Source organism: Burkholderia sp. WSM2230 (genome assembly GCF_000472445.1).
Lineage (GTDB): Bacteria > Pseudomonadota > Gammaproteobacteria > Burkholderiales > Burkholderiaceae > Paraburkholderia.
Genome location: NZ_AXAJ01000006.1, coordinates 1 through 339857, shown reverse-complemented (window position 1 = coordinate 339857; position 339857 = coordinate 1). Strand labels below are relative to the sequence as shown.

The following is a 339857-nucleotide window of genomic DNA, read 5'->3' as shown; positions in this document are numbered from 1 at the left end:
CTGATGTCGCTGCCGAAGCTGGTGTTCCCCGGCGGCGCGCTGGTCGGCGACGACGCGGGTTTCCTGAACGCATCGCGCATCAAGGGCTCGCATGCGGCGATCAAGACCGGCATGCTCGCCGCCGAAGCCGCTTTCGACGCCGTGCAGGCGGGCCGCACGAGCGATGAACTCACGGCCTATCCGGACAGCTTCAAGACTTCCTGGCTGCATACCGAGCTATACAAGGCCCGCAATTTCAAGCAGTGGATGAGCAAGGGCCTGTACCTNGGCACGCTGATGGTCGGCATCGAACAGAAGCTGCTGGGCGGCAACGTGCCGTGGACGCTGCATCACCAGCATTGGGATCACGAGATGCTGAAGCCTGCCTCTCAGTGCAAGCCGATCGTGTATCCAAAGCCGGATGGCAAGCTCACGTTCGACCGGTTGTCTTCGGTGTTCATCTCGAACACGAATCACGAAGAGAACCAGCCCGCGCATCTGACGCTGAAAGATCCGACGGTGCCGGTGAACGTGAACTGGCAGACCTATGCCGGTCCGGAGTCGCGTTACTGCCCGGCGGCGGTGTACGAGTTCGTGAAGAACGACGACGGCAGCGAGCGCCTCGTGATCAACGCGCAGAACTGCGTGCACTGCAAGACCTGCGACATCAAGGACCCGACCCAGAACATCGTGTGGGTCACGCCTGAAGGTGGTGGCGGGCCGAATTATCCGAACATGTGAAGCAGTGATCAGCACGTCTTTGTAAAGAATAACGGAACGGCAACGGCAGGCAACGTCTGCGATAAACGATGCAGCCGCCTAAGCGGCGCAGCATCCAACCGATGGCGCGGCTTGTTGGCTATGGCCATGCGGCCATCAATCCGCAGTACATGGGGATCGGTCCTGTGCCGGCGACTCGACTCGCGCTCCAGCGTGCCGGTCTTTCCGTCGCGGATTTCGATCTGATCGAGGCCAACGAAGCGTCTGCGGCTCAGGCGTGTGCGGTCACGCAGGAGCTCGGACTGGACCCGGCCAAGGTGGATCCCAATGGCTCAGTATCTCGCTAGGCCATCAGACTGGATCGACCATGCTTTGATCACCGTCAAGGCGCTTCACGAATTGCAAGGTGTCGGCTGACGGTATGCGCTTGTGACGATGTGCATAGGCGGCGGGCAGGACAATGCCGCCATCTTCGAGAAACTTCACTAAACACAGAATGTTGCGCCTCATGCGCAGGGGAAAGTCATCAATGACAATTCAAACAGTGGGTGTGGTCGGTGCAGGAACGATGGGCAATGGTATTGCCCAGGTCGCTGCAGTTGCGGGCTTCAACGTTGTGTTGATCGACGTTGCCGATTCGGCTCTTGAGAAAGGGCTGTCGACGTTGACGGGGAGTCTCGAGCGTCTTGTCGACAAAGGAAAGCTGGATGCCGTAGCCCGTGACGCGGCGCTTGCGCGCATCGAGACATCGACGGATTACCGCCGTCTTGAAGCGGTCGACATTGTGATCGAAGCCGCGACAGAAAACGTCGATCTGAAGGTTCGCGTTTTGAAGCAGATCGAGGCTGTCGCGCGTCCGAATGCGATCATCGCGTCGAATACATCGTCGATTTCCATTACGGCGCTTGCCGCAGCACTCGCAGACCCGTCCCGTTTCATCGGCATGCACTTTTTCAATCCGGTGCCGCTGCTGCCGCTCGTCGAAATAATACGGGGCCTGCAAACGAGCGCGGCCACTGCGGAAGCGGTGCGGGAACTCACTGTTCGACTTGACAAGTCGCCGATCGGCGTCGCGAATTCCCCCGGTTTCGTCGTCAACCGCATTCTCGTGCCAATGATCAACGAGGCGTTCTTCGTTCTCGCGGAAGGTGTCGCGTCGGCCGACGAAATCGACGCGGGGATGAAGCTCGGCGCAAACCACCCGATCGGACCGTTGGCGCTGGCGGACCTCGTCGGCCTGGACGTGTGCCTGGCAGTGATGGACGTGTTCCTGAAGGAATTCGGTGATCCGAAGTACCGCGCGTGCCCGTTGTTGCGCGAGCTGGTGTCGGCCGGGCGGGTGGGGCGCAAGACAGGGCGCGGAGTGTACGACTATAGCAAATAAGCAGCCGCGGACAAGTGGAACGGCACGCCCGCTCGTGCGGCCGAGCCCCTCCGAAGATCGACACGGCCGAGCGTCGCGCGTCGACACGCCCCGTCGTAGGGACACAGCGATGGTCATGGTGCGTCTATCCACATGAGACCCCGCGATTTGTAGGCTTGGTACGTTCATTGGCTCTCGCTACTGGTGAACGAGTCTTGTCGACCGGTAGGAGACAACGATCTTTCTACAAAGCGGCCATTAACCTTGGACGCCGTCGGCGCAACCGGATCAACCGTGCGAGCGCGCGCCGATCAGGTCGTCACCGGCACGCCGAATGGTACGTTGCACGTGCCGCCCGGCTACGTGGCAAATGACCTCCTAAGAAATCAATTGACGTCGATTCCTCTCAATTCTGCTGGTAGAGTTATTGTCGAGATTAAGACAGGTGCAGGTGACTTGACTCCGAACCAGGCAACGGTCGCCTCGCAACATTGCGGTAGAAAGCGTTCTTGCAATGCGAATTGAGGGTAGGGGGAGGGAGACGACGCGCCTCCGAACGCCGCTGGCATTTGTCGCACCAGGATTTTCTTTTTCTGGCAGATGGTCGATGCCGGTTGAATGGGCCAACATTCATTTCGATTCGTCGTGGCTGGCCCGATCAGGTCTGGAAACGGCCAGGCAACCCGGCACTCCAGCACTCCAGCACTCCAACGTGACCTGAATGACGATCTGCTCATCCAGATTATCCGGGCGATGCATGAAGATGCCGTCGCCGGCAGGCCGCTGGGCCCGATGTATGCCGAAGCAATGGGAGCCGCGGCTCTGCGCCGAATGGCGTACCTGCAATCGCGCTTGCGGCCGAGAGAGTACACACACGCGCCTGCGATGCAAAAGGCCGCCGAATACATCCAGGACAATTTCCGGGACGAATTGGCGCTGGTGAGCGTTGCCAATGCAGTGGACTTTCCTGGCGATCTCTATTCGTTCATCCGAAGCTTCAAGAAGGCTCACGGTGACACCGCATCAGTACATCATCGAGAGCCGCTTGCAGGCAGCACGCAACCTGATCGCCAGCGGGCAATGCGACGTCACGAAAGCTGCGCTTGTCTGTGGCTTTGCGACAGTCAGCCATTTCTCGGCCACGTTTCGCAAGCGATGGGGCATTTCGCCGTCGGAACTCAAGCCGTCCCTCATCCCCGCTATGCAAGAGGGAGGGAGAGTATCCACAGACCGCTGATCGTCAGGGCAATCGTCAGTACAAGCAGCGGCAACTCGTTGACGGCCGTGGTTCCGGCGCGATTGCGGCGTCTCATCGAGATCGCATGGGTGATATGCACGCTCAGAACGTGCCCAACGAGAATCAGGATGACCTGGGCGTGCCAGATGTAAGCCGCATTGATCAGCGATTGCGCAACTGAGTCCTGGTTGGGTGAGATGGAAAACAGTTTCCAGCCGAGCCCCAGCGGATCGGCCGCGAGCGCGACGATCTTCCGACCCTGATCCAGGAAGAGCGTGAAGTAGTGGCAGACGTTATAGAACAGCGCGATGGGCAATAGCGCGAAGTAGAATTGCCGTGCGACGTCTTTGCCATTGAATGACGATCGGGAAGCGATCGCTTGGAGCGCGCAGAAACCTCGGAACAGGCCGTAGTACCCCACGCCTATCGCGGCAAATGTCAGCCATTGCCACGTCAGGATTATCTCGCCAGACATTGCATAGTTCTTTGCGAGTGACGGGAATAGATGGACGAGGTGCGGGTACACGCCACGCCAAAAAAACGCGTTCCAGGTCGCGGTGTCGCGCAAACCGTCGTAAGCAGTGGAGGCGAGCATGAACGAAAGGAAGGCGACGACGCTGATGTGCGAAGGCTTTTCCTGTGCGATGTCGGCGACGGGATTGCTTAGCCGGATCGTGACCTTGTTGCCTGACGAGGCAGACCACTTGAGCGGCGAAAGTTTGGCGCACAGCCCGCACAGCATGCCGAATGTGTCGAACTGGCGCAGCCACCGCTCCCGTCCAACACAGTACGCACCAGCGAGCGCATAGGCAACGTATCCACTCAGGAACAGGCCGACATCTCCTGGCCTGCCAGCCCCAAACAACTCCAGGGCAATGAGCACGATATAGACGAGCAAGGCGGGGTACCACGCGAGGCGTTGAGGGTAGGGATACCGTCCAGTTTCAAGAGTAGGGAAGTAACGCGCGGCGACTCGCAACAGTAGGGCGAACGGATTGGTGAATGCATAGATGTCACCGAACATCGCGCTGATATAGACCGATCCCAGATAGAACCAGATCCAGAAGCCCGGCATGCTGAGGTTGAGGAACGGGTTTTGGGTTCCAGCGAGGCCCGAGACGATCAGCAGAACAACAAAGATCGTACTCGCGCGCTGTCCGGCACGCAGCAGTGCAGCGGGTATGCGCAGGCCTTCGTGGCGCCGGTTCGCTCGGGACCCCGTGTCAGGCAGCCTCTTGCCGGATGTAAAGGCCAGGACCATGAAGGAGATGATCAACGTGCCTGTGGCGGCGTACGCATACAGCCAGAGCGGGACCGGAAGGTAGTACGGAGCGCCCCAGGCATGCGCTTCTGCGAACGCCGGTATGCACGCCACGATCGGCGCTGACCAGACGGCCAGTCGATGCGCTCTCCGCGATGCGTAGGTTGTGAGGCCGCCTTCCGTGTACGCAGCGCCACATGCAGTGTTATCTGTCATGTCAATGCCTCCCCGCTCAATCGTCCGCAGAAGAGACCAGGCCAGCGATCTTCCAGTCATCAGACGCGGTTCGCTTCTCGGCAATCACGCCGATGGTGTCATAGGGCGCGTCGAGCAGCTTGATGAGCGCGACGGCGCGTTTGCTGCCGGTGCTCGAACCGGGCAATGGGAAAACGATGAACGGCAGAATCGGCGATGGCTTATCACCCTCCACGATGAGGGGGAGCACAGCGGCGTTCAGAGACTTGTAGACCTCGAATGCAGTGCGATTGCGCAGCGGCGAGGATGAAAGCCGGGGCTGCTGTGGCGGGTTCTCAAGGGCGAGATAGGTTCCGTGGTCTCGCAGTCTCCAGCCGGTGAGCTGGTCAACCAGCGCCTGGTCGGGCCTGGATGCGTGCTCAACTGAAAGCGCAGGGAGCCAGCGCTTGTCCACCGGCGATGTGGTGACCCAGTCCGTAAAGAAGCGCGTGTAGAAATCAACAACATCGGTTTCCACGCCGGACTGCGTTGTCGGAGGCGTGGGCGTTGGAATGTCGCGCCGGCCCTTCCAGCGGATGGCTTTCCATGCAGGCCCGTCCGGCAGGCTCGTGCCATCGAGAAATGACGTGTCGGCAATGCCGTTTGCGACGAACCAGTCAGACTTGGCGCGCTTTGTTCGTGCGCCGATAAAGTCGGGAAGCCCTTGCCGTACCTGTTCCCAGCCGGCTGCTTGCCTCGGCGATCCGTTGATCTTTGGGTAGCGCAGCATCTGCGTGTAGGTGGACTTTGCCATGTCTTCCACATCGGCAGGCCAGCGCCAGGTGAGATCGGCGGCATGGCTCTGCGGTGTGCCGCGATCGAGCGGCGCGGCCATTGCCAACCGCGCGTCGCAGTCGATCCCGTAGCGGCTCCAGTCCGGAACGGAGGGTGTGCCCTGGTGAGCCCAGGAATCCTGCAGCGAATGCAGCGAGCGTCCGAACTCGCCGAGCATGAACGCAGCCTTGCCGCCATCAGCGCGGTGCAGTGCCGTGTCGACCAACGACAGGGCTGGCGTTCCGCCCGGCACGACGGGCCGGCTTCGAGCGCCACCCGGAACCTTATGCTCGCTCGGATAGTGGCGCATTTGAGCATCCGTGGCATCCGGTGCAAAGCGCGATAGACACGCAAACTGCAGCGGGGATGTCATGTATTCGATCGATCCCGCATCCAGGCGCTGATTGGCGACGGCAATGGCCTCGGCTTCACCGGGTGCGAATCCGGCCTTCTTCGCCAGCCACAGGGTGAGTCCGAAGTGCACATCGGATTCAAACGCGGCACACGTCAGCGGTGTGGCGAGCGTGGTCAGGAGTACCAGTATCGGGAGGGTAAATCTTTGCTGCATGTTGGTGCTCGTGTTGACCTTGTTGGCCCCCGGGCCGGAGCACGAGGGGGCTTGATTCCTAAATTCAATTGCCGATCCCGATCGCTTTCGTGCTTTCAGGGAACGGCCAGGAGCCGTTCTCGAATGACAGGACGAGGAGACCGTTGTCCTGACACGCGGTGGTCAGCAAATGCCGATCGAAGTCGAAGTCGAGACGGGAAGCGCACCAGTCCGGGCCGCCCGCGTGATATTGGCCAAACATGAGATGCCCAGAGCCAGCGCCGGGGGATTTCGCTGAGGCAGGGTTGTAGTACGCAATTTCCTTGGGCTTGGACGGGTCACGAATGTCAAAGACGCGTACACCGGAATTGAAGTAACTGCACGCGAGCGCGGTTGCGTTCTCCCGGTTGTCCACGCTGCAGTAGTGGGAGCCATAGGTGAACGCGGCGAGGCCGAGGATGTCGGGAATGACCTTGTGGCAGTTCTGTACCGCGTGCGTTTCCAATCGAAGCTCCGAGACCAGTTGTGGTGCCGCCTCATTGGATATGTCGTAGATATGCCCGAGCGGGAAGGGCGTCATGCCGGCATTGCAGGCGGCTGTTACGCCTGCGGCGGTGGGGTCCTGGATTCCCCCAGATCCGCCCTCATCGACTTCGATCAGATAGGGTTTGCCCCGCACGGAGAACGAGATCGTATGTTGCGCCACGCTGCCGTCCCGAACGGGGACCGTCGCGATGCGGTGCATCTGAGCATTGGGGCGCCGACTCTGCACTTCACCGGTGTCAACAACAAAGAACCCGTTGTCTCCGCTCGCATTCGGGTCGTTCAGTGGCGGAGGTGCCGTGCCGCCGATTGCGCCAATGTTGCCGGACGAGACGAAGTAGGCGCGGGTCCCGTCCTGGCTTACGGACAACCCATGAGGAAGGCTTTTGAGTCCAAGGTCCGACATGGTGATCGAGGAGACCAGCTTCGGTCGCGTTGGCACCGTCAGATCGACCGCATAGTACGACTTGCTATTTACACTGCCGATGTAGTACGTGAAGCCATCCGGGGAAAATCCGCCTTCATGGCCCAGCGGCTTGTTGGCCGGGATGATGCCTCCGTCAGTCCCTGTGCCAATCGGAACGCTCGCCAGCAACTGGGGCTGGGTGCAGTCCGACGCAACGTCGTACAGATCGATTTCCGGGCCACCGCCAGCGCCGAGCCCGTTATCTGCAGCGAGTATCCCTCGCGAAGTATTCACACGCAGCGACTCCCACGGGTCGATCATTGCGGTGGACGTCAATGAACTGATCCGGGTGGGCCGTGCTGGGTCGGTGATATCGATGACCGGCACCCCCGGGTTCACGCGCGGCGGTGCGGCTGGATTCGTGAATGCTGGCGATGCCCCCATCGTTGCGTGATAGAAGCAGGTCTGCCCCTTCCTGTCCGTGTAGGTAGCGGCGGACCACGAAGCACCTTCCCCTTGTACCTGACTCACGAGCTTCAGATTGCAACTGAAGCCGCCAAAGCCCGATTGGCGAAGCGCGGCTGGCACTTGACCTTGTAGCGCAGTCTCTGGTGTGTCGCCGGCAGCGCAGCCTGGTGCCCGGGGAACGACGTAGTCCGCGATGGACACGCTGGGTGCAGGTGTGGGCGCGGCGGCCACGGTGTCGTCAGACCCTCCGCCGCAGCCGGCAAGTGTGAGTGCGCTGAGCGATATCGCGATCGCCCACGCTTGATTACGTCGCATGAATGTCTCCCAGGAGTCCTTGCTCCAATTAGTTGTCACTGCAAAAGCGTGCGTTGCTTGTCTAGTGCCGCACGCGCTGTCCTCGCTATCGCGGATAGATCTCGAGCGTTGCGACACCGTTCTCTTTCGACTGGACGCTGATATGTGCTGGCACACCTTCACGAATCGCGAAGACAGGCCGCTCCCAAGGTGCCTTGTCTCGATTTACATGGACGGTGAAATGCTGCAGCTCGGGGAGCATTGACGAAGCCGACGAGAGATGCAGCACGGCACAGTAGGTGAGCAGCAGTGCCGTTATGGTGGCAATCAGCGCGACATATCGGCGCTGTTGCCGTGGCTCCTTCTGTGGGTTTGTGCTTCGTTCCATAATCGATCGCGCCGCTTCGTGTGGCTCTGTCATTCAACCTGCCAGTCGGCTCGAAGGATGGTAGTGCGCGGTACGGAACAAAGATATTTGGTTATTGCGGACTATCGAGGAATTGCATACTGATTAACCCCAAGTCGATGCGCGATCACATACGAAGGCAGAAGCGAGTCGGCTGTTTTAGGGGAAACCGTAGTGATTGGCCCATCGCTAAAGCCGGTCCAGTATGAGTTCAGTCAGTTTCGCTATCCGGAATCGCCGGACCCAACGCAGCTTCGTGGACATGGGGTTGGCCTGTCTTAGGACACCGTTGTGTCGAGGCCGAGTGGGCGCTGTTCGACGCGTAGTAAGTCCGGTCGCAACCGGGTCAAGGCACGGCCGGCGCTTCGGCATATCACGCGGCTTCTGCATGGCGGGCGAGACACGCTTCGCCGCGATGCTCGATCTGAAGGACTACCCTGAAGACACCGAGCCGGGGATGCTTAACGGCCTGCTGTATGGCGACTTCGAGTACATCGGGACCCAGAGCTTCACGCGCCTGGAGGCCGGGCTGTCGCAGAAGCAGCTCGGGATCGAGGCGGGCTTGGATCCGTTCGTCGCAAGTACCCGCATTAACCGGTATGAACCTGGTGTTCACAAGGTGGATTACACGTTCGCGATTCGTCTCGCGACAGTGCTCCGAGTCCCCGTGGCGTTCCTCTATGCGGAAGACGCCGAGCTTGCGAGCTTGATTTTGGCTTTAGGCAGGCTTTCGAAGCGGAAAAGAGCGGATCTACTGTTGCATGCACGAAGCCTTGAGGCAGGATCGTAACCGCGCTACTTATTCGAGCGCCGGCGTAGACCGTGGCTTTAATGATTGGGGGCTGTGCCGGAAGGGTACATCTTGGCTACGGTCCCGGGCGGCGGTGCGGGTGCCTCATTTCGAACAAAGCCACCTGCAATTCGCTTTGGATGCGTTTAACCGCCAGTACGTCGCGTTCCGCGATGGACATCCGGGGAGTAGCCAGCAACGCACGTAGAAGCAGATCGGAGTCAACACCATACCGCGGCAAGTGCCGTCAGTCTCTTAATGGTTTTGGCTGGCGAGCTACTTCCCGCCCCCATTGACCGAGTCCTTGAAAGCCTTGCCAGCCGCGAACTTCACCGTCTTCGCGGCAGGAATCTCGATAGGTTCACCTGTGGCCGGATTACGGCCAGTTCGCGCCGCACGTACGCCCTGACTGAACGAACCGAAGCCAACGAGTTGTACGGTATCGCCTTGGGCGACCGCTTTCGAAATGGCTCCGATCACTGCATCTATCGCTTCCCCTGCGGTTGCCTTACTCGAGCCAGTAGCCGATGCTACCGCATCAATCAGTTCCTGCTATTCATGCGTTTGGCCAACGAACTCTCGCCGCGGTTCGAGACATGCAGTTCCTGAACCGGCCGACGATCCGGCGTGGACGCTTATGTCGCTCGCTTCGCGAAAACATCCTTGAACACGGGCATCGCCGAAAAAACGTTCGGCCAGCCCGCGTAAAAAGCGAGTTGCGTCAGCACTTCGGACGCTTCGTCCTTCGTCAGGCCGTTGTCCATCGCGCGGCCAAGGTGATAGGGAATCTGCGCGACCTGACCGTTGGCAACCAGGGCGCTCACCGTGACCAGGCTTCTGTCGCGGGGCGCAAGTCCCGGACGCAGCCATAGATCGCGGAAGAGTACGTCAGTCGTGTATTGAACAACGCCGGGAGCGACCGAGCCGAAGTTCTCCTGGACCGCCTGCTCACGTTGTCGCTCTGCGGCTTCGTTGAGCGGCAGCAGGTCGACATCGGCCTCAGGGACCTGATCGATACCAATGCCACGTTCATCGAAAATGCGCCTGGCGACGACAGCAGTTGCGGTCGCATTTGCCCAGCCGGAATAGAAGGCGAGATGCGTGATCATTTCCGAAATCTCGGCAGGCTTCACACCGCTATCGAGTGCCAACCGCAAATACAACGGCATCTCGATGGTCTGGTTGCGGGCGACGAGCACCGACAGGGTCACGATGCTCCGGTCCCGCGGCGACAGTTGCGGCCTCTTCCAGAGGCCATCGAGCACGGCCTGGTTCGTATAACGCGCGAAAGCCGGAGAAACGGAAGTAATGTCATGTTGTGACAGCGGATTTTGCATGTTTCCGGTCCTTACCATTGAAGTACAGGCAGCGAAGCAATGCGCCACCGCTGTCGCCGCAACGACACGCGCCAAGAGCCACATTCCGGGTTTGCGGTGCATGAAAGAGCATGCTCGCGGCCTCGTGAATCGCACTATGCCTGCTCGCCGCTGCCGAAGTACTGCTCGTCCGTGACCTTCTCTAGCCATTCGACGTTCTTGCCGTTGAGCGCTTCCTGAATGGCGATATGCGTCATCGCGGTCGTCGAGGTGGCACCATGCCAGTGCTTGTGGCCAGGCGGGCACCAGATCACATCACCAGCGCGTATTTCGACGCGCGGCTCGCCTTCGCACTGGGTCCAGCCGCAGCCGGCCGTAACGATCAAGGTTTGGCCGAGCGGGTGGGTATGCCAGTTAGTCCGCGCGCCGGGCTCAAATGTCACGCTCGCACATGAAACGCGTGCCGGCGGAGGCGGAGCGTTCAGCGGGTCGAGCCGCACGGTGCCTGTAAACCATTCTTCAGGGCCTTTCTTCGAGGGCTGGGAGCCCGCACGTTTAAGTTCCATAACTATTCCTCGTCGGTGTCGTCCGGGCGATATGCCAATGCCGGTAATCTAACTCCTGGCAATTCATGCGACTAGATGGCAATATCGGCATGCCCTTATGCTGTGGAGCATTAATTGAAAGAGGATTTCAACGATCTGGTCGGCTTCATGAACGTCGCGCGTGAGCGCAACTTCACGCGGGCGGCGGCGCAACTCGGAGTCTCGCAGTCGGCGTTGAGCCGGACGGTGGCCGGCCTTGAAAAGCGGATGGGCCTTCAGTTGCTGACGCGCACTACCCGCAGTGTTTCCTTGACGGAGGCAGGTGAACGGCTACTGGCGGCGATTGCACCCCGTTTCCAGGAAATCGAAGCGGAGGTCGATTCTTTGCGCGCGATGACAAGTCGCCCGGGCGGAACCGTCCGGATTACGACCACCGACTACGCGGCAAACTCGTACGTTTGGCCGCGTCTGCAACCGTTGCTGCGCCAGTATCCAGACCTCAAGATCGAATTGATCAATGACTACGGGTTGGCCGACATCGTCGCGGATCGGTACGACATCGGCGTGCGGCTAGGCGACCAAGTCGCCAAAGACATGATCGCCGTGCGAATCGCGCCTGACATGACGATGGCAATCGTTGGCTCTCCTCGCTACCTGCAATCTGCGGCACCGGCGAAGACGCCGCAGGATCTGACGCTGCACAATTGCATCAATTTGAGGCTGCCAACCCGAGATTCGCTGCTCCCGTGGGAGTTGCGGAAGGGGCGGCGAGAACTGCAGGTGCGGGTTGAAGGGCAGCTCATCTTCAACAATGCCTACCAGATGGTGGACGCGGCGCTTGGCGGGTTCGGGCTTGCGTACGTGCCCAAAGACCTGGTTGAAGTGCATGTCCGAGCGGGGCGTTTGCGTTGGGTGCTGGAAGACTGGTTTCCCACGTTCGTCGGACATCACGTCTACTACCCTAGTCGACGCAAATCATCGCGGGCGGTCGAGCTCGTAGTGGATGCGTTGAAGAGCGCTTACAAGGGGCGGGCGCAGTGACCGGCAAAGCGGCGGCCTCAGCGCAGATTTTCACGACGCCCGGCCATACGCGCGATCATGAAGGCATGGGAAACTGTCGGCGTCGTCGCCGAAGCGCAGCAAATAAGCATCTTGGGGTTGAATTACCTGGTCCCCAGTATCAAACGCAGCCCGCACCTGATGCGGGTCTTTTAGCACAAGGCTGGGTCCCGCATCCGTTGCTTTGCTGCCGCGGAAGTTTCGGCGGTTATGGGCTTTCCCAGCGAAGTGCGCAGTGAATGCTGCATCGGTCCGGCTACCGAGTTGCTGTCCCAGGTCGGCCATGAAGGGACATTCGACTCTTCGACCAGAATCGTTGACATTCGAACCAGCGGCGTTGCTCAGGCTCCGCCGGGCGAGTTAGGCCGCATACGATTTTGATGGCAGCCGATTGATGTGTTCGAACTCTGTCTGTCAGTAATGGAAATTGATCTCAACTTCGGTCGTATCGCGGCGTACCCAAAGAACGGATGATGGGTAGCGGAGCTTGGAGTCCTGGCAAATAAGCGCAGGACCTTGCGATGGGACGGTGGACGCCCCAGTTTTACAAACCAGATCCCGAATCCCCTTTAAGTCTCGGTCTTGGAGTGTTTGCGTCGTCAAGCGTATCAAAACGGGCCCATTGACAGGTTGCAATGGACGCCCTTGGTCGTCTGTACCGGTAACTGTCAGCGCCTCAAATTTCCAGCCGCAGCGGCCTGGTAAAACATCATCAAACGGCACACGTGTAGTGAATGAGTTTCCGTTCCGATCAATCTTGATAGGACTTTTGACATAGAACTGACTGCGCACACCTTCCAGCCAATTGATGCTTACACTGCAATCTGGATTACGCGCTTGCCACAAAACCGAGAGATGTATTTTAATGAGCGGGTCGGTCGTGCCGTGCAAAGTGAAATAGCTCGAAGCCTGAGAGTTGGGCTGCGGAAAATCTATGTTCCCTTGCAAAACTTCAATTCCGACTTCGATTCGACGCGTCTGGGCATGGAAAGGCCCCCCCGAATCAGGTATACGCAAAAAAAGTCGACGCCAGCGGACGTAACGGGACTGCAGAAAACAAAAAACCCCGTAAGACCTTGATCTTACGGGGTTTCTCGGACTTCTTCGGCTTACGCCGGAACTACTGATGGTGCCCAGGAGAGGACTCGAACCTCCACGGTGTTGCCACCGCTAGGACCTGAACCTAGTGCGTCTACCAATTCCGCCACCTGGGCACGTCTTGAAGCTAGACCGCTATTTTAGCGAGATGATGCAGCGTGTCAATCCCCACCGCAACAACCGCCTTGAAACAGAAACTTACTGCACAACCACCGCGCTGCATAAAAACTGAAGCCGCCCATACAATCTGGCGGCTTCAGTCTTGAATCTGGTGCCCAAGAGAGGACTCGAACCTCCACAGTGTTGCCACCGCTAGGACCTGAACCTAGTGCGTCTACCAATTTCGCCACCTGGGCAGGTGATGAACAGCAAAGACCGCCATTATAGCGACCGAATGGAGGCTGTCAAGCGTTTCTCAAAAGTTTCTCAAAACTTGCTTGAACAGGCCGCCAGCCAGGCTGCGCGGGCTTCCCGGCGACGGTTGACGGTCCGCGTAGCGCGCAAGACGGGTGTTAGAATGCCTCGCAGTAGTTCGTTGGCACGGTGCACAAGCCCGTCGGACTCAGCCTTGAACGAGCCGGACCCAAGCAGGTCTTTTCAGTGCAGCAGCAAGTGCCCTTCAGGCGCCATGCAAACGCTTCTTAAGCCGAGCCAGATCGCCGACCGACGTCCATGCAACGAGAAAAAATCATCGACAAGCCCTTGAGCAAATTTCCGTATCCGATTCCGAGCCGCGAGGAAATCCTCGGCGTCCTGCGTACGAGCGAAACGCCGCTCGCCGCCAACGAGATCGCCGAAGCCCTGTCGATCAAGCGCCAGGAGCGCGAAGGATTTTTCAAGCGCCTGGGCGCGATGGAGCGCGACGGCCAGATCCGGCTCGACCAGCGCAACCTCTATCAGCTGACTCATCCGTCGAATTTCGTCGCCGGCCGCGTTCAGGGTCATCGCGACGGTTACGGTTTCCTGATTCGCGACGACGGTCAGGACGATCTGTTCCTGCCCACCGCCGAAATGCAGAAAGTCATGCACAACGACCGCGTGCTCGCGCGCATCGTCGGCTATGACCGGCGCGGGCGGCCGGAAGGGCACATCGTCGAGGTCACGGACCGCGCCAACAAGCGCGTAATTGGGCGGCTGCTGAGCGAGAACGGCGCGCTCATCGTCGCGCCCGAAGACAAGCGCATCGGCCACGACATTCTGATCACGCAGAACACCAAGAAGGCCAAGGTCGGCCAGGTGGTGGTGGTCGAGCTGACCGATTTTCCCAGCCGTCATTCGCAACCGCTTGGCCGGGTGGTGGAAGTGCTGGGCGATATCGACGACCCCGGCATGGAAATCGAAATCGCGGTGCGCAAGTACGGCGTGCCGCACGAATTCAGTCAGAGCGCGCTCGACGAGGCCGCCCGGCTGCCCGACGAGGTCCGTCCCGCTGACGTGCGTCACCGCATCGACCTGCGCGACGTGCCGCTCGTCACGATCGACGGCGAAGACGCGCGCGATTTCGACGACGCCGTGTACTGCGAGCCGGTCAAGGTGGGCCGCGGCGAGGGCTTCCGTCTGATCGTCGCGATCGCGGACGTCTCGCATTATGTGCATCCAAAAAGCGGGCTCGACACCGACGCGATCGAGCGCAGCACTTCCGTCTATTTCCCGCGCCGCGTGATTCCGATGCTGCCGGAGAAGCTCTCGAACGGTTTGTGCTCGCTGAACCCGAACGTCGACCGTTGCGTGCTCGTGTGCGACATGATCGTCACGGCGCGTGGCGAAGTGAAGGCGTATCAGTTCTATCCCGGCGTGATGCATTCCGCCGCGCGTCTCACGTACACCGAAGTCGCCGCGGTGCTGAAAAACACCAAGGGTCCGGAAGCCGCGCGCCGTGCTGCGCTACTGCCGCAACTGCAGAACCTGTACGGCGTTTACAAGGCACTGTTCGCCGCGCGTCAGAAACGCGGCGCGATCGACTTCGACACCACGGAGACGTACATCGTCTGCAACGCGCAGGGTAAGATCGAACAGATCGTGCCGCGCACGCGCAACGACGCACACAAGCTGATTGAAGAATGCATGCTGGCCGCGAACGTGTGCGCCGCCGACTTCCTCAAGCGCAACAAGCATCCGGGCCTGTTCCGCGTGCATGCCGGTCCGACCGCTGAAAAGCTCGAAAATCTGCGCACGTTCCTGCGCGGCATGGGCCTCACGCTCGGCGGCAACGAGAAGCCGCACGCGAGCGACTACGCCGCGCTGATGGCGCAGATCCGCGACCGGCCCGACGCGCAGATGCTGCAAACCATGCTGCTGCGCTCGATGCAGCAGGCAGTCTATAGCCCGGACAACATTGGGCATTTCGGTCTTGCCTATGAGGCGTACGCGCACTTCACGAGCCCGATTCGCCGTTATCCCGATCTGCTCACGCACCGCGCGATCTACGCGATCCTGCAGGGCCGCAAGTATCAGCCGGAGCCACCGCAAGGCATCCAGTTGAATACGGCGCTGTCGCCGCGCGCCCGCGCGATGCAGCAGGCCGACGAGGAAAAAAGCGGCCGCGCGCGTGCGAACAACGTCGCGATCTGGGAAGAGCTCGGGCTGCATTGCTCAGCCAATGAGCGCCGCGCCGACGAAGCCTCGCGCGACGTGGAAGCATGGCTCAAGTGCTACTTCATGCGCGACAAGCTCGGCGAAGAATATGGCGGCATGGTGAACGGCGTCACGTCGTTTGGTATTTTCGTGCAGCTTGATTCGCTCTTTATCGAAGGCCTCGTGCACGTTACCGAACTCGGCTCCGACTACTTCCAGTATGACGAGGTCAAGAACGAGCTGCGCGGCGAGCGCACCGGCATCCGCTACCGTTTGTCGGACCGCGTGCGTGTGCAGGTGAGCCGCGTCGATCTGGACGCGCGCAAGATCGACTTCCGCCTCGTGCGCGATACGCCGATCAAACCGCATCCGGCTCGCGGCGTGGCGGCGAGCGACAAGTCATCCGCGGAAAACGGCGGCGCGCGCGTGCGCGCGTTGCCACCGGCTGAAGGCGGCAGCGCCGCGCCCGGCGCACGCCGCAAGAAGGCGGCGCCCGCGCAAAGCGCGGCCGTCAAGGAAGCACGCGCCACGCGCGGCGCCGCGAAGAAACACGGCGGCGCGGCGACCAAGGCCGCTTCGAAGCAGACCGCTCGCAAGAAGCACTGACCGCGCTTCGACGCCTGAACCGCGCGCAAGCGGCCACGCAGCGACGTGCCGGTTGCGCGCGGTGTTCGTTTGGGTCGCGCCGGGTGCCGTCTGACAGCGGCCTCACGCCGCCCAGGCTCGTACGTCGAATCGGGCGCGGACACGCACAGTATTCATCACAGCAGCGCGGCATTCTCGCCGCGCTCAATCAAAGGTTGTATCAGTCATGGCACGTCACAAGGTTCTATACGGTTTTCATGCAGTCACCGCGCGCATTCGGCACGATGCGTCGACCGTCGAAGATGTCTATTACGACGCAACGCGCAAGGACCGCCGCATGACGGAGTTTCTGCACACGGCGAAAGAAGCAGGCGTGCGTCTGATCGCCGCCGACGAAACGCGTCTGTGGGGGCTCGCACGCACCGAGCGTCACCAGGGCGTGGTGGCTCGCGCGGGCGACTTGCCGCTTGCCCAGAATCTCGCGGAACTGCTCGATGGGATCAGCGGCTCGCCGCTGATCCTCGTGCTCGACGGCGTGACCGATCCGCACAATCTGGGCGCGTGCCTGCGTGTCGCGGATGCCGCGGGCGCTCACGCGGTGATCGCGCCGCGCGATCGCGCGGTCGGCCTGAACGCGACCGCCGCGAAGGTCGCAAGCGGCGCGGCCGACACCGTGCCGTACATCACCGTGACAAACTTGGCGCGTGCGCTGCGCGAACTGAAGGACGCGGGCGTGTGGATCGTCGGCACGGCCGGCGAGGCCACCAGGAGCCTCTACGAGACCGAGCTCGACGGCCCCGTGGCCATCGTGATGGGCGCCGAAGGCGAGGGCATGCGCCGCCTCACGCGCGATACCTGCGACGTCGTCATGCAGATTCCGATGGCGGGCACGGTGGAAAGCCTGAACGTTTCCGTGGCGTCCGGCGTGTGTCTGTTCGAAGCGGTGCGGCAGCGGTCGGTGAAGAAGTAAGTCCGGGCGGTTTCCCGGGGGTTTGCGCTTCTTACTCCGGTAAACTAGCGTTTTTTACTGCTCGCCAGCATTCCCATGACTCAAGACGAACTCAAGCAACTGGTCGGCCAGGCCGCCGCCGACTATGTCCACGCCAACGTGCCCGAAGGCTCGGTGATCGGCGTCGGCACAGGCTCCACCGCGAACTGTTTCATCGACGCGCTGGCCGCCAGCAAGGCGCGCTATCGCGGCGCGGTGTCGAGTTCGCTCGCCACCACCGCGCGCCTTCAATCGCACGGCTTCAAGGTGCTCGACCTGAACGAGATCGATTCGCTGCCCGTGTATGTGGACGGCGCGGACGAGATCGACCACAGCGGCGCGATGATCAAAGGCGGCGGCGGTGCGCTCACGCGCGAGAAAATCGTCGCGTCCGTGTCGGACGTGTTCGTCTGTATCGCGGATGCCAGCAAGCTCGTGGACACGCTCGGCAACTTCCCGCTGCCGATCGAAGTCGTGCCGATGGCGCGTACCGCAATCGGCCGCCGCGTGACTGCGCTCGGTGGTGTGCCGGTGGTGCGCGTCACGAAAGAAGGCACGCCGTTCATTACGGATAACGGCAACGAAATCATCGACGTCAAAGGTCTGCGCATTAGCGATCCGCGCACGCTCGAAACACATATCAACGCGTGGCCGGGCGTCGTGACCGTGGGACTCTTCGCAGGCCGCGGCGCGAACCTGTGCCTCCTCGGCACGGACACCGGCGTGCAGACCATCGAGTTCCGCAAGGACTGAGCAATCACGCGCGAGCCTGCATCACGCGGGCTCGTGTGCTCTTTTCTGTTCGCATCCCGTTCGCCTTCTGCCAGCGCGGCGAATCGTATTTCAGAGGCTCGTGCGCGTATCGGGCTCGCCATCGCGCGGCTGCATTGTCGTGCTGAGCGCATCCATCATCCGTTGCAAATACTGGTCAACCGAGAAGTCCGCTTGCGCGTCATGCAGCGCCTGTTGCGCAAGGCGCTGCGCGAGCGCGGGGTCGTTGCGCAATACACCGATTGCGTCGGCGAGCGCGGCAGCGTCGCCGGGCTCGACGAGCCAGCCGTTGCGCGCATGGCGCACGATCTCCGTTACGCCGCCCGCAGCCGCGGCGATCACCGGCCGGCCTGCCGCCATCCCCTCGACGATCACGCGCCCAAAAGGCTCTGGTTCCGTCGACGTGTGCAGAATCACATTCATCGCTTTCATCCACGCGGGTATCTCGTCCTGAAAGCCCGCAAAATGCACGCGTTCTGCAATGCCGAGCGCGCTTGCCTGGTCGCGCAGGCGCTGCGCATAGGCATCCTCGCCGAATAGCGGCGCGCCCACCAGGACGAGGTGCGCGTCGGGCAGACGCGTCAACGCATCGAGTGCAACGTGCTGACCTTTCCATGGCGCGAGGCGGCCGAAGAGACCGGCGAGCCACGCGTGCTCGGGCAAGCCGAGACTCTGCCTGAGCGCGCCCATGTCGGTGCCGTCCACGCTATTGAACGCGCTCGCGTCGATGCCGTTATAGACGACCGGCACCGCATCCGCCGCAAGACCCGTCAGCGCCGCCAGCGATCTCGCCGACGCGCGTGAATTGACGATCACCTGATCGACTGCGAGGCGCACCGCCCATTTGATGACGTTCAGCTGCACACGTCCGAAGTGCTCGCGCGTGAGAATGTCGTGCTGATACCAGACCACGGGCTTGCGATGCAGCAGCTTGCCAAGCGCGCCCAGCACGAGCGCCTTTTGCGTATTGACGAACAGTACGTCAAACGCTCGCGCACGCGCCGCGATTGCGCGAACCTGTCTGACGATGCCGGGCAGCACGCGCAAGCAGTTCATAGCCGAAGCTTGCCGCGCGATGCCCGACACGCTTGCGTCATTGACTACCTGCACGCGCGCGCCCAGTGCCTCGAGACGCAGGCGAAACGGACCATCGGCCAGCAACACGACTTCCATGTGCGATGGGTAACGTTCCGCCAATTGCAGCAGCGCGAATTCGGCTCCCCCGAGCTGGCCGCTTTGATCGACGAACAGCACGCGCGGCAATGCGGCCGCATGCGTGGCAGCGGATGCGCCTATGTTTGCGCCAAGCGGCGCGGCCGGTGGATCGATACACACCGATGGTACGAGCGGCAAGGAGTGAGCGAGTGGCGAGGCGTCGAGCGAGGGGCGCATAGGAAGGCGAATTAATTGGTTCTTTGCATTCGCAAGAGGCGAATGCGCAATGATTCAATTATTCGCGCCCTGTCGCGCGTCGAATGTGGGCACGCGCACGCACAGCAAACGATGCGCCACATACACTCGTTGCTAAGCCCAGGAGGCGTTTACCAAGGACAGGGAGATCATGAAAGTTGCGATCGTGCACGACTGGCTGGTCGCACCTGGCGGCGCAGAGAAGGTACTCGAGCAGCTGATCACATGCTTTCCCGACGCAGATCTTTTCAGCCTCGTCGATTTTCTCGAAGACCGCCGGCCATTGCACGGCAAGCCCGTCACTACCTCCTTCATTCAACACATGCCCCTCGCGCGGCGCCGCTATCGTGCCTACCTGCCGTTGATGCCGCTCGCCGTCGAACAGTTCGATCTGGCCGGCTACGATCTGATCATCACCAGTTCGTATGCGGTTGCCAAGGGCGTGCTGGTCGGTCCGGATCAAACTCATGTGAGCTATGTGCATTCGCCGATGCGCTACGCGTGGGACCTGCAGCATCAATATCTGCGCGAAGCGGGATTGACGCGCGGGCCACGGTCCTGGCTCGTGCGCGTGCTGCTGCATTATCTGCGCGGCTGGGATTCGCATTCGGCGAACAGCGTCGACCGCCTGATCGCCAACTCGCAATTTGTCGCGCGGCGCATGATGAAGACATACCGGCGCGAAGCCGCCGTGATTCCACCACCGGTCGACGTGCACGAGTTCGAACTCTGCACGCACAAGGACGACTTCTATCTGACCGCGTCGCGAATGGTGCCGTATAAGCGCATCGATCTGATTGTGGAGACCTTTAGCGCGACGCCGCACCGCAAGCTCATCGTGATCGGCGACGGACCGGAGATGGCCGCGATCCGCGCGAAGGCCGGGCCGAACGTGACGATACTCGGCTATCAGCCAGCTGGCGTTCTCAAGGACTATCTGCAGCGCGCACGAGCTTTCGTCTTCGCCGCGGAAGAAGACTTCGGCATCGTCGCGCTCGAAGCGCAGGCCTGCGGTACGCCGGTAATAGCGTTCGGCAAGGGCGGGGCGCTCGAAACGGTGGTGCCGGTCGGCGAAGCGCATCCCACCGGAGTTTATTTCGGACGACAAACTGTCGTGTCGATGCTCGATGCGATCGACCGGTTCGAGCGCCAGCATGAGCAGATCACGCCGGCCGCGTGCCGTGCAAACGCCGAGCGGTTTTCGACGACCGTATTTCGCCGTGCGTTCATGGCCGAGGTCACGCGCACGGTCGCCGCAGTCGGTGCGCGCGGCGAGTCGGCCGCGACCGCGCGGATCGACACCGATCTCGCGACCGAACCAGTCAGATGGCCGACCGAGCCGGCATCGCAGAGCAGTTGGGGACGATGAGCCGAAGCTTGTGGCTGCTTCGCGGCTCGGCGGTCCAATCGTGTTTCAGCAGGGCAGCACCATCAACAAGCCGTTCGGGCAATGCCACCCGATCGGCCGCCGGGGGGAGGCGCCAGCGTGGATCATGCGCCGCCTCGATATACGGTATTCGACGCAGGCGGCAAACCGTAACCAGGACAGTAACGATAAACGGTCGCGGATCGTCGCGGCGATTCATTAAAACAGGCAGTCGTTGATCCGTTCGTCATGCAATGGCGCACAGGAAACATGACCTTTGGACGAGGAAGAATCTACACTCATGAACGCCGATCGCTTTCCGGGATCGATTCCCGACATCGCTCAAAGCTGGGCCGCGCTACAGGCCCGGTTGCCCATTACGCCAATCCGCAACGAGCAGGACTACCAGACGATGCTTGAGGTCGCCAGCGCCCTTGCCAATCATCTGGACGGCAAAGAGGACGATCCGCTTGCTGATCTTCACGCGATCGTGTCTGACCTGATTCGCAGCTGGAAAGCGCAGAATGTGACGCTTCCGAAGGCCGAGCCGCGCGAAGTCCTGCGGCATCTGCTCGAAACGCACGGACTCAAGCAAAAGGACCTGATGGGCATTGCATCACCGACAGTGGTGAGCGATATCCTCGCGGGACGCCGTTCGATCAGCAAGAAGGTCGCAAAGGCGCTGGCCCAGCGTTTCCAGACCGACGTCAGCGCGTTTCTGTAAAACCGCACGCTCTTTTCTCGCGGCGCCGGCGGCTTTCTTGCCGCCGGCGCCGCATTCGTTGCATCTTCAACGCTATTTGAATCGCCGGGATTCCCGCGCCAATGAAAAAGGGGCTGCGCCCGCCTGCTGCGCAACCCCACGATCGACTACCGCTTGCAACCGACGTTAGCCTCGCTTGGGCGTGTCGTCTGGTTTGGCAGTCGTGTACGCGTACGCATAAGCGTAGTCGTACGTACCATTTTTGTTGTGGCTCTTCAGAGGCACCGCGTTCATGACGCCGCCCACCACGCGTGCACGGGCGCGGCGCAGCTTCTTCAGCGCTTCGGCAAGATGGCCTTCGGTGTGTGCGCCCGCTCGCATCACCAGCACGGTCGAGCCCGCGAGATTTGCGACGACCGCGGCGTCCGCGACCGCGAGCAGCGGCGGCGTATCGACAATGATCAGATCGAACTGCTGCTCGAAGCGCGCGAGGATTTCACTGAAGCGCGACGACGTGAGGATCTCCGAGGGGTTCGGTGGATATGTGCCCGCCGCGATGAAGTGCAGGCCCGCCACGCCCGTCGCGCGAGCCGCCGTTTCCAGATCGACCTGGCCCGTCAGCAGTTCCGTGAGGCCGCCTTCAGGTGAGCGGCCGAGATATTGCGCGAGCCGCCCGCGCCGCAAATCCGCGTCGATCAGCAGCACCCGCTTGCCGGACTCGGCAATCAGCGCCGCGAGGTTCGCGCTCAGAAAGCTCTTGCCGTCCGATGGAGCAGGACTCGTCATCGCGACGATGCGGTTCGGCGCATCGATCAGGCCGAATTGCAACGTGGCGCGCAAGCCGCGCAGACCCTCTACCGTCGTATCGTACGGATGGGTCTTTACGAGCAGCGGACGCACCGGCGCCTTGTCCGAGGCAATCACGGTCTGCGTGCCGACCGGTTCGCTTTCTGCATGCTTCGCGCTTGCGCCGGCTTGCGCACGGGAAGGCAGCAGCCGCGCGATGCCGGCCGACGGCGCAGCCGCGTCTTCCACCTGGGTCGGCCGCGAGCGGGGCGCGCGCAGCGCAGCGCTGCGCGTGGCGCTCAACTGGCGGTCGCTGCGCGCCTGCTCCGGACTGAAGGTGATCGCACCGAAAATCGGCAACTGGAAGCGTCGTTCGACGAACTCGGGATCGGCCACGCCGGTAAAGAATCTGCGTCTGCAGAACGCGAACAGAATGCCTGCAATCACGCCGAGCAGCGTGCCCGCCGAAATGATCAGCGCTGACTTCGGCCGCACCGGCCTTGAAGGCAGCAGCGCTTCGTCGATGATGTGCACGTTGCCGATCGTGCCGGCCCGCGAAATAGACAGTTCCTGAATCTTGTTCAGCAACGCGACGTAGATTTCCTCGGCGACTTTCGCGTCGCGTTGCAAGGCGAGCGCGTTGCGCTCCGAACTGGGCAGCGTCGTGAAGTGATCTTCGAAACGGGCCTTCTCGCGCGCCATTGCGCCGAGTTGCGAATCGACTTGCTGCACTTCAGGGCTTTCCTCGGTGAAACGCCGCAGCAGTTGCGCACGCTGAATGCGCAGCGCCGCGATCTGCTTTTCATAATCGAGGCCGCCCGCGAGGTACACGCCCGCTTCCTGAGTCGGCTGGAACGAGCCGACTTTCGATTGATACTCGGACAACGCGGTTTCCGTCTTCTTCACTTCGGAGCGCAAGCGGGGTACCTCGCTATTGAGGAAGTCCAGCATGTGGCTCGCTTCTTCCTGCGCGCGTTCGGTGCGCTGCTTCAGGTACGACGTGGCCACCGCGTTGGTGATCGCGGTGATCGCGTGCGCGTCTGTGCCCGAATACGACAACTGCACGACGCCGGTATCCCGGCCTTTTTCGGCGACCTGCAACGAGGTGGAGAGCGCCGACACGGCATCCAGTTGATTGAAACGCGTGATATGGAATTCCGTGCCGGGACGCGCCACCAGTTTCTTCACGATCAATGTCACGTCATGGCCTTTCGCTTCTGCGCCGGCCATACCGGTGAGCAGGGTGGCGCCGAGCGCGTCGCTCAGTACGTAGCGGCCGTTATCGAGCGCGCGCAGCGTCAGTTGCGCGCCTTCCAGCGGCTTCGGCACGCTGATCGAGCCGACCTCGAACTGCTCGCCGCCCCACGCGTATTCGTTCAGGCCGAACGGTGCGCCAAACGGATGACCCGGGCGCGCGAACATTGCCGAGATCTTGCCGAGCACCGGCACCGTGTTCGCCGACGCGCTGAAATTCAGCTTGAATTGCTCGACGACGGGCTCCACCACCGCGCGGCTCTTGATGATTTCGATCTCGGCCTCGGTGCGCATGGGACCGATGCTCGGCATCAACGAGACTAGTTTCTGGCCTTGCGCGCTGTTGCCGTTGCTCTGCGCGTCGACCTGCAGCAGCGCGTCGGCGGAATAGACCGGGGTGGCGATTTTCGTGTACACCACTGCCGCGAGAATCACGCTGCCGGCAATAGCGATCACCCACCAGATCTGCTCCGTCACCATGCGCAGGAGGTCGCGCATGACCGCATCCTCGTCGCCGTCCGGTGCGGGACCATGGTCCAGCATGTCATACGTACTCATGTCGATACTCCGTTGCGGGCGATTTATCTGGACAACTGGACGGTGTAGAAGATCGATTGCAGAGTCGGCGTGATCTGTTCGAGTGCGCGATTAAAGCGCGCCGCATTCGACACTTGCACATACACGACGTCCTTCGGTTGCAGATCGAACTTGGTCATCAGCATCAACGCATCCACCTGGGTCATGTCGAGTTGATAAACGTCGGGCGTGAGCGTCTTGTCGGCGCCACGCACCACGTACACGTAGCGCGGATCGCCGGTCTTCACGTCGAGGCTGCCCGCGCCGGTGAGCGCGTCGGCTAGCGTGAGACGGCCGCGGTTCATTGGCAGCGAGGTCGGCTTGTTCACTTCGCCCAGCACGAAGACGCGGCTGTTCGAGCGGTCCGGCACGTCGATGATGTCACCGTCCTTCAGCAACACGTTCTGTTGCGGATCGCCGGTTTCGAGCAGCGCGGCCACGTCGACGGTGTAGCGTTTGCCGTCGCGCGTCACGCCGACGTTCTGCAGGTCCGCATCGGGCAAAGCGCCGCCCGCGCGATTGATCGCGTCGAGCACGGTAAGCGGCGCATCGGTGATCGCTTCGGAAGCGGGCGTGCGCAGATTGCCCGTGACCTGCACTGATTGACTGTTGAAGCCCGACACGCGCACGTCGAGCTGCGGGTCCCGAATAGTGCGCGCGAGGCCCTTCGTCAGCGCCGCCTGTACTTCCTGCGCGGTCATGCCTTGCACCTTGATGCGGCCTACGCGCGGAAAGAAGATCGTGCCGTTGTTCGCGACGCGCACCGTCAGGCCGCCTTCGCCACTGCCCGTCATGGTCGGTGCGATCGGCGTCGCGCCCTGCGTCTGTGTGGGGCCAGGAGAAGGCGCCACGCCGCTTGCGGCTGGCAGCGGCGGCGTGCTGCCCGCGATGCCCATGCTGCCTGTCAACTCTGGATGATCCCAGACGATGATGCTCAACTGGTCGCCGATCCCGAGCCGGTATTCGTAGTGCCCGCGCGTTTGCGGCGTGAGGCACGTCAGTGGACAGACGGCGGGCACGGCGGCCGCGCGTTGCTGGCGAAAGTAGCCGACGTCGATCGTGTGCACCGGAAACTTCTCGGCTGTCTGTTCAGGTGGCGCCGCGGGCTCGAGCCGTTTCGTGTCGAGGTAAGGTCCGGGCGCGAGCGTGCAGGCGCATAGAGATGCAGCCGCGAGCCCCGCGGCAATTGTTTTGATAGTCATTTTGTGGTCCCTTCGCGTGTAGCCGGCGCGTCGTTGGTTAGCGCGCCGCTTCCTGCCATGCCCCGCGCATTGCGCGTAAACCCACTCGCCATTTGCGAAAAGCAAGCGCCAGTCCGCCGCGCTCGAATGCCAGTGACAATGCGCGTACGAACCCCGGGTCCGCGCGATCGCCGATCAGCGTCGAGTAAACGACGAACGCCCATCGGCCAGGCGGGCTCAGGTGTTCGCACATGATGAGTCGGAGATTGAACGACGCGTTATAAAACGCCGTGTCGTTGAATGTGAAGCGCTGATCTTCGTCGCCGCGCTGTGCGGGAAAGTGCTCGACGAGCAGCGCCGGGTCGTAGACGAGCGTCCAGCCGCGCCTGCGCACGTCGAGGCTGAAGCCCATCTCGCAGTGAACCTGCGCGCCGCTGCCGCGCAGGCGCGCGTCAAAACGCAGCGAGCCGATCGCTTCGCGACGGAACGCCATGTTGACGCCCTTGAGCACGTCGACCTCGCGCGCCTGACCATGGCCGATGTGATGATTGCCGATCGTGCGGCCATACCATCGCACGATGCCCACGCACGGCTTCTGCCCCTGCAGAATGCCGTTGCGTTCATGCACGATGTCGCGCCCGCCGAGACCGCCGAGGCACGGATCGCTCTGGAATGCGCGGGCGATCCGCGCGATCCAGTCTGGATGCGGCGCGGCGTCGTCGTCGGTGAAGCAGAGCACGTCGCCGCATGCGCTTTCTATGCCGAGGTTGTACGCAGCCACCACACCTGGCTTATGTACCAGCACGACCGCGCGCCGCGGATCGGGGCGCGTGGCCTCGCGCGTGCGCAGCCAGTCGAGGGTCGCGTGATCGTCGTGACGCGCGACCACGATCACCTCGTCGGGCCGGCGCTCCTGCGCGTCGAGCGCCGCGAGGCACCGCGCGAGATCGGCGGTGCGACGATACGTCGGCACGATCACGGAGACTTTCACGAGCGGTGTCCGTAGCGGCATGATCAGAATGCGTTGCGGCCGACAAAGCCCTTGAAGATCGTGATGAATACGATTTTCATGTCGAACCAGAACGACCAGTTGTGAATGTAGAAAAGATCGAACTTCACGCGCGCTTCCATCTTCTCGACTTTGGCGGTCGCGCCGCGATAGCCGTTCACCTGGGCCCAGCCGGTAATGCCGGGTTTGATCCGATAGCGGTGCATGTAGCCGTACACCTGATCCTTGTAGAGGTCGTCATGCTCGAGCGCATGCGGACGCGGACCGACTACGGACATCTGTCCGAGCAGCACGTTCAGAAACTGCGGCAGTTCGTCGAGGCTCGTGCGGCGCATGAAGGCGCCGAGCTTCGTCACGCGCGAGTCGTTGCGCGAGGCCTGCGTGAGTTGGCCGTGTGCTTCGTGATGCACGGTCATCGAACGGAACTTGTAAATGGAGAAGGGCTCGCCGTCCGCGCCCTTGCGGGTCTGCCGAAAGAACACAGGCCCCGGCGACGTGAGCTTGATGCCCACAGCGAGCACGACGAACACCGGCGCAAGCGCAATCAGTGCGGCCGCGGCGAAAAGCCGGTCGAAGATCAGCTTCGGCCACATCTGCGGCGGCGATAACGACGGCGCGCTGAGGCTCAGCGTGGGCAAACCGACCACTTCGACGAGCGAGTGGTCAAAAAGCGAGAGGCTGCGTACGTCAGGAATAAAACGCAGGTTCACAAAGTCATGCCTGAACATGCGCTGGAAGCGATAGATCGTATGTTCTTCCGAAAGCGGCAGCGCGAGCCAGACTTCGTTCACATGCTCATCGCGCACTTTCGCGGCGAATGCATTTGCGTCGGTGAGCACCGGCAGGCGATTTATCTGCGCCCCGTACGCGGCAACCCGTTCGAGACTGCTGTTCACGCTCATATCGAGTACGCACACTGGCTTGAAGCCGGCTTGCGGCGCATGTTCCAGATGCGCGAGCAGCGTTCGCGCAAAACCGGGTGCGCCGACAATCGCGACGGTGCGGAAATTCATGCCGCGCCGGCGCACGCTGCGCAATGCCACGTGCACCGCACACTTCGTCACCACGATCAGCGCGCCTGAGATCAGCGTCGAATACGCGAACCACAGGCGCGATACCGCATCCATGCGATGCAACGTGAACGCGAGCAGCAACGCGGCCGCGACCACGGCGAGCCATGCCGCGGCGACTCGCGCGAGCATCGCGCCCAAGGCCTTGCCGCGCCACGTTTCGTATACGCCGAAGCCAGGAAACATCAGCAGCACCAGCACGCAATTGAACGCAATCAGCAGGCGTTCCGTGTCCGGCAACGCGGCGAGCGTCGAAAAACGCATCCAGTGAGCGAGCAGGCCTCCCGCAATCACGAAGAGTGCGTCGAGGAATCGCGCAGTATTCCTGAACATTATTGACTCTGCGAGGTGGTCGAATCGTGCTGTGTTTTATTCGACGGTCTCGGCCTGGCGCAGACGTGGCAGAAGGCGGTCAAACTCGCGTTTCACGAGGCCGTAGCACTCGCAGGCGCGCGCTTCGAGGCCCTTGCGGTCGAGCACTTTGATGTGTCCGCGGCTGTGGTGAATCAGGCCTTCGTCGTGCAGCTTGCCGGCTGCCTCGGTGATGCCCTCGCGGCGCACCCCGAGCATGTCGGCGATCAGCTGCTGCGTCACCGTGAGGTCGTTCGACGCGACACGGTCCACCTCGATGAGAAGCCACCGGCACAGTTGCTTGTTCAGCGAGTGATGGCGATTGCACGCGGCGGTCTGCGCGACTTGCGTGAGAAGCGCGTGCATGTAGAGCAGCATCAGACGGCGCAGGAAATCGGAGCGGGCGAATTGCTGCTTCAGGGCCTGCGCGCTCATCCGGTAGGCGAAGCCGGCACATTGCACCTGCACGCGGTTCGGCATGGTTTCGCCGCCCGTGAGCACCGGCACGCCGGTCATGCCTTCGCGGCCGACGGCGGCGATCTCGACCGAGCTGCCGTCTTCCATTGTCGACAGCATCGAAATGATCGCGGTGGTCGGGAAGTACACATGGTGGATGCGTTGGCCCGAATCGCAGAGCAACTGCTCCGTGCGCAGATGAACCAGTTCGAGATGGGGAGCTAGCGCTTGCCATTCGTGAGACGGCAATGCGCCGAGCAAATGGTTACCGTGCAGATCTGATTGAAGTGTCAACATGATCGGTCCTCGCGTGAAGCCGCGCGTCGCGCGTCTTCCTGTTTTTGATCCGATTCGTGCACCCTTCGATTAAGTCGCTGCATTGCAAACAGCAGAGGGTGAACAAGAATCGGCCCCGTATTGGCCTGATGCGCCGCCGCCGTTGTGGTTGCTCCCCACGGCGCCGCGATGTTGCATGCTCCTATTAGCGAGGACTATGCCAACCAGGGGCAAAGGCCTGACTGGTGCGACGCAGCGACGACGGCTCGGGCAATTGAGCCCCCTGTAGAGGCCTTTTTGTTTCAATTCTGTACATCGGCCATTCCCTCCGTCCGGACAGGGGGCGGGCTTTTTATACGAGCCAAGTGCTTGATGCTATTGACTTCGCAACGACTGCAACGGTTTTGCGCGGACGACGCCAGGGTCGTCCCGCTCTGCAAAGGCGCGTTTTCACGCGGTGTCCGGGATGTGCCGGAATTGATTCAGATGTGTTCACCCCGCTGCGTGGGTTGCCGTACGTTTGGTCATTGACGGTTTTCAGGAGTCGCAAAAGAAACGACAGTGGTGGGCCTGTCCCGACAGATGCATTCGCGCAGCGCGCGGTTTTGCGCGCGTTGCGAAGGCGCGGCCGGCCGAAAACAGGCTTATCCGTAGAACGTGGCGGACGCCGCATTGAGGGCGCGGACTTCGCCGGCGGGTGCGGCATATGTTGCATCGGCTTTAAAGGCCGCTTTCGATGCGTGTGCAACGTTCACGCTTTGTGATGTGAAGGGAACGAGCGGCACGATAGAGGGGCGGTCCGGCGCGAGGTGGAACCAGTCGTGCGCGGCGCGATAGTGCGGGTCAATGATATGAACGAAGCGCGCAAAACGTTTCGCTTCGACCACCAGTTGCCAGCCGCCGCCGGCGCGTTCTACAGCGACCGTCAGACCGGGATCGCCGGGCGCGCCGATGCGCCGGTCCGGCAGATGAAACGCTTCGGAAACGATCCGCCCGCTCGCCGCGTCGCGCAGCGTCGCGATCGTCACGTCGTGCGCGCGCGGGCCGAAACGGTAGGCGTAGGTCAGATCGAAGAACCGGTCGAGGCACGCGGCGGCGGAAATGCGCTGAGCAGAACGCGGTGCGAGCCGCACTGTGCGGCTCGCCGACGCGACCGTCACGCAGCCGTCGCGCAGACAGACGAGCTCCAGTTTCGCCTGCAAGGTGTCGGCACGTTCATTGATCAGGTGGATATCAAGGCCGTTGAGGCCTTCGTCGGTGAAGAGTGCCTGAATGGGTTGGAGCGTGTGTGCGAGGCCGTGCAGCGCGCTTTTAGGCCTTCCTGTGGCGTCTATTAGCCCCCAGCCCGCCCCGGCCTGCAAATCCTGAAGCTGCCAGACCAGTCCGCCGCCGCAAGCCGATCCGGCTCTGCGCCATTCGGCGAACACTTCGGCCATCAGCTCCGCGACGAGCGCGCGCGACAGCTCCAGATAGCGCTCGGGGTCTTCATAGCGCAAGCGCGCGGGCTCGACACCATAGAGCGTCTGAAGATAGTGGTCGCGTACGTCGTCGAAGTCCCAGCCTGCGCCGGGATCGCGCGGCACGGCCGCTTTCCAGCGCGGATCGTGCGGATGGATCGTCCCCAACGCTTCGCGCAAGGTCAAGTCGTCGGGCACGTTCGCGAAGGCAACGCACTCGGCGGCAAAGCGCACATGGGAGCGGCGCACGTCGTCGAGCGGACGTTGATAGGCGCCTACACCATAGTAGTGAGTGATGCCCTCATTAGTTGAAAACGGCCACACACCGACAGACGGCGAGTTGCGAACATAGGGCACGTCCGGCCGTTCACGCGCGACGATGGCGGGCAAATACTCGTCGAACACTGGTTGCGCGCGCATCGAAGGTGACAGCCCGAACATTGCGGCCTGCTGCTCGGCCTCGCTGCCGCCGCACAGCACCGCCAGCGAGACGTGGCGGCGCGTGCGGGCGAGAAACTGCGTGGCTTCGGCCTCGATCGACGCTTTAAAGGCCGCGTCGCTCGGATAGTCGAAATTCGCCAGAGCGAAGTCCTGCCAGATGAGCAGGCCATATTCATCGGCTAACGCATAAAACCTGTCCGACTCGTACACCATGGTGCCGCCCACGCGCAGCATGTTCATGCCAGCATCGCGGGCGAGTTCGAATGCGTGCCGCAGTTGCGCTTCGCTGCCCGCGAGCGTGACGAGATCGGCGCTTGTCCAGCACGCGCCGCGGCAGAACACCGGCACGCCGTTGATACGCAGCGCGAAGTCCATGCCGTCGGCGCCGCGTTCCACTTCGATCTGACGAAAACCGATCGAGCCGAGTGGCCATGTGCATGCGCCGCTGTCATCGAGGTGCAACGTAAGCGGATATAGAGTCGGTGTCCCATGCGTATGGGGCCACCAGCGTTGCACGCGCGGCACGCGGACACTGCCGGTCAGTGTATATGCATTGACCCATTGCAGACGTGAAACATGGCCGCTACAGCAGAGTGAGGCGCCACTGGCCGCGACATCGTGTGGATAAACGAAATGTAGCGTTAGCGAAACAATACCGTCGTCGCCCTGCAGTTTGCTCGTGAGGTCCACGCTGTCGATCGCAAAACGCGCATCGCTTAGTAGTTCGATGGGCCGCCACGGCCCAACGGCGTGCACCGCAGGACACCAGCCCGGCATATGTCCGAGCAGGGTCGTACGCACGTTGCGCAGCGTGGGCGGCGTGACGAGTCGCGGCCGCCAGCGCGCGCGTGAGCGTTTTACCGCCAACGCTGGCGTCAGGGAGCGAAAACAGATGACGAGCGACGCGCTGCCGTCCAGTTCGATATCGAGACTGTGCGCGACGAACATAGAGTCGGAGTCGAGGCGCCGGATGCCGTCCATCCAGACCTCGGCGATGGTCGCAAGCCCATGCAGGCGCAAGCGGCGCTTGCCGGTGCCGCGCAAGGTCAGGCGATACCAGTGATCGTCGAAGGCGAGCGGCGTGGGATGCAGGACGTCGAACAGACCCGCGGCGCGACGCGCGCTCGCGACGGTACCCGGCACTTGCGCGGCGAGCCAGCCGCCAGCGGGCAAGTCAGTCGGCGACGCGCATGCGCCGGCCGGCGTGCTCAGGCATTCCCATCCGGTGTCGAGGCGTTGCGGCCAGATGTCTTCGAATGCAAGGGCGAGCGCCTGCGTCATAACACGAGCGCGGCAAGCGGCGGGAGTGTCTCTTCATAAGCGCTTTCGAGCGCGTCGAAACAGTCGTCGCAGAGGTCGCGGCGCCCGCGTGCGATGGCGCGCACGAGCCGGAACTGCATCACCATCGACTCCGATGCGATACGTTGTGCGGCGGCGGGAATCGTCGCGGGAATCGCGAAGCCTTGTTCGCAGAGCCACAGCAGGTACTTCGAGAGGAATTCGAAGTTTGCGCCGAGCTGCCGCATCAGATTGAACGAGTAGGGATGGAAGAACGTCTCGCCGCGCTCGAGCAATATGTCGAGATGCCCGGGAAACGCGGCACGCCATTGCGCGATCGGGTTGGTCAAAGGCCGGCGGCCCAGATGCGCGCACAACAATTCCGCCGATGCTTCGGCGAGCGCCATGCCCTCTAGTGCGGGCCGCGCCTGCTTGGCGAACTCCACATAGGGGAACAGCAGGTCCGGCTGCTGGGCGAATTGCGGCAGCTTGCGAAACACGCCGTCGTAGTCCTCACCCTCGAGCGTGTGATAGCCGGTGTTGTGAAAATAGCCGAGACGGCGTGTGTCCGGATCGATAAAGTCGATGCCTACGGTGGTCTTCGGATGCTCGCGGCGATACGAGGTGGCGCGCGTATTCGGTAGATAAAAACCATCCACTTCGACGAGCACGGTGTGGCCGCGCAACGTTTGCGCGAGCACGCGTGCTTCCAGCGAATCGTAGATCGCGAGTTCCTGGACCTGCGTGCCGTAGAGCCGCTCCAGGTCCTCCAGCGGAAACTTGAAGAACGTGAACTGATCGCCTTCGAAGTCCTGCGTGACAGTAAAGCCGAATGCGGCGCGCGGATCGAGGCCGAAGCCGTGCAGCAATTCGATCCACAAATCCACATAGCAATTGGTTTCCTGCCAGACGCGCTCGCCCTGATGGAGCGCATGCGATTCATGCCGACGTGGCTGCGCCTGTGTCGTACGAAGTGTCGCAATCTGCGATGAACCGGTGCCGCTCGCAGTTGGCAACGCATCGCGCCGCGGAAACTGCAACGTGTCCGAGGTGCTCGACGTGTTTAGCGTGCCTAACGTACGCTTTCGCAGCGGTGTCAGCGACGGATTCATGCGCCGTCTCCCGCTGCCTCTGCGCGTGCGTGCATCTGCGCGATGCCCTGTGCGACGCGCGTTTGCGTTGCGCCCCACAGCAAGGCGCGCACTTCGTCGGGCCACGCGTTCACGTCAAGGCCGTGGTGGCGGAACAGGGCAAGCGTGATGCGCTCCATGCCGAAGCCCACGCAGCCGGTGTGAGCCACGCTGCCGTCCTCGCAGGCAATCTTCCAGATGCCGCCAAAGTGATCCATGTGATAGTTGAACGACAGGCATGCAGTCTTGCTGCCGGCATTCGCGACCGGAATCAGCAGCTCGAACTTGAGCGCCTGCGCTCGCTGACTATCTGCGATGATCTTGCCGCCGCGACCAAAGAACGGATCGTTGGCGAGGTCCACTTCGACAGGCAATTGCAGCAGGGAAACGAGCAGCGAGCCACGTTCGATCCACATCTGGCGGAACGCCATCACCTGTTGCGGGTTGCCGAGCCGCACATATTCGCGCTGGCGGAACATCTGCATGCGCGCGGGGTCGAGCGATGGTTCGTGGCGAAAGCAGTACGACAGTACGTCGATGGTGCATCCGTTGGCAGGCAACGGACCGCGCCGCGCCATCACCGGATAGATCGGATAGCACGCCGCGGGTGTGAGTACGACGCGAGTCGGTTTCTGCTGCGCCATCCATGCGTCGTTGCGCTCGTCGTCGCTCTCGCTCATCGCATCGTCGAGCGCCCGCAAGAGGCGCTGGTGCCCCAGTTCGTTCCCGCAAAACGAGTGAATGGTGCCGGCGAGATCGGGAAAGCTCTTCAGATATTCGCTATCTTCGAAGTCCGTCCGGCGCATGGCTGGCGGGAAGCGCAATACTTCGGGGTCCTGATCTGCGCCGAGATGCGTGATGGCCACGTTCAACCGCTCCACGACGTCCTCGAAGATCTGGCTGCGTCCATAGAGGCCGTTTTCGCCGGTGTCGATCAGAAGGCCGGCTGCAAGCAACTCGTCGCGGAAGTTCGGCGCAAGCGGCTGATCGGTAGGGCCGGCGTCGAGCGCGGCGGTGTGGGTCATCATATTCATCAGGCTTTCCCCGGCGCGGCCGGACGCTGCGCGAGCAACAGGCTCGCGGTGTTCTGCGCGATGCGGTCGTTGTTGATCATGAGCGGCGCGGAATACAGGTCGCGCAAATGGCGGCCGACGCTGTACGGTGTGCCGTTCTTGTAGCCGGCCATGCCGCAAATCATCAGCACTTCATGAACGACTTCGAGAGCGGTGGAGGAGATGCTGGTCTTGAGCGTGTTCATGTCGGATGCAAAGCCAAGCATGGCCGCGAGCGGCGCATCGGCCTGCGATTCATTCAGGCGCGCGGCGTGCGCGGCGCGTGCAGCTTCGAGCGCAACCTGGAGCCGAGCCTGCATCATCTGCAGTAAACCGACGGCTTGCGCGAGGCGCATGCCGGCTGGCGGAACGGAGCCCGGCTTCGAGCGCGCCTGGGCACGAAAAAACGCCTTTGCACGATTCACCGCGTCGGCGGCCACGCCTGTCCATACGGAAGCCCACAGCGTGTGCGAGACGGGCAGCATGGTCTGGTCGGCGATGTCGGCGAAGGGCGTGGGCAGGATCTGTTCGGCAAGACCTGTGGCCACGAGTCTGAAGCCCTCGCTGCAAGTGCCGCGCATACCCATCGAATCCCATGCGCCGCGTTGTTCGAGCAGCGTTGCTTCGCGTAACGCGACGATCAGCACCTGGTCCGCGGCAGCCGACTCCGCCGTGCGGCGCGCGGTGACCAGAATGGCGTCCGCATGCGCACCATACGAGATGGTCGGCGCGAGTTTTTCGATGCGAAAGCGCTCGCCGTCGAGTTCGACCGCGCAGGCGCTCGTACGCATGTTGCCGCCAATCGTTTCTTCAGACGTTGCCGACGCGAAGAGCCATTGATGCTCCGATAGTTGCGCGAGCAACTGCCGATGCCATGGCGAGGCACTGCCATGCTCGTCGATACAGGCAACCTGGATCTGATGCATCGCATAGATCATCGCCGTGGACGCGCAACCCTGCGCAAGCGTTTCGCAAATCGCGCCGACCTCCGCGAGAGACAGCCCAGCGCCGCCGCATGAGGTCGGCACCATCGCAGAGAGCAGGCGCTCGTGCTTGAGCGCTTCGAATGCCTCGGTGGGGAAGCGCGCTTCGGTGTCGACGGCGTCGGCGAATTGCGCGGCAATAGCGGCACAGCGTTGCGCCGCCGCGCGCCAGCCTGGTTCGGGCTCGATCGCCGTCAACGCCGCGAGCGCCGTGGATGCCGCCGCTGTGGCCGGATCGAGTAGCGGGGCGCTCATGCTGCTTTGGCCTGTTGCAGTTCGGTGACCGCGGCCGCCATCGAATCGATGCTCGAGAAGAGCCGGCGCGTGAGCATGCGATCTGGAATCTCGACGTCGAATTCATCTTCGATGGCGAGCATCAGATGCACGGTCGCGAGCGACGAAAGGCCGGCGGCGTACAGGTCCGCGTCGTCCGCGAGGCTTTCGGGCGCGACATCGAGGCGAGCCGATTCAGAAAGAATGCGTCGCAAGGCGGTCTTCATGGTGATTGTCCCTCTGTTGTGCAGCGGTCTCGTGAAATTCACCCGTAGAGGCGAATGCATGGGCTCGATAGGCGCTCGCGACGCGACGCGTTGTCAGTGCCTCGTATTTAAGAATTGGCAAAGCCCAGCGTCAGTGCGATGGCGCACGGAAACAGCCGTATCGCGGCCTTAACGTGTAGCCATCAAAACGGGCCTGCCTGTCGATCGGGCTCACGAGGGCCGCGAGACGCGTCGGCCGCGTCGAACATCAGAGAATCCGCTGGGGAATGTGATGAACTGGAAAACGCTGGAATTCGAGCAGCTCTGTGCGCGTGAGCTGTACCTGATCTTGCGTGCGCGCAGTGCGGTGTTCGTTGTCGAGCAGTCGCATGTGTGCCTGGATGCGGACGGTCGCGACGAAATCTCGCTGCACGTCTTTGCCGTGGAGGACATGGCGCGGCCCATGCCGATTCTTGCTTACGCTCGCGTGCAGCCCGGCGATGCCGAAGATCCCGACATCGTGATCGATAAGGTGCTGACGAGTCCGTTGCGGCGTGGCGACGGCACTGCGGAAATGCTCGTGGAGCGCGTACTGCAGGCCATTGGCGAGCGTTGGCCGGGACACGCCGCACGCGTGAGCGCGCCGGTCGGTTTGCGCGAGTTCTATGAGCAGTTCGGCTTTCGGAAGACGGAAGGTCCTTATCTCGAACATGGCGTGCCGTTCATCGGCCTCACCCGGCAGGTGCGCGGCTCGCAACCGATCGCAGCTTTGCGGCGTCGCGAGCGCGACAGCGCGCTCGTCAATACGTTCGAGATGCTGTAATGGAGCCGGTGCTGATTACGCCGTCGAGCGCGAGACTTGCGCTGCGCACGCCGGCTGACGGCGGGCGCGGCGCAGCACGCACGAGCGACGCGCGAACGGTCACGGCCAGACGCCGCCATAGGTCGACGCGTTTTCGACATCCGCTGCGTTTGCCGTTGCTGCTGTTCGGCGCGACGCTCGGCCTTATCGTGCTGCATCAGGGCAGAGTGGTCGAGCTGTTGTTTCCGGCCGGCGCTTTCGCCGTTGCGCTTGTGCTGTATCGGCGCTCGCCTGCGCATTACCTCGGCTTCGTGTGCTGGCTGTTCTTTCTGACGCCGGAAGTGAGGCGTCTTGCCGACTTCGTGAGCGGTGAGTTCAATCCGCAAAGCCCGATCATGATCGCGCCGCTCGCTGCCGTTGCGCTAATGGGATTCACGCTCGTCAAGCAGGTTGCAGCATTTGGCCAGCGCCGCGCCGCGCCGCTTTTGCTGATCGTGATCGCGCTGCTGTATGCATATGTGGTGGGCTTTCTGCAAGCCGGTCCGGCCGCCGCGACCTTCACGCTGATCAACTGGCTTTATCCGGTGATGGTCGCCTTCTATATGACGGTGACCTGGCGCCACTATCCGGACTATCACCGCGTGTTGCTGAAGACGTTCGTTTATGGCGGACTCCTGATGAGTTTCTACGGTCTGCTGGAATTCGTCTCGCCGATGCCATGGGATGCCTTCTGGCTGATCTCGTCGAAGATGGCGTCCGAAGGACAGCCTGTGCCTTTCGGCATGCGCGTCAGCAGCACGATGAATTCATGCGGCCCCTTCGCGGTCACGCTCATGACCATCCTGCAGATGTCGCTCGCGGCGCGCGGCAAGGCACGCATCGTACTCGGCTGCGTCGGCATTCCGGCACTGTTGCTGACGAGCGTGCGCAGCACGTGGGGCGGCTTCGCGATTGCACTGATGTATTCATTCACGATGCTCGACGGCAAGAGCCGGATGCGTCTTGTGGCCGGCGTGCTCGGCCTCGCCTTGATGGCCGCGCCGCTAATGATGATCGACCAGGTGGCCGAGCCGGTGATGCGGCGCTTCAGCACGATCCAGGACATCGGCGAGGACAACAGCTACCAGGCCCGCGCGGAGTTCTACAAGACGTTCCTCGCTTCGGCGCTGACCGATATCGCGGGCCAGGGCCTCGGCTCGACTGGTCTTGGCACCAAGCTTTCCGACGACAAGGCCGCGGCCGCGAGGGTCGACTTCGACAGCGGTCTGATGGAAGTGCCCTTTGTGATGGGCTGGCCCGGCACTGTGCTGTACACCACAGGTGTGCTGATGCTGTTGTGGCGCGCGTACCGCGCGAGCCGGATGCACCCGACGGACCTGCTGGCCAATTCCGGCGTCGGCGTGGCCGTCGCTATCTTTTCGATGATGGTCTTCGTCAACACGCTCACGTCGGTCTCCGGGATGTTCTTCTTTCTCGGCGTGACGTTGCCCGTTATTTCGCTGCGTTATGCGCGAAGACGTCGTGCCCAAAGCGGTGCGGCGTTCTCGCCGGCCTGACGCATTACAGACGAAGGACACCAGGATGCGGATTCTCATCGTCACCCATGTCGTGCGCAAGAACGACGGGCAAGGACGCGTGAACTACGAAGTCGTGCTGGCGGCGCTGGCGGCAGGCCATTCGGTCACGCTGCTCGCCGCCGAAGCGGCGCCGGAGCTCGTCGAGCATCCGCGTGTGCGTTTCGTGCGCGTGGCGCGAAGCCGTCTGCCAACGCGTCTCGTTCAGTACCAGATGTTCGCATTGCGCTGTGGCGCGTGGATTCGCGCGCATCGCAACGGGTTCGACGTGGTGCATGTGAACGGCTTCATTGCGTGGGCCGGCTCCGACGTCAACGCGGTGCACTTCGTGCATGACGGCTGGTATCGCTGCGGCTTCTATCCATTCCGCTTGCTGCGAAGCTTCTATCACGCGTATCAGGTCCTCTATACGCGGCTCAACATAGCCTGCGAAAAATGGTCGTTCCGTCACACGAGGGTGATCGTGCCGGTTTCGCAGAAAGTGGCGGGAGAAGTGCGTGCGCTGGGTATCGGCGGGGCGCGCGTGCAGGTGATTCATAACGGCGTGGATGTCGACGAGTTCCGGCCTGGCGCGTCCGAGCGCGCGCGTTTCGGCTTGCCGCAGGCGCCGTTCATGCTGCTTTTTGCGGGCGATCTGCGCATGTCGCGCAAAAATCTCGACACGGTCCTGCACGCGCTCGTGCATACGTCCACCAACGTTCACCTCGCGGTGGCGGGCATTCTGCATAACAGTCCTTATCCGGCGCTCGTCGAGTCGCTCGGCCTTTCGGGGCGTGTGCATTTCACGGACATGGTGATGGACATGCCCGCGTTGATGCGCTCGGTCGATGCTTTCGTGTTTCCTTCGCGCTACGAACCAATGGGGCTTGTGCTGCTGGAGGCGCTCTCCGCCGGCCTGCCGGTGATAACTGTGCGCACGGCCGGCGGCGCCGAAGTGATTGCGCGCGACAGCGGCGTCGTGCTTGACGATCCCGACGACGCGGCCGCGCTCGCTGCCGCGATCATGCGCGTGGCCGACGATCCAGACTATGCGCGAAGCCTCGGAGAACGCGCGCGCGAGGTGGCACGAGGCCTCAGTTGGCAGGCCATGGCCGAGCGCTATCTGACGGTCTATGAACAGGTGCATGCAGCGCGTGTGGCACAGACGCTGCCGCCCGGATGCGCGACCGAGCCGGTAAAACTATGAGCGCGACTCCAATCGATTCGCTGCAAATCGGCATGCACTGGTTCAACGAGCGGCCAGGTGGCCTTGACCGCATGTTCAAGGCTCTCGTCGATACGCTGCCTGCGCAGGGCGTCAACGTGCGCGGCATGGTGGCGGGCAGCGCGAGCGTGCTGAACGCATCCGGTGGCCGCGTGCAATCGTTTGCGGGCGCGGAGGCGCAGCTTGGCACACGGCTTCTCGGCTCGCGCAGGCATTCGCGTGTGCTGCGGGCCGCGCGTATGCCCGACGTGGTCGCGACGCACTTCGCACTGTATGCGGCGCCCACCGCAGGCGTGTTTCGCGGCGTGCCGAAGGTCGTGCATTTTCACGGGCCGTGGGCGGCGGAATCGTATCCGGGAGGCGGGGGCGGACTGTCGCGCGCGTTGCGCGTCGCTCTCGAACGCTTCGTTTATCGCGGCGCGACGCGTCATATCGTGCTCTCGCGTGCGTTCGCCCGCTTGCTTCAGGAAACCTATGGCGTGGGCGAGGACAGCATCCGCATCGTGCCCGGCTGTGTCGACGTCGCACACTTCGACACTCGCGTGACGAAAGTCGAGGCGCGCCGGCAACTCGGTCTTGCGGAAGACCGGCCGCTGATATTCTGCATCCGCCGCCTCGTCTCGCGCATGGGACTCGAGGATCTGATCGACGCCATGGCGATCGTCACGCCGCTCGTGCCGGACGTGCTGCTGACCATCGCCGGCAAGGGCCCGCTCGCCGCGCAATTGCAGGCGCGTATCGTCGCGCGCGGCCTCGAAGGCAACGTGCGGCTCGCCGGCTTCGTGCCGGATGACACCGTGCCGCTGTGGTACCGCGCGGCCGATCTTTCGGTGGTCCCGACAGTGTCGCTCGAAGGCTTCGGCCTCACTACCATCGAATCGCTTGCCGCTGGAACCCCGGTTCTGGTGACGCCGGTCGGCGGCCTGCCTGAAGCCGTGGCGCCGCTGTCGAGTGAGCTGGTGCTGCGGTCGGGCGGCTTTCGGGCGATCGGCGAGGGCATGGCCGACGCGTTGCTCGGCCGGCGCAGGTTGCCGGATGCAACTGCATGCCGGAACTATGCGCGCAAGAACTTCGACCAGCCAGTGGTGGCCGCACAGGTCGCGCGCATTTACCGCGAAGCAATCGACGCATTCTGACGCGCCCGTGATCATGCGACGCGTCACACGCAAAACATTCGAGCGACTGGTGTGCGCCTGTGCTCTCGCGTTGCCGTTGGTCGTGCTGCTCGCGGCAGGCGAGTCGGAGTACAGCACATACGGTCATCGGGCAGGCAGCGGTGCGGTGCCGGCCAGCCAGCCGGCGAGTCGTGCGGCATCTGCACGACTGGCGCAGGAAGCCGCAAGCAATCCTGCCGCCGAGGCACGGGCAGCCAGTGCATTTGCTTCGCTATCCTATCGAACGTCGTGGATCGGCAATACGTGGGGTTACGGCGACGGACGCTGGATGCAGATCGACGTGCAGGCGATCGCCGTCACGCCGCAAGGCGACGTGTTCACCAATGCGCCATGGGACGAGAGTGGCGGCGAGCTCGGCCAGTATCGCAACGGCGAGCTGCTGCGTCACGGCGGCGAGACGCATGGCTGGGGCATGATGGGCGGCGACGCGATCGCCGTCAACGATGAATATGTGTATGTCGCGCAGACCATGGTGAGCCTCGGCAACGAGACCGCGAAGCACAGACCGTCGCCGCGCGAGGGCGAGGTGTGGACAGGCGTGTCGCGCCGCAGCCGCGCCGACATTCGCGACGGCGTGCCCTTTGCCGGGCAGGTGAAATTCCCCGCCGGGAGCCGGCTCGCCTTCCTGCTGATTTCCCGCTATTCCGCGCAAGGCGATTACGCGATTCGCGGCCTGGGGGCGGACGACACGCGGCTCTTCGTGTCGAACGCGCTCGAGAATCGCGTGCAGATTATCGACGCGCAGACCATGCAAGCCGTCGGCACATTCGCCGTGCGCGAGCCCGGACGTCTTGCACTCGCGCCCGACGGTTCGCTGTGGATCATTGAGAACAGCCGCACAGACGCCGCGCAGCGCGTGGTGCACCATGCGCGCAATGGCGCAGTGATCGGCGAGCTGCAGTTGCCGCGAGGCGTCGTGCCGGTGGACCTCGCTGTCGATGCACGAGGGCGTCTGTTCGTCGCGGACAACGGCGCGCGCCAGCAGGTCCTGATTTTTTCCGCGGATACAGGCGCGTCCGCCGGCAATCCGCAGCAGGCAACGGCAATGAAATGGACGGCGAGCTTAGGCCAGGAAGGCGGCATTTATTCGGGCCGCGCGGGCGCGCAGGGGCCGCAGCGCTTTAACGGCTTGACGGGAGTGGGCGTGGACCGCGCGGGCAATGTGTATGTGTCGATGAACGGCGCGGGTCCGCGGCGCTTCGGCACAGGCGCCAGCACCTACGACGGCGCGCTGCTCGAAAGCTACACGCCCGATGGGCGGCAGCGCTTCAGCTTGCAGGGGCTGCTGTTCGTCGACGGTGCGCAGTTCGTCGACGGCAATCCGCCTTCCGTGTATAGCGGCAGCAAGCGCTTTATGCTGGATCTTTCGCGAGCGCCCGGCGACGAGTGGTCGTATGCCGGCTATACCGCCGACCGGTTCCGCTATCCGTACGATCCATACTTTCATCTATCTCTCGGCGGCCAGCGTGGCATGCCGATGGTGCGCAACATCGACGGACACCGGCTGCTGTACACCACGGACATGTACTCGTCCTATTTGCGCATCTACCGTTTCGCCGACGATCGCGAGACGGCGATTCCGTCTGGCCTGTTTTCGCAAGCGCATATCGACGGCACGTGGCCGCGCAATCAGCCCGCGCGCGGCGAATGGATCTGGCGCGACGTGACAGGCGCGGGCGACTTTTCGTCCGCCTCGTTCGATCACAACGACACGGGCACGGATGCGCCCGTGCTGCGCGGCTGGTGGGTAGATAGCCGCGGCGACATCTGGCAGGGCACCGAAGCGGCGGGCATCCGCTCTTTTCCGTTGCAAGGCTTCGACCGCGTCGGCAACCCTGTCTACCGTTACGCCGCAATGCGGCAGTGCCCGGCTCCCGCGCCGTTCTATCGCATCGCACGGCTCAACTACTTTCCCGACGACGACACGCTGTTCGTGTCCGGCTCGACGCGCGCCCGTCCATTTAATCAGGACAACTGGAATGGTGCTGGATCGCAGCTCGCCCGTTACGACCACTGGAAAACCGGCCAGCCGGTGCTGCGCTACGTGATCGATCTGCCGGACAAGGGGGCGCCCGAGTGGCTGTCGATCAATGGCTTTGCGGTGGCAGGCGAGTACATCTTCGCGGCGGAGACCCGCAGCGCTGCCGTGCGGGTCTACGACCGCGCGAGCGGGCGCGCCGTCGGCCGCCTGACACCAGGCAGGGAGGTCGGCGCGACGAGCGGCTGGGCCGACGTGCCGATGCCGGTCACCGCGCAGCGTCTCGCGTCGGGCGAATACCTCGTGTTCGTCGAGGAAGACGCGCGCGGCAAAGCGCTGATGTATCGCTTCACACCGCCGACGGCCGCGCTCGCGGCTGCCCGTCGCAACTCCATCGACGTTGCAGGTCAACCATGAAAATCGTTCATCTTGCCAACCATGCGCTGAATGTCGGCAACGGCATCGTCAATGTGATGGTCGATCTGGCCTGCGTGCAGGCGCGCGCCGGCCACGAGGTGACGGTTGCTTCTGGCGGCGGGGGTTTCGAGGAACTGCTCGCGCGGCACGGCGTGCGCCACGTGATGTTGGCGCAATCGCCGCGTCCCTCACTCGTGCCGGCGATGCTCGCGGGTTTCAACCGGCTGGTTGCGCGAATCGATCCGGACGTCGTTCACGCACACATGATGACCGGTGCATTGATCGCGCGTTTCGGCGTGCTGCGGCGGCGTTTCGTGCTCGTCACCACAGTGCACAACGAGTTCCAGAAAAGCGCGACGATGATGCGCGTCGGTGACCGCGTGGTCGCGGTGAGCGAGGCGGTCTGCGAAGCGATGGAGCGGCGCGGCATACCGAAGGCGCGCCTGTGCGTCGTGCGCAACGGCGCGCTCGGCACTCCGCGCTTCGCACACGCGAGCGCGCCGGAGCCGGCCGCGCTTGCCCGTCCGAGCATCGTGACGCTCGCCGGCATGTACGAACGCAAGGGCATACGCGATCTGTTGCATGCGTTCGCCGCATTGCGCGAGCGTGTGCCTGACGCGGTGCTCTACCTCGTCGGCGAAGGTCCGGATCGCACGGCAATGGAGCAGCTTGCGGCGCAGTTGGGCATAGCGCGGCAGGCGCGCTTCGCGGGTTTTGTTGCCGATCCGCGCGCGTATCTCCAGCAAGCCGATGTGTTCGTGCTCGCCTCGCATAACGAACCGGCCGGTCTCGTTCTGTGCGAAGCGCGCGAGCAGGGCTGCGCGATCGTGGCGACCCGCGTGGGCGGCATTCCGGAGATGCTCGACGGCGGCGCGGCCGGCGTGCTGGTGCCGCCGCATGATCCGGCAAGTCTCGCGCGTGCGCTCGAACAGCTTCTGACCGATGGCGATGCGCGCGCGAGGCTGGCCAAGCGGGCGTTGGAAGATCTGCAGAAATTCAGCGTGCAGCGTGTGAGCGACGGCTACATTGCCGTCTACGAGCGTGCGCTGGCGAGTTGCCAGCCGCGCCGGTTCGCCAGCATCGCCACGCGCGATGCCGGTGCAGCGCATGTTGGGATTACCGACACGGCGGGCCATTCGGCACCGCATTCGGCGCCGTTTTGACAGGTGTTCGCGACGGGCGGCCGACAAAGGCAAATGTTTCGGTATCCGATACAGTAAACCGTGAACTGTCCTGAGAACCTTAACCTGTCGACAGCGTCACGCGAGCCCACAACCTGTACACGAAGCCCCGCAATTCGCTGGAGCCGTGCAGCGAGAGCCCGAGATTCGTGCACGTGAGCACCAGCGCGGCAGCAATCTGCGAAGTGAGCTCGTTGACCGATTCTGCAAGCGCGAGCGCAACCAGCAGAAAGCCGAGGTGTACCAGCATATTGCGCACGATGGAGCCGACATGCAGCCGCGCGAAGTAAAGCAGCATGCCGTAATCGAACAACGCCTTGAGCACGACAACGACCGCCGCGCCCATGATGCCGAACCAGTGAATGCCGCACCACAGCGCGCCGGCGAATACAGGCAACTGCACCCAGCTCACCACGGCAATGGACGCGGGGCTGGCCTGCGCCTGGATGAGAATGCCGAGAATGCCCGCCTGGCCACCCAGCCACACGGCGAGTATCAGCACGCACGCGACCGGTGCCGCGGCCGCCACCGTCGGCCCGAGCCACAGCAGCAGGAAGGGCTTCAACGCGAACATCGCGACAATCAGGCACGGCGTGAACGCGCCGTTAAGAAAGGCGAGCGCGCTGCGCGCAATCGCGTCGGCATCCGCGCGCGATACGGCAGACAAGCGCGGAAACAGCGTGCGCACCATCGCAACGGGCAGCAGGTTCAGGCGCGTGATGAGGTTCTGCGGCGTCGCATAGTAAGTCACGAAGCGCGCGCCGAGGAGCGCGCCGACGAGTACGCGATCGAGCGTCGACGCAATCATGCCGGCGCCGGAAAAGAGCAGCAGCCAGCGGCCGTAACGGAACAGTTCGACCATCACACGCCATTGCGGCATGCGCACGCGGCGAATGCCGATCGCGCGAAACGCGGCCGCGCCGAGCATCAGGCCGGCAAGAAGCCGCGCGAGCACGGCGGCGGGAATGACCACTGCAAGCGAGGGCGAAAAGCAGAAGATCGCGGCGAGAGGCAGCAACTGGAAAAGTGCCGTGCCGAGCGTCTGATTGATATTGAAGCTGGCAAAGCGTTCCACTCCGTTGATCGCGCCCGCGAACACCCACGACACGTTCGCGATAGGCACGGCGACCGCGATCCACGGCAAGCTTGCCATCACCTCGCGCTGGAACTCAGGCTCGATCTTCACACCGTGCGTGATGTACACGATGGTGCCTGCATAAATGATGAGCCCGCCGACTATGCCGGTGCCGAGGTTCATGAACCACGCGCTCCAGAAAATGCGCTCGAGCGAGTCGTCGTCGGCGGCGCGTGCTCGCGAGATCTGATTTTCTGTGGCGAGACTCGTGCCGAGATCGAGCACGCTGAAGTAGCCGATCAGCGTCCAGACCAGATTGATGACGCCGTAGCGCTCGACGCCCATCAGATGAATATAGGCCGGCACCGTGACGAGGGAAATGAAGGTCGGTGCAATCGCTCCCGCGAAGTTGATGACGATGTTCCTGACGATACTTCTTTCCATGGTGCGCTGTCCGGCGGGAATGTCGTGCAATGGTGTGGTCCGTGCAGGCGCTGCCCCTGCGCGGCCGCACCCCAGAGTGCGCCCGCCACGCTGGCGTGCACTCGTCGCAGGCATCGATAGTGCACGTATGTGCCGGTTGCCTGTGTGGGTGGCCGTACAGATAGGCGTTATCCGCCGCGGTTAAATGAGCATGGATCGCACAGGGCCGGGCAATGAGCATCGCGAGGACAGCGTGACCGAATCGAACGAATTGAACGCGCAGCTCATCTCGATCTGCATTCCGACCTGCAATCGGCCTCGCCTGATCGAAGAGGCCATTCGAAGCTGCGAGGCGCTGACTTACGGCGAGTTCGAAATCGTGATCGGCGACGACTCGAGCGACGACCGCACGGAGCAGGCCGTCAAACGCTGGCGCGTGGGCGCAAAGCATCCTGTGCGCTACGAGCGCAATTTGCCGCGGCTCGGCCAGGCGAGCAACGTCAACCGACTGTTCGCGCGCGCACGCGGCGCGCGGCTCATGCTGCTGCACGACGACGATCTGCTCGAGCCGCATGCACTGGCCACGCTCGCTGCGTGCTGGCAGGCGCATCCGGATCTGACCGCCGCATTCGGCAAGCAACGCGTGATCGCCGACGACGGCACGCCGCGTCCCGACGCCACCGTGCGGCTCAATCGCGACTACCGCCGCGTGCCTGGGCGCGCGGGAAGGCTAGCCGTGCCCGCGCTCGCGGGCATCGATCAGATGTTCCCGAACAACGGCTACCTCGTCGATACGCTGGCCGCGCGGCGCGTCGGCTACCGGCTCGCGGCGGAAGTGGGCGAGGCCTGCGATTTCGATTTCGGCTTGCGGCTGTGCGTGGCGGCGGCCGGGGTGTGTTTCGTCGACGAGTTCGTTTCGGTTTCGCGCGAGACCGCCTTGTCGATCTCGACTCATGCTTTGCCGGCGATGCACGCCTTCGCGCAACTGTGGGAAAGCGATGTTCCGGCTGCCGCGCGGGCCGCGCGCGACGATGCGCTGCGCCGCGTCGCGCCGCGCGCCGCTTCCGCCTATGCGCGGGCCGGCGAGGCGCGGGCCGCGTGGCGTGTGCTGCTGTCGAAGCATTACGCGTTGCGCGACCGGCTGCGTGCACGCTTTCTTTATCACCTGCTGCTTGCCACGCGCTCGACGCTTGCGCCGCGCACGCCGCCCGGCGGTTGAGCCGGGCGTCGCTTACCATCAGTTCGCGCCGCGCGTGGCTCTTGCATGAGCCCGGGCCAATGTGGCGGGGCGTACAGAGGCGAGGGGCGGGCTTTGCTCTAATGCCCGAAAGGAGACCTGTGAGGAGCGTAGCGTGAGGCCCGTAGTCTTCGATGGCCAGTTCGGCTGGTTGCATCCGGCAGCCGGGCCGCACGGCGTGGTGCTGTGCTACCCGTTCGGCTACGACGCGCTCTGCACCTATCGTGGCATGCGGCGGCTGGCCGAGCGCCTCGCCGCGCGCGGCATCGCGGTGCTGCGCTTCGACTATCCGGGCACGGGCGACTCCGCGGGTTACGCGAGCGAGCCGGGCCGCTGGCGCGCGTGGATCGACAGCATCAGGCAGGCCGTGGCGCTGCTGCGGCACTCGCGAGGCGTCGAACGCGTGAGCTTGTGCGGTTTGCGGCTCGGCGCCACGCTCGCCGCACTCGCCGCTCAGGAACTGGGCGAGGTCGACGGGCTGGTTTTGCTGTCGCCGGTGCTCTCCGGCAAGAACTATCAGCGCGAGTTGCGCGCCGGGTATCGTCAATGGCTTTCGATGCCTGCAGCGATGGATTGCACACCCGAGCCCGACACCGACGAGTTCGTCGAGGCGTACGGCTTTCGCCTCTATCGCGACACGCTCGACAGTTTGCGCGCCGTCGATCTGCGCCGCGATGCGCCGGCGCCCGCGAGGCGCGTTTTGATACTCGATTCGCTCGACCCCACGCGCGCGGATGCGCTTGCTGCGCATTATCGCGAGCAGGGCATCGCGGTCGAGCGACAGGGCTTCGACGAGTACAGCAAGTTCATGATGGAATCGCTCGACAGCGAGGTTCCGCATGCGGCGTTCGGGTTGGTCGAGAACTGGCTGGCAGCGCAATCAAACGATGTTGCTGCACCTGCGCTGCACGCGGGCACAGCCGTCATCGACGCTGACGATCCACCCTCGCACACGGTCGAGGCGGGCGTGACCGAAACGCCGGTGTGCATCGACGGCGGGAGGATGTTCGGCATCTACTGCGCGCCTAACGCACCTGGCGCACAGAGCGCGGCGGCGAGCGGTGCGCTCGCGCCCGCGGTGCTGATGGTCAACACGGGTGCCGTATCCAGAATCGGCAACGCGCGACTCAGCGTGCGCTTCGCGCGGCGTCTCGCGCGGCAAGGCATCGCCTCGCTGCGCGTCGATCTCGGCGGACTGGGCGACAGCCAGCCTTCGCTCGACGCCGTCACGCTCGATGCGCTCTATGCGCAGGACGGCGCCCACGACGCGGCCTGCGCCGCGCGCTGGCTCGCGGCGCGCGGCCATGCCGGCGTCGTGCTGCTCGGCATCTGCGCGGGCGCTTACGTCGGTCTCTATGCGGCATCGCGCGAACCCGCGGTGACCGGTGCGGTCCTCGTCAATCTGCAGAAATTCACGTGGCGCAACATCTGCGACGAACACGGCAAGCCGACCGTGCGGGTTGCGGCGATCGGCTCGACGCGCAGCTATCTGCGCTCGATGTGCGAGCCGCACAAGTGGCTGCGTGTGGTCAAAGGGCAGACGGGCGGCTGGCCGGTCGTGCGCGAACTGGCTGTCCGTTTTGCGTCGCGTATGCGCGCGACGCTTGCCGACCGCGTCGAGCGCATGAGCGGCCTGGAACTCGGCGCGAGCGAGGAGCGGCGTCCATTCGCGGCGCTGGATGCGCGCGGTGTCGAAACGCGGCTGCTGTACGGCGTATTCGACGACGGTGTCGAGGAGCTCGAGAAGTATTTCGGAGTCCGTGGCACTCGCTTACGGCGTCTGCGCCGCGTGCGCGTGTCGTTTTGCGAGCACACCGATCATGCGATTCTGTCCGCCAGCGCGCAGGAAAACGTGATGTCGTATTTCGAGAGCTTCTATCGAAGTCAGTTCGGCGAGAAGCCCGGCGCCGCGGCAGGCGACGCGGGCGGCTTGGCAGCGGAAGATCGTGGCGGCCGCCGTGTGCGCGCTGCGCAGTGGCTTGCGAGGCACGCGCGCGCGTTTCGTTTATCCGGGGAAGCCTGATGGCATCGTGGCGCGGCGTGTCACGCATGGCGCGACGCTGCGCACTGTTCCTCTCTGCTTGCCAGCGCGCCGCTGGGCGAGCCGATCTTCATCCATGCGCGGCGCGCTTTCTTTGCGCCGGAGGCGTGCCGTGAATAGTCAATCCGAGCTGGACCGCATCAATCGCGTGGCGTGGAATTCTCGCGACGCGGCGCGCGTTTTCACGGCCGACAAAACGTTTTCCGACGCAGGCGAAGAGGCCGCTTTTGAGTGGCTCGCACCGCGCTGTTCGCAAGCGCCGCTGCTCGACATCGGCATTGGCACCGGCCGCACGATTCCGCTCATGCTCGCCATCTCGAACGACTACACCGGCGTCGACTACACCCCGAAGCTGCTGCAGATGGCGAGATCGCGCTACCCGGGCCGCGATTTGCGGCACATGGATGCGCGCGATATGTCCGAACTTCCGTCCGATCACTACGGGCTCGCCGCGTTCAGCTGGAACGGCATCGACTGCGTGGACTACGACGATCGCGTGAAGATCCTCGAGGAAATGTATCGCGTGGTGCGGCCAGGCGGCTATGTGTTCTTCTCGTCGCATAATCGCGGCGGCCCCGGCTATCGCGAGAATATCTGGCAACTGCTGCCGCAGTTCACGTTCAATCCGCTCAAGCTCGGCTGGCGCACGCTGCGTTCAATGCGCCGCTTCCAACTCGGCTCGCTCAATTACGTGCGCAACGTCAAGCTCAATCGCGACTACGGTGGCTACTCGGTCAAGACTGCGGCGGCTCACAACTTCGGCATTGTGATCGTCTACACAACGCTTGGCGAACAGCGCCGGCAACTGGCGCAGGTCGGCTTGCAATGCGATGCGGTGTTCGATAGTTGCGCGGGCAACCGTATTGGCGACGACGTCGACGTGAGCGACGCGTGGTGGTTCCACTTCATCGCGCACAAGCCGCTTGCCGCGTATCGCCTCGACGAGGAGAGCGGCCATGCACGCTCAGGCACTGCGGATTGACGGGCCCAATGCAGCCGCATTCGACGAGCGGCGCTTTCGCCATGCGTTAGGCCGCTTCGCGACCGGCGTAGTTGTGATCTCGACGGGCAGCGGCGAGCGCCTGCATGCGATGACGCCGAACGCTTCATGCCGGACTCACTCATGCGTCGCGCCGTGTTCGGGTGCGGGCCCGGCTCTTGCGGCAAGTCACGATTGACCGGCGTCGTGTTCGGTTCAGACAATTTGACCTGCTACGTGCGTCTTCGCACGATGCAAAGTCCGCGCGGCAGGCATGCTTGACACGCAAACTTACGGTCCGCGGGGACGTATCGCGTTACACGGAAGAAACAATTCTTCAGAGGGATAACCCTGTCAGGAAGTGTCCCAACTGGCGTAACGGTTGTGAAGCTAGCAACGTATCGTGGATGAACACCACGCGACGATAAAACACACAAAAGGGCGGTTTATCAACAGGCTACGCGGGGGCGAACACCGCTTCGGGGAGAGGGTCATGGAACAGGCAAACAAGGATCGATCGCTGGTGAGCAAGGTGATGGATGGCCTCGTCACAGGGATCGTCGAGGAGAAATACGGCGCGATACTGCCGCCGCAAGACGTGCTGTCGAAAGAGTTCGACGTGAGCCGCACCGTCATGCGCGAGGCGCTCTCGATGCTGCTCGCGCGCGACATGCTCGACGTGCGCCCGAAGATCGGCACCCGCATCCGTCCAATGAGCGACTGGCGCATGATCGACGAGGACGTCGTGAACTGGCGTTTTCGCGCGAAGCCCGATCCGCTGTTTCTGCGCGACGTCATCGAGTTTCGCATTCTGATCGAACCGCGTGCGTCGGCGCAGGCCGCTTCCCGGGGTAGCGCGGCCGACATCGCGGCGGTGCGCGATGCGTTCGAGGCGTTCCGCGTGATCCATCCGGACGAGGCGGGTTATCAGGAAGCCGACGAGCTGTTTCATACGCGCATCGTCGTGGCGAGCGGCAACCAGTTCTTCAAGCAGATGGCGGCGATCATTCGCGGCGCGCTGTCGACGGGCAATCCGATCGTTACCGCTCGAGAGGGCATGTGGGAATCGGCGGTGAACTCGCATCGGCGCGTGGTCGAGGCGATCGAGCGGCGCGACCCGAAAGAAGCCGAACTCGCGTCGATGGCGATGATCGACTCCACGACCGAGGAGATCGCCGGCACCTTCGCCGCCGCGCCGCCGATTCCGCCCGCGCGCGGCTGACGAGCGGCCCGCACGCTGGAGAGCGCGGCGCGGCGCGGGGCAGGGGCTCGGCGCTGCTGTGTGTTCGCATAGTGGCGTGGGATTTTTGCGGTTGTGATTCGGCGGGGCACGCAATAGGTGGCGCGTCTGGCGCAAATGGAGCAAACGGCGCAGATGCCCTCCATGCGGCACATGCGCCACATGCGCGACAATGGCGGTTCCCGTTAACCGCATGGACGCCGTGTGATCGTGACAACCGCCAAGCCGACTGCCGGCACAACTGCCACCCCAACCCCTAACCCGACCGCCGGCGCAACCGCCGACGAGAGCAACACCACGCTCGCCGCGAAACCGGGCAACACAGCCGCCGCCCAGCAAACTGCTGACGACCCTATCCGTTGGGGCATCGTCGGCGCCGGTCGCATTGCGCGGCGGTTCGCGCAGGGCCTCGCACATGTGCCCGACGCGCGTCTCACCGCGCTGTGGTCGCGGCGGCCCGAGTCCACCCAGGCTTTCGCCGACGAGTTCGGCGTCCAGCGCGCTCCGAGTTTCGACGCGCTGCTGGCAAGCGGCATCGACGCACTCTACGTCGCCACCATGCAGGACAGCCATGCCGATTATGCGGTCGCCGCGCTGCAAGCCGGCCTGCACGTGCTGTGCGAAAAGCCGGCGACTATCAACAGGCGGCAACTCGAGCGCGTGCTCGACGCCGCGCGCGGCGCGCAACGGCTCTTCATGGAGGCGATGAAGCCGCCGTTTTATCCGTTGTACAGAAAGTTGCGCACGCATCTGAATGACGATCCGATCGGCGAAATGGGCCTCGTGCGGGCCGGCTGCTCGGTTCCCGGCGTGCCCGACGATCACCCGTCGCTGTCGTTCGAGCACGCGGGCGGCGCGTTGCTCGATATCGGCATCTACGAAATGTTTCTTGCGGTGGACTGGCTCGGCGCGCCGCTCGACGTGCAAACGCTGGGGCGGCTCGGACCGACTGGCGTCGATACGTTTGCGAGTCTCAACAGCCGGCACGAGCGCGGCATCGCGCAGCTCTTTTGCGGCCTGGACCTGCACGGAAAGGGCGACGCGCTGCTGATGGCGAAGGGCGGCCACGTAACGATTCACGAGCCGTGGTGGAACCCGTCGCGCGCGACGATCCGCTATGCGGACGGCCGCGTGGTCGAGCTCGATGAGCCCTTCGAAGGAGGTGGCCTCAACTACGAGACCGCGCATTTCTGCGAGCTGATCCGCGCGGGCCAGCTCGAAAGCCCGCTGATGCCGCACAGCAGGTCGCTGCAGATGATCGCGATGGCCGATGCCGCGCGCGCGGCGCTAGGGCTCAAATTCGCGGGCGAGTGAGCGGGCCTGCCTTTCGTGACGAGCGATCCACTACGCGGGCTGCGGAATGCAGGGCAGGCACTGCATCCGCTGCCGGGCCGACTCTGCCGCTCGCGCGTGCTCAGTGCCGTGAGGGCAACGCGAGGCGCCGTTCGTACCAGCGTTGCAGCATCTCGAGTATCTGGCACAGCACCCAATAGACGGCGGCGGCTGCGAGGTAAAGCGGCAAGGGCTGATACGTCGACGCGATGATTTCCTGCGCACTGCGCAGCAGTTCCGTCACGGTAATGACCGACACGAGCGACGTGTCCTTGATGAGGCTGATGAGACTGTTCGACAGACTCGGCACAGCGATGCGCAGCGCCTGCGGCGCGATCACGTATCGCAGCGTCTGCCGCCGTGAGAGCCCGAGGCTGTAGGCGGCGAGCCATTGTCCCTGGTGTATGCCGAGAATCGCGCCGCGCATGCTCTCCGACAGATACGCAGCCACGTTCGCCGACAACGCGATCACGCCGGCCGGCGTCGGTTCGAGCGAAATGCCGAAGCTCGGCAAGCCGTAGTAGATCACGAAGATCTGCACGAGCAGCGGCGTGCCGCGCATCACGCTCACGTAGATACGCGCGAGCCGGTTCAGTGTGCGGCTGTGGCTCACACCCATCAGCGCGAGCACGCCGCCCGCGATCAGGCCGAAGAACATCGACAGAACGGCGAACTTGACCGTCAGGACGGCGCCCTGCGCGAGCACAGGAAGCGATTCGACGAGCAGGGAAGTGGTGGACATGAGCGGTGCTCGGGTTGGCGCGCAAGGCGCACAGTGTCAGTGAGAGCGCGTGCTGCAGAAGTACAAAGGGCGGCATTCGAGGCATGCCGCCCTTCGTTTCACCGCGAGCCGCTTATTTGATCGGCTTGCTCACGTCGATACCGAACCACTTGTCGGAAATCTTCGCGAACGTGCCGTCGGCTTCGAGCTGCGTCATCGCGTCATCGATTGCTTTGGCGAATTTCGGGTTGTTCTTCCTGAACGGAATGCCTGACGGGTTGCCCGCGCCGACGTTCGCGCCGGTGCGCAGCGGCAACTGCGAGTTCTTGAGGAGGTAGGCGAGCATCAGGCGGTCGTTGAGCGCCGCGTCGAGACGGCCGGCCGCGAGATCGCGCAGGTATTCGGGCGCGCCTGGATACGTCTTCACGTCGATGCCCGGCACGGACTTCGCCATGTCCATGTAGTTGGTGCCGAGGCCGACGCCGAGCTTCTTGCCCTTCAGATCGTCGAGCGACTTGAACTGGCGCGTGTCGTCCTTACGCTGGATCAACTGCGCGGCGGAATACGTGTAGGCCGGCGAGAAGTCGAGCGCCTGCTTGCGCGCGTCCGTAATGCCGACCTGGTTCACGATCACGTCGAACTTGCCGGCTTGCAGGCCCGCAATGATGCCGCTCCATTCGGTCGTGACGAATTCCGGCTTCACGCCGAGCTTCGCGGCGACAGCCTTGGCGATGTCGACGTCATAGCCGACCAGCTCGCCCGACGGCGCTTTCGAATTGAACGGAGGGAAGGTGCCTTCCAGGCCGACGCGCAGCGTGCCGCGCTGCTTGACCTGATCCAGCAGGTCTTCGGCGTGAGCCGCGACCGCGGTGAACGAAGCGCCGATCAAAGCGGCGGCGAAAAGCTTTTTCAACAAGCGAAGTTGCATCGTGGTCCTTTTTTGTTCGTGTGTGTTACAGCGGACGAAAGCTTAACAAAGCAGACCGCCCGAAGCTAAATATCGATTGCTCATGTCTGTATGACGAGGCGCGCATGCGGCCAGCGCATGAGCAGCGCATGAGCGCCGCATACACGCGAGGCGGCTAGCGCAACGCCTGAACGCATTCGCCGATGAGCGCCGGTCCGCGATAGATGAAGCCGGTATAAAGCTGCACGAGCGAGGCGCCCGCGGCGAGCTTGGCGCGCGCGTCGTCGCCGGAAAAAATCCCACCCACGCCGATGATCGGCACCGTCTCGCCGACTTCGGCGCGCAGCTTGCGGATCACTTTGTTCGACGCGTCGAACACCGGCTTGCCCGACAGGCCGCCGGCTTCGTCGCCGTATTGCATGCCCGCGACGGCGGTCCGCGACAGCGTGGTATTGGTGGCGATCACGCCTTCGAAGCGGTGGCGCAACAGCGTGTCGGCGATCGACTTGATCTGCTCGTCGTCGAGGTCGGGGGCGATTTTCAGCGCGAGCGGCACGAGCTTGCCGTGCAAGTCGGCCAGACGCTGCTGCTTGTCCTTGAGCGCCGCGAGCAGTGCGTCGAGTTCGTCCGCGCCTTGCAGCTGGCGCAGGTTCTTCGTATTCGGCGACGAGATGTTGACCGTCACATAGCTCGCGAACGGATAGACGCGCTCGAGGCAGTAGAGATAGTCGTCGGCGGCGCGTTCGATCGGTGTATCGGCGTTCTTGCCGATGTTCAGGCCAAGAATGCCGCGATAACGCGCGGCCTGCACGTTCTTCACGAACTGGTCGACGCCCGCGTTGTTAAAGCCCATGCGGTTGATCACGGCCTGCGCTTGCGGCAGCCGGAACATGCGCGGGCGCGGGTTGCCCGGCTGCGCGCGCGGCGTGACCGTGCCCACTTCGATAAAGCCGAAGCCGAGCGCGGCGAGGCCGTCAATCGCGGCGCCGTCCTTGTCGAGCCCCGCTGCGAGTCCCACCGGGTTGCGGAACGTCAGCCCCATGACCGTGCGCGGCGCGTCCGGCATGCGCGCGGCGAGGGTGCCCGCAAGGCCGGTGCGGCCAGCGGCGCCGAGCGCGCGCAAGGTCAGGTGATGAGCGTCTTCCGCGTCCATGCGAAAGAGTTGGGCGCGTATGAGCGGATACAGGGAGCTGAACACGGGACGAAGCCGGGCGGCCGAAAAATGGGAACCCGCTATTTTACCGGCTTTGTGCTTTCAATGAGATGGGGCGCAAGAAGGATGTGGTATGCGCTCAAGGCCGCAGCGGCCCGCCGCGCTTGCCCTGCAAGCCGGCGCCATGCTGCGCGAGGTCGACGCCGGCAGGATCGAGCACCCGCCACACGCCGTCGATCAAACCCTCGAGCGGCCGGAAATTGGCCTTGTAGGCCATCTTCGGACTCTCGCGAATCCAGTAGCCGAGGTACACATACGGCAGCTTGAGGCTCCTTGCCTGCTCGATCTGCCAGTAGATGTTGTATGTGCCGAAGCTCGTGTGCGGCAGCCCCGGTTCGAAGAAGGTGTACACCGACGAGAGCCCGTCGCCGAGAATGTCGATCATGCTGATCATGCGCAGCACGCCGGGCGCGTCGGGCCGATCCGGTAGCGGCTCGCGGAACTCGACAAGCCGCGAGTTGATCCGGCTTTGCAGCAGGAACTGCTCGTACTGGTCGCGGCTGTCGCGGTCCATGCCGCCGCCCGCATGCCGCGCCGACTGATAGCGCATGTAGAGCGCGTAGTGTTCTTCGTCGTAGTGAAGCGGCGCAACGGTGGCGATCAGCTCGCCGTGTTTTTTCCACACGCGACGCTGCGTGCGGTTCGGCTCGAAGCGGTCCACCGGCACGCGCACCGGCACACATGCGCGGCAACCGTCGCAATACGGCCGATAGGTGAACACGCCCGAGCGCCGGAAGCCGGCCTTCACGAGATCCGAATAGACGTCCGAGTTGATCAGGTGACTGGGTGTGGCGACCTGCGAGCGCGCAATGCGCCCGTCGAGATAACTGCAGGGGTAGGGCGCCGTTGCATAAAATTGCAGCGCCGAAAGCGGAGAAAGAGGCAGCTCGTTGGGATGAGTCACGTTGGCAGCTCTCGAAGCGTCTCTGGTAATGCAAACCCGGTGCGCGTTGCAGCTAGCTCGTCGATCCGCGCGTTGCGTTGAACGGATCCGGATTCGGCCTGATTCTTCCTACGCCGCTCGCGCGAGCACATCGAGCAACACGGTCTTGTCGAAGCGCCAGGGAATGCGCGGTGCGTCGACCGACGCGCGAACATGCGCGATGAACGCCTTGCGCGCTATCTCGCGACCGCCGAGCGACGCCAGATGCGACGTGTTCTGCTGGCAGTCTATCATTTCTATTTCGTGACGGCGCAAGTGCCCAACAAGCGCGGCCAGCGCCATTTTCGAGGCATCCGTCGCGTTCGCGAACATGGATTCGCCAAAGAACATCTTGCCGAACGAGACGCCATACAAGCCGCCCACGCGCTCGCCTTCGAACCATGTTTCGATGCTGTGCGCATCGCCCATGCGATGCAAGGAGGTGTAGGCGTCGACCACGTCGGCGGTGATCCAGGTGCCGCGTTGGCCGCGCCGCGGCGCTTGTGCGCAGGCGCGCATCACGGCGGGGAAATCCTCGTCGACGCGGATCTCCCACGCGTCGTCGCGCAACACGCGCTTGAGCGTTTTACGCAGCGACGGCGAGACCTTGAACTCCGCGGGACGCAGGATCATGCGCGGATCGGGGCTCCACCACAGCACGGGCTGGCCGTCCGAATACCAGGGAAAAATGCCGTGCCGATAGGCGTCGATAAGCCGTGACGGCAGCAGGTCGCCGCTCGCGGCGAGCAGGCCGGGCGCGCCGCTGGCCGCGCCGAGCGCGCGCTCGACGGGCGGAAACGGATCGTCGGGTCCGAGCCAGGGAACCATGCAGGGTCGCTCAGCCTTCGCGCAGCGAGCGGAAGATGTCGCCGGTATGCAGACCGAAACTGCCGGCCGCGCGGTCGGCAAAAAAGAAGCGCAGCGTTTGCCCGACGGTGGGAAACGCGATCTCGTCCCACGGAATGTCGCGTTCCTCGAAGAGCTTCACTTCAAGGCTTTCCTCGCCCGCGGCAATTTCCAGATCGAGCAGGCGCGCCATGTAGAAGAGATGCACCTGGTGCACGTGCGGCACGTTCAACAGCGAGAAGAGGCTCTGCACCTCGACGCGCGCGCCGGCTTCCTCGAGCGTTTCGCGCGACGCGGCCTCGGCAGTCGTCTCGCCCATTTCCATGAAGCCCGCGGGCAGCGTCCAGTAGCCGTAGCGCGGTTCGATCGCGCGACGGCACAGCAGCACCTTGTCGTCCCAGACCGGAACGGTGCCGACGACGTTGCGCGGATTCTGATAGTGCACCGTGCCGCAACTGCCGCATACGAAGCGCTCGCGGTTATCGCCCGGCGGAATGCTCAGGCTGACGCCGTGGCCGCAGACAGAACAGAATTTCATAGGAAGGGGACGGGAAAGAGTGCTAGGAGTTTATCACTGGGGGGCGTCGTTTTTGCGGCGGGTACGAACGGCCGGGCGCGGGGCGAAGTTCGCGGCGGGAAAGCGGTGGGAGCAGGCAGTAGGTGCGTTCTGGCGTGCCGCGAATTGGCGCGGGTGGAGGCGGGGGTAAGAATCGGGCGACCGGCGAAGGGGCTGACGGAGGCGCTAGGGCAGACGGGCGCCGAGTGCGCAGCGCGTCGGCGCAAACAACCTCGACGCTCAAACAAAAAAGGCCTGCCGGTTTGGCAAGCCTTGAACGCTGTTTCGACGTTGTGACCAGTTGGCCTATAAAGCGGTTGCCCGATAAGGCGCTTACTGGTTGCGGGGGTAGGATTTGAACCTACGACCTTCGGGTTATGAGCCCGACGAGCTGCCAGACTGCTCCACCCCGCGTCCGTCGAAGAAAAGATTATAGAACAAGCAGGGCGCCGATGCAATAGTCATTTAAGAAACTGCCTAGGCGCCCGCTCGTTGATGCGTTGACGCCGCGAGGCGCCCTTTTCGCGGAAGGTCGCGCGATGCGGGGCCGACGTCGCATTGCGCAAGGCCCGCGCAAGACGCTGCGCTAAAATCGGAATCTCCCGGCGCGCCGTCATGTCTGGTCATGCGCTTTGCGTTTTTTCACGGCGGACCGCGTGGCGAACCGCAGCAAAAATGTCAGCTGAGATGCACGACGTCGCGCCCGCACTTTCACTCGCCTTCGGAACTTCATGGATATCGCTCACGATCTGCAGGTCATTGCCGCTCAGGAACACGCGCTCGTGTTCCCTCAATTCGATGCCGATCGCGCCTGGCAAATCGGCGCCTATCTGCACGAGGTTGCGAAGGCGCGCGGCATCGCGGCCGCCATCGACGTGCGCACGTTCGGCCAACCGCTCTTCTTCAGTCTGCTCGACGGCGCGACGCCGGACAATGTCGATTGGGCGCGCCGCAAGGGCAACACGGTCGCGCATTTCCGGCGCAGCTCGTACGCAATCGGCCTGAAGATGCAGCAGGCCGGCAGCACGCTCGCCGACAAGCACGGTCTGCCGGCCACCGAATATGCGTCGCACGGCGGCGCGTTCCCATTGACGGTCGCCGGCGCGGGCGTGATCGGTTCCATCACGGTGTCGGGCCTGCCGCAGCGCGCGGATCATGAGTTCGTGGTGGAAGCGCTCTGCGCGCATCTGGGTCAGGACTACAGCAAGCTCGCGCTTGTAAAGGCCTGAGCTCATGCGGGTGCCGCCTTATGCATTGCTTGGCATTGCGATTGTGGCCGAAGTCATCGCGACTTCGGCGATGCGGGCGTCGGACGGTTTCTCGCGGCTCGTGCCTTCGGCGCTGGTGGTGCTCGGCTACGCCGTCGCCTTTTACTGCCTGTCACTGACGCTGCGGACTCTTCCGGTCGGCATCGTCTACGCCGTGTGGTCGGGCGCCGGCATCGTGCTGATCACGCTCGTTGCGCTGCTGCTGTACGGGCAGGTGCCGGACGTACCGGCCGTCGTCGGCCTCGGGCTGATCATTGCGGGTGTCACCGTGCTGAACGTGTTCTCGAAGATGCAGGCGCATTAAACGCGGACGAGGTCGGCTCGATGCGGGCGTTCAGCGGCGGGCGTAGGCTCCGGCTCAGGCCCCGGGGCTTAAGTCTCGCGGTTGGGCGCTTAAGTTTAAGAGCTCAGGCATAGTCCCCCGCCGCGCGCCGCTCGCCCGCGCTGGCCGATCTCGCGGCGCTGGCACTGGCGCTCACTTGCAACGCACGATCATCGAGCGGTTCTTCACGTTGGCCGACACCACGTTCGTTACGCTGCCGCCGGCGGTGCCGCCTTCGTCGTTGTCTTTCGACACGATGTCATAGCCCGTCGCGCCGCAGGCTTTGCCCGCCTGCACATAGCAGGAGGCCCAGCTCGAATCGGCGCCGGCCCCGCTGCAATTCACCGCGAAGCCGGTCTGGCCGTTGGGCAGATTGATCAACGACGTGGTGTTCGACGACGCGCAGCCGGCGACGCCCGCGCCCAGCAGGAGCGCGGCCGGCAACGCGGCCAGCAGGGACGTGCGGCGCAGCAGAGCCCGCGCGAAGCCACGTTGACGATGGCTGGTGCGCAGCAATTGCGTCATGAAATGCATCGTGTTTGTTTCCTTTGATGATCCGCTCTTGCGACGCGCGCAAGCTCAGGGTGTTTCGATAGTGATACCTGCCGCGCTGACCATCCGGCGGCTTTCCGTGCCGCTTTCGGTGGCCGCGTCTTCCCAGATGCTGATGGCTTTGGCGATGTCGATGCCGTGACTTTCGGCGTACGCAAACCATTGGTTGGCCGCATCGGGCTCGGGCAGTTCGTGGTCGTGCAGAAAATATTTTCCCATATTGCGCTCGCTGAACTCGAAAGGGCGCCACCGCGTGAGCACGGAGTGTGCCGGACGAGCCTGTTCGACCGGCGCTAAGCGGGGAAGTGCGGAAGAGGTGCGGGACAAGCGGGGCACAAGTGCCGGACAAGCGCGCGGCATGCGCACGACGAGCGCACGACGAGCGCACGACGAGCGCACGACGACCGCACCACGAGCGCACGATAGGCGCACTCGCGCAGAACTAATTGCCTTGTCGCGCGCCCTAACCAGATCACTGCATCGAGGAGAACGAACATGGCTGAGCGGGTCAGCGGCCCCTATCGCGGCTATTACATCAGCGCCGCCGCGCGCCTCGTGCCGGCAGCGGACGAAAGCGCGCGTGGCCATTACGTCGGTTCGGTGAGCCTGGCCGAGCTCGGCCCCGACGATCCGCACCGGATGGAAACCTTGCTCGACCTTGGCGGAGAGCAGCGCTTTCCCAACGAAGAGGAGGCGCTCGCGTTCGTCGAGCAGGCCGCGCGCGATTACGTCGACCGTCTGCTCGGAGGCCGCTCATGACGGCGCGCGACGCTCGAGCTCGCAGCGAAGCGCGGCATCAGACGCGGGCGCAGACGCGAGGGCAGCCACACAGTCAGGCGCAAGGGAAGGCGCACACCGAAGAACACGCCGAAGCCAGCGGCGCAGCGCCGGATCAGGCCCAGGGTCTGGCCCACACGAAAGCCCACACCACCTGCCAGCGCGCCGCGGCGGGGTGGACCGCGGTCCGGCCCCGCGAGTACCATATTCGGGTCGTCCGGGGCCGGCCGGTTCTGGCGGGCTCCGGTTCTATGCCGGATATTTCTGATGAGGCGACCATGGAAATCAGGTTTCCCGCGGGCGCGCCAGCCTACCGCGACTCCAATCTGACTGTTGTCTTTTCGGCGCTGGTGGACGGCGAGCCCGTTCCTTGCGCGATCTCCGTCGAGGCGCTCGAAGACCATTTCGGCGCGCGCTCGGAAAACGAAGAAGCCTGGATGCGCGCGTTCGACGCCGGACGTCCGCGCATCGAGGCCGTCGCGCGCGAACACCTGCAGATCAGCAACGGCACGCCCGTGTTGCTGAAAAGCGGTCACTTTCCGCCAGGAAACGCCGCAGGCTGAGCAGAACGAAGCGCGTGCGGCGTAGAGCAAGGGCCACACAGCAGTTGGCCGCCCCAGCGTTCGGCCGCGTCAGCTTCGGCCGCCCCAGCGTTCGGCCACGTCGGCGTCGGCCACGTCAGCTTCGGCCACGTCACCTTCGGCCACGTCACCTTCGGCCACGTCACCTTCGGCCACGTCACCTCCGGCCGCGTCACCTTCGGCCGAGCACCAAGCCGTCCGCGCAACGTTCCTGGCCGGCGGCTTCATCAGCGCAAACGCGCCCAGGTCGCAGCCACGTGATAACGTTGGGTTTCCCATGACTCTGCGCCGCCGCGCGTCGTCTTCCATGTCTCTTTCCGTCTCGCCCGCAGCCAGCGACGAAGTCGCGACTTACGTAGCCAACCGCATCGGTTTCATCGAGCTGGAAAGGCCGCAGGCGCTCAACGCGCTGTCAATCGAGATGATTCGCGCGATGCACGCCGCGCTCGACCACTGGTCCGAAGATCCCGAGGTGCTCGCGGTCGTGGTGCGCAGCCAGCATCCGCGAGCCTTCTGCGCGGGCGGCGACATCCGCTTCCTGTATGAGTCGGCGCGGCGCGGCGACCAGCAGGCGCGCGACGCGTTTTTCATCGAGGAATACCGTCTCAATCACGCAATCTTCACTTATCCGAAGCCCTACATCGCGTTGATGAACGGCGTGGTGATGGGCGGCGGCATGGGCATTTCGCAGGGCGCGCATCGCACCGGCGGGCTGCGGGTCGTCACGCAGTCCACGAAAATGGCGATGCCGGAAACGCGCATCGGGCTCTTTCCGGATGTCGGCGCAAGCTGGTTTCTCGCGCGCACGCCGGGCGCGATCGGCCGTTATCTGGCTGTGACGGGCGAAACGATCGGCGCGGCCGACGCGCTGTACGCCGGTCTCGCCGACCTCTACATGGAAGACGCAGCACTGCCCGCGCTGATCGATACATTGCGCTGCGAACTGTTCGAGCGCGGCGCGGACGTGGTTGCGTGCGTCGAGCGGGAATGCCGTGCGTATCAGGTTGCGCCGCGGCCGGACGAATCGCCGCTCGCTCGCGCGCGAGCGTTGATCGACCGGCACTTCGCGCTGCCGGACGTGCCGCGCATTCTCGCTTCGCTCGCGCAGAAGTGCGATCGCGACACCGCCGACTGGGCCGAGCAGATCATCGCCGTGTTGCGCGAGCGCTCGCCGCTTTCAATGGCGGTGTCGCTCGAGGTGGTGACACGTGCCGAAGGTTCGATGGCGGACGTGTTGCGCGGTGATCTCGATCTCACGCGTTCGAGCTTCCTGCACGGCGATGCAGTGGAAGGCATTCGCGCACGCATCGTCGACAAGGACAATGCGCCGCGCTGGCGCTTTGCGCGCATTGAAGACGTGAGCGCCGCCGAGGTGGCGAAGATGTTCGAAAGCCCGTGGCCGGCCAGCGAACATCCGCTACGCGACCTGCGCAGCTAGCCGCTCGCCCGCGCACCGCGCGCGGGCTCAATCCGCTTCTTCGTTTGCCATGAAGGCGCGCATGAAGACGAGCGCGCCCCAGCCCCACATGGCGTTCGCCGCAAAGCCCATGGCGAGGCGCGGCAGCATGTTGCCGCTCGGCCAGATGCCGCGAATCGGATCCACCACGAACACGCTGGCCGCCGTCAATACGATGCCGCCGAATACGAAAGCCGGCAGCCACGGCGCGCGGCGCTCGGGCGCGACGCGCAACAGCCACGCCATCAGCACGGCCCAGAACGCGCTCCAGATTGCATTGGCAATGAACTCGGGCAAACCGAGCGGCATGAACGGCGCAGTGGAAAAACCGCTCTGCTCGACGACGCCCGCTGCATGCAGCAGCGCAAGCGTGGAGTCATGAAAGAACAGCGATGCCAGAAAACCGGCGACGAACGGCAGGATGAGTTTTTGCATGCATTGCACCGCCAGGGTACAGGCGCGTGACTTGCATTGCCTGCACCGGATTATTGGAAACGTGCGCCATTATATCCAGCGCTAGCGGCTTTTCCGCGTACCTGCAGCGTCGCGTTCGTATGTTGTAGCGTCGGGCTAATCACGCAATTGGAAAACCTAAGCTCAAAAAAATCGTTCAAAAGCCGCGCCCCGGTCCATAGACTGTTTCTTCATGCAAACGGTGCCTTGCGCCGTTGCCCTTAGCGTCGATACCGCAACTTTCCGTCCTGTCGCGATGCACCGCCGGTTCATCTCCGATAACCGGCCGGATGCGCGCGGCCGGCGTGTGCGTGTGGCTGCATTTCCAAATCGCCTGCATTGCGCTTGCATGCGCGGCAGGCGCTGTCTTGACCCAATCCAGTTTTGCATACGCGGGGAGCAGCAAATGAATGTGTTCTGGTTCATCCCGACTCATGGCGATAGCCGTTATCTCGGTACGTCGCAAGGCGCGCGCGCTGCCGACTACGATTATTTCCAGCAGATCGCCGTGGCCGCCGATACGCTCGGCTACGAAGGCGTGCTGCTGCCGACCGGCCGTTCATGCGAGGACGCGTGGGTCGTCGCATCGAGCCTGATCGCCGCAACCAGGCGCCTGAAGTTTCTGGTCGCGATCCGGCCGGGCATTTCGTCGCCGGGTCTTGCGGCGCGCATGGCCGCGACGTTCGACCGTCTGTCGAACGGGCGTCTTCTGATCAACGTCGTGACGGGAGGCGATGCAGCCGAGCTCGAAGGCGACGGCGTATTCGTCGACCACGACACACGCTACGAAATCACCGACGACTTCCTGCACATCTGGCGCAAGCTGCTCACAGCTGCGCATACCAACGAAGCAATCGACTTCGACGGCAAGCATCTGAAGTCGAAGGGCGGCAAGGCTCTGTATCCGCCCGTGCAGAAGCCGCATCCGCCGCTGTGGTTCGGCGGTTCGTCGCCGGCCGCGCACGAGATGGCAGGCGAGCACATCGACACGTATCTCACATGGGGCGAGCCGCCCGCGGCGGTCGCAAGGAAAATCGCCGACATTCGCGCACGCGCCGCCGCGCATGGCCGCACCATCCGCTTTGGCATTCGCCTGCACGTGATCGTGCGTGAGACGGAAGAAGAAGCGTGGGCCGCCGCCGACAAGCTGATCAGCAAGCTCGACGACGAGACCATCGCCCGCGCGCAGGCGTCGTTCTCGAAGATGGACTCCGAGGGCCAGCGCCGCATGGCCGCGCTGCACGGCGGCAGGCGCGGAAGCCGCGCCGAACTGGAGGTCTACCCGAACCTGTGGGCCGGCGTGGGCCTCGTGCGCGGCGGCGCGGGAACCGCGCTCGTCGGCAATCCTGAGCAAGTGGCGGCGCGCATGAAAGAGTACGCCGACCTCGGGATCGAGACGTTCATTCTGTCCGGCTATCCGCATCTGGAAGAGTCGTATCGGTTTGCGGAACTCGTGTTCCCGTTGCTGCCGAACCGCCAGCGCAAGACTTCTGGCGGGCCGCTGTCCGGACCGTTCGGCGAGATCGTCGGCAACAACTATCTACCGAAGGCGGCGAGCGCGAGCTGAGCGCCGTCCGGCTGCTTGCGGCAGCTTCGACAGTCAATGAGGAAAGTGATCATGGCTCAATCCACCGTGAGTGCGCAGCGTGATGACGGCGTGCGTGGCGGCGCGGCGCTCGGCTTTGTGCGGGCCTCGGCTTTCGGGTCGTTGCGCCAGATCGGCGCGTCGCTTGCGCCCTGGGTCGCACCACTTCTGATCCTGCTCGCGTGGGAAGCCGCCGCGCGCAGCGGCGTGCTGTCCACGCGCGTTCTGCCTGAACCGCTCGCCGTCGTGAAGGCGGCGTGGTCGCTGATCCAGTCGGGCGAAATGTGGGCGGACGTGAAGGTCAGCACGTGGCGCGCCGTGTCCGGTTTTGCAATAGGCGGTGGCATCGGTCTCGTGCTCGGGCTCGCGACTGGCCTCTTCAAGCCGGTCGAGATCGCGCTCGATTCCACCGTGCAGATGATCCGCAATATTCCGGCGCTCGCGATGATCCCGCTGGTGATCTTGTGGTTCGGCATCGAGGAGCAGGCCAAGGTGTTTCTCGTCGCGCTCGGCGTGTTTTTCCCGGTCTACGTGAACACTTTTCACGGTATCCGTTCGGTCGATTCCAACCTGATCGAGATGGCGCGCAGCTATGGCGTGAAGGGTTTCGCGCTATACCGCCATGTGATTCTGCCGGGCGCGTTGCCGTCCATTCTCGTCGGAGTGCGCTTTGCATTCGGGCTGATGTGGGTGACGCTGATCGTCGCAGAGACCATTTCGGCGCAATCGGGCATTGGCTATATGACGATGAACGCGCGCGAATTCCTGCAAACCGATGTCGTGGTGGTCGGCATTCTGCTGTACGCCGCGCTCGGCAAGATCGCCGACTTGCTGGCAAAGAGCCTCGAGCGCGTGTCGCTGCGCTGGCACCCGGCTTATCAACGTGGAGGTAAGGCATGAGCGCAACGACACTCTCGGCGTCGTTCGGCGGCATTGCGGGCAGCGATCTCGAAGCGGAACTGGCGCAGGCGCGCGTCGTGGATCGCGACGCGGATGTGGCGGCCGATCTGGAAGAGCGCGATGGCCGGCATCCGCGTACTCATGCAGAGCGGCCGGGGTTGGAGGGAGCGGGCGCGGTGGTGCGCAATGGGGCGGATGGCGGTCGTGGCGCTCAAGGCGCACCCGGCGCACCCGGCACACACGGCACACACGGCACACACGGCACACACGGCACACACGGCACTAGTGGCACGCCCGGCACTAGCGGCACTAGCGGCACACCCGGCACTAGCGGCGGCAATAACGCCAACGGTCCTCACGGCGCTTTCAGGACAGCCGACTACTCGGTCGAACTGCGTAGCGTCGGCAAGCAGTATGGCGAGCGCAAGGTGCTGACGGACTTCGATCTGTCCATCGAGCGCGGCAGTTTCGTCGCGATCGTCGGCCGCAGCGGCTGCGGTAAGTCGACGTTGCTGCGGCTCGTCGCCGGCCTCGAGAAGACCACCGCGGGCGTGCTCGAAAAACGTGCCGAAGACGGCCGGCCGCTCGATACGCGAATCATGTTCCAGGACGCGCGCCTGCTGCCGTGGAAGACCGTGCTCCAAAACGTGATGCTCGGCCTGCCGCGCAGCGCGCGCGACGACGCCCGCGCCGTGCTCGCCGAAGTCGGCCTGCTGGAGCGCGCGAACGACTGGCCCACCCAGCTTTCCGGCGGTCAGCGTCAGCGCGTGGCACTGGCGCGTGCGCTCGTGCATCGTCCGCAATTGCTGTTGCTCGACGAGCCGCTCGGCGCGCTCGACGCGTTGACGCGCATCGAAATGCACACGCTGATCGAGCGCCTGTGGCGCGAGCACAAGTTCACCGCATTGCTCGTCACGCACGACGTGCACGAAGCCGTTGCGTTAGGCGATCGCATTCTGTTGATCGAAGAAGGGCGCATCGCGCTCGATCAGGCGGTGCCGCTCGCGCGTCCGCGAGCGCGTGCGTCCGCGGGCTTCGCCGCGCTCGAAGAGCATGTGTTGCAGCGCGTGCTGAAGAATGCGCCGAACGGCGACGCATTGTCGGACGAGCCTCACGGCGCGCGCGACGCACGCCCGCGCGATGCGGCGAGCGCCGGCCGTTTCACGCGGCCGACAGATGTTCGTTGGGCTGTCTGACATTCCTTGACTGACTGAATTCAATCGCTTCTCTGGAGCCACCCGCAATGAGCATTTCCGCTATCAACGTACGCAATCAGTTCAAAGGCAAGGTCAAGGAAATCATCCGCGGACCGGTCGTGTCCGAAGTCGATGTCGACACACCGTTCGGCATCGTGACCTCGGTGATCACCACGCGCTCCATCGACGAACTCGAGCTGCAGGTCGGCTCGGAAGTCGTCGCGCTGGTCAAGTCGACAGAGGTCTCGATCGCGCGCCTGTAAGCGCCGCGCTATTTTGCGTTCGCGCCGCTCGCGGGCGGCTCGTGCATCATTTTGTCGTTAGTCGGTTTGCGCGGACGTTTGATCGGCATGTTGTCCGGATTGCTCGATCCGGTCGCACCGGAGGCCGATTCCGGCGGCTTTACCATCGACGACGCAGCGTCGCCCGGCTGGTTTGCCTGCGCGGCCTGAGTCGTGTGCGTTGTCTGCTTCGGCGGGGCCGCGTCCGTCTTCGCCCACGCGGCCGTTTCACCCGCGCCCAGCGCGAGCAGCGCGGCGGCTGCGGTGAGCGCGGCCAGAGTGCTTCGCTTCATCTCGTTCTCCTTTTGCGTGCCCCGCGTTTGCACGGGTTGCATGAGGTTTCCTGGTAGACCCGCGTCGTCCGCGAAAATTCACGCGCAAGCCATTCGCTCATGACGATCCGCCGACGCTACACCATCCGCCGTGGAAACTTGCTAGGATGAATTAGTCGTGTCGACGGAGACCGCCATGTCCAAGCCACTGAGTCCCGAAGCGATAGAAGCCTTGCGGCGCCTGAACGAAGTAGGCGTCGGACAGCCGGTGCCGAAGTTCCCGCAGTCCGTGACCGCGCAACTGCTGGCGTGCGGTCTCGTCGCCGAAGCGAATGACGACGAGGTCGAAATCACCTGCAACGGCAGGCAATATCTTTCCGGCGATTGCGACTGAACGCGCTGACAGGCGTCTCACGCGATGTCGCGGTACGAGCCGCCAGAGGTTGCGCTTGCCGGGGCAGGCCGTAGCGCGCCGCGTCAAAGCTGACGCGGGCGTGTTCGCGCGCGACAAATCGCAGTCCCTAGTCCGGCAGAAGCAAGGAGGTGAAGATGGAGCCGAAGGGCCTCGACATGGGCGATTACCAGGAGCGCTACCTGGACTACGACATCGAGGTCGCGGTCGAGCAGGTGCTTACCGGCGTCAAGGCACATTTCCGGGTGCTGCGTGAAAACGCGGTGGTGGTCGACTGGCGGCTGGTGCATATCGACAGTCTTTGGCCTACCGAGCATGCTGCCGCCGAAGCCGGCTTTCGCGCCGCGCGCGAGGTAATCGACGCGGGTCTCGCGGCTTGAGGGCGCCGGTGCGCGTCGGCTGCTCCGGCCCGCCGCGGCTGAAGAGACAGGTAAACGAAACTGGGCGCCGGCACCGGAATCCGGTGCGGCGCCCAATTCGCATGCTGCCGCAGGGGCAGCATGGTAGACGGCGAGTGCTTAGTGGCCGAAGAACACCGATTGCGGACCCGAAACCGGTTCGCGGGTGCCCGATTGCGACGACGCGTTGTTGACGCCGCCGTAAGCGTTTGCCTCGGCGTTAGCACGTTCTGCCGCGACGGTTTGCGCGTTCTGGCCTTGTTGCGAAGCCGGTGCGCCGACGGACGGGCGATAGAACGGTGCGGGGCCGTAGCCGCTCGCAAAAGCCGGTGCAGCGATCGAAGCGGAAACAGCAACGAGCAGGGCGGCGATGAATTTGGTCTTCATGATGTACCTCCAATGATTTCGATTTTCAGGGTGGCGTTGCAGGGCCGGTGGGGTGTGTCTGCAACGTCGATGGAAGGCAGTGTATACCCCTACTATCGAAAATTTGTGCCGATAATCTGAAATTACTATTCTCGCTGCTGAAATAATGCTGTCGAGCCTTACGTAGCGCGGCAGAGCGGTGGTTCGACCCCTGTTTATCGGGGGCAAAACTATCTTCATAGACCTGATCCAGGAAGGGTGATCGGCGCGTAGACGAGGCTCCGGTCCGGCGGTATCCCGGGTTGCGGTAAAATCGCGGTTTCGAGTCAAGCCGTTTGGCCGCCCCATGTCTTTGCCTCTGCCCGCCAGTCCACGCCGCGTCAGCGTCGCCCCGATGATGGACTGGACCGATCGCCATTGCCGCTCGCTTCATCGCATGATTTCGCGCCATACGTGGCTTTACACCGAAATGGTGACGACCGGCGCGCTGCTGCACGGCGACGTGCCCCGCCATCTCGCGTTCACGCCGGACGAGGCGCCCGTCGCGTTGCAACTCGGCGGCAGCGAGCCCGAAGACCTTGCGCGCTCGGCCAAGCTCGGCGAGCAGTGGGGTTACGACGAGATCAATCTGAACTGCGGCTGTCCGTCGGAGCGCGTGCAGCGCGGCGCGTTCGGCGCGTGTCTGATGAACGAGCCGCAACTGGTTGCAGACTGTGTGAAGGCGATGCGCGACGTGGTCTCGGTGCCGGTGACGGTCAAGCACCGGATCGGCGTGGATGCCGTCGAGGAGTACGGCTTCGTGCGCGACTTTGTCGGCACCATTGCGGAGGCGGGCTGCGAGATCTTCATCGTGCATGCGCGCAATGCGATTCTCAAAGGCCTGAGCCCGAAAGAGAATCGCGAGATTCCGCCGCTCAAGTACGACTACGCGTATCGATTGAAGCGCGACTTTCCGCAACTGGAGATCGTCATCAACGGCGGAATCAAGACGCTAGACGAAGTCGAGACGCATCTGCAACACGTGGATGGCGTGATGCTCGGCCGCGAGGCCTATCACAACCCGTATCTGCTCGCCGATGTCGACGCGCGCTTCTATGGTTCGACCGAGGCGCCGCTCACGCGCGAGCAGGTGGAAGCGAAGCTGATCGAGTATTGCGCGGTAGAGATGGCGCGCGGCACGTATCTCGGCGCGATCACGCGTCACGCGCTCGGCCTTTACCGCGGCGAAGCCGGCGCGCGCGGCTGGCGGCGTGTGCTGTCCGACAGCAAACGTCTCGCTGCGCGCGACCTCTCGATCTTCGACGAGGCGAGACAACATCTGCGTGAGCCGGTCGAAATTTTTGAATAAAGGACTAGGCAAACGCCGTTCGTGTTCGTATAATCTCGTTTCTTCGTTGGCGAGCCATGTTTTAAAGCGATTATCCAAGCGATAGGCAAGCGATAATCAAGCAATAAGCAAGCAATAAAGCGGCGAGTCAAAGCAGATATCAGTGGTGGCTGTAGCTCAGTTGGTAGAGTCCAGGATTGTGATTCCTGTTGTCGTGGGTTCGAGCCCCATCAGCCACCCCAAAGAATTCAGCGGTAAAGAGTTGCAGAAAGATTGACAAACGGCGTTGTGAGAAATCACAACGCCGTTTTTGTTTTGCGCCTTGTTTTCGCGGAGCAGTCGGACATCAATGGCTGCGACCTCCGCCATGCCAGCCGCCGCCGCTCCACGAACTGCCGCCTCGCGATCCACCATATCCGCCGCCGTGCCAGCCCCCGCCGTGGCCGCCATGCCAGTCGCCGCCGCGCCAGTGGCCACCGCCACCGTGGTAGCAGCAGGACCCACCCCAGCCACCCCAGATGCCTACCGTGCCGTACACCGGCGCATACGGTGCGCCGTACGCGTAGCCATAGTCGGGGTAATAAGGTTGCGCGTAGCCGTAGTCATAGGCGGGCGCCACAGCGCATCCGCCGACGGCTGCTGCCACCGCCAGCAATGCCACCGATCCAAAGAGCCTGTTCACGATCTCGTCTCCCTGTCCTGACCCGTCCTGACATAAAGAATCAGAAAGGCCGCGCGCGAAGGAGTTCAGCCGCATTTGTGTCCGTGCGTTACGGTCCGCCACAATACGCCGGCGGACGGCACGCGCTCACGCCGCGTTCCATGCCGGAGCCTGCGCACAATGCTGGCGTGGCGAGCTGTGTCGGCCGGTTCGCGACGCGGTAACAGTTGGTTAATCTTCGGCCTCGTCAACGTGCCGCGCCGGCGATGGTCATCCAGTCGAAGGAACGCCTCAGCGTTGCCGCAAAGGCTCGATCAGCGACGACAACCCGTTGTGATCGATCTCGTGCATCAACGCAAGCAGCCGTCCAATCTCGCCCGGTGGAAAGCCCTGGCTCGCGAACCAGTTCAGGTAATGGCCGGGCAGGTCGGCAATCAGGCGGCCTTTGTATTTGCCATACGGCATCGTGCGCGTGACCAGCAACTCGAGGTGTTCGCGATTCATGGAGGTTCGACCGAAAGGGTTGAGCGCGGCGCCCGCGGACGCCTGCCAGGACGGCATTCTAGCCTCGCTGCAGGCATCGCGCCGGCGTGGTAACGTCCCCGGTTTATGTTCATACAAACGATAGGACAGCTTTCATGGAATACCGCAGACTCGGCGATTCGGACGTACAGGTCAGCCTGATCGGGCTCGGCACTATGACGTGGGGCGAGCAGAACAGCGAGCAGGAGGCGCACGCGCAGATCGACTACGCGCTCGACCACGGCATCAACCTCATCGACACCGCGGAAATGTATCCGGTGCCGCCGCGTGCAGAGACGCAGGGTTCGACCGAACGCTTTATCGGCACATGGCTCGCGCAGCATCGCAGCGCCCGCGACAAGATCGTGCTTGCCACCAAGATCGCTGGGCCCGCGCGTCAGCCGCACAACCCGCGCCATATCCGCGGCGAAACCAACCAGTTCGATCGCAAGAATCTGACAGAGGCGCTCAACGATAGCCTCAAGCGTCTGCAAACGGACTACGTCGATCTGTATCAGTTGCACTGGCCGGACCGCAGCACGATGACGTTCGGCCGCCCGGCGTATCCGTGGGTCGACGACGAATACACGGTGCCCATCGACGAAACGCTCTCCGTGCTCGGCGATTTCGTCAAGGCGGGCAAGGTGCGGCACGTGGGCGTCTCGAACGAAACGCCGTGGGGCGTCGCGCAGTTTCTGCGCGCATCGGAGAAACTCGGCTTGCCGCGCATCGTCAGTATTCAGAACCCGTACAGTCTGCTCAATCGTACTTACGAAGCAGGGCTCTCCGAATACGCGCATCGCGACAATATCGGCTTGCTCGCGTATTCGCCGCTCGCGTTCGGCTGGTTGACGGGCAAGTATGAAGGCGGGGCGCGTCCGGCCGGCGCGCGCATTTCGCTGTTCGAGCGCTTTCAGCGCTACAGCAAGCCGCAAGCGATTCAGGCCACTTCGCGTTACGTCGAACTGGCGAAGCGCGTTGGGCTCTCGCCCGCGCAGTTGGCGCTCGCCTTCGTCAACAGCCGGCCGTTCGTGACCAGCAATCTCATCGGCGCCACCTCGCTCGATCAGTTGATGGAGAACATTGCGAGCGTCGATGTAAAGCTCTCGCAGGACGTGCTCGATGAAATCGACGCGCTGCATCAGTTGCAGCCGAACCCTGCGCCGTAAGCGGCCGGGACGTACCGGGAAGCCGGCAGGAAACGGGCAGGAAGCGGGCGCGAAACGGGCAAGAGAAAAGGGCAAGAGACGGGCAGGAGAAAAGGGCAAGAGACGGGCAGGAAGCCGGCAGGAATCTGGCAGGAAGCGGGCAAGGAGCCGCCAGCAAGCGGCCACCAGGCACCCAGCAAGCACCAGCAAGCGGCCCCTACTTGCAACGAAAGGCAAATGTGCCTGCCTGTCGGCAAATCACGACCTAAACTGTGGTGAGCAGGGCGGGCTTCGCCACTCGTGCCGTTCCCGCCGTCCACGCCGCGCGCGTCATGGCGTTGACCGGCGCGCCTGAATGGTACGATGCAGCCCAAAAACGGCAGCGGCGGCGGCTTGTCCGCCGCGCTGTACAACACAGCGATAGGACCCAGGACATCGAATGGCGCAACAGAAAACAAACCCAAAACTCGAGCAGGCGCTGACGCGCGGGGACCTTGCAATCCGTCAGGCGAATTCGGCGCGGGCTACCGCGTTGCTGCGCGCGTTGGCCAAAATGATCGTGGATGCCTCGGCAACCATCGGCGTGGAAGCCTTCACGCTGATCCCGGACGGCGACAAGATTTACGATCCCGCTGACGGCCTCTGGCCGCAAGAGCTGCAGATATCGCTCGACGGTCCCGTCGAAGACGCCGACCCCGACGAGATCCGCACCGTGCGCTTGATCGCCGACGACCCCGGCACCATGTTCCGCGTCGAATGGCAGCGTGCCGACGGCAAAATTGGGCGTCACGAAGGCGGCCCGTTTGCGACCGTCGCGTTCATCTCAGACGTCGACATTCCGTGGACCGACGACGAGGACTGAGCCAGCAGCGGTCGCACAGTTTCGCGCGCGGGCGCTGGCCGCCTCGGCCCAGCGCCCGCGAAGATGTCAGCTACTTCATCATCCTGCGCCGGAACAGCACGGCCGAAACAATAAACCCGCCTACTGCATAAGCCGCCAGTATCGCGGCATGTCCTGCGGCGTTTTCCAGCGGCCGCGCCAGCATCGCCGGCCGGATCAGATCGACGGCGTGTGCCAAAGGCAGTGCTTCGGCGGCGCCGCGCGCGGCGGCGGGCAACTGCGAGATCGGGAAAAACACGCCGGAGAGCAGCAACATCGGCGTCAGCACCAGCGTCTGATAAAACATGAAAAAGTCGTACGACGGCGCGAGCGCGGTCACGACCATCGCGACACTGGCAAACGCAAGTCCCGTCAGCACGATGACGGGCAGCGCCAGCAGCATCGACGGAAAACTGGCGTAGCCGAGCGCGCCCGCCACCAGCATGATTGCGGCGCCCGAAAGCACCGACTTGCTGGCCGCCCAGATCACTTCGCCGAGCACGATATCACCGAGCGTCAACGGTGTGTGCATGATGGCTTCCCACGTGCGCTGCACGTGCATGCGCGAGAAGCCGGAATACATGGACTCGAAGCTCGCCGACATCATCACGCTCGAAGCCACCGTGCCGGCGGCGAGGAACGCGATATACGACACGCCGTCGACGCGCCCGACCATCAGTCCCAAGCCGAAACCCAGGCCGAACAGATAGATCATCGGATCGGCGAGATTGCCGAACATCGAGGCAAGCGCAAGCTTCTTCCACACCAGATAGTTGCGGCGCCACACCGCGATCCAGTTGACGGCGTTCGCGGGCAGGGCGGCGAGCGGCGCCTGCCTGGGCGGCGTGGCTTCGTTGCTTCGGTAGGTGCGTGCGTCCATGCGAGTCTCGCGGGTGTTTGGAGTGGTGTTTCGGGCGGTATGTCGTGCAGTGTCTTGTGCAACGTCGCGCGCAGTGTCTTATGCCGTGTCTCGTGCAGTGCTTCGTGCAACGTCTCGTGCAGTATCTTTTGAGACGTCCCGTGCGGCATCTCGTCCACCGTCGGGTACGGTGCCGCATGTAGCGTCGGGTGCACTGCCTCGTGCACTGCCTGCCAGTCGCAGTCGTTGGCGCAGCGCGGAGCGCTCTCAGTCCTGCATCTCGCGCCCCGTCAACCGCAGGAACACATCCTCCAGGTTCGCGGGGCGGTGCAGATAACGCAGATCCGTGCGTTGCTTTAGCCGCGCATGCACCGGCCCGGCGTCGTTCACATAACAGAAAAGCGTTTCGCCGCTGATCTCCGTGCGCTGCGCTAGCGGCGCGAGTTCGTCGCGCAACGCGAGCGGATCAGGGCCGAAAACCTCGATCACGTCGCAGCCGATTTCCGATTCGATCAGCGCGCGCGGCGCGCCTTCCGCAATCTTGCGTCCTTCCTCGATCACGCACAGCCGGTCGCATAGCCGCTCGGCTTCCTCCATGAAATGCGTGGTCAGCAGGATCGTCTTGCCGCGCCCCAGCAGCGAACGCAGCCGCTCCCAGATCAGATGCCGCGCCTGCGGGTCAAGACCGGTAGTCGGCTCGTCCATGATCAGCACGTCGGGATCGTTGACGAGCGCCCGCGCGAGCGTGAGGCGCCGCTTCATGCCGCCCGACAGTTCGCTCACGCGCGCGTCCGCTTTGCTTTCGAGGCGCGCGAATTCCAGCAGCGACGGCACCATCGCCCGGCATTGCGCGCCGCTCAACCCGAAATACCGTCCGAACACCAGCAGGTTCTCGCGGACGGTGAAGTCCGGATCGAGGTTGTCGAACTGCGGCACCACTCCGACGCGTGCCCGCGCGAGGCGCGCCCGTCCAGGAATCGGCTCGCCGCACAGATGGATCGCACCGGCGTCCGGCGCGGCGATGCCCAGCAGCATGCGCAACGTGGTGGTCTTGCCCGCCCCGTTTGGTCCGAGAAGGCCGAAACATTCGCCGGTGTCGACATGAAACGACAGTCCGTCGACAACCTTCTTGTCGCCGTAGCTTTTTTCGACTCGGTGAAATTCGATCGCGGCGTCAGGCATGGGTGAAATCGAGGCTCCGGGAAAAGGCGCAAATGACCGGGAAGGCTGCTCATTCTAGGCCATCGGCCGGGAACTGTTGGCGCGCCCACCACGCTGGCAAAGCCGCTTCTTGCACCGCCGCAAGAGCGCCGCCGACGCTGCCGCCATGGCGCGCGCCCCGTATGCACAAGGCAGGGGCAAACGGGAATCGCACTTAGCGTTTTCCATCCCTTGCAAGCTGAATTGCGGCGCACCATGATTGACTAGACCGCGCTTGTGCGGAAAGGGGAAAACGATGGCGAGCTACCAGAAAATCCTGCTGTGCTACGACGGCTCGCGTGAAGGCCGCAAAGCGCTACGTTGCGGCGCCGATCTTGCGTTGGATCTCAAAGCGGAAACGCATCTGCTCTCGGTAGTGGACATGCGCTCGAGCATCGCGCAAAGCGCGGGCCTGCTGACCGACGTCGCTTGCGGCAGCTTCGAAAAGACCGCGCGGGACATTCTGCAAGAAGGCGTGGACTGGCTGACGGAGCGCGGCGTGAAGGCGCAAGGGCACTTTGCGTTCGGCCATCCGATCGACGAGATCGCCAATCTGGCCAACGAACTACGTGTGGATCTGGTGGTGGTCGGGCACCGCTGCCGCACCGGCTTGTCCCGCTGGTGGATGGGCGCGGGCAACACACCGCTGCTTGACCGCGTGTCGTGCAGCATTCTGGTCGCGTGTTCTTCCGCGCAGGAGCAGCAGCAAGAGGCAGCCTGAGCGAGCCGCCCAGCCTGGCGAACTCACCACGCCCGGGCCGCGCTCGTCACTCGTTCAGATTGACTGCGGCCAGCTTCCACGTGAAGAGGCCTTCGCGTAGGAAGATCGCAGAGTAACGCGCGTCGCCCGCGCCGTGCTGGTACGTGACGGCGAACTCGTTGAGGCCGCGATAGCCGGCCGTGGTTTGCGGCGGCTGTGGTGGCGCGGCGCTGCGGCCCGTGTTGCCGGAGGCACCGGGGTTTGCGCTGTTGCCGGCGCTTTGATCCGCATGATTTGGCGTACCGGGCGATGCGGAGGCAGGCCCGTTTTCCGCAGCCGGATTGTTCGCGGCCTGCGGCGCGGGCGGCCGCTCGCCGGGTTCGCCGCGCGGCGGCATGCCGTTGAGCAAAGCGGCCACGCCATCTGGCGTCGCATAGGCGTCGACTAGCGGGCCAATCAATGCCACGCCGATCATCGCGCCAATCGCCGCCAGAGGATTGCCGTTTCCGTGCGAGTCGAGGCGCCGCGTCAGCAGACTCGTGACCTGCTGCTTCAGGCTTTCGCGCAACGCGGGGAAATCGACGTACTGATTGACGGTTTGCGCGTCTCGCGCGTCGGCGGCGCGTTTTAGGTTATTGAGTGCGATATAGGGCGACGCATACTCGAAGCCCAAGCCTGCAATCACCGCGATAACGAGGAGCGTGACGATAAGCGGACGGACGCCGCGCGTCTTGCGTGTTGAAACTGCCATCGGCCGGAATTCTCCATGAGGTCTGGTCTAAGGTTGACCGGCGTGGCGCTGAAACGATCCCCTTCGTTGCAGGGAGCGACGCAATGAGCGTCGCAATGCACATGGCAACAGCTTGAATGCGCGACGTTTCCCGCGACGCTCGTTCACACCTGCCAACTCTCAAGCCTCGAACACCGCGCCCTGAACGTTGGTTTCGTCGGCGATGCAACGGTCGATCATTCTGCACACCGCGTCCATGGTGCCGACCATGATGAGCCGCGACGGTCCATGATAGACCCGCACCGGCGCGCGACGCGCCGGCTCTGCCATATTGAGCCCCGAATTCAGCGACACGCGCGCAAATGCTGGCAGGGACGAGGGCAGTGAGGCCGGCAGTGAGGACGGCAGCGAGAACGACAACGCAGCATGCACATCGGAGCCGCTCGCCGGCGAATCGAACAGCGACGCAGTGGTGGCCGCGGATGCTTCGATCAGTGAGCAAGGCACCAGCTTGCGCAGATGGCGCAGACGGCCGAACTGGCGAAACGGCAACAGACGGGCAAGGCGTTCCATAAGGCTCTCCGGGCGATTCAATGTGAGTGCTGCGTTAGTCGGTGGCAGGCGAGGGCGGGTGTACGGTATTGCCGCAAAACGACCAGCCCGGCGGCGCGCGTGCTATCAGAACTCGCCGGGGCGAATCAGCCCCACAGCGATGCCTTCCAGCGCGAAATCCGCACTGCCTGTCTCGACGAAGATGTTTTCGTAATCGGGATTCTCGGCAATCAGCTCGATACCGTTGGGCCGGCGCTTCAGACGCTTGACCGTGACGTCGTCGCCGAGTCGGGCAATGATGATCTGGCCGTCTTTCGCCTCGCTTCGCTTTTGCACCGCGAGCAGGTCGCCGTCGAAAATGCCCGCGTCGCGCATGGAAAGCCCCCGCACCTTCAGCAGGTAGTCGGGCTTGCTCGAGAACAGCGCGGGATCGCACGCGTAGTGCTGGGCGATATGTTCCTGAGCGAGGATCGGACTGCCCGCCGCGACCCGGCCGACGAGCGGCAGCGACAACTGCATGAGGGCTGGATGCGGCAACGTGAACTGATGCTGCCCGCCCTCCTGGCCGAATTCCTGAGGCACCAGCCGGATGCCGCGCGACGCACCCGCCGCGAGCTCGATCACGCCCTTGCGGGCCAATGCCCGCAGATGCTCTTCGGCCGAGTTGGCGGAGCTGAAGCCGAGTTCGGCCGCAATTTCCGCGCGGGTTGGCGGAAAGCCGGTGCGTTCGATGGCCCGGCGGATCAGATCGAAGACCTGCTGCTGTCGTGCGGTGAGTTTGGTCATGGCGCCACTGTATGGATGAACAGGTGGCTGTATTTTTATACAGTATCCGGCGCAATTCAAGCTTTACTTTAAGTTTGCGTCGACGCACCGCGCTACAGCATCGGCAAGCGGCGCTTTGGCATCCCTTTTCGCGCCGCAACGCCTTATCTGGCTGTCATTACCACTTTTGCGTATTAAAAAATGAGCAAACATTATTTTTAATGATGAAACCCCTTCGATAGACTGGCCTCCCAGTCGCGCTCATGTGCACGTGACCCGACGCAGAACAACATCATTCGCTGTTTCAGCGGACCAACACGCGGAGAACTGGCATGAACCATCGGAACACGGGGCGGACTCGCAAGACCCGGACACTCATTGCAGCGCTTGCCCTTGGCGCGGCAGCCGCGCTCGGCGCAATCTCCCAGGCGCAGGCGGCCGACACGACGCTGCTAAACGTTTCTTACGACCCGACGCGCGAGCTTTATCAGGATGTGAACCAGGCGTTCGGCAAGGAATGGAAGGCGAAGACCGGCGAGAGCGTCACCTTCAAGCAGTCGCATGGCGGCTCCGGCGCGCAGGCCCGCTCGGTGCTCGACGGCCTGCAGGCCGACGTAGTGACGCTCGCGCTTGCCTATGACATCGACGCCCTCGCAAACAAGGGCTTGATCGACCGGAACTGGCAGAAGCGCCTGCCGGACAACGCGTCGCCGTACACGTCGACCATCGTGTTTCTGGTGCGCAAGGGCAACCCCAAGCACATCAAGGATTGGGACGATCTGACGAAGCCGGGCGTGTCGATCGTCACGCCGAACCCGAAGACCTCGGGCGGCGCGCGCTGGAATTACCTCGCCGCGTGGGCATATGCCGCGCACCTGCCGGGCGGCAACGATCAGAAGGCGAAGGAGTTCGTCGCGAAGCTCTACAAGAACGCCGGCGTACTCGATTCAGGCGCGCGCGGCGCGACCACCAGCTTCGTGCAACGCGGCATCGGCGACGTGCTGATCGCGTGGGAAAACGAGGCGTTCCTGTCGGTCAAGGAGTTCGGCACGGACAAGTTCGAGATCGTGGTGCCGTCGGTGAGCATTCTGGCCGAGCCGCCGGTCGCGGTGGTGGACAAGGTGGTGGACAGGCACGGCACGCGCAAGCTTGCCGAGGCCTATCTGAACTTTCTTTATAGCGAGCAGGGTCAGGAAATTGCCGCGAAGAACTTCTACCGTCCGCGCTCGAATAAGGTGCCGGCCGAGCTGACCGCGAAGTTTCCGAAGCTGAAGCTGTACACCGTCGACGATACGTTCGGCGGCTGGACCAACGCGCAGAAGACACATTTTGCCGACGGCGGCGTGTTCGATTCGATCTACCAGCCGCAGTAACACTGCCGCTACCCGTGCCGCAGCCGGCGCGGGCAGGGCAACGCGACGCGCGGTTGCGCGTCGTTCCGGAGCGCGCCGCTGGCGCGCTTTTGGCCGATCGGGACCCGGCGGCCTGCAACACGAGCATCAACCGAAAGAGTAACGAGCATGACCACGTTGACCTTCCGAAAACCGAGCGCATTGCCGGGTTTTGGCCTGACTCTGGGCATCACAGTGGCGTATCTGAGCCTCGTGGTGCTGATCCCGCTCGCGGCGACGTTTCTGAAGACGGCGACCCTCGACTGGAGTCAGTTCGTACGCGCGGTCAGCTCGCCGCGCGTGCTCGCGTCCTACCGGCTGACTTTCTTTTCGGCGCTCGGCGGCGCGCTGATCAACGCGGTGTTCGGTTTTCTTGTCGCGTGGGTGCTCGTGCGCTACAGGTTTCCATTCAAGCGCATCGTCGATGCCGTGGTCGATCTGCCGTTCGCGCTGCCTACGTCGGTGGCCGGCATCTCGCTCGCGGCGGTCTATGCGGGCAACGGCTGGATCGGCCAGTTCCTCGAACCGCTCGGGCTGAAGGTGGCCTTCACGCCGGTGGGCGTGCTGGTGGCGCTGACCTTCATTGGTTTGCCGTTCGTCGTGCGCACCGTGCAACCGGTGCTCGAGGAGTTCGAGCGCGAGCAGGAGGAGGCAGCGGCCTGCCTCGGCGCGTCGCGCTGGCTGACCTTTCGCCGCGTGGTGCTGCCCGCGGTATTGCCGGCGCTGCTTACCGGTTTCGCGCTTGCCTTCGCGCGCGCATTGGGCGAATACGGCTCGGTCATCTTCATCGCCGGCAATGTGCCGATGAAGTCGGAGATCACGTCGCTCCTCATCATCACGAAGCTCGAGCAGTACGACTACGCAGGCGCGACGGCGCTGGCGGTGGTGATGCTCGTCGTCTCGTTCCTGATGCTGCTTTTCATCAACACGTTGCAGTGGTATCTGCAGCGCCGCACGAGCCGCGGCAACGCGGGTCCGGCGCCGGCCGCAGCGAGCGTGCCGAGTGTCGCGAGCCTTGGCGGAGGTGCGCAATGAGCCGCGATTCTGTGAATAGCATCGGGAACGCGGACACCGTAGAGGCACGCGCCGCGGTTCCTCGCGCACCGCTGAATGTCGCGCGCCGGCCCGATCCAGTCACGGAGCCGGCCGTCGTGCGCTGGATCCTGACCGGCATCGCCTTGCTGTTTCTTGCGCTCTTTCTGGTCGTGCCGCTCGTCGCCGTGTTTTATCAGGCGCTCAGCAAGGGGCTCGGTTTCTATCTGGAGTCGCTCGCGGACCCGGATGCGCTCGCTGCCATCAAGCTCACGGCAATCACCGCGGCGATTGCGGTGCCGCTCAACCTGGTGTTCGGTCTTGCGGCTTCGTGGTGTATCGCCAAGTTCGAGTTTCGCGGCAAGGCGCTTTTGACCACACTGATCGATCTGCCGTTTTCCGTTTCGCCGGTGATCTCGGGGCTCATCTACGTGTTGATGTTCGGCGCGCAAGGGTGGTTCGGCCCATGGCTACAGGCGCATAACGTGCAGATCATTTTCGCGGTGCCCGGTATCGTGCTCGCGACGATTTTCGTCACGTTCCCGTTCGTCGCGCGCGAGCTGATTCCGCTCATGCAGGCACAAGGCAACGACGAGGAAGAAGCCGCGCATGTGCTGGGCGCGTCCGGCTGGCAGATTTTCCGCCGCGTCACGCTGCCGAATGTGAAATGGGGCCTGCTGTACGGCGTGATTCTGTGCAACGCGCGGGCGATGGGCGAGTTCGGCGCCGTATCGGTGGTGTCGGGCCACATTCGCGGACAGACCGACACGATGCCGCTGCACGTCGAAATTCTCTATAACGAATACAACTTCTCAGCGGCGTTTGCCGTGGCGTCGGTGCTGGCCCTGCTTGCGCTCGTCACGCTCGCGCTGAAGCTGCTCGCCGAGCGCCACATGTCCGCGGAATTGTCGGGCGCGCGCGACCTGCCCGCGCATGCTGGCCCGGCCGCGTTGCCGGCCACGGCGCTGCCGCATGGAACGTCAGTCTCGCAGCAACACCCGCTCAAGCAAGGAGAGCTGTAATGGGTATCACCGTACGTAACCTGCACAAGCGCTTCGGCGATTTCGTCGCGCTCGATAACGTCTCGCTCGACTTTCCGCCGGGCGAACTGGTTGCGCTGCTCGGGCCCTCCGGGTGTGGCAAGACCACCTTGCTGCGCGTGATCGCGGGTCTCGAATACGCGGACGGCGGGCAAGTCGTGCTGCAAGGCCAGGACGTCGCGACGGTCGGCGCGCGCGAGCGCGAAGTGGGCTTCGTGTTCCAGCATTACGCGTTGTTCCGTCATATGACGGTGTTCGAGAACGTGGCGTTTGGTCTTCGCGTGAAACCGCGCAGGGAGCGTCCGTCGGAAGCGGTGATCCGCGAGAAAGTGCATGAGCTGCTCAAGCTCGTGCAACTGGACTGGCTCGCGCAACGCTATCCGTCCGAGTTGTCGGGCGGCCAGCGCCAGCGTATCGCACTCGCCCGCGCGCTCGCCGTCGAACCAAAAGTGCTGCTGCTCGACGAGCCGTTCGGCGCGCTCGACGCCAAGGTGCGCAAGGAACTGCGCAGCTGGCTGCGGCGCCTGCACGACGATCTGCATATCTCGACGATCTTCGTCACGCACGATCAGGAAGAGGCGCTCGAGGTGGCGGATCGCATCGTCGTGCTCAATCGCGGACACGTGGAGCAGGTCGGCAGTCCGCAGGACGTGTACGACCATCCGCAGACTTCGTTCGTGTACGAGTTTCTCGGCGCGGCGAACCGTCTGCACGGCAAGGTCGACGCGAGCGGTTTCGTGGTGGACGGCGCGGCCTTGCCGGTGGCAGTCAGCACCGACTTCAGCGGTCCGGCTTTCGCCTATGTGCGTCCGCACGACCTGCAGTTGTATCCGCAGTCGGCGGGACATCGCGAGGGCATCGTCGTCGACGTGCGGCGCGTCGTGACGCTCGGCGGCTCGGTGCGGGTCGAGCTCGCGGGCCGCGAGGGCAACCTGCTCGAAGCGGAACTCGATCGCGAAGCATGGCGCGATCTGCAGCTCGCGGTCGGCGACGGCGTGACCGCCGTGCCGCGCGCGCTGCGCGTGTTTCCGGCGCAGTGAACGCGCACGGTCTGACGCAAGCCGATTCGATCCAACGCGACTCACTCCAATAATTCAACTTTCGCTGAACCGGACACTTCAAGATGAATTTCCAGCAATTGCGCTTCGTGCGCGAGGCCGTGCGTCAGAACATGAACCTGACCGAAGTGGCGAACGTGCTGTACACGTCGCAATCGGGCGTGTCGAAACAGATCAAGGACCTCGAGGACGAACTCGGCGTCGATATTTTCATTCGACGCGGCAAGCGGCTCACGGGTCTCACCGAACCGGGCAAGGCGGTGCATCAACTGATCGAGCGGATGCTGCTGGATGCCGAGAATCTGCGCCGCGTCGCGCGCCAGTTCGCGGATCAGGACAGCGGGCACCTGGTGGTCGCGACGACGCACACCCAGGCCCGCTACGCGCTGCCGAAAGTGATCCGCCAGTTCACCGAGGTATTCCCCAAGGTGCATCTCGCGCTGCGCCAGGGCAGCCCGCAGCAGATCGCGCAGATGATCATCAACGGCGAGGCGGATATCGGCATCTCGACCGAAGCGCTGGACCGTTTTCCGGACATCGTCACATTTCCGTGCTATTCGTGGCATCACGTGGTGGTCGTGCCGAAGGATCACCCGCTCGTCGGGCGCCCTAATCTGACGCTCGACGAAATTGCCGAATTCCCGATCGTCACGTATGACCAGGATTTCACGGGGCGCTCGCATATCGACCAGGCGTTCGCGAAAGCGGGCGCATTGCCCGACGTGGTGCTGACCGCAATCGACGCCGACGTGATCAAAACCTACGTCGAGCTGGGCATGGGCATCGGCGTGGTTGCGGCGATGGCCTACGATCCGAAGCGCGACAGCGAACTCGTGGCGCTCGACACGCAGCATCTGTTCGAAGCGAGCACGACGCGCGTCGGCTTGCGCAAGGGCGCGTTCCTGCGCGCATACGCGTACCGTCTGATCGAGATGTTCGCGCCGCAACTGACAGAAGCCGAAATCGCCGCGCAATTGCGCGAAGCGGTGTGAGGGCGTTGACGGCCTGAACGAACGGCCAAAGGGTTTGTGGGGAGTTCGGAGGCGCGCGAGGGCGGCGTGCGATCGCTTACAATCGCCGCCATGAACACACAGACCTCCTCTTCATCCGTAAGCGCGGCACCGTTGCCGCGCATCGCCGTGCTCGCCACCGGCGGCACGATTGCCGGCGCGGCTGCCGACGCCACCAACACCGCGGGCTATCAGGCGGGCGTGGTCGGCGTCGAGCAATTGCTCTCGGTCGTGCCGGCCTTGTCTACGGTCGCGCGCATCGCGCCCGAACAGATTGCGAGCGTCGACAGCAAGGACATGTCCATGGCGCTGTGGACCGCGCTTGCTCAGCGCATCAACACGCTGCTTGCCGCCGACGACATCGACGGCGTGGTAATCACACACGGCACCGACACGCTCGAGGAAACCGCCTATCTGCTGCATCTCACAGTGAAGTCGGACAAGCCCGTCGTGCTGACGGCCGCGATGCGCCCGGCGTCGGCCTTGTCGGCGGACGGCCCGCTCAATCTGCTGAACGCGGTCATCGTTGCGGCGCATGCGGCGGCGCGCGGGCAGGGCGTGCTGGTCGCGTTCAACAACAAGATTCATAGTGCGCGCGACGTGGTCAAGACGAGCACGTATGCCGTCGATGCGTTCCACTCGCCAGAAATCGGCGCGCTCGGCTGGGTGCAGGACGGGCGCGTGGATTTCCAGCGCAGCGTGGTGCGCCCTCACACGCGTGCTACCGAGTTCGTGATCGGCGCGAACTGGCCGCATGTGGAAATCGTGTCGAGCTATGCAGGCGTGTCGCGCATTGCCGTCGATGCGCTCGTGACAGCCGGCGTGCGCGGCATCGTCGTGGCGGGCACCGGCAATGGTTCGATTCACGCATCGCTCGCGCAGGCGCTTGCCGATGCCGCGTCGCAAGGCGTCGCCGTAGTGCGCTCGTCGCGCGTGGGCTCGGGGCATGTGATGCGCAATGGCGCAGCCGCCGACGACGCGCTGGGTTTCGTCAGCGCCGGCTCGCTCAATCCCTACAAGGCCCGCGTGCTGCTGATGCTCGCGTTGGCCGCGGGCGGCACAGGTCCGGTCGCGCTGCAAAGGGCGTTCGACACGTATTGACGCTGCGTTACCTGAAGCGATGGGTTGAACAAAAACGCGGCGCTCGAGTGGTTGACTCGAGCGCCGCGTTTTTTATGTGCTGTTGTGCGCGCGTCCACACGAGGGCGGGCGCGTGCAATCGCTCATTGCACCGGCGGAATCACCAGCACCTGGCCCGGATAGATCTTGTCCGGGCTCTTGAGCATCGGCGTGTTGGCCTGGAAGATCGCGTCGTTCTTCGCGCCGCTGCCATAGTACTTTTCGGCGATCTTCCACAGATTGTCGCCCGCGACAACCGTATGGAACTGGGTGGGTGCCGCGGCGGGCGCGGTAACGCTCAGTTGGTCGTCGACCTTGTCGACGTTCTGCACGTTGCCGGCTGCGACCAGAATCTTGTCCTTGGTCGGCTGGTCCGCTGCCTCGCCGGATACCGTTACCGTGTGGCTCGTGCCGTCGTACGTGACCTGCAGGTTGGTTGCGTCGAGACCCTGGCTGCGGATATAAGTGGCGATCGCGTCGCCCGCTGTCCGGTTCAGCGCCGCAAGGTCGGGTGCGGCCGCGGAGGCTTCGGCCTTGGCTGGCGTGGACGCCGCGCTGAACAGTTTTTCGCCGGCTTCCTTGATGAAGCTGAGAATACCCATGGATCACACTCCTCGTGTTGGTACGCCAGCATGCTGTGCGTACGGGTTAAGCAGTCGTTGCCGCGCGCGTACGCATGCAACGGAGTCACGAGTGTAGGAGAAAAGCGGGCGGGGAAGTGTCAAGAAAGGTGAGGAAGAGCACGCGAAGTTGCAAGCAAATGCAAGCGCGCGTGCAAATCGGCGGCACATGATGGCGCTCGCTGCAAGCGAGCACGTGACGCACAACCCGATGATGAATCCGACAGCCGGACACCCGACGACGACGTCTGACCGACCAAGGCTTCCCCGGCGCCGCCGGGTGCCGCTGCGGACCCCACTTTGCCGCTCTCAGCCCAGAGCGGCTCGATTTGCCCGTTCCGCCGCGATGCCGCGCGACGAACCGGGCGCCCCACTTGCGATTGCCGTGACGTGAATCAAACGACGCTGGCGGCAACCGGTGTTACTGACTGCGCAATTTGCGTTTCTCTTTGCTCGCGGCCGCTTGTGCGGTGACGCGTCGTGCGAACCCTTGCATGATTCCCGCGCGAATCCGCAAGCCGCGAAGAAACGCCGCGCCATCAAGCTGCTTTCGCTTCGCTGCCCGGCGCCTGCGCGACTTCGTAATTGGCCATGATTTCGAGCGCTCGGACCATCGCCGAGTGATCCCACGCCTTGCCGCCGTTCGCCGCGCATACGCTGAACAATTGCTGTGCGCTTGCGGTATGCGGCAGCGCGATGCCGAGCTTGCGCGCGCCGTCGAGCGCGAGGTTCAGATCCTTTTGATGCAGCTCGATACGGAAGCCCGGATTAAAGGTGCGCTTCGTCATCCGCTCGCCATGCACTTCGAGAATGCGCGATGACGCAAAGCCGCCCATCAGTGCCTTGCGCACACGTTCCGGATCGGCGCCCGAACGCGACGCGAACAGCAGCGCCTCGGCCACGGCCTCGATATTCAGCGCGACGATGATCTGGTTCGCGACCTTGCAGGTTTGACCCGCGCCGTTTTCGCCGATGAGCGAAATGTTCTTGCCCATCAGTTCGAAGAGCGGCTTCGCCTGCACGAACGCTTTTTCCGGGCCGCCCACCATGATCGTGAGCGTTGCCTCGCGCGCGCCGACTTCGCCGCCGGAGACGGGCGCGTCGAGGTAGTCGACGCCGAGCGCATTGATCTTCTTCGCGAACGCCTGAGTGTCGAGCGGCGAGATCGAGCTCATGTCGATCACGAGCTTGCCTGCGGTGAGGCCGGCGGCGACGCCGTCGTCGGCGAATAGAACGTTGGCCACGTCAGGCGTGTCCGGCACCATGATGATGACGATATCGGCGGCTTGCGCGACGGCGGTGGAATTGGCCACCACGTTCGTGCTCTTGCCCAGGTCTTCGGGCACCGGGTACGCGCCGTTCACAAACAGCGTATGACCGCCCTTGAGGAGGTTGCGCGCCATATGCGCACCCATGATGCCGAGCCCGATGAAACCGATCTTTGCCATGTGTATGAATCTCCAGTGTTGTTTGCTGTCCCGCGAGGGACTTTGTTCGCGGGCGCTTTGCGCCCAATTCGAGCGATGCCATGTGCAGCGCCTCGCTCATGCAACCTCGCTCAGACTGCCGCGTGCACAGCGCCGCGCGTTTGCCCCGCCACGCTCTGCACCCAGACGAGGCCGGCCGTGGTAGTGGTGCGCGGCTTGTACTCGCAGCCGACCCAGCCCTCGTAGCCGATCGAGTCGAGCAGTTCGAACAGGAACGGGTAGTTGATTTCGCCGGTGCCCGGTTCGTTGCGCCCGGGGTTGTCGGCGAGCTGGATATGCGCGATCTGCGGCAGATTCTTTTTGATCGTCGCGGCGAGTTCGCCTTCCATCCGTTGCATGTGATAGATGTCGTACTGCAGAAACAGATTGTCCGAACCCACCGCGCGGATCACGTCGAGACCTTCGCTCGAGCGGTTCAGCGCGAAGCCCGGAATGTCGTAGGAGTTGCAGGGTTCGACGAGCAGCCTGATGCCGGCCTTCTTCAATTCGCCGGCCGCAAAACGCAGGTTATCGACGATGGTCGCGCGTGCCTTGTCGGCATCCACGCCCGCGGTCGGAATGCCGACGAGGCAGTTCAACTGCGGCACTTGCAGCGCGCTCGCATATTCGATTGCACGGCCCACGCCTTCCTGAAACTCGGCCACGCGATCCGGCAGGCACGCAATGCCGCGCTCGCCGGCTTCCCAGTTGCCCGCGGGCAGGTTGTGCAATACGAGCTTGAGCCGGTTCTGCTGAAGACGCTCGCTCAGCTCGGAGATCTTGTACGGATACGGAAACAGGAATTCGACGGCGTGAAAGCCCGCGTCCGCAGCCGCCGCAAAGCGGTCGAGGAACGGGACTTCGTTAAAGAGCATCGTGAGATTCGCTGCAAATTTCGGCATGTTGAAGTTCTCTTTGGTCGGTCAGTGGATGAGGGCGCGATGAGTACACAACGCGGACGCGATGCAGCCGCGCACCGCGCTCACCTCGGCGCAACTCGTGGTGTCAATCGGCGATGCTGATTGCGGTTGGCGCGTCCTCGCGTGTCACGGCGAGCTCTTCGAACTCGTTGATCGCGTCGATCTCCGTGCCCATCGAAATATTGGTCACGCGCTCCAGAATCACTTCGACGATCACGGGGACGTTGAACTCCGAAAGCATCGACTGCGCTTTTTGCAGCGCCGGCTTGAGTTCCTCCGGCTTGAACACGCGGATCGCCTTGCAGCCCAGACCTTCGGCCACCGCGACGTGATCCACGCCATAGCCGTTGGTTTCCGGCGAGTTGATGTTCTCGAAACCGAGCTGCACGCAGAAGTCCATGTCGAACGCGCGCTGCGCCTGGCGGATCAGGCCGAGGTACGAGTTGTTCACGACCACATGCACATAGGGCAGCTTGAATTGCGCACCGGCCGCGAGTTCCTCGATCATGAACTGGAAGTCGTAGTCGCCCGAGAGCGCGACGATGGGCCGTTGCGGATCGGCCGCGCGCACGCCGAGCGCAGCCGGAATCGTCCAGCCGAGCGGGCCCGCCTGACCGCAGTTGATCCAGTTGCGCGCCTTGTAGACGTGCAGGAATTGCGCGCCCGCGATCTGCGAGAGACCGATCGTGCTCACGTAGCAGGTGTCGCGGCCGAACACCTGGTTCATCTCTTCGTAGACGCGCTGCGGCTTCATCGGCACATTGTCGAAATGCGTCTTGCGATGCATGGTCCGCTTGCGCTGCTGACAATCGGCGACCCATGCGCCGCGGTCCTTCAGCTTGCCCGCGGCTTTCCATTCGCTCGCCACTTCGACGAACAGTTCCAACGCGGCCTTCGCGTCCGACACAATGCCGAGGTCAGGGCCGAACACACGGCCAATCTGCGTCGGCTCGATATCCACGTGCACGAATTTACGGCCCTTCGTATAGACCTCGATGCTGCCCGTATGACGGTTCGCCCAACGGTTGCCGATGCCGAGCACGAAGTCGGAGGCGAGCATCGTCGCGTTGCCGTAGCGGTGCGAGGTTTGCAGGCCGACCATGCCGGCCATCAGCGGATGGTCGTCGGCAATCGCGCCCCACGACATGAGCGTCGGAATCACCGGCACGCCGACGGTTTCGGCGAACTTCACGAGCAGGTCCTCGGCGGCCGCGTTCAGCACGCCGCCACCCGAGACGATCAGCGGCTTGTCCGACTCGTTGAGCAACGTGAGGGCGGCTTCAATCTGCTTGCGCGTCGCCTTCGGCTTATAGACCGGCAGCGGTTCATAGGTGTCGATGTCGAATTCGATTTCGGCGACCTGCACGTCGATTGGCAAGTCGATCAGCACCGGGCCGGGGCGGCCCGAGCGCATCAGGTGAAACGCCTGCTGGAATACGCGCGGCACGAGCGCCGGTTCGCGCACCGTCACGGCCCACTTGGTGACGGGCTTCGCGATGGACTCGATGTCGACGGCCTGGAAATCTTCCTTGTACAGACGCGCGCGCGGCGCTTGTCCCGTGATAGCCAGAATAGGAATCGAGTCGGCCTGGGCGGAGTACAAACCGGTGATCATGTCCGTGCCGGCGGGGCCGGACGTGCCGATACATACGCCGATATTGCCCGGCTGCGCGCGGGTATAGCCTTCGGCCATGTGCGACGCGCCTTCGACGTGACGCGCGAGCACGTGGCTGATGTTGCCCGCGCGGCGCATGGCCGAGTAGAACGGATTGATCGCGGCGCCCGGCACGCCGAACGCGGTGTCGATACCTTCTTTTTCGAGCACTAGCACGGCGGCGTCGACGGCTCTCATCTTGGCCATGAATGTCTCCTCTATGTCCTGAAAATTGGCGAATAAGGCTGTTGAACGCACTTTAGGCCCGACCTAAAGGTTTGATAAGATCAGTCCACGTCGCTTATTTCGAAACAAAAAGTATGCAATGCCGGAGCCGAGCGATAGCGCGGGCAAAGACATCGAGGAGACAGGCATGGACCGCTTCAAGCAGATCGAAACCTTCGTGCGTGTCGCGGACGCCGGCAGCCTTGCGGCTGCCGCGTTGGAGGAGGGCGTGTCGCCGGTGATTCTCGGGCGGCGCATCGACGCGCTCGAAAAGCGCCTCGGCGTGAAGCTCATGTACCGCTCGACGCGGCGGCTCGTCGTCAGCGAGGACGGTGCCGCGTTTCTCGAGCGCTGCCGGGGTCTCCTGACCGAATGGGATCAGGCGGAAAATGAGCTGAGCGCGGGGCGCCGTGCGGTGAACGGGCACCTGATCGTGTCGGCGCCGGCTGCGTTCGGACGCAAGCATGTCGCGCCGCTCGCGCCCGGTTTTCTGGCGGACAAGCCGGAGCTGCAGGTGTCGTTCAACCTGACCGACCGCGTGGTGGACCTGGTGCGCGAGGGCTACGACCTGTCGATTCGCATCGGCGGCGCGGTCGATCCCAACTTTGTCGCGGTGAAACTGGCCTCGAACCGGCGCGTGGTCTGCGGCACGCCAGAGTATTTCCGCCAGCATGGCAAGCCGAAAACACTCGAAGACCTGCCGCGGCATAACTGTCTCGCGTTCAATCTGCAAGGCGGGCAGAACCGCGGCTGGTACTTCCGCCGCAACGGCAAGCTCGTCACTGTGCGCGTGGGCGGCACGCTCGACTGCAACGACGGCGAACTGCTGCACCGCTGGGTGTCCGAAGGGCTCGGCCTCGGCTGGCGCTCCACGTGGGAAATCCAGCAGCAGCTCGCGCGCGGCGAACTGGAAACGGTACTCGACGAGTTCGCGCTGCCCGACTACGACATTCTCGCGGTCTACCCGCAGCAGCGTTACGTGCCGGCCAAGGTGCGTTATTTCATCGATTATCTGAAGCAGATTTACGCGAGCGAAGACTACTGGAACCAGCCGGCGTATTAGCGCGTTCAGCGCGTTGGCCGGTGAAGGCTGTTTTTTCAACCGGCAACGAGCGGCGGGAATAAACTCGGCGCATGGCCGGTTATGCGATGTGAAGCTTGACGACGAACCACGCTGCATAGCCGCACATGCCCTGGAGGGCCGAGGTGGTCCAGATCGATTCAGACGCCGGTTCAGACGCCGATGCGCACGTCGCCGCAGGCGCCGCTACGCACGCCACTGCGGCGAGTGTCGACTCCGATGCCGTGCGAAGCCGCCGCTTCCAGCAGCTCGCGTTGCCGCATCTCGACGCGGCGTACAACCTGGCGCGCTGGCTATGCGGCAATCGCAACGATGCCGACGACGTCGTGCAGGAAGCCTTCATGCGCGCGTTCCGCTTTTTCGACACGTTTCGCGGCGATTCCGCGCGGCCGTGGCTGCTCGCGATCGTGCGGCGCACGTGGTACACGGAGTGGCGGCGGCGGGCGTCGGCGCATGAGACGCTGGAGTTCGACGACACCATGGACGACGCCACCTTCGACGGCTGGAGCGCGGGAGGCGCCGACCCGCAGGCGCTGCTGATCCGCGACGAGGACACGAAGCGCGTGCACGAGGCGCTTGCACTGTTGCCGGTCGAGTATCGCGAAGTGCTGATTCTGCGCGAGCTGGAAGAAATGGGTTATCGCGAGATCGCTCAGGTGGCCGATGTGCCGATCGGCACTGTGATGTCGCGGCTCGCGCGCGGGCGGCGCAAGCTCGCTGCTTTATTGACCGAACCGGGCGATGGTTGCGCGGGGACCACGCGGGAATTCGGTCCACGTGGCCTGTCTCCAGAAACGCCGGCTGGACCGGATGGCGCGTGTGCTTCCGCGCCTGGGGCCATGTCGACGTCCATGTCCGACTCTCGGGCGGGCTCCGGCTCCGCATCCCATTCCTCGGGCGACGACGGGGGATCGTCGAAGGATTTTCGCTCCAATACGCCGACCGCCTCGGTGACGCCGCTTCGCGCGGTGGCCAATGCGCGTTCGCCCGGCAACCGCGGCGGCGCAAGCGCCGGCTACGCTCAGGAGACGCCAGATGAACTGTAACGAAGTGCGGCCGCTCCTCGATGCGAACGCCGACCGCGAATTGCCGGCGCCGGACGCACGGCGAGTCCAGCAGCATATCGAGAGCTGCGAGGCCTGCCGGCGCGAAAGCGAATACCTCCGGGCGATGAGCGTCGCGCTGCGTGCGGCGCCGTATCATCGCGCGCCCGAGTCGTTGCGCTCGCGCATTCTGGCGGGCTTGCCGGAGGTGGAAAGCGTGGCGCGGGAGTTTGAAGGGCGGGGCGCGGGCGCTGGGGCTGGGGCGACCGCGGTGGGGCCGGGGCACGGTCAGAGCCAAGGACAGAGCCAAGGACAGGGCCAAGGACAGGGCCAAGGACAGAGCCAAGGACAGGGCCACGTGGGCGACGGACAGGGACCCCGGGCCGCGCAGCGGCCGTCGGCCGGCGGGCGGCCTCGCGGGCTGCATGGCTGGTTGGACAGGTGGTTCGGCGGACGCCCCACGCGAGGTCCACAGACATGGGGCGGCGAAAGCCGGCCCGCAGCGCCCGGCGGCGCGGCCGCGCCGCTCGCCTCCGGCTGGCTTCTGCCCGTCGCCTTCGCGCTGGGCGCGGTGGCCGTGGCGGTGACGCTGAACCTGCGCCGTCCCGCGGAATTCCCGCCGTTCGCCGACGAACTCATAGCGAGCCACGTGCGCGCGCAGGTGTCGGGACGCGACATCGACGTGATTTCGACGGACCGGCATACGGTCAAGCCGTGGTTCAATGGGCGGCTCGACTATTCGCCGCCGGTCGAGGATCTGGCGGCGAACGGCTTCTCGCTGGAAGGCGGGCGGCTCGATTACCTCGCCCATCGACGGGTCGCGGTGCTGGTCTACCGCTACCGCAAGCACGTGATCGACGTCTATGTGTTTCCGCAAACGGCGAGCGCAGGAAGCGCCGCGCCGGCCGCACTGGCCCGCGAAGGCTACTCGCTGGCTCACTGGGACGCCGAGGGCATGACCTGGTGGGCGATCACGGACGCCGCGCCCGACACGCTTAGCGGGCTGGAAGCCGCGCTGAAAGCGCGTTTCGCGGGCGGCAGCGGTCGCACGGAGAACGGCTGAGGGACTGAGGGACTGAGCGACTGAGCGACTGAGGGACTGAGGGACTGAGGGACTGAGGGACTGAGGGACTGAGGGACTGAGGGACTGAGGGACTGAGGGACTGAGGGACTGAGCGACTGGCCGGCCGCGGCCCGCGGCTGCCGCCGCTGCCGCCGTTACCGCCGCTTCTACACCCCCGGCCCGCGGCTGCTGCCGGTTCTGCACCCCGGCCGCACGCTAAATGATTGAAAACACACCTGAATCGCTTGCCGGTGTCAGGCAATGCCTTGCAACCCGGCCCCAATCCGGCTACAATCTTCGGCTTCTCACTTGCCGCACCGGTTCGACGCCCGGGTGGCTTAAATCCACAAGGAGTGTGTATGCGTCATTATGAAATCGTCTTTATCGTGCATCCCGATCAGAGCGAGCAGGTGCCCGCAATGATCGAGCGTTACAAGAGCACGATCACGTCGCACGGTGGCCAGATCCACCGCATCGAAGACTGGGGCCGCCGCCAACTGGCCTACATGATCGAGAAACTCGCGAAGGCTCACTACGTCTGCATGAACATCGAATGCGACCAGACCACGCTCGACGAGCTGGAACACGCGTTCAAGTTCAACGACGCCGTTCTGCGTCACCTCATCGTCAAGATGAAGAAGGCCGAAACCGGCCCCTCGCCGATGATGAAGGAAGTGCAGCGCGAAGAAGCCAAGAAGTCGGCTGCTACGCAACCGTCCGAAGCGCAGGCTTAAGACACACTATTTAAGCTACCAGACCAAAGCGCGCCGCTTTTCGCCAAAGGGTAAAGAAAGGCTACATGAACCGGCTGCAGCTAACGGCCAGCGTCGTCGAACGCGAACCGGTGCGGTATACCCCCGCCGGCGTTCCGATTGCAGGCTGCACGTTGCAGCACCGCACGGAAGTCGTCGAGGCCGGCATTGCCCGGCAAGTCGAACTGACCATGCAGGCGGTAGCCGCAGGCGAGGCGAGCGGTAAGCTGGAAAGCTGTCCGATGGGCGTCGAAACGCTCTTCACAGGCTTCCTGGCAAAAAAGCACCGCAACGCAAGAACTCTGGTATTTCACATCACAGCATTGCAGGACATTGGAAAGGACTGAACATGCCCCGCCCGACTGGTAAGAAATTCGACAAGCGTCGTCAGCAACAAAATCCGCTCTTCAAGCGCAAGAAGTTCTGCCGTTTCACGGCCGCTGGCGTCGAGTACATCGACTACAAGGACATCGAAACGCTGAAGGACTTCATCGGCGAAAACGGCAAGATCACGCCGGCGCGTCTCACGGGTACGAAGTCGCACTATCAACGCCAGCTGGACACGGCAATCAAGCGCGCGCGTTTCCTCGCGCTCGTGCCGTACACCGACCAGCACAAGGCCTAACCCGACGACGCGATAAGGAGCATCCGAATGCAAATCATTCTTCTGGAAAAAGTCGTCAATCTGGGCAACCTGGGCGATATCGTGAAGGTCAAGGACGGTTACGCGCGTAACTTCCTGATCCCGAACAAGCAGGCTCGCCGTGCAACGAAAGAAGCGCTGGCTGAATTCGAAGTCCGCCGCGCTGAACTCGAAAAGATCGCCGCTGAAAAGCTTGCTGCCGCTCAGGCTCAAGGCGAAAAGCTGGCAGGCTCGACGGTTCAGATCGGCCAGAAGGCCGGCGTCGACGGCCGTCTGTTCGGCTCGGTGACGAACGCTGACATCGCTGAAGCGCTGGGCAAGCAAGGCTTCGCAGTGGAAAAGGCGCAAGTGCGCCTGCCGGAAGGCCCGCTGAAGATGGTGGGCGACCACCCGGTTCAGGTTTCGCTGCACACGGACGTCGTTGTCGACGTGACGGTGTCGGTGCTGGGCGAGCACGTCTAAGCCGACGCATCGAAGCTGAGCGCATCAGATAGTATTGGCCAGGTTGTTGCTGGCTAGAGGCAGGGGCCGGGCAACCGGCCCCTGCTTTTTTGTGCGCGCCGATTCCGACGCGATACTGAATTTGCCGCTGGCCCCAAGCGCCTCATTTCCACGATAATTGCTCTCCATGAACGCACCGTCCAAAGATCCCCAACTCGAGTCGCTGAAAGTCCCGCCGCATTCGATCGAAGCCGAGCAATCGGTGCTGGGCGGCTTGCTGCTGGATAACGCCGCATGGGACCGGATCGCCGATTTCCTGTCGCAGAGCGATTTCTACCGCTACGATCACCGCATCATCTTCGAGCACATTGGCAAGCTCATCGCGGCTACGCGTCCGGCTGACGTCATCACCGTGTACGAGGCGCTCGGCACGTCGGGTAAGGCGGAAGAGGTCGGCGGTCTCGCGTATCTGAACGCGCTCGCGCAAAACACGCCGAGCGCGGCGAATATCCGGCGCTACGCCGAAATCGTGCGCGACCGCGCGGTGCTGCGCCGGCTGGTTTCCGTGGCGGATGAAATCTCTGCAGATGCCTTCAACCCGCAAGGCAAGGAAGTCCGGCAACTGCTTGACGAAGCGGAGTCGAAAGTTTTTTCAATTGCAGAAGACGGCGCGCGCGGCACTCAGGGCTTCCTCGAAATCGGACCGCTGCTTACCGAAGTGGTGGAGCGGATCGATACGCTTTACCACACGGCCAATCCGAGCGACGTAACGGGCACGCCAACAGGCTTCGTCGATCTTGACCGCATGACCTCGGGCATGCACGGCGGTGAGCTGATCATTGTCGCGGGGCGTCCGTCGATGGGTAAGACGGCGTTCTCAATGAATATCGGTGAATACGTCGCGGTCGAGTACGGCTTGCCGGTTGCGGTGTTTTCCATGGAAATGCCTGGCTCCCAGCTCACCATGCGTATGCTCGGCTCGGTCGGGCGCCTGGATCAGCATCGCATGCGAACCGGCCGCCTCACCGACGAAGATTGGCCCAAGCTCACGCACGCGGTGCAGAAAATGAGCGAGGCGCAGATTTTCATCGACGAAACCGGCGGCCTCAATCCGATGGAACTGCGCTCGCGCGCGCGGCGGCTCTCCCGCCAGTGCGGCAAGCTCGGGCTCATCATTATCGACTATTTGCAGCTGATGAGCGGCTCGTCGTCGGGCGAAAACCGGGCGACCGAAATCTCGGAAATATCGCGTTCGCTGAAGGGTCTTGCAAAAGAACTGGACGTACCGGTGATTGCTTTGTCGCAGCTCAATCGCGGTCTCGAGCAACGTCCGAACAAGCGGCCGATCATGTCGGACTTGCGGGAATCGGGCGCTATCGAGCAGGACGCCGACGTCATTCTCTTCATCTACCGCGACGAGGTGTATAACCCTGACAGCCCGGATAAAGGCACCGCCGAAATCATTATCGGCAAGCAGCGGAACGGCCCGATCGGCCCGGTTCGGCTCACGTTTCACGGCCAATACACGAAGTTCGACAACTTTGCTGGCGCGCAGAACTTCTACGGCGAATAAGCACGCCGCGCGCCCCCGGCGAATGAGGAAAAGCCGCGGCAACGCAATGGCGCTGTTGTAACGGCGCTTTGCAAAGTGCTACATCGATCCCGCAACGGTACAATATGGCAGTTTTATGTCAGCCATTATGTGACCAATTTTCGGGATCCCAATGTTCGGTCGATTCATCCCCACCGAGGGCAAGTTTTTTGATATTTTCAACGCGCACGCACAGTGCATTGTCTCCGCGAGCCGCGAACTCGAGCTGCTAATCGACAATCTGCAAGACGCAGAGGTCCACAAGCAAAACGTGCAAAAAGCCGAAAAGGCCGCGGACAAGCTCACGCACGAAACCATCGACCTGCTGCACAAGACCTTCATCACGCCGCTCGACCGCGACGAGATCCACAAACTGATCACCACGATGGACGACATCCTCGACCTGATGGAGGACGTCGCCACGGCCATTTCCCTGTACGACGTGCAGTCCGTCACTTCCGAGGCGAGCCAGCTCGCGCACATCTGCACGGCGACCTCCGAGCGCGTGCAGTTTGCCGTCAGCCTGCTGTCGGACATGAAGCAGGCGAGCCAGATCCTGAAGGCATGCGAGGAAATCGACCGGCTCGAGTCCGAAGCGGATCGTGTGCTGCGCGCGGCGATGTCGAAGCTCTTTCGCGAAGAGGACAACGTCAAGACCCTGATCAAGCTCAAGGCGATTTACGAATTGCTCGAAACGATCACGGACAAGTGTGAAGACGTAGCGAACATCATCGAAGGCATCGTGCTGGAAAACGCATAATGCAATCGATACAACTCGCTATCTGGGTAGTCGCTGCCCTGGTCGCCGTCGCGCTGATTTTTGACTTCATGAATGGCTTTCACGACGCGGCCAATTCGATCGCCACCGTGGTCTCCACCGGCGTGCTGAAGCCGCAGCAGGCGGTGGCGTTCGCGGCGGCGTTCAACGTCATCGCATATTTCGTGTTTCACCTGAAGGTGGCCGCGACGGTCGGAAAGGGCACGATTGACCCGGACATTGTCGATCACTACGTGATTTTCGGCGCGCTGGTCGGCGCCATCGGCTGGAACGTCATTACGTGGCATTACGGCATTCCGTCGAGTTCGTCGCACGCGCTGATCGGGGGGCTCGTAGGCTCGGCGCTCGCCAAGTCCGGCTGGGGCTCGCTGAATTTCGACGGCCTCATGAAGACCGTCACGTTCATTTTGGTCTCGCCGCTGCTCGGTTTCGTGCTCGGGTCGTTTTTCATGCTGGCGGTCTCGTGGATCTATTTCCGCACGCCGCCGAGCAAGGTCGACCGGCGCTTCCGGCGCCTGCAACTCGTGTCCGCCGGTTTGTACAGCCTTGGCCACGGTGGCAACGATGCGCAAAAGACCATCGGCATCATCTGGATGCTGCTGATCGCCACGGGCTATGCGTCCTCGATCGCAGAAGCGCCGCCGCTGTGGGTGATCGGTGGCTGCTATCTGTCGATGGGTGTGGGAACCCTGTTCGGCGGCTGGCGAATCGTCCGGACCATGGGCCAGAAAATTACCAAGCTGAAGCCGGTCGGCGGTTTTTGCGCGGAGTCGGGCGGGGCGATCACGCTTTTCACTGCCTCGTGGCTCGGCATTCCGGTGTCGACCACGCATACGATCACCGGCGCGATTGTCGGCGTCGGCGCCACGCAGAAGCTGAGCGCGGTTCGCTGGGGTGTGGCGGGCAACATCGTGTGGGCCTGGATTTTGACGATTCCGGCCTCTGCTGCACTTGCCGCTGCCGCCTGGTGGCTGGGCCACCATTTCCTGTAGGTTTCTGCAGGGTTCTTGCGCGGTTAAGTAAATCAGCGCCTGCTGGGCGGACGAAAAAACTGTCCGCGCCAGTAGGCGCAACGCCGCGCCGCAAGGCCAGACAAGGCCAAAATCACACGCCCCCTAGATCAGCGGTGTGCTTCCACCATCCATCGGGACAATCGCGCCCGTCACATAACTCGCGCGGCGGCTCGCCAGAAACAGCGCGACATCCGCAATTTCCTCCGGTTTCGCGTACCGCCCGAGCGGCACCTTCGCCTGCCCACGCGCCAGCGCCTCGGCGGTTTCCACGCCTTGCTGCGCGGCCTCCAGCTTGACCGCTTCCTCGACGCGCTCCGTCAGCGTCGCCCCGGGATTGATCGCGTTGATCCGGATGCCGAAGCGCGCGTAGTAGTGAGCGAGGCCGACCGTGGCCAGCATCAGCGCGGCATTCGCGGCGCCACCGGCAATATGGATATCGCTCGCCACCTTGCCGCCCATACCAATAATGTTCACGACCGTGCCCGGCTCGCCGCCATCGCCGCGCCTCGCGCGCTCCGCCATGCGGCGCAGCACTTCCTGCTGCGGATAGATGTAGGGGAAATACTTGGCTTCCATCGTCGCGCGGAATGCTTCTGCGTCGAGCGTTTCGGGGTCGTAGCGGCGCGCGGCGCCGGCGCTGTTGACCAGCACGTCGATCGGGCCGACCGCCGTGCTGACTTCCTCGACGATGTCGGCGGCGCTGTGCGGCTCATGCAGGTCGGCGCGCGTGCGATGCACATGCAAGCCTTCTTCCTGCAACTGTTCGTACGCACGCGCCAGATTGGCCGGGTCGCGCGAAACGATTGCGACTTTCGCGCCTTCCAGCGCGAAAGCCCGCGCGCATGCAAAGCCGATGCCCTTGCTGCCGCCTGTAATCAACACCACTTTTTCTTTCAGCCCGAGATCCATTGTCGTCACCCGCTTCAGAAGAATACCGATGACGATAGCAGATCGGCGGCGCCCGCGTGCTGAACCAGCCGCGACGTCGGGCGAGGTTCGCGGGGCACGTCAATGGGACGAATCCGATTGATGACCGACCGTTGCGTCAAGGCGTCAGCGCGCATTCGGTCCGCCATCTCATTTGTGACAATGTGTGCGTTTTTCGCTGTCAGATTTATCAGTACCACCAACTAATTTTTAGCCGTGTCGTCGACGGATGTGTCTGTGCCGAAAGAACCCATTCTGAAGGAGTCGCAAATTGAGTCTGGATTGCTCATCGGCGTCAATCATCGTTGCAGGTGACGTGATGCTGGATCGCTACTGGTTTGGAGACAGCACGCGCATTTCGCCCGAGGCGCCGGTGCCTGTGGTCCGCATCCAGCGCACTGGGGACGTTGCGGGCGGCGCGGCCAACGTGGCCATCAACGCGGTGAACCTGGGCGCGCAGGTCACGCTGCTGTCTGTGGTCGGCGACGATCAGGACGGGCGGGCATTGCAGGCTTTGCTGGAGTCGCGCAACGTTCGCTGCACGTTTTTGCGCGACCCGGAGCTGCAAACCACAGTCAAGCTGCGCGTGATTTCGCGCAACCAGCAGATCGTGCGCGCCGATTTCGAGCAGCGTCCGAACCACGAGTTGCTGTTTCCGCTCGTCGCCCAATTCCGCGAGAAGTTGAAAGCTTGTAAGACTGTGGTGTTCTCGGATTACGGCAAGGGCGGGCTCGCGCATCTACGCCTGATGACGTCCGACGCAACGTCCGCAGGGGCGACCATTCTCGTCGATCCGAAAGGACCGGACTACTCGATCTACCGTGGGGCAAGCGTCATGACGCCGAATCGCGACGAATTTGCGCAGGCAGCGGGCAAGTGGACCAGCGAGGCAGACTTCGAGCGGCGCGCGTTCGGGCTGTGCGACGAATTCGAACTGGCGGCCCTGCTCGTCACGCGCTCGGAGGAAGGCATGAGCCTCTTTGTCGAGAATCGCCACATCCGCATTGCCGCGCAGGCGCGTGAGGTGTACGACGTGTCCGGGGCTGGCGACACAGTCATCGCCACCATGGCCGCCGCGTTGGCAGCGGGCCACGATGTCGAAAGCGCGGCGCGGCTCGCTAACGTGGCGGCCGGTATCGTGGTCGGGAAAGTCGGCACCGCGCCCATCACGCTCGACGAACTCACTCAGCGCGTCTGAGCAGCGCTGTGGCGTCAGCGAACCGCGCCTACCGTGGTCAGAAGTTGCCGTTGGCGAAGCGGGCGATCGGGTCGTCGTTGGTTTGCGACGGGGCAGGTACGCTCCGCGAGGCCGTCGAGGCTCGCATGATCTGCACGGCGCCGTCGGCGGTCCGTGGCTGTTCCGCTTGCTGATCGAGCGGGGCCTGTTGGGTATGCTGGCTTTGTTGCGCGAGGCGCGCCTGGCGGGCGGCGACGGAAGCGGGCGGTGGCGGCTCGAACGCATCGGCGGCTGCGTCAATGGGGTCCGGTGCGCCAGCGCTTGCTGTTCTGGGTGCGGAGCGCGCTGCCGCAGTGGTCTGCAGCGGCGCGGCAGCGCTGCCGTCATACGCACTCGCCTGAGCCGGAGGAGTCGGCGTCGGCGAGATTGCGCCCGCTGCGCGCGCCTGTAGCTGCGCCGCGCTCATTCCCGGCGGCGGCGGTTCGAACGGATCGGCTTGCGGCGCCCGGGTTGCGGGCAGGGTGGCCAAGGCGGAATCAGTAGTCGCCGTCGATGGCGCGCGCGGTTCGGCCGCCACTGCGGCCCGAGCGCTGTTTTGCGAAGGCGACGGACTTGCGGCATAGCTTGCAGCCGACCTGGCCGCAGTGGCTGGCGCACCGACCGCGCCGGCCTGGGCACTTCCATACGCGCTGGCGCCAGCTGCCTGGCCGCCGCCATACGCACTCGCCGCCGCCAGTCCCGCTGCACGCTCCGGCTGGGGCGCCGCCGCCTGATAGTTCGGCGCGTCGAACGGCGTGGGCTTCGCGGCCGGTGCCGCCACGCGGCGGATGCCGTCGAAGCGCTTCGCCCAATACGGGTTGGTCAGATAGTCGAGCCGCACCGTGCCGCCCGTCGACGGCGCGTTGACAAAGCGCAACTTGCCCACGTAGATGCCCACGTGCGAATGCGGCCGCCCGGTAGTGTTGAAGAAGATCAGATCGCCGGGCGCGATTTCGTCCGGCTCAACCGATTCGCCGCGTCCGCTCATATCGGCGGTCGTGCGCGGCAGGTTCACCGACGCCGCGCGCGCCACCACATAGCGAACAAGGCCGCTGCAATCGAAGCCGCTGTCCGGCGTGTTGCCGCCCCAGCGGTAGGGCACGCCGACGAGGCTCATCGCCTGAATGGAAATTTCCTCACGGCCGATGCTGTGGTCCACAAAATTGGGAAAGCCCGGCGGCGGTGCCCGATACGCGCCGTTCGCCGCGATGACGGAGCTTCCCGAGCCGCGCGAAGTCTTTTGCGGCGCGCCGGCACACGCGGCGAGCAGCAGCACGGTCAGCAACGAGAAGGCGAGTCGGCGCATGAAGGGCAGAGGGCGGTAAACGCTCGTTTAATGGCGGACGATGTCCGGATGGTAGCCGGTGAAACGCGAAAGCGGCAAGAACTCTTGACAAATTACTTGAAGTTCATGCGCTAAGTGTTGCTCGCCAAAGACGCAGCAGACATGAAAAAGCCGCGCCCCGAAAGCTCGGAGCGCGGCTCGCCGTCCAGCCGGCCATTGCAGCCAACCAGCTGATTCCTAAAGGATCTCCGACGCGTAGTCCGCGAGGCGCGAACGCTCGCCGCGCGCAAGCGTCACGTGCCCGCTGTGCGCCCATCCCTTGAAGCGGTCGACCACGTACGTCAGGCCGGAACTGCCTTCTGTCAGATAAGGCGTATCGATCTGCGCGATATTGCCGAGGCAGATGATCTTCGTACCCGGGCCCGCGCGCGTGACGAGCGTCTTCATCTGCTTGGGCGTGAGGTTTTGCGCCTCGTCGATGATCAGATACTTGTCCACGAACGTACGGCCGCGCATGAAGTTCATGCTCTTGATCTTCAGGCGCGAGCGGATCAGTTCCTGGGTCGCGGCGCGGCCCCATTCGCCGGCGGCGTCGTCGGTCTTCTGCAGCACTTCGAGGTTGTCGTCGAATGCACCCATCCACGGCTGCATTTTTTCCTCTTCAGTACCGGGCAGAAAGCCGATGTCCTCGCCGACGGGCACCGTCGCGCGCGTCACGATGATCTCGTTGTAGCGCTTGTCGTCCAGCACCTGCGCGAGACCGGCTGCGAGCGCCACCAGCGTTTTGCCGGTGCCGGCCTGGCCGAGCAGCGTGACGAAGTCGATCTCGGGGTTCATCAACAGATTCAGCGCGAAGTTCTGCTCGCGGTTGCGCGCGGTGATGCCCCACACATTGTTCTTGTGGTGGCCGTAGTCACGCAGCGTTTGCAGCAGCGCCGTCTTGCCGTTCAACTCGCGCACCAGCGCGTGAAACGCCGGCTCGCCGTTCTGCGGCTCGAGATACACGAATTCGTTGACGAGCATCGACGGACACAGCGGCCCGGTCACGCGGTAATACGTGGTGCCGGTCTTGGTGTCCTGCCAGCTCTCCATGCCCTTCGCGTGCCGCGTCCAGAAGTCCTGCGGCAGTGCGCGGATGCCCGAATACAGCAGGTCGCTGTCTTCGAGCACCTGGTCATTGAAGTAGTCTTCGGCGGGCAAGCCGAGCGCATGCGCCTTGATGCGCATGTTGATGTCTTTCGACACCAGCACGACCTGACGATCCGAACGGTCGCGCTGCAACGCGCGCACTACGCCGAGAATCTGATTGTCGGCTTTGCCTTCCGGCAGGCCTTCGACCGGCTCGATCGCCGTCAGCTTTGTCTGGAAGTACAGGCGCCCGGACGCCTCGCGGCTGCCTAGACGCGCGAGCGAGATGCCGTCGGAGATGTTGCCCGCGTTCGCAACCAGCGCGTCGAGCGTGCGGCTCACTTGCCGTGCATTACGCGCGACTTCCGACATGCCCTTCTTGTGGTTGTCGAGTTCTTCCAACGTCATCATCGGCAGATAGACGTCGTGTTCCTCGAAACGGAACAGGCAGCTCGGGTCGTGCATCAGCACGTTCGTGTCGAGCACGAAGAGCTTCTGGATCTCGACTGGCTGCGCGGCCGTGCCGCGTTTTTTGCTAGTGCCGCGCGCGGTGGGTGCAGCGGCGGCCGTGCTGGCCACAGGCTCTTTGGCGCCTGGCTTGCGCGCGACGACCGGCTGCGGCTCGGCTGCGGGAACCGGCTGCAGCAGCGCGGCGGTCTGCCTGGTCTTGCGCCCGGAGCCCGACGCGGCGCGCGCCTGAGCGGCCTCGCCCGCGGCAGCGGACGCCGTGGCGGAAGCGGACGACGCCGGCACCGGTCGCAGGGTAGTCGCGGCATTGGCAGCATGCGCCATGGGCGTGGCGACGTTCGCGCGCCCGTAGTCGGCCGGTTCCGCGGATTCTCCCTCGGCCTGTTTCTTCGCGGTGGAGCGCGCCGGCGTGGCGGCCTTGGCCTTGTATTCGTCAGGTGGCAGGAGATTGCCGAGCTTGCTCGGGGGGGTAGGCAAAGGCATGGTTTCCCTCGAAATAATCGGGTCACATATCGTGCGCCGCCTGTCGCATTCTGCCGGTGCCGATGTTGCGCACGCAGTTTGCGCCCGGAGGCGCGCATTCGGTCTGGAGATGCCGGTTCGCCTGGTCTTCGATCGGCTCCTTAACGGAAAGCGCGCGGCCGAGTGAACGAACGGCTGCGCGCAATTAAAAAAGCCGCCGCCCCGTCGTACGGGGCAAGCGGCTCGCTTACGGTGTTCGCGTTGCGCCTCACGACCTCAACGGATCGGATGCCTCGACCGACACGACCGTCAAGTCTTGCGCAGCGGCGAAAAATTTGGGATGGACAGGCACTCATTGCAACCCAATATAACGCGCCTCACAGCGCTTGTACAGCCTGCAGAATTTCGTCGACATGGCCGGGCACTTTCACGCCGCGCCACTCGTGGCGAAGCACGCCGTCCGCGTCGATGACGAAGGTGGAGCGTTCAATTCCCCGTACTTCCTTGCCATACATTTTCTTCATTTTGATGACGCCAAAGAGCGCGCACAGTTTTTCTTCGGGATCCGAGATCAGCGGGAAGGGCAGTTCGAGCTTTGCCTTGAAGTTGTCATGCGAGCGCAGGCTGTCGCGCGAGACGCCGAGGATTTCCGTGCCGGCCTTCTTGAACTTCGGATACAGATCGCGGAACTGCAGACCTTCGGTCGTGCAGCCTGGCGTGTTGTCCTTCGGATAAAAATACAGCACCACCTTCTTACCCCGCAGGTTGGACAGCGTGATCTCGCCTCCGGTAGCGGCAGCGGTGAAGTCGGGGATGGGTTGATCGACTGCGATGGGCACGAGATTCTCCGGTTGTTATGGTCGGCGCCACCGTGTGAAGTCACAGCGGCGCCGACCTGGCATCGAGACATTTTTTGGGAGGGGCTGCCGGTGCGCGCATATTCTCGCGTGGCGGCTGGGTCGTCAGGGCGGGTTGCCGGGCAGTGAGCCAATGGCTGTGTCGACGCCGCACGCCGGCCGACCCGTCATGGCTGGACGATCAGCTCGCCGGAGCGCCCTGGAATTTCGCCCCACGTAACAGGGTACGATGGCAGCGCGCTGCGGTCCAGCACCGCGTAGTAGTCGCCCATGGTCGCAAACGTGTGGCCTTGCGCGCGCCAGCCTTCCAGCAACTGTTCGAAGATGGGCGCGAGCTTCTGGCCTTCCAGTTCCGCATGCAGCGTGAAGACCTGATCGTGCGGGTTGTTTTCCGTGTGCCTGAGCATGAAGGCGGCGACGTTGTGTTCGTCCACCCCGTTCACGCCGAGCACTTCGTCGAGCGTGGGAAGCGTGGTCGGCATCTGCACGTGCGCGAGCGTCTTGCCGTTCACAACCGGCAGATACGGCGAATGACCGCGGCCGTCGGACGCGTAATGCATGCCCCAGGCGTCGATCTGCTCGAACGCGTGGCCGTTCATCTGCCAGCCGGCCGCGCCGTGCGTGACCGGCGGCGCGCCGAAGATGTCGACGAAACGGTCATGGCTTTTCTGCATTTGCGCCGAGGTCCACGCGCGATCTTTCGAACGCACGTTGTCCTGCCAGTACACGTGGTCCCACGTGTGAATGCCGCACTCAAAACCGGCTTCGTGAATCGCGCGCATTTCCGCCGACGCTTTTACGCCGATGTCCGGCCCCGGCAGCAGTACGCCGTACATCAACTGCCTGAGCCCGTAGTGTTCGACCACCGACGTGCGCGACACCTTCTGCAGAAATCCCGGCCGCAGCACGCGGCGCATCGCCCAACCGGTGTGGTCGGGCCCGAGGCTGAAGAGGAAGGTGGCGCGCGCCTTGAAGCGGTCGAAAATACGCGCGAGATTCGGCACGCCTTCGCGGGTGCCGCGCAGCGTGTCGACGTCGATCTTCAGGACGATACGGGCCAAGGATCAGCCCTTATTGCTGTTCGACGAGTGCGCGCGCTTCAGCGACATGGCCGCGATACGCTTCGAAAATCTTGCGCAGCGCTTCGTCGAAGGTCGACTTCGGCGCCCAGCCGAGTTCCTGCATCGTGTTGTCGATCTTCGGCACGCGGTTCTGCACGTCCTGATAGCCCGCGCCGTAATACGCGCCCGACGACGTTTCGACCAGTTGGACCTTTTTCGCGGTGTCAGCGTATTCCGGAAATTCCGCGGCGAGCGTCAGCATCTTGTGCGCGAGTTCACGCACTGAGAAGTTGTTGGTCGGATTGCCGATGTTATAGATCTTGCCCGTGGCAACGCCGTTCCTGTTCTCGATGATCTTCATCAGCGCGCCGATGCCGTCGTCGATATCGGTGAACGCGCGCTTTTGAGCGCCGCCGTCTACGAGGCTGATGTTCTCGCCGCGCACGATGTGGCCGAGGAACTGCGTGACCACGCGCGAGCTGCCTTCCTTGGGCGTGTAGATCGAGTCGAGGCCCGGGCCGATCCAGTTGAACGGACGGAAGAGCGTGAAGTTCAGGCCCTCCATGCCGTAGCCCCAGATCACGCGGTCCATCAACTGCTTCGAGCACGCGTAGATCCAGCGCGGCTTGTTGATCGGGCCATACGACAGCTGCGATTCTTCAGGATCGAACTGCTCGTCCGTGCACATGCCGTAGACCTCCGAGGTCGACGGAAACACGAGGTGCTTGCCGTACTTGACGGCCGAGCGCACGATGGGCAGATTCGCCTCGAAGTCCAGTTCGAACACGCGCAGCGGCTGCTTGACGTAGGTGGCGGGCGTGGCGATCGCGACCAGCGGCAGAATCACATCGCACTTCTTGATGTGATATTCGACCCACTCCTTGTTGATCGTGATGTCACCTTCGAAAAAGTGCATCCGCTCATGATTGACGAGATCGCCCAGACGTTCGGTCTGCATGTCCATCCCGAAGACTTCCCAATCGGTCGTCTCGAGAATGCGTTTGGACAGGTGATGGCCGATGAAGCCGTTCACACCCAGGATCAGGACTTTCTTCATAAATGTCGGGGAGTTTGGAGGAACTGGGCGAATTCGGCCGGGGTGACGACGGTTTCGGTGCCGTCGTGCTGATGCCGCAATTCGTGGATCGCGATCGCGCGGCCGTCGCCGCATATCGCAAAAACGGCATTATCGCTTACGTGCAGGCCCGGCGGCAAATCGGAGCGAAGCGCGCCGGGTGTCGCGAGGCGCGCGCGCGCCACCACAAAACGCCGGCCGCCGATGTCGGTAAACGCGCCGGGATAGGGCGGCGCGACCGCGCGAATCAGGTTGTAGACCTGTTGCGCCGGCTGCGTCCAGTCGATGCGGCCGTCTTCCGGCTTGCGCCCGCCGTAGTAGCTGCCGTGCGACAGATCGTTGGGCAGATGCGGCGCCTCGCCCGCCAGCAGCGCGGGCAGCACGCGCCACAGCGTCTGCTCGGCGGCCACGGTGACTTTGTCAAACACTTGCGCGGCGGTGTCGTCCGGAAGGATCGGCACGGGCGTTTGTGCAAGGATCGCGCCGGCGTCGGGTTTTGCCGCCATTTCGTGCAGCGTCGCGCCAGTTTCGGTTTCACCGTGCAGCACCGCCCAGTTCGTGGGAACGCGGCCGCGGTACTTCGGCAGCAGCGAGCCGTGCATGTTGTAAGCGCCGCGCGCGGCGAGCGCGAGCAGGTCGACCGGCAACATGTGGCGGTAGTAGAACGAGAAGATGAAGTCCGGGCGCGCCGCGCTGACAGCCGCACGCAACTCCGGGCTTTTCGGATCGGCGGGCGTCAGGACGGGAATGCCGTGTTCGGCCGCCACGCTTGCGACGCTGCCGAACCAGATGTTCTCCGTTGGGCTGTCCTCGTGTGTGACGACGAGCGCCACGTCCACGCCGCGCGCGAGCAGCACCTGCAGGCAGCGCACTCCAACATTGTGATACGCGAATACGACAGCACGCGGTTTCATCGAGTCGGACCCTCGTCGCGCTGCTCGGCCACAGGCGCCGGCTGAATGACATGCGCGACCGTCTGACGCGGCACGTCGGCCACGGCGGTGCCGTTGCGCTCTTCGAGAATGGTCTGCACCAGATAGCGCGGACGCGCGCGCACCTGTTGATAAATCCGGCCAATGTACTCGCCGAGCAGCCCGAGCGCGAAGATGATCACGCCCAGCAGGAAGAACGTGATGGCGAAGAGCGTGAACACGCCCTGAACTTCCGCGCCGATGATGAAGCGGCGAATCAGCAGCAGCACGAAGAGCGCCGCCGAGCCGAGCGACAGGATCACGCCGATGAACGACAGCCACTGCAGCGGCACGACCGAGAAGCCGGTCACGAGGTCGAAATTCAGGCGGATCAGCGAATAGAGCGAGTACTTCGATTCGCCCGCGAAGCGCTCTTCGTGCGCGACCTCGATCTCCACCGGGTTCTGCGCGAACGTGTAGGCGAGCGCGGGAATAAACGTGTTGATTTCGCCGCAACGATTGATCGTGTCGATGATGTGCCGGCTGTACGCGCGCAGCATGCAGCCCTGGTCGGTCATCTTGATGCGGGTGATGCGCTCGCGCAGACGGTTCATCGCGCGTGAGGCCTTGCGGCGCCAGAGGCTGTCCTGGCGTTGCAGGCGGATCGTGCCGACGTAGTCGAAGCCCTCGCGCATTTTGTTCACGAGCTTGCCGATCTCTTCGGGCGGATTCTGCAGATCGGCGTCGAGCGTAATGACGATCTCGCCGCGCGACTGCTCGAAGCCCGCGAGGATCGCCATGTGCTGCCCGTAGTTGCCGTTCAGCAGGATCACGCGGGTCGTGTCGGGGCGCGCGCGGAACTGCTCGGCGAGCAGCGCGGGTGATTTGTCGCGGCTGCCGTCGTTGATGAAGATCACTTCATATGACGTGCCGAGCGCGTCGAGAGCCGGATAAAGCCGCGCGAATAGCGCTGCCAGTCCGGCTTCCTCGTTGTACACCGGAATGATGATCGACACTTCCGGCGTGACGGCGCGTTGTTCCGTATAAATCATTTCCGCTTACTTTCCGTATTGTTCGCAAATTTCATTGACCGCGCGGCATACGCGCTCCACGTCGCCTTCGTTCATCAGCGTGAAGAGCGGCAGTGTGACATTGGTGGCGCCGAAGCGCTCGGTATGCGGGAACATGCCTTCTGTGAAGCCGCGCGCGCGATACAGCGAGAACAGGTGAATGGCCGGATAGTGCACACCGGAGCCGATGCCGCGTTCCTTCAACTGTCCCATGAAACCGGCGCGGTCGATGGAAAGCTTTTCCAGTGGCAATGTGATCTGGAACATGTGCCAGTTGCTGTTCTCGAAGTCGGGAAACGGCAGGCCGACACCCAGTTTCACCGCCGCGCCGCCCTCGAAGCCGGCGTAATACGCGCGCACGAGTTTGCGGCGCTGCGCGAGAAAGCGTTCCAGATGCGGCAACTGGCCAAGGCCGACGCGCGCCGCGACGTCCGTGAGGTTGTACTTGCCGCCGAGCACGTCGCAGTCCATGCCGTCGAAGCCCGTGCGCGTGATGCCTTGCAGCCGGTATTTCTGCGCGAGGATGGCTTCGTCTTCGTTGTTCAGCACCAGTGCGCCGCCTTCAATCGACGTGAGGTTCTTGTTCGCATGAAAGCTGAAGGAGACCATGTCGCCAAGCGCGCCGATGCGCTTGCCGTTCCACGTCGAGCCGAACGCCTGGGCGGCGTCTTCCACCACGCGCAGCTTGTGCGCGCGGGCAATTGCGTAGAGGCGGTCCATGTCGACCGGCAAGCCCGACAGATAGACCGGAATCAGCGCCTTGGTGCGCGGCGTGATCGCCTGCTCAAGCTTGTCGAGGTCGACGTTGCGCGTTACCGGGTCGATGTCCGCGAACACCGGCGTCGCGCCGACTTCGTAGATCACGTTGCTGGTCGAGACCCACGAGGCGGGCGTGGTGATCACTTCGTCGCCGGGGCCGACGCCTGCAATACGCAGGCCGATTTCGAGCGTCGCCGTGCCGGAATTGAAGGTGCGCACCGGACGGCCGCCGCAGAACTCCGAGAGCGCCGCCTCGAACTTCTGGTTCTGCGGGCCTGTGGTAATCCAGCCGGAGCGCAGCACGTCGGCTACGCCTTGAATGGTTTCTTCATCAATTTCTGGTTTGACGAACGGCAGGAACGGCAGAGGCGGAACGGTAGAGGTCATGAATGCTTCGCTCGATCGAAAGAGCCGGAGCCCGGACGGCGCATTCGACACACCCTGCGCGCGATTCCAGGCCAAGGCCAAAAAGGGTGCAACCGCGGAGCATACCGCGATCAACCTTACGTTTTGCTTAGCCGGCGTTGACGCCGGCTTACGTTGTCTTGCCGCGGCTCGGTAGCCGCAAAAGCGCCTAACTGCGCGCGAGTATCACCACGCCGACCAGGATTACGCCGATGCCGACGAGCTTATGCACCGACAGCACTTCGCCGAACAGATACCACGCGGCGAAAGCATTGACGATATAGCCAAGCGACAGCATCGGATAGGCGATCGACACGTCCACGCGCGACAGCCCGACGATCCACACCACGACGCTGATCACATAACAGGCGAGGCCGCCGATGATCGGCGGTTGCGTTGCGAGCCGGAAGGCAATCGGCAGGATGTTCGCACGGCTGAATTCGAAGTGTCCAACGGCATTCGTTCCGGCTTTGAGCAGCAACTGCGCGCCGGCGTTCAACGTGACGCCGGCGAGAATGCAAAAGAGGGAAATCGGGTTCATCGGGTGTCAGGATCCGGATATGGGGTCACGATTGCGGTTTTTCTACCGGCGCAGCGGGTGCAGGCGGCGCGGCCGGTGTGTCCGACGCTGGCTGGGCCGGCGCGGCCGTCGGCTCCGCTGCGAGCGGCTTCATCACGACGACGCGGCGCGAGTCGCGGTCAACCACCTGCATGGGCAGGCCTTCGCTCAGGAGCCTGTCGTAAGTCTGCGGCGGAAGCAGCGCGAGCGCGTAGCGGTCAGTCTTCCAGCGCTCTTCCCATGCCTGCACCGAAGGCAGCCATTTCTGCGGCTCCACCGATACCCCGAATGCCAGTTCGTCCGGATGCTCGACCATCGTCATGGTATGGCCGATGTAAAACGGCAGAGTATGGTCGAGTACGCCGACCGAGTAGAACGGCGTGTCGGCCGGCAATTTCGCCATCTGCGCCTTGATGGCCGGCGCGAGCGGTGCGCCCGAACTGAGGCGCCCGAACACATCGTGACCCGTGCCCGCAATCGTGCCGAGCAGCAGCCACGCCGCGCCAAAACTTGCAATGGCCCCGAGACTGCCGGCGCGGCTGCGCCGATTGATCCACAGCGCGCCGAGCGTCAGCACGAAGCCGACCGCCAGCGCAGCGAGCACCCATGTGCGGTACGCGGCGTAGATTTCAGTTGGATTGCGCGCGCTGCCGAAGCGCGGCAGGAACAGCGCGGCAAACGCGGCAACTACGAGAAATAGTGCATAGCCGGTCAGATGACGGCGCCATTGCTCACGCGTGACGAGCGGCAGGTACATGCCGATCAGAAGCGCGATGGCCGGCGCGATCGGCAGCGTGTACGACAGCAGCTTGGAGTGCGACGCGCTGAAGAACAGGAAGATGAAGCCGGTCCAGACGAGCATCAGCGTGACGGGCGCGAAGCCGTTCGGCTGGCGCGGCAGACGCCATGCATGACGCACGCTTTGCACCGTCAGAGAAAGCCACGGCAGAAAACCGATAATCAGTACCGGCACGAAGTAATAGAACGGCCCAGGGCGGTTCTGTTCAGGCGTCAGATAGCGCTTGAACTGCTGAACGATGAAGAAAAAATTGAGGAATTCGGGATTGCGCTGCTGCACCAGCACGAACCACGGCGTTACGATCGCGAAGAATACGAGCACGCCGCCGATCAGATGCAGGCGCTTCCAGACCGCCCAGTCGCGCGCGATCAGCGTGTAGAGCACCAGCACCGCGCCCGGCAGGATTACGCCGACAAGGCCTTTGGACAGCACCGCGAGCGCCATCGACGCCCAGCACAGCCACATCCAGCCGCGCACGCACGAGTTCGTGAGATCCGGGCGCTGCGCGAGCAGCAGCGCGCACAGCGTCAGTTCCATCCAGAACGACAGGCCCATGTCGAGCGTGTTGAAGTGGCCCATCAGATTCCAGTACGGCGAGGTGGCCAGCACCAGTGCGGCGAACACGCCGGTCGCCGCATTGAACACGCGTGCGCCGGTGTAGCCGAGCAGCAGCACGCCGGCAAAACCCGTCAGCGCCGTATAGAGCCGCGCCTGCCATTCGCCGATGCCGAACCATGCGAAGGTCAGCGCGTTCGCCCAGGTTTGCAGCGGCGGCTTTTCGAAGTACTTGTAGCCGTTGTAGCGCGGCGTGATCCAGTCGCCGGTGACGAACATTTCGCGGGCCATTTCCGCGTAGCGGCCTTCGTCGCTGGGCAGCAGATGGCGCCAGCCGAGCGGCACGAACCAGATAACGGCAAGGGTCAGCACCAGCAGAAGAATCGCGGTGCGGTTGAGCGGTAGCCTCGACGGCGTATCGTTCATGGATTTAAACCTTTCTGGCGACGCCGCTTGCGCGGCGCTGCGTTGTTATTCGGAAATGCCGGCAGGCGGCTGCCCGCGCGCGGATGGCGCGCAGTGTACGTGATCGTGCGTGGCGCGGCGAGGGCAGGCGCGGCGGCACAGCCCGCGGACGAGCGGTGATCCGTGGCTGGGCCAGCAGGCTGGCCGCTGGCGATCAACCCGCTGCGAGCGCTAAGCTTCGATCAGCAGCGCCGCCGCAACCTTGCGGCCCTCGGCCATCAGAATGTTGTACGTGCGGCAGGCGGCCTTGAAGTCCATGGTTTCGACGCCGATGCGCTTCGCCGTCAGCACGGCGGTCAGGCGCGGATGCGGAAAACGCAGCCGCTCGCCGCTGCCGAACACCACCACCTCGGGCGCGGAATCCACCAGCATCGCGAAAAGCTCAGGCGTGAGTTGCTCGAAAGACGTGACGGGCCAAGGGATGACGGGCGCGTCCGGCAGCACGAGAATGCTTCCGGCATGGCGCTCCAGATTGATTTCGACATAGCCGGCGCCGTAGCCCGTGACGGTGTTGAGGGCGCCGCTGGAATCCTGATGTAATTTCAAATTCGTTTTCCGAAGTCGTCGCGAGACATCGTGCGTGTTGAAGGCCTGACGCGGCAGACGCGAGCAGGGCGGTTCTACACGAGTGGGACAGGAAAGGGCTCAAAAGGCTCCCGTTGCGGTTGGTGCATTGCGGAAGTCGGCCTAAATCCGCTAAATTATAACTTTTTAGCCGCCCAGAGGCGCCCCTGCGCATGCGCCGCCACAAGCCGCGCCGACGATCCGGGTGCGGCCCATCGGCTACCTACCCTGGTTGCGCCCGCTTTCGTCCGCCGTGGGCGGCCCGCTACGGGCGGCCCTGCGGCCCTGCGGCGTTACCGCGCCCCGAATTTCGCAATCCGCGAGCCTGCCCGGCGCGTCGGACTGTTCAAAGCCCTCACTGCCCTCAATGCTCGTTAACCAGGATGAAGTGCCCGCCGTGAAACCGATTCTCAAGTCAAACAAGTTGCTGAATGTCTGCTACGACATTCGCGGGCCCGTCCTCGAACATGCGAAGCGGCTCGAAGAAGAAGGCCACCGCATCATCAAGCTGAACATCGGCAATCTGGCGCCGTTCGGTTTCGAGGCGCCGGACGAGATCATTCAGGACATGATCCTGAATCTGCCGAGCTCGTCGGGCTACTCGGACTCCAAGGGCGTGTTCGCCGCGCGTAAGGCGATCATGCATTACACGCAGCAAAAGGGCGTGCACGGCGTCGAGCTGGACGACATCTACATCGGCAACGGTGCATCCGAGCTGATCGTGATGGCGCTGCAAGGGCTCCTGAACGACGGCGACGAAGTGCTGCTGCCCGCGCCGGACTATCCACTATGGACCGCCGGCGTGAGCCTCGCGGGCGGCACGCCGGTGCATTACATCTGCGACGAGTCGAACCGCTGGATGCCCGATCTCGACGACATCCGCGCGAAAATCACGCCGAACACGCGCGCGCTCGTCGTCATCAATCCCAACAACCCGACCGGCGCGCTGTATTCCGACGAACTGCTGCTCGGCCTCATTGAAATCGCGCGCCAGCACGGCCTCGTGATTTTCGCCGACGAGGTCTACGACAAGATCGTCTACGACGGCAAGAAGCATACGTCGATGGCCGCGCTCTCCGAAGACGTGCTCACCGTCACGTTCAACAGCCTCTCGAAAAGCTACCGCTCGTGCGGCTATCGCGCCGGCTGGATGTTCATTTCGGGACTGACCGGCGAGAACCGCCGCCACGCCAAAGACTATTTCGAAGGGCTCGGCATTCTCGCGTCCATGCGTCTATGTCCGAACGTGCCGGGCCAGTATGCCATTCAGACCGCGCTCGGCGGCTATCAGAGCATCAACGACCTGATCGTGCCGGGCGGGCGCCTCTACAAGCAGCGCGAACTCGCGTACGACATGCTCACGTCCATTCCCGGCGTGAGCTGCGTGAAGCCGGAGGCGGCGCTCTACATGTTCCCGCGCCTCGACCCGAAGATTTATCCGATTGAGAACGACCAGCAGTTCATTCTCGACCTGCTGCTGGAGGAGCGCGTGCTGCTCGTGCAGGGCACGGGCTTCAACTGGAAGACGCCGGATCATTTCCGCGTCGTGTTCCTGCCGAACGTGGACGATCTGGCCGATTCCATCAACCGCATCGCGCGCTTTCTCGACGGTTATCGCAAACGTCACACGGCCTAGCGCACAATACGATGCGCAACGCGTGATTTTGTCCGCCGCGCATCCGGCAACCGCCCCCGAATTCCCTTAATCACTACTCGACACCACGCTGCATGGAACCGATCAAAGTTGGACTGCTGGGCTTCGGCACGGTAGGCAGCGGCACCTTCACGGTACTGCGCCGCAATCAGGAAGAAATCAAACGTCGTGCGGGCCGCGGCATTGAAGTTGCGCGCATTGCCGTGCGCAATCCGGCCAAGGCGACGGCGGCCCTCGGCGCGCAAGCCGCGAGCGTCGCGCTCACCGACGACTTCAACGCGGTGGTCGACGATCCGTCTATCGACATCATTGCGGAGATGATCGGCGGCACGGGCGTGGCGCGCGACCTGGTGCTGCGCGCGATCGCCAACGGCAAGCACGTGGTCACGGCCAACAAGGCGCTGCTTGCCGTGCACGGCACGGAAATCTTCGAGGCGGCGCGCGCCAACGGCGTGATGGTCGCGTTCGAGGCCGCGGTGGCGGGCGGCATCCCCATCATCAAGGCGCTGCGCGAAGGTCTGACGGCCAACCAGATCCAGTACATTGCGGGCATCATCAACGGCACGACGAACTACATTCTTTCGGAAATGCGCGACCGCGGGCTCGACTTCGCGACCGCGCTCAAAGCCGCGCAGGAGCTGGGCTACGCCGAAGCGGATCCGACCTTCGACATCGAAGGCGTGGATGCCGCGCACAAGGCGACGATCATGAGCGCGATCGCGTTCGGCGTGCCGGTGCAGTTCGACCGTGCTTACGTGGAAGGCATCAGCAAGCTCGCGGCGATCGACATCAAGTACGCCGAGGAACTCGGCTACCGCATCAAGCTGCTCGGCATTGCGCGCCGCACTGACAAGGGCATCGAATTGCGCGTGCATCCCACGCTGATTCCGGAAAAGCGCCTGCTCGCCAACGTGGAAGGCGCGATGAACGCGGTCGTCGTGCATGGCGACGCCGTCGGCACGACCTTGTACTACGGCAAGGGCGCGGGAGCGGAGCCCACGGCGTCGGCGGTGGTGGCGGATCTGGTGGACGTGACGCGCCTGCATACGGCCGACCCCGAGCACCGCGTTCCGCATCTGGCTTTCCAGCCGGACCGTCTGTCGAACACGCCGATTTTGCCCATCGACGAGGTGACGAGCGGCTACTACCTGCGTCTGCGGGTTGCGGACGTGACGGGCGTGCTGGCCGACATCACGCGCATTCTGGCCGACACCGGCATCTCGATCGACGCGCTCCTGCAGAAGGAGTCCGAACAGGTCGACGCCAACGGCAAGGGCGAGACCGACATCATCCTGATCACGCACGAAACGGTTGAAAAGAACGTCAATGCCGCAATCAAGTCGATCGAGGCGTTGAAGACCGTCGTCTCGCAAGTCACGAAGCTGCGCATGGAAGCGCTGAACTAGGCCGAACTATGAACTATCTCTCAACGCGCGGCGCCGGAGCCGGCGAGCGCCACACTTTCTCCGACATTCTGCTCGGCGGTCTCGCGAAAGACGGCGGCCTGTACCTGCCCGCCGACTATCCGCGCGTCAGCGCCGACGAACTCGCGCGCTGGCGCACGCTGCCGTATGCGGACCTCGCATTCGAGATCCTCTCGAAATTCAGCGACGACATTCCGGCCGAAGACCTGCGCGCGCTGACCCGCAAGACGTACACGGCGGCCACTTACTGCAACGTGCGCGACGACGAGAGCGCGGCGCAGATCACGCCGCTCAAAACGCTCGGCGTCGAAAATGGCGCGCCATTGTCGCTGCTGGAACTGTCGAACGGCCCGACGCTCGCGTTCAAGGACATGGCGATGCAGTTGATCGGCAACCTGTTCGAGTACGCGCTCGCGAAGCACGGCGAAACGCTGAACATTCTCGGCGCGACTTCCGGCGACACCGGCAGCGCCGCCGAATACGCGATGCGCGGCAAGCAGGGCATTCGCGTGTTCATGCTGTCGCCGCACAAGAAGATGAGCGCGTTCCAGACCGCGCAGATGTACAGCCTGCAGGACCCGAACATCTTCAACCTCGCGGTTGAAGGCGTGTTCGACGACTGCCAGGACATCGTGAAAGCCGTTTCGAACGATCACGCGTTCAAGGCCAGGTACAAGATCGGCACCGTCAATTCGATCAACTGGGCGCGCGTGGTCGCGCAGGTCGTCTACTACTTCAAGGGCTATTTCGCGGCGACCAGGAGCAACGACGAGCGCGTGTCGTTCACCGTGCCGTCGGGCAACTTCGGCAATGTCTGCGCGGGTCACATCGCGCGCATGATGGGCCTGCCGATCGAAAAGCTGGTGGTTGCCACCAACGAAAACGACGTGCTCGACGAGTTCTTCCGTACCGGCATTTACCGCGTGCGCAAGGCAGCGGAGACGTATCACACGAGCAGCCCGAGCATGGACATTTCGAAGGCGTCGAACTTCGAGCGCTTCGTGTTCGATCTGCTCGGGCGCGACCCGGCACGCGTGCTGCAACTGTTCCGCGACGTCGAGGAAAAAGGTGGTTTTGACCTCGCGGCGAGCGGTGACTTTGCGCGCGTGAAGGAGTTCGGTTTCGTGTCGGGCCGCAGCAGCCACGACGATCGCGTCGAGGCGATCCGCGACGTGTTCCAGCGCTACGACACGATGATCGACACGCATACCGCCGACGGCCTGAAGGTCGCGCGCGAACATCTGCAGCCGGGCGTGCCGATGATCGTGCTGGAAACGGCCCAGCCGATCAAGTTCGGCGAAACGATTCGCGAAGCGCTGCTGCGCGAACCGGAGCGCCCGGCGGCTTTCGCGGGACTGGAGTCGCTGCCGCAACGCTTCGAAGTCGTGCCGGCGGACGCGCAGCGTGTGAAGGACTTTATTGCGGCGAACACCGGCGTCTGATTGAAGTGAATGAAGTGAAGTGGAGCGCGGGCCGGCGGCCCGCGCGACATGGTGAGCCGCTATTGCGCGAGGCAAACGCTGCGCCATCGCGGCTCGGCGAGCCGGCACCGCGGGCCGCGCCGAGTCCTACATTCAGTGAACCGGCGCGCGGCGCACAAACGCTAAGGTCGAAAACCCCTCGATAAGCGCGGCCCCGACAAGCTGTGGCCTTCGACCGCTACAATGTTCTTTTAACCAGCGGCTTCGAACCTGAGATGTCTACCCCCACGCCACGCGCTCCGATGCTCGCTACCGCCGACGCACTGGCCATCCTGCTCAACGCCGCGAGCCCGGTCAAAGGCAGCGAGTCGGTCCCGACGCTGCAAGCGCATGGCCGCGTGCTTGCCACCGACGTCGTGTCGCCGCTCGACGTGCCGCCGATGAACACCAGTGCAATGGACGGCTACGCGATCCGCGCCGCGGACATCACGACCCACGGCAACCGCCGCCTGCCGGTGTCGCAACGCATTCCCGCAGGGCACGCGCCAGAGCCGCTGAAGCCAGGCACGGCGGCGCGCATTTTCACCGGCGCCACGGTGCCGCCCGGTGCCGACGCGATCGTGATGCAGGAGCAGACGGAAGCCGCCGGCGACGAAGTCACCATCCTGCACAGCCCGCGGGCGGGCGAATGGATCACGGCGCAAGGCGCGGACATCCGTAGCGGTTCGGTGATTCTGCCGGCCGGCACGCGGCTCACGCCGCAGGCGCTGGGGCTCGCCGCATCGGTGGGTTGCGCCGAACTGCAAGTGCGCCGCCGCGTGAAGGTCGCCGTGTTCTTCACCGGCGACGAACTGACCATGCCAGGCGAGCCGCTGAAGCCCGGCGCGATTTACAACTCCAACCGCTTCACGTTGCGCGGTCTGCTGGAAAACCTCGGCTGCGAGGTGAGCGATTTCGGCATCGTCGAAGACAAGCTCGATGCCACGCGCGCCACGCTGCGCGAAGCGGCGCGCGCGCACGATCTGATTCTGACCTGCGGCGGAGTGTCGGTGGGCGAGGAAGATCACGTGAAGCCGGCCGTGGAGGCGGAAGGGCGCCTCACGATGTGGCAGATCGCGATGAAGCCCGGCAAGCCGCTCGCGTTCGGCGCTGTGCGCCGCAGTACGGACAATCAGGCGACGGCAGAGTCGGCTGCCTTGGCGGCAGAGTCGGCTGCGCCGTCGGCGGAGACGTTTTTCATCGGCTTGCCGGGTAATCCGGTGTCGAGCTTCGTGACCTTTCTCGTGTTCGTGCGTCCTTTCATTCTGCGTCTTGCCGGCGTGCAGACCGTCGCGCCCCGCGCGCTGTCGCTGCGCGCGGACTTTACACAGGGCAAGGCGGATCGTCGCAACGAGTTCCTGCGCGCGCGCATCAATGCCGCCGGCGGTCTCGATCTGTTCCCGAATCAGAGTTCGGCCGTGCTGACATCGACAGTGTGGGGCGACGGGCTGATCGACAATCCGCCCAATCATGCGATCAGTGCGGGCGAAACCGTGCGCTTCATTCCTTTTTCCGAGTTGCTGAATTGAGGCCGGCGACGCCGGCTGTATCCCCATGAAGATTCAACTGCGATATTTCGCGAGCGTGCGTGAAGCGCTCGATCTGGCCGACGAAACGGTCGAGGTGCCGGAGGGCGTCGCAACCGTCGGCGATGTCCGCGCGTGGCTGCGCGTGCGCGGCGGCATCTGGGCCGACACGCTTGCCGAAGGCCGCGCGCTGCGCATGGCCTGCAATCACGTGATGACCGACGCCGGCACGCGCATCACCGAAGGCTGCGAGGTCGCGTTCTTCCCGCCCGTCACGGGCGGCTGAACCGCAAGGAGCCGGCTATGCCCGTTCGTGTACAGACTGAAGATTTCGATCTCACCGCCGAGGTCGCTGCGCTGCGCGCCCGCAATCCGAAGATCGGCGCGGTGGCGTGCTTCGTCGGCACCGTGCGCGATCTGAACGACGGCAGCGCGGTCGAGGCCATGGAACTGGAGCATTACCCAGGCATGACCGAGAAGTCGCTGGAGGCGATCATCGTGAGCGCGTGCCAGCGCTGGCCGGGCATCGAGGTGCTGATCGTGCACCGCGTCGGCAAGCTTTATCCGCTCGACCAGATCGTGCTGGTCGCGACGACGGCCGCGCATCGCGGCGATGCATTCGCGTCGTGCGAATTCGTGATGGACTATCTGAAGACCCAGGCGCCGTTCTGGAAGAAGGAGAAAACCGCGGCGGGCGAGCGCTGGGTCGACGCCCGCGTGACCGACGATGCGGCGCTCGCGCGCTGGGGCATCGAGTCGGGAAACGGCGCGTCGGAATAAGTGCTGCGGCTGGGCGTGCGGCGTGGTGCTGGTCGCACCGGGCTCACGACGCGGCGCTTACGGCACGACGCTCAGGGCACGACGCTTACGGGACGACGCTCAAGGCACTGCGCTCAAGGCACCGCGCTCAAGGCACCGCGCTCAAGGCACCGCGCTCAAGGCACCGCGCTCAAGGCACCGCGCTCAAGGCAGGACGCTCAAGGCACCGCACTCAAGGCACCGCACTCACGGTGCTCGTGGCACGACGTTCGTGGCACGCCGCTGGCAGGCTGCTCCCGCGCCCACACCATCACTCGTCCCGCGATTTCCCGATGATGCGCGTCGGAAACGGCTCCCCGGCGGGCCGCGCCGCAAGATGCGCCTCATCGTCCGGCCGGGGCCGCTTCGGCGCGACGCGGTCGAGCAAGGCCTGCTGTTCCGGCGGAATCTTGTAGTCCCAGCCGAAGCGGCTCAATTGCAGGCTCTGCGCGATACGCAGCGCCGGTTCCATGAAGCGGACGGCCGCAGCAGGCTCGTAACGCGATTCCACCGTATCGAGGAACAGATACAGCCAGCGGCTGAAGTGCTGCGGCTCGATTCCCGCGAGCGGCTGGTGCGCCTGCTGGACATTGCCGCGATACTGCTTCGCGCCCAGCACGAGACTGGCCCAGAAGGTACACATCTTCGGCAGATGATCGTCCCAGCGGCCGGCAAGCGTTGCGTCGAACACCGGGCCGAGCAATGGGTCGGCGCGCACGCGGTCATAAAACGCGTAAACCAGCTCGCGAATGTTCGCCTCTGTCGGCTCGGCAGCGCGCTCGACAACCGGCGCGGCGGGAAAAGAAGGGTTCATGCAGATTCCAGAGATGCGCGACGATTCGTCCCGGGCGCGCCACAGCACGCCACAAACCGGACGAAACTGCCACAATGACGGCCCGGCCGGCCGAACTGAGCTCAAAATAGCGTACTTTTCGTGTGAATGGGCGCGGCGCGAAACGTTACCATTGGTGTCGAAAGCCCGACTTTACCGATGCAGCATAAATAAACATGTGCCAGTCCTGCATCTTATGGCGAAGCCGCGGCGCCCGGCAACCCTTGCATCGACGCGGTTATCCCACGGATCGCGGCTTGCGCTCATTGTGATACTGCAAACCATGAGACTGACCGACTACACCGATTATTCGCTGCGCGTCCTTCTGTACCTCGCTGTGCGCGGGCAGGGCTTGTCGACCATTCAGGATATCTCCGAGGCCTACCGCATTTCCAAGAACCACCTGATGAAGGTGGTGCAGCAGTTGAGCGAGCTTGGCTGGGTCGAGACCGTGCGCGGCCGCAACGGCGGCCTGCGGCTGGCGGAGCGCACCCGCAAGCTGACTGTCGGCGAGGTCGTGCGCGCAACGGAAAGCGACTTCGCGCTGGTTGCCTGCCTGCCGGACCAGAACGGCGAACGCCGCGCATGTGTCATTACGCCTCAGTGCCGGTTGCGCAACGTACTGGAGACGGCGCGGCACGCCTTTCTCGCAGAGCTCGATCGCCACACGATCGACGAGGTCGCGGGTCCGGAAGGGCCGCTGGCGGCCTTGCTCGGCATACGCACGGTGATTCCGGTCGTGCCCGTGTCGCCGGTCGAGCCGGCAAGCGACAACCCGGTGCCCGTGGCCTGAATGCGGCTCGCCCGGGGCGCCGCGCATTTTCTCGCGTCAGATGCTCAAAAACTCCATCGGGACTGCAAAAAAGCGCTTGAATCCTGAATAAATCGCCTCATTTTGGTGGTAATCGAAATTGGAGGTCTCGAATGAGAATCGACAAACTCACCACTAAATTCCAGGAAGCGCTGGCGGACGCGCAGAGTCTCGCGGTCGGCCACGACAATCAATATATCGAGCCGGTTCATGTCCTCGCGGCGCTCGTCGCGCAGCAGGACGGGTCGGCGCGTTCGCTGCTGTCGCGCGCCGGCGTGCACGTGCAGGCGTTGCAAACCGCGCTCGACGAGGCCATCACGCGCCTGCCGCAAGTTCAGGGCACCGACGGCAACGTGCAGATCGGCCGCGAACTCACCGGTCTGCTGAACCAGGCGGACAAGGAAGCGCAAAAGCTCAACGACACGTTCATTGCGAGCGAAATATTCCTGCTCGCGGTCGCGGACGACAAAGGCGAGGTCGGCCGCCTCGCGCGTCAGCACGGCTTGTCGCGCAAATCGCTCGAAAGCGCGATTGCCGCGGTCCGCGGCGGCTCGCAAGTGCACAGCCAGGACGCCGAAAGCCAGCGTGAAGCGCTCAAGAGGTACACCATCGACCTGACCGAACGCGCGCGCGCCGGCAAGCTCGACCCGGTGATCGGCCGCGACGACGAAATCCGCCGTTCCATTCAGATTCTTCAACGTCGTACCAAGAACAATCCAGTGCTGATCGGCGAACCGGGTGTAGGCAAGACCGCGATTGTCGAAGGACTCGCGCAGCGCATCGTCAACGGCGAAGTGCCGGAGACGCTGAAGGGCAAGCGCGTGTTGTCGCTCGACATGGCCGCGCTGCTCGCGGGCGCCAAGTATCGCGGCGAGTTCGAAGAGCGTCTGAAGGCCGTGCTCAACGACATCGCGAAGGACGAAGGGCAGACCATCGTCTTCATCGACGAAATTCATACGATGGTCGGCGCGGGCAAGGCGGAAGGCGCGATGGACGCGGGCAATATGCTCAAGCCGGCGCTCTCGCGCGGCGAACTGCACTGCGTCGGCGCGACCACGCTCGACGAATATCGCAAGTACATCGAAAAGGATGCCGCGCTCGAGCGCCGCTTCCAGAAGGTGCTCGTCGACGAACCGACGGTCGAGGCCACGATCGCGATTCTGCGCGGCTTGCAGGAGAAGTACGAACTGCATCACGGCGTGGACATCACCGACCCGGCTATCGTCGCGGCGGCTGAACTGTCGCATCGCTACATCACGGATCGCTTCCTGCCGGACAAGGCCATCGATCTGATCGACGAAGCCGCGTCGAAGATCAAGATGGAAATCGACTCGAAGCCCGAAGAGATGGACCGGCTCGACCGTCGCCTGATCCAGTTGAAGATCGAACGCGAAGCCGTCAAGAAGGAGAAGGACGAGGCGTCGCAAAAGCGCCTGCAACTCATCGAAGAGGAAATCGAGCGTCTGGATCGCGAATATTCGGACCTCGAAGAAATCTGGACCGCGGAAAAGGCGGCGGTGCAGGGCAGCGCGCAACTGAAGGAAGAGATTGATCGCACGCGTGCCGAAATCACGCGCTTGCAGCGCGAAGGCAAGCTGGAGAAGGTCGCTGAACTGCAATACGGCAAACTGCCGGGTCTCGAGGCGCAACTGAAGGAAGTCACGCAGGCCGAGGCGAAGGAACAGAACAATCCGACGCGGCCGCGCCTGTTGCGCACGCAGGTGGGTGCTGAGGAAATCGCCGAGGTCGTGTCGCGCGCGACCGGCATTCCGGTCTCGCGCATGATGCAGGGCGAGCGCGAAAAGCTGTTGCAGATCGAAGAAAAACTGCATGAGCGCGTGATCGGCCAGGACGAGGCGATCAACGCGGTGGCCGACGCGATCCGCCGCTCGCGCGCGGGTCTGTCCGATCCGAACCGTCCGTATGGTTCATTCCTGTTCCTCGGGCCCACCGGCGTGGGCAAGACGGAACTGTGCAAGGCGCTGGCTGCGTTCCTGTTCGATTCCGAGGATCACTTGATTCGCATCGACATGAGCGAGTTCATGGAGAAGCACAGCGTCGCGCGTCTGATCGGCGCGCCGCCGGGATATGTCGGCTACGAAGAGGGCGGTTATCTGACGGAAGCGGTGCGTCGCAAGCCGTATAGCGTGATTCTGCTCGACGAAATCGAGAAGGCGCATCCCGACGTGTTCAACGTGCTGCTGCAGGTGCTCGACGACGGCCGCATGACCGACGGCCAGGGCCGCACCGTGGACTTCAAGAATACGGTGATCGTGATGACGTCGAACCTCGGTTCGCAGGTCATCCAGGCGATGGTCGGCGAGCCCCAGGAAGCGGTGAAGGACGCGGTGTGGACCGAAGTAAAGCTGCACTTCCGCCCCGAGTTCCTGAACCGCATCGACGACGTCGTGGTGTTCCACGCACTCGACCGCTCGAATGTGCAGTCCATCGCGCGGATCCAGTTGCAGCGTCTGCACGAGCGGCTGGCGAAGCTCGACATGCAGCTGGTGGTGTCGGACGAGGCGCTGGAGCATGTCGGCAAGGTCGGCTACGATCCGCTGTTCGGTGCGCGGCCGTTGAAGCGCGCGATCCAGCAGGAGATCGAGAACCCGGTCGCCAAGCTGATTCTGGCGGGCAAGTTCGGTCCGAAGGACGTCATTCCGGTCGAACTGGAAGACGGCAATCTCGTGTTCGAGCGCGTGGTGCATTGAACTCTCAGTCAGTCTGACGCGGAATGTAGCAACCCGCGCAAATAGCAAAGCGGCAACGAAGTAATCTTCGTTGCCGCTTTTCTTTGCCTGCTCGACTGTGCGCTTTGGGCTTGCTGGCGGGCTTGCTTATTGGCCCGCTTTTTGGCCCGCTTTTTGGCCCGCGTGTAACGCGCTTGTTGACCGCTCAACGCGCGGGCGCCGTGCCCTGGCCAATGCTGTTCCCACCGCCACAGCCGGTGCCGCTGATCAAGCCGTGCCCTTGCCGAACAACGCCGACAAGCCGCCGAGCGCGCCAAGCACGGTGGTTGCGTTCAGTTTGCCTTCGGCCGGCACTTCGCCGTCCGGCGTGGCTGCATTGACCACGTGCGGCAGGATCTGCGACAGAAGGCCGGTAACCTGGTCCGGTTGAACGCCGGCTTTAGCGGCCAGGCTCGTGACGGCTTCGGAGCCGAGCACGCTATGCAGCGCGTCGGCCGCAATCGGCTGATTCTCGCCGTTGCTGATCCACGACGATACGACGTCGCCGAGGCCCTTTTCCTGGAAGCGTTGGACGAGGCCATTCAGGCCGCCTGGCTGGCTATTGACGAATTCGAGTGCGGCTGCGATCAGCGCTTGCTGGCCGCCGCCTTCGGGCGATTTGCCGACCAGGGAACCGAGGGTATCGAGTAGGCTCATGACGGGTCTCTTTTGAATGCCGGCACGTCGGAGACGAGCTGGCGGGTGAGGCGCCGCGCGGCTGCGCGGCGTCGAGGGGAGGAAGGCGTACTGCAAGGCGCTGCCGCCGTGCCTGTCACGCCCGCAGGCGTGATGACGACAACGACATGAAAACCTCGCTGTGCACTCTGCCTTGCTGGTTTAGTCAGTCTCTGACGCGGTTTGCGCCGGACAAGTTCTCTATGCGCCGCCCGAAGCCGCCGCGGCGGACGCCGCTTTGCTCTTCCTGGCTTTTTTCTTCGATGCCTTGGCGCCGGAGGCGTCGGCAGGCGCGCTCGCTGCAGTCCCGGTTGCGGCGGTCGCCGCGGTGGTACCAGTGGGCGCGGACGCCGCCGCGGCGGCGTCCTTAGCCTTCTTCGACGAACGCGACGACTTCGACGCTTTCGCGCTGGAAGCGTCCGCAGGCGCAGCCGGCGTTGCGGTGGTCGCTGCGCTTGTCGTCGGTGCCGTGGGAGCGGTGGTCGCAGGCGTCGTGGTCGCCGCGCTATTGGCCGCAGGCGTGGTCTTCGTCGCCGGGGAGTTCGCGCCTGCCGATGTCGTGGCCGATTTCGCACCCGCCGGCGGCGCGGACGAGCCATTGATCGTCAGGCCCGCCGCTTCCAGATTCACTACCGACTTGCTGCCGATGCCCTTGACGCGCGCGGCGAGGTCGTCGGCGTTCTTGAACGGGCCGTTCTTCGTGCGTTCTTCGATGATCGCCTTCGCATGCGCGGGCCCAATGCCCTTGACTGATTCGAGCGCCGCCTGATCGGCGGAATTCACTTCGACCGCCGCCGCGAAACCGGCCGACAGCGACAGCGCGAGAGCAACGCAAAGCATCACAAGCTTTTTCAGCATGGCAAGCACTCCATTGAGGGCAAAAATTAGCCGGGAACGGGCGACGCATTCTGTCAGCAGGCGTGCGCTTAAGCATAGGACAAATGCGCGCCCTTATTTGCGAACGCCCACGATTTATACCGACCGATTGATGGCAAGTAAATCACTCTGAACGATCTTTAAACCTTTTGCCGCGTTATTAGGCAGTTGTGAGTCCATCTGCGCATCTTGCGCGCGTGGCCGCATCAACGATGACAGCGCGACGCACTTGACTTAGAGTGCACTCGAAGTCCTAACCTGAGTCCTGTCATGTCGAAAACGTCGAACGCACTCACCATCGGGCAGGTCGCCGGCATCATCGGCGTCTCCACGCACACGCTGCGCTACTACGAGCAGGCCGGGCTGATTCGCGCGGTCGGCCGCACGCAGGCGGGGCATCGTCTGTATTCGCCGGCCGATGTGGACTGGCTGCGCTTCGTGATGCGCCTGAAGGCGACCGGCATGCCGATCGCCGGCATGCAGGCTTTCGCCGCGTTGCGGGCCGAAGGTCAGCAGACGATGGGCGCGCGCCGCGACCTGCTGGCCGCGCATCGCGATGCGGTTCTTACCCGGATCGCCGAATTGCAGACGAACCTCGGCGCGATCATCGACAAGATCGCGTATTACGAAAGCGAAGCGGCCGGCAAATCGCCCGCGCCCGGCAGCCGGACACGACGGATCGACGACACGTCATCGTTCTCACACTCGGAAAAGGACTCACCATGGATCACGCACAAACCGACCGCTACACGCAAGGCTGGAACAAACTAAGGGAAATCGACGGCTCGGCAGGCGAGCAGGTGATTGCCGCGCTCGCACCCATCGCGCCGGACTTCGCGCGTCTTGTGATCGAATTCGGTTTCGGCGATATTTACAGCCGTCCGCAACTCGATCTGCGGGCGCGCGAGATTGCGACCATCGCTTCGCTCGCCACGCTTGGTTGCGCGCAACCGCAGTTGAAGGTGCATATCGAAGCAGCGCTGAATGTGGGCTGCACGCGCGAGGAAATCGTCGAGGTGTTCATGCAGATGGCACTGTACGCGGGCTTTCCGGCCGCGTTGAACGCACTGTTCGCGGCCCGCGAGATTTTCGAGCGCCACGACCGGGTGTTGGAGGCCGGGCAGTGAAAGGCGGCGGAAAGGGCACAGGCGGCTTGAGCGCGCGGCTTGGCCATGCCGTGCTCATTCTGCCTGCCGCTGCGCACGCGGTTTATCGCGTCACACGCCTACTTCAGTGCTCAGCGCGCCGGCCGCGAGTACATGACGCTTGCTGATCACACGCCAGTAGAGCAGCAAGCCGATGCCGGCAATCGCGAGACTCGCGGTGTTGGCAACCCAGAAGCCGCGGGCGCCGGTCAGCCACGGTGGAATCGTGCCGCTCACGTTGAAACCGAGCAGATAACCGCCGCCAAGACCCACGCCCCACAGCGCGACCGCGTAAATGGCGGTCGGCACGACGGCGACCTTGTAAGCCCGGAGCACGAACGCGGTGGTGATCTGCAATGCGTCGAAGAGGTGATAGCAGACGACGATCAGCACGAGCGGCATCGCCGCCGCCACGACTTGCGGGTTCGGCGTATAGCCCGCAATTACGTAGGGACGCAGCGCCAGCACGATCACGCCGTAACAGCAGGCAATCGCGACGGCCATTGTGATGCCGTGGCGCGACAGCGTGCGCGCCGCTTCGGGGCGATGCGCGCCCAGCGCCTGCGCGACGAGCGTCGACGAAGCAATGCCGATGGAAAGCGGCGTCATGTACAGCACCGCGCCGATGTTGCCGGCGATCTGGTGCCCGGCGAGCGTCGTCGTGCCGAAGCGCGCGATGAAGAGCGCCATGAAGGTGTATGACGTGACCTCGATCAGGTAGGACAGTCCCATTGGAATGCCGAGCCGCAACTGCGCCGCCTGGCGCCGCCACACAGGCCAGCAGAAGCGTTTGAAGATCGCGAAGGGCGTGAACACGTCGACGCGCGTGAGCAACGTCATGCCGACGAGCGCGAGCGCCCAGTTGATAAGGCTGCTCGCGAGCGCGCAGCCGGGACCGCCGAGCGCCGGCACACCGAGTCCACCGAAGATGAACCACGTATTGAGCGGCACCTTCAGCAACAATCCGCCGACCTGCAGGATCATCACGAGCCGCGGCTTGCCGACTGCATTGCTGACCGAACCATAGACGCGAAAGACGAGGCCCGCAGGCAGGCCGAACGCGAGTATCCGCAGATACCACACGGTGCGCTCGTGCAGCGCCTCGGGCACGCGCGCGAGTTGCAGCAGACGGCCGGGAAAGAACAGAATCAGAAAGCCGATCACCGTCAGCGCGAGTGCGAGCCACAGCGCCTGCCGCACTTCCTCGCCGATCTCGTCGTAGCGGCGCGCGCCGTAGAGTTGCGCGGTGATCGGTTGCAGGGCCGTGAGAATCCCCGTCAAGCCTATGTAGACGGAAATATAAATCGACGAGCCGAGGCCGAGCGCGGCGAGATCGACGGCCGAGTAACGGCCGACCATGGCCGTGTCGATCACGCCGAACGCAATGATCGCCAGTTGCCCGATTAGCACCGGCCAGGCAAGCCCTGCGATTTTCCGTAGGTCGGCGAGCATATCCGTTCAGTCAGCTTTCTTGTGCCAGCTGCGCCGTTTGACGACAGGCGGCTTCGGCCGGTCGATGCGGACATACAGACGGAAGCGTTCGTCACGGTCGGCCGCGCGGCGGCCTTCCCACACGAGCTTCCACACGAAGTCGGACATGGCGCTCGGCTCGCCGTACTCCTGGGTGTCCTGACGCAGAATGACGTCGCAATCCTGATCGAATGAGAAATGCATGTCGCCGAAATAAGCGAAGGTCGCGATCTGCGCATTGCCGAGACGCACCGGCGATATGCAGGTGTAATCCTCCGGCAGATGGCTCGCGATCTGTTGGGCGACATCTTTATAGGTCCGGCTGTAGTTGACGACCGGCAGCCACAAGGTCATCAGCAGCACCCACATCAGCGTCGTGCCCGCGCTGGAGAGCACCACGCTGCGCCACAGCACCTTCGGATGGCGCGCGAGGCGCCACTGAACCAGCACGAACCAGCAGAGCGTCACTGCGACCGCGCAGACGAACGACAGAATCTTGAACTGCGGCGCGAAGCCCGGCGCAAGCCGCGCGAGATTGCGCGCGAGCGGATGCGGAAAACCCGTGAGGCCCGCCACGTAGACCAGCCAGACGAAGCTGCCGAGAATCGTGAAGCTGAGCAGCGCGAACCAGTCGATCGCGTTGATCGCGCCGCGCTTGAGCGTGGGCAGCGCGAAGGTGGCCAGCACCGCGAGCGCGGGCAGCAGCAGCATATAGAGGCGGTTCGACTGATGGCTCTGCAGCACGACCAGCACGAGTAGCGGCCCGATCACCGAAAGCGGAATCGCCACGTGGGGGGCGCGGCGCAGCCCCGACCAGCTGAACCAGGCCCATAGCGCAAGCGGCCAGGCGGGCCACGTGAAGAGCGGCAGGTTCTTGAGCGCGTAAGCCGCGACCGAGCCGGGCGGGCCGGCGAACGAGCTCAGACTCACATGCACCCACTGGTTCAGATACCAGACGGCGTCGACGGGAAAGGCGGCCAGCGCGGCAATCGGCCACGCGACCGAAAGCGCAAGGGCAATCGGCAGGCCGGCGAGCAGCAGCCAGCGCGAGCGCGTTTCGCGCACGATCAGGGTCATCGCGAGTGTGCCGAGCAGCAGCGCGCCGACCAGCACGGGACTGCTCGCGAGCGTCACGAGGCCGACCGCGAGCCCCCATATCGAGGCGCCCTGAATCGGTTTGTCGATCATTCGCACGAGGCCGTACACCAGCATGGCGATGCCGACGAATTGCGCCAGTTGCGGCGTGGTCTCATGGCCGCGTTCGGCGAGGCCGAAGCACGCCAGCAGGATCAGCAGGGCGCCGTCGGCCAGTGTGCGGCCATAGTCGCGCGGTTCCGGCTCGCCGCCGAACGCGTACTTGAACGGCTGCACTTCGGCACGCCGGCCGAGCAGGTAGGCTGCATACCAGACGAACGCGCAGCCCGCGCAGAACAGCAGGCCGGTGAAGACGCGCGAGGCATTGCTGGCGTCGACCCACGGCGCCAACGCGCGAATTGCGCTTGCGCCGAGCCAGTAGCCGAGCGGGCCGTCTTCGGTCAGGTATTTGCCGACCAGATTGGGCAGGAGCCAGTCGTGCGCCGTGCCGTTAGCCATGGTCCACATCACGCCGAAGCCGGCTGCGTCCTCGTTCTTCCACGGATCGCGGCCGAACAGGCCGAACGACGCGTAGACGATGCAGATGGTCAACAGCAGCCAGCGTGGCAGCGCACTGGTCGCGGAGGCAGTGAGGCGAACGACAGGTCTCATGCGGTTTGGGTTATTAGATAAGCGAAAGCGGCCATCGAAGTGCGAGTCCGGCTGAGACGGTCTGGTTTGAGCATCCGGCATTGTAGTCGGGCGGCAGTGTGCGCGTCACGACCGGTAATGGCGCGCAACGGCGCCGGGGCGCCGTGACGACGCGTGCGGGCCGCAGCCGCAGCCAATGCGCACCTCGGCGAGTGCGGGGGATGCCGCCGCAGCCGGCAGGCGACAAAAAAGGGCAGCTTGCGCTGCCCTTCATTTTCGCTGCATCGCTGCCGGCCGGAGCCGGCGAAGCGGTGAGCAGGCGTATTACTTCGCTGCTGCCTTGCCGGTAGCGCGTGCGCCGAATTTGTTGCGGAACTTCTCGACGCGGCCTGCCGTGTCCATGATCTTTTGCTGGCCGGTGTAGAACGGGTGCGATTCCGACGACACTTCGATCTTGGCGAGCGGGTAGGTCTTGCCGTTGTACTCAGCGGTTTCACGCGTCTGGATCGTGGAGCGCGTGACAAACCTGAAGTCGTTCGACACGTCGACGAACAGAACTTCGCGGTAATCCGGGTGAATGCCTTCTTTCATGGTCTTTCCTTTAATCTGGCGGTAGCCAACCCGCGTGAGGCCGCTGTTGCGCGGACCGCATCTTGGCGCGAGCCACTTGCCTAGGGTCGAAAAACGGCGATTATGCCAGAAAATCAGTCGCTTGACGAATTCTCTGAGGTTTTCGACCGCCTCGCGGGCGCGATTGAGCCTCTGTGCCGGTACTAAGGCGATGCAAACGTCAGACCGACGCGCGCCGGGTCCTGACGGTAATAGCGCGCGAGGAGTCGGTATAGCTCCGGATATTCCGCCTCGAAGGCTTGTGGCTTGACGAAAAGCGCCTCGCTGCACACCGCGAAGAACTCGGACGGATGATCGGCGGCGTACGGGTCGATCAGCGATTCGCGCTCGAAGCGCGTCCAGCGGCGCTGCGGCACCGCGTCGACGCGGGCGCAGAACTGGTCGTAGGCGGAATCGAACACGTCCGCCCACGCGTCTGAGTCGAGCGGCGCATGCCAGCGGCGCACGAGCGGCGGGTGGCCGTCCGCCTCGCCGTTCAGCATGTCGATCTTGTGCGCGAATTCGTGGATCACCACGTTGTACGCGTCGAGGCCGTCCGTCATCTGCGCGTCTTCCCACGACAGGATCACCGGGCCGCCTTCCCATGCCTCCCCGCTCGCATCGTGCTCGACTTCGTGGACCACGCCGTCCTCGTCCTCGACCGTCTTGCGGATCACGAATTCGCCCGGATAGACGATCACGCCGACCCATCCGCGATACAGGTCGAGGCTCAGATTCAGCACCGGCAAGCACGCCTGCGCGGCGATCGCGACGGTCATGGCGTCGGTCAGCTCGAGCTCATGCGCGGTGGAGAATTCCTTCTGCGCGATGAACAGACTGCTCATTTCGCGCAGGCGCGCGAGGTCCGGCGCGTCCAGATGCGCGAGGAACGGCAGGCCGTCGAGCGTGGCTTGCCAGAGCGCGTCGCCGATCGCGTAGTCCCGCAGCGCGCGCTGACGCCGGCGGGCCCCGAGCCATTGAGTCAGTTTGGAGAACATGGGCCGATAAACCGTTAGTCGATCTGTCTTTGCCAGGCGGCGAAAATCCCGCCGCATATCGCGACGCCAATCAGGAAATAAAAGCCGTCCAGCGAACTCAGGAAGCTGGCCTGCCGCGCCACCGCCCGGCTGATTTCGACGACGGCCAGCGCATGCGCGTCCGACGGCGAGCGCCCGGCAGCGGAAAACGCGCGCGTGAGCGCGGCAAGCGAGTTCTGGAACAACGGATTGTACGGATTCACGAACTCCGCGAGGCGCGCCTGGTGCAACGCCTGGCGATGCTGCTCGACGATGATCACCGACGCCGTCGCGAACGAGATCGTCAGTTGCCGCACGATATTCTTGAGGCGGTAGCCGTGTGCGAATTCCTCTATCGCGAAGATTCTGAAGGTGAGGTTCGCGACCGGCAGCACGATGAACAGCAACAGCAGGCCGCGCAACAGCAGTGGCCCCGTGAGCGCCGCCATGCCCGCGTCGGGCGACATGCGGGTCATCCATGCGGCCGTCAGCGCGGCGATGGCGAAGCCCGGCACGATGATCCACTTCTTGCGCGTGAGAAGCTTTGAATAGCGCAGATAGACGAACAGCGCGCTGGCCGAAATCAGCGACGTGACGCCGACGAGTTGCCCGGTGTTCTCGACCGGATAACCCAAACCACTTTCGAGCAGCCGCGAGATCAGATAGCTAAACGCGGTCGAGAGGTAGTAATAGAACATGTAGAGCACGAGCCCGGCCTGAAACACCTTCTCGCGCAACGCGTGGAGACGCATGAGCGGGGCAGGGTGATGCCATTGGTGATACGCGAACCAGCCGAGCGCGGCAAGGCCCGCGACCGTCAGCAGAATGAGACCGGGCGACGCGCTGAACAACTGGAAGCGCACTTGCTGCATGACGATTTGCAGCGAGGCTTGGGCAAAGGCAAAAATGATGTACGGCCAGAAATGCGCCGAGCCGCGCTCCGCGGGCAGGCGGTTGCCCGCGTCGGGCAACGCGAGCCGTGCGAGCAGGGCGAACAGCAGCCCGACGGGCGCAGTGCACGCGAAAAGGGCGCGCCAGCCGAAGTAGGCGATCAACTGGCCGCCGATCAACGAGGCGAGCGCGCTGCTCAACACGATCAGTATCAGGAACGCGCGGGTTGCGGCGGGGCGCTCTCTGGGCGTGAAGCTCATCTGGATCAGAATGCGGCAGGTGCCCATCATCGGGCCAATGAAATAGCCCTCGAAGCCGCGCGCAAACGCGAGCTCAACAGACGATTCGCTCACCGCAGCAGCCACCGCGCCCGCAGCATAGAGCAGCATACAGCCGGCCACATAGCGGCGGTAGCCGAGGCGCTCGACCCACCATTCCTGCTGCAGGATACCGAGCACCGCAGCCACGGCATAGGCGCTCGAAGCCCACACGAGCTCATCCGGCGAAGCGTTCACGCCGCCGGCAATGTAGCTGGCGAAGAATGAAAAAACCGAATTGTCGAAGTAGTCGAGGCCGGTAACGAGCGCGAGCACCCACGGGAAAAAATCGCCGCGCAGCTTCTGCGCGATCAGCCAGCCGACGCGAGGCTCAGCTCTCCTCATGACCGTGGGCGCGGCGCCGCGGCGCGCGGTTTGTTCGCGCGCTTTGCTTCGAAGTCCGCCGTGGGCTTTGCCTTGTCTTTTGCGCCGCGTTTGTCTGACCTGGCGGCGCTCACGGTCTTACGCGCTTTCCCGCTTTTCGCGAGCGCGTTGCGGCGCTGTTCGAGCAGCGCGTCGGGATTCTCGCCCGCAAGGCGGCGCTTCAGATACTCGAGATCCGGACTCAGTTGGTCGCGCAGCTTTTGCGCTTCCTTCAACTCGCGGCGCATGGCCCGAATGCGCGCGTCGAGCGCATCGGCCTGCCCGGCGATTGCGTCGTGAATCTGCTGCAGCGACTCGGTCGAAAACCGCTGTTTGCCCCCGACCGGTTCCATCGGGCGCTTGAGCATTTCGCTGATGCCGTGCAGTGAAAACCCCAGCGACCGCAAACGCAGAATGCGCCCGAACCGCTGCAAGTCCTCTTCGTCGTAAAGACGGTAGCGGCCTTCGCTGCGCGTGGGCGACACGAGTCCGCGCTCCTCGTAGTACTTCAATGTGCGCGGCGTGACGCCGAGGCGCTCGGCGGCGTCGCGTACCGTCAAAAGGCTGGGCGAGTCGGCTGTCATGAGTGGTGGCTTTTGAAGCGGGTTCAGGGGCGATTGTACTGCAACGTGCACGTTCACGTGCATGTTGGTGCCCCGACGCAAGCGTTGTGACATTCCCGTTTATGCAAAACCACCGGACGAAAAAAAACCGCTCGTCGGCGACGAGCGGTTTTCAGATGCGGTGTTTGCTGACGCGCAGCTTAGCTGCCGCCGCCGCGCCGCATCATGTCGAAGAACTCGGAATTGCTCTTGGTCTGGCGGATCTTGTCGAGCAGGAATTCCATCGACTCGACCTCGTCCATGTCGTGAATGAACTTGCGCAGCACCCAGATCTTTTGCAGCACTTCGGGCTTGATGAGCAGTTCTTCGCGGCGCGTGCCGGACTTGTTCAGATTGATGGAGGGGTACACGCGCTTCTCCGCGAGACGGCGCTCGAGGTGCACTTCCATATTGCCCGTGCCCTTGAACTCTTCGTAGATCACGTCGTCCATGCGGCTGCCGGTTTCGATCAGCGCCGTGCCGATGATGGTAAGCGAGCCGCCTTCTTCGATATTGCGCGCCGCGCCGAAAAAGCGCTTCGGACGTTGCAATGCGTTGGCGTCCACACCGCCCGTCAACACCTTGCCCGAAGCCGGCACGACCGTGTTGTACGCACGCGCGAGACGCGTGATCGAGTCGAGCAGAATCACCACGTCGTTTTTCATTTCGACGAGGCGCTTGGCCTTTTCGATCACCATTTCTGCGACCTGCACGTGACGCGCGGCAGGTTCGTCGAACGTGGAAGCGATCACTTCGCCGGCCACCGAACGCTGCATTTCCGTCACTTCTTCCGGGCGTTCGTCGATCAGCAGAACAAACAGCACGACGTCGGGATGATTCTGCTTGATGGCATGCGCGATGTGCTGAAGCATCACGGTCTTGCCGGACTTCGGCGAGGCGACCAGCAGGCCGCGCTGGCCTTTGCCGATAGGCGCGATCATGTCGATGATGCGGCCCGTGACATTCTCTTCGCCACGCATTTCACGTTCGAGCAGCAGCACCTTGTTCGGGTGCAGCGGCGTCAGGTTTTCGAACATGATCTTGTGCTTCGAGGCCTCCGGCGGCTGGCCGTTGACCTTGTCCACCTTCACCAGCGCAAAATAGCGCTCGCCGTCTTTCGGCGTGCGCACTTCACCTTCGATCGTGTCGCCCGTATGCAGATTGAAGCGGCGGATTTGCGACGGGCTGATGTAAATGTCGTCCGTGCTGGCGAGGTAGGAGGTTTCCGGCGAACGCAGGAAGCCGAAGCCGTCCGGCAGCACTTCGAGCGTGCCGTCGCCGAAGATCGTGTCGCCCGTTTTGGCTCGTTTTTTTAGAATGGCGAACATCAATTCCTGCTTGCGCAGGCGGTTCGCACTTTCGATCTCGAGGCCATTGGCCATCTCGATCAATTCGGACACGTGCAGAGTCTTAAGCTCGGATAAATGCATACGGAGAACCCGCAGGAGAAGGTGCGACGAAATGAAATCTGGGAGGAGAAGTGAGCGGAACCGCTCAAGGACTTACACGTCTTTTCGACGTTTTGCGGATTCTAGCATAGCACACGCCAGTTTCCGCCAGTGGGCCGGCACGGCATCTTTGTGACCAGAAACGTTGCCGGCTGACAACAAAAGACAAGACAGCACAACGGTGCAGGAGCGGGCGCGAGCAGGTCCGGACGGACCGCGCGATGCGCCCGCGCGACTGTATTACAGGTTGCCGTCGAGGAACGCGGTGAGTTGCGACTTCGACAATGCGCCGACCTTTTGCGCGGCGACAGCGCCGTTCTTGAACAGGATCAGTGTGGGGATGCCGCGCACGCCGAACTTCACCGGGGTGGATTGATGTTCGTCGACGTTGATCTTGGCGATCTGCAGGCGATCGGCGTAATCCTTGGCGACCTCGTCGAGGATTGGCGCGATCATCTTGCACGGACCGCACCATTCAGCCCAGAAGTCGAGCAGCACGGGTTTATCGGATTTCACGACGTCCTGTTCGAACGATGCGTCGCTAATATGCTTGATTTGTTCGCTCATTGTATGAATACCTCTATCGGTTCGAGGCCCGCCTGAATTGCTCGCCACGATACGTCAAAACCTAGGGAAACTTCCGTTCGCTTAGCCGCACTCGGAATTCCTTGCCGCTTAGGCACGAAAAGTCTGAGACTGTTCGTGAATATGCGAAAGGCTCGCGCTTGCGGGTCATCCGTACGGCAGTTTAGCTTAATTCGCTATGCGTTGCCGGGCGCGATAGTACTCGTCAGGGGCAGTGGGGCCGACGGCTGCCGATGAAGTGCCACCGTGTTTCATCAACTGCGACGTAGCCTATCTGGAGGCGCGGCGCGCAAACTCAAGAGAACCGCACGTGCCGCGAGCGAAACCCGGCGATTGGCGATTGCGCGCACGCTTGTCATGCTGCTCGTCGTTTCGCTCGCATTAACAGTCGCGCAAAGAGTGCGGCAATGATAGAATGTTTCGTGACGGGCCTCCTCGCATGGAGGGATGGTCAACCTGGTCAGGTCGGGAACGAAGCAGCCACAGCCGTTTTCCACCAGTGCCGAGGGTCAGGCTCGTCACCTTCCTCTTTCTGTTTGTTCCGTTTCTTCCGTTTCTTCCGTTTCTTCCGGTTTATCCCCTTGTCTTCTCCTCGGGCTTGCTGAGAGCGTATTCGCTTCAGACGCCGGTTTGCCGTGGGTGTCGGGTCGTTGCTCGCTTTCCACGCATGCACGAGCTGTTCGCGGCCTTCATGTACGGTCCCGCGCGCTACTGATATACGACCGCCCACTTCGCCATCGCGCCTCGTTCGACAATATTTTTCTATTGCGCCGTTAGGCGCTTTCAATCGACGACGCACGGGCGTGCGCGCGGCCATGCGAATCGGTTTTGCGCGGCATTGTTACTGATACAATTTCCGAATGACCTATCAAGTTCTCGCACGCAAGTGGCGGCCGAAGGATTTCGCGTCGCTCGTCGGACAGGAGCACGTGGTACGCGCGCTCACGCACGCGCTCGACGGCGGCCGTCTGCACCACGCCTATCTGTTCACCGGCACGCGGGGCGTCGGCAAGACGACGCTGTCGCGCATCTTTTCGAAGGCGCTGAATTGCGAAACGGGTGTGACGTCGACACCATGCGGCGTCTGCCGCGCGTGCCGCGAGATCGACGAAGGGCGCTTTGTCGACTATGTCGAAATGGACGCGGCGAGCAATCGCGGTGTCGACGAAATGGCGGCGCTGCTCGAGCGCGCAGTGTACGCGCCGGTCGACGCGCGCTTCAAGGTCTATATGATCGACGAAGTGCACATGCTCACGAACCATGCCTTCAACGCAATGCTGAAGACGCTCGAAGAGCCGCCGCCGCACGTCAAGTTCATTCTCGCCACCACCGACCCGCAGAAAATTCCCGTCACTGTGCTGTCGCGTTGTCTGCAATTCAATCTGAAGCAGATGCCGGCCGGTCATATCGTCTCGCACCTCGAACACATTCTCGGCGAGGAGAAAGTGCCGTACGAGGCGCAGGCGCTGCGCCTGCTCGCGCGCGCCGCCGACGGTTCGATGCGCGACGCGCTCTCGCTGACCGACCAGGCGATCGCCTATTCGGCGAACCAGGTGAATGAAGAGGCAGTGCGCGGCATGCTCGGCGCGCTCGATCAAAGCTACCTGATCCGCCTGCTCGATGCGCTCGCGCAAGGCGACGGCGCGGCGGTGCTCGCGATCGCCGACGAAATGGCGCTGCGCAGCCTGTCGTTCTCCACCGCACTGCAGGATCTCGCGAGTCTTCTGCACCGCATTGCGTGGGCGCAGTTCGCGCCGTCGTCGGTGCTCGACGAGTGGCCGGAAGCCGGGGATCTGCGCCGCTTCGCGGACACGCTCAGCGCCGAACAGGTGCAGTTGTTCTATCAGATCGCGACGATCGGGCGTAGTGAACTCGGTCTCGCGCCCGACGAATACGCCGGCTTCACAATGGCGCTGCTGCGCATGCTGGCGTTCGAGCCGGCGCCTACAGGCGGCGGTGGCGGCGCTACGGGCGCCGGCCGGCAGGCTGCGCAAGCGGGCGCGGGTGGCGCAAGGCAGGCGGGCGCGCCGGCGGTGGCGGCGCAGCAACGGGCGTCGGCTTCGGCGGCTCCAGAATCGAGCCCGGCGACCGGGTCCGAACCTGCGTCAGCCGTCGGCAAAACTCGTGGAATGCAATCGCCGACGGATATGCGCGAAGCCGCACCGTCCGGCGCAACGTCCGCGGATTCGCAAGCCGCTGCGGCGCAGACTCTCGCGCCGTGGGACGACGCGCCAGCTCAGCCCGCAGCGTCTCCAGTTCCCGCTGATGCGCCGGCTGCACATGCAAGCGTATCGGCTGACAAGCTGCCTTCAGCAATGGTGACGGCAACGGCGCCGGCGCCGGTTGCCGCACCGGAAAGCTCGGCCACCGCCGCGTCCGATCCCGCGCCCACCATTGCCACGGCGATTGATGACGCTGATGATGTGCCGCCGGCCGCATTGAATGCACCGGCTGCAGCGGCCTCGGCGCGTGCAAGCGAAGCCGCCGGCTCGCCTGCGACGAATCAGGTCGCCTCCGCTTCCGACGCGCCACCGCCGCGCCGTGCCGGCGGTGCGAGCGCCGCGCTCGACGTTCTGCGCAGCGCCGGCCTGAAAGTATCGTCGGACCGTGGCCGTGCGAGCGCTGCCACGACCGCAAAGCCTGCGGCGTCCGCCGCAGCTGCTCCAGCGCCAAAGCCGGCCGGGCCACGCGTCGTGGTTCCCGTGCCGACGCCTGGCGCGCCGCGCGCGACGCCACAGCAACCCGCAGCGGCCGGGCGTGCGTCGGCATCGGCGGAACCCGCACAATCGGCGCAATCCGCACAATCCGCCCCCTCGGCGGCGCGCAATGACGCCCCGCAAAACGGCTCGCCGGTGCCTCCGTGGGACGACATGCCGCCCGACGACTACGTGCCGCTTTCCGCATCGGACGACGGTTACTACGGTCCACCGGACGACAACTACATGCCGGTATTCGACAGCGGCCCGGACGACGTCCGCGTGAACGCGCCGGCGGCATCCGCGCCCGCGCCCGTCGTCGATCAGCGTCCGCTGCCGCCCGCCGTGCCGCTCGATCCGCTCGGCTTCAAGGGCGACTGGCCGGCGCTCGCCGTCGACCTGCCGCTCAAAGGCATCTCGTATCAGCTCGCGTTCAACAGCGAGCTCATGGCGCTCGAAGGCAACACGCTGAAGCTGAACGTGCCGGTGCCCCAATACGCGGAAACCTCGCAGGTTGCCAAACTCAAGGCGGCGCTCGCCGAAAAGCTCGGTCAGAATGTCGACGTGGTAGTCGAAGTCGGCCCGGCGCGCCGCACGGCGGCTGCTCACGACGCTGCGCTGCGCGCTCGACGCCAGCAGGAAGCGGAGCGCGAGTTGAGCGCCGATCCGTTCGTGCAGTCGCTGATCCGCGAATTCGGCGCGAGCATCGTGCCGGGCTCGATTCGACCGATTACTCCGGACGCCGGGCCGAACGGCGCGTCGCCGGTTCACTGATTCGCCGCGCGCCGCACTGCAAGCACACCGACAGCGCACGCGATCCCCGAATTTCACGCTATCCAAGAAGGAGCATTTCCATGATGAAAGGTCAACTCGCCGGGCTGATGAAACAGGCCCAGCAGATGCAGGAAAACATGAAGAAGATGCAGGAGCAGCTTGCTCAGATCGAAGTCGAGGGGCAGTCGGGCGCGGGTCTCGTCAAAGTGACGATGACCTGCAAGAACGACGTGCGCCGCGTGTCGATCGACCCGAGCCTGCTCGCCGACGACAAGGACATGCTGGAAGACCTGGTCGCCGCCGCATTCAACGACGCCGTGCGCAAGGCCGAAGCCACCGCTCAGGAAAAGATGGGCGGCATGACGTCGGGCCTGCCGCTGCCGCCGGGCTTCAAGCTGCCGTTCTGAGCCCCGCTCCGTAGCGGGCGGGCGCGGCCAACGTGGCGTGGTCACCCGGGCGGTGCGTGCAAAGCGCGTGAGTAATCAGGCGGACGTTGAACTCACGTTCCAGCCGATTCACGCGCGTGAGGCGGAGCCCGACAGCGCCCAGCGGCAACTGGCGGCGCCCGACGGCACCCGAAGGCACCCGAAGGCACCCGACCACGCCCGTCGCGAGACCCGAGCGCAGCCGTTCTTCGCCGCGCCTCTCGGCTCTGGTCCACGCCTCACGCCTCGCGCCTCACGCCTCGCGCTCGACACCGTTCGGCGACATATACTGGCGACGAGCCGCTGTGTGCGCCTCGCCGGCACAACACTCACGCGCGGCGGGCGGCTTCCGCCTGAGCCGGTCCGCACCAAGGCCGCAGCAAACCGTACCTCGACCCACATGCCCGGGCATCACCCACCTCGACGCCGATTCGCATGAAACAACCTTCCGCCTTGTCGGCGCTCGTCGAAGCGCTGCGCGCGCTGCCCGGAGTCGGGCCGAAGTCCGCGCAACGCATGGCGTACCACCTGATGCAGCACGACCGCGACGGCGCCGAAAAACTCGGGCGCGCGTTGCTGTTCGCGACCGAGCATCTGCAGCACTGTGAGAAGTGCAACACCTTCACAGAAGCGCAAATCTGCGAGGTGTGCCTCGACCCTGAGCGCGATCCGACGCTGCTATGCGTCGTCGAAACGCCTGCCGACCAGATCATGCTCGAGCAGACCATGACCTATCGCGGCCTGTATTTCGTGCTGATGGGCCGGCTCAGTCCGCTCGACGGCATCGGTCCGAAAGAGATACATTTCGACCGGCTGGTGAAGCGCGCGTCGGACGGCGTCGTGAAGGAGGTCGTGCTGGCCACCAATTTCACGAACGAAGGCGAAGCCACCGCGCATTACCTCGGGCAAACACTCAAGGCGCGCGGTCTCTCCGTCACGCGCCTCGCCCGCGGCGTGCCGGTGGGCGGCGAACTGGAATACGTCGACGCGGGCACCATCGCCCGCGCGATGCTCGACCGCCGCTCGATGTAGCCGCGCCCAGCGTGGCAGCGGCCTTGCAGCGTCGAGCGAGCCCGATGTGAGCGGCGCGCAAGTGCTACGCGGCTGCACGAAGACAAACAAGGAGACTATGAGCGCAACTTCCCAACCGGGCGCGGACGAGGCGCCGCAAAGCCCGCCCCCGAACTCGTCCCAAAACCCGCCGGGTCCGCTTGCCGGCGTGAAGGTGCTCGAACTCGGCACGCTGATCGCGGGCCCGTTTGCCGCCCGCTTTCTCGGCGAGTTCGGCGCCGACGTCATCAAGATCGAAGACCCCAAAGGCGGCGATCCGCTGCGCAAGTGGCGCAAGCTCTATCCCGAAGTAGGCGGTACGTCGCTCTGGTGGGCCGTGCAGGCGCGCAACAAGAAGTCGGTCACGGTCAATCTGAAGGCCGAGGAGGGCAAGGAGATCGTGCGCCGCCTCGCGCGTGAAGCGGATATCGTCGTCGAAAATTTCCGGCCTGGGCTATTGGAGAAGCTCGGGCTCGGTTACGAGGTGCTCTCGGCGGACAATCCCGGGCTCGTGATGGTGCGGCTTTCCGGCTACGGCCAGACCGGACCTTATCGCGACCGGCCCGGCTTCGGCGCGATTGCTGAATCGATGGGCGGTCTGCGCCATATCACCGGGTACCCGGATTTGCCGCCGCCGCGCATCGGCATTTCGATCGGCGATTCGATCGCGGCGCTGCACGGCGTGATCGGCGCGTTGATGGCGCTGCACCACAAGCAGGTCAACGGCGGCAAAGGCCAGGTCGTCGACGTCGCGCTTTACGAGGCCGTCTTCAACATGATGGAAAGCGTGGTGCCCGAATACGGCGTGTACGGCATGGTGCGCGAGCGCACCGGCGCATCGCTGCCGGGCATCGTGCCGTCCAATACCTATCCGTGCCGCGACGGCAGCATCGTGATCGGCGGCAATAGCGATCCGATCTTCAGGCGCTTGATGCTCGCCATAGAACGCGAAGATCTGGCGAACGACCCCGCGCTCGCGCACAACGATGGCCGCGTGCCACGCACCCATGAAATCGACGCCGCGATCGCCGCCTGGCTCGCCCCGCGCAGCATCGACGAAGCGCTCGCGGTGCTCAATGCCGCCGACGTGCCCGTCGGGCGCATCTACAGCGTAGCCGACATGTTCACCGATCCGCAGTACATCGCGCGTCAGATGATTCAGCGCTTCAAGTGGCACGACGGTCGCGAGATCACGTTGCCCGCGGTCACGCCGAAGCTCTCCGCAACGCCTGGCGAGACGCGCTGGCTCGGGCCCGAACTGGGTGAACATACGGATGAAGTCCTGCAATCGCTAGGTTATGATGCAGACCACATCGCAAGGTTGCGTGCGCAACAAGTTGTGTGAGCCACGCGTAAGCGCCGCAGACGCCCGTGGTCGTGCGCGCAAGGCGCCCGCTGGGAGCCGCAAATAAAATCGCAATAACAGAGTTTGCAAGAGCCTCGGAGACAACGAACATGCATCGCAGAAGCTTCCTCGCCGGTACCGCCGCGCTCGCGGGCGCCACGCTTTCGGCCACGCCGCTCGCTTTCGCACAAGGCAAGCTGGAAACCACCAGGGTTGCCATTGCAGTCGGCGGCAAGAACCTCTTCTACTATCTGCCGCTCACCATCGCCGAGCGCCGCAATTACTTCAAGGACGAAGGACTCGACGTCGAGATCTCCGACTTCGCCGGCGGCTCGCAGGCGTTGAAGGCGGCGGTGGGCGGCAGCGCCGACGTCGTCTCCGGCGCATTCGAACACACGCTGCTGTTGCAGGCGCAAAAGCAGTACTTCCGCGAGTTCGTCCTGCAGGGACGCGCGCCGCAAATCGTGCTCGCGGTGTCGAAGAAGACCATGCCGAGCTACAAGTCGATCGCCGACCTGCGAGGCAAGAAGATCGGCGTGACCGCGCCGGGATCGTCGACGTCGATCATGGCGAGCTTCGTGCTGGCCAAGGCCGGACTGACCGCGAAAGACGTGGCGTTCATCGGCGTGGGCGCGGGAGCCGGCGCGATTGCCGCGTTGCAGTCCGGACAGATCGACGCCCTCGCGAACCTCGACCCGGTGATGACCAAGCTGGAACGCAGCGGCGACATTCGCGTCGTCTCCGACACGCGCACGCTCGCCGATACGCGCAGCGTGTTCGGCGGCGACATGCCCGCCGGGTGCCTGTATGCGTCGCAAAGCTTCATCACGAAGAACCCGAACACCACGCAGGCGCTCACCAATGCAATGGTGCGCGCGCTCAAGTGGCTGCAGACGGCGACGGGCTCCGAGCTCATCAACACCGTGCCGGAAAGCTATCTGCTCGGCGACCGCGCGGTCTATCTCGACGCTTGGCAGCACGTGAAGGAAGCCATGTCCCCCGACGGCCTGATGCCCGCCGACGGTCCCGCCACGTCGCTCAAGACCTTGCAGGCCTTCGACGCAACGGTGCAGGGTAAGCCGATCGACGTAACGAAGACGTGGACCAACGACTTCGTCAAGAAGGCGCTGGCCACCGTCAAGGCGTGAAAACGCGCCGCGACCCACACCGAAACCGATCCACGAAGCGAGTCGAACGATGACCGTTGCAGCTCTGGCGCTCGAAAACATCACTTGCACTTTCGCCGCGCGCGACAACCGCGCACAGCGCTACACGGCGGTCAAGGACACCACGTTGCGAATCGCGCCGGGCGAGTTCGTCTCCGTGGTCGGGCCGACCGGCTGCGGCAAGTCCACTTTGCTGAACGTCGGCGCGGGCCTGCTGGCCCCGTCGGCAGGAACGGTCAGCGTGTTCGGCGAACCGCTCGCGGGCATCAACCGCCGCGCCGGCTATATGTTCCAGGCCGACGCGCTGATGCCGTGGCGCTCCGCGATCGACAATGTGCTGGCCGGCCTCGCGTTCCATGGCGTGCCGCAACAGGAAGCGCGCGAGAGGGCGGACGAGTGGCTCAAGCGCGTGGGTCTCGGCGGGTTCGGCGACCGCTATCCGCATCAACTGTCGGGCGGCATGCGCAAGCGCGTTGCGATGGCGCAGACGCTGATTCTCGATCCGGACATCATCCTGATGGACGAACCGTTTTCCGCGCTCGACATCCAGACGCGCCAGCTGATGGAAAACGAACTGCTTGACCTGTGGGCCGCAAAGCGCAAGGCGGTGCTCTTCATCACTCACGATCTCGATGAGGCGATCGCCATGTCGGACCGCGTAGTCGTGCTGTCGGCGGGGCCGGGCACGCATCCCATCGGCGAATTCACGATCGATTTGCCGCGTCCGCGCGATGTCGCGGAAATCCGCTCGCATCCGCGCTTTGTCGAGCTGCACGCGCAGATCTGGAGCGTGCTGCGCGACGAAGTGTTAAAGGGCTACCAGCAGCAATTGACCGCCGTGTGACGGCGTGCGAATGCAGCGCGTTTTACGTCTATCAATCGTGTAAGGCAAACCGAGGCAAATCGAGTCATGTGGAAGACGTTGCGCCCCAACCGGGCGAATCTGGTGATCTGGCAATGGCTGCTGCTCGTGCTGTGCTTCGTGCTCTGGTACGTGCTGACGAGCCCGACGCTATTGCCCGCGTTCTATTTCGACGATCCGAACAAGGCCGCTTTCTTCTTCGGCGAACCGCAAAAAGTCTTGCTGCGCATCTGGGAATGGTTCACGAGCGGTGAGATCTATCTGCACCTGTGGATCACGCTGCTCGAGACCGTGCTGGCCTTCGCGCTCGGCACGGGAATAGGACTCGGCGTGGGTTTGTGGCTTGCGTTGTCGCCGCTCGCGAGCGCGCTGTTCGATCCGTACATCAAGGCCGCCAACTCGATGCCGCGCGTGATCCTCGCGCCGATCTTCGGCGTGTGGTTCGGTCTTGGCATCTGGTCCAAGGTCGCGCTGGGCGTGACGCTGGTGTTCTTCATCGTGTTCTTCAACGTCTATCAGGGCGTGAAGGAAGTGAGCCCGGTGGTGCTCGCGAACGCGCGCATGCTCGGCGCGAACGGCAAGCAACTGCTGCGCTATGTGTATTTGCCGAGCGCGATGAGCTGGGTGTTTTCGAGCTTGCACACGTCGGTGGGCCTCGCGTTCGTGGGCTCGGTGGTGGGCGAGTATCTCGGCTCCGCGCGCGGCGTCGGCTATCTGATCCTGCAGGCGGAGGGCACCTTCGATATCAATACCGTGTTCGCCGGCATTCTGGTGTTGACCGCATTCGCGCTGATCCTGGATGCGATTGTGGGCATGGGCGAGCGGCATCTGATGAAGTGGCAGCCAAAGACTAGCGACACCGAAAAACTGTAGACGCCGCGAGCGCCGGAATAGCCAATAAAACAGCGTGTGGTTTGCAGGACCACACGCTGTTCTGCTTTTGGCCGGGCGCGCAGCGAGAGCCCGCCGCGCGGCAGCCCGCAGCCGCATCTCGGGTTACGGCGTGATCACCACCTTGCCGATCACGCGCCGCTCGGCCATGTCGCGCAGCGCGCGCGCCGTTTCGTCGAGTGGATAGCGCGCAGATACATACGGCTTCAGCTTACCTTCTCCGATCCAGCCGACCATCTGCCGGAACGCGGCGTGATTGCGCTCTGGCTCGCGCTTCGCAAAGTCTCCCCAGAACACGCCGACCACGCTCGCGCCTTTGAGCAGCGTCAGATTGAGCGGCAGCTTCGGAATCTCGCCGTTCGCGAAACCGACCACCAGATAGCGTCCGCGCCAGCCGATGCTGCGAAACGCCGGCTCCGCATACACGCCGCCAACCGGGTCGTAGATCACGTCCGGACCTTTGCCGTCGGTCAGCGCCTTGATGCGCTCGCGCAGATCTTCGGTGGTGTAATTGATTGTCGCGTCGGCGCCGTGCTTGACGCACACGGCGAGCTTTTCATCGCTCGACGCCGCCGCGATCACGCGCGCGCCGAGCGCCTTGCCGATTTCCACCGCCGCGAGGCCGACGCCGCCCGCCGCGCCCAGCACGAGCATCGTCTCGCCGGCTTGCAGCGCGCCGCGATCCACCACCGCGTGATGGGACGTGCCGTATGCGAGCGTGAAGGCCGCGGCCAGTTCAAGGTCGATGCCGTCCGCGAGCGGCACACAAGCCGACTCGCTCGCGAGCGCCTGCTGCGCGAAACCGCCGGAGCCCGTGAACGCAACCACGCGCGAACCGGGCGCGAACTGCGCGACACCCGCGCCGACCGCGCGCACGATGCCCGCGACCTCCGAGCCCGGCGTGAAGGGCAGCGGCGGCTTGAACTGGTACTTGTTCTCGATGATCAGCACATCGGGAAAGTTGACGGAGGCGGCCTTCACGTCGATCACCACATGCCCTGGCGGCGGCTCGAGATCGGGCAGATCTTCGACGGTGAGGCTCTCGGGCGGCCCGTATTGATTGCAGCGAATCGCGCGCATCGTGTCTCCATTCGATCGGGTTCTCAATGGCTTCGAGTGTAAAGCATGCGCACGACCGTACGCCTCGGGCTTCGGCGGACGTGCTTCGCGCGCCCCGCGCAACACGCTTGCCTGTCGTTCGCGCGCCTTCTTTCCTCGGTTACAATCGCCGCATGCGAATCCTACTCAGCAACGACGACGGTTATCTGGCGCCCGGCCTTGCCGCGCTTTACGAAGCGCTCAAGCCGCTCGCCGACGTGACCGTGATGGCGCCCGAACAGAATTGCAGCGGCGCGTCAAATTCCCTGACGCTGTCGCGGCCGCTGTCGGTCCTGCGCTCGGCAAATGGCTTCTATTACGTGAACGGCACACCGACCGACTCGGTGCACATCGCGCTGACGGGCATGCTCGACCACACGCCCGACCTCGTCGTATCGGGCATCAACAACGGCCAGAACATGGGCGAGGACACGCTCTATTCGGGTACCGTCGCTGCGGCTACTGAAGGCATCATGTTCGGCGTGCCGGCCATCGCGTTTTCGCTCGTCGATAAAGACTGGGTTCATCTCGAAGACGGAGTTCGTGTCGCCGCCGAGATCGTCGCGCATTACCTCGCGCATCCGCTGCCGGGGCATCCGCTTCTGAACGTCAATATTCCGAATCTGCCGTACGAGCAGCTGCGCGAGTGGCGCGTCACGCGTCTCGGCAAGCGGCATCCGTCGCAGCCGGTGATCCGCCAAACGAATCCGCGGGGCGAGCCGATCTACTGGATCGGCCCGTCGGGCAGCGCGCGCGACGCGAGCGAAGGTACGGATTTCCACGCAGTCGCCAATGGCCATGTGTCGATCACGCCGCTGCAACTCGATCTGACTCACACGCAGATGCTGCCGGCGGCGCACGACTGGGCCCGCGCGGGCAGCGGCGCTTCATGACGAACGAGCGCGCGAAGCGCTTCCCGCTCGGCCTCGAGGACCTGGTGCGCGAGCCGCGCCGGCCCGAAGGCCGCCCAGGGGAAGTGCGCGCGGCGGCGCTTGCCGCGAGTGCCGCGCTCAATGCGCGGCAGCAGCCGGCGAAGAATCCGCAAGCAGGTTCGGCAGGCAAGGCGCAGCCGAAGCAGGGCAGAGCGCCCGCGCCGGTCGCAGCCAGACCCGCCGTGCTGACGCCGCCCAAGCCGCTTGCCGCGCCTGCGGCAAAGACACCGCCTCGGCCCGTCGTGCAGCACGCGAGCGCAGCGCGCCCTTTGTCCGCGACTCCCGCCGCAGTGTCGTCGCCCGCGCGAACGGTGAGCAAGAGCACAGCGCCGTCCGCTTCGCAGGCGAAGTCCGCGACGGCGCGGCCAAATGAGCGCAGCAGCGCGCCGAACGTGGCTTTGAACCACGCAATGGCATTGACCTCGGAACGGGTTCGCGAACGCATGGTCGAACGCCTGCGTGCGAACGGCGTCACCGATCAGCGCGTGTTGAGCGCGATGTCCGTGGTGCCGCGTCATATGTTCGTCGATCCCGGGCTCGCGGTTCAGGCGTATGAAGATGCTGCGCTGCCTATCGGGCATCACCAGACCATCTCGAAGCCGTCGGTGGTCGCGCGCATGATCGAACTCGCCGCGGCCGGCCGCGCGCTGAACAACGTCCTCGAAATCGGTACCGGCTGCGGTTATCAGGCGGCGGTGCTGAGCCAGGTCGCGCGCGAGGTGTATTCGATCGAGCGCATCAAGCCGTTGTCGGAGCGCGCGAAGACAAACTTGCGTCCGCTGCGAATTCCGAACATCCGGCTGCACTATGGCGACGGACGCTTAGGGCTGCCCTCGGCGGCGCCTTTCGACGCGATCCTGATCGCGGCGGCGGGCCTCGACGTACCGCAAGCATTACTTGAACAACTCGCGATAGGCGGCCGCCTGATCGCGCCGGTCGGCTCGCAGGAAGGCCAAAGCCAGGTGCTGACGCTGGTCGAGCGTCTCGGGCCGGCGCAATGGCGCGAGTCGCAGCTTGATCGCGTTTTCTTTGTACCCTTAAAATCCGGAGTGATTTGACACCGATGAGTATGTTGCGCGCGATGCAAAGAACCAGTCTGAATATCCCCTTGTCCGTAACCCAGCGTAGCGTGTGCGTGCTCGCCTTGTCCCTGTTGATGACAGCCTGTGCATCCCGGCTCGATCAGGCGCCGGTCGTCGACCGCTCCGGCGGCAACGTGCTCGGCACGCAAGCGGCCCAAGCCGGGCAACAACCCGCGGCGCCGCTCGGACCGCCGCCGCCTGGCTACTATCGTGTGAAGCCGGGCGACACGCTGTATCGGATCGCACTTGAGAACGGCCAGAACTACCGCGACATTTCCGCGTGGAACAACCTCACGAACCCGAATCAGATCGAGGTCGATCAACTGCTGCGCGTGGTGCCGCCAGGCGCGAACACCGCGGCGTTGACGCCGGGTGTCGCGACTGCGCCGATTGGCAGCAATGGCGCAGTGCAATCGGCGCCGCTCAATGGCACGGCGCCGTCAACAGGTGCCGCAGCCGGCGTTGCCGCGCCGCCCATCTACGGTTCGAGCACGAGCAATGCCGCGCTCACGCCCCCGTCGGGCGCCGCTGCAGCAAGCGATTCGAATGCCGGCGCGTCTGGCAATACGAACTTCTCCTGGCCTGTGCGCGGCCCGCTGCTCGGCACCTTTAACGATTCGACAAACAAAGGCGTCAATATCGGCGGCTCGGCGGGCGAAGCGGTCAAGGCGTCCGCAGACGGCCGCGTGGTTTATGCCGGAAATGGGCTGCGTGGTTACGGCAATCTCATTATCATCAAGCATGACGCAACTTATCTCACCGCGTATGCACACAACCGTGCTTTGATGGTAAAAGAGGGGGACGCGGTAACGAAAGGGCAGAAAATCGCCGAGATGGGTAACAGCGATTCAGACCGCGTCATGTTGCATTTCGAAGTTCGCCGGCAGGGTAAACCTGTCGACCCACTGAAGTATTTGCCGCCGCAATAAGCGATACGACCATGCCGAAATCGAAGCGCCGCCTGCCGCAAGCCGAATCTGAAACGATCAGCGATGCCACGTCCGCTTCGGTGGACGACAGCGGCGCTTCGGAAACGGAAGAAGAGCTTGCGGAGGACCGCGAGCTCGACGACCGTCAGGGCGCGGAAGAAGGCGGCGAGGCCGGCGACGCGCGCGAGGGCGCAAGCGAGGTGGTACCCGACGCGGACGACTTCCGCGCGCTGCTGCAAGCCGAGCTGACGGCCGACACGATCCAGCACTATCTGAACCGCATCAGCGTGAAGCCGCTCCTCACTGTCGAGGAAGAGCAGAAATACTCGCGTCTCGCGAAGGCAGGCGAGTTCGAAGCGCGGCAGGTCATGATCGAGCGCAATCTGCGGCTTGTCGTCAGCATCGCTAAGGGTTATCTGAATCGCGGCGTGCCGCTTCTCGATCTGATCGAAGAGGGCAACCTTGGCCTGATGCATGCCATCGAGAAATTCGATCCTACACGCGGCTTCCGGTTTTCTACTTACGCGACCTGGTGGATCCGACAGAGCATCGAGCGCGCGATCATGAACCAGGCGCGCACCGTGCGCTTGCCGGTGCACGTGATTCGCGAGCTCAATCAGGTGCTGCGGGCGAAGCGCCATCTGGAAAAAAATTCGATGAATTCGGGCGAAGCCGCCGAGCGCCGCGACGCCAGCATCGACGACATCGCTTATCTGACCGGCAAGACCACCGACGAAGTCACGGACATTCTGGCGCTCAACGAGCACACGGCCTCGCTCGACGCGCCGCTCGATCTCGATCCGGCCAGCAGTCTGCTCGATCTGTTGTCGGACGACCAGAGCCAGTCGCCCGATGCGGAGGTTCAGCATCGCGAGCTCGAAACGCTTACGCGTGCGTGGCTTGCGCGCCTGTCGGACAAGCATCGCCACGTGATCGAGCGCCGCTTCGGTCTCAACCATATCGAACCCGCCACGCTCGAAGAGCTGGCCGACGAAATGGGCCTCACGCGCGAGCGTGTGCGCCAGATCCAACAGGAAGCGCTCGTGCGGTTAAAGCGCTTCTTCGCCTCCAACGGCGTTCGGAAAGACGCCGTACTCTGATTTGATGACACCCATTCTAGTTTTCGACATCGAGACGATTCCCGATGTCGCCGGCATCCGCCGTCTCGAAGATTTGCCCGCCACGATGAGCGACGCCGAAGTCGCTGAACATGCGTTCGCCGCGCGTCGCGAGAAAACCGGCAGCGATTTTCTGCCGCATCACCTGCAACGTATCGCCGCGATTTCCTGCGTGTTCCGCGACAACAATGGCTTTCGCGTGCGCTCGCTCGGTACGCCCGAAGACGGCGAAGCGGCGCTCGTGCAGTCGTTTTATCGCGTGATCGAGAAGTACACGCCGCAACTGGTCTCATGGAACGGCGGCGGCTTCGACCTGCCGGTGCTGAACTACCGTGCGCTCGTCAACGGCATTCCGGCTTACCGGTTCTGGGATCTCGGCGAGGACGACCGCGAGTTCAAGTGGAACAACTACATTAGCCGCTACCACGCGCGTCACACAGATCTGATGGACGTGCTCGCCATGTACCAGGCGCGCGCCAACGCGCCGCTCGACGCGCTCGCGAAAATGTGCGGCTTTCCGGGCAAGATGGGCATGGACGGCAGCCAGGTGTGGCACGCGTATCAGGAAGGGCGCATCGAGGAAATCCGCAACTACTGCGAGACGGACGTCGTGAATACGTATCTGCTCTATTGCCGCTTCCAGTTGATTCGCGGCGGGTTCTCCGCCGCGGAGTATGCTGATGAGATCAATCTGGTGAAGAACGCTCTGGCGCTCGAAACCGCGCCGCAATGGGCGGAATATCTGGCGGCGTTCGATCAGTAGCAGTGCCGCTGTGTGCACGGGGCCAAGGCGTCGTGCGCGCCGGCTTCGTCTACAATCTCGCCTTTCCCAAGTTTGTCAGGAAGTCGCAGGTGTCCCGAACTGCTCCCCACCGCCGCTCGCCGAAGCGCCCGTCCAGATACCACAAGGCGCCCGTTGCGGCTGCGCCGCTCGTTCCTACCGGCAATGAGCCGGTCGTCGAAATTGTTTCACTCGATATGGAAGCGCGCGGGGTCGGCCGCCTGGAGACCGAGGACGGCACGCCCGGCAAGGTGATTTTCGTAGAAGGCGCGCTGCCCGGCGAGCGCGTGAGCTACTCGACGCATCGCAGCAAGCCGAAGTTCGAGCAGGCCGAAGTCGTTCAGGTGTTCCGCGAAAGCGTGCTGCGCACCGCGCCGAAATGCACTTACTTCGATATTTGCGGCGGCTGCTCGATGCAGCATCTCGACATTCGCGCGCAGGTCGCGGTCAAGCAGCGCGTGCTCGAAGACAATCTTCAGCATCTCGCGAAACTGCGCCCCGAAACGGTGTTCCGGCCGATTCACGGACCGGCCTGGGGCTATCGCTATCGCGCGCGTCTCGCGGTGCGTTTTCTGCCGGAAAAGGGCGGCATGCGCATCGGCTTTCACGAGAAGAAGAGCAGCTATATCGCGGACATGAAAACCTGCGAAGTGCTGCCGCCACATGTGTCTGCCATGCTGATGCCGCTGCGCTTCATGGTGCGCAAGCTCTCGATTTACGACCGCATGCCGCAGCTCGAACTGGCGGTCGGTTCGTCGGTGACCGCGCTGGTGGTGCGCAACCTCGAGCCTTTGACCGAGGCCGACGAGCAGGTGCTGCGCGAGTTCGCCGACGAGCACAAGGTGCAGTTCTGGATTCAGCCCGGCGGGCCGGACACGGTTACGCCGCTGTATCCGCTTGACGTGCAGCTCGACTACACGCTGCCCGAATACGACATTCGCATGCCGTTCAAGCCGACCGACTTCACGCAGGTCAATCACGCGATCAACCGCGTGCTGGTGAGCCGCGCGCTGCGCTTGCTGGCACCCGCGCGCACGGACCGCGTGCTCGATCTTTTCTGCGGGATCGGCAATTTCACGCTGCCGCTCGCGCGTATCGCGAAAGAGGTGGTGGGTATCGAGGGCAGCGAAGTGCTGACTTCACGCGCGCTGGCGAACGCGGAACTGAACGGCGTTGCGGGGCATACGTCGTTTGCCTGCCGTAATCTGTTTGAAGTCACCGCTGACGATATCCGCGCGCTCGGTCGCTTCGACAAGTTCCTGATCGATCCGCCGCGTGAAGGCGCGCTGGCCGTCGCGAAGGCGCTGGCCGACATCGCGCAGAGCGGCAATGGGCCGCTGCCCACGCGCATCGTCTACGTGTCGTGCAATCCGTCCACGCTTGCCCGCGACTCCGGCCTGCTCGTGCACGAAGCGGGCTACCGGCTGGTGGGCGCGGGCGTCGTCAATATGTTCCCGCACACGTCGCATGTGGAGTCGATTGCGCTGTTCGAGCGCGACTGATTGCAGGCGCCGCGCGCACGCGCTTCGCGCTCACGCACAAAGCAAAACGCCACGACTGTGAAGTCGTGGCGTTTTGTTTTGAAGCAATGTCTCGCCGGTTTTCAAGCCGGCGCGCGGCTTAGAACTGCCACCACGATTTTTCCTTGCCCGGCCTTGCACGGCCCGTGACGTAAGGACTGTCGGGGAAAGTGCCGGCGAGCACGCGCTTTGTGTCGTCAGCAAGTTGCGGCTGGTTCAGCTTCTGATACGACAGCATCATGATGTGCAGCGCGTCTTCAATGGCCGGCGCGTTCTTGTATTCCTTCAACGCGAGTTGCGCGCGATTGATCGCGGCCACATAAGCGCCGCGGCGGTAGTAGTAGTCCGCCGCATGAACTTCGTGCGACGCCAGCGCGTTCACGATGTAGCGCATGCGTTGCGCGGCGTCCGGCGCGTATTTGCTGTTCGGGTATTTGTCGACCACGACCTTGAACGCGTCATACGACTCGCGCAGCGATTTTGGATCGCGCTCACTCATGTCCTGGCCGGAAAAGCGGCCGAAGAGACCCAGGTCGTCGTTGAAGTGGATCATGCCCTTCAGGTAGTACGCATAGGCGATGTCCGGATGATCCGGGTGCAGCTGGATGAAGCGGTCGATAGCCTGGTCTGCGGCCGCGGTTTCATTGTCTTTCCAGTTGCAGTAGGCAACGTTGATCTGCGCCTGTTGGGCGAAGTGGCCGAACGGGTCCCGGCCCTCGAGCATTTCGAAGTATTTCGCGCACTTGCCGAAGTCGCCACCGCTCAGGGCGTCGTTCGCCTCCGTATATAATTTGTTGTTGTTCCACGTTGCCGTTTCGTCGGTCTTCTCCGGCAGGCCGTGGCAAGCCGCAACAACCGCGACGGCTGCGGCACACGCAATGTATCCGGCCACTTTCCGGGCCGCGCTCTTCATGGCCTTCAAATTGATCGCCGCTTTAGTGATGGTGTTCAAGGCTCGCATTTTCCAGTCTAGCTTTACGTCCAGGTGACCCAGACTCAATGACCCGCTCAAATACTCCAGGCGCTGCAACCGGTGCCCGGAATAGCAACGAAGATTATAACGTAAGCGCCGACCCCGCCGACGCGTTAGGCCCCGATTCGCTCGACGACGACCTCGGCGCCGAGGCACTCGGCACGGCCGCGCTGGCGGGCACTGTGCCGACGGTGGCCAATCGCGTCGCAGACGAAACGCCGCGCACTGTCGTCGTGCCCGACGAACTGGCGGGCGAGCGCCTCGACAAGGTGATCGCGCGCCTTTTCCCCGAATTCTCGCGCAACCGTCTGCAAAGCTGGATCGAGGCCGAGCGCGTGCGGATCGACGGCAAGCCGGCAAAGATTCGCCAGCCGGTGCCGCTCGGCGCAACCATCGAGCTTGTGCCCGACCTGCTACCCGAGCAGCTCGCCTTCACGCCGGAGCCGGTGCCGCTCGAGATCGTCTACGAGGACGACACGCTCGTCGTCATCAACAAGCCGGCCGGCATGGTCGTGCATCCGGCGGCCGGCAACTGGAGCGGTACCGTGCTGAACGGTCTGCTGTACCGTTACGGCGACGCGGCGGCGGGCTTGCCGCGCGCGGGCATCGTGCATCGGCTCGACAAGGAGACCTCCGGGTTGATGGTGGTCGCGCGTACGCTCGAGGCGCAAACCGACCTCGTGCGCCAGTTGCAGGCGCGCACGGTGAAGCGCCGCTACCTCGCGCTGGTGTGGGGCAGCATGCCGGAAGAAGGCACGATCGACGCGCCGATCGGCCGCGATCCGCGCGAGCGCACGCGCATGGCGGTAGTGACGGGCGCGTCGGGCAAACCGGCGCGCACGCATTTCCGGCGTGTCGATACGGCAATCTGGCAACGGCAGCCGGTGACCGCGATTCACTGCGATCTCGAAACCGGCCGCACGCATCAGATTCGCGTGCACTGCGCGCATATCGGCCATCCGCTGCTTGGCGATCCGGTGTATGGGCGCGTGCGGGGCAAGCGTTCGGTGACGCCGCTGCCGGGCGAGTTCGCGCGCCAGGCGCTGCACGCGTGGCGCCTCGGCCTGATTCATCCGAAAACCGGCCGCACGATGCAATGGCGCGCGGACGTGCCGGAAGACATGGCGACGCTGTCGGCGGCGCTCGGCCTCGGTCGCGACGATGCAGGCGAATTCGACGAGACGTACTATGAGGAAGACGGCTATGAAGCGGCGCCGGGCGACGAGCTGATCGAGCTCGACGAGTACGAAGAAGACGACGACGCTGCCCATCACCCCCAGCAAGACGAGGACGACCGCGCATGACGAGCCTGCCCGAACTGACTTTTGCCGACGTCGTGCAACCCGCATGGAACGTCGCGCCGCGCGTACGCGCGCTCGTCACCACGCGCAGCGGCGGCGTAAGCGAGCCGCCGTTCGGCCGCTGGCAGGACGGCGCGGACCAGCCCGGCGGCCTCAATCTGGGGATGAAGTCCGGTGACGATCCGGCCGCGGTCGCGGCCAATCGCGCGCGGCTTCTCGCGCTCGCCGGCGTGAGCGAGGCGGCCTGGCTCGCGCAGGTGCACGGCGCGCACATTCTGCGCGCCGAAGACGCGCTTAGCGAAGCACAGGCTAACGGCGCGCCGCCGCAAGCGGACGCGAGCGTCACCGACCGCGCGGGCCTCGCCTGCGTGGTGATGGTGGCGGACTGCATGCCGGTGCTTCTGTGCGACGAGGCAGGGCGCGCGGTGGGTGCCGCGCATGCGGGATGGCGCGGACTCGCGGCAGGCATCGTCGAGCAGACGGCCGGACGTGTCGCCGAACTCGCCGGCGTGCAGGCGAACGGGTTGCATGCCTATCTCGGACCGTGCATCGGACCTGAGTCGTTCGAGGTCGGGACCGATGTGCGCGACGCCTTCATGCATGCCGCAAGCGAGAACGAACGCGATGCCACCGCAGCCGCGTTCGTCGCGCATCCGCGCAACGCCGGCAAATACCACGCGGATCTTCCGGCGCTGGCTCGCCTGCGCTTGCAGCGGCTCGGCGTTACGCGCATCGAGGGCGGAGATCTGTGCACGGTCAGCGACCGCGAGCGCTTCTATTCGTACCGCCGCGACCGCGAGACGGGGCGCATGGCCGCGCTGATCTGGCTGGACGACCACGCGCAGACACTCGGCGACTGACACGCAAAGAGTGTTCGGCGGTGTGCAAATCGTTGCGGCAAGCATCGCTCATGCGGGATCTGTTCGCGCACGCCGTCGCGCGTTTTTGCTGCATCGCGGGAAAGCCCCGTATGCAACGGGACCGGCCATCCGGAAGTTAGCTGCGGCGACGAATAAATGTGAATTAAGCGCGGCCATACCGCGTTTTTTCGCGATCCGCCATTCAGTTGACATATGTCCGAAAACGCCTGTGCGTCATACAGGGAAAACGATAATTAAAAAACTATCGCACTGCGGCAAAATCGGGAACAAGCATTGACATGCCTTGCGATGGGGAGCAAGAATGTTCCTCACAGCTCCTCGTACATGGGACAGGGCGTGACGAGGTCGCGAGCGATCGCCCACGTGCGCAAGAACCTGCCTCTCAACCGTCCGCAAGGACTTACCGGTCAAAAGCAGGTATGGCAGCTTCTCATTCCTCAGCTTCCCCCAGCACCGACTCCTCGAAGGAGCAAACGCAGCAGGCCGGCACGAGCGGCGCAACACCGGCCGCGGGCATGCAGCAATTTTTCGACGCATGGTTAAACGCATGGCGTTCCCTCGGCTCAGCGGCCGGCAGCAACGGCGCGCCGTTCGCCATGCCGCAGGTCCCACCGGTGCCGGGCGCCGCACCCTGGAGCCTGCCGCCCATGCCGTCGTTTCCTGGCATGCCTGACTTCAGCAAACTCGCGGCGGCCGCAATTCCCGCGATGCCGTCTCTCGCCGGTTTCAACTTGCCGTCGGCGGCAATTCCGCCTGAACGTCTGCAGAAACTGCAAGCCGACTACACGCGTGAAGCGATGGTGCTGCTGCAGCAGGCGGGCGGCAGCGCCGCGCCGAAGGCGCCCGAACTCAAGGATCGCCGTTTCAGCTCCGACGCATGGAGTGCGACGCCGGCCTTCGCATTCACCGCCGCGTGGTATCTGCTGAACGCGCGCTATCTGCAGGAAATGGTCGACGCGCTCGAAGCCGAACCGAAGGTGCGGGAGCGCATCCGCTTCGCGGTTCAGCAATGGACGGCCGCCGCATCGCCGAGCAATTTCCTCGCGTTGAATCCGGAAGCGCAGAAGACCTTGCTCGAGAGCCAGGGCGAGAGCTTGCGCCAGGGCGTGATGAATCTGCTCGCCGACATGCAGCGGGGCAAGATTTCACAGACGGACGAATCGCGCTTTGTGGTCGGGGAAAATCTTGCGACCACCGAAGGCTCGGTCGTGTTCGAAAACGACCTGATCCAGCTGATCCAGTACAAGCCGCGCACGGCGACCGTGCGCGAGCGGCCGCTTCTCATCGTGCCGCCTTGCATCAACAAGTACTACATCCTCGATCTGCAGCCGGAGAACTCGCTCGTCGCTCATGCGCTCGATTCGGGGCACCAGGTGTTCCTCATTTCGTGGCGCAATGCCGACGCGTCCATCGCGCACAAAACGTGGGACGACTACGTGAGCGAAGGCGTGCTCACGGCCATCCAAACGGTCAGCAAGATCAGCAACCGCGAGCAGATCAATACGCTCGGCTTCTGCGTCGGCGGCACACTGCTCGCAACGGCGCTCGCAGTGGCGGCGGCGCGCGGCGAACACCCGGCTGCGTCGATGACGCTGCTTACCGCGATGCTCGACTTTTCGGACACCGGTGTGCTCGACATCTTCGTCGACGAGGCGCACGTGCAGATGCGCGAGCAGACCATCGGCGGCAAGAACGGCGCGCCGCCGGGACTCATGCGCGGCATCGAATTCGCGAACACGTTTTCGTTCCTGCGTCCAAACGACCTCGTGTGGAACTACGTCGTCGACAATTATCTGAAGGGACGCACGCCGGTACCGTTCGACCTGCTGTACTGGAATAGCGACTCCACCAGCCTGCCGGGTCCCATGTACGTCTGGTATCTGCGCAACACGTACCTCGAAAACCGTCTGCGCGAGCCCAATGCGGTGACCACCTGCGGCGAGCCGGTCGACCTGTCGAAGATCGACGTCCCCACCTTCATCTACGGTTCGCGCGAAGACCACATCGTGCCGTGGCAATCGGCCTATGCGTCGGCGCCGCTCCTCACCGGGCCGTTGAAGTTCGTGCTCGGCGCGTCGGGTCATATCGCCGGCGTGATCAATCCGCCCGCGAAAAAGAAGCGCAGTTACTGGACGCTCGAAGGCGACGTCAAGACCTTGCCGGAAGACCCGGACGAATGGCTTGGCGACGCAAAGGAAGTACCTGGAAGCTGGTGGCCCGAGTGGACCACATGGCTCGATCAGTATGGCGGCCGGAAAATCAAGCCGCGCGCCACGGCCGGTTCGGAGGAATTCCCGGTCATCGAGCCGGCGCCTGGCCGCTATGTGCGGCAGCGCGAATAGTCGTCCGCCCGAACCATGCGCAAGGAAGCAAACAAGCTGGCTATTTCACGAGCAACGAGATTTTTAACTTGACGGGCCGCGGTCTGATCGACCGGTAAGCCCGGAGGATATGGAAATGACTGATGTTGTGATCGTATCGGCCGCCCGTACGGCAGTGGGCAAATTCGGCGGGTCGCTGGCGAAGATCGCCGCACCCGAACTCGGCGCGACTGTGATTCGCGCGGTGCTCGAACGCGCGGGCATGAAGCCCGAGCAGGTGAGCGAAGTCATCATGGGTCAGGTGCTGACGGCAGGTTCGGGCCAGAATCCGGCGCGCCAGTCGTTGATCAAGGCGGGACTGCCTAGCGCGGTGCCCGGCATGACGATCAACAAGGTGTGCGGCTCCGGCCTGAAGGCCGTAATGCTCGCGGCCAACGCGATCATTGCGGGCGACGCGGACATCGTGATCGCCGGCGGCCAGGAAAACATGAGCGCCGCGCCGCACGTGCTGCCGGGCTCGCGCGACGGCTTCCGCATGGGCGACGCGAAGCTCGTGGACACGATGATCGTCGACGGCCTGTGGGACGTGTACAACCAGTATCACATGGGCGTGACGGCGGAGAACGTCGCCAAGGAGTTCGACATTACGCGCGAACAGCAGGACGCGTTTGCCGCGCTGTCGCAGAACAAGGCGGAAGCCGCGCAAAAGTCGGGCCGTTTCGACGACGAAATCGTGCCGATCGAGATTCCGCAACGCAAGGGTGACCCGCTGCGTTTCGCCACCGACGAGTTCGTGCGTCACGGCGTGACCGCTGAGTCGCTGGCAGGCCTCAAGCCGGCTTTCTCGAAGGAAGGCACGGTCACGGCGGCCAATGCGTCCGGTCTGAACGACGGTGCCGCGGCGGTGCTCGTCATGTCCGCGAAGAAGGCGGAGGCGCTCGGCCTCACGCCGCTCGCGCGCATCAAGGCCTACGCGAACGCGGGTGTCGATCCGAAGGTGATGGGCATGGGTCCCGTGCCGGCGTCCAAACGCTGTCTGGAGCGTGCGGGCTGGAGCGTGAACGACCTCGACCTGATGGAGATCAACGAGGCGTTCGCCGCCCAGGCGCTCGCCGTGCACAAGCAGATGGGCTGGGACACGTCGAAGATCAACGTGAACGGCGGCGCGATTGCGATCGGCCATCCGATCGGCGCATCCGGCTGCCGGATTCTCGTCACGCTGCTGCACGAAATGCAGAAGCGCGATGCGAAGAAGGGTCTGGCTTCGCTGTGCATCGGCGGCGGCATGGGCGTGGCGCTCGCGGTCGAGCGCGTTTGACGACGACGCGCGCACCCGGAGCGCTTGCGGGCGCCTCACAAGGTGTGCATGCGGTGTACATGCGGTGTGCACGCCGCGAAAGCGGCGCGCCGTCCCGCAAGGTGGAGGCCGCACGCGGTTCGCCGTTGACAGCGGCGGCCTCGCCGGCCGGTCGCCCGGCGGCAGTATGGACAAGCATCAGGCGAGGGTAGAGGTAGCCGGTTGGGGCAGCCGGCCGGCGCCTCAAGAACGACAACGGAGTCTAGGTTATGACACAGCGAATTGCGTATGTAACGGGCGGCATGGGCGGCATCGGCACGAGCATTTGCCAGCGCCTGCACAAGGAAGGCTACAAGGTCATCGCGGGCTGCGGCCCGAATTCGCCGCGCCGTGTGAAGTGGCTCGACGAGCAGAAGGCGCTAGGCTTCGACTTCGTCGCCTCGGAAGGCAACGTCGGCGACTGGGAATCGACCAAGGCCGCGTTCGACAAGGTCAAGGCTGAAGTCGGCGAGATCGACGTGCTGGTGAACAACGCGGGCATTACGCGCGACGTCGTGTTCCGCAAGATGACGCACGAAGACTGGACCGCGGTGATCGACACCAACCTGACCAGCCTCTTCAACGTCACGAAGCAGGTGATCGACGGCATGGTCGAGCGCGGTTTTGGCCGCATCATCAATATTTCGTCGGTGAACGGGCAGAAGGGGCAGTTTGGCCAGACCAACTATTCGACCGCGAAGGCCGGCATTCACGGCTTCACGATGTCGCTCGCGCAGGAAGTGGCCACCAAGGGCGTGACGGTCAACACCGTGTCGCCGGGCTACATCGGCACGGACATGGTCAAGGCGATCCGTCCCGACGTGCTGGAAAAAATCGTTGCGACGATTCCGGTGCGCCGCCTCGGCCGGCCTGATGAAATCGGTTCGATCGTGGCGTGGCTCGCGTCGGAAGAATCGGGTTTTGCGACGGGTGCGGATTTTTCGCTTAACGGCGGTTTGCATATGGGCTGAGCTAGCGACGCGCCGCTCACAAGGCAGCGCGTCCCGCTCGGATGGTTCCGGCGGCGTCCCGGTTGCGCAAGTGCCCGATTGCGCAGCCGGTACGCCGTCCGCGCTCTACTTGCGCTCAAAGGCGTTACATGACTACTACTACAAAGAAAGCAGCCGAACGACTGATCAAGAAATATCCGAATCGGCGGCTCTACGATACCGAGACAAGCACGTACATCACGCTGACGGATGTGAAACAGCTCGTGCTGGACCAGGAGGATTTCAAGGTTATCGATGCGAAGAGCAACGAGGACCTGACGCGCGCGATCCTGCTGCAGATCATTCTCGAGGAGGAAAGCGGCGGCTTGCCGATGTTCTCTTCGTCGATGCTCTCGCAGATCATCCGTTTCTACGGCCATGCGATGCAGGGCATGATGGGCACGTATCTGGAGAAGAACATCCAGGCTTTCATCGACATCCAGGCGAAGCTCGCCGACCAGTCGAAGAACCTGTACGAAGGCAAGGCGATGAACCCGGAGGTCTGGTCGCAGTTCATGAACATGCAGGCGCCGATGATGCAGGGCATGATGACGAGCTACATCGAGCAGTCGAAGAACATGTTCGTGCAGATGCAGGAGCAGATGCAGAACCAGGCGAAGTCGATGTTCGCGACCTTCCCGTTTGCGCCGGGCGGCGCGAATTCCACGGTGCCCGCCAATCCACAGCCGAATCCCGAGCCGGAGAAGAAGTAAGCAAGGCTTGCCGGCGTGGTTTGCCGCGTGGCTTGCGGCACAAGTCGCGGTGCGAGTCCGGTGCCGGTGCGATAGCGGTGCGGGCGTACGGCAGGCGCGAGGCCTGTGCGGAGCAGGGTGGGCTGCGCGCGGTACAATAGCGGGTTGCGTGCGCGGCCCGCCGCATCATCAGTGCGGGCGGTTGCGGTCATTCAAGCCGGTTTTGTTGCCGCGCTTTTGCCGCGCCGCCTTTGCCACGCTGTCGCCACGCTTTTGTCACCCGTTGCCGCGCCGTCCCCGTCGCTCCCTTGTCGCCACGTCATCGCTATACGCCGGATTCACCTATGTCGCAGACCACTCCCTCCACCTCGCCCACGCCGTCCAGTCCGAAGGTCGGGTTCGTTAGCCTTGGCTGCCCGAAAGCCTTGGTCGACTCCGAGCAGATCATCACGCAGTTGCGCGCCGAAGGCTACGAGATTTCAGGCACATATGACGGCGCGGACCTTGTGGTCGTCAATACCTGCGGTTTTATCGACGAAGCGGTACAGGAAAGCCTGGACGCCATCGGCGAGGCGCTGAACGAAAACGGCAAGGTGATCGTGACCGGCTGCCTGGGCGCGAAGAAGAGCGCGAGCGGCTCCGGTCTTATCGAAGAAGTGCATCCCAAAGTGCTGGCCGTGACCGGCCCGCATGCGCTCGGCGAAGTCATGCAGCATGTGCATATCCATCTGCCGAAGCCGCACGATCCGTTCGTCGATCTGGTGCCGGCCGCGGGCGTGAAGCTTACGCCGCGTCACTACGCGTACCTGAAAATTTCCGAAGGCTGCAATCACCGCTGCACGTTCTGCATCATTCCGTCGATGCGCGGTGATCTCGTCTCGCGTCCGGTCGCGGAAGTGATGCTCGAAGCAGAGAATCTCTTCAAGTCCGGCGTGAAGGAGTTGCTCGTCATTTCGCAGGACACGAGCGCCTACGGCGTGGACGTCAAATATCGCACCGGCTTCTGGAACGGCAAGCCGCTGAAAACGCGCATGACCGATCTGGTGGGCGCGCTCGGCGAACTGGCCGCGCAATACGGCGCGTGGGTGCGTCTGCACTACGTGTATCCGTATCCGAGTGTCGACGAAGTCATTCCGATGATGGCGGCGGGTCCGTACAAGGGCCACGTGCTGCCGTATCTCGACGTGCCGTTCCAGCACGCGCATCCCGAAGTGCTCAAGCGCATGAAGCGCCCGGCCAACGCCGAGAAGGTGATGGAGCGCGTCAAGGCGTGGCGCGAGATGTGCCCTGACCTGACGATTCGCAGCACGTTCATCGCGGGTTTCCCCGGTGAAACCGAAGAGCAGTTCCAAACGCTGCTCGACTTCATTCGCGAGGCCGAGCTGGATCGCGTCGGCTGTTTCGCCTATTCGCCGGTCGAAGGCGCGAGCGCGAACGAGCTCGACGGCGCGTTGCCCGACGAGGTGCGCGAAGAGCGCCGCGCGCGCTTCATGAAAGTGGCCGAGGAAGTGTCGGCCAAACGGATTGCGAAGAAGGTCGGCAAGACGCTCAAGGTGCTGGTCGACGAAATCAATGCCGACGGCGGTATCGGCCGCACGGCTGCCGACGCACCCGAGATCGACGGCGTGGTGTATATCGCGCCGGCCGTGAAGGCCTCGAAGCGCTACAAGGTCGGCGATTTCGTCTCGGTCAGGATCACCGGCGCGGACGGTCATGACCTGTGGGGCGAGGTCTGAACGATGACGGTGAGCACGCCCGCTAACCCGGAGATTCTCGCGCTCGGCGAGGCGATGATTGAGTTCAATCAGTCGGCGAAAGGCGAGCCGAAGTATCTGCAAGGCTTCGGCGGCGATACGTCGAACTTCTGCGTTGCGGCGGCGCGGCAAGACGCCCGCACCGGGTTTGTGTCCGCGGTCGGCGCGGATCATTTCGGCCGGCTGCTGATCGATCTGTGGGAGCGCGAGCAGGTGGATACGTCGCTCGTGCGCGTCGATCCGCATGCGTCGACCGGCGTCTATTTCGTGTCGCACGGTCCAGACGGCCACGCGTTCGACTATCTGCGCGCGGGGTCCGCGGCGAGCCGTTATGCGCCGCATGATTTGCCGCTCGATGCGATCGCCGCAGCCAAGGTCATTCACCTGTCGGGCATCAGTCTCGCAATCAGCCTGAGCGCATGCGACGCAGCGCTCGAGGCCATCGCGCATGCCCGCGCCAACGGCGTGCGCGTGAGCTTCGACACCAATCTGCGGCTGAAGCTGTGGCCGCTGCACCGGGCGCGCGCGGTGATGCTCGAAGCGATCCGTCAGACGGACATCTGTCTGCCGAGCTGGGACGACGTCACCGAACTCACCGGTTTGACGGGCCGCGACGAGATCGTCGACTTTCTGCTGTCCCTCGGCCCGCGCGTGGTCGCGCTGAAGCTCGGCAAGGAAGGCTCGTACATCGCGACGCCCGACGAACGCCGCGTCGTGCCGGGCCACGTCGTCAATGCCGTGGATGCCACCGGCGCCGGCGACTGCTTCGGCGGCGCGTTCATCGCGCGCCTGGTTGACGGCGACGATCCATTCGAAGCGGCGCGTTATGCGAACGTCGCCGCGGCGCTGTCCACGCAAGGCTATGGCGCGGTTGCGCCGATTCCTTCGCGCGCGGCGGTCGAACAGATTCTGGCGGGCTGAGCGTCGCGCGCCTTTGGCGATAGCGGTCACGCCGCAAGCAAACCATCTGGACAGACAGAAAAAGGAGCGAGCGATGCAACGGGACGTAGTGGTGGTGAGCGGTGTGCGTACGGCAATCGGCGGTTTCGGCGGAAGTCTGAAGGATATTGCGCCGACCGAGCTCGGTGCGCGTGTGGTGCGCGAGGCGCTGGCCCGCGCCAATGTGTCCGGCGACGAAGTTGGCCACGTGGTGTTCGGCAACGTCGTGCATACCGAGCCGAAGGACATGTACCTTGCGCGCGTGGCCGCGATCAACGGCGGCGTTGCGCAGCACACGCCCGCGCTGACTGTGAACCGGCTGTGCGGCTCGGGCTTGCAGGCCATCGTGTCGGCCGCGCAGAGCGTTCTGCTCGGCGACGCGGACATCGCCATCGGCGGCGGCGCGGAAAACATGAGCCGCGCGCCTTACTCGATGCCCGCCGCGCGCTTCGGCCAGCGTATGGGCGACGCGCGCCTCGTCGACATGATGGTCGGCGCGCTGAACGATCCGTTCCAGTCGATCCATATGGGCGTCACGGCGGAAAACGTCGCGCGCAAGTACGAGATCTCGCGCGAAGCGCAGGACGCGCTCGCGCTCGAATCGCATCGCCGCGCGGCTCACGCCATCACGAACGGCTACTTCAAGGAACAGATCCTGCCGATAACGATTGCGTCGAAAAAAGGCGACGTCGTATTCGACACGGACGAGCATGCGCGGCTGAACGCATCGGCCGAAGATTTCTCGAAGCTCAAGCCGGTGTTCGCGAAGGAAAACGGCACGGTGACGGCCGGCAATGCATCGGGCATCAACGACGCGGCGGCGGCCGTCGTGCTGATGGAGCGCGGCGTGGCCGAGCAGCGCGGAATCAAGCCGCTCGCGCGCCTCGTGTCGTACGCGCACGCTGGCGTGGATCCGGCGTATATGGGCATCGGTCCGGTGCCGGCGAGCCGCAAGGCGCTCGAACGCGCCGGACTGACGGTCGCCGATCTCGACGTGATCGAGGCCAACGAAGCGTTTGCCGCGCAAGCGTGCGCGGTCAGCAAGGAACTCGGCTTCGATCCGGTCAAAGTCAACCCGAACGGCTCGGGCATTTCGCTCGGCCACCCTATCGGCGCAACGGGCGCGCTGATTACCGTGAAGGCGCTGTATGAACTGCAGCGCATCGGCGGGCGCTATGCGCTCGTCACGATGTGCATCGGCGGCGGGCAGGGCATCGCGGCGGTCTTCGAACGGATCTGAAGCGCGCGAAAGGCGCGGCAAGTTGTACAAGCAATGAGGAAGAACGGATGCAGGAACTGAAATCGGTGGTAGCTGCGGCGCGCCGGCGCGGCGTGACGGTGGCGAGCGTTGCGGCATTGCTCTGCGCGGGCGCGGTGGCGTTGTTCCCAGGTGCGGCTCGCGCGCAAAGCGACGCTGTCAAGGAACTCGCCGCACCCCCGCCGATTCAGTTGCCGCTCAAGCCGAGCCCCGAATTCGCGAAGTTTCCACGCTACAGCGGCACGCTCGGTTCGCGCCAGATCGTGTTGCGCCTCGGCCCCAAGACGGACGACGCGGCGGGCGTGCACGGCGAATATCAGTTCGCGGATACCGGCGAAGTGATCCTGATCGCGGGCGACCGTGACGGCGACACGCTCGAAGTCGAGGAGTCGAACGACGGCACGCACATCACCGGCAACTGGGTCGGCAAATTCGCTGCCGACGGCTCGCTCACCGGCGAGCGCATGAATGTCGACGATTCCGACCCGCAGCCGTTCGATCTCAACCCGCTCGTCGCTGGACAGGTAGCGCCGGCTGCGGCAGCGAAGTCCGCGAAGGCTGGCGCTTCTCCCGCCGCGCCAGCATCGCCGGTTCAACCCGCTCGCGCAACGGGCGGCGGTCAGCCGGTCGGCGGCGTCAGCAACCTGCAAACCGGCGAGTGATCCCACCCGCGCCGCAAACAGCGCGGCTTTGGCGCGCGGCGAGGCGAAGATCCGCCGACTCGTCTACTCTTGCGTGAACGGCGCGGCGTGGTCCGCGCCTCGCATGGTCTTTCTTCATCGACTTCAACATGACCCAATCCAAACTCAAACGGGCTTTGCAAACGCGCATCGTGCACGCGGAGGACAAACTCACGCCGGGCTTCGAGTCTTTCTCGATGCCGGTCACGCGCGCCTCGACGGTGGTGTTTCCGGACCTCGCGACCATGCGCGCGCTCGACTGGAAAAACGACGCGCAGTGGCGCTACGGCCTGCATGCCACGCCGACCTCGCTGGCGCTCGCGCAGCGCCTTGCCGCGATCGAGGGCGGCAATCACGCGCTATTGCAGCCGTCGGGGCTGTCGTCGATCTCGAATGTGTACTTCGGGCTAGTCAAATCGGGCGATGATGTGCTGATTCCCGACAACGTTTATTCGCCGAATCGCGATCACGGCGACTGGCTGGCGCGCGACTTCGGCGTGACGGCGCGCTACTACGATCCGATGATCGGCGCGGGCATTGCCGAGCTCATCCAGCCGAACACGCGGCTCATCTGGCTGGAGGCGCCCGGCTCGGTCACGATGGAAGTGTCCGACGTGCCCGCGATCACGGCCGCCGCCCGCGCGCGCAACGTGGTGACCGCAATCGACAACACGTGGTCCGCGGGCCTCGCTTTCCGGCCGTTTGACCACGGCGTCGATATCTCGGTGCAGGCGTTGACGAAGTATCAGTCGGGCGGAGGCGACGTGCTGATGGGCGCCACGATTACCGTCGACCGCGAACTGCATCTGAAGCTGAAGGCGGCTCGCATGCGTATGGGCATCGGCGTTTCGTCGGATGACTGTTCGCTGATTCTGCGCAGCCTGCCGACAATGCAGGTGCGCTTCCAGCAGCACGACCGCTCGGCGCTCGCACTTGCTCAGTGGCTAAAAGCGCGGCCGGAGATTGCCGCCGTGTTGCATCCCGCCATTGCCGACTGTCCCGGCCACGAGTTTTTCAAGCGCGACTTCACGGGGGCGGGCGGACTGTTTTCCGTGGTGTTTGACGCGCGCTACAGCGCGGCGCAGATCGACCGCTTCTGCGAATCGCTCGAGCTCTTCGCTATCGGCTGGAGCTGGGGCGGCGCGCATAGCCTCGTCATGCCGTACGACATCGCTTCGATGCGGACCGAAGCGAACTGGCCGCATCGCGGCACGCTGGTGCGGTTCTATATCGGTCTGGAAGAAGAAGCCGATCTGCGCGCGGACATAGAGCAGTGTCTCGCGGCGCTCGCGTGAACCGCAGATAACTCTGCGACGCCGTTCTCCGCTTATGTCCAACGGCGTCGTGCATTACACCTCGAAAAGGCGCAGCAAGCCATCCAGTCCCACGTAGTTAAACGCAACGCTGGCCGCTTCGCGCACGACCGGCTTCGCACGGAACGCGACCGAAAGTCCGGCTTCCGCCATCATCTTCAGATCGTTGGAGCCGTCGCCCATTGCAATCGCGCGGGACGGGTCGATACCCAGTTGCGCGCAGGTCTCGCGCAGCATGCGGGCTTTGACATCCGCATTGACGATCTCGCCGAGCACTTTGCCGGTCAGCTTGCCGTCGACGATTTCTAGCGTATTCGCACGCGTGAAGTCGAGGCCGAGCCGGTGCTTCAATTTCTCAGTGAAGAAATTGAAGCCGCCGGATACCAGCAACGTTTTCAGCCCGGCTTGCCTCGCGCCCGCCAGCATCCGCTCGGCGCCCGGCGACAGTTGCAGTCGCTCCTCATACACGCGTTCGAGCGCGCTCGCGTCAAGGCCTTTCAGCAGCGCGACCCGGCGCGTCAGGCTTTCGTTGAAGTCCTTGATCTCGCCGCGCATCGCAGCCTCGGTGATCGCGGCCACTTCGGCTTTCAGGCCGCAGAAGTCGGCGATTTCGTCGATACATTCGATCGTGATCAGCGTCGAATCCATGTCCATCGCGACGAGGCCGAAGTCGCGCAGCTTGCGGCCGACTTCGACAAACGCGTAATCCAGCCGATGCGTGCCGCAGTACACGTCGAGGTCCGGACGCTGCGCGGCATCGGCGTCGGCAATGCGAATCGCGGTTGCGTCGACGGCTGTGGCGCGCGAGCCGCGCGCGAGCGCGATAAGCGTCTTGTGGTGATCGGCGGAAAGAGGCGTAGGGCTTTGGATGACGAGGTTCATGAACGACGCATTGACGCAGGAAGTGAGGCAGGACTGACGCATGAAAGCGCGGGCGCGGCGCGCGAGCGCGCGCGGAAAATCCCGCTATTGTAACGGCTCGCGCCAATGCAATCCGGGCGTGCCCGGTTCATACTGACAAATCGAACATGGAGACAACGCATGCCCACGGCGACCGCCGGCGACCCAGCCGTTCTCGCGCGCGACTTCGATCTGCGCCATCTGAGCCCCGAGTTCTACGCGAACCCGTATCCGGTCTACCACGCGCTGCGTGCTCACGAGCCGGTCAAGCGCATGCCGGACGGCTCGCTGTTCCTCACACGCTTTCGCGACGTGCAGGCCGTGTACCGCGACCCGAAGACCTTCAGTTCCGACAAGACCGTTGAATTCCGGCCCAAGTACGGCGACTCGCCGCTCTATACACATCACACCACGAGCCTCGTATTCAACGACCCACCGCGCCATACGCGCGTGCGCAAGCTGATCGCCGGAGCGCTCACTGCGCGCGCGATTGCGGCAATGGAGCCGGGCCTCGTGCGGCTCGTCGACGGCTTGCTGGACGCCGCGGCCGAACGCAAACGCATCGATCTGATCAGCGACTTCGCGTCGGCGATTCCGGTGGAGATCATCGGCAATCTGCTCGATGTGCCGCATGCCGAGCGCGCACCGCTGCGCGACTGGTCCCTCGCGATTCTCGGCGCGCTTGAACCGTCGCTCACGGACGCGCAGTTCAGGCGCGGCAACCGCGCCGTCAGTGAGTTCGTCGACTATCTGCACGATCTGGTTGCGCGGCGCCGGCGCGAGCCAGGCGACCCGCAGCACGATGTCCTGACGCGCCTGATTCAGGGCGAGGCCGGCGGCGAACAATTGTCGGAAGAAGAACTGCTGCAGAACTGCATTTTCATTCTCAACGCAGGGCATGAAACCACCACCAACCTGATAGGCAACGGACTCGTCACGCTGACCGAATGGCCGGATCAGCGCGCGGCCTTGCTCGCGGAGCCTGGGCTGATCGAATCGGCTGTGGAGGAATGCCTGCGTTTTGAGAGTTCGAACCAGCTCGGCAACCGCATGACGACTGCCGACACTGAAATTGGCGGCCTGCCGGTTGCGCGCGGCACGCCGGTCACGCTGTGCATTGGCGCGGCCAATCGCGATCCCGAGCAGTTCCCTGAGCCGGACCGTTTCGATATTCGCCGCGAGCCCAACCGGCATCTTGCTTTCGGCTTCGGCATTCATCAATGCGCGGGTGTTTCGCTCGCTCGGCTGGAGGCGCGGATTGCCATCGGCCGTTTCGTGCAGCGCTTTCCTTCGTATCGGCTCGATGGCGAGCCGACGCGCGGCGGGCGCGTGCGTTTTCGCGGCTTCGCGCAGGTGCCGCTGCTGTGCCGATGATGTGCCCATAGAAGCCGAGGCGGCAATGCGCCGGACTCCGTAGTTTTTGCCGCCATCATGCAAGACTTACAGCGCGGTGCGCGCCGCTCACAACCGGCCCGCGCCGCACGCTGCTCAAAAGCCGTGGCACGCTTGCTGCTTCGTCATGGGTCTTAGGCCTTGGGGAGCGCACGATGGCACATATGATCTGGAAAGGCGCAATCAGCTTCGGCCTTGTCCACGTACCGGTGCAGTTATATCCAGCGACAAAGTCGGAGAAGGTCGGCTTCAATCTGCTCGACAAGCGCACCATCGACCCGGTCGGCTACAAGCAGATCAACAAGCGCACCGGCAAGGATGTGACGCGCGATAACATCGTGCGCGGCTTCGAATACGAGAAGGACAAGTACGTGGTCCTGACCGACGAGGAAATCCGCGCGGCGAATCCCGAATCGACGCAGACCGTGGACATCCTCGCGTTCGTCGACGCACCCGACATCTCGTTTCTCTATCTCGACACGCCGTACTTCCTGACGCCCGACCGCAAGGGCGAAAAAGTCTATGCGCTGCTGCGCGAGGCGATGAAATCGTCGGGCAAGGTCGGCGTGGCAAGTGTGGTCCTGCATAACAAGCAGCATCTCGCCGCGCTGATTCCTGTGGGGCCGGTGCTTGCGCTGAACACACTGCGCTGGGCAGACGAGGTGCGCGACTTCGACGAATTCAAGCTGCCTGCCGAAGGCGCCAAGGCCGCGGGCGTCAGCGCGCGCGAGCTGGACATGGCGCAGAAGCTGATCGACGACATGAGCGATACGTGGGACCCGTCGAAGTATCACGACACGTTCCGCGACGACATCATGGCGCTCGTCGAGCGCAAGGTCCGCGAAGGCAAGACCGAGGAAATCACGGATATCGAGGCGCCGCGCGAAGCGCGTCAATCCGCCGACATTCTCGATCTCTCGGAACTGCTCAAACGCAGCCTGGGACGCGGCAAGAACAAGCCCGCGGCGGGCTCGCGCAAGCGCGCCACGGAGGACGAAGCGGCCGACGAGAGTGCCGATGCCGAAGACGACGGCGGTTCGACGGCATCGCGCAAAAAGCCGCGAGCCGCGCGCTCGACGCGCACGTCGCGCAGCGGTGGCAGCAGCGGCAGCAGCGGCAGCAGCGGTGGCCGCGCCACGGCCAAGTCGACGACGGCAGCACGCAAACGCCGCGCGGCGGCATGATGAAGCGGCGCACGCGAATATGGACTCAGCAGCGCGCGGACCCACGCACGGACGCAACCAGGGACACGCCCGACCGCCAGAGAAAGCGCCGCAATAAAGCGCAGCAACCCATCGCCAACCCGAACCCGATGGAACCCGCGTCATGAACGACAGACTCGACCTCTACAACCGCAAGCGGCGTTTCGACGAAACGCCGGAGCCCGCGGGCAACCGCACGGCGAAGAAGCGCGGCGGCCGCGGCGCGACGCGGCGCGAAGCGGACGAGGGCCTGTCGTACGTAATCCAGGAGCACCACGCGCGGCGTCTGCATTACGACTTCCGGCTCGAACTGAACGGCGCGCTGTTGTCGTGGGCGGTGCCGAAAGGGCCGTGTCTCGATCCCTCGGTGAAGCGTCTTGCGGTGCACGTCGAAGATCATCCGGTCGAATACGGCAGCTTTGAAGGCGAGATTCCGCCCGGCAATTACGGAGCGGGCACGGTGATCGTGTGGGACCGCGGCACCTGGGAGCCAGTCGGTGGTCCGGCCGAGGCAGCGCGCGCCTATCGGGCCGGCAAGCTCAAGTTTCATCTGCATGGCGAAAAGCTGCACGGCGGCTGGACACTCGTGCGCAGCCATATGCGCGGCGACGCGGACAAGGAGCAGTGGCTCCTGATCAAGGAACGCGACGACGAGGCGCGCGACGAAAGCGAATACGACATCCTCGCGGAACGGCCCGGTAGCGTGCTGGGCGGCGCGTCCGCACCTACGGCCACGGCCAGGACCAGGGGCGGCAAACGTGCCGCCACCGGCACGGGCAAAACCGCTTCGGTGCGCGGCGACCCGAAGCGTCCGGACATTGTGGCGACGCGCAGCAACGAGTCGCTGCGCGAACTGGCCGCATCGCCCGCCATAGAAGGTGCGGTGAAGGCCCGCTTGCCCGCCGCGCTCAAGCCGCAACTGGCGACGCTCGTCGACGCCACGCCGCGCGGCGACGACTGGACATACGAAATCAAGTTCGACGGCTATCGCGTGCTGGCCCGCATCGACGCCAGCGCGAAAGGCCACGGCGTGCAGGTGTTCACGCGCGCGGGCAACGACTGGACCGCGAAATTCAGCAGGCAGGTGAAGGCGTTCGGGCAATTGGGCCTCGACAGCGCGTGGCTCGACGGCGAAGCCGTGGTGCTCGACGAGAACGGCGTGCCGAGCTTCCAGGCGCTGCAGAACGCGTTCGACTCGAACCGTCCGCAGGACATTGTCGTGTATCTGTTCGACGTGCCGTTTCTTAACGGCTACGACTTGCGCAGCGTGCCGCTGCAGCAGCGCCGCGCGATTCTGCGGGCGCTCCTCGAACCGGTCGACGACAGCGTGCTGCGCTTTTCGAACGACTTCGAATTCAGTGCCGACGACCTGCTGAAAAGCGCATGCGACATGGCGCTCGAAGGCATCATCGGCAAGCGGCGCGACAGCGGCTATGTGTCAGGCCGCTCGGCCACGTGGATCAAACTGAAATGCCGCCGGCGCCAGGAGTTCGTGATAGGCGGCTATTCGGAACCGTCGGGCAGCCGCGCGGCGTTCGGCGCGCTGCTTTTGGGCGTGCATGACAGCAAGGGCAAATTGCAATATGCCGGCCGCGTCGGTACAGGATTCGACGCCGCGTTGCTGCGCTCGGTGAAGAAGGAACTCGACGCGCACGAGACAAAGCGCATGCCGTTCGCGAGCGCACCGCGTGAGCGCAGCCGCACGCCGGTGCATTGGGTGGAGCCGGTGCTCGTCGCGGAATGCAATTTCGCCGAATGGACGAGCGACGGCATTGTGCGCCAGGCGTCGTTTGTGAGCCTGCGTAAGGACAAGCCGGCGCGCCAGATCGTCAAGGAAGCACCACGAAAAGGGGACGACGTGCAACAGGAAACCGATATCGAGGCCGGCACGGCGCCGAAAAAGCGTGCGGCGCGCGGCGAGGCGGCTGACGGCGTAAGTGACGCGCAGGCGGCGGCCGCGGACAAGAAGAGCGGCGGGAAAGAGACTGCGAAGGAAACCGCGAGCGCGAAAAGACCGGCCAGAACCGCAGCCAAAAGTTCGGCGAAAGCAGCGGCGAAATCCAGCGACTCGACGAAACAGACCGCCGAAGCTAAAGCCGCTAGCAAAGCCGCCACCCAACTCCCCGCATCGCGGCCCAAAAAATCATCTTCACCCGCGGAAGTCGCCGGGGTCCGCATCTCACATCCAGACCGCGTGATCGACAAGAGCACCGGCGCGCGCAAGATCGATCTCGTGCAGTACTACGAATCAGTCGCGCAATGGATGCTGCCGCATCTCGTCGACCGGCCCGTGTCGCTCGTGCGCGCGCCAGAGGATATCGGCGGCGAGCTGTTCTTCCAGAAGCACACGCAGAAACTCTCGATCCCCAACATTACGCAGCATCCCGGGCTCGACCCGGGGCATCCTCCGCTCATCACCGTGGATAGCGCGAAGGCGCTGGTCGGCGCGGCGCAAATGGGCACCATCGAATTTCACACGTGGAACGGCGTGGCGTCGAACATCGAAAAGCCCGACCGCGTCGTGTTCGATCTGGACCCGGACCCGTCGCTCGGCTGGGACCGAATGATCGAGGCGGCGCTGCTGACACGCACGCTGCTCGAAGAACTCGGCCTCACGTCGTTCTGCAAGACGAGCGGCGGCAAGGGGCTGCACGTCGTCGTGCCGCTCGCGAAGCACGCGGGCTGGGACGAAGTGAAGGAGTTCTCGCAAGCCGTCGCGCAGCACATGGCGAGCACGCTGCCAAAATACTTCAGCGCGAAGATGGGCGCGCAGAATCGCAAGCAGAAAATATTCGTCGACTATCTGCGCAATAACCGCGGCTCGAGCACGGTCGCCGCGTTTTCGGTGCGGGCGCGGCCGGGGCTCGGCGTTTCTGTTCCGCTTGCCTGGGACGAGGTCGCGCAGACCACGGGCGGCGATCAGTGGAACATCAGAAATCTGCACGAGCGCCTGGCTGAATTGAAGAGCGATCCGTGGGCCGACTATCCGAAGACGCGTCAGCGCATTACCGCCGCCATGAGGAAGCGCCTGAGCGGCGCGTAGCCGCGCATGGCGGCATGGCATCGGCTGGATGACATCAAGGAAAACAGGAGCACGCAATGACTATGAAGAGCACACCGCAATCGTCGGACGGCGACAAGACAGCCGATCCGCATGCGCCGAAAGACCCGCAGTCGTTGCAGGAAACCGCCGCGCCGCTGCCGCACGAGAACGACCAGAGCATGGCGTCGCAGGACGACGAAGATCCACGGCGCGTCGGCAAACAGGCGCATAGCGACGTGGAACGCGGACTGAAGGACACCGACCGCCGCGGCGGCGGCGAATACCAGGAAAAGACCCAGAACGACGCGCACGCCGACATCAATTCGGATGGCAAATCGTCCGGCACCGCGAGCGGCAAACGCTGATTCACGCCTCACGTTTGGCTCTTTACCTGTTTGGCCGGTGGCGGTCGACGCGCCGGAATCTGGAACTCAGTGGCCCGCAGCCGCCGACGCATCGAAATCCGGAACTCGGGCCGCCGGCACAGCACGTTGCGCCGGCTTTGCGCCTGCCTCAGGCTGGCTCGGCGTCCCAATAGGGCGGGTCGCCGAAATGCCCGGCGAGAAAATCAATGAAGGCGAGCGTTTTCGGCGGCACGAACGCGCGGCTCGGATACACGGCCCAGATCGCCACCTTCTCCGCCAGCGGATAGTTTTCGAGCACGCTGACCAGTTCGCCGCTGCGCAGAAACGGCGCGACGTCCCAGGTCGATTTGAGCGCTATGCCGAAGCCTGCCAGCAGCGCATCGCGGATCACTTCGCCGTTGTCGGTGACGAGGCGCCCGCTCACGCGCACGTCGAGCGGGCCGGCCGGCGTTTCGAAGGCCCAGTTGCGCTGCTCCGACAGAATCATGCATTCGTGTTGCGCGAGGTCCGACGGATGATGCGGCGTGCCGCGCTCCGCGAGATATGAAGGCGCCGCGCACAACACGCGCCGGTTGACCGCAAGCCGCCGCGCGACCAGCGACGAATCCTTCAGCGCGCCGACACGGATCGCCACGTCGATACCGGCATCGACGAGATCGACGATCTGATCGGTGAGCCGCAGATCCACGCTCACGCCGGGATAACGCCGCAAGAATTCGCTGATGACAGGCGACACGTGCTGCCGTCCGAACGACGACGGCATCGACACGCGCAAGCGGCCTTGCGGCTCCGCTTGCCCCCGGCCCACCGACGCGCGTGCGGCGGCAGCCGCGTCGAGCAGCGCTTCGGCGCGCGTCATGAACACTTCGCCGTCCTGCGTGAGACTGATGCGGCGGGTGGTCCGATGGAGCAGGCGCGCGCCGAGCAGCTTCTCCAGTTGCGCGATGCGCGAACTCGCGACCGCCGCCGACAAGCCGAACTCCCGTCCCGCCGCCGACACGTTGGCGAGCAGCGCGGCCCGCACGAACAGGGCGACGTCGAGGAGATCGAGGCGCTCGCGCTCGCCGGCGGCGGGGCGCACATCGCGCGCGTTGTGGGCGGCAAGGTCCATTCTTCGGAAAATCAAAAAGATGTTTCAGCGATTATGCCGCTTTTGTCGCAATAAGGGGCAGCTTAGGATCACGTCAACGGGGCGCGTCCGTTGATGTCGCCGATCCCCGAACTCGACCTGCACTCAATCTGAACAAACCAGGGAGCATCACAAATGAAAGCTGTCGGCCTGTACCGCTATCTGCCTATCGACCACGAAGAAGCCCTCATTGACGTCGACATTCCCAAGCCGGAAGCCACAGGCCGCGATCTGCTGGTGAAGGTCGAAGCCATCTCCGTGAATCCGGTCGACACCAAGGTGCGCGCGCCGAAAGACACCGTGGAAAAAGAGCCGCGCGTGCTGGGTTGGGACGCCGCCGGCACCGTGGTCGCGGTCGGCCCCGAGGTGACGCTCTTCAAGGTCGGCGATCCGGTCTTCTATGCGGGCAGCATCACGCGGCCGGGCGCGAACAGCGAGTTCCATCTTGTCGATGAGCGGATTGCCGGCCGCAAGCCCGCGTCGCTCGATTTCACGCACGCGGCCGCCTTGCCGTTGACCGCGATCACCGCGTGGGAAGCGTTGTTCGACCGCCTCGGCGTGTCGCCGCAAGGCGCGCACGAAGGCCGCACGGTGCTGATTGTGGGCGGCGCGGGCGGGGTCGGCTCGATCGGCATTCAACTGGCCAAACAGCTCGCGAAGCTCAAGGTGATTGCCACTGCGTCGCGCCCCGAGTCGGCGAAATGGGCGACCGGGCTGGGCGCGGATCATATCGTCGATCACTTCGGCGACATGCCGGCGCAACTGAAGAAGCTCGGCATCGGCCAGGTGGACTACGTACTGATTTTCAACGACACGGACAGGAATTTCCCGGCCGCGGCCGAGCTCGTCAGACCGCAAGGCGGCATTTGCACGATCGTCGAGAATAGCAAGCCGGTGCCGGTCGAATTGCTGAAGGCGAAGAGCGCCGCGTTTCACTGGGAGTTCATGTTCACGCGTTCGATGTTCGGCACGCCCGACATGATCGAACAGCACAAGCTGCTGACCGAGGTGGCGCGGCTCGTCGACGGCGGCATCTTGCGCACGACGGTCGGGCAAAACCTCGGCGCGATCAATGCCGCGAACTTGCGCCGCGCGCATCGCCTGCTCGAGGAAGGGCGCGCGATCGGCAAGCTGGTGTTGAGCGGCTTCTGATAAAAGGCTGCAGCGCAAGCGGGGTAACACCCGATGCCGCGCAGGCGCGCACGGCATCGCTTGGCGGTAGACTGGTGGCGCATCATGCCAAAGCGGTTGCGTGTCTCGCGTCCGCTGCCGGCTCCCGCAGGCTCGGCTCATGAAGCTGCGCGGAGGGCGGCTCATGCGGGCATGCAGCGGCACAACAACGAGGTGACAGTATGAGCTCAAGCTTCAAACTCTCCGCCGTTCCAGTTGTCGCTTCTCTCGCTTGCGCGCTGTCTTGCGGCATGCTCGTGCCGGCCGCTCACGCGGCCACGCCGATCACGGTGACGTCGCAATCCGCGCTCGACGGTCCGATCCGCTACACGGTGCGCGTCACGTCGAAACAGTTCGGCAATTCGCAGGAAACGCGCACGATCCGCTCGGGCCAGTCCGACGACTTCACGTGGAAAACCGTGCCGCCCGGCGGCGCCGTTCCCGCCACCGATGCGTGCCCGAACTACGCGTCGCTGCCGCTCGACTCCAACGGCGCAATGATCCGCCAGACGCAGATACGCTTGGCGCCGGTAGTCGGTGAAGACGGCACGGCAACCGTGCAACTGAGCTTCCAGGCGCACAAGCCGGACGGCATGAAGACCGTCACGGCCAATGGAAAATCGCTCAAGTGTCCGAACGATGTCAGCGTGAGCCAGGTGCTGCGTTTCACGATGCCGGTGAACGGCAGCACGAAAACGTTGACGCTCGGCGACGGCACGACGGTCGCGATCAGCGCGAAACGGTGACGGGCTACACGGTGAGCGGCTGACGGGAGCTTTAACGCCGCGCGGCGGTGCGTTCGACAAGCCGCGTCGACAGAAAGCGATGCTCCGCCGAAAAGAGGCGCCGGTAAGTGAGCAGCACGGCGCCCACCGTTCCGAGTGCCGATGAAGCCGCAATCAGGAACATGATCACGATCTGATAGCGCACCGCCTGCAGCGGCGACTGACCGGCCAGCACCTGGCCGGTCATCATGCCCGGCAGGCTCACCACGCCGACCACCGCCATCTGGTTGAGCGTCGGCATCATGCCTGCGCGCACCGCCTGACGCGCGGGCGCCTGCGCCGCCTCCCAGCGGGTCGCGCCGAGCGCGAGCGCCATCTCGACGCGGTCGCGCCGCGCAGTCAGTTCCTCGGTCATGCGTTCAATGCCGAGCGAGACGCCCGTCAGCGTATTGCCGAGGATCATGCCGAGTATCGGAATCGCATACTGCGGCTCGTACCACGGGCGAATGCGGATCACGACGAAGAGCCCGACCGCGGCCACGAGCCATGAACTGACCCAGATCGACAGCACACTGTCCGCGCGTTGCCCTCTGTAAGTGCGGCTGCCGCGCTGCGCGCCAGCGAAGCCGGCGATCAGCGTCATCACGATCATCAACGGCAGCACGACGAACCAGTGATCGTAGCGGAACACCCAGCCGAGCACATAGCCGATGGCGAGCAACTGCACGACGGTGCGCACGGCGGCCCACGCGAGCTTGCGTTCGAGATCGAGCTTTAGCGCGACCGACACCGCGCCGTTCACGACGATCAGCAGCGCGGCGATCGCGACGTCCCAGAGGCTCAGGTTTTGCAATGTCATCTGCTGGGCTCCTTGTGGGTGGGGACGAGGGCGGATTCGTCGAGCGTGCCGGCGCGCATGGTCAGATGCCGCTCGCTCATGCGGGCGGCTTGCGCGGGATCGTGCGACACCCAGATCGACGCGCGAGCGCCGCGCGCGGCGTCGAACCAGGCGCGCACAAGACCCTCTATCGCGCGCGACGACTCGGGATCGAGCGAAGCGGTGGGTTCGTCGAGCAACAGCACTTGCGGGGCGAGTTGCAGCACGCGGATCAGCGCAGTGATTTGCGCTTCGCCGCCCGACAGTTCGCTCGCGCGTTTGTCGAGGAAGCCGCCGCCGCGGCCCGCCTGCGCGACGAGACTCGCCGCGAGGTCGCGGTCGAAGCGCACGTCGCGATAGGCGCGCAACTCGAACGGGTAACGCAGGTTGTCTTCCACGGTGCCGTCGAGCAGCGCGGGCCGTTGCCGGATATACGCGACGTTGCGCCGGTAAGCCGGAATCGCGGCGCGGGAGACGGGCGCGCCATGCCACAGGATGGATCCGGCGTCGAGCGGATCGAGCAGCGCGAGCGCGCGCAGGAACACGCTCTTGCCGGAACCGGACGGGCCCGTGATGGCGACGCGCTCGCCCGCACCGAGCGCGAAGCGCGTGGGCTGCAACAGCGTCTGGCCACGCAAGGCGTCGCGCCGGACGATACCGTCGGCGAGAACAAGCGGAATGTCGGTCATGGAAAGAATGAGTGCGCGCAATGCATGGTGAGCGATGCAGCATGATAAGGGCACCGGCAGGGCACCGGCGGCGTTAGCGCGATGAAGGCCGCAGTACTCCAGCATCACGGCGCAAGATCGAAGGCGCTCCATCACCGGGCACAATATCTGCTGAACGACCCACAACCAAGAAGAATCCGGGAGCGTTTGATGGCAGGGTCGAGCACAATCGGAAGACGGATCGGCAAAATCGTCGCATGGATACTGGCGATCATCGTCATTCTGGTGGTTGCGCTTACGGTTTTCATTCTGACCTTCGACTGGAACCGCGCCCGCCCCTATGTCAACGACAAGGTCACACAGGCCATCGGCCGGCAATTCACGATCAACGGCGACCTGAGGGTCGGCTTCCGGCATCCGGTCGGCGAAACCGGCTGGAAAAGCTGGGTGCCGTGGCCGCGCTTCTCGGCGGCGAACATTACCATTGCCAACCCCGACTGGGCGAAGCGCCCGCAGTTCGCGACCCTCGACGAAATCGACTTCCAGGTGAAGGTGCTGCCGCTCCTCGCGCACGACATCGTGATTCCGGCGATCAATCTCGTGAATCCTTCCGTCGATCTCGAACGTACGATGGATGGCCGCAACAACTGGACGTTCGAGCTGCCGAAGTCCAAGACGCCGTCGCAGTGGAAACTGCAGTTGCATGACATTGTGTTCGCGAAGGGCAACATTGCGCTCTCCGACGAGCAGAAGAAAGTCGACGCGCAGATGGTGATCGATACGCTCGGCCAGCCGATTCCGATCGGCGAGGCGATGAAGCAGCAGGAACAGGCGTCGCGCAAGGCATCGGCCGAGGCGGTGGGCAAGGAAGGCGCGAGGAAGTTGGGCGCGCAGGCGGATGCGCAGGCGGCGTCGGCGGCCTCGGCTGCTGCTGCGGCCGCGGCCTCTGGAGCTTCGTCGACGGATATTCATGCGTCCGGCACGACGGCGGCCACGGGCGCTTCGGGCGGGCTCGTCGCCGGTGGCTCGAACGGCGCGAGCGGTGCGGCGGTTGCATCGGCTACGGGAGCGCCGGGTGCCAGTGTGACAAGCGGGGCAAGCGAAGCGAGCGGAGCAGGCACCACCGCGGCCCGCGGTAACGCGCGCGACATTCCGCCTTACGCGATCGGCTGGACCGTCAAAGGCACCTACAACAAGACGCCGGTTACAGGCAGCGGCAAAGTGGGCGGCGTGCTCGCGCTACAGGACGCGAACCGGCCGTTTCCCGTGCAAGCGGACGTGAAAGCCGGCGATCTGCACGTGGCCCTTGTGGGCACGATCACCGACCCGGCGCATCTCGCCGCCGTCGACCTGCGCCTGTGGGTGCAGGGCAGCAGCATGGCGAAGCTCTATTCGCTGACGGGCGTGACCCTGCCCGACACGCCACCTTACGCCACGGAAGGACGTCTCGTCGGTCAGTTCAAGACCACCGGCAACGTGTTCAAGTATGAAAACTTTACAGGCCGCGTGGGCGGCAGCGACCTGAATGGTTCGCTCATCTACACCGCGCGCCAACCGCGTCCGCTGCTGCAAGGCGAACTCGAGTCGCGTCTGCTGCAGTTCTCCGACCTTGCGCCTGTGATCGGCGCCGACTCGAACGCGAGCAAGGCCAAGCGCGGCGATGCGACGATGCAGCCTTCGAACAAGGCATTACCGGTCGAAGAATTCCGCACCGAACGCTGGAAGGCGATCGACGCCGACGTGAAGTTCACCGGCCGGCGCATCATCAAGAACGCCGATCTGCCGATCACCGATCTTTACACGCACATTGTGATGACCAACGGCGTGCTGTCGCTCGAACCGCTGAAGTTCGGCGTGGCCGGCGGCACGCTCGCCTCCGATATTCATCTGGACGGCAGCGGCACGCCGCTCAAGGCGCGCTTTGCGTCTGCCGCGCGGCATCTCAAGCTGAAGCAGCTGTTCCCGAACTTCAAGACGATGCAGAATGCGCTCGGCGAAATCAACGGCGACGCCGCGCTCACGGCGACGGGCAATTCGCCGGCTGCGCTCGCCGCGACCTCGAACGGCGAGGTGAAGGCGCTCGTCACTGAAGGTACCGTGAGCCGTCTGTTGATGGAAGCCGCTGGTCTGAACGTGGCGAACGTCGTCTATGAAAAGCTGTTCGGCAATCGCGACGTGAAGATCAACTGCGCGGCCGCCGACTTTGTCGCGACCAACGGCGTGCTCGACTCGCGCGTGTTCGCACTCGATACCGACGACGCGGTGATCGACATAGACGGCACCGTCAACATGCGCGACGAAACGATGGACCTCGGCGTGCATCCGCACACGAAAGGCTTCCGCGTGTTTTCGCTGCGCTCGCCGCTGTATGCGAAGGGCACGTTCAAGAATCCGCATGTCGGCGTGAACGCCGGCGCGCTCGCGTTGCGAGGCGGCGCGGCAGTGGGCCTCGGGCTTATCAATCCGTTTGCGGCGCTGCTGCCCTTGCTCGCGCCGAGCAACAACAAGCCGTTGCCGTGCGCGCAACTGCTGTCGCAAGTGCGTCAGGCGCCGAAGGCCCCGCCGCCAGGTATGAAGCAGCCGCCCAAGCCCGCCATTTCGCTCGAGGGCGCACCGGTCAACAAGCGTTCGTCGGGTGGTGGGGCCGCGGGATCAGCGGCTTCGCCGCCCGCATCTGCATCTGCACCTTCACCTGCCGGGCGCAAGGCAGCGCCTGCATCGCCGGCGAGCGCAGCCGAATACAAGGGAAGCTGATGCACTTCCTCTGCGCAGATTCGTTGAACTGGATGTTTGGCGGCGGCCTTTCTTTTGTCTTTCTGTGGCTGATCAGTGTGCCTTCGACCTGACGCCAGCGTCGAAAGCATGTGAGCTGAAGGCGCAATCGATCGTGCCGCCACGCGATGTGACCTCGGCACGATGAGAACTCTGCGCGATGTGACTGCGGCGCGATAGGAACGCCGCGCGATGGAACCCAGGGCCTACCGCAAAGAACGCGGCGTTGCGTCGCCTGCCGCATCCTGCCGCCGAACTCCGCGACGCGCGCCTACGCGTGTCGCGCCGAACTCGGCCAGGATCTTGCCGCGAGCGCGGCTTGCAAATACCAGGAACCCGAAGCCGTCGGCTTCATACCAGTAACCGCCGTTCTCGAGACCGTCGAGCGGTTGTTCCAATGCATTGGTAATGGATTCGATGCAGCGCCGCCGCAATTCCGCCGCAGCCGGATAGGGCGGATGCGCACCGCGCACGCTGCACAGAAGCACGTCGAGTCCGGGCAACACGTGCGCATAAAGGACCGGCTCGTCTTGCGCGCGAGCACGCGCGATCTTGGTGTCGAGTTGACCGAAGGGCTTGAAATGCCGCAGTACCGCGAGGAACGACTCATCGCCGTCCACCTTCGCGCGTCTACGCTTTTTCGGGAAGGACATAAAAATTCGCCTGAAAAAGAATTGCAAGAAACGCAGCGTCCTCATGCGACAACTCCCGGCTTCGCGCGCCGCACGTCGATCTTTTATAGCATACGACAAGGCCGGATTCACGATGATTCGACGATCCCGCCGCTTCACCGCCTCCCGCACGAATCATGCCGAACCGCCTCGCCGCGCGCCTTAGCATTCCAGCACATCTGACTCCATCATAGACGCACGACGCGCCGAAAAAACATCTTGCACCAATAAAAAAGTCATTTTTATGTGGGCAGGCGCATTCTCCTCTCACGTTGAAATCTTGCCGATTCACGTCGATAATGGCCCGTCCGGCTGGCGGGTTCCCGCGAGTCGCCGCGGCTTGAACGACCTTCGGGCGAACATGAAACTAGTCACCAAGGGTCTGCTGCTGATCGCAGTGCCTAGCCTCGTCGAACTGGCGCTTTTGGGCGTCGTCTTCGATACGCAGGAGCAGACAGCGCAGGCCGCGCAATGGGTTACCAATAGCAAGCAGATTCTTTATCAGTCGTCGGCGCTTGCCGATCCACTGCTGCGTCAGGCCGCCCGCGTGCGAACCGGCATGGTGATCGGCGACGCGTCCTTACTCGAGCGGCACACGGTGTGGATCGACGTGAGCGACCGTTTGTCGAAGCTCGACGCGCTCGTCGCGGATACGCCGCAGCAAGTGCAGCGCGTCCAGAAGATGAGACGCGCAATCGACGCCTATCGCGCGCAGACCGCTATCGTTTCAGAGGCGTTGCATGAAGGTCGGAGCGGGGGCTCGCTGGCCGCATTGGAGAGTGGTGCGGTGCCGCAGCCCATTGTCGCGTTTCGCGACGAGCTTGCGGCTTTCGGCGAAGAGGCTTCGCGCCTGGATGGAGAGCGCTCGGCGGCGCTTGGGCGGCGCCGCGAGCGTCAGCAATATGCATTGATCGCGGCAGTGATCGGGTCCATGCTGATCTGGGCGGGCACCGCGATCGTTTTTGCACGCAGCATCGGCCGGCGTTTCGAGGTGTTGACCGATAACGCGGAGCGCCTCGGCAAGGGGCGGCCGCTTGCGGCTCGTCTGTCCGGCACGGACGAAATCGCTGCGCTCGACGCCGTGCTGCATCAGACAGGCGCGCGCCTGCGCGAGGCGGAAGCCGAACAGGCGTCGCTCAAGCAACGTCTCGAAGCGCGGGCGCAGGAACTCGCCGGCGTCAATGAGGAACTGCGCCAGGAGACGCAAGACAATGAAATGTTTATCTACAGCGTATCGCATGATTTGCGCTCGCCGCTCGTGAACCTGCAAGGATTCTCGAAGGAGTTGCAGGTTTCGTGCGACGAGTTGGACCACATCGTCGTCGAGGCGCGCCTGCCGGCGGCGGAACATAAACGGATGGCGCATATTCTCGACGGCGACGTGCGCGAATCCCTGCAATACTTGCGGGGTGCGGTCACACAGGCGGCGGCGATCATCGAGGCGCTGCTGCGCATTTCGCGTGCGGGCCGGCTCGAATATCAGTGGCAACGGGTTAGCGTCGCGCGCGTGGTGGTGCGCATCGTCGAGAATTTGCAAAGCGTCATTGAGGAGCGCGGCGCGGCCGTCACGGTGCGTGATTTGCCGCCCGCATGGGGCGACCCGGCCGCACTCGAACAGATCTTCAGCAACCTGATTGGCAATGCGTTGAGTTACCTCGACCCGGCGCGCAGCGGGCGCATAGAAATCGGCGCGCTCGAGCCCGAGCCCGTCGAGGCGAGCGGCCCGCGCGCGGTGCGCATGCGCACGTACTATGTGCGCGACAACGGCCTCGGCATTCCGGCCGCGTATATGTCGAAGGTGTTCCGCGCGTTCCAGCGTCTGCATGTGGACGTGGCGAACGGCGACGGGGTGGGTCTCGCGGTGGTGCGGCGCACGGTGGAGCGGCATGGCGGGCGCGTATGGGTGGAGTCCGCGGAAGGCGCGGGATCCACCTTTTTCGTAGTGTTGCCGGAACAGCCCGCGCGCCTCTGACTTATGCCGGGCTAAGGGAAAAAGCCGCAGCGCCTCGCGATTCGCGCGGCACGAGCCTGGACGCGGCACCGCCACGAACGGGGCAGCAACTGGACACGAGCCGGGCACAAACTGGGCACAATTGGGCACAAACTGAGCACGACGCCGGAGAACGGAGGGCATATGAGTCACGGGGAAACGGTCAGCATCGTCCTGATCGAAGACGACGACGGCCATGCCACGCTCGTCGAACGGAATCTGCGCCGTGCCGGTATTTCGAATGGTTTCGTGCGCTTTCGCGATGGTCAGCAGGCTCTGGATTATTTCTTCGGCTCGGGCACGGAGGGCGAGAGCGCGGCCAGTGCGCATCCGCAGCCGCAAGATCTGAGGAATTCCGTCGTGCTGCTCGATCTGAAGATGCCGCGCGTGGACGGCTTCGAGGTGTTGCGGCGCCTGAAGGAGTCGCCGCAAACCGCGCCGGTGCCGGTGATCGTGCTGACCACGACGGACGATCCCCGCGAAATCGCGCGCTGCTACGAACTCGGCTGCAATGTCTACATTACGAAGCCGGTCGAGTACGATGCATTCATAGAAGCCGTGCGTCGGCTGGGGTTCTTCCTGCAGGTGGTCAAGCTGCCGTCGGGGCATCGCTTTCCGCCGCCATCATGACGCGCACGAATTGTTCGCATACGCTATAGACCTAACAGACGAAGATCGCGCATGACCGAAGACGTGTCTCCGCCGCCTGCCGCCTCCATTCTCGTCGTCGATGACGACGAGGGTATCTTGCGGCTCGCACGCAAGTCGCTCGAACGCGCCGGCTGCCGGGTCGCGGTGTGCGCGAGCGTGGAGGCGGCGCGCGAACGGCTCGCCGCGGGTGGCCTCGATCTGCTTGTGCTCGATTACCAGTTGAGCGGGCCGGAAACCGGCCTCGACTTCTTTCGCCGGTTGCGCGCGGAAGGCGTGCGCATTCCGGCCATCCTCGTGACCGGTTTTACGGACGAATCGCGCGTGATCGAAGCGCTGCGCGCGGGCGTGTCCGACGTGGTGCCGAAATCGGGCGATTACCTCGATTACCTGCCGGAAGCCGTGGAGCGTGTGCTATCGCAAGTGCGTCTGCAGCGCGCGTCGGATGAAGCACTGCTCTTGCGCGACCGCGAGCAGCATTACCGCAACCTGTCTGAAGCGCTGCCGCATCTCGTGCTGACCTGCAATGCCGCGGGCGACTGCGATTTCCTGTCGAAGCAGTGGTACGACTACACGGGCCTCGCCGAAAACAGCTCGCATGGTCTTGCGTGGCTGGACGCCGTGCATCCGGACGATCGCGAGGAAGTGCGCCGCAGCTGGCTGAAAGCGGTGGCCGGTTATGCGGGCACGTATCGGCACGAACTGCGGATTCGCCGTCATGACGGCGAATACCGCTGGTTCGACGCGCGCATGGTCGCCACACGCGACAACGAAGGCAACATCAGCAAATGGTTCGGCAGTTGCACGGATATTCATTCCGAGCGCGAGGCGATGCAGGAGCGCGAACGGCTGCTCGCTTCCGAACAGGCGGCGCGGCAGATCGCCGAAGAAGCGAATCGCGCGAAAGACCGCTTTCTCGCCATGCTGTCGCACGAATTGCGCACGCCGCTCACGCCGGTGCTGGCCGGCGCCAGCGTGCTTGAGATGATCCCCGATCTGCCGGATCAGGCGCGCGCGAGCGTGCGGATGATTCGCCGCAACGTCGAACTCGAGGCGCGTCTGATCGACGATCTGCTCGACCTCACGCGCGTGGCCAACGGAAAGCTGCGCCTGTCGCTGGAAACGGTCGACGTGCACGAGGTGATCGACAGCGTGCTCGAACTCTTTCGCAGCGAGATTCAGGTCAAGCAGCAGGACGTGCATGTGCACAAGGATGCAACGCACCACTACGTGCTCGCCGACCGCGCGCGCCTGCAACAGATGCTGTGGAATCTGATTCGCAACGCCGCGAAGTTCACGCCTGACGGCGGACATATCTACGTGCGCACGCGTGACGAACGCATGCATGTGCAGATCCTGGTGGAAGACACGGGCATCGGCATCGAGCCGGACCAGATCGGCAAGTTGTTCAACGCGTTCGAGCAGGGCGACCAGAAAATGACACGGCAGTTCGGCGGGCTGGGGCTGGGGCTTGCGATCACCAAGGCGCTCACGGACGTGCACGGCGGCACCGTCACCGCGCAAAGCCCGGGCGCTCATTGTGGCGCGACGTTCACGATCACGCTGCCCACGGCGGCTGCGCCCGCACGGACCTCGCAAGTCGTGTTGCCGGACGCGGTGCATCCGGCCGGTGTACTTAACATTTTGCTGATCGAAGATCACGTTGATACCGCCGAGGTCATGGCGCAACTCATTCGCACGCTCGGCCATGATGTGACGACGGTGGGCCGCGTGGACGACGCGCTTGCGGCCACGCAGTTGCAGACTTTCGATCTGGTGATCAGCGACGTCGGCTTGCCGGACGGCACTGGCCTCGATTTCATCAAGGCGTATCGCGAGCGTTCGAATGCGCCGGCCGTTGCGCTGACCGGTTTCGGTACCGACGAAGACGTGCGCCGTTGTCTCGCTGCCGGCTTCACATCGCATTTGACGAAGCCGGTGAACTTCGCGCAACTCGAAACGATGATCGAGAACGCGATCACTGTGAAGGCGCAGAAAAAAGCGTAGCACGCGGCGTCTGCCGGCATGCATGCGGGGGCGTGAAAGGGAAAGAGAAAGGCCTGTTGCGACCGCGTCGCAACAGGCCTTTTTGCCGGCCCCGGTTTATCGCGGGCCAGTGCGCGATGGCCGGCTTCCGCCCGGGCCGCTTAGCGCGGCGAGTTCTTCAGCGAGTCGCGGATTTCGCGCAACAGCAGCACGTCTTCGGGCGGCGGCGGCGGTTCGGACGGCGCGGCGTCGGCCGGCTTGCGCAGATTGTTGATGAACTTCACCATCAGGAAAATGATGAACGCGAGAATGATGAAGTTGATCAGCACTGTAATGAACGAGCCATAACCGAATACTGCGACGCCCGCTGTCTGCAGGTCCTTATACGATTCGGGACTGCCTTTGAAGCTCGGTGGAATCGCGCCGAGGCGAATGAACTTGTTCGAGAAATCGAGGCCGCCCGAGGCAACGCCGACAACCGGCATGATCAGGTCTTTCACAACTGAATTGACTATGGTGGAGAAGGCGCCGCCGATAATTACACCGACCGCGAGATCCATCACGTTGCCCTTGAGGGCAAATTCCTTGAATTCCTTGACCATGCTCATAGGGTTTCCTCCCGAATATCGATGACTTAATCATACCAATCTGAGACGGATAGGCCAGCCCCTCAGCCGCAAAACTGCAAAAACGGATCTGTTACTCCCGTGATTATTCGGGAAACTGTGACGCGCTATGGCGTGCGCGTTCAATATGCGCGGCAAAAGTGGCCGGGTCCGTGTTGGTGCCGCACAGCAGAACGCCCACGCGCTTGCCTTGCAGCTTCTCGCGCAGCGGTCCGAGCAGCGCCGCCGTGGCGGCGGCGCAAGCGGGTTCGACCGCGAGCTTCAGTTGACCGAACAAGCCGAGCATGGCGGCGCGCAACTGGTCGTCCGACACGGTGACGAGCTCGTCGATATGACGCCGGCATAGCTCATAGCTGTACTCCTCGGTATGCGGGGCCATCAGCGAATCCGCAATGCTGTGCATATGGCCCATCTTGACCGTGTGCTTCGCGGCGAAGCTCCTGCCCATTGCGTCGGCGCCTTCCGGCTCGACGCCGAACACATGCACGTCGGGATTCGCGAGCCGCATCGCCGTGGCGACACCGGCCGCGAGACCACCGCCGCCAATCGGCACGATCACCGCTTCGAGGTCGGGCGTTTGCGTGGTCCACTCGTAGCCGAGCGTGGCTGAGCCGAGCACCGTGCGATAACCGTTGAACGGATGCACGAAGTAGCGGCCTTCCTCGGCTTCGATGCGGCGCACGAGTTCAAAGGCCTCCGCGAGATCTTCGGCGAACACGATTTCCGCACGATATTGCCGGCACAGCGCGACCCGCGCCGGATTCGCCGCGCGAAACAGCACGACCTTTGCGCTGATGCCAAGGCGCATTGCCGCGTACGCGACCGCCACCGCATGATTGCCGCCCGACACGCAGGTGACGCCCGCGCTGCGCTGCGCTTCGTCGAGCGCAAGCAGGTTCGTAAACGCGCCGCGCGCCTTGAAGCTGCCGCCCGCTTGCAGCAACTCGAACTTGAAGTTCACCACCGTGCCTTCGAGCGACGCGAAGTCGAGCCTGTCGAAAACCGGCGTGCGCGCCACCCACGGCGTCAGCGCAAAGTGCTGCGCGGCGATGTCGTCGAGGGTGGGGATCGGCTCGCCGTCGATCGTATGGTCGGTGTGTTGCGGCGTGGCGGTTGACATGGCATGGGCGAGATTGGGTTGATGGAAAACGCCTGCTGCGGATTGCCTGCCGATTGCCGGCTTTCACGCAGCGACCTCAATGCGCATGCGCTTCCACCGACATGCTGTGAATGAACTTGTGCAGGAAGCGTTCGCATTCCACGAGCTGGTCCAGTGCGACGAACTCATTCGCTTTGTGCGCCTGCTGAATGTCGCCGGGCCCGCATACGATGCTCGGAATACCGGCCAGCGAAAACAGTCCGGCTTCGGTGCCGTAGGCCACCTTGCGCTTGTCCTGGTCCGCGGTGAGCGCGCGCACCAGTTGCGTGATGGCTGCCTGTTCGGATGCATCGAGCCCCGGTGCCGCGGCGATCTTCGTGATCTCGATCGCAGCCGATGGATGCTCGCGCAACATTTTCGGCAGCAGCGTTTCGCGTGCGTATTTGTCGATGCGCGCGAAGATCGGCTCCGGATCGAGCGTGGGCAGATTGCGGAACTCGAACTGGAACTTGCACTCGGCCGGCACCGTATTGATCGCGTTGCCGCCGACAATGGTGCTGGTCTGCGCGGTGGTGAAGGGAACGTCGTAGAGTTCGTCGAACGGACCTTGCTCGCGGAACTGATCGGCCATGTCGCGGATGTAGCAGATGAGGCGCGCCGCGTACTCGATCGCGTTCAAGCCCTTCGGCGTGAGCGACGAATGCGCCGCCTGGCCGCGCACGCAGCACTGGTAAGCGTTGATGCCCTTGTGCGCCACGATGGGCCGCATGCTGGTCGGCTCGCCGACGATGCATCCATCCGGCTTCACGCCGCGCTTCATCAGGTCGGCGATCAGGAGCGGTGCGCCGGCGCAGCCTACTTCTTCGTCGAACGAAAGTGCAAAGTGAATGGGCTTGGCGAGCTTCGTGCGCTGCATGTCCGGAACCAGTGCGAGCCCCGCGCCGATAAAGCCCTTCATATCGCAGGTGCCGCGGCCATACAGCTTGTCGCCGCGAATTTCGGGCTTGAACGGGTCGCTGTCCCATTGCTGACCGTCCACCGGCACCACGTCGGTATGACCCGACAACACGACGCCGCCGTTTGTTTCGCCATCGTGCGCGGGGATTGTCGCGAACAGGTTGGCCCATTTGCCGCTCGCGTCGTGCGTGAGCGTGGCCTCAATGCCCGCGCCGCGCAATTCGTCACGCACGGTTTCGATCAGGCCGAGGTTGGGATTGCGGCTCACCGTGTCCATCGACACGAGGCGCGTGACCCATGGAAGCGAGACAGGCGTGGCGCCGGATGCGGAAGCGGACGAAGCAGCGGATGTTTGCGAGGACTGCGCTGAATCAGCGACGTGAGACATGACAAGACTCCGGCATTTGAGTCTTTCGATCATACCCAAAAAACGCCGCACATATCCGCCGGTATGCTGCGGCGCGCGCGTTGCGCGCCGCAGCATTGCGGAAAAATGCTAGACGTCGTGCGCTTTTCGCGTGGCCGCAGCAATCAGCGCGCGGCGGTTGCCGCCGCCGCCGTGCCGCGGCTTGGCGAACCTAGTGCGCGCAAGGTTTCCTTGACCGTGGCGACGCGCACCGCAAGGTCGGGACTGCGCGTTTCTATGCGCAGCTTGTCCTGGCCCGCCAGCTTGATGTGCTTGTGCTTCTGCACCATCTCGATGATACGCATCGCGTCGATTGGCGGATTCGGAATGAACTGCAAGCCGATCACGGCTTCGCCGGCGTCGATCTTCGAGATGCCCAACGGTTTCGCAGCCAGCCTCAGCCGATGCGTTTCGACGAGCGCATGCGCTTGTGGCGGCAACTTGCCGAAGCGGTCGATCAGCTCTTCCTGAATGCCGTCGATCGAATCGTTGTGCTCGCAGTTCGCAAGCCGTTTGTAGAGCGACAGACGTTCCTGCACGTCGCCGCAATAGTCGGCAGGAAGAATCGCGGGCGCGTGCAGATTGATTTCGGTGGTTGCGGCGAGCGGCGCGGTGAGGTCGGGCTCCTTGCCGTCCTTCAGCGCCTTCACTGCGTCGTTCAACATGTCGGTGTAGAGCTGGAAACCGATCTCGTGAATCTCGCCTGACTGCTTGTCGCCGAGCACCTCGCCGGTGCCGCGAATCTCCAGGTCGTGCATGGCCAGATAGAAGCCCGAGCCGAGTTCCTCCATCTGCTGGATGGCTTCGAGGCGGCGCTGCGCCTGCTTGGTCAGCCCTTGCGGATCGTGCACGAGCAGATACGAGTATGCCTGGTGATGCGAGCGTCCCACGCGGCCACGCAACTGGTGCAATTGCGCAAGACCGAACTTGTCCGCGCGATGAATCAGGATCGTGTTTGCCGTCGGCACGTCGATGCCGGTTTCGATAATCGTCGTGCACAGCAGCACGTTGGCACGCTGCGCGACGAAGTCGCGCATCACGCGTTCGAGTTCACGTTCGTGCATCTGCCCGTGCGCGACCGCGATGCGTGCTTCGGGCACGAGCGCTTCGAGCATCTGCCGCCGGTTCTCGATGGTCTCCACTTCGTTGTGCAAAAAGTAAACCTGGCCGCCGCGCTTCAGCTCGCGCAACATGGCTTCGCGAATCACGCTTTCTTCCTCGCGACGCACGAACGTCTTGATCGCCAGGCGCTTTTGCGGCGCCGTTGCGATCACGGAGAAATCGCGCAGGCCTTCGAGCGCCATGCCGAGCGTACGCGGAATCGGCGTGGCGGTGAGCGTGAGCACATCCACTTCGGCGCGCAAGGCCTTGAGCGCCTCTTTTTGCCGTACGCCGAAGCGGTGTTCTTCGTCGATGATCACGAGCCCGAGCCGCTTGAACTGCACGTCCGACGAGAGCAGCTTGTGCGTGCCGATCACGATGTCGACGCTGCCTTCGTTGATCTGCTGAATAGCCGCGTTCACTTCCTTGGTCGACTTGAAGCGCGATAGTTCGGCAATACGCACCGGCCAGTCCGAGAAGCGGTCGCTGAAGGTTTGCGTGTGCTGTTCCGCGAGCAGCGTGGTGGGCGAGAGCAGGGCCACCTGCTTGCCGCCCATCACCGCAATGAACGCCGCGCGCAGTGCGACTTCGGTCTTGCCGAAGCCAACGTCGCCGCACACGAGGCGGTCCATCGGCTTGCCGCTCGTCATGTCGCCGATCACGGCGGCGATGGCCGCGGCCTGGTCCGGCGTTTCCTCGAAACCAAAGCTCTCGGCGAATTTCACATAGTCTTTCGGTTCGAGCGCGAATGCATGACCCGAACGCGCAGCGCGGCGCGCGTATAGATTCAGCAATTCCGCGGCGGTGTCGCGAATCTGCTGCGCGGCCTTGCGCTTGGCCTTTTCCCACTGGCCCGAACCGAGCGAGTGCAGCGGCGCGCTTTCCGGATCCGCGCCGCTATAGCGCGAGATCACGTGCAACTGGGCGACCGGCACGTAAAGTTTGCTGTCGCCCGCGTATTCGAGGTGCAGGAACTCGGTTTCGCCTTCGCCGAGGTCCATGGTGACGAGGCCCATGTAACGGCCGATGCCGTGCTGCGAGTGCACGACCGGATCGCCGACCTTCAGCTCGGACAGGTCGCGCACCATCGAATCGACGTTGCTCGCCTGTTCCTGGCGGCGGCGCCCGGCGCGCCGCGCGAGCGGCCCGTAAAGCTCCGTTTCGGTGATGATCGCAATGCCGTCCGCCGGTACGGCAAAACCGTTCGCAAGCGGCGCGACGCCCAGCGAGAAACGCGCGTCGCCGGTGAGCCAGTCCTGGAAGCTGTCGCTCGAGGCCGGCTTCAGATGGTTGTCCGCAAGCAGTTGCAGCAGCGTTTCGCGCCGCCCCGCCGATTCGGCGGCGAACAGCACGCGGTTCGGCGTAGTGTCGAGATACGCGCGCAACGCCGAGACGGGATCATCTGCGTGGCGGTCGATGGCGAGATTCGGCAAGGGCGTCGCCCAGCCTCCGCCCGCGTTGATGGGCAGCACGAGGCGCGCGAAGGGCTTCGCGAGCGTGAAGAAATCTTCGTCTGTGAGAAAGAGGCGCTGCGGCTCCAGAATTGGCCGGTCGCGATCGTGCGACAGGAAGTTGTAGCGCTGCTTCGTGTCGTTGGTAAAGCGCCGGATCGCCGCATCCAGATCGCCGACGAACGCGAGTTGCGCGCCTTGCGGCAGATAGTGGAAGAGGGTGGCCGTCTCGTCGAAGAAAAGCGGTAAATAATATTCGATGCCAGCGGACGGCACGCCGTTGCCGATGTCCTTATAGATCGACGCGCGGCTCGGATCGCCTTCGAACGTCTCGCGCCAGCGGCTGCGAAAAGCGGTGCGCGCGGCTTCGTCGAAGGGAAATTCGCGGCCCGGCAGCAGACGCACGTCTTTGACCGGATAGAGACTGCGCTGCGTGTCGGGGTCGAACGCGCGGATCGAATCCACCTGGTCGTCGAACAGATCGATCCGGTAGGGCAAGGGAGAGCCCATCGGATAAAGGTCGAGCAGCGAGCCGCGCACGCAATATTCGCCGGGACGCACGACCTGGCTCACGTGTTCGTAGCCGGCTAGCGTCAACTGTGCCTTGAGCCTCGCTTCATCGAGGCGCTCGCCTTGCGAGAACGAGAACGTGTAGGCGGCCAGAAACGACGCGGGCGGCATCCGGTAGAGCGCCGTGGTGGCGGGCACGAGCAGGATGTCGCAGCGGCCCTCGCCGAGATCGTGCAGCGTGGCGAGGCGCTCGGACACGAGGTCCTGGTGCGGCGAAAAGGTGTCGTAAGGCAGCGTTTCCCAGTCGGGCAAAAGACGCACTCGCGCCTCGGGCGCGAAAAAGCCGATTTCCTGCGACAGGCGCTGTGCATCGACGGCGCTCTCGCACACGACCGCGAGCAACGGCACCTTCTCGCGCGAGGCGTTATGGTAGCGGGCGATCAGCAGGGCGTCGGACGAGCCGTGCGTGCCGTCGAAGGCAAAACGCTGGCCGGCTTTGACGAGCGCGACGGGCGAGGAGTACTGCGATGATGCGGCGATATCTGGCATAGAAAGGAAAAGGCGGCCTCGGGCTCACACGAACGGCCAAGTTTACGCGCGTCGGGGCGTGGATGCGAAGGACCTATTATAAAATCCGTCCTTTACTTTCACCTCGCGGCATCCGCACTCGTGACTTCCCGTCTATTTGCACTGATTCCATGCGCTGGAACCGGCAGCCGTTCCGGCGCCGCGATGCCCAAGCAGTATCGCACCGTCGCCGGGCGCGACATGCTGCATTATTCGCTCGCCGCGTTCGACGCCTGCAGCGAATTCGCGCAAACGCTCGTGGTGATCGCGCCGGACGACCAGCACTTCGACGCGCGCCGCTTCGGCGGCTTGCGCTTTGCGGTGCGCCGTTGCGGCGGCGCGTCGCGCCAGGCGTCGGTGCTGAACGGCTTGCATGCGCTCACCGAGTTCAACGCGCGCGACGACGACTGGGTGCTGGTGCATGACGCCGCACGGCCGGGCATCACGCCGGAGCTGATTCGCACGCTGACCGGCGCGCTCAAGGACGATGCGGTAGGCGGCATCATGGCCTTGCCGGTCGCGGATACGCTCAAGCGCATCGACCCGGCGTCGGCGGACAGCCGCATTGCCCGCACAGAAGCGCGCGATGGATTGTGGCAGGCGCAGACGCCGCAAATGTTTCGCATCGGCATGTTGCGCGAGGCGATTCTGCGCGCGCAGGCCGACGGCCACGATCTCACCGACGAAGCGAGCGCGATCGAATGGGCCGGACACGCGCCGAAGCTCGTGCAAGGCAGCCTGCGCAATTTCAAGGTGACCTATCCGGAAGACTTCGATCTGGCCGAGGCGATTCTCATGCGGCCTTCGGCGGCGTGACACGTGTTCGATTTTCAGCTAACAGACTTGTGGACCTGAGGACTTGACGCAGATGGATTTCAGAATTGGGCAAGGCTACGACGTGCATGCGCTGGTGCCGGGGCGTCCTTTGATCATCGGCGGGGTGACGATTCCGTATGAGCGCGGCCTGCTCGGCCATTCGGACGCCGACGTGCTGCTGCACGCGATCACCGACGCGCTGTTCGGCGCGGCGGCGCTCGGCGACATCGGCCGTCATTTCTCCGATACGGACGCGAAGTTCGCCGGCGCCGACAGCCGCGTGCTCCTGCGCGAGTGCGTGGCGCGCGTGAAGGCCGCGGGCTTTTCGATCGCGAACGTCGATAGCAGCGTGGTGGCGCAGGCGCCGAAGCTCGCGCCGCATATCGAGGGCATGCGCGCGAACATCGCCGCCGACCTGGGCCTGCCGACCGACAAGGTCAATGTGAAAGCGAAGACCAACGAGAAGCTTGGTTATCTTGGCCGAGGCGAGGGCATCGAGGCGCAAGCCGCGGTGCTGCTGGTCAGGGATTGACGGGCTTTTTGCCTGCGGCTTTTGAAGGGCCTCAAAGGGCCGGGCGCACGGCGGCGAGGGTGCTCGCCGCTGTTCGCGTTCAGCTGTACGCCTGCTTCTTTCGCCGCTGCGGTGCTGGCGGCGAGAGAGCGCCCGACTTGGCCTGCTGACTGTTCCGCGGCGATGCCGCGACCGATGGCGCGGCTTACCCTTCGGCCTGTTCCGCCGCGATACACTGCGCAGCCGCATTGATCACCGCTGCAATACGGCCCACGTCGCGCAACTGCGTGGAGCTCATGCCTTCAGCCACCAAGGTATCGAAGTGCGACTTCACGCAGAAATGACACTTGCCGATGATCGAAGCGGCCAGCGCATACATTTCGAAGCGCCGCTTGTCCACGCCGCCATGCGACGCATACGCGTTCATGCGTAACTGCGCCGGTTGCGATTTGAGATCCGCGTTCTCCGCCATCTCCACGTACGGATACCAGACGTTGTTCATGCCCATCAACGCCGCGGCAGTGAGCGCGCCGGTGGTCTCTTCCGGAGAAAGCACGCCCGCGTTGCGAATTGCATTGACGATCGCGGTGCTTTTGGCGGCGAACGCCGCTGCAAGTGCGACGCCGACCGCATCGTTGCCTTCTAGCGACGAGCGCGCGATCGTGCCGTCCAGATTCAGCCGGATGTCTTTCGCGTAGTCGGGCACGAGCGCCTTAATGGAAGACAAGAACTCCATTGCCATCTCCTATCGGGTTGTCGATAAAAAAGCCCGCTGCTTTTTCAAGCTTGGCGGGCTCGGGCCGGCACGGCTTACAGCGTGGCGCCGCCGACTGCGCGGTTGCACGGACACAGTTCGTCCGTTTGCAGACCGTCGAGAATACGCAGCACTTCCTCAGGATTGCGGCCGACGTTCAGGTTGTTCACCGAAACGTGCTGGATCGTGTTGTCCGGATCGACGATAAACGTGGCGCGCAGCGCGACGCCTGCTTCCTTGTCCCGCACGCCGAGCTGGTCGATGAGTTCACCTTTCACGTCCCCGAACGAATAGTGGTTCAGCTTGCTCAGGTCCTTGTGCTCGCGGCGCCATGCAAGCTTCACGAATTCATTGTCGACGCTGCCGCCGAGCAGCACCGCGTCGCGCTCTTCGAAATCTTTCGCCAGCTTGCCGAACTCGACGATTTCCGTCGGGCACACGAAGGTGAAATCCTTCGGGTAGAAATAGATGATTTTCCACTTGCCCGGGAACGACTGCTCCGTAATCTCTTCGAACGCCGAGGCGCCATTTTCCTCATGATTGTTGAAGCCAGGCTTGGCAGCGGTGACGGTGAACGCTTCGAGTTTGTCGCCAACGGTTTTCATGCGAGTGCTCCTTCGTGTGTTGGAAAAAACAGCATGTTGAGGCTACCAGCTCGTCATCACGAGCGCGTGTCAGGCTTTTAACTATAGCTCTATTGAACTATGGACTCAATAGTTTTTTCCTAACGGATCGGATAGTTATTATTCAACGGAGCGGGCACCCACAGTGCGGCGAATGTGGCCCTCCGCCCTGTTTGCAGCCGCGACGGCCAGTTTGGCTCACGCGCCCTTGGCGAGCGGAAATTCGATAGTGACTTCGAGGCCTGGACCCGGCGATCGGTTGCGCAAACGCAGCGCGCCCCGGTAGCGGCCCACGAGCCGCTGCACGATCGCCATGCCGAGACCCGTGCCGTTCGCCTGCGTGCGAGCGGAATTCACACGATAGAACGGTCGTGTGACCAGCGCGAGTTGATCTTCCGGAATGCCGGGTCCTTCGTCGACCACCGAGAGTTCGACCCGCGAGTGCGACACGCGTGTCTCCAGAATCACATGCGGGATGCCGTCGCCGTCGCTCAAACCGTACTTGCGCGCGTTTTCCAGCAGATTGCCGACGACGCGCCGCATGTCCGTCTCATCGGCCTCGATCACCGCCGAGGGCGCGAGCCGTGTGATCAGCCGCATGCTGTCTTCGCTCTGCATGCGCGCGGCGAGTTCGCCGGCGATCACCGAGAGATCGACCGGCTCCGGCACGCGCTGCACCGGCCGTGCGTAGTCGAGGAACCGGCCGATGATCATGTCCATCTGCTCGATGTCGTCGACCATCGCGTCTTTGGTGCTTTGGTCCGACGGGCTCATTTCCGTTTCGAGCCGCAGCCGCGCGAGCGGCGTGCGCAGATCGTGCGAAATGCCCGCCAGCATCAGCGCGCGGTCGGCCTCGAGCTGCTCGAGATCGCGCACCATCTGGTTAAAACTGCGATTGGTTTCGGCGGCCACGCCCATGCCGCGCTCCGGCAGCGGTTCGGGCGACTGCCCCGAGCCGACCCTGCGCGCGGCCATCGCGAGACGGGCGAATGGGCGATTCACGAGGCTCGTGATGAAGGCGGCGCCAAACAGCGACAGCGCGAGCGCGAACACGCCCCAGCCGGCCCATTGCAGCCCTGTCGCATTGTCGAGCTGATCGCGGTCCAGCGCGACCCAGTAATCGTCGTCGTCGATCTTGAAGCTGATCCAGACGCCGGGAATGTCGTTGACGCTTTGCGCGATCACCGTGTCGTCGCCGAGACGGCCGCGAATGTCGTGTTCGATCAGCCGGTTCAGCGACTCGTCGGGCTGCAGCTTGAACTTGTCGGTGGTTTCGCGCGGATACACGCGCACCCCTTCATTGCTTTCCAGGTCCTGCAGCAGTGCGCGGCGCAGGTCGGGATCGGAATAGAGGAGTGCGGTGCGCGTCAGCTTGACGATGGCGACGAGCTGCAACGCCACGCGCTGCGCGCGCGGCTCGCGCTCGATCACCCGGAAGCTCTGGAACCACGCGGCGAGACTGACTGCGATCAACAGCGCGATCAGCAGAAACGTCCGCCAGAAAAGGCCGCCGAACGCGAGCGTCAGGAGGCGCCGGTCGATCCGCATGGGCCCTTCTTATCAGAAATCAAATGCAGGAGGCGTGAGCAAACTCAGGCTGCGCCGTCGGGAATGAAGACATAGCCAAGACCCCAGACGGTCTGGATGAAGCGCGGGCTACCCGGGTCCGGTTCGATCAGCTTGCGCAGACGCGAGATCTGCACGTCGAGACTGCGGTCGAACACTTCGTACTCGCGGCCGCGAGCCAGTTCCATCAACTTCTCGCGCGACAGCGGCTGGCGCGGATGACGCGCGAACACTTTGAGCACCGAAAACTCGCCTGTGGTGAGCGGAATTTCCTGGCCCGCCTTGGTGAGCGTGCGCGTTGCGAGATTCAACGCGAACTCGCCGAACTCGAAGACCTCGGTGGTTTCGGACGGCGCGCCCGGCAACTCGGAAGGCGACTGACGGCGCAGCACTGCGTGAATCCGGGCGACCAGTTCGCGCGGATTGAACGGCTTCGGCAGATAGTCGTCGGCGCCCATTTCGAGGCCGACGATACGGTCGACATCTTCGCCCTTCGCCGTCAGCATGATGATCGGCGTGCGGTCGTTGCTGCCGCGCAGACGCCGGCAGATAGAGAGGCCGTCCTCGCCTGGCAGCATGAGGTCGAGCACCAGAAGGTCGAAGCGCTCACGCACCCACAGCTTGTTCATGGACGGCGCGTTCTCCGCGACATACACGTTGAAGCCTTGTTCGCCGAGGTAGCGGCGCAGCAGATCGCGCAGGCGCGGATCGTCGTCGACGACGAGGATTTTCGAAGGGTTTTTGGTTTCCATGGTCGGCATCTTAGCGCGATTAGAAAGTAGTGCGCGGTTGCATCATTTATCGAGTTACAGTCAGTTACAAAATTTACCCCGCCTGTGGCACGACGTAAAGCGGCGCCAGTTAGACTCCTTTACTGAATGCGGCTGTTCGGTGGATACTTCACTCGACTAAAAACCCACGCGCCCGGCTCGTTACCGGGTTTGTCACTCGCATTTGAGGTAGCCGGTTGCCGCGCCACGAAGGGAACAACATGAAGGGAGGGGTTTGGCCGAATGTGCGCCTGAGCGTGATTGCACTGGCGGTTGCCGGTACGCTCGCAGGCACATTGGGACCAACGCTCGCCCATGCCCAGCCTTCTGCCGACAGAGCGGCGAGCGAGCGCGCGTCCCGATCCAGCACTTCCAGGGCGAATCGTCACAACGCCAACAGCGAACGCCCCGCATCAGACGTGATGTTGCGCACCGCAGTTCCCCCCGATCTCGATCAACGCCGTCGTGATGGACATATGACGCCGGACGAGCGTCGTTTGCTAAGACAGCATATTGAAGACGCCGTTCGCGAGCTTTATAAGCGGTAAGCACCTGGGTTGCGCTGGTGGTCCTGCTTATGGTGGTCGCGACGCGCCACTGAATCGCGCATCCGATTGGGCACGTCATGAAACGACGCAGTTTTCTCTCAATGAGCGCCGCCGCCGGCGTGGCGCTCTGGCTGCCTCGTGCCTTCTACACCGACCGTGTCACACATACGGCACCTCGCGCTTCAACGCGCGGACGCGATAACGGCAAGCTGCTGATCCTCGTAGAACTGAAGGGCGGCAACGACGGCCTGAACACCGTGATTCCCTTTGCCGACCCGGCGTACTACCGGCTTCGCAAGAATATCGCGATCAGGCGCGAGCACGTTATTCAACTCGATGAGCGGACGGCGCTGCATCCGTCGCTCGAACCGTTGCTGCCGCTGTGGCGAAGCGGGCAGCTCGCGATCATCCAGGGCGTCGGCTATGCACGGCCCAATCTTTCTCATTTTCGTTCGATGGAAATCTGGGACACGGCGTCGCACCCGGACGAGTATCTGCGCGAAGGCTGGCTCGCTCGTGCATTGACCAGCGCGCCGCTCAATGCAGGTTGCTCCGCTCATGGCGTTGTAATCGGCAGCGCCGAAATGGGGCCGCTCGCTCACGGCGGCGCAACGAACGGGCTTGTCGGTCGCGTGGAAGCTCCCGGCAGCGCGAGTGGTATTGCTGAACCTTGCGGTTTTCAGCCGCCGCGTGTGCAACGTCCGCTGCGAATGTCGACGGCGTTCGCGTGCGGCGCGTTCGGCGCATCGATAGAAAGGGCGATGCAGATACTCGCGGCCGGCGGTATGTCGGATTCGCAGACATCGCAGACATCGCAGACATCGCAGACATCGCAGACATCTCATGGATCGCAGACACCCGCGCAAAAGAGCGGCGCCGTGGCGGCAATCCGCCTGACGCTGAACGGCTTCGACACGCATCGTAACCAGCCGGACAGACACCGCTTACTGCTCACGCAACTTGCCGAAGGCCTCGCGGCAATGCGATCGGCGCTTGTCGATCTCGGCCGCTGGAATGACACGCTCGTGATGACCTACGGCGAGTTCGGGCGGCATCCACGTGAGAACGACAGCCACGGCACCGACCACGGCACCGTCGCGCCGCATTTCGTAATGGGCGGAAGCGTCGCTGGCGGCCTGCACGGTGCGCGGCCCGAGTTCAGCCATCTCGATGGTCATGGCAACCTGCCGGTCGGCGTCGATTTCCGCCGGCTTTACGCGACGGTACTCGCACGATGGTGGGGGCTCGGCGCACAGGCGATCTTGCGGCAGCAATTCGAGCCGCTGCCTCTGCTGCGCGTTTGACAGCGGGCCCGATACCGACGCGCGGCGCCGCGCCGCTGTGCTTACTTCGCGCGCCAGGCGATCCACAGTTTGCGGATCGGCGTCAACGCGATCCGCTGATGCAGCACGTGATAACCGTCACGCTCTATTTCATCGAGCAGCGCGGACGCGAGCGCGCCCTGCGCAAGCAGCGTGCGCTGCGCGCGGCGCTCGCGGCCCGGCACCGCGGCGAGCGCGGCATGCAGAGCATCGCGGGCGCGCTTCGTTTCAAAGCGCATGAGCTCCGTGAACGCATCGGTATATTTTCGATTGATGAGATCCGCGGCTGTCACATTGAAGCGCTGCATTTCGTCAATAGGAATGTAGATGCGGCCGTGGCGCGCATCGTTGCCCGTTTCCACCACGAGCTGCGCGAGCAGCAGCGCCTCTCCTAGCGGCGCGGACCAGGCCGGCGCCTCTGTCCCGTCCGTGGGCGTGTCCTTGCTTGCCGCCCGTGCCACCAGCGCGGCGAACGTACCGCCCACCGCCTGCACATAGCGCCGCAAGTTCGGGTAGTCGAGGTAGCGGGCCTGGTCGAGGTCCATCTCGAAACCGCGCAGCAATGTCTGCAATGCGGGGTATTCCGCTTTGACATCGGGCAGCGAGCCCGCGAGCGCTTTAGAAACCGGGTGCGTGGGCGAACCGGAAGCCAGCGCGCCCAGCTCGTTTTGCCACCACGCGAGCTTCGTGCGGCCAATCGTGGGATCGCTGACCTCCTTCACCGTTTCCTCAAACTCTCGGCGCAGTGCGAACAGTGCGGTCAAACGCGGCTGACTGGCTGCGGGAGCCTGCCGGAGCGCGTAGTACGTGCTCGATCCGGGCGGCGCCGCTTTCTGCTGGCAATATTCGTCGAAATTCACGGCTTGGAATGTGGGGAAGGGCAGGCGAAAAGCGCACCGCGTGCGTGCGCGAAGCCGAAAATTGTAGCATCGGCCGGGGCACGGCGAATGCGTGGCGAGATGCGCGGCAGTTGCAGACAAGCGCGAATCAATGCGTTAGAATCTCGCGCTTACGCTTTTGGGCGCGTACATCTGGACGCCGCGCAGAGCATGCAGGACATCGGGCGAGACGCACAACGTTTGCCCGGCTGCGAGGGTGGCGAAATTGGTAGACGCACCAGGTTTAGGTCCTGACGCCCGCAAGGGTGTAGGGGTTCGAGTCCCCTCCCTCGCACCACTATCTATAGCGAAAACCCCGTCAAGTGATTGCACTGGCGGGGTTTTTGTTTGGCGGGCGCTGATCGCAAGCGCGCGTGATCCGGAGCGCTCAGTCTTGCGGAGTCGGCGGCGCCTGGGTGCCAGGCAAATCGGCTTGCGCGGCGCCCTCGAGAAAGCGCCGGGTCGATTCGAACGCCTGCAGCATCTGATCGGGCCACGGCGTTTGCAGCATGACCGCCTGATGGTTTTCGAATGCCGATGACAACAGCTTCGCCAGTTCCGGCGAGCGCAGATGACGCAGCAGCACGCTGACCGCAATCGCCGTCGCCTGGCTCGCGCCGGCTGTCTGGAGTTCCGACGCGGTGAGCGCCGCGACCTGTTTGTTGATGTCCACTGAAACTTCCCTGAATAGATTCGGATGACTGGATTCGCGCGCCGCGCGGTTCATCGAGCCCAAAGGGAACCGATAACCGGCGCACGGCGGCGGATCCCGAATTCTGACACGGTTGGCATGTCCTCGCGAAGACAGCGGCGCTCCCGTTTGAATCTGACGTCCGCATAGTCGCGCGCGCTTCGCTCAGGTAATTGATCCGGCAATGCACGGTTTGCATCAGTTTTAATTTCGGCAAGCGAGCCGGTCAATTAATCGCTGCCTATTGGTCGCATAATGGCCAATGAACTTCCTGTAAGCGTTGTGCGAGAGGAGCGACATGCGGTTTCTACCGGCCTCGTTGCTGCCCGTCATGAGTTTCGATTGGAGAGCCGGTCGAAAAGCCCGCTTTACGTGCTATTCTGCGCGCCGATTTTCGCCGGTTGCCATTGCAGTATTCGCGAATAGTCCGTGCGACACCGCGTTAGGATCAAACGGACAGTGCCTACAGGCTTCGCCGCGAGCTGACGCTCATGCATTCCGTCGACGGTACGCTCGTGTCCGGCACGCCGCTGGTCGCGATCGGCATCTTCACCGGATGGCGTTTGCATGGCCGCAGCGAGGCCCGCGACTGGCATGCATGGATGTCGCGGATCGGCCTCGTCGCGAGCCTGTGGGATCTATTGTGGTGGGTGGCGGGCGGATTCAACGAGATTCAGAGCTACCTGCATGCGTTCGCTGCCGCCCAAGCTGATGGTCAGGGAAACTGAACAATGAAGCATCTTCTGAAGGTGACGGGCTGGTGTGTCGCGTTCGTCTGCGCGGGGGCCGCGGCGCCAGCCTGCGCCGAAGATTTCGCGCGGCGCTTCGCGCTCCAGTTGGAGGAGGGCGCGGCGTATTACACCGTGACGCTGCCCGCCGCGGTCTATGCAGTCAGCCAGCGCAACGACCTGGGCGACGTGCGTGTTTTCAACGGCGCCGGCGAGCCTGTGCCGTACTCGCTCGAGGCTCCACGCGAGGCGGCCCGCACGCCGCCGTCGCTGCATGCGGTGCGATGGTTCCCGCTTCGGCCGGCTTCGGCCGGCCAGGCCGGCGCGCCGCTCGGCGTGACGATCGCGTCCGACGGCTCGCTGCGCGCCACCGCGGCGCCGCCCGGTCGAGCCCAGCACGACACCGATCTGATCGATGCCGGTCAGGCGGCGCACGAGGGCCGCGCGAGCGCGCTCGTGGTTCATCTGCGCGACGACAATTACCAGGGACGCGTTGCGGTCGAATCGAGCGACGATCTGCGCAACTGGCAAGCCGCCGGCGACGCGCAACTACTCAAGGTCAGCTACAACGGCAGCACGCTGAGCCAGGACCGCATCGAACTGAACGGGGCGCACGCGCGTTATTTGCGCATGCACTGGCTCGACGGCGTACCGTACGTCGAATCGATCGACGTGGAAGTGCAGGCGGCCGGCGCCGGCCGCGCGCAACTCCCCGACTCGCAGCGGGAATGGCGCGAAGGCATCGTCGCGCGCGCGGGCCCGAAGGCCGGCGAATACTTCTTTTCGACGGGCGACCCATATCCGGTCGACCGCCTGCGACTCACTTTGCCGCAGCCGAACACCGTGGCGCCCGCAGTCGTCTATTCACGTGGCGAACTGGGCGCGGCGTGGCGCGAGGTGTCGAGCGCGACGCTCTTCCGCCTGCACAACGGCGACGTCGAACAGCACAACCCCGGTCTCCAGTTGACGCCTGATACGGATCGCCACTGGCGCGTGGTCGTCGATACACGCAATGGTGGACTTGGCAGCGGCGCGTTGACCATCGCGGCGGGCTGGCGACCGGCAACGCTGACCTTCGTCGCGCGCGGGGCTGCGCCGTTCACGATCGGCGTGGGCAATGCCTCTGCGGTGTCGACGGCGGTCGGCCGCGATGAGTTGCTGATGGGCGCGTCGTCCGTGATTGCGACGGCTCGTGTCGGCGAGCCGCTCGCGCTGGCGCAGAACGCGGATGCGCCTTTGTCGACGAATCCGGATGCCTTCCGTCGCTATGTGTTGTGGGCCGCTTTGCTGCTGGCCGTCGGCTCGCTCGCGGCCATCGCGTGGCGGCTCGGGCGAAGCGTGTCGCATCGCTTGCCGGGGGGCGATGGCGCGGCTGCCGTGCCGGGCGCGATGGAGAGCGGCCTGGCCGATACGGCGGTTGGCGCGACGGATGCAGTCGGCACAGCGGGTGGTTCATCCCGGGAGGCAGTGAACCCAGCGGCCGGTGGTGCGGCGAGTGACATAGAAGCCGGGCCTAAGCGCGAAAGCAACACGTGAACGATGCTTGCGCGTGCAACCAATGACGCGCGCTGTTCACTGCGGCTCCAGAGCGAGGCATCGACCGACGAATGGACGAATCGGGAAGAATCAGGGAGCGCACATAGCGCCGCGCGCGACGCTCAAAAGGCCTCGGGCTTCGCCCAGATTCCTGCTGCTTTGCGCTCGCGGTTCACTCGTCGCGCGCGGTCATCGTTTCAATCACCTTGTCGAGCGCTTCGCCTAGCGCGGCCTTTTCTTTTTCGTCGAGGCAATCGAATAGCTCGCCGTTCCACTTGCGCGCGATCGGCATGATCTTGCGATACAGTGCGCGGCCTTCGGGTGTGAGCGAGACGAGCACCACGCGGCCATCTTCGGCACTGGCTTCGCGTTTCACCAGCCCTTGTCTGATCAGGCCTTCGGCGGCGCGACTCGCCTGGCTCTTGTCGAGATTGGCATGCCTCGCGAGTTCCATGATCGAGAACGGTCCAAACGATCCCACCGACGCAATCACGCGAGCTTCCGGCAAGGTCACGCCGAGCTTGTCCTGGTAACGCTCGCTGATCCCGCGCTCAGCAAGCTTGTTCAGTACATGCAGACGATATGTGAGGAGCTGTTCCAGGCCGGCTTTGGCGGAGTCCTTCATGGTCTTCCCGTGATGAGTGGCGCGGTTGTGGCGCTGTGATTGTTGCCGCAACCATGCCGCCGGGTCAACGCGCGCCGTACTTCAAACGCGTCAGTTGTTCGGCCTCATCCGCCAGGAGCCGTGCGGCCTCGCGAATCGCGAATTCAAGGGTGATGGGACCCGGCGCTGGCGAGAAGCAACCACTGAAATATTCGGCAAGACGAGGCAACGCGGCCGGGTCCACTGCACCGGAAAGGAGCGTGGCCGGCACACTGGCCGCCTGCGCATGACGGCATGCAATGAAGGGTGCCTTGCCGTGCAGCGTTTGCACGTCCGAGCGTCCTTCACCCGTGATCAGCCAGTTCGCGCCCGCGAGCGCTGCGTCGAGACCGATCTCACGCGCGACCGTTTCCGCGCCGGGCTCGAACTGCGCACCGAGCATGTGCAGAGCGAAACCGAGGCCGCCCGCGGCGCCCGCGCCGGGCAGGTCGCGAGCCGTGCGTCCGAGCGCTGCTTCGAGCAGATCCGCGTAGCGGGCAAGGGCGGCGTCGATAGTCGCGACCTGCTCCGGCTTGACGCCTTTTTGCGGACCGAAAACGGCGGTCGCGCCGTGCTCGCCGGTCAGCGGATTGTCCACGTCGGACATGCCGACGAACTGAGTGTCGGCGAGTCGCGCGTCGAGCTGCGACACATCAACGCGAGCAACGCGGGCGAGCTGTTCGGGCGTGGGCTCGAGTTCGTTGTCTTGCGCATCGAACAGTTTCAGGCCCAGACCTGCAAGCAGCCCGGCGCCGCCGTCATTGGTGCTGCTGCCGCCGAGCGCGACGAAAAACCGGCGCGCGCCCGCGTCTAGCAGCGCGCTGATCGCCTCGCCCATGCCGCGCGTGCTGCGCGCCTCTACCGGCACGCCCATGCCCACAGGATCCGTGATGCCGACGATCTCCGCGGTCTCCACGATTGCGCTGCCGTCGGCGAGGACGCCCGTCAGCGCTTCGCGCACCGGGCCGGCCGCGCCGCGCACGCTTAGCGTGCGGCGCTCGCCGCCGCGCGTCAGCATGGCCTCGAGCGTGCCTTCGCCGCCGTCGGCCATCGGACAGATGCGCACTTCGGCGTCCGGGCGCGCGCGCTGCACGCCCGCCGCGATCGCCTGCGCGACCTGTTCGGCGCTGAGCGAGCCTTTGAAGGAATCCGGAGCAATGACGACGACAGGCGTGGACGGCGAGTTGGGCATGGTGTCTCTGAATGGTTGGAATCGTTGCAGGCAGGCGAGGCGCCCGGCGAGGCTGCGGTAGAGCCGCACGCGCCGCAGCCCAGAGCGCGTTCGCTAGCTTAGCAGCATGCTCACGCCGACTGAATACGTCGAACGGCATAGTCCGCATCGTCATGCGGCGCGACGCGGGCGAGGCGTGCCAGTGAGGCGCGCGCTGAAGGCAGCGGGGCGGCGAGGCGGCACTGTTTGGGTGGCGCGGTGGCGCGCGGCGAGATTTTGCGGAAACGCGAAACCGCCCCGAAAACGGCCCGCAATCATCACGGAATGCCCTGAATGCCGATAAAAACGCGCGCAGTCATCGAATCCCGGCTTGCCGCGCAAATAGTTTGCTAAAATATTCGGCTCTTTGGACTCAACCGTGCTGCCGGCGGCCTGCAAGCCCGCGGCGCAGGCGCGCAAAAGCGGCACGGAGAAGATAACTGAATTCGCTCGAATTATTTTAGGACGATTGAAGCCATGGCTAACGTTGTTGAGAACCTCGGCAAGCTCGAACGCCGCGTAACGATTTCCCTGCCGAAGGACGCCGTGCAGAAGGAAGTGGATTCGCGTATCCGTCAACTCGCGAAGAACGTGCGCATGCCGGGTTTCCGCCCGGGCAAGGTGCCGCTCAAGATGGTGACGCAACAGTATTCGGGCCAGGTGGAAGCGGAAGTGCTGAGCGACAAGGTCGGCAAGGAATTCTTCGACATCAGCCGCGCCGAAAACCTGCGCGTCGCAGGCCAGCCGAGCTTCGCGCCCAAGACCGACGCCGCTGAAGGCGACTACGCGTTCGACGCCACCTTCGAGGTATATCCCGAAGTGAAGCTGGGCGACGTCGCCACGGCTGAAATCGAGCGCACCACGACCACCATCAGCGAAGCGGAAATCGACCGTACGCTGGACATCCTGCGCAAGCAGCGCGTGCATTACCACGCCCGCGGCGAAGCCGGCGAGCACGGCGACGGCGGCGCGGACACAGCGGCAAAGGAAGGTGATCGCGTGTCGGTCGACTTCATCGGCAAGATCGACGGTGAAGCGTTCCAGGGCGGCAGCGCCGAAGACTTCGCGTTCGTGCTCGGCGAAGGCCGCATGCTGCCGGAATTCGAAAAGGCGGCCACGGGCCTGAAGGTGGGCGAGTCGAAGGAATTCGACCTGGCGTTCCCGGCCGACTATCACGGCAAGGAAGTGGCAGGCAAGACGGCGCAATTCACGATCACCATGAAGAAGATCGAGTGGCCGCATCTGCCGGAAATCGACGCGGAATTCGCGAAGTCGCTCGGTATTGAAGACGGCGATCTGACCAAGATGCGTGCCGAAATCAAGGACAACCTCGAGCGCGAAGCAAAGCGCCGCACGCAAGCCATCGTCAAGAACCAGGTGATGGACGCGCTCCTGAAGATTTCGGAACTGGACGTGCCGAACGCGCTGATCGAACAGGATCAGGAGCGCCTCGTCGCCATGGCTCGTCAGGATCTGGAGCAGCGCGGTGTGCCGAACGCTAAAGATGCGCCGATTCCTGCCGCTATGTTCAAGGAACAGGCCGAGCGACGCGTGAAGCTGGGTCTCGTGCTGGCCGAGCTCGTGAAGGCGAACAACCTGCAGGCGAAGCCGGAACAGATCCGCGCCGAAGTCGACGAATTCGCGAAAAGCTACGAAGACCCGAAGGAAGTCGTCCGCTGGTATTATTCGAACCAGCAACGCCTTGCTGAAATGGAAGCGTACGTCGTCGAAGCGAACGTCGTCGAATTCGTGCTGAGCAAGGCCAAGGTGACGGACAAGGAAGTGAGCTTCGAAGAACTGGCAAGCGCAACGGCGCAAGGTTAAGCGTCGCTGCAACGGCGTGCCGGCTGTCGGAGCGACGGCCAGCACGCCGTTTTTTTGTGCTGCGTTTTTATGCTGCCGTCTTGTGCGGTTTTCGTGCAGTTTGTGCGCACTTGAATACGTGTTGGTCGACCTCACCTGTCTAGCATCTAATATTTAGAATATTTCCAGACAAGGATCCATTGCATGACCTTTCGCGCCCAAATGCTGGACACGTTGACCTCCCAGTCGTCCCGGGATCTCGAAGCGCAGGCGCTCGGACTGGTGCCGATCGTCGTGGAAACGAGCGGCCGGGGCGAGCGCTCGTATGACATCTATTCACGTCTGCTGAAGGAACGCATTGTGTTCCTGGTCGGCGAGGTGAACGATCAGACGGCCAATCTCGTTGTCGCGCAGATGCTGTTCCTCGAGAGCGAGAATCCGGACAAGGACATCTACTTCTACATCAACAGCCCGGGCGGCTCGGTGTCGGCCGGAATGGCGATCTACGATACGATGCAGTTCATCAAGCCGGACGTTTCCACGCTGTGCATGGGGCTCGCGGCGAGCATGGGCGCCTTCCTGCTGGCAGCGGGTGCGAAGGGCAAGCGCTTTGCGCTGCCGAACTCGCGCGTGATGATTCACCAGCCGCTCGGCGGCGCGCGCGGTCAGGCGTCGGACATCGAGATCCAGGCGCGCGAAATCCTCTATTTGAAGGAACGGCTGAATCATCTGCTCGCGCACCACACCGGCCAACCGGTCGAGCGGATCGCGCGCGACACCGACCGTGACAACTTCATGTCCGGCGACGACGCCCAGGCCTACGGTCTGGTCGATCAGGTCGCTCATAAGCGGCCGTGATCGCGTACGGGTTTGCGCTAAATCGGGGCAAATCCGGCGTCTGATCGGTTGTGAAATAATCAGGAGTCGTCCGAGCGCCTGCGGCAAACGCCGTCACCTTGCTCAGCCCGGCCGCGCCCAACTGCGTGGCTGGGGCAAACGGCGTATCATGTAATCGAGTGTCCGGAGGCTCACACATCTATGGCGGACAAAAAAGGTTCTAACAGCGAAAAGCTGTTGTATTGCTCGTTTTGCGGCAAGAGCCAGCATGAAGTCAAAAAACTGATTGCCGGCCCGTCGGTGTTCATCTGTGATGAATGTATCGACCTGTGCAACGAAATCATTCGCGACGAAGCCGCAGGCGCGGGGATCGAGGCGGGCTTGTCCAAGTCCGACCTGCCGGGTCCGCAGGAAATCCGTGAAATCCTCGACCAGTATGTGATCGGTCAGGAGCGCGCGAAGAAAATTCTCGCGGTCGCGGTGTACAACCACTACAAGCGCCTGAAGCATCTCGACAAGAAGGATGAGATCGAGCTGTCCAAGAGCAACATTCTGCTGATCGGCCCGACCGGTTCCGGCAAGACACTGCTCGCGCAAACGCTCGCGCGTCTTCTGAACGTTCCCTTTGTCATTGCGGACGCAACCACGCTGACGGAAGCGGGTTACGTTGGCGAAGATGTCGAGAACATCATCCAGAAGCTGCTGCAGAACTGCAATTACGAAGTGGACAAGGCCCAACGCGGCATTGTCTATATCGACGAAATCGACAAGATCAGCCGCAAGTCCGACAACCCGTCCATTACTCGCGACGTGTCGGGCGAGGGCGTGCAGCAGGCGCTGCTGAAGCTGGTTGAAGGCACGATGGCGTCGGTGCCGCCCCAAGGCGGCCGCAAGCATCCGAATCAGGACTTCATCCAGGTCGACACCACCAACATTCTGTTCATTTGTGGCGGCGCGTTCGACGGGCTCGAGAAAGTCATCGTCGATCGTACCGAAAAGACCGGCATCGGCTTTGGTGCAAGCGTGAAGAGCAAGCAGGACCGCGACGCCGGCGAAGTGCTGCGCGAAGTGGAACCGGAAGATCTGATCAAGTTCGGCCTGATTCCGGAACTGATCGGCCGTCTGCCGGTGGTGGCCACGCTCGGCAAGCTCGACGAAGCGGCGTTGATGAAAATCCTCGTCGAACCGAAGAATGCGCTCGTGAAGCAATACCACAAGCTCTTCAACATGGAACGCGTCGAGCTCGAAATTCGCCCGGCTGCGTTGCAGGCCGTGGCGCGCAAGGCGATCCGTCGCAAGACGGGGGCACGCGGACTGCGCTCCATCCTGGAACAGGCGTTGCTTGACGTGATGTATGACCTGCCGCAAATGAAAGGTGTCAGCAAGGTCATCATTGACGATAATGTGATCGACGGCGACGGCAAACCCTTGTTGATCTATGAAGACGCGCCCAAAGTCGCGGGTTCTAACTGATCGGCTTGTGGATATTGCAAAAAGCCGTTCATGGCGACGTGAACGGCTTTTTCGTTTATCGTGTGGTCAGAACGGTTGTTTTCACAATGGAGTCACTGAACCTTCGGAGTCACTGAACTTTTCCCACACGCGGAGGCTTGCAATATTTTCTGCTGGCCTCACCTATCGAACGAACTGATTCCACTCATGGGGAAATGAAATGTCAGGAACCCAACTCCTCCCGCAGGAACGTATTACGCTGCCGCTGCTCCCGCTGCGCGACGTAGTCGTTTTCCCGCACATGGTGATTCCGCTCTTCGTAGGCCGCCCGAAGTCGATCAAGGCTCTCGAAGCAGCGATGGAAGGCGGCAAGCACATCATGCTCGTCGCCCAGAAAACGGCTGCGAAAGATGAGCCGACCGAAAAGGACATGTACGAAGTAGGGTGTGTTGCCAACATCCTGCAAATGCTGAAGCTGCCCGACGGCACGGTGAAGGTGCTGGTCGAGGGTTTGCAGCGCGCGAAAACGCTTTCCATCGAAGAACAGGAAACGCAGTTTTCGTGCGAAGTCATGCCGCTCGAACCCGACCACGCTGACAGCGCTGAAACCGAAGCACTGCGCCGCGCGATCGTGTCGCAGTTCGATCAGTATGTGAAGCTGAACAAGAAGATTCCGCCTGAGATCCTGACCTCGCTGTCGGGTATCGACGAGGCTGGGCGTCTGGCCGACACCATTGCGGCGCATCTGCCGCTCAAGCTCGACCAGAAGCAGCACATCCTCGAAATGTTCCCGGTAATCGAGCGTCTCGAGCATCTGCTCGCGCAACTCGAAGCCGAGATCGACATTCTGCAGGTCGAAAAGCGTATCCGTGGTCGCGTCAAGCGCCAGATGGAAAAGAGCCAGCGCGAGTACTACCTGAACGAACAGGTCAAGGCGATCCAGAAGGAACTGGGCGAAGGCGAAGAAGGTGCGGATCTCGAAGAACTCGAGAAGCGCATCACGGCCGCGCGCATGCCAAAGGAAGCCAAGAAGAAGGCCGACGCCGAGCTGAAAAAGCTTAAGCTGATGTCGCCGATGTCGGCTGAAGCGACGGTCGTGCGCAATTACATCGACACGCTGATCGGCTTGCCGTGGCGCAAGAAGAGCAAGGTCAACAATGACCTTTCGAATGCGGAACGCGTGCTGGACGAAGACCACTTCGGTCTCGAGAAGGTGAAGGAACGCATTCTCGAGTATCTCGCGGTCCAGCAACGTGTCGACAAGGTGAAGGCGCCGATCCTGTGCCTCGTCGGGCCTCCGGGTGTCGGTAAGACTTCACTGGGTCAGTCGATTGCTCGCGCAACGAATCGCAAGTTCGTGCGTATGGCGCTCGGCGGCGTGCGCGACGAAGCCGAGATTCGCGGTCACCGTCGTACGTACATTGGTTCTATGCCCGGCAAGATTCTGCAAAGCCTGACCAAAGTCGGCGTGCGCAATCCGCTCTTCCTGCTCGACGAAGTCGACAAGATGGGCCAGGATTTCCGCGGCGATCCGTCGTCGGCATTGCTGGAAGTGCTCGATCCGGAACAGAACCATACGTTCGCCGATCACTACGTCGAGGTCGACTTCGACCTGTCGGACGTGATGTTCGTGGCGACCTCGAACTCGCTGAACATCCCGCCGCCGTTGCTCGACCGGATGGAAGTGATCCGTCTGTCGGGTTACACGGAAGACGAGAAGGTCAGCATCGCGCAACGTTATCTTTTGCCCAAGCAGAAGAAGAACAACGGCCTCAAGGACGGCGAGGTCGATGTGACGGAAACCGCGATCCGCGACATCATTCGCTACTACACGCGTGAAGCGGGCGTGCGTTCGCTCGAGCGTGAAGTGTCGAAGATCTGCCGCAAGGTCGTGAAGATGCTTCTGCTCAAGAAGGCGGAAGGCGCGGTGAAGGTGGACGGCAGCAATCTCGACACGTTCCTCGGCGTGCGCAAGTACGACTTCGGGCTGGCCGCAAAGGAAAATCAGGTTGGCCAGGTGACGGGTCTCGCGTGGACGGAAGTGGGCGGCGATCTGCTGACCATTGAAGCCGCGGTGATGCCGGGCAAGGGCAACGTGATCCGTACGGGTTCGCTCGGCGACGTGATGAAAGAATCGGTCGAGGCAGCGCGCTCGGTGGTCCGCTCGCGTTCGCGTCGTCTGGGCGTCAAGGACGAAGCGTTCGAGAAGCAGGACATTCACATCCACGTGCCTGAAGGTGCCACGCCGAAGGACGGTCCTTCGGCCGGTATCGCGATGACCACCGCGCTGGTGTCGGTGCTGACCGGTATTCCGGTGCGTGCCGACGTTGCGATGACGGGCGAAATCACGTTGCGTGGCGAGGTGCTGCCGATCGGCGGTCTGAAGGAGAAGCTGCTGGCGGCGCACCGTGGTGGCATCAAGCTCGTGCTGATTCCGGAAGAAAACGTCAAGGACTTGACGGAGATTCCGGACAACGTGAAGAACGCGATCGAAATCGTGCCGGTCCGCTGGATCGACAAGGTGCTCGAACTGGCGCTGGAACGTGTGCCCGAAGCGTTGCCGGAAGAAGAGGCGAAGCCTGCGTCGCCGGTGGCTGGCGAGGCCGGTAAAGACTCTGGCGCAACGGATGTCGTGAAGCACTGAGTCTTTCAGCTTGAGCAGTAGCTTTGCTGCACAAAAACCCGCGGTTTCAAAGCCGCGGGTTTTTTATTGCCATTCGGGCGCGAAAGTATTTACAGCGAGTGCCCTTGGTCGAGCAACGAAGTGCCAACGCGTAAACTCGTTGTGTGCGCATCGAAAGCCGGAACCTCCAGCCATGAATAGTCCACTGGAAACCCTCGAAATCAGGCTCAACCCCGGTTGACACGGCGCTTTCGGCCAATTCTAATGACTCGGCCCGGCGTCGCCGCCGGCCACACGATGTCAGGCGCTCCACGCGCCATTTCGGTTCTAAAACATTCTCGGGGGTAGGGATGAACAAGACGGAATTGATTGACCACATTGCGCAGCAGGCGGAAATCTCGAAAGCCGCGGCCGGCCGTGCGCTGGAGGCAGTAATCGGTGGCGTGAAGGGCACCTTGAAAAAGGGCGGCTCGGTGACGCTGGTCGGCTTCGGCACGTTTGCCGTCGGCAAGCGCACGGCTCGCACCGGGCGCAATCCGCGCACCGGCGATGCGATCAAGATCAAGGCGGCCAAGGTTCCTAAATTTAGGCCTGGCAAAGCACTGAAGGATGCGCTAAACTAACGGGCTTGCTGCTTCAGGAAAGTTGCTTGCTTCCACAGGCGGCCAGGCAGAAGCAAAAAAGTCTGGTCTGCGAAACGGGTGCTTAGCTCAGTTGGTAGAGCGGCGCCCTTACAAGGCGTAGGTCGGGAGTTCGAGCCTCTCAGCACCCACCATTCCGTTTCGCGATTCTTCGGGAAATTCAAGGGCTTACAGTTTTTTAGGCTGTAGGCCTTTTTCCTTTTCCGAATCCCCTTCTTGCTCGCGGCAGTCCCTCTCGCGTCCCTGCGTCAGCGCCGCTGACTCGCTATTTTACCGGATCGTTCAAACAGGCTAAGGCGGGGTGCCGCTAGAGTCGTAAGTCATGTGCGCTGGGCCGCTGGAGTCGCGGCGCGGCTCGACTATAGGCGAAGGGACGCGGACCCAGCAGCGAGCCATCCGTTGGCGCGGCTCGCCTGTACAATCGGCTTCGGAAGTGCCCGGAAACAAGAACGCCCGCACGGCTGCAACCGGACGGGCGTTTGATGCGATTGCTCAATGGCTTCGGTGATCACGCGGGTCCGGGTCTTCCGCCTTCCTCCCGGCTGGAGTTTGCCGCTCGTTCGATACAGGCCGCTGCGATTCGCGCCGTCTGCCGTTCCAGTTCGTTACGCGGCTCGCGAAGCGCGACGATGGAGCGGGCGAGGTCAACGAACATCGTTGGCCGCCAGCGCTGACTCCAGAGATAGAAGTAGACGTTCATCTCGTCTTCAGTCGATTGGCTGGGCGAATCGTCGTATCCCAACAGCAGGTCGCGTAAGCGGTCTAGGTTGCTCATGCCGCGCTCCCGTCGAATTTCGTGAACGTGTACGTCTTGCCGCCTATCTCGGCGCTGGCCGATCCCTCCGTCTTTACGGTTCGGCGGATCGTTCTACGACTGTGAGCGCTGAGCTCCCAGCCGAAAGTTCGGTTGGCCTCATCTATTCCTTTAAAGGTCTGGGCTTTGCGCGTTCCTGCGGCGCGGACTTGGATTTGACAGCGGACTCGATCTAACATGGTGCGGACTCCTTAATTTAGTTGCCGTTTCTGCTGACTCGTGCGAATCAGCAGATTTGATTATCTTGTAAGGTTTGTAAGACAGGCAAGCTAATTGGGGCCAGTTCGCTGCGAGATGCGACGGTATTGGGCTGCGAAGCGGGCGAAGGGCCGCGCGCCTCGGTGACCGGGTGTCTAAACGTGTTCGGGAGGAACGCAACGAAGCATGCAACGAAAAAAAGGCCGCTACGCCGTTTCGGACGCGCGGCCTTGCTCGGCTACTCACACGGCGCGGCAGGCCTGAAGGTCACTCTTGGCGAAGCCGCAGTGGCATCAATGAAGCGCCGCCCCTTCCAGCAGGTATTCGATAAAGTTCTGATGGGCAAGATCGACGCGCATCCGTATCACTTCCGGGTGATTCTTGCCTAGCTGGACGGATTTCTCGCGTATCGCCTCTTCCATGCGGACGAACCGCGCGCCGGTCCTGTCGGTGAACTCGTCAGCCGCGCCTATGAGCAACAAGATCAACTGTCGCGCTTCGTCCTTCTCGGACGCGCTGGCGTCTGGACTGCGCGCGACAGAAGCGCATGCCAAGATCAGTTCGTTTCTTGTTCCGTAGCCTTCATTCTTCATTTCCGTTTTCCTCTTAACCGTTTCCAAAGTGCCGCGCCGAGGTCCATCACTCGTTTGGACGTCCACAGCGCGGCGATCCAGTCCACTAGCGTTCGCTGGTCGATCACGCGGCCACCAGTTGCGCACGCTTCAGTTCCTGTTCGGTGTCATATGGCAAGTCCTTCGCTGAACGCTCACAGAGCTTTGGATACCCGTCACACAAATCCTTGCGCCGACCTGGGTTTTTGCCGATGATCCGCGCCGTGTGCACCCGTAGCGAACCCAGCGGCAACTCGCCGGTTTCCTCAAGGAAGTCGATGACGCTTAGAAAGGCTAGGATGCGCGCATCGGGTCGCGCATCGAAAAACGCAAACTGGGCGAGACTTGAAAGCCGCTGCCCATCACGCCCAGAAAACGCGATTGAGAACGGCATCGCTACGGTATCCGCCCCGATCAAGAAGCAACCGGAGAACAGCACCACTTTCCCATTTGCGCGGTGGACTTCAGCAGCAAAGCGAATTTTTTCGAAGTCCGGTTCAAAATGTTTCAGCGGGTTGGAAATGCGAAAAAGCTTTGCGGCAAGAAACGCTTGGTATGTGTTCATTAGTAACTCTCGAAGGTTGAATAGCCGCGCCTGACGATTTGACGCGGCTCTGTGCGTTGGTTACTTGACCTCGCGGCCCAGCGCGAAAAGGTCATCAGCGGTCGCTACGGTGTCCGGCAGACCCATTGCGACGCGGGCGGGGTTGATTGCCGCGCTGACCTCGCGGGCCCGTTTGCGCGCGGCTTCGAGCCGTAGGCCATAGTCAACGCTGAAGACGGACAAAGTGGAGTCCGCCGCGCCGGACGACTTGCACGTCATCTCAGCAATTTGGTCTTCAAGCAACATCGCTTGGATTTCGGCTGCGAGCTTTTCGATCATCAGCCCAATGGCCTTGAACATCTTCGAATTGTTCACCAGCGCGGCCAGTACCGGATTTTCTTCGGCCTGTGCCGAGTCGCGGATTTTCAGAATTGCATCAAGGCCGCTCGCGACTGCGACTGTGCGCTTTGCGACGTCTGCATACCGGGCGTTTGCGGCGATGCCTTTCGTGGAAGGCGTGATGCCTTTAAGTCCCTTGACACTCGGTGTCACCGCGTCCACCGCATTGCTGCGCGACTTGTGCGCAGCGGCCTTGTACATACCGCGCAACATTGTTTCGTCAGCCGCTGAATCTTTACTGACACGGACGTTGTGTGGAATCTTGTCGTGAATCATCCGGCTTGCCATTTTTGCTTCTCCAGTTTGTGATGTAGTCCTAAGTGACTAGGGGTTAGAAAAAATGTCTTGTTTTGCCGCCTGCGACTAGGCTCTATCGTACGTCCGGCGCACCCACGGGCGGCGCGCATCGAATCAGCCTTTAATCCCAGTAGCGCTATTCATCAGCAAATCATTCATAGCCTTCGTGAACTGATTATTGACTTCCGCTGCAACGGCCTTTGGGTCTGCCGCGCCGTTCACGTTGATAATGATTGGGCGTTCTCCGATAGTCCGTGACTGGTCGCCGGGTGTCTGCCGGTTGATGATGTCGCCAGAGTATTGCTTCATCAGTTCCAAACCGCGTGATTGGTCGCGAAGCTCCATCTGCAGTTTGGCGTAGCTCTGCGCAGGAAGACCGGCCACGGAAAGCTGTTGCTTGAGGCCTGTTATGTTGTTGCCGATACCCGCCTGCAACTGACGAGCGGCCCAGCCCGCGTCACCTTGCGTCACGCCACCGCGCTGAATCTGGTCGAGCGGTACGTGCAGATAGTCTGCAATCGCGTTCTGGACTTGTCGCATGCGCATCTTGTCGCGACTCTCACCGATCCCGCCCGCGCCGCTGCCATACGCGGCTGAAACCTTGGCTACATAGTTCGGATCGGAGTTGCCGTTGTACCCGCGAAGGGCGGCTGCCACATCGCCGTTATTGCGCTTCAGGAACTCCGAGTAAATCCGCGCGCCGGTGTCGATATTGGTCGCCGGGTCGCGATAATTCTTCAGCCCGTATGCCTTCTGATTGCCGCGCGTGATCTGCATCAACCCGCCCGCGCCGGTCGGACTTAGAGCGTTCGGATCGTTTTTCGATTCGACGTGCATGATTGCCGCGACCATCTGCGGATCGAGTCCATACTTGTCGGCGGATGCCTTGATCAGCTTGGCGAACGGGTTGCTGTACCAGTTGCCGAATCCGCCGCCACTCAGACCGCCACCGTTGGCCCCACTGGAACCGGGCAAGCCAGCGGCCTTACCGATTTCACCAGCCCAAGCAGCCCACGCCTGCTGTATTGAGACTGCCGAAGAAAACGACTCGACCGCGCCGGCAAACATATTGATCGCGAGCGCCATCTGGTTGGCCGTCTGGACGCCTTGCTTGCTGGTGTCGTCCAGTTTGTTGACTGCCGCGTCGCGCTGGTCAGCGGCCTTCTTATCAGCTTGGTCCTTTTGCTGCTTATGCGGGTTTGACCTGTTGGGGTCATTATTCGAGCCGTTCTGCGCACCCTGATAATCGGCATCAGGAATTCCATTCAGACGCCGCCACCATCCAATAATGCCGCCGCCCTTTTCTGGATGGAGCATTGCATCGCTCGATGTCGTTGCGATACTTCCTACAGGTCCGGTCTTTTTGAAGTCGTGAACCGCGTTTGGAATCGCCTGTGTCAGCTTCTCCATAATCTTGACGAGTTCCGTCATCAGCGGCAGGAGCGGTTCTGCAAGTTCATTCGATACTTCGGTGAACCTTTCCTTCAATTGGCTAAGCCCGTCATTGAACTTCGCGAGGCTTTGCTCTGCCTGCTCGCGCTTCTGAATCTCTTCGCCGGTCAGTTCCGTGACCTTCCCGATGGATGGGCCAAGTTTTTGAACGGTCAGCAGCCAGTCCTGATTCATCCCGGTCGCCTTGGCGATACCCTGAACATCACCGCGCGATTTGCCTTGCAGACCGCGTGCGAGTTGCGTCAGTTCATCGTTTAGGCCGGTCGGTGTCTGGCCGCGTGCACCAACATCGACACCCAAATAGTTGCGCATGATCCGCGCTTCGCGGCCAAGCCTTGACGGGTCGGCGTACGCCGCGTTGGCCATGCCAGAGAACGTCTTGATTCCCTCTGCGGCTTGATCGCGGGAGACATAGCCGCCAGAACCTTTGACGAATTTGCGTTGATATTCTTCGAGCCTCAGACCGCTAACGCCTAGCTGCATGCCGTCCGAACGCTGCTGGTTGTATTGCTCTCGAAGGTTCGTGACGGCCTTAACACCCAGCGCCAAAGCGCCCAGCGCGGCGGTCGCGCCCGCGAACTCGACGCCCATTGCACGGACAGCGCCGGACACTGCGTTGAGACCGGGGACGAGCTTGCCGAGTTCGCCTGCCGCGTCCGCTGCGAACTGCCTAGCCTCGCTGCCGCTTTTCTTCGCTGCCGCCCCAACTCCAGTCATCTTCTCGTTCAGCTTTTCGAGCCGCTGAATGCTGTCTTTGAGTTCGACACTGTAGGACAACACGAACTTATCAAGGTCATCTGCCATTACTTTGCTCCCTGCCTGTTTGATTCAACAAGTCGCAATACTTCCTCCATGCGGAGACAACCTGGGAAGAAGTATTTCGCTCCTGTGTGTGAATTCGGAGCGCGGTGAGCGCCCAATTCAACCAGCGCTTTTTGGAGCGCGCGGCCCGTGAATTGTTTGTGATAGCCGACTTTGTACGCCGCCTCACGTAGCGCTGCGAAGTCCACTGTGATGGCCGCGCTGACCGACAGTCGCCCAGTCTTTGCCGCAGCAATCATCGCTGGAAGGGCTTCGATAAGTTCACTCATCGTCTTCGCTCACCGTTCCGAATCCGTTGGCGACCAGCGCTTCTCGCGCGGCCTTCTCACGTTCTTTGCGGCGCTTTGTTCCGAACTCCCTGTAGGACTCGTCGTCAGAGTTAATGATTCCGGGTTCAATGTCGAACTTGGGTTTGCCATGCAAGAATTCTTGCAACTCGACGCGATAGTGCATGGCGTGGGACTGCGTAAAGTGAGCCGACTCATCGCAGCGTGCCGAGAGTTCTTTGGCAATCCGTTCTGCGCCCAGTGCCTCTGTCGCGTCTTCCATTGCACGGCTGTAAAGACGAGTGGTCTCGAAGCGTTCCGCTGCGAGCGCGATTGCGTCTGGATGCCCGAAGAACTGGAGGCGGAACGCGGCGAGAAACGATGATTGGGAGTCGTGCCCGGTCACGCGCAGTGTTGCGTAGAGCTTGACGGCCGTATTGCCGCATAACTTGCGCACGATGAAGTGTTTGTCGAAGTCTTCCGCGATCAAATCTACTTCGGAGTTTTCACGGTGATAAATCTTGTTCATGGGATTAGGTATCCTATACATCTGGTTGCGACGAAGCGTTTCGCCTGATGCGTAATTTACGCCTGTGGACTGTTCACAAGTACATCACCGGGTGAAGCCCTAAGCGAACGTCACAAGGTAGCCTTGGCTGGTCGGAGTTCGCTGCGCGCCACACGAGGTTTCGCTCCTTTTAAGTTCTGCCAACTCGAAAAGGGCAATGTTCCTCGCGGCCATGCGGACGGCATCCATCCGGCTCAGCGCGCCGGGGAATATGTAGCGCGTTCCTTCCGTGTGGGAGTGGCTACTCTTGATTGCGCCAGCAGCCGACAGCGCGTGCAGAAGTGCGTTGGGTGTGAGGTTGTGCCGGTATCCGATCCGCCCGAAGGCCGCGCGAATCGCAAGCGCGGAGACAACCATCTCGCCAGTGCCAAGCTTGCGCTGTAATGCGGCTACTTCGATAGCTCGCGGTAGGGCCGCGCGAGCAGGCGAGTTGTTGAGTTCATCTTTGATAGCCTCGCTGGGCCGCTGTCTGGTGGTCATCGCGTCGCGCTCCTTTGTGCGTGCGTTGATAGGCACGTATTAGAGCCGCGCTATGTGTACTGCACCGGACTTTTGGAGCGTGTTTACACACTCGGTTGGCGCGGCGCGTGGACCGTTGGCGGGGTGTAGGGTGTCAGGTCGGTAGCACATCGGAATGAACACTTCAAGGTCGCACGCCTCTAGCTGGTTCCCGCTGCATGACTGTCATTGTTCATTGATGTTTGTTCTACTGGCCGCGTTGGACGTTGAATTTCCACGAACTCGAATGAGTATTCAACGCTGCCGTGCCTGATATTGGCCGCACCGGCGAACGCGCATTCAATCTGGTTTTTGATGCGCTTGTTATCGGGCAGTTTGAGTTGCCACCACGCCGTCTTGTGGTTTTCGAAGACGAGTTCGATGCCGCGTGATGTAGTGACTTTCACTGGACTCGTGCGCGAGTTGGGGCGGGTCGAAGGAGGACGGCACTGCACCTTCTCTATGATGCGCAGTTTCGGCTGTGGGCGAGCGGCGATTGTCTCGTGGAATCGTCTGAATGGCACCGTGCGACCGTTTACAACGACCGTGGACTCACTGACTAGCACGGCATTTGCCATTCGAATCTCCCTTGCTGGCGATAAAGGTAGCTATCCTACTTTGTGGCCGTGTCGCGATCTAATTCAATTGGAATCAGTGACTTTAACGAACATAGGGCAGCAAGGATAATTAGATTAACGGCAAGCTACACGAAGCCGGATACTTCGGAGATAAATGTAATGTTAAAGATGACTACCTGTGCGGCGAACGTCCCGGATACGTTGCGCGATGCGGCAGTGCGTGGCTTGGACAGCGAGCAGTTAACGATGAGCGAATATCTGCGATTGTGCGTCGCTTATCTGGCAGAGAATGGCCGCGCGCCATTTGTAGTCCCGGACGCGTCGCGCGGCCTGACTCGCCGCGCTGGAGCACTGCGGAAGTCGGCCAGTACAAAGTTCTTTGGCTATTCGGAGGCGTGATGGAAGATTTCGATGCGGGCAGTCATAACTTTGCAATTCTCAAAGCAGAGATTCTTGCTCGATCCAATTCGAGGGTCTGGGAATCTGCGGTGGGTGAGTGGGACCTTGACCACATTTTCACAGTCGATCGCACGGACGATGGCGGGTTCGTTGAGCACGGCCACGGTGTCTGTCTGTGCTCGCACCAGCCAATCGTTGAGCACTGCGTTTTGAAGAACCACGTGAACGGGAACGAGGCGGTTGTCGGAAATGTATGCGTGAAGCGCTTTATGGGAATTGATTATTCGCTTCTGTTTGATGGAGTTGCGAGGATTCGTAAGGACATCAGCAAGGCCGCAAATGCTGCCTTGATTCAATTCGTCCATGAGCGCGGCGAGATAACTGATTGGGAATTGGGCTTCCTGTCTGACACCAAATCGAAACGAGCTTTATCCGCGAAGCAGCGGACGACGCGGCAGAGGATCAATAGCAAGATTTTAGTCTATATGAACGACTGCGCGTTAGAAGCGCAAAAGAAAAGCCGTGACTAAGCACGGCTTCAAAAGAAATTCTGTGACTAATCCCGGTAGCAGCCGGGACTAACTACAAGGACTTAATCGTGAGTTTAATTATAAATCCGTTCGACATCAACAGCTTAACACTCGCTCAGCGCCGCGCGATGGCCGAAGGGTTCGCGGCTGAACTCGGTGCGGGTCTGGATGAGAGGGACCGTGTGCTAGTTTGCCAGAAGCCCGATGCGATGATTGGTGGATTTTGGATGCGCTCATTCCAGCCAGACACAACGCAACTGGACGTCAACAAGAACATTTACACGTGCATCGCCGCGGTGAATCCAGTGATGAAGGCCGGCGAGAGGGTGTGGGAACGCAAGGCGATCAACTTCAGGTGTGGTTTAGCTCTGTGTCTCGATGACATAGGTTCGGGCAAAGGCTCGAAAGGCGCGATGGCGGTCGATGATCTGGCTGCACGCCTGGCGCCTACCGCTGTTGTTGAAACGAGCGGCGGCAATTTTCAGGTTTGGTACTTCTTAGACAAGCCGGAATATGACCGTGCCAAGTTCAAAAATTTCCTAGTCTCCTTTATTGATCAAGTCGTCAAAGGCAAGGGCGGCGACAAGCTGGATGACCCGGTGCGCGTGATGCGTCTTCCATTCGGCATCAACAACAAGCGCACGGACGATGGCGAGTTGAAGTATGCGGACGAAAGCGGCAACCCCTTCGAAGTTCGCCTGTCTTCGGCTGACTATGACCGGCGCTATTCCATCGAACAAATCTGCGAGGCGTTCGGCGTAGAAATTGTTGAATCCCGCAAGTATGAAGCGACCGGCGAGCGCAAGGGGCGCGGCGACGACCCCTATCACGACGCGCTGTTTGAGGCCGCTGTTGAGGTGCACCGTGTTGCGGACGCCTTGCACGAGGAAGGCGAGGATAAGTATGTGATCCCGTGCCCGTGGGGCGCTGAACACTCTTCAGGCGATAACCGCGCCTTTATTTCCGGCCCGCGCGCCGAAGGGATGGACCGGCCCTATACGTTCCACTGCTATCACTCGTCGTGCCAAGAGAAAGGGCGCACGTGGAGAAAGTTTGTCGAGGAACTGGGGCTGGTGGATACGGTCGAAAAGGCGATTGATGCCGCTGCGAATGAGTTGGCGCGGATCAGTGCGGAAGCCGCTGCGAGCGATGCCGAGTGGCGTGAAGTGCTGTTTGGTGTTGCAGACGCTGATGCGCCTACCGTGCAGGCGGAAAAGCCGCTAGAAACTGCTGATCCCGCCGGTGCAATGAAGTCGTCGTCCGACGAGCGCGCGAAGCTGGAAGCAAAGGCCCGCGCAGACCTTGGCGTGGGACCTGCGAATTGGCACAGGGGCTGGTGCTTTTCGATCCAAGAGGGAAAAGCTTGCCGACCTGGGAACTCGTTTATGTACGATCAGAGCGCGTTCAACGCTGTGTTCGGCAAGAACCACTTCTCGATCAGCTCTGAAGAGAAACTTGGCACGAAGACGGCTTGGCAGTACGTCCAGAACACTGTCGGTTTCAAATCCGTTGCGGCCACGGCCTATGTCATGGGCAAAGGGCCGGTGTTCGAGTTTGACGGCAAGGTGTATGTGAATCTTTTCGATGAGCGTTCGGTGCCGCAGACGGCGGATGAACTCACTTGGGAAGGCTTGGCGGCACGACTGACGGTTCAATACCACTTGCGGACCCTCTTCGGTAGCGATGCGTCGGCTGAGCGCATTGAATCGTGGATCGCGATGAACGTTAAGAGGCCGGGTGAGTTGATCGGCTTCGCGCCGCTGATCAAGGGCATCGAAGGTGACGGCAAAACTATCGTGTTCCAGGGGCTTATGGGCGCGCTGCTGGGTGATGCTAACGTGGGCCAGGTGAGCGGCGATCAACTAGCGGAGAAGTACACCGGCTGGGCGAAGGGAAAGGCGCTGATGGCAATCGAAGAGATCAAGGCCGCGAGCGGCGAGAACCGACACCACGCCACCAACAAGATGAAGCCTTACATCACAAACAAGAAAATCGAGATTGACGACAAAAACGTAAAGCGTCATGAGACGATGAACGCGACCAACTATGTGGGCATGACGAACTTCGCGAACGCGCTGCCCATTAAGGACGGTGATCGTCGCTGGATGGTCGAGTTCACGCAGTGGAACAACATCGGCCAATTCATCGAGAAGGAAGGTGTGGCGGATGCGCCGCAGGATCAGGTGCTAGTTCCGTACTTCGCTCGTGTGCTGTGGGCGATTCGCGAGGAAGGGCCGCAACTGCGCAAGTTCTTCATGGAATATGAGTTGAAGCAGGGTATGAAGTGGGGCGTGCGTGCTCCTGACACGGAGTCGAAGCGCCTAATGGTCGGCATCGAGAACTCGGATTCTGGGCTGGACAAGATCAAGTCGTATCTCGAAGATGGTGCTTTGGGCGTGAGCGACGAGATTGTTTCGACGTCTATGCTCAACGATCACATCGCGCGGGACACCGGAGAGAAACGGCTGATGACGCGGCAAATCGCGATGATGATGCTTGATATCGGATTCACGAAGGTGCCTTGGGACTTGAAGTGGGAAGGTAAGGCGCACACGATCTATGTGAGGGATGTGAAGACGTTCGATATCGGCAAGGATGGTCGCGGGAAAACGCTTGCTAATGAGCGACTGCGCAAGCTGCTTGATGCTACGAAGACTGAAACCAATGCTAAGGAGTACGTTCCGCGCGTCGTTGATCGTAACGGTTTCTGAGGCAAGTTAGTCGGTTGATATCTGTTATCGGGCTGGCGTCTTCGGACTGCGGGCCCTTTTTCTTTGGGCGGCGTGAGAAGTCGGCTATCCGACGTTTTATATCCGACTTGGGCAAAGCCTTACGTAAGCTGGGTTTGCTGGGAAAAGGTCGGAGGTCGGAAATCGCCGAAGTTCGCTGAATCGTTCTATAGGGCTATACGGGCTATGCGGGCTATACAGCTATACCCAAGAGTGTACGCTCCCTATCTAGACCTTTAATAACTTTTCCGACTCTTCCGACTTCCGACCAAACAGGTATCAAACCCAGTAGCGGCAAGGGTCTCAGAAAGTCGAGAATTGGAAAATCTCCGACCAAGGTTTCCGACCCATAGCATTTCTTCAGGGTCCAGGGACCAAGTTTCAACCAGACGCAGGCGGCGATGATCTTGGTCCGACCAGCGCCCGCGAAGCGCACCCCGCCTTATAAGGGCGATCCCATCAGCACCGACCGGGCACGAAGCGCATCGAAGGACGCAAGAAGGACTTACGCCCATGGATACACAAGCGGCGATAACTAGGGCGAGTGGAAACATCAGTGGACGGACGCCGGTGTATGCGCCCGCTATACTCGCTCGTAATGAACATAGGATACCGAATCAATAGTGTGACAATCATGGACGATCACCAAACCGAATACGACCCGTTTGAATTTGCTGACCCGGATTACGCGCAGCGGTTCCATCAGCTATTTGACGCATACATCGAATCGCGAGTAAAGGGCATTCCACGTGATCTGGCAGTGATCGACGCGTTCGAACTCATCCGCCTGCGCGTTAGCCTTCACAACGTGGACCAGTTAGGCCGTGCTGCGGATGCCAACCCCTACGTCAAGGCTCGCTTCGAGAAGGCGCTGGCGGCGAAGGCCGTAAAGAGTGACCTCTGGACCCAAAACAAGGCGGTCCATAACCTGCTCAAGCTGATCGAAGACCCGCGTGTAAGGGACACCACGCGCCTAAACGCCATCAACACGCTAAACGCCATGTGCGGCTATCTCGATTTGGATGACGGAATGAAGCGCAAGATTGGTCACACGCTCGAAGACTTCTACGCGATGAGAGCGTCGCAACAAACGCACTAATCATGGACGCGAACGAATATAAACACATTCTCGCGGAAGACGGCAGACGTGTCGCAAACCGTGCCGCATATGCCGCTTTTCGGAACGCTGCAGAACACTCGCTCAACGACTTCTATCAGATGTACGACAGCGAAGAGCGTTTGCCAGAGAGCGAGCGCTGCAAGACCGGGATGATTGATCGGTTCGATCCGTGCAATTGGAGCGGGCATTACCTAAACCACCCGGCCAACACCCTCAGCCCGGTCTATCACGCGACAAGAGGCGCGAGCGCACGTTGGCTCGATCAACTTGTCGGAGCGTGCAAGTTCTGGGGCGATTGGGTCATCAAGTTTCTGTACTACAGCATGGTGCATGACGTGTCGAACGATTTGTTTGACCGCATCGCGGACGATAAAGGCGAGTTCAACGACGGCAATGGCTGTGCGGTCTGTTTCTGGTTTCCGGGTTGGTTTGGGTGGTCGGCATGGGTAAATAGCTTGAGCGATGAGGATATATCCGCGCTGCAACTCGTGCTGCGATGGTGCGTGGGCGAACTGCTCGTATGCCGTCATCCCGATCCGGGTTCACCTGAAGCCGAGGCGTTCTTGGCTAGACATGTATCACAGACGAAACAGGGAGTGAGCAATGGGCATAGTGTCGAAACGAGCGAAGAAGAGTGAAGCTGAGACGCATAAAACCGCAGTGACATTCTTTGCGCCAGCAGCGGCAGAGCCGAAAGCCAAGGCAGAGTCGAAAGCCAAGGCTGAAGATGAAGCGCCAAAAGCAGCACCGAAGCCCGCGACCGAAGAACCGAAGAAGCCAGCACGCACATTCTTCGACAGCGGGCGCGACTCCGTCGATCCGATTCACAGCTTGTCCACGCATCGCCCGGTCAAGGTCATGACCGAAGCGGAAAGGGCGGCACGCAAAGTGGAAGAGATGCAACGAGTGCGACGCGGTACGGACTGGCTCATGTCGGTGCTGACGCGTCGCTGAACGTCAGTTTTCACTTAACCAAGAGGAGTACGTAGTAATGAACATAAACGTCGAATACAAAGGACCGACCAACGGCGCGAAGGTCGTTCGTCACACGGACGGCAATCGGCTGCTCAATCAGATCGCGGCAGGCGACTTGGCACACAGGCAGGCGCAAGCTCACGCCCAACGCGTCGCACATCGTATCGCTGACGCGGCGAGCGCTCCGGAAGATGAGCCTGTCGAATCGGAAACAGGCGCGGCTGAGTAAAGTCCCGTGCGCGTCCCGCTATGCGCTAATCCCAAGCGCATAGCACATGCAACCGCCTTCGAGGGGCGTGGTGTGCTAGAAGCTGGCTGTAAGCCGTTCTGGCGCACCGCCCATCTCGTATCCTTCCCGCCTTAGCCGCGAACCAGCCGGACACCGATTCCGCCACACAGCGCGGTCTATCCGGCTTCGCTATTCGCTCCATGCCCTTTTAGGCCGCGCCGCAAACCGTACAATGTATGTGACCACCACGCTTACAAAGAACGGAAAACATGACGGCATCTGCGGCAATAGCAATCAGCGCGATTCATGCGGCCAGCGCGACCGCGTCTGCGATTGGAGATGGAATCAGTAGCGGTGTATGGTCATTCCTTGGCGGTCTGGCCGGCGCGGCAGTGGCGGTCGGCCTTGCGCTATGGCAGCAGCGCGCTCAGGGGCAGCGTGAGCGAATAAAAATGGCAACGGACTCGGCAAGTTCGCACATGGCAAATGTCGCGTTCGACAAGTACGTTCAGTTTTGCGAGAGCTACGCTGAAAGCGCAGGCAAAGCATTCGACACTCTTCTGCGTCATGGGCCGACCGAAAAGGTCTTGGAGAATGCCGGAGACCTGTACCGCCTTCGGCGCAAATGGTCGCTTTGGATCACGACTGAAACCGATAACAGCCTAGAGAGATTCGAACAAGCGTTTCGTGAGATCGGTGCCAGCGCCGGATATGTTGAATCGACTCGCCGCGAACCGGATGCAGAAGCGCGCGGCGAGCACATAAAGCGTATGTATATGCGCTTGGCCGAAGTAATGGGTTTCCCGGAATGGGAGGGGAAAAAGGTAAGCCAAGAGTTGGCGCAATCAGCGCTAGACGCGCAGCTTCGCAAAGTATTGGGAACCGAGCAATTCGATGTCTTGCGTCGCGCGGTGATTACGCGGGCAGTGGCTGAATTTATTGCGAGATAAAACGCGTTGAATAATGGACCAACGGTGACGGGACGGACGACATGCGAAAAAGAACCTTCGAGAGAGTCAGAGACATTCATTTTGGCCGCGTGCCCGTTGGCAAAATTTTTCTGCTCGTCGTTATTTGCGGCGTAGCGTGTGTGGGGCTGTCCATACTATGGTTGGCCATGGATGGCATTCCGTACTGGGCGTACAAGGCCACTCTAATAGTTGCCGTAGCGGTGTTTTTGCACCATATGGTCACCAAAGAGGATGAGCTCAAATGGCTGCAACAGCGCGAGTACATGTCCTTTCGCGTCGAACTGTTGTGCGCAGACCTAGACTTGATCCGCGCCAGCACGGTCAATTTCGGGATCATCGGAAAGATCGGAGAAGCGAACACCTACTATGCGGAACTTTCAACGGGCAAGGTTGAGGTCGCGACTGCTTGGCGGCAAAGGCTGGACGCAGACAAGCGCCCCTATAAATACGTGACGAGCGCCGGAACGTTAAAAGTGAACGATCCAGCGTGGTGAGCAACCGCCGTATAAAGGCGTTTGCGCCTGCGCGGCTAAGCCACCACACCAGCCGCGCGACTTCTCCGGGCCGCCTACTTGCAAACCGTATGCTGAGCGCCTTGATCGAGGGTCGTCGTGCATTGCTCGCCGTGCTCCGATCCGCCCGAGTATCGAACCGTCGCACCGACTAATAACGCCACGCATAGCAGCCCGACGCAACACTGCTTTAACGTTGCAGGCCGCTTCCAGTAGGACGCGGCTGCGTGGCTCTTCAGTTGCTCGATTAGCGGCGTGCCTCTGTCCTCCGCAGTTTTGAGGCGGTCATACGCACTTGCGATCATCGAGGTGCGCCATTCAGCCGACTCTTCCTTATGGTGCTTTGCAAGCAAAGCCATCACGCTTCGGAATGCTCGAATCTGCTCGTACACGAACGCAACGCCGTTCGCCAAGTCAGGACCAAGCCCGCCGATCTTTTCCACGCAGGCCTCAAACACAGGGCTTCCCGGTTCCGGCGTTTCGCGCAGGGTCAGTTCGGCGCCAGTTTTCGTGCGTGCGTGAAGAGCCGTAAGAATATTCTTCAGAAGCGGTATTCCACTCGCGTGAGATTCGAGTTCGCCAGCCAACGCACCGGCGAGCGCCTGGCTGTCGCGAAAGCGCCGGAAGTCTTCAGCTAGGAAATTATTAAAGTACCCGCCCACAAGTACGCCCGCGAACGCGACGAGCGCGGCGTTTAGATCGGCCATGTTTTATTTACGGTCTGCGGCTTTGAAGGAAGAGGTGGGAAGGAGACAGCCCTATTCGGCGCAGGTCATCAGAATTATCCAACAGGCGTCACGCCCGCTGGGTTCCCTTTGATCGCAGGCGGTCTGACCCGCCGTCTCCCGTCTTATGCTTACGCTCCACCATCCTCGGCATCGTCTAGTGGATTCGGTCCTGGTCGCGCCTGTTAAGGTAGCAGTCGGATTGTCGAATTTGACGTTTTTCCCCGTACATCACCCCGTAGGATCAGACATTCACCGGATGCCGCCAGCGCGAATGGTTGGGGAATTCAAAAATTGGGTCAACATATGCCCTCCTAAAGAAACCCCACTATTGGGTAAGACGATTAATAGCACAACCCGCAACGCTTGTCCAACAGCCGGTCGAGATGTAGCAACCACCCTCTAGAGGCGGTTCACGTCTGGCGCGGCAACACTCAAAGGCTACGCGGGGCTCCCAAGGGACTCGCCTACTTGCAGCCCATACGAAGTAGGCAAGTCAAGTCACAGGGCGCGTGCGCCTAGTACGGTAGCCAAGACGTATCGTTACACGACCAAATGCGCGGCAAGGCGAGCGAGCACGCGACCAGGCACGACTTGAACTTGGCCATCTCGTCGGGTGTGTTTTGACTGGGCACCTTACATTGTGACGTGCATTGCGATACGCCTGGACTTTGCAATTGCAATGCGTCGCTCTCTCCGCGCTTTTCGGCAATCGCGATCTGCATCGTTTGATCATCCATTAGCTTGGGCAGGACATATGCCCGCAGGCGGTTCAGTCGATCATTTTGCTCGTCCAAGTTCCGACGGATGACCACACCAGCAGGGAGAGTATCTTGGTGAGCGGCTTGGACATCGGCCCACATTTGGCTGGCAATCGGCTGAGTGGTTTTGGTCACCCCCAAGCAGTACGCGGCCTTCAACTCAACATCGGTCGGTCCCGATTGCGCTGTTGCGCGGCCAGACAACATGGTCAACGCCGCTAAGATTGCCGCGAGGATGCGCCGCATGGAGTGCCCCCGGATTTTTGGTTTGGCAACGGTATGCCAAAGCCACCCCTCACGCGATTTTGGGGCAATAGCGAGTTTCGCACACGTCAGAGGGATCGAGCAATGTAGCAAGGGACGAGCAAACCGCGCCTGCTCATGGAAGTCGCAGGCGCGCGGCACGGTCATCAGCCAAGCCGCGCGACTTCTACGGGACTGCTTACCCGAGCACGTTCACGAGGTCGTCAGCGGATAGGTGGACGTAGCGTTGCAACATGCCCAGAGTCTTGTGACCGCTCACCACGCTCAACTGCGCGGTCGTCAGGCCAGCGCGCGCGAGCCGGGAGCAGGCGGTGTGCCGCAGGTCATGAAACCGAATGTGGGGTATTTCGGCGCGGCGAACGGCTCGGATGAAATTGTGCGTGATGTCGCCTAGCGCAAACATTCGCTCTGTACCTTCCGGCAGCGAGCGCAGGACGGCTATCGCTTTCGAAGACAGCGGCACATCGCGCGGCGTTCCGTTCTTCGTCATGTGCAACCGGGCCACGCGTCGGTCCCAATCAATCGCATCGCGGCGTAGCGCCAGAATCTCGCCTTGGCGCATCGCGGTTTCCAGCGCGAACTCGATGGCCGGCGCGAGATATGTATTTCCAGAGGCGCGAGCCGCAGCCAGCAATTTGACTTGTTCATCAGCCTTAAGAACCCGGTCACGCGCGGCAGGGGCACGAGGGCGGCTAATCCGAACGTCCGGCACCACGATCCCGAACTCCAGACATGCACGGTTGAGCGCCGCCCTGATTATGTTTAGCTCACGGAGGACCGTGCCCGGTTTAACGGTGCGCAAGCGCTGGTCTCGGTAGTCGGCCAGAATTTCTGAGGTCAGGGCCGCAGCTCGGACGCGCGTGAAAGGCTGCTTCAGGAAAAAGGCGATCCGGGCGTGCTCGTCCGCCGCGCCTCGGTGAGAGGGAACGCAGCGCGTGTCGTACAGACGGAGGATGTCGGCCACGGTCGCTTCGTCCACTGGCGCGGGAGCGGCGACACGTTCGCCGGTGTCCCACGCTCGTTCGATTCCGCGCGCCCACTTGATAGCGTCTTTCTTATCAGAGAACGTTTTCGATAGGGTCCGGAACCCTTTGCGTCTGCACTTCGCCTGATATGAGATTTCGCCGGTCTGGCTCGCCCGCTTGCTGATAGTTGGCATGGTTCGCGTCCTTTCTTGAGTCCTAAAGACGCAGGAACGGAGCAAGAAGTGCGTGGCTATTGGGTTTCACGGCGCCCTTACAAGGCGTAGGTCGGGAGTTCGAGCCTCTCAGCACCCACCATTCCGTTTCGCGATTTGCTTCCGGCAGTTCCATAGTGATCTGCTGTAGTACCCGAAAACCCGTATAGCTATTGGCTCTACGGGTTTTTTGTTGTTGCTGGAGCGCCCGGGCAAGTCCGCCGGCTACCGCCTGAACCCGGACTTTTATCGTTGTATCTTTCGTTGCATTTTGTCTCCCATGTCCGTCAGACGATGGGTATGCAACCATGGCCCGATCTCCGCTCCACCAGCTAACGCGGCTAGGAATTTTCACCGCAAAGCCGGCTTCCAGGCTTTCACGCTATTAGATGGCGGCCGTCACCGATTCAATGCAGCAGCGGAATGAAGCGAAGTTTCGTGCGAGGTTCTCTGCATCTTCCCGCGGATGTTCGACGATCTGTCGACTCAGAAAGCAGTCTTCGGGCGCGATATTGCCTTCGATGTCGACGAAGCTGAGCACGCGCCCGGCATGCGCGTGCACGTAAGGTGCTTGTCAACATGAAGGACGTTGCATCAGCCACGCAACTCGTGCGTGAGCTAGCGAAGATCGGCTTCATCGGTGCGGCGACGTACAGGAAATTCAACTCCAACTCCGGCCCGATGAATGACTGTTCAGGGGAAGTTCGGGAGACCGCTTTCGGTCTACAAGCGACGGATGGCCACTACAACGCCAGGTAGCCGGCCGCTCCACGCGCGGTTAGCCGCAATATTGCTAACAGGTCCTATCACCCTTCGATAGGGTCGCATGAGCGGCCCCAGGCTCCAGTTGCTATGCTAGTCATCATCGATCAGCACGGGAGCGAGCTTGGCCAACCCGGATTTTCTCGACAGCGAGCCGAAGAACACGCACTTCATCGCTGCGCAAGCGAGCCCGTGCGACGAACTCTTCATTCGCACGCAGCCTGCCGCGGTCGACCACCCGTGCCGGCGCAAGCGTCTTGCGCTCGCCGCGACGATTCTCGGCTCAAGCATGGCGTTCATCGACGGCTCCGTCGTCAACGTCGCGCTGCCCGCCATTCAGAGCGAGTTCGCCGCGAGCGTCGCAGCGGTGCAGTGGGTCGTCAACGCCTACCTGCTCTTTCTCGCGTCCCTCGTGCTGGTCGGCGGATCGATGGGCGACCAGTTCGGCCGCCGCACGGTGTTTATCGCCGGCATCGCGCTTTTCACGCTCGCGTCGGCCGCTTGTGGGTTTGCGCCGAATGCGCTTGCGCTGATCGCCGCGCGCGCGGTTCAAGGCATCGGCGCGGCACTGCTCGTACCAAGTAGTCTCGCGATCATCGGCGCTGTATTCGACGGCGAAGCGCGCGGACAGGCAATCGGCACCTGGGCCGGCGTCGGCGCGATCACATCGGCGGTGGGACCGGTGGCGGGCGGCTGGCTCGTGGACGCGTTGTCGTGGCGTGCGATTTTCTTTCTCAACGTCCCGTTTGCAGCGGTGACGATCGCGCTCGCAATTGCGTCGGTGCCCAACAGCCACAAACTCGATGCGTCCCAACGAGCGGACTGGCCCGGCGCGCTGAGCGCGGCGGCGGGACTCGCCGCACTCACGTACGGCCTGACCCAGGCTTCCGCGCGCGGTTTCGCGGATCCGTTCGTATTGTGCGCGATTGGCGCCGGCCTGCTAGTGCTCGCAGCATTCCTGATGATCGAGGCGAATAGCCATCAGCCCATGATGCCGCTCGACGTCTTCCGCTCGCGCGATTTTACAGGTGCCAACCTCATCACATTGCTGCTTTACTTCGGCCTCGGCGGTGCATTCTTCTTCCTGCCGTTCACGCTGATCCGCGCCCATGGCTACACCGCGACCGAAGCTGGTGCGGCGCTGCTGCCGGTGCCTGTCATTATGGGTTTGCTATCGCGCTTCACCGGCGGCCTGACGAGCCGCTACGGTTCGCGCGCGCTGCTGACCGCTGGCCCGGGCATCGCCGCAATCGGGTTCGCGATGCTGGCGCTGCCGTTTGTGCGCGGCAGCTATTGGGCGGGGTTCTTCCCGCCGCTGGCCGTGCTCGGGCTCGGCATGACGATCACCGTCGCGCCGCTGACCACGACCGTCATGAGCTCGGTGACGGCCGATCGCGCAGGCATCGCGTCGGGCATCAACAACGCTATTGCGCGCGTGGCGAGCCTGTTGGCAATTGCTGTGCTCGGGATCGTGTTCGTGTGGTCGTACCGCGCGATGCTATCCGCGCGGCTTGATGAGTTGCATGTGCCGCAGGACGCACGCCAGACCGGGAAGTTGCTGGAGCCGGACACGCAATCCGCGGCGGCAGCGGGCGATGCACATACACCGCTCCGCGGACCCGTGGCGCTGGCAGAAGCTGACGCCATCGCTGACGCACTGCGTGCCGTCGCGCTGGTGTCCGCTGTGTGCGCGCTCGCCGGAGCGGGTCTCGCGGTGGTGACCATCCGGCCCCGCAAGTGATGTGCTTCGCGTCGCCGGACGCGTCTGCTGCCGATGCGACTCCAGAATCGCATGCCACTCGACTTCGTCGGTACGCTGCCTGTAATTGGGGGCGCGGTGCAGGCGGCTGCCACGGCGTCACAGAACAGCCACGAACGGTCACTATGAAAGGCTGCTGTGAACGAGGCGGGTCGTTATCTGCCAGTTGACGAGGCGACTGGTGCCATCATTCCGCTAAAGCCCGACGGTGCGGCACTGCCGGGAGCGGCGCTTGCATGTGAGGCATGCTGGAGCAGCAACGGACGTTGCCCAGATGTTCAATGCTGCGGCGTCGTACCGATGGGATTCTTTGGCACACGATGATGGTCTTTTGGAGGAGCTTGAAATGGCAACTGAAACGTATGCAGGCCGCACCCAGGATGATCGTGCGGCACAGCGCGCTGGCACAAGGGTCCCGGCGCAGGAACAGCCGGGTGGAAAAATGGCGGTGGATGGCACAAAGCCGGACGCGTCCCACAGTTGCGGAGAGTTGTCCGAAGAGGGCAAACGCGCCTGGCAACAGGGAAATACTGTCGGCGGCAAGCCTGAGGCGTGATTTGCAGATCTCGCGTACGTCCTGCATGCGCGGGACGTACCCTCAAATCGCGGACGTTCGGGCTGACATGCACGGAGCCTCAGCGGGCACACGCGTCGGGGCGCCGCCCAGCGTTGTCGGCGCCGCGCACTAGCGGGCGCCATGGCCTTGCTTTGCGCCACCGCCGGCGTCCTGCGGCGACGGGCGCCCCGCGGACGCTCGTGCCGCCCGGCCTGCTCCCGCCGGTTGGCCGGATAGCGCCCGTTTGCGCGTGGGGCTGCCCGCGCTCGGCCGCTCATTCTGCATGAGCAAGCCAGCCAGGGCGGGGCTGTCATCGAGAAGTTCGAGGCGAGCATCGACGGCGGCTTCGCGGTCGTGCTGCTCCCACCAGACGATGTGGGTCATACCATCAAGGAGGAATAGTTGAACTCCGCGGTGACTATTTGCGTGGTGCGTCGGCGCAGGTATGACGGTCCTGCAACCGTCTCACCAGGCGCAAGCCTTGCTGGTGCACGCCTTATTCCAGCAACGCTGTACTGATCTTCCGGAGGAAAGCATGGCAGACGTCGAACAGTTCAAGGACGACCTGGAAAACAACGCGGACGGCCTGATCGGGGGAAGCCGGGGCGACTTTATGGAAGCGCTCGGCGAGGCCGTCTATTCCCGGGTCGCCAGCGACCAGCTGGACAGCATCGTTGCTGCGTACCTGACCCTGCAGGAGGTGATCGACGCGAACGTCGATAATCTCGATGACGAGGCCGACGAGGCTATCGATGAAGCGACGACCGAGTTCAATGAAACGGTCGGCAGGATCCTGGGCGTGTAACGACGCCGGCGTCACGTTCTTTCCGGGGTGCAGGCGCTGCACGTCAACGCGTGGACCGAGCGGCAGACGTAGACGCTGCCGGCATTGACTGTCAAGCAACGCCTGGCGGCGATCTGCCACCTGTTTGACTGGCTGGTCACCGGCCAGATCGTCCCGGACAACCCGCTGCGTCGGTGCGCGGCCCCAGCCATTCCAAAGGCAGGACGCCGGTGCGGGACGCGAATGAGGCACGGCAAATGCTCGACAGCATCGAGCCGAGGACCCGGATTGACCTGCGCGACCGCCGATGGCAATAGCGGATGGATGGGGTAGGGGGAGCCATTGCAACCATAGCGAGGAATGAAGAACGTCACTGCCGAGTTCGTCCTTTCAACTTGCGCGCAGCCGGTCGCGCGATCTGCTCCGCTTCGCACATCGTCCGCAACTTACCAACACCCGCGCAAGGTCCTCAAGGTTGGCCAGTCGATCACGGGGCTCGCCTGCTCACACGTCCGGATTGCTTTTTATAAAGCCGGTAAACGCGCTGTACGACGGATTGATGGGCGTGCCGTCGAGCATGATGCCGTATGTATCGTTTCCGCTATCGAGCACGTACAACATGACCGACTGGATGTTGTGCGTCTTTCTCGCCGAATAGAATTCGCTCAACTGGCTCGTGATGTAATTTGCCCGATAGGCCTGCGTCCGCTCCGGACCCGCGTTCCACTCGCTGATGATGAACGGGACGCCATAACGCGCCTTGCAGTACGTCGGCAGATCGAACCCCGGACCCTGGCCGTCGGTGGGAATAGCGAAGATGTCGCCGTAAACTTCGTAGTTATGCCAGGTGGTGATGTCCCAACGAACCTTGGCGTAACCACTGCTGCCGTCGGGCTGACTGCCTTCCCACAATGCGTCGGATGCGCCGATATCGTTCACGCAGAAATTGACGCCGCACTTCGCCGAGGGCTGTACCGACTTCACGCCGTCTATCATGCCGCGCAGGACGCCGCGCAGAAGCGGCCAGTTGGCGTTGTTGAAGTCGATAGCCTTCGTGCCGGCGTTGGTGTCGTCGAGAATGATCGCTTTGTCACGCGTCAGTTCATTCCCGCATTCGTACATCGTCACGCCGTATGGCATCAGCGCGCGAGCGACCGTGGAGCCGGAACTGAAGCCCGCGCTGTAAGCCGCCGATTCGCTGGCAAAGAGAGTGCCGTCGCTCTGATAGATCCCCTGCTGGATCAATGCGAACACCTGAAGCCCCGCCGTCTGCAACGTCTGCGCGATGTTGGTCACCGGGCCGAGCTGCGATGAGTCCGCCGTGCAGCCGACGCGATAGGTCGTGCAGCCCATCGTCTTCAGGATAGTGACCAGTTGCGCGGGCGTGTACAGGTAGTCGTGGTGACCGTTAATGCCGTAGAACGAACCCGCGGCCGGCGCCGTAGCAATGCGCGGGTCGGAGCAAGCCAGCCATTGAGCCTTGACCTCGGCGTTGACATAAAACTGACCGCCGGTATTGCGCAGGTATATTTTGCCGCCGTACCACAGCACGAGCGATACGTTGTAATTCGTGCCCGCCACCACGCCGTTCTTGTACGCGATGCCATTCACAAGGGTCCACTTGGCGCCCGTACTGTCGATGATGTAAGGCGCCGACGGCATCGTGGTGCCGTCTGCCGAAGTGCCGCCTGTCAGCCGGGGATCAGCGCACCTGATCCAACCCGTGCCGCTCCATTGATAAAACTCGCCGGACGTATTTTCAGCGTAGACGGCACCGGTGTAGTACATGGCGAGCGCAACGTTATAGTTGTTTCCCGCTACTGCACCGTTCTTATAAAGCACGCCGCCCGTGATGGTCCAGACCGCGCCCGCGCCGTCGATGATCGAACTGGCGGGCGGCATGGCCGTGCCGTTTGCCGAAGGCGAGGCGCTGCTGCGCGCCGTGGCGCGCGCGGCGGAACTGCCGCTCGCAGCGCTCGCGCCAACTTCGCTGTCTTCGCCTCCACCTCCGCCACACGCGCTAAGAAGATAACTTCCGCCGAGGGCAACCAGCCCTCCAATGAATTGACGTCGCTTAACCATGGTGACCTTCTCGATCGATAAATAGCTCATGAATCTGATTCGGGCTGCTAACGATCAAGAACATCGTTTTCCAAACCCCGCCGCGGATTTGGCCTGCTTGAGCGCGCATGACTGGCGATGCTGAGAGCGAGCCCTCGTTGCGCTACGCACTCGGCGCAGATCTCACGTTGAGGGAGTCAGCAATTTTTGCCGGTCATGATCGTGCAGGCTGCAATTCCTACTTGTATATCGGCCGGTGGTCCGGGAACTACTGCGTTCGCGGCAAATAGTATGAATTTTTCTGGAGGCGGGGAGACAGGCGAGAAATTGCCTTTCTTCTTAGGAAAGGCGGGGGAGGGTGTCCGGTTCGGGTTGGTAATGAGGAAGGCTCGTTCAAATTTTTATCAATCAGCGAAAGTGCGCCGCCTCGCAGGTGTGAGCAGAGCCGGCCTATACGCTCATCACCGAGGCGTTGCCGATGAGCTTCCATCAGCAGGTCCGCCGCAGACTATCCGTCCAAAAAAGGCCGGAACAAGCCTTGCTGTCGACCAGAATTGGAACGTGCAGCGCTCGAGTCACTTTCTCAAGTTTCCCGAAATCCGATAGGTTTAACCGGGAGCCGCATGATCCATGAGCTGTTTCAGCGCTGCGGTTCAGCGTGCCATGGATGCGCCGTGGTGTGAGATCACTGCGCCGCTGGGATCTGCGAGGCCTGTGCGCACGAATGCGAAAAGCAGGAAGCAGCATTGTAAGGATTACGCTCGCGCGCACGGGCTTAGGCGAAAGGGTGCGGTGCAATAGCCTCGGCATAATGAATGTCGGACCGGGCCAAGGGCTCTATGGAAGTCCAGCATGGATGAATCAATAACGGGCGACGAAGCCTTCTACGAAGCGCGGCAACAGATGGTGGAGAGCCAGATCGTATCGCGCGGCGTGAGCGACGCGCGCGTCCTCGAGGCAATGCGCGAGGTCCCGCGGCATCTGTTCGTGCCGCAGGAGTTAGCGGAATTCGCATACAGCGATACGCCGTTGCCATTGGCCGATGGGCAGACCATCTCGCAGCCGGTGATCGTCGCGCGCATGCTCGCGGCGGCGGAACTCGCGCCGGCAGACCGCGTGCTGGATGTCGGCACCGGCTCCGGCTACGCGGCAGCGGTGGCCTCGCGGCTCAGCGCACACGTGGATAGCATCGAGCGTCGCGCCTCGCTTGCGCAATCCGCGCGCCATGCGCTGCGCGAGCGCGGCTTTGACAATGTGGACGTACATCATGCAGACGGCACGCGGGGCTGGGCAGCTGGCGCGCCATTCGATGCAATCATCGCAGCCGCCGGCGGCCCGGATGTGCCGCCCGCATGGCGCGAGCAGCTGTCAATCGGCGGCAGGATCGTGATGCCCGTGGGCGCGTCGCGAGAGTCGCAGCGGCTCGTTAAGCTGACACGCCGCAGCGACACCCAGTTCGACGAAGAAGATTTGGGCGGCGTGCATTTCGTTTCGTTGATCGGCGAGCAAGGGTGGCCCGATGAGGGCGCTGCCCAATCGGAAAGCCCGTTGAACGAAGACGCTGACCAACCGCATAGGCCGCCGGAAATCCAGCAGCAGCAAAGACGACAGCCAGCAAAGCCGTCCCGGACGCCGCGGCCGCAGCCGCTGGCCGAGCTGATCGCCGCCGCTGCGCGCCCGCTCCCTGAGCCGGAAGACAGGAGCTTCGCCGATGCGTTCGATCATCTAGGTACGAAGCGCGTCGTGCTGCTTGGCGAATGCAGCCACGGCACCTCGGAGTTCTACCGGGCGCGCGCGGCGATCACACAGCGCCTTGTCGAGCGGCATGGCTTCACGATTGTCGCCGTAGAAGCCGATTGGCCCGATGCCGCTATCATCAACAGTTATGTGCGCTCGCAGGAGCCGCGCACCGACGAGCCCCCGTTCCAGCGTTTTCCGGTCTGGATGTGGAGAAACGAGGAGTTCGCGGCCTTCGTTCGCTGGCTGCGCGCGCATAACGAAAGTGTCCAACGCAACAAACGCGTCGAAGCGGCAGCCGATGCGCAAGCCTGCGGCTTTTACGGCCTCGACATGTACAGCCTGTCGGCATCGATTGCCGCCGTGCTCGACTATCTGGATCACACCGATCCGGACGCCGCGAAGGTCGCACGCGAACGCTACGGCTGTCTCACGCCCTGGCAGAAGGACCCGCAAGTGTACGGACGCGCCGTGTTTTCGGCGGGCTTCGCAACTTGCGAGAATGCGGTGGTCGAGCAGTTACAGGATCTGTTGCGCAAGCGGCTGGAACAGTCACACGGCGACAACGACCGCTGGTTCGACGCCACGCAGAACGCGCGTCTTGTTGCATCGGCCGAGGGCTATTACAGAACCATGTATCGCAGTTCCGCCGGGACCTGGAATCTGCGCGACACGCACATGTTCGAGACGCTTCAGAGCCTGCTGGACTCGCAAGGCCCTGCCAGCCGCGCGGTAGTGTGGGCGCATAACTCGCACGTCGGCAATGCAGCCGCGACCGAAATGGGCCGCGTGCGCAACGAGCTGAACGTGGGTCAGCTATGCCGCGAACGTTTTGGCGACGAGGCCGCGCTGATCGGATTCGGCACGCACGCGGGTGCCGTCGCGGCGGCGTCGGATTGGGACGGCCCGATGGAAATAAAGGCCGTACGGCCCTCGCGCGAGGACAGCTATGAGTACCAGTTCCACAGATCCGGCGAGCCGCGCTGTGTCCTCGATCTGTCGAGCGGCGCGGCCCCGTTGCTGCGCGATCGGTTGAAGGAAGCGCGGCTCGAACGTTTCATCGGCGTGATCTACCGCCCCGAGAGCGAGCTGCATAGCCACTATGCGGAAGCCGTGCTGCCCGAGCAATTCGATGCGTACGTATGGTTTGATACGACACGCGCGGTCGAGCCGCTTGCCACCCGCGCGACCGAACGCACGCCCGACCTGTATCCATTCGGCGTCTGAAGCGGCCTTGATCGCGAGAACGCTCGACTGGCTCCCCGCGACAACCAGGTGTGCTGAAAGATGGATGCTATCGCCGTGCGGTCCGCTGTGAGATTCATCCCAGTCCGTTCGACCCGACGCTTTCCCCCATTGTGCGACTTGCCGGAAGGTATCCGCACCGGGCCCTGGAAAGAACGATAGTAATACTAAACTACATGCGCGGATTTAATCGGCAGGTCAAGCAGATGCGCCGTTGCATCTGCTGCCAGGTTCGGTCCAGGTTCCGTGCTGCCGCCTTGCGAGCTCTCTTCTATGATGGCGCCATTGGCTACCGTTTGTGACTGCGCCCCATGAACAGATTCCTGATCGTCGTTGGCGTACTGTGCATTCTTGCCGGCGTCGGATGGCACTGGCTCGCGCGCATTCCGTTCGGTCGGCTCCCTGGCGACATTCATATCGTCCGCGATGGATTCAACTTCCACTTCCCGATCGTCACGTGCATCGTGATTTCGGTCGTGGTATCCGCGCTGTTATGGTTCTTGCGGCGCTGAGCGCGGCTTTCGCGTCGGAACGGCGTCGGGGCACAACAATGCTTTCTGCGAGGTACTGAACGCGTACAGTCGATTTCCGCGGGGCGAAAGAATTTGTCCAGGTCAGCGCAGCTTTGTGGCGCGGCATCTGAGCAGGCGCAGTCGGCGACGAGCCGTCATTCGCCCGATCGTCGCCTGGACGCTCAGATGTCGGCTCTGGCGCACCGAACCGCCATTCCGCTTAAGCTGCGGACGGGGCAGAAGAATCTCCCTCCTACTTGTGCGTAATTCGCCTTACCGTGCTGGTAACGAGGTCCACGTAGAAAAGGTCTCCGTTTTGACCAGCTTTCAAATCCACCGGTCCTCCTTGCAGACTCTTTGCAAACGTCTGAGGCGTGTTGTCGGGAGGCTGCATTGTCCAGATGCATTTCCGGAGCAGATCGCCAAAGTACAGAGCGTTCTTGAACTGGACGGGATAGGTCGTGCTTGTGTCGTCAGTGAACCCAATGGCAGAGAGCACGCTGCCGTTCTGGTCCGGCCCTCCGCCGGACGGCTTGCCGCCGCAGGACTTTCCCTTTCTGTCCTCGAGCGTAACGTAAGCCTGGTGCGCGTATGCAAAGAACGGCGCGGTGATACCCCCAACGCTCCCGCAGTAGGCAGTGCTCTGGTAGTCGGGTTGCGGAGCCGCAGCGGAGTTGTTACTGGGGTTCCATCCTTCGTAGCACGGCCATCCAAAGTTCTGGCCGGCGACGCTCACGTGATCGATGGACTCCCAGGTGTTCCAACCCACATTGCCGACATACAGTTCATCCGTGCTGGGCACGCGGGCAAAACGGAAAGGATTGCGCAGGCCGTTTGCAACCATAGCTATGCTTTGGGTTGTCGTGCCTGGATTCGCTATTCGTAGAATGACGCCATCGCTGTAGGGCGAAACGCCCTGACTGCGGAATGCCCCCTGCGGCAGATTTGTGCCATCGCCGCAAGCCTTGTCCAACTGACCGTAATCTACCTGGTCGAAGCTTGCGCCGTCACCGGCGCTGACATAAAGCGTTTTGTTATCTGTGCCAAAGGCCAGGTCGCCAATACTGTGGGACGTGTAGTAGAAGCACCAGGTCTCGTTGCTCGATCCTGCGGCGGGCAGGATCTTCGTTTCGCCCGTCCCTGTCAAAAGAGAAAGTTGGCCGTGGGTAAGCACGTTGCCGCTGCACGCCCCTGTAGCAGGTGGCGTGGTGTAAAGCACGTAGACATTCCCATCATTCTGAGGATCGACTGCAAGCCCCAGCAGTCCCCGGTCGGAATCATTGCAGACTTCGCCGCTCAGATCGGCAAATAGCAAACAGGTAGGCGCTGACAAGTCGCAGTTCCAGATCCTGCCGCCTTTTTCGGCAACGAAAACCCTGGTCTTGTTTCCGTTGAAACTTATCGCGGTCGGCTGGTTAAGACAGCCGCTGTACAAAACGTGTTCGGTAAAACCCTTTGGGAGGGTGGGTTGCGGCCTGGTGATGTAAGTGGGCTGGCACGTAACCGCCTGCGCAACAGCAGCGTCGGCCGCGGCATTGGGGACAGTAGCGCGCGGGGGAACTGCGTCCGCCACATTGGTCAACAACGGTAGCGTCAGCAACAGTGCCAGCGCGGCGATCACGCGGCTCTGGCTTACCCGGTTTTTTATATAGAGCGACACTTTGTCCTCCCGCACGGACCGAACCGTGAGGCAGCGCCACGCACCGCGTGAATCGTTTGCTTTCGGCGCCGCAGATCGTTCAATAGTGGGCCGTGCTCCGGCGGGCGGCGGACAAAAGACTGTCACCGTTCGCCAGGCAAACCGAATGGGGGATGAGCTCGAGCCGGCCCGTGCTCGCCTGGAAAAGCGCTGGATGCGCGAGCCTGTTAGTCCGGCCTATTATGGCGCCGAGGCCGCCTCATCGATACCACCGCTTACTTCAACAACCCGAATACCGCAACGCCGTTGGTTGTGCCGACATACACGTGTCCGTGCGCGATCATCGGTGTAATAAATTTGTTGCCTGCGCCGAACGTGTCCCGCGTACCTGCCTGATTGCTGTCGTAAAGTTCCCGACCGAGATCTTCGGCACTGAACGCATGGAGCGCCCCGACTGCGCCGTTCTCGGCTGCCCAGACAATCGCATTGGTCGCTCCGTTGGCGGAGACGCTTGGCGTCGCGCCAGGGTAAGCGAACGTGCCAGCACTGCGTGACTCAGGTGTGGCTGCGAGGCGCGCTGAGATCACCGGAAACGCCTTTAAATTGTCGGCGACCGCGCCAAAATACACGCGGTTGCCGTAGAAGGCGGGCATGCTGAAAACGCCCCCTGACAGTTGGCCATCGATTTGTTGCCAGATCATGTTTGCAGTCGCATTGAACTTGCCCATCGCATCACGGTTGACGACGTAAATCTTCGAGTCCTTCCCGGCCCCGACGGCGAGATGGCGAGTCGCGCCGTTCGTATCGACCTGGTCTGGTAGAACCAGCGCGCCTCCGGAGCCGAGATCCACGTCGTTTGCCGATTGCGCGACTGTGTCAAAGCTCGCGAAATAGTCTGCCACGGCGAGCCTTGGCGATGTCGCCAGCTTAAGGAAGCTGTTGCCATAGTCGCCACTCACTGGGAAGCCTTGTGCATTCAGTGTTGTATCGAACGTGCCGTTTGCGTCGAGCAGGTACAGCGCTGCGCCGTCGGACGCCATGCCTGCGCCGCTCATCCACACCGAACCCTCAGAGCCATTCGGTGTGAGGTTAAGCGCGCTCGTTTGTACGAGTGTATCCGCGCTGTAGGCCATCACCCAGCCACCGTAGGTCCCCTGGTCACAGTGTGAGGTCCATGCAAGGTACACATTGCCGTTGACCAGCGCCAGAGCCTGTCGCTCTGCGTATTGCTGCGGGTCGAACACCGTGACGCCGTTGCTGCTGTTTGCGCCCATGCCTGGATAAGTGGCCGTGATGTCGGCCGGACCGCCAAGTGCTTCAGCCCCTGTGGAGAGATCGATCGCATGCAGGCGCTGATGAATCGCGCCGCTCGCATCCTTGCTCATCACGACGGTATACAGGACGCCGCTCGGGCCGCGCGTCCGATCGATCACAGGTGTTGACGTGATGCCGATCTCCGGCGTGATCTGGCTGCAATTGCGGTTGTCGCTGGTCGTTTCACCGGAGCCGAGGAGCGAACGCTGCCAGAGCTGCGCGTTGGTGTCCGCGTCGAACGCGTACACGCTCGCGTGTTCGGTAACGACGTACACGACGTTGTGCGTTGCACTACCCGTGAAAAGATTGCTGACGTAGAGCGGTTGTGCGTCGACCTTGCCGTCCACGGGGAGGAAGCCCACCTTGCCGAAAGTCGTCGGATTGACATTTGCAGGTGTCAGCGTTGTCTCGGCCAGATATTGACCCGTCCGGGCCACATCGTTGTGGTAAGTCAGCACGTCAGTACTCGGCGGTGACGTGCTACTTCCACTTCCGGTTGCCGGTGGTGCGCCAGCCGTCGGGGGCGCGGCGCCCGTCGGTCCACCCGCGCCAGGGGTGCTGGCAGAGTCGCCCCCGCCGCCACAGGAAACGCAAATTGCCATGAGCATGGTCATCATGGCGCAGTGGCGCAATGAGGTCGGGCTTTGGTATGAACGGTTCATGAGCCTCTCCCGGACCGATCGAGCGGCCGCCGATGGTCGATGGGTGATTAATCTGGCCCCGGTAGCCAGATAGAAGCTCTACCGGCTCGCGAAATTTCGGTACCGGCAAAGCGCTTCAGGGTACTGAAATAATAGATCTCCTGACCGTCGGGACTTGTCGGTCGGCACGTGTCGAAGCCCTTTAAAAGGGTCATGTAGAGCCGGCATCGACCGGACGGATGACGCTCGGCGAATCATATGTATCGTTCGCGTTTGATTCAGTAGTCGTCCCGTCTCACCCTTTGAACGTCTTTGGATTGCGGCTCAGTGACCAGTCATCTGAAGCTGGCATGTTGGCACCGCGCCGTCGCCGACAGACGTTCGACCGATCCCGGCGAGCAGCGCCTCATCGCGTGCAATGACTTTTGGCAGATGGGTGCGCAAGAACTCCACCCAGGTCCGCGTCTTCGCATCTATAAACTTGCGTGATGGATACAGCGCGTAAACGTGCATTTTCTGAAGCGTATATTCGGGCAACACGCGCACTAAGGTGCCATCACGCAATCCGGAAATCGCCGCGTAAAGCGGCACCATGCCAATACCCATTCCCTCGCGAATCGCGACGATCAACGACTCCGCGATATTCACGTGCACGGGTCCATTCACCTGCATCGTTTCGCTGCCATTCGGGCCGTCCAGCACCCACTCGTGCGGCGCAAACGCTGGCGTGTGCAGAATGAGGCACTCGTGACGCGCCAGATCGGCCGGCTTCTGCGGCGCGCCATGCGAGTGCACGTAGGCCGGCGATGCGCACAGAATGCTAAAGGTCGTTCCTAGCGGAAGAGACACAAGGTCTGAATTGGGCAGAGTGGAAGCACCGATAACCGCTACATCCGCGCTGCCTTCGAAGAGATCTGGCATGCGCTGTGACATTGTGAGCTCGACTGTGACCTCCGGATACTGCGCGCGATAGCGCGAAATAGCCGGCAGCACATAGTGCTGCCCAATGCTGGCAAAGCTGTGCATGCGCAATGCGCCGGTTGGGCGCTCGTGCGCGCAACTGGCCTCTTCTTCCGCCGTGTCGACGTCTGCGAGTATCTGCTGGCATCGCTTCAGATAACGCTCGCCCGCGGTGGTAAGCGCAAGCCGTCGCGTCGAGCGGTTGAGCAAGCGGGCGCGCAAATGAGCTTCGAGTTCTGAGACCGCCCGGGACATCGCGCCGGTCGTTGAATTGAGTGATTGCGCGGCGGCGGTAAAACTACCGGCTTCCACCACGCGAATGAACACTCGCATATTTTGTAACGTATCCATCGATCCTTCTATTTCACGGCGGGAACGGTATTGTCCGCCTCGGCGGGGCGCGGATTGTTGTTCAATCTGGAAGAGAGGTTCCGCGCCTGTCGCCTTAATGCGCACATGGCATGCTCCTACAATCGGCGCCTTGTCTGCCGGTGCGATCAGTCTTGGCCGGCACATTTTCCAGCGACAGACCGGGACGCATTGCTTCCAGATGAAACGCGAACATGCGATCAAACCGACGTCGGACTCGCCCCAGCACGGCAGCGTCATGCTGCAAACCGTCAGCGCGGCCTTTCGGGACTGGGCGGCCAGTGATGGTCTCGCGTGGTTGCATCTGCTGAAAACGGTCACGGCGGGCCTGCTGGCGCTAGCCATTGCGATGGTACTGGATCTGCCGCAGCCGCGCATCGCCATGACGACAGTGTTCGTGCTGATGCAGCCGTTCAGCGGGATGGTGCTCGCCAAGAGCTTGTACCGGATTCTCGGCACCGCGGTGGGGACGGTCGCGGCACTGGTGCTGGGCGCGCTGTTCGTTCAGCAGCCCGACCTGTACATGATCGGCATGACCGGTTGGGTGAGTGCATGCATCGCGGCAGCGGTACGGTATCGGCATTTCCGGTGGTACGGCTTTGTTCTCGCGGGTTATACCGCTGCGCTCATCGGCATCCCCAACGTGATGATGCCGAATGATCTGTTTCTGGCGGCGCTCACGCGTGCAGCAGAGGTGGCTGTCGGCATCGTGTCTTCGAGCGCTGTTAGCGCACTGGTCATGCCCCAGCGATCCAGCCTCGCACTGCAGCGCGCGCTCCACATCCGGTATCGGAATTTTACTGCGTTCGCTGCTGACGCGCTGAATCGCGGCATCGAGCGGGGCCAGTTCGAGCGTCGCTTTGCGGATCTCGTCGACGAGATCGTGGGTTTCGAAGCGACTCGCATTTTCGCCGCCTTTGAAGATCCGGCCATGCGTTCGCGCAGTCAGCATTTTGGGCGCCTTAACGGCGAATTCATGGATAGCTGCACACGGTTGCATGCGTTGCATCAACTGCTGAAGCGGCTGCGCGCAAAACATCCGGCTACGATGGTCGAGGCGATTCAGCCATACTTCCGCGAACTCGCCGCGCTGATGGCGCCACAGCCCGCAACCAGCGCTGACGCCTCGCGTATGGCAGCCGGTTTGCGGCAGTTCCAGGCCAGCTTGCCGCGGCGTGTACGCGAAACCAGGAGGCCGTTGGAAACTGCATCGACCGAATCCCTGGCCGACTTCGATACTGCGGCAGAACTGCTTTACCGCTTCGTCGACGAATGGATCCGGTATTCGGAGACTTACGCTTCTCTGGCCCGGCGCAAACTGGCAAGCCAGCCGCGCAGTACGAACCGATACGTGAGCAGAACGAATGGTTTTGTCGTCGCGTTCACGTTTGTCCGATCCGCTGTAGTCATGGCGAGCGCCGGCGGGTTCTGGATCGCGACGGACTGGCCAAGCGGCGGTTTTGCGGTGATCGGCGCGGCGCTGGTGTGCGCGCTGACGTCCACCGCGCCGAACGCACCCAGGATGGCCGTGCAGATGGCGCTCGGCGCCGCCTTTGCGACCATGGCCGGTTACCTGTTCACCTGCTATGTGTATCCCAACATCGACGGCTTCCCGTTGCTTTGCATGATGCTGGCACCTGTACTCGCACTCGGCGCGTTCATCGCAACGCGTAAGGGAGCCACGGGATACGGGATCGGCTTTTCAGTGTTCTTTTGCCTGCTCGCCGGACCGGACAACGTGCTCACCTATGCGCCGGATCTGCTCATCAACAACGGCATCGCGCTCACTGCGTCGATGCTGTTGGCTGCGCTTGCGTTCGCAGTCGTTCTCCCCGCCGACATGCCATGGCTTGTCGGGCGAATCACGGACGATCTGCGCGCTCAAGTGGTGTGCGCGTGCAAGGAGGAACTGCCTGGTCTCAATCAGCGCTTCCAGTCGAGTACCCACGATCTGACCGCCCAATTGCGCGTGCTGTTGACGCGGCGCTCGCGCCGCCGCCGTGACGTCTTGCGCTGGATGCTGGCGACGCTCGAAGTGGGGCACGCCGTCATCGACCTTCGTAACGAAGCCGCGCGCGCCGACTACGCTAACGCATTGCATCCACGCTGGACCATCACCATTGTCCACATGCGCGACGACCTCGCAGCACTCTTCGAGCGGCCCGACAGGCGTCGTCTCGATCGCGCGCTGCTATCCGTACGCTCAGCGACGTGGCTTGCGCAGGACATGCTGCAAGCGGTTCATGCCGATCGTGACAAACGTCACGACCTGCAGCGCATTCTGAGTTGCCTGCACTTCATCCGAACCGCGCTGCTCGACAAGGACGCACCGTTCAACGCGGGCTGATCGACACGTGCCCGGATTAGCTGAGAGTCCGATCCTTCTACGGGATGGAAAGATCACTTTCGTGTAGCCCCGTTTATCTGCGTACGTGGCAGTCATATAGTTTCCTTACTGCCTTGTCGTCCCCTCGGGAGACTTCCACGGCACGTAATCGTAAGTTCTGGAGAACGAAATGAATGTGTTGAAGATTGCCCTGATTGCCTGTTCCTTGTCCGCTGTTGCCGCTCACGCACAAGCGGCTCCGGCCGCCGCGGAACAACAGGTCGCCAAAACGAATGCGCAGAGCGCCGCGAATGCCGCCGACGGACAAACGAAGCGGCGAGTCGCCGCGCCCGCGGCCAGGCAGGAAGAGTGCGTCGGGCCCGTGAGCTACTGCAACATCTTTTTCGGCAGCTAGGCAGCGCCACGCGTGAGCGCCGAACTACATGCAAGAACTGTCGCGAGCCATTGACGCACGACGAAACACCTTGCCGCGACGCCGTCCCATCGAGACGCCGCGGCGGGTGCGACAATCTGGCTACTGAGCGAAGCACCCCACAGACGTGCGCACCAGTAGACTGGTGGGTTGACTATGGAGAGACTCAGTTTCATGTACGAAGACCGGATTCGCTGCGCCCCGTTACGCGCAAAGATTACGTCGGCCGCCGAGGCGGCACTTCTGATCAAGGACGGCATGCGTGTCGGCGCGAGCGGCTTTACGCGCGCCGGGGACGCCAAAGCCGTGCCTGTCGCGCTTGCCGGGCGCGCGCGTCAGCAGCATAAGCCGCCGCGCATTACGTTGATGACGGGCGCATCGCTGGGTCATGACGTGGACCGCATGCTGACCGAGGCGCATGTGTTGGCGCGCCGCTTGCCGTTCCAGGTGGACAAGACACTGCGCGATGCGATCAACCGCGGCGAAGTGATGTTCGTCGATCAGCATCTGTCTGAAACGGTCGAGATGCTGCGCGCAAACCAGCTCGGCAAACTCGACCTCGCCATTATCGAAGCCGTTGCGATCACAGAAACTGGCGGTATCGTGCCGACTACCTCCGTCGGCAATTCGGCCAGTTTCGCGATTCTCGCCGACAAGGTTATCGTCGAGATCAATCTGGCCCAGCCGCTCGCACTCGAAGGACTCCACGACATCTGGATTCCAGGCCGCAGGCCGAACCGTGAGCCGCTGCCGATCGTGCATCCGCAAGACCGGGTCGGCACGCCGGCCATCGAAATCCCATACGAAAAGATCGCGGCGATTGTTATCACCGACATGGCCGACAGTCCGTCCACCGTGCTGCCGGCGGATGCCGGGACTGAACTGATCGCCGGACATCTGATCGAGTTTTTCCAGCACGAAGTGTCGCGCGGGCGTATGCCCCGGCGCTTGCCGCCGTTGCAGGCCGGCATCGGCACGATCGCCAATGCGGTGCTGGCCGGCTTTGTCGATTCGCCTTTTGACCCATTCGAGATTTACTCTGAAGTGCTTCAGGATTCGACCTTCGACCTGATGGATGCCGGCAAGGTGACGTTTGCCTCGGGTGCGTCGATCACGTTGTCGGCTCCGCGGCAGGCGCAGGTTTTCGGCGACCTTGAACGCTATCGCGAGCGCCTCGTGCTGCGTCCGCAGGAAGTCAGCAACCATCCGGAAGTCATTCGGCGGCTTGGTCTCATTGCGTTGAATACCGCGCTGGAATTCGACATTTACGGCAACGTGAATTCGACGCACGTGGGCGGCACGCACATGATGAACGGCATCGGCGGCTCGGGCGATTTTGCGCGCAACGCGTCGTGCGCGATCTTCGCGACTAGGTCGATGGCGAAACACGGCCGCATTTCGAGCGTGGTGCCGATGGTGCCGCATTGCGATCACAACGAACACGACGTGGATGTGGTCGTGACAGAGCAGGGACTTGCCGATCTGCGCGGCCTGGCGCCCCGCGAACGCGCCACGCTGATCATCGAGAAATGCGCGCATCCGCTGTATCGCGATGTGCTTCGCGATTACTATCGGGAGGCCTTGAAGGGAGGAGGGCAGACGCCGCATCGACTGGATCGGGCGTTCGCCTTGCATACGCGGCTGCGCGACACCGGCTCGATGTTGCCGGCACTGGAATAAGCCGGAAACTCGCCGGGCCGGCCGTTGTCGCGATGTAGCGCTGGTCAAAGCTCCGTTCGTCCGCGACGGCCAGCAACGCCGTCGCAGACTGCGTGATCTGGAGTCGTTTTACCGGCAATGCTCAGGCGGGAGGCAAAAGTTGCGGACCCGCAGCCGTATCAGCTACAATTGCTATTCGCCGTGTGTTTTGTAGCAGCCGCGGTGTGCAGTAAAAAAGCAGCAGTAAAAAAGCAGCAGTAAAAAAAGCAGCAGTAAAAAAAGCAGCTCAGCAGGCAGTAGAGCAAGCAGCTTCAAGCAAGTAATACAAGGAGTGGTAGTTCAGTCGGTTAGAATACCGGCCTGTCACGCCGGGGGTCGCGGGTTCGAGTCCCGTCCACTCCGCCAGTATCTCGAAAGGCGAACTCCGGTTCGCCTTTTTTATTGCCCGCTGTTGTAAGATCGGGCGTTCTGTTTTTGGCACTTACGCATGCTCGATTTTTTCCGCAATCACAAACGCCTGATGATGTTCATGCTCATCCTCGTCATTGTGCCGGGGCTGGGATTCGTGGGAATTCAGGGCTTTCGCGGCTTCTTTGACGAGAGCGCGAACGTCGCCAGCGTCAACGGTCACAAGATCACGCGGGCAGAGTACGACAACGCGATGCGTCAGCAGCTCGACCGCGCCCGTCAGATGCTCGGCGCACAGTTCGACATCAAGGCGTTCGATACGCCCGAGCGCCGCAGCCAGATGCTCGACGGCCTGATCGAACAGCGCGTGATGGCCGATGAAACGCAGCGCCTGCACCTGACCGCTTCCGACGACGCCGTGCGCCGCGTGCTGCTCAATGATCCGGTCATCTCGTCGCTGAAAAAGCCGGACGGCTCGATCGACGTCGACCGTTACAAGCAATTGCTCGCCATGCAGGGCATGACGCCCGACCAGTATGACGAGCGCGTGCGCTATAGCATCGCCACGCAGGAGTTGCCGGCCAGCATTCAGGGCAGCGCATTCACGTCGAAAACGCTCGCCCAGCATCTGACCGAACTTGCCGAGCAGCAGCGTGAAGTGCAAGGCATCGCCTTCCATCCGCGCGACTATGCCGCGAAGGTCCAGCCTACCGACGCGCAGTTGCAGGCGTATTACGACGCGCATCGCAACGACTTCGCGACCCCGGCCACGGCCACGATCCAGTATCTGGTGATGTCGCCGGCCACGCTCGCCGCGTCCGCGCAGCCGGGCGAGGCCGACCTGAAAAAATACTACGACGACAACATCGCGCACTACCGGACCGAAGGCCAGGTCCGCGCGAGCCACATCCTGATCGCCGCGCCGAAAGACGCGAGCGCGGCCGACAAGGCCAAGGCGAAGCAGAAGGCTGAAGAGTTGCTCGCACAGATCAAGGCGCATCCTGATCAATTTGCTCAGATCGCGCAACAGAACTCGCAGGATCCAGGCTCGGCGTCGAAGGGCGGCGATCTCGGCTACTTCGGGCGCGGCATGATCGCAGGCGGCCAGGCATTCGACGACGCGGTGTTCGCGCTCAAGAAAGACGAAGTGAGCGGCATCGTGCAAACGGACTTCGGCTATCACATCGTCAAGGTGACTGACGTGAAGCCGGCGGTCACGAGGCCGTTCGACGAAGTGAAAGACCAGATCGCGCGCGACCTGAAGACGCAACTGGCGAGCAAGGCATTCAGCGACGACTCGGAAGGCTTCACGTCCATCGTCTATGAGAAGGCGAAGAGCCTGCAGCCCGCCGCGGACAAGTACAAGCTGCAGTTGCAGACGGCCACGGTCACGCCGCAGCCCGACCCGAAGCTGCCGCCCGACAGCCCGCTGAACAACGCGAAGTTTCTCGCCGCCGTGTTCGCGAACGACTCGGTCACCGCACGCAACAACACACAGGCCATCGATGTAGGCGGCAACACGCTGATCGCCGCGCGCGTCACCGACTACAAGCCTGCGGCCGTGCCGGCGCTCGACGCCATCAAAGATACCGTGCGCCAGAAGGTGATCGCCGCGCAGTCGAACGAAGCCGCGCACAAGGACGGCATTGCGAAGCTCGCGGAGTTCGAGAAGTCGAAGGCGACCACGGGTTTTTCGTCGCCGCTCAAGGTTTCGCGTAACGACGCGCAGGGCGTGCCGCCCGCCGCGCTGAGCGCGATCTACAAGGCCGATGCGCAAAAGTTGCCCGCCTATGTGGGCGTGGATCTTGGCGACGCTGGCTACGCGATCTATCGGGTCAACGCGGTGGTGGCAGGCGGACCGGTGGATCCGCAGCGTCTCGCAGCGGCCCAGCAGCAGATCGCGCAAGTGGAATCGCAGTCGGAAACGCAGGCCTATATCGATGCGCTGCGCGCCCGTTCGAAGGTCAAGCTGTACGGCTCGCTCGAGAGCGGCGGCAATGCGCAGGAAAGCAGCGAATAAGCTTCGCGGCGGCTGCTCGGTTGGCTGCTCAGTTGGCTGCTCGGTTGGCTGCTCAGTTGGCCCCGCACTTGGCTGTTAAAGCCGTTCGTCCGGCCGCGAGAATGGCTAAGCGCGCAAAACGCGCATGCATGAAAAAGCCCCGCAAATGCGGGGCTTTTCAGTCTGGAGGATTGTCATCCTTCAGACCGGACGCTCATCGAACGATGGTTATCGATCAGCGCCTCGCGATTACAGGCATGAACTGATCGCGCTGGTGGCGTCGCTGCCGGCCGCGCCACTGGCCCGGAAGCCAACCCACGAGCCCTTGCCCGAGTACGCAGGACGCACCACGGCGGCCGCGCCGTTCGGCGGCTGCTGGCCGGGCACATACACGTCGACGGCCTGATCGTTAGCGAGCGTGTCTTGCGACACGACCTGCTGTTGCGAGCCATCTGCCCATTTTTGCGCGATGCAGGACGCCACGGCCTTCGGCGGTTGCTGGCTCTGTCCTACGGATTGGACGCCAGCCGGCGGTTGAGCGGCGCAGGCAGAAATTGCCACGGTCAAAGCGATTAACGGTAGGTATTTCACGTTATCTCCTCAGAAGTCGCTCAAAATGAGCCGGTTACACGGGATTGCGAAAGCGTCAGACGAAGCTCGCCGATCCGTGTTCCCGATGTTTCGGAAACAAGTTGTTAGCCGTTTTCAGCGCGGCGAACTTGCACGAAGGAGTGGCTTCACAGCAGGCCACACGTTGTTGAGTAGCACTGCCTGTGCCTGCTGCGTCGGATGAATCTGATCGGCCTGGAACATATCGGGCTTGTCGGCGATACCGGCGAGCAGAAACGGCACGAGCGGCACGCGCAGTTGCTTCGCGAGCTGGCCATAGATGCCATGGAACTTTTGCGTGTAGTCCGGGCCGTAGTTAGGCGGCACATACATGCCGACCAGCACGACCTTGGCGTGGCCTTGCTGCGCCTGTTCGATGATCGTGCGCAGGTTGTCTTCGGTCGTGGAGAGCGGCACGCCGCGCAACGCGTCGTTCGCGCCCAGTTCGACAATCAGGATACTTGGCTTCAGGCGTTGCAGGAGCGCGGGCAAGCGGGCTCGTCCACCGCTCGTCGTGTCGCCGCTGATGCTGGCATTGGCAACGCTATAATCGATTCGCTCGTCGGCAAGGCGCTGGCGCAGTAACGCAACCCAGCCCGTGTCGCGCGGCAAGCCGTACTCGGCGGAGATGCTGTCGCCCAATACGACGATTACCGGCTTTGACGGTTCCGGCGCATTGGCGGCGTGGGCGGCGGTGGCGGCGAAGCTCACCGCAACGAGCGCCGCGGCAAATGTCACCGAGCGCGCCGAGCCGATCGCCACTGAGGCCGCCCGGTTCGTTGCCCGAATGAATGCCTTGGCGCGATGCTCGATGGCGCGCACTTTCAACCTACGCTTCACCATGCTAAACAAAACTGATCCAGTCATTGAAGTGCGGGGTTTGTGCAAGAAGGTTAAGGATGCAACGGGCGAACTGACCATTCTCGACAATATCAACCTGGCTATCGAAGCCGGCAGCAGTGTCGCGATAGTCGGCGCGTCCGGATCGGGCAAGTCTACGCTGCTCGGCCTGCTCGCGGGGTTGGACAGCGCGAGCTCCGGCTCGGTTCGGTTGCTGGGCCGCGAGCTCACCACTTTGAACGAAGACGAGCGCGCGGCCTTGCGAAGCGGTTCGGTCGGCTTCGTGTTCCAGTCGTTTCAGTTGATGCCGCATTTGACGGCGCTTGAAAACGTCACCTTGCCGCTGGAACTGCAAGGCGGCATCGGCACACGGGAAGCCGCGCTGCGCGCGCGCCGGCTGCTGGAGCAGGTCGGCCTCGGGCAGCGCACGGGTCATTATCCGAAGCTGCTGTCGGGCGGCGAGCAACAACGCGTCGCACTGGCGCGCGCATTCGTCACGCACCCGGCAATACTCTTCGCCGACGAACCCACCGGCAGTCTCGACGCCGCGACCGGCCACGCGGTGATCGACCTGATGTTCGAGATGAACCGCGCGAACGGCGCGACGCTGATTCTGGTCACGCACGACGTCGAACTGGCGCGCCGCTGCGATACTACGGTGACGATCGAAGCGGGGCGTCTGGCCTGAACGCTGCAAGGGTTCGGATGACAGGCTGCCGATGGTAGTGCCTGGCGGGCGGCGCGGCGTGAGACGCATGCTAGCGACAGCGCCGGCCGCTGAGATTTGCTGGAACGTGAGTGGAGCCCGCGTTGCGCCAGTGGCCAACGGCTGTGTTCCGACGAATTCTAAAAGTGTTTCTCCACGCGGAGGCGTTATGAAAAAGCTTTTTGCCGTGCTCGTCGGTTCGATGATCTGGGTTTCGCACTTCGCAGCCGCGATAGAACCGTCGGCCAGCAATGCGCACCTTACGCAAACAGCAACCGTCGCGACGAACAATGCAGCGGCGCAACTCTCCGACTCGGACATCAGCACTGCCTACATCTACCTGTTAGGTCGTTTGCTTGTCACGCGCCAGGAGCAGCTAGACTTCCAGGATGGTTTCCAATGGAACCAACTGGTCCATCGCAAGCCCGGAGCGGTGGACTGGCCCAACCCCAATCTTGATGTCGCGTACTCGGAGGCGTGGATTGCCGTGGACGACAGCAGTTGCACGATTGTGACCGTCCCGCAAATCAAGGGCAGGTATTTCACCGTTCAATTGCTAAGTGGCTGGGGAGAAACTCTGGCCAATATCAATGAACGCCTCTATCCGAAGAAGCCGTACGGCGATTTCGCATTGTGCGTAAGAGGGTCCCCCGTATCCACGCCCGCAGGCGTGCCCCGGATAGACCTTCCGGTCAAATACTCGCGCATGCTTACCCGGGTTGCCTTGGGAAGTGACGTCGAAGGCGCTGTCGCGCTACAACACCAGTTCCGTTTAACGACAACAGGGTCGCCGGCGCTCCCCCCGGTACCGAAGACACTTATCTTTGGGCTGGAGAACTTCCCCGGGGTCGAGGCATTCGACTCGGCTGCGGCGGCACTCGACAGCGACCCAGACCGGAATCCAGGACTGGAAAGCATGGGGAGTCTGGTTCGCCGCGTGGCATCTGCAGCTCAAACGCCATCACAGCGAAAACGCATCGATCACGTGATCCGGACGAAGGCACTTGCAGACATCGCGAAGGCGGGCGAGATCATCGGACATGGTACGGTACAGAACGGCTGGGCTCGACCCGGCGTGGTCGGCGAATATGGGATCGACTACGTGACTCGCACCCTTGTCAACTACCGCGGCATATGGGCGAACATCAAACCGGAAGTGCTCTATTACCGTGGGGCGAAAGATTCTACCGGGCAGGAACTCAACGGCGACAATGTCTATACGCTGACATTTCCAAAAGAGGCGTTACCCTCGCGCTTTGCCAACTATTTCTGGTCTGTGATCGCAGTGGACAGTACCCGCTTCCGTGTGCTGCCGAATCCTTTGAACAAGTACCTTCTCAACGAAGCGTCCGGGCTCACGTATGGTGACGATGGCTCTCTGACGCTTTACTTCGCAGCGGTGAAGCCGTTGAATGCGCCTGAAGGCAACTGGCTTCCGACGCCGCGCGGTTCGAAGTATCGCTTGACGTTCCGTTACTACGGGCCAGTTGATGGGGTAGCTAATGGAACATATTTTCCTCCTGCGTTAGAGCGTGCTCGCTAAAGAACGGCGATCCTCCTGCTTTATCGGCCGCCAACTACACAACACGGCGGCGGGCGGTCGCCTTTGATCTCCCAGATAGCGGAGGGTATTGATGTCTTATACGGCCTTGTCGCTTCCATTCCGGAAGCGGTCAGTGAGGCCAATCGGAATGGGGGACCGTCAGGGTTCGTCCTGATGCGTGCATTGCCGCGCGCTGCACTAATCTTCACCGGCTAACCGCGCCGCTTGAGCGCGCGTTTATCTCGCCCTCTGACCGGCCCGGTCAGGAGTTCAACCGTCGGCGGGACTGCGACGAGGTGAAGAATGGTCACCGCAAAAGAAACGCCAGTTGCGCAGGACGTTCTGCTGATGGGCCCGGTGCTCGGGCTGCGAGCGTCCACGGCCGATGCGCCGGCAGTGTGGCGCGTCACAGCGCTGATCGTGATCCGCGCGGACGCGGCGCCACCGGAACTCACCGTCAATGGCAAGGCCGATCCCACTGCGCCGCGCACTCTGCGAAAAACTAACGACGTGCAGGTGCTGCGCTACGCGATTGCGGTCAAGCGACTAGCGAAAGAGCAGGTCGTCGCGTATTCGTTCGGTGGCACCGCAACGTGGCGCTTCGCTGTTCCCGCAGTCGACCAGGCGCCGCGTTTCAGCTATGTGTCGTGCAACGGGTTTTCGTCGGCGAACGCTATCAAGGATCTGCAACACCACGCGCAGAACGTCTGGTCCGACCTGATTACGAATCACGACGGCGCTCTGCTCAAGGCACACGAGCGCGACTGGGACGAGCATCAAGCGTGGGTCAATTCCGCATTGTCCGACAACGGCATCCCGCTGCGCTTTCACGCGATGCTGATGGGCGGTGACCAGATCTACATGGATTCCATCTGGGACGACATCGAACCGCTCAAGAACTGGAGTAGTCTGCCGGTCGCGGACCAGCCGGGCTTTACGGTGGACGCGAAACTCGCCGACGATATCGAACGCTATTACTTCGAGCTGTACATCAACCGATGGCGTTATGCGCGCGGCAAGGCGCAGTGGCCGCCGAACGCATATGACGGCACACTCGACGCCGCCTGCGCATTCGCGACGATTCCATCGCTCGTCATGTGGGACGACCACGATATTTTCGACGGCTGGGGTTCGTACAGTCCGGAACTGCAGGCAAGCGCCGTGTTTCGCGCCCTGTTCATGGCGGCGCGCCGGAACTTCTGGGTATATCAGTTGCAGATGCCCGACGAACTGCTGCCGCCGATGACTCTTCCCGACCGTCCCACGCGACTTCCGCGCTTCGATCCGATCGACTGGAACGAGGTGGAGAAGAACGACCCGTACGCTCCGTCGTTCCTGGCTCAGCAGCCCGGTTTTTCACATGGGAGCGTGTTCGGATCGCTCGCGGTCCTCGTGCCGGATCTGCGCACCGAACGGTCGCAACTGCAGGTGATCGGTGATGCCATGTGGGATGCGATGACGCAATGGCTCACCGCGCTACCCGATACGGTGGAGCACCTGCTGTTCGTCAGCAGCGTGCCGGTTGCGCATCCGAAAATCCGTCTCGCCGAAGCGGTTCTGAACTTCAACATATTGCGCGAAAGCGTCACCAAAGGCTTGTCCGACGATGTCCACGATCAATGGTCCAACGACGACCATGAAGGCCAGCGCAAGCGCCTGGTGCGAAACCTGATCGCGTTCGCGGACGGCCCGCGCAAGCGTCGGGTCACGATGGTGTCCGGCGACGTACACGTCGCCGCGTGGGGCGTGATCGAAGCGAATGATGCAACCACGAACAACGCACGGCGGCTGAACCAGCTCACGAGTTCCGCAGTCGTTCATCCGGCGCCGTCCGGCATCGCGGATTTCTTCTTTCTGTCGTACATGGAGCACAAAGCGAAAGCCGGCGAGGTGATCGACACCGAGCATCGGCTGCAGATGATGGAACTGCCCGGCGCGGGCAGCAATCTTGCGCCGCGCCGGAACTGGCTCGCGATCGAACTAGACGAATCGACGAAACGCCTGTGGGCAACCTGGCGGCTCGAGCAGGACGAAGGCTTTTCGAGCCACATGCTTGCGGTGCATCCCGCGCGCTCCGCTGATGCGGACGGGGGAGGGGGCGGTTGAGATCGCATTCTCTCTTCAGCGCGGTGGCTAATCGGAGATTGCGCCAGAAGCGGCCAGTTTCAGACAATCAATCTGCGAAATCGGTGGCTTCGGACGCTCCCCTCCAGGCGTCGAGATCCTTGGCGACAGCGCTCGCCTTCGCTGCCGCGAGCTGGTTGGCGATTTTGCCTGCGAACAGATGCAGCGGCGCTGCTTCAACGCTCGCAGCCTGAATGATCAGGAGTGCGAGCTTGTCGGGGTCGCCAGCCTGGTGGCCATGCAGGGTGTTCAGATGCAAGTCCAGCGAAGCCTTGGCCTCCGAGTAGTCGTCGATCTGCCGCTTTGCCACTGCCAGCGCGCCGCTCGACAGGAAGTCGGTGCGGACTGGACCGGGATAGACCACCGTGGCGCGAATGCCAAGTTCGGCGACTTCCGCGGCCAGCGACTCGGTCAAGCCCGCCAGCGCGAACTTGCTCGCGACGTAGCTGCCCCAGCCCGCATATCCGCCCTGATAGCCAACGATGGACGCAATATTGATGATGTGCCCGCTGCGCTGGCCGCGCAGATGCGGCAGCGCGTGGCGCAGCACAAGCATCGGCGCAAAGAAGTTCACTTCGAAGTTCTGGCGCAACTCGTCGTTGGACAGTGCTTCGACGGTGCCTTGCTGCGCGTAGCCAGCGTTGTTCACGACCACGTCAAGGGCGCCAAACGTCCGCACGGCTTTTTCGATTGCCTGCTGGACGCTCTGGTCGTTGGTCAGGTCCACTTCGAGCGGAAGAAAGTCGTCGGATGCGCGACCGAACAGCTTCGTCAGCGATGCTGCGGTACGTGACGTTGCGGCCACACGGTGGCCTTGCTCAAGCAGATGCTTGACGAGTTTCTGGCCGACGCCTTTCGATGCGCCGGTGATAAACCAGGTACGGGATGCTGCTTTCATGATGAGGATCCTTGAATGGTGCAGGGTGGCGTTGGATGGGGCAACGTCTTCAGGGCAGCGCGACGCTCATGCCCCCGTCGGCCATCACGACGGCACCGACGATGAAACGGCCTTTTCCGATGCGAGGAATGCGATCACCTCCGCTGGCCGCGCCGGTAATCATGGCAACCTTGCCTGCGAAGGCGCCGGTTTCTGCATGGCGCGAGGTCATGATGAGCTCCTTGATCGGCTTGCGGGATACATGCGAGGCGTTCAGAACGGACTGGCTGTGGGCCGGACGACGATCTCGCTGACGTCGACATCGGCCGGCTGCTCCACGGCGTAGGCGATGGCGCGGGCGATGGCATCGGGCGTGATGGCGATGCGGCGGAATGCCTGCATGGCCGAGCGTGCGGTGTCGTCGGAAATCGAGTCGGCCAGTTCCGACTCCACGACGCCAGGGCAGACAACCGTCACGCGGATCTTGTCCGTCTCCTGGCGCAGCCCGTCGGAAATGGCGCGCACTGCAAACTTGGTGGCGCAGTAGACGGCGGCAGTCGGCGACACCGACAGGCCGCCGATCGACGAGATATTGATGATCTGCCCGTTGCCTTGCTGCTCCATCGTCGGCAGGACGGCAGCGATGCCGTGCAGTACGCCACGGATGTTCACGTCGATCATCCTGTTCCACTCGCTGACCTTAAGTGCGTTCAGCGGCGAAAGCGGCATCACGCCTGCGTTATTGATGAGCACGTCGATGCGACCGAAGGCATCGAGCGCAAAGCGTGCAAATGCCGCGACGTCATCGGCCGAAGTGACGTCGAGTTCGCGATAGCGGACGATGCCGCCTGCTTCCTTCAGCGATTCCGTGAGCTCGACGAGCCTGTCGGTGCGGCGTGCGCCAATCACGAGGCGGTGGCCTTGCGCGGCGAGCAAGCGCGCGGTGCCCTCGCCAATGCCGCTGCTGGCGCCGGTGATCAGGATGACCTTCGATTCGGTGGATGGGATTGCCATCTTGCATACTCCTATTGTTGGTTCGGATCTGGCGGCGCCTGTCCGCGATTGCTCCGGGAACACGCCGCACCGGTTGCGGCCTGCAACAAAGCGATAACGGTTCGTAGGCCGGTGAATGAATGGTAGGGAACACTTGTCTGGAGGCGAATACACGGACCGATGCCGTTATTGCCTATTCCTATTGAGGGCGGCGGCGCGCGCGACGGGAGTGACTACAATGGCGTCTATTGCGACAACAGGAGAAAGCGGTGTTGAACATCCGCAATCCCGCTTCCGTCCAGATGGTCCGCCTGCTGGAAAGACTGGCGCCCAACGAGGGTTACACCCAGTCGGCGCTCGACAGCGTGCGGCTGATGCGTTCGGATCGCCCGCTCGGGCGCACGCCGGTGCTGTACGAGCCGAGCATCGTGATTGTTTGCCAGGGGCGCAAGCTCGGCTTCCTCGGCAATGAGGTCTACGTCTACGACGCGCAGCACTACCTCGTGCTGTCCGTCCCGCTGCCGTTCTCGACGGAAACGCAGGCCTCGCCAGAGGAGCCCATGCTCGCGGTGTCCATCCGTCTGGATCTGATCGAACTGAGCGACCTGATGATGCAGATCGGCGGCGCCGGGCATCATCCCGAAGCGCCGCCTACCGGCATCGTTTCCACGCGGCTGGGAGAAGATCTGGCCGGCGCCACGATACGGTTGCTCGAAGCATTGACAGTGCCGCTCGATGCGCAGGTACTGGGACCAGGTATCGTGCGAGAAATCTGCTATCGGGTACTCACAGGCGAGCAGGGCGGAGCGATGCGTGCCGCACTGGCGCATCATGGCCGGTTCGGGCGCGTGGCGCGGGCGCTCAAGCGGATTCACACCGACTATGCGACGCCGCTCAACGTCGCGCGTCTTGCCGAGGAAGCCGGCATGAGCGTGCCGGCGTTTCACGCCAACTTTCGCACGGTGACGCAGACATCGCCGATCCAGTACATCAAGTCCACCCGCCTTCACCAGGCACGCCTCATGATGATCCGCGACGGCGTGACCGCGGCGGCGGCAGCCGGACGCGTCGGCTACGAAAGCGCGTCCCAGTTCAGCCGGGAGTTCAAGCGCCTGTTTGGCCGCACGCCGGTCGAGGAAGTACGCGACATGCGCGAATCATTTACGCTCTCGCCGGCGGTCCGCTTCGGTACGTAGGCGCCTGCGAGGCGGCCACATCCAGAAGCACCTTTCCCCGCAAGCAGCCGCTAGTTCAACGAATTCCGTTTTGGACGACAAACGCGTCCGCGAAAAAAAAAGCGGGCCGCTACGTGCCCGCTCTCTACATCACACCACACACCGCGCATGCCACACGCCGGTCATCAGAAACCGGCGCATGCCGTCAGCGCTTCAAAGCCGCACGCGCCCGCGCGATCAACGCCGACGTCGACGAATCGTGTTTCTTTTCGTCGACGCTCGTCGCCGTAAGATCCGCTTCCACGACCTTGCCCAGAATCTTGCCGAGTTCGACGCCCCATTGATCGAACGGATTGATGTTCCATACCGACGCCTGTACGAGCACCTTGTGTTCGTACAACGCGATCAACGCGCCGAGCGAACGCGCGGTGAGCGCTTCGAGGATCAGGGTGGTGGTCGGACGGTTGCCCGGAAACACGAGGTGGGGCGCGAGTTCCGGCTTGTCCGGACCGGCGACCTTTTTCGCTTCTTCGAGCGTGCGGCCAAGCATCAGCGCTTCGCTTTGCGCAAAGCAATTGGCTAGCAGCTTCGCATGATGGCTGATGAGCGGATGCTCGGGCGTCAGCACGGCGATGAAGTCGATCGGCACGATGGTCGGGCCTTGATGGAGCATCTGGAAAAACGCATGCTGCCCGTTCGTGCCCGGCTCGCCCCACGTTACCGCCGAGGTCGGATAGTCGACCATCGCGCCGTCCAGGCGCGCGGACTTGCCGTTGCTCTCCATCTCGAGTTGTTGCAGATAAGACGGCAGAAAATGCAGCGCTTCAGAGTACGGCGCAACCAGATAGCTTTGCGAGCCGAAGAAGTTGCGATACCAGATGCCGATCATGCCGAGCAACACCGGCAGGTTCTTTTCAAGCGGCGCGCTGCGGAAATGCTCGTCCATTTCGTTGGCGCCCGCGAGCAGTTCGCCGAACTGCTGCGGTCCGATCGCGATCATGATCGACAGACCGACGGCCGACCACAGCGAGTAGCGGCCGCCCACCCAGTCCCACATCTCGAACACGTTCTCCTGCGCGATGCCGAACTTGACCACTTCGGCAGGGTTCGCCGACACGCCGACGAAGTGCTTCGCGAGCGCATTCTCCGGACAGCCTTTTTCGATGAACCAGTCGCGCAGCGAGCGCGCGTTGGTCATGGTCTCGAGCGTCGTAAAAGTCTTTGAAACGATGATGGCGAGCGTCTCTTCAGGATCGATCTGCTGCATCACGTTGTAGAGGTCCGCGCCGTCCACATTCGACACGAAGTGCGTGGCGATCTCAGGTGTTGCGAGATGATGCAGCGCGTGCACCACCATCTTCGGACCGAGATCCGAGCCGCCAATGCCGATGTTCACCACATGGCGAATGCGCTTGCCCGTGTAGCCGGTCCACGCGCCGCTGCGCACCTGCTCGGCGAAAGCGGCCATCTTCGCGCGCTCCGCCTGCACCTGCGCATGGAACGGCGCGTTCGGGTTGCTCGCGCGCAGCGCGGTATGCAGCGCCGCGCGGCCTTCGGTGGGATTGACGACTTCGCCCGCGAACATGGCGTCGCGGCGCTTTTCGACGCCGGCTTCGCGCGCGAGCTGCACGAGCAGTTTCAGGGTTTCGTCGGTGATGCGGTTCTTCGAGAAATCGGCCGCGAGACCACCGCCCGCGAACGCAAAGCGTTCAGCGCGGGTCGGAGCGGGATCGTTCCCGGGGGCAAACCAGTCACGCAGATGCGCATCGCGAATCTGTTCGTAATGCGTTTGCAGCAAGGACCAGGAGGTGAGCGAGTTCTGGGTCATAGCGTCCGTCTAACCAAGGGCACGAAGAAAGGCGCGCGCGAAGCGCCGCCGAGGATGATGCAACGATGCTGTTAGAGCAAGGCCGTGCAGCCGCGTTCGCGGTGAAGTTTCCGACGCTGCCGCAGCATAAAGCGCTTCGTCGGATTCCCTCGCGATTCGCCGCAATTTCGCACGATTCGCGAGGGACCCGATGCCACGCGCGGCGCAATCATTCGGCGCAACTGCCTGACACGAACAGCGGGCGCGACCACCCGGCGCGGCGAGTCTGCACAGCGGGTCATGCAGTCCCTCAGTATAGCGGCGTTGCGTGACAGGCGGCAGGGCTTTAGCCAGTCGGTATAAGACGCTTCGCGGCGACCCAGGCCGCGACACGTCCCATCGCGCCATCACGCCTGCGCCGACGGATAGAACATGCGGTTCAACAACGTCCGCACCATCGGCGCGAGTTCGCCTGCCGTCAGGCCGGCGGGGCCGTGGCCTTGCGCGCTCAGCGTGTCGGCGGCGAGTCCGTGCAGGTAGACGCCGGCGAGCGCCGCTTCGTAGCCCGGCAGCCGCTGCGCCAGCAGCGCGCCGATGATGCCGCCGAGCACGTCGCCGGTGCCGCCCGTCGCGAGCGCGGCATTGCCGGTCGGGTTGATCGTCAGACGGCCGTCGGCGGCGGCGACGACGGTGCCCGAGCCCTTCAGCACCACCACGCCCGCAAAGCGCGCGGCGAGCGCGCGCGCCGCGCCGAGGCGATCGCGCTGCACGCCCGCGGCGTCGGTGCCGAGCAGGCGAGCGGCTTCCAGCGGATGGGGCGTGAGCACGCACGGATCGCCTGCGGTACCGCGCGCGGTGACGGCCGCGGCCAATGTCGCATCTTTCGAGATCAGATTGAGCGCGTCAGCGTCGAAGAGCTTCGGCACGTCCAGTTGCAGCACGTCGTGCATCACGCGCGCGGCGCGCTCGCCGTGGCCCATGCCGCAGCCCACCGCCAGCGCGTCCATTTTGTCGAGCGGCAGATCGTCGACGGCGTGCAGCATCAGTTCCGGGTGCGGCGGGTCATAGGGCGGGGCGCCCGCGCCGAGCAGCGCGACGTGGACTTTGCCCGCGCCGCTAAAGAGCGCCGCGCGCGAGGCCAGAATCGGCGCGCCGCACATGCCGGTGTCGCCGCCCACCACCGCGAGACTGCCGAACGTGCCCTTGTTCGTCGCGAAATCGCGCGGCGGCAGGAACGTGGCGAACAATTCCGGCGCGTTCAGCCGGACGGAGCCGCGCGCCGTGCTATCGACGCCGATCGGCGCGACCGTCACCGCGCCCGCAAGATCGCGGCCCTGCGCGGTGAAAAGGCCGGGCTTGGCGGCGATGAAAGTGATCGTGTGGGTCGCGCGCACCACTGCGTCGCCGGTGCCGACAATCGTGCCCGTATCGCTGTCGAGACCGCTTGGGACATCCAGCGCCAGCACGCCGCCGCTACGCGGGCGCGCCCTCGCGCGCTGCGAGAGCCGCCGCGCGATGTCCGCGAACACTCCTTCGAGAGCACGGGTGAGGCCGATGCCGAACATGCCGTCCACCAGCCACGTGTAGCCGTCGAGCGAAGCGGGTGGCGCCTGGGTAATCGCGACGCCGCACGCGCGCGCCGTGTCGAGCGCCCAGCGGGCGTCGTCCGGTTTGACTTCGACGGGCATGCATACTTCCACTGCAATGCCGGCCTTGTGCAGCTCGGTTGCGAGAATCAGCGCGTCGCCGCCGTTGTTGCCGGGGCCGGCGCTCAGCCAGACGCGCTGCCGCGATCTTTCCGTCGACGTTTCTCGCGCGATCTCGCTCAGCAGGAAGCTTGCGGCAGCCTTGCCGGCGCGGTCCATCAGCGTGTGTGCGGGAAGGGACGCGGCGGCTTGCCCTTCTGCGATCCGCAGATCGGTCAGCGTCAGGAGCGGCAGCGCGCGGTTTTCAGGGCAGATCAGCGTCGGCGGCGTGAGGTCGGCAGCAGTCATGGCGGGACGGGGCGAGCGCCCTGGTGGAGGGCGCGTGAGCTTCTGGAACCGCTATGGTAGTGCCGATGGGCGTGGTGTGTGTTGATGGCAGGCGGGGCGAAGCGGAAGAGAATGCGGTCCGCGTACAGCCACTTGCCGGCAAGCGCGCCTGCAATCGGTCCCCCGACGACACACCAAGCTTGGCTAAGAACCAGTCCGCCCACACCGCGGCAGGCGCCCCTAAAACCGCTCCGCCCGCAACGCGGCAATCGTGTCCTCGGGCAGAGCCGGCGACTTACCGCCGACCAGATCGGCAACCAGCTTGCCCGCTCCGCACGCGAGCCCCCAGCCCGCGGGTCCATGGCCGATATTGACGAAAAGCCGTGGATGCAGCGCGTTGCCGATCACCGGCAGGCCGTCCGGCGACAGCAGCTTGGTGCCTTCCCACGGCAAGGCCGCCGAGATGCGCGCGGCTCCCGGGATCCAGTCGTGCGTCGCCTGGCCGAGGAGCGCGAGCGCTTCTTTGGTCACTGCCTCGCCGAGCGGCTTGTCGAGCTGGTTCGCGGCCAGCAGGACCGCGCCGCCGGCAATGCGCAACCGGTGATTCATCCGGCTGATGGTGATGCGCTTGACCGCGTCGACAATCGCCACGTGCGGCGCGCATTCTTCGTGCGCGATCGGCGCGACGAGCGTATGCAGTCGCAGCGGATACAGCGGCAGCCGTAGGCCCAGGTGCTCGAGTAGCGCGAGACTGCCCTGGCCGGCGGCGACGACAATGGCGTCCGCATGAATCACGTCGACTTCACGCGAACGGCCCGACACGCCTGGCCGCGCCGCAAGCTCCACGGCCGCGCGCTGACCGTCCAGACGAATCGCCGAAACCTCGCAGCCGAGCATGAACTGCACGCCGCCCTGGTTGTCGAGCGTCTGCTTGATCAGCTTGGCGAAGAGCGGGCAATTGGCGGTTCGCTCTTGATCGAACAGCACGCCGCCCGCGAATTCGGGCTCGGTGCGCACGGAATGCTCGTAAGCCGCGCATTCGGCGGGACTGAGCACATGATGCGGCACCTCGTGGCGCGCGAGCAGGCCAAGCGCCGGTTGCAGCTGCTCCCACTCCTCGCCGGAACGCACCAGGTAGAGCACGCCGCTCGCCTGTTCGAACTCGTAGCCAAAGCGCGCTTCCATGTCCGCCATTGCCTCACGCGAGGACTCGATCAACGGCCGCAACAGCCCATACTGGCGGCTGAAATCATCGGGTTCCTGGAGTGTGGCCAGCTTCTTGACGAACTGGCGCGCCGGTCCGCTGAAACCCGGCTTGCTGATCACGCCGTTTTTCGCGTTCTGGCGGCTTGCCATGAAAGTCGGGCCGAACCAGACGTCGAGCGGCGTCGGCAGGACCGTGCCGCCGTGTCCGTAGGTCGCGCCTTGTGCAACGGTGGCATGGCGTTCGACGACGCACACCCGGTGGCCGGCCGCGCGTAGCTGATAAGCGGTGGCGACGCCAGCAATCCCGCCGCCAATGACGATGACATCCATTCTTCTGATTCGATTTGCCGGGCAAGGCGCCTGGCCGTGACATGCGGCGCGGCCGGACCCTCGCGCGCCGCCGCGACTTCCGGAAAACGCTTTCCGGGCGCGGCTCGCGACATAAGGCCGGCAGCAAGGCCACGCCTTGCTCGCACCGATCTGATGAAAGGCCGAATGATAGCAGTCAACGACCGCGCGCGGTCACGCGCGCTCCGCGGCGAGCCACGGTGCGCGCAGCCTCGCGGGCACTTGGCAAGCCACGGCGCAGGCGGCTGGAAGGCCGTTCCCGGGGTATAATCCCGGACTTCCTTCCCGCCTCACCTCGCCATCGCGCGCGGCTCTTCGGCATCAATCATCGGCATCATTAGCGACGCAACGTCAAGTCCATGGCCCACTTCTCGTGTTTCCCCGGCGCTTCGGCCCTTTCCGATTTCCGTCAAACCCGCCTGCTCGAAACGCTTACGCGCATCGACCCGAACATTACGGGCGTGCGCGGGCAATATCTGCACTTCGTCAACGCGCAGAGCCCTCTTTCCGCTGAAGACAACGCGAAGATCGAGGCGCTGATGCACTACGGCCATCCGCTCGAGGAAACCAGGGAGCGCGGCGCGGCCGAAACGTTTCTCGTCGTGCCGCGCTTTGGCACGGTGTCGCCGTGGGCGAGCAAGGCAACGGACATCGCGCATCTGTGCGGGCTCACGCAGGTGCGCCGCATCGAGCGCGGCGTCGAGTACACGGTCACTTTGAAAAGCGGTCTGCTCGGCGGCAAGAAGGCGCTCTCCGACGAAGCGCGCGAAGCCGTCGCCGCCGCGTTGCACGACCGCATGACCGAAAGCGTCGCGCCGTCGCGCGATCACGCGCTGCATCTGTTCGACGAACTGCCGGCCAAGCCGCTGCAAACCGTGGATGTGCTCGCCCGCGGCCGCGACGCGCTCGTCACTGCGAACGCGGAGTTGGGCCTCGCGCTTGCCGAAGACGAGATCGATTACCTCGTCGACGCGTTCACGAAACTCGGCCGCAATCCGACCGACGTCGAGCTGATGATGTTCGCCCAGGCCAACAGCGAGCACTGCCGCCACAAGATTTTCAATGCGGAATGGACCATCGACGGCGAGAAGCAGGACATCTCGCTCTTCAACATGATCCGCAATACCGAGAAGCTCAATCCGCAAGGCACGATCGTCGCCTATTCGGACAACTCGGCGATCATGGCGGGCGGCATGGCGGAGCGCTGGTTCCCGCGCACGCCCGAGCAGCTGGGCGAAAACGAACTGCCCGAGCACTACCGCCGCAGCGTCGAGCTTACGCACACGCTGATGAAGGTGGAAACGCACAACCACCCGACCGCGATCTCGCCGTTCCCCGGCGCCGCGACCGGCGCGGGCGGCGAAATCCGCGACGAAGGCGCGACCGGCCGCGGCGCGCGTCCGAAGGCGGGCCTGACGGGCTTCACGGTATCGAACCTGGAATTGCCGGACGGCGTCGAAGCATGGGAAAACGCGCGCGATGTCGCGGTGCCGCTCGCGCATCGCAATCCGCACGACAAGCATGAGGCGTATGGCCGCCCCGACCGCATCGCTTCGCCGCTGCAGATCATGATCGACGGACCGCTCGGCGGCGCCGCCTTTAACAACGAGTTCGGCCGGCCGAATCTGGGCGGCTATTTCCGCGCCTATGAGCAGAATGTGGCCGGTCTCGTTCGCGGCTATCACAAGCCGATCATGATCGCGGGCGGCATCGGCAATATTTCGGACCAGCACACGCACAAGCACGACTTACCGGAAGGGTCGCTGCTGATCCAGATCGGCGGCCCGGGCATGCGCATCGGCATGGGCGGCGGCGCGGCGAGTTCCATGGCGACCGGCACGAACACAGCCGAGCTCGACTTCGACTCGGTGCAGCGCGGCAATCCGGAAATCGAGCGGCGCGCGCAGGAAGTCATCAACGCCTGCTGGCAGTTGGGCGACAAGAACCCGATTCTGAGCATTCACGACGTGGGAGCGGGCGGCTTGTCGAACGCCTTTCCGGAAGTGGTCGACGGCGCGGGCAAGGGCGCGCTTTTCGATCTGCGCAAGATCCAGCTTGAGGAAAGCGGCCTGTCGCCGCGCGAAATCTGGTCGAACGAGGCGCAGGAGCGCTATGTGCTCGCCATCGCGCCTGCTGATCTGCAGGCCTTCGCGGCCATGTGCGAGCGCGAGCGCTGCCCGTTTGCGGTGATCGGCACCGCCACCGCAGAGCGTCAGCTGAAGCTGATCGATCCCGAACTGAAGGACGACAACGCGCATCAGCCGGTCGACATGCCCATGGAAGTGCTGCTCGGCAAGGCGCCGCGCATGCATCGCGACGTGAAGCGTGTCGAGCCGACGCTGCAGCCGGTTGATGTAACCGGCATCGCGCTCTCCGAAGTGGCGGTGAGCGTGCTGCGTCATCCAACGGTCGCGAGCAAGTCGTTTCTGATCACCATCGGCGACCGTTCGGTGGGCGGCACGACCGCGCGCGACCAGATGGTCGGCCCGTGGCAGGTGCCCGTCGCGGACGTCGCGATTACGACCATGGACTACGCGGGCTTCCGCGGCGAGGCCATGACCATGGCCGAGCGCACGCCGCTCGCCGTCATCAATGCGCCGGCGTCGGGCCGCATGGCGGTCGGCGAGGCGGTCACGAATATCGCGGCCGCGCCGATAGCGTCGCTCGACAAGCTCAAGCTGTCGGCGAACTGGATGGCCGCCTGCGGCGCGCCCGGCGAAGACGCGGCGCTCTACGACACGGTCAAGGCGATCGGCATGGAGCTGTGCCCGGCGCTCGGCATCAGCATTCCGGTCGGCAAAGACTCGCTGTCCATGCGCACCAAGTGGGAAGAGCGCGGTGTGGCGAAAGAAGTCGTCGCGCCGGTGTCGCTCATCATCTCGGCATTCGCGCCGGTCGAAGACGTGCGTCGCCACCTTACGCCGCAACTGCGCCGCACAAGCGGCGCGGGCGGCGTGGGCGACTCGGTTCTGATCGCAATCGACCTCGGCCGCGGCAAGCATCGTCTGGGCGGCAGCATCTTCGCGCAGGTCACGCAGCAGATCGGCGACACGGTGCCGGATGTCGACGATCCAGAAGACCTGAAGCGCTTCTTCAACGCAATCCAGTCGCTGAACGCGGACGGCAAGCTGCTCGCCTACCACGACCGCTCCGATGGCGGTTTCTGGGCAACGGTGTGCGAAATGGCGTTCGCGGGTCACGTGGGCGTGTCGCTGAACGTCGACATGCTGGTGCTCGACCCGCACCACGAGTCCGATTACGGCGACGCTAAAGATTGGGCGAAACAGACGAGCGGCCGTCGCGAAGACCGCACGATCCGCGCGCTCTTCACCGAAGAGCTTGGCGCGGTCGTTCAGGTGCGCGCGGCCGATCGCGACGCGGTGCTCGGCGTGTTGCGCGAGCATGGCCTGTCGGCGTGCTCGCACGTGATCGGCAAGACCAATGACCGCGACGTCATCGAAATTTATCGCGATGCGAAGAAAGTGTATGAAGCGCCGCGCGTCGAACTGCATCGCGCGTGGAGCGAGGTGAGCTGGCGCATTTCGCGTCTGCGCGACAATCCCGCCTGCGCCGATGCGGAATACGACACGCTGCTCGATGCGGCCGACCCGGGCATCACGCCGGTGCTGACCTTCGATCCGGCTGAAGACGTCGCCGCGCCTTACGTCGGCAAAAGCGCGCGTCCGCGGGTGGCGATTCTGCGCGAGCAGGGCGTGAACTCGCACCTCGAAACGGCCTATGCGTTCGACCGCGCGGGCTTCGACGCGCACGACGTGCACATGAGCGACCTGCTCGCGGGGCGCGCCAATCTCGCGGACTTCGCGGGCGCTGTCGCATGCGGCGGCTTCTCGTACGGCGATACGCTCGGCGCAGGCGAAGGCTGGGCGAAGGCGATCCGCTTCAACGCGCAGCTGGCCGACATGTTCGCGGCGTTCTTCGGCCGCAAGGACACGTTCGCGCTCGGCATCTGCAACGGCTGTCAGATGATGAGCAGCCTCGCATCGATGATCCCAGGCGCGGAAGCGTGGCCGAAGTTCACGCGCAACAAGTCGGAGAAATTCGAAGCGCGTTTCTCGCTGGTGCAGGTCGAGGCGTCGCCATCCATTTTCTTCACCGGCATGGAAGGCTCGCGGATTCCGGTGGCGGTCGCGCACGGCGAGGGTTATGCGGACTTCTCGCAGCAGGGCGATGCGTCGAAAGTCGCGGTGGCGATGCGTTATGTCGACCATCGCGGTCAGGCAACCGAGCAGTATCCGTTCAACCCGAACGGCTCGCCGGACGGCATTACGTCCGTCACCACGGCGGACGGCCGTTTCACCGTGCTGATGCCGCACACCGAGCGCGTGCACCGCGCAGTGCAGATGAGCTGGCATCCGGAAGGCTGGGGCGAGGGCGCGTCCGACGCCAGCCCGTGGCTGCGCGTGTTCCAGAACGCCCGGCGCTGGTTGGGCTGATAGGCGCATCAAGCAAAAAGCCGCCCGAGGGCGGCTTTTTTCATTGCTTGACGCAGCAAACGGATCGGCTTACTGAATCTTCGCGTTCTTGCGCAAACCTTCCTCGAACGCTTGCAGCTTTTCCTGCTGGATCTGCTGCACGATTTGCGGGCGCACCTGCTCGAGCGGCGGCGGCGTGATGTTGCGCACGTCGTCGACACGAATGATGTGCCAGCCGAATTGCGTGTGCACCGGCGTGTCGCTCATCTGGCCTTTCTGCAGATGCGTGGCCGCGTCCGCGAACTCAGGCACGTAGGCCTTTGGATCCGACCAGTCGAGGTCGCCGCCGTTCTTGCCCGAGCCCGGGTCCTTCGAGTATTGCTTTGCGAGGTCTTCGAAGCTCGCGCCGCCCTTGATCTTCGCGATCAGGTCTTTGGCCTGCTGCTCGTTGTCGACGAGGATGTGGTGCAGATGGTATTCCTTGCCGCCGGCGTCCTTGACGAGCGCGTTGTAGCGCGCGGTGACTTCGGCGTCGGTCGGCGTGTTCTTCTTCACGAAGTCTTCGATCAGCGCGCGCAGCACGACGGTTTGCTGAGCAACGGCGATCTGCGCCTTGATGTCCGGACGATTTTGCAGACCGCGGCGCAGTGCTTCCTGCATCAGCACTTCGCGGTTCACGAGTTCTTCACGCACCGCCATTTCCAATTGCGGCGTCTTTTGCTGGCCTTGATGAACCAGTTGGTCGATCAGCGCGTCGGCGCGCGCCTTCGGAATCGGCGTGCCGTTCACGACGGCGATGTTCTGTGCGAATGCAGGTGCGGCCGCGAACGCAGCCAGCAGTACCCAAAGGCGGGTTTTCTTCAAGGTCATCGGAAGTTTTCCTAGCGGGGCAACAAAGCGAATTCTTCGGGCGTGTAAGCCGTGATTGCAAGGGCATGAATGCCGCGCTGCATGGCATCGGCCAGCGCATCATACACCATGCGATGCCGCGCCACGCGGGGCTTGCCGGCGAACGCGGCAGCCACGATGGTGACGCTGAAATGACCGCCGGCAGCGGCGCCCGCGTGGCCGGCGTGCTGCGCGCTGTCGTCGGTGATCTGGATCGACGCGATGGGCGCGAGCGCGGCCGTGAGGCGCGCCTCGATCAGCGCCGCGCGCTCGGCGGTAGTGGCGTGCATGAACGCGTCGCTCATGTCATTCCTCCTTCATGTACTTGGACAGCCACAAGCTTTGTCCGACGATAAACACCACCAGACAGCCGGTCGCGCCGAACAGTTTGAAATTGACCCACTGGTCGGTCGTGTAGTTGTACGCGACGAACAGATTGAGCAGGCCGAGCAGCACGAAAAAGATCGACCAGATGATGTTCAGCTTGCCCCAGATCGCGTGCGGCAGCGTGATCTGCTTGCCCATCATCGCTTCGATCAGGTTCTTGCTGAAGGCGAGTTGCGAGACGATCAGCACCACGGAGAAAGCCCAGTACAGCACGGTCGGCTTCCATTTGATGAAGGTGTCGTTATGCAGCACGAGGGTCGCGCCGCCGAACACGGTGACCACGCCGAGGCTGACCCACAGCATCGCGTCCACCTTGCGGTGCCGGAAGGCGACCCACGCGATCTGTACCAGCGTGGCGACGATCGCCACTGCCGTCGCCGTGAAGATGCCCCACAGCTTGAAGGCGACGAAGAACAGGATGATCGGGAACAGATCGAACAGGAATTTCATTTCTGGACGGGAACTCGGAGAGTGGGTCGGAGGGGCAACGGTGCAGTGCAGTGCAGTGCGGGCGGCGCGGCTTGTGTGCTGCAGTCGCAATGGCAGGCGGCAGCACGATTTGCCTCGCGCAACCCGCGCGCGGCGAACTGCCTCGCGCCGCGGGCCCCGCGTTGGTACTTTCGTCGCACGACGCACGACGCGCGCCAGCCACCTGTGGCCGTGAGGCTGAGCTTCACGTCCACCCTGGCCGCAAGGCCCGACCGTCCATCGGCCGGTCCGGCTGAGGCCGCGCACAACCCGCCGCGCTGCGTTACTTGGGCTCGAATTGTAACGCAGCCGAATTGATGCAGTAGCGAAGACCGGTCGGCGCCGGACCGTCTTCGAAGACATGGCCCAGATGCGCGCCGCAGTTCTTGCATTGCACCTCGATGCGCAGCATGCCGTGCGAGCGGTCGGTTTTTTCGGCGATCACCTCGCCGTTGATCGGCTTGAAGTAGCTCGGCCAGCCGCAACCGGCGTCGAACTTGGTGTCCGATTCGAAGAGCGGCGTGCCGCAACAGACGCAGTCGTAGACGCCGCGTTCCCAGTGATCGTGATAGCGGCCGGTGAACGGGCGCTCGGTGGCCGCGTGGCGCGTCACCTGATATTCGATGTCGGACAGCTGCTTGCGCCACTCCGCGTCGTCTTTCTGCACTGCGGGGGCGTCGTGTTTGAGGTCGTCGGGATTGTTCATGGTCGGTTCTGTCTCAGGCTTGTGATGGGAGCGCGCCCGGCGCGTCAGGACGAGCAGCTCACTTCCAGCGAGCTTGCCCAGTCGGGCGGCAAGCCGGCATACGCTTCATGCTCGGGCTGTTCGTCGAACGGACGGCGCAGCACGGCGGCCAGACGCTCCAGTTCGGAAAAGTCCTTCTCTTTCGCGCGACGGATCGCCGTTTCCGCCAGATGATTGCGAAGCACGAATTTGGGGTTGACCCGATTCATTGCAATGGCGCGCGCGGCGTCGTCGCGTGTTTCATGGGACAGGCGCGCGCGGTAGTCGTTCGCCCACGCGTCGAAGGCGGCGCGGTCGAGGAACAGATCGCGCACCGGCGCGTCGCCGCTCGCGTCGTGCCTGGAGACGCGAGCGAGATTCCGGAACGTCAGCGTGAAGTCCGCGCGATTCGCGTGCATGACGTCGAAGAGGCGGTTCGCGAGCGACGCATCGCCCTCGCGCTCGGTTGCGAGCCCGAGCTTCGCCATCATGCGACGCTCGAGCGCGGGACCAAAGCGGTCCTTGAAACCGCCGAGCACCCGCTGCGCGTCTTCGATCGATTTGTCGCTGCGCACACTCTCCTCATATCGTTCTCCGAGCAGCGGCAGCAGCCCTTGCGCAAGGCAGAACAGATTCCAGTACGCGATCTGCGGTTGCATCCGGTACGCATAACGGCCCTGCGAATCGGAGTGATTGCAGATGTAGCCGGCGTCGAAGCCGTCCATGAAGCCGAACGGACCGTAGTCGATCGTGAGGCCGAGGATCGACATGTTGTCCGTATTCATGACGCCGTGGCAAAAGCCCACCGCCTGCCATTCGACCATCAGATCCGCGGTCGATAAAACCGCTTCGTTCAGCAGCGCGAGATAGGGATCGTCGGCTTCGCGGCAATGCGGGTAGAAGCGCTCGATGACATGGTCCGCAAGCGCGCGCAGCGCGTCCGTGCGATCGTTCGAATAGAAGTGCTCGAAGTGCCCGAAGCGCACGAAGCTCGGCGCGACGCGCGTCACCACCGCGGCGGTTTCTATCTCCTCGCGCCGCACCGGCTGGTCCGAACCGATCACGCAGAGGGCGCGCGTGGTCGGAATGCCCAGATGATGCATCGCCTCGGAGCACAGGAACTCGCGAATCGACGAGCGCAGCACCGCGCGCCCGTCGCCCATGCGCGAATAGGGCGTGCGGCCCGCGCCTTTCAGTTGCAGTTCGTAACGCTTTCCGTCGTGTTCCACTTCGCCGAGTCCAAGCGCGCGGCCGTCGCCGAGCTGACCCGCCCACACACCGAACTGATGCCCCGAATACACGGATGCATACGGCAGCGCCTCGGCCGGCCACTCGCGCGTGGCGTTGCCCGAAAACAGCTCGGCGAACGCCGGATCTTTTTCGAGGCCCGGCTCCAGACCGAGCATGGCCGCGGTCTCCGCAGAGAAACCGACAAGGTAAGGCGCGCTGAGCGGCGTGGCCGGCAGGCGTGTGAGAAATGTGCTGCCGAGCCGCGCGAACGCGTTTTCGGTGGAGGTGAAAAGAGCTTCGGAAAGTGCCGCCAAAGGCCCGTACGAGCCTGCAATGCTTGGGGAAAACGACATGTTGAGCGCCTCACTATTAACCGATATTGTAAGTCCGCACCCGCGGCGCTGCTGGCGGGCCTGCCGGTGCGCTGTCCGGCGGCGCAAGCAGGACGATGCCGCCGACGCGCCGGCTTCTGTCGTGAGCTGCAGCAATTTCATTGCCGGGCCGGCGCATTTGCAAACCGCGTTGCGACCGGCGTTGCGAACGGCGCTTTCCGATCAGCACTCCCTGAAACAAAAAAGGCGAGGAGACAACTCTTTATGACGATGCCGCTGCTTGGCCAGATGATGGACGTGCCCCTCACCGTGTCCTCGCTGCTTGCGCACGCCGCGCGGCATTTCGGCAGCGCCGAGATTGTGTCGCGGCGCATTGAAGGCGACATCCACCGTTATACCTATCGCGACTGCGAACGGCGCGCGAAGCAGCTTGCACAGGCACTCATCGCGCTCGGCGTTCAGCCGGGCGAGCGCGTCGCGACGCTCGCCTGGAACGGCTACCGGCATCTCGAAACCTATTACGGCACGACCGGCTTCGGCGCCGTCTGCCACACGATCAATCCGCGCCTCTTTCCCGAGCAGATCGCCTACATCGTCAATCACGCCGACGACACCTATGTGCTCTTCGACACCACGTTCGCGTCGCTCGTCGACGTGCTCGCGCCGCAGTGTCCCAAAGTGCGCGGCTGGATCGCGCTCGCCGACGAAGCGCATCTGCCCGCGATGCAAACGCCCGCGCTCAGTTACGAAACGCTGGTCGAGGCGCAGGACGGCGATTTCGAATGGCCGCTCATCGACGAGCGCGAGGCCTCGTATCTCTGCTATACGTCGGGCACTACCGGCAATCCGAAAGGCGCGCTGTACTCGCATCGCTCGACGGTACTGCACGCGTTCGGCGCGTCCTTGCCCGACGCAATGGGTCTGTCCGCGCGCGATTCGGTGCTGCCGGTCGTGCCTATGTTTCATGTGAACGCATGGGGCATTCCGCACGCTGCACCGCTCACCGGCGCGAAGCTCGTGTTCCCCGGCAAGGATCTCGACGGCAAGTCGCTCTTTGAACTGATGGAGCGCGAACGCGTCACGTATTCGGCGGGCGTGCCGACCGTCTGGCTGGGTCTCCTCAACCATCTGCGCGAGACCGGCTCGCGTTTTTCGTCGCTCGAGCGCACGGTGATCGGCGGCTCCGCATGTCCGCCCGCGATGCTGCGCACCTTCCTCGACGACTACGGCGTGCAGGTCATTCATGCATGGGGCATGACGGAGATGTCGCCGCTCGGGACGCTGTCGAAGCTCACGTGGGAGCAATCGCAGCGGCCCGTGGCGGAGCAGCGCAAGCTGCTGGAGAAGCAGGGGCATGCGCTCTATGGCGTCGATATGAAGATCGTCGGCGATGACGGCAAAGAGTTGCCGTGGGACGGCGTCGCATTTGGAGATCTTTACGTGCGCGGACCGTGGGTGATCGACCGCTATTTCCGCAAGGACGACTCGCCGCTCGTGGACGGCTGGTTTCCGACCGGCGACGTCGCGACCATCGACCGCGACGGTTTCCTGCAGATCACCGACCGCTCGAAGGACGTCATCAAGTCAGGCGGCGAATGGATCAGTTCGATCGACGTGGAGAACGTCGCGATTGCTCACCCGGCCGTCGCGGAGGCCGCCTGCATCGCGTGCGCGCATCCAAAGTGGACCGAGCGGCCACTTCTTGTCGTGGTCCGGCGCGCGGGCCACGAGCTGACGCGCGAAGAACTGCTCGCCTTCTACAACGGCAAGGTGGCCAAGTGGTGGATTCCCGACGACGTCGTGTTCGTCGACGAATTGCCGCATACGGCCACCGGCAAGCTGCAAAAGCTCAAACTGCGCGAGATCTTTCGAGACCACGTGCTGCCTTCGGCGCTGGAAGACGCCATGCACGGCGGAGAGTGCCCGCTCGCCAGGGGAAACCCCGCCTGACGATAAATTGAACGAGCGTGCTTTTTTGTGTATTCTGCCTGCTGACACGGGAGCCGCCGAGCTAAGCTAAATGCGAAGGTCGGCGCATTAGAGCTGGATGATTCATCGGCTCGGTGAACCGTACGGGCGGCGCATAGCGCGCCGCCTCATCTCATGGATGCGACGCATCGCACGGAGGCAGGCAGATGGCAGTGGACTACACAACCCATGACGGCGTGGCCGTCATCACGCTGAATAATCCTCCGGTCAACGGCCTCGGGCTGTCGACTCGCGCGGGGATCATGGAGGGCATCGAGCGCGCGCAGCGCGACCCGGCCATCAAGGCTATCGTGCTGACGGGCGCGGGCAAGGCCTTCTCCGGCGGCGCGGACATCACCGAATTCAATACACCGAAAGCGACGCAGGAGCCGACGCTCGCCACGGTCATCAAGGCGGTGGAAGCGAGCCCGAAGCCGGTCGTCGCGGCGATTCACAGTGTGGCGATGGGCGGCGGCCTCGAACTCGCGCTCGGCGCGCAGTACCGCGTCGCCGCGCCGGGCGCGCAGATCGCGTTGCCCGAAGTGAAGCTCGGCATTCTGCCGGGCGCGGGCGGCACGCAGCGTCTGCCGCGCGCCATCGGCCTCGAATCCGCGCTCAACATGATCGTGTCCGGCGCGCCTGTCGACTCGCAGAAGCTCGCAGGCTCTGGCCTCTTCGACGAACTCGTAGAAGGCGATCTCGCCGCGGCGGCGCTCGCCTTCGCGCGCAAGGTGGGGGCAAAAGAAGGCCCGCATCCGAAAGTGCGCGAGCGCAAGATCGAGCATCCAAACGCCGAGGGTTTTCTCCAGTTCGCGCGCAATAGCGTCGCGGCTGTCGCGAAGCATTTTCCCGCGCCGCTCAAATGCATCGACGCGGTGGACGCCGGCGTGAAACACGGCTTCGACAAGGGCCTCGCAGTCGAGCGCGAGTGCTTCGCCGCGCTCGTGCAAACGCCCGAGAGCCGCGCGCTGCGCCATGCGTTCTTCGGCGAACGCGCGGCCAGCAAGATCCCGGATGTGCCGGCCGATACGCCGGTGCGCGAGATCCGCCAGGTCGCCGTGATCGGCGCGGGCACGATGGGCGGCGGCATCGCCATGAACTTCGTCAACGCGGGCATTCCGGTCACGCTGCTCGAGATGAAGCAGGAAGCGCTCGATCGGGGCCTTGCCACGATCCGCAACAACTACGAAGCGAGCGTGAAGAAGGGCAAGCTCAAGCCCGAGGCATTGGAGGAGCGCATGGCGCTCATCACGCCCACGCTTTCCTATGACGACCTGAAGACCGCGGATCTGATCGTCGAAGCGGTGTTCGAGGAACTCGGCGTGAAGGAGCAGGTGTTCCGGCGCCTCGACGAAATCGCCAGGCCAGGTGCGATTCTCGCGTCCAATACGTCGACGCTCGACGTGAACCGGATCGCCGGGTTCACGAAGCGTCCGCAAGATGTGGTCGGCATGCATTTCTTCAGCCCGGCCAATGTGATGAAGCTGCTCGAAGTGGTGCGCGGCAAGGAGACCGCGAAAGACGTGCTCGCCACCGTCATGAAGCTCGCCAGGAAGATCAGGAAAACGGCGGTGGTGTCGGGCGTGTGCGACGGCTTTATCGGCAACCGGATGATCGAACAGTACATCCGCCAGGCGCTCTTCATGCTGGAGGAAGGCGCGCTGCCCGCACAGGTGGACCGCGCCATCGAGAAATTCGGCTTCGCAATGGGCCCGTTCCGCATGAGCGACCTGGCCGGCAACGACATCGGCTGGGCTATCCGCAAGCGCCGCTATCAGGAACAGCCTGACATGCACTACTCGAAGATCGCCGACCGCCTGTGCGAGACGGGGCGCTTCGGCCAGAAGACCGGCGGCGGCTGGTACGACTACAAGCCGGGCGACCGCACCGCGCATCCGTCGAAACTGGTCGACGAGATGATCGTCGCCTACTCGAAGGAAACCGGCACCGAGCGCCGCAAGATCGGCGACGAGGAGATCGTCGAACGTCTCGTGTTTGCGCTCGTGAACGAGGGCGCGAAGATTCTGGAAGAAGGCATTGCATCGAAGGCGTCGGACATCGACATGGTCTATCTGACGGGCTACGGCTTCCCGCTCCATCGCGGCGGCCCGATGCTGTACGCGGATACCATCGGTCTATACAACGTGGAGCGCGCGATACGCCGCTATGCAGCGCAGTCGAATGGCGAAGCGTGGCAACTCGCCCCGAGCATCGCCCAACTCGCCGCAACGGGCCGCGGTTTTAACGGCTGACGGGGCGCATAAGCCGCCCATATTGAACCACTGAACGAACCACTGAGGTGACGCAAGCCATTGCCGCGCATCGTCGCGTGCGCCACCGTCGACATTGACACGCAGGAGACTTGCATGACTGACGCCGTAATCGTATCGACCGCCCGCACGGGGCTCGCCAAGTCGTGGCGCGGCGGTTTCAACATGACCCACGGCGCAACGCTCGGCGGCCACGTGACGAAGGCTGTCGTCGAGCGCGCGAAGCTCGACCCGGCGCGCGTCGAGGACGTGATCATGGGTTGCGCGAATCCCGAAGGCGCGACGGGCATGAACATCGCGCGGCAGATTGCGTTGCGCGCTGGCTTGCCGGTCAGCGTGCCGGGCATGACGGTGAACCGTTTCTGTTCGTCGGGATTGCAAACTATCGCGCTCGCCGCGCAACGAGTGATTGCCGGCGAAGGCGACGTGTTCGTCGCGGGCGGCGTCGAGTCCATCTCGTGCGTGCAGAACGAAATGAACCGCCACATGATGACCGAGGGCTGGCTGAGCGAGAACAAGCCGGAAATCTACTGGTCGATGTTGCAGACCGCGGAGAACGTCGCGAAACGCTATGCGATTTCGAAGGAACGCCAGGACGAATATGGTGTGCGCTCACAGCAGCGCGCCGCGGCCGCGCTGGAAGCCGGACGCTTCAAGGACGAGATCGTGCCGTTGACCGTGCTCGCGGGCGTCGCCGACAAGGCGACCGGGCGTCTCTATACGAAGGAAGTCACCGTGAGCGGCGACGAGGGCATTCGCGCGGACACCACGCTCGAAGGCGTGTCGAAGATCCGCACGGCGCTGCCCGGCGGCGTCATTACCGCAGGCAACGCGAGCCAGTTTTCGGACGGCGCGTCGGCTTGCGTGGTGATGAATGCAAAGGTCGCCGAGCGCGAAGGTCTGCAGCCGCTCGGCATTTTCCGCGGCTTCGCGGTGGCGGGCTGCGAACCGGACGAGATGGGCATCGGCCCCGTGTTCGCGGTGCCGAAGCTGCTCAAACAGGCCGGCCTGAAAGTCGACGACATCGACTTGTGGGAACTGAACGAGGCGTTTGCCGTGCAGGTGCTGTATTGCGCGGACAAGCTCGGCATCGGCCACGAGCGGTTGAATGTGAACGGCGGCGCGATCGCGGTGGGTCATCCGTATGGCGTGTCGGGCGCGCGCCTCGCCGGACATGCGCTGATCGAAGGCAAGCGGCGCGGCGCGAAGCTCGTCGTGGTGACGATGTGTATCGGCGGCGGGCAGGGCGCCGCAGGTCTTTTCGAAGTGGCGTGATTACGGCATCGCGGCGCCGGACATCGGTAGGCTGAGCGTGCCCTGATCGACGAAACGGGTGGTGCCGAACGGGCCGCCCGCGAGCTTGCCTCGCAGAACATAGGGAACCTGCCCGGACTGCGCGGCGCCGGCGAATGCGAACGCCTGGCGCACCGCGGCGAACGCGGGCACCGTCAGCGGGACATGCAGCACCGTTTCGCCGAAGCGCGGCACTGTGCCGCCCTGATCGCTGACACCGCTCGCAAACGACTTGCCGTTCAGTTCGAGATCGAGCGACACGCCGTTGAAGCTGACCGCCGATTCATTCGGATTCTGCACGCGCAGCTTGATGTCAAAGCGCATCTCGAGACCTTGGCCTTCGAGCGGTTCGATGCCCGCCACGCTCACGCGCAACGGGTCGCCGCCGAACAGTCCCGCGCATCCGCCGAGTCCGAGGCTGAGTCCGGCTGTGAGCGTAACAACAGCGCATAACGCGGCGACGCGGCACAGGCTCGCGCTGAACAGCAGGCGGACGAAGGACATGACCGGCACCTCGAAGAGCGGATAAGGTCATGCATTGTAGCGGGCGATATTGGGCCATGACGGGCGCGCGACAACGCATCACGCGGCGCGCCGCAGCGTCGCCTTCAGAAATGCGGCGAGCCGGCGTGCGACATGCGCAGGCCGCGCGCCGCCTCTCGCTGCCATTCTCGCTGCCATTCTGGCTGCCATGTGCGACGCTTGCAGCGCGAAAGCCGCCGCCTCTGGCTGCAAGGCGCTGATCGACACGACGCCGCTTTGCGGCACTATGAAGCACTGGCCTTCGCGCAGCACGATCGAAGTCGGGGCCACCGCATCGCCGAGCCATGCGAGCGAATGATCGCGGAACGCGAGCTGCAGATCGCCTTCGACGGCGACGATGCTACTTCGTGCGCGCAAGTCGTGAAGGGCAACCTGGCCGGCGGCGAGGCGGCGCACATGGGTGTTGGCGCGAGCTGACATGAACGTTTCCTGGATTACCGTTTGCATGCCGTCCAGCTTATTGCGCGCGCGTCCATGAAAACAGGCGCAGCCGATCACCATCTGAACCGGTACAGAATCGCCGTTTCGCGTGCTGTATCGGTCCAAATGCAGTGCATGTGTATCTGTCGCGACGCGCGGGGAGTGCGCACCATCGGCTCATGAGCCGATCGTCGGCAATGCAGACACTAGAGCCTATGCGACCGCACATCAAAGCGCCCACCGTCACGCAGCTTGCGCCGCCCAACGACGCGGCGGGTGAGCCGCTCTATCGCCAACTGGCGGCCCAGTACCGTCGCGCGATTCACCACGGCGTGCTGCGTCCCGGCGAGCGCATGCCGTCCATGCGCGCCTTCATGCAGCGTCACCGCGTGAGCCTCGCGACAGCGACCGAGAGTTACCGCGTGCTCGAACGTGAAGCGCTGATCGAGGCGCAGCCGCGCGCCGGCTATTTCGTGCGCGCTTTGCCGAACGCCGCCTTGCCCGCCGCGTCCGAACCCGACCTCGCCACGGTGCCCGGCGCCGCGCAGTTCGTCGGCATTCATTCGGCTATTTCGGCGATCGTCTCGCAATATCAGCGCTATCCGGACGCGTTCAACCTGGGCGGCGCGACCGCCTCGCCCGATCTCTATCCAACCGACGCGTTGCAGAAAGCGGCGCTCCGCGCGTTGCGCCGGCGGCCCACGCTGCTCACTGCGGCCGGGCCTGACCAGGGCGATCCGGCGTTGCGCGCGATCATTGCGCGCCGTGCGCTCGACGCCGGCATCCAGATCGGCGCGGACGACATCATCATGACGCACGGCGGCATCGAGGCGGTCAATCTCGCGTTGCGGGCGGTCACGCAACCGGGCGACACCGTCGCCGTCGAATCGCCGTGCTTCTTCGGCTTGTTGCAGGCGCTGGAAAGCCTCGGGCTGCGCGCGCTGGAAATTCCCGCGAGCCCGAGCACCGGGCTTGCCATCGAGGCACTCGAGTTCGCCCTGCACACGCATCCCGACATCAAGGCCGTGGTGGTCGTACCGAACCTGCAGAACCCGCTCGGCAGCGTGATGCCCGATTCGCACAAGGCGAAGCTCGTCGAACTGTGCGCACGGGCGGGTATTGCGCTGATCGAGGACGATCCATATCGCGAACTCGTCGATAGCGCGCAGCCGCTGCGTTCGCTCAAGGCGTGGGACACCGACGGCACCGTGATCCATTGCACGTCGTTCAACAAGACGCTCGCGCCCGGGATGCGAATCGGCTGGATCAACGGCGGGCGCTGGCATCCGCGTGTCGGCATGCTCAAGTTCGCGCAGTCGCGTCACAACGAGCAGTTGTCGCAAGTCGTGCTCGCGGAGTTCCTGGAGACCAACGCGTATGAGCGGCATTTGCGGCGCTTGCGGGACCGGTTGAGATTGCAGCGCGAGCGGATGTCGGCGGTGCTTGGTGCGTCTTTTCCCGAGGGCACGCGCTTCACGCCGCCTGCAGGCGGCATTTTCTTCTGGGTCGAGTTGCCGCCCGTGGTGTCGTCGGCCGCCTTCTTCGATGCCGCTTTGCACGAGGGCATTCGCGTAATGCCGGGCACGGTGTTTTCGAACGCGGGCCGCTTCGATCACTTCATTCGTCTTAGTTGCCCGAGCACGGACCTCGATCTCGCCGACGAAGCGCTGCGCAGGCTCGGTCGGCTGGCTGCAACGATGGCGGCGCGCGCGTCGACGCAGGCGGCGTGAGAGCGTAAAGCGTGTGACAGCGTAAGAGGGAAGAGGCACTTAGGGCCCTGGCATACGCGCTCGCACTGACGCAGCGCCACGGCTCGCGGCATCAGAGCCGTTGGCTTACTCGCCGACGTCAAACGCCATAGCAGGTATCATTTCTTCTCTTCAGGCGCGGTGCGTGGCGCGCGCATGAAGCTCACGGCATTGACGGTTGATTCGCGCTCCGTCGTCGCCGCGCTCGCAAGTCAGCACAAGGAAAACCAAAAGCCGCAATGACCGATTCATCTTCGTCCATTCCAACCGCTGCGTCGCTGCCCGAGAGTCCCTTCGTCGACCGGCTTGGCGCGCAACTCGTGTCGGCCACGGACGGCGCCAGCGAAGTGGTGCTGCCCCTGTTGCCCGAGCATATGAATACGTGGGACGTCGCGCACGGCGGCGTCACGATGACGCTGGCCGACGTCGCACTCGCGATAGCCGCGCGTAGTCTCGCGGGCGACGGCGTCGGCGTGGTCACCGTGGAAATGAAGGTCAACTTCATGCAGCCGGGCCGCGGCGAGTTGCGCGCGACCGCCCGCGTGCTGCACCGTTCGACCACAATGGCGTATTGCGAAGGCGAGATCCGCGACAGCGAGGGACACTTCGTCGCCAAGGCGCTCGGCACTTTCAAATATATGCGCCGGCTCGCCGTGGGCCGCGATGTGACGCGCCAGCGCTTGCGCAGCGACCCGTCGGCGAAACCCGGTCCTGGCGACGGTTGAGCGAACCGGAATGCGTGCGAGGCGTACGGCGTTTGCGCACGCGTTTCTCGAAGTACGCGCTGCGCGCATGCGTTCACCGCGCCCTCGGCACAATCAGCACATTCGGCCCATCCGCCACCCAAGGAGACGATCGACATGCCACAGATCAACCGCCAGTTCGTGCTGGCTTCGCGTCCGCAAGGCGCCGCCACCGCCGACAACTTCCGCCTCGTCGAAACGCCGCTCGGGCCGCTTGCCGAGGGCGAGGTGCGCGTGCGCAATCACTACCTGTCGCTTGATCCGTACATGCGCGGCCGCATGAACGACAGCAAGTCGTACGCGGCGCCGCAGCCGCTCGACGAAGTGATGATCGGCGGCACGGTCGGCGAAGTGATCGACTCGAAGAACCCGAAGTTCGCCGTCGGCGATAAGGTAGTCGCGACGTTCGGCTGGCAGGAATACGGCACGTCGAACGGCGAGGGCGTGCAGAAAGTGGATGACACGCACGTGCCGCTGTCGGCCTATCTTGGCCCTGTCGGCATGCCGGGCGTCACCGCGTGGTACGGACTGAACCGCATCATCGCGCCGAAGGCGGGCGAGACCGTCGTGGTCAGCGCGGCAAGCGGCGCGGTAGGCAGCGTGGTCGGCCAACTGGCGAAGCTGGCCGGCGCGCGTGCGGTGGGCATTGCGGGCGGCGCGCAAAAGTGCCGTTATGTGGTGGAGACGCTCGGCTTCGACGCGTGCGTCGACTACAAGGCCGGCAACCTGTATCAGGACCTCAAGGCGGCGACGCCCAACGGCATTGACGGTTGCTTCGAGAACGTCGGCGGCGAGGTGCTCGACGCGACGCTCGCGCGCATGAATCCGTTCGGCCGCATCGCGGTATGCGGATACATCGCGGGCTACGACGGCCAGCCGGTGCCGCTCAAGCATCCGTCGCTGATACTGACGCAGCGCCTGCTGGTGCAAGGTTTCATCGTGACCGAGCACATGGACGTGTGGCCCGAAGCGCTCAAGCAGCTCGGCACGCTCGTCGCGCAGAACAGGCTGCAGTATCGCGAGACCATCGCGGAAGGGCTCGATGCCGCGCCGGAGGCGTTCATCGGGTTGCTCAAGGGCAAGAACTTCGGCAAGCAGCTCGTGAAGCTGATCTAAGCTGATCTGAAGCTGGCGGTTCGGTGAGCCAGGCGCTCAGTGAGCCGCAGATTGAGCTGCTCATCGGATCGCGCAGTGAATCGCTCAGTGGACTATTCAGCGAGCCGGTTCCTCAGCCGCTCATCGAATCGTGCGTTAAATGCAGCGCATCAAGGAGTCGACGGATGTTCGAATTTGCAGGTAAGGTCGCGGTCATCACCGGCGCGGCGAGCGGCCTCGGTCATGCGTTCGCGCAACAGGCCGCGGCGCTTCGCATGAAGCTCGTGCTCGCGGACGTGAACCCGGAGGCGCTCGCGCAAACGGTCGATGCGTTGCGCGCAGCAGGCGCCGAGGCGATCGGCCTGCCGACCGACGTAGCCAACGCGGCACAGGTCGAAGCACTCGCGCACGCCACGCTCGATGCATTCGGCAAGGTCCATCTGCTCTTCAACAATGCAGGCGTGGGCTCGGGCGGCTTCCTGTGGGAGAGTTCGGCGAACGACTGGTCGTGGGTGTTCGGCGTGAACGTGATGGGCGTCGCGCATGGCGTGCGTGCCTTCACGCCGATCATGCTCGCGCAGAACGAGCCGGCGCATATCGTCAATACGGCGTCCGTGGCGGGGCTGCTGTCGCCGCCTGCGATGGGCGTGTACAACGCGTCGAAACACGCGGTGGTGTCGCTCACCGAAACGCTCTACCACGACCTGCAACTCGCGCAGGCCGGACGCGACGCGAGCGTCCGCGTCGGCTGTTCGCTGCTGTGTCCGGCCTTTGTGCCGACCGGCATTGCGGATGCCGAGCGCGCACGGCCCGCGGAACTGCGCAACGCCAGCCGCGCGACGCGCTCGCAGATCGCCGCCGGCAAGCAGTTGCAGCGCGCGGTGCAGGCGGGCAAGCTGAGCGCCGCCGATGTCGCCGGGCTCGCCTTCGACGCCATCGCAGAGCGGCGCTTCTACATCATCACGCACCCGGCCATCATGGCAACGGTCAAGCTGCGTCACGCGGACATCGAACAGCTGCGCGACCCGAGCGATCCCATGTCGCTGAAACCGGAAGTAAAGAGCGCGGCCGCTGACTGAAACCAGCTACTGCCGCGCGGTGTCGCGCATTTTTCAATTTCGGGCGCCTTTGCGCCATCTCACGTCACATGCCGTTGAATCCGAAGATCGAGCAGGTGCTCGACATGATCGCGCGCGCGAAGCGCCCGCAACTCCACGAGATGACGCCGCAAGCGGCGCGCGCGTCGTATGAAAAAAGCGCGCCGATTCTCGAGATTCCCGCCGCGCCGATGTTCGCCGTGGAAGACCTGCGCATCCCCACGCGCGACGGCGCCGCAATCGGCGCGCGTCTTTACCACGCCAGCGAGCCGAGCTGGGCTGAGCCCGCTGCGGCGCTCGTCTACTATCACGGCGGCGGTTTCACAGTCGGCAGCGTGAATACGCACGATGCACTGTGCCGGATGTTCGCGCGCGACGGCCAATGCGCGGTGTTGTCGGTGGATTACCGGCTCGCGCCGGAACACAAGTTCCCGACCGCCGTCGACGACGCTTTCGACGCGCTCACCTGGCTGCACGCGCACGCCGCCGAATTCGGCATCGACGCAAAGCGGCTCGCGGTGGGCGGCGACAGTGCGGGCGGCACGCTGGCGGCGGTGTGCGCGGTGCTCGCGCGCGACGCCGGCATCCCGCTCGCGCTGCAATTGCTGATCTATCCGGGCACGACCGGCTATCAGCAGACCGATTCGCACTCGCGGCTTGCGAACGGCTTCCTGCTGTCGGGCGACACGATTCAATGGTTCTTCAACCAGTACGTGCGCGACCCGGGCGATCGCGACGACTGGCGCTTTGCGCCGCTCGACGGCACGCGCGGCGCGCCCGACTTCAGCAACCTCGCGCCGGCCTGGATCGCCACCGCCGAATACGACCCGCTCAGCGACGAAGGCGACGCCTATGCGGACAAACTGCGCCGCCATGGCAACGCGGTGACGCTCAAGCGCTATCCGGGCATGATCCACGAGTTCTTCAAGATGGGCGGCTTCGTGCCCGACGTCGCGCACGCGCATGCGGACGCCGCCGCGGCACTGCGCGCGGCATTCGGCGTGGACTGACTGACGGACTACGCGGGCCTACGCGGGACCAGGCAGGGCTAGGCGGGACTACGCGGGCCTACGCGGGACCAGGCAGGGCTAGGCGGGACTACGCGGGACTACGCGGGAATAGGGTGACCAGGCGATTTCCCGCTCGACGTTGAACGCGAAACTGCGTTCGAAATCGCCGGGGCGTACGACGCGATGCGAGCCGTTGTCGTCGCTGCGCTCGGCCACCGCTACGCTGATCATCTCGCCGTTGGCGACGACGCGCAGCGCCGTCGTGCCGCGCGTTCCGTACTCGGGCGTTTCGATGAACGCCGCCGACAGCGCCCTTTCCCGTTCGAGCGGAATGCCGGTGGACGGCAACTCGGCGTCGGACGCGACGCGCGGATCGCGCATCAGGTCGATCAGACGCTCGAGCGGCGGCATCGGATCGCGCGCAAGCAGCTCGCGCAGTTCGGTGCGCTTCCTGACGAGCTTGGGCCACGCGGTGTCGAGAATCGCGTTCGAGATGCCGTGCGTGCCCGGCGCGAGCAGCGCGGGCGCGAGTTTCGAGCGATTGCAGTACCAGGCGAGTTCACGGCGCTTCCAGTCGCCGACCAGCAGGTTGAAACCGTTGTAGATCTCGCCGGTTTGCGCGACGCGGTGCAGATAGGCGAGGGGTGTTTCATGTTCGCCGCCGCCGGTTTCCCCGTTGCTTTCGTCGTCGCGTTGCTCGTCGCTTTGGCTGTCATCCTCGCCATCGCTCTGGCTGCGGCCAGGTGCGAGGCGCGTGCCCGAGCGCGCAGAAGCCAGCCAGTCGCTGACAAGCGTGCCGCGCGTCGGCGCATCGACGCGCATGTCGTGCGGCGCCCGGTAGTTGGTGAGCGCGGCGAAGCGGCCGTCGCGCGACATGCCGAGCCAGGTCCCGCCGCCCACCAGATCGCGGCCCGCCAGCACGCCTCGGGCGTCGTCCCACCAGCCGATCGGCTGGGCCGTGCGCCGGAAAAACTCGTCGCGATTCGCGGCGAGCGTGAAGAGCGGACCGTCGAGCGCATCGGGTCGCCAGTCGAACACGATCAGGCACATCGGGGACGTCTCCCGGTTGTTGCGTCAAAACGCAAAGGGAACAGGAATTCGGGCGAGAAGGCCAGCGAAAAAGCGGGCGGCGCGTGCGTTGACCGCACTGCGCCGCGCGGATGGGAGCGGCAAGATCCGCTCAAACCTCGGTGGGCAGTCCGTACGGCAGCGCGATAAAGCGCAGCGCCGGGCCGTGCGCGGCGCCCAGATGCACCGAGCCGCTTTCCAGCGCCGCCAGCTTGATCTCCACCAGAACGTCGACGCCGCCGTCGCGCGCCGACGCCGCGTTCACCACCATGCCGCACGGCTGGCCCGGGTCGTCGGAGTGAAAAAGTTCGACGCCCGCCTTCACGGTATCCAGCTCGCCCGTGACGTTGGCAAGCGAGGTGCGCCGCTTGATCGTGCCGCGATACTGGCTGCGCGCCACCACTTCCTGGCCAGGATAGCAGCCTTTCCGGAAATTGACCGCGCCGAGCACGTCGAAATTGACCATTTGCGGCACGAACTGCTCGACCACCGGCTGCGTGATGCGCGGCTCGCCCGCGCGGATGTCGAGCCAGTCCCACACCGCCGGCGAAACCTGCTTGAGCTTTTCGCCGAGCGCGGGCAGATGCGCTTCGATCTGCGCCTTTGGCCCGATCCACAGATAGCGCAGGCGCTCGAACGCGTCGGGCACGCGGATTAGCGAGCCGGCCGCGCCGTCCACCTTCACGTGGACGCCGTCCGGCAGCGCATCGAACACGCCGGAGAGCGCCTTGCGCACGTCGCCCGCGAGGCCGATTACCGCGAGTTCGCCGCTGGCATCGACGAGTTTCGCCTTTGCGCGCAGGATGAACATGGAAAGGCGTTTTTGCACCGCCGCCTGCACGTCTTTGGAGACCAGCAGGCGGATCGTCTCGCCGCTGCGCCAGGTCAGGAACGAGGCGAGCAGGCGGCCCTTTGCCGAACAGTAGCCCGCGAGGCGCGCGTTGGCTGCGTCGAGGTGCTGCGTGTCGTTGGTCAACTGACCGTGCAGGAAGCTCGCGGCGTCGTCGCCGGTGGCGTCGATTACGCCGAACTGCGTGAGCACCGTGAAGGCGCCATGTTCGAGGACGGCGTCGAACTCATCGGCCGACGGGCGCGGCAAGACGGGCAGCCCGGTGACGGCTGGGCCCGACGCCACGCCGGCCGATGTGCCCGCGGCAGCGCCCGAAGAGTTGGCCGCGGGGTTAGCCGTGGAACTGGCCGAAGGATTGCCTGAAGCGGTGCCTGAAGCGGTAGCGAGCGGTGTGTTCATGGATTCCGGGAACAGTCAATTCTGACTTTGGCTAAGGCAAACAAGTATTATATGCAGTCCAACCCAGCCACGTTTTCATGTCCCTCTTCAAGAAATGTTTGATCGCCGGCTCGATTGTTCTCGTGCTGGCCGCAGCCGCGATTGCTGGCGGATACCACTGGGCCAATAGCCCGCTCGAGCTCAACCCCGCGCAACTCGACGTTACCGTCAAACCGCACAGCAGCCTGCGCAGCGTCACGCTGCAGCTCAATCGCGGCGGCGTGCCGGTGGAGCCGGAGCTGTTCATCGTCATGACGCGCTTGCTCGGCCTTCAGAGCGAGCTGAAGTCGGGCAATTACGAGTTCAAGACCGGCGTGACGCCGTATGAAGTGCTGCAGAAAATTGCTCGCGGCGACGTCAACGAGTATGTCGCGACCATCATCGAAGGGTGGACGTTCAAGCGCATGCGCGCGGAACTCGACGCGAACCCGGCGCTCAGGCACGACAGCGTCGCCATGAACGACGCCCAACTGATGAGCGCAATCGGCGCGCCCGAGGCGTCGCTCGGCAATGGCGAGGGGCTCTTTTTCCCGGACACCTATCTGTTCGACAGGAATACGAGCGATCTCGACGTGTACCGCCGCGCATATCGCCTGATGCGCGTGCGTCTGGACGAAGCCTGGCTCGCGCGGGCGCCGAATCTGCCGTACAGGACGCCGTACGAGGCGCTGATCATGGCCTCGATCATCGAAAAGGAAACCGGCAAGAAGTCCGACCGCGCAATGGTCGCGGCCGTGTTCGCGAACCGCCTGCGCGTGGGCATGCCGCTGCAGACCGACCCCACAGTGATTTACGGAATGGGCGAGAGCTATACCGGCCACATCCGCAAGAAGGACCTGCAGACGGACACTCCCTACAATACCTACACCCGTATGGGCCTGCCGCCCACGCCTATCTCGCTGCCAGGCGTCGCCTCGCTGCAGGCGGCGATGAACCCGGCGCAGACGAGCGCGTTGTACTTCGTCTCGCGCGGCGACGGCAGCAGCATCTTTTCCGACACCCTCGGCGATCACAACAAGGCCGTGGACAAATACATTCGAGGGCAATAAATGGCGCGCGGCAAATTCATCACGTTCGAAGGCATAGACGGCGCCGGCAAGACTACGCACCTCGCCTGGTTCCGCGAGCGGCTCGAACAGAAAGTGGCGGCCACCGGCCGCTCGGTCGTCATGACGCGGGAGCCCGGCGGCACGCCGCTCGGCGAGCAGATTCGCGAGATCGTGCTGCATCAGAAAATGGATCTGGAAACCGAGGCGCTGCTGATGTTCGCGCTGCGCCGCCAGCATCTGGCAGAGGTGATCGAGCCGGCGCTCGCGCGCGGCGACTGGGTGCTGTCCGACCGCTTCACCGACGCGACGTTTGCATACCAGGGCGGCGGGCGCGGGCTGCCGCGCGACAAGCTGGAAACGCTGGAGCGCTGGGTGCAGGGCGGCTTCCAGCCGGATCTCACAGTGCTGTTCGACCTCGCGCCTGAAATCGCCAACGAACGGCGTAGTGCGGCGCGCGACCCGGATCGCTTCGAAAGCGAATCGGCGGCTTTTTTCGAGCGCACGCGCGCCGAATATCTGCGCCGCGCCGAAGAGGCGCCTTACCGGTTCGCTATCATTGACTCTTCGCAGAGCATCGTTCGAATTCAGAAGCAACTCGAGGAACTGCTGGCAAGTCTTTGATTCACCAGCTTTATATGGGCCGCTTATGGATCGCTGCTATATCTTACTGTTTCTCAAGTATCGCCCTTAACCGATTGATTTAAAAGACAACAATGATTTATCCGTGGCAAGCCGATGACTGGAACCGCCTGCAGCAGTTGCGCGGCCACTGGCCGCACGCGTTGCTGCTGCACGGCCAGGCGGGCATCGGCAAGCTGCGCTTCGCGCAGCACCTCGCGCAGGGCCTGCTGTGCGAAGACCAGCGCGCGAATGGTGAGCCGTGCGGCGCGTGTGTCGCATGCAACTGGTTTGCGCAAGGCAACCATCCCGATTACCGGATCGTCGTGCCCGAGGCGCTCGCCGCCGAGGCCGGCATCGGTAACGGCGCGGACGACAAAGCCGAAAAAACCGACAAGTCCGACGGCGACGAAGGCAAGAAAACGCGCACGCCGAGCAAGGAAATCAAGATCGAGCAGATTCGCGGCTTGCTGGACTTCGTCGGCGTGGGTTCGCACCGCGGCGGCGCCCGCGTGGTCGTGCTGTACCCGGCGGAAGCGCTGAACATCGCGGCGGCCAATGCTCTCCTGAAGACGCTCGAGGAGCCGCCCGCCGGTGTTGTGTTCCTGATGGTGTCGGCGCGCATCGACCGGCTGTTGCCCACCATCATCAGCCGTTGCCGCCAATGGCCGATGAGCCTGCCGGCGCCCGAAGCCGCAAGCCAGTGGCTTGCCGCGCAAGGCGTGCAGCAGGCCCAGGCGCTGCTCGCCGAAGCAGGCGGCGCGCCGCTCACCGCGCTCGCGCTCGCCAGCGACGAAAACCGCGCGTTGCGCGACTGGACGCTCAAGCAACTTGCCGCGGGCCCCGAATGCGACGCCTTTGCGTGCGGCGAGGCGCTGCAGAAGCTGCCTGTGCCGCTCGTGCTCGGCTGGCTGCAGCGCTGGATGTACGACCTGCTGGCCCAGCGCACGGCGGGTGCGCCGCGCTACTTTCCGCAGGCATCGGCGGCGCTCACTCGCTGCGCGGCGCAGGCCGACGCCAGTGCATTCGCGCGTTTCATGCGATCCGTCACGCGGCAGCGCGCAGTGGAGAATCATCCGCTGAACGCACGGCTCGTGTTCGAGGAGCTGTTTCTCGGCTACCGCGAGCTCTTTGCATGACGCCGCGATGTCAGCCAGCTTCGAATCGAACCGTTCACCCTTAGCCGGTCCTTCATTTCAACCACAAAGCACCATGAGCCTGTCTTACCGCGATGCCACGCTCGACGATCTGCCCGCCATCGTCGCCATTTACAACTCGACGGTCGCCTCGCGCCAGGTGACCGCCGACCTCGATCCGGTCAGCGTCGAAAGCCGGGTGGCGTGGTTTCACGCGCACGGGCCGCAGAAACGTCCGCTATGGGTCGTCGAAGACGCTGAGGAGCCCGGGCGTGTGATCGCATGGCTCAGCTTTTCGGACTTCTACGGGCGTCCGGCCTATCAGCGCACCGCCGAGGTCAGCATCTATCTGGACGAACGCGCGCGCGGCAAGGGCCTCGGCAAGCAGTTGCTGGCGGCTTCGCTCGCGGCGGCGCCGGCGCTCGGCATCGACACCGTGCTCGGCTTCATCTTCGGCCACAACGAGGCGAGCCTGCGTCTGTTCCGCGGTTTCGGCTTCGACACGTGGGGGTCGCTGCCGCGCGTGGCCGTGCTGGACGGCGTGGAGCGCGATCTGGTGATTCTCGGCAAGCGCCTGAACGCCCCCGCCGCGGCCCGTTGATCCGCTTCAGGTATCCATTTGCAGGACATCATCATGTTTGTCGATTCGCACTGTCACATCAATTTTGAAGGGCTCGCCGACCGGCTGCCCCAGGTGCTCGAGAACATGCGCAGCCACTCGGTCACGCATGCGCTGTGCGTGTCGGTCGATCTGGAAACGCTGCCGTCCGTTCTGGACATCGCGAGCCGGCACGAGAACGTCTACGCGTCGGTGGGTGTGCATCCGGACCACGAGCACATGCGCGAACCGAGCGTCGCCGAACTGGTCGAACTCGCGCAGCACCCGAAGGTCGTCGCGATCGGCGAAACGGGCCTCGACTATTACCGTCTGGAAGGCCGCTCGATTGACGACATGGAATGGCAGCGCGAGCGCTTTCGCACCCACATTCGCGCCGCGCACGCTACAGGCAAGCCGCTCATCATCCATACGCGTTCTTCTTCGGAAGATACGCTGCGCATCATGGCCGAGGAGCGCGCGAGCGAGCCGGGCGGCGTGATGCATTGCTTCACCGAGCCGTGGACGGTCGCAGAGCAGGCGCTGGCGCAGAATTTTTACATCTCGCTGTCGGGCATCGTCACGTTCAAGAGCGCGACCGACGTACAGGACGTGGCGCGCCGTGTGCCGCTCGAGCGCCTCCTGATCGAAACCGATTCGCCGTATCTCGCGCCTGTGCCGTATCGCGGAAAGCCCAATGAACCTGCGTACGTGAGTTATGTCGGACGTTTCATCGCGCAGCAGCGCGGCATGCCGGACGAGGCGCTCGCCGCCGCGACGACGCAAAACTTCTTTCGTCTTTTCAGGATCCCGGCGCCTGCTGGCGTCCAGGAAGGAAGCGAAAAATCAAGAGGATAGGGTACATACCTGAAGTAAAACATGATGAAAAATTGCACGTTGACCCACGCACCGCACACAGTAACGACGCCCGCCGCGCAAGGCTCGCCGGTGCGCCGCCGTTTGTCGCGCGCCGTCCTGGCAGCGACGCTTGCATGCGCCGCGCCTGGCTCGCTGATCGCCGTGCCGGTGCCGGCTGTGGCCGCCCCGATCGACTCGCTGATCAAGTCGGTGAAATTCGACGATGTCGACGGCGTCAAGAAGCTCCTCGCCAAGGGCATGGACCCGAACAGCGTCGACAATCAGGGCATGCCTCTGCTGGTGTTGGCCGCGCGCGAGAAGTCCGACAAGGTCGGCGCGGTGCTGCTTGCGAATCCGAAAACGAACGTCGAGATCGAGGACAAAGCCGGCGAAAACGCGATGATGATGGCCTCGCTGAACGGCGACCTGGACTTCGTCAAGCAGTTGATCGCCAAAGACGCGGAGGTCAACAAGAAAGGCTGGGCGCCGCTGCACTACGCGGCCGCGAATGGCCACGACGACATCGTGAAGCTGCTGCTCGACAACTCCGCTTACGTGGACGCGGGCTCGCCCAACGGCACGACGCCGTTGATGATGGCCGCGCGCGGCGGGCACGTGTCGACGGTCAAGCTGCTGCTCGACAACGGCGCGGATTTGACCGTGAAGAATCAGATCGGTATGACGGCGCTCGATTTCGCGAAGACCTACAAGGAGCCGGATGTAGTCGAGGGCCTGACCGCCCGGCTGCAACAGATGCAGCAGAAGTAACGCACGCGTCTTTCGGCCCTTATTCACTGAAGATGGCGGCCGCCGCCTGCTGCCGCGTCGTAAAACAGTGCAGAATGACGGTTTTGGCGCGCCTGGGTGCGCGCGCCGTCCGATGCGGCAACAGACCGCCTGATAAACGACCCTGGAAAGGAACACCATGCTGCGGGCTTTGATTTTCGCCAGCGCGTTCGCCGTACCGTTATCGGCGGCCGCGTTTACGGGAGGCGACCTCAACAAGCTGTGCACGAAGACCGACGTGGCGTCGCGCAGTGCGTGCGCCGCTTACATCGAAGGCGCCGCCGACGGCATCTTCAATACCATCGATGCGATTGGCGGCACCACCGGCCCGCGCGTCGGCCAGTATTTCTGCTTGCCTCAGGACGCGCGTTCGGCGCAGTTGACCGACGCTGTGCGCAAGTACATCGCCGAAAATCCGAACGTGGCCGGCTACAACGCGAGCACGGCGATTTCTCTCGGGCTCGGTAAGGCGTTTCCTTGCAAGAGCGGAAGTTGATGTAGTGGCAGCGGCCCGCGTGCTTCGCGCAGCGGGCCGCCGGCATTGGTTATTGGGCTGGTTTGACGCGATTGCTCGACTCTTTTGTTCGACGCGTTTTTAACGTTTGTTCGCAGTTTGTCTCATCGCGCGAGCCGCATCTGCGGCACGCGTTCAAAATGAGCCGGGGCACCGCCGTTAGCGGTAGCAGCCGGCTCGCAAACGGGGCGCACGGTTCGCTCCGCGCCCCAGCGTCGGGCGCGCTTGATCGCGCTAGATCGCGTTTTGTCGCGCTTCGTTGCGGCGGTTTGCGCTTGACTGCGCTTCGTTGCGCTTTCGCAGGCGTGCCGGCCGGCTGCATCGCGCCGCACGCGTCGTCACTTGCCGTCGCGGCGCCACGCGCGCCCGGCCTGTCCACATTCAAGCGAGGAGGAAACTGTCCTACATGGCTTTTTTCGATCGACTCGACCAGCTGGATCACCTCGCCGAAGCACCGCTGCACACCTGGCCCGGCGCGTTGCTGGTCTCGCTTATCGCCGTGCTGGTCGCCATCGGCGTACATCGCGTGGGCGCACGCATCGTCACGCGGATCGCGCGGCCTTATCCGCTCACCAGTGTCGTGCTGCGCTATATCGACAAGCCGTCGCTGTTCGTGCTGCTGATCCTTGCGCTCGAAGCCGTCTGGTGGGAAGCGCCCGACACGCTCACCTTCATCGCGCCCTTGCGCGACGCCGCCGCGATTGCGCTGATCGGCGCGCTGACCTGGCTCTCTGTGCGCTCGGCGGCGGCCATCGGCGAGGCGATCATTCAGGCTCATCCGCTCGACACCGCCGACAATCTGCACGCGCGCCGCATTCACACACAGGCGAGAGTCCTGGCGCGCTCGGTCATGCTGGTGATCGTGATTGTCGGTGTCGGCGGCGCGCTGATGACGTTTCCAAACGTGCGCCAGATCGGCGCGAGCCTGCTCGCGTCCGCCGGGGTGGCGGGTCTCGTCGCCGGTATTGCCGCGCGGCCCGTGCTCGGCAATCTGATCGCGGGTTTGCAGATCGCGCTGTCGCAGCCGATCCGGCTCGACGACGTTGTCGTGATCCAGGGCGAGTGGGGGCGCATCGAGGAGATCACCGGAACATATGTGTCGGTGCGTCTGTGGGATCAGCGGCGGCTGATCGTCCCGCTGCAATGGTTTATCGAAAACCCGTTTTCCAACTGGACGCGCAGCAGCTCGCAGATCATCGGCACGGTGTTCCTGTATGTCGACTACCGGATGCCGCTCGCGCCGCTGCGCGAGGAGCTGGCGCGCATCGTCGAGGCGGCGCCCGAGTGGGACCGGCGCGTGCAGGTGCTGCAGGTCACGGAGGGCACCGAGCGCTCGATGCAGTTGCGCGCGCTCGTCAGTTCGCTCGATTCGGGGCTGAACTGGGATTTGCGTTGCCGCGTCCGCGAAGGGCTCATCGACTTCATCCAGAAGCACTATCCGCAGTATCTGCCGCGCTCGCGCGCGGAGGTGTCGGCGGAACTGGAGAACGTGGCGCACGGCAAGGGCGAGCCGCTCGACTGGGTGCCGCGTCGCGCGCGCACGCCGGCCGGCAGCACGGCGGCGCATACCGAGGCGGACCCGGTGGCAAGCCGTCCGGGCCCGGCGCCTGCGTCGGCTTCCGCGTCCATTCCGTCGCCGCCCAAGCTGAAGGAAACTGTCTAGTGCGCGGTCGGAAGTCGCTCGACGCCGCGAGGAAAGCGGCCAGACGATGCGGCGAAAGGTCCACGCGCGTGAGCGGATCGGCTGAAAAGCGGACCCAACGCGCATTGAGCCCTGGCCAGATGGCCAGCCGATGCAACCGATCGCTCGTCAAAGGATCGAACCAACCACTCACTGTACAAACCTGCGCGGCATGGCGTGCACCATGCGATAAGTTATCGGGCGTCCGTTGCGTGGCGGGCGTTGGCCGCACCCTGGCGGATGCCGCGCGAAAACAAGGAGGACTTGCAACATGGGCCGACTGATCGTCGTGTCGAATCGCGTCGCAACGCCGACGGAAACCAAAGGATCGGCGGGCGGCCTCGCCGTCGGCGTGTTCGGCGCGCTGAAGGACGCGGGAGGCGTGTGGTTCGGCTGGAGCGGCGACGTGGTCAGCGAGACCGTCGCCAACGCGGGGCCGACGCTGGAACAGGACGGCGCTGTCACCTTTGCCACCGTGGGCCTCACGCGCAAGGACTACGACCAGTATTACCGCGGCTTTTCGAATGCGACGCTGTGGCCGGTATTCCACTACCGCAACGACCTTGCCCGCTACGAGCGCGAGGAATACGCCGGGTACCGGCGCGTCAACGCGTGGCTCGCGCACAAGCTCATCAAGCTGCTCGAGCCCGACGACGTGATCTGGATTCACGACTATCATCTGATCCCGTTTGCCGAGGCCTTGCGCAGCGAAGGCATCACGAACCGCATCGGCTTTTTCCTGCACATTCCGTTTCCGTCGCCGCAAATCCTGCTCAACATTCCGCCGCACGAAGAGCTGGTGAAGTCGCTGTCCTGCTACGACCTGCTCGGCTTTCAGACAGCAACCGACGAACAGGCCTTTCATGACTACGTGACGCGTCACGCGCGCGGCACGGTGTCGGACGGCATCGTGGAAGCGTTCGGCCGCAAGCTGCGCACGGGCGTCTACCGCATCGGCGTATTTCCCGACGAAATCGCCGAACAGGCCAAGCGCTACGAGAGCCGGCAGCACGTGCTCGATCTGAAGCAGAGTCTGGAGGGCCGCAAGCTGATCATGAGCGTGGACCGGCTCGACTATTCGAAGGGGCTGGTTGAACGTTTCCGCGCGTTCGAGCATCTGCTGGAGCGCTCGCCCGAATGGCGCGGCAACGTCACTCTCGTGCAGATTGCGCCGCCCACGCGCTCGGACGTCGCGACGTATCAGAAGATTCGCCAGGATCTGGAGTACGAAGCAGGGCGCATCAACGGGCGCTATTCGGGCCTCGACTACACGCCGATCCGTTATCTGAACCAGCAGTACGACCGCTGGAAACTGATGTCGCTGTTTCGCGAGTCGCAGATCGGCTTCGTCACGCCCTTGCACGACGGCATGAATCTCGTCGCGAAGGAATACGTCGCGGCGCAGAATCCGGACGATCCGGGCGTGCTCGTGCTGTCTATTTTCGCGGGCGCGGCCGCCGAGTTGACGGGCGCGCTGCTCGTCAATCCGCATGATGCGATAGGCATGTGCGAGGCCCTGCAGCGCGCGCTGCAAATGCCGCTCGACGCGCGCCAGCGGCGTCACGAGATCAACATGGCGGCGCTGCGCAAGAACGATCTCGGCGTGTGGCGCGACAGCTTTCTGCGCGACCTGCGCAGCGTTCCGTTGCAAAAGCCGGCCGCGAGCGGCGGCCACAAGTGATGGGCTGGCCGCAGCACGACAACATCAGCGCAGACGGCGGGAGCGCTCCCGCTGACGCAGCGCGCGCGCCTTGCGTGGACTTCCCTGCGCGGATGGCCGCGTGCTGAGCGCGCTCGCCATCGCCGGTTACCGGTCATTGCGCGACCTGATCGTGCCGCTCGGGCGGCTGAATGTCATTACCGGGGCGAACGGCAGCGGGAAGTCGAGCGTCTACCGTTCGTTGCGCCTGCTCGCCGAAACGGCGCGCGGCGGCGTGATCACGTCGCTTGCGCGCGAAGGCGGCTTGCCGTCCACGTTATGGGCTGGCCCTGAACGCTTTTCGCGCACCATGCTGAGCGGCGAATCCGAAGTGCAGGGCACGCGGCGCAATGCGCCCGTGAGCTTGCGGCTCGGCTTCGCTGGCGAACGGTTCAGTTATGCGATCGATCTCGGTTTGCCGCTTCCCGATTCCAGCCGCTTCGTGCTGGATCCGGTAATCAAACGGGAATGCATTTGGAGCGGCCCGGTTCTGCGGCCGTCGGCATTGCTGGTCGACCGGCAGGGCGCGGCGTTGCGTACGCGCGATGAAAACGGCGACTGGCAAACGGTGCCGCAGCCGGTCGCCAGTTTCGACAGCATGATGACCGAGTTCGCCGACCCGCGCAGCGCGCCGGAGATGATCGCGGTGCGCGAGCAGATCCGTTCATGGCGCTTCTACGACCATTTCCGCACCGATGTGGACGCGCCCGCGCGCATGCCGCAAATCGGCACGCATACGCCGGTGCTTTCCGACGACGGCGCCGACCTCGCCGCCGCGCTGCAGACCATCCGCGAGATCGGCGATCCGGTTGCGCTCGACGCCGCCATCGACGATGCGTTTCCCGGCTCCCGCCTCGAGATTGCCGCGCAGGACGGCCGCTTCGAGGTGCTGATGCAGCAGCACGGCCTGTTGCGTGCGCTGAAGGGCGCGGAGTTGTCGGACGGGACCTTGCGCTATCTGTTGCTGGTGGCCGCGCTGCTGACGCCGCGTCCGCCGGCGCTGCTGGTGTTGAACGAGCCCGAAACCAGTTTGCATCCCGATCTGTTGCCGGCGCTTGCACGCCTGATCGCGCAGGCCGCGGCGCATTCGCAGGTGCTGGTCGTCTCGCACGCCGCGCGCTTGATCGCGGCGCTCGAGCGCGAGGAGGCAAGCGAGTCGCTCGTGCTGGAAAAGCACTTTGGCGCCACCCGTCTCGCGGATGCGGACGAGCGCGACATGCCGGCGTGGAAGTGGCCATCTCGCTGAACTACGCAACACGCGATGCGGCCTTTATTTCGGTGCAGCGCTGCTTGTAAGCTGAATGTAACAGCGCCCCGGAAATGCAATATAGGGCGCTTTTCGAGCCGCGCCAGGGAATAATGCTCCGATGCCAGCCGTGCGTCGCGTGCGGCCAACATGCATTGATCGTAGACCGGCGCTCACCAGGCGCCGCTGACGGCACGGCACAGCGACTTCGGCAGAAGCCGCGCGACGGGCCGCCAGTTCACGGAGACAACTATGAAGATTGCGCAGATCGCCCCGTTGACCGAATCCGTGCCGCCGAAGCTATACGGCGGTACCGAGCGCGTCGTGTCGTACATCACCGAAGCGCTTGTGGAGCTCGGCCACGACGTGACGCTGTTCGCAAGCGGCGACTCCGTCACGAGCGCGAAGCTCGAGCCCGTATGGCCGCGCGCGCTGCGCCTTGACCCGGGTATTCGCGATCGCGTGGCGCCGCACATGCTGCTGATGGAACTGGTGCGCCGCCAGGCCGAGCAATTCGACGTCCTGCATTTCCACCTCGACTATTACTCGTTCTCGGTTTTTCAGCGCCAGGACACACCCTTCGTCACGACGATGCACGGCCGCCTCGACTTGCCAGAGCAGCAGCCCGTATTCGATACGTTCCACTCCGCGCCGGTCATTTCCATTTCGAATGCGCAGCGCCATCCGCTGCCGCAGGCGCGCTGGCTGACCACCGTCTATCACGGTCTGCCCGAGCAGTTGTATACGCCGCAGCCGGTGGAGCAGAAGTACCTCGCTTTTCTTGGGCGCATTTCGCCGGAAAAACGCGTCGACACGGCTATTCGCATTGCGGGGCGCTGCGCAATGCCGATCCGCATCGCCGCCAAGGTGGACGCCGCGGATCGCGAATATTTCGAGCGCGATATCCGGCCGCTGCTCGATCTGCCGCACGTCGAGTTCATCGGCGAGATCGCGGATCATCAGAAAGCGGAATTTCTTTCGGGCGCGCACGCGCTGCTGTTTCCAATCGACTGGCCGGAGCCGTTCGGCCTCGTGATGATCGAGGCGATGGCGTGCGGCACGCCGGTTGTGGCGTTCAACCGCGGCTCGGTGCCGGAAGTACTCGAAGACGGGCTGACCGGCTTTATCGTCGAAGACGAAATCGGCGCGGTCGCGGCAGTCAACCGCCTGCACAAGATGCCGCGCGCGGGCGTGCGGCAGCGCTTCGAAGAACGCTTCACGTCGCACCGCATGGCGCAGCAATATGTCGATGCGTATCAGTCAGTGATTCGCGCGCAGAAACGTTCGCGCTTCAAGGTGGTGGACAGCTCGGGGCGTTGAACGCTGAGCCCGGCGGCCGTCGGCGGGCCGGCTTGTGTGGAGTTGGCTCGCCGTGCGGCGGACCATGCATGATGATTAGCGAGGCAGGGCCGGCGCCGTAGTGAGCGCCGGCCTTGCTGCGAGAGGTCTTTATCGCCAGTCGGTGTTGTCGCGGCGGTTGCGCGGGCGGTGTGTGTTGTGCGGGCTGCGCTGTAGACGTTGCTCTAGCGGGCCGCATTGCGACGCTGCGCTGCGACGGACAGGTTGCGCGGACTACGTTGCGACAGAACCCGGACAGAGCAGGTCCCGCTGCAAATGCGGCCCAAGGGCTGAGCGGCGCCAGCACCGACGCAGCGACCGACCCAGCGACCGACCCAGCAGCTCGGCGCCACTATCAGTGCGCTTACTTTCGGTTCGCTGGCCAAGCCCCGTTGACGCAACCCGCCCGGCAACCCTGCAGCCTCAAATCTTCAGGCGCGAAACCTTCGTGCCTTGCAACGACAGATCGCCCATCAGCCCGGCATTGGTCAGCACGAATACTTCGACTGGCGCCGTGGCCGTATTCGAATCGATCGCGCCGTTCGCACCCATTTTCACGAGCGCGACGGATGCGTCGCCGCCCACCGACCAGCCGTCCGCGTTGCGGAATTTGTCGAGTGCGTCCTGCGTCATGAACAGGAAAATGATGGCCTTCGACTGCGCGCCGGCCTGAAGCCCGAACGAGCCGGAAATCGTGCTGTAGTAGCCGACGCTGGTGCCGCCCACGCGCAGCGCGCCTTCGCCGTACTGGCCGCCGACGATGAAGCCCGCCTGCAGCACCGACGGGAACACGAGCACGCCGCGCGCCTTGGAGACGAGTTCGCGCGAACCCTTCACGGTCGTATATAGCCGCGACATGGTGCCGTCGACGTCCGCGTCGATCGAGCGGCGTTTGGACGAATCGGTGGCCGCCGTGTCGCGGCCGCCGGTATTGGTTGTACATCCGGCGAGAGCAAGGCCTCCGAAAGCGAGCGCAGCGGTTGTCTTCAACATGAAGTGTCGTCTTTGCATCGTTTTTCTCCGTATGGTTCCGGGGCGCAACCGCGAGAAATCGCGCGGGTGCCTTTGAGTTATATCACACGGTGCGCCAAAAGGCGCCCTCGCTCGCAACGCGAAAAGCCTTATGTGACGGGGCTTTGCGGCAGATCGAAACGAGCCGGCTGTAAATTTGACCGGTCGCGCGGCGGCCCTCGCGGGCTGCGCGGCAGCGTGGTCGAACGGGCCTCGTCGCGGCCGTTTTGAAGCGCCCGAGTTGCGCGGCACGCCGGCGGGAACGCGTGCCGTCGTCCATTTTTACCGACTCGGGCACGGCACATTTCCGTCGGCATCGAACAGAAAAGTGTTGCCTCGACGCCGCAAATGCAGCCGCGCGCGCGGACTATCCGCCGTGGTTGGCCGGACTCTTCACCGCCGGCGGGCGCCTCAGCGCGCGGCGCACCGCGCCGATCAACACGCCGATAAAAAGCAGCGTGAGCGCCGGCACGATCCAGTAGCCGACGAACGCATGCCAGAGATAGACCATCAGGGTAGAGCGGCGCACGCTGTATTCATTGCGGGCGTCCTGTTGACGCGGCGCGTTGGCCGCCAGCACGTCGGCGGGACAACCGGCGGCTTGCGCCTCCTCCGGCTTGCCGTGGCAGCGCGCGGGAGCGCCGGCCGCCCGTTGCGCGTCGGTGAAATTCCAGGTGGTCAGCGCGCGGTCGAGGTCGACGGCGTTGTAGGCCATCTCCTCGCGAATCTCGCTGACTGCAACGATCGCCACGGGCACCGCCCAGAACACGATGACGACCACCCACCGCCTCAACCAGCGGTTTTTATGCTTCGATACCATCCTTGCCTCCAATCGATGCTTTGCGGCATCAACGACAAGATGGCGGCCCGTATGAATGTTGTGTGGGGTGGGCCGTCTCCGCAGCCATCATAGAAGAAAAACGCCGCGTTCGGGCGGGAGGACCGGCATGGGAGGCGAAGCGCGCGATTGAAAAGCGCAAACGGAAAGCGCAAAGTGGGGAGTGCAGAACGCGAAGCAAAGAATGCAACGCGCGAGGAAGCTGCGCGAACGCAGCGCCGCGCGAGATACGCGGCGTGCGTAAGTGCTAGTGGATCAGTTGGCCGCTGCGGGTGCGGACGAGAGGCAACTCTTCATGAACGCCTTGCGCTCGTCGCCTTTCTTGCCGGTCGCCTGCGTGTTGCATGCCTTCATCTTGTCCTGCTGGCTCATCGGCGCGGCGGCCGGTTTGGCCGACAGGCAGCTCTTCATGAACGCCTTGCGCTCGTCGCCTTTCTTGTCGCCGGCCTGCTTGTTACAGTCGGCCATTTTGGTCTGCTGGCTGTTTTGTGCGAACGCAGGCGAAACGAAGACGGCACCAAGTACCATGGCCGCGATTGCGGATTGGATTTTCATGTGACACTCCATCGGTGTGTAAACGTTTTTGGTGTTCATGCACGTGGGCGTCGACGGCAACCGGCCCTCGGCAAGTCCATTACGGCAAATGCTGTCTGCATCAACGGTCAATACCGCGTTCCCGTTGACAGTGGTGTCCGCTGGTTTTCCCTGATGGAGCGGCGGCTCGCGCAAACTGGCATCCGTTGGATGAAGCAATACGGACCAGTAATTATATTATGCATTGCAGATTAAACGGCTATGCAATTCGACTGTAATTCGCCGCCTGCGCTGCGGGTTGAGCGGTTGGAAATTCGCACTGCATTGTTCCAAGGAAGCGCGAAGTTGCTGCGAATGCACATGAATCGCAATTGGTAAGGAAATCCTGAGGAAAATCATTAATGCCAATTCGCGTATTCGCTGTGTCCATATGCCGTCAGGTTGCGGCGTATTGTGGTGACATGAACTAACCAGGAGGATTTGACATGCACTATCTTTTGACCTATGACCTCGTGCCGGACTACCTGGAACGGCGCGGCGAGCATCGCGAGGCGCACCTGAAGCTGGCCTGGGCAGCGGCGGAGCGCGGCGAACTGGTGCTTGCCGGCGCATTGGCCGATCCTGTGGATACCGCCGTGCTCCTTTTCAAGGGCGACACGCCTCGCGTCGCGCAAGCCTTTGCCGAAGCCGACCCCTATGTGCGCGCCGGCCTTGTTGCACGCTGGCGTGTGCGCGAATGGACCACCGTGGTCGGCGAGGGCGCGACCAATCCAATCCGTTAGCGGTTCGCGCCCGGCCCGCAGCAGAGCGGGCAAAAGACTCACCGGCCATGCGTCGCGCGTGGCTCCTTCGAACACGCCGCGAGCCATTATTGCCACAGCGATGTCATCTCGCACCGGCACCGTTGACTCGATGCGCGCGCAACGAATCGGCGCATGCGGGTAAGCAGGGCGTAGAAGGAGTCATTGCGCGGTGACGCTGCCGAATCGGGCAGGCAATGCGGCGCCCCTCGCCATGCGCGTTCTCGCGTTTTTTGGCGCACATTTGCAGCGCTTTTGCCTCTCTATTTGCCGACTCTTACCGCATTCAATAGCAATTTCGGCGCTATCGCAGGAACATTTCCGTTACGGCATGACGTGAATTAATGGAGTGAAAAGCACAAGTTTGTTTCTATCCGTAACACTTGTCGCAACGATATTCACGCAAACCCTGGGGATGGTATGCTTCGTGCACAATTCTCCCATGCACGAGTGAGACCACGTTTTGTGCTTCGCAATAGGGATAAACCGCACTGACACAGGGCGGTAGTGACCAGCAAACAGAACGTAAAAGACATATTTGTGCAACCGAGGGTGATACACGGATCGTGAAGGTTGAATCCGTGGTCGGCCCAAAGCCGCGGCCCGGCCAGGCTGCGTGGAGAAAATCCATGTTTTTCGATGAGCTAAGCAATGACGAATGGGCGCTGCTGGCAGCGCTTGTCTCTGATGAGCCGGCCGTCCGTCTGAACCGGCGCGGGCGGCCCCGCGCCGACCCACGTGTCGTGGCCAATGCCGTGTTGTGGATCCTGACTACCGGAGAGCCATGGTCGAAGCTGCCGGGCCGTTATCCGTCGGGTCCCACCTGCCGGCGCCGTTTCGAAGAATGGCAACTGAACGGCACGCTGCTCGAAATGGTTCGGCTTCTGTCCAGGACAGGGCGCAAGTTCGCGTATGTTCCTCAACCTGCACCGCCCGTCGCGGCCAAACCCGCTGCGCCGGTTGCGGAAGCACCCAGCATGCGCGACGAAAGTCCGCGCGGGGTATCGTGGAAGAGCCCCGAGTCGTGGCAGGCGCCCGGCAACGCGTCGAACGCGTTGCACCCGGCTCAGCCGTCCCAACTGCGGGCCTGGCGTTCGGCCGATCCCATCGCGGACATCACGCGTCAACTGGCGGGCTTCGACCATGGCGAGTCTGGTGGAGCGCAAGCCGCACAAGATGCACAGGCCGCCCGATCTGCTCAAGCCGTACATGCCGCACGTGTAACCCATGTAGCCCACGCACCGGTACCGCGCGCGCCGGCCTTGCCGACGCCATCCGTCGCTTATGCGCCGCGCCCGCCGCTGCGCGCCGACTTGCGCGCGATGAACGAAGCGGGCGCAGTCGGTGCCGCCATGCAAGGGTTGAATTCGGCAATTGCATCGGCGCGCGAAATCTCCGGAGCCGCGCTGCAGCGCAGCCCGCTGTCGACAAGTCTCGCACCGCGCGGCCGGCAGGTCGCCGAGCGGCACGGCTATCTGATCTATGTCGCCGCCGAGCGCGTGCCCAACTCGATGTATCGCGCATGGGCGGAAATCATGAAGGACGGCAAGCGCGTGGAGCGTTCCGGCCTCGTCGGTCCGCGCTTTGCGGACGCGGACTCAGCCGAGCATTATGCATTCGAGTGGGCGGCGCAGTGGATCGATCGCGAGTGCGCGACGCTGGCGGCCGCGCAAGCAGTACAAGCAACACAAGCCACCGGCGCAGCGTCGACGTTGCGCGCACCGCAAACGCACGCAACGTCGATGCATGCGCCGCTGCATAGGCCCGCGCTGAACGCACCGAACGCCCCGAACGCGCCAGCGGCTCACGCGCCATACGCGGCGTCGCAGGCCGGTTACATGACGGGCATGCGTCATATGCCGGAGCAGGTTGCCGCGCATCACGGCGTGCCGTTGCATGGTTCGTTGAATGCGTTTCGTGGACCGCTGCGTCGTTACACGGGCGAGCCCGCCGCTCGCGCAGTAACAGGTACGGTGAACGTGAACGCGGCAACCGGCCCGGCAACCGGCGCAACGATCACCAATGCGGCCATTGAGGCCAACGCGGCAGCAGCACTCACAGCCGCCGACCGCGAAAAAGCAGAACGTTATCCGTCGCACACAGAACTCATCTCCCACGCGGGATGAGCGCGCAGTACCCCGCGGCTGTCGGAGCAACCGCCGCAGCTTCCCGCTTCATTCGCTGTGATTCAACGCTGTTCCTGCAAGTGACCTCGCGTATCTGATTCGGGGCTTTATTGGCGTCGCTTATTGGCGTGCCTCATTGGCGTCCATAAGTGTCGTCGAAGCGCACGATATCGTCTTCGCCGAGATACGAGCCGGATTGCACCTCGATCATTTCGAGCGGCATCTTGCCGGGGTTCTCGAGACGGTGCGTGACGCCGAGCGGGATATAAGCAGATTCGTTTTCGGAGACGATAAAGCGCTCTTCACCTCGCGTGACGAGTGCGGTGCCGCGCACGACAATCCAATGTTCGGCGCGGTGATGGTGCATTTGCAGCGAGAGGCGCGCTCCCGGTTTCACGACAATGCGCTTTACCTGGAAACGCTCGCCCGTATCGACGGAATCGTAGTTGCCCCACGGGCGATGCACCTTGCGATGGTTGGCCGCTTCGAGGCCGCCCTCGCTGCGAATGCGGCCCACGATCTTCTTGACGTCCTGCACGCGCGATTTGTCTGCGACGAGAATCGCGTCGGCCGTTTCAACCACGACCAGGTCCTGCGTGCCGACGCAGGCAATCAGGCGTCCTTCGGAATGCGCGAAGGTGGAGGAGGCGCCTTCGAACATCACGCGGCCGCGGCCAACATTCTGCTCCGCGTCTTTCTCCGAGATGTCCCAGATCGCGTCCCATGAGCCCACGTCCGACCAGCCTGCCTGCAAGGGCACGACTACGCCCGCGGCGACGTTCTGGTCATGACCGAGCTGCTCCATCACCGCGTAGTCGATCGAATTGGAAGGCGACGCGCTGAACGCATCGCGCTGCAGGCGGAAAAAGTCGCCGTCTGCCTTGCCGCCTGCGTAGGCTGCTTCGCACGCTTCGTAGATGGCCGGCTGGAAGTGACGGATCGCCTTGAGCCACGTCGACGCGCGCATGATGAAAATGCCGCTGTTCCACCAGTATTCGCGTGACTCGACATAGCGCTGCGCCAGTTCGAGATGCGGCTTTTCGACGAAGCGATCGAGCCTGTGCGCGGCGACAGCAGCGCTTGTGTCCGCATGATCCGCTGCTTGCGTTTCATCAGGATCGCCAGGCGTGCCGATGGCCGCGCCAATCCGGATGTAACCGTAGCCCGTTTCCGCGCGCGTCGGCACGATGCCCATCGTGACGATCTGGCCCGCCGCTGCATGCTGCACGCCCGCGGCGACGGCCGCATGAAAACCTTTGATGTCGGTGACCGCGTGATCCGCGGGCATCACCACCATGATGCCGTCCTCGTCTTGAGCCGCGACGGAAAGCGCGGCCACGGTCAGCGCGGGGGCGGTATCGCGGCCTACCGGTTCGAGAATCAGGCGGGTCGGCTTGCCGATGGTGCGCAACTGCTCGGCGGTCGTAAAGCGCTGTTCCTCGTTCGCCACCACGACGAGTTTGCCGGTCAGCGGATAGCCGGCTTCCAGCCCGTCAAGACGGCGCGTGGTGGATTGCAGCAGCGAATCTTCGCCGAGCAGGCCGATCAGCTGTTTGGGGTGCTGTTCGCGCGACATCGGCCACAACCTCGTGCCGGAGCCACCTGCCAGGATCACGGGATGAACCTTCAGTTTGACCTGCGCGGGCAGCGCTTCTGCGGGCCGGGTGTCGGCGGACGTGGCCGTAACCGGAGCTGTCATGATGAACTCCTCGGGACTGGTTGAATGCGTGGAGTTTTATCACGAACATTGAAATCAATAAAAGCGCGTTAAATGGAAACTATATAAAGCCCGTCATAAAGCCACACACTTGATGAACAAAAAATGTCGCCGCGAATTTCTAAAATAAAAAATAAGTCAAAAAATGGGAGTGCGGTTTTTTTACACCGGCGCCTGCGCCACAATAATCACCGCCGCACCGCCTCGATCGCGCACGCGATCCGCGCAACAAGGCGCCGATCCGGCCGCAAGCGCGCTGAAAAAAGCAGCAGACCCGTCCCAATCCGGTAAAAACTGCCGGATAAAATCGCAAAGAAATTCCGAATTTTTGACCGATACATTTTGAGATTTTTGCGGCCTTGCGGCGTGAATTTTAATAGCGCTTTATTCATACCTGTAGAAGGACATTCACTCATTCCGAGACACGTTTTTCGCAGGCGGCCGAGCGACGGTTCAGCAAGGCGGAAAGCGGAATTGCAATTGGCACGGCTTTGATCGGTTTCGCGTCGGGCAATTAATCTGCCGACGCGACTACCGGCGTTGCGTGCGCCGCAGCGGGAACGAGCGGGCCTTCTTCCTGAACAACGAGCCGGCCAGGCAACCGGCAAGGCAGCCGACTAACCAACGGGATGGCACTTGACTGACGAACTGAGGGGTAGCGCATGCTGAGCGTTCTATCGAGACTCATCGACATCGCGATGGTCACGCTCGGCGCCGCGATCGCGGCGGCCGTGCACAGCGGGAAAGTAGTGTGGCTGGACGATATGCAAAGCGTGTCGCTGGCCTTCGACGTACTGCTCGTGGTCGTGTTCTTTCCCGCGCTCGGCATCTATCAGTCGTGGCGCGGCAAGCCGCTCTACGACCTGCTGTGCCGTGTCGCCGGCGGCTGGGCGATGGTCGAGGTCACCGGCGTGCTGATCAGCTTCAGCCTGCATCGCGCGGACAGTCTGTCGCGGCTGTGGCTCGTCTACTGGGCGCTCGCCGCCATCGTGCTGCTGGTCGTCAACAAGGTGATCGTCTATTCGATTCTGCGCGGGCTGCGCCGCGAGGGCTTCAATCAGCGCGCGGTGGCAATCGTCGGCGGTGCGCCGTATGGGCGCTTTCTGATCCAGCAGATGCGCAGCCGTCCGGACGCCGGCTTCAGCCCTGTCGTGGTATTCGACGAGGACCGCACCATCAACCCCTACGAAGACCCCGACGCCGCCGACGCGATAGAAGGCGTGCCGGTGGAACGCGACTATCAGCGCATGATCCAGCTCGTGCGCCAGCGCGCGATTCGCGAGCTGTGGCTCGCGCTGCCGATCTCGAAGGAAAAGGAAATACATCGCATTGTGATGGATCTGCGCAACGACTTCGTGAACATCCGCTTCATTCCGGATGTACGCAGCCTCACGCTCTTCAATCAGCCGATGGTGGAGCTGCTCGGCGTGCCGGCCATCAACCTGGCTGCGTCCCCGATCACCGATTTGCGCGTGCTGCCCAAGCGCATTTTCGACCGGCTCTTCGCGCTCGCCGCGTTGACCGCGCTCGCGCCGGTAATGCTCGTGATCGCGGTGCTCGTCAAGCTGAGCTCGCCGGGCCCCGTGTTCTTCCGTCAGAAACGCAAGGGTATCGACGGACACGAGTTCGAAATTTACAAGTTCCGTTCTATGCGGGTGCACAAGGAAGAGGCCGGCAAAATCACTCAGGCCACGCGCCGCGATCCGCGCATTACCGCGGTCGGCGCCTTCCTGCGGCGCACGAGCCTCGACGAGCTGCCGCAATTCATCAACGTGCTGCGCGGCGAGATGTCGGTGGTCGGGCCGCGTCCGCATGCGCTCGAACACGACGACATCTATAAGGATCTGGTGAAGGGCTACATGCATCGCTACCGGATCAAGCCGGGCATCACCGGCTGGGCGCAGATCAACGGCTATCGCGGCGAGACCGACCGCATCGAAAAGATGATGGGCCGCGTCAAGCTCGACCTCTATTACATGCAGCACTGGACCTTCTGGCTCGACATCAAGATCGTCGTGCTGACGCTCTGGAAGGGCTTTGTCGGCAGCAATGCATATTGAACACCCACTCAAATTTCCTGCGAGGTAATACATGAACCTGACGATCATCGGTAGTGGCTACGTGGGCCTCGTGACGGGCGCCTGTCTGGCCGACATCGGCCATGACGTGTTCTGTCTCGACGTCGATCAGCGCAAGATCGACGTGCTCAACGGCGGCGGTGTGCCGATTCATGAACCGGGTCTGCAGGAGATCATCGCGCGCAATCGCAAGGCCGGGCGCCTGACGTTTTCGACCGATGTGGAAGCGGCGGTCGCGCATGGCGACATCCAGTTCATCGCGGTGGGGACGCCGTCGGACGAAGACGGTTCCGCGGACCTGCAATACGTGCTCGCCGCGGCGCGCAACATCGGCCGCCATATGACGGGCTTCAAGGTGATCGTCGACAAATCGACGGTGCCGGTCGGCACCGCTTCGCGGGTGCGTGAAGTGGTCGCCGAGGAGCTCGAGGCGCGCAATCTGAATCACATGTTCTCGGTCGTGTCGAACCCCGAGTTCCTGAAGGAAGGCGCCGCCGTGGAAGACTTCACGCGGCCCGACCGCATTGTGCTCGGTTGCGATGAAGACGTGCCCGGCGAAAAGGCGCGCGAGTTGATGAAGCGTCTTTACGCGCCGTTCAATCGCAATCGCGAACGCACGCTGTACATGGACGTGCGTTCGGCCGAGTTCACCAAATACGCGGCGAATGCGATGCTCGCGACACGCATCTCGTACATGAACGAGCTTGCGAATCTCGCCGATCGCGTCGGCGCGGACATTGAGGCGGTGCGCCGCGGCATCGGTTCCGACCCGCGCATCGGCTATGACTTTCTGTACGCGGGTTGTGGCTACGGCGGTTCGTGCTTCCCGAAAGACGTGCAGGCGCTGATCCGCACGGCCGCAGATCACAACGCGAACCTGCGCATTCTCGAAGCCGTCGAAGCGGTCAACGACACACAGAAGAAGGTGCTCGGGCAGAAGATCGTCGCGCGTCTCGGCGAGGACCTGTCGGACCGCACATTCGCCGTGTGGGGCCTCGCATTCAAGCCCAATACCGACGACATGCGCGAAGCGCCGAGCCGTCCGCTGATTGCGGAACTGCTGCGCCGCGGTGCGCGCGTGAAAGCATATGACCCGGTCGCGATAGACGAATCGAAGCGCGTGTTTGCGCTCGACCTCAAAGAGGTGCCGCAACAGCACGCGCGGCTTCAGTTCGTGAATGAAGAGATGGAAGCGGCCGAGGGCGCCGACGCACTCGTGATCCTGACCGAGTGGAAAGTCTTCAAGAGCCCGGATTTCGCTGCGCTGAAAACGATGCTGAAGACGCCGCTGATTTTCGACGGCCGCAATCTGTACGAGCCGGATGCGCTGCTCGAACTCGGCATCGAGTATCACGCGATAGGCCGCCAGCATGCGCTGCGCAATGCGCCGGCCAGAGTGGGTGCCAACGGAGTCGGCGCAAACGGAGTCGGCGCAAACGGCCTGCCGGTCATGCAGGACGATGCGCTCGCCGCCGCCCAGGCGGGCGACTAGACCCGCTGACCGCGCGGCTTGCAGGTGCGCTTTCCAGGCTCACTTTCAGGCCGACTCAGGTCCGCTTTCAAGCCCGCTTGCAAGCCCGCTCGAATGAAATAGCCGCGCCTCATCAGGAGCCCGCCATGTTCGCCAACGTTCTGATCGTCTGCCACGCCAACGTGTGCCGCTCGCCCGCCGCCGAAATGCTGTTCAAGGCGCGCCAGGGGGCGCAGGGTGCGGCGCCGTCCATCGCGTTTCATTCGGCGGGCATCCGTGCGATGAACGGCCAGCGCATGGACCCCCTCATGCAGCGCCTGCTCGCCGAGCGCGGCGTCGCCTCGGGTCCGCATCACTCGCGGCGTCTCGACCGGCAGCTCGTGCGGTCCGCGGATCTCGTGCTCGTAAGCGAGCGCGCGCAGGTGAGCGAGGTAGAAGCGCTCGATCCGGCTTCGCGCGGCAAGGTCTTTCCGCTCGGCAAGTGGGAAGACGTTTCCGACGTCACCGACCCGCACGGCGGCGAGGAATCCGCTTATCGGGAGAGTCTCGTGCTCATCGAACATCTGGTCATGGGATGGCTGAAAAAAATATGCTGACGAAAACACTCGCTACACACTCATTCGCACGCGTGCGCGCCAGGTTCGCCGCCACGCTTTTGCTGACGTCCTTTCTGTCGGCCTGCGCAACCGCACCGGGCAACTATCTCGACACGTCGCGCCTGAAAGACGATGGTCAACACCAGAGCCAGGCCGCGGAAACGTATCCGGTTCACGTCATCGACGCGAGCGTCGTCGCCGCCCAGGCCCAGGCCGAGGCGAGCGCGCCGCCGCGTCCGCTGCCGACCTCTGCTTTCGCCGATCCGTCGCAATACGTCTACCGGCTCTCGCCGCAGGACATTCTCGGCATCACCGTGTGGGATCACCCCGAATTGACCACGCCGCAGGGCAGCACGCTGTCGGCGGGCGGCACGAGCACGCAAACTATCGCGGGCGCGTTGCAGCAGCCGTACACGGCCGCGCTGCCGGGCCAGGCCGATCCGTACGGACAGACCATCGCCGCCGACGGCACCATCTATTTCCCGTTCGTCGGCCGCATCAGGGCCGCGGGCAAGACCGTCGGCGAGTTGCGCGATCAGCTCGCGAGCGGTCTCGTGCGCTATATCCGCAATCCGCAGGTCGACGTGCGCGTGCTCTCGTATCGCGGCCAGAAAGTGCAGGTCACCGGCGAAGTGAAGACGCCGGGCCCGCTCGCGGTGAGCGACGTGCCGCTCACGCTCGTCGACGCGCTCACGCGCTCGGGCGGCACGACCGCCGACGCCGACATCCAGCGCGTGCGCCTCACGCGCAACAACAAGCTCTACGTGCTCGACGCGAACCGCATGCTGGATGCCGGCGACACCACGCAGAACGTGATGCTGCAAAACGGCGACGTGATCAACGTGCCGGACCGCAGCAACAGCCGCATCTTCGTGATGGGCGAGGTGAAGACGCCGATCCAGGTGCCGATGCTGAAGGGGCGTCTCACGATTGCGGACGCGCTCACGCAGGCCGGCGGCATTCTCGACACCGACGCGAACCCGCGGCAGATCTTCGTGATGCGCGGCATGCGCGAGCATCCGACCACGCCGGACGTGTACCGCCTCGACATGACGCAGCCCGACGCGATCATGCTGTCCGCGCAGTTCCAGTTGCAGCCGCTGGACGTCGTGTATGTGGGCACCGCTGCCTCGACCACGTTCAACCGCGTGTTGCAGCAGGTGTTGCCGAGCGTGCAGACGCTGTTCTACCTGAAACAACTGACGCGCTAACCAGACCCGGGATCGAATTGTGAGCAATCAAATCTCTCCACACATGGCCGGTCCGCTCAGGACCGAAGAAGAGGACGTGGTCCTCGGGCAACTGGTGCAGGTGATCATCGACGACATCTGGTGGCTGATCGCAATCGCGGCGGCGGTCGTCGCGATTGCAGGCGCCTACTGTGTGCTCGCCAAGCCGATCTATTCGGCCGATGCGCACGTGCGTGTCGAGCAGGCGGACAACACATCGCAGGCGCTCACGCAGACGCAGACCGGCGCGGCGATCACGAGCGGCTCCAGTTCGCTGCCGACCGACGCCGAAATCGAAATCATCAAGAGCCGCGGCGTGGTCGGTCCTGTGGTCGAGCAGATGAAGCTGAACTTCAGCGTCACGCCGAAGATGCTGCCGCTGCTCGGCAGCATCGCGGCGCGCATCGCAAAGCCTGGCGAGCTTGCGCGGCCATGGCTTGGACTCTCGTCGTATGCATGGGGCGGCGAGGTGGCCGATGTCGATTCCATCGACGTGCTGCCTGCGCTAGAAGGCCAGAAGCTGACCATGAAAGCGCTCGAGGGTGGGCGCTACGAACTGTATGCGGAAAACGGCGCGCTGCTGTTGCGCGGCCAGGTCGGCCAGCAGGCACAAGGCGGCGGCGTGACGATGCTCGTCGACAAGCTGGTGGCGCGCCCGGGCGAAGAGTTCACCGTGGTCCGCGCAAACGACCTCGACGCGATCAGCGCGTTCCAGTCCGCAATCACCGTGCAGGAGCAGGGCAAGCAGACCGGCGTGATCCAGATCTCGCTGGAGGACAAGAACCCCGAGCACGCCGCGCTCGTCGCCAATGCGCTCGCGCAGTCGTACGTGCGCCAGCACATTTCGAACAAGCAGGCCGACGCGAGCAAGATGCTCGACTTCCTGAAGAGCGAAGAGCCGCGCCTGAAGGCCGACCTCGAACGCGCCGAGGCGGCGCTGACCGCGTATCAACGCCAGTCCGGCTCCATCAATGCGAGCGACGAGGCCAAGGTCTACCTCGAAGGCAGTGTTCAATACGAGCAGCAGATCGCCGGCCTGCGCCTGCAGATGGCGCAACTCACCGAGCGTTACGGCGACGACCATCCGATGCTCAAGGCCGCGCGCGAACAGATGGCCGAGTTGCAGGCGCAGCGCGCAAAATACGCGGACCGTTTCCGCGATCTGCCGGCCACTGAAGTCAAGGCCGTGCAGTTGCAGCGCGACGCGAAGGTGGCGGAAGACATCTACGTGCTGCTGCTCAATCGCGTGCAGGAATTGTCGGTGCAGAAGGCGGGCACCGGCGGCAACGTGCATATCGTCGACGCCGCGCTGCGTCCGGGCTCGCCTGTGAAGCCGAAGAAGGCGCTGATCCTGTCGGCCGCGACGATTCTCGGCTTGATCGCGGGCACCGGCTTCGTGTTCCTGCGCCGCAACATGTTCAAGGGCATCGACGATCCAGAGCATATCGAGCGTGCTTTCCATCTGCCGGTGTTCGGCCTCGTGCCGTTGAGCTCCGAGCAGGCGCTGCTCGAAAACGGCTTGCAGCGCGGCGGCGAGCGCCTGCGTTCGGTGCTGGCGAACGCGCGGCCGAAGGACGTCACGGTGGAAAGCCTACGCAGCCTGCGCACTTCGATGCAGTTCACGCTGATGGACGCGAAGAACCGCATCGTCATGCTCACAGGCCCGATGGCGGGCGTCGGCAAGAGCTTCCTCACGGTCAACCTCGCCGTGCTGCTCGCGCATTCGGGTAAGCGCGTCCTGATGATCGACGGCGACATGCGGCGCGGCGTGCTGGAGCGCTATCTGGGCGGCACGCAGGAGAACGGCCTTTCCGAGTTGCTGAGCGGCCAGATCTCGCTGGAAGAGGCGATCCGCACGTCGGATATCGAGAACCTCGGCTTCATTTCTTGCGGGCGCCGTCCGCCGAATCCGTCCGAGCTGCTGATGTCGCCGCGGCTGCCGCAATACCTCGACGGTCTCGCGAAACGCTACGACGTGATCCTGATCGACACGCCGCCGGTACTCGCCGTGACCGATGCGTCGATCATCGGCGCGTATGCCGGCTCGACCTTCTTCGTGATGCGCTCGGGCATGCACAGCGAAGGCGAAATCATCGACGCGCTCAAGCGCCTGCGCGCGGCCGGCGTGCACGTGCAGGGCGGCATCTTTAACGGCATGCCGGCGCGGGCTCGCGGCGGCTACGACCGCAGCTACGCCGCGGTCCAGGAATACCTGAGCACCTGAGCACGTGAGCACGTGGGCACCAGAGCGGAGCGGGGCGCGTTGCGCCCGCTGAAAACAATCAAGGACATTGCAACAAGGACATCGCAATGAAAGTGACGGTACTGGTTCCGACTTACCGCCGCCCGGCCGACCTCGCGCGCTGCCTCGCGGCGCTGCAACGACAGTCGCGCGCGCCCGACGAAGTCGTGGTGGTGGCGCGCGCCGACGACGAGGCGACCCACACCTGCCTGCGCGATCCGGCCGTGCCGGGCAAGCTGCCGCTGTCGGTGGCGCTCGTCGACGTGCCCGGCCAGGTTGCCGCGCTCAATCGCGGACTCGACGCGGCCAGAGGCGACGTGATCGCCATCACCGACGACGACGCCGCGCCGCATCCCGACTGGGTGCAGCGCATTGCCGCCGCATTCGCAAGCGATGCGCGGCTCGGCGCGCTGGGCGGGCGCGACTGGGTGCATGAGAAAGGCCGCGTGCTCGACGGCGAGCGCCCGCTCGTCGGCAAGGTCACGGCGCACGGAAAGATTATCGGCAACCATCATCTCGGCGTGGGCGGCGCGCGCGAAGTCGACATTCTGAAGGGCGCCAACATGAGCTACCGGCGCGAGGCGGTGCGCAACATCCGTTTCGATGCGCGGCTGCGCGGTGCGGGCGCCCAGGTCCACAACGACATGGCGTTCAGCCTCGCCGTCAAGAATGCAGGCTGGAAGCTGATGTACGACCCGCGCGTCGCGGTCGATCATTTCCCCGCGGAGCGTTTCGACGACGACCGCCGCGACGCCCAGACCATGGCCGCCTTGCGCAACGCCGCGTTCAACTTTCATTTGATCCTGCGCGACCAGTTGCCGCCGCTGCGCCGCGAAACCGCGTGGTGGTGGTGGACGCTCGTCGGCACGCGCGTGTATCCGGGCCTCACGCATGCAGCGCTCGGGCTGCTGTCCAAACAGGCACGCCTGAAGCTGTCGCGCTGGCGGGCTGTGCGCACCGGCGCGCACGAAGCGCGGCGCGCGCTCTCGCGTACCGCCTGACGAGGCGGCGAGAGCACCGGGCGCGAGCGGCACGCAGCGTCATAAACGCTAGAGCATCGGCAAGGGAGTCTCTGCATGACAACGAAGGTCCACGTTCATCTGTTTTACGGCGCCGATCCGCGTTTCTATCGACAGGGCGACAACATCGGTTGCCTGTATGGCTATCACCATGCCGAATCGGACGCCTTTGCGCTCACCTATTCGAAAGACGCGCGCGAAAGCAAACCGGTGCGGCTCGCGCGACGTGCGCTGAAGGCGGCGCTCGGCTTCGACTTCATCCACACATGGCGCAATCGCGCGGAAATGCTGCGCTCGGACGTGATCTGGACGCACACCGAACAGGAATGGCTGTCGGCCGCGCTGATGCTGTTGCTGTGCGGCAGGAAGGCCGGCGCGAACGCGTCGCCGCTGCTGCTCGCGCAAAGCGTGTGGCTCATCGACAAGTGGCCTTCGTATGGAATCCTGCGCAGTTGGCTGTATCGCAAGCTGATGACGCGCGCCGATCAGCTGACCACGCTCGCGAGCGAGAACGCCGCGCTGTGCAAGCGCTATTTCGATCGCGAGGCAAAGCCCTTGCTGTACGGCCTGAACACGCGCGATTTTCCGGTGAAGACGCCGGCCGAGTGGAAGCCGCATTCGCCGATCCGTATCGCCGCGATCGGCAACGACCGTGACCGCGACTGGGAGACGCTCATCAAGGCGTTCGGCCACGACGCACGCTACACGGTAAAGCTCGCCACGCGGCGGCGGATTCCCGCTTCGCTGCGCGCGCCGAACGTCGAGATCGCGCTCTTTTCGGGGATCAAAAAACAGCACGAGCTGTATGACTGGGCCGATGTGATCGTCGTGCCGCTGCGGCCGAATACGCACGCCTCCGGTATTACGGTGATGCTGGAGGCGGCGGCGGTCGGCAAGCCGATGGTCGCGACCAACGTGGGCGCGCTGCAGGACTACTTTCCGGCGAGCGAGGCCAGCTACGTTCCGCCGTTCAATCCGCAGGCGTTGCGCGACGCGGTCGATCGGCTCGCCGCCGCGCCGATGGACGCGCTGTGCCAGGCGCAGGCGGCCGCTGCCGGTCTGCTCGCGCGCCAGCTGACCACCGAGCACTACGCGACGCAGCATGTGCGCATCACGCAGGAGATGCTGCGTGCCCGGGCCGCCGCGCGTAGCAGCAGCGCCTCCGATGCCGATGCGGACCAGGCCGCGCGCGGGCAGGCTGGACAGAGCGCCGCGCAAGAATCGCGCGGAGGTCTCTGAACGATGGCCACGCTTTCCCGAGCCGGTGTTCCGCCTCCGCCCGGCATGCCGGGCGCTGGTGGCCTGCCGGGAGTGCCGGGCATGCCGAGGACACGCGCGTCGCGCGGTCGGCGCGAGTGGCTGCCTGCGGCTCTGTTGTGGCTGATTACCGCTGTCTTGATCGTCGCGCATCAGGGCACGGTGCTCACGCTCGCGTTTCCGGTGCTCGCGATTCTCACGGGCCTGTGGCTCTACTTCAAGAGCCCGGCGCGCTACATCGGCTTCATGTGGTGGCTGTGGTTTCTGAGCCCGGAAGTGCGCCGCCTCGCCGACTGGTCCAAAGGATCTTTCACGCCGACCAGCCTGATCCAGGTCGCGCCGCTCGCGGTCACGATGATCAGCGCGCTCTCGCTGCTGCGCTACTACAAACTGCTCGGTCAGCGGCGCGGCCTGCCGGTGCTGCTGATCCTGCTCGGACTCGTCTACGCGTATCTCGTCGGCGTGGTGTCGAGCGGCCCGCTCGCGGCAACCTATGACCTCGCGAACTGGCTCTATCCGATCCTGATCGGCTTTCACATCATGGCGAACACGCGCCAGTATCCGCAGTACCGCGACACGATCGTCAACACGTTCATCTGGGGCATGCTCGTGATGGGCGGCTACGGCCTGATTCAGTTCTTCATCATGCCGCAGTGGGACGCGCTGTGGATGCTCGGCTCGCAGATGAACTCGCAAGGCGACGCAGTGCCGATGGGCGTGCGCGTCTTCAGCACGATGAATTCCTCGGGACCGTTCGCGTTCGCGATGATGGGCGCGATGGTCTACGTGATGGCCGCGACCCACCGAGTGCGCTGGGTCGCCGCGGCGCTCGGCTTCTTCTCGTTCGCGTTGAGCCTCGTGCGCTCGACCTGGGGCGGCTGGGTCATCGCGTTGCTCATCCAGTTGGTGAAGTCGAACAACAAGGTGCGCGTGCGTATCGTCGCGAGCGCCGTGCTGCTCGCCGGGCTGTGCGTGCCGCTGCTCGCCGTGGGTCCGGTGGCCGAGCGGATGCAGGCCCGTCTGTCGACCATCGTCAATCTGAACGACGACCAGAGCTACGCGGCGCGCAACGAGTTCTACGCGACGTTCGCGAAAACCGCCTTCACGGATGTCTCCGGCGAAGGCATGGGCGCCACCGGCACGTCGACGAAACTCTCGAACGACGGCGGCCAGCTCGGCCAGTACGGCAACTTCGACAGCGGCGTGATGAACATACCGTTCGTGCTCGGCTGGCCCGGCACGCTGCTCTACATGTCGGGCATTGTCTGGCTGCTCACACGCGCCGTGCTGGCGTCGTTCAGATTGCGCCACGACAAATACGTGTCCGCGTGCCTGAGCCTCTGTCTCGCGACTTTCGCGATGCTCGTGTTCACCAATTCGCTTGTCGGCACCGGCGGGCTACTGCTTTTCATGAGCGTTTTTTCGATTCTTTCCGCGGTGCATTACGAAAAGCTCAACCGCGCGAGCGCGTCATCGCGCATGCCAATTTTTCACGGAGGCACTGATTGAGAGTCGCCATTGTCACGCACGTTGTGCGCCATAACGACGGCCAGGGGCGCGTCAACCACGAGATCGCGCGCGCGGCGCTCGACGAAGGCATCGGCGTCACGCTGATCGCCTCGCATGTGGCGCCCGACCTGCTCGTTCATCCGAATGTCCGCTGGGTGCCGATGAAAATCGGCCGCTGGTGGCCCACCAATCTTCTGCGCCAGCAGGTGTTCGCGCTAAAGAGCGCGCTCTGGCTGCGCGCGCATCGCCGCGAATACGATGTGCTGCACGTGAATGGCTTCATTACGTGGATGCCTGCCGACGTCAACACGTCGCACTTCGTGCATAGTGGCTGGCTCGGCAGCAAGTACTACCCGTTCGGGCTCACCAAAGGCGTGTGGTCCGCGTATCAGTCGATCTATACGCGCTGCAACGCGCTTTTCGAGCGCTGGGCTTACCGGCGCTCGAAGGTCATCACGGCGGTGTCGCAAAAGGTCGCCGACGAAATCCGCGCAATCGGCCTCACGCCGGATAATCGCGTGGACGTGATCTACAACGGCGTCGATACGCGCGGCTTCGCGGCGGCCACCGGCGACCGCGCGAAATTCGCCCTGCCGCAGGATGCATTTTTGCTGCTGTTCGTCGGCGACCTGCGCACGCCGCGCAAGAACCTCGGCACCGTGCTCGCGGCGCTCAGGCATCTGCCCGAGCACGTGCATATCGCGGTGGCCGGCTTTCTTCCGGGCAGTCCGTATCCGGACGAAGCGAAGGCGCTCGGCATTGCACAGCGCGTGCATTTTCTCGGACTCGTCAAGGAGATGCCCGTGCTGATGCATTCCGTCGATGCGTTCGTGTTTCCATCACGTTATGAGGCAATGAGCCTGTCGCTGCTCGAAGCGATGGCGGCCGGCCTGCCCGTCGTCACCGCGCGCACGGCGGGCGGGGCCGAGATCATCACGCCGGAATGCGGGATCGTGCTCGACGATCCGGACGATCCGCAGGCGCTTGCTGCCGCCATCGCGCGCCTTGCCGCCGACGACAACGCGCGCCGCAAGATGGGCGCGGCCGCCAGCGACCTGGCAACCGGCTTCGGCTGGGCACGCATGGCCGCGCAATACATCGCGCTGTATCGGCAGCTCGAAGGGCAGCAGAAGAATCGCCGGCGCAGCGAGGCGGAGGCCGCGGTGGTCGCGAAGACCGACGCGCTCACGCTGAACACGCTGGCCGGGCACAACAGCGTGGAGTGACGGGGGCGCGGCCGGCCGCAAGAGGCCGGCGCGAGGCACGCGAAGTTAAGCCGCAAGGCGCTTCGGACACCGGAGCATCACCACTCACGAATACCTCACGGAATACAAAAGGGGAATGACAATGACGACGAGTTCAATCAAATCGCTGCAGATCGGGATGCACTGGTTCCCCGAGCGCGCGGGCGGCCTCGACCGCATGTATTACTCGCTGGTCGGCGCGCTGCCCGGCGCGGGCGTCGCGGTGCGCGGCGTCGTAGCCGGTTCGCCGAAGGTTGCCGCCGATACCGGCGGCGCGATCAACGGCTTCGGCTCCGCCGCGCAGTCGCTGCCGTTGCGCCTGATGGCCGCGCGCCGCGCGCTGCGCCATGAGATCGGCGTCTCGCGCCCCGACGTGATCTCGTCGCACTTTGCGCTCTATACGTTTCCTGGGCTCGACGTGACGCGCGGTATTCCGCAGGTCTCGCATTTTCAGGGACCGTGGGCTGACGAGAGCCACGTCGAAGGCGCGGATTCGCTCGGCCAGCGCGCGAAGCGTTATCTGGAGCAATCGGTGTATGCGCGTTCGTCGCGCCTTATCGTGCTGTCCGAGGCGTTCGGCAAGATTCTGACTTCGCGCTATCGCATCTCGCCGGACCGTGTGCGCGTGGTGCCAGGTTGCGTCGACGTCGAACAGTTCAATCTGCCGCTCACGCCCGCCGAGGCGCGTCTCAAGCTGCAATTGCCGCAGGACCGGCCAATCGTGCTCGCGGTGCGGCGCCTCGTGCGGCGCATGGGTCTGGAGGATCTGATCGATGCAGTGAAACTGCTCAAGCCGAATCACCCGGACGTGCTGCTGCTGATCGCGGGCAAGGGCCGTCTCGCGGACGAATTGCAGGCGCGTATCGACGAAGCAGGCTTGCAGGACAACGTGAAGCTGCTCGGCTTCGTGCCCGATCAGCATCTCGCCGCGCTGTACCGCGCGGCCAATATCAGCGTCGTGCCGACGGTGGCGCTCGAAGGCTTCGGGCTGATCACGGTCGAGTCGCTCGCGTCGGGCACGCCTGTGCTGGTGACACCGGTGGGCGGCTTGCCGGAAGCGGTGGCGGGTCTGTCACCCGATCTCGTGCTGCCGGAGACGGGCGCTAAAGCGATTGCCGCGGGTCTCGCGGGCGCGCTGAGCGGCAGACTGAAGCTGCCCGACGCCGACGCATGCCGGCGCTATGCACGCGAGAACTTCGATAACTCGGTGATCGCGAAGCGCGTCGCGGCGGTGTATGCCGAAGCGATTGCGGCGGGCGGGGTGCACTGAGGTTCGAGAGCGCAAGGAAAAAGGCGCCGGCCCTCTTCTGCAAGAGCCGGCGCCTTTTTTTCGCGCGCTGATTTTTGTGGCGGAGCGTGGATGTGCACTAACCCCGCACGAGCCGCGTTCACCCGCATCATCCGCGATGCAGGCGAACGCCGCGCCGGTTCAGAACGTCTCGTGATGCTCGTTGCGCCCGAGATCCGCATGAACCATCATATGGCACAGCTGCTCCAGACTGGTTTTTGCCTCCCAGCCCAGCTTCTCGCGCGCCTTGTCCGCGCAGCCGATCAGCAGGTCAACCTCGGCTGGCCGGTAGAACTTCGGATTCACGCGCACCAGCGTCTTGCCGGTGGCGACGTCGATGCCGGTCTCGCGCTCTTCCTTGCCCGACCATTCGAGCTGATAACCGGCCGCCGTGAATGCCATGCGCACGAAGTCGCGGACCGTTTCGGTGCGACCCGTGGCGAGCACGAAGGTGTCCGGCTCGTCCGCTTGCAGCATGCGCCACATGCCTTCCACGTATTCGAGAGCAAAGCCCCAGTCGCGTTTCGCGCTCAGGTTGCCTAGTTCCAGCACATCCTGCTTGCCGAGCTTGATCTTGGCGACGCTGTCGGTGATCTTGCGCGTCACGAACTCGCGCCCGCGCAGCGGCGATTCGTGATTGAACAGAATGCCGCTGCTTGCAAAGAGACCATACGACTCGCGATAGTTGATGGTCGACCAGTGCGCGAAGAGCTTGGCCACGCCATACGGGCTGCGCGGATAGAAAGGTGTGTCCTCGCGTTGCGGCACCGCCTGCACGAGCCCGAACATTTCCGACGTCGACGCCTGGTAGTAGCGCGTTTTCGGGCTGAGAATGCGAATGCCTTCCAGCAGATTCAGCGCGCCGATGCCGGTCACCTCGGCGGTTGTCGCCGGCTGATCGAACGACACGCCCACGAAGCTCTGCGCGGCCAGGTTATACAGCTCGTCGGCCTGTGCGCCTTCGAGCAGACGCAGCGTCGAGCCGAGATCGGTCAGATCGTGCTCGACGAGCCGAAGATTCGGATGGTCGATCACCCCCAGTTCGCGGATGCGCCAGAAATTCACGGAACTCGTGCGCCGGTACGTGCCGGTGACGTGATAGCCCTTGTCGAGCAGCAGCCTGGTCAGGTAGGCGCCGTCCTGCCCGGACACACCGGTGATGATCGCTTTGCGTGGTTGGCTCATAGCTTGCCTTCAATATTGGTAAAAGAAAAAAAGAGCACCTCAGAGCGTGCCATCCAGGAGCCGCCGCACCAGCGGTTCGACGACCTGAAAATCCTGCTCGGCCTTGAGCCTGTACAAGCCCGGCTTGGGATGCGCGCCATCGGACATCAACGCTTTCCAGTCCGGCAGACTGCTGATGTACGCGAACTGGTCGACGAGCGGCACCCGCTGCTCGGCGGCCACGCGTCGCGTCATCGCGACCATCGTGGCGAGCCGCGCATTGAGCCGGCTATCTGGCATCGGATTCGACGTTTCCAGTACAGGCTCCTTGCCGAGCGCCCGGGCGGTTTCGACGAGCGCAGTTTGCGCGGCGTAGAACTGCTCGGGCGTCTGGTTCTGCATCACTTCGTTGATGCCGTAGTTGATCAGCACGATCTGCGCGGACGATGCCGCGAGCCGTTCGCGCCACGGCAAACCCGCAGTGGGCCTGGCGCGGCGATTGCCGGTGCCGTCGCGCAGTTGCGTGGCCGTTGTGCCGCCCACACCATAGTTGGCGACAAGAACGCGCTTGCCGTGATGCATCTGCAACTCGTCCTGCAGATAGGCCACGGCGTTCTGCGCCTGCGGTCCGCAATGGCCTTCGCTGCATGAAATGCCGAGTGTCGTCGAGTCGCCGTAGGCTTCGATTGCAATCTGCCGCTGCGCTGATTGCGCTGTTTGCGCTGCCTGGGTCGCCTGTGCTGCTTCAGGTGCCGCGTCCACCACCGCCGCATGAGGCGCGGTGAGCGACGCCAGCAGCGCCGTCGCGGCGAGCCATGTCCGGCATCTCATGCGCGGCTTTGCGGTGCTTGCGGCGCCGCGCCCGGCACGCTCGCAGCGGCGCCGGCTGTTGTGCGTGAATTGCCGCGCGAGCCGAAGATCAGGCGTTTTTCGAACGCAAACCACGTAAGGCTCGCATAGGCCAGGGTGATCGCGAGCGCGAGCGCGGCCGTGACATAGCGGCTCATGTTCAGCGGCCACAGCGCATACAGCACGCTCAGGTGGATCAGATAAATCGTGTAGCTGATGGTGCCGATGTACACCAGCACCGGATTGCACAGCAGCCGTTTGACGATGCCCCGGCTTTGCAGGGCGATGACCACGACAGACGTGCAAAGCACCAGCGAAATGCTATAGAGCCCCGCATTCGACAGCGGCGTATTGGCCGCACGAAAGCGCGGAAAATGCAGATGCAGCCACGCGAGCGTCGCGAGAGCGACGATCACGCCGAGCACCGCGACACCCTTGAACGGTTGGAGCGCGTTGCGATCGCGCCGCACGGCCACCGCGAGCAACGCGCCTGCCGCGAGCAGATCCATGCGAAACGGCGTGAGGTAATAGATCGGCCAGAACGAATCGAACCACGGCGTGGCCACCGCGCGCAGCACCGGCACAAGCAGGATCAGTGCGGCTGCCACGTACGCGAGCACGCGCTCGGGCACGAGCAGGATCACGAACGGCCATACAATATAAAACTGTTCCTCGACGGCGAGCGACCACAGCACGTTCAGGCTGTCGTGGCCGCTCTGATTGAGCGCATCGCCGATATTGGTCGCAAAGAACGCATACCACTGCCAATGCTGCGCCCAGCCGAAGCCGAACAGGATCGACGAAACCACCATCAGCAGCAGATACGGCGGCAGGATGCGCCGCGCCCGGCGTGCATAGAAGTAGCCAAAATACGATTGCCCGCGTGCCTTGCGTTCGAGCAGGATGCCGGTGATCAGAAAGCCGCTCAATACGAAGAACAGATCGACGCCCATCCATAGCGGCGCTTTCAGGGCGTGCTGTGCGAATACCGCAAGGACGGCTATCGCGCGCAAGCCGTCGAGCTGCACGATGCGGCGTGAATGGGAAGGCGCTATGGGCAGGGCGCTAGCAGTCATGAACCGTCCATGGTGTGAAGCGGGGAAGCCGCGGAAAGGCGCAAGGCGTTGCACGACGGGATCGCGCCGGTCACGGCCGCGACATGATTGCAATCGATTCTAGGCAAAAGAAAATCGCGAAAAAACGCGAATGAAATGGATAAATGAATCAGATTGCAACAGGGTGTTTCGTTATGCATTTGCGCACGCGTTTCATGCCTGTTTCAAGCTTGTGCCTGCGTCAGGTCGCCGGCGCGGATCGAAGTGCGGACCTGCCGGAGAAACGACACGGTGCCGGTAAAACATGGTGTACTGCATCGCGCGGCAGACGCCGCCGAGAGCACGCAACAGGAAAACCTTCCCTTTAATCGATTTTTAAATTGATTTCTTTATTCCAATCCAAAGCATCGAATATTTTTGAATTATTTTCGATTTTCGTCGCGGCGTTTTTTACGCGTAATGTGAGCCGTGCGCAGTGGGTGGCGAAGGACGGCGCATGCGCAGAGCACCGCGATCTGATCCTGCATGCGGCCGCGCTTTGCACTCCGCATGGCCTGCGTAGCCGGTGGCCGCGCTTTCATGCTTCGTCTTTCAAAGCAGGTCCCGGCGCATGCCGTCACCTTCGTTGCCCTCGCGCTTTAACAGGCTTGCGTTCGTGCCCGCTTGCGCTTCTAACACCGTCGTTTTGTAAAGCATCGATCCGTCTTGACTGGAGGACCTACCTTGCCCCGTTTCACGTTCAGGAGCCGTCTCGCGGTATGCGCGTGCGTTGCCGGGCTGGCCGCTTTATCGGCCGGTTTTGCCGCACGCGCCGAAACGGTGCTGAACGCAAAAACCTCGTGGATCGGCAATACGTTCGGTTTTGGCGACGGCACCTGGGCGCAGATCAACATCACCGCTATTGCCGTTGCGCCCGACGGCAAGGTGTACACGAATGCGCCGTGGGACGAAAGTGGAGCGGAGGCAAGCGTCTATCAGAACGGCAAGATGCTCGGTTTCGCGGGCGGCACGCATGGCTGGGGCAATGGCGGCGGCAATGCGATCGCGATCAATCGCAAGTACGCGTTCGTCGCGATCGCGGTCGGCAATGAAAAAGGCCGGCTGGTCGGGCACGGCGTGTGGCCTGAAAAAGGCAAGCAGTGGTTCGGCATCTCGCGCCGGCAGATCGCCGATCCAAAGCAGGCGGCGCCGTTCCAGCCCGCGGCGAAGAGCGCCGATCCGCATGCCCAACTCGCGGCCGGCTTCCTGATGATGAACGAAGTGCCGACCGGCACGAGCGCCGAGATAGGCGGCCTTGCGGCGAGCGAGACGACACTCTACGCATCCAACACGGCGCGCGATCGCATCGAGGTATATGACGCGGAATCGATGCAACAGAAGGCCACGTGGAGCGTTCACGAACCGGGCCGCCTCGCGCTTGCGCCGGACGGCACGCTGTGGGTGCTGAGCGGCACGCGCAACGATCGCGCGCCGCATGTCGAGCACTACACGCCGGGCGGAAAACGCATCGACGAAAACTTTGACTTGCCTGCGGGGACACTCGCGGTCGACATTGCCGTGGATACGAAAGGCCGTGTGCTCATTGCCGATAACGGGCCGCGTCAGCAGGTGCTGTTCTTCAGCAAACGCGACGGCCGTTATGAGCAAACCGATACGCTCGGCGAGCGCGGCGGCATTTTCAGCGGTGTCGCGGGAAGGCCCGGGCCGCAGCGCCTGAACGGGCTCACCGGCGTTGGCGTGGATGCGCGCGGCAATGTCTATGTGTCGACCAACGGCATCGGCCCGCGTTACGAGCCGATCGGCGCAGGTCTTGGCGCGACGCTGGAAAGCTACGCACCCGACGGCAAGCAGAACTGGCTGGTGCAGGGGCTGCTTTTCGTCGACGGCGCCTGGCTCGATCCGGCGCGCCCAGACAGCGTTTATACCGGCAACAAACGTTTTGAACTCGATCTGTCGAAACCCGCCGGGCAGGACTGGAAATATGTCGGATTCCTGTCCAATCGCTTCAAGTATCCGGACGATCCTGTTTTTCACACCGACCAGTATCCGGGCCTGCCGATTGCCCGCAAGCTGAAGGGGCGCACCTTCCTGTATCTGACGGACATGTATGCGGACCATCTGAAGATCTATCGCTTCGACCCGCAACGCGATGGCGAGACGGCGATTCCGTCGGGCTTTATCGCCGGCCGCGAGCGTGCGGTGGCCAAGGTGCCGAATGCCCCGCCAGGCGGCGACTGGATCTGGCGCGACGCAAACGGCGACGGCAAATTCAATGTCGACGAATTTGCGCTCAATACAAGCGGTACGAAGCTCGCGGGCGGCTGGGGCTGGTGGGTCGATACCGCCGGCGACATCTGGCGCACGCGCGATACCAAGGGCATTTATCGCTTCCGCTTTGGCGGGCTGGATGCAAAGGGCAACCCCGTCTATTCGTATTCGGACATCACGCAGTACCCGGTGCCGCAACCCTTTGCCGAGTTGCATCGCGCGATCTACGAGCCGGACACGGACACGATGTACGTCACCGGCTATACGCCTGACACGCCCGCCGACCGCGGCTTCTGGAAGGAAGTGGGCCGCGTGCTGGTGCGCTACGACAAATGGTCGAGCGGCAAGCCGGTGCAGCGTTACTCGATCACGCTGCCGTGGCAGACGCAGAGCAAACCCATCGCGACGATCATCGGCCTCACGGTCGAGGGGCAGTACATCTTCGGCGTCGAGCCTGTGGGCGCGGTGCATGTCTGGGACAAGGACAACGGCCGCGAAGTGGGCGTGATCCGGCCTGGTCCCGAAGTAGGCCGTGCGTCCGGCTGGGTGGATGTGCCGAACGGCATTAGCGCGGCAAAGCGAAGCAACGGCGAGTACCTCGTTTTCGTCGAAGAAGACGCGCGCGGCAAGGTGCTGATGTACCGCTGGAAACCATGACGGATCAATGCGTGGCGCACTGCGCCGCGGCGGCATCGCGCGGCAACAACACATGAACAGCAACACCGGCAATCGTAGTCGAACCCAGGGCATCCGATGGACAAAGGCATCCTCAAGAACGTAGCGATCAACTTCTTCGGCCTCGTGCTGCCGACTTTCGTCTCGCTCGTGACCGTGCCGTCGTATATCAAGCTGCTCGGCGTCGAACGCTACGGCGTGATCAGTCTCGTGTGGACGCTGATCGGCTACTTCGGCATTCTCGATCTCGGCATGAGCATGGCCGCGCAGAATCACATTTCGAAGGCGCGCGCCTCGGGCGACAAGGGTGAAAGCGCGCGCGTGTTCTGGAGCGCGACGTGGCTCAATCTCGCAACCGGTGTGATCGGCGGATTGATCATTTACTTCGGCGCGTTTCTGTACACCGCGTATTTCACGAAGGTATCGCCCAAGCTGCAGCATGAGGTGTATATGGCGCTGCCGTGGCTCGCCGTGGCGATTCCGCTTGCGAACGTGTCATGGGTGTTCGCGGGCGCGATCAACGGTGCCGAGCGATTCGGCGTGTACAACACGAATCAGACCATCGGCACCTTTCTGTTCCAGCTGTTGCCGCTCGGCGCGGCGCTGTGGCTTGGCGCGAATCTGCAGAACGTGCTGGCCGCGGCGGTGTTCGCGCGTATTCTCGCCGCGATCCTGCTCGGCCGTTCGGCGCTAAAAGTGCTGGATATACGCAATGTTCTGCCGCCTCAGCTCGGCGTGGCGAAGGGCCTCTTCAACTTCGGCGGATGGATGCTGATTGCGAGCGTCACCAACATGATCGCCGAATCGCTCGATCGCGTGATGCTGGGTACGGGTCTTGGCGCACGTTTCGTCACGTACTACACGGTGCCGCAAAACCTCGTCACGCGTTTGAACATCGTGCCGACCGCGATGGTGCGCACGCTCTTTCCACGGCTTTCCGCGGTGGGCCGCGCCGATGCCGACACTATCACGCAGCAGTCGCTCGAATTTCTCAATGGCGTGTTCACGCCCGTCGCCCTGATCGCGATGCTGGTGCTCGAACCGTTCCTTCATCTGTGGGTCGGCAATGAAATCGCAACGGTCGCGGCGCCCGTGGGACGCATCATGATCGTCGCCGTGTGGCTCGTCGGGCAGGCCAACGTGACCCGCATCCTGATCCAGTCGCAGGTCAATCCGGCTACGGCCGCGCGCGTCGGCCTGTGCGAATTGCCCCTGTTTGCAGGGGCTTTGTGGCTCGGCATCGCGCACTTCGGCCTGACGGGCGCGGCGATGGCGGTGGCCGGCCGCGCGCTGTTCGACTACATCGTACTGCTGCGGCTCTCCGCGATCCGTGCGCGGCAGATCGCGCTCGACATGCTGGCGCACCTCGTTTTCCTGCTGGCGAGCCTGTGGCTTTCCAGCTTCCTGCCGGGCCTCGCCATGGCGATCGTAGCCGGCGTGTTGATGGTCGGCGCGAACCTCGCCTGGTCCATCACGATGACGCCCGCGTTGCGCGATCTGGCGCGCTCACTGCTGTTGCGACTGAATCCGAGGAAAAGCGCATGAACCACGAAGTCCTTGAAGAAGCCGTGCTGCAACCGCCGACGCGCAGCGCACTGGCCGAACTCACCACGGCTCCCGCCGCGCAGACGCCGCCGCGGCGTGCCGCAGCGCGCGGAGAAAAAGCCGTGCGTATTGCGATCGTGCACGACTGGCTCGTCACCTACGCCGGCGCGGAGAAGGTGCTCGAACAGATCGTTGCGTGTTTCCCGGACGCGGACCTGTTCAGTCTCGTCGACTTTCTCGATGACCGCAGCTTTCTGCGCGGCAAGCCTGTCACCACGTCGTTCATCCAGAACCTGCCGCTCGCGCGCAGCAAATATCGCACTTATCTGCCGCTCATGCCGCTCGCAATCGAGCAACTGGACGTGTCCGCGTACGACGTGGTGATCTCGAGCAGTCACGCAGTGGCGAAGGGCATTCTCACCGGTCCGGACCAGGTGCATATCAGCTACGTGCATTCACCGATCCGCTATGCGTGGGATCTGCAGCACCAGTATCTGCAGCAGTCGAAGCTGACGAGCGGACCCAAGTCCGCAATGGCGCGGCTGATTCTGCATTACATCCGCAACTGGGACATCCGCACGTCGAACTCGGTGGACGGTTTTGTCGCGAACTCGGAGTTCATCGCCCGACGCATCAAGAAGGTTTATCAGCGCGACGCGCAGGTGATCTTTCCGCCCGTCGACGTTGAAGCGTTCACGTTATGCACTGAGAAGGAAGATTTCTATCTGACGGCATCGCGCATGGTGCCGTACAAGAAGATCGATCTGATCGTCGAGGCGTTTGCACGGATGCCCGAGCGCAAGCTTGTTGTGATCGGCGACGGCCCGGACATGCAGAAAGTCCGCGCAAAGGCTGGACCGAACGTCGAGATCATGGGCTATCAGCCGTTCAATGTGCTGAAAGACCGGATGAGCCGTGCAAAGGCCTTCGTGTTCGCCGCCGAGGAAGACTTCGGCATTTCGGTCGTGGAGGCGCAAGCGTGCGGCACGCCGGTCATTGCGTACGGCAAGGGCGGGGCGCTCGAAACAGTGCGCGACCTGTCCGAGCCGCGGCCCACCGGCATGTTCTTCGACGAGCAAAGCGAAGAGTCGATTGTCGCCGCGGTCGAGCGTTTCGACGCACACGTGAAGCGTTTTTCGCCGCTCGACTGCCGCGCGAATGCCGAACGTTTTTCCGCCGCCAACTTCCGCGAGCGCTTCTTCGCGCATGTGCGCGCCTCGGTGCCCGCGCTGCGCAACGCGACACTGCCGCCGTATGTACCGTATAGAGCCGAGGCAACCGCGAGCGCACCGCGCATTCTGGCCGTGGATCAAAGCGGCGTGCTTGGCGGAGCCGAGTTGTCGCTGCTCGAGATCGTCAAGGCATTGCGCTCGCGCATTGAGGTCGTGCTGTTCGACGACGGCCCGTTCCGCACGGCGCTGGACAAAGCGGGCGTGAGTGTGGAGGTGCTCGACGCCGGCGCGCTGCGCAACGTGCGCAAGCAGGGCGGTTCGTTGCCGAAGGGTGCGGCGCTGAAGGGCCTGATGTCGCTCGTTCGAGCGACGGCCAAACGCGCGCGCAACGCGCAGGTGATCTATGCGAACACGCAACGCGCGATGGTGATCGGCGCCGTGGCCGGCAAGCTCGCCAGGCGGCCGGTGGTTTGGCATCTGCGCGATATCGTGAGTCCGGAGCATTTCGGTGGCAAACAGCTTGCCATCATCAAATGGTGCGCGCGCGTTGGCCTCACGCATGTGATCGCCAATTCCGCAGCGTCGGCGCGTGCATTCGCCGAACTCACGGGCTTCGACGACAGGCGCGTCGACGTGGTGTTCAACGGGATTTCCGCGGCCCCGTTCGACGCCTTGCGCAACGTGCCGCAAGCCACGCTGCGCGAGCGCCTGAAGCTGCCGCCGGATGCGTTCCTCGTCGGCTCGTTCAGCCGCCTTGCGCGCTGGAAGGGCCAGCATGTGCTGCTGGAAGCCATGGTGCTCAATCCGCACATGCACGCGGTGCTGGTCGGCGCGCCGCTCTTCGGCGAAGACCAGTACGAGATCGAGCTGCATGCATTCGTCGCCGCGCACAAGCTTGGCGGCCGTGTGCATTTTCTCGGCTTTCAGCACGATATTCCGGCGTGCATGTGTGCAGTCGACGCGGTCGTGCACACGTCGATCACGCCGGAGCCGTTTGGGCGCGTGATCGTCGAAGGCATGCTGGCGCAGCGGCCGGTGGTGGCCGCGCGCGCGGGCGGGGTGCTTGAGATCGTCGACGATTATGAAAACGGCGTGCTCTGCACACCGGGCGACGCGCATGCGTTGGCCGACGCACTGGCCGAGTTGCGCTCGAACGACGAACTGCGCGCGAGGCTTGTCAAAAATGGCTACAAAACGGCGCTGAGCCGCTTTGGGACCGACGCCTATGTCGAGAGTGTGGAGCGGATTCTGAGGCGTGTCGCGGGCGTGGGAAAGGCTGCTCGCGCATGACTGACTGAATGTGCGGTCGCGCCGCCCTCAGTGCCGCGCGGGAAACATTCGACGTACAGAACGACTGGCAGTGACTGTGAAGTTGGCGCGGCGGAAGTTGGCGCAGCGAAGCGGAAGATCGGGAAAATTAGCGCAGCGGAGCCGAAGCTCAGCGAAAAACTCGCCGGCCTTCGGCTCTTTTTCAATCACGACCGCTGCAATGCGCTTTTCGTTTTCGGCTTGAAACTGGCCGACCATTTCATCGCCGGCAATTCGACGAGCCGGTAGAACACATAGGCGGCCGGCACGGCGACCAGCATGTATCCGAACGACGGCCAGATCGACATCTGCAGCGACGAGCGGTACAGCAGCGACGACAGCAGCACGAAGATCGGCAGGTGGATCAGATACAGCGAGAAGCTGAAGTCGCCAAAGCGCGACAGAAGCCGCAGGCCCCAACTGTCGTGCGTCCTGCCGTTGCTCTCACTCCCCTTGTTGCGCTCGAGCGCCCGGTACAAATAGAACGCGAAGCCGATCGCCCATAACTGGAACGCGCCGTACTGGCCGAAATGGAACGCCGCGCAGCCAAGCGCAACGAACGCAGCGGCGAGCGCATAGAGCCACCATGACGAGCGCGCTTGCGGCGCACTGTGCGCTTTTGCGTCGGCAATCCATGCGCCGAGCGTCCACGAAAACCAGTACGACGTGAAGAACTGAATGTCGTGCCGTTCGAGCGCATACGCGGACACGACGTTGACCACGGCGACTACTGCCAGCACGGACGTCATGCCGATGCGCCGGCGCAGCGCGAACAGCAGCGGATAGATTGCGTAGAACTGCACTTCGAGCGAGAGCGTCCACAACGCGCCGTTCGATCCATATGTCTTGCCTGCCACGCCTTGCAGCGAAAACAGATTGACGAGAAAGGCGCTGGGACCGATCTCGCGAATCTTGTGGCTCACCGGCGGCAATTGCAGACTGAACCAGTCGAGTGCGAGCGTCAGCAGCAATGCTGCGAGCAGCACCGGATAAATGCGCGCGAAACGGCGCGCCCAGAAGTTCGCGGCGTCGAGCCGGTAAGCCGGGTTACCGGCGAGCCGCAATGCAGCGCTGCGGTGAATGCAGTAGCCGCTGATCACGAAGAAAATCGGCACACCTGCCGAGCCCCACGCGATAGGGAAGGTCAGATACGCAGCAATCGTGTTCAGGCTGAACGAATGCCCTGCATTCTGGTGAAAAGCCTGCATGCCGACCCATTCGATCTGCCGGCAATGGAAGTACGCGACGAGCAGCGCGGCGAAGCCTCGCATCGCGTCGATCACGTGTTCTTTTCCGGCGCTGTCGGCGCGGGCCTCGCTTTGCGCGCGGTGCGCGACGGGTCTCGCGTGGGGCGTGAGGGGCAGGGATGAGCCGCCGGCTTCCAGTGCTGAGTCGCTCATGCGCGGTCCTTTATTAGAAGTTGCAATGGGGATTCGCGCGTGTGCCGCGCGCGGTGCATCACATGCTAGTGCACCGCGGGCGCAAAAAAATGCATAAAAAATCGGCCATCCTTTCCATTAAATAGGCCATTTTGTGACGAATTGTAATTGAGCAAAAGTGAATCCACCGGACAATTATTTATCGCTTTTGTCATGCTAATTTACAGCACGGATTCTCCTGTTGAGAGGTGGAAATCATGAACCTGCATTGGCTTGCCGGCGTGGCCGTTCTGCTGATCCTCGTAGCCGCTTCAGCGTACCGGGAGGCGCTGCGCAACGAGCCAATCCGCCGTTTCCGCATCAATCCGGGAAAGCTGCCGCAACTCGACGAAAACGAGGAAGCGCGCTCGTAAAAAGCCGCGCGGCGCGCGCGCATTGCGGAACGCGTGCGGCGGGCCCCGCCCGCAGCGTCACGGGTAACTTTTTCGGAATTGCTCGAAAATAATTTGAATGTGCAACGTAAAACTTGCTGTCTTTCATATTATGCAAAGCCTGAACCGAACTGGACCGGCTTTGTTAAGCATCGTTTGAGAAATTTCACGCGTGATCTCGCGTGGCTTTTTTGTTAGCCTTTCCGGCGACGTCGAAGGGCCGCAATGCCCGCGAACCAATTTCTAACCGATCTGGGAATGCCTACCATGCTGAAAGTCACCAAAGCCGTGTTTCCCGTAGCGGGCCTCGGGACACGATTCCTGCCGGCTACCAAGGCAAGTCCGAAGGAAATGCTGCCTATCGTCGACAAGCCGCTGATCCAGTACGCTGTTGAAGAAGCGATTGCTGCCGGCATTACCGAAATGATCTTTGTGACGGGCCGCAGCAAGCGCGCTATCGAAGATCACTTCGACAAGTCGTATGAGATCGAGGCGGAGCTCGAAGCGCGCAACAAGCAGAAGCTGCTCGATCTCGTGCGCAGTATCAAGCCGGCCAACGTCGACTGTTTCTATGTCCGCCAGGCCGAAGCACTGGGTCTTGGCCACGCGGTGCTGTGCGCCGAAAAACTGGTCGGCCAGAGCCCGTTCGCGGTGATTCTCGCCGACGACCTGCTGCACAGCTCGAAGCCCGTCATGAGCCAGCTTGTGGATACGTTCAATCACTACCATAGCTCGGTCATCGGCGTCGAAACCATTGCGCGTGAAGACAGCCGCTCTTACGGCGTCGTGGATGGCCGCGAGTGGGAAGACAACGTGATCAAGCTTTCGGGCATCGTCGAGAAACCGGCGCCGGACAAGGCACCGTCGAACCTCGGTGTAGTCGGGCGCTACGTGCTGATGCCGACCATCTTCAAGCACATTCGCGCGCTCAAGCCCGGCGCTGGCGGCGAATTGCAGTTGACCGATGCGGTCCAGTCGCTGCTTACCGAGGAACAGGTGCTTGCGTATCGCTACTTCGGTACCCGTTTCGATTGCGGCAGCAAGCTCGGCTATCTGAAGGCGACGGTGGAGTTCGCGCTGCGCCATCCCGAGGTGAAGGACGAGTTCGAAGCGTATCTGCAGGCTTATATGCAGGCAAATGGGCAGGGCGTGCCGCCTCAGTACACGGCTGAAGCGGCCTGACGAGGGCAGAGAGCTACGCACGCACGCGGGATCGCGTTCTTGTGCAGCACTGAATCCAACTGGAAATCAGGCCTTGATCAAACAGATTTGATCACGCAGAGAGCGCGCCAGCATCGCGCGCATTGAAAACGGGCGCCCCGCAGCAACGAGGCGCCCGTCTTTTTTTGCCGTGCCCGAACTGCATCCGTTCGGGTCGCGGCGACCATCATGCTCAGCCTTTCTTCACTTCGAGACGGAACTTGTGCAGCAACGGTTCCGTGTACCCGTTCGGCTGCTGGCGGCCTTCGAACACCAGCGCCTGGGCGGCCTTGAATGCAATGGTGTCGAAGCCCGGCGCCATTGGCTTGTACAACGGATCGGCGGCATTCTGCTGATCGACTACCTTCGCCATGCGCCTGAAGGTCTCTTCGACCTGGTCGCGCGTCACCACGCCGTGATACAGCCAGTTGGCGATGTGCTGGCTCGAGATACGCAGCGTCGCGCGGTCTTCCATCAGGCCGACGTCGTGAATGTCCGGCACCTTCGAGCAACCCACACCCTGGTCGATCCAGCGCACCACATAGCCGAGGATGCCTTGCGCGTTGTTGTCGAGCTCGGCGCGGATTTCGTCGGCGCTCCACTTCGCCGTTTCCACGACAGGGATCGTCAGCAGGCCGTCCAGCAGTTCGTCGCGGACCTTAGCGTAGTCGGTGCGCTCCAGTTCCTGCTGGACCGCTTGCACGTCGACCAGGTGGTAGTGCAGCGCATGCAGTGTCGCGGCGGTCGGCGAGGGCACCCACGCGGTGTTCGCGCCCGCTTTGGGATGGCCGATCTTCTGCTCGAGCATCGCGTGCATCAGATCGGGCATCGCCCACATGCCCTTGCCGATCTGCGAGCGGCCGCGCAGGCCCGCATGCAGGCCGACGAGCACGTTGCTGCGCTCGTACGCCGCAATCCACGTGCTCGACTTCATGTCGCCCTTGCGCATCATCGGGCCGGCTTCCATCGCGCTGTGCATCTCGTCGCCGGTACGGTCGAGAAAGCCCGTGTTGATGAACGCGACGCGCTCCGACGCCTCGGCGATACAGGCGAGCAGATTCACGCTCGTGCGGCGCTCTTCGTCCATGATGCCCATCTTGATCGTGTTGCGCGGCAGCTTCAGCAGATCCTCGACGCGCGCAAACAGCTCGCTCGCGAACGCGACCTCAGCGGGGCCGTGCATTTTCGGCTTCACGATATAGATCGAGCCGGTGCGGGAATTCAGCCTGTTCTTGCGATCGTGCAGTGCGCACAGCGTCGTGATGACCGCATCGAGAATGCCTTCGGGAATCTCGGCGCCGTCTTTCGTCAGCACCGCCGGATTGGTCATCAGGTGGCCGACGTTGCGAACGAACAGCAGCGAGCGGCCATGCAGCGTGATAGGCGTTTTGCCGTCGGCGCCGACATATTCACGGTCCGCGTTCAGACGTCGCGTGAAGGTCTTGCCGTTTTTCGTGACCTCTTCGGTCAGATCGCCGTTCATGAGGCCGAGCCAGTTGCGATAGAGCTGAACCTTGTCGTTCGCATCCACGGCTGCAACCGAGTCTTCGCAGTCGATGATCGTGCTCACCGCCGCTTCCACCACCACGTCCTTCACATGCGCGGTGTCGGTCTTGCCGATCGGATCGCTCGGGTCGATCTGGATCTCGACGTGCAGGCCGTTGTGCTTGAGCAGCACGGCCGAGGGCGCGTTGGCCTCGCCCTGATAGCCGACGAATTGCGCGGGGGTTTTCAGCTCGCTGGTGCCGCTTTTCAGCGCAACGACGAGGTTGCCGCCCTGCACGCTGTAACGCGTCGCATCGGCGTGCGAGCCGGTGGCGAGCGGCACGGCTTCGTCAAGAAATTTGCGGGCATACGCGATGACCGCGGCGCCGCGCACCGGGTTAAAGGTCTTCTGCCGGTCCGCGCCGTTGGTCTCGGGAATTGCGTCCGTGCCGTACAGCGCGTCGTACAGGCTGCCCCAACGCGCATTCGCCGCATTCAGCGCATAGCGCTGGTTCGACAGCGGCACCACGAGTTGTGGGCCCGCCTGTTCGGCAATTTCAGTGTCGACGTTGGCAGTGGTGGCCTTTACGTTCGACGGCGCAGGCACGATATAGCCGATGCCCTCCAGAAACGCACGATAGGCGCGCACGTCGCGCACCGGGCCGGGATTGGCGCGATGCCAGTTGTCCAGTTCCGTTTGCAGGCGGTCGCGCTCGGCGAGCAGAGCACGGTTCCTGGGCGCCAGCTCGTGCACGAGGGCGTCGAAACCCGACCAGAATGCGGCGCTGTCGATTCCGGTGCCGGGCAGGGCTTCCGTTTCGACGAACTGGTCGAGATTGGCGGCGACCTGCAGTCCGCCGCGCGGGTTCATCTGAGTCATCGACTGCTCCATCTGTCTGAATGCGGCCGACGTGGGGTATCGGCTCGCGTTGGGGCTACTACTGAGTCAAGCTGCTTTCGAAGTTGCTGCGTTCGGTCTATGGCCACGCCATCACGACGGCATTCGTGACACGCGTGCAACGCTGATCGCTACGGGAAACTCAGAGGCCGAGCGCCTGGATCCCTGCCTTCGCGATCTGCGCGTCCTGATCGGACTTTACGCCCGACACGCCGACCGCGCCGACCACCTGGCCTTCGACGATGACCGGCACGCCGCCTTCCAGCGTACCGGAAAGCGGCGCGCTCAGGAACGCGGTGCGGCCATTGTTGATCATGTCCTCGTATACCTTGGTTTCGCGGCGGCCGATTGCCGAAGTGCGGGCTTTTTCGGTCGCGATATACGCGCTCGCGGGCGCACTGCCGTCCAGACGCAGCATGCCGAGCGGGTGGCCGCCGTCGTCGGCCACGACGATCGCGACGGCCCACTTGTTCTTCTCGGCTTCGGCGCGCGCGGCTTCGAGGATGCGGGTCGTTTCGACAACGGTCAACACGGGTTTGCTCAGCATAATGAATGTCCTGTCTCGTTTATGATATGGATACTTCCGTACGTTCGCCCGACGCCTTCGCATGCCGTAATGCATCGGGCGATGAAACGCCATTCTGCGTGACGTTGCTTCGTCCGCGCGCTGGCTGTTGTGTTGGCAACGCTTCGGGCAGCCTGTTGGCCGGCACTTTGACGATGCCGCGCGCCAGCTCGCTTACGTTGCTGGCGGTCGCAATGCTGATGCCAGGCTTTGGAATTCTACGTCCAGGCGCGCCGGGAGGAAACGGCGGGCATCGCGAGGGTGGGCGCGACCCAGCGCTAATCGAGCCTGTAACGGGCGGCGCGGGCCGATTTACAATCGAGCCCTGTTACATGAAAACCGTGCGAGCCTCCACATCATGCCGACCATCAGCGAGCTTTTCGTCTATCCGATCAAATCCTGCGCGGGCATCGCGCTGAATGAAGCGCGTCTGCTTGCTACGGGGCTCGAATACGATCGTTATTGGATGGTTGTCGATGCGGACGGCGCAATGCTCACGCAGCGCGCGCATCCGCGCATGGCGCTGATCAAGGTGGAAATTGCGGCGCACGAACTGGTGATTCGTGCGCCCGGCATGAGCGAATTGCGCACGCCGCTCGATGCCGCGCAACTCGCTACGCCCGCCAGGGTTGTGACGAAGGTCTGGCGCGACGCGGCCTACGGACTCGACACGGGCGAAGAGTGCGCCGCGTGGTTTTCGACGTTTCTGGGCATGCCCGTGCGCCTCCTGCGCTTCGATCCCGAGCGCGAGCGCATTGTCGATCCGGCTTACACGCAGAGCGTGGGCAGTGCCACGACCTATTTCGCCGACGGCTTCCCGCTGCTCGTGATCGCTCAGGCTTCGCTGGACGATCTGAACACGCGCCTGAACGCAAAGGGCGCGCCGTCCATTCCGATCGACCGCTTTCGTCCGAACATCGTGTTGAACGGGCTCGATGCGTATGAAGAAGACTATGTGGAGACGCTCAGCATCGACGGCATGCAGGCGTCCGAAGCGCCTGTCGAACTGCGCCTCGTGAAGCTATGCGCGCGTTGTCCGATGCCCACCATCGACCAGGCGAAGGGCGAGCGCGACCCCGAATGGCCCAACGAACCGACCGATACGCTGAGCGTGTATCGAGCGAATCCGCAGCGAGACGGTGCGGTCACCTTCGGCAACAACGCGGTGGTGACGAGCGGGGCGGGCACATGGCTGCGTGTGGGGCAGGCGGTCGAAGCGGAACTTGGCTTCGGCGATTAGGCTGCCCCGACGCGCGGGCGTAGTGGACGCACGGCCGCGCTTTGGATGTGCTTTCGTGCGCTTTCTCGTGCGTTCCTGCGCTTTCCTGCACTTTTCCTGCACGTCAGGCAGCACGCGTATGCGCCGGCTGCTCATCGCGCGATGCCGTGTCTTGCGCCCACAGCGCTTGCTCGCTTTCGCCAATCGCATCGCCCACCAGAATCACTGCGGGACTGCCGAAGCCCGCGTCGTTGGCGTCGGCGGCCAGGCGATCCAGCCGCGTCAGCAGGCGCCGTTCGTCGACGCTGCCGGCCCATTGCACGACGGCTGCCGGCGTGTCGGCGGGCAAGCTCTTAAGCAATGCGGCGGCGATGCTGCCGATACGCCGCATCCCCATATAAATGGCGAGCGTGGTGCGCGTTGCCGCAAGCGCGGCCCAATCCGGTTGGCCGTGATCTTCCGTGTGCGCGGTGACGAACGTCACGCCATGACAATGACGGCGATGGGTGAGCGAGATGCCCAGGCCCGCCGCCGCCGCGAAGCCCGACGAAATCCCGTTGACGATGTCGACCGGAATGCCCGCCTCGCGCAAGCTCGCAATCTCTTCGCCGGCGCGGCCGAAGAGCAGCGCCTCGCCACCTTTCACACGCACCACGTGCAGCCCTTTTTGTGCATAGCGACGCATCAGGCGCTCGATAAAAGCCTGCGGGGTCGACCGGCAGCCGCCGCGTTTGCCCACGCGGATCACGCGCGCCTGTGGGGCGAGCGTCACGATGTCGGGGTTTGCCAGGTCGTCGAGCAGAACGACGTCGGCGGCTGCGAGCGCCTTGGCCGCTCGCAGCGTGAGCAGATCGAGTTCGCCCGGACCGGCGCTCAATAAGGTGACCTTGCCGGAGTTGCTGTTCATTGCGATGTCCTTTTGATTCTCTGTGTGGCCGGCGCCCTGGCGTGGCGCTAGCGCCCAAACAAAAACGGCGTCCGGTCGTGATCATCACGAGGGGACGCCGTTGTCCGTTGCTGTTTGCTATTGATGGTTCGACGCCGCGCGAGTCACCACGTTGTGTCTCGCGAGGCGGTCCAGCCGTTCGCGCTGATTTCGTTGCTCAGGCAGGACTCGTCTGGTTGCGTGCAACGTTATGCAAGGACCAGGCCAACGGATTCGCCGCATGTCAGAGGCATAGGTTGAGTGAGAGACGTGAGGCCGCGGCAGCGCGTGCTCCGACGTTTCGCCAACGCACCGCAAGAGCGTTGGCGGCGTCTGAAGCATGCCAGCGGAGCACCGCACGCGCCGCCACCGCGCCCGTTTTTGGCACGCGCGAAGTGTTGCGTCGCACCATTGCTGTGCCCGGCTGCATCGAAATGCGTCGTGCCCCAGATGTTCCGCGAGCTTCGGCGATTCCACGCAAAGCCCCGCGTAACGGGGCTCACCGGCGTGTGAGGGTGCATTGGCATAGCCTTTGCATTAAACCGGCCCATCGGATCAACGGCGATCCGCCGCGAGCGTTACACAAAGCGCTTGCCGCAACACCATGGACAGGACAACGGCGTCCCCCGGATTCAGTCATCGACTGGGTCCGCGGGACGCCGTTTTTATTTCCGGCGCCGCTTTGCCGATGACGGCAGCGCGGCGACCGATGCCCAGCACATTGAGGAAACCGCGCTCATGAGAATCATCGTTATCGGTCACGGAATGGTCGGTCACAAACTGGTCGAGTGTCTGGCGCAAGGCGCCGCACACGGCCTCGACATCACCGTGCTGTGCGAGGAGCCGCGTCCCGCCTACGACCGCGTGCATCTGTCCGAATTCTTTTCGGGCAAGTCCGCGGACGACCTCTCGCTCGTCGAGCCGGGCTTTTTCGAGCGCGAGAACGTGCTGCTCAAGCTGAACGCGAGGGCCGTTTCCATCGACCGGAACGCACACACGGTCACGCTTGCGACGGGCGAAACGCTCTCGTACGACAAGCTCGTGATCGCGACCGGCTCATCGCCGTTCGTGCCGCCGGTGCAGGGCCGCGACCGGCGCGATTGCTTCGTCTACCGAACTATTGAAGACCTCGAGGCGATGCAGGAATGCGGTGCGCGCTCGAAGACCGGCACGGTGGTCGGCGGCGGTCTGCTCGGTCTCGAATGCGCGAAGGCGCTGCGCGACATGGGCCTGCAAACGCACGTGGTCGAATTCGCGCCGCGCCTGATGGCGGTGCAGGTCGACGAAGGCGGCGGCCGNGTGCTGCGCACGAAGATCGAGGAACTCGGCGTGAGCGTGCATACGCACAAGAACACCACGGCGATCGTCGACGGCGAAGCAGGCACGCACCGCATGCAGTTCGCGGACGGCACGCATCTGGACACCGACATGATCGTGTTCTCGGCGGGCATCCG

297 protein-coding genes, 7 tRNA genes, 1 other RNA gene and 4 pseudogenes are annotated in these 339857 nt (G+C 63.3%); 175 read left to right on the top strand and 134 right to left on the bottom strand.

Features of this window, described 5'->3' with window-relative positions:
- From A3AC_RS0115130 to A3AC_RS0115115, 3 genes and pseudogenes are all read left to right on the top strand, one after another.
- A partial coding sequence (locus A3AC_RS0115130) for an electron transfer flavoprotein-ubiquinone oxidoreductase (protein ID WP_025599819.1) occupies nt 1-720 on the top strand: 720 nt, incomplete at its 5' end.
- Between the two features lie 15 nt (nt 721-735).
- Nucleotides 736-1188: pseudogene (locus A3AC_RS29240) on the top strand (acetyl-CoA C-acyltransferase); the annotation flags it as partial.
- Between the two features lie 40 nt (nt 1189-1228).
- Nucleotides 1229-2083 (top strand): 3-hydroxybutyryl-CoA dehydrogenase, encoded by an 855-nt coding sequence (locus A3AC_RS0115115; RefSeq protein ID WP_025599817.1) that lies wholly within the window; start codon nt 1229-1231, stop codon nt 2081-2083.
- A gap of 609 nt (nt 2084-2692) precedes the next feature.
- Here A3AC_RS0115115 and A3AC_RS31025 read toward each other — a convergent pair.
- Nucleotides 2693-3073, bottom strand: coding sequence for a hypothetical protein (locus A3AC_RS31025; RefSeq protein ID WP_232231947.1), 381 nt, complete (start codon nt 3071-3073; stop codon nt 2693-2695).
- Here A3AC_RS31025 and A3AC_RS31020 point away from each other — a divergent pair.
- Complete coding sequence (locus tag A3AC_RS31020) at nt 3015-3299, top strand: helix-turn-helix transcriptional regulator (RefSeq protein WP_232231943.1); 285 nt, start codon at nt 3015-3017, stop codon at nt 3297-3299. The two genes, A3AC_RS31025 and A3AC_RS31020, sit on opposite strands and share 59 nt — an antisense overlap.
- On the opposite strand, the gene A3AC_RS0115110 is transcribed toward A3AC_RS31020, so the two are convergent.
- The 4 genes from A3AC_RS0115110 to A3AC_RS30415 all read right to left on the bottom strand — a co-directional run bounded on the left by A3AC_RS0115110 (nt 3262) and on the right by A3AC_RS30415 (nt 8247).
- Entirely contained in the window at nt 3262-4776 is a 1515-nt protein-coding gene (locus A3AC_RS0115110) for a hypothetical protein (RefSeq protein ID WP_025599816.1), read from the bottom strand. The genes A3AC_RS31020 and A3AC_RS0115110 overlap by 38 nt on opposite strands.
- Nucleotides 4777-4792: 16 nt before the next feature.
- Nucleotides 4793-6136, bottom strand: a complete 1344-nt coding sequence (locus A3AC_RS0115105; RefSeq protein WP_025599815.1) for a DUF6765 family protein — start codon at nt 6134-6136, stop codon at nt 4793-4795.
- 64 nt (nt 6137-6200) lie between these two features.
- A complete protein-coding gene (locus A3AC_RS0115100; protein WP_025599814.1) occupies nt 6201-7847 on the bottom strand; it encodes an LVIVD repeat-containing protein in 1647 nt (548 codons plus the stop codon).
- An 85-nt stretch (nt 7848-7932) separates the two neighbouring features.
- On the bottom strand, nt 7933-8247 hold the full coding sequence (locus A3AC_RS30415; RefSeq protein WP_156924618.1) for a hypothetical protein: 315 nt from the start codon (nt 8245-8247) through the stop codon (nt 7933-7935).
- Nucleotides 8248-8620: 373 nt separating this feature from the next.
- Here A3AC_RS30415 and A3AC_RS29235 point away from each other — a divergent pair, with 373 nt between their 5' ends.
- Complete coding sequence (locus A3AC_RS29235; RefSeq protein WP_025599812.1) at nt 8621-9022, top strand: helix-turn-helix domain-containing protein; 402 nt, start codon at nt 8621-8623, stop codon at nt 9020-9022.
- 276 nt (nt 9023-9298) lie between these two features.
- On the opposite strand, the gene A3AC_RS30005 is transcribed toward A3AC_RS29235, so the two are convergent.
- The 3 genes from A3AC_RS30005 to A3AC_RS0115080 all read right to left on the bottom strand — a co-directional run bounded on the left by A3AC_RS30005 (nt 9299) and on the right by A3AC_RS0115080 (nt 10904).
- On the bottom strand, nt 9299-9568 hold the full coding sequence (locus A3AC_RS30005; protein WP_084515466.1) for an HU family DNA-binding protein: 270 nt from the start codon (nt 9566-9568) through the stop codon (nt 9299-9301).
- 89 nt (nt 9569-9657) lie between these two features.
- On the bottom strand, nt 9658-10359 hold the full coding sequence (locus A3AC_RS0115085; RefSeq protein WP_025599810.1) for a carboxymuconolactone decarboxylase family protein: 702 nt from the start codon (nt 10357-10359) through the stop codon (nt 9658-9660).
- Between the two features lie 134 nt (nt 10360-10493).
- Nucleotides 10494-10904 carry a (R)-mandelonitrile lyase gene (locus tag A3AC_RS0115080; RefSeq protein ID WP_025599809.1) on the bottom strand — a complete coding sequence of 137 codons (411 nt, stop codon included), beginning with the start codon at nt 10902-10904 and terminating at the stop codon, nt 10494-10496.
- Nucleotides 10905-11018: 114 nt separating this feature from the next.
- On the opposite strand from A3AC_RS0115080, the gene A3AC_RS0115075 reads away from it, so the two are divergent.
- Nucleotides 11019-11924, top strand: a complete 906-nt coding sequence (locus A3AC_RS0115075; protein WP_025599808.1) for a LysR family transcriptional regulator — start codon at nt 11019-11021, stop codon at nt 11922-11924.
- Between the two features lie 1145 nt (nt 11925-13069).
- On the opposite strand, the gene A3AC_RS0115065 is transcribed toward A3AC_RS0115075, so the two are convergent.
- Nucleotides 13070-13156 (bottom strand) — tRNA-Leu (locus tag A3AC_RS0115065).
- A gap of 153 nt (nt 13157-13309) precedes the next feature.
- Nucleotides 13310-13396: transfer RNA gene (locus tag A3AC_RS0115060), tRNA-Leu, on the bottom strand.
- Between the two features lie 316 nt (nt 13397-13712).
- On the opposite strand from A3AC_RS0115060, the gene rnr reads away from it, so the two are divergent.
- From rnr to rpiA, 3 genes are all read left to right on the top strand, one after another.
- Entirely contained in the window at nt 13713-16220 is a 2508-nt protein-coding gene (gene rnr / locus A3AC_RS0115055; RefSeq protein WP_035475162.1) for a ribonuclease R, read from the top strand.
- A gap of 205 nt (nt 16221-16425) precedes the next feature.
- Nucleotides 16426-17169, top strand: a complete 744-nt coding sequence (gene rlmB, locus A3AC_RS0115050; RefSeq protein WP_025599805.1) for a 23S rRNA (guanosine(2251)-2'-O)-methyltransferase RlmB — start codon at nt 16426-16428, stop codon at nt 17167-17169.
- 75 nt (nt 17170-17244) lie between these two features.
- On the top strand, nt 17245-17940 hold the full coding sequence (gene rpiA, locus A3AC_RS0115045) for a ribose-5-phosphate isomerase RpiA (protein WP_025599803.1): 696 nt from the start codon (nt 17245-17247) through the stop codon (nt 17938-17940).
- 90 nt (nt 17941-18030) lie between these two features.
- Here rpiA and A3AC_RS0115040 read toward each other — a convergent pair whose 3' ends face one another.
- The gene (locus A3AC_RS0115040; RefSeq protein ID WP_025599802.1) at nt 18031-19350 is read right to left on the bottom strand and encodes a glycosyltransferase family 4 protein; all 1320 of its coding nucleotides are present in this window, start codon (nt 19348-19350) and stop codon (nt 18031-18033) included.
- 169 nt (nt 19351-19519) lie between these two features.
- Here A3AC_RS0115040 and A3AC_RS0115035 point away from each other — a divergent pair, with 169 nt between their 5' ends.
- Together A3AC_RS0115035 and A3AC_RS0115025 are read left to right on the top strand one after the other, a co-directional pair.
- A complete protein-coding gene (locus A3AC_RS0115035; RefSeq protein WP_025599800.1) occupies nt 19520-20737 on the top strand; it encodes a glycosyltransferase family 4 protein in 1218 nt (405 codons plus the stop codon).
- A 298-nt stretch (nt 20738-21035) separates the two neighbouring features.
- Entirely contained in the window at nt 21036-21458 is a 423-nt protein-coding gene (locus tag A3AC_RS0115025) for a helix-turn-helix domain-containing protein (protein WP_025599797.1), read from the top strand.
- Between the two features lie 165 nt (nt 21459-21623).
- Here A3AC_RS0115025 and A3AC_RS0115020 read toward each other — a convergent pair whose 3' ends face one another.
- The 10 genes from A3AC_RS0115020 to A3AC_RS0114975 all read right to left on the bottom strand — a co-directional run bounded on the left by A3AC_RS0115020 (nt 21624) and on the right by A3AC_RS0114975 (nt 35237).
- Nucleotides 21624-24035 (bottom strand): polysaccharide biosynthesis tyrosine autokinase, encoded by a 2412-nt coding sequence (locus A3AC_RS0115020; RefSeq protein WP_025599796.1) that lies wholly within the window; start codon nt 24033-24035, stop codon nt 21624-21626.
- A gap of 23 nt (nt 24036-24058) precedes the next feature.
- Nucleotides 24059-25255: a polysaccharide biosynthesis/export family protein gene (locus tag A3AC_RS0115015; protein WP_025599795.1), complete on the bottom strand. Its 1197-nt coding sequence runs from the start codon at nt 25253-25255 to the stop codon at nt 24059-24061.
- Between the two features lie 37 nt (nt 25256-25292).
- Nucleotides 25293-26246 carry a glycosyltransferase family 2 protein gene (locus A3AC_RS0115010; RefSeq protein WP_025599793.1) on the bottom strand — a complete coding sequence of 318 codons (954 nt, stop codon included), beginning with the start codon at nt 26244-26246 and terminating at the stop codon, nt 25293-25295.
- A gap of 2 nt (nt 26247-26248) precedes the next feature.
- A complete protein-coding gene (locus A3AC_RS0115005) occupies nt 26249-27646 on the bottom strand; it encodes an undecaprenyl-phosphate glucose phosphotransferase (protein ID WP_025599792.1) in 1398 nt (465 codons plus the stop codon).
- A 36-nt stretch (nt 27647-27682) separates the two neighbouring features.
- Nucleotides 27683-28417, bottom strand: coding sequence for a Crp/Fnr family transcriptional regulator (locus A3AC_RS0115000; RefSeq protein WP_025599790.1), 735 nt, complete (start codon nt 28415-28417; stop codon nt 27683-27685).
- A 623-nt stretch (nt 28418-29040) separates the two neighbouring features.
- Nucleotides 29041-31575 carry a glycosyl hydrolase 2 galactose-binding domain-containing protein gene (locus tag A3AC_RS0114995; protein WP_025599789.1) on the bottom strand — a complete coding sequence of 845 codons (2535 nt, stop codon included), beginning with the start codon at nt 31573-31575 and terminating at the stop codon, nt 29041-29043.
- Nucleotides 31572-32684 (bottom strand): DUF1839 family protein, encoded by a 1113-nt coding sequence (locus A3AC_RS0114990; RefSeq protein ID WP_025599788.1) that lies wholly within the window; start codon nt 32682-32684, stop codon nt 31572-31574. Before A3AC_RS0114990 ends, A3AC_RS0114995 begins: the two co-directional genes overlap by 4 nt.
- Entirely contained in the window at nt 32681-33736 is a 1056-nt protein-coding gene (locus A3AC_RS0114985) for an amino acid--[acyl-carrier-protein] ligase (RefSeq protein ID WP_025599786.1), read from the bottom strand. Before A3AC_RS0114985 ends, A3AC_RS0114990 begins: the two co-directional genes overlap by 4 nt.
- Nucleotides 33736-34992 carry an acyl-CoA dehydrogenase family protein gene (locus tag A3AC_RS0114980; protein ID WP_025599785.1) on the bottom strand — a complete coding sequence of 419 codons (1257 nt, stop codon included), beginning with the start codon at nt 34990-34992 and terminating at the stop codon, nt 33736-33738. The genes A3AC_RS0114985 and A3AC_RS0114980 overlap by 1 nt, the downstream gene beginning before the upstream one ends.
- Nucleotides 34989-35237 carry an acyl carrier protein gene (locus tag A3AC_RS0114975; protein WP_025599784.1) on the bottom strand — a complete coding sequence of 83 codons (249 nt, stop codon included), beginning with the start codon at nt 35235-35237 and terminating at the stop codon, nt 34989-34991. The genes A3AC_RS0114980 and A3AC_RS0114975 overlap by 4 nt, the downstream gene beginning before the upstream one ends.
- A 271-nt stretch (nt 35238-35508) precedes the next feature.
- Between A3AC_RS0114975 and A3AC_RS0114970 the strand changes: the two genes are divergently transcribed.
- From A3AC_RS0114970 to A3AC_RS0114945, 6 genes are read left to right on the top strand one after another with little or no spacing between them, the layout of a single operon-like run.
- A complete protein-coding gene (locus tag A3AC_RS0114970; protein WP_025599783.1) occupies nt 35509-36039 on the top strand; it encodes a GNAT family N-acetyltransferase in 531 nt (176 codons plus the stop codon).
- Complete coding sequence (locus tag A3AC_RS0114965; RefSeq protein ID WP_025599782.1) at nt 36039-37574, top strand: O-antigen ligase family protein; 1536 nt, start codon at nt 36039-36041, stop codon at nt 37572-37574. The genes A3AC_RS0114970 and A3AC_RS0114965 overlap by 1 nt, the downstream gene beginning before the upstream one ends.
- Before the next feature lie 25 nt (nt 37575-37599).
- Entirely contained in the window at nt 37600-38778 is a 1179-nt protein-coding gene (locus A3AC_RS0114960) for a glycosyltransferase family 4 protein (RefSeq protein WP_025599781.1), read from the top strand.
- Complete coding sequence (locus A3AC_RS0114955; RefSeq protein WP_025599779.1) at nt 38775-39932, top strand: glycosyltransferase family 4 protein; 1158 nt, start codon at nt 38775-38777, stop codon at nt 39930-39932. Before A3AC_RS0114960 ends, A3AC_RS0114955 begins: the two co-directional genes overlap by 4 nt.
- A 13-nt stretch (nt 39933-39945) precedes the next feature.
- Nucleotides 39946-42366 (top strand): hypothetical protein, encoded by a 2421-nt coding sequence (locus A3AC_RS0114950; RefSeq protein WP_025599778.1) that lies wholly within the window; start codon nt 39946-39948, stop codon nt 42364-42366.
- A complete protein-coding gene (locus A3AC_RS0114945) occupies nt 42363-43529 on the top strand; it encodes a glycosyltransferase family 4 protein (protein ID WP_025599777.1) in 1167 nt (388 codons plus the stop codon). Before A3AC_RS0114950 ends, A3AC_RS0114945 begins: the two co-directional genes overlap by 4 nt.
- Before the next feature lie 79 nt (nt 43530-43608).
- On the opposite strand, the gene A3AC_RS0114940 is transcribed toward A3AC_RS0114945, so the two are convergent.
- Nucleotides 43609-45066 carry an oligosaccharide flippase family protein gene (locus tag A3AC_RS0114940; protein WP_025599775.1) on the bottom strand — a complete coding sequence of 486 codons (1458 nt, stop codon included), beginning with the start codon at nt 45064-45066 and terminating at the stop codon, nt 43609-43611.
- 184 nt (nt 45067-45250) lie between these two features.
- On the opposite strand from A3AC_RS0114940, the gene A3AC_RS0114935 reads away from it, so the two are divergent.
- The 6 genes and pseudogenes from A3AC_RS0114935 to A3AC_RS0114915 all read left to right on the top strand — a co-directional run bounded on the left by A3AC_RS0114935 (nt 45251) and on the right by A3AC_RS0114915 (nt 51856).
- Nucleotides 45251-46264, top strand: a complete 1014-nt coding sequence (locus tag A3AC_RS0114935; protein ID WP_025599774.1) for a glycosyltransferase family 2 protein — start codon at nt 45251-45253, stop codon at nt 46262-46264.
- A gap of 133 nt (nt 46265-46397) precedes the next feature.
- Nucleotides 46398-48305 carry a serine aminopeptidase domain-containing protein gene (locus tag A3AC_RS0114930; RefSeq protein WP_025599773.1) on the top strand — a complete coding sequence of 636 codons (1908 nt, stop codon included), beginning with the start codon at nt 46398-46400 and terminating at the stop codon, nt 48303-48305.
- A 130-nt stretch (nt 48306-48435) separates the two neighbouring features.
- A complete protein-coding gene (locus A3AC_RS0114925) occupies nt 48436-49305 on the top strand; it encodes a class I SAM-dependent methyltransferase (RefSeq protein ID WP_025599771.1) in 870 nt (289 codons plus the stop codon).
- Nucleotides 49280-49429, top strand: a pseudogene (locus A3AC_RS31015) (flavin reductase family protein); the annotation flags it as partial. The gene A3AC_RS0114925 and the pseudogene A3AC_RS31015, both read left to right, overlap by 26 nt.
- 366 nt (nt 49430-49795) lie before the next feature.
- Nucleotides 49796-50524, top strand: coding sequence for a FadR/GntR family transcriptional regulator (locus A3AC_RS0114920; RefSeq protein WP_025599769.1), 729 nt, complete (start codon nt 49796-49798; stop codon nt 50522-50524).
- 372 nt (nt 50525-50896) lie between these two features.
- A complete protein-coding gene (locus A3AC_RS0114915) occupies nt 50897-51856 on the top strand; it encodes a Gfo/Idh/MocA family protein (RefSeq protein ID WP_035475188.1) in 960 nt (319 codons plus the stop codon).
- A gap of 100 nt (nt 51857-51956) precedes the next feature.
- Here A3AC_RS0114915 and A3AC_RS0114910 read toward each other — a convergent pair whose 3' ends face one another.
- The 7 genes from A3AC_RS0114910 to A3AC_RS0114880 form a co-directional block, all read right to left on the bottom strand.
- Nucleotides 51957-52616 (bottom strand): amino acid ABC transporter permease, encoded by a 660-nt coding sequence (locus A3AC_RS0114910; RefSeq protein ID WP_025599766.1) that lies wholly within the window; start codon nt 52614-52616, stop codon nt 51957-51959.
- A 112-nt stretch (nt 52617-52728) separates the two neighbouring features.
- A complete protein-coding gene (locus A3AC_RS0114905) occupies nt 52729-53523 on the bottom strand; it encodes a cystine ABC transporter substrate-binding protein (protein WP_025599765.1) in 795 nt (264 codons plus the stop codon).
- A 154-nt stretch (nt 53524-53677) separates the two neighbouring features.
- The gene (locus A3AC_RS0114900; RefSeq protein ID WP_025599763.1) at nt 53678-54700 is read right to left on the bottom strand and encodes a quinone-dependent dihydroorotate dehydrogenase; all 1023 of its coding nucleotides are present in this window, start codon (nt 54698-54700) and stop codon (nt 53678-53680) included.
- Nucleotides 54701-54794: 94 nt separating this feature from the next.
- Nucleotides 54795-55619 (bottom strand): arginyltransferase, encoded by an 825-nt coding sequence (locus A3AC_RS0114895; protein ID WP_025599762.1) that lies wholly within the window; start codon nt 55617-55619, stop codon nt 54795-54797.
- Between the two features lie 108 nt (nt 55620-55727).
- Nucleotides 55728-56465: a leucyl/phenylalanyl-tRNA--protein transferase gene (aat, locus tag A3AC_RS0114890; protein ID WP_025599761.1), complete on the bottom strand. Its 738-nt coding sequence runs from the start codon at nt 56463-56465 to the stop codon at nt 55728-55730.
- 10 nt (nt 56466-56475) lie between these two features.
- On the bottom strand, nt 56476-57021 hold the full coding sequence (locus A3AC_RS0114885; RefSeq protein ID WP_025599759.1) for an NUDIX hydrolase: 546 nt from the start codon (nt 57019-57021) through the stop codon (nt 56476-56478).
- A 355-nt stretch (nt 57022-57376) separates the two neighbouring features.
- Nucleotides 57377-57453 (bottom strand) — tRNA-Met (locus A3AC_RS0114880).
- A gap of 317 nt (nt 57454-57770) precedes the next feature.
- Here A3AC_RS0114880 and A3AC_RS0114875 point away from each other — a divergent pair.
- Nucleotides 57771-58268: a heme-degrading domain-containing protein gene (locus A3AC_RS0114875; protein ID WP_025599758.1), complete on the top strand. Its 498-nt coding sequence runs from the start codon at nt 57771-57773 to the stop codon at nt 58266-58268.
- 4 nt (nt 58269-58272) lie between these two features.
- On the top strand, nt 58273-58611 hold the full coding sequence (locus A3AC_RS0114870) for a DMT family transporter (protein ID WP_025599756.1): 339 nt from the start codon (nt 58273-58275) through the stop codon (nt 58609-58611).
- A gap of 171 nt (nt 58612-58782) precedes the next feature.
- Here A3AC_RS0114870 and A3AC_RS0114865 read toward each other — a convergent pair whose 3' ends face one another.
- Nucleotides 58783-59163, bottom strand: a complete 381-nt coding sequence (locus A3AC_RS0114865; protein ID WP_025599754.1) for a hypothetical protein — start codon at nt 59161-59163, stop codon at nt 58783-58785.
- A gap of 45 nt (nt 59164-59208) precedes the next feature.
- A complete protein-coding gene (locus tag A3AC_RS0114860; RefSeq protein WP_025599753.1) occupies nt 59209-59400 on the bottom strand; it encodes a hypothetical protein in 192 nt (63 codons plus the stop codon).
- Nucleotides 59401-59676: 276 nt separating this feature from the next.
- On the opposite strand from A3AC_RS0114860, the gene A3AC_RS0114855 reads away from it, so the two are divergent.
- Together A3AC_RS0114855 and A3AC_RS31010 are read left to right on the top strand one after the other, a co-directional pair.
- Nucleotides 59677-59940: a hypothetical protein gene (locus A3AC_RS0114855; RefSeq protein ID WP_025599751.1), complete on the top strand. Its 264-nt coding sequence runs from the start codon at nt 59677-59679 to the stop codon at nt 59938-59940.
- Nucleotides 59937-60521 carry a DUF1488 domain-containing protein gene (locus tag A3AC_RS31010; protein ID WP_232231941.1) on the top strand — a complete coding sequence of 195 codons (585 nt, stop codon included), beginning with the start codon at nt 59937-59939 and terminating at the stop codon, nt 60519-60521. Before A3AC_RS0114855 ends, A3AC_RS31010 begins: the two co-directional genes overlap by 4 nt.
- A gap of 69 nt (nt 60522-60590) precedes the next feature.
- Here A3AC_RS31010 and A3AC_RS0114845 read toward each other — a convergent pair whose 3' ends face one another.
- Complete coding sequence (locus tag A3AC_RS0114845; RefSeq protein ID WP_025599749.1) at nt 60591-60848, bottom strand: hypothetical protein; 258 nt, start codon at nt 60846-60848, stop codon at nt 60591-60593.
- On the opposite strand from A3AC_RS0114845, the gene A3AC_RS0114840 reads away from it, so the two are divergent.
- Nucleotides 60847-61977: an enoyl-CoA hydratase/isomerase family protein gene (locus A3AC_RS0114840; protein WP_025599748.1), complete on the top strand. Its 1131-nt coding sequence runs from the start codon at nt 60847-60849 to the stop codon at nt 61975-61977. The genes A3AC_RS0114845 and A3AC_RS0114840 overlap by 2 nt on opposite strands.
- A gap of 27 nt (nt 61978-62004) precedes the next feature.
- On the opposite strand, the gene A3AC_RS0114835 is transcribed toward A3AC_RS0114840, so the two are convergent.
- A complete protein-coding gene (locus tag A3AC_RS0114835; protein WP_025599747.1) occupies nt 62005-62430 on the bottom strand; it encodes a hypothetical protein in 426 nt (141 codons plus the stop codon).
- Between the two features lie 424 nt (nt 62431-62854).
- On the opposite strand from A3AC_RS0114835, the gene ssuD reads away from it, so the two are divergent.
- Genes ssuD through A3AC_RS0114810 form a run of 4 tightly spaced genes read left to right on the top strand, consistent with a single transcriptional unit; the run spans nt 62855 to nt 66392 of the window.
- The gene (gene ssuD / locus A3AC_RS0114825; RefSeq protein WP_025599744.1) at nt 62855-64015 is read left to right on the top strand and encodes an FMNH2-dependent alkanesulfonate monooxygenase; all 1161 of its coding nucleotides are present in this window, start codon (nt 62855-62857) and stop codon (nt 64013-64015) included.
- A gap of 51 nt (nt 64016-64066) precedes the next feature.
- The gene (gene ssuC, locus A3AC_RS0114820; protein WP_025599742.1) at nt 64067-64933 is read left to right on the top strand and encodes an aliphatic sulfonate ABC transporter permease SsuC; all 867 of its coding nucleotides are present in this window, start codon (nt 64067-64069) and stop codon (nt 64931-64933) included.
- Nucleotides 64930-66129, top strand: a complete 1200-nt coding sequence (locus A3AC_RS0114815; RefSeq protein ID WP_025599741.1) for an ATP-binding cassette domain-containing protein — start codon at nt 64930-64932, stop codon at nt 66127-66129. Before ssuC ends, A3AC_RS0114815 begins: the two co-directional genes overlap by 4 nt.
- Before the next feature lie 47 nt (nt 66130-66176).
- Nucleotides 66177-66392: a TOBE domain-containing protein gene (locus A3AC_RS0114810; RefSeq protein WP_006048789.1), complete on the top strand. Its 216-nt coding sequence runs from the start codon at nt 66177-66179 to the stop codon at nt 66390-66392.
- Nucleotides 66393-66400: 8 nt separating this feature from the next.
- Here A3AC_RS0114810 and A3AC_RS0114805 read toward each other — a convergent pair whose 3' ends face one another.
- The gene (locus A3AC_RS0114805) at nt 66401-66703 is read right to left on the bottom strand and encodes a hypothetical protein (protein WP_025599740.1); all 303 of its coding nucleotides are present in this window, start codon (nt 66701-66703) and stop codon (nt 66401-66403) included.
- 175 nt (nt 66704-66878) lie between these two features.
- On the opposite strand from A3AC_RS0114805, the gene A3AC_RS0114800 reads away from it, so the two are divergent.
- A complete protein-coding gene (locus tag A3AC_RS0114800; RefSeq protein ID WP_025599739.1) occupies nt 66879-67076 on the top strand; it encodes a hypothetical protein in 198 nt (65 codons plus the stop codon).
- A gap of 155 nt (nt 67077-67231) precedes the next feature.
- Nucleotides 67232-67474: a DUF6566 family protein gene (locus A3AC_RS0114795; RefSeq protein WP_025599737.1), complete on the top strand. Its 243-nt coding sequence runs from the start codon at nt 67232-67234 to the stop codon at nt 67472-67474.
- A gap of 138 nt (nt 67475-67612) precedes the next feature.
- Here A3AC_RS0114795 and A3AC_RS0114790 read toward each other — a convergent pair whose 3' ends face one another.
- Nucleotides 67613-67879 (bottom strand): hypothetical protein, encoded by a 267-nt coding sequence (locus A3AC_RS0114790; RefSeq protein WP_025599736.1) that lies wholly within the window; start codon nt 67877-67879, stop codon nt 67613-67615.
- Nucleotides 67880-68204: 325 nt separating this feature from the next.
- On the opposite strand from A3AC_RS0114790, the gene dusA reads away from it, so the two are divergent.
- Together dusA and A3AC_RS0114780 are read left to right on the top strand one after the other, a co-directional pair.
- Nucleotides 68205-69206 carry a tRNA dihydrouridine(20/20a) synthase DusA gene (dusA, locus tag A3AC_RS0114785; protein ID WP_025599735.1) on the top strand — a complete coding sequence of 334 codons (1002 nt, stop codon included), beginning with the start codon at nt 68205-68207 and terminating at the stop codon, nt 69204-69206.
- A 145-nt stretch (nt 69207-69351) separates the two neighbouring features.
- A tRNA-His gene (locus A3AC_RS0114780) sits at nt 69352-69427 on the top strand.
- Nucleotides 69428-69531: 104 nt separating this feature from the next.
- Here A3AC_RS0114780 and A3AC_RS0114775 read toward each other — a convergent pair.
- Both A3AC_RS0114775 and A3AC_RS0114770 read right to left on the bottom strand, forming a co-directional pair.
- Nucleotides 69532-69867 (bottom strand): hypothetical protein, encoded by a 336-nt coding sequence (locus A3AC_RS0114775; protein ID WP_025599734.1) that lies wholly within the window; start codon nt 69865-69867, stop codon nt 69532-69534.
- Between the two features lie 270 nt (nt 69868-70137).
- Nucleotides 70138-70350: a DUF3820 family protein gene (locus A3AC_RS0114770; RefSeq protein ID WP_025599733.1), complete on the bottom strand. Its 213-nt coding sequence runs from the start codon at nt 70348-70350 to the stop codon at nt 70138-70140.
- 134 nt (nt 70351-70484) lie between these two features.
- Here A3AC_RS0114770 and A3AC_RS0114765 point away from each other — a divergent pair, with 134 nt between their 5' ends.
- Together A3AC_RS0114765 and A3AC_RS0114760 are read left to right on the top strand one after the other, a co-directional pair.
- On the top strand, nt 70485-71537 hold the full coding sequence (locus A3AC_RS0114765; RefSeq protein WP_025599731.1) for an NADP(H)-dependent aldo-keto reductase: 1053 nt from the start codon (nt 70485-70487) through the stop codon (nt 71535-71537).
- A 418-nt stretch (nt 71538-71955) separates the two neighbouring features.
- Nucleotides 71956-72378 (top strand): hypothetical protein, encoded by a 423-nt coding sequence (locus A3AC_RS0114760; protein WP_025599730.1) that lies wholly within the window; start codon nt 71956-71958, stop codon nt 72376-72378.
- A gap of 70 nt (nt 72379-72448) precedes the next feature.
- Here A3AC_RS0114760 and A3AC_RS0114755 read toward each other — a convergent pair whose 3' ends face one another.
- Together A3AC_RS0114755 and nodI are read right to left on the bottom strand one after the other, a co-directional pair.
- Nucleotides 72449-73276 carry an ABC transporter permease gene (locus tag A3AC_RS0114755; protein ID WP_025599728.1) on the bottom strand — a complete coding sequence of 276 codons (828 nt, stop codon included), beginning with the start codon at nt 73274-73276 and terminating at the stop codon, nt 72449-72451.
- A gap of 246 nt (nt 73277-73522) precedes the next feature.
- Nucleotides 73523-74437 (bottom strand): nodulation factor ABC transporter ATP-binding protein NodI, encoded by a 915-nt coding sequence (nodI, locus tag A3AC_RS0114750; RefSeq protein WP_025599727.1) that lies wholly within the window; start codon nt 74435-74437, stop codon nt 73523-73525.
- 274 nt (nt 74438-74711) lie between these two features.
- Here nodI and A3AC_RS0114745 point away from each other — a divergent pair, with 274 nt between their 5' ends.
- Nucleotides 74712-75176 (top strand): universal stress protein, encoded by a 465-nt coding sequence (locus tag A3AC_RS0114745; protein ID WP_025599726.1) that lies wholly within the window; start codon nt 74712-74714, stop codon nt 75174-75176.
- A 46-nt stretch (nt 75177-75222) separates the two neighbouring features.
- On the opposite strand, the gene A3AC_RS0114740 is transcribed toward A3AC_RS0114745, so the two are convergent.
- The 3 genes from A3AC_RS0114740 to lexA all read right to left on the bottom strand — a co-directional run bounded on the left by A3AC_RS0114740 (nt 75223) and on the right by lexA (nt 77223).
- Nucleotides 75223-75906 (bottom strand): DUF2939 domain-containing protein, encoded by a 684-nt coding sequence (locus A3AC_RS0114740; RefSeq protein ID WP_025599725.1) that lies wholly within the window; start codon nt 75904-75906, stop codon nt 75223-75225.
- Nucleotides 75907-76065: 159 nt separating this feature from the next.
- On the bottom strand, nt 76066-76458 hold the full coding sequence (locus A3AC_RS0114735) for a hypothetical protein (protein ID WP_025599724.1): 393 nt from the start codon (nt 76456-76458) through the stop codon (nt 76066-76068).
- A 105-nt stretch (nt 76459-76563) separates the two neighbouring features.
- Nucleotides 76564-77223 (bottom strand): transcriptional repressor LexA, encoded by a 660-nt coding sequence (gene lexA / locus A3AC_RS0114730; protein WP_025599723.1) that lies wholly within the window; start codon nt 77221-77223, stop codon nt 76564-76566.
- A 311-nt stretch (nt 77224-77534) separates the two neighbouring features.
- On the opposite strand from lexA, the gene A3AC_RS0114725 reads away from it, so the two are divergent.
- The 6 genes from A3AC_RS0114725 to A3AC_RS0114700 all read left to right on the top strand — a co-directional run bounded on the left by A3AC_RS0114725 (nt 77535) and on the right by A3AC_RS0114700 (nt 83834).
- Nucleotides 77535-78575: a sulfate ABC transporter substrate-binding protein gene (locus tag A3AC_RS0114725; protein WP_025599722.1), complete on the top strand. Its 1041-nt coding sequence runs from the start codon at nt 77535-77537 to the stop codon at nt 78573-78575.
- Between the two features lie 147 nt (nt 78576-78722).
- Nucleotides 78723-79628: a sulfate ABC transporter permease subunit CysT gene (gene cysT / locus A3AC_RS0114720; protein WP_025599721.1), complete on the top strand. Its 906-nt coding sequence runs from the start codon at nt 78723-78725 to the stop codon at nt 79626-79628.
- Nucleotides 79625-80647, top strand: a complete 1023-nt coding sequence (gene cysW / locus A3AC_RS0114715) for a sulfate ABC transporter permease subunit CysW (RefSeq protein ID WP_025599719.1) — start codon at nt 79625-79627, stop codon at nt 80645-80647. Before cysT ends, cysW begins: the two co-directional genes overlap by 4 nt.
- Nucleotides 80647-81705 carry a sulfate/molybdate ABC transporter ATP-binding protein gene (locus A3AC_RS0114710; RefSeq protein ID WP_025599718.1) on the top strand — a complete coding sequence of 353 codons (1059 nt, stop codon included), beginning with the start codon at nt 80647-80649 and terminating at the stop codon, nt 81703-81705. Before cysW ends, A3AC_RS0114710 begins: the two co-directional genes overlap by 1 nt.
- An 83-nt stretch (nt 81706-81788) precedes the next feature.
- Entirely contained in the window at nt 81789-82715 is a 927-nt protein-coding gene (locus A3AC_RS0114705) for a CysB family HTH-type transcriptional regulator (protein ID WP_013588513.1), read from the top strand.
- A 90-nt stretch (nt 82716-82805) separates the two neighbouring features.
- Nucleotides 82806-83834 carry an asparaginase gene (locus A3AC_RS0114700; RefSeq protein ID WP_025599716.1) on the top strand — a complete coding sequence of 343 codons (1029 nt, stop codon included), beginning with the start codon at nt 82806-82808 and terminating at the stop codon, nt 83832-83834.
- A gap of 122 nt (nt 83835-83956) precedes the next feature.
- Here A3AC_RS0114700 and lysM read toward each other — a convergent pair whose 3' ends face one another.
- From lysM to gcl, 4 genes and pseudogenes are all read right to left on the bottom strand, one after another.
- Nucleotides 83957-84454: a peptidoglycan-binding protein LysM gene (gene lysM, locus A3AC_RS0114695; protein ID WP_025599715.1), complete on the bottom strand. Its 498-nt coding sequence runs from the start codon at nt 84452-84454 to the stop codon at nt 83957-83959.
- Between the two features lie 557 nt (nt 84455-85011).
- Nucleotides 85012-85974 (bottom strand): annotated as a pseudogene (locus tag A3AC_RS0114690) (2-hydroxy-3-oxopropionate reductase); the annotation flags it as partial.
- 56 nt (nt 85975-86030) lie between these two features.
- Nucleotides 86031-86840 carry a hydroxypyruvate isomerase gene (hyi, locus tag A3AC_RS0114685; protein ID WP_025599713.1) on the bottom strand — a complete coding sequence of 270 codons (810 nt, stop codon included), beginning with the start codon at nt 86838-86840 and terminating at the stop codon, nt 86031-86033.
- Nucleotides 86841-86943: 103 nt separating this feature from the next.
- Nucleotides 86944-88719 carry a glyoxylate carboligase gene (gene gcl / locus A3AC_RS0114680; protein WP_025599711.1) on the bottom strand — a complete coding sequence of 592 codons (1776 nt, stop codon included), beginning with the start codon at nt 88717-88719 and terminating at the stop codon, nt 86944-86946.
- Nucleotides 88720-88885: 166 nt separating this feature from the next.
- On the opposite strand from gcl, the gene A3AC_RS0114675 reads away from it, so the two are divergent.
- The 10 genes from A3AC_RS0114675 (at nt 88886) to A3AC_RS0114630 (ending at nt 97121) form a co-directional block, all read left to right on the top strand.
- Nucleotides 88886-89800, top strand: a complete 915-nt coding sequence (locus tag A3AC_RS0114675) for a LysR family transcriptional regulator (RefSeq protein ID WP_025599710.1) — start codon at nt 88886-88888, stop codon at nt 89798-89800.
- A gap of 242 nt (nt 89801-90042) precedes the next feature.
- The gene (locus A3AC_RS0114670; protein WP_156924622.1) at nt 90043-90864 is read left to right on the top strand and encodes an RNA polymerase sigma factor; all 822 of its coding nucleotides are present in this window, start codon (nt 90043-90045) and stop codon (nt 90862-90864) included.
- Nucleotides 90854-91924: an anti-sigma factor family protein gene (locus A3AC_RS0114665; protein ID WP_025599708.1), complete on the top strand. Its 1071-nt coding sequence runs from the start codon at nt 90854-90856 to the stop codon at nt 91922-91924. The genes A3AC_RS0114670 and A3AC_RS0114665 overlap by 11 nt, the downstream gene beginning before the upstream one ends.
- A gap of 359 nt (nt 91925-92283) precedes the next feature.
- Nucleotides 92284-92658: a 30S ribosomal protein S6 gene (gene rpsF / locus A3AC_RS0114660; RefSeq protein WP_006048823.1), complete on the top strand. Its 375-nt coding sequence runs from the start codon at nt 92284-92286 to the stop codon at nt 92656-92658.
- 65 nt (nt 92659-92723) lie between these two features.
- Complete coding sequence (gene priB, locus A3AC_RS0114655) at nt 92724-93023, top strand: primosomal replication protein N (protein ID WP_006048824.1); 300 nt, start codon at nt 92724-92726, stop codon at nt 93021-93023.
- 2 nt (nt 93024-93025) lie between these two features.
- Nucleotides 93026-93301: a 30S ribosomal protein S18 gene (rpsR, locus tag A3AC_RS0114650; RefSeq protein ID WP_006048825.1), complete on the top strand. Its 276-nt coding sequence runs from the start codon at nt 93026-93028 to the stop codon at nt 93299-93301.
- A 27-nt stretch (nt 93302-93328) separates the two neighbouring features.
- Complete coding sequence (rplI, locus tag A3AC_RS0114645) at nt 93329-93781, top strand: 50S ribosomal protein L9 (protein ID WP_013339085.1); 453 nt, start codon at nt 93329-93331, stop codon at nt 93779-93781.
- 166 nt (nt 93782-93947) lie between these two features.
- On the top strand, nt 93948-95333 hold the full coding sequence (locus A3AC_RS0114640; protein WP_025599706.1) for a replicative DNA helicase: 1386 nt from the start codon (nt 93948-93950) through the stop codon (nt 95331-95333).
- Between the two features lie 151 nt (nt 95334-95484).
- Nucleotides 95485-96111 carry a DUF47 domain-containing protein gene (locus A3AC_RS0114635; RefSeq protein ID WP_025599705.1) on the top strand — a complete coding sequence of 209 codons (627 nt, stop codon included), beginning with the start codon at nt 95485-95487 and terminating at the stop codon, nt 96109-96111.
- On the top strand, nt 96111-97121 hold the full coding sequence (locus A3AC_RS0114630) for an inorganic phosphate transporter (RefSeq protein WP_025599704.1): 1011 nt from the start codon (nt 96111-96113) through the stop codon (nt 97119-97121). The genes A3AC_RS0114635 and A3AC_RS0114630 overlap by 1 nt, the downstream gene beginning before the upstream one ends.
- Nucleotides 97122-97244: 123 nt before the next feature.
- Here the strand turns inward: A3AC_RS0114630 and A3AC_RS0114625 are convergent, their stop codons facing one another.
- A complete protein-coding gene (locus tag A3AC_RS0114625) occupies nt 97245-98051 on the bottom strand; it encodes an SDR family NAD(P)-dependent oxidoreductase (protein ID WP_025599703.1) in 807 nt (268 codons plus the stop codon).
- A 289-nt stretch (nt 98052-98340) separates the two neighbouring features.
- Here A3AC_RS0114625 and rfaE1 point away from each other — a divergent pair, with 289 nt between their 5' ends.
- The gene (rfaE1, locus tag A3AC_RS0114620) at nt 98341-99267 is read left to right on the top strand and encodes a D-glycero-beta-D-manno-heptose-7-phosphate kinase (RefSeq protein WP_025599701.1); all 927 of its coding nucleotides are present in this window, start codon (nt 98341-98343) and stop codon (nt 99265-99267) included.
- Between the two features lie 37 nt (nt 99268-99304).
- On the opposite strand, the gene A3AC_RS0114615 is transcribed toward rfaE1, so the two are convergent.
- The 11 genes from A3AC_RS0114615 to A3AC_RS0114555 form a co-directional block, all read right to left on the bottom strand.
- Entirely contained in the window at nt 99305-100591 is a 1287-nt protein-coding gene (locus tag A3AC_RS0114615; protein ID WP_025599700.1) for a C40 family peptidase, read from the bottom strand.
- Between the two features lie 216 nt (nt 100592-100807).
- Nucleotides 100808-102649, bottom strand: coding sequence for a PhoH family protein (locus A3AC_RS0114610; RefSeq protein WP_025599698.1), 1842 nt, complete (start codon nt 102647-102649; stop codon nt 100808-100810).
- A gap of 356 nt (nt 102650-103005) precedes the next feature.
- A complete protein-coding gene (locus A3AC_RS0114600) occupies nt 103006-103467 on the bottom strand; it encodes a peroxiredoxin (RefSeq protein ID WP_025599697.1) in 462 nt (153 codons plus the stop codon).
- A 185-nt stretch (nt 103468-103652) separates the two neighbouring features.
- Nucleotides 103653-104546 (bottom strand): polysaccharide deacetylase family protein, encoded by an 894-nt coding sequence (locus tag A3AC_RS0114595; protein WP_025599696.1) that lies wholly within the window; start codon nt 104544-104546, stop codon nt 103653-103655.
- A gap of 10 nt (nt 104547-104556) precedes the next feature.
- Nucleotides 104557-105603: a bifunctional UDP-4-keto-pentose/UDP-xylose synthase gene (locus tag A3AC_RS0114590; protein ID WP_025599694.1), complete on the bottom strand. Its 1047-nt coding sequence runs from the start codon at nt 105601-105603 to the stop codon at nt 104557-104559.
- Nucleotides 105600-106535 carry a formyltransferase gene (locus A3AC_RS0114585; protein ID WP_025599693.1) on the bottom strand — a complete coding sequence of 312 codons (936 nt, stop codon included), beginning with the start codon at nt 106533-106535 and terminating at the stop codon, nt 105600-105602. The genes A3AC_RS0114590 and A3AC_RS0114585 overlap by 4 nt, the downstream gene beginning before the upstream one ends.
- Nucleotides 106532-107584 (bottom strand): glycosyltransferase, encoded by a 1053-nt coding sequence (locus tag A3AC_RS0114580; RefSeq protein WP_025599691.1) that lies wholly within the window; start codon nt 107582-107584, stop codon nt 106532-106534. The genes A3AC_RS0114585 and A3AC_RS0114580 overlap by 4 nt, the downstream gene beginning before the upstream one ends.
- Before the next feature lie 6 nt (nt 107585-107590).
- Complete coding sequence (locus A3AC_RS0114575) at nt 107591-108748, bottom strand: DegT/DnrJ/EryC1/StrS family aminotransferase (protein ID WP_025599690.1); 1158 nt, start codon at nt 108746-108748, stop codon at nt 107591-107593.
- Between the two features lie 187 nt (nt 108749-108935).
- Nucleotides 108936-109307 (bottom strand): SMR family transporter, encoded by a 372-nt coding sequence (locus A3AC_RS0114570; protein ID WP_025599689.1) that lies wholly within the window; start codon nt 109305-109307, stop codon nt 108936-108938.
- 25 nt (nt 109308-109332) lie between these two features.
- Nucleotides 109333-111105, bottom strand: coding sequence for an ArnT family glycosyltransferase (locus A3AC_RS0114565; RefSeq protein WP_025599688.1), 1773 nt, complete (start codon nt 111103-111105; stop codon nt 109333-109335).
- 210 nt (nt 111106-111315) lie between these two features.
- Nucleotides 111316-111690: an Mth938-like domain-containing protein gene (locus A3AC_RS0114555; RefSeq protein ID WP_025599687.1), complete on the bottom strand. Its 375-nt coding sequence runs from the start codon at nt 111688-111690 to the stop codon at nt 111316-111318.
- A gap of 406 nt (nt 111691-112096) precedes the next feature.
- Between A3AC_RS0114555 and A3AC_RS0114550 the strand changes: the two genes are divergently transcribed.
- The 6 genes from A3AC_RS0114550 to A3AC_RS0114525 all read left to right on the top strand — a co-directional run bounded on the left by A3AC_RS0114550 (nt 112097) and on the right by A3AC_RS0114525 (nt 118552).
- Entirely contained in the window at nt 112097-113344 is a 1248-nt protein-coding gene (locus tag A3AC_RS0114550; protein WP_025599686.1) for a pyridoxal phosphate-dependent aminotransferase, read from the top strand.
- A 92-nt stretch (nt 113345-113436) separates the two neighbouring features.
- A complete protein-coding gene (locus A3AC_RS0114545) occupies nt 113437-114768 on the top strand; it encodes a homoserine dehydrogenase (protein ID WP_025599685.1) in 1332 nt (443 codons plus the stop codon).
- Nucleotides 114769-114776: 8 nt separating this feature from the next.
- Complete coding sequence (thrC, locus tag A3AC_RS0114540; protein ID WP_025599684.1) at nt 114777-116228, top strand: threonine synthase; 1452 nt, start codon at nt 114777-114779, stop codon at nt 116226-116228.
- A 254-nt stretch (nt 116229-116482) separates the two neighbouring features.
- Nucleotides 116483-117775, top strand: coding sequence for a molybdopterin molybdotransferase MoeA (locus A3AC_RS0114535; protein WP_232231940.1), 1293 nt, complete (start codon nt 116483-116485; stop codon nt 117773-117775).
- 25 nt (nt 117776-117800) lie between these two features.
- Nucleotides 117801-118058, top strand: a complete 258-nt coding sequence (moaD, locus tag A3AC_RS0114530) for a molybdopterin converting factor subunit 1 (RefSeq protein WP_025599681.1) — start codon at nt 117801-117803, stop codon at nt 118056-118058.
- Between the two features lie 17 nt (nt 118059-118075).
- Nucleotides 118076-118552 carry a molybdenum cofactor biosynthesis protein MoaE gene (locus tag A3AC_RS0114525; RefSeq protein WP_025599679.1) on the top strand — a complete coding sequence of 159 codons (477 nt, stop codon included), beginning with the start codon at nt 118076-118078 and terminating at the stop codon, nt 118550-118552.
- A gap of 289 nt (nt 118553-118841) precedes the next feature.
- Here A3AC_RS0114525 and A3AC_RS0114520 read toward each other — a convergent pair whose 3' ends face one another.
- Entirely contained in the window at nt 118842-119384 is a 543-nt protein-coding gene (locus A3AC_RS0114520; protein WP_025599678.1) for a group III truncated hemoglobin, read from the bottom strand.
- Nucleotides 119385-119685: 301 nt separating this feature from the next.
- Here A3AC_RS0114520 and A3AC_RS0114515 point away from each other — a divergent pair, with 301 nt between their 5' ends.
- On the top strand, nt 119686-120195 hold the full coding sequence (locus A3AC_RS0114515; protein WP_025599676.1) for an Rrf2 family transcriptional regulator: 510 nt from the start codon (nt 119686-119688) through the stop codon (nt 120193-120195).
- Nucleotides 120196-120326: 131 nt separating this feature from the next.
- Complete coding sequence (gene clpB / locus A3AC_RS0114510) at nt 120327-122924, top strand: ATP-dependent chaperone ClpB (RefSeq protein WP_025599675.1); 2598 nt, start codon at nt 120327-120329, stop codon at nt 122922-122924.
- A gap of 246 nt (nt 122925-123170) precedes the next feature.
- Here clpB and A3AC_RS0114505 read toward each other — a convergent pair whose 3' ends face one another.
- Nucleotides 123171-123599 carry a YidB family protein gene (locus tag A3AC_RS0114505; protein ID WP_025599674.1) on the bottom strand — a complete coding sequence of 143 codons (429 nt, stop codon included), beginning with the start codon at nt 123597-123599 and terminating at the stop codon, nt 123171-123173.
- A 219-nt stretch (nt 123600-123818) separates the two neighbouring features.
- Nucleotides 123819-124475 carry a ComEA family DNA-binding protein gene (locus tag A3AC_RS0114500; RefSeq protein ID WP_025599672.1) on the bottom strand — a complete coding sequence of 219 codons (657 nt, stop codon included), beginning with the start codon at nt 124473-124475 and terminating at the stop codon, nt 123819-123821.
- 288 nt (nt 124476-124763) lie between these two features.
- Here A3AC_RS0114500 and A3AC_RS0114495 point away from each other — a divergent pair, with 288 nt between their 5' ends.
- Together A3AC_RS0114495 and A3AC_RS0114490 are read left to right on the top strand one after the other, a co-directional pair.
- Entirely contained in the window at nt 124764-125264 is a 501-nt protein-coding gene (locus tag A3AC_RS0114495) for a MerR family transcriptional regulator (RefSeq protein WP_025599671.1), read from the top strand.
- Nucleotides 125216-125620 (top strand): carboxymuconolactone decarboxylase family protein, encoded by a 405-nt coding sequence (locus A3AC_RS0114490; protein WP_025599670.1) that lies wholly within the window; start codon nt 125216-125218, stop codon nt 125618-125620. Before A3AC_RS0114495 ends, A3AC_RS0114490 begins: the two co-directional genes overlap by 49 nt.
- Before the next feature lie 90 nt (nt 125621-125710).
- On the opposite strand, the gene A3AC_RS0114485 is transcribed toward A3AC_RS0114490, so the two are convergent.
- The 8 genes from A3AC_RS0114485 to trxA form a co-directional block, all read right to left on the bottom strand.
- Nucleotides 125711-127090 (bottom strand): MATE family efflux transporter, encoded by a 1380-nt coding sequence (locus A3AC_RS0114485; RefSeq protein WP_025599668.1) that lies wholly within the window; start codon nt 127088-127090, stop codon nt 125711-125713.
- 6 nt (nt 127091-127096) lie between these two features.
- Nucleotides 127097-128854, bottom strand: a complete 1758-nt coding sequence (locus A3AC_RS0114480; protein ID WP_025599666.1) for an ArnT family glycosyltransferase — start codon at nt 128852-128854, stop codon at nt 127097-127099.
- A 303-nt stretch (nt 128855-129157) separates the two neighbouring features.
- Nucleotides 129158-129424 (bottom strand): type B 50S ribosomal protein L31, encoded by a 267-nt coding sequence (locus A3AC_RS0114475; RefSeq protein ID WP_025599665.1) that lies wholly within the window; start codon nt 129422-129424, stop codon nt 129158-129160.
- A gap of 182 nt (nt 129425-129606) precedes the next feature.
- Nucleotides 129607-130440, bottom strand: coding sequence for a M90 family metallopeptidase (locus A3AC_RS0114470; RefSeq protein WP_025599664.1), 834 nt, complete (start codon nt 130438-130440; stop codon nt 129607-129609).
- Nucleotides 130441-130454: 14 nt separating this feature from the next.
- Nucleotides 130455-132011: an MFS transporter gene (locus A3AC_RS0114465; protein WP_025599663.1), complete on the bottom strand. Its 1557-nt coding sequence runs from the start codon at nt 132009-132011 to the stop codon at nt 130455-130457.
- The gene (locus A3AC_RS0114460) at nt 132008-132613 is read right to left on the bottom strand and encodes a MerR family transcriptional regulator (protein WP_025599662.1); all 606 of its coding nucleotides are present in this window, start codon (nt 132611-132613) and stop codon (nt 132008-132010) included. The genes A3AC_RS0114465 and A3AC_RS0114460 overlap by 4 nt, the downstream gene beginning before the upstream one ends.
- A 179-nt stretch (nt 132614-132792) precedes the next feature.
- Nucleotides 132793-134061, bottom strand: coding sequence for a transcription termination factor Rho (rho, locus tag A3AC_RS0114455; protein ID WP_006048863.1), 1269 nt, complete (start codon nt 134059-134061; stop codon nt 132793-132795).
- 258 nt (nt 134062-134319) lie between these two features.
- Nucleotides 134320-134646: a thioredoxin TrxA gene (gene trxA, locus A3AC_RS0114450; protein ID WP_006048864.1), complete on the bottom strand. Its 327-nt coding sequence runs from the start codon at nt 134644-134646 to the stop codon at nt 134320-134322.
- Nucleotides 134647-135088: 442 nt separating this feature from the next.
- Here trxA and ffs point away from each other — a divergent pair.
- From ffs to A3AC_RS0114415, 8 genes are all read left to right on the top strand, one after another.
- Nucleotides 135089-135187: signal recognition particle sRNA small type (gene ffs, locus A3AC_RS29990), an RNA gene on the top strand.
- 337 nt (nt 135188-135524) lie between these two features.
- The gene (locus A3AC_RS0114445; protein ID WP_025599660.1) at nt 135525-138134 is read left to right on the top strand and encodes a DNA polymerase III subunit gamma/tau; all 2610 of its coding nucleotides are present in this window, start codon (nt 135525-135527) and stop codon (nt 138132-138134) included.
- An 80-nt stretch (nt 138135-138214) separates the two neighbouring features.
- Complete coding sequence (locus A3AC_RS0114440) at nt 138215-138541, top strand: YbaB/EbfC family nucleoid-associated protein (RefSeq protein ID WP_006048866.1); 327 nt, start codon at nt 138215-138217, stop codon at nt 138539-138541.
- 453 nt (nt 138542-138994) lie between these two features.
- On the top strand, nt 138995-139591 hold the full coding sequence (gene recR / locus A3AC_RS0114435; protein WP_025599657.1) for a recombination mediator RecR: 597 nt from the start codon (nt 138995-138997) through the stop codon (nt 139589-139591).
- Between the two features lie 97 nt (nt 139592-139688).
- Complete coding sequence (locus tag A3AC_RS0114430; RefSeq protein ID WP_025599656.1) at nt 139689-140954, top strand: CaiB/BaiF CoA transferase family protein; 1266 nt, start codon at nt 139689-139691, stop codon at nt 140952-140954.
- Nucleotides 140955-141064: 110 nt separating this feature from the next.
- Nucleotides 141065-142102, top strand: coding sequence for an ABC transporter substrate-binding protein (locus A3AC_RS0114425; RefSeq protein WP_025599655.1), 1038 nt, complete (start codon nt 141065-141067; stop codon nt 142100-142102).
- Between the two features lie 49 nt (nt 142103-142151).
- Nucleotides 142152-142964 (top strand): ABC transporter ATP-binding protein, encoded by an 813-nt coding sequence (locus A3AC_RS0114420; RefSeq protein WP_025599654.1) that lies wholly within the window; start codon nt 142152-142154, stop codon nt 142962-142964.
- A 66-nt stretch (nt 142965-143030) separates the two neighbouring features.
- Complete coding sequence (locus A3AC_RS0114415) at nt 143031-143855, top strand: ABC transporter permease (protein WP_025599653.1); 825 nt, start codon at nt 143031-143033, stop codon at nt 143853-143855.
- Nucleotides 143856-143978: 123 nt separating this feature from the next.
- On the opposite strand, the gene A3AC_RS0114410 is transcribed toward A3AC_RS0114415, so the two are convergent.
- Nucleotides 143979-144953, bottom strand: a complete 975-nt coding sequence (locus A3AC_RS0114410) for an NADPH:quinone oxidoreductase family protein (RefSeq protein WP_025599652.1) — start codon at nt 144951-144953, stop codon at nt 143979-143981.
- 152 nt (nt 144954-145105) lie between these two features.
- Between A3AC_RS0114410 and surE the strand changes: the two genes are divergently transcribed.
- The 6 genes from surE (at nt 145106) to rlmD (ending at nt 151315) form a co-directional block, all read left to right on the top strand.
- The gene (gene surE, locus A3AC_RS0114405; RefSeq protein WP_025599651.1) at nt 145106-145864 is read left to right on the top strand and encodes a 5'/3'-nucleotidase SurE; all 759 of its coding nucleotides are present in this window, start codon (nt 145106-145108) and stop codon (nt 145862-145864) included.
- Complete coding sequence (locus A3AC_RS0114400; RefSeq protein WP_025599650.1) at nt 145861-146961, top strand: protein-L-isoaspartate(D-aspartate) O-methyltransferase; 1101 nt, start codon at nt 145861-145863, stop codon at nt 146959-146961. Before surE ends, A3AC_RS0114400 begins: the two co-directional genes overlap by 4 nt.
- Nucleotides 146962-146966: 5 nt before the next feature.
- Nucleotides 146967-147914 (top strand): peptidoglycan DD-metalloendopeptidase family protein, encoded by a 948-nt coding sequence (locus A3AC_RS0114395; protein WP_025599649.1) that lies wholly within the window; start codon nt 146967-146969, stop codon nt 147912-147914.
- Nucleotides 147915-147925: 11 nt separating this feature from the next.
- Entirely contained in the window at nt 147926-149014 is a 1089-nt protein-coding gene (rpoS, locus tag A3AC_RS0114390; protein ID WP_025599648.1) for an RNA polymerase sigma factor RpoS, read from the top strand.
- A 4-nt stretch (nt 149015-149018) separates the two neighbouring features.
- Nucleotides 149019-149795 carry a 3'-5' exonuclease gene (locus A3AC_RS0114385; protein ID WP_025599647.1) on the top strand — a complete coding sequence of 259 codons (777 nt, stop codon included), beginning with the start codon at nt 149019-149021 and terminating at the stop codon, nt 149793-149795.
- 89 nt (nt 149796-149884) lie between these two features.
- Nucleotides 149885-151315, top strand: a complete 1431-nt coding sequence (gene rlmD, locus A3AC_RS0114380) for a 23S rRNA (uracil(1939)-C(5))-methyltransferase RlmD (protein WP_025599645.1) — start codon at nt 149885-149887, stop codon at nt 151313-151315.
- Between the two features lie 118 nt (nt 151316-151433).
- On the opposite strand, the gene A3AC_RS0114375 is transcribed toward rlmD, so the two are convergent.
- A complete protein-coding gene (locus tag A3AC_RS0114375) occupies nt 151434-152246 on the bottom strand; it encodes an outer membrane protein assembly factor BamD (protein ID WP_232231944.1) in 813 nt (270 codons plus the stop codon).
- A gap of 86 nt (nt 152247-152332) precedes the next feature.
- Between A3AC_RS0114375 and A3AC_RS0114370 the strand changes: the two genes are divergently transcribed.
- The 11 genes from A3AC_RS0114370 to A3AC_RS0114320 all read left to right on the top strand — a co-directional run bounded on the left by A3AC_RS0114370 (nt 152333) and on the right by A3AC_RS0114320 (nt 165752).
- A complete protein-coding gene (locus A3AC_RS0114370; protein ID WP_025599642.1) occupies nt 152333-153610 on the top strand; it encodes an RluA family pseudouridine synthase in 1278 nt (425 codons plus the stop codon).
- The gene (gene pgeF, locus A3AC_RS0114365; RefSeq protein ID WP_025599641.1) at nt 153607-154467 is read left to right on the top strand and encodes a peptidoglycan editing factor PgeF; all 861 of its coding nucleotides are present in this window, start codon (nt 153607-153609) and stop codon (nt 154465-154467) included. The genes A3AC_RS0114370 and pgeF overlap by 4 nt, the downstream gene beginning before the upstream one ends.
- Before the next feature lie 536 nt (nt 154468-155003).
- A complete protein-coding gene (phaC, locus tag A3AC_RS0114360) occupies nt 155004-156830 on the top strand; it encodes a class I poly(R)-hydroxyalkanoic acid synthase (RefSeq protein WP_025599639.1) in 1827 nt (608 codons plus the stop codon).
- A gap of 115 nt (nt 156831-156945) precedes the next feature.
- Complete coding sequence (locus A3AC_RS0114355; protein WP_025599638.1) at nt 156946-158127, top strand: acetyl-CoA C-acetyltransferase; 1182 nt, start codon at nt 156946-156948, stop codon at nt 158125-158127.
- A gap of 248 nt (nt 158128-158375) precedes the next feature.
- On the top strand, nt 158376-159116 hold the full coding sequence (locus tag A3AC_RS0114350) for a 3-ketoacyl-ACP reductase (RefSeq protein ID WP_025599636.1): 741 nt from the start codon (nt 158376-158378) through the stop codon (nt 159114-159116).
- A gap of 128 nt (nt 159117-159244) precedes the next feature.
- Nucleotides 159245-159847, top strand: coding sequence for a polyhydroxyalkanoate synthesis repressor PhaR (phaR, locus tag A3AC_RS0114345; protein WP_025599635.1), 603 nt, complete (start codon nt 159245-159247; stop codon nt 159845-159847).
- A 323-nt stretch (nt 159848-160170) separates the two neighbouring features.
- A complete protein-coding gene (gene rimO, locus A3AC_RS0114340; protein WP_025599633.1) occupies nt 160171-161562 on the top strand; it encodes a 30S ribosomal protein S12 methylthiotransferase RimO in 1392 nt (463 codons plus the stop codon).
- 3 nt (nt 161563-161565) lie between these two features.
- Nucleotides 161566-162501 carry a sugar kinase gene (locus A3AC_RS0114335; protein ID WP_025599631.1) on the top strand — a complete coding sequence of 312 codons (936 nt, stop codon included), beginning with the start codon at nt 161566-161568 and terminating at the stop codon, nt 162499-162501.
- Between the two features lie 73 nt (nt 162502-162574).
- A complete protein-coding gene (bktB, locus tag A3AC_RS0114330) occupies nt 162575-163759 on the top strand; it encodes a beta-ketothiolase BktB (RefSeq protein WP_025599630.1) in 1185 nt (394 codons plus the stop codon).
- Between the two features lie 47 nt (nt 163760-163806).
- Nucleotides 163807-164439: a hypothetical protein gene (locus A3AC_RS0114325; protein WP_025599629.1), complete on the top strand. Its 633-nt coding sequence runs from the start codon at nt 163807-163809 to the stop codon at nt 164437-164439.
- A 128-nt stretch (nt 164440-164567) separates the two neighbouring features.
- Nucleotides 164568-165752: a cystathionine beta-lyase gene (locus A3AC_RS0114320; RefSeq protein ID WP_025599628.1), complete on the top strand. Its 1185-nt coding sequence runs from the start codon at nt 164568-164570 to the stop codon at nt 165750-165752.
- Nucleotides 165753-165806: 54 nt separating this feature from the next.
- On the opposite strand, the gene serB is transcribed toward A3AC_RS0114320, so the two are convergent.
- On the bottom strand, nt 165807-166652 hold the full coding sequence (gene serB, locus A3AC_RS29230; protein ID WP_035475176.1) for a phosphoserine phosphatase SerB: 846 nt from the start codon (nt 166650-166652) through the stop codon (nt 165807-165809).
- A gap of 159 nt (nt 166653-166811) precedes the next feature.
- On the opposite strand from serB, the gene A3AC_RS0114300 reads away from it, so the two are divergent.
- The 4 genes from A3AC_RS0114300 (at nt 166812) to A3AC_RS0114285 (ending at nt 172672) form a co-directional block, all read left to right on the top strand.
- Nucleotides 166812-168044: a cytochrome P450 gene (locus A3AC_RS0114300; RefSeq protein WP_025599623.1), complete on the top strand. Its 1233-nt coding sequence runs from the start codon at nt 166812-166814 to the stop codon at nt 168042-168044.
- 173 nt (nt 168045-168217) lie between these two features.
- On the top strand, nt 168218-169246 hold the full coding sequence (gene ku, locus A3AC_RS0114295; protein WP_025599622.1) for a non-homologous end joining protein Ku: 1029 nt from the start codon (nt 168218-168220) through the stop codon (nt 169244-169246).
- A 142-nt stretch (nt 169247-169388) separates the two neighbouring features.
- Nucleotides 169389-172307 carry a DNA ligase D gene (gene ligD, locus A3AC_RS0114290; RefSeq protein WP_025599620.1) on the top strand — a complete coding sequence of 973 codons (2919 nt, stop codon included), beginning with the start codon at nt 169389-169391 and terminating at the stop codon, nt 172305-172307.
- 62 nt (nt 172308-172369) lie between these two features.
- Nucleotides 172370-172672, top strand: coding sequence for a hypothetical protein (locus tag A3AC_RS0114285; protein ID WP_025599619.1), 303 nt, complete (start codon nt 172370-172372; stop codon nt 172670-172672).
- A gap of 148 nt (nt 172673-172820) precedes the next feature.
- Here the strand turns inward: A3AC_RS0114285 and A3AC_RS0114280 are convergent, their stop codons facing one another.
- Nucleotides 172821-173783, bottom strand: a complete 963-nt coding sequence (locus A3AC_RS0114280) for a LysR family transcriptional regulator (protein WP_025599618.1) — start codon at nt 173781-173783, stop codon at nt 172821-172823.
- 153 nt (nt 173784-173936) lie between these two features.
- Here A3AC_RS0114280 and A3AC_RS0114275 point away from each other — a divergent pair, with 153 nt between their 5' ends.
- Nucleotides 173937-174953, top strand: a complete 1017-nt coding sequence (locus A3AC_RS0114275) for a zinc-binding alcohol dehydrogenase family protein (protein ID WP_025599616.1) — start codon at nt 173937-173939, stop codon at nt 174951-174953.
- A 200-nt stretch (nt 174954-175153) separates the two neighbouring features.
- Nucleotides 175154-175717, top strand: a complete 564-nt coding sequence (locus tag A3AC_RS0114270) for a DUF6013 family protein (protein WP_025599615.1) — start codon at nt 175154-175156, stop codon at nt 175715-175717.
- 31 nt (nt 175718-175748) lie between these two features.
- On the opposite strand, the gene A3AC_RS0114265 is transcribed toward A3AC_RS0114270, so the two are convergent.
- Nucleotides 175749-176555: an ABC transporter permease gene (locus A3AC_RS0114265; RefSeq protein WP_025599613.1), complete on the bottom strand. Its 807-nt coding sequence runs from the start codon at nt 176553-176555 to the stop codon at nt 175749-175751.
- A complete protein-coding gene (locus A3AC_RS0114260) occupies nt 176552-177262 on the bottom strand; it encodes an ABC transporter ATP-binding protein (protein ID WP_025599611.1) in 711 nt (236 codons plus the stop codon). Before A3AC_RS0114260 ends, A3AC_RS0114265 begins: the two co-directional genes overlap by 4 nt.
- A gap of 189 nt (nt 177263-177451) precedes the next feature.
- Here A3AC_RS0114260 and A3AC_RS0114255 point away from each other — a divergent pair, with 189 nt between their 5' ends.
- Nucleotides 177452-179995, top strand: coding sequence for an AsmA family protein (locus tag A3AC_RS0114255; RefSeq protein ID WP_025599610.1), 2544 nt, complete (start codon nt 177452-177454; stop codon nt 179993-179995).
- A gap of 224 nt (nt 179996-180219) precedes the next feature.
- On the opposite strand, the gene A3AC_RS0114245 is transcribed toward A3AC_RS0114255, so the two are convergent.
- Nucleotides 180220-180711, bottom strand: a complete 492-nt coding sequence (locus A3AC_RS0114245) for a hypothetical protein (protein ID WP_013588388.1) — start codon at nt 180709-180711, stop codon at nt 180220-180222.
- A 334-nt stretch (nt 180712-181045) separates the two neighbouring features.
- On the opposite strand from A3AC_RS0114245, the gene A3AC_RS0114240 reads away from it, so the two are divergent.
- The 3 genes from A3AC_RS0114240 (at nt 181046) to A3AC_RS0114230 (ending at nt 185329) form a co-directional block, all read left to right on the top strand.
- Nucleotides 181046-182656: a sensor histidine kinase gene (locus A3AC_RS0114240; protein WP_025599607.1), complete on the top strand. Its 1611-nt coding sequence runs from the start codon at nt 181046-181048 to the stop codon at nt 182654-182656.
- A gap of 162 nt (nt 182657-182818) precedes the next feature.
- Nucleotides 182819-183304 carry a response regulator gene (locus A3AC_RS0114235; protein ID WP_025599606.1) on the top strand — a complete coding sequence of 162 codons (486 nt, stop codon included), beginning with the start codon at nt 182819-182821 and terminating at the stop codon, nt 183302-183304.
- A gap of 51 nt (nt 183305-183355) precedes the next feature.
- Nucleotides 183356-185329: a hybrid sensor histidine kinase/response regulator gene (locus A3AC_RS0114230; protein WP_025599605.1), complete on the top strand. Its 1974-nt coding sequence runs from the start codon at nt 183356-183358 to the stop codon at nt 185327-185329.
- 140 nt (nt 185330-185469) lie between these two features.
- Here A3AC_RS0114230 and mscL read toward each other — a convergent pair whose 3' ends face one another.
- From mscL to mfd, 4 genes are all read right to left on the bottom strand, one after another.
- Nucleotides 185470-185916 (bottom strand): large conductance mechanosensitive channel protein MscL, encoded by a 447-nt coding sequence (mscL, locus tag A3AC_RS0114225; protein WP_025599604.1) that lies wholly within the window; start codon nt 185914-185916, stop codon nt 185470-185472.
- Between the two features lie 103 nt (nt 185917-186019).
- Entirely contained in the window at nt 186020-187054 is a 1035-nt protein-coding gene (locus A3AC_RS0114220) for a threonine/serine dehydratase (protein WP_025599603.1), read from the bottom strand.
- Between the two features lie 76 nt (nt 187055-187130).
- Nucleotides 187131-188378, bottom strand: coding sequence for an acetylornithine deacetylase (gene argE / locus A3AC_RS0114215; protein ID WP_025599601.1), 1248 nt, complete (start codon nt 188376-188378; stop codon nt 187131-187133).
- Nucleotides 188379-188521: 143 nt separating this feature from the next.
- Nucleotides 188522-192007, bottom strand: a complete 3486-nt coding sequence (gene mfd / locus A3AC_RS0114210; RefSeq protein ID WP_025599600.1) for a transcription-repair coupling factor — start codon at nt 192005-192007, stop codon at nt 188522-188524.
- Nucleotides 192008-192127: 120 nt separating this feature from the next.
- Here mfd and ispD point away from each other — a divergent pair, with 120 nt between their 5' ends.
- Nucleotides 192128-192841, top strand: a complete 714-nt coding sequence (gene ispD, locus A3AC_RS0114205) for a 2-C-methyl-D-erythritol 4-phosphate cytidylyltransferase (protein ID WP_025599599.1) — start codon at nt 192128-192130, stop codon at nt 192839-192841.
- 52 nt (nt 192842-192893) lie between these two features.
- Nucleotides 192894-193373: a 2-C-methyl-D-erythritol 2,4-cyclodiphosphate synthase gene (ispF, locus tag A3AC_RS0114200; RefSeq protein WP_025599597.1), complete on the top strand. Its 480-nt coding sequence runs from the start codon at nt 192894-192896 to the stop codon at nt 193371-193373.
- 184 nt (nt 193374-193557) lie between these two features.
- Here ispF and A3AC_RS0114195 read toward each other — a convergent pair whose 3' ends face one another.
- From A3AC_RS0114195 to ompR, 4 genes are all read right to left on the bottom strand, one after another.
- Nucleotides 193558-194088: a carboxymuconolactone decarboxylase family protein gene (locus A3AC_RS0114195; protein WP_025599595.1), complete on the bottom strand. Its 531-nt coding sequence runs from the start codon at nt 194086-194088 to the stop codon at nt 193558-193560.
- A 74-nt stretch (nt 194089-194162) separates the two neighbouring features.
- On the bottom strand, nt 194163-194711 hold the full coding sequence (locus tag A3AC_RS0114190; protein ID WP_020065894.1) for a peroxiredoxin: 549 nt from the start codon (nt 194709-194711) through the stop codon (nt 194163-194165).
- 216 nt (nt 194712-194927) lie between these two features.
- The gene (locus tag A3AC_RS0114185) at nt 194928-196277 is read right to left on the bottom strand and encodes an ATP-binding protein (RefSeq protein WP_025599593.1); all 1350 of its coding nucleotides are present in this window, start codon (nt 196275-196277) and stop codon (nt 194928-194930) included.
- A gap of 44 nt (nt 196278-196321) precedes the next feature.
- Nucleotides 196322-197056: an osmolarity response regulator transcription factor OmpR gene (ompR, locus tag A3AC_RS0114180; protein WP_006048917.1), complete on the bottom strand. Its 735-nt coding sequence runs from the start codon at nt 197054-197056 to the stop codon at nt 196322-196324.
- 230 nt (nt 197057-197286) lie between these two features.
- On the opposite strand from ompR, the gene A3AC_RS29985 reads away from it, so the two are divergent.
- Both A3AC_RS29985 and A3AC_RS0114175 read left to right on the top strand, forming a co-directional pair.
- Nucleotides 197287-197613: a hypothetical protein gene (locus tag A3AC_RS29985; RefSeq protein ID WP_084515461.1), complete on the top strand. Its 327-nt coding sequence runs from the start codon at nt 197287-197289 to the stop codon at nt 197611-197613.
- 77 nt (nt 197614-197690) lie between these two features.
- Nucleotides 197691-198917 carry a DUF1501 domain-containing protein gene (locus A3AC_RS0114175; RefSeq protein ID WP_025599591.1) on the top strand — a complete coding sequence of 409 codons (1227 nt, stop codon included), beginning with the start codon at nt 197691-197693 and terminating at the stop codon, nt 198915-198917.
- A gap of 41 nt (nt 198918-198958) precedes the next feature.
- On the opposite strand, the gene A3AC_RS0114170 is transcribed toward A3AC_RS0114175, so the two are convergent.
- Nucleotides 198959-199795 (bottom strand): squalene/phytoene synthase family protein, encoded by an 837-nt coding sequence (locus A3AC_RS0114170; RefSeq protein WP_025599590.1) that lies wholly within the window; start codon nt 199793-199795, stop codon nt 198959-198961.
- Nucleotides 199796-200024: 229 nt separating this feature from the next.
- Here A3AC_RS0114170 and A3AC_RS0114165 point away from each other — a divergent pair.
- Nucleotides 200025-200111, top strand: a tRNA-Leu gene (locus A3AC_RS0114165).
- Nucleotides 200112-200201: 90 nt separating this feature from the next.
- Here A3AC_RS0114165 and A3AC_RS0114160 read toward each other — a convergent pair.
- Nucleotides 200202-200486: a hypothetical protein gene (locus A3AC_RS0114160; protein ID WP_025599589.1), complete on the bottom strand. Its 285-nt coding sequence runs from the start codon at nt 200484-200486 to the stop codon at nt 200202-200204.
- A 509-nt stretch (nt 200487-200995) separates the two neighbouring features.
- Between A3AC_RS0114160 and A3AC_RS0114155 the strand changes: the two genes are divergently transcribed.
- Together A3AC_RS0114155 and A3AC_RS0114150 are read left to right on the top strand one after the other, a co-directional pair.
- A complete protein-coding gene (locus A3AC_RS0114155) occupies nt 200996-201232 on the top strand; it encodes a hypothetical protein (protein WP_025599588.1) in 237 nt (78 codons plus the stop codon).
- A 3-nt stretch (nt 201233-201235) separates the two neighbouring features.
- A complete protein-coding gene (locus tag A3AC_RS0114150) occupies nt 201236-202768 on the top strand; it encodes a DUF3999 domain-containing protein (protein ID WP_025599587.1) in 1533 nt (510 codons plus the stop codon).
- 172 nt (nt 202769-202940) lie between these two features.
- Here A3AC_RS0114150 and A3AC_RS0114145 read toward each other — a convergent pair whose 3' ends face one another.
- Both A3AC_RS0114145 and A3AC_RS0114140 read right to left on the bottom strand, forming a co-directional pair.
- Nucleotides 202941-203393 (bottom strand): MarR family winged helix-turn-helix transcriptional regulator, encoded by a 453-nt coding sequence (locus tag A3AC_RS0114145; protein WP_025599586.1) that lies wholly within the window; start codon nt 203391-203393, stop codon nt 202941-202943.
- Between the two features lie 64 nt (nt 203394-203457).
- Nucleotides 203458-204603 (bottom strand): glycerate kinase, encoded by a 1146-nt coding sequence (locus A3AC_RS0114140; protein WP_025599585.1) that lies wholly within the window; start codon nt 204601-204603, stop codon nt 203458-203460.
- 495 nt (nt 204604-205098) lie between these two features.
- Here A3AC_RS0114140 and tig point away from each other — a divergent pair, with 495 nt between their 5' ends.
- The 6 genes from tig (at nt 205099) to A3AC_RS0114105 (ending at nt 212111) form a co-directional block, all read left to right on the top strand.
- Nucleotides 205099-206445, top strand: coding sequence for a trigger factor (tig, locus tag A3AC_RS0114130; protein ID WP_025599583.1), 1347 nt, complete (start codon nt 205099-205101; stop codon nt 206443-206445).
- A 183-nt stretch (nt 206446-206628) separates the two neighbouring features.
- Nucleotides 206629-207282, top strand: a complete 654-nt coding sequence (clpP, locus tag A3AC_RS0114125; protein ID WP_006048927.1) for an ATP-dependent Clp endopeptidase proteolytic subunit ClpP — start codon at nt 206629-206631, stop codon at nt 207280-207282.
- Between the two features lie 180 nt (nt 207283-207462).
- Nucleotides 207463-208734, top strand: a complete 1272-nt coding sequence (clpX, locus tag A3AC_RS0114120) for an ATP-dependent Clp protease ATP-binding subunit ClpX (protein ID WP_013339179.1) — start codon at nt 207463-207465, stop codon at nt 208732-208734.
- 199 nt (nt 208735-208933) lie between these two features.
- The gene (gene lon / locus A3AC_RS0114115; protein ID WP_025599582.1) at nt 208934-211357 is read left to right on the top strand and encodes an endopeptidase La; all 2424 of its coding nucleotides are present in this window, start codon (nt 208934-208936) and stop codon (nt 211355-211357) included.
- Nucleotides 211358-211533: 176 nt separating this feature from the next.
- Nucleotides 211534-211959 carry an HU family DNA-binding protein gene (locus tag A3AC_RS31175; protein WP_269664464.1) on the top strand — a complete coding sequence of 142 codons (426 nt, stop codon included), beginning with the start codon at nt 211534-211536 and terminating at the stop codon, nt 211957-211959.
- A 76-nt stretch (nt 211960-212035) separates the two neighbouring features.
- Nucleotides 212036-212111: transfer RNA gene (locus A3AC_RS0114105), tRNA-Val, on the top strand.
- 374 nt (nt 212112-212485) lie between these two features.
- On the opposite strand, the gene A3AC_RS0114100 is transcribed toward A3AC_RS0114105, so the two are convergent.
- The 9 genes from A3AC_RS0114100 to A3AC_RS30405 all read right to left on the bottom strand — a co-directional run bounded on the left by A3AC_RS0114100 (nt 212486) and on the right by A3AC_RS30405 (nt 219024).
- Entirely contained in the window at nt 212486-212752 is a 267-nt protein-coding gene (locus A3AC_RS0114100) for a hypothetical protein (RefSeq protein WP_025599581.1), read from the bottom strand.
- A gap of 530 nt (nt 212753-213282) precedes the next feature.
- Entirely contained in the window at nt 213283-213582 is a 300-nt protein-coding gene (locus tag A3AC_RS29225) for a hypothetical protein (protein ID WP_051361625.1), read from the bottom strand.
- 103 nt (nt 213583-213685) lie between these two features.
- On the bottom strand, nt 213686-214165 hold the full coding sequence (locus A3AC_RS0114085; RefSeq protein ID WP_025599578.1) for a hypothetical protein: 480 nt from the start codon (nt 214163-214165) through the stop codon (nt 213686-213688).
- Nucleotides 214166-214225: 60 nt separating this feature from the next.
- Nucleotides 214226-214819 (bottom strand): hypothetical protein, encoded by a 594-nt coding sequence (locus A3AC_RS0114080; protein WP_035475148.1) that lies wholly within the window; start codon nt 214817-214819, stop codon nt 214226-214228.
- 135 nt (nt 214820-214954) lie between these two features.
- Complete coding sequence (locus A3AC_RS29675; RefSeq protein WP_025599576.1) at nt 214955-217096, bottom strand: lytic transglycosylase domain-containing protein; 2142 nt, start codon at nt 217094-217096, stop codon at nt 214955-214957.
- On the bottom strand, nt 217096-217383 hold the full coding sequence (locus A3AC_RS0114070) for a hypothetical protein (RefSeq protein ID WP_025599575.1): 288 nt from the start codon (nt 217381-217383) through the stop codon (nt 217096-217098). Before A3AC_RS0114070 ends, A3AC_RS29675 begins: the two co-directional genes overlap by 1 nt.
- Entirely contained in the window at nt 217376-217909 is a 534-nt protein-coding gene (locus A3AC_RS0114065; protein WP_025599574.1) for a hypothetical protein, read from the bottom strand. The genes A3AC_RS0114070 and A3AC_RS0114065 overlap by 8 nt, the downstream gene beginning before the upstream one ends.
- Before the next feature lie 99 nt (nt 217910-218008).
- Nucleotides 218009-218428 (bottom strand): hypothetical protein, encoded by a 420-nt coding sequence (locus A3AC_RS0114060; RefSeq protein ID WP_025599572.1) that lies wholly within the window; start codon nt 218426-218428, stop codon nt 218009-218011.
- A gap of 179 nt (nt 218429-218607) precedes the next feature.
- A complete protein-coding gene (locus A3AC_RS30405; RefSeq protein ID WP_156924617.1) occupies nt 218608-219024 on the bottom strand; it encodes a hypothetical protein in 417 nt (138 codons plus the stop codon).
- Nucleotides 219025-219422: 398 nt separating this feature from the next.
- On the opposite strand from A3AC_RS30405, the gene A3AC_RS0114045 reads away from it, so the two are divergent.
- From A3AC_RS0114045 to A3AC_RS0114010, 8 genes are all read left to right on the top strand, one after another.
- A complete protein-coding gene (locus tag A3AC_RS0114045) occupies nt 219423-219953 on the top strand; it encodes a hypothetical protein (RefSeq protein WP_025599568.1) in 531 nt (176 codons plus the stop codon).
- Between the two features lie 68 nt (nt 219954-220021).
- Nucleotides 220022-222664, top strand: a complete 2643-nt coding sequence (locus A3AC_RS0114040) for a DNA-primase RepB domain-containing protein (protein ID WP_035475146.1) — start codon at nt 220022-220024, stop codon at nt 222662-222664.
- Between the two features lie 652 nt (nt 222665-223316).
- Nucleotides 223317-223781 (top strand): hypothetical protein, encoded by a 465-nt coding sequence (locus tag A3AC_RS0114035; RefSeq protein ID WP_035475144.1) that lies wholly within the window; start codon nt 223317-223319, stop codon nt 223779-223781.
- A gap of 2 nt (nt 223782-223783) precedes the next feature.
- Complete coding sequence (locus tag A3AC_RS0114030; protein ID WP_025599565.1) at nt 223784-224440, top strand: hypothetical protein; 657 nt, start codon at nt 223784-223786, stop codon at nt 224438-224440.
- Nucleotides 224406-224756 (top strand): hypothetical protein, encoded by a 351-nt coding sequence (locus A3AC_RS0114025; protein ID WP_035475142.1) that lies wholly within the window; start codon nt 224406-224408, stop codon nt 224754-224756. Before A3AC_RS0114030 ends, A3AC_RS0114025 begins: the two co-directional genes overlap by 35 nt.
- A gap of 37 nt (nt 224757-224793) precedes the next feature.
- On the top strand, nt 224794-225006 hold the full coding sequence (locus A3AC_RS0114020) for a hypothetical protein (protein WP_025599563.1): 213 nt from the start codon (nt 224794-224796) through the stop codon (nt 225004-225006).
- Between the two features lie 269 nt (nt 225007-225275).
- Entirely contained in the window at nt 225276-225956 is a 681-nt protein-coding gene (locus tag A3AC_RS0114015) for a hypothetical protein (protein ID WP_025599562.1), read from the top strand.
- Nucleotides 225957-225997: 41 nt separating this feature from the next.
- The gene (locus A3AC_RS0114010; RefSeq protein ID WP_156924616.1) at nt 225998-226471 is read left to right on the top strand and encodes a hypothetical protein; all 474 of its coding nucleotides are present in this window, start codon (nt 225998-226000) and stop codon (nt 226469-226471) included.
- Between the two features lie 74 nt (nt 226472-226545).
- Here A3AC_RS0114010 and A3AC_RS0114005 read toward each other — a convergent pair whose 3' ends face one another.
- The 4 genes and pseudogenes from A3AC_RS0114005 to A3AC_RS30400 all read right to left on the bottom strand — a co-directional run.
- Nucleotides 226546-227196, bottom strand: a complete 651-nt coding sequence (locus tag A3AC_RS0114005) for a hypothetical protein (RefSeq protein ID WP_025599559.1) — start codon at nt 227194-227196, stop codon at nt 226546-226548.
- A gap of 536 nt (nt 227197-227732) precedes the next feature.
- Nucleotides 227733-228386 carry a hypothetical protein gene (locus A3AC_RS0114000; RefSeq protein ID WP_156924615.1) on the bottom strand — a complete coding sequence of 218 codons (654 nt, stop codon included), beginning with the start codon at nt 228384-228386 and terminating at the stop codon, nt 227733-227735.
- Nucleotides 228387-228417: 31 nt separating this feature from the next.
- Nucleotides 228418-229398: a site-specific integrase gene (locus A3AC_RS0113995; RefSeq protein WP_025599557.1), complete on the bottom strand. Its 981-nt coding sequence runs from the start codon at nt 229396-229398 to the stop codon at nt 228418-228420.
- Nucleotides 229399-229864: 466 nt separating this feature from the next.
- Nucleotides 229865-229960, bottom strand: a pseudogene (locus tag A3AC_RS30400) (alpha/beta fold hydrolase); the annotation flags it as partial.
- Nucleotides 229961-230302: 342 nt separating this feature from the next.
- Here A3AC_RS30400 and A3AC_RS0113975 point away from each other — a divergent pair.
- The 3 genes from A3AC_RS0113975 (at nt 230303) to A3AC_RS29215 (ending at nt 233298) form a co-directional block, all read left to right on the top strand.
- Nucleotides 230303-231919, top strand: a complete 1617-nt coding sequence (locus A3AC_RS0113975; protein WP_025599555.1) for an MFS transporter — start codon at nt 230303-230305, stop codon at nt 231917-231919.
- Nucleotides 231920-232211: 292 nt separating this feature from the next.
- Entirely contained in the window at nt 232212-232493 is a 282-nt protein-coding gene (locus A3AC_RS29980; RefSeq protein ID WP_442856507.1) for a hypothetical protein, read from the top strand.
- A gap of 535 nt (nt 232494-233028) precedes the next feature.
- On the top strand, nt 233029-233298 hold the full coding sequence (locus A3AC_RS29215) for a hypothetical protein (RefSeq protein ID WP_025599552.1): 270 nt from the start codon (nt 233029-233031) through the stop codon (nt 233296-233298).
- Between the two features lie 483 nt (nt 233299-233781).
- Here the strand turns inward: A3AC_RS29215 and A3AC_RS0113955 are convergent, their stop codons facing one another.
- A complete protein-coding gene (locus A3AC_RS0113955; protein WP_025599551.1) occupies nt 233782-235359 on the bottom strand; it encodes a hypothetical protein in 1578 nt (525 codons plus the stop codon).
- Between the two features lie 831 nt (nt 235360-236190).
- Here A3AC_RS0113955 and A3AC_RS0113950 point away from each other — a divergent pair.
- A complete protein-coding gene (locus tag A3AC_RS0113950; protein WP_025599550.1) occupies nt 236191-238302 on the top strand; it encodes a protein-L-isoaspartate(D-aspartate) O-methyltransferase in 2112 nt (703 codons plus the stop codon).
- Between the two features lie 329 nt (nt 238303-238631).
- The gene (locus tag A3AC_RS0113945; protein WP_025599548.1) at nt 238632-238832 is read left to right on the top strand and encodes a DUF2905 domain-containing protein; all 201 of its coding nucleotides are present in this window, start codon (nt 238632-238634) and stop codon (nt 238830-238832) included.
- 253 nt (nt 238833-239085) lie between these two features.
- Here the strand turns inward: A3AC_RS0113945 and A3AC_RS0113940 are convergent, their stop codons facing one another.
- The 3 genes from A3AC_RS0113940 to A3AC_RS0113930 all read right to left on the bottom strand — a co-directional run bounded on the left by A3AC_RS0113940 (nt 239086) and on the right by A3AC_RS0113930 (nt 243737).
- Complete coding sequence (locus A3AC_RS0113940) at nt 239086-240492, bottom strand: PQQ-dependent sugar dehydrogenase (protein ID WP_025599547.1); 1407 nt, start codon at nt 240490-240492, stop codon at nt 239086-239088.
- A gap of 254 nt (nt 240493-240746) precedes the next feature.
- Complete coding sequence (locus tag A3AC_RS0113935; RefSeq protein ID WP_025599546.1) at nt 240747-242447, bottom strand: hypothetical protein; 1701 nt, start codon at nt 242445-242447, stop codon at nt 240747-240749.
- A gap of 303 nt (nt 242448-242750) precedes the next feature.
- Nucleotides 242751-243737, bottom strand: a complete 987-nt coding sequence (locus A3AC_RS0113930; RefSeq protein ID WP_025599545.1) for a LysR family transcriptional regulator — start codon at nt 243735-243737, stop codon at nt 242751-242753.
- Between the two features lie 199 nt (nt 243738-243936).
- Here A3AC_RS0113930 and A3AC_RS0113925 point away from each other — a divergent pair, with 199 nt between their 5' ends.
- From A3AC_RS0113925 to A3AC_RS0113905, 5 genes are all read left to right on the top strand, one after another.
- Nucleotides 243937-246102, top strand: a complete 2166-nt coding sequence (locus tag A3AC_RS0113925; protein ID WP_025599544.1) for an FUSC family protein — start codon at nt 243937-243939, stop codon at nt 246100-246102.
- 169 nt (nt 246103-246271) lie between these two features.
- Entirely contained in the window at nt 246272-246496 is a 225-nt protein-coding gene (locus A3AC_RS31000; RefSeq protein WP_025599543.1) for a hypothetical protein, read from the top strand.
- Nucleotides 246497-246688: 192 nt separating this feature from the next.
- Nucleotides 246689-248194, top strand: a complete 1506-nt coding sequence (locus A3AC_RS0113915) for an acetyl-CoA hydrolase/transferase family protein (protein WP_025599542.1) — start codon at nt 246689-246691, stop codon at nt 248192-248194.
- Between the two features lie 307 nt (nt 248195-248501).
- Nucleotides 248502-248578: transfer RNA gene (locus A3AC_RS0113910), tRNA-Asp, on the top strand.
- A gap of 82 nt (nt 248579-248660) precedes the next feature.
- Entirely contained in the window at nt 248661-250601 is a 1941-nt protein-coding gene (locus tag A3AC_RS0113905) for a SurA N-terminal domain-containing protein (RefSeq protein ID WP_025599541.1), read from the top strand.
- A 228-nt stretch (nt 250602-250829) separates the two neighbouring features.
- Here the strand turns inward: A3AC_RS0113905 and A3AC_RS0113900 are convergent, their stop codons facing one another.
- Nucleotides 250830-251171 (bottom strand): hypothetical protein, encoded by a 342-nt coding sequence (locus tag A3AC_RS0113900; protein ID WP_025599540.1) that lies wholly within the window; start codon nt 251169-251171, stop codon nt 250830-250832.
- 114 nt (nt 251172-251285) lie between these two features.
- On the bottom strand, nt 251286-252032 hold the full coding sequence (locus tag A3AC_RS0113895) for an arylesterase (RefSeq protein WP_035475138.1): 747 nt from the start codon (nt 252030-252032) through the stop codon (nt 251286-251288).
- On the opposite strand from A3AC_RS0113895, the gene A3AC_RS0113890 reads away from it, so the two are divergent.
- From A3AC_RS0113890 to A3AC_RS0113880, 3 genes are all read left to right on the top strand, one after another.
- Nucleotides 252031-252717 (top strand): ABC transporter ATP-binding protein, encoded by a 687-nt coding sequence (locus A3AC_RS0113890; RefSeq protein ID WP_025599538.1) that lies wholly within the window; start codon nt 252031-252033, stop codon nt 252715-252717. The two genes, A3AC_RS0113895 and A3AC_RS0113890, sit on opposite strands and share 2 nt — an antisense overlap.
- Nucleotides 252718-252904: 187 nt before the next feature.
- On the top strand, nt 252905-254278 hold the full coding sequence (locus tag A3AC_RS0113885; protein WP_025599537.1) for a DUF1214 domain-containing protein: 1374 nt from the start codon (nt 252905-252907) through the stop codon (nt 254276-254278).
- A 303-nt stretch (nt 254279-254581) separates the two neighbouring features.
- Complete coding sequence (locus A3AC_RS0113880; protein ID WP_025599536.1) at nt 254582-256384, top strand: hypothetical protein; 1803 nt, start codon at nt 254582-254584, stop codon at nt 256382-256384.
- A gap of 67 nt (nt 256385-256451) precedes the next feature.
- Here A3AC_RS0113880 and A3AC_RS0113875 read toward each other — a convergent pair whose 3' ends face one another.
- The 3 genes from A3AC_RS0113875 to A3AC_RS0113865 are packed head-to-tail and all read right to left on the bottom strand — an operon-like array spanning nt 256452 to nt 258293.
- Complete coding sequence (locus A3AC_RS0113875; RefSeq protein ID WP_025599534.1) at nt 256452-257300, bottom strand: SDR family oxidoreductase; 849 nt, start codon at nt 257298-257300, stop codon at nt 256452-256454.
- Nucleotides 257301-257349: 49 nt separating this feature from the next.
- Nucleotides 257350-257511: a hypothetical protein gene (locus tag A3AC_RS30995; RefSeq protein ID WP_232231939.1), complete on the bottom strand. Its 162-nt coding sequence runs from the start codon at nt 257509-257511 to the stop codon at nt 257350-257352.
- A 41-nt stretch (nt 257512-257552) separates the two neighbouring features.
- Nucleotides 257553-258293: an SDR family oxidoreductase gene (locus A3AC_RS0113865; protein ID WP_156924619.1), complete on the bottom strand. Its 741-nt coding sequence runs from the start codon at nt 258291-258293 to the stop codon at nt 257553-257555.
- 281 nt (nt 258294-258574) lie between these two features.
- Between A3AC_RS0113865 and A3AC_RS0113860 the strand changes: the two genes are divergently transcribed.
- Nucleotides 258575-259468: an AraC family transcriptional regulator gene (locus A3AC_RS0113860; protein ID WP_035475169.1), complete on the top strand. Its 894-nt coding sequence runs from the start codon at nt 258575-258577 to the stop codon at nt 259466-259468.
- A gap of 184 nt (nt 259469-259652) precedes the next feature.
- Here the strand turns inward: A3AC_RS0113860 and pgi are convergent, their stop codons facing one another.
- The 3 genes from pgi to A3AC_RS0113845 form a co-directional block, all read right to left on the bottom strand.
- Nucleotides 259653-261275: a glucose-6-phosphate isomerase gene (pgi, locus tag A3AC_RS0113855; RefSeq protein WP_025599531.1), complete on the bottom strand. Its 1623-nt coding sequence runs from the start codon at nt 261273-261275 to the stop codon at nt 259653-259655.
- Between the two features lie 386 nt (nt 261276-261661).
- Nucleotides 261662-263248, bottom strand: coding sequence for an NAD(P)H-hydrate dehydratase (locus A3AC_RS0113850; RefSeq protein ID WP_025599530.1), 1587 nt, complete (start codon nt 263246-263248; stop codon nt 261662-261664).
- A 219-nt stretch (nt 263249-263467) separates the two neighbouring features.
- Nucleotides 263468-264763 (bottom strand): FAD-dependent oxidoreductase, encoded by a 1296-nt coding sequence (locus A3AC_RS0113845; RefSeq protein ID WP_025599528.1) that lies wholly within the window; start codon nt 264761-264763, stop codon nt 263468-263470.
- Between the two features lie 377 nt (nt 264764-265140).
- Between A3AC_RS0113845 and purL the strand changes: the two genes are divergently transcribed.
- Nucleotides 265141-269235: a phosphoribosylformylglycinamidine synthase gene (gene purL / locus A3AC_RS0113840; RefSeq protein WP_025599527.1), complete on the top strand. Its 4095-nt coding sequence runs from the start codon at nt 265141-265143 to the stop codon at nt 269233-269235.
- A 69-nt stretch (nt 269236-269304) separates the two neighbouring features.
- Here purL and A3AC_RS0113835 read toward each other — a convergent pair whose 3' ends face one another.
- The 5 genes from A3AC_RS0113835 to A3AC_RS0113815 all read right to left on the bottom strand — a co-directional run bounded on the left by A3AC_RS0113835 (nt 269305) and on the right by A3AC_RS0113815 (nt 273264).
- Nucleotides 269305-270084, bottom strand: coding sequence for a peptidylprolyl isomerase (locus A3AC_RS0113835; RefSeq protein WP_025599526.1), 780 nt, complete (start codon nt 270082-270084; stop codon nt 269305-269307).
- Nucleotides 270085-270095: 11 nt separating this feature from the next.
- A complete protein-coding gene (locus A3AC_RS0113830) occupies nt 270096-270407 on the bottom strand; it encodes a BolA family protein (protein ID WP_025599524.1) in 312 nt (103 codons plus the stop codon).
- A gap of 1 nt (nt 270408) precedes the next feature.
- On the bottom strand, nt 270409-270939 hold the full coding sequence (locus tag A3AC_RS0113825; RefSeq protein WP_025599522.1) for a septation protein A: 531 nt from the start codon (nt 270937-270939) through the stop codon (nt 270409-270411).
- 301 nt (nt 270940-271240) lie between these two features.
- The gene (gene msrB / locus A3AC_RS0113820; RefSeq protein WP_025599520.1) at nt 271241-271663 is read right to left on the bottom strand and encodes a peptide-methionine (R)-S-oxide reductase MsrB; all 423 of its coding nucleotides are present in this window, start codon (nt 271661-271663) and stop codon (nt 271241-271243) included.
- 44 nt (nt 271664-271707) lie between these two features.
- Nucleotides 271708-273264, bottom strand: a complete 1557-nt coding sequence (locus A3AC_RS0113815) for a protein adenylyltransferase SelO (protein WP_025599519.1) — start codon at nt 273262-273264, stop codon at nt 271708-271710.
- Nucleotides 273265-273507: 243 nt separating this feature from the next.
- On the opposite strand from A3AC_RS0113815, the gene A3AC_RS0113805 reads away from it, so the two are divergent.
- The 3 genes from A3AC_RS0113805 (at nt 273508) to A3AC_RS0113795 (ending at nt 278756) form a co-directional block, all read left to right on the top strand.
- Nucleotides 273508-275193: a 3-(methylthio)propionyl-CoA ligase gene (locus A3AC_RS0113805; RefSeq protein WP_025599516.1), complete on the top strand. Its 1686-nt coding sequence runs from the start codon at nt 273508-273510 to the stop codon at nt 275191-275193.
- Between the two features lie 185 nt (nt 275194-275378).
- A complete protein-coding gene (locus tag A3AC_RS0113800; RefSeq protein ID WP_025599515.1) occupies nt 275379-277463 on the top strand; it encodes a 3-hydroxyacyl-CoA dehydrogenase NAD-binding domain-containing protein in 2085 nt (694 codons plus the stop codon).
- A gap of 114 nt (nt 277464-277577) precedes the next feature.
- Nucleotides 277578-278756, top strand: coding sequence for an acetyl-CoA C-acyltransferase (locus A3AC_RS0113795; protein ID WP_025599514.1), 1179 nt, complete (start codon nt 277578-277580; stop codon nt 278754-278756).
- Here A3AC_RS0113795 and A3AC_RS0113790 read toward each other — a convergent pair whose 3' ends face one another.
- Together A3AC_RS0113790 and A3AC_RS0113785 are read right to left on the bottom strand one after the other, a co-directional pair.
- Nucleotides 278757-279278, bottom strand: a complete 522-nt coding sequence (locus tag A3AC_RS0113790; RefSeq protein ID WP_025599513.1) for an LEA type 2 family protein — start codon at nt 279276-279278, stop codon at nt 278757-278759.
- A gap of 78 nt (nt 279279-279356) precedes the next feature.
- Nucleotides 279357-279737: a hypothetical protein gene (locus A3AC_RS0113785; RefSeq protein ID WP_025599512.1), complete on the bottom strand. Its 381-nt coding sequence runs from the start codon at nt 279735-279737 to the stop codon at nt 279357-279359.
- A gap of 215 nt (nt 279738-279952) precedes the next feature.
- Here A3AC_RS0113785 and A3AC_RS0113780 point away from each other — a divergent pair, with 215 nt between their 5' ends.
- The 5 genes from A3AC_RS0113780 to A3AC_RS0113755 all read left to right on the top strand — a co-directional run bounded on the left by A3AC_RS0113780 (nt 279953) and on the right by A3AC_RS0113755 (nt 285430).
- On the top strand, nt 279953-281467 hold the full coding sequence (locus A3AC_RS0113780) for an aminotransferase-like domain-containing protein (protein WP_035475130.1): 1515 nt from the start codon (nt 279953-279955) through the stop codon (nt 281465-281467).
- Nucleotides 281468-281724: 257 nt separating this feature from the next.
- Nucleotides 281725-282210 (top strand): PaaI family thioesterase, encoded by a 486-nt coding sequence (locus A3AC_RS0113770; protein WP_025599510.1) that lies wholly within the window; start codon nt 281725-281727, stop codon nt 282208-282210.
- A 135-nt stretch (nt 282211-282345) separates the two neighbouring features.
- Nucleotides 282346-283344, top strand: coding sequence for an NADP-dependent oxidoreductase (locus A3AC_RS0113765; RefSeq protein ID WP_025599509.1), 999 nt, complete (start codon nt 282346-282348; stop codon nt 283342-283344).
- A 164-nt stretch (nt 283345-283508) separates the two neighbouring features.
- Complete coding sequence (locus A3AC_RS0113760) at nt 283509-284402, top strand: SDR family oxidoreductase (RefSeq protein WP_025599508.1); 894 nt, start codon at nt 283509-283511, stop codon at nt 284400-284402.
- A 68-nt stretch (nt 284403-284470) separates the two neighbouring features.
- Nucleotides 284471-285430 carry an alpha/beta hydrolase gene (locus A3AC_RS0113755; RefSeq protein WP_025599507.1) on the top strand — a complete coding sequence of 320 codons (960 nt, stop codon included), beginning with the start codon at nt 284471-284473 and terminating at the stop codon, nt 285428-285430.
- A 78-nt stretch (nt 285431-285508) separates the two neighbouring features.
- Here A3AC_RS0113755 and A3AC_RS0113750 read toward each other — a convergent pair whose 3' ends face one another.
- Together A3AC_RS0113750 and ygfZ are read right to left on the bottom strand one after the other, a co-directional pair.
- Nucleotides 285509-286480: an NRDE family protein gene (locus A3AC_RS0113750; protein ID WP_025599506.1), complete on the bottom strand. Its 972-nt coding sequence runs from the start codon at nt 286478-286480 to the stop codon at nt 285509-285511.
- Between the two features lie 130 nt (nt 286481-286610).
- Complete coding sequence (gene ygfZ / locus A3AC_RS0113745; protein ID WP_025599505.1) at nt 286611-287747, bottom strand: CAF17-like 4Fe-4S cluster assembly/insertion protein YgfZ; 1137 nt, start codon at nt 287745-287747, stop codon at nt 286611-286613.
- Between the two features lie 77 nt (nt 287748-287824).
- On the opposite strand from ygfZ, the gene mltG reads away from it, so the two are divergent.
- From mltG to A3AC_RS0113685, 11 genes are all read left to right on the top strand, one after another.
- Entirely contained in the window at nt 287825-288835 is a 1011-nt protein-coding gene (gene mltG / locus A3AC_RS0113740) for an endolytic transglycosylase MltG (protein ID WP_025599503.1), read from the top strand.
- Nucleotides 288836-289456, top strand: coding sequence for a dTMP kinase (gene tmk, locus A3AC_RS0113735; RefSeq protein WP_025599502.1), 621 nt, complete (start codon nt 288836-288838; stop codon nt 289454-289456).
- Nucleotides 289457-289548: 92 nt separating this feature from the next.
- Nucleotides 289549-290592 carry a DNA polymerase III subunit delta' gene (locus tag A3AC_RS0113730; protein WP_025599500.1) on the top strand — a complete coding sequence of 348 codons (1044 nt, stop codon included), beginning with the start codon at nt 289549-289551 and terminating at the stop codon, nt 290590-290592.
- Nucleotides 290593-290665: 73 nt separating this feature from the next.
- Nucleotides 290666-291190 carry a GNAT family N-acetyltransferase gene (locus tag A3AC_RS0113725; protein WP_025599499.1) on the top strand — a complete coding sequence of 175 codons (525 nt, stop codon included), beginning with the start codon at nt 290666-290668 and terminating at the stop codon, nt 291188-291190.
- A 33-nt stretch (nt 291191-291223) separates the two neighbouring features.
- A complete protein-coding gene (locus A3AC_RS0113720; protein ID WP_025599498.1) occupies nt 291224-292042 on the top strand; it encodes a TatD family hydrolase in 819 nt (272 codons plus the stop codon).
- A 21-nt stretch (nt 292043-292063) separates the two neighbouring features.
- Entirely contained in the window at nt 292064-292810 is a 747-nt protein-coding gene (locus A3AC_RS0113715) for an ankyrin repeat domain-containing protein (protein WP_156924614.1), read from the top strand.
- A 157-nt stretch (nt 292811-292967) separates the two neighbouring features.
- Complete coding sequence (locus A3AC_RS0113710) at nt 292968-293324, top strand: Rap1a/Tai family immunity protein (protein WP_007181973.1); 357 nt, start codon at nt 292968-292970, stop codon at nt 293322-293324.
- A 424-nt stretch (nt 293325-293748) separates the two neighbouring features.
- Nucleotides 293749-295005, top strand: coding sequence for a mechanosensitive ion channel family protein (locus A3AC_RS0113700; protein ID WP_025599494.1), 1257 nt, complete (start codon nt 293749-293751; stop codon nt 295003-295005).
- A gap of 289 nt (nt 295006-295294) precedes the next feature.
- The gene (otsA, locus tag A3AC_RS0113695) at nt 295295-296704 is read left to right on the top strand and encodes an alpha,alpha-trehalose-phosphate synthase (UDP-forming) (protein ID WP_025599493.1); all 1410 of its coding nucleotides are present in this window, start codon (nt 295295-295297) and stop codon (nt 296702-296704) included.
- A gap of 100 nt (nt 296705-296804) precedes the next feature.
- Nucleotides 296805-297968 (top strand): AAA family ATPase, encoded by a 1164-nt coding sequence (locus tag A3AC_RS0113690; RefSeq protein WP_025599492.1) that lies wholly within the window; start codon nt 296805-296807, stop codon nt 297966-297968.
- A gap of 252 nt (nt 297969-298220) precedes the next feature.
- Nucleotides 298221-299288 (top strand): glycosyltransferase family 4 protein, encoded by a 1068-nt coding sequence (locus A3AC_RS0113685; RefSeq protein WP_025599490.1) that lies wholly within the window; start codon nt 298221-298223, stop codon nt 299286-299288.
- Between the two features lie 441 nt (nt 299289-299729).
- Here A3AC_RS0113685 and A3AC_RS0113680 read toward each other — a convergent pair whose 3' ends face one another.
- From A3AC_RS0113680 to A3AC_RS0113670, 3 genes are all read right to left on the bottom strand, one after another.
- The gene (locus tag A3AC_RS0113680) at nt 299730-300317 is read right to left on the bottom strand and encodes a BPSL1445 family SYLF domain-containing lipoprotein (protein WP_025599488.1); all 588 of its coding nucleotides are present in this window, start codon (nt 300315-300317) and stop codon (nt 299730-299732) included.
- A 367-nt stretch (nt 300318-300684) separates the two neighbouring features.
- Nucleotides 300685-301137, bottom strand: a complete 453-nt coding sequence (locus tag A3AC_RS0113675; protein ID WP_025599487.1) for a hypothetical protein — start codon at nt 301135-301137, stop codon at nt 300685-300687.
- Between the two features lie 273 nt (nt 301138-301410).
- Entirely contained in the window at nt 301411-301710 is a 300-nt protein-coding gene (locus A3AC_RS0113670; protein ID WP_025599485.1) for a PsiF family protein, read from the bottom strand.
- Nucleotides 301711-302174: 464 nt separating this feature from the next.
- Here A3AC_RS0113670 and A3AC_RS0113665 point away from each other — a divergent pair, with 464 nt between their 5' ends.
- Together A3AC_RS0113665 and A3AC_RS0113660 are read left to right on the top strand one after the other, a co-directional pair.
- The gene (locus A3AC_RS0113665; protein WP_025599484.1) at nt 302175-302471 is read left to right on the top strand and encodes a YciI-like protein; all 297 of its coding nucleotides are present in this window, start codon (nt 302175-302177) and stop codon (nt 302469-302471) included.
- A gap of 647 nt (nt 302472-303118) precedes the next feature.
- Complete coding sequence (locus tag A3AC_RS0113660) at nt 303119-304615, top strand: transposase (RefSeq protein ID WP_025599483.1); 1497 nt, start codon at nt 303119-303121, stop codon at nt 304613-304615.
- Between the two features lie 133 nt (nt 304616-304748).
- Here A3AC_RS0113660 and A3AC_RS0113655 read toward each other — a convergent pair whose 3' ends face one another.
- The gene (locus A3AC_RS0113655; RefSeq protein ID WP_025599481.1) at nt 304749-306314 is read right to left on the bottom strand and encodes a mannose-1-phosphate guanylyltransferase/mannose-6-phosphate isomerase; all 1566 of its coding nucleotides are present in this window, start codon (nt 306312-306314) and stop codon (nt 304749-304751) included.
- A gap of 206 nt (nt 306315-306520) precedes the next feature.
- Entirely contained in the window at nt 306521-306748 is a 228-nt protein-coding gene (locus tag A3AC_RS0113650) for a hypothetical protein (protein WP_156924613.1), read from the bottom strand.
- Nucleotides 306749-306994: 246 nt separating this feature from the next.
- On the opposite strand from A3AC_RS0113650, the gene A3AC_RS0113645 reads away from it, so the two are divergent.
- From A3AC_RS0113645 to A3AC_RS0113600, 10 genes are all read left to right on the top strand, one after another.
- A complete protein-coding gene (locus A3AC_RS0113645; RefSeq protein WP_025599479.1) occupies nt 306995-308392 on the top strand; it encodes an undecaprenyl-phosphate glucose phosphotransferase in 1398 nt (465 codons plus the stop codon).
- A 31-nt stretch (nt 308393-308423) separates the two neighbouring features.
- Complete coding sequence (locus A3AC_RS0113640; protein WP_025599477.1) at nt 308424-309902, top strand: UDP-glucose dehydrogenase family protein; 1479 nt, start codon at nt 308424-308426, stop codon at nt 309900-309902.
- A gap of 125 nt (nt 309903-310027) precedes the next feature.
- A complete protein-coding gene (locus A3AC_RS0113635) occupies nt 310028-310477 on the top strand; it encodes an arsenate reductase/protein-tyrosine-phosphatase family protein (protein ID WP_025599476.1) in 450 nt (149 codons plus the stop codon).
- Nucleotides 310471-311688, top strand: a complete 1218-nt coding sequence (locus tag A3AC_RS0113630; RefSeq protein ID WP_025599475.1) for a polysaccharide biosynthesis/export family protein — start codon at nt 310471-310473, stop codon at nt 311686-311688. Before A3AC_RS0113635 ends, A3AC_RS0113630 begins: the two co-directional genes overlap by 7 nt.
- A gap of 43 nt (nt 311689-311731) precedes the next feature.
- Nucleotides 311732-313930 carry a polysaccharide biosynthesis tyrosine autokinase gene (locus A3AC_RS0113625; RefSeq protein WP_035475126.1) on the top strand — a complete coding sequence of 733 codons (2199 nt, stop codon included), beginning with the start codon at nt 311732-311734 and terminating at the stop codon, nt 313928-313930.
- An 86-nt stretch (nt 313931-314016) separates the two neighbouring features.
- Entirely contained in the window at nt 314017-314949 is a 933-nt protein-coding gene (locus tag A3AC_RS0113620) for a glycosyltransferase family 2 protein (RefSeq protein WP_025599473.1), read from the top strand.
- A gap of 75 nt (nt 314950-315024) precedes the next feature.
- The gene (locus tag A3AC_RS0113615) at nt 315025-316206 is read left to right on the top strand and encodes a glycosyltransferase (RefSeq protein ID WP_025599472.1); all 1182 of its coding nucleotides are present in this window, start codon (nt 315025-315027) and stop codon (nt 316204-316206) included.
- Between the two features lie 3 nt (nt 316207-316209).
- Nucleotides 316210-317733, top strand: coding sequence for a glucose-6-phosphate isomerase (locus A3AC_RS0113610; RefSeq protein ID WP_025599471.1), 1524 nt, complete (start codon nt 316210-316212; stop codon nt 317731-317733).
- Nucleotides 317730-318959 carry a glycosyltransferase family 4 protein gene (locus A3AC_RS0113605; protein WP_025599469.1) on the top strand — a complete coding sequence of 410 codons (1230 nt, stop codon included), beginning with the start codon at nt 317730-317732 and terminating at the stop codon, nt 318957-318959. The genes A3AC_RS0113610 and A3AC_RS0113605 overlap by 4 nt, the downstream gene beginning before the upstream one ends.
- 121 nt (nt 318960-319080) lie before the next feature.
- Entirely contained in the window at nt 319081-320247 is a 1167-nt protein-coding gene (locus tag A3AC_RS0113600) for a glycosyltransferase family 4 protein (protein WP_025599468.1), read from the top strand.
- A gap of 159 nt (nt 320248-320406) precedes the next feature.
- Here the strand turns inward: A3AC_RS0113600 and gmd are convergent, their stop codons facing one another.
- Genes gmd through A3AC_RS0113585 form a run of 3 tightly spaced genes read right to left on the bottom strand, consistent with a single transcriptional unit; the run spans nt 320407 to nt 323354 of the window.
- On the bottom strand, nt 320407-321450 hold the full coding sequence (gene gmd, locus A3AC_RS0113595) for a GDP-mannose 4,6-dehydratase (RefSeq protein ID WP_025599467.1): 1044 nt from the start codon (nt 321448-321450) through the stop codon (nt 320407-320409).
- 39 nt (nt 321451-321489) lie between these two features.
- Entirely contained in the window at nt 321490-322260 is a 771-nt protein-coding gene (locus A3AC_RS0113590) for an SGNH/GDSL hydrolase family protein (protein WP_025599466.1), read from the bottom strand.
- On the bottom strand, nt 322257-323354 hold the full coding sequence (locus tag A3AC_RS0113585) for an acyltransferase family protein (protein ID WP_025599465.1): 1098 nt from the start codon (nt 323352-323354) through the stop codon (nt 322257-322259). Before A3AC_RS0113585 ends, A3AC_RS0113590 begins: the two co-directional genes overlap by 4 nt.
- Nucleotides 323355-324056: 702 nt before the next feature.
- Between A3AC_RS0113585 and A3AC_RS0113575 the strand changes: the two genes are divergently transcribed.
- The 3 genes from A3AC_RS0113575 to A3AC_RS0113565 all read left to right on the top strand — a co-directional run bounded on the left by A3AC_RS0113575 (nt 324057) and on the right by A3AC_RS0113565 (nt 330283).
- On the top strand, nt 324057-326258 hold the full coding sequence (locus A3AC_RS0113575; RefSeq protein ID WP_025599463.1) for a hypothetical protein: 2202 nt from the start codon (nt 324057-324059) through the stop codon (nt 326256-326258).
- 96 nt (nt 326259-326354) lie between these two features.
- Complete coding sequence (locus tag A3AC_RS0113570; RefSeq protein ID WP_025599461.1) at nt 326355-327821, top strand: flippase; 1467 nt, start codon at nt 326355-326357, stop codon at nt 327819-327821.
- Nucleotides 327818-330283, top strand: a complete 2466-nt coding sequence (locus tag A3AC_RS0113565) for a glycosyltransferase family 4 protein (protein WP_025599460.1) — start codon at nt 327818-327820, stop codon at nt 330281-330283. Before A3AC_RS0113570 ends, A3AC_RS0113565 begins: the two co-directional genes overlap by 4 nt.
- A gap of 185 nt (nt 330284-330468) precedes the next feature.
- On the opposite strand, the gene A3AC_RS0113560 is transcribed toward A3AC_RS0113565, so the two are convergent.
- A complete protein-coding gene (locus A3AC_RS0113560) occupies nt 330469-331701 on the bottom strand; it encodes an acyltransferase family protein (protein WP_025599459.1) in 1233 nt (410 codons plus the stop codon).
- 236 nt (nt 331702-331937) lie between these two features.
- On the opposite strand from A3AC_RS0113560, the gene A3AC_RS30685 reads away from it, so the two are divergent.
- Entirely contained in the window at nt 331938-332093 is a 156-nt protein-coding gene (locus A3AC_RS30685; protein ID WP_198017994.1) for a hypothetical protein, read from the top strand.
- Nucleotides 332094-332378: 285 nt separating this feature from the next.
- Nucleotides 332379-333293, top strand: coding sequence for a UTP--glucose-1-phosphate uridylyltransferase GalU (gene galU, locus A3AC_RS0113550; protein ID WP_025599457.1), 915 nt, complete (start codon nt 332379-332381; stop codon nt 333291-333293).
- A gap of 211 nt (nt 333294-333504) precedes the next feature.
- Here the strand turns inward: galU and A3AC_RS0113545 are convergent, their stop codons facing one another.
- A complete protein-coding gene (locus tag A3AC_RS0113545) occupies nt 333505-335676 on the bottom strand; it encodes a malate synthase G (RefSeq protein WP_025599456.1) in 2172 nt (723 codons plus the stop codon).
- 160 nt (nt 335677-335836) lie between these two features.
- Complete coding sequence (locus A3AC_RS0113540) at nt 335837-336241, bottom strand: heme-binding protein (RefSeq protein WP_025599455.1); 405 nt, start codon at nt 336239-336241, stop codon at nt 335837-335839.
- Nucleotides 336242-336617: 376 nt separating this feature from the next.
- Between A3AC_RS0113540 and A3AC_RS0113535 the strand changes: the two genes are divergently transcribed.
- On the top strand, nt 336618-337499 hold the full coding sequence (locus A3AC_RS0113535; RefSeq protein WP_025599454.1) for an MOSC domain-containing protein: 882 nt from the start codon (nt 336618-336620) through the stop codon (nt 337497-337499).
- Nucleotides 337500-337602: 103 nt separating this feature from the next.
- On the opposite strand, the gene cobA is transcribed toward A3AC_RS0113535, so the two are convergent.
- Nucleotides 337603-338385 carry a uroporphyrinogen-III C-methyltransferase gene (gene cobA, locus A3AC_RS0113530; RefSeq protein ID WP_025599453.1) on the bottom strand — a complete coding sequence of 261 codons (783 nt, stop codon included), beginning with the start codon at nt 338383-338385 and terminating at the stop codon, nt 337603-337605.
- 756 nt (nt 338386-339141) lie between these two features.
- Here cobA and A3AC_RS29210 point away from each other — a divergent pair.
- Nucleotides 339142-339857 (top strand): FAD-dependent oxidoreductase (locus tag A3AC_RS29210; protein ID WP_198017993.1); only part of this gene is annotated, 716 nt, incomplete at its 3' end.

What these genes read in the sequence shown, in the direction of transcription:
- A3AC_RS0115115 (WP_025599817.1), top strand. Translation starts at nt 1,229, where the DNA reads ATGACAATTCAAACAGTGGGTGTGGTCGGTGCAGGAACGATGGGCAAT.
- A3AC_RS31020 (WP_232231943.1), top strand. Translation starts at nt 3,015, where the DNA reads ATGCAGTGGACTTTCCTGGCGATCTCTATTCGTTCATCCGAAGCTTCA.
- A3AC_RS0115110 (WP_025599816.1), bottom strand. Translation starts at nt 4,776, where the DNA reads ATGACAGATAACACTGCATGTGGCGCTGCGTACACGGAAGGCGGCCTC.
- A3AC_RS0115105 (WP_025599815.1), bottom strand. Translation starts at nt 6,136, where the DNA reads ATGCAGCAAAGATTTACCCTCCCGATACTGGTACTCCTGACCACGCTC.
- A3AC_RS0115100 (WP_025599814.1), bottom strand. Translation starts at nt 7,847, where the DNA reads ATGCGACGTAATCAAGCGTGGGCGATCGCGATATCGCTCAGCGCACTC.
- A3AC_RS30415 (WP_156924618.1), bottom strand. Translation starts at nt 8,247, where the DNA reads ATGACAGAGCCACACGAAGCGGCGCGATCGATTATGGAACGAAGCACA.
- A3AC_RS29235 (WP_025599812.1), top strand. Translation starts at nt 8,621, where the DNA reads ATGGCGGGCGAGACACGCTTCGCCGCGATGCTCGATCTGAAGGACTAC.
- A3AC_RS0115085 (WP_025599810.1), bottom strand. Translation starts at nt 10,359, where the DNA reads ATGCAAAATCCGCTGTCACAACATGACATTACTTCCGTTTCTCCGGCT.
- A3AC_RS0115080 (WP_025599809.1), bottom strand. Translation starts at nt 10,904, where the DNA reads ATGGAACTTAAACGTGCGGGCTCCCAGCCCTCGAAGAAAGGCCCTGAA.
- rnr (WP_035475162.1), top strand. Translation starts at nt 13,713, where the DNA reads ATGCAACGAGAAAAAATCATCGACAAGCCCTTGAGCAAATTTCCGTAT.
- rlmB (WP_025599805.1), top strand. Translation starts at nt 16,426, where the DNA reads ATGGCACGTCACAAGGTTCTATACGGTTTTCATGCAGTCACCGCGCGC.
- rpiA (WP_025599803.1), top strand. Translation starts at nt 17,245, where the DNA reads ATGACTCAAGACGAACTCAAGCAACTGGTCGGCCAGGCCGCCGCCGAC.
- A3AC_RS0115040 (WP_025599802.1), bottom strand. Translation starts at nt 19,350, where the DNA reads ATGCGCCCCTCGCTCGACGCCTCGCCACTCGCTCACTCCTTGCCGCTC.
- A3AC_RS0115035 (WP_025599800.1), top strand. Translation starts at nt 19,520, where the DNA reads ATGAAAGTTGCGATCGTGCACGACTGGCTGGTCGCACCTGGCGGCGCA.
- A3AC_RS0115025 (WP_025599797.1), top strand. Translation starts at nt 21,036, where the DNA reads ATGAACGCCGATCGCTTTCCGGGATCGATTCCCGACATCGCTCAAAGC.
- A3AC_RS0115020 (WP_025599796.1), bottom strand. Translation starts at nt 24,035, where the DNA reads ATGAGTACGTATGACATGCTGGACCATGGTCCCGCACCGGACGGCGAC.
- A3AC_RS0115015 (WP_025599795.1), bottom strand. Translation starts at nt 25,255, where the DNA reads ATGACTATCAAAACAATTGCCGCGGGGCTCGCGGCTGCATCTCTATGC.
- A3AC_RS0115010 (WP_025599793.1), bottom strand. Translation starts at nt 26,246, where the DNA reads ATGCCGCTACGGACACCGCTCGTGAAAGTCTCCGTGATCGTGCCGACG.
- A3AC_RS0115005 (WP_025599792.1), bottom strand. Translation starts at nt 27,646, where the DNA reads ATGTTCAGGAATACTGCGCGATTCCTCGACGCACTCTTCGTGATTGCG.
- A3AC_RS0115000 (WP_025599790.1), bottom strand. Translation starts at nt 28,417, where the DNA reads ATGTTGACACTTCAATCAGATCTGCACGGTAACCATTTGCTCGGCGCA.
- A3AC_RS0114995 (WP_025599789.1), bottom strand. Translation starts at nt 31,575, where the DNA reads ATGACGCAGGCGCTCGCCCTTGCATTCGAAGACATCTGGCCGCAACGC.
- A3AC_RS0114990 (WP_025599788.1), bottom strand. Translation starts at nt 32,684, where the DNA reads ATGAATCCGTCGCTGACACCGCTGCGAAAGCGTACGTTAGGCACGCTA.
- A3AC_RS0114985 (WP_025599786.1), bottom strand. Translation starts at nt 33,736, where the DNA reads ATGAATATGATGACCCACACCGCCGCGCTCGACGCCGGCCCTACCGAT.
- A3AC_RS0114980 (WP_025599785.1), bottom strand. Translation starts at nt 34,992, where the DNA reads ATGAGCGCCCCGCTACTCGATCCGGCCACAGCGGCGGCATCCACGGCG.
- A3AC_RS0114975 (WP_025599784.1), bottom strand. Translation starts at nt 35,237, where the DNA reads ATGAAGACCGCCTTGCGACGCATTCTTTCTGAATCGGCTCGCCTCGAT.
- A3AC_RS0114970 (WP_025599783.1), top strand. Translation starts at nt 35,509, where the DNA reads ATGAACTGGAAAACGCTGGAATTCGAGCAGCTCTGTGCGCGTGAGCTG.
- A3AC_RS0114965 (WP_025599782.1), top strand. Translation starts at nt 36,039, where the DNA reads ATGGAGCCGGTGCTGATTACGCCGTCGAGCGCGAGACTTGCGCTGCGC.
- A3AC_RS0114960 (WP_025599781.1), top strand. Translation starts at nt 37,600, where the DNA reads ATGCGGATTCTCATCGTCACCCATGTCGTGCGCAAGAACGACGGGCAA.
- A3AC_RS0114955 (WP_025599779.1), top strand. Translation starts at nt 38,775, where the DNA reads ATGAGCGCGACTCCAATCGATTCGCTGCAAATCGGCATGCACTGGTTC.
- A3AC_RS0114950 (WP_025599778.1), top strand. Translation starts at nt 39,946, where the DNA reads ATGCGACGCGTCACACGCAAAACATTCGAGCGACTGGTGTGCGCCTGT.
- A3AC_RS0114945 (WP_025599777.1), top strand. Translation starts at nt 42,363, where the DNA reads ATGAAAATCGTTCATCTTGCCAACCATGCGCTGAATGTCGGCAACGGC.
- A3AC_RS0114940 (WP_025599775.1), bottom strand. Translation starts at nt 45,066, where the DNA reads ATGGAAAGAAGTATCGTCAGGAACATCGTCATCAACTTCGCGGGAGCG.
- A3AC_RS0114935 (WP_025599774.1), top strand. Translation starts at nt 45,251, where the DNA reads ATGAGCATGGATCGCACAGGGCCGGGCAATGAGCATCGCGAGGACAGC.
- A3AC_RS0114920 (WP_025599769.1), top strand. Translation starts at nt 49,796, where the DNA reads ATGGAACAGGCAAACAAGGATCGATCGCTGGTGAGCAAGGTGATGGAT.
- A3AC_RS0114910 (WP_025599766.1), bottom strand. Translation starts at nt 52,616, where the DNA reads ATGTCCACCACTTCCCTGCTCGTCGAATCGCTTCCTGTGCTCGCGCAG.
- A3AC_RS0114905 (WP_025599765.1), bottom strand. Translation starts at nt 53,523, where the DNA reads ATGCAACTTCGCTTGTTGAAAAAGCTTTTCGCCGCCGCTTTGATCGGC.
- aat (WP_025599761.1), bottom strand. Translation starts at nt 56,465, where the DNA reads ATGGTTCCCTGGCTCGGACCCGACGATCCGTTTCCGCCCGTCGAGCGC.
- A3AC_RS0114885 (WP_025599759.1), bottom strand. Translation starts at nt 57,021, where the DNA reads ATGAAATTCTGTTCTGTCTGCGGCCACGGCGTCAGCCTGAGCATTCCG.
- A3AC_RS0114875 (WP_025599758.1), top strand. Translation starts at nt 57,771, where the DNA reads ATGGATATCGCTCACGATCTGCAGGTCATTGCCGCTCAGGAACACGCG.
- A3AC_RS0114870 (WP_025599756.1), top strand. Translation starts at nt 58,273, where the DNA reads ATGCGGGTGCCGCCTTATGCATTGCTTGGCATTGCGATTGTGGCCGAA.
- A3AC_RS0114865 (WP_025599754.1), bottom strand. Translation starts at nt 59,163, where the DNA reads ATGCATTTCATGACGCAATTGCTGCGCACCAGCCATCGTCAACGTGGC.
- A3AC_RS0114860 (WP_025599753.1), bottom strand. Translation starts at nt 59,400, where the DNA reads ATGGGAAAATATTTTCTGCACGACCACGAACTGCCCGAGCCCGATGCG.
- A3AC_RS0114855 (WP_025599751.1), top strand. Translation starts at nt 59,677, where the DNA reads ATGGCTGAGCGGGTCAGCGGCCCCTATCGCGGCTATTACATCAGCGCC.
- A3AC_RS31010 (WP_232231941.1), top strand. Translation starts at nt 59,937, where the DNA reads ATGACGGCGCGCGACGCTCGAGCTCGCAGCGAAGCGCGGCATCAGACG.
- A3AC_RS0114840 (WP_025599748.1), top strand. Translation starts at nt 60,847, where the DNA reads ATGTCTCTTTCCGTCTCGCCCGCAGCCAGCGACGAAGTCGCGACTTAC.
- A3AC_RS0114845 (WP_025599749.1), bottom strand. Translation starts at nt 60,848, where the DNA reads ATGGAAGACGACGCGCGGCGGCGCAGAGTCATGGGAAACCCAACGTTA.
- A3AC_RS0114835 (WP_025599747.1), bottom strand. Translation starts at nt 62,430, where the DNA reads ATGCAAAAACTCATCCTGCCGTTCGTCGCCGGTTTTCTGGCATCGCTG.
- ssuD (WP_025599744.1), top strand. Translation starts at nt 62,855, where the DNA reads ATGAATGTGTTCTGGTTCATCCCGACTCATGGCGATAGCCGTTATCTC.
- ssuC (WP_025599742.1), top strand. Translation starts at nt 64,067, where the DNA reads ATGGCTCAATCCACCGTGAGTGCGCAGCGTGATGACGGCGTGCGTGGC.
- A3AC_RS0114815 (WP_025599741.1), top strand. Translation starts at nt 64,930, where the DNA reads ATGAGCGCAACGACACTCTCGGCGTCGTTCGGCGGCATTGCGGGCAGC.
- A3AC_RS0114810 (WP_006048789.1), top strand. Translation starts at nt 66,177, where the DNA reads ATGAGCATTTCCGCTATCAACGTACGCAATCAGTTCAAAGGCAAGGTC.
- A3AC_RS0114805 (WP_025599740.1), bottom strand. Translation starts at nt 66,703, where the DNA reads ATGAAGCGAAGCACTCTGGCCGCGCTCACCGCAGCCGCCGCGCTGCTC.
- A3AC_RS0114800 (WP_025599739.1), top strand. Translation starts at nt 66,879, where the DNA reads ATGTCCAAGCCACTGAGTCCCGAAGCGATAGAAGCCTTGCGGCGCCTG.
- A3AC_RS0114795 (WP_025599737.1), top strand. Translation starts at nt 67,232, where the DNA reads ATGGAGCCGAAGGGCCTCGACATGGGCGATTACCAGGAGCGCTACCTG.
- A3AC_RS0114790 (WP_025599736.1), bottom strand. Translation starts at nt 67,879, where the DNA reads ATGAAGACCAAATTCATCGCCGCCCTGCTCGTTGCTGTTTCCGCTTCG.
- dusA (WP_025599735.1), top strand. Translation starts at nt 68,205, where the DNA reads ATGTCTTTGCCTCTGCCCGCCAGTCCACGCCGCGTCAGCGTCGCCCCG.
- A3AC_RS0114770 (WP_025599733.1), bottom strand. Translation starts at nt 70,350, where the DNA reads ATGAATCGCGAACACCTCGAGTTGCTGGTCACGCGCACGATGCCGTAT.
- A3AC_RS0114765 (WP_025599731.1), top strand. Translation starts at nt 70,485, where the DNA reads ATGGAATACCGCAGACTCGGCGATTCGGACGTACAGGTCAGCCTGATC.
- A3AC_RS0114760 (WP_025599730.1), top strand. Translation starts at nt 71,956, where the DNA reads ATGGCGCAACAGAAAACAAACCCAAAACTCGAGCAGGCGCTGACGCGC.
- A3AC_RS0114755 (WP_025599728.1), bottom strand. Translation starts at nt 73,276, where the DNA reads ATGGACGCACGCACCTACCGAAGCAACGAAGCCACGCCGCCCAGGCAG.
- nodI (WP_025599727.1), bottom strand. Translation starts at nt 74,437, where the DNA reads ATGCCTGACGCCGCGATCGAATTTCACCGAGTCGAAAAAAGCTACGGC.
- A3AC_RS0114745 (WP_025599726.1), top strand. Translation starts at nt 74,712, where the DNA reads ATGGCGAGCTACCAGAAAATCCTGCTGTGCTACGACGGCTCGCGTGAA.
- A3AC_RS0114740 (WP_025599725.1), bottom strand. Translation starts at nt 75,906, where the DNA reads ATGGCAGTTTCAACACGCAAGACGCGCGGCGTCCGTCCGCTTATCGTC.
- A3AC_RS0114735 (WP_025599724.1), bottom strand. Translation starts at nt 76,458, where the DNA reads ATGGAACGCCTTGCCCGTCTGTTGCCGTTTCGCCAGTTCGGCCGTCTG.
- lexA (WP_025599723.1), bottom strand. Translation starts at nt 77,223, where the DNA reads ATGACCAAACTCACCGCACGACAGCAGCAGGTCTTCGATCTGATCCGC.
- A3AC_RS0114725 (WP_025599722.1), top strand. Translation starts at nt 77,535, where the DNA reads ATGAACCATCGGAACACGGGGCGGACTCGCAAGACCCGGACACTCATT.
- cysT (WP_025599721.1), top strand. Translation starts at nt 78,723, where the DNA reads ATGACCACGTTGACCTTCCGAAAACCGAGCGCATTGCCGGGTTTTGGC.
- cysW (WP_025599719.1), top strand. Translation starts at nt 79,625, where the DNA reads ATGAGCCGCGATTCTGTGAATAGCATCGGGAACGCGGACACCGTAGAG.
- A3AC_RS0114710 (WP_025599718.1), top strand. Translation starts at nt 80,647, where the DNA reads ATGGGTATCACCGTACGTAACCTGCACAAGCGCTTCGGCGATTTCGTC.
- A3AC_RS0114705 (WP_013588513.1), top strand. Translation starts at nt 81,789, where the DNA reads ATGAATTTCCAGCAATTGCGCTTCGTGCGCGAGGCCGTGCGTCAGAAC.
- A3AC_RS0114700 (WP_025599716.1), top strand. Translation starts at nt 82,806, where the DNA reads ATGAACACACAGACCTCCTCTTCATCCGTAAGCGCGGCACCGTTGCCG.
- lysM (WP_025599715.1), bottom strand. Translation starts at nt 84,454, where the DNA reads ATGGGTATTCTCAGCTTCATCAAGGAAGCCGGCGAAAAACTGTTCAGC.
- hyi (WP_025599713.1), bottom strand. Translation starts at nt 86,840, where the DNA reads ATGCCGAAATTTGCAGCGAATCTCACGATGCTCTTTAACGAAGTCCCG.
- gcl (WP_025599711.1), bottom strand. Translation starts at nt 88,719, where the DNA reads ATGGCCAAGATGAGAGCCGTCGACGCCGCCGTGCTAGTGCTCGAAAAA.
- A3AC_RS0114675 (WP_025599710.1), top strand. Translation starts at nt 88,886, where the DNA reads ATGGACCGCTTCAAGCAGATCGAAACCTTCGTGCGTGTCGCGGACGCC.
- A3AC_RS0114665 (WP_025599708.1), top strand. Translation starts at nt 90,854, where the DNA reads ATGAACTGTAACGAAGTGCGGCCGCTCCTCGATGCGAACGCCGACCGC.
- rpsF (WP_006048823.1), top strand. Translation starts at nt 92,284, where the DNA reads ATGCGTCATTATGAAATCGTCTTTATCGTGCATCCCGATCAGAGCGAG.
- priB (WP_006048824.1), top strand. Translation starts at nt 92,724, where the DNA reads ATGAACCGGCTGCAGCTAACGGCCAGCGTCGTCGAACGCGAACCGGTG.
- rpsR (WP_006048825.1), top strand. Translation starts at nt 93,026, where the DNA reads ATGCCCCGCCCGACTGGTAAGAAATTCGACAAGCGTCGTCAGCAACAA.
- rplI (WP_013339085.1), top strand. Translation starts at nt 93,329, where the DNA reads ATGCAAATCATTCTTCTGGAAAAAGTCGTCAATCTGGGCAACCTGGGC.
- A3AC_RS0114640 (WP_025599706.1), top strand. Translation starts at nt 93,948, where the DNA reads ATGAACGCACCGTCCAAAGATCCCCAACTCGAGTCGCTGAAAGTCCCG.
- A3AC_RS0114635 (WP_025599705.1), top strand. Translation starts at nt 95,485, where the DNA reads ATGTTCGGTCGATTCATCCCCACCGAGGGCAAGTTTTTTGATATTTTC.
- A3AC_RS0114630 (WP_025599704.1), top strand. Translation starts at nt 96,111, where the DNA reads ATGCAATCGATACAACTCGCTATCTGGGTAGTCGCTGCCCTGGTCGCC.
- A3AC_RS0114625 (WP_025599703.1), bottom strand. Translation starts at nt 98,051, where the DNA reads ATGGATCTCGGGCTGAAAGAAAAAGTGGTGTTGATTACAGGCGGCAGC.
- A3AC_RS0114615 (WP_025599700.1), bottom strand. Translation starts at nt 100,591, where the DNA reads ATGCGCCGACTCGCCTTCTCGTTGCTGACCGTGCTGCTGCTCGCCGCG.
- A3AC_RS0114610 (WP_025599698.1), bottom strand. Translation starts at nt 102,649, where the DNA reads ATGCCTTTGCCTACCCCCCCGAGCAAGCTCGGCAATCTCCTGCCACCT.
- A3AC_RS0114590 (WP_025599694.1), bottom strand. Translation starts at nt 105,603, where the DNA reads ATGAAGAAAGTCCTGATCCTGGGTGTGAACGGCTTCATCGGCCATCAC.
- A3AC_RS0114585 (WP_025599693.1), bottom strand. Translation starts at nt 106,535, where the DNA reads ATGAAACCGCGTGCTGTCGTATTCGCGTATCACAATGTTGGAGTGCGC.
- A3AC_RS0114580 (WP_025599691.1), bottom strand. Translation starts at nt 107,584, where the DNA reads ATGATTTATACGGAACAACGCGCCGTCACGCCGGAAGTGTCGATCATC.
- A3AC_RS0114575 (WP_025599690.1), bottom strand. Translation starts at nt 108,748, where the DNA reads ATGACCTCTACCGTTCCGCCTCTGCCGTTCCTGCCGTTCGTCAAACCA.
- A3AC_RS0114570 (WP_025599689.1), bottom strand. Translation starts at nt 109,307, where the DNA reads ATGAACCCGATTTCCCTCTTTTGCATTCTCGCCGGCGTCACGTTGAAC.
- A3AC_RS0114565 (WP_025599688.1), bottom strand. Translation starts at nt 111,105, where the DNA reads ATGAACGATACGCCGTCGAGGCTACCGCTCAACCGCACCGCGATTCTT.
- A3AC_RS0114545 (WP_025599685.1), top strand. Translation starts at nt 113,437, where the DNA reads ATGGAACCGATCAAAGTTGGACTGCTGGGCTTCGGCACGGTAGGCAGC.
- thrC (WP_025599684.1), top strand. Translation starts at nt 114,777, where the DNA reads ATGAACTATCTCTCAACGCGCGGCGCCGGAGCCGGCGAGCGCCACACT.
- A3AC_RS0114535 (WP_232231940.1), top strand. Translation starts at nt 116,483, where the DNA reads ATGTCTACCCCCACGCCACGCGCTCCGATGCTCGCTACCGCCGACGCA.
- moaD (WP_025599681.1), top strand. Translation starts at nt 117,801, where the DNA reads ATGAAGATTCAACTGCGATATTTCGCGAGCGTGCGTGAAGCGCTCGAT.
- A3AC_RS0114525 (WP_025599679.1), top strand. Translation starts at nt 118,076, where the DNA reads ATGCCCGTTCGTGTACAGACTGAAGATTTCGATCTCACCGCCGAGGTC.
- A3AC_RS0114520 (WP_025599678.1), bottom strand. Translation starts at nt 119,384, where the DNA reads ATGAACCCTTCTTTTCCCGCCGCGCCGGTTGTCGAGCGCGCTGCCGAG.
- A3AC_RS0114515 (WP_025599676.1), top strand. Translation starts at nt 119,686, where the DNA reads ATGAGACTGACCGACTACACCGATTATTCGCTGCGCGTCCTTCTGTAC.
- clpB (WP_025599675.1), top strand. Translation starts at nt 120,327, where the DNA reads ATGAGAATCGACAAACTCACCACTAAATTCCAGGAAGCGCTGGCGGAC.
- A3AC_RS0114505 (WP_025599674.1), bottom strand. Translation starts at nt 123,599, where the DNA reads ATGAGCCTACTCGATACCCTCGGTTCCCTGGTCGGCAAATCGCCCGAA.
- A3AC_RS0114500 (WP_025599672.1), bottom strand. Translation starts at nt 124,475, where the DNA reads ATGCTGAAAAAGCTTGTGATGCTTTGCGTTGCTCTCGCGCTGTCGCTG.
- A3AC_RS0114495 (WP_025599671.1), top strand. Translation starts at nt 124,764, where the DNA reads ATGTCGAAAACGTCGAACGCACTCACCATCGGGCAGGTCGCCGGCATC.
- A3AC_RS0114490 (WP_025599670.1), top strand. Translation starts at nt 125,216, where the DNA reads ATGGATCACGCACAAACCGACCGCTACACGCAAGGCTGGAACAAACTA.
- A3AC_RS0114485 (WP_025599668.1), bottom strand. Translation starts at nt 127,090, where the DNA reads ATGCTCGCCGACCTACGGAAAATCGCAGGGCTTGCCTGGCCGGTGCTA.
- A3AC_RS0114480 (WP_025599666.1), bottom strand. Translation starts at nt 128,854, where the DNA reads ATGAGACCTGTCGTTCGCCTCACTGCCTCCGCGACCAGTGCGCTGCCA.
- A3AC_RS0114475 (WP_025599665.1), bottom strand. Translation starts at nt 129,424, where the DNA reads ATGAAAGAAGGCATTCACCCGGATTACCGCGAAGTTCTGTTCGTCGAC.
- A3AC_RS0114470 (WP_025599664.1), bottom strand. Translation starts at nt 130,440, where the DNA reads ATGTTCTCCAAACTGACTCAATGGCTCGGGGCCCGCCGGCGTCAGCGC.
- A3AC_RS0114465 (WP_025599663.1), bottom strand. Translation starts at nt 132,011, where the DNA reads ATGAGGAGAGCTGAGCCTCGCGTCGGCTGGCTGATCGCGCAGAAGCTG.
- A3AC_RS0114460 (WP_025599662.1), bottom strand. Translation starts at nt 132,613, where the DNA reads ATGACAGCCGACTCGCCCAGCCTTTTGACGGTACGCGACGCCGCCGAG.
- rho (WP_006048863.1), bottom strand. Translation starts at nt 134,061, where the DNA reads ATGCATTTATCCGAGCTTAAGACTCTGCACGTGTCCGAATTGATCGAG.
- trxA (WP_006048864.1), bottom strand. Translation starts at nt 134,646, where the DNA reads ATGAGCGAACAAATCAAGCATATTAGCGACGCATCGTTCGAACAGGAC.
- A3AC_RS0114445 (WP_025599660.1), top strand. Translation starts at nt 135,525, where the DNA reads ATGACCTATCAAGTTCTCGCACGCAAGTGGCGGCCGAAGGATTTCGCG.
- A3AC_RS0114440 (WP_006048866.1), top strand. Translation starts at nt 138,215, where the DNA reads ATGATGAAAGGTCAACTCGCCGGGCTGATGAAACAGGCCCAGCAGATG.
- recR (WP_025599657.1), top strand. Translation starts at nt 138,995, where the DNA reads ATGAAACAACCTTCCGCCTTGTCGGCGCTCGTCGAAGCGCTGCGCGCG.
- A3AC_RS0114430 (WP_025599656.1), top strand. Translation starts at nt 139,689, where the DNA reads ATGAGCGCAACTTCCCAACCGGGCGCGGACGAGGCGCCGCAAAGCCCG.
- A3AC_RS0114425 (WP_025599655.1), top strand. Translation starts at nt 141,065, where the DNA reads ATGCATCGCAGAAGCTTCCTCGCCGGTACCGCCGCGCTCGCGGGCGCC.
- A3AC_RS0114420 (WP_025599654.1), top strand. Translation starts at nt 142,152, where the DNA reads ATGACCGTTGCAGCTCTGGCGCTCGAAAACATCACTTGCACTTTCGCC.
- A3AC_RS0114415 (WP_025599653.1), top strand. Translation starts at nt 143,031, where the DNA reads ATGTGGAAGACGTTGCGCCCCAACCGGGCGAATCTGGTGATCTGGCAA.
- A3AC_RS0114410 (WP_025599652.1), bottom strand. Translation starts at nt 144,953, where the DNA reads ATGCGCGCGATTCGCTGCAATCAATACGGGCCGCCCGAGAGCCTCACC.
- surE (WP_025599651.1), top strand. Translation starts at nt 145,106, where the DNA reads ATGCGAATCCTACTCAGCAACGACGACGGTTATCTGGCGCCCGGCCTT.
- A3AC_RS0114400 (WP_025599650.1), top strand. Translation starts at nt 145,861, where the DNA reads ATGACGAACGAGCGCGCGAAGCGCTTCCCGCTCGGCCTCGAGGACCTG.
- A3AC_RS0114395 (WP_025599649.1), top strand. Translation starts at nt 146,967, where the DNA reads ATGAGTATGTTGCGCGCGATGCAAAGAACCAGTCTGAATATCCCCTTG.
- rpoS (WP_025599648.1), top strand. Translation starts at nt 147,926, where the DNA reads ATGCCGAAATCGAAGCGCCGCCTGCCGCAAGCCGAATCTGAAACGATC.
- A3AC_RS0114385 (WP_025599647.1), top strand. Translation starts at nt 149,019, where the DNA reads ATGACACCCATTCTAGTTTTCGACATCGAGACGATTCCCGATGTCGCC.
- A3AC_RS0114375 (WP_232231944.1), bottom strand. Translation starts at nt 152,246, where the DNA reads ATGAAGAGCGCGGCCCGGAAAGTGGCCGGATACATTGCGTGTGCCGCA.
- A3AC_RS0114370 (WP_025599642.1), top strand. Translation starts at nt 152,333, where the DNA reads ATGACCCGCTCAAATACTCCAGGCGCTGCAACCGGTGCCCGGAATAGC.
- pgeF (WP_025599641.1), top strand. Translation starts at nt 153,607, where the DNA reads ATGACGAGCCTGCCCGAACTGACTTTTGCCGACGTCGTGCAACCCGCA.
- phaC (WP_025599639.1), top strand. Translation starts at nt 155,004, where the DNA reads ATGCAGCAATTTTTCGACGCATGGTTAAACGCATGGCGTTCCCTCGGC.
- A3AC_RS0114355 (WP_025599638.1), top strand. Translation starts at nt 156,946, where the DNA reads ATGACTGATGTTGTGATCGTATCGGCCGCCCGTACGGCAGTGGGCAAA.
- A3AC_RS0114350 (WP_025599636.1), top strand. Translation starts at nt 158,376, where the DNA reads ATGACACAGCGAATTGCGTATGTAACGGGCGGCATGGGCGGCATCGGC.
- phaR (WP_025599635.1), top strand. Translation starts at nt 159,245, where the DNA reads ATGACTACTACTACAAAGAAAGCAGCCGAACGACTGATCAAGAAATAT.
- rimO (WP_025599633.1), top strand. Translation starts at nt 160,171, where the DNA reads ATGTCGCAGACCACTCCCTCCACCTCGCCCACGCCGTCCAGTCCGAAG.
- A3AC_RS0114335 (WP_025599631.1), top strand. Translation starts at nt 161,566, where the DNA reads ATGACGGTGAGCACGCCCGCTAACCCGGAGATTCTCGCGCTCGGCGAG.
- bktB (WP_025599630.1), top strand. Translation starts at nt 162,575, where the DNA reads ATGCAACGGGACGTAGTGGTGGTGAGCGGTGTGCGTACGGCAATCGGC.
- A3AC_RS0114325 (WP_025599629.1), top strand. Translation starts at nt 163,807, where the DNA reads ATGCAGGAACTGAAATCGGTGGTAGCTGCGGCGCGCCGGCGCGGCGTG.
- A3AC_RS0114320 (WP_025599628.1), top strand. Translation starts at nt 164,568, where the DNA reads ATGACCCAATCCAAACTCAAACGGGCTTTGCAAACGCGCATCGTGCAC.
- serB (WP_035475176.1), bottom strand. Translation starts at nt 166,652, where the DNA reads ATGAACCTCGTCATCCAAAGCCCTACGCCTCTTTCCGCCGATCACCAC.
- A3AC_RS0114300 (WP_025599623.1), top strand. Translation starts at nt 166,812, where the DNA reads ATGCCCACGGCGACCGCCGGCGACCCAGCCGTTCTCGCGCGCGACTTC.
- ku (WP_025599622.1), top strand. Translation starts at nt 168,218, where the DNA reads ATGGCACATATGATCTGGAAAGGCGCAATCAGCTTCGGCCTTGTCCAC.
- ligD (WP_025599620.1), top strand. Translation starts at nt 169,389, where the DNA reads ATGAACGACAGACTCGACCTCTACAACCGCAAGCGGCGTTTCGACGAA.
- A3AC_RS0114285 (WP_025599619.1), top strand. Translation starts at nt 172,370, where the DNA reads ATGAAGAGCACACCGCAATCGTCGGACGGCGACAAGACAGCCGATCCG.
- A3AC_RS0114280 (WP_025599618.1), bottom strand. Translation starts at nt 173,783, where the DNA reads ATGGACCTTGCCGCCCACAACGCGCGCGATGTGCGCCCCGCCGCCGGC.
- A3AC_RS0114275 (WP_025599616.1), top strand. Translation starts at nt 173,937, where the DNA reads ATGAAAGCTGTCGGCCTGTACCGCTATCTGCCTATCGACCACGAAGAA.
- A3AC_RS0114270 (WP_025599615.1), top strand. Translation starts at nt 175,154, where the DNA reads ATGAGCTCAAGCTTCAAACTCTCCGCCGTTCCAGTTGTCGCTTCTCTC.
- A3AC_RS0114265 (WP_025599613.1), bottom strand. Translation starts at nt 176,555, where the DNA reads ATGACATTGCAAAACCTGAGCCTCTGGGACGTCGCGATCGCCGCGCTG.
- A3AC_RS0114260 (WP_025599611.1), bottom strand. Translation starts at nt 177,262, where the DNA reads ATGACCGACATTCCGCTTGTTCTCGCCGACGGTATCGTCCGGCGCGAC.
- A3AC_RS0114255 (WP_025599610.1), top strand. Translation starts at nt 177,452, where the DNA reads ATGGCAGGGTCGAGCACAATCGGAAGACGGATCGGCAAAATCGTCGCA.
- A3AC_RS0114245 (WP_013588388.1), bottom strand. Translation starts at nt 180,711, where the DNA reads ATGAGGACGCTGCGTTTCTTGCAATTCTTTTTCAGGCGAATTTTTATG.
- A3AC_RS0114240 (WP_025599607.1), top strand. Translation starts at nt 181,046, where the DNA reads ATGAAACTAGTCACCAAGGGTCTGCTGCTGATCGCAGTGCCTAGCCTC.
- A3AC_RS0114235 (WP_025599606.1), top strand. Translation starts at nt 182,819, where the DNA reads ATGAGTCACGGGGAAACGGTCAGCATCGTCCTGATCGAAGACGACGAC.
- A3AC_RS0114230 (WP_025599605.1), top strand. Translation starts at nt 183,356, where the DNA reads ATGACCGAAGACGTGTCTCCGCCGCCTGCCGCCTCCATTCTCGTCGTC.
- mscL (WP_025599604.1), bottom strand. Translation starts at nt 185,916, where the DNA reads ATGAGCATGGTCAAGGAATTCAAGGAATTTGCCCTCAAGGGCAACGTG.
- A3AC_RS0114220 (WP_025599603.1), bottom strand. Translation starts at nt 187,054, where the DNA reads ATGTCAACCGCCACGCCGCAACACACCGACCATACGATCGACGGCGAG.
- argE (WP_025599601.1), bottom strand. Translation starts at nt 188,378, where the DNA reads ATGTCTCACGTCGCTGATTCAGCGCAGTCCTCGCAAACATCCGCTGCT.
- mfd (WP_025599600.1), bottom strand. Translation starts at nt 192,007, where the DNA reads ATGCCAGATATCGCCGCATCATCGCAGTACTCCTCGCCCGTCGCGCTC.
- ispF (WP_025599597.1), top strand. Translation starts at nt 192,894, where the DNA reads ATGGATTTCAGAATTGGGCAAGGCTACGACGTGCATGCGCTGGTGCCG.
- A3AC_RS0114195 (WP_025599595.1), bottom strand. Translation starts at nt 194,088, where the DNA reads ATGGAGTTCTTGTCTTCCATTAAGGCGCTCGTGCCCGACTACGCGAAA.
- A3AC_RS0114190 (WP_020065894.1), bottom strand. Translation starts at nt 194,711, where the DNA reads ATGAAAACCGTTGGCGACAAACTCGAAGCGTTCACCGTCACCGCTGCC.
- A3AC_RS0114185 (WP_025599593.1), bottom strand. Translation starts at nt 196,277, where the DNA reads ATGCGGATCGACCGGCGCCTCCTGACGCTCGCGTTCGGCGGCCTTTTC.
- ompR (WP_006048917.1), bottom strand. Translation starts at nt 197,056, where the DNA reads ATGCCGACCATGGAAACCAAAAACCCTTCGAAAATCCTCGTCGTCGAC.
- A3AC_RS29985 (WP_084515461.1), top strand. Translation starts at nt 197,287, where the DNA reads ATGAAGGGAGGGGTTTGGCCGAATGTGCGCCTGAGCGTGATTGCACTG.
- A3AC_RS0114175 (WP_025599591.1), top strand. Translation starts at nt 197,691, where the DNA reads ATGAAACGACGCAGTTTTCTCTCAATGAGCGCCGCCGCCGGCGTGGCG.
- A3AC_RS0114155 (WP_025599588.1), top strand. Translation starts at nt 200,996, where the DNA reads ATGCATTCCGTCGACGGTACGCTCGTGTCCGGCACGCCGCTGGTCGCG.
- A3AC_RS0114150 (WP_025599587.1), top strand. Translation starts at nt 201,236, where the DNA reads ATGAAGCATCTTCTGAAGGTGACGGGCTGGTGTGTCGCGTTCGTCTGC.
- A3AC_RS0114145 (WP_025599586.1), bottom strand. Translation starts at nt 203,393, where the DNA reads ATGAAGGACTCCGCCAAAGCCGGCCTGGAACAGCTCCTCACATATCGT.
- A3AC_RS0114140 (WP_025599585.1), bottom strand. Translation starts at nt 204,603, where the DNA reads ATGCCCAACTCGCCGTCCACGCCTGTCGTCGTCATTGCTCCGGATTCC.
- tig (WP_025599583.1), top strand. Translation starts at nt 205,099, where the DNA reads ATGGCTAACGTTGTTGAGAACCTCGGCAAGCTCGAACGCCGCGTAACG.
- clpP (WP_006048927.1), top strand. Translation starts at nt 206,629, where the DNA reads ATGACCTTTCGCGCCCAAATGCTGGACACGTTGACCTCCCAGTCGTCC.
- clpX (WP_013339179.1), top strand. Translation starts at nt 207,463, where the DNA reads ATGGCGGACAAAAAAGGTTCTAACAGCGAAAAGCTGTTGTATTGCTCG.
- lon (WP_025599582.1), top strand. Translation starts at nt 208,934, where the DNA reads ATGTCAGGAACCCAACTCCTCCCGCAGGAACGTATTACGCTGCCGCTG.
- A3AC_RS0114100 (WP_025599581.1), bottom strand. Translation starts at nt 212,752, where the DNA reads ATGAGCAACCTAGACCGCTTACGCGACCTGCTGTTGGGATACGACGAT.
- A3AC_RS29225 (WP_051361625.1), bottom strand. Translation starts at nt 213,582, where the DNA reads ATGAAGAATGAAGGCTACGGAACAAGAAACGAACTGATCTTGGCATGC.
- A3AC_RS0114085 (WP_025599578.1), bottom strand. Translation starts at nt 214,165, where the DNA reads ATGAACACATACCAAGCGTTTCTTGCCGCAAAGCTTTTTCGCATTTCC.
- A3AC_RS0114080 (WP_035475148.1), bottom strand. Translation starts at nt 214,819, where the DNA reads ATGATTCACGACAAGATTCCACACAACGTCCGTGTCAGTAAAGATTCA.
- A3AC_RS29675 (WP_025599576.1), bottom strand. Translation starts at nt 217,096, where the DNA reads ATGGCAGATGACCTTGATAAGTTCGTGTTGTCCTACAGTGTCGAACTC.
- A3AC_RS0114070 (WP_025599575.1), bottom strand. Translation starts at nt 217,383, where the DNA reads ATGAGTGAACTTATCGAAGCCCTTCCAGCGATGATTGCTGCGGCAAAG.
- A3AC_RS0114065 (WP_025599574.1), bottom strand. Translation starts at nt 217,909, where the DNA reads ATGAACAAGATTTATCACCGTGAAAACTCCGAAGTAGATTTGATCGCG.
- A3AC_RS0114060 (WP_025599572.1), bottom strand. Translation starts at nt 218,428, where the DNA reads ATGACCACCAGACAGCGGCCCAGCGAGGCTATCAAAGATGAACTCAAC.
- A3AC_RS30405 (WP_156924617.1), bottom strand. Translation starts at nt 219,024, where the DNA reads ATGGCAAATGCCGTGCTAGTCAGTGAGTCCACGGTCGTTGTAAACGGT.
- A3AC_RS0114045 (WP_025599568.1), top strand. Translation starts at nt 219,423, where the DNA reads ATGGAAGATTTCGATGCGGGCAGTCATAACTTTGCAATTCTCAAAGCA.
- A3AC_RS0114035 (WP_035475144.1), top strand. Translation starts at nt 223,317, where the DNA reads ATGGACGATCACCAAACCGAATACGACCCGTTTGAATTTGCTGACCCG.
- A3AC_RS0114030 (WP_025599565.1), top strand. Translation starts at nt 223,784, where the DNA reads ATGGACGCGAACGAATATAAACACATTCTCGCGGAAGACGGCAGACGT.
- A3AC_RS0114025 (WP_035475142.1), top strand. Translation starts at nt 224,406, where the DNA reads ATGGGCATAGTGTCGAAACGAGCGAAGAAGAGTGAAGCTGAGACGCAT.
- A3AC_RS0114020 (WP_025599563.1), top strand. Translation starts at nt 224,794, where the DNA reads ATGAACATAAACGTCGAATACAAAGGACCGACCAACGGCGCGAAGGTC.
- A3AC_RS0114015 (WP_025599562.1), top strand. Translation starts at nt 225,276, where the DNA reads ATGACGGCATCTGCGGCAATAGCAATCAGCGCGATTCATGCGGCCAGC.
- A3AC_RS0114010 (WP_156924616.1), top strand. Translation starts at nt 225,998, where the DNA reads ATGCGAAAAAGAACCTTCGAGAGAGTCAGAGACATTCATTTTGGCCGC.
- A3AC_RS0114005 (WP_025599559.1), bottom strand. Translation starts at nt 227,196, where the DNA reads ATGGCCGATCTAAACGCCGCGCTCGTCGCGTTCGCGGGCGTACTTGTG.
- A3AC_RS0114000 (WP_156924615.1), bottom strand. Translation starts at nt 228,386, where the DNA reads ATGACCGTGCCGCGCGCCTGCGACTTCCATGAGCAGGCGCGGTTTGCT.
- A3AC_RS0113995 (WP_025599557.1), bottom strand. Translation starts at nt 229,398, where the DNA reads ATGCCAACTATCAGCAAGCGGGCGAGCCAGACCGGCGAAATCTCATAT.
- A3AC_RS29980 (WP_442856507.1), top strand. Translation starts at nt 232,212, where the DNA reads ATGTTCAATGCTGCGGCGTCGTACCGATGGGATTCTTTGGCACACGAT.
- A3AC_RS29215 (WP_025599552.1), top strand. Translation starts at nt 233,029, where the DNA reads ATGGCAGACGTCGAACAGTTCAAGGACGACCTGGAAAACAACGCGGAC.
- A3AC_RS0113955 (WP_025599551.1), bottom strand. Translation starts at nt 235,359, where the DNA reads ATGGTTAAGCGACGTCAATTCATTGGAGGGCTGGTTGCCCTCGGCGGA.
- A3AC_RS0113950 (WP_025599550.1), top strand. Translation starts at nt 236,191, where the DNA reads ATGGATGAATCAATAACGGGCGACGAAGCCTTCTACGAAGCGCGGCAA.
- A3AC_RS0113945 (WP_025599548.1), top strand. Translation starts at nt 238,632, where the DNA reads ATGAACAGATTCCTGATCGTCGTTGGCGTACTGTGCATTCTTGCCGGC.
- A3AC_RS0113935 (WP_025599546.1), bottom strand. Translation starts at nt 242,447, where the DNA reads ATGAACCGTTCATACCAAAGCCCGACCTCATTGCGCCACTGCGCCATG.
- A3AC_RS0113930 (WP_025599545.1), bottom strand. Translation starts at nt 243,737, where the DNA reads ATGGATACGTTACAAAATATGCGAGTGTTCATTCGCGTGGTGGAAGCC.
- A3AC_RS0113925 (WP_025599544.1), top strand. Translation starts at nt 243,937, where the DNA reads ATGAAACGCGAACATGCGATCAAACCGACGTCGGACTCGCCCCAGCAC.
- A3AC_RS31000 (WP_025599543.1), top strand. Translation starts at nt 246,272, where the DNA reads ATGAATGTGTTGAAGATTGCCCTGATTGCCTGTTCCTTGTCCGCTGTT.
- A3AC_RS0113915 (WP_025599542.1), top strand. Translation starts at nt 246,689, where the DNA reads ATGTACGAAGACCGGATTCGCTGCGCCCCGTTACGCGCAAAGATTACG.
- A3AC_RS0113905 (WP_025599541.1), top strand. Translation starts at nt 248,661, where the DNA reads ATGCTCGATTTTTTCCGCAATCACAAACGCCTGATGATGTTCATGCTC.
- A3AC_RS0113890 (WP_025599538.1), top strand. Translation starts at nt 252,031, where the DNA reads ATGCTAAACAAAACTGATCCAGTCATTGAAGTGCGGGGTTTGTGCAAG.
- A3AC_RS0113895 (WP_035475138.1), bottom strand. Translation starts at nt 252,032, where the DNA reads ATGGTGAAGCGTAGGTTGAAAGTGCGCGCCATCGAGCATCGCGCCAAG.
- A3AC_RS0113885 (WP_025599537.1), top strand. Translation starts at nt 252,905, where the DNA reads ATGAAAAAGCTTTTTGCCGTGCTCGTCGGTTCGATGATCTGGGTTTCG.
- A3AC_RS0113880 (WP_025599536.1), top strand. Translation starts at nt 254,582, where the DNA reads ATGGTCACCGCAAAAGAAACGCCAGTTGCGCAGGACGTTCTGCTGATG.
- A3AC_RS0113875 (WP_025599534.1), bottom strand. Translation starts at nt 257,300, where the DNA reads ATGAAAGCAGCATCCCGTACCTGGTTTATCACCGGCGCATCGAAAGGC.
- A3AC_RS30995 (WP_232231939.1), bottom strand. Translation starts at nt 257,511, where the DNA reads ATGACCTCGCGCCATGCAGAAACCGGCGCCTTCGCAGGCAAGGTTGCC.
- A3AC_RS0113865 (WP_156924619.1), bottom strand. Translation starts at nt 258,293, where the DNA reads ATGGCAATCCCATCCACCGAATCGAAGGTCATCCTGATCACCGGCGCC.
- A3AC_RS0113860 (WP_035475169.1), top strand. Translation starts at nt 258,575, where the DNA reads ATGGTCCGCCTGCTGGAAAGACTGGCGCCCAACGAGGGTTACACCCAG.
- pgi (WP_025599531.1), bottom strand. Translation starts at nt 261,275, where the DNA reads ATGACCCAGAACTCGCTCACCTCCTGGTCCTTGCTGCAAACGCATTAC.
- A3AC_RS0113850 (WP_025599530.1), bottom strand. Translation starts at nt 263,248, where the DNA reads ATGACTGCTGCCGACCTCACGCCGCCGACGCTGATCTGCCCTGAAAAC.
- A3AC_RS0113845 (WP_025599528.1), bottom strand. Translation starts at nt 264,763, where the DNA reads ATGGATGTCATCGTCATTGGCGGCGGGATTGCTGGCGTCGCCACCGCT.
- purL (WP_025599527.1), top strand. Translation starts at nt 265,141, where the DNA reads ATGGCCCACTTCTCGTGTTTCCCCGGCGCTTCGGCCCTTTCCGATTTC.
- A3AC_RS0113835 (WP_025599526.1), bottom strand. Translation starts at nt 270,084, where the DNA reads ATGACCTTGAAGAAAACCCGCCTTTGGGTACTGCTGGCTGCGTTCGCG.
- A3AC_RS0113830 (WP_025599524.1), bottom strand. Translation starts at nt 270,407, where the DNA reads ATGAGCGACGCGTTCATGCACGCCACTACCGCCGAGCGCGCGGCGCTG.
- A3AC_RS0113825 (WP_025599522.1), bottom strand. Translation starts at nt 270,939, where the DNA reads ATGAAATTCCTGTTCGATCTGTTCCCGATCATCCTGTTCTTCGTCGCC.
- msrB (WP_025599520.1), bottom strand. Translation starts at nt 271,663, where the DNA reads ATGAACAATCCCGACGACCTCAAACACGACGCCCCCGCAGTGCAGAAA.
- A3AC_RS0113815 (WP_025599519.1), bottom strand. Translation starts at nt 273,264, where the DNA reads ATGTCGTTTTCCCCAAGCATTGCAGGCTCGTACGGGCCTTTGGCGGCA.
- A3AC_RS0113805 (WP_025599516.1), top strand. Translation starts at nt 273,508, where the DNA reads ATGACGATGCCGCTGCTTGGCCAGATGATGGACGTGCCCCTCACCGTG.
- A3AC_RS0113800 (WP_025599515.1), top strand. Translation starts at nt 275,379, where the DNA reads ATGGCAGTGGACTACACAACCCATGACGGCGTGGCCGTCATCACGCTG.
- A3AC_RS0113795 (WP_025599514.1), top strand. Translation starts at nt 277,578, where the DNA reads ATGACTGACGCCGTAATCGTATCGACCGCCCGCACGGGGCTCGCCAAG.
- A3AC_RS0113790 (WP_025599513.1), bottom strand. Translation starts at nt 279,278, where the DNA reads ATGTCCTTCGTCCGCCTGCTGTTCAGCGCGAGCCTGTGCCGCGTCGCC.
- A3AC_RS0113785 (WP_025599512.1), bottom strand. Translation starts at nt 279,737, where the DNA reads ATGTCAGCTCGCGCCAACACCCATGTGCGCCGCCTCGCCGCCGGCCAG.
- A3AC_RS0113780 (WP_035475130.1), top strand. Translation starts at nt 279,953, where the DNA reads ATGCGACCGCACATCAAAGCGCCCACCGTCACGCAGCTTGCGCCGCCC.
- A3AC_RS0113770 (WP_025599510.1), top strand. Translation starts at nt 281,725, where the DNA reads ATGACCGATTCATCTTCGTCCATTCCAACCGCTGCGTCGCTGCCCGAG.
- A3AC_RS0113765 (WP_025599509.1), top strand. Translation starts at nt 282,346, where the DNA reads ATGCCACAGATCAACCGCCAGTTCGTGCTGGCTTCGCGTCCGCAAGGC.
- A3AC_RS0113760 (WP_025599508.1), top strand. Translation starts at nt 283,509, where the DNA reads ATGTTCGAATTTGCAGGTAAGGTCGCGGTCATCACCGGCGCGGCGAGC.
- A3AC_RS0113755 (WP_025599507.1), top strand. Translation starts at nt 284,471, where the DNA reads ATGCCGTTGAATCCGAAGATCGAGCAGGTGCTCGACATGATCGCGCGC.
- A3AC_RS0113750 (WP_025599506.1), bottom strand. Translation starts at nt 286,480, where the DNA reads ATGTGCCTGATCGTGTTCGACTGGCGACCCGATGCGCTCGACGGTCCG.
- ygfZ (WP_025599505.1), bottom strand. Translation starts at nt 287,747, where the DNA reads ATGAACACACCGCTCGCTACCGCTTCAGGCACCGCTTCAGGCAATCCT.
- mltG (WP_025599503.1), top strand. Translation starts at nt 287,825, where the DNA reads ATGTCCCTCTTCAAGAAATGTTTGATCGCCGGCTCGATTGTTCTCGTG.
- tmk (WP_025599502.1), top strand. Translation starts at nt 288,836, where the DNA reads ATGGCGCGCGGCAAATTCATCACGTTCGAAGGCATAGACGGCGCCGGC.
- A3AC_RS0113730 (WP_025599500.1), top strand. Translation starts at nt 289,549, where the DNA reads ATGATTTATCCGTGGCAAGCCGATGACTGGAACCGCCTGCAGCAGTTG.
- A3AC_RS0113725 (WP_025599499.1), top strand. Translation starts at nt 290,666, where the DNA reads ATGAGCCTGTCTTACCGCGATGCCACGCTCGACGATCTGCCCGCCATC.
- A3AC_RS0113720 (WP_025599498.1), top strand. Translation starts at nt 291,224, where the DNA reads ATGTTTGTCGATTCGCACTGTCACATCAATTTTGAAGGGCTCGCCGAC.
- A3AC_RS0113715 (WP_156924614.1), top strand. Translation starts at nt 292,064, where the DNA reads ATGATGAAAAATTGCACGTTGACCCACGCACCGCACACAGTAACGACG.
- A3AC_RS0113710 (WP_007181973.1), top strand. Translation starts at nt 292,968, where the DNA reads ATGCTGCGGGCTTTGATTTTCGCCAGCGCGTTCGCCGTACCGTTATCG.
- A3AC_RS0113700 (WP_025599494.1), top strand. Translation starts at nt 293,749, where the DNA reads ATGGCTTTTTTCGATCGACTCGACCAGCTGGATCACCTCGCCGAAGCA.
- otsA (WP_025599493.1), top strand. Translation starts at nt 295,295, where the DNA reads ATGGGCCGACTGATCGTCGTGTCGAATCGCGTCGCAACGCCGACGGAA.
- A3AC_RS0113685 (WP_025599490.1), top strand. Translation starts at nt 298,221, where the DNA reads ATGAAGATTGCGCAGATCGCCCCGTTGACCGAATCCGTGCCGCCGAAG.
- A3AC_RS0113680 (WP_025599488.1), bottom strand. Translation starts at nt 300,317, where the DNA reads ATGCAAAGACGACACTTCATGTTGAAGACAACCGCTGCGCTCGCTTTC.
- A3AC_RS0113675 (WP_025599487.1), bottom strand. Translation starts at nt 301,137, where the DNA reads ATGGTATCGAAGCATAAAAACCGCTGGTTGAGGCGGTGGGTGGTCGTC.
- A3AC_RS0113670 (WP_025599485.1), bottom strand. Translation starts at nt 301,710, where the DNA reads ATGAAAATCCAATCCGCAATCGCGGCCATGGTACTTGGTGCCGTCTTC.
- A3AC_RS0113665 (WP_025599484.1), top strand. Translation starts at nt 302,175, where the DNA reads ATGCACTATCTTTTGACCTATGACCTCGTGCCGGACTACCTGGAACGG.
- A3AC_RS0113660 (WP_025599483.1), top strand. Translation starts at nt 303,119, where the DNA reads ATGTTTTTCGATGAGCTAAGCAATGACGAATGGGCGCTGCTGGCAGCG.
- A3AC_RS0113655 (WP_025599481.1), bottom strand. Translation starts at nt 306,314, where the DNA reads ATGACAGCTCCGGTTACGGCCACGTCCGCCGACACCCGGCCCGCAGAA.
- A3AC_RS0113650 (WP_156924613.1), bottom strand. Translation starts at nt 306,748, where the DNA reads ATGAGTGAATGTCCTTCTACAGGTATGAATAAAGCGCTATTAAAATTC.
- A3AC_RS0113645 (WP_025599479.1), top strand. Translation starts at nt 306,995, where the DNA reads ATGCTGAGCGTTCTATCGAGACTCATCGACATCGCGATGGTCACGCTC.
- A3AC_RS0113640 (WP_025599477.1), top strand. Translation starts at nt 308,424, where the DNA reads ATGAACCTGACGATCATCGGTAGTGGCTACGTGGGCCTCGTGACGGGC.
- A3AC_RS0113635 (WP_025599476.1), top strand. Translation starts at nt 310,028, where the DNA reads ATGTTCGCCAACGTTCTGATCGTCTGCCACGCCAACGTGTGCCGCTCG.
- A3AC_RS0113630 (WP_025599475.1), top strand. Translation starts at nt 310,471, where the DNA reads ATGCTGACGAAAACACTCGCTACACACTCATTCGCACGCGTGCGCGCC.
- A3AC_RS0113625 (WP_035475126.1), top strand. Translation starts at nt 311,732, where the DNA reads ATGGCCGGTCCGCTCAGGACCGAAGAAGAGGACGTGGTCCTCGGGCAA.
- A3AC_RS0113620 (WP_025599473.1), top strand. Translation starts at nt 314,017, where the DNA reads ATGAAAGTGACGGTACTGGTTCCGACTTACCGCCGCCCGGCCGACCTC.
- A3AC_RS0113615 (WP_025599472.1), top strand. Translation starts at nt 315,025, where the DNA reads ATGACAACGAAGGTCCACGTTCATCTGTTTTACGGCGCCGATCCGCGT.
- A3AC_RS0113610 (WP_025599471.1), top strand. Translation starts at nt 316,210, where the DNA reads ATGGCCACGCTTTCCCGAGCCGGTGTTCCGCCTCCGCCCGGCATGCCG.
- A3AC_RS0113600 (WP_025599468.1), top strand. Translation starts at nt 319,081, where the DNA reads ATGACGACGAGTTCAATCAAATCGCTGCAGATCGGGATGCACTGGTTC.
- gmd (WP_025599467.1), bottom strand. Translation starts at nt 321,450, where the DNA reads ATGAGCCAACCACGCAAAGCGATCATCACCGGTGTGTCCGGGCAGGAC.
- A3AC_RS0113590 (WP_025599466.1), bottom strand. Translation starts at nt 322,260, where the DNA reads ATGAGATGCCGGACATGGCTCGCCGCGACGGCGCTGCTGGCGTCGCTC.
- A3AC_RS0113585 (WP_025599465.1), bottom strand. Translation starts at nt 323,354, where the DNA reads ATGACTGCTAGCGCCCTGCCCATAGCGCCTTCCCATTCACGCCGCATC.
- A3AC_RS0113570 (WP_025599461.1), top strand. Translation starts at nt 326,355, where the DNA reads ATGGACAAAGGCATCCTCAAGAACGTAGCGATCAACTTCTTCGGCCTC.
- A3AC_RS0113565 (WP_025599460.1), top strand. Translation starts at nt 327,818, where the DNA reads ATGAACCACGAAGTCCTTGAAGAAGCCGTGCTGCAACCGCCGACGCGC.
- A3AC_RS0113560 (WP_025599459.1), bottom strand. Translation starts at nt 331,701, where the DNA reads ATGAGCGACTCAGCACTGGAAGCCGGCGGCTCATCCCTGCCCCTCACG.
- A3AC_RS30685 (WP_198017994.1), top strand. Translation starts at nt 331,938, where the DNA reads ATGAACCTGCATTGGCTTGCCGGCGTGGCCGTTCTGCTGATCCTCGTA.
- galU (WP_025599457.1), top strand. Translation starts at nt 332,379, where the DNA reads ATGCTGAAAGTCACCAAAGCCGTGTTTCCCGTAGCGGGCCTCGGGACA.
- A3AC_RS0113545 (WP_025599456.1), bottom strand. Translation starts at nt 335,676, where the DNA reads ATGACTCAGATGAACCCGCGCGGCGGACTGCAGGTCGCCGCCAATCTC.
- A3AC_RS0113540 (WP_025599455.1), bottom strand. Translation starts at nt 336,241, where the DNA reads ATGCTGAGCAAACCCGTGTTGACCGTTGTCGAAACGACCCGCATCCTC.
- A3AC_RS0113535 (WP_025599454.1), top strand. Translation starts at nt 336,618, where the DNA reads ATGCCGACCATCAGCGAGCTTTTCGTCTATCCGATCAAATCCTGCGCG.
- cobA (WP_025599453.1), bottom strand. Translation starts at nt 338,385, where the DNA reads ATGAACAGCAACTCCGGCAAGGTCACCTTATTGAGCGCCGGTCCGGGC.